The organism is Flavobacterium aestivum (assembly GCF_026870175.2).
In the GTDB taxonomy this organism is placed as follows: domain Bacteria; phylum Bacteroidota; class Bacteroidia; order Flavobacteriales; family Flavobacteriaceae; genus Flavobacterium; species Flavobacterium aestivum.
In genome coordinates this window covers 1,614,308-2,075,680 of the sequence record NZ_CP113977.2, presented here as the reverse complement: position 1 = coordinate 2,075,680, position 461,373 = coordinate 1,614,308, and the positions used below count along the sequence as shown (strand labels likewise).

Genomic DNA, 461,373 nt, shown 5'->3' with positions numbered 1-461,373 from the left:
CGAATAAAGTCGAAAAATCAATATCTTCCCTTTCTTGACGTTGAATCAACCCCGTGCCCAAACCACTTTCAATAAAAGTTTGTGACAGAACTATAAAAATGGCTAACATTCCTATTAGACCAAAATCTTCTGGTAGCAAAATTCGAGCAAGTACTATACCTACAACGAATTGTCCAAACTGAACAACAAATTTATCAACCGCAGACCAAATAATTCCTTTTGTTGCAATTGCTTTTAGAGAGGTATTGTGCATTTAAAAAAAATTAAAATTTATTGTACTTAATTCTCAAATTAAGCATAATTGATATTGCTTTTTTTACCTAATAAAACTATTTAATCCCCCTCTAAAGTCGAACATCTATTACCTGCCCAGTATAATTAGACAACAAAGTCTGAATACATCTCAAAGCAACTGTATCTGGTTTTAATAAAGTGTTTTCTGGCTCACTACCAAAATTCTTCAACCTCATTGATGTTTGCGTACGCTCTGGATTTATACAATTCACTTTAATATCAAATGTTTCCCATTCTTGAGAAATTGCTTGAACAAAATTAACAGTAGCAGCTTTAGTTGAAGAATAAATACTATAAAACGCTCTACCTCTAGTATACGAACTAGAAGTAAAAAACAAAATATGTCCCTTTGATTCTTTCAAATAAGCTAAAGATGCAAGAGTAATATTAACCATTCCTAAATAATTAATATTTATGGAATCAAGAATATTTTGGTAATTCATAGTTCCTAATGGCTCCTTATATAATACCCCTGCAGTGTTGATAATAAAATCAATTTTTTTTTCTATTCGAAACACCTTGCCCAATGCATTCTTAACATCCTCCATATTGGAAACATCAACATTATTTTCACTACGAGAAAAACTATAAACACGAACTCCATTCGAAATACCAAAATCTACAACACTTTTTCCAATCCCATATGATCCTCCAAAAACGACCATAACCTTTTCTGCAAGGCATTCTTGTGATAGTTGTATATTTTGAATTTCAACCGAACGCAATTGAAACAATTTATCCAGCAAATAAGTATCCTCAGGATAAGTCAATTTCATATTAACCTCTTCACCATCCACCACAAATATTTGTTCTTCAGGAAAATATTTACTTACGATTCCACAATCATCAGTTGCTTTAAAATTTTCATCTTGAAGTGCTCGTTCATAAGCTTTCGCAATAACCTCCTGTTTAAAACCTTGTGGAGTTTGCCCTCTACGCATTTTCACCCTGTTTGGAATCGTAGTTATAATATCGTTTTCAACCTCAATAATTGTATCAGCAGAATTAATAGCAACATCTACTGCATTATAATTATCCATTGATTTCACTACATCATTAATAATTCTTTGACTAACCAAAGGACGAGCTGCATCATGAAAAATCAAATTAGCGCTTTTAAAATCGTGATATGCATTAATCGCTGCAAGGCTAGAATGGTAACGTTCTTTACCCCCAGTCAAAATACGCTTAACTTTTAGCCATCCATTTTTAATAATCATATCCTCTACCATAAATATGTAATGATTATTTATAACTATAGCAATTTCATCTATTAATTCATTCTTCTCAAATGCATCAACAGCATGTTCTATAACCATCTTTCCTGCAACTTTAAAAAATTGCTTAGGCAAAGACTTCTCTAATCTAGTTCCCACTCCCCCTGCTAAAATGACAGCTATGTTCATCTATCCTATTTTAAGTAAATTATAAATTTTCAAAAAGCATTCCTAATTTATTGAAAGATTTGACTTTCTAAATAATTCAATATGTTTTGAGATGCGGTTAAATTATTTTCTTGAATCAAATTGTTTTGCACAAATGAATTACGTTCCTCTTTCATCCAATCATTTTCATTCAATACAACATTTTCGATAAAGTCAATCAATTGCTTTTTGCTTCTGGATTGATAATGAACTGACACTGCTTTTTCCCCAAAATCACTCCAATGATCCATAACAGATTCGTTCCTAACCATAAAAAGTGATGGTTTCCCCGTTATAAGATATTCTGACATAAACGAACCACAATCATGAATCATAGCATCTGATGTCAAAAAAAGATCTACATATTCTGAATTTTCAAACTGACCATTTGCTAAGTTTTCCCATTTATTATAGTAACTAGAGGTTTTCTCAATTCCCCAATTTAGATCTCCCTCTAATTTAACTCTCAATAATGGATGCGGTTTAAATGCAATTTGTAATTTATCCTGATACTTTACAGCCAATTCTAAAAAGTAACCACAATATTCTAAAAAATTCGACACCTTATTTAATTCATACATTGAATGATGAGGAGCCCATACAACTTTTTTTAAAGTTGGATTTTTATTTTTCCAAACATTCATATTCGGTGTTTTATTAATCAAAAGCTGGTCAAATCCAGGATAACCTGTCACAATGTTATTTTGCCCTTTGTATATTTGTTTCTGCAATGCTATTTCTTTATGAATCGTAGTTTCAGAAAAAATTCTCCAAACGAGGTTGTGAAAATCTAAGTTATAGAAAGACTCATAATTAGTAGTCATAACAGCATAAGGCACATAACAGGTCAACGTTTTTGAAAACTGTTTTATATAAAACCTATAATCTTGCAAACCTTGATATGGATTCGTGTAAAATACTATATCCGGCGAAAAAGTTTTTTTAACGTCTAAATACTCTTCAGTCTCATTATCATACGTTTTAATGACATTATATCCTTTCTTTTTAAATGATCCATACGATTTGTTCATCTCAAATAGCATATTTTCCATACCATAATTTACAACTGGACAAACAAATATAATAGGTTCAAATCTAGGATGATGTAACATTAAATTATAAAGCACATCATATTTCCATACCGATTCATGAATCAAAAAGAAAGCAACTTTTATTTTTTCTTTTTTCCTAACTATTTCAAGTGCTTTTATATGATTTTTACGAGCTTCTTTAATTAAATACAAATTATATAAACTTCTCAATTTTGTAAAATTATATACCTTAATAAGTGAAATCCAGATTTTTTCAGGTACATATCTCTTAATAACTAATTTTAATTCCCTCATCTTCTCTATAAACTTCAATTTAGTACTTATTTAAAGCTTCAATAACAAAACTCACCTCATCATTTGTTAAAACAGGGCTTATAGGCAAACTCAAAACTTCATTGTGTGTTTTTTCGGTTATAGGAAAGGACAAATTATTCCACCCCAATGACTCAGAACCAAAAGCTTTTTGCTGATGTGGCGGAATAGGATAATGAATCATCGTTTCGATGTTATTTGCTGCTAAATAGTTTTGCAAATCGGCTCTGTTTTGAGTTCGAATAACAAAAAGATGAAAAACATGATTGCTACTAAAATCCCAAAATGGCAAGATGATTTTATCATTTTTTATTTCGGATAAATACCGTTTAGCAATGATTCTACGTTTTTCGTTATCTGAATCTAAGTTTGGTAATTTTAGATTCAAAAATGCAGCTTGTAATTCATCTAATCTGGAATTGACTCCTATAAAATCATTCTGATACTTTATCTCTGAACCATAATTTCTAAGGGACTGGATAGTTTTAGCAAGTTCAGCATCATTCGTTACTACAGCACCTCCATCTCCTAATGCCCCAAGATTTTTCCCAGGATAAAAACTATATGCTGCACTTGTTTGCAGATTTTTGATCGCAGACTTTTGATTGCTAGTTGCTCCTTGCGATTGTGCAGCATCCTCAACCACAATCAAATTATTTTGACTGGCTATTTCATTAATCAAATCCATTTCAGCCAATTGACCGTAAAGATGCACTGCTAGAATGGCTTTCGTTTTGGTTGTTATTGCATTCTGAATTAAACTCGGATCAATGTTGTAAGTTTCTAACTTGGGTTCAATCAAAACTGGTACTAAATCTGCTTGAAGAATGGCTAATATACTGGCAATATAAGTATTGGCAGGCACAATAACCTCATCCCCTTTTTGTAATTTCCCTAGCTGAATATATGCTTTGAAAATAAGTGTTAAGGCATCTAATCCATTCCCTACTCCAATACAATAATTGGCTCCACAATATTGGGCAAAATTAGTTTCAAACTCTCGGACTTCATTTCCTAAAATATACCAACCATTAGCTAAAACCACTTTCAATTTCTCTTGAAAAGCAATTTCATAAGGTTCGTTTATTTTTTTTAAATCTAAGAATTTTATCATTTTAATACGTTATCTAATTCAGAATATTTTATAGTTTCTACTTCATAAAAATCATGTACAATGGTACTTGCCCCAAAACTCTCTTTCCAATAAGACAGCCCTTTATTGACTATTTCACCTTGATTCTCATTAGATATTCCGAAATCAAAATATCTTTTGCCAGCAAATACATTATTTATTAAATGATTGTATAAAAAATCTAAACTTCCTAAATTTTCATTTTTCTCATACTTTGAAATGTATTGACAATGCACCACATTTTCGGATTCAAAAATGGTTGTACCTCCAACAATTTCATCGTTGTAATACACATTGAACTGCCTGATATTTTTATCAAAATGACTTTTCAGAAGTCGTATTTCATTTAAAGAATGAACAGGTTCTACATTGTGTTTTTGCTCTAAATTCGGAATCAATATTTCGTTCCAAAAATTTTCGAAATCAGATTCTTCCTTTATAACCAATTTGTTGTCAAACCCCTTCTGAATCCCTCTTTTTCTAATTTTAGAAAACTGAGAAGGTTTTGACAAATCAATAACCGCGAGCGTGTCTCTTCTAATTAATTGGGCTTCTGCCAAAAAAAGCGCATAATTTAATTCTTCGGCTGGCTTTTTATGATATATAGATGGAAGAGTTTTAATTTGAATTTTGATAATTTCATTTTCGTACAAATAGAGTAAAACAGCTTTAAAGACTTCTATCACCGAGGCTAACTTTAACTTTTCTTCATAAACCAAACCGCCATAAGTCAATCCTTGATGAGAATAAATACTGTCTCCTACTCTATTAGCAGGCAAAACCGACACTAATTTCTCTCTATTAAAAACCAACAAAGAATAATCCTCAAATCGATCTTTGTGATAGTCCATAAAATCCCTATGAAACAGAAATGTAGCATTTTTGGCCTTACTTACAAAGGTATTCCAATGCAGGTAATCGCTTTCTTGATATCGTCTTACAGAGTAGTTTTTCACATTTGGGGATTAAAGACTGGAAAAGTAAGCAATTAGGGCAATATTTTAAATACGAATTGCAAAAAAAATCCAAATCACAAATTATATCTTGTAATAAATAACAACAAAACTGGAAAAACCCCGAAGGCTCAAGTTTATATTTAAAAAATCAACGCAGAATCTATGTGGCAAAAAATAATTACACCAACACGTTAGATATAATAAGCTTAGAATTATTTATACTAAACTGATGAAGTAAATGCTCTTTATTTTTTATGCTCGAATGGCGAAAGATGCCACTTGTACTTTACAGCCAATACACGAACCGCAATAATAACTAATGAAGTGACTAGATACAAAATATCGTTTTCTAAGTTCATTCTTCGGAGCATGAAAAACACAATTCCGCCCAGAATACATATTGTTGCATAAATTTCTCTGCGGAAAATCACTGGAATTTCATTACATAAAATATCCCGAATAACTCCTCCAAAACAAGCAGTCATGGTGCCTAATGCAACACAAATAACAGGATTTAGATGGTAATCTATTCCTTTTTGAATACCAATCAAAGTAAAAACCCCCAACCCAATAGTATCAAATAGAGCTAACGAAATACGAAGTTTGTCTAATCTTTTTCGGAATAAGATCGTTAAAAAAAAACCTAAAATGATTACATATACATAGGTCAAATCGTGCATCCAACCAACTGGAGTACGGCCTATCATGACATCTCGTAAGGTTCCGCCTCCTACAGCTGTGACAAATGCAATGATAAAAACGCCAAAAGGGTCTAACTTTTTACTCATAGCTGTTAATGCGCCTGACATAGCAAATGCCATGGTTCCGATGATATCGAGTAGATGAAACATTTAGATTTTAGATTGTAAATTGTTGTTTGGATTTCGTTTTCAAAATTAAATAAAATACTCTTTACAAAGTATTATTTCTTAGGATGAATTTTCAGCTTTAAAATTTAAAAAATGGTAGTATCTTAGCACAAATTACTAACCAGCATCTTTTCACTAAAATCGCCATGAATCAAAATTTAAAGATCATACCTAATGGCGACACGCTGATCCTCTAAAGAAAAATAGTACCTCTACATGAAACAAATCGCCAGCCTCCAAAACCCTTTTATCAAATCTCTGTTGTTATTGCAGGAAAAAGCAAAAGCACGCAAACAATCAGGAACTTTTTTGATAGAAGGAAAACGTGAAATTTCGATAGCCATAAAAGGAGGATATGAAATAGAAACGATTTTGTTTGTACCCGAAATATGTTCAGAAACGGAAACCCGTAAATTATCCAATAAAGCCGAATTAATCGAAATTAGTACTGCTGTTTATCAAAAATTGGCTTACAGAGATACCACCGAAGGAATTTTGGCTGTAGCCAAAGCCAAATCAATGCAACTATCCGATTTACAATTATCCGAAAACCCATTGATTCTTATTGCTGAAGCTCCCGAAAAACCAGGAAATATTGGTGCCTTATTGCGTACTGCCGATGCTGCTCATCTTGATGCAGTGATTATTGCCAACCCAAAAAGCGACCTATACAATCCCAATGTGGTTCGATCTAGTGTAGGCTGTTTGTTTACCAATCAGATTGCAACAGGGACGACTACCGAGATTATTGCGTTTCTGAAAGAACGAAACATCAATTTTTATTGTGCCACCTTACAAAATTCCACTTCCTATCACACCCAAGATTATACTTCACCAACGGCATTGGTTGTAGGAACTGAGGCAACGGGACTCACACAGGAATGGCGTGATGCAGCCACACAAAACATCATTATCCCGATGCAAGGCGAAATAGACAGTATGAATGTATCAGTAGCCGCAGCGATTTTAATATTTGAAGCCAAAAGACAAAGAGGTTTTTAATTTTAGATTTTAAAATAGAGACCATTAGAAATAAACCAAACAGAATAGTATGAAAAAAGTTAGTATTTCCCTTTTAGTCCTTCTTGCATTTAGCATCCATTCTTTTGCCCAAATTTCTAATGAAGAAGTAGATAATGTAGTCAATCGAGCTTTAACCGCTTTTAACGTTCCCGGAATTGCAGTCGCAATTGTCAAAGACGGAAAAGTGGTACTTGCAAAAGGATACGGAGTAAAATCTATTCTAACCAATGAAAAGGTAGATGCAAATACACTTTTTGGAATTGCTTCCAATAGTAAAGCGTTTACAAGTGCCGCTTTGGCAATGCTTGTAGACGTAGGCAAACTAAAATGGGATGATAAAGTCATCACCTATCTACCAAATTTCAAAATGTACAATGATTATGTGACCAATGAATTTACTATTCGAGATTTACTGACTCACAGAAGCGGATTGGGACTTGGTGCAGGAGATTTGATGATTTGGCCAGACGGAAGCAATTTTACAGCACAGGATATTATTCAAAATTTGCAATACTTAAAACCAGTTTCGGCTTTTAGAACACAATATGATTATGACAACTTATTATATATCGTTGCTGGGGAAGTGATTCAAAAAGCAAGTGGTTTGAGTTGGTGTGACTTTATTGAAAGCCGAATGATGAAGCCATTGGATATGAAAAATAGTGCTGCATCATTTGTTCGATTAAAAGACACCAGTAATATTATTGCACCTCACGTTCCTATTGACGGAAAACTAAAAGTAATTTCAAGATACAAAAATCAAATATTCGATGCCGCAGGCGGAATTTACTCAAACGTAAACGACATGAGTAAATGGATGATTATGCAATTGAATAATGGTAAATATGGTACCGAAAATAAACAATTATTCTCCGAAAAAGAGCATAATGAAATGTGGAGCCAACAAACCATTATTCCCATAAACACAAAACCTCCTTACAATAGCCACTTTAGTTCTTATGGATTAGGTTGGTTTTTGAGTGATGTAAAAGGATACAAACAAGTCACTCACACAGGTGGTTTAGAAGGAATTGTCACCCAGGTCACACTATTTCCTGAACTAAATTTAGGGATTGTAGTTTTGACCAATCAACAATCTGGAGCTGCTTTCAGCGCAATCACCAATACTATAAAAGACAGTTATTTAGGAATCAAATCAGACGATTATGTTACCATTTACAGCAATAGAGTAAAAACCACCGAAGAATATGCAGATAAAGTAACTGACGAAGTTTGGGCATTGGTAGCCAAAAACAAAAAAGACAAAGTCAAAATTGACTTCAATAACTATGTTGGAACATATGAGGACAATTGGTTAGGTGACGTTGTAATTAGCGAGAAAAAAGGAAAATTACTTTTTGCTTCCAAGCGATCTCCACAACTTTCTGGAGAATTATTCTTTTACAAAGAGAAAAACTTAGTTATAAAATGGGACAATGCCTATTTTCATGCAGATGCCCATCTGTTTTTTGAATATGATGCAGCCGGAAAAGCAATTACAATCAAAATGAAACCGATTTCAGAACTAACCGACTTCAGTTACGATTTTCAAGATTTAGATTTCAAGAAAATGAACCAATAATTACTATAGATTACTATAGCTTTAAAATAACAACATCTAATAACTATTTTATATAAAAACAATGAATTTAGAAGAAAAAATTGCACACGCCGAAACTAGAATTTTCAAAACCGTTTTCCCAAGCACAACCAATCATTACGACACTCTATTTGGCGGAACAGCCATGTTGATGATGGATGAAGTTGCATTTATAACAGCAACCAGATTTACAAGAAAAAGATGTGTAACCGTTTCTTCGGATAAAATTGATTTCAAAAAACCTATTCCAGCTGGGACAATAGTGGAACTCGTAGGGAAAGTGTCTAAAATAGGTAACACAAGTGTAGATGTAAAAGTAGAAATCTATATCGAACAAATGTATAGCAACCACAGAGAGAAGGCTATAACAGGAAGCTTTACTTTTGTAGCATTAGATGAAAATAAAAAACCAATACGAATTTTAGAAAATAGTGTAGAAGTATAAGGCATTCATTATTCCTGAATCCTGAAAATCTTCTTGCTTATTTCATTACTTATTCTTATTTTTAGGGATTGAACCATGCCGTTATGATAGAAATAGATATAGAAAAAGAGAATAAAGCAATAGCCCAAGAATATAAAGAGTTACTTCGAATAAGTTATCAAACCCTAACCACCGAAGACAAAAAGCTGATTCGCAAAGCGTTTGACGTTGCCGTAGAAGCACATAAAGATCAACGCAGAAAATCCGGAGAGGCCTATATATTTCACCCAATAGCTGTTGCAAAAATCGTGGCCGCTGACATTGGTTTGGGAGCTACCTCAATTGCTGCTGCTTTAATGCACGATGTTGTAGAAGACACTCCAACTACAGTAAAAGATATTGAGCGTTTGTTTAATCCCAAAGTAGCACAACTTGTAGAAGGATTAACAAAAATCTCTATGGTTCAAAAGGATTTAAACATATCCATGCAAGCCGAGAATTTTAGAAAAATGCTCTTGACACTGAATGATGATGTTCGTGTAATTTTGATAAAAATAGCCGATAGATTGCACAACATGCAAACTATGGATTCTATGGAAGCCTACAAGCAAGAGAAAATTGCTTCAGAGACATTATACATCTACGCACCATTAGCACATCGTTTAGGACTTTATAAAATAAAAAACAAACTAGAAGATCTAGGTCTAAAATATACAGAGCCTCTTATTTACAATGACATTGTAAGCAAAATCAGAGAAACCAAGGAAGAACAAGATGCCTACATAAAAGACATTTCGGATATCCTTAAAACCTCATTAGACGCAGAAGAAATTGATTATATCATAAAAGGAAGACCAAAATCTATCTATTCTATTTACAGAAAAATGACTGCTCAAAACGTTGGTTTTGACGAAGTCTATGATAAATTTGCCTTACGAATCGTTTATAAATCCAATCCACACGACGAAAAATTCTTGGCCTGGAAAATATACTCTATTGTTACAGACCATTATAGACCCAGCCCAAGCCGATTACGCGACTGGATCTCCTCTCCTAAATCAACCGGTTACGAGGCCCTGCATATTACTGTAATGGGACCAAAAGGTCGCTGGGTAGAAGTTCAGGTGCGAAGCGAACGCATGGACGAAATTGCCGAAAAAGGTTATGCCGCTCATTACAAATACAAAAATGGAGCAACGGAAGAAAACGGTCTTGATGTTTGGTTGAATCTATTAAAAGAAGCACTGGAAAACTCAGAAATAAGTGCAGTCGATTTTGTAGAGGATTTCAAAATGAATCTGTATTCTAAAGAGATTTATATATTTACCCCAAAAGGAGAAATCAAATCATTGCCAAAAGGAGCAACTTCTTTAGACTTTGCATTTAGCATTCACTCCGAAATAGGAATAAAAACCAGAGGAACAAGAGTAAATGGAAAATTAGTTCCATTAAATTATGAATTAAAAAGTGGAGACCAAGTCGAGGTCATTACCTCTCCTAACCAAAAACCAACCATCAACTGGTTGGATTACGTAACGACTTCCCGAGCAAAAAACAAAATCCGAAATGTCCTCAATGAAGACACCAAGAAAATTGCCGAAGACGGAAAAGAGGTACTTACCCGAAAACTAAAACATCTTAAAATCACTCTAAACGAAGCAACTATTAATGAGCTGGTTAACTTTTTTAAATTAAAAACAAGCTTAGATTTATTTTACAGAGTGGGAGTTGGATCGATTGATAACCAACAGTTAAAAGATTACGCTGTACAAAAAAGCAACACATTAATCAACTTTTTCAAAAACAAGATAAAACGTTCACACACTACCTCTGATGTTGATATCCACAGACAAGTCATCAGTAGTAATTATGACATGCTGGTTTTTGGAAAAACACAAGACAAGCTCGACTATAAATTATCTACCTGCTGTAACCCTATTCCGGGAGATGAAGTATTTGGTTTTGTAACCATAAATGACGGAATAAAAGTCCACAAAAAAGATTGTCCAAATGCCCTGGCCATGCAAGCCAATTATGCCTACAGAATCATGCAGGCCAAATGGATTGACTCTACTCAGCAAGATTTCAAAGCCACCATTAACATCATGGGAATGGATACTTTAGGACTCACAAACGAGTTGACAAAAGTGATTTCAAACAATATGAATGTCAACATTCAAAGCATATCATTGAGCGGAGAAGCAGGAATTTTCAAAGGACAAATATCTGTGATCGTTCCCAATATCACCATTCTGAGAAAACTAATAGACAACATCAAAAAAATTGACGGAATAGACAAAGTAACACGAGTCTACAAAAACTAAGATGTAAAAATAACTTCAATACTCTTAATTGTTAAATTTTAGAGAACAAAAACAGAGAACATTTCTCCAAATAAAAAAATTCAAAAAACATTTGGGCGTGCCACCATTAGAAAAAGAGGCTCATAATTAGCCCCGCTTATTAAGCCTCTTTCCCTAATGCTGTCGGGCTATTCGCGCTACAAGGTAGCTAGCTTCTATCCCTCACGTGCTAAATCATACGATCAAATTAGCCCAAAAAAACACTTATTAATCAACGCTTTTTTAGCTTAAAAAAAGAATTGAATACTGGAATTAAAAACTTTAATTTTTTATACTTTTAAAATAAAAATTTATCTTTGCAAGATATGACACTCATTTCCACAGATAACAACAAAAATCAAGAGATTGTAAAGAATGTTTTTACAATGTATCTCGAAAACAAAGGACATCGCAAAACTCCTGAAAGATATGCTATCCTTCAAGAAATATACGAAAGCGAAGAACATTTTGACATAGAAAACCTCTATCTCAAAATGAAAAACAAAAACTACCGTGTCAGTAGAGCTACCCTTTACAATACCATCGAATTACTACTGGATTGTGCCTTAGTCCGCAAACATCAGTTTGGGCAAAACCAAGCACATTACGAGAAATCCTATTTCGACAAACAACACGATCATATCATTATGACCGATACCGGTGAAGTAATTGAGTTTTGTGACCCACGAATTCAAACTATCAAAAAAACCATCGAAGAAATTTTTGATATCGAAATCACCAATCATTCCCTATACTTATACGGAAACAAGAAAAAGACAAACACAGAAAATACACAAGAAAATTAACTACAAATAAAAGATAGAATGACTGTAGATTTATTATTAGGATTACAATGGGGAGATGAAGGAAAAGGAAAAATTGTTGATGTACTTACATCAAATTATGATATAATAGCTCGTTTTCAAGGAGGACCAAACGCAGGTCACACTTTAGAATTTGACGGAATAAAACACGTTCTTAGAACCATTCCTTCAGGGATTTTCCACAAAACCGCAGTAAACATTATTGGAAACGGAGTGGTAATTGACCCAGTAGTTTTTCAAAAAGAAATTGAAGGTCTAGCGAAATTTAATTTGGATATCAAAAGCAAATTAATCATTTCCAGAAAAGCACATTTAATCTTACCAACACACCGCTTATTAGATGCCGCTTCTGAAGCATCAAAAGGCAAAGCAAAAATTGGATCTACACTAAAAGGAATTGGACCAACTTACATGGACAAAACCGGTAGAAATGGATTGCGTGTTGGAGATATCGAATTAGAAGATTTCAAAGAGCGTTATAGAGCATTGGCTGACAAACACGAAGAAATGATTAAATTCCACGATGTTAACATTCAGTACAATCTTGAAGAATTAGAAAAAGAATTTTTCGAATCAATCGAAGTTTTAAAAACATTAGACTTTATTGATAGCGAAGAATACCTAAACAAAGCCCAAAAAGAAGGAAAATCTATCCTTTGTGAAGGTGCTCAAGGTTCATTACTTGATGTAGATTTCGGAACTTATCCATTTGTAACTTCATCAAATACTACAGCGGCTGGTGCATGTACAGGTTTAGGAATCGCTCCAAACAAAATCAAAGAAGTATACGGAATTTTCAAAGCATACGTAACTCGTGTAGGTAGCGGACCTTTCCCTACTGAACTTTTTGACGAAGATGGTACTACTATGGCCAAAGTAGGAAACGAATTTGGATCTGTTACCGGAAGACAAAGACGTTGCGGATGGTTAGACTTAGTAGCATTAAAATATGCAGTTCAAATCAATGGAGTAACACAATTAATGATGATGAAAGGTGATGTACTTTCTGGTTTTGAAACTTTAAAAGTTTGTACTGAGTACAACTACAAAGGAAAAAACATCTCGCATTTCCCTTACAACATCGAACCAGAAAATGTAACTCCGGTATTCAAAGAATTCAAAGGATGGCACCAAGATTTAACAGGTATGACTACTTACGAACAATTGCCAACTGAACTAAAAGAATATATCGAGTTTATTGAAAAAGAAGTAGAAGTTCCTATAAAAATTGTTTCTGTTGGTCCAGACAGAAAGCAAACAATTCTTAAATAATACAATTAACGTCCCAATCGGGACGTTTTTTTTAGCACTCAAAATAATATCCATGAGCAATCCCAATTATAAAATACAAAAAACAGAATTACTGTCTGACAATTGGTACACACTAAATAAAATCACAGTAGACTATCAAAAAAAAGACAACACCTGGGACACACTAGTGCGAGAAGTGTACGACAGAGGCAACGGAGCCACTATTTTACTTTATAATAAACAAAAAGAAACCGTTATCCTAACCCGACAATTTAGACTGCCAACCTATGTAAACGGAAACAAAAGCGGTCAATTAATAGAAGCTTGCGCTGGGTTATTAGATGAAGAAAATCCTGAAGCTTGTATCATTCGTGAAACTGAGGAAGAAACAGGATACCGCTTACATTCGGTAAAAAAGGTTTTCGAATCCTACATGTCCCCAGGTTCCGTAACCGAAATTCTATATTTCTTTGTTGGTGAATACGATTCCAGTATGAAAATAAGTTCCGGAGGCGGACTAGAGGATGAACATGAAGAAATTGAGGTACTCGAAATCCCTTTTGAACAAGCTTATGCCATGATAGGATCTGGTGAAATAAAAGATGCTAAAACCATTATGTTATTACAGTATGCCAAAATCAATAATCTGGTATAATACAAATAACGAATAGCAACTCTATAAGCAAAAAGAGTACTATGACATAATCCTCATAGTACTCTTTTTATTTACTGCAATGCAACAATTACAGATTAGGCTGTGGTGTCATTCTCAAATATGGTTTTATACGGGTATATCCTTTTGGAAATTTACTCGGAATATCTTCATCCGGAATTGCCGTAGTTATAACCACGTCTTCCCCACTTTTCCAGTTGACTGGAGTAGCAACACTATAATTTGCGGTCAATTGTAGACTATCAATAACTCTTAAAAGTTCTTCAAAATTTCTTCCTGTAGACGCAGGATAAGTCAGCGTTAATTTAACTTTTTTGTCTGGTCCAATTACAAATACTGAACGTACCGTAAATTTATCGCTTGCATTAGGATGAATCATATCATAAAGTATTGCTATTTCTTTATTTTCATCGGCAATAATTGGAAAATTAACTGTTGTATTTTGAGTTTCGTTTATATCTTTTATCCATTCCATATGGGATTCTAAACCATCAACACTTAAGGCAATAACCTTAGTATTTCGTTTTACAAATTCAGGATAATAATTTGCCACTGTTCCTAGCTCTGTGGTACAAACAGGAGTGAAATCTGCAGGATGAGAAAATAATACCCCCCAAGAATCCCCTAACCATTCATGAAATTGTACTGTACCTAATGTTGTTTCTGCTTTAAAATCTGGAGCTATATCTCCTAATCGTAATGTTGCCATAGTTTCTATATTTTTAGTTACTTAAAATTAAAGAAAAAAACAACAAATCAGACAAACAATATATCATATCTACAAAATAATCAAGCAGTTGTCTAAGAAATCCTTAAATATGATGAACCAAAAAATTCCAAAAAATCAAAGTGATAAATGATAATGGAATTCCAAAACCAATCATCATACTACACAACCTTGGCTTTAAGCCATAAGAAGAAGCTAGTATGCAACCAGTAATCATAGGCGCCATGGCAGATTCCATGATAGATACTTCGATATCTTTACCGTGCTGATGTAATATCACCACATATAAAAAACAGATAATAGCTGGGGTTAAAATCAGTTTATAAAAAAGACCCAATCCGAGAAAATTCCAATGCATGCTTCTTTTTTCAAAACGCAATTGCAATCCCACTGATAGTAATGCCAATGGTGTTACTGCACTCCCCATAGTTTTAAAAAGCAATTGTCCCCAATCATAAAAATCAAACTGTAAAACATTCATCAAACAAGCGATACAAAAAGTAATGAATGGAGGAAAAAAAGCAATCTTTTTGGCTATTTGCAAGCTATTTAAATTCCCCTTAGAATAAATTGTAGCAACAAAAATTCCCAATGTAGATAGCACAACAAAAGTACCTGGCTGATCTACTAAAATTGCCGTTTTCAGCCCTTCTTCACCATACAAAGCCTCAATTATCGGGAAACCCAGAAAGGAAGTATTACTAAGTCCAGCGCAAATGATCAAACAGCCCGTCAATTTTCTGGACCAACCCAATCTTTTACCTAGGAAACTGAAAAAGAAATACGAAATAACAAACGCTATCCAAGCCACTCCAATAGGAAACAGTAATTGATTGTCCCATTTAATTTTCGGAATATGATATAAAGCTAAAGCCGGAAGGCAAATATAAATGACGATTTTATTTAAAATCTTATGTGCATTTTGAGGAATAAGCTTTACATTTTGCAATATAAGACCGAGGAATAAGCAAACAAAAATGAGGATAAAGTTGTTCATCTGATAAATTAGAAAGCAAAAATACCATTAAAAACATTTTAAACCCAAAACCGATTGATTAAAATAAAAAACAGGAACGACAATACTATTTAACAAAAGAAACAACGTCAATCCGAATATAAACTCTATATTTGCAATATATTTTATTACAGTATGATTTCAGGTAAGTTTGCCATTACAATTCACATTCTAACATTACTATCTAAATTCCCTGATGAGTATTTATCATCTGATTTTATAGCTAGCAGCATAAACTTGCATCCTGTTTTGGTAAGAAAAGAAATAGCAAACCTTAAAAAAAATCATATTGTAGAAAGTAAAGAGGGAAAAAATGGAGGAACACGTTTATTGAAATCTACATCAAAAATCACTTTAGATGCCATTTTTAAAATGACTTTCGATACCGTAACATTAGGTTTTTCAAAAAATGAACCCAATCCAGACTGCCCTATTGGCAAACAAATCAATAAAAATTTAGAAAATTTATATGAAGATATTAATCAAACAATAAGCTCTCAATTGAGTGATATTACTTTGGAAGATTTTTCAAATAAATTTTAGAACTATTTTTTTAACCAAAACTGTAACTTTTTTTATTACTTAAAAATACACCATTATGAAAATCGCACTTATCGGAGCTACTGGATTTGTAGGCTCCAGCATTTTGAATGAATTAGCCAATCGCAATCACGAAATTACAGCTATAGCAAGAAATCCTAAAAATGGAGAAAACCAAAATATTAAATGGGCCAAAATTGACGCAACAAATACCGAAGAATTAGCAATGATACTTGCTGGAAACGATTTGGTAATTAGTGCATTCAATGGTGGCTGGTCAAACCCAAACCTATACCATGATTTTCTAGAAGGATCAAAATCTATTCAGGAAGCCGTAAAAAAATCAGGAGTCAAACGATTAATTGCCATTGGTGGAGCCGGCAGTTTATACGTTGCCCCAAACTTACAGGCTGTAGACACACCTGCTTTTCCAAAAGAATACTATGCCGGAGCAACAGCTGCTAGAGATTATCTAAACATTATTAAACAAGAAAAAGAGTTAGATTGGTCTTATTTCAGTCCAGCTTTCGAGATGCATCAAGGAATTACCACAGGAAGAACAGGGAAATACAGATTAGGACTGGATAACCCCGTTTTTGACGAACACAAAAAAAATGTATTATCCGTAGAAGACTTGGCCGTAGTTATCGCAGATGAAGCCGAAAATCCAAAACACCATCAAGTTCGTTTTACTGCCGCTTATTAATTCTTATTGAGTCAGTAAAATCAATTTCAAATAAAACAGTTTCAATGGGCACAGCTTTTTGAAACTGTTTTTGTTTTGATTACTTTTACTATCAAAAAAACTATTTTGTCTACTAAAAAAACAAACCCAAGTGCTTTAAACGAAAAAGCTGGTATTTCGCCGCCCGAAGTAATCAGCTCTAGCACAATTCAGCAAATCAAAGAATCCCGAAAAAAACAGCCTTCTACATCAGAATTGATCGATGGAATTTTAAAAGGAAATATAACAGCGCTTAGTCGAGCCATTACACTAGTCGAAAGCACGAACGTTGCCCATCTAACAAAAGCCAATGAAGTTATCAATGGTTGTTTACCCCATGCCAACAAATCTATTCGGATAGGCATAACGGGAGTTCCTGGCGTTGGTAAAAGCACTTTTATAGAAGCTTTTGGAAAATACTTAACGAGTTTAGGCAAAAAAGTAGCCGTTCTTGCAGTAGATCCGAGTAGCACTATATCTCATGGAAGCATTCTGGGGGACAAAACCCGAATGGAAGAGTTGGTAAAAGACAGCAATGCTTACATCAGACCTTCAGCATCAGGAGAAACATTAGGAGGTGTTGCTCGAAAAACCCGAGAAACAATAATCCTCTGTGAAGCTTGTGGATTTGACGTGATACTAATTGAAACTGTTGGAGTTGGACAAAGCGAAACTGCGGTTCATAGTATGGTCGATTTCTTTTTACTGCTAAAAATTGCCGGTGCCGGAGACGAACTACAAGGCATCAAACGTGGCATTATGGAAATGGCTGATGCCATTGTTATTAATAAAGCTGATGGGGATAACATCAAAAATGCGACTTTAGCAAAAGTAGAATTCAACAGAGCCTTACATTTATTTCCACCAAAAAAATCTGGATGGATTCCTACTACCACAACCTGTAGCGCCTTAACTCAAGAAGGAATTGATGGGGTTTGGCAAACTATTACTAAATATCTTGATCTGGTAAATTCAAATCATTATTTCGCTGAAAAACGCGAAGAACAAAATCAATTTTGGATGATGGAAACTATTGATGAACAATTAAAAAATCATTTCTATAATCAACCGAATATCATTCAATTATTAGATTCTACTAAAAAAGCAGTTCAAAATCATGAGATATCTCCTTTTACCGCTGCCCAAATTTTATTAGACAGCTACTTTAAAAAATAGCCTTTAAATATCTTAAACAAAAAAACTGCAAAAGCATTCTATCTATTTTTGCAGTTTTTTTGTTATAATTTTTAAGTTATAAAAATTATCCTGATACCATTGCACTTGTGCTTTTAAGCCTTCATACAAACTAGTTTTTGGGTTGTACCCCAATAGCTTTCTAGCTTTCCCTATTACAGCTTTCGTTCTTAATTGATCTCCCGATCTAGCCTCAACTATTTGAATATCAATTTTTTTATTCAAAATTTGTTCAACAATTTCAATACCCTCTTGGGTAGTACTCTCTTCTTCGGTACCCAAATTAATGATTTCATTATTGACCAAATCGGCTGCTCCAATCACACTAATTACCCCATCAACAATATCTTGAACATATGTAAAGCTCCTTAAGTGCTTCTCACTTCCTTTATACAAAGGAAAAGGAATATCATTTAATGCACAAGCAATCAATTTAGTATATAACTTTTCAGGTCTTTCGCGTGGGCCATAAACTGAATACAATCTTAAAGAGCAGGCTTTCAACTGTCCTAATCTACTACTTTCTAAAACCAGTTGTTCAGCTGCCAATTTAGTCACACCATAAAAAGAAACCGGAGATGGAGCTACTGTTTCATCAAAAGTAGCATGAATTCCATAAATAGATGAAGTGGCAATATTTACAAAAAGAGCTAAATTTTGATTCAATAAAGCAAAATCAAGAAGATTTTTTGTCCCTACAACATTGTTTCCCAAATAGTCTTCAAAACTAGATGTGGATGAGATACCCGGTTGTGCAGCAAAATGAAAAATATAATCGAAATCTTTCGGCAACATTTGAAGTTGATCTGCAAATCTCAAATCTATCTTTTCGATTACAATACCTTTTGATTTTAATGTACTGGCATTTAACTTCTTTAAAGAAACATCATAGTAATCGGAAAAATTATCTAAACCAATTACATCATGTCCTAAAGATTTCAGTCTTTCTGCCGTATGCGAAGCAATGTATCCTGCTGCGCCAGTAACCAATACTTTCATATATTGATATTTTAAAGTGTAAATTACATTGATCTATTTAAAAAAAAAATTCATTCGTGATTCCATCTTCTAACAAATACAACGCTAAGTAAAGGAAATTATTTACAAAAAAAAAGAATACTTAATTCAAAATTAAATGTAATTTAGTAATATAAAACATCCTTATTTTTTGTTAAAGAAAACATATCACACACATAACATGTACTTTAAAAAAGCATCACATTAAAATTAAATAAAATTATTGAAATGTAAACATAAGTCGGCCAAACTAAATTTTTATCATAACTATGGATTCAAAATTTTCAGCTTTAATTACAAAACATTCTTTTTATTTTATACTTCTACTCATTTTTATAGTTTCCTTATTTCATCTAGGTTCTTGGGGCATAACCGAAACCAGCGAAGCGCGTTATGCACAAATTGCCAAAGAAATGATAGAAAGCGGTGATTATATTCATCCCACTAAAATGGGCATTCATCATTATCACAAACCACCATTAACCTATTATATAACAACCTTAGGATACTCGATATTTGGCATCAACGAATTTGGCGCCCGCTTTTTTTTATCTATTGCTTTATTAGTACAATTAATTCTAGTTTATAAAACATCTTTACTATTATTTAATGATAAAAAAACATCCTTACTGGCAGTCATTTTATATTTTTCGACTCCTTTGATTTTAGCTTCAGTAAGAAACCTAACCACTGATGCCTACTTAAACACATTCGTTATGATGGCAGTTTATTTTTGGTTGCATTATTTAGAAAACAAAAAGTTCTTTCTCTTATTTTACCTATCTCTTTCATTAGGTTTTTTTACAAAAGGACCATTGGTTTTTATCCCAATTTTAGTTTTTCAACTGACATGGTTTTATTTCAACAAGAAAAGAATCAAGTTATCAGTTTATGACTTTTTAGGAATCATTATTATTTTGATCTCCAGTGGTTGGTGGTATTTGGCCATTATACGGGAAAACCCAACTGTTTTAGACTATTTTTTAGGCAATCAACTCAAAGGAAGAATGTTTACTAATGATGCCTTTAGCAGAGGGAAACCTTTTTGGTACTACCTTGTATTTCTACCACTATCATTATTGCCATGGTTGGTTTATATTTTTTTGGATCTGAAAAAAAAGGAGGCTATCTCTACAAAAAACAAGATTCTATTAGTTTCATTTGCCCTGATTATTTTAATTTTTTCAATATTCAAAACCAAACTCATTTTTTACGTTTTACCCTCTCTCCTATTTCTCATACTATTCGCCTCTGTTCAGTTAATAAAACTATCAGAACAGCAATGGAAAAGTTTGACTCGCTTTTTATACGCTTACTTCATTTTATTATTTATCGCTTCTTTGATCGCAATTCTACTTCACAAAATAGAAGTCGATTTCCTCTCTATCATCATATTACCATTGGGGATACTAATCAGCATTTTTGGAATAAAAAACAGCAATTGGTTTCACAAAAACATGTATACGTTATTAATAAACACCTTGGCTTTATTACTATTTTCAACTTATGTAATGAAATCCAATGAATTGCTCATTAACTCTGCAAAACCCATTGCCACCTTTGTAAATTCACTAAAATCGAACAATGTGTATATCTACAACTACCTCTTACCATCGATGTCATTTTATACCAACAAAAATATTATAACCGTTAATAATGGAAATTACACCAGCAAAAGAGAAGTGCAGTTTGAACAAAATTCAAACTATTTAAAGCACTATTACAATTTAGAAGACAAGAAAGAAACGGTACGCTTTATAACCGATTTTAAAATACAGAATTCCGTTTTCCTCGCGAGAAAAAAGGAAAACTTACCCGACTATATAAAAGCCAAAGTATCCCATTTTAAAAACAAAAAATATTTTGCGAAATGGATACTCTATTTCAATTAAAAATTCTATTCACCAAAATTGAAGTCAAATTTTCATTACAATGAAAAAATATTCTTTTTCGTTCGAAAAAATCACAATATTCAATTTAATAACATAATTTTCAAGCAGATAATAAGCGAATTCTTCTCAAAATAAAATACTTTTACTATAAACTATATCTATATGAATTTTGAATTAACAATCATCATACCGGTCTATAATGAGGAAGACAATCTAGATCGTGTGCATCAAGAAATGAAACAATTTCTACCTATTGCTAAAAAAAAGACAAAAATCCTATTTGTCAATGATGGTTCCAAAGACAATAGCCAAACCCTAATTGAAAAAATCTGTAAAGACACCGAAGAATTCACTTTTATATCTTTCGAAAGAAATGCTGGTTTAAGTGCGGCTATCAAAGCTGGTTTTGACTGTGCTGACACTCCTTGGATTGGATACATAGATGCCGATTTACAAACTAGCCCAGAAGATTTTAATATTCTAATGGAACTTGCAGGCGAATATGATCTTGTAACCGGAGTACGTTCTAACAGAAAAGATTCCTTTGTCAAAAACATGTCTTCTACTATTGCCAATGGTATCCGAAGAGCTTTTACAGATGATGGTATGGATGACACAGGTTGTCCCTTAAAAATAATCCGAACAGATATGGCCAAGAAAATCCCAATGTTCAATGGTTTACACCGCTTTTTGCCTGCAATGATTTTATTGCAAAATGGCAAAATCAAACAAACACCCGTAAGGCATTTTCCTAGAGTTGCCGGTGTTTCTAAATTCAATCTTTGGAATCGATTATTGGGGCCATTACAAGATTGTTTTGCTTATTTATGGATGAAGAAAAAATACATCAATTATAGCGTAGCAAAACAAGGATAATGAATAACATCTTTATTTATTCGATAGGATTCATTGCTCAAATTTTATTTTCGAGCAGAATGATTTTGCAATGGATTATTTCAGAAAAAAACAAAAAGGTATTGACTCCTGTCCTATTTTGGGAAATCAGTTTATTTGCCTCTTTTTTATTATTTGTATATGGTTATTTCAGACATGATTTCTCGATTATGCTAGGGCAAACAATCACCTATTACATTTACATCAGAAACATTCAGTTACAAAATGACTGGAAAAAAATACATGTAGCACTCCGATGGTTCATACTTTTATTTCCCGTTTTTATAGTTTGGTACTCCCACAATAATAATGTCTATGATTTAGACAACCTATTAAGGAACGAAGCAATACCAAAATGGTTGCTTTGGACCGGTATCGTAGGTCAAGTATTGTTTACATTGCGTTTTGTCTATCAATGGATTTATTCTGAAAAGAAAAAAGATTCCGTTTTGCCATTAGGCTTTTGGATTATAAGTTTAACAGGATCCTTTATCATATTCGTTTATGCCATAATCCGAAAAGACCCTGTGCTATTAGCAGGCCACGCCATAGGTTTAGTCATTTATTCCCGAAATATAATAATCATAAAAAAAGATGTCAAAATTAATGCATAATTATACTTTTTGGCTTTTTGTTGTAGCCTGCCTGATGCTTTTCCCACATTTAGATGTTATTGAAGTAAACATCATGGAAGCCAGAAACTTCATCACTGCCAGAGAAATGGCGACCCACAATCATTGGATACTCACAACTCTCAATGACTTACCTCGCTATGAAAAACCACCATTACCAACTTGGTTAACCGCTATTTCAGGAATCATTTTTGGATTTGACAGCGTTTACGGAATGCGAATCCCTGTTGCATTAATTACATTATTACTTGTATTTGGGTTTTATAAACTTTCAGAAAAATTAGGTTTATCCAAACAACAAAGCTTCCATAACGGACTGATTTTAATAACCTCTTTCTATATTTATTTTGCAGGAAGAGACAACCAATGGGATATGTACACCCATAGTTTTATGATTGTTTGTATACTATTTTTATGGGATTTATTAAATGATTCTAAGAAACCTCTTTTTAATGCTGTCATGGCAGGCTTGTTCTTTGGGTTCTCGTTTTTAAGCAAAGGGCCAATTTCTGTTTATGCTTTATTATTGCCTTTTTTAATTGCGTATGGTTTTACCTATAAGTTTCAATTAAAAGACAAAAAATTATACCTCATACTAATTCTTGCATTAGGCTTAATTATTGGCTTATCATGGCCTTTGTATGTAAAATGGGCTGACCCGGCAACCTACTTAAAAGTTACCAAAATAGAAAGCAGCCGATGGGGAAATTATAACACCAGACCTTTTTATTATTACTGGAGCTTTTTTACCCAAAGCGGCATTTGGACAGTTCCAGCATTTATAGCATTAATGTATCCCTATTTAAAAAACAGAGTCAGTAATCTAAAAACTTATCAATTTACGTTGATATGGACATTGGCTTCAGTCATTTTGCTATCTATAGTACCCGAAAAAAAATCTAGATACTTATTGCCTGTATTAATCCCAATGGCTTTGAATACTGGTTTTTATATTGAGTACTTGATTAACAATTTTAAAAATATCAGCTTAAAAAAGGAAAAAGGAATTATTTATTTCGCTTTTGGTCTTATAGCAATCATTTGTGTTGTTATTCCAGTTGGGGTTTTTATTAAAGTAAAAAATGATATTGCAGGATTTGAATTTTGGCTAATTGCCTTAACCCTATCATTATTCGCAATAGGTTATTTTCTATTTACAAACCTTAGAAATAAAAACTTCGCAAAAGTATTCTATGCAGTTATAGCCGTACAAGTAGCTGTAGTTGTTTTTGGAATCCCCTTCACCAAACTCATTTTGAAGAATCCTGATTATGCCAGTGCAAAAGAAATTAGAAAGGAAGAAAAGTCTTTTGGTGTTCGAACCTATGAATTAAATGCCTTTACACCCGAAATTATATGGGATTACGGTTTTAGCATACCCATATTATTAAATGAAAAAACCAACAAACCAAACTTACCTTCAGAAAATAAATTTGGTTTATTGGCTATAGAGACTGATCGTGTTGATTCTAAAAAAGAATTCCAGAATTACAATCTAAAAAAGGTATCGTACATCGATTTAAATCATGTCCCTTTGGATTCCAAAAAGCACAATGACCGATTAACCCGAATATACTATATCGTTACGAAGAAATAATTATTCTTCGTAACGAGTTATTTCTCTATCATAAAACTCATTGGCAAGAACAATTAGTCCTTCCATTTCGGCGTTCAGTTCAGCTTCGTCCAGATCTTCTGCTTCTTCCAAAAATTCAACTTCATCGTCTTTTAGATTGATGATGAATCTTGGATAATCCAAGTGAATGATAAAAATGTCATCCGGAAAATCTGTATTGTCTCCCAGTAAAAATTTTGGTAATTCCATATTTGTCTATTTGAACGTAAAGTTCTCTAATTTTATTTATAAAGTCACATATCCTCTAACCTTAAGTTAGAGTTTGGATTCTCTTAATTTATATTTATTCTCTTTATACAAATTACCCGCTGTAATAACATGTGCCAAAGCATCTTTTGCAAGTTCTTTGTTTAATTTTACCGGAATCAAAGTTGTATCGTTTTTAATCTCAAATTGTAGCGGTTTTAAATTTGGCTGCATAATTACCACTTGATTCTCTACTCTAAAAGCATCAATATCATTAAACTGCATGATAGATCTTCCTTTTATTTTAGAATCAAGTTCATTTAAATTTCTTCCTACCATTGGAGTTTCAAATGAAAGCCCTAAATAACCCAATAATGTAGGCGGAATATCTATCTGACTTGCCAATTTGCTATATACGGCTCCTTTTGCAACTCCAGGCCCCATTATAAATGCCGGAATATGAAATTTATTAATAGGAACTAAATTTTTTCCATACGTTCTAGTATTGTGATCTGCAATTACAATGAAAATTGTATTCTTGAAATAAGCCTCTTTTTTAGCCATTTCGAAGAATTTCCCAATCGAAAAATCAGCGTATTTCATAGCATTATTAACAGTTGCCACTTTTTTGTCATAAGGCTTTATTCTTCCAGCAGGATACTCAAAAGGTTCATGATTTGAAGTAGAGAACATTAACGAAAAGAATGGTTTATTTCCCTTAGCCTTAAAATAATTATTGGCTTTAGTGGCTAAATCCTCATCAGAATATCCCCAAGTACCTTTAAAAGCATATTTATTCCCATCAGATTCAAAATCTTCCTGATCTACAATATCCTCAAAACCATTTCCATTAAAAAATGAAGCCATATTGTCAAAATTCGCCATACCTCCATAAATAAAACTGGTGTCGTATCCTTTTTGTTTCAAAGCATCAGCAAGAGTAAAAAATCCTTGTTGCGAATTTCCTAGCTTAACAACACTCTCTGACGGCGAAGGCAAAAATCCCGTTACGACTGCTTCAATTCCACGAACGCTTCTCGTTCCTGTACAATATAAATTAGTAAAAAGTGTCCCTTCTTTTGACAATTTATCAAATTCCGGTGTTAGAGGCTTTCCTCCTAAAATCCCAACATACTCAGCCCCTAAACTCTCTTGAAGAAAAACAACTAAATTGTATGGTTTTTTACGAATCGCATCTGGCTTTTGAACATGAAGAAAAGGAATTTCTGCATCGGTAAAATCGTTTGGACCAGCAATCATGTATTTCTTTACACGAGCAATAGCTTCGGCTTCATCCATTTTACCATACATCTCAGTGTTTGCCTCATTTTTAAGAGAATAAGCAGCAAAAGCCACCGTATAAAAAGAATTCAATCCTAAGCAATTTGTTAGCTGATCTGTTGAAAAAACAGCATTACTTCCATTAATCGGACGTTTTGAAACAAGACTTGAACGTGCACCGAAAAACAATAAAAAAGCAAGTAACGGAAAAACCATTAACTTGAATTTATATTCAGAGCTTGTTGTGTAGAAATACTTTTTCCCTTTTTTTAAAGCTAAATAAAGAACCACTCCTAGAATCAAAAAAGTCACAATAATTGATGTCAGATAACTTTTTAAAAGCATACCGACAACTTCTTTAGGATAAATCAAATAATCCAGGAAAATCTTGTTGGGTCTTGTATCGTATTGCTTAACAAAATCAGGTGAAGCCAATTCTACAAAGAGAATCAAAAACAAAAACAGAAAGCTGTAAACTACCAAAAATTTATTGGTAAACTTCAGCCATTTACTCGGCAAAAATGTAATTAAAACAGCTGGTAGAAAGGACAAATAACAAAGTAATATCAAATCCATTCGCAAACCGATTGGAAAAATATACCAAAAATCAGGAGTTTCAACTACTCTTTCTTTAAAAAGGAAGAACAAAAATAATCGGCTTAAAGTTGTAATTAGTAATCCGATTGCAATAAAATTAAAAACAGGTTTTAAAAAACTTAATTTTTTCATTGGGGGTATCTAAAACGTAAAAAACAAACTTCAAAATATTACTCTTCGTAACGAGTTATTTCTCGGTCATAAAATTCATTGGCAAGAACAATCAGTCCTTCCATTTCGGCATTCAATTCGGCTTCATCCAGATCCTCTGCTTCTTCCAAAAATTCAACCTCATCGTCTTTTAGATTGATGATAAATCTTGGGTAGTCCAAGTGAATGATAAAGATATCATCTGGAAAATCAGTATTGTCTCCCAGCAAAAATTTTGGTAGTTCCATATTTGTATATTTGAGCGCAAAGGTCGCAAAGTTTTAGCAAAGTCCGCTAATTTTATTTATTTTCTATTGTCTAACAATACTATAGACTGTTATTTGTCAGAATTTTCTAAAACCAACTTTTTTGTCAAACGGGCAAAACGAATGTATAAAAACAAAGCCGCTGCCGTTAAACCAGCCAAAAGGCCAATCCAAATACCCATTGCTTTTAAATCTGTATATTTTCCTAAGTAAAAAGAAGTTGGGAAGCCAATTACCCAATAAGCCACAAAAGTAATATACATTGGGATTTTTACATCTTGCAGACCTCTCAAGGCACCCAAAACAACTACTTGAATCCCATCTGAAATCTGAAAAATGGCAGCAACCAGTAATAATTTTGAAGTAATAAAAATGATTTCGGCATTATCCAAAACCTGTGCTGGGTCTTTCATGTTCAAAAACAAATGCGGTAGAAACTTATGAAAAACCACAAAAATTAATGCAAAAAAAGCTTCAACAATTATAGCCAACAAGAAGATAGATCGTGCCACAATTATTAAGTTTTTAAAATCTGAAACACCTTTAGAATGACTCACTCGAATCATCGCTGTAACACTCAATCCCATAGCAACCATAAACGTAGATGAAGCCAATATTAATGCTATTTGATTCGCCGCCTGATTATTCTTTCCCAATGTTCCCGAAAGCCAAATTGCTGCTGTAAATAAAGTTACTTCAAACAACATTTGCATAGACGAAGGAATACCAAGCCCAATAATTTTTTTAAGGATTGATTTTTTTATTTCTTTAAAAGTGAAGTTTTTAAAATACTGTTTCATAACGGCATTATGCTTCATTAGAAAATGTATAAAAACGACCATCATAATTCTAGAAATTACAGTTCCTAAAGCTGCTCCTATAACTCCTAATTTTGGAAAAATCCAAAAACCGTAAATCAATACGTAATTAAAAACAACATGCACCACATTTGCCAAAATAATCGAATACATAGAATATTTAGTAAAAGACAAACCATCTGCAAATTGCTTGTATCCTTGATACATCACTACAGGGATTAACGAAAAAGCAACCCAATCGATATAAGGAGCCGCTAGCGTAACTACAGCTTGAGGCTGATTCATAAAATACATCAATTGCTTAGACAATACCGTTAGCAAAAACAATGACACCCCTAGGATGGCACATAGTAACAATCCATGATGAAAAGTTGTTCTGATTTTTTTGTCGTCCTTCTCGGCATCGGCTTCGGCAGTCAAAGGTGTTATAGCCGTAGAAAAACCTATCCCTATTGCCAAAGCCAAAAAGATAAAGCTATTCCCCAACGACACAGCTGCCAACTCAGTTGACCCCAAATTTCCAACCATAAAATTATCTACAATACCAATCAGAGTATGCCCAAGCATTCCTAAAATTACCGGATAAGCCAATCTAATATTATATGAGAATTCTTTGGTGTATTGCGAAATGTTCATTTTAATTTGTTTTTGGCAAATATAATGAGAACCTTTTCAAATTAAACTATGAAAAAAATATCAATAGCTTATTTTTTTATCATTTTAAGTCTCCATAAAGGCAATCAATAGCTTTTTTATTTTCCTCTTTTTTATTGATGCACTTCAGGGCTTCCAAAATGACTTTTTTGGGAGCAAGCTCAAATTAAAAACCTTTATCAAAAACTTCATGCAAAGAGCAATTTTCAGTTTTAGAAAAAAGAATACTGCCCCCTTTTTAGTCATTGGTCAACAAAGAATAACCGTTGGTCAAACGTTTTTTTAGGATTGATATACATCGCTGTAATTCGCAGAAAAATATCAATAAAACATGAAAAAAAACATTCTTTATCTAGTATTCCCATTTTTTTTAGCAACATTCTCCGTTAGGTCACAATCGGTTACATTAGGAGAAATCAAAGCAGATTATGTCCCTTTTTCTAATTATGTCCGACCTATTGACAGTCTTAAAACTGACTCAGAAAGTAACTTCAAAAGAATCCAAATGAATTTAGAAGTACCCATTTCTATGAAAAAGGATAAAAATGACCGTCCAAGGTTATGGTCCGTTTTCCTGCAAGGAAGTTATGCTCAAATGGAGAATAAAAATTATGCTACGCAACTCTTTCCTTCGGAACTCTTAAATGCTCAAATCGGGATCAAGCATATGCGAGCAATCTCCCCTTCTTGGTCATTGTTAGTAATGGCATCCATTGGTGTTTATACTGATATGGAAGAAATTAATAAAGATGATGTACTGGTTCAAGGTGGTGCCATTTTTATAAAACAATTCAATCCTAATTTGGCTTTTGGTATGGGGCCCGTTTTTACCAATAGTTTTGGAATTCCGATGGTGCTTCCCGGAATTTATTTTAATTGGGAATCTCAGAAAGCTTTACATTTTAGGATTAATTTTCCCGAAGGTTTAGAACTGGGCTATCGAATGTCTCCAAATTTAGATTTAAAAGCAGTTCTGGAAATAAGTGGAATGACAGCGGAAACTAACGTAGCAAATAAATCAATGCTATTAGGATACCAGCAAATTATTACTGGCATCCGACCTCAGCTAAAATTAGGTAAACATTGGACACTAGAGCCAACTGTAGGATCAACCTTAGCCCGTTCTTTCTCTACCAATAGTAGAAAAATAAAGGACCTTTTTAAGGAAAAAGATCTAGCCGATCCAAAATTTACTACTACATTATATGGAGCCCTAGCTCTTAAGTGGAAATTTTAAAACTACCTACTCAATAAATTCTTGTAAACTACCTCTCTCAATAATGCCTCTCGACGCGTTCTTGAAATAGGTAGTTCTTGTCCTTTGATAAACAAACGTCCGCCTGAAACTGAATCTATATGTGTAATATTTATCAAAAAGGATTTATGAATTCTAAAAAAAATCTCAGTAGGAAGCGTTCCCTCCAATGAAATCATGGTTTGATGAATTACAAGAACCTTATCTACAAAATGAAGCTTAGCATAATTTTGCATCCCTTCTATGTACAAAATATCTACCCAAGAAATTTTTTGAAATCCTTCATCTTGACGAACATACAAAAATGGATCAAGCTCATTTTGTTGTTTAGGAGATGTAGTCATTTGATGCCACTCCTTAGCCTTCAAGGAAGCCTGATAAAAGCGTTGAAATGTAATAGGTTTCAATAAATAATCTACAACTTGCAAACGATATCCATCCAGAGCATGCTCAGAATAAGCCGTTGTAAAAATCACTAATGGCGGATTATCTAAAGACTCTAAAAATTCTAGTCCTGTGAGGTAAGGCATATTAATATCCAGAAACAATAAGTCCACCTGCTTATCTTGAATAAATGACGTGGCTTCCAGAGCCGAAGCGCAAGTGCCTATCACTTCAAGAAAATCAATCTTAGTAACAAAATCTACAATTCCATTTCTCGCTATAGGTTCATCATCGATTACGAGGCATTTAATAGCCATATCTTATATTTTTTTTATTAATTTAAATCTAAAGCAAGCGTCACTGTAAAATCCGAATCTGTTTTTTCTATTTTTAAATCGTGTCGATCCGGGTACTGAATTTCTAATCTTTTTTGAACATTTTCAAGACCTAATCCTTGACTTTTGGATGGAACTTTATATTGTTCCGTATGAGAATTTTCGATTTTAAAACGCATTTTTTTGTTTTCCTGTTCACAGGATAAATACACATATCCCTTTTGGTTGGGTAATCGAGAAACGTGTTTAAAAGCGTTTTCTATTAAAGGCACCAAAAGCAACGGTACAATTTGGAGTTGTCCATCTTCAATATTCCATTTGCTTTGTACTTCCAATTCATCTCCCCATCGAGTTTTTTCGACAGCAATTAAATCTTTTAAATACTTAACTTCATGATATATTGAAACATATTCTTTGTTGCATTCATATAATTGATATCGCAAAATATCCGAAAATTGAACCAGTAAAACAGATGCCAATTTCACATTGCTTTGCATTAAAATATGAATGTGATTTAGCACATTAAACATCAAATGTGGATTAATTTGATCCTGTAAAATTTTTATTTGTGCCTCCAGATGTGCTTGTTGCAACTGAGCATGATTCTTTTCAATAACATTGTGTTCCTGATAAAATCTGAGACCACAAGCTGTACCATTAATTAAAATTGCTGCGGGAATGCTACCATAAAATCTTGCCCATAAAAACTCAAGCGTACTCATGTTACCTTCAATATGATATAGATGCATTCTTAAAGATGCATCTGAAAAAATAGTATAAATCGATGCTAAGCAAAATGACAAAACCAAAACACCAATAACACCCTGTATTGCAAATAGTTGCATTTTATTTCTACGTAATGCTTTGGGAAGCATTACATCACTAAGATAATGTGCCAAAAAACTGGAACAAGATAAAATTAAAATCATCTGATAAACAGATGATATAATATCAAAATCTTCGATCAATTGTGCAAAAATGGTAATGCCTAGCATAAACCAAAAAAAGACTATAAATATCCAATGTCTATTTTTATATTTTGTGTTCATCTAAAAAAGGGAATAAGCAAATAGGAGAAATTTTGTGTTCAAAATTAACTCGATATTTTAAAAAAGCAGCAAAGAATCTTTTAATTCTATGCTGCTGATTTTGGTTAAACAATGAAAAGGAAGTTATAATATAAAATATCCGATGCTTAAGCTAAAAGAATTTGCTTTAGAATTAAAGTCTTTACCTACGTTGCTTAACCCTCCTTGATAAATTAGATCTAGAGTGAACTTCCATACATCGATTCCTGCACCAATCTGATATCCAATATTAGACTTATTGAATTTCTTATTCTCGTTTTTAAACTGATTCGATCCCGAAATACTTTCATCAAAAACATAAGAATAAGCCCCTCCACCAAAGACTCTTACATCCATAGTAGTAAGATCTAGCAATTTATAACCAACAACCAATGGCACCTCAATGCTTTTCCATTTTATATTACGCGACTCAAGTAAAGGAGCTTTTTCAATCTTAGAAGATTTCTGGCTAAACAAGATTTCATTTTGAATATAAAATTTCCCAACATCAAATCGTGCCATGGCACCTCCAAAATAGCCCATTCCATCCTTTAAGTCAAATCCATTGGATGAAGACAAATAAGAATAATTTGTTCCGCCTTTTACACCAACATGAATTGGAAGTGAAGATTGTGCATTAATTCCCGTAGAAACAAAGCCTAAAGTAAGGCTAACCAAAAACAATAATTTGTTAATTTTCATGATAAATAGTTTATTAATTTGATGCAAAGGAGCATAAACTAAGAACACTATGAAAATTAGTTTGATGAACGACAATGAGGTATTGACCAACGGGTTCAAACCGTCCGACTTCTAGAATTTGAAAGCGATTAAATCTGACTCTAACAGGCAAACCTAGGTCAAAAATGAAATCATTTTTTCCTCTCTTTTAATACTTTTTGTCCGTCAATGTTTTCATAAAAGCTATTAATTGTTTCTTCTCTAGCGGTGTCAAATTCAATTTATCGCCAGGCAAAGTTTGATTAGGCAAATTAAATCCTAAGCCTTGTCCCCCACCAGCATCATAGAAATCAATCACTTCTTCTAAAGTTTTAAAAACACCGTTGTGCATGTAAGGTGCTGTTAGAGCTATATTCCTAATTGTTGGCGTTTTAAAAGAATAGCGATTCACTTCGGCATGTGTTAAATCAAATTTACCCAAATCTCCGTCTATCATTTTGTTCTTTCCAGGCACACCAAGAACTTCGCTCTCCGATCTGTCAAAATTAGGTGGAACAGTTCCATTTGTTAAAGGAATAAAATGACAGGTTGCACATTTGGCTTTACCGGCAAAAAGATTGAAACCGGCAATTTCATCAAGGTTAAATTTTTCCTCTCCTCGCATATAGCCATCAAATTTAGAATCATAGTTACTCAATGATCGAATGTATGATGCCAAAGCATTTTTGATGGAAAAAGCGGTGATATCTTTATTTGGAAATGCTTTCTCAAAATTAGCAGCATATTTTTTGCTCTTTTTTAAATCCGAAGCTGATTTCTCCAAAGAACCGTGCATTTCATTTTCATTTGTAATAACAGCAACTGCTTGATCTTCTAAATAATTTACTCTTGAATCATAAAAAAAGCTACGCTGAAAAGCAATGTTAGAAAGTGTTGGTGTATTTCTTTTTATCATCTTTTTGCCATCCAATGAAACGGCTTTTTCTAAACCATCTGTAAAAGCTTTGTCTGCGTAATGGCAGGAAGCACAAGAACGAGTATTATTCCCAGATAAAACAGGATCGTTAAACAATAATTTACCCAATTCTATTTTCTCTTTTGTCGTTTTGTAATCTGGAAAACCTGAAAAAGCTTCAGCATCAAAAGCGTTTTTATCAAATAATGTTTGAGTAGTCGCCTTCAACCCACGGCTTTCTTTAAAAAAAGGAATTTTAAGAGCCAACTGTGTTTCATAAATTGCTTTGCTCAAAGGATTCAAATATTTTGTAATGAAATAAGCTCGGTCAAATTCATTAAACTTTGAATTTTTATGCAAATAGTTTTTGCCTTCATTTATAATTTTTAAAACAGTTGGGGTTTGCTCATTCTCTACATAAATGGCAAGTTGTTTTTCAATCGCTTCCAATGAGATTGTGGCTTCTGTCAAAGAATTTAGAGCAATAGGAGAGTCAAATCCTGTAATTCCTAATGTAATAATTCTAAAAACCTGTAAACGCATCGCATCAAAAACAGAAGAATCCGTTAACTCATTGTTCTTTGAAATCATCTCCAAACGATACAAATTAGCATTGAGAATCCCAATTTCTTTTAGAATCTCTTTTTTAGTATTCTTATCATACACTGGAAAAAAAAATTCCTCAATCACCTGAAGTCCAGCTGGAGGAACTGTTTTCCCATCCTCGTCCTCATATTCATCAATAGCAGGACCGTTAACCGCTTTAGAAACTGCTGGAAAATAATATTCACTTATAGACTCGACTCTTTTATAACTTTGATGTGCTTTTAAAAATTGATCTTGCAATTGTTTTTGCGTTGCTCCATCTTCAACTAAATGCTGCAATTGAGTAATGTCTTTTTGTAAAATAACCAAATCCGATTTGTACAAATCATTAACCTGCTCGGCTTTGGATTTTGATTCAGAACATGAAAACAATAAAAAAGGAATAAAAAAGAAAACAATATTTTTCATATGTAAATAACATTTGTTTTTTAAGGGAATATGGTATCGCCATTCCTCTTTCCAATTTAGGATTTTGGAATCATGGCGATTTCATATAAAACGTTTGGTAGTAAAAAAACAGAAACCACGATTTCAAAAAATGAAACCGTGGATTTCTTAAATAACTTTAAATTTTATCTCGCTAATCCTTTGATTAAAACAATTTGACTCGCTTGATTTTCATTTGGACGACCATTTCCTCCATCAATGTTTTTATATTTATCTCCAGTCCAAGTATGAGGCTGAACACTTAACAAAAAGGTATCATCAATACCCAATTGCTCAGATACATCGATTAAAGCTCCATACTCCCAATCACCAAACTTAGAAAGTCCACCAACATTATATTTGGCTGCGTCAGTCGCTGTACGACGGTGATCTAATTCTACAACCACTTTAAGTTGTTTTGTAGCAATGTTGTATTGATAAATATAAGCATCGTGTGTTTCATCACCATATCCATTAGCATCTTCTTCTACATAAACATAATTTTTTGTCACACAAATGTTATCTGGGTTTTGAAATTTACCAGCAATTCCTGTACGATCATCTCCATCAAGCAATACTTGTAAAGTTCCTGATAATGGATTTGCAGCATCCAAATTCAATTTATAAACTCTACCGTATTTAGTTCTCGAAGCATCTGCGTTTGTTCCTGTAATATTTTGACCAGTAACATTAAAATAAATTTCACGATCAGCAGCATCTCCACCTTTTCTGTAATCTAGATCTTCTACTCTACCAAATTTAATAGCAGACAAAGTATTTACTGCAGCATTGATTTGTGCTCCTGTCAAAGTAGTATGATTTTCAATTTTCACGAAAGAAACAGGATAATCCTTTCCAGTAACCATATCTTTCTCTCTTTGATTACCATCATTTCTTTTCATCATGTACAAAGATCCATTAGTAAGATCTCCAACCGTATTAGCTACATACATGAACAATTGACCTCCATACGTTCCAGAATCGTCATCACCAATAACTACAACAGTTTTACCAGCGAAAGCAGTTTTTCTTAAAGGCAAAGCATTTTCTGCACTCAAACGTCCAAAACTTGCCAATTCTTTAGAAACTCCAGCTGTTCCAACATCTCCATAAGGATTTAAGGCGTGAGTACGAGACTCTTCACCAGATTCTCCACAAGTTAAATATGTTGGTCCAAAACCATGCTCTGCAGGAGTGGCCATAGTAGCTCCGCATAATCTCCAAGTAGCTCCTTTAGAATTCAATAAATATTCTCCTTTTACCGGCTTAAATGTTTTGTCTAATGTTATTCTAGATACTGAAAAGTTATCTTCTTGATTTACTAGAAATGTAAAAGTCCCATCTTCATTTTTCAACAATCCAGAACCATCTGCAGAACCACCAAAAACATAATTTGGACTCCCTGCCAAAACATCGTCAGAACTAATAATAGAAAATAATTCTAGGTTCTCAAAACCAGCTTGTTTTTTCAACAAAACAGGAGTTACCGATTGGTTTTTTGTCAAAACGGTACTGTTGATAGGATTTTCATCTTCATTTTTATCATTGTTACATGATAGTAATGATGCTAACACAAGCATCGATAGAATACTTTTTTTCATTTGTTAAATTGTTATAATTTTCATCGCAAAGAAACCTCCATATTATAAACTGAAAATGAATTTAATATTATCAAAACTCAAATAAAATACTGATTAATTTCAAAAATAGAAACAATAAATTAACATTCCCTCTTTTCTATTTTTTGACATAAATTAAAATTACATGAGCGAAAATCATCATAAGAAAATTTTTATATTCGCATCTTCAAATTAAACAATCTTAAGGAGCTATTCCTGCTATCCGTTACAATCTTTGCCTGCTTAAAGAAAGCAAGCAAAGGATTTACACTTCTATCAGGGCTATGGCTGCAGTTTTCAAAATAAAATCATGGGAAAATTTACACTAGAGCTTTTATTTCAAATCATAGGAATTGGCTCAGCATCAGGACTCATTTACAAAGACAATAACTTATTCATCATAGGCGACAATAGTGGTTACCTTTATGAATACTCCATAGATTCAAAAGACCTAAAACGTCATGCATTGTTGGAAAATCCAATGGAAAATACACCCAAAAAGGACAAATCCGATTTTGAAGCCATTACGCATTATGGAGATAGTGTATATGTTTTTGGTTCCGGTTCATCCGAAAACCGAAAAAAAATGATCCAAGTCGATTCTAAAAACAAAACAATTCTCGAAAAAACCGACTTAACAGATTTGTATGCCCTTATGCAAAGTTTTGGAGAAATAAAACCTGAGGATTTCAATATAGAAGGAGCAATTTACAACGGAAAAAATTTGTTTCTCTTCAATCGAGGCAACGGAAAATCGAAAAAAAATGTTGTATTTACCATTCACGGAAAAAACTTAATGAACGAATTCAACATCCTTTCCAACGATTACAAACTACCCAAAATAAAAGGAGTTCGAAGCAGTTTTACCGATGCCATTTTGATAGACGATAAAATTTACTTTTTGGCTACTGCCGAAGATTCTAACTCTACATATAAAGACGGAAAAATATTGGGAAGCCTCGTTGGTCGCATCGATCTTGAAACCATGAAAATCGATTTCATCAAAAAAATTACTGATTCCCATAAATTTGAAGGCATTACTTTATACTCAAAAAATAATGAAACAATCGAATTCCTTCTTTGCGAAGACAATGACACCGAAGAATTAAAATCTACTATTTACAAATTAAAATTACCTGTTCAACATTAAATAAAAAATTTAAAAAACAATGAATCCAATTTTAAACAAGAATCTTTTTCTAATTAAGGAGCATATAGGAATGTTCAAAGCGGCAAATAATTATGATATTTATGACCCCGAAAACAACCAAATGATTCTAAATTGCAGAGAGAACAATCTTGGGATTTTTACAAAAATCTTCCGATTTACAAAATACAAGACCATGACTCCTTTTAATGTAGAGGTAAGTACAACTGCCGGTGAGAAAGTTTTGAGTGTAAAGCGTGGTGTAACATTCTTTCGCTCGGATGTTGAAGTTTACAACGGAAAAGAACAATTAATTGGTTATTTCAAACAAAAATTTTGGTCAATAGGCGGTAAATTTGAAGTAGTCGACAAAAATCAAAAACCAGTTTGTTTACTACAAGGAGAATGGAAAGGATGGGATTTTAAATTTACAAAAGACACCACAGAATTGGCACATGTAAGCAAAAAATGGGCAGGAATTGGTAAAGAACTTTTTACTACTGCTGATAATTATGTACTTCAAATTAAAGAAACAGTTGCCGAAAACGATACTGACAGACAATTAATTATGGCTGCAGTAATGTGTATTGACATGGTCTTGAAAGAGAGATAGAAATCAGTCAAACCATTTTAGAATTAAAGAAAAACAGATTATCAAAAACAAAAATCTGCAAAATCTAAGTAAAAAGTTTTACTCAGATTTTGCAGATTCAATAATTTTTATGGCAATTTAAAAGAGAAAATTCTATACAGAACCTATTCTTTGTGTTAAAAAGTTATCTTTTAAACCTCAACATTCAAGAACTCCATTCTCACACTTCCATCCTCATCAATTTTTGTTAAATTGATTTCGTGTAAAGTGTTTACTAAACCTGGATTCCAAGGTGTTTTTACTTTTACATAGTTTTCAGTAAACCCATGAATATATCCTTCCTTATTTTCACCTTCAAAAAGTACGGTTCTAGTAGTTCCTAATTGACTTTCATAGAATGCACGACGTTTTTTTACAGATAAACCTCGTAACATTTTACTTCTTTTTGCTCTGACGTTGGCAGGCACAACACCTTCCATTTCGGCAGCTTCTGTATTATCTCTTTCCGAATAAGTAAAAACGTGTAAATACGAAATATCCATTTCATTCAAGAAATGATACGTTTCTAAAAAATGCTCATCTGTTTCTCCTGGGAATCCCACAATCACATCAACACCAATACAAGCATGTGGCATTACTTCACGAATCTTATTTACTCTTTCGGTATAAACTTCACGTAAATAACGGCGCTTCATCAATTTCAAGATATCATTGCTTCCTGATTGCAACGGAATGTGAAAATGTGGTACAAAAGTTCTACTTTTCGATACAAATTCTATCGTTTCATTCTTCAATAAATTAGGCTCAATAGATGAAATTCGTAATCTTTCGATTCCCTCAACTTTGTCTAAAGCTTGAACTAATTCCAGAAAAGTATGTTCGTGTTTTTTATTTCCGAACTCCCCTTTTCCGTAATCCCCAATGTTTACACCGGTTAGAACTATTTCCTTAATATCTTGTTTTGAAATTTCATAAGCATTTTTCAACACATTTTCCAATTCATCACTTCGGGAAATTCCACGTGCCAAAGGAATTGTACAATAGGTGCATTTGTAATCACAACCATCTTGTACTTTCAAGAATGCACGGGTTCTATCACCAATAGAATAACTACCTACATAGAAATCGGCTTCAGCAATCTCACAAGAATGCACTTCTCCAAAATCATTCTTCGATAAATCATTGATATAATCAGCAAGCTTAAATTTTTCGGTAGCTCCAAGAACCAAATCTACTCCATCAACATTAGCTAATTCCTCTGGTTTTAATTGGGCATAACAACCTACAGCGGCTACAAAAGCTTTATCATTTAATTTCATCGCTTTGCGCACAACTTGCTTAAATTGCTTATCAGCATTCTCAGTAACCGAACAAGTATTGATCACATACATATCAGCTACTTCCTCAAAATCAACTCGATCAAAACCTTCATCTTCCAAATTACGGGCAATGGTTGATGTTTCTGAAAAATTCAGTTTGCAACCAAGCGTGTAAAAAGCAACTTTTTTTCTATTCTCCATAATGATAATCAATCACTTACGTGATTTTTTATTATATTTACATTGATGCAAATATCGGTTGCAAATTTACAAAGAAAACCTAGAAATAAAAAGACTAAATTTTACAACTTTTTTTTCCAAAATAACCACTAAAACTCAAACCAATTAAAACCATAATGTATGAAAAAAGTTGCTTTATTCCTCTTTATACTCCTAACGTCTGTTAATAGTATAATTGCTCAAACCAAAACAGACCAAGCCGCAGCTCCTGTATTAGACAGGGAGCTTTTTTTTGGAAATCCCGAAATAGCGGGAGGTCAATTAAGTCCCGATGGAAAATGGATTTCTTTCATGAAAGAATATCAAGGTATCATGAATATTTGGGTTAAAAAATTTGATGAGCCTTTTGAAAAAGCGGTTACACTTACTGATAGCAAAAGACCTTTGCAAACCTATTTTTGGACAGATGATTCCAAATACATATTATATATAAAGGATAAAAATGGTGATGAAAACATGAACATTTATGCAGTGAATCCAACTGATAAAACGGCGGTAGGAAAAATTCCTGAATCGAGAAACCTAACCCCTCTAAAAGATGTTGCTGCCCAAATACATACTGTAAGCAAAAAAAATCCAGACCTACTAATGGTTGGGTTAAATGACCGAGACAAAGCTTGGCATGATTTGTATCAATTGAAAATTTCAAATGGTCAGCTTACCAAAATCTATGAAAACAAAGACAGAATAACAGGCTATGATTTTGATTGGGACGAAAATCTAAGAGTTTTATCCAAAACCGATGAAAAGGGAAATACCGTAATGTATAAAAAAGCAAGTGGAGCCTTGACTCCAATTTATGAAACCTCAGTTACAGAACAAGCCTATATTGCCGGTTGGTCGCGTGACAATAAACTAGCTTATTTGGTTACTAACAAAGGAGATTTAAATCTTTCATCACTTTTTACATTAGAGATTGAAAATAATAAATTAACCAAAATTGAAAGTGATCCCAACAACAAAGTAGATTTTGGTAGTTTATCTATGGATGAAAACACAAGAGAAATAATTTACACTTCATATACAGACGATAAAACTCAATACTACTGGAAAAACAAAGAATGGGAAACTAATTATAACTATCTAAAAAGTAAATTCCCTGGTAGAGAAGTAGATTTTCAAAGTGCAACCAAGAATTATAAAAAGTTTCTAATAGCCGTTTCGGGAGACAAATATGCATCCGAAGCCTATTTTTTTAATACTGAAACCAAAGAATTAATATTGCAATATGTTCCAAGACCTGAATTAAAAAAGGTAGAACAATATTTGGCAGAAATGAACTCTGTTCATTATAAAAGCAGTGATGGATTAGAAATAACCGCCTATTTAACATTACCGGTTGGTGTAAGCAACAAAAATCTACCGGTTGTTATGCTAATTCACGGTGGTCCAAAAGGTCCTAGAGTACAATGGGGATACAATTCTTATGCTCAGTTTCTTGCTAACAGAGGCTATGCCGTTTTGCAACCCAACTTTAGAGCTAGTGGAGGTTATGGCAAAAAGTTCTTAAATGCTGGTGACTTACAATGGGGAAAATTAATGCAGGACGATATTACATATGGTGTAAAATATTTAATAGAGCAAGGCATCGCCAATAAAGACAAAGTGGCCATAATGGGAGGAAGTTACGGTGGCTACGCAACTTTGGCAGGTTTGGCCTTTACCCCAGATTTGTATGCCTGTGGTGTTGATATTGTTGGTCCCTGCAACATTTTTACTTTATTAGAATCTATTCCTGCCTATTGGGAATCTGGAAGAGCATTTTTATACGGTATGGTGGGAGACCCAAATACTGAAGAAGGCAAAAAAAGCATTCGCGAAGCCAGCCCTTTATTTAGTGCAGACAAAATTGTAAAACCATTATTAATCATTCAAGGGGCAAACGATCCAAGAGTTAAAAAAGCCGAAGCAGATCAAATCACAATTGCTCTAAGGGAAAAAGGAAAAAAAGTAACTTATCTTTTGGCAGATGATGAAGGTCATGGATTTAGAAAACCAGTTAACAATATGGCCATGTTTGCAGAAACAGAAAAATTTTTAGCTTCAATTTTAGGCGGGCAATATCAAAAAGAAATGCCTGCGGATGTTGCAAAAAGACTAAACGAAATGACGGTTGATATTAGCAAAGTTACTTATGAAGCTAAATAGATTTTTCTAAAAAATCACAAAACAAAATAAGGAGTTACTAGCAATAGTGCTCCTTTGTTTTTAAAAAACCAATCTATTAAATTTTCAATAATTTGTCGCAATTACTGAATTAAAAGCAAATCGACTAAGCATTTTAACCCAATTATTGCTACATCTCCTCTTTTCTGATAACTCATAAATGCAACTTTTACAATCTCCTTTAGAATATTAACCTCACAATTAAATAGGTACGAATAAGGTGCTATCAATTTAAAAGAATAAGAATAAAATGAAATTTTTCCTTTCACAGGTTTTGTTCTTATTTATTTAAATATTAATTTCACACCTCCAAAAACAACTCAACGGTACTAACTTTATCTTACACAAAATAAAGTTGTAATGTCCCGTTTTCGAAATCTCAAATAACAAATTATTTAAAAAAATAATTCAGTGGGTAAGTAATAATAACAGATAAAATCTGTTTTAAGAAATGAATTAAATTAAAGGCGTTGCATTTTGATAGAGTTGCCTTAACATTATAAAAATCACACTTTAGAAACAAAACGTACAATACTAATAACAATAAATGGGACTGCCGAAAACCATAAAGAGTAGGTCAATATTAAAATAAACAAACACAAAATGAAATCATTCTACCTCACAATCTCCCTACTATTTATTACACTTTGCTCACAAGCTCAAAATACACCAGCAGCTGCACCTATAGCTACTAAAAATCCTTTTCCAACGATTAGTACTTTGACTACTTGGGCGAGTTATAATTCACAAGAAAAATTCAATCTAGACATCAGAGCTCTTGGCTTTAAATTTGAGGAAAAATCAGTTGAAGCCTCTTCAACTTCTTACACTTACATCCGTAAAGTATCTGTTGACAACATCAATTATACTGATAGAATAGTTTACCGTATTGCTAATGACAACTCGGCAAGTATCATTTCATTAGTGACAGCTTCAACAGATTTAGTTTCTTTTTATACTCCACAATTGGCAGGTTATAAAACAGGAAAATGTGACAATGAAATGTCAAAAGACAAAAAAACAACTTGTACTTGCTACGACAATGGTAAATTTAATATAGATGTATGTGACGAAAGAGTAAAATTAACTCTTGGGGATGGAAACAATTATTTCATCTCTGTAGCTAAAAAATAACATTTTAATTTCCATAAAAAAAACGTCTCATCAACCATGAGACGTTTTTTTTATGCCGTTTATTATATCTTTTAATTCAATATATAGTTCTTGATTACTTCAGCCACACCGTGATTATTATTAGAAGCAACTATAAGGTCTCCTTTGTCACGCAATTCTGGAGTTACATTCTCTACCCAAACACCTAAACCTGCATATTCTATCATTGTCAAATCATTTCCAGCATTCCCAACTGCTATAATTTCACTTTGATGGATATCTAATTTTTCAGCCAATATTTTTAAACTGTGCGCCTTGTCAATTCCATTTTGTGCAACTTCCAGAAAAAACGGTTTTGACATCGAAACGCTTAAATGCGGCATTGCCAATTTCAAATCGTCTTCAACAGTTTTGAGATAAGAAGGCTCTTCTAGCAAAATACATTTTACGGCATTAGTCTTGACAGCTGCCTTAAAACTAGGTACTTTATTGTGCTCTAAACCTGTGATGTGTTTCTCTACATCAATATATTCCGAATTGGTTTCACTTACAATCTCATCATTTAGGTAAGTAATGATATGCGTTTTACTCTTTAAACTATAATCATACAATTCATGGATTTGCTCCTTAGTTAAGGTTTGTTCAAAAAGAATTTCATTTTCTTTTAAATCCGTAATTACTGCTCCGTTATAGGAAAGCATATACGAATTATAAAAATCCAATTTTAATTCTTTGGCAAAGCCTGTCATGGCAGATGTTGGTCGTCCTGATGCCAAAACTACATAAACACCCAACTCTTGGGCCTTGAAAATCATTTCTTTATTCTCGTCAGAAATTTTATGGTCATCTGTCAACAAAGTGTCATCCAGATCTAAAACTATCATTTTATATTTTGCTTGCTTCATCTTAATTATAAACACTAAAAAACCTTGATTCTAACTAAGTCTCAAGGTTTTTCAAATTATTTTAATGATTAGTATTCATTAAATACTCATCCTAAATTCTTCGATAACAGGGTTTGCTTTTGCGAAATCTGTTTCTTGAATAAAAACCTCAACTGCCAAATCCGAGTTTCCAAAACCTGCCAAACGAGCCGATTGGATGTTATTTTTAATTGAAGTTTCTACTCCAGCAGCTTCTATTTTTTCTTGAAGAGCCAAAGCCAAAATCTCACTTCCCGAAAACACTTTCATTAATCCCATAATACTATTATTTTATAATTATATTTCTCTTGTTGGTAAACTAAAGCTCTATATTCCTTCTTTCACTATACAGCCTCTATAACTTATTCTTCATCATCATCTATTTCCTCATCTTCTTCTTCAAAATCATCAACATCTTGATCTACCAATTCCTCTTCATCGAAATCCTCCTCGTCTTCATCATATTCTTCATTAAAATCAAAGACATAAGGCTCCACTAGCATTTTGTCAGCCAGAATATCTATTCGTTCCGTAAGCTGATCCGTAAAAATAATACGTTGTGTTTTGGCGATACTATTTGAAATTCTCATGATTTTTGTTTCATGACGCAATTTCAAAATCGAATCTGCATCATCAAGAATAAACATTCTCAATCGGTTTACATTATACCCCGCAGTAGAAAACATATCACTCAATTTACTCGGAGTTCCTATAAGTACATCTATACCTGCCGAAACATAATTTTTATCATAGTCCATATCTCCTTTATCGTGAACGCCATACACTCTCAAGTTCGTGTAACGTCCGTATATTTCGAAGAGCTTTTCCATTTCAAGCATCTTTGCTTTGTCCTCTACCATGATCAATGCACGAGGTGATTCCTCTCCCTCACAAACCAATTGCTGAATTACATTAATCACAATAGTTGTAGATTTTCCGCTTCCTTTTTCATTAATAATAATGGCATCTGCACCACTTTTTAATATCGAAAAAGTTTCTTGTTGCATGGTATTGGCTTCTGTCAAACCATTTTCAACAAGGGCTTCACGCAATTTTTCGTTTATTTTTTTTAGTTTCATTTCTTATGATTGAAAGATTAAAAAATGGAAAGATTAAAAGATTAAAACAAATGCCAAATCTTTAAATCATTAAATTTTAAAATCATTAAATTAATTTTATTTACTCGCAAAAGCTTTAACATCATTTTCGGAAATTTCATTTCCACCAAGGATTATCAAGCGTTCTACTACATTTCTTAATTCTCGAATGTTACCTGTCCAGTCGTATTCTTTCAATAAATTAACTGCATCTACCGAGAAATGCTTAACAGCATTTCCTTGTTCTGCAGCAATTTGTTTTGCAAAATGTTCAAGTAAAGCCGGAATATCTTCACGTCTATCATTTAGCGAAGGCACATTAATCAATATTACGGCCAAACGATGGTATAAATCTTCACGGAAACGACCTTCGGCTATTTCAGTTTTTAAATTTTTATTAGTTGCTGCAATAACTCGAACATCAATTTTAATATCATTGTCTGCACCCACTCTTGTAATTATACCTTCTTGTAGTGCGCGTAACACTTTGGCTTGAGCCGACAAACTCATGTCTCCTATTTCATCTAAGAAAATAGTTCCTTTATTTGCCACTTCAAATTTACCTAAGCGATCTTTTACTGCCGATGTAAAGGCTCCTTTGATGTGACCAAATAATTCGCTTTCGATTAGCTCAGTTGGTATTGCCGCACAATTGACCTCAACCATTGGCGCATTAGATCGATCACTATTATTGTGCAATTGATGGGCAACCAATTCTTTCCCGGTTCCATTTGGCCCGGTAATCAGTACTCTTGCATCGGTTTTAGCTACTTTTTCAATCATCACTTTTACCTGATTGATCGATTCGCTATTTCCGATTATTTCATGCTTTTTACTAACTTTTTTCTTTAAGATTTTATTCTCTACAACAAGCTTTTTCTTGTCTAATGCATTTCGAACCGTATTCAACAATCGGTTTAAATCTGGTGGTTTTGAAATGTAATCAAAAGCTCCAAGACGCATAGTATTAATGGCCGTTTCCATATCACCATGACCTGAAATCATCACTATAGGAAGCTCTGGATCTACTTTTTTTGCAGCTTCCAATAATTCTACACCATCCATTTTAGGCATTTTTATATCGCATAAAACTAAATCATAGTCGCTATTTTTAATTTTAGCAAGTCCAACTACGCCATCTTCCGCAACCTCAACTTGATAAGACTCATTTTCTTCAGACAGTATACTAACTAATACTCGTCTAATTGCTTCTTCGTCTTCTATAATTAGAATTTTTGACATAAATAACTCCTTTATTTAATTATTTTACTCTACAAATACTTTGTTCTGAAAAACAAATTCACTTTGGTTTTCTTAATACTTCAACCATTTATACAATTCTTTCCATGTCGGCTTTTTTCCATACATCAATATTCCCACACGGTAAATTTTTGCAGCAAACCAAACCACACCAAAGAATGTTGCAAACAATAAAGATACTGAAATTGCTATTTGCCACCATGGCACTCCAAAAGGAATACGCATTAGCATTACTATAGGAGATGTAAGTGGGATCATCGAGAAAATCACTGCTATAGTCCCATGAGGATCATTAATTACCGTAAAAAATCCAACATAGACACTCAACATCAATGGCATGATGATTGGCAAAAGAAATTGCTGTGAATCTGTCTGATTGTCAACTGCCGCACCAATTGCCGCATAAAAAGAGCTATATAAAAAATACCCTCCAACAAAGTATACAACAAAACCAACCAATATACTGGCTATTGGTAAATTCCATAATTCTTTGATATACAATTGAGCCGTTCCTGTGAACTCTTGCTGGGCTGCATGCATTATTTCCGGAGAAATCCTAGAAGTCGGCCCAATATTCACCCCAAAAAATGCCGATGCAGCAAACATTAAAGACAAACCTATAACAGTCCAGATTAAAAATTGTAGTAAACCCGCTAATGAAGTTCCTATTATTTTTCCCATCATTAGCTGAAATGGTTTTACCGATGAAATGATAATCTCAACAATACGGTTCGTTTTTTCTTCTATAACGCTTCGCATCACCATATTTCCGTAAATAATTATGAACATCATGATGAGATAACCAAAAGCTCCCCCAATTGCAATTTTTATTTCATTCAGTCCTATAATACTTTCTTCACCAGAGGCTTTCGACAAGTTTATATTGATATCTGCCTTTGCATTTTTTATTGCCAAAGTGTCCAGATGAGCCATTTCCATATTCGATTTTGTCAACTTGTCGGCAATAACAGCTTGGGTTTTTTCGATAAAAACTATACTTGGACTACTATTGGATATGTACTCGATTTTATTTTCTAAATCTTTGTTTGTTTTTGTCTTTGGTATATAAAGCAGTCCTTCATAATCCTCATTGGCAATACTGTCCTTAAGAAACTTTAGGTCTATAGCTGATAAATCAAGGTACTTGTATTCGCTGTTTTTATCATTTTGAGTCACAAACTCATTGACAAACAAACCTGATTCATCATGAATAGCAATACGTTTTGTATCAGCTTTCATAGAACTTAAATAAGCTACGAACCCTGCAATACCAACAAAAAGCAATGGACTTAAAAAAGTCATAACTATAAAAGACTTATTGCGTACTTTGGCAATAAACTCTCTTTTTATGATTAATGATATTATACTCATTTATATAAATTATTCTATTTTTAGATTATTTGATCTTTCGATTGTTGGATTGTTCGATTTTTGGTTTTTTAGACTTCACGATTAAAAAAACAACAATCCAATCAATCTATCCTGTTACTGTTTGGATAAAGATATCATGTACACTTGGGATTTTTTCAACAAAATGGGTTACTTGTCCGCGTTGTGTTAGAACATTTAGCAATTCATTTGGTGTAGCATTCCCGAGTTGAATCTCTAATTTTATCTCGTCGTTAATTGATTTGAAATTGGCTTGACCTACAGTAAATTTTTGAGTAAGATCGAACATTAAGCCCTCTACATTGTCCGACAAAATACCCACTTCAAAATTATTGGTTTTGAATTGTCTTTTCACGTCAATTAGCTTTCCTTCTATCAATTTATTCGATTTATGAATCAATGCTATATGATCACACAATTCTTCGACACTTTCCATTCTGTGGGTCGAAAAAATAATTGTAGCTCCTTCATCTTTCAATGCCAAAATCTCGTCTTTGATTACGTTGGCATTCACAGGATCAAAACCTGAAAAAGGCTCATCAAAAATCAATAATTTAGGTTTATGCAAAACACAAACCACAAATTGAATTTTCTGTGCCATTCCTTTAGACAACTCCTGAATTTTTTTATTCCACCACCCTTGAATACCCAAGCGATCAAACCAATACTCGAGTTGCTTTTTGGCCTCTGCTTTAGACAAACCCTTCATTTGTGCCAAATACAAGCATTGTTCTCCCACTTTCATGGTGCTATACAATCCTCTTTCTTCCGGAAGATATCCTATATGCTGTATATGTTTAGGCTGAAGCTTTTCACCATCAAGGATGATTTCGCCACTATCTGGTAAAGTAATTTGATTAATGATTCGGATAAGAGAGGTTTTCCCTGCTCCATTTGGACCTAGAAGCCCATATATACTTCCTTTGGGTACGGTTAATGAAACTTCGTTAAGCGCCACATAATCACCGTATCGCTTAACTACTTTACTTACTTCAAGTATGTTACTCATGCTACTTTTTTAATTGGCGTAAAAGTAAAAAATTTCAAGGCGAAATACTTTAAATATATAATAAAAAACCCATCCTAATTTTAATTCAGGATGGGTTTGTATTTTTAGATGCTTTAAAAAAGCTAAGAAAACATATCTTTTACTTTTTCAAAGAATGATTTGTCTGATTTCTCTGGACTTGGGGTGAAATTATCATCCGTTAACGCTTTTTCAAAAAACTGTTTTTGTTCTTTGTTTAAGGTTTTTGGAGTCCAAACATTTACATGAACCAATAAATCTCCGCTTCCGTAACCATTAACGCTTGGTATACCTTTTCCTTTTAATCTTAAAATTTTACCAGATTGAATTCCTTCTTCCAGTTTAATTCTAACTTTTCCGTTTACAGCCTCAATATCCTTAGAAATTCCTAGAACCGCTTCGGCGAAACTGATGTATAAATCATAATGAAGATTTTCACCTTCACGTTTCAAATATTCGTGCTCAATTTCTTCAATAACTACAATCAAATCTCCTGGCACACTATTTCCTGGAGCATCGTTTCCTTTACCGGAAACTTTCAATTGCATTCCGTCTACCACCCCTGCAGGAATTTTTATAGAAACGGTTTCGTCATCTACAACCATACCTTGAGAGTCAGCATTAGAAGGTTTTTTATCTAAAATCTGACCAGAACCTCCACAGGTTGGACAGGTTGAAGCTGATTGCATTCTACCCAAGATTGTATTGGTAACACGCATTACTTGTCCTTGACCATTACAAGTAGAACAAGTTTTGTAGGTTACCCCTGCAGCTTGAACTTTACGTTTTACTTTTACTTTTTTCTCAACACCATTAGCAATTTCTTCCAGAGTCAATTTTACTTTTATACGCAAATTGCTTCCTTTTACGCGACGAGGACCTCCGCCTCCGCCTCCGCCAAAACCACCAAAACCGCTTCCGAAAATATCCCCAAACTGACTGAAGATATCGTCCATATTCATTCCGCCATGACCTCCGCCAAAGCCTCCTGAACCATCAAATGCTTGATGACCATATTGATCGTATTTTGCTTTTTTGGCAGGATCGCTTAATATTTCATAAGCTTCTGCGGCCAATTTGAACTTTTCTTCTGCCTCTTTGTCGCCAGGGTTTTTGTCAGGATGATATTTTAATGCATTTTTTCTGTATGCTTTTTTAATTTCAGCAGCATCAGCGCTTTTTGAAATGCCTAATATCTCGTAAAAATCTTTTTTCATAATTAAAATAAATTCTAAAAAAACTAAAAGTAAATTCTATTTCTTTTAAAATTCCAAATACCAATTTAACGAACTGCAATTTTGTCCTTTAAATCAATTTCATTTTGGAATTTGGAATTTTTTATTTTAGTGTTTTATTTTTTTAGTTACCAATAACCACTTTTGGAAAACGTATAATTTTATCTCCTAATTTGTATCCTTTTTCAAGAACATCAACAACTTTTCCTTTCATATCGTCTGATGCTGCTGGAATTTGAGTAATTGCTTCTGCAAAATCAGCATCGAATGCATCACCTGCCTTAACATCCACCAACTCTAATCCCTTAGAAACCAATGTGTTTTTTAGTTTCTCATGGATTAACTCCACTCCTTTTGACAACAACTCATCCTCAGCTTTGTTGATTTCAACCATTGCTCTATCAAAATCATCCAAAACTGGTAACATAGCAAGCAATACATCTTGATTAGCCGTTTTAAACAACTCAATTCGCTCTTTTGTGGTTCTTCTTTTGTAATTTTCAAATTCAGCGAACAATCTCAAAAACTTATCTTTCTCTTTAGCTAAGTCTTGGGTCAATTGTTCTTCAACACTTAATTCTTCAATAATAAGTTGCTCACCATTTGCATTATTCTCTAAAGTTACATCATCTATTTCTTGATCGAATTCTGTATTTTCTGTAGTCATATTACTTTTATTTTTAAAAAAATTCTTAAACATCTTTTTTATTCTTTTTTATGGATTGCAAAAGTACTGCCAAAACTTATAAAATGTCAAATTGTCACCTTTATATTTAAAATCTAATTCCTAATAATTCAATTTTCACTTAGGATCAGGCAATGTTAAGATTTCAATTTTAAGATTATTTTAAGATTATTACGGCTTAGATTTTCTATTTTTGATATAGATTTTTATTCGTCTCAAGAATACAACTCTCTAGAATAAATTTAAGGTTGTTTTCTATTTAATTATTAATTCACTATTGCCTTATATTAAAAAAAGCTTCGTTTAAGACAACGAAGCTTTTTTTGTTTTTTATAATTTTAGATCATTTATTTAAGCTTAACACTCCATTCAAAATCCATTTCAGATACCTGCACTCCTTGCTCATTGGTCCCAATAGATTTCATCCAAAAAGTTTGTCCTTCACCAGTTGCAATTGTTTTCTGAATCGCATCTGCAATTAAATGTCCATCGTTGCAAACAAAAGTAATTCTTCCCGTTGCTTTCTTGGAGAAATTAGATTTATTATTGGCCACAAGCATTGATATTTTTCGACCACTTTTTTGAATTTGATAAATAACCATGGCTCCTGTAGACAGCTCTGCTGCCATCGCTTGCACTGCAAAATACATAGAATTAAAAGGATTTTGATTAATCCAACGGTGTTTTACAGATACTATACATTTATTTTCATCAATATGTTTTAACCGAACGCCACATAAAAACGCTGACGGTAATTTGAAAAATATAAACCTATTGAACTTAGATACTGTTAATTCCATAATTTGAGTTATTTTTTTGCTAAAATACAAAAAATACTATGCATACATACAAAAAACAACAATTAACTCAATATCTTTCTTTTGGCGCTATAGTTCAGTAGTTAATGAATAACTATTTGTAATTAGCAAGAAGCGTAAATTGTATCATAAATACATTTAGAAATTTACAGAAAACCTAACCTAATAATAATTAATATATAGACCCTTCCTTTATAATGTACCAAAGGCAAAATCACTCTTTACTAATTACCAAGATCTAAATAATAACCTTGCAACTACATTTTAAACTATACATTATATATTGAACAACAATAATCCTATTTTTTTGAGCTTGTTAATTTTATTCAGGCAAAACAAAATAAAAAAACAACAATATATATGTATTTTCTTTCAAAATGACTGTGTTTTGTTAATATTATGTTAATATACACTACTATGCGATACAAGATACCCTCTTTTGAACATATATTTGTATAAGAAATTACTAGGTAAGTCATTTAATTAATTTCTATCATCAATCATCAGTCAAAAAACGAAATCAAAAAATCAAAAAAATGGAAACTACAACCGAAAGAAACATTGCCGCTTTTACACACTTAAGCACTTTTAGCCAATATATTTTCCCTTTTGGGAATTATATATTTCCAATTATCATTTGGACATCAAAAAAAGATAAGTCAGAATTTGTAGATCACAATGGTAAACAAGCATTGAATTTTCAATTGAGTATTTTAGTTTACTCTTTAATTTTTGCCATGATCGCAATTCCAGCTTTTTTGTTTACTATTTTAAAGAATGTTTCATTCAATGATTTTGTAAACAATAATGATATCGTTTTTGAGAATTTTGCTTTTGGAAACAGCATAGGAATTTTAACAGTTGGTGCCATAGCGCTTTTTGGATTTGCCTGTATGAAAGTAGCTGAATTCTTTTTAGTCATTTATGCTTCAATCAAAGCGTCTAATGGGGAAGAATACAATTACCCTCTAACAATACCATTTCTGAAATAACCAATAATACAGAATCAATCATCATCAATCATCAATCAAAAAATGAACTGTTTAATCAACAAATCTAATCAAATAAAGGAATTATGAACATTGAAAACACAAAAGCCCAGATGCGTAAAGGTGTTCTTGAGTTTTGCATCTTATCTGTTTTAAAAGAAAAAGATGCCTACACCTCAGAAATATTAGACACTTTAAAAAACGCTAAATTATTGGTCGTAGAGGGAACCGTTTATCCGCTACTGACTCGATTAAAAAACGACGGATTACTCAATTATCGTTGGGAAGAGTCTACATCAGGACCACCAAGAAAATATTATGGTCTGACCGAGATAGGTCATACCTTTTTAAAAGAACTAGATGGCACCTGGACAGAATTATCTGATGCCGTAAACTTAATAACCAACCAAAAATAATAGTCATGAACAAAACTGTAAATATAAATTTAGGTGGAATGTTCTTCCATATTGATGAAGATGCATACCAAAAATTAACCCGTTATTTTGACGCTATCAAACGATCGTTGTCTAAATCATCAGGGCAAGAAGAAATCATCAAGGATATCGAAATGCGTGTTTCTGAATTATTGTCAGAAAAACAAAAAAGCGAAAAACATGTTGTCACTCTTAAAGAAGTTGATGAAATAATATCTATAATGGGGCAGCCCGAAGATTACATCATCGAAGAAGACAATCCTAACGCTTCTACAAATGCCAACTTTAATACATACAGATCCACAAAAAAATTATACCGTGACAAAGAAAACGGAATGATTGGTGGTGTTGCAACCGGTTTAGGACATTACTTTGGGATTGACTCAGTTTGGTTAAAAATCATGTTCTTGATATTTGTTTTTGCTGGATTTGGAACTGGAATTTTAGCTTACATTATCCTTTGGATTGTAACTCCAGAAGCAATAACTACTTCAGAAAAACTGGAAATGACCGGTGAACCTGTAACGATTTCAAACATTGAAAAAAAAGTTCGTGAAGAATTTGATAGTGTTTCCGAAAAATTAAAAAATGCTAACTATGATAAATTTGGTAATCAAGTAAAAAGCGGAGCTGAAAGAATAGGAAGTGGCTTTGGAGATTTTATCTCGACAGTTTTTACCATTTTTGCCAAATTTTTAGGAGTAATTTTAATAATGAGCGGCATGGTAGTACTGGTTATGCTATTCATTGGGGTTTTCACTTTAGGAACTAGCTCACCTATAGACTTTCCTTGGCAAACTTTTATAGAAGCAGGGAACTATACGGATTATCCAATTTGGTCTTTTGGTTTATTAATGTTTTTAGCTGTTGGAATTCCTTTTTTCTTTATGACTTTATTAGGTTTCAAATTATTGGCTCCTAGTATGAAATCTATCGGAAATATTGCAAAATACACTTTATTAGCCCTTTGGTTAATTGCCGTTTCACTTGCGATATCCATTGGAGTAAAACAAGCTACAGCTTTTGCAATAAATGGCAGATCGGTTCAAAAAGAGACCTTTAACATAAAACCAACGGATACTCTTGTGATTAAATTCAAACACAACGATTATTTTGCCAAAGATGTAGATGACAGAGATAATTTCATGATTACTCAAGATTCTTTGAATAATGATATCATTTACTCTAATGAAGTGAGCATTAAAATTGCGAAATCTGAAGAGAAATTTGCCTACATTCAAATTGAAAAAGAAGCCAAAGGAAAAACATTGTCTGAAGCTAAAAAAAGAGCCGAAGCTATTAAATACAACTATAAAATTGTAGGTAACCAATTAATCTTTGACAATTATTTAATCACTGATTTGAAAAACAAATTCCGTGATCAGGAAATTGAAATTACTGTATTCTTACCAAAAGGAACATTATTAAAACCAGATGACTCTATGGAGCATTATGATATTACGGATAGCGATTTCTTTTTATGGCACCCAGAATCAAACAACGATGTCTTTAGAGTAGAGGAAAATAAAATAAAATGCCTAAATTGCCCTACAGATTACGATGAAGATGGTGACGACATCGATGAGGATGACACTGACAATGAAACCAATGTAACCATTAACAAAAATGGAGTTACTGTAGAAAGTGACTCAGTTGTTAAAACCAAAAAGAATTTTAAAGAATTAAAAATTAACAAAGACGGTATCATTATTAAAACCGAATAAGAATCATGAAAGTCATTCAATCTTTTATTGTACTCGTTTTTGGTCTAACCGTACTGGTTACAAATGCTCAAAATAAAATTAAAATTGAATACAAACCAGAACATCCTCTAAAAGAAAAAATCGAAGGACAATCCAGTTTAAATTTTGATTTTATTATTGAAAACCAATCTAAGGATAGTTTAAAATTAACCCGATTGGAAGTGTCGCTCTTTGACAAACAAAATAAACTCATACAACAAAAGTTTTTGGATAACAACGGAACCGCTCCAAGTATAAACACTATTCCAAACATTCAATGGAATAGTGTTTCAACTAACCTACTTTTTAATCCTTTTCCGGATGTAAACAGTATGACCGATAAACTGGAATATACGTTTACTTTCAATGACAGTATTGAAATCAAAAAAGTAGTTATTCCTGGAGATTATGAGCAAGCAACAGATTTCATTCTGCCGCTAAAAAACAAAATACTGGTGTACGACGGACATGATTTTTATTCTCATCACAGACGTTTTGACTATGAATTCACTCCAATAAAACAATTGGGATTTACTGGAAATTTCATGCGATATGCCTATGATTTTGTAGTGCTTAATCCAGAAGGAAAAAGATATCTTAATAATGGGAAAAATGACACGGACTGGTTTGGTTTTGGAACCGATGTTTTGGCTGTAGCCGATGGAGAAATTACTGCTATCGAGATGAATCAGAAAGATGACAAAACCTTTGATATTCCATCTCTAAAAGATAAACCATTAGCTTTATACGGAAATTACATTGTAATAAAACATGGTGAGAATATATATAGTATGTATGGCCATCTTAAAAATCAAAGCGCAGCTGGATTGAAAGTAGGTGATAAAGTAAAAAAAGGACAGAAAATTGCGCTCATTGGCGCCTCTGGTAGTTCATTCTTTCCACATCTGCATTTTGAGGTTCGAAATTCTATTAATCATCAAGCAGAGGGTCTTCCCTCCTATTTTAAAAATTATAATTTAATTCTTGGCTCAGCCAAAAAAGAAGGAACAACACACACCATTACAACTGGTGATATTATTCAATCAAAATAAAATCAATAGTCATGATAAAAGTTATCACATTAATCACGAAATTTATTGTTATCACTTTAGTAGCATTGTTTTTTGGATCTTGCAATCAGATAAGTGGGATCAATTCCATAACAGGAAGCGGAAATGTTACCACCGAGCATAGAAATGTACAAGGTGATTTTAAAAGTGTATCGATAAACAATGCATTAGATCTTGTTATTGAACAATCAAGCAAAACAGAAATCATTGTAGAAGCCGATGATAATTTACAAAAAGAGATTATGACAAAAGTAGAAAATGGAGTTCTTGTCATCACATGTAAATTTGGCAATTTTAAAAATGTTACTTCAAAAAAAGTAATCGTAAAAATGCCGGTTATCGAAGAACTTGAAGCTGGATCAGCCTCTACCATTACCAGCAAATCAACACTAAAAGGTAATAGTATAAGCTTATCATCATCTAGTGCTGCATCTATTGATGCCAATGTAGAATATGAAACGATCCAATTAGATGGTAGCAGCGGGAGTAATCAAAACATCAAAGGAAAAGCACTACATCTGGAAACTTCAGCTTCTAGTGGGAGCGTAATAGATGCAACCGACTTACTCTCTAATGAAGTTACTGCCAGTTCCTCTAGCGGTGGATCTTTAATGGTTCATCCTATTGTAAGCTTAAAAGCTGAAGCTTCAAGTGGAGGAAACATTAGCTATCATGGTACTCCAAAATCTATTCAAAAAGAAGAACATTCCGGAGGAAACATTGCGCAAGACTAAGTCATAAAAAAAAACATTCATTAATCAAGAATGTTTTTTTTTATTGGAAATCATTTTTTTTAACCATCAATTAACTACTAACTCAAGTATAAATTTATTTACAAAATTATCAATCAAAATCAATCCAATTATGAAAAACAATCAATTCAAAGCTACCTTTATAGCTTTATTTTTAGGCGGAATGGGACTTCAAGCGCAAGAACATTCTAGTACTGAAGCAACAGCTAAACCAAAATCACAGTATGACTATCAAGCGGCTTTTGGACCTAATTTTTATACCAAAAATGGTACTGACACACATTCAGCCAGTGGCCAACCTGGAATAAAATATTGGCAAAATAAAGCCGACTATCAATTGTTGGCTACTTTGCATGAAAAAAACAATGAAATTGTTGGTACCGAAATTTTAACGTACACCAACAATAGCCCGGATAAAATTTCTTTTTTATGGATGAACCTTGATCAAAATTTGTTCAAAAACAACTCACGCGGTAAAGCTGTAATTCCAATAACAGGAAGCCGTAACGGAGACAAGGGACAAATTCTTGACGGAGGTCATAAAATAAAATCAGTAAAAGTTATTTCTACTAATAAAGGAAAATCATCTGAAACAGAAGCAAAATTCGAGATAAACGACACCAGAATGCAGGTTTTTCTTCCGCAGGATATAAACCCAAATGGAGGTTCCATAAAACTTAAAATAGAATTCTCTTTTATTTCACCAGATTTTGGTTCAGACAGAATGGGTGTTTTGGAAACAAAAAACGGAAAAATCTTTACCATGGCACAGTGGTATCCTAGAATGTGCGTTTATGATGATGTTAAGGGCTGGAATACCTTGCCTTATCTAGGCGCTGGTGAATTCTATCTGGAATATGGCGATTTTGATGTAACCATAAACGCTCCATCAAATCATATTGTAGTTTGCTCTGGCGAATTGGTAAATCCATCCGAAGTTTATACTCCAGAACAACAAAAAAGATGGACTACAGCATCACAAAGTGACAAAACCGTAATGATTCGTTCAGCAGAAGAAGTGACCAATGCTGCTTCAAGACCTACAGGAAAACCTACTTTGAACTGGCATTTTAAAATCAAAAACTCGCGTGATGTTTCATGGGCATCATCACCGGCATTTATTATAGATGCCGCAAAAATCAATTTGCCAAGCGGTAAAAAATCAATGGCTATTTCTGCATACCCAGTTGAAAGTTCAGGGCAGGAAGCTTGGGGACGATCTACTGAATACACTAAATCATCTATTGAAAATTACTCCAAACGTTGGTTTGAATTCCCTTATCCTGCAGCGACAAACGTGGCTGGTAACGAAGGTGGGATGGAATACCCAGGAATCGTTTTTTGCAATTGGAAATCAAAAGGCGAAGAATTATGGTCAGTTACCGATCATGAATTTGGCCATGGCTGGTTCCCTATGATTGTAGGTTCTAACGAACGTTTATTTGCATGGATGGACGAAGGGTTTAATACTTTTATCAATTCATTAAGTTCCGTTGATTTTAATAATGGTGAATACAAATCACGTCCAAGAAACATGCAAAAAATGGCCAAAGCGCTATTCAACCCAGAATTAGAGCCAATTATGACAGCTCCAGACGGAATGAAAGAAAAAAATGTAGGTATTCTAGCCTATGATAAACCATCTTCGGGATTAATCGTGTTGCGTGAACAAGTATTAGGAAAAGAACGTTTCGATAAGGCTTTCAGGACATACACAGAACGTTGGGCATTTAAGCATCCAACACCTGATGACTTTTTCCGAACAATGGAGAACGTTTCCGGAGAAGATTTAAACTGGTTTTGGAGAGCTTGGTTTGTAAACAATTGGCAATTAGACCAAGGAATTACAAAAATTAAATATTTGAAAAATGACCCAAAATTGGGAACTATCATTTCAATCGAAAACTTAGAAAAAATGGCTATGCCAGTAGTTATGGAAATCAAGGCCAAAAGTGGTGCTCTAAGCCGTATACAACTCCCTGTAGAAATTTGGCAACGCAATACGTCTTGGGAATTTAAATATGCATCTACCGAAGAAATTGAGACTATCACTCTAGACCCAGATCATGTTTTCCCTGATATAAACACAGCAAATAATGTTTGGAGTTCAGGCAAAAGTGAATTAGAAAAAGTCGTTGTCGTTGCTTTAGATGGTTATTTGGGCGATTATTCAAGCACCCAAATCCCTATAAAAGTTAGAGTAACTGAAGAGGATGGAGTTCTTATAGGAACGCCTACAGATGGCCAAAGTCCTCCTATCTCTTTTCAAAACGTTGGCAAAGACAAATTTGTAGCTGAGAGCAATGGAGTCGAAGTTCAATTTAACGAAGCCAAAAACGAATTTACCTTAAAAGTAAATGGTCAAGAATTTTTGTTTACAAAATCATAAAAACAAAGTTCTCTATCAGGAAATTATATTACTTTCCTATTAAAATAAAAAAAATCATCCATCAAAAGTGGATGATTTTTTTATATCTATAAAAACCAAAATTCTAATTAAATCATGCAGCCCTTACGCTCCAAAAAAATTATTTATTAGAAAACAGTTGAGTGAACTTACCCTTCAAAGAATTCACATTGCTAACATTCAGTGTCTTATCAACATTTACAACATTAGACCTAAACAACAATGCTAAAACATTATTTTTATCATCCTGAATTTCGAATTCTTTATTCAAAGACAAAAACTTAACATTTGCATAGTATATTATACCTTCTGGATTTATTTCAGATTGCAAATCAACATTAACACTTGACAAAAAACGAATTAAAATAATGGGCTGTCCCTCATCATTCAACAAATTCAAAGCATCATCATAAGAATTATCAGGTCCAAATTTCAACCATTCAGTTTGATTCATCGAGATATAATTAGAACCAAAATCTACCTTCTGAGCAAAAGCAACCGAAAGCGAAGAAAGGAAAAACACCGCAAAAAAAACAATTTTAGATTTAATCATTATTCAAAATTTTAATAAACATACCTATTTACTTTATAACATTACTAATCTAGTGGCAACTTAACTCTTTTTGCCTGTCGCCAATTATACATGTTTATAAAACACAATATATACGTTTGATTAGTAACTAATATTTAAAAAGGCTGTCTCAAGCGAGACAACCTTTTTTAAGATTTTAATTACGATAAATTAGAATTCATAACGAACTGTGAAGTTCCAAGTTCTTCCAAAACCAAAATAGGCATTATTACCATCTGCCAATCCTTTATAAATTTTGTTAGTACTTTCGTAAGTACCCTCATTTAAATTATAACTATTAACATAATCTGATTTTCTAATACTAGAATTAGATTCGGTAATGTATAATCTATTTAAGATATTGTCCATATTAAAACGAAGATCTAATGCTTGAGCTCCTTTGTTCATAAGTAAACGATATGAAACAAAAGCATCCATTACAGCAAAACTAGGTAATTTAATAGTTTCTTTATATGCATCTTCACCATAGAAAATCGGATCAAACTTTTCTAAATCGGCTGTAGAATAGAAATCATCAAAGTATTTTACATTTGATCCAAAAGTAAATTTATCAAACAATGAATAAGCAGCTCCAATACCAGTCATTAATTGTGGCGCACCACCAACTTTAATTCCATCTGTTAACAATACTGATCTATCAAAGGTTTGAGTTGTAGTATTAAAAGATTTATATTCAGTATTGGTATCATATACACAGTTTCCGTAAGAGAAAAATCCTTTTAGCATAAACTTAGAAAACAATGGTGCTGTAAAATCAAGTTCAACTCCTCTGTGTGCTCTGTTTATACCAGAAGTTGTTCCGAAGTTTCCAAGAGTTGGTGTATAATACGGAATCTCTGCATTTTTATGTTTCGACAAATATACATTGGTATTGAAAGTAAAATACCTTGAACGGAAACCATATCCTATCTCAAACGATTCAAATTTTTCGTTTACAATCTCCGGATTAATAAAATTATTCAATCCACTATAAACCGTTACAAAAACAGGAGGCTTAGAAACCGTTCCCATATTCGCCCAAATATTTTGTTTATGTGTAATATTATAATTAACTCCAAGCTTAGCACTGTAACCGTCTGCTTCTTTAACTCCAGTAGATACAGCTACAGGAGCTCCAAGAGGTTTATAATCTACACGCTCAATAAACTCACGGTTGAAACCTGCCTGACCAAAAACGTTTAATTTCCCTATGCTGTATTCTAGTTGAGCGTAGGCATCTAAATACTTAAGTATAGCATCATAGTTGTAATCTACAGAAACACCTTCGTTTTTTAAATCAAAAATATTGTACGATGGTTTTGCTTTAAAAGTTTCACTCGTATAATCAGTCATATTCTTTCTGTTGAAAGCATAACCGTCAGCACCATAAAGGTTATTTACGTATTTTGTTTTATTCAACACAGAACTTCTTCCATCGATACCCACATTGAAAGTTATGTTCTTAGTTAAATCCGATTTTAAGTTCATGATACCTCCGTAAAAGGTATTATTACTTATTTCTGATACTAGTGTAACACCTGTAGTGTTGTCCATAGAATCATAATTATATCCATCATTAAGCGAGTTAATAAACCCTCCTGTAGGCTGAGCCATTCTGGTATATTCTACACCATTGTAGTTAGCCGGAACACCGCTGTTGTATTTTGAGATAAAATCAAGATCCATTTGACCATTATTATCCAAATAAAAACTATCTCCTTGTATTCCTCCTGCAAGTAGAGTTTGTCCCTTAGTACCTGTAGATCCGTATAACTTTGTAGACAACTGGGTATCTTTAGTAAGATTCCAGTTCCATTCTAATATACCTAGAGGAGTGTGACCATAATTCGTGCTGGTACTTGATTTTTCACCATTCAAATATCCCCAATTAGGATTGTATTTTCGGTCAATATCGTTTGTATTGTACCCTGGATAACTAGAAATAGCAATTCGAGAACTTCTCTGATTGTGCCATTGTGGAGAACCAAATACTTTTACTTGAAAATCATGCTTTCCTTTGGCAAAACCTAAAGCAACAAAATAAGAAAAAGCCTCAAAATCTGTAGATTTAACATATCCATCACCTCTTGTATTAGATAACAATAAGTTAGCAGAAAATCCATTCTTTAATCTTCCTGTAGAAAGAGACGCTGCAAATTTTGAGAAACCATCATTTCCGACTGTATTAAATACATATCCTCCTCTTTTAGAATCTGAATCTCTTAAAATTAAGTTCATTGTTCCTGCAACAGAAGAGTTTCCTAATTTAGAAGCTCCCAATCCGCGTTGTAACTGAACTGAACTTACCGCATCGTTGATTGACATTAATCCAGACCAGTCAATATTACCCGTTTCTACATCAGAAAGCGGAATACCATCAACCATTAATGCCATGTTGTCTTGTTTATACCCACGAATAAACATATTCGATTCAGAAAAACTACCATTACTTTTTGAAGTGTACACCCCTGGAATATTGCTTGTAACTTCAACAAAGTCTTTATTCCCGATACGCTCTTTCAATTCAAACCCTCTAATTGTAGAGGAAGCAATAGGAGTCTTTCTGTCTTTTGCGATATCAATACTAGATGATTTTGCTTTCAAATCCTTAACTATTGATCCACTTTCAACTAGATAGATTATACCTAAATCGATTACTGGAGCGTCTTTAACAGTAAACGGTATTTTTTTAATTACATAACCAAAAAAATTCACAACAATAGTTCCCGATTTAACATCTGCACTCAAAGTGAAACTACCATCAAAATCGGCATAGTCTTTTTTTACAATTTCATGAGAAGGACCTTCCAGAGTTACAATCGCTCCCGGAAGATTCAACTTTTCCTTATTTTCTTTTACCATACCTGTAATTTTCACCTGTGATGTTGCTTTTGTTGTACTTAACAAAACCAACAAAAAGGCAAAACAAAAAATCAATCTTTTCATATTTTACTTTTAAATTTAGAACACGCAAAATTTTGTTAATTATTCAATAAAAACAATTTTTATAGTAACTAAATTATCAATACGTACCAATTAATCTTATTTTACAAAGAAAAACACAATAAACAATAAAAAAAGAACTTTCAACAACAATAAAAAAAGTAAATTTTGTATCTGATAAAAAAAAAGCCAATTTTGTAAATTATTCACAAATAAATAACCTGAAAAAACCTAAAAGCCACACATTCCACAAAGTAAAAAAGCATAGCATTAAAGCTACAAAAGTTCATCGCACTCAAAAAACACAGTAAGCAATAAAGCCGTATAAACAAGAAATGCCTCTCAATAAACCTAAAAAGATGATTTTTTTTTAGATGAAAAAACATCAAAAAAATCATCTTTACAGTATTTTTAATATTAAAAATCACAAAAACTGTTCAATCAATACCATCACAATTTTAAATATTAAAGACCAACACAAACCACAACAATCCTCAAAACATCGACTTCATCCTCTAAGAAAAATGAATGTTTTTTCTATATTTGTAGAAAAACCTAATTGAATAAAATGAGACTATCCCACACAATTCTACTATTCCTACTAACCACTACCTTGGCCATTGGTCAAAACAAAGAAAAAATAAAAGGTTCTAAAATCGTTACCGAAAAACCAAAAGAGATTGGTGATTTTACCGCTCTTGAAATCGAAGACAACCTAACTGTTTTCTTAGAGAAAGGCACTAAGAATGAAATAAAGATTGAAGCTGATGACAATTTACACGAAATCATTTCATTTGACATCAAAGAAAAAACGCTTCGTATTTATACCTCCAAAGAAGCCAACTCTTTCAAGAAACTAACGGTATGGATAAAATACACCAATGATTTAAAAACAGTGCTTGCCAAAAACTCAACTACTGTAAATGCAATAGAAGCTGTCATGCTAGATGACATTACCTTTTCGACATTTGATTTTGCCAAATTGTATTTGAATGTGAATTCTAAAAATTTCACTTTAAAAGCTGATGACAAAACAAAAATAGAACTCAATCTGAAAGCCGAAAAAGCAAAAGTAGAATTGAGTAAAAATGCACAAATCAAAGCATTATTTACTACAACAGATTTAGCTTTTGACCTGTATCAAAAATCAGTAGCCACTATAGAAGGTGATGCTACCAATGCCGTTATTCGTTTAGACAATAACACCGTTTTTACGGGAAGTAGATTCAACATAAAAAATGCTGATATTACCACCGAAGGCTATTCAGTTTGTAATGCTTTAGCCGAAACAAAATTGATTGTTGACGCCAGTGATAGTTCAAAAATCAACTTATTAGGAACTCCACAAATTGAGGTTCGCAAATTTTTAGGCGAAGCACAACTCATCAAGAAATTAAAATAAAAATTCCTTAATTTATTTCCATAAAAAAAGTCCCAACTAAATTGGGACTTTTTTTATGTGGGTTTCAAAAAATTAATTCACACATTTTTCTAATTGAACATGTTCTATAGAAGCCAAATATCTTTCGGCATCAAGAGCAGCCATACAACCCGTACCTGCAGCCGTAATTGCTTGGCGGTATACATGATCTGCAGCATCACCAGCTACGAATACACCATTTACATTTGTTTTTGATGTACCCGGAGTATTTACAATATATCCTGTTTCATCCAGTGTTATATACTCTTTGAAAATTTCTGTGTTAGGTTGGTGACCAATTGCCACGAAGAAACCTGTAGCTGGAATATCAAAAATCTCTCCAGTGGTTTTGTTCTTAACTTTTACACCAGTAACCACTTGCTCGTCTCCTAATACATCTACAGTATCATGATTCATCAAGATGGTAATGTTTTCGGTTTTGCGAACACGTTCTTCCATAATCTTAGAAGCTCTAAATTTTTCGCTACGAACCAACATTGTTACTTTCGAGCATAATTTAGACAAATAATGCGCTTCCTCACAAGCTGAGTCCCCTGCTCCAACAATAACAACTTCTTGATTTCTATAAAAGAATCCATCACAAACAGCACAAGCCGAAACTCCACCACCCATTTTTAAATAATGTTGCTCAGACGGTATATTCAAGTATTTAGCCGAAGCTCCAGTAGAAATAATCACCGTTTCACAGTGTAATTCTATAGTATCATTAATCCAAACTTTATGAACGTCTCCAGAGAAATCAACCTTTGTTGCCCAACCATCTCGGATATCGGCACCAAAACGTTTTGCTTGATTTTGCAACTGTATCATCATTTCCGGACCAGTAACACCATCTACATAACCTGGAAAGTTTTCTACTTCATTGGTAGTAGTCAATTGACCACCTGGTTGCATCCCTTGGTACAAAACAGGATTCATGTTGGCTCTAGCTGCGTATATGGCCGCAGTATAACCTGCTGGACCAGAACCTATAATAAGGCATTTGATTTTTTCTATTGTATCCGACATAATTTATATTTTTTGAAATGCAAATGTACTCTTTATTATAAAAAATCCACACTCTTATAAATCCAAAAAACTGATGTCAAAATAAATTTTATTTATTTCTCAAAAAAAATTTTGAAAAGCAGAATTAAACCTTATATTTGCACTCGCAATACGGGGTGTAGCGTAGCCCGGTTATCGCGCCTGCTTTGGGAGCAGGAGGCCGCAGGTTCGAATCCTGCCACCCCGACACTAACGCCTTACATAGGCCGTCAAAACCCCTTAAATCGTATGATTTAAGGGGTTTTTCTATTTTTTAACTCCAAAATGTTCAAGTTGTATCAAACTAAATGGGACCTATTCGGCTACCCATTTTGTTTTTTTAAGTTTAGGTCCCAATAACTGGGTTAACATCATGATATTCAGTCAATGTGCTTTGTTCGGCACTTTTAAATTTATTGGATAATTGCTCCATCTTTACGTGAGTCGCAACATCCAAAATTTAATGAATGTGTCAAAAAAATGTTAAACATTAAATTTTGTAGATATGACAACAAGGAACAGCACATTCGGGGTACTATTTTATCTTAAAGTACAAAAGGTTTCGGCACAAGGCAAGATGCCGATATGCGCAAGAATAACAGTAAATGGCAAACGTACAGAAATCTCAATAAAGCGCTCAGTAACTGCTGCGGAATGGGATATAAAAAAAGGAATGCCAAGGGGAAGTCGAAAGGAAATAACAGAACTTAACATGTTTCTTAACCAATTCAAGGCAAAGATTATTAATATCTACCAACAGATGTTGCTCTCAGATGTTGCAATAGATGGTCCTGCAATCCGTGACAGGATGCTTGGTAAAGGAAAATTGGCTCCTACACTGTTATCCCTTATAGAACATCATAATGAGCAGCAAGGAATTAAATTGGCATCGGGCACAATGAAAAACTATTATACAACTCAACGCTATATAAGAAAATTCCTCATGGAGAAATACTATAGGACCGATATTGTTCTTTCAGAACTAAATTATCGATTCATCTTGGACTTCGAAAGCTACTTATTAAATTATGTACCGAAGGACCATCAAAAGCCCCTAAACAACAATGGAATCATGAAACACATAGAAAGACTCCGTAAGATGATAAACATGGCTGTAAAATTGGATTGGCTATCCAAAGATCCGTTCTCAAGCTTCAAAAAGCATTTTGACAAAGTGGAGCGAGAATGCCTTACCAGTAAAGAACTCCTAGGGTTAGAAAATAAAAAGTTTAGTATTGAACGTCTGAGGCAGGTAAGAGATATGTTTCTATTCAGTTGTTATACAGGACTAGCATATATTGATCTTACTGAATTAGCACCAAATAACATTATTATTGGTATTGATGGAGGGTTATGGATATCCACAAGTAGAACAAAGACAGATACAAGTGTACGTGTACCACTGTTACCACAAGCAATAGAATTAATAGAGAAATATAGAGATGATCCAAGGTCACAAAATAACGGCACAGTGTTTCCTGTAATTTCAAACCAACGAATGAACGGCTATCTAAAAGAAATCGCAGACATTTGTGGGATAACAAAGACACTAACATTTCATATCGCACGCCATACTTTTGCAACTACTGTTACACTTAGTAATGGAGTACCAATAGAAAGTGTATCAAAAATGCTCGGCCATACAAGTATTCGTACAACTCAAATTTATGCAAAGGTAATAGAGCATAAGCTAAGTGAAGACATGCAAAATCTCAAAGAGAGGATGTCTGCGGATGTGACAGACAATTAAAATATAGAAATTTAATATTCAAAGGGCAGTCATTAAGATCGCCTTTCCCCTGTATAATTTGGATTTAATTTTAACTGCTCCTTACTGCTCCTAACTTCATTTTGACTGATAAAAGAGAGCCAAAGTCGGACAAACGTACGCAATTATATTTTTTTAGTACTATCCCTCCTTTATTTTACATTGATTATGTAAATAACCAGCAGAATTATATGTTCAGATAGTATAGTTTAATGCAAAAAATAAGAATTATGAATGTGGATCTTATAACTAAGGATGACCTAGAAAAATTTAAAAAAGAACTGTTAGAAGAAATTCGTAGATATCAACAGTATCCTAAAAAACAAGGCCAGGAAACACGAGTATGGCTCAAAAGTTATGAGGTTCGTAAACTTCTAAGCATTTCAGCTGGAACCTTACAGAATCTTAGAATAAATGGGACTCTTCCCTATAATAAAATTGGCGGGCTTATGTATTATCGCTATCATGATATTCAAAAACTGATGGATGGAGATAACAATGTTAAGTGAGCATTTAAGGTGTCTATCTACTGACAATAAATCTTACTATTAAGACAATTATTTATTTCTAGGCTTAATAAGACTTTATTCAAATTTAATACCTTATTAAATCCAAAAATTAAGTTTTTATTCTTAACTCTCACTCCACTCAAAGGTAGTAACTCCATTTCTTCATTGCTATAATATCCAACAGGGGCTATTATATCATTAAGAATTGTAGAACCAAAAGGAGCAAATTCTCCCATATTCTCTATATATATCTTAGCTTGATTAAAAATATTTATCTTTAAATTTTGTAATTGTATATCCGTCATATTATATTTTTATTAATAAATTTATAGGTGAATAGAGACAATTTCAATCTCAGGTTTTGTAGACTTTATTGTACCAAATTCCAACACTACCAGACAATATCAGAACAAAAATGGATGAGCAATATTGCTCATCCATTAATAAATTATTTTAATTATTGTTCTTTTTCAGTGCGTTAGCAATGTAAAATTGCATATCACTAATTTTGAAACACTACTATTTTTATTCAGTCATTGCAACTCTCCATTTGTTATTTATGAGTGTGAGAAAAATTTTGTTTTTATAACTCTCTCCGTCATCATAATGTAATGTTTCGTATAAAAAATAAAGATTATTTTCAATTTCTCTTAAATCTGAGAACTTTCTTTTAACATCTTCAAAATTTGGGTATCCATTACTTTGCAAGTGGTCAATAAGTGATAATTCCAATAATTCCGCTGTTTCTTTTATAGCCTCTTTTGTTAAAGCAATATTACTTCTATGTAATATTATCTTTGCTTCTGTTTCAAAATCTTTAGAAGCTATTATATTTTCCAAATCTTTATTACTATAAGCTTTTTCTAAAGATATTATTGCTTCTTCTGGTGTATTATAATTATATTCCATAAATTATTATATCATAATTTGGTTAGGGTCAGGTTTTGGCTTTGGAACAGGTTTTGGAAGCTCAGGCTTTTTAATCGCAGTATTATCAATTACTGTTGGACTTGTTTCACTTTTTAAAACGTCATTTATTTTTTTGTCAGGATTGTTTTTAATTGTCTCTTTTAATTCCTGAGTTAAATTTCTTAAAAATTCCAAAGCTGTTTTTGAGCCTTCTGTTGTTTTTGAACCTTCAGCAGTTTTACCGAATTCACCAAGTTTATCAAGTACACCTTTATTATAACTAGGATGATTTCCATGTCTACCATTACCTGTTGATTTACTGAATTTTTCTAAAGGCATTTTATTTTCTGCACCCTCAAACTTAAATCCTTCTTCAATTCCTTGCTTGACAACATCATTTCCTTTGGCAGCTCTTGGAATTAAATGATGAATTTCAGTCTTACCTGCAACCTCTGATGTTTTACCTGTAATATCTGTTCCTACTCTAATAATTTCAGTAGTCCCTAATAATCCCCATGGAACGAGTTCTAAACCTTCTAACTCTCTACCCATTCCCATTTTATTTTCTTGGAATGCGTAAGTTGAATTATAGGGATATTTTTCAGCTAATGGGTCTATACACATAAATCTTCCAATCGCATAATCATAGTTTCTCCATTTGAAACTATCTCAGTTCAGTTCTAGCTCGTCTTGACGTTCTTGTCCTTGGAACTTAACTTTTTGAGCAGGATTGGTGGAAGTGACCACAGAATTATACCCGCTATGCTTAAGACCGAAAGGATAGTAATGACTCTCTTCAATTATCTCAACACTGGTAATGGCTCCGTCACCATTAGCATCACCGTAACTCAATCGCACATTCCCTAAATGATCCTTGTATTGGTAAATATATTTGTAAGAACTTCCGTTAGGTTCTACATAACCTTCCGTCGTTGGGAAAAATTTCAAGACATTGTTTTCGTACTGGAACCCACCCAAATAATTGGTAGTGGTAACAATTGGTGTTGGCAACAAAGAATTGACAGTTTTCTGTATTTTTATCCCCGCTGAGTCGTAAAGATAAGTCACAGACCCTGAAGTTCCAAATGTTATTTTAACAGGAAGATTCAAATGATTTGATATACTAACCACCACCAAAAAAAACCTCGCGAAATTGCGAGGTTTCTTCTTTTTACCCTTTTATCAAAATTACTTCTGTAAATTATCCCTTTTCAATGTGGTAGCAATATAAAATCACATATCGTTAACTTTGAAATACTACTCTTTTTTTGAATGCCTATGCGCTAAAATAACAAAACCAAAGAAGAGAAATAAATGAATAAAATTTAAACCTAAAAACAATGTTTTATCTCTTTCAATCTTATTAATATAAAATATTACATTGTACATTTTAAAAGAAAACTCTACTATCTTGTCACCAGTATCTATTAAATAAAGAGATAAATCTGGGCCTAGAATAAATTTATAAGACAATCCAAAAATGATAAGACTAAAAGATTGCAATAAATTAGTAATTCCTAAAAACATTAATGACTGTTTTACATATTTTTCTTTAAAAATAAAATATATAGCAACTAAACAAAATAAACTATACAATAAAAAGAAAAAAGTATTGAACGTAAAACTTAATAAAAGTAGATTTACCGTATATAAAACAAAACATATTAAATAAATAATGGTACTATAATTTAAAATTATCCTTTTCATACATTAATTAGTTATAGGGTTAGAATTCTCAGAACCACCTTGTTCAAAATAATCTTTTGCAGCTGCTTCATATTGTGGTGCTTTTGCAGGAAAGAAAAAATTAAAAGATGCACTCTCAGGCGTACTGAATGATGTTAAATAAAAAACCCCAATTTGGGGCTTTTTTCGTTTTAGATTATAACTTATTCTTTAAATAATTCTAAATCTTCTTTCAACCAAATACTTGTTGTCCCTTCATAATGAGATCTAATCCTATCCTCAACATGATTGGCATCCCATACAGCTGCTCTTTCTAATCCTTTAACTTTATCTTTTGTTGTAGGTGTAATATCCCCAGTATTTGGATTATAAAACTCAAATCTATCAGGATGTTGAGCGTCTTGGATAAATTGCATCGGTTGGATTTCTAGTTCTTGTCTTATATCAAGTTTACCTACTTTTAACCAATGTCCTTTTTTGACAACATCTTCATATACACCAACTATAAATAAAATAGGCTTTTCCTGTAGTATAGATAAGTCGATCAAGTGTTTTTCACTTTTATAATCAAAAAAAGCATAACCTCCTTTATCTAAAATTTGTGCATAAGCGTAATATTTATCATCAATGTTTATTTCAAGTATTGAACCTACCGTTATTTTTTGTCTTTTATTCATTATCCAAATATTTTATTAATTCCCAAATTCTTTTTTAGCAGCTGCTTCATATTTTGCTGCTTTTGGATTCTTAGGACCCCACTCCATGTTCAGCAATAATAATACCTTCCTTAACTTCTGCTTTTACGGGGGTGGCAGTCATTAAAATCATCATTCCCGCCTGTGCTCTATTTACATCATTGCCATCAAAATCTTTTCTAGTAGCTAGACTATAAATATCTTCGATAGGAGTCACAATCCTTGCGGCAGTTTGAAATACAGCCTGATTGGCACTATCATTTGCCTAGTTCAGAGTATAATTAACCACCAGCATATCTGATACATTACCTAAAAAAACCTCGCAATTAGCGAGGTTTCTTCTTTTTATCCTTTATCTAAATTATTTTTAATTATCGTTCTTTTTCAGTATGTTAGAAATATAAAAATGCATATCACTAACTTTGAAACACTACCGGACGCTCGCGCTAGCTGGGGCATTACTCTACCCATTATTTCAAGTCTTCAAATTTCAATACTTTTTCTTCATTGATTATGAATTTTGAACCATCAATTACCATATTTTTATCATCTTCAAAACTTTGTGCGATTAGAAGAAATTTTCTGTAATTCACCTCGTTGTCTTTTTGATTATTTAGCGTTTTAAAAGCAAAGTCATATATAAGGTTTTCAGGTTGACATATTAAACTATAAGTAATGTAGTTAAGGTTTTTTTCTTTTGTAAAAATTGTTAACAAATAACATTCTGTTCCATTTGCAAAACTTAACTTCTTAAGTATATAATGAAATTCATCTATCTTATCAGAAATTTGTTTAAATCCTTCAATTAAGTAACTTTTTGCATTTAAGTTTACTTCAGCTACATTATACTTCGTAATCGCAAAATACAATTTTGGGTTTTTCTTATCATAAGGAAAATATATCCAAGAATCTGTCGATTTTTTAATTCTCCACCCAATAGGGGTCTTAATTTTAATTGTATCATTTTCATACTGCTCCCAATTAACAATTACAGGTCGAGCATCTTGGTTTTTAATTTCCCAAAAATGATTATTAGTTGACGTATTTGTCTTTATATTTTCAGCTTTTTTACAAGCATTTAAGACTATTAAAGCAATAAATAAGAAAAAAATTTTGTTTTTCATAATGAAATTATTTTATTGACCGATTGATATACTTGCACCAAATTTGACTTTATTCGTTGGCGAAACTGGAATTGATTGCTCTACTTGAACTCCTGCTCTAGTTTCGCTTTTAGCTCCATTGGTTTTTGTTTTAGAAACAAAAACTCCATTATCACCCGCACCAACTACAACTTTTGATTCACTCTCTTTATCTCCAGTTTTTATATCCTTGCTTTTAGTGTGCGAAGCAGTAACTGTCACACCTTCGACAACTACTGTAGATTTTGCTGTCGCTTTTACTTGACTTTTAGATTCAACTTTTGGCTTAGTAAATAAATTTGTATCTCCGTAATTAGATATTGGCTACTCATCGTATATTTTGTAAAATTACCTTTAATCGTTGTAGTGTTTGATGTTTCTAGGGATACTACTTCGGGAACAATAGCTTGTTCATTGCTAAACGAGAAGACAAAGATGGAAAAAGAGGTGATCATCAGGTCACCTCTTTTCTTTTATTAATTTAATTTATATTGTTTTTCAGGTTTTTATATACTATTTTATAGAAAACACCTAATCTGATACATTGCCTTTTAATTTATAAATCTTCATATTTTAAAGTTTTAGTATCGTCTATAACAAACTTCTCACCATCAACTACATTATCGTATTTAAATTCAAAACTAAATAAAACACTATAAAAAGTTTGATAATTTTTGGCATTCTCTTTTTTATCATCTAATGTTTTATAACTAAAATCATAAATTTGATTTCCTACTTCATATATAAGAGTATATATTTTGTATTTAAAACTACCTTCATTAGTAAAAAGCTCTAAATAATAACATTGATTGGTATTTTTAAAACTAATCTTCTTTAAATTGTAGTTAAAATTTGAATCTTTTTTTGAGATTTCTTTAAAAACCTCTTTTAGATAATCCTTACTATTAATTTGGGATGTATTGTAGTTTAATATAACATAGTAAAAATCATTTTTACCTTTATTTATTGGTGTATAAAACAATGCATCTTTTATTGTTTCTGGTTTCCATATTGATGGTATATTAACCTTTACATCTTTGGTCTCGTAAGTTTTCCATCCTGGTAATAATTGATTATTCCCTACAACTTTATTATTATTTTCTTTTGAAGTTGATCTTGATTTTTTATCATTACAATTGACAAATAAAATCAACAGTATAAAACAAGAAAGAATGTTTTTCATATTTCAAATATTTCATTAAGTAATTTATTTCTATTAATTTTCTTTTTGTCCTACAGAAAAGTTTGCACCTACCTTTATAGATGTGTTTTTAACTTTAGGAGTTTCTGCTTCGACCTGAACACCTCCTCTTACGGTAGTTTCTTTAGATTTTAAATCTGTACTACTAGAAACAAAAGCACCATTGTTGCCTATACCAACTACAGCTTTGGTTTCATTAGTAACTGTTCCGTTTTTTACATCTCTACTTGTTGAATTTTCAACTTTCACATCTAAAACTCCAGCTTTTGCTTTTGCTTCAACACTAAATTTTACCTCTGTTTTAGTTTCGACTTTAACAGTAAAAGCGTTTGATTCTACTCCTTGAGATTGAAAATTCACATAATTTAGAAAATTGGTTGTAGCCGATGCGGACGTTGTTTTTTCGACAGATGTTTTAGGTGCTATTTCAGTACTAACACTGAAAAAAGCCACTGCTTTTGCTGACATTTTATCGAATGCACCCGCAAAAGCTTGCCCCATTTGTTTAAATGCTGAATTCCATTGTTGGGCTTGACTACCTGCAACCCATTCTAAACCTTCTAATTCCCGTCCATCTATAACTCTATTTTCAGAAAAAGCATATGGACTATTATAAGTATATTTTTCTGCTAATGGGTCGATACACATAAATCTTCCAATCGCATAATCATAGTTTCTCCACTTAAAACTGTCCCAATTAAGTCCTATTTCATCCTGACGCTCCTGACCTTGAAACTTAATCTTATAGGGATTTACAAATTTTCCTTAATAGTAATTAGTGCGATTTACTGATTATTATATAATTCAAAGAACTTTTACTTCGTTACGAAAATAGAAGTTATTAGTTAATAATCCTAACCAATGGAGCATAAAAAAACCCATCAAATAAATGATAGGTTTTAGATTGGGTTTCGATAATAGTAACTTATAAAATATTAAAATTTTAGATTTTAAATCGGAAAATATTTATTTATCAATTCCCTTTGATGCAGACTATCCACCTTGATATATTTCTCAGTCGTACCAGGCCACTTATGACCAGCAAGCTCCTGAACTGTTTCCAGTGGCAGTTTCTTTTCATTGAGCCAGTTACAAATAACACTCATGCGGATGGTTCTGGGATTAAGATTTCTATCTGGGAACAATGGTCTTAACTGCTCTGTAATCGAATGGATACCATCTACTGAAATGGGTTTCCCTAATTTATTTAACAGCAGTTTATCCGTTGTGCATCGTAGTAATTTAGGTCGTATTTCATTGATATAATTGAATAAAACTATCATCTGTTTATTTAGTAATTCCAAGGTTCTGCTGTTCTGGTTCGTTGATGCTTTGATATAAATAGTACCTGCATCTAAATCAACATCTTTGATTTTTAACGCTGTTAGTTCCTCACTGGTTAATCCCTGATAAATCAGTAATGATAATAGTACGCTGTTTCTGGTATCTATGTATTGATAACGGTTTTCTCTTTTCAAAATCAATTGCAGTTCTTCACTGGTAAATAAGTCCTGAACCTGTATTTTTTGATTGTTGTTGTTTTTGATATTTAGCCGTTTGCACGGATGGTCTGAACGTAGTCCCACCATCACCAGATATTCATAATATTTTTTGATTGCGGATAAAATTCTAATTCTGTACTGGATGTTTTTTTGTTTGTGACCCACTTCATCCATATACCGCACTATGTCCTGAAACTTGTATCTTTTGGCTTTGGGATTGGTTTTCAAAAAGTGGTTGATGGTGTACAGATAACTTTCAGCAGTCTGGGTGGTTTGGTATTGTTTGAGATATATTTCTAATGATACTTTTGTCATGAATAATTTTTTAAAATGTTGTTACTGGTTTTCTTTTTTTGTTTTTGATGGCATATAAGTAGGTGGTATTGATTTGGGCATGACCCAGAAAACCTTTTATAAACTCAATTCCTGCATTGTTTTCGGCTAAGTGGTACGCAATACTATGTCGTAGGCAATGAAGCGTTATTTCCTTCTGAATTAAGTCAAATTGCTGGGTTTGCTCCACCATGTTTTTTAATGTGTCTCCCAATAATTCACCGCTCATTCGTTTTCCTTTTGAATTGATAAAAAGTGCTTCTTCGAGTTTTTTCTTACCCTCTAACAACTGATACCGTTCTTCAATTATATATTTTTTCAAATCTTCGATAACTTTATCACTCATGGGAACTTCACGCCTTTTACTGTATTTTCCTTCTCTTACAATGAGCATCCCTGAACTGAGTTGAATATCTCTTACGTCCAAAGCTTCAATTTCTTCACGCCTTAAACCGCAACCATAAGCCACCGACAACAACGCTTTTTCCTGTTCATTTTGGCAATGTTGAAATACTGTTTTGATTTCTTCCACCGTTAAAATGTTTCTTGGTTTCTGGTCTGCGGTGCCGTGATTTGGAATATAAAATTCTTTATCAATGGCTTTAGTTTCCAGTAAATGCAGTACAAACAATCCCAAGGCGAATAGGTGGAACTTGATGGTTTTATCCGCTAATGTCCCTGCACCCCGTTGTTTGGGTCTATGTATCAAATACTCAAAATAGGTTATTGTTTCTGTACTGGTAACCTCTTTTATTTTTGTGATACCAGCTTCTTCCAGCCAGATTAAAAATTCAGCTACTACGTTCTGATACATTTTGGTATTTCCAGTTTTGTAGTTTCTTACTTTGATAAATTGGTCATAATCATTGTGAAGGTTGATAAATGCTGGTGTTTTTATTGTTTTTTTCATGTTTCTTTTGTGTTTCTTAAATCATCATTTTAAATCTTTGCTTATGCGCACTTTCCTAAACTGCGAACACTAGCGTTATATTAGCTGTAATTACTGGACTTCCCGTGTTCTTTTAGGTGGTGTTCATTTTCAACTGGTCTAACTGCTTGTTCAGGTCTTCCTTGATTTTGGATTTTAATTTTTCCATATCGTCCCAGTAACTAACTATATATTTAAATCCTTTGTTTGGTGAACCTTCCACCGCCTGTATGTATTCCAGTTCCTGCAAAATTTGGACGTATTTAAAAGCTGAGGTTTTACTGATATTCAGTTCCTGTCTGATTTCACGGGTCGTAAAACGGTGCGTTGTTCCGTTTGTCTGGTTTTTAAGAAATCCCTTTAATATTTCAAAAAACTGTCTGGTGCTTTTATCGAGTTCATCCACTTTTATAACGATGGGACTAAAAAATATTTCAACGGCTTTTCTTACATCTTCTTCAGTAGCCACCAATCTGCCTTTATCATCCGTTTTACGTTGGTACTGGTGCAGTATGGAGATTTGTGATACAAAGTTTTGGAACTGGTCATTTAACCTTCTGAGCATCTTAGCTTCTACTGGGAGCATCAGTTTGTCTGCAAATGGATTTACCACCTGATAACTTTTTAAAACCCTCATACAGTTTCTTAAAAGCTGTTTTGCCTGCTGTTCGCTCTCGGCACTGCTTACACCTGCATGTTTCTTGTTTTGGGCATTTATGATTCTCAGGGTCTGTTCCTGACTTTCGTCTACACCCAACACTACTGAACGGCTCATATTATCAAAATACACCTCTTCTTTGGTTGTTGCCGTAAGACTGGAAAAATGGGCATGTACCGTTTTCATTTTTCCCCTGGTGTTTCCTGTCATATCTTTTACAACGGTGGAACTCGATAGACACTTTGCGGATTGCATTTCCCTGAATGCAAACTGGGCTTCTTCGTCTAATCCATCAAAATCCTGAACGATTATAAGTTTATTTATCAGCTCCTTATCCCTGTAGTGATACAGTGATTTACTGGTAATTCTGGTCATATTCATTAGGTCTTCCTGTGGCATGCAATCTGCTATTGAATTAATCAAATGGGATTTACCTTCACCTGATTTTCCTTGTACTATTCCGTGCATCAGATACGGCATTTTATAGCTTGATGCCAGTATGAATAATAGCAATCTGTTTTCTTCTTCTCCTACAATTCCACTTTGTTCCAACAGTTTATCTATACACTGAAACAGACGTGGTTTTGAGAGAAATTCCACCGCTTTTTCATTGGCTTGGGGTGTTAGTTCCTTTTGTGAAAATTGGTCGCTTACAGGGTTCATTTCAGCGTTGAATATTGCTTCTCTATACTCTTCCAATAGGTCGGTAAACTTTATCAAATCCGCTTCCAAAAGATTGATATCAAAACCCTGTTTCTCGTTTAGTTCCCTGCACTGGTTCTGCACGTTCACAAAATCAAAAAGGTCTATTTTTAATCGGTGTTTCTTATGGGTTTCATGTTCCACTATTTGAAGCGAAACTCTTAGATTACCCAAATCCATAGGTAAACTTCCAATCACGTAAAATGTGCCTGTTTTTCCTTTATATAAAATTTTATAATTATTTAAAATTTCCAAAGATGGGATTGCTTTTTCTGTTTCTTGATTTTGTAAGAGCTTGATAATCCCATCCGCTCCATAATTCAACCACATATCATTCATTGTATGCCCTTCTGGGAGCTGAACCAGTTTTACTGGTAATTCTGGTCTTATATTTTGTATTAATGTTCTTATATTTTGTTGCATGGTCTTAACGGTTAATGAGTATTATTTCTTCCAGTTCGCTTAGTGATTTGATAGCTTCCTCATGCTGGGGCATTAGTTTCCCATTGTGCAGGGCTATCACCGCATCACGGTTCTCCAGTACCTTAGACTGCATCAGGCTTGCGCAATCAATCACCGTAGGGGCTAAATACAGCCTCTTGGTTAAAAGATTTGGATAAATTGGATAAATACCTTCGCTGTTTAAAAATTCTTCTTTAGGGGTTTCTAAATCAAATCTTAGTGCGAAATAATTTACAATTTCATTTTCCTTATTCACCAGGGGAAAAATCAGTCCATACCTTCCAAATACGGTATAGGCGGTAAGTCCTTCATTATTCACACCAGCCTCACTTTTGGTAAGTAATCCCAGTTTTTCGTAATGGTCTTTTATCTCTTTTTTTCTTCCATGGTGGAACTGACCAGAATTAAATCCAATCCGTAGCTCCGAGTAATCCAGTCCGATACTTTTTAAATATTCTTTTGGTTTTATGGCTTTGGCACTTCTTATTCCTGTTTCAAAAGACCTGTAAACTTCACTTAAATCATTCATTTTAATACTTTTATTACTTTTGTAGTCAGTATTTTTTAGGCGTAAAAATCCCACATAGGGTTTTGTCCCAATTTTTTATACTGTCTTTATTTTGATTTTTTTGGACTACTGCCGTTTTACTGAAACAGCTTTCATCCGAATGACCACCCACTTTTTAAAGCGGTTGCCATTATTTTGAAGTGATACGCCTATATGACCAAAAATCATCCCCCTGCGGATTTCGGAGTTTATAACCCAAAAGGAGCAATTAAGTTCAATTGTTTTTAGCCTTTTGTGCCATTTTATCAAAGATACCCAATTTTTCTGGATGTTCATAATGATTTCACGGATATATTTTTCTAACCTACACACTCAGGTATAGGTTAGAAATTTCCTGTTCACGGATTCCCAAGTAAATTTTAGTAGTGCTAACGCTGGCATGGTTAAACAATTGGGACAACAATAGCAATGCTTGGTCAGAGTACCTATTCACTTCCCAAATACGTCTGCCCAGTGTTTTTCTCATAAAATGGCTGGAATACTGACCTCTTACCTTGTATTTGGTAAATATATCTTTGAGTTTGCTGTTTACGTACTGGATGCTGAACGGCTTGTCTCCAAATCGATTGACAAACATTAAATCATTTTCACTGGCTTCCAACTGGATAAACAAACGGTTTAGAATTATTTGCAGTTCTGGGTTGATGGTCACTTTGCGATTCTTTTTGGTCTTTTTCTCGATAATGGTGAAGTAATCCTGATTTAATACCTGATGCCATCTTAATTGAAGTAGGTCTGAAATTCTCAGTCCGATGTAACTACCAGTAGCGATAAGTAGCGCAAATTTTAAATCATTATCTCTTTCCAGTTTCAAAACGATGCTCTGCATTTTGTCCCATTCTAAAAAATCACTCGTTGTTTTTTGTCCCTTTAAAGCCATATTATATTATTTTTAGTTTCACTTTTTTTATCTTTTCTACCTAAGTGAAATCGGTCATTTTACCACCTTCTGCGAACCCCCGATTTTACTGGGTTTATGCTTCACATTTCACTTCTTTGAAATAGTGAAACAAATCTCCAGGTATATTTTTAATAAAACAAGAAAAACCTGGATTTTCCTGGGCTTGAGGATTTTATAAATATTTTAATCCATAAAAAAAACGAAGGGATTAGCTTCGTTTAGTTGGTTTGTAACAATCGTAAAAGTTCTAAAAATTCCTTATCCGTAAAATCTTCTGCATTAAAAATTACTGGAACTTTAAGTCGCTCCGATTTCAGGATTTGTTTTAACTGAGATAGTTTAAATTTAATTTTCATTGTTCTCGATGTTCTTACTATTGCTGATAAAATCCCAATCCTCTCCGTTTAATCCTTCTTTGCTCATATAGAACAATCCAGCTTTGTATTTATCGTAAACACTTACCTCAACACGGTCATAGCTGAAATATTCCTGAATGTCGGTTACAACTTGCTCATGTAATTTTTTATCTTCAATATAAATCACAAAATGGTTGTGATAACCTTTTCTATCGGTAAACGGTTCTGTGGAAAAAAACATCCTTAATTCCGTAGTATCACCGTACTTTTTTAGCAAATAATCATAGACACCGTGCATCTGCTTATAACAGCTTTTTTTGTTGCGTTCCAGTTTGTACGGTATGGTGAAAAAGAACGACCATTCCATCATCCACAATGTATATTGCAGGCTGTTTTTATCTTCTAAACAATCGATAAGATTTCGCATCGACTGGATTTCTTTTCTTAGATTTTTGTTTTCCTCAAACATTATTTCACTATCAAAATATTTAACATGGTCGGCTGGAAATAATCGCTTTCCACCTTTAATTTTTGTTTCTGTAAATAGTTCATTATTTTTTTTATAAAATCTATAAACAGTGCTTTTACTTGTCTTTGTACTTCTCACAAATGCTTTAATATTCTCATATTCCATTTTTTTTAATTATTAGTATTTTGTTATTTCTTAGATACAGCAATATCATACAAGGTGCATCTGTTTAATAAATACTAACATTTTTTCAAAAGTGTAGCGTATTGAAGCATTTTCGATGAAATATTTTTTTTGGATGCAAAAATCACTGTTCCAAAGTGGGACACTATTTTGTGAGTTTTCCGCATTAACTCCTGATAATCACATATAAGACAAAAGCCTGATTTTAGTGTGGTTTCAGGGGTTTTCTGGTGGCGGTGCTGTTAGTGCTTACGTGAGGAATGACAACGGTAAAAAACGCACTAAATAGGTCTTATTTCCGCTGTTTATGGGCTTTTGGCATCTAAAAAAAATCAATAAAAATTCTTAAAAAAATATTTTTTTGGATGATGTTTTTAAAATAACCACTTATTTTTTTTCAAATCAATCATAAGAGAGTTTACTAAATTCGAGTTCGCTGTTTTTGAATCGGAAACAGGGGGTAGTACTGGTACATCAGGAAGGGGTAAAAAAAGGATGAGCATTACACTCATCCTTTAAATTTACTAGGCTATTTCCACACACATTCGCCATCAATAATCATATAAGGAAAATACTCCTCACTCCAATTTTCTCCATCACTAGATATTTTAAGACAAAGCGCATCTCTCTTTTCAGATATTCCATCGCTATTTTTAAAATTAGCTGTTACATCAAAAGCAATAGCACCTGCCTGAATAGTTTTATTCTTTATTTCGTCTGAAAAATTATCTTGAAGAATTTTTATGCCTTTTGCAGAGTCGATAATTTCAGTATCGTCAGAATAAACAACATCCTTTATATTTCCTTCAATTACTTTAGCTCCAAATGGAGCAAATTCTTTGATATTTTCTATAAATAACTTTGCTCTATAAAAAATATTTACTTTCAACTCGTTTAATGAATTATCTGTCATTTTTATTAATTTATGTGTATGGTAATTATTCCTAATGTATTGTAGGGTCTTTATCCATCGAATATACTGGTGTCATTGTTTTAGGTTTCGGGACTGCTGTATTATCAATTGCTGTCCCCGATACATTATATGTTTTTATATCAAATCCAGCTTTTTGCAATGGCTTACTTATTTTAGCTGATTGATTTATTATTAATTCAGGTTTTACACCATTTCCTTCAGAAATTGATTTTTGTAATCTCAACTGTTCTGTCAGCGATTGACTTTTTACATTTTTTACTTCTACTGTTCCACCATCTGGCTTCATTGCATCAGGTATAGTTGTTCCTTCTTTTCCAGTTTTTGGGTCAGTGGCTTTAAATGGTTTGGTATTTTTCTCTAAGCCATTTTTTGAAAGTTGTTCCGCCTCCGAAGCATTACCTCTTGCGAAATCTTTTATTTGCGACTCTGTAAATCTACCACTTCCTTCTGTTGCTTTTCCTGCTACTTCAGATGTTTTACCAACTACTTCAGATGTTTTAGCACCAATTTCCACACCAACTTTAACAATTTCTGCCACACCAAATAAAGGACCGAGTTCACATCCTTCTAACTCTCTACCCATACCAATTTTATTCTCAGCAAAAGCATAAGTTGAGTTATAAGCATACTCTTCTGCAAGTGGGTCAATTGACATGAATCTACCAATTGCATAATCGTAATTTCTCCACTTAAAACTGTCCCAGTTCAGTCCCAGCTCATCTTGACGTTCCTGTCCTTGAAATTTATATTTTTGAGCAGGATTGGTGGAAGTGACCACAGCATTATACCCGCTATGCTTAAGACCGAAAGGGTAGTAGTGACTTTCCTCGATTATCTCTGAACTAGTAATAGTGCCATCACCATTGGCATCCTCGTAACTCAATCGCACATTCCCTAAATGATCCTTGTATTGATACACGTATTTGAAAGAACTTCCGTTAGGCTCTACATAACCTTCCACCGTTGGGAAAAACTGCAACACATTGTCTTTATACTGATACCCACCCAAATATTTAGTTTGGGTAATGATTCCGTTATCAGTTACCTTTTTTTCCAGTTTTAACCCAGCTGCGTTGTAAATATAGGCAATAGAATTTCCAGTTCCAAATGTTATTTTAGTAGGAAGATTCAAATGGTTGTATACAATCCCAGTAATGTTCTTGTTCTTATCCGTAATCATGTTTCCATTGGCATCATAATTATAGTCATCACCCGTTTTGTTACCATCAATAAAACCCTGATTGTCATTCCCCATAGAACCATCGGTTACTTTGGTAAGTTGGTTAGAGTTCGCATTGCTGTAATCGTAGGTTAAATCATCAATCTGAAAAATGATAGAAGGCGTATCACTACCGCCAAATCTTTGCAGAGACAGAATATTACCATTCTTATCATAACTCAAACTCTCATTATAGGCACCCGAAACCGGAATGTTTTCCCCTGGTTTTTGATAAATAGCCTTTTTTAATCGGTTCAGATCATCGTATTGATACCCATAGGAACGGAAGGTACCATCAGAGTTAGATCGCCAGAATGTTTCGGCAATATTACCATTATACAACGGTTTTACACTAGCATTAGTGGTAGGTTTGTTATAGTTTATCGCAAAAGCAAACCAATCTTTAGGGTCTGTGTTTTGTTGCAGATTAGCAACATCATTGATTTTAGTCATCCAGCCGCGAATGTTATAGCTGTAATCTACTTTTTGCAAAGGCATACCACTATTGTTCCCTACTTTTTTACTGGTCAGTTGTCCCAATTTATCATAGGTATTGTCTGCCAATAGCTGAATAGCACCACCATTTATTTGATGGGTATGTGTGAGCAAACGGTCTTGCGGAGAATAGGTGAATTCTTCTTTTACGACAAGCTCAGTACTACCACTCATGGGTTTATGCTTGGTTATGGTATACAATGGTTTTCCGCCAAAGTCCAATTTACTGTCAGTATTGGTATATCCATCCAAATGATTTTGAGAATAACTGCCTATTGGTCTGGCTTTACTGTCATAAAAAGTACTGGTAGTTTCTCCTGAAATTGCAGATGCCAAGCCAAGCGCTCTTGTCCAACTACCGGTTGCGAGACCTTTGGCATTAGCCAAAACGGGTTGACCTTGTATAGTGGTAGGAACAGTTCCCACATTAGGAAATGCATAATTATCATAATAATTAACCGTTAGGAGTTTAATATTGGTTGGAGCAACAGCATTCGTATAAAAAGCCTGAATCCCATCTATAGTTCCCGAAGTTTGTTTGGTCTCAAACAAAACTGTGGCGGTATTTTGAGCATTTTGCAAGGTAGTTCGGCTCGAAGCATTCGCAGTAGAATTTGACCAGCCTGTATAAATCGGTCTGCCAAAAGCATCGTATTTAGTGATTAACCAGCCCACTGCTGTATCATCTTTAAAAGGCGAATTTGCAGGACCTGTAGCCACAGGTCGGTCGAGTTTGTCATATACTATAAACTCCCATTGTTTGCCCGGTAATTTTCTCTCGACCAAACGGTTGCGATAATCATGTTTGTATTGGTAACACAATCCGTCCAGAACTTCCTGATTTATTGCACCGTCAGCCTTTGGCGAAATTACATAGGTTAGATTTCCGTAAGTATCGTAAACATAATGTGTATCGTGCTTGGTTCCTGATTCGTAGGTTCTCTTTAGAATTATTTTACCCTCTTTATTTTTAAACTCAACGGTACTACCACCGCTTTCGGTAGGATTAGCCGAACTGTTCTCATCAAAAGTAACGGTTTTGATTAGTTCGTTGGCGGCGTAAGTGCCATCCTCAGACAAGGCAATATCGAATACCCCAGCTCCCGCGTTCCAGTTAGCGGTAGCGCGATACAATTTTACCTCAGAATCCGTATTGGTCTGATAAGCCATTTTGATTTCGTGACCGCTATCCATAGCCCAATCGGTTCCCGGAGCGGCTTGTTTTATGACTCTGCCTAGGGGAGAAGATTCTAGTTTCTTTTCAGAAAAAGGGTTTGCCGTATTTTCATATTTCTCATTACTGTAAAAACCGATGGCATTTGTTACAGCATTTAAATCATAAGCCATATTACTGGAAGCTGCGGCATAAGGCAGGTATTCCTTGGTTTGTCTGCCAAAATCATCGTAGCCGATAGAGGTTATAATATCTTTTCCTTCTGTCGATTGCTTATTGGCAATTTGTTGTACGGGTCTTCCCAGTCCATCAAAATAGGTAATATTTACTAAGGCTTTTTCAGGAGCTGGGTTCTGCAAAATAGTTTCGGTAGGCTCTTTATAAGTCGTAGTTATAACATAATTGTAGTCTGATGAAGGTGATGCCAAGCTACCACAATCAGGACTTGTTCCTGCTATAGTTGGGCAATTATCCGAGTAATTGGCGACATAATTCCCGGGAGGTTGCGTACATTGTTGTACAAAACTAGCGGGGTCACCCAATTGGTCTAAATCATTGTCAGCATACCATTTTGTGTTAGGATTTAGTTGACCGTTCGCATCATCACAATCGGTATTATTAGCTACATATCCTGTAGGTTGGATGCTATAGTAAACAGTCACGTTAGAGTTCCCAAAACCATCCCCATCAATATCCTTATAAAAGGTTTGTGGGGCAATATTGGTGATATTTACGGTTGTGTCGTTATAATCGGAATTATTGGTTACATATCCCGCTGGTTTTGCGCTATAGTATAAACTTACATTTGGATTACCAAAGCTATCCCCATCAGCATCCTGATAAAAGGTTTGCGGAGCGATATTAGTGATATTCACGGTTGTGTCGTTGTAATCTGAATTATTGGTCACATATCCCGCTGGTTTTACACTATAGTAAACACTTACATTTGGATTACCAAAGCTATCCCCATCAGCATCCTGATAAAAGGTTTGTGGGGCAATATTGGTGATATTTACGGTTGTGTCGTTATAATCGGAGTTATTTAGGACATGTTTATAGGGTTGGTCGCAACTTGAAAAAGAGTTCGCTGCATCTCCAAAACTATCGCCATCTTCATCATAATACCAACGCTGAACGGCATATACTGTTACATCGTAGTCATTACAATCATCTGATTTATTGACATATTTTTCCGGTTTTGTACAACTTTGCAGAGTTTGTGATGCAGACCCATGTCCGTCGCCATCGTTATCATAATACCAAGTAGTATCCGGTCTTATCAATTTATTTCCATCATCACAATCAGCAGATTGACGAGCATAGCCTACTGGTTGTGTACAGCTTTTTATAAAATTGGTACTGACACCAAAACCATCGCCATCGGCATCGCGATACCAGATTACACCCGGATTTACCGTAACGTCATTGTCGTTACAATCCCCGCCTTTGAGCACATAATTATGATTGGGAGGTACTGCACATCCTACAAGTTCACTTACTGTACCAAAACCATCTCCATCTGTATCATGATACCAAACCGTATTAGGATTTAATTCGCTATCATAATCATTACAATCTTCGGCATTTCGTGCATAACCTGCCGGTTGGGTACAACTTAAAACTGTTGTTCCTCCAGATCCGGCTCCAAATCCATCCCTATCGTTATCACTATACCAAACTGTATTGGGGTTTGTTGTGATATCCCCATCATTGCAATCACTATTATTGGTTACATAGCCTGCCGGTCTTACACTGTAGTATACCGTTACATTAGGGCTGCCAAAAGTATCTCCATCGGCATCACGGTAAAAGATTTGTGGGGCAATGTTGGTAATATTTGCAGTTGTATCATCATAATCTGATGCGTTTAATACATAATCTGTAGGTTGTATACAACCGGTTGTGGTAATTGAACCTGTACCAAAACCATCATGATCGCCATCACGATACCAAACTGTAGTTGGTTTTATAGCACCATTATTATCATTACAATCCAAATTATTGGTTACATAACCCGGAGGTTTTATGCTGTAAAAAACTGCTGAGTTGGGATTCCCAAAAGTATCATTATCTATATCCTGATAAAAATATTGTGTGGGAGCTATGTTGGTCATGTAAGGGTTATTGTCATCTAAATCGGATTTATTTAGTACATACTTATAGGGTTGGTCGCAACTAGAAATAGAGTTAGCCGGATCTCCAAAAGTATCACCATCTTTATCAAAATACCAAAGTTTAACGGTATATACCGTTACATCGTAGTCATTACAATCGTCTGCCTTATCAACATATTTTTCTGGTTTTGTGCAACTTTGTTTAGTTTGCGATCCGGATCCGTGTCCGTCGCCATCGTTATCATAATACCAGATAGTATTAGGTTTTATGAACCTATTTCCATCATCGCAATCACCAGACTCACGAACATAGCCTGCCGGTTGTGTACAGCTTTTTGTAAAATTGGTACTTGAACCAAAACCATCGCCATCGCCATCGCGATACCACATTGTAAGTGGATTTATATTTATATTATTATCGTCACAATCTCCGCCTTTGAGTACATAATTATGATTGGGAGGCGCTGCACATCCTACAAGTTCACTTACTGTACCAAAACCATCCCTATCGTTATCACTATACCAAACCGTATTAGGGTTTAATTCGCTATCATAATCATTACAATCTTGGGCATTCCGTGCATAACCTGCCGGTTGGGTACAACTTAAAACTGTTGTTCCTCCGGATCCGGCTCCAAAACCATCCCTATCGTTATCACTATACCAAACTGTATTGGGGTTTGTTGTAATATCCCCATCATTACAGTCACTATTATTGGTTACATAGCCTGCTGGTTTCACACTGTAATAGACTGTTACACTAGGGTTACCAAAACCATCCCCATCGGCATCACGGTAAAAGGTTTGAGGGGCAATGTTGGTAATATTTGGAGTGCCATCATTATAATCCGAGTTATTGGTAACATAGCCTGCCGGCTGATTGCTATAGTAAACGCTTACTGTGGGGTTCCCAAAACCATCCCCATCGGCATCTCTGTAAAAAGTGCGTGGTGCTATATTGTTGATATTGGCAGTTGCATCGTTATAATCAGCTCCATTACGCACATAGCCTGCGGGTTGTGCACATTGGATTGCTGTAATACCGTTGTTACCATACCCATCACTATCGGCATCCCGATACCATACGGTATTAGGATTTAATGTCCCATCTGCGTCGTTACAGTCATTATTATTGGTTACATAACCCGGAGGTTTTTTACTATAGAAAACTGCTGAGTTTGGATTCCCAAAAGTGTCACCATCTGCATCCTGATAAAAATATTGGGTAGGGGGTATGTTGGTAATGTAAGGATTATTATCATCTAAATCGGTTTTGTTGCTCACAAAACCGAATGGTTTGGTAGAGCTTAAAATAGTTATGGCTGGATTCCCAAAACTGTCTTCATCATAATCTTCATACCATGTATACTTTGTGCCAGTTCCTCCTCCGTCAGGTGGTGCTACCATAGGTGTAGGTGTAACTGACGCTTTTTTAATACTTTGAGAATATCCTATAGAAGTTAAAAGCAGTAAAAAGAAGATAAATATATTTTTTTTCATAATTCTGTTTTTAGTTTTTATAATGATATTGATTTTCTGTTACAATTTTTCCCTGACTGTCTTTCATAAGTTTTAAACGGTTAAAGTCATCATAATCGTAAGTAGTAACCTGTCCTTTAGGATCTGTAATTGTTTTTATTCCTACCAAAGGAATATAGGTATAAGTAGTAATCATCGCATTTGGTAAACTGTTTCTAAATATATTGTCATTTGTCGTGTATGCAGCACTAGCCTGATCGTAAGTTGCATTTTCAATTTTGGCAATTGGCTTGGTTTTATTGTATCCCCAGATAATGGCCACTGGTGTTCCGCTCTCTAAGGTATATTGGAGAATATTTCCAATTTCATCGTATTTGTCGAATGTAATTTTTCTTTCCAGTGAATTAGCTGTAGACAAGGAATTAGGAAATTTTGCGGCATAAATAAACTTTGGCAATAGCAAATTACTAGTTGTGGCATCCTTGGCATATTCTGTTTTTTGCTCAGATTGTTTTGTATTATCCCTAAAGGTTTCTGTTTTCAGAGGAGTATCAATTCTATTATTTGCGATCATATCCAGTACAAAAGGTTCTGACGCCATAGCCAAATCCAGAGGATAATAATACTTGGTTTCTAAAGTTTCCTTTAAGGAGGATTTGGTACTTTGCGATGTGAGCTGCAGATGGGATGGATTATTATACCCATAGGTAGTTGTTGTTTCAACCGGATTTAATCCGTTTAGATCATATTTTCTGGACACTGACGATTGCAGATAAAACCAATATGATTTTGTTGCATATTCGACAATACTTAAATTTTCGACAGTCTGTACATTGGGGCAGAGTTCATTGAAATCTTTTCGAACATTATACCCTTTTATTTCATTGCTATAAGAAGGATCCAATTTATAGTTGTTTTCATTCTCGGCTACAACCACTAAAGTTCCACCATTTCTTTTCTGTAATACCTGCGATTTTATTTCCAGACCGTTGTCCCAGCCAAAATTGGTGAGTGGGGCACTTTTAATATCATTTCCTAAAATGGGATTACCAAAATCATCTCTATTGACAATAAATTCTTTGGTTTCTCCGCCATTCTCAAAAGCATCTCCACCTTCACTAATGGTTACATACTTATAAAAACAATTGCTACTGCCCGTGTCAAACAAAGAAATTACACTACTGGAGGTAGCCACAAGATTAGTAATATTTACATATAGACAACCCACATGTCCACTGGTTATTTCGCACATCCTTCTCTGAACGGAAAGATCCAGATATAAAGGAATTTTTCCTTGATTCCCTGAGGAATGGGTGAGATCACTCTTCGGGGCATAATAATAGTGTTTGTAGTTGGCTCTGGCAGTTGGCTCCGCTATGTCTTTGGTAGATCTAATTCTGACACCACCCGTTTCTATATTGGTAGCTGTAGTTACAGGAAGGGTAGCATAATAGGTCGCCTTTAGAGTAGCAGAAATACGAATTCCGTTTTTAAGAAGTTTAATTTTATAGGTTTTACCTGCTTCGGCATCAAAATAAACACGATTAGTCACTTTCTTTATAAAGGTAAAACTGCCTTGATAATAATGAGGTGTTCCAAACTGGGTAATATCATAAAAACCCAAAAAAGTTGTAGAAGGATCAACAGTACTCATTTGTATGGAAGCATCATAATGCCCAGTATCATACGGATCCGGTATAGGGTTACCATACTGATCATATCTAGGAGCTTCCCTGCTAACATAATTAACATAACCAGTAAGCTCAACTCTCTGATTAATAGGGGAGGTAATAGTAAGAAAACCTTCCTCAGGACTATCATCCAAATTATCATTATTTTCATCTAAAAAGGAAAGATCAATGTTCCCTTCTGATTTTGCTGGATAAGTCGTTTTGTCTCCCCAATAGGTGTTGCTTTCATAATCAAACTCTGTATATCCCTTGGTGGGATAAATAATTTTACTGAGCAAACCCATTTTGGCAAAAGCTGCATTGGGTTCTTTATCAGCCCCTTTATAATCAATATCACTTAAACCATACTCTCTTATGTTTTTAGGTACTAGATTGGTATTACTGTTTTTCCCATTATAATATCCCCAATGATCCTGACCTGTTGCGAGTCTTCTAGGAAACTCTGTTTGATTAACATACTCAAAAGCATATTTTTTAGAAGGGTCTATAAATGTAATGTTTTGTAGAAAAACACGCTCATTGACTGTTTTTAAATAATTGAAATTTATTTTTTCAATCACAAGCCCATTAGCGTTGAATTGGGTGATCGTATTAATTTTGCTATTGCCATCGACTTCCTCATTAACGCCCGAAGTCGTATAAGCAAATAAGATATAACCATCACTGCTGTTATTACTGTATATCTTATTCACTCTTTTTCCTAAAACGGTCATATTATGGGAAACAATACCGCTAAGAGTCGGAGCACTGGTATAGGGGACCCCATTGCAATCATTTTGTATTTGCGGATAGGTTAAGGTAAGTGTTTGAGAATTGGATGCCGTATAATCCATATTCGTATCATCATAGACAAAATATATTTCTGATCCGTTGGGATGTACTACTTTGCTTAAATACCATGCCGTTACACTACCACTTATTATTGAATGCCCTTCACCTTGGCTCCTGAATGTGGTCATTTCTTTTTCCGTAAAATAATATTTGACCCCGTTGGTGGTGGTCAATAGAAAATCTGTATTATTAGTTCCAGTCTTCTGTATTTTAATCTTTTGATGGTTTACTAAAACCGGTTCATTGTTTTTATCATATACAAATTTCCCTGAGTTGCCATTAAAGTTAAAAGAATACTGATCTCTTTCCGTATCGGCATTATCCTGTCCGGCAGCTTTGTAAAATTGTACTCTTTCTGCATTGGTAGCAGTAGATAAATTATCAGGTGGGTAAACTCCTGTTAGATTATCATCGGCTTTATCCCTTACGGTTCTGGTGATTACTCCTCCAAAATTAAGATTCCAACCCAATCCTACATTCGAGGCAACTTCATCGACCTTAATTCCGTTGGAACCATAAAAAAGCGATAAGGGAGATTCTAAATCTTTAGTCTTAAAGGTGATTAGCGGAACCGAAATATTGGCGGCTCCGGTAAACATTCCAACAGGAACATTACCATATTTACCCAATTCTCCTGCAGTAGGAGACGGTGGAGTTATGTTGGGAAGGAACTTAGCTGTATCTTGCGCAATTGCATTTAGACATGCAAAAATGAACAACAGGAAAAAAACATATTGAATCCTGTTGTTGGTAGTATATATTCTATTCATTGTAGTTCTCTTAGTTTTTTCCTTTTTTTATTACTTTCACTCCATCACTCTGCACATTGGTTTTTATGTTCACTACATAAATTCCTTCGGGATAGAGGCTTAAATCTATAGGGACGGTTCGCTCTTTGACAGGGAATCGTTGTAGTATACGGCCTGCTATATCAACTACGGTAGCAGTTCCGTCTTCAAAATCATAGCCTATGATAATGTTGGTAAATGCCTGTGCGGGATTAGGAATGGCCTCTACACTTGTTTTTACTTTCTCGAGTTTGGTTTTGTCTTTGAGCTTTACAACCCAAAAATCATTTCCGCCTATATTTCCGTTTTTATCCTTAGAGGCGTTGGAGTTTGAGGTTCCTGCCATAAGATAGCCACCATCTCTTGTTTCTATTAGTTTACGCAGTATGTCTTCTCCGCCGCTTCCTACTGTTTTTTTCCAGGTTTCTTCGCCTTTTTTATCAATTTTTAAGGCGATGTAGTCATTAATTCCTTCTTTGTCTTTGTTTACAAGGCTAGTTGCTTTCCCGACCAAACCTTCTCTTGGTTGTTTGTTTTCACTTTGGGCATATCCGCCAATGAGATAGGTATGGTCTTTATTCTCGACCAATGAAGTCAAGATGTCGACTTTCCCAAAATCGTAGGTTTTGCTCCAAAGAACCTCGCCTTTTTCATCCAGTTTTAGAACCCAATAATCGGTTCCATTACTCACATTGCCTCCTAAAGTAGTAAGAGGTGATGTACTGTTCGAATTCCCTCCAGCTATATAGCCTCCATCTTCTGTTTGATGAATCACGTACAATTGATTGTCTCCATTGCCACCATAGGTTTTTTGCCATTCAATTTTTCCTACGCTATCAATTTTTAGAATCCAGTAATCACCAATTCCGCTATTAGCCTCCGATTTATCACCTGAGCGAGAAGAATTAGAATACCCACCCAAGGTATAGCCTCCATCTGTGGTTTGTTCCATGCTTCTCAGCACATCTGCATATTCCCCACCGTATGTTTTTTGCCACTCGACAACTCCAGCTTTGTCGAGTTTAACAATCCAATAGTCCATATTCCCACGGCTTTTTTCGGATTTGGCACACAAATCAGGTTTAGCGTCTAATGGTATTGTGTGGATAGCATTTTTTTCTTCAGCCGGACTTGAGCTGGAGGAACCTCCTAGCATATAACCGCCATCTTTGGTCTGAAAGGCGCATACCAGTTCGTCCTGACCGCTGCCGCCTATGGTTCTTTGCCATTGCTCTTCGCCTTTGGCATTAAGCTTAACTACCCAAAAATCTGTTATGCCTCTACAGCTATCTTTTTTCTGAAAATCTTTTGATGAGCTGGAGGTGCCGGCAAGAATGAAACCACCGTCTGAGGTGTTTTTTATACTTTGTAATAAATCGAATCCGCTGCCTCCGATGCTTTTTTGCCAATCGAGCTCGCCTTTTTCATCCATTTTCCAAATCCAGTAATCCAGATCACCATGATTGTTATCGGTTTTGTTTCCGCTTTTGTCAGAGAGGGAACTCCCAGCCAGTATAAAACCATAATCGGCTGTGGGTTGTGCATCAAAAAGATAGTCTGCATGTTTGCCTCCATATGATTTTTCCCAAAGTATGTCCTGAGAGTGCATCAGGAGGGGGAAAAACACTAGGGGGACTAAGTGTTTTTTTTTCATTTTTTCTTGGCTTTTAATTTAAAAAGTACTTTTTTTCGTACTAATTGTTAGGTGTATATAATTTCGCACAAGATTAAGCTCTATTATTGGCATACACAATACCCACTTTTAGTGATATTTACGTGATTTTTAATGGTTTAACCTTATTAAAAAAACAAATCATCCTTTTTTTACAAAAAACTATAAACAAAAAAACTCTTCCAACAAATAATACACAAGCACAAATAAGCATATGTTTGTTTCTACAGTCTAACTGTTGATTTTGGAATTCTAATTCTTTTTTGTGATTATACAGGTTAATATCATTAGTATTTTGAAAAACATAAAACTGATTTATCCTAATAAGCAAATAAGCGATTGAGAATAGAAGTAATTCTATTCAACAATCGCTTGCCTTTTCATTTCTTAAAAATGTCTTGTCTGGATTTTTGGCCAAATTATATTATATATCTGTGTCCAGGCTGTAACCATTTAATGGAGGTACTTCCATTTTTGACAAAATTTCAGCTAATTTTTGCCTATCTTATATTGTGTTCAAAGCTTGCACTTGGGCTAACCAGTTTTAAAATAAGTCTATTGAAAAATAGTTAAGAACAATCAAATATAGAAATTAGTTTACATTCTTTTCTTCACTAAAATTTGTTATCCCCTCTTTTTTAAGCTCTTCAATAAAATAGGAAGTTGGCATTCCTGTTCTTGCAAAAAAGACATTCGCAAACTTTTGTGTGCTACTAAACCCAACTTCTTCTGCCAAAGCTTTATTAGTGTAATTTCTGAGTGCTTTGTCCTTTTTCATCAAAGAAATCAAATAATCAACCTTTAAATCGTTTATATAATTGACGAATTTTTTGCCTCTATAATGATATATGATTTTTGAAAGATATTTTGCATTTGAATCAAATGTAGCGGCTAATTTTACTGAGGTTATGTCTTTTTCAAGGAATTTGTTTTCTTTTTCAAATTTTTCCAGTTGTTTCAAGAGTGATTTAACTGTTTCCTCATTTATATCTGTAATTCCACTCGTTACGTGCTTCACTTCATTTTTTGAAGTTTTACTATTTTTCATTAACTCATCGAATTTGTGCTTATAAATCCGTTTATTTCTTCTATTCCTGTAATATAAATATAGTAGCGAAACAAACAAGGACACGATGACGAAACCAAGAATTAAATCATTATATTTCCTTCTATTAAGAAGGGTTTCTATATTTTTTTTCTCAAGTAATAATTTTTTGGTATCATACTCTTTGTGAATTCTTTCCGATAGATATTGGTATCTTATGGATAAAACACTATCTACCTTTAACAACTTTCTAATATAATAAAGTTGACTTTTTAAATTATCTTTTGATTTATAGTAACTAATCATCAACTCATAATTCTCCCGAAGATCAGGACGAATATAATTTTTGGTTTCAATAATTTGAGCTACCTTTTCAAAATAAGGTAATGCGATTTCATTTTCATTTAATTGCCAATAACTTTTACCAATGTAAAAATAACCAACAGCTTCATTTGCAAAATCCTTATTCTTCTTGATATCTGGTAAAGAGTAATTAATTTGTTTAATGGCTTCTCTATAATTTTTTTTGGCGTATTGATTGATTCCTTCCGAATGAATGAAATAGGACTCCATTTCGGAGTTCCCTAATCTTTTGCCCTCTGCCAATCCTTTTGAGTTAGTATCAGAACATAAACCATAATTTCCATTCCTGTTATAACATAATCCAAGCGAATGAATTGAGTTGAGATATCCTCTGGCATCTTCATTTTCAAAATAAGCTATACATTCACGAAATAAGGATATGGCTTCATTATAGAAACCCAAATAATATTTTATATGACCAATATTATATTTTATCTTATAAATTAAATATTGGTCATTTGTCTTAGAAATAAATTCATTAGCAATAAGGTAATTATCTAGAGCTTGTTGATGTTTTTTTAAACCGTAATAGACGATTCCCTTTGACAAATAGGCTGAACCAATGAGGCTATTCTCCTTAGACTGTTTTGCGCTATATATCATGCTGTCAGCATAAACAAGTTTTAATTTATCTGATGAGTAATAAAGATAATTCTTGTATCCATTAATAATTTCTTCAAAATTTCTTTCTGCTTTGGCTTTTAATAGAAATGATTTCAAATACATGGATTGCTCTGTACTATCATTTTCTAATTGCTCAACTCGTTCAAAAAGATAATCATAATCTTTCTGTAGTAGTGTATCTGGAATTTTAAAGGTGCTTTTTTGGGCAGAAACCATATTTCCAAAGCAAAGGAATATTACGAACAAATGTTTTTTGATCATAGGCTAAGATAAAATTAGAACACTTTTTTTTATAAAAATCATTCTTAAATAAAAGTGGGGGAAACTTTTATAATGTAAGGAAAAATCTAAGCCAAATGTAATATAAACTATTGGTATGAGGTATGTTTTTTTTGTAAAAATCAAGTATGGATTTTCGGAAAATCCATACCATTTTTTCCGAAAACCCACAACAGTTGTGTTGTAAGACTAAAACCAGACTTTTAGTTTTACTTCGAATTCAAAAGCAAAAAAGTTTAGCAAAGTGCTAAATAAAAATTCTGCTGACCCGGGTAAAATGAATTGGCAAAAAACGCCGATCACATTTAACAAATCTAATCATGAAAAAATCATTATTATGTATGCTCATTTTTCCTATTCTACTAATTTCTTGTACAACTGAAGAAGAATATAAAGAAATTGATGCAATTTCTAAAAACTCTAAAACGTCTAAATTTAAAACACTAGGTCCAAAAACTACAGAAGATAAAATTTTACCTGTAAATGAAATTAACAGTTTGTTAGCAACATTTTATGATGAAAGCAATTTTGATGCTCAATCTATTGTTACTGTTAATCAAGCAATACAATCTACAGGAACTGTAACAGCGATATTAGTTAGCGGTGATATAAATGTCACCAATTCATCTATTGATAAAATCAGAGAAGTAATAAGTCAATCAAAAGGCATATTTGAATTAAGCGTTGAGGATTCTTCCATGTCATTAGCAGCAAAAAATTCACTTCAGAATTTTATTGAAAATGTAATGCTATTTAGTAACGGTAATTATGATAGTATGATTAATTCAATAGGATTGTATGAATCTACTATTCAAGCAAATACTACATATACCACAGCCGATAAGGATTTAATACTAAATACATCCCTAATCGCGAAGACTTTACTTTTTTACGAAAGAAAACGGAAGGACAAGGACTGGGAAACTTCCGTTGGTAATAAAGATGATATGTTTATCGTCACTGATGATTTGACTTTTTTGATGGTAAGAATGGCTTTGCTGGCCGGAAATGTTCAAAATAACTTTTAGAAAGACTAACCATGTACATCACTCAAAAAAACGAAAAAAGGATTACTATTATCTTTTGCTTGTTTTTGATTCTAATCAATCTTACTGCACTTTACTTCATTATCGACTTGTTTAGTTATGATGAAATGATCAGTTATTTGGCTATAGATAAAGCTATAAGTAACCGGACACGACCATTAGCATTTTTACTGCTGGCATCTAATCTTGCGAGTTTATTATTTATTAGCATTTCATTGCTTTATACGCTGATGAGTGAGGGTTTTTAGATAAGAATCCAAAATTTTCACTGCAAATCTTCACTAAAATTATTTAAAATTTAATGTTTTGATAAGAAAAAAAATACCACATTCCTGCTTAGAATTTGAAGTTATTACTCTTGAAAAGTTTAGCTCTAAAATTGTAATAGAGGAACTAGTTCATAGTAACTGCTTTTCAGTTATAATAGTCAATTCAGGATCTATAACTGTACGGATTAATCAAATTGAGTTTTGCATACAAACTAAAGAACTTCTTGTAATTCCTGTCGGAATTTCTCTCGAGATTTTACAAATTTGTGATGACCTGGAGGCTTCTTTACTTTTTTTTACTTCGGAGTTTATCTTTAAGAACACTATAACAAAACCTAACATTGGATTCTTTGAATTTTTCATCACAAAATCCCCTAAAAAAGTCGTTCTAAGAGATAATGATTCTCTTTTACTTAACGATTTATTTTTGTTATTAGGGAATGAGAACTATAAAATAAGGGAGTATATGTTTTATAGTGAAATACAGCTTTTGAGTTTCAATCTTTTGCTATATGTACTGGCAGGAATATACAATGAAAATTTCTTTAATTTAAAAACAAAGCATTCCAGAAAAGAAATATTGATTTTTCGTTTTTTAGAAATTTTGAATACACATTGTACAAGAGAGCATAGCGTAAAATTTTATTCTGACGCTTTGCATATTTCTCCTGGCCATCTTAGTAAAATAGTTAAGCAAGTAACTAATAAAACAATTAAGCAATTTATTAATGAAGCAATTGTGTTAGAATCTAAAATTTTACTTCGAAATGGAGATTTAACGATTTTACAGATTATTGAGGAATTACATTTTAGTAATTCCTCATCTTTTAGCAATTTTTTTAAAAAAAATACTTCCATGTCTCCCTCTGAATACAGATTAAACTTGAAACTTAAATAATCAACCCAATTAAAGATTCAAAATCTATTATACAATGAAATACATAAATGGATTCCTTATTTCGCTTTATTGTCTAATATGTTGATGCAGTCCACTTACAAAGATGCCCTCTACAGTATTCTGAAAAAAGAACAGGAAATTAGTTTGGAATCGGTTCATGTTATTGATGAATCCTATCGTATGATTGTTTTCCTCCAGGATTTATTGACACGTATTAAAAAGGATGTTCTAGAGCATCATTTTACTGAGGAAAATGAGGAAATAGAATTTTTCAGAATTATAAAACCCCAAATTCTTGGAAAGTTAATCTATTACAACAAAGTATATCGCATAGAGACTTCTTGTCCTGTAAGTAGCGGAAAGATGTATTACAAATATTTTTCTGGCGAATTACAGCAGCTAAAAAATGAATATAAAGAGCATATTTGTAATTCTGATTTTTACCGATATTACCGCTCAGGAAGAACCGACAGGGACCGTGATTTTTTTAAGTTAGGAAAAATCAATCTTAATACAGGTCTGAACAGTTTTATATTTGAAGTTGATACTCAATTTTCTACTTATTATGATTACAAGGTTTCCCGTATTATAGCAGATGAATTACTTTATAATTATTTAATTATCAAAATAAATCCAGTTGATAAGCCTGATGCGATTTTACAAAATGCTGAGTCTACTAAAGATGTTTTTTGGACTGAATCTAAAAATGCTTTAATAGAATTGATTTATGCCCTATATGTATCGGGCGCGATTTCTAACGGCAAGATTGGAGTCCGAAAAATTAGTTTAGTTTTTCAACTTCTATTCCGAATTCAATTGGGTGACATCCATCACGCCTTTCATCGTATGAAAGATCGCGCTGGTAATCGCACTTTATTTTTAGAGCAGCTCAAATCTTCTTTAGAGCAGTATATGGATAAAGATTTATAATAATTAAAATTTTCTCTCATAAAGGCAGTGTTTTAGTACACTGCTTTTTTAATATCTGCCCACGCCTACCCATTGGCAAATAGCGTAACAATCCGATTTGCTTTAATGCTAAAAGACAAAAAAGTGTGCAACAATAAGGAAATATTTATTTTCAGAAAATTTCCAAAATCGCGATTCTCAATTGGTTAAACTTGGCATAAATTACCAAATATAGCTTCCAATTTTGCATAGATCATTAATCGAAAAATACTAATTGATAAAACATATCTATATGAATATCGACAGAATGGAATTTTTAGCATGGATGGAACGCATAATGAATCGCTTTGATATACTTAGTGAAAGTTTTAATAATTCCCAAAAACAAAAGAGTTCTATTGATGGGGAAGAATTGCTGGACAATCAAGATCTCTTTATGATACTTAAAGTAAGTGCCCGTTCTTTACAACGCTACCGCTCCTCTGGAAAACTTCCTTATTATACTATTAGTGGTAAGTTATATTATAAACTATCAGACGTAAACCAGTTTATCCGTGAAAGTTTTTCTGCATCTGCAAAGAAATAAAGACAATCCTAGACAAATAATGCCTGATTAGGTCCTGAAATATTTAAACGTGCAGTCTTCATTTAATTTCGATACTTAATAATGTTAAATAGAAATAATAAGTTATGAGTGAACAAAATAAAGCCACACAGGAATCTCCGGAACAATTAACAGATATTCTTCTAGTATTTGATAGGGAAAAAATGAAAATCGAGGCTGTAAAAGGTATTGATAAAAATGGTGAATTGGAAACAGTTTCTGCTGATAAAAAAAATCAAAATCAATTTATGAAAGTAGATAAACATGGAGATCTTTTTTCTAATTTTTTTTCCAATTTCATGAGCCAACTACAAAACCCAACTCGTTTTAGCTTCTTCAAAGTACCGAAACTCTTAGCTATTGATATGGCAAAAAAGATGCAAAAGCAAGTGGATAATCCCAAACCTGATGGCGAAAAAATTTTGAACGAACATGAAGTTAAACTAGAATTACAAAAAGACAATAAAAAAGAAAATGCAGATACTATGGAAACAGCACAAACAACAACAGAAGTAAGCGAATATCGTTTCAAACCAGAAGAAATTGATTGGGACACTATGGCTAATCTTGGTTTAAATAAAGAAAAATTAGAAAAAATGAATCTTTTAGATCCTTTGTTAAAAGGATACAAAACCAATGAACTGGTGCCTATCAGCCTTAATTTAGGAACAGCCATTACCAGATTAGATGCCCGCTTATCACTTCAAACTTCTGAGGATGGAAAAGTCGTTATGGCAATTCACGGCATACGAAAAGAACCACAATTAAATTTTCCTTTTTTTGGGCATGAATTCAGCAAAGAAGACAAAGAAAATCTGCTTAAAACAGGTAATATGGGACGTGTCGTTGATCTTACTATTCTCAAAACTAATGAACAGGCTCCTTCAATCATTAGCATAGATAGGCTCACTAATGAATTGGTAGCACTGCGTGTTGATAAGATAAAAATACCAGATGAAATCAAAGGAGTTAAACTCGACGAGCAACAGAAGCAAACACTAATGAATGGTAAACCACTCTACATTGAAGGCATGATCTCTAAGAAAGGAGAACCATTTAATGCCACTGTTCAATTCAATGCAGACAAACGATATGTTGAATTCCAATTTGACAGAACAAATCCTAATAGTCAAACTCAAAACAATTATCAGGTACAGAATCTGGAAGTTCCAAGAACCATTCGAGGAAAAGAGCTCAGTGAGCAGCAGTATGAACAATTCAAGGAGGGAAAAACCATTTATGTAGATAGTTTGGTAGATAAACAAGGTAAAGAATACAAAGGATATCTAACTTTCAATAAAGATACCGCTAAAGTTGGTTTTTCATTTAGTAATCCTAATAGTGCAAAGGTTCAGCCGACTGAAGAACATAAAACCCAAACAGCAGTCAATTCGGAAGGTAAAACCAATGAAGTTACCAAGAATATTAAAGAGCCTTTAAAGTCCGGACAAAAAGAGCCTGACAGCAAAAAACAACAGGAAGAACAGGAACAAGACAATACACCAACCAAGAGCAAAGGCAGAAAAATGTAGCTCTAAAAAACATTGAGATATGAAAGCAGTAATTGCAGAGAAACCCAGCGTGGCTCGTGAGATAGCCTCGATATTAGGTGCATCACAAAAAGAAGACGGCTTTTTAACAGGAAATGGGTATTGTGTTACATGGGCCTTAGGGCATTTGGTTGGATTGGCTACACCAGAGGATTATGGGATTTCGGGATTTCAAAAAGAATCCCTACCCATCCTACCCGATCCCTTTTTATTAAAGATTCGCAAAATAAAAAAAGACAATGTTGCTGATGTGGGTGCTTTAAAACAACTAAAAATCATCGAACTGGTCATAGAGAAATGTGATAGTATTATCGTAGCCACGGATGCTGGCCGTGAAGGAGAATTAATCTTTCGATATATCTATGAATATTTAAACTGCAAAAAGCCCTTCCAACGTTTATGGATTAGTTCCTTGACTGAAAAAGCCATAAAACATGGATTTGAAAATTTAAAAGCGGGCAGTGATTTCGATAGTCTATATCAAGCTGCACAAGCAAGAAGTCGTGCCGATTGGTTAGTAGGAATTAATGCATCTCAGGCACTTACTATTGCAGCAGGAAGTGGCATTTACACTTTGGGAAGGGTACAAACACCAACATTAGCTCTAATTTGCCAACGGTATCTGGAAAACAGCGATTTTATAGCTAAGACCTACTGGCAACTTCAACTAAATCATCAGAAAGAATTTATTAATTTCAAGAGCCTTTCTAAAAACAAATGGGATGATAAGAAACAAACTGGGGCTGTTTTAAAATCCATCGAGAGAAACAGAATAGGTACTGTTTCTTCTATAGAAAACAAAACTATTACTGAACAGCCACCCCTACTGTTTGATCTGACTGGTTTACAAAAAGAAGCGAATAAAAAGCTAAACCTTTCTGCAAATGAAACTCTTACAATTGCTCAGAATTTATACGAGAAAAAATTCATTACTTATCCACGAACAGGAAGCAAATATATTCCAGAAGATATCTGGGATGAAATTCCCAATCTCATAAGAATATTAGAAACAAGTACTTCTTATAAAGATGTTATGTCTACAATAAAACTGGGACGATTGAGTAAACGCATTGTTAACGACATCAAAGTAACTGACCATCATGGACTACTTATCGCAGATAAAATCCCCTCAGCATTATCCACTAAAGAAAATGCTATTTACAATATGATTGCATTACGCCTATTGGAATCGGTTTCTGATCCTTGCTTAAAAGAAATAGCTGACATAACATTACAAATTTTACATTATGATTTCTCTGCTAAAGGTTTTAAAGTTTTACAAGCAGGATGGCGTGGCATTAAAGGCCATTTTTTGAATGAGGATACTGAATATATCCAAGATCTCCCACAACTAAGAGTTGGAGATGAACTTAAAATTAAAGAAGTAACTGTTTTAGAGAAGAAAACCACCCCTCCTGTTTTATATACAGAAGCAGGACTTCTATCGGCGATGGAATCAGCCGGAAAGAAAATTGAATGTGAAGAAGAAAGAAAGGCAATATTGAATATTGGCATAGGTACGCCGGCTACAAGAGCCGCAATTATAGAAACACTTTTTGTTAGAGATTATATTCTACGCAAAAACAAATCTCTTATGCCTACAGAAAAAGGATTAAAGGTTTATGAACTAATAAAAGATAAGAAGATAGCCGATGTTGCTATGACCGCTCAATGGGAAGTCACTTTGCAGAAAATAGAAAATAACCAAGAACAAGCTGGAATATTTCAAAAAGAAATTGAAGATTATGTAGTTTCTATAACAGATGAGCTTCTTTCTACATCTATAATCCTTGAAAACTTACCTGTTCTTACTTGTCCTAAATGTGAAAGCCACCAATTACTCATCAAAGACATACTCGTCAAATGTCCGAATGATAGCTGTAAATGGGTACAATTTCGTAATGTTTGCGGAGTTCAATTAAGTTTAGATAATCTGACGAATTTAATCACTAATGGAAGAACCTCCTTTATAAAAGGAATGAAGAGCAGGTCAGGAAAAAAATTCGATGCTTATATAGTGCTTGCTAAGGATGGGAAAACTTCCTTTGAGTTTGAAAGAAGCAGGAAACAAACATCTAGTCAAAACTAAAAATTTAGATAATAAATTTTCATAATTATATCATTTACTGATTGTAAAATGTCACGTCTATATACTGAGGATATGAAGATTGATTAGTTAAAATACATAAAAACGATCAACAACTTCTAGATTGGCATCCCAAATGTTTACTCTTCTCCTATTCTATTATTACCAATAGAATAATCAGTAGAAAATAATAGTTGAAGGATTCACTAGAAATTCTTTGCATAATTGTACTAAAACACCTACAAACAGCATCTTATCATTTCTCAAATTAGATAAATTTAACAAATGATGAGGAAAAACCTTACTTAAATTTTACACTAAACTCTACTTTTGCGGTCGAATTAAACCCCAAATCAGAATGAATAAAATTATTACTCTACTATTTTTTCTAGTGAGCTGTATTTCTAATGCTCAGCAACAACAAAAAATCCATTTCGAGTATGATGGAGCTGGGAATCAAACATCAAGAGAATGGTGTCTAAACTGTTTAGCTAAAAATTCAAATATAGCTCCAAAAGAGATAGCAGATTTGAAAGAAGAGGATTTACAGAAATTTTTACCAGAAGATAATTTTTCCTATTACCCTAATCCTGTAAAAGAAGAACTTTTTTTAAAGTGGGAGATTTCAAATGTTAATTCAATATCAAGCATCAGGATCTATAATTTGAATGGTTCATTACTAAAGTCTTATGAACATTTAAATACAGTTGATAAGCAAACAGTGCCTTTTCTTGAATACCCAAATGGGGTCTATATTTTAGAATTGACATATAGTAAAGGAGATGAAAAGACTATTAAAATTATTAAGCAGTAAATCCATGAAACTACGCCTATTACTTATAGTTACATTAGTGACTAATGCACTTTTTTCACAAAATTTCCACGATACTCAAGGTAAACTAGATATATCCAGTTCAGGACAAGCTACCTATACGTTACCAATTGCATTGCCACCAAGCATTAAAGATGTTGGACCTATCATCAATTTAGTCTATACCAGTGGACAGAATGGAGGCATTGCAGGACAAGGTTGGAATATTAATAGTATTACCAATATCGCCCGTATATCAACACGTAAAGATATTGATGGATTTAGAGACGGAGTAGATTTTGACGCCGATGATAAATTAGCACTTGATGGCCAGCGTTTGTTGCTAAAACCGAACACTGGAGCCTATTGGTCTGACGGTTCGCAATATGAAACGGAAGTGCAGAGCAATACAAAAGTGGAATTAAAAGGCAGCGGGTCGACAATGTATTTTATTGTCACTTCTCCTGATGGCTCTAGAGCATGGTATGGTAATTATGCTGGTGCAGCTGCTAGTGATCTTACAGCCTATTACATTGTACGATATGAAGATACTAATGGTAATTTTATCAATTATAATTACACAAAGCCCTATTCTAAAAGTTTATGTATTACACAAATTGATTTTAGCGGTAATACCACAACCAATCCAACAGCTCTTAACAAAATAGTTTTCACTTATAAATTGGCTGCCCAAAAAGAATCAGCATATATTAAAGGAGTAAAGATAGAGAAAGTGGAGATTTTGGATAAGGTAGAAGTATTTACCAATAACTTACTTTTTAGAAAATACCAGTTGACTCATGTTGCCGATGGATTAGGATATCAACGTGTTAGTCAACTACAGGAATTTAATGGTGCTGGGGAGGGAGCTAACCCTATTCAATTTAATTATAATACAACTCCAAACGATGTTACTGAAAATGTAACAGCATTTACTAATTATTTGGATCCAACAACCCCTCCTGAAATGTCGGGAGATTTTGATGGTGATGGAAATGTAGATTTTATATCGAACAATCAAGTTTATACGAAATTGTTTCAAGGCACGGCTGGAAATGTTTGCAGTTTGCCTTTTTCAAGCCCGACCCGACAAAAAATGACGGCCATTACTTTATCAAATAATAAAGTAAATCAAAAGCAATCTATAGTTTATGCAGACGAAACAATAACGAATATTGCATTTAAGGTTCATAATCTTAACAATTCAAATGCAGTAGTATTGGATTACACTAAGAATATCCCGTTTGATAATGCAAGTAACTATGTATATGGATGTGAATTCCAACCACAAACTACACCATCACCATCACCTACGGTAAAATACTCTAATCAATACTTGGAAGGTGATTTTAATGGAGATGGATTGTCGGAGGTGCTAATTTTAGCACGCAATGAATATGATTTTTATGGTGAAGCTGCTACAGGGGGAAAAACAGGCAATCCAGATCCAAATCCTTGTGTTTTAACTCATGTTATTGAACCAGGATATAAAGAAGTGCGTTTAATTGACTTAAATCCGAACGTTTCCAATACCATTAATACTAGTGGTAATTGCAGTTTGGGCAATCCTAATTTATATTTAGATGGAGATAAACGTATTGTGATGGATATGAATTCTGACGGAAAGGCTGATGTTTTCGTTGTTAATAATAATGGTTCTTATAAGATAGTGTCTTTTAAACAATTAACAGTCTCTCCTTGGGTTGAAATGGAAATTATTGGTCAGGGCACAATAGATGCTTATTCTCCGACAAAGCAAATGCTTTTTGGGGATTATAATGGAGATGGGAAACCCGATATTATGCTGCCAGATGCAGATGGTAACGGTTGTGATACATGCAGTACGTGGCATATTTATTACAGCAATCCGAATCCGGCTGGAGGGGTTTATTTTGCGAAAGAATCCTTTAACATTGCTCCTTACAGACCAAGTACAGGTAGCGATTATGCAACGCAAGTACAGACGAGCAGTTATTTTGCCATGGATGTTAATAAAGATGGAAAGTCTGATCTGGTAAGGGTTTGGACAAACGTTTGGCAATACCACCCTTTTTGGGATCCAAAAGATTTGGATACTTCTTGGACGGTGGCTACTTATATCAATACTATTGGTTATAATGGAGGTTTTACCTATGACTATACCTCTCCTTCTACTCACGATAATGACGATAACTCACGACCAATAGCCTTAGGAAGTAGTCTTAAATTTCCGGGCATGGATAGTGATTTATTAATCATTCGTTATCATACCGGAACTTCTTATGATAAAACAGTAACTTATGTAGATTTCAAAAAAGATTATTCACAAGATAACCTTATAACTAAGGTAACTCAGTCAGGCGGTGCTATTGTAGATGATATCACTTATAGTGATATGGTTCCTTCAGATGGTACAAATGGTTATGGAACATTGAATGGTTTTTATTCCTCAGGAGATGAGTTAGAATATCCTCTAGTTGAATTAAAGCAATTGTCTTCTAATAAACTGGTATCCCAATTAAAAAACACGTCATTAGGTGTAGTTAAAAAGCAGGATTTTAAATACCGTGGATTGTCATTCAACCTTAACGGTATTGGAGCTCTTGGTTTTAAGGGATCAGCACGAAGCAGCTGGTTTAAGAACGATTCAGATAAAAGGATATGGAGTCTTGTAGAAACCAAACCCACACAAAGAGGAGCAATTGTAAGAACTTGGAATCAATTGCTAAACAGTTCCAATTTTGCTTTTGAGACGGGTTATACTTCCGGTTTATTGAGTAAAACAGAGAATACATATACCGAATCGCCAGCCAATACTTTCCCGTATTATATTTTACTTAACACGCAAACGGCTACGGATTATTTGACCAATGTTGTTTCACAAAAAGTCTATAATTCGTATTCCACAGATTATCTGTTGCCATTAAGCGTAACGATGAATAATCTATTAGGGACAACATTGCAAGGCAGTACTACAACAGTGACGAGTTATGACAATGTTACGTCAGGTACAGGCAGTGGTTATTATATAGGTCGTCCAAACGAAGTAAATACAACATCAACGGTCTATGTGAATACTGTTGGAAGTTCTGATATTAAAACCAGTAAAGAAAAATATTTTTACACAAATGGGAATGTAACCAGAACAGAGAAGACTGCCAATGGTTCTACAGAAACATTAATTGAAAAATTTGATTATTTCCCTAACGGATTACTGCAAAAGAAGACGATTAGCGCTACAGGATTTACTGGGTCGGCAGCTGCTTCTGACCGAAGTACTTCTTATACATATGATACTACAAACCGTTTTGTCAAAACTATTACAGACCCTGAATTATTGGTAACAACCAATTTGACTTATGATAGTTTGTATGGGGTTGTTTTAACACAACAAAATCCTTTTGGACAAGTCACGACAAGTGTTTATGACACTTGGGGTAAAAGAACCAAAGTTACTGACTTTTTAGGGAAAAGTGTGAATTATACTTATGCTAGAGCTAATAATATTTATACTACAACACAGACAGGTGATGATGGTAGCAGTAGTATTGTTGACAGTGATGCTTTGGCCAGAATAATCAGAAAAGGAAGTAAAAATGTGAATGGGGATTGGGTGTATGTTAATACAGAGTATGATTATTTAGGTAAAAAAATAAGAGATAGTGAACCTTATTTTTCAACCGGATCACCAACACAATGGACCACTTACGAATATGATGATTATTCCAGACCAATAAAAACGACAGCGTTTACAGGAAAAGTAATCAATACTACTTATACTGGCCTGACTGTTAATGTAAATGATGGGACAATGGTTAAGGAAAAAACCAATAATGCAAATGGTCTGGTTATCTCTGCAACGGATAGTCCGGGAGGAACTATTACTTATAAATACGATGCAAGAGGTAATTTGTTAATCTCTGATTATGCAGGAGTTACTATTGAGATGCAATATGACAACTGGGGAAGAAAAAAGAAATTAATCGATTCTTCAGCAGGCACTTACGATTATTTGTATAATGCTTTTGGTGAAACGATATCTGAAAGCACACCTAAAGGAATAACGACTTATGATATAGACGCAGTTGGGAAAGTTTCGAAAAAAACGGTTTTGGCTTATTCGCCTGGAACTACTAATGTCGACGTGAATAGTACGAATACCAACATCACTAGTGTTTATACTTATGATGTTACGAACAAATGGGTAACCAAAATTGCCGTAACCAATCCAGTTGACGGAAACAGTACTTATGATTACAGTTATGATGCTACTACCAAGCAGCTTAATAAAACGATTGAAACATTGCCTTATGCGACTTTTACAAAAGAACTTACTTTTGATGTGTTTGGAAGGGTAAATACCGAAAAATTAACAGCTTCTGCCCACAGTAAATCAAGTAGCAAAACCATTACTCACGTTTATAAGAATGGCGCTGAATGGCAAATGCAAGATGGTACCGTAATGAAATGGCAAGCCAATACCGTTAATGCTAGAGGGCAGCTTACAGGAGCTTCATTGGGGAATGGAATAGAAATTACCAATACGTATGATGCGTATGGTTATGTCTCGCAAAACAAGCATCTTTTGAGTAGTACTAATGTAATGACTTTAGACAATGTTTTTGAACCTGTATTGGGTAATCTGATGAGTCGTTACAACAGTATGTTTGATGTTAAGGAAAATTTCACTTACGATAGTTTAGACCGATTGGTTGCATGGGAAGGGAATTCTCAAAATGTATTGACTTTGCCTTTTAATACGACTACTGAAGGCTTTACTTTCACTGGGACTGCTACTGAAGGATCGGTAACCAATGTTACCGGAACTATGAAAGTAATCTTAAAGAACACCTTTGTAGCGGCAAAAAAACCGTTAACTACTTTTACTATAACTCCGGGTAATAAATTACGTGTAAAAGCAGATATAACAAATAAAACAGGAACTACTGGTGTAATTGTTGATGCGGTTATGGTTGAAACTGATCCGTTAGATGCTTCTAATTATGTAGAAATCCCATTTGGAACCGTAAATAATGGTGCTTTTGATGCTACTTATACAGCGAGTAATTTTGTTTCCAATCCTAAATTTACTCTAAAATTTGTAGTGGACGAAGAAAGTCCTTTAGGCTCTAATGGAGGAGGATCAACACCGCCTAATACAACATTCTATATTGATAATTTAAAAATAGATGCTTTACCTGTTTACAGTCAAACATATGACGATAGAGGTAAAATAACGAATAATGCTTTAGGGCAATACCAATATACTAATGCAGCAAGTCCATATCAGAATACTTCCGTATTAACAACAGCGGATGCTAATACTTATTATGGTGCAAAACCATTGCAAACCATCAGTTACAATGTTTTTAAAGCACCTCTTCAAATTGAAGATCAAGGAGTGGATAAAATAAGCTTTGGTTACAATGCTATGCAACAACGCAATATCATGTATTATGGCAATACCAATACTGATAAACTAACCAGGCCTTATCGTCAATATTATAGCGGTGACGGTACTATGGAAATAAAAGCTACTTTTGCTGCAGGAAACACCACTACACCTACAAGTGTGGAGTTTATTACTTATATAGGAGGTGATGCATATTCTGCACCTATGTTGGTTAAAAGTGACGGTACAACGCAAAATTATTTTTACCTGCACCGTGACTATCAGGGAAGTATAATGGCTGTTACCAATGCTGCAGGAGCTGTAATTGAAAAACGATTGTTCGATCCTTGGGGCGCTATTGCCAAAGTACAGGATGGCGCAGGCAATAATCTGAATAAACTTACGTTTTTTGATAGAGGTTATACAGGACACCAGCATTTAGAGGGTGTGGGGCTTGTTCACATGAACGGACGTTTGTATGATCCTAAATTGCACCGTTTTTTACAACCGGATAATTATGTACAAGATCAGTATAATACGCAAAATTTTAACCGATATTCGTACTGTTTAAACAATCCGTTAAAATATAATGATAGATCAGGTGAAGAATTTACAATGCTTGGAGCTGCGGTTGCAGCTGCGACAATTGCTGTAATAAGTTATTTGACTTCTTGTGCAATTAATCATACGGCTATTACTTTTCCGGGATTGGCTTATAATGTGGTGGTGGGATCTGTGAGTGGTGCAGTGACTTATGGTATTGGTTCCGCTACGTCAACCATAGGCAATTTTTGGGTTAGGGCCGGAGTCGAGGCATTGGCACATGGATTATTTCAAGGAAGTATGTACTCCATTACAGGAAGTAATTTCTGGAATGGTTTTGCTTCTGGAAGTATTAGTAGTATTGCCAGCAGTATGTGGGCCGGTGGAAGCAGTTATGACACGGATGGCAATTCAATAGCAGGTTCAGGATTTGGAGGTATTGCTGGAAACAGTGGTGCTAGCATGATTGTTTTTGGGACCATTAGCGGAGGTGCAGCTGCAGCATTGACAGGTGGTAATTTTTGGCAAGGTGCTGTTACAGGATTGGTGGTGAGTGGGTTAAATCATTTTATGCATAGTGATCCAAATAAGAGATTAGTACGTAAAATTAATAAAGAATTAAGAGCTAAATACGGTAATATTAATGACCCCGCCCCAACTGGCCAAGAGACAATTGATGATATAATGAGTACACCTACACTAAATAATATGCATCATAATTCAGGTAACTCAAGATTCACATATGATGATAACTTTGTAAGTAATGCAGGCGGATGCTCCCCTGAAAGTGGTCAAGATGCATATACAACAACGTCAGCTAATTGCAGTGGAGAATATTACACTGGATCTAAAGATATGTTTACAATTGTTTATAGAAATTCATTTCAATCTTATAAATACTTAGCCGGAACCATTGTTCACGAATTAGGACATTGTTACAGTAGATATACAGGCTTAATGGCAAAAAATTATAGCTTGATGCGCAATAATTGGACTAAAACAATGGCATTAGATGAAGTTTTTGCTTATTCTTTTGCAGATCAATTTGGTTTCTCCTTTTATCAAGGTAATTCAAGTTATTATATTTCGGGTTTACAAAGTGCATTAAATATTTTAGGAATTAAATAAAATAAATTATGAAAAACGTACTAACTCTAATTTCAATTATATTAATTTTTTCTTGTAAACAAAAAGAAAAAGAGAATTTTAAAGAATATAGAATACATTCAAGAACTTATAATTTGCAAAATAAAGGGATTGATAAAAATGAAATAAAAATGAAAATTGTAACCAAAGACAATTCTAAATTTTTTATTTATAATTTAAATAAGATAGATGGTAGTATTGACTCACTAAAATTAAACAATAATAATATCTTCTTAAACAATGTTCTTTTGAAAAAAATCGACACAAAACGTTTAGATTTAAATGGATCTTTCATAGTTGTTGACAAATATTTTTATCAACCTAAAAATAATCATGGTTCCAGTTGTTACTATTTCTTAAATAAAAATAATGGATTGTTTTTTATGGAGAATTTAAATTCAGGACTTTTCATTGAATTTGACATTAAAAAATATAATTCAATACATAAAGCAATAGTAAATGGTACAATCATTACTAATCAATTAAATTTTAAAAAAGGACCAAATGAGCTAAAGCTTCCTAATTATTATAAATATCCTGAGTTAAATACACTGGATAGTATTAAAGAAGGAAACAGATGGAGGTATTTTTATAAAAAATAGATAATTAAATGATTCCAGATTATTGATTGATTGCTTAAGCTATTACATATATTCTGCTGAAAAGAAAAATAAACAAAAATTTAATGAAAAAAGTAATTATTATAGTAACACTTACATTATCCCTGCTTTCTTGTAGCAAAAATGATGATAACAATGTATCAAATCCTGTAGAACAACAATTAACACCTAATTACACTAACATAGCGGGTAGATGGTATTATACCAGTATTGTAAGGCCAAACGGAACCACTGATCCTTATGTTTCTTCTTGCTCAGGTAAGCGAGATTATGCAGATATTTTTACGTATCGTAAAATTACAAAACATCGATTTTTTAGTGACTGCGATGAGGGAACTACAGACTGTATCGACTTTTACCTTAATGGGATTACCATAAAAAGTTGCTTTGAAGATTTTGACAACGGCAGAATTATTTATTTGACGCCCACAACCATGAAAATTGAATATGATAATGTGATTTATTTTGGCAGCATTGTAGGAGATGGAGCCAAAGCTTTAATATTGACGAAATAAATTTAATTTCACGATATATTGCATAGTTTTGTGGTTATATTCTTTCAAAAATGAAATTTAAATTAGGATTCCTATTTCTTTTAGTATCATTAACGGCTTTCTCCCAAGGGGAAGCTAATATCTGGTATTTCGGGAATCATGCCGGATTGGATTTTAACAGTGGCAGTCCGGTTGCATTAACAAATGGCCAATTGAATACAGATGAAGGTTGTGCTACATTATCAAATGCTGCAGGACAGTTATTGTTTTACACCGATGGCGTTACAGTGTACAACAAAAACCATCAGATTATGCTCAACGGAACTGGATTGATGGGGCATAGCTCAACAGAACAATCAGCAACTATAGTCCCTAAACCAGGCTCTTCCACATTATTTTATGTTTTCACAGTAGATTATGAAGGGCATGCTAACGGATTAAGGTATTCTATCATCGACCTAACTTTAGATGGAGGTCTGGGGGCAATTACTTCAGATAAAAACATACCTATTTATACTCCGACATTAGAAGGTTTGGGAGTGACAAAGCACGCTAATGGTATTGATTTTCTGATTGTAATACATGGTTTTAATACTAATGAATTTAGAACATATTCACTAACTTCAGCAGGATTAAATCTAACACCAGTAATTTCTAATGTAGGTCAGGTTGTTTCAGGTTCAGGATTCGATGCTGCTGCAAATATTAAAATAGCACCAAGCGGTTCTAAACTAGTTTTAACAAGTGTTACAGATTTTGTCCAACTTTTCGATTTTAATAATAATACAGGATTAGTATCTAATGCTCAAACATTATTATCAGAGCCTTGGGAATTATATGGAGCCCAATTTTCTCCAAATGAATCAGTTTTGTACATTACAAATGCTTTTCATAAGGTTTATCAATTTGATTTGTTAGCCTCCAATATATCTGCCTCTAAATTGGAATTATATAACGGAACTTTATTTCCAGGTCAATTGCAATTGGGTCCTGATGGAAAGATTTACTTGGCAATATATAATCAAACTAAATTAAGTGTGATTAATAACCCTGACATTGTTGGATTAGGCTGTAATTTTCAGCTAAATTCGATAGACTTAGGAGGGAAAATTAGTGAGGGAGGCCTGCCTTCTTTTAATCAATCTTTTTTTTTCAACCCAACTATTCAATTTGATAATGCTTGTGTAGGACAAAACACTCAATTTGCATTAAATACGAACCAAACGGTAATAAGTGCTACATGGGATTTTGGAGACAGTACACCTACAAGTAATAATATTATCGCCAATCACACTTACAGTACAGCTGGAACTTATACTGTTACAGTCACAGCAACAAGCCCCAACGGGATGAATACCAAAACCCGTGATATTATCGTTTCGGAAGTCCCAACAGCAACACAGCCACAAGATCTTAAAATATGCGATAACAATAATGACGGCTTATATGCTTTTGATCTGACCACGCAAAATGCGTCGATCCTAAACGGTCAGACTTCAAGTCAGTACACGATTAGATATTTTGCCAATACTAATGATTACAATAACAATGTAGCCATTGCCACTCCTGTAAATTATACAAATGCTACGGCCTATCAGTCGCAAACCATCATTGTGGAAGTGTCTAACAATGCTAATGGAGATTGTAAAGCGACAACAACATTTGCTATTGGTGTCTTTGATTCGCCAAAACCTAATACTCAGGCAAATATTCCTGCTTTAACTACTTGTGACAATACAACAGTTGGTACTGATAATGACGGACGTGTTATTTTTGATTTGACCCAAAGAGCGGTCGCTATTTTGAACGGTCAATCGGCGGCGCAATTTTCCATTACGTATTATCGTGATGCGGCTTTAACAAACCAAATACTCACGCCAGCTAATTATTCGAATACCAATTCTATAGAAACGATTTACGCCAAAGTGATTAATAATGCGAATGCTAGTTGCATGGCAACTACTTCGTTTGGGATTCAGGTTTTTTCATTGCCGGTTATAACAGTGATTGTCGATTTGAAACAATGCGATGATAATATCGATGGTTTTAGTGTTTTCAATCTTACGGAAGCCAACAGCAAGATTTCCACTAATTATGCCAATGAAACGTTTACTTATTTTAAAACGCTTTCAAACGCTCAAAACAATGTCAATCCAATTTCAAATTTTACAGCCTATACCAATCAAATTGTGAGTAATGATGTGATTTTTGTAAAAGTGAGCAATGTCAATGGCTGTTATCGTATCGCCCAATTGAACCTAATTGTTTCTACCACACAAATTCCGCCGAATTTTACTAGAACATTTACGCAATGTGATGATGCAGTTTTAGGAACGAATACTGATGGTATTACTTCATTCGATTTTAGCAGTGTTACAACTCAGATACAAAATATTTTTCCGGCTGGACAGCAATTGATTATTACCTATTATAGAAACCTGGCTGATGCTTTGGCTGAAAATAATGCGATTACGGATACTTCCAATTATCGAAATATTGGTTATCCCGACACACAAAATATCTACATTCGTGTAGATAGTGCACTTAATAATGATTGTTTAGGATTAGGACAGCATATTACTCTGAATGTAGAGCGTATTCCTATTGTCTTGCCACAAGAATTAAAACATTGCGATGACGATCAGGACGGACAATATGCTTTTGATACTTCCAATATACAGACGAATTTACTCAATGGTTTAACAAATGTAAACGTCACGTATTTTGATCAAAATAATGTTCCATTACCAAGCCCGTTGCCAAATCCTTTTGTTTCTGCTACTCAAATCATTAAAGCAGTAGTAACAAATAATACAGCAACCGGCTGCAATTACCAGACCATCATCAAATTTATAGTCGATGATTTACCGGAAGCTTCCCCCCTACCAACTAGTTTAACTTCTGTTTGCGATGATGAAGCTAATCCTGCACAACAGAACGGACAGTTTGCATTTGATACGTCAACGTTTCAATCTATCATTCTCAATGGTCAAATAGGCATGATTGTGAAATATTACGATCAGAATAATAATGCATTACCAAGCCCATTGCCAAATCCTTTTGTGACGGCAACCCAAAATGTAAGGGTTGAAGTAATTAATCCAATAAATACAAACTGTAATGCTTCTTTTGTAATTCCTTTTGTTGTAAAGCCAGTACCTAATATTAGTTTGATTGGAGATGAATTGGTGTGTAACGAACAAACCATCACTAAAACCTTAGATGCAGGGATTCTGAATGGTACACCTACGACATATTATACCTATGTATGGAAATTAAACGGGACTATTTTGGTTGGAGAAATCAATCCGACATTAACCATAAATACGGCTGGAATTTATACTGTGGAAGTTTTCAATAACCAAGGTTGTTCGAGAACGAGAACGATTACTGTCGTTGCTTCAGACGTGGCGACTATCATGAATGTACAAGTTTCGGATTTATCCAACCATAATTCTATTGTAGTTACTGTTTCAGGGCTAGGAAATTATGTATATAGTTTGGATAATGTTACTTTTCAGGCATCCAATACGTTTACAAATGTTGAGGCTGGAATCTATACAGTTTATGTGAAAGATTTGAATGGTTGTGGTATTGCAGAAAAAGAAATCAGTGTGTTAGGAATACCAAGTTTTTTCACACCGAATGGAGATGGATATAATGACTACTGGAATATTAAAGGAGCGAACAACAAATTAAGTACTATTACAACAATAGATATATTTGATCGTTTTGGAAAATTGATCAAACAAATTAGCCCATCAACTCAAGGATGGGATGGCAAATTCAATGGTCAGTTATTACCGGCAACTGATTACTGGTATTCAATTGCTTTAGGGGATGGAAGGATTATAAAAGGCCATTTTGCATTAAAAAGATAGGCTCTATTAATTTGACAATCGAATTCTGTAGGTAGTTTTTCACTCAGTCAAAGCTAATCTCTTTGTATGATACTCTCTTTAATTTTACAATCTTTTGCTGTCTCAAATTTTCCAACCGGATTAAGCAAAAGCATCATTAGTTTTGTATTTAATTCAACTTTGTCGTTTCCTATATCATCCATTTGCTCATCAATTTTAATCCCTAAAGCATTAGTAACTTTTCCTTGCAAGTTCACAACCGAATAGAATCGCTATGCGCAAATTGCGTTAATCTTGTTAAGAATATAATCTGGGGATTTTAGTATAAGACGTTAAAAACATTTATTTTTGGATTATTAAAAATCCAATTAATGCAATCAAAAATATTGAAATCATTAAAAAAAGTTTACATAAATGAAAAGCCTTCATTCTTTCGTCATTTATTACTCTATTGTTAGAAGAAGTGTTAATGTAACAATCTAGTAAATATTTATCAAAGCCAATTTGAACCTTACCTATTTCTCTATTTTTCAGCTCTTTAGTTTCAAATCTATTAGAATTTATAAATTCAAGCTCTTTTTTTTGCAAATCTGAAGAAATAGGTAAATACTGATATTTATAAAATGCATTAAGATACATTTTCATTAAATACATAATCGAAAACGCTAGCATACCTCCTAATATAGCAAAAAGAGATCTTATTAGTAGTAATTTATCTAAACTAGTATGATGATGGTTTAAATAATGCTTTTGAAATAAGAATAATCCAACACCAATTAATATAACAATTAAATTCATTGGAAGACCTACTTGGGAATCAATATAGATTTTTGTTTTAAGTTCTTCAGCGTATATTTCTTTATATAATTCAATATTAATTTTCTTTTTCATTTTTCGCTTATTTCTTCAATCCTTCAAATAGCTTAGAGCATAAAGAACTCACTCTATTAAATTATGTTTTTTTTATTTTATTCATTTCTGAAAGGATTTCATAAAACATCTCGCTATAGTTTTCAGAAGTTTTTGATGTTTCAAAGTCAATTTTAAAATAATTGCCCCATAATCTAAATGCTAATGATGCCATACCCCATTGTAAATCTAAATCCTTTAAATTAAGCTTTTCCATAACATTTCTAATTCTATTATCAGCATCCGGGTATGTACCTCCTTTATAAAGTTTTGGACTTAGAAATAATAATGCACACATACCAGCTACTGCTCCATGTTTTAATGTAGGAATTAAGTCTTTATTTTGGCAACTTAAAACTTGTTCTAATGCAAAATTGTCTGCATCCAATTCTTCCTGAAGTGATTGGGCCGCCGTGGCCGGATTATATGTTACATGATTAAAATAATTATGTCCAACTTCATGACTCAATATAAAAAACATAGCGGAAGTAAATAAAGAATTAGCTCTTTCGACGTAGTAAGTATATTTACAATCAAATTCTTCAGGGTTTGGTATTGATTTATCCCAATCGCTATAATTATCCCTTAAGGACATACCATACTTAAACACAGCGATAGCGGCGTTTACTTGTTTATTTTTTTTATCTATTAAACCAGTGTAATTTCCTTTTAAATGTGGCTTTTGAATAATTTCATCAAATGTGACAAGCAGGGCATAACAAATGCACCATAGGTAGGAATTAAAAGTTTCATAAGTGCTAATTTGCCTTGCGGAACTTATACTTGCAGCATTAACGCTCGCAACGTGCAGGATTTTTTGTTTATCAATATGATATTTTATTCCTCTTTGTAAACCATTATTTTGAATTTCATTTAATAATGTTTTATAAAATTCCGGAGAGACTATTTCCAGCCAATAAGTTATATTGTGCTGTAAAACTCTTATTGGTAAATCACCCACATGACTTTCTGGATTATAAAATGTTTTTTTATTCAAAATGAATTTATTAAAACAACATTTTACAAAATTCTTTTGCTCCAAAAAATAAACTTTAATTAGAACAATTTTATGATTTATATTCATTAATTAAAAGTTTTTTAAAATTTCTTTACGGCTTTCCTCATTAGCAAAAAAGTTATAAAAAAATAAGATGCTGACTGGCATCTTATTTATGAGTATCTATATTTTTTAAATCGAAATTTAATAATTCTTTCGGGTGGATTTCGAGCCCTTGCGCTACCTTCAAAAAAGTTCTAAAAGTAATATTTGTTTTACCTAACTCTATTTTATTAAAATCACTAGTGTCAATTCCTGTGTGAAACTCCATATCTTCTAATGTGAATTTTCGCGCTTCTCTTTCACTTTTTACACTCTTACCAAATTCTTTTAAAAACTCTTCAATTGTAGTACTCATAAATATTCAAAATTTGAAAGACAAGTTGGTACTATTTGAAATAAATCTTTTGGGGGTATATCCCCAAATCAAAAATATTTTTTATATTTGCTTATAATCCAATATTTGGATTGTATTTTTGCGATTCTTCATATAAAATATTTGAAGCATTCGCTTTGAATCTCGCTCTTGAAAACTGGTAATTTTTGCAACGAGATGATAAGTTAAGATGCTCACGCTTTATGGCGTGGGCTCACTTATTGTTGCATGGGTATACCAGTACCTCAAGAGCAGTAAGCTGAGTTCCATGCCATTTTTTTTGACTCTATTCCAGATTTTTTCAGCTTTATTCTTAGCACACTTCATTATTTCATAGTCTCGCAATTAGTTATTACCTAACCCATAAACTTGATTGCCAATGAAGTAAAAAAGATTAAAGCCCTATTTAATGCCTGCGCTATCCTATTTTCATTTTGAGTTAGTCATTCTACAGTTGCAGGCTTTAAAAAAATGCAAAATTAGTCATGGTTTCAGTATGCTTCCTAATTGAAACTAGACAAAAAAAAGGCCCTCTATCTCATGTCGCTAAACTAGTATAAAGGACCAGAATTAATAAAACTAACGTCTTATAAAACTAACCCAATATTATGAAAACTTTTTCATTAAATAAAGGGTTGGCGGCACTTTGGTATCCGCTCATTTTCAGCTTCTACCTTTTCTGTACGCCAGCCTTAGCACGGAACACCTTGCAGTTTTCCGTTTCGCAACAGCAAACCATAACAGGAACCATTACTGATGGAACTACACCTTTGTCAGGTGTCACTATAAAATTAAAAGGGACTACAACCTCCGTAGTTTCTGACTTCGATGGGAAATATTCTATCAAGGCACAAACAAACGATGTTCTGATTTTTTCCTATCTGGGATATAAAACAATTGAAATTCTTGTGGGAAACCACAAGAATATAGATGTCAAAATGATGGATGACACCACCACGCTCAGGGAAGTAACCGTAAACGCTGGTTATTATTCCGTCAAGGAAAAAGAACGTACGGGAAGCATTGCAAAAATCACCTCCAAGGAAATAGAAAAACAACCAGTCAACAATGTATTGGCTACTATGCAAGGACGCATGGCTGGAGTGAACATCACGCAAAATACAGGAATGCCCGGCGGTGGCTTTAATATCGAAATCCGCGGACAGAACAGCCTTCGTTTGGACGGCAACAATCCTTTATATATTATTGACGGTGTTCCTTATTCCTCACAGGATATCGGCAGCGGCTATACTTCGGGCAACATACCGGGTCAGAACAATCCGTTTAACAGTATCAACCCCGGAGATATTGCCAACATTGAAGTACTGAAAGATGCAGATGCCACTGCAATTTATGGCTCACGTGGAGCCAATGGTGTGGTACTGATTACCACTAAAAAAGGGAAAGAAGGCAAAACAGCATTTACCACCACCTATTCTAATGGATTTGGTCAGGTTGTCCACTTTATGAATCTGATGAAAACTCCTGTGTATCTCGCTATGCGAAGAGAAGCCTTTGTCAATGATGGTGTTACAACTTATCCAGCAGATGCTTATGATGTCAATGGCACTTGGGATCAAACCCGAAATACAGACTGGCAGAAAGAAATTATTGGGGGTACCGCGACTTATACCAATGTTCAGTCTTCACTATCCGGAGGTTCGGCGCAAACCCAATTCCTTCTGAGTGGAAATTACAATAAGGAAACTACAGTCTTTCGCGGAGATTTTGACTATATCAAAGCCAATGGACATCTAAGTGTTAACCACGAATCAGAAAATAAAAAATTCAAAATCAACTTTACCACGGGGTATACCGCGCAGTTCAATACCCTGCCCTCTATTGACCTTACACGTGATGCGCTTACTTTGGTACCCAATGCTCCGACATTATATGATGCTTCTGGCAACCTGAATTGGGAGAATAACACTTTCGATAACCCACTGGCTAAATTGCAGGGAGGAATAAAAGGAGAAACTTATGACTTTTTAGCCAATACATTGTTGTCATATGAGCTGGGTTTAGGATTTATCGCGAAAGCCAGTTTAGGCTATACTGATCTCAGACAGGAACAACTTAATCTATTGCCCTCCACGATATACAATCCGGCTTATGGACTCGGCAGTGAAGTTTCTTCCGTATTTACAAATACCTTGGGCCGTAGTTCATGGATTATAGAGCCACAATTGGGCTGGAACCATACCATAGGCAAAGGAAAAATTGAAGTTTTGGCGGGAAGCACTTTCCAAAAGCAAAAAGGCAATCAATTGGTCAGTGTATCAGAAGGCTTTGCCAGTAACAGCCTGATGGAAAATCCTGCTTCTGCGGCATTCTATTTGATTTTAAACAGTGATGAAACCGTATACAAATACCAAGCCTTTTTTGGAAGGGTTAACCTCAACTGGCACAGCAAATACCTTCTGAATCTGACTGGCAGACGTGATGGATCAAGCCGTTTTGGACCCGGCAGGCAGTTCGCCACCTTTGGCGCTATCGGTGCAGCATGGGTATTTGGTGAAGAAGATTTCATAAAAGAAAAGATGCCCTTTTTCAGCTTTGGGAAATTACGTGCCAGCTATGGAACCAGCGGTAACGACCAAATTGGGGATTATCAGTATTTAGATACCTATAGTACTTCGGGTTATACCTATCAGGGCATTGGCGGGATACAGCCCACAAGGCTTTTTAATCCTGATTTTGGCTGGGAAACCAATAGAAAATTAGAACTGGCACTGGAGACAGGATTCCTAAACGACCGCATATTTTCTACCGTGGCTTGGTTCCAAAACCGCTCTTCCAATCAATTGGTGGGTATTCCTCTTCCGGGTACCACTGGATTTAGCTCCTTGCAGGCTAATCTGGATGCAGAGGTACAAAACAGCGGACTGGAGGTGAGTCTAAAAACCGTGAATATCAAACAAAAGAACTTCAGCTGGACCACAAACTTTAACCTAACAAGCACTAAAAATAAACTGTTGTCTTTTCCGGGACTCGAAGCCTCGTCCTATAAAAACCAATACGTTATCGGGCAGCCTGTGAATATCGTTAAGGTGTATCATTACACCGGACTGGATGCCAATACTGGCGTTTATCAATTTGAAGATGTCAATAGTGATGGCATTCTTTCAGCCGCTGATGATAAAAAGACAATCAAAGACCTGAGCCCGAAATACTACGGAGGATTGCAAAACCAATTCCGCTATGGTAATGTACAGCTGGATTTTCTTTTCCAATTTGTCAAGCAGTTGAATTTTAATGAAAACTACAGAACATCAATGCCTGGTACCATGGTTAATCAACCCGCTGGGGTAATCCAGCATTGGCAAAATCCGGGCGATGCAGGTCCTTACCAAGCCTATAGTGATAGTAATGCAACTCTGAGAGCTGCCAGTACGCGCTTTTCCCAAAGTGATGCCGCCATCAGCGATGCCTCGTATATCCGTTTAAAAAACGTTTCGCTTTCTTTCGATTTGCCGCACAACTGGACAAAGAAGCTTACCTGTAAACTGAGCCTGCAAGGCCAGAACATATTCACGATCACTTCTTATAAAGGGATTGATCCGGAATTTCGATCCTCGGGGTATTTACCGCCTCTGCGTGTTTATACCACCTGTATCCAACTTACTTTTTAATCTTAAAGAATCATATCATGAAAAAATATAATCCTTTCTGCTTATACCATTGGAGCCAGCAGAAAAAACTTATACACGTAATCTCCTTATTGCTTTTAATGGGGATGGTATCGGGTCTTTTGACGGCCTGTGATAATTTTACGGACGTGGATCTGCCCTCTTCACAGTTAACTGCTACCGATGTATTTGAAAATAGAGCCACAGCTAATGCGGCTATGGTTGATATCTATTCCAAAATCAGGGATCATGGACTCCTTACAGGTTATCCGTCGGGGCTTTCGAGCCAACTGGGTTTATACGCCGATGAATTGAAGTTTTATGGTCTTTCGGGTACCGGTCAGGCTAATTTTTACAATAATGCATTACTGGCTTCTGATTCAGAAATGAGCGAGTTATGGAACAGTAGTTACAATCAGATTTATGCTGCCAATGCTGTGGTGGAAGGCGTAGCAAAATCAACTGGGCTTTCAGCTGTTGATAAGTCCCAATTAACGGGGGAAGCACTTTTTGTGAGAGCGTTAATACATTTTTATCTGGTCAATACTTTTGGTCCGGTTCCCTATATCACCACTACTGACTACAGGCAAAATAGTGTGGTACATCGCATGTCCGAAACTGAGGTTTATATCCAGATTAAAACGGATATGCAGCAGGCAGCAGCCTTACTTCCTGCTGAGTATATCGGAAACGAGCGCGTACGTCCCAACAAATGGGCAGCACAGGCTATGCTGGCAAGGATATGCCTGTATCTGCAACAGTGGGATGAAGCTTCTAATGCGGCTTCAGCTGTTTTGAACCAATCGGGATTGTATATATGGCCAACAGGACTTGACGGAGTATTTGGCAAAGAGAGCCTTTCTACTGTTTGGCAGCTGATGCCAGCCGTTACGGGAGCCAATACCTACGAAGGGGGAACTTTTATTTTCACTCAGGGACCACCGCCATCACTGGCTATTAGTGCGGGACTTCTTGGAGCCTTCAGCAGTAATGACCTTCGTCGTGGCCAATGGCTTAAAAGCGTTACGGATGGTACTACAACTTGGTATCATGCCAACAAATACAAGGAAGCTTCCAATACAGGTTCTTCAGTGGAATATTCTATTGTGCTCAGAATGGCAGAGCAATACCTAATTCGTGCAGAAGCCCGTGCTCATAGCGGTGATTTAATTGGCGCTAAGGAAGACTTGAACAAAACACGAAATCTGGCAGGGATTGGTGATACAACCGCTATCACAACGGATGAAATCATTGAGGCTGTATTGGAAGAACGCCGTCTTGAATTTTTTACCGAATTCGGACACCGTTTCTTTGATTTGAAAAGAACAGGAAAACTAGACCAGATGTTATCGCCTTTGAAACCTCAATGGGGAACAACTGACCGTTTGCTGCCAATTCCTGAATCAGAACTTTTGCTTAACCCTAATCTTTCTCCACAAAATGCAGGCTATTAAATCATATAAACCCTTTGTTGCTGGTCTTACCGGTTTCATTTTTTGGTTAGTTACCTGTCCCCAATTGTGGGGACAGGATAACCAAAAGCGTTTCCTGACCAAAGAAGAATATTCCCTGTGGAGTAAACTAGTAGCACGAAAACTTTCTAATAATGGTGACTGGGCAAGTTATTTACTGTTATATGAATCCAAGAAAGACACCTTGTTTGTAAAGAGTACCAAAAACAATGTGACTTATTATTTTCCAAATGCCAAAGACGGAGAATTTAATGGGGAATCAGAGTTTGCCTGTATTGCCCGCGATACACTACTACTTCAAAATTTAAGCACTGGGAACCTTAATAAAACTCCTAATGTGTATGATTTTGCTTTTTCATCCAATGAGCATTTTTTGGCTGTACTTATAAAACAAGCCCAAGAGAAATATACACTGGAAATTAAGGACGCTACAGGTAAAGTCCAGGAGCGAATTTCCGATGTGAGTCAATGGTATTTTGAGCCCAAACATACTGGAGTTGTGTACGCCACGGCATCTGGGGAAAACCACAGTATCGGCTTTATAAATCTAGAGAATCCAATCATAAAAAAGATGATTCTCTCTGATAGCAAATCTGATTTCCAAAGCTTAATATGGAAAAACAATACTATTGCTTTTTTACAAAATACAAAAGACAATCTGTTGCTTTTACATTACAATATCAAAAAGGACAGGCTCAGAAAATTTGATCCCATAAGCCAGAAAGGCTTTCCTTTAGATATGAAAATCTCAGCGGAACTCTACAATAGTCTAATGGTATCGGATGATGGAAATCGTATTTTTTTCTGGCTTAAAGAAAATGAAGAAAGGCTTCATACTATTGACCCCGATGCCGTTCAGATATGGAATACCCAAGACAGGCTGCTCTTTGACCATAAGAAATATATTGGAGAGATTAGCCTACTGGATAAGATGGCGGTTTGGTCGCTAAAAGAAAATAAATTTTTACAAATCACAGACAGACAATTGCCTCGTGGATTTCTAACCGCTGACTATACCCATGCTCTTATTTATGATCCCATTGCTTATGAGCCACAAAATAATTTTGAGGGACCTTTTGATTTGTATATTGTTGATTTGCAAACCGGAAAAAGAAAATGCATTCTGGAGCAATATACCTCTGATCAGATACCAATTCCGTCAACTGATGGTAACTATTTGTCTTACGCAAAAGAAGGTCATTGGTGGATCTATGACATTAAAAAAGATACACATACTCACATCACTTTAGAATCGTCAGAATCTTTTTTTAAGGAAAATCAGGACATGCCTGTCGAAGCAAGTCCTTATGGGATTGGAGGCTGGACTGCGGACGGTTCAATTATTCTTTACGATAAGTATGACCTTTGGCAGATTCCTTGGGATGGCTCCGTAAAAAAAAGATTGACTCATGGAAGGGAAATACAAAAAACATATCGAATTAAGGATTTTTCCGAATTTCGATTAAATGATATTGAAGCTAAAAAAGCAACACTGGATTTGAACAGCGGTTTTATATTGGAAACAAAAGATAAAAAAACAGGTGCATCAGGTTTCAGCAAATGGACGTTAAGCGGCGGAATATCGGACATGGTATGGGAAAACAAAAAAATAAGCCAGCTCAGCAAAGCTAGGAATGTTGATTCGTATATGTACATTGAACAGAGTTATGAGTTATCACCGAGGCTTATGATGTATGACGGCCGACCAAAACAAATCGTAGAGACCAATAAACAGCAGCAACATTTCTATTGGGGTAAAGCCGAGGCGATTGAGTATACAGCCTGCGGAAAAAATTTACAAGGCATTTTATACTACCCAGCCGGATATAATAAGGAAACTAAATACCCAATGATTGTGCATATCTACGAGCGGCAGTTCCAATATTTTAATGATTATGAGAATCCTAGTCTTTATTCCAGTGATGGTTTTAACACAAGTCATTTTACCCAGCAGGGCTATTTTGTTCTGCTTCCGGATATGGGATTTGAAATAGGCAATTTAGCAGATTCAACCAAAAAAAGTGTACTGGCTGCTGTAGATATAGTCCTAAAAAAAGCTTCTATTGATCCGAAAAAAGTGGGACTCAATGGCCATTCCTTCGGAGGTTACGAAACGGACCTGATTATCACACAAACGGATCGCTTTGCCACCGCTGTTTCTGGTGCTGCATGGACGGATCTTATAAGCAGTTATTTGTATGTTGGAGGCACTTTTAAACGTCCTGACTTTTACCGAGCTGAACACGATCAGCTTCGTATCGGGAAATCTCTTTTTGAGGATACAGAAAGCTATTTAAAAAACTCTCCGGTATTGCAGGCTGCCAATGTAACTACTCCCTTATTGGGATGGACTGGTGAAGATGACAGACACATTCATTCCCTACAAAGTATGGAATTTTATATGGCACTCCGTCGATTAGGTAAAACACATACTTTACTGGTTTATCCAGAAGAAGGGCATAATTTAGAACAAAGAAAAAACCAAAAGGACCTTACCAAGCGTATCGGACAATGGTTTGATTATTACCTTAAAAATGGTAAGCAGCAACAGTGGATGAAAAATAATTTTAAATAATTAAAATATTTTATTCCTTTCATAAATATAGCCGCCTAATTGCTTAGGCGGCTACATCTTTTATGCTACAACTTTAACTATTGTACATCTCTTTTAAGAGGTGTAAGACAAGTAGAAGCAGGTCTCGCAAAAAGCTGGCTACCATCGGGAGCCGTACAGTTAAAACTTCCTGTATTGGAGCATTCTTGTACAGCCACACAGCTGTTAGGATTAGCGATGTGCTTGTAGCCCATGATAGCTACAGGTTTTCCGCTTTTATCCATTGCACTTGTGCTAGCAGCACCAGCCAATCCCAGTGCAACCACCGCCATTGGCAAAACGATTTTGAAAATTTTAGTTTTCATAATAATAGGAATTTATGGTTATTGATCTACTCTTTTTTACAGGTTTTCGATCTAGTCCCTGCTATTTTGGCCAAATAGATTTTTGTAACTTATTATTTATAATTGGAGGTAATCCTTTTGTCTAGATTATACTCAATGATATGATTACCGATAAGGGCATATAATTTATCATTTTGAACAAAAAAACTTTTCAGTTTCTTTCCATCAATATTATAGATACAAAAGCTAAACAGGTAACTGTTTTTGGATAAATCATATACATCAATAATACTTGCTTCTTTCCACATTTGATCCTCTTCATATCTCCCTGGAATAGCGGAATTCACAAAGAGCAAATTGTTATAAGCTGTACTATTTTTATTTACAAATAATGGAGGTTTGGAAAACTTTCTCTGATGATGGCTCTTAACTTTAACGATGCTTAATTTGGCATGAGAAATTGTGTCAATTGTATTTCCTCTGAAGTCAATTTTTAAACTAGTATCAGCAACAGTAAATTGGTTGCGATAAGCGTACAGATAGATGATTCTTTTTAAACCGTTACTATATAGTAGTTGTCCGTCGGTATCAAAAACACCATCAAATTGTTTTTGCAAAATTTCAGGATTTAAAATCGTCTTGGCATTGTCATTAAAATGAATGACACCCAGTACACCTTCTCCATTTTTCGAACTATAGGTACATACTGCTATTGCTGTAGAATCAATGGCTTCTGCTGTTGTAAAATATTCTCCTCCTTTTTTTATTAATTTAGCTTTCCAGTCCTTAACACTGCCTCGATATACGCAAGGTACCGTGCCGTCAATAGCAAAAAAATAAGGTGCCTGCACAATGACTTTCATTCCTTTAAAAGGTAAATCTTTTTGATTTAAATCAATTAGTTTCTTTTCAATTTGAACCAATTTATCGTTCAACACTGTAATTAGTAATGGTGCTGTAGTATTTCCAAGATATATATGCTCTTTATTTCCTCCAGCAATATAATAGGAATTCAATTTTAGATCAGTATTAGCAAATGTATGAATCGGGGTATGAGGAAATCGTCTGGTTAACTTATTATGATAGTGTATAATATTCTCTGACATCAGAAATAGTGCTATCACTAATACAATGACACATATAGTAATACCAAAAAATAATGCAAATATTGTTCTTAATCTTAGTTTATTTCCGGTAATTCTATTGTTGGAAAAGTGAAAAAATATTGCCAATACAGCTAAGATAACAAAGAAGATATTGAAAATTAAATGTTGATTCCAATTGAGTTTTTCTAAAACACCTCCGCACGAACACGGTACAAAAGAAGTATAGTGAAGAATTATAAAAATATAGACAGTAAACATTCCCATTAATCCATAAGCTGCAAATAGCCCAACTAGACGGAGTTTAGGAACCAATATCAGTACACAAATTAGGTATTCAATAGCAGGAACCAATATAGAAATCCAATCGGTAAAGGCGCTTAAGAGTGGAGATTGTCCCAGTTGCACCTGAAAATTTTCAAAATCAAATAATTTGCTTGTTGCGGCATAAACAAATAGTAAAATGTAAAGCATACAAACAGCTTCTATAAAAATGGACTTATGACGTAGGCTAAATTTCATTGTAGGTTAATTGAAGATTTGTGATGTAAATTTCTACAAAACAAATAATTAACCCTTGTCAATTCAGGATAATCTTATGCCAAAAACGGACAACCAAGGCCATTTCTAATATTAGTTGGGTACTTTTATTATTTCTGTGAACTTTTAATCCTTGCTTTAAGTTCGTTAGGAGCATAATCGAATTTTTTCTTAAAAGATTTTGAAAAATTTGCATAGGTTGAAAAACCACTTCGGTATGCTATCTCTTTTAGAGGTAAAGAGGTTTGTTCTATTAAAAGGTGAGCGCTTTGAAGTCTCTGTTCATTATAAAACTGATAGATACTTGTTTTAAATAATTCCCTAAACCCGCGTTTTAATTTGAATTCATTAATGTTAAAAATTTGTGATAATTCCCTTAACGAAGGCAATGAGGTATCCAAATGTCCAATGATATAATCGTAAACATTCTGAATCAACTGCGCTTCAGTAGAGCGAATTGTATTGATAGGAAATTCCTGTAGTACCTCTGAGAAGGATTTATAAATCTCTTTATTTTCTTTAATTGAAGTTGTGACTGAACAGACAAAAATCTCATCACGTCCCACTAAAGGTGAAATAAAACAAAGACTAGGAACCAACAATTGCTCAGATGTGAAATAAACTAATTGTAGTGCAGTAGTATAAAAGGGATCCAAACGCAGTTTTTCTTTATAGTCAACCAATAACATTTCTGACTCCTCAGAAAGTACACTGTTATAATTATGGCCGATAATTTGGTCATAGTTGCATTGAAGCATATTTGGTATCTGTGGACTGAAACTTTTTATGATAAACTCGCTATCGAGAATAAAAATAGCAGACATTAGGTATTTATACGTAGATTTTGGATTGATGTATCCACTATGGAAGATCACCTCCTTCATTTCCTCTGCTAACATATTTACCAAGACCAATAATCCTTCAAGATCATCGTTCTCCTTGGTACGCGGAATGGAGTACGTAAAATTACCTACTGACATTTCCAGGAGCATATGGCATATATTCCTTATTCGTTGTTGATCTATTTCTCTTTCCATATAATAGAAATTGAAGAATAACTACAGAGATTTTATGAATTATTTAAAGGTCTTTAAAAATTCTACAGCCTTTAATTTTTCTGTAAAGACTTGGACAGGAACTTCACATGTATATCTTTTGAGATAAAAAGATGCTATGATTGCTGATACTCCGGGATTGACCAAGATAGCTGTGGCTTTAGTAAGAACAAAACCGTACTGGGCCAAATGGTCACGGCCTGACTTGTCAGAATCTATTACGTTTCTCATATCTAAAATTAAAGGATAGATTTTATCTTCTTGTACCTGCATTCTCTTTGCAACAATACTTTGGGCAGCTATAAGATCAATAGTTGTTTCAGGTCTATATTCTAATGATAGAATACCATCGCTGATAGACAAAATAAAAAAATCATTTTCATAAAAAATCATACTTTACGGTATTCTGTTTCACGATGCAAATTAGGGAGAAATTAAAAAAAAAGACTTGCTAAAATACAGCTAAGTTGTATCATTTTCAATCATTTTGATTTAATGAATTAGCAAAAAAAGCAACAAGAAAGTGAATGTTTATAGTTAAAAGGGCGTCAATAAAAGCCTTCTCCTGCCAAATTATGCCACAGATATATCTTATATAATACATATCTTTATTTTTACTCTTGCTTTTTAATAAAGTAAATTTAAAATCCCCTAATAATAAATAATTATGCCTGCAGAAAAGAATAAAATGTCCTATTATTCACTAAGATTAAAGGAATTACTCAATACTAGTTTTCCTGAGCTATCTGGAAATAAAAATTTTATAGACAGACGTGGACAATTGGCAGCAAAAGTATATAATGATGCTTTCATCGCTGGAAATACAATTGAGCAATGCAACAAGATTGCGGAACATGTTTTATTTGAAGGATTACATTTTTCAAAATTCGATATCGTGTTTAAAGTCGTTTGTAATGAGTTCGATACCATAATGGCTGATGAAGAACTGCGACCTTTCGCATTAAAAATGTTACCTTTCTGTAGCGTTCTATTTGAGCAATATCAACTTACTGATAACTTTTCAGACAGCCCTGAATATGAACTGCTCTATACCGAACTCACCGGGACTATTCAAATTTGGATAGAAGACAATGGCCTTCAATAAGAAAGAACATTTAAAAAAGAATATAGAGGCGTTGCAACTTGTTTTTCAACTGGAAAAGGAAAAACGTCAAGCTACTGAAACCGAACGGGAATTACTCAGGCAATACAGTGGCTTCGGTGGCCTTAAATTTATTCTCAATCCTGTCGTTAAGCCTGAAGATATTAGCCGTTGGGTAAAATCCGAACAAGATTTATTCCCACTTACCCAAGAACTTTACCAACTTATACAAGATAATGCTGATGATGAAAAACAATATCATCGTTACATTGAAAGTGTAAAAAATTCAGTCCTGACTGCTTTTTATACCCCTCCTCCAATTATTGAAGCCATTGCAAATTCCTTGCAGGAAAACCAAATAAGGATCGGACGCTTCTTAGAACCTTCAGCAGGAACAGGATTATTTATACAAGCCTTTAACGGTAAAAAAATATCACATATAGCTGCATATGAAAAAGATTTACTCACAGGAAAAATAGCAAAACAGCTTTATCCAGATAACAACATCCGCACTGCTGGATTTGAAGAAATCCCAGATAGAGAGAAAGAAAGCTATGATGTTATTGCCAGTAATATCCCATTTGGTGACACCTCCATATTTGACCTTTCTTATATACGCAGCCAAGATCCCGCTCGCATACAAGCTGCCAGAAGTATTCATAATTATTTCTTTTTAAAGGGGATAGATATACTTCGTGATGGTGGAATATTGGCATTTATTACCTCACAGGGTATTCTTAATAGTACCAAAAATGAATCAATACGCCAGTCATTGATGCAAAGCTGTAACCTTATCTCAGCCATACGTCTGCCAAATAATTTGTTTACCGATTACGCCGGGACTGAAGTTGGAAGTGATTTGATAGTACTTCAAAAAAACAATGCTAAATTAAGACTTTCTGAAACTGAGCAACAATTCTGCAAAACCTATATAACTTCTGATAATATCACAAGTAACTTGCTGTTTGAAAACCCGCAACGTGTAGTACATACCTCATTGTATAAAGGAACGGATCAATATGGCAAACCTGCATGGATTTATAAGCATAAAGATGGTGTTGAAGGCATTGCAAAAGATTTAAAAGACATTTTATCTCGTGATATTTCCAATAATTTGGATTCACAATTATATAACGGACATCATAAGATAGAATCTGTTACTCAATTTCCAATAACTAATCCTATTATAATTCCTGTTGAAATTACACAAGAAGCACCCGATAAAAGTATATCTGTAGTTACCGCAAGTTCTTCAGAAATGTCACAATTGAGCCTGTTTAGCTTATATGAAATCACGCCGGATATAAAAAGAGCACCACTAAAAAAGAAAACTATTCAACCATCGAAACAAAAAGTAGTTTCATCTATCCGTCAGGGAAATTTATTCGATTTAACCATTAGTCAAAATGACACAACACCATCATTCTCAAAAGAACATAACAGAGAAAACAAGCCCATTTTGGGAGATCTATTTTCAGATAGTACCGGGTCACAAAATATAAACGCTAAGGAATTACGTATTTATACGGACAAACTTCAGTCTTTTTACCGAAAGAATTGTCTGGTGACATTCAAAGGCAATGTCGGTTATCTTACCTCCATAGATTCCGAAGAACAAAAAGCGGAATTTGAGCCACTACCACTCCCCCCTACACAAAAAATACGGGCAGAATCCTATATTCAGGTACGTGATGCTTATCTGGAATTGTATCAGAAAGAAGCCGAACAGCAAACCGAACATACACACGAAAGGGAAACATTCAACCGTCTGTATGATGTCTTTGTCAAAAGATTTGGAAACCTGAACAACACCGAAAACATCCAATTAATCAAAACCGATAGTGCAGGAAATGAAATCCCTTATCTGGAACGTGTGGTTGGTGGTGTGATTCACAAATCGGATATCTTCCACCATCCGGTCAGTTTTTCAGTTAATACACTGACAGCTAATAATCCCGATGAGACATTGGCCGCATCACTCAACAAGTATGGGATTGTCGACTTAAATTATATGACGCGAATCAGCGGATTATCAATTGATAATCTGAAAGAGAGCCTGGAAGGACGTATTTTTTATAACCCTTTGGAAAATGAGTATGAAATATCGGAGCGATGGGTTTCAGGAAATGTGGTGGAAAAAGCACTGGAAGTACAGAACTATTTAGAGCAAAATCCTGAAGATCTGCAAGCCCGGGATAGTCTTTCCGCTCTGCAACAAGCGGTTCCCAGACGCATTGAATTTGAAGAACTGGATTTTAATTTAGGTGAGCGCTGGATACCCACGGGTATTTACAACCATTTTGCCTCCCATTTGTTTGATACCGATGTGCGGATTCATTACACAGAAAATACAGACGATTTTTCAATTAATTGTGATACCAAAAATATCCGCATAACGGAGAAGTATGCTATAAAATCGCAAAGTCGGTCCTATGACGGAATTGCTTTGCTTAAACATGGATTGGTAAACACTACACCTGATATTACCAAGAAAGTAATGCATGGTGATCAGGAAATAAAGATTCGGGATATGGAAGCAATCCAGATGGCCAATACAAAGATTGATGAAATCCGTAAAGCGTTTTCTGAATGGCTCTATGCTCAAAACGATGAATTTAAGAAACGTCTGACTGATAAATACAACGACACCTTTAACTGTTTTGTCCGTCCCCAATATGACGGTAGTCATCAGAATTTTCCCGGACTGAACAGAAAAGCGCTGGGGATTGAAGACCTGTATTCCAGCCAGAAGGATGCGATATGGATGATCAAACTAAACGGTGGAGCAATATGTGATCATGAGGTTGGCGCGGGAAAAACACTTATTATGTGTATTGTCGCCCAGGAAATGAAACGCTTGGGATTAGCGCATAAACCGATGATTATTGGACTCAAAGCCAATGTTCACGAAATAGCCGAAAATTACCGCACAGCGTATCCACATGCTAAAATTTTATATCCAGGCAAAGAAGATTTTACACCTCAAAAACGTCTGCGTATCTTTGGAGATATTAAAAACAACAATTGGGATTGTATCATTCTGACTCATGACCAGTTCGGGATGATTCCACAATCACCTGAAATGCAAAAAGAAATATTACAGATAGAGTTGGATAGTGTTGAAGAGAATCTTGAAGCATTAAAGGCACAGGGCAAAGAAATATCAAGAGCCATGCTTAAGGGAGTTATTATTCGAAAACAAAATCTGGAGGTCAAACTCAAAACACTGCAACATGATATTGAAAACCGCAAGGATGACATAGTCGATTTTAAAATGATGGGCATTGATCACTTATTGGTGGATGAAAGCCATCGATTCAAAAATCTGATGTTCAATACCCGCCATGACCGCGTTGCTGGACTCGGTAATATGCAGGGAAGCCAGAAGGCATTGAACCTTTTGTTTGCCATTAGAACTATACAAGAACGAAGCGGAAAAGATTTAGGGGCTACTTTTCTTTCGGGCACCACTATAAGCAACTCGCTGACCGAACTTTATTTATTGTTCAAATACCTACGCCCGCAGGCACTGGAAAAACAAGGCATTAACTGTTTCGATGCATGGGCAGCTATCTATGCAAGAAAAACTACCGATTACGAATTTTCAGTGGCCAACAATATCGTTCAGAAAGAACGCTTCCGATATTTTATAAAAGTACCGGAACTCGCTCAGTTTTACACAGAGATTACAGATTATCGGACGGCAAAAGATATTGGTATTGATCGTCCACAGAAGAATGAAATACTGCATAATATTCCACCAACTCCACAACAGGAAATATTCATCCAAAAACTGATGGAGTTTGCCAAAACAGGTGATGCAACACTATTGGGAAGAGCAAAACTATCTGCATCCGAAGAAAAAGCAAAAATGTTGATCGCTACCGATTATGCCCGCAAAATGTCTTTAGACATGAGAATGATCAGTCAGAAGTATGATGACCATCCGGACAGTAAAGCTTCCCATTGTGCAGCAAAGGTGGCAGAATATTACTATCGCTTTAGTGCCCAAAAAGGAACTCAATTTATATTCTCCGATCTAGGAACCTACAAACAAACTGAGTGGAATGTGTACTCGGAAATCAAACGCAAACTAGTTGAGGATCACGAGATCCCTGCACATGAAATAAGTTTTATCCAGGAGGCAAAAACCGACAAGATGCGTAAGGAGTTCATAAGTTCCATGAACGAAGGGAAAATCAGAATACTGTTTGGATCAACCGATATGCTGGGAACTGGTGTCAATGCCCAGAAACGTGCAGTTGCCGTACATCATTTGGACACACCTTGGAGACCAAGTGATTTAGCCCAGCGGGATGGCAGAGCCATCCGAAAAGGCAATGAGATTGCCAAATTTTTTGCAGATAACAAAGTAGACGTGATCATCTATGCCGTTGAAAAATCTTTGGACAGCTACAAATTTAACCTACTGCACAATAAACAGTTATTTATAGATCAGCTCAAAAACAATAGTCTTGGTAAACGTACCATTGACGAAGGCGGTATGGATGAAAAATCAGGAATGAATTTCTCGGAATATGTCGCCATTCTTTCCGGTAATACCGATTTACTGGAAAAAGCCAAATTGGAAAAAAAGATTACTTCTTTGGAAAGCGAAAGACAAGCTTTTATTCGTTCCAAGTCTATGTCAAGGTATAAACTTGAAAATAGTATGGCAACCCTTGAATCTGCAAAATCCTTGCTAAAAAGAATGTCCATCGATTGGAAGAATATTGAAAAACGCATCCAAAAGAATAAGGATGGTACTGTATTGAATCCGGTTCAGCTCATTGGATTATCTGAGGATGTTGATATAAAACAGATTGGCCAAAAACTGAATCTCCTTGCTGAAAAAGCACGTACAGAGGGACAGTATGAGCAAATCGGCACATTATACGGATTTACACTTTTGGTTAAAACAGAGGTATCCCAAAAAGAAGGAATTACAATCAGAGATAATCGTTTCTTTATACAAGGCGAAGGCAATATCAAATATACCTTTAACAATGGACAGATGGCGACCGACCCTAAACTGGCCTCTATGAATTTTTTAAATGCATTAGAAAAACTACCGGGATTGATAAGTCAAGAACAGAAGAAGATAAATGAAATTGAAAAAGATATCCCTGTCCTTGAAGAAGTAGTAAACACGATATGGACTAAAGAGCATACGTTAGGGGAATTAAAAAATGAATTAGCTGCAGTGGAAAGGGAAATACAACTGTCCATTACACCTGAACAACAATTACAGGAACCTGAACAAAATCCACAAGAAGATCAAATAGCGCCGCCTCTTCAGAAACTGAAAATCTCCTGATTACAACCCTGAAAAGTGTATTTATTTAGGAGTATCGCCTTTTTTATCATCTGACTTTGTCTTTGGTATCAAATGCAGTAAATCCGGATCATTTTTAATTCGCTCTAGTTCATCCGACACTATTCCAATAATATCCTGTTTGATTTGTTTATAGTTAGCCTCAATCTCAGCCTTCATCATATCTTCTCCCTGTTCATTTACAAAAGAAAGTATCTCCGGGATTTTCTGATAGGTTTTGGTTTCAGCAGCGACTTTTTCATTATCTACCACAATCTCCGCATGAAAAATCTTTTGTTCGATACGTTCATCAAAATTATCGGAAACGGCTCCTACAAACATTCCCTGAGTTAGGGTAGAAATTTTGGAAGCCGGTATAAGGCTTTCTAATTGTGTGGAAATAGAAGTTGATTTATCATTCCGATTGATAGTCATACTTTGACGTCGCTGCAATATTTTACCAAAACGTTCTGACAGGCTTTTGGCTGTTTCACCTACCACCTGTCCGCTAAAAATATTCCCTACCGTATTTTGAATTACTTTACTTTCTTTATCCCCATAATCCCTCGTCAATTGAGAATAATCTTGAAATCCTAAACATACTGCCACCCTATTGCTTCGTGCAGTAGCAATCAAATTGTCTAACCCTCGAAAATATATGGTTGGCAACTCATCTATGATCACCGAGCTCTTGAGCTGTCCTTTTTTATTGATGAGTTTTACAATTCTGGAATTGTACAATCCAAGAGCAGCGGAATAAATATTTTGCCTGTCAGGATTATTGCCCACACAAAGGATTTTGGGCTCTTTGGGATTATTGATATCCAGGGAAAAATCATCCCCAGTCATCACCCAATACAACTGTGGTGAAATCATCCTTGATAAAGGAATTTTAGCGGAAGCAATCTGTCCTTGTAATTGGTCCTGAGCGCCTCCCTGCCAGGCATCCATAAATGGGGAAAGATAATTCTCCAATTCTGAATAGGTGGTCAGAATTGTAAAGACATCTGCATATTTTTTGTTGAGCAGTTCAATAGCGTGAGGAAAAGTACAGTACTTTCCATTATCATAAATTTTTAAAAACCAAATAATGGCTGCCAAAAGGATAATTGGGCTTTCGACGAAAAAATCACCCTGCTTTTGTATCCAAGAACGGTTTAAATTAAGCATAATGGTATATGCAGACTCATAGGCATCGGAGATGTCGGTCATAAAATCTGGATTGATAGGATTACATCGGTGACTTCTTCTTGGATCATCAAAATTGATTACATAAAACTTTGGTTTGACTTTATACTTGTCTGTATGTTTCAATAGGTGGTTGTAAGCAATGGTAGAAAGATCATCAAATTTAAAATCATAGATATACATTGAAAAGCCTTTTTCAATTTGTTGTTTAATATAGTTGTTTACAATGGCATAGGATTTACCGGATCCGGGTGTACCCAGTACAATAGTTGCTCTAAAAGGATTTACAATATTGATCCAGCCGTTATGCTGTTTTTTCTGGTACCAGAATTTGGTGGGCAGGTTGACAGAATACTCATTTTGCATCAACTGGGTTTCCTGCATAAAGCTTTCGTTTTCAGTATTAAAAACATCGTCCATGAGGTTGTTTCTAAGTAATCGACTCATCCATACACCTGCCATAAGTAGGGCAATATAGCCCAAACCTAAAGTAAAAATATATAAAAACGTACCCATTTCTACGGGAAGCTTAAGTAACGGAGTATTGAGAAAGAAAAAAACGAAGCCTACTGTGAGCGCTGTATAGATCTTTCTCCATGTAATCTTTTCGTTTTTCACGCCTTTACTGCCCAAACAACTTAGTGCCAAAAGAACCAAAGCAAATAGCTTCGTATACAGCGTATGGGAAAATAGTCCAGCCGTTCGCTGAAAGTTTTTCAATATTTTATCAATAATAGATAATGTCCATTGTTCTTCTTTAAAGAATCCATAACAAAACCAATAGCAGTGCATCAGCAACAATAAAATACTGACTGCTCTCATAAACTCCATAATCTTGGCTAACCCTCTTAAGTCATCTTCTCCTTGCATAGCAACTGTTTTTTAATTATTGTTATTGTTTCTTCGTTTTTTCTTTTTCCTCAGTCGATCTGTAAATGCTTGTTCTTCATAATCATCTACCTGAGCTTCGGGAAGTAATCCGCCGAAACCTTCTATACTACTATTTTCACTATTTAAATTAGGAGAAATTTCATTTCTTAGAAAATCAAATAAATCGTGTAGCTTGTCAATTGGTAGATTCTCGTATGATGCTCTAGCTAAAGTCATTTTTATATCATCAGTGTTTTTGACTTGCGGTCTTTGCCCTTTATCCCACCAATCGTTGAATACATTGGCTGAGAGTTCTTTCCCTAAACGAGAACCATTCCATACAGTTTTGGAATTGTGATCAATAAATGTAATTCCATAAATTCGGCCCCTATCATTCCGACGAATAACAACATTAATACCTTTTTCAGAAAGCTGTTTTTTAAAATCTTGCTCACTTGTGGTCACTTGCAGGGTCGTTTCAATTGCTTTTCTAATTGTAGGTCTCGCATCATTTTCTTTAAGTAGCACTTTGGACGCTGCAAAATGATTTTGAAGCTGAATATATCCTGCCGTTTTTCCAAAAAGGGATGCTTTAAAAGGGTTACTTGCTTTTTCTCCACTTTCATTCAAGGCAAAATAGACCACGCCTTGTTTGGGCTGTCCGTGAAGTTCTCCCTTGACCTCTTCTGCAGTAATATTGAACAAGGATAGCAAAGCATTGTATTCGCCCATACTTTGGAACTGATAGAATTTAGGTAGATACCGTACTACAGAAGCAACCTGGCTTTTAATATCATTGGTTTTGTAATTCACTGGGTGGAATACATTCTCGTTTTGTTTGTATACTTTGTCTGTTGCGCAGACTAAGCCGTATTTTTCTTCCAATTCACGACATAACTGCATCGAACGTTTACGCTCGTAACTGTCTGAAATTTTCTTACCTTCTTCATCTACACAGACCGAAACGATATGAATGTGGGTACGTTCAATATCGGTATGCTTGAACACTACAAAAGGCTGCTCGCCGTATCCCATTTTTTGCATATACTCTTCTGCAATAGCAGTAAATTTTTCATCATTTACTTTATCCTTTGGATCCGGGTTCAAGGAAATATGTAGTACTGTTTTCTCCGTTTTACGATTCGCCAGCAAATAAGGCTCAAAAGAGCGGAGCATTTGAGCAATAGAAAAATGTCCATCAGGTGTTTCCAGCATTTTATGGGTAAACAAAATCTGTGCATTTTCTTTCTCAACTTTGAGTTGATTATAAGAAAGTACACCTGTCAAATTTTGTCCTCTGCCAATTTTAGCCACCATATCAGTCGCTTTTTTTTAGATTCTTTGTTTCAAATTCTTCTGTAAGCTGAATGATTTGCTGGCATAATCCTGCCATTTCAGTTGTATGCTTTTCAAGTTTATAGAGATAAGCAGCAGCTTTTTTCTGCGAAAAATTGCGATAAAGCAGCTTAACAATCTGGTTATAATTTACTCCGATTGAGCGGAACTGACCGTATAATGTGGTCAAGCGCATATAATAATCCATAGTGGTCTTGTCAACTTTGATTGTTTTAATGGTCTTCTGAAAAATACAAGCAGTGATAAAATGTGCCATTACACTCATTCCTGACTGTTCAAAAAGAGAAAGAAAACGAGCGTTTTCTTCAGCGTTCAATGAAATGGAATATCGAAATACGGCCGGATCCTTTTTAGGATTGCGTCCGGATTTCCCTAATTGTTTTTTATTGCTTTGGTCCATATAAATCCAGTTATAATATTATAAAAACATCGACTTTGGAGAATGTTTTCAGCTCCCAGCGGGGCAAGTTGTTTTGAGTAGCGGAATTCATTTCGAGCAGCTCAAAACACAACTTGCTCCTTTCGGGTGAAAGGAAAATCCGCCCTTCGGGACGGATTAAAGTTAGCAGGGAAAAACGGCCTTTAGCCGTTCCGGTTGCAACCCCAAAATTGATGTGAAGCTTTTATCTGTTCAACAGATTAAAACCTTTACAAAGTAAAGTCCTGAAAATGGAACCATTGCAGGATGAACCACAGCTAAAAAGCGCCACCTAAAGACAATTTAAGACAGCTTGATATGAGCAGGTATGTATCTGCATTTCTTTGTACAAGCATTTAAGCTTTGTGCTATATATACCATCGTAATTGTATAGCTACATAAATACATATAATGGTAGCTAAGGACTTGAAATCATAGGTAGTCAGATCCCTATATGCAAATGCACGAGATTATACATGCTAGTATTTGAATAGATTGCTTTCTACTTGTGGACGGACAATTATGCAGCGATAGAGACATAGATAGTTGTTGATGTATGGAAATAGAACTATGTGCAGATAAGAAGATATACAAATACGCGCAGGGCTATATCCATACATGGGATGATAAAAAACAATGTAAGCAAATATGTAATTATAAACAGTTATACAAATGAAGACAAAACACAGAACCCTATTTATTACCTTCTCTTCTCAAAAAGGAGGTGTTGGCAAAAGTACATTTACCGCAATTGCTGCCAGTATATTACATTACAGGCTCGGCTATAATGTAGCCATATTTGATTGTGATTTTCCCCAGTACAGTTTAGAAAAAATGCGTACCCGTGATATGGCTACTGTCATGGAAAACGATGTATTCAAGCGGATGGCATATAAGCAGTTCACCACCATCAACAAAAAGGCTTATCCTATTATGAAACATAAAGCCGAAGGTCTTCTTGAAGCTGCATATGCCTTCGCAGAGTCGTCGACAGTTCCCATTGATGTTATCTTTTTTGACCTTCCCGGAACGGTGAATACGCCTGGGATTTTAAAAGCTTTAGCAGGAATGAACTATATTTTTACACCTATTACGGCTGACCGTTTGGTCATGGAAAGTACACTCGTTTTTACACAGTTGATGACGGACGTAATCATGAAAAAGGGAGAAACATCCATAGAAAATATTAGCTTATTTTGGAATCAGGTGGACGGACGTGAACGCTCATCCTTATATGATATTTATAACGGGCTCATTAGCGATTTGGGATTGAATCTTATGCAATCACAGATTATGAGCAGCATGCGTTTTCGCAAAGAAAGTGAAGCTGATGCTAAAACCGTTTTTCGCTCTACTATATTGCCTCCGGACGAACGACTAATGAAAGCCTGTCGATTTGACCAGTTTATGACGGAGTTTTTAAAAACAATCCAATTGTAGTACTATGCAGAAAGATGAACAGAAAAAAGCGACACCTGAAATCGACGAAGAGCTGATGATGACGATAATGGAGGATGGCGTGAAAAAGGAAGGTATGCAAATTCCCCGGAAACAAACAAAAGAGCCGGAACAGGAAAAACTGTTAATCAAAGAACGAAGCAAGACAAAAAAGATAATTGAAACGGATTATGAAAAAGTATTTTTCAAAAGAGTCGAAACCAATGCCCGCAATGGAAAATCTGTATATATACGTCCTGATTTTCATGAAAAGATGTCCCGTATCATACAAGTTATCGGTGAAGATAAAATAACCATTTATGCCTATCTGGATAATTTGTTAGAGCACCATTTTCAAGAGTTTGGAGAACAGATTACTAAGAGTTATAATGATAAGCACAAACCAATTTTTTAGCCATGGAGATAGTGATTGTTATATGTCTGCTGATTGTCATTGTCCTTTTATCAAAGGACAAGATTATCAAAAAAAAGGTGATTTCAAAACAAGAGCGGCCGCCATTTGTAAATCCCAATCTACCAGAAATAATGGGCATTCCTAAACCAAAGAAAAGACTTTTAATGCCAAGTATTGCCTCAAATAGCCAAAACGCAGACTTGGTAAAAGAGATTGATAATTTTGAATCAGAAATCGAAGAAAACGATTTTGATATTGAAATTCCGCAGGAAGAACTGGACTATATTTTCAGAAATATGCCTGATTATGAGGAAGAGGAAGAAGAATGGAACAGGTACGGAATATCAGGTGGGGATTACGGTTTTGCCCAAGGGGTTACCTTTGAAGAACTAAGCTCCGTGGGGGTGCTACTGCAAAAAGAAAAATTGGAGTCATCTCAAAAGGAAACAGCGATTGCTATTGTTCAGAAAGTACAGGGAACCGAATTATTCAGTCTGCTGGAAAATTCCATGGAAAGTGCCTCCCGTAAGATAGCTCAGCTATTGGACGGAAGCATTTCTTCTGAAACCGATGCCAGTTCTTCCACTTTGCGGAAAAATGATTTGGAAGATTTTGATATTGGGGATTTTATCTGAAAACTGCTAGAGAAAACTACACATTTATTTCTTTAAACCTAATTTCAAAGTTTCTGTAAATGGCAGAGAATTTACTATTTGAGAAAAAATCTTCTCCATCAGCAAGTATAAAGAGATTACCTAAATCTCTGATTCTCCTTTGAGAATTATCCATTATTTGGGTTACCAAAATGAGCTTATAAAAGTTCCCTTCCTTATGGGCCTTTTCGATCTCATATTTTGTAATCTCAAATGTATCATAAATGTCACCTTTACCTTTTACTTCAACAAAATATTTGTTGCCTTCACTGTCTAAATATTCAATATCATAACCTAGACCATCTTGCCCTTCTGGATTATAACCTGAATGTGCTCTGTAAATCTTACTTGCGTATTTTGAAACCCAAGTAACTTCATCATACATAGTTTTTAGCTTTTCATAAACAACCATTTCCGCAATTAAACCTAAGCGTTTTTTGAATTGATCATTTGCACCTCCATCAAATCTCCTCCCATTTCCTGCTGAACTATTTCCATTTCCAGAGGTAACATCAACGTTTTGAGTTGAAACTTCCTCTATCTCCGTATCAGTTTGGTTACTGAATTCATTTAGGAAATCTTCTAATTCTGATTCACTATCTAGTGTATTATTTCCTTTTTTCAAAGTGGACAACCAATCTATAAAACTATTTCTCAATGAATCTACCTCATTGAAATACAACAAACTTCTCACTTTGTTATCAGCCAGAAAAACATCAAGGTTTTCATCTGTAAAGTCCACGGATGCCAATTTATTTTCTAATAGTTTACGGTTCATGGAGTAAATCACAATAGGGTCAAAATGATTAAAATCATTATTTAAATCACTAAGTTTAATTTCCAGAAAAGGAAATTCACCCAATAGTGCTTCTAAAAAGAATTGCTCAACATTAAGTTCAAGCGTATTTAAAGGAATCGAAAATTTAAAATTTATTTTAAAATTATCGAGGTGGTTTTGGTAAAGGCATTTTTCCTCCTTAATTTGTTTACTAAGATGTTCATGTAATAAAGCATTAAAACCTCTCTCAAATTTATTTTTTATTTTCAACAATCTGTTCTGATATATATATCTAAAATCAATCTTTGGAAAAATGAATTTATTGATGTCATTTAAAGTAATTGAAAGCAGGCCTAGAAAATTTGTAAGGACAAGAATATTTGAACTTTTACTAGTCTCTGTAAAAACAAATTTATTTTCAATTTCCTGAACAATTGCCAATTCAATTTCAAGTATCGCAGATATTTTTTTTAAATTTATTTGGTTTTCGATGAACAAATTTTCTCTAGTCTGTATTCTTTTTGCTGATAGAATAGCTTCCCAAAATTTCTGGTTTGGTGTAAAAATAAAATCATTCAACTTGTCACGGATTTCATTAATCCGTTCTTCCGTTATATCATAACTCTTAAGGTAATCGTACTTGTTATTAGTATTTAGAAAATTAAGTAAATTAGCAGTGAAATTGCGCAAGTCACGATCCAAAATGTTGATGAAAAATTCATTGACTGCTTCAGCAATCTGTTTGTTTCGATTCATTGAGCTATGACTAGGTCCCAAATGAATATTGAACTCAGAATCGATAAAATGGCTTACTGGGATTAGCATTTTTGGCGAATTACCAACAGAAATTTCAACTTCTAAATTTTCCTTTTCCAGTACTCTAACAGCTTTAATTTTACCAAAATGTTTACTAATCGCATCGCCAAGGTGCGATTCTAGCAGTGCAACAAATTCAGGCAGCAGTTCATAAAAAGACACTAAAGTGTGTGTTCTAATAATTTCTGTATCAACGATTTTTTTTTCAATAGACCTTGAAAATCTTTTTCCGATTCTGCCGGCAATCTTACCAAAAGTGTTTTTATCCCTGTTAGTGAAATGTGGCTGAACTTCTTTTTTAATTCCATTCGGAAGCAAATCATAACCAGGTTTGTCATCTATGTAAAATATTTGATGTGCAGCACTCCAGCGTGGTGTTTTTGTTGTTTCATCAATACTTAGAAAGTTAGTTTCCTTTAGTTGATCAATACTGTCTTCTATGGCAGGATTTGTATCGTAGAAATCAACAAGCTTACCAAGAATACGATTATAGAAATTTATAAAATCTTTTCCCTCTGGAATCACTGTTTTATACCTTACGAAAATATTATTTAGAAGTTTTTTAAAATTATCAATTGAATTACCATTGAGATGAACTAATTCAATTTCCCTAATAAAATCTTTTCCTAAACCATAATCCATTGGTAATAGCCTTAAAAAATTTCTTATTACCTGATTGTGTGCTTGACTGAAATCAAAATGATTTATACCAACAACTTCACTGACTGAATATCCATCATCTTCTCCCTCAAAACATATCCATTTTTCATTCGAGAGAACTTCCACGAATTGACTCAATTTTACTGATGCTTCTTTATTTACATTTCTCCAATTACTAGTGTTACTGCAATACAGTAATTTTGGAAGTAAATCATTTTGAATAAAAGACTGATAGATAATCCAATTATTTATGATCATACTTGTAAACCAAGTGTTGTAATAAACTGGTATATCTAAAACACGATCATTAAAAACGTAAAAAGGTCGTGCTGAAAGGCCAGAAAAATTTTGTATTTTACGATCTCTTTTTTCTTTAGTTCTTATTATTATTTGTTTCGTTATTACATAGATGGCAGGAATCTGCCACACACCAAACTTCTTTAAAAATTCAGTAGTAAGATTTATGTCATTTTGTTTATTTTTCCATACTAAAACGGAGTCATCAACAAAATTCCCATCAGGATAAAGCTGTTTCAGGTTTTCACTTTCAAAATATATGGGATTGGTGAGTGGAGATAGCCATTTTCCACTATCTTTTATAGGCAAAATAATCTTTTCTCTTATTTCTAAGTCTGATTTTACATCTAGGTCGTTGATATTAAAAAGTGCATTAAGTAAATCAATATTTGGGACAGAGTTCTTGTTAAACAGTTTTAGCAGACGTCTTACAAGTTCATAAGTGTTAAATTCAGTGATACCTGTACGACTTTTTCCTTCTCTAAAATCACTTATGACTATATCTTTATGTATAAAATGAATCTGTTTTTGAATACTATTTGCCAATTCGATTGGTCTTTGCTTACTCCCTTTTCCTCTATAAAAAACGTCTTCTTCGCTAGAAACCAGCTGCCAATTGTTAGTAAGTAAAACTTTTTTTCCTGTCAGGTCTAACCCTTGGTGCTTGCTTACGTAATTGTAAAGATTTTGAAAGAACTTTACTTTCTTTTGCTTTAACTGCCGCTTGCATTCACTTTCAATTTGGTTGGCGATATCATCATAATGTAAATAAGTGATTTTAAACTCATCGCATAGCCAATCTTTCACTTCCTTATCATCTGTATAGATCAAAGTTTTATCTCCTAAATTCCCATCGGGGAAAAGTCCTTTGTCGAACCCATCGGCAACCATTATTTCTGATGGACGAAAATATCTTTTTGTTCGGCTATCATAAATAAATTTTTGTGTTTTCAGTTCAGCTACCACGCTGTCGTACAATATATCTAATTTTGCGTCTTTATTCCTTTTGAAACAAAGTACTCTATTGGTATTAATTTTAGTAGATTTGAGTTTGGCAAGCATTTCATTTCCAATATATTTTCCAATTGAAAAAAGAAGAAAGTCATTTAATTTTGATTCTCTTAAAGCTTTCCTTTCAGGGTTTACAATAAAATAGCTGTGAATAATAAAGCGAAAACCCGAAGTTATTTGCAAAGGATAAAAAAGGTAGAGTTTTGCTTGTTCTATCGGTTCTATTTGTCCATTTTCTCCTTGTTTTAAAACAATATTTACATCGACAAAACCATTATTAGTGAATATCTCTTTTTCTGTTCCCTCTAAAGACTGAATTACTTCCTGGGAAATTTCAATTTTATCGACTGGAGAGTAGTATTTGTAATTAATTATAGTGCTGTCATTCTTGTGAACTTCAATCAGATTCTTTTTAGAGTTTTTATTAATTAAAAAACTTGTAACATCCGTGCCAAACTCAAATTTTAATGTTTGGATATTACCTAGAAGAATTAATTGCTCAGCTTGAATTTTGGAAAAATCCGTAATGATTTTTTCTTCTGTAATCTCTTTTTTAAGAGGCATCGCCACTTTTGTCACAATCCCTTTTTCAATTTCAACTTCTGAGAGTTGTTCAGTATCAAAATGTGGAAAATGAAAAAGAGGAACATCTTCTAATTCCAATTTTTGCTCTGCAAATTTTTTAATAGTGGTCTTTCTGTCAAAATAAACAGCTCCATATTTGGTTATTATTTTAGGATTTTCAGTTATTTCTTTTATTGATTTAAAGCCTATTCCCTTGAAGCCTATATAATCTTGACTGTGTTTTGTACTTTTTCCTATCCTAGTAATTCCTTCCTCAATTCCTTTTTGACTAAACCCGGCACCAGTATTTGATATGTAAAGTGTATTATTAAGAATAGTGATAAAGATTTCACCATCCATATTCAGTTCTTTATTAGCATCTCGCACATTTTGGATTAACTCAAAAAAATACCTCCCTTCGTATGCTTGCTGTAGATATTTTTCTGCTTGGGCAATATCACCTAATCCAGCAATAGAGGTTCCACTTCTATCTATAAATAAGGTATCTAATATTTTTTTAAGGTTCATTCAGATTCATTTAAGTGGTTTCTTAAAAGTGGAACTTTGAAGTGGTTTAGTTCAAGAGTCACCTGTTACAAACATAAGAAAAAACTTTATTAACTACCTCTTTAAGCCAAACAACTCCTCTCAAAGACACATCATTATTACATCTGCTGTTCTCCGATAGATTTGCTTAAAAACCTGAAAAAATCAGGAAAAAGTAATAATCTAATTTATTCAAATCATGGAGAAACTAACAAAAAAAAGAGGATTATCAGGTCTTCTGCTTCTGTCAGCTTGTGCAGCACTTGCTCAAGGCAACGGCACTGCGGGTATCAATGAAGCGACCCAGATGGTAACATCCTATTTCGATCCGGCCACACAGCTCATCTACGCCATTGGAGCCGTGGTTGGCCTTATTGGCGGTGTTAAAGTGTACAACAAATTCAGCAGCGGAGATCCCGATACCAGTAAGACCGCCGCAAGTTGGTTTGGAGCCTGTATCTTCCTGATTGTAGCAGCTACCATTCTGCGTTCCTTCTTCCTTTAAAAAATTGATATATGAACAATTACAATATCAATAAAGGTATCGGAAGAGCAGTAGAATTTAAGGGTCTCAAAGCACAATACCTGTTCATCTTCGCCGGCGGATTACTTGGAACACTTATCCTAATCATGATACTTTATATGGCCGGGGTTAATTCCTATATCTGCCTGTTTCTCGGAACCGGCGGTGCTTCACTGATAGTATGGCAAACCTTCTCCCTTAATAGAAAGTATGGAGAACACGGACTGATGAAGGTAGGTGCAAAAAAAAGGCATCCTCATTACATCGTCTGCCGCAAGCCTGTACACCGCTACCTCAAATTCACCACTAAATCCAGTGCCGTATGAGAAATGCAGCAAAAGCCACAACACTGGAAAGCAAGTTCCCTCTACTGGCAGTTGAGAATAATTGTATCCTGTCAAAAGATGCAGATATAACAGCATGTTTTCAGGTACAACTGCCAGAGCTTTTTACAGTAGCATCCGCCGAGTATGAAGCAATACATTCCGCCTGGCATAAAGCCATCAAAACTTTACCAGATTTTACAGTTGTCCATAAACAGGATTGGTACATTAAGGAAAGTTACGCCCCTGATTTGTCAGAAGACGACCAGAGTTTTTTAGCAAAATCCTATCAGCGTCATTTCAATGAGCGCCCGTTCCTGAACCATTACTGCTACCTGTTCTTGACCAAGACCTCAAAGGAGAGAATGCGTTTGCAGAGTAATTTCTCATCGCTTTGCAAAGGTTCACTTATACCAAAGGAAATTAGGGACAAGGAAGCAATCCAGCGCTTTATGGAAGCGGTTGCTCAGTTTGAGCGTATTATCAATGACTGTGGATTTGTCAAACTAAAGCGCCTGAGCGAAGATGACATAATTGGTACGGAAAGGAAACAAGGATTACTCGAACAGTACCTAACACTTTCACGAGAAGCCGGAACACCATTACAGGACATCTCACTCGGAGGTGAAGAGGTACGTGTCGGCAACAAAAGATTATGCCTGCACACCTTGTCAGATACAGATGATTTGCCCGGAACGGTATCGGCAGATACCCGCTACGAAAAACTGTCTACCGACCGCAGCGACTGTCGCCTTTCATTTGCCGCCCCAGTTGGATTGCTGCTCAGCTGCAATCATATTTACAACCAATACCTGTTTTTGGATAACAGCGATGAGAGTCTGCAAAAGTTTGAGAAGTCCGCCCGAAACATGCACTCACTGGCCCGTTACAGCCGAGCCAACCAGATCAACAAGGAATGGATTGAGCGTTACCTGAACGAAGCACATTCTTTTGGACTGTCTTCGATCAGGGCGCATTTCAATATCATGGCATGGTCGGAAGATTCCAGCGAACTCAAGCAGATAAAGAATGACAGCGGCAGCGCACTGGCATTAATGGAATGCAAACCGCGCCACAACACTACCGATGTTGCTACTCTATATTGGGCGGGAATGCCTGGCAATGCGGCTGATTTTCCAAGTGAAGAAAGCTTTTATACCTTCATTGAACCGGCATTATGCTTCTTCACCGAAGAAACCAACTACCATAATTCACCGTCGCCTTTTGGCATCAAGATGGCAGACAGGCTCACCGGCAAACCCATCCATCTGGACATTTCAGACCTGCCAATGAAACGTGGAATCATCACCAACCGCAACAAGTTTATACTTGGTCCTTCAGGAAGTGGTAAATCTTTTTTTACCAACCACATGGTGAGGCAATATTATGAGCAGGGTGCACATGTCCTGCTCGTAGATACCGGTAACTCTTATCAGGGATTGTGCGAACTAATTAAAGGCAAAACCAAAGGAGAAGACGGGGTCTATTTCACTTATACCGAAGACAATCCCATTGCCTTTAACCCTTTCTATACCGATGATGGAGTATTCGACATTGAAAAGAGAGAAAGTGTCAAGACCCTGATATTAACCTTGTGGAAACGTGATGATGAACCGCCAACCCGTTCAGAAGAGGTGGCATTGTCCAATGCAGTTAGCGGTTATATCGAACGTATCAAACATACTGATGTGTATCCTTCTTTCAATGGCTTTTATGAATACGTTCAGGGCGATTATCGCAAGGTGCTGGAAGAAAAACAAGTACGAGAAAAAGACTTTGATATTGCCAATTTTCTCAATGTATTGGAACCTTATTACAAAGGCGGCGAGTATGATTACCTGCTCAATTCCGATAAGCAGTTAGACCTGCTTTCCAAACGCTTTATCGTGTTTGAGATTGACGCCATCAAAGACCACAAAATCCTCTTTCCGATTGTGACCATCATTATTATGGAAGTCTTTATCAACAAGATGAGAAGATTGAAAGGCATCCGCAAACTCATCCTAATTGAGGAGGCTTGGAAAGCCATTGCCAAAGAAGGTATGGCAGAATACATCAAGTACCTTTGTGCGCCCGTAAAGGCGGCTTAATAAATATCTCTGTGGCAAGAGATTAGGTTAGTGTTCTTTGAAAACCTATCATCAACCGACTTATCTGGAAAGGAAACTAGACAGGGAGTGTAGCATGTCGGTAAAGTCATAAGTCAGTCAGCTATCCGACTGCTACTGAATGGCGAGATGAAAAGATGGATATGAGGATAAAATCCGAATTGATTGAATAATAGTCCGAGCGGTTCCACTTGAAACTATGGTGTAAGATAGCTGTCAATCGCCATACTGTAATACTTCTTCAGTGAATAGGTATGAAGAAAGCAAGAACTTATTACAGCGCAGTCGCAGTAAGCGTACAAAGGACGGAAGTTGTATCCGACAATCCATCATGCCAATAGTTATTAAGCCGTAAACGGGGATTACCTAAATCGGAACGCCGAAAGGCTATGAGAGTCTAGCCTTCTGAATATCCGACATGGTAACGGAGCTTCCGTAGTAGTCCGAGCAAGGGAAAGCCTTGTACATGGCGAAGGGAAGCAGCTAATTTTTATTAATACAACTAACGGAAAATGTGAGAGACATTATGAGAAATCCAGAAAGAGTATTAAACAGTCTAATGGAACACAGTAAGATTACAAGCTACAGGTTTGAAAGACTTTACAGAATTCTGTTCAATGAAGAGATGTTCTATGTTGCCTATCAGCGTATTTATGCAAAAGAAGGTAATATGACAGAGGGTTCAGATGGTCAAACTATAGACAATATGAGTCTTTCTCGCATTGAGAAACTGATAGCTTCATTGAAAAATGAAAGCTATCAGCCCCAGCCATCTAAGAGAATTTACATACCGAAAAAAAACGGTAAAGTGAGACCTCTTGGCATACCTGCTTTCGATGACAAGCTGGTGCAGGAAGTAACAAGGATGATTTTGGAAGCTATCTATGAAGGGTATTTTGAATATACCTCGCATGGCTTTCGTCCCAATCGTAGCTGTCATACCGCACTGGCTCAAACTCAAAAGTCATTCAGCGGAGCTAAATGGTTCGTTGAAGGAGATATAAAAGGATTCTTTGATAATATCAGTCATGATATACTGATAAATATTTTAGAAGAACGTATCTCCGACGACAGATTCATAAGGCTTATCAGAAAATTTCTGAATGCAGGGTATATCGAAGATTGGAAATTTCATAAAACGTACAGCGGAACTCCGCAGGGAGGTGTTGTCAGCCCGATACTGGCAAACATATACCTCGACAGATTAGACAAATACATGAAAGAGTATATCAAAAACTTCGATAAAGGGGAAAAACGCAGACCAAGTAGAGCCCGTATGGACTTTGAAAATGCAAGAAAGAAAACTGTGAGAAAACTAAAGTCGGTAGAAGACGAAAGTGAAAGAACAATTTTAATCCAAAGGATTAAGGCAGAAGATAAGGAACGTGCAATGTTCCCTAGCTGTGATGAAATGGACACAGATTACAAAAGATTGAAATATGTCAGATATGCAGATGATTTCCTAATCGGGATAATTGGCAGTAAGCAAGACGCAAAAGATGTTAAGGAAGATATTAAAAATTTTCTTGACCAAAAGCTCAAACTTGAACTGTCGGATGAGAAAACGCTCATTACCCATACGGAAGATTCAGCACACTTTCTCGGCTACGAAATCTTTGTCAGAAAATCCAATGCACAGAGACGGGATATAGCAGGTCGTTTAAGAAGAACCTATGGAAAACGGGTTTATCTCAAAGTGAGTACAGAAATAATGAGGAACAAATTACGGGACTATGGAGTATTGGAATTCCGATACCAAAATGGGAAGGAAATTTGGAAACCGAAATGCAGATCTGGACTTATATTCAATGACGACCTTGAAATCCTCGACCGATACAATCGGGAAATAAGAGGTTTCTACAATTACTACGCTATTGCTAATAACTGTTCTGAACTACACAACTTCAGATTTATTATGGAATACAGTATGTATAAAACCTTTGCTGGGAAATATAAAAGTTCAACGAGAAAGATAAATACCAAGTATCGTACGAATGGAAAGTTCACAGTAAGGTTCACCACTAAATCTGGAGCAGTGAAGGAACGATACTTTTACGACTTGGGGTTCAAAAGAAAAAACCCGATGACAGATGCAGGCTTTGATATTATGCCCTATCCCATCTTTGATGCAGGTAGGACAAGCCTTATAGACAGGCTCAAAGCTGAGAAATGCGAAATATGTGGAGCTACGGAAAAGCTTGTGATGCATCATGTACGAAAACTCAAAAACCTTGAAGGTAAAAAGAGTTGGGAAAGACACATGATTGCGAGAAGAAGAAAAACCGTAGCGGTATGCCATAGTTGTCATCAGAAAATCCATAACGGAACATTAGATTGATAAAATTAGTGGAGAGCCGGATACGCGGAGACGTGTAAGTCCGGTTCGGGGGCGAGTGTTTGGAAACCTAGCGTAGTAATACGTCAAGGCGCTGGATGCTTAGCCTACTTAAGACTGTCCGCAAATTCTTTGGAGAAGCAATTGTAGTAACACAGGAAGTGGATGATATCATCCAGTCGCCTATTGTAAAAGAAAGTATCATCAACAACTCCGATTGTAAAATCCTTCTCGATCAGCGCAAGTACATGAATAAGTTCGATGACATACAAGCAATGCTCGGCCTGACTGACAAAGAAAAGGCACAAGTACTTTCCATCAACATGAACAACGATCCTTCAAGGCTTTACAAGGAAGTATGGATTGGACTTGGAGGTACGCATTCCGCAGTATATGCCACAGAAGTTAGTTTAGAGGAATATCTCGCATACACCACCGAAGAAACAGAAAAAATGGAAGTGATGCAACTCGCATCGGAATTAGACGGCAATGTAGAACTCGCCATCAAGCACATCGCTATGCAAAGGCGGGACAAGGTAAATCAGTAATAATTAACAATTAAAATTTTAGAAACAATGAAAAAGATTATGTATTTGGTGTGTACGGCACTCACGCTTGCCACTGCACCCTCAGCGAAAGCTCAATTTGTAGTTACCGATCCAGCAAATCTGGCTTCAGGCATTCTCAATAGTGCCAATGAAATTATACAAACTTCATCAACGGTATCCAATGTTATTAAAAATTTCAAGGAAGTGGAAAAGGTATATAAACAAGGAAAGGAATACTACGACAAACTCAAAGCCGTAAACAATCTTATAAAAGATGCGCGTAAAGTGCAGCAGACCGTACTACTTGTTGGCGACGTTTCGCAAATGTATGTTACCAATTTCGGTAAGATGATGAACGATCCTAACTTCTCTCCACAAGAATTGGCGGCTATTGCCAATGGTTATTCAGCATTGCTGGGTGAGAGTACGGAGCTGCTGAAAGAATTGAAGCAGATAGTAAGCGCTACTAACCTTTCTCTGAATGACAAAGAACGTATGGAGATTATAGACCGCGTGTATAAAGAGGTTAAAGATTATCATAGTCTTGTTCGCTATTATACCACTAAAAATATCTCGGTCAGCTATCTCAGAGCGAAAAAGAAAAATGATGCCAAGAGAGTCCTTGACCTCTATGGGACGTCTAACCAAAAATACTGGTAGGCTATGGAATGGAATAATCTTCACGAAGTCCTGCGTTCGCTTTATGATGACATGCTACCTCTTGCTGGTGACATGGCTGCAGTGGCTAAAGGTTTGGCGGGACTTGGCGCTTTATTTTATGTCGCATTAAAGGTTTGGCAGGCACTCAGCCGTGCCGAGCCTATTGACATGTATCCTTTGCTGCGTCCATTTGCTTTGGGGTTATGTATTATGTTCTTCCCCACGATTGTCCTAGGAACGGTCAATGCGGTGCTAAGTCCTATAGTAACGGGAACTCATGCCATACTCGAAGACCAGGTGCTTGACCTGAACAAATTGCAAGCTCAGAAAGACCAGCTCGATTACGAAGCTATGGTAAGAAATCCCGAAACCGCCTATATGGCATCCGACGAGGAGTTCGATAAGAAATTGGAGGAATTGGGTTGGTCACCAGCTGATATTGGAACAATGGCAGGACTGTATATGGACAGGCAGGAATATAAGATAGAGAAAGCAATGAAGGACTGGTTTCGCAATTTGTTGGAAATACTCTTTCAGGCGGCGGCACTGGTCATTGATACCATTCGAACATTCTTTCTCATTGTACTGTCCATACTCGGACCAATAGCCTTTGCGATTTCGGTATGGGATGGCTTTCAATCCACACTCAATCAGTGGTTCACAAGGTACATCAGCATCTACCTCTGGCTTCCTGTTTCAGATTTGTTCAGTTCCATGTTGGCAAGAATACAGTCCTTGATATTAGAAAGGGATATCGAAATGCTATCCGATCCGACTTTTATTCCAGATACCTCGAACACTGTGTATATCATTTTTATGATTATCGGTATCATAGGATACTTTACCATTCCAACGGTAACAGGCTGGATTATCCAAGCCGGTGGCGCAGGGAATTTCACCCGTAATGTAAACCAAACGGCAATGAAAGCAGGAAATATTGCCGGAGCTGGAGCTGGTTCGGCGACAGGAAATATCGGTGGTCAACTGCTCAAATAATGTAAAATGATTAATCAGTAAAAAATGGAATTTAAAACGCTAAGAAATATAGAAAACAGTTTCAGGCAAATCAGATTGTATGCTATTGTGTTTGCTGTACTCTGCACAGCGGTCACAGGATATGCCGTATGGCATTCCTACCGCTTTGCGGAACAGCAAAGGCAGAAAATCTATGTCCTGGACAATGGCAAATCATTGATGCTGGCACTCGCACAGGATGCCTCCATCAACCGTCCTGTAGAAGCTCGTGAACACGTAAGACGTTTCCACGAACTGTTCTTTACGCTCGCTCCCGATAAGAACGCCATTGAAAATAATATGAAGCGCGCATTCAATCTAGCCGATAAAAGCGCCTTCGATTATTACAAGGACCTTTCGGAAAAAGGGTATTTCAACCGCATCATATCGGGCAATGTGCAACAGCGTATTGAAATAGATAGTGTGGTCTGCAACTTCGATATCTATCCCTATGCTGTACGCACCTATGCTAAACAGTTCATCATCCGTTCCAGCAACGTAACAAGACGTAATCTGGTTACGTCTTGCTTTCTGGTAAACTCCGTTCGTTCGGACAATAACCCACAAGGTTTCAATATTGAAAAATTCGCTGTGGTTGAGAACAAGGACATTGAAGTCATTGAACGCTAGAAATTAAAGGATATGAAACAGTTACTTGATTTAGACACATTTGCAAAAAACCTAACAGATAAGGGATATGATGGATATTTCCATACAGAGAGCTGTTGTGCGGGCAAACTAAAGGATAGCATTAATGGATTTTTGGAAGCCTGGAAAAATGGTAATGATGCTCCACTATTAGCAAATCATCTGCATTTATCTACCTACCTCGAATGGAATGGTGAAGACAAGCCAAAGGTTCAGTGTAATATGTGGGTAAGATATGAGAATGGGAAATTCAATTTAGAGGAAACAGAAATGTATATAACAAGAACAGACCGTTACGGGCAATTATTGAAGCAATCTAAACTGGCAAATCTTACTGCAAGTTCGGTTCCGACAATAAAGGAAGCTATTGCTCAAGTATCTGAAAAACCTACAGAAGAGATTGCTCCCCGAAAAAGAGGATTTAGAATGTGATAATCTATAATCATTAAAGTATGAAAAAATTAAGAGTAAATATGGACAAGTGGTTTGACAAGCAAGATGAACATTGGAGGGCTTTGCCTTTACACAGACAGCACCGATATACCCTGTATTTTTTTTCAGGGTATGTGCTACTGACGGTAGGGGTAATTTGTAAAGTATGGTACGATACAGCAAAATCTGAGAACAAGATGGTTATAAAGCATATCGAGAACCCTGTGCTGAAAAACAAAGAAAGTCCTGTGAAGTTACAGGACACATTATCAATAATCCTAAAAAATGAAATTTATGAAGGAAAATGAAAAAAAGGTCAGCATTCTTGTTGACGAAGGCGGGCAAAACAAAGCTTCCAATCATCTGTCCGATGATAAAAAGAGCAATAGGGAAAGGCTTAAAAAGCCACTGATATTCGTTTTAATGGGCATAGTGTTTTTTGGCTGTATGTACCTGATATTTAAGCCGTCTTCAGAGAAAAAGGAAATCGAAGACATCGGATTGAACGATGCCGTTCCAGAGGCGAGCGATGCAGGAATGCAGGCGGACAAACAAAAGGCCTACGAACAGGACATGCTGGAACAGAAAGAGCAGGAAAAACGCAAAGCTCTTACTACACTGTCCGACTATTGGAATGAAGACACTTCATCCGATGATACAACAGAAGCGCTGGCTGATGAAGAAGGCCCAGGAAGTGGAACTAGAGGTGGTACTGGAAAAACTGGCAATCCGGCACTGAACAGCTATCGCAATGCACAAAGCACACTGAGTTCTTTCTATCAGGACAATAATGACCAAACACAGGAGCTCCGTAAACAAGTGGACGAGCTAAAGGAAAAGCTGGCTGAAAAGGAAGTACCTGCCAGTGTAACCGCAGCAGACCAACTGGCACTCATGGAGAAATCCTATCAGATGGCTGCCAAGTATCTTCCTTCAACAGCTAATACCAATCAGGGCTCAAACAGCAACAGTACTAGTGCTATTAGTGCTTCAGCTACACAGAAGGAATATTTTGCTGCATTCACCCCGGCAAGAAAAAGTACTGTATCATCCCTGTACCGTGAACCCAGCGATAGTATCTTTTTGGCAGACTGGAGCACAAAGAGAAACCGCAGGTTTTATACTGCAGATTCGGCGCAGCAAGTGATACAGCCAAAGAACAGTATTAAAGCCTGTGTACAGGAAACACAAACCATTATCGGCGAAAGCATGGTAAAGCTGCGTCTATTGGAGCCTGCTAAAACACCTAACCGTATAATTGCTAAGGGCACAATTCTAACTGCTAATAGTAAGATTCAGGCGGGACGACTTCAATTAAAGATTTCTTCCATAGAACTGGACGGCAATATTATACCTGTTGATATCACCATTTATGACCTTGATGGTCAACAAGGTTTGTCGGTGCCCTATTCACCCGAAATGAATGCCCTTAGTGAAATGGCCGGTCATATGAGTCAACAATCAGGAACAAGCTTAATGCTGACCCAGTCGGCGGGACAGCAAATAGCCGCAGAAATGGGCAAAGGAGTAGTTCAGGGAATTTCGGGTTATTTCTCTAAAAAAGTAAGGACACCCAAAGTTACCTTAAAGGCAGGACATCAACTGTTTCTGGTGTCTAAAAAATAATAATAAACTTAAAATCAATTAAATAATGAAAAACCTTTTTAAAACCTTTTGGGCTTATGCCTTGATGATTGGCTCTGTCGTACCATGCGTTGCGCAGGACATTGTAAAGTCGCCGCTTGCTTTGGGCGAGATCGCACCCTATCAAATGGAAGTCACTTACGATAAGACTTCCCATCTGATTTTCCCAACCGCAATCCGTTATGTAGATCTTGGAAGTGATTACTTGATTGCCTCAAAGGCTGAGGAAGCAGAAAATGTGCTTCGTATAAAAGCATCGGTAAGAGAATTTGAACCAGAAACTAATTTTTCCGTGATTACCAACGACGGGCGTTTTTACAATTTCAATGTGTGTTACAATTCCTGTCCACAGACGCTGAGTTATGATCTGCAGTCGATGCAAAAAGCTGTGGACAAGACAAGCGGAAACGATGTGCTTTTTGAGGAACTCGGAAACAACTCACCCTCATTGGCAGGCTTAATATTGGAAACCATTTACAAAAGGGATAAGCATATTATAAAGCATATCGGAGCTAAAAGTTTCGGTATACAGTTTACCCTAAAAGGCATTTATATCCACAATGGGAAGTACTATTTCCACACGGAAATCATCAACTACACCAATGTACCTTACCAAATTGATTTTATCAATTTCAAGGTAGTCGATAAAAAGTTAGCCAGACGTACTGTAGTACAGGAAAGACCAATGATACCACTCCGTACTTACAAGCCGCTAGATGAGATTGCTGGAAAAACAGTCGAACAAAATGTGTTTCTGCTGAATCAGTTTACCATTTCCGATGATAAGGTACTGCAGATTGAGATATTCGAGAAGAACGGTGGCAGGCATCAGACACTTCAGGTGGAAAATTCGGATTTGATAAGAGCCAGACTAATTAAGGATATGCACTTGAAAATATAGTAACCTCAATAAAAAAACAATACATGAAAAAGTATCTATTAACGGTGCTGTTTATAGTAATAAGCAGCATCATGGTGCAAGCACAGCGAATGCTGCCCAAACAAAAAGGACTGGAAATTAATGCCGGAACCCTATCCCGTTACGATTCCGACAGGAATTATTACCTCAACATAGGGCTGACCATAAATGGCAGAAACGGTAATTACCGATTATGGGCATTGGAATATACCCATCAATATTCAACATACAAAGAGCTGAGAATACCACAGGAAACATACAGTATAGAAGGTGGTTACAGTTTTTATCTGTTCGGAGATATACGAAAAAATATTTCCCTAAATGCAGCCATCACAGGGCTCATTGGTTACGAAACCATAAATCGTGGAAATGACGTCCTCTATGATGGTGCAAAGATTCTAAATGAAGAAAACTTTATCTATGGTGCGGGAGGAAAACTGTCTTTGGAAACTTATTTATCAGAACATTTTGTATTGCTATTTCAGGCAAGGACAAAAGTATTCTGGGGAACATCATTGGAGCAACTTCGATCCTCAACAGGTGTGGGTTTACGATATAATTTTTAAAACAATCATTATGAAATCAATATTCAATTACAAAAACTTCGGTTATACAGTACATTTTAAATATCTATGGCTATTTTTTGCCGTAATGCTAAGCGCAAGTCTCTTTTCTTCCTGTGAGAAAGAGGATTTGAAAATCCAGAAAGATTTTCCATTTGAAGTTAGTGTAATGCCAATACCACAGGCAATTGCAAATGGTGATACTGTTGAAATAAGACTTGCAATTCAAAGAACTGATAAATATAGCGGTACCCAGTATTTTATCCGTTATTTTCAATATGATGGTCTAGGTCTGCTAAGATTCGGCCAACAGCATGCTTTTGTTCCCAATAATTTATATTCTATACCAGCAGAGCAATTCCGTTTGTATTATACATCACAGTCCTTTGTGACACAGTCTTTCACTGTTTGGGTTTCTGATACTTTTGGCAATGAGAGACAGGTAAACTTTCAGTTAAACAGTATAAATAGATAAATTTATTAATAATTATTATAAAGTGAATTGACCTGCTAAAATATAGCAGGTCAATTTTTATGATTTGTTTTAGGAGTACTCCATTTGTAAAAAATAGTTCAACAGGAGTAATTAAGTGTTGAACACTTTACCAGCTATGAAACAGTTTGACATATCTTAAAATCTTCGTCATCAATTCTAACAAAATTTCTTTAATATATTCGGATTACTGCTCTATTCTCTTCTTTTCCCCATTGTACCTGCCACGTTCTACCGTCTATTTGGTCGAGCAGAATGAAATTATATATGTTTGTTGTTGGATAAAGAAAGAATCTACCATTCTTCTCTTCATCTTTATTTACTAGAGAGATATCAGATAGAATAGTCTCAAACCTAGATTTGCTTTCTGTGCTCCATTGAACTTGCCACATTTGTCCGTTTCTTGTATCCAATTTGATAAATGTATACATATTTCGTGTAGAAAAAAGGCGGTACACAAGATTACTGTCTGTCGAAATATTTTGCATAGGTGCTCCATCAGTATTCTGAGCAAAAGCCGTAATTGATGCTAAACCAATAATTACAAAAAATACTATTCTTTTCATAATCGTTTATTTATACTTTTATAAAAGTTCAATATTTATTTCCTCAATTGGACTAGGTTCTCTATCCACTAATTCTTGATAATCTGAATCTTATACACTAGCAGCAGTTTAAAGCTTAGATGTAAAGATATGTAAATTTCCATTTGAGTAATTTCCGGCTAAGAAAAATAAAACCAGTTATTGTTCAAAATAGCTGTTGATGGCGGTTTTTAATTAATATGCTCAAACATTTTTTCAGCTATCCCTTTTCCATTATGGAACTCATTATTAAAATGAATTTCGTTTTGTTTTTGAGGCCATTTCCCTGTTTTTATTCTAATAAGAAGAGATAATTCTGCTTCAATATTTTCTATCTCAATTTTACTTAGCGTTTCAAAACACCATGCATATAAATCAACACTTTCTTTCCCTTTCCATTTATACCCATGATAGCCATTTTTTCCATCAGCTTTCAATCCATATCTAAATCTCGATGATAAAGATTGAGTTGTTGTTCCGACGTATAAAAAGTCACTTTCGTGTTTTATAACATAGATTTTTGAAACATTTTTCTTTGTTAATCTCTTATGAAAAGATTTTAAAGGCAAATCATTAGATTTATCAAAGAATGAAGATATTTTATTGTCAAATATTGTCAAAGTCAGTCTGTCAAAATCGCTATAATCTTCCATTAGTTATTTTTTAGTAGAGAGTTGTAAAATTACCACTAACGTTTTGGGTGGCAGATTTCGGAGCACAAAATTGTCAATACACCACAAAAGTTGATACGAGGTAGAATGTTCAATTAACCACATCACCCGCCATTGAGCCAAACACATGTTACCTGCTCGGTTGTTAGGTTGTTTTCTTAAATTTCACTTCAATAGTAGCCTCTGCACCTGCTGAAACAAGTCCAATATTTCCTTCAGCTGAAATCGCTAAACTCAATGAAAACTCGTCAATTTTGTATTTGCTTGCAGATGTTTCAATTTTGTCAAAAGTTGAGTTGAACACTTGTAGAATACCTAAAATTTGCTCTTCAATAGTTTCAGCACTAACTTCAATTGCTTGTCCAACTTTTTTAATCGCATTGTTTGTCAAACTTTGTTCTTCTCCACCACCTCTATTTGGGGTTACCAATTGAGTAGTAGAATTAGTGATAATTTTAATCTTGCTCATATTGTTAATTGAAAATTTCTAACTCAAATGCACTTTCTATTTGTCTCATTGATTGGATAATTCCTTCATCTGGATTAATTTTCAGGCAACCAATATATAATCCTACTGCTTCATCACTAGTTCCATTTCGTTTAATCGCTAAAGAACCACTGTCTCCTGCAACGCCTGTATTGTCAATGAAGATCCTATGTCCAAATAAAGAGCTATAAGAAGATGGATGTTCGAATATTCGTAAGACAGTTGCATTAAATGACGAAGATGAAGTCTTTACAGTTATATTGTCTCCTGGTGCAACAGGACTTGCCAAACTAATTGGAGTTAAGTTGTTTGGTAAGTTTTGGTAATCAATTATTGCTGCATCAATATTTGACGAATATTGGTCAATCTCAACAACAGAACTTTGTGTACCGTCAGATAAAATAACATTTGTTCCTATCTGAAAATTGGGTCCGAAAGCATGTCTTACCGAAAGAAGCCCTGAATTCCAAGGATTATTATAATAAAATGTTTTCCCTCTTTTGGGTTTTACAAAACAACTGCTTACTGCCATAGAAGGTGAAGTTATATCAGGTTTATTGTGATACTCAATTATTCTACGTTCTAAAATAAATGGATTTCGTTTATCTATCGGCCCTCTACTTCCAAATTCGCCAAAAGGATAGCTGGTTTCATCATAGTAGTCGGCATCAACACCGATAATAAGCCCAAAAGCATAATCTTCATATTTTGAAAAATCTATTTCTTGTTTTCTTCTCTTTGAATAGTTAGGTATAAAACCTGCTGAAATATCAACTACTCTAAATCTTTCAAAATAATGTGTAATAAGGTAGTGCTTATCTTCAAATCTGTCTAAGAAATCTGAAATGAGTTCTGTTGCAAATAAATATGCTCTTAACTGTCTTCCTTCCAAGTTTGATTTCTCGGCAATTCGTATAGCCCAATCTGGAGCTTCTATTTTTTCAGGGATTAAGTCCCATGCTGCTTCTGGTATCATATTCTATTATTGTAGGGTCTCACATAGGCTTGCAGGAACTGGTTTGTCATAATACATCTATTTTTAGGTAGATCGTTATGATAAATCCTGTTTTTCATATCCCATCTCTTTCAAATATAATAAATTAAAACCAGCTTTTTGACTTGTAATAAAATAATAAAATCGCTATTGCTTGAGACTGACCTGACGAAAAGTTAAATTGATCCTTGGCAATACATCCCTAGCCGTTTTAGGTACCTGATGCTCCCAATACGTGTTGGTATTGCCTGCCATTAACAAGAAAGTCCCATGATGCAAAGGGATTTCTATCTGCGGAATATGTTTCAAAAATTTATGACGCAAGCGAAATAAACGTGTTTCTCCAAATGTTACTGAGGCTATATTCATATTTTTATTGCTGCTGTCGGTTTTATCACTATGCCACGATACTCCGTCATTCCCATTTCTATACAGATTAAGTAATACGGCATTGAAATTCATCTGAGTCTCATTTTCTACCCTTTCCCTTATGACCAGCAATTCCGTAGGCCAGTTGAGGTTGGGTTTTCGGGAACTTCGATTCGTATTGCCATACCATGAGACCATTCTGGGAGCTGTAACTACTTTGTCATACATCGGCATTTCATACTCTTGCCATTTGGTTTCATGAAGTAAAATATTATAATACTGATCAGATTCTTCCTTAGTAAAAAAATTGTCAATCAATAGTAAATCAGCATCAGGTACGTCAAATATTTTTTTACCACCTGTTCTGCATGTGAAAATTTCGGTGTCATTAAAGAGTGTCATCATTTTAGTTGTTTTTTCATATTCTTTACTTCGTTTATTGAGTCATTCTATGTCGTGGCATATGGTATTCATGTTCCTGTGGATAAGGTGCCCGATGGGTCATACTGACATCTTCACGAATCTTCTGTTGTGTCTGAAATCTTTTCTCATCTGTAGCGGCATAACGGGAATCGGCAATAAAGGGCATCTTTGCCATTTTGGAAATAGTAATGGTAGGAAAATGATAATCTACCTCAACCTGACCCAATAAAAGATAACATCCACCTCCTTTAAAAGGGTACTCCTGCAAGGAATCAGCAAAATGAGCAGTATCAAAGAATTCCCCCTGTGCATCTATCCAAGTCCCAAAATACATGTCCCCCCGTTTTGTGGGAACGTGTTTCCTTGAAATCAGATACGCAAGCATCCTGACTGTTTTTTTATGATGGCTTACCAAATCCTTTGCCATGACATCCCCTCGGAAAGAAGTCTGTAATAAATTAAACGGTGTAACTGAAACCGGGAAGTCCAGCAGTTCAATTTCATCAAAAGCATCTTCAAATACCGAACGTTCTAGTACTGGCAATATATACTCTTTAACAGGCTCCTGCAGCAGCTTTAGGTTACCGTTCTCAGGTTTGAAATTGATCAGAATCAGGCGTGCGATGATAAGCAACTGATTTTTTGTTTTTCCTGTAAAACGAAATGCACCTATAAAAATCAGGGTCTGTATACTTTCAATTCCAATAGGAACTCGATTGATAAAATCCTCCAGTGACCGATAGGGACCATTCTCATCTCGTTCGCTTACAATCAATTCTGCAGTATGAAATTGCAGGCTTTTCAAATGCTGAAATCCCAGATAAATATTCCTTCCATATACATTGGTCTGAACATCGCTTTTATTGATACATGGATTATGAATCTTCGCCCCAGACATCCTTGCCTCATGCACATAGACTTCGGTACGATAAAAACCTCCGAAATTGTTGATTACCGCAGTCATAAATTCAATAGGGTAATGGACTTTCAAATAGAGGCTCTGGTAACTTTCCACTGCGTAGGATGCCGAGTGTGCCTTGCAAAAGGAATATCCAGCAAATGATTCGATCTGCCTGTAGATTTCCTGACTTAATTGTAATGGATGTCCCTGCTTTTTACAGGAGGCAAAAAAATTGTCTTTTACCTTTTGCAGGGCTTCTTTGGAACGTCCCTTGCCACTCATGGCACGTCTGAGGATATCACCATCGGCAGCAGGCAATCCTCCATAATGCAGTGCAATTTTAATCACGTCTTCCTGATATACCATAATGCCATAAGTTTCGCCTAACTGTTTTCTGAAGACTTCATGGAAATATTCAAAACGATCAGGATGATTATGTCTGAAAATATATTCTTTCATCATTCCCGATTGTGCCACACCCGGACGGATAATGGAGGATGCCGCCACCAGTACTTTGTAATTATCACAGTTGAGCCTTCTGAGCAAACCTCGCATCGCTGGGCTTTCAATATAAAAGCAGCCAATGGTTTTGCCCCGACTTAGAAATTCATTGCATTTTACCTCATCTTTAGAGATTGACGTGTCCCGGATATTGACTTCGAGATTCCAGTTTTTTCTGATCAGCTTTACGGCATCGTCAATATGTCCAATACCCCGCTGGCTTAAAATATCGAACTTGTCAAAACCGATTTCTTCTGCTACATGCATATCAAACTGTACAATTGGAAATCCTTTTGGAGGCATTTCCAAAGCGGAATAATTGGTAATTGGCTTTTCCGAAATGATAATGCCACAGGAATGCATGCTGCGCTGGTTTGGGTATTTTTCAAGCATGATACCGTAACGCTGCACCATTTTGACCACTTTGTTTTTTTGGTGCTGTTTCATTGGGTTCTTTGCCAATTCATCTAGTTCCTCCTTTGGTAAACCAAAGACTTTGCCCACTTCACGAAAAATAGAACGGTACTTGAACTCTACGTTTGTACCGCAAAAAGCCACATGGTCGGCTCCGTATTTATCGAATATGTATTGCAAAATGATGTCACGTTCCCGCCACGACCAATCAATATCAAAATCGGGCGGCGTTTTACGGTTGAGGTTTAAAAAACGCTCAAAATATAAGTCGAGTTCCAATGGGCAGATATCGGTGATGTTCAGACAGTAAGCTATAATGCTATTGGCACCGCTTCCACGACCTATATGAAGGAAACCCTGACTGATACTATACTGGACAATATCCCAGGTAATGAGAAAGTAACCGCTGAATTCTAGTTCATCAATTACCTTGAGTTCCTTCTCTACCCTTTTTATCGCTTCCTCATGATTATGTCCATAACGGCGGATCATGCCTTCATGAGCCAATCTGGTCAGTAATTTTATATCATCCTGTTTGTTTGCGGTATAATGCTTTTTATTTTTTGGGGTACTGAAATCGTATTGAAAATTACATTGAGCTATTATTTTTTTGGTGTTTTCAACAATAACCGGATAGTCCCTGAATTTAGAAACAAGGTTTTCTACCGGTAGCATAACTTCAGAAATTTTGCAATGATTGGCCTCCGTTAATTTGGTACCAATAATATTCAAATCGATTGCCCTGAGTATCTTATGCAAATTAAATTCCTCTTTGGTTCTATAGGTAATGCTTTGTAGTACCACCATTTTATTAATCCTGTTTTTCCACGTAGGATTGTATAGTTTAGACAGTTGTTCCGCAGTTATACCGATATATTCATTTTCCTGTAGTTGTTTAGGAACATTATCAAAAGGATAAATGATAAAGGTATTTTCAAAATCAGGTGCCTGATTGGGAAGCATCTTATCCTCAAAATTATGTCTGGTCAGTAATCGGTTCATCTCTGCTATTCCGTCACTGTTTTTTGCCAAACCTACATACAATTGTTTACAGCTATTACGAAAATCAATCCCAACCAAAGGTTTTATATTAAACACTTCACACGCCTTTATAAAATCATAAATTCCTGTTACTGTATTAATATCTGTCAATGCCATTTCTGTCACACCAAACTGCGCAGCCTGTTCTACCAGTTCCTGTAATGGAATAGTCCCGTAACGGAGTGAATGGAAAGAATGACAGTTCAGGTACATTATTCAGTATTTTTAGGGTTAATAAATTGGGCTCATGGATTCGAAATGATGTTTCCTGCTTTTGATTTAAGAGTTCTTCCCCCGCATCTGGTAACAGCATCAAAGCCAAACCGGTTTTTGATTTTATCCATCGTCTGGTATAATGCCATCATCTCTTCAGTATCCTCAAACATATTAATCTGGTAGGTTCCCCGCACCAAACCGGTGAATGTTATTCCAACGAGCCTGATTCTCATCCGACGATTGTACAGTTTATGGAATAACTCCAATGCCGTCTTTGTTAAAATATGATCGCACGAAGTATAGGCTATTCTTCTTTGCTGATTTTCAGTATCAAAATTAGCATACCGTATTTTTACGGACAGCGTTGATACCAGCCAGCCTTCACACCGTGCTTGATACGCTAATTTTTCGACCATTCCCAAAATCAATGATTTCACCTGTTCTATGTCTATAGTATCCTGAAGATAAGTATGTTCAGTAGAAAGGGATTTCCTTTCCCTGTACGGTTCAACAGGTGAATTGTCAATGCCATTTGCTTTTTTCCATAGTTCCAATCCATTTTTACCTATCAGGCTCTGTAATACTTCAGCAGGAGTTTCCGATAGTTTTCCGATGTTCCGGATACCCAGTCGGGACAACAGATTAAAGGTGACTTCACCCACCATTGGAATTTTACGGATAGAAAGCGGGTTCAGAAAAGGCTGTACCATGCTTTGCGGAATCTCTAAATTTCCTTTTGGCTTTCCTTCACCTGTGGCGATCTTAGAAACAGTTTTATTGACTGATAAGGCAAAACTGATGGGCAATCCTGTTTCTTTAGTAATGCTATGGGAGAGTTCGTTTGTCCATTTATAACAGCCATAGAATTTATCCATGCCTGAAATGTCAAGATAGAATTCGTCAATACTTGCTTTTTCAACTAGAGGTGCATTCTCTTCAATAATCTGGGTTACTTCATGAGATTTGTTGGAGAACAACTCCATATCTCCCTTTATAATTTTTACCTGTGGGCAAAGCTGCAAAGCCATTCTGATTGGCATTGCCGAACGAACGCCAAAATACCTTGCCTCATAGGAGCATGATGCTACAACACCTCTTTCGCCACCGCCAACAATAAGGGGAATACCATTGAGTTGAGGGTTTTGCAGTCTTGCGCAGGAGACAAAAAATGTGTCTAAATCCATATGTACGATGGCACGTGTCATGTTATCCTGAATATTTTATGTTGAAATATCTTTTTACAAAATTAGGACGTTAAATCACTATATTGCTTATATTTGTAGTGATTTAAAATCCCTTTAACATATGTTGTACATTTCTGACAATCTTAAGTGGCTGAGAAGCAAGCGAAACTTATCCCAGCAGGAAGTGGCTGACGGTATGAATTTACCCGTTGACCGTTATAAAAAATATGAATATGGAAAGAACACACCGCCAGCTGAAACGCTGTTGGCTATTTCACGATATTATTATATTAGCATTGATTTATTGCTGACAATTGATTTAAGAAAAATCTCGATTGAAAATTTGCTGCAATTGGAAGATAACAGGATTGTATTGCCCATTGTTGTGGATCATGAGGGAAATAACTTAATAGAAATTGTACCACATAAAGCGCAGGCAGGTTATCTTACCGGTTATGCCGATACTGAATTTATGGAAAGCCTGCAGCAACTTACACTACCTTTCTTGGGACCAGGCAAATTCAGGGCATTCCCCATTGACGGTGATTCTATGCCGCCACATAACAATAAGACTTTTGTTGTTGGGAAATACATAGAGAACCTGGGTGAAGTAAGAATTGATAAAACATATATTCTAGTTACAGTTAGTGAGGGAATCACCTATAAACGATTAAGCAAAAAAAATCCAGATTCATTTACTGTAGAACCGGACAATGTTATTTACAGTCCCTACGATATTAAGCTCTCTGATATTTTGGAGATTTGGGAATATGTGGCTCATATTGGCAGGGATGATAGTAAACAGGAAATAGCTTCGCTTTTAAGCGTGGAGCAAATGTTCCAAAGACTCAGCAATGATATCAATGAAGTAAAGCAAAAATTGGGTTAAAAAAAATAGTGAAAATTGTAAATCCAAAGCGATCTTCTTTTGCTTCTTTTCTTTGGTCGCGAATATGAAAAGAAAAGAAGATAGTGTCATCTTAGTCAAGAAAAATACCTGTTTTTTCAACAACACTTATCTTGTTGAATAGGCGGACTTTTATACTTCCATAACTGCAATACACACAACAATGCCTTTGTTGGGGTTTTAATATAATCTTACAGTTTTCATACTCATAAAAAAATTGGCAGGCATCAGTAGATTGTTTCTTCTTTTTTTCTCCGCAGTTTGAGCAGATGATTGTTAATTATAGTATGATTTCCATTTTACTATTCATTTTTAGCTGTTACAGAATATCTTTTTTTATTAATTATTTTTTTATTTCAGAATTGGTCGTCTGAGTTTTCTTTTTAAATTATAATAACGAAACAATAAATGATCGTACCATAATACAGTCAACAATAGCCCTGCGGGAAGTAAAAGAGCTTCTAAACCAAAATAGTTATAGCAAAATCCCCCAATGAAACCTCCAAAGAAGAAGGAAATAATAATTATCAGCTTTAAGTAAATACTTTTGTTTAAGATTATTTGTTGTGGTTTTTCTTTGTAAAAGAATAATTGGGACAGCTCTATTCCTAAATCAGTAAATAACCCTGTAAGATGGGTAGTTCTAACCACAGATTGGGAAATTCTGGTAACGAGCGCATTTTGAAGCCCCATTGCGAAAAGCAAAGAAGAAGAAATAAATACAGGGGACAGCACATCACTGTTTGTTAAAACACTTGAGGAAATACCAATCATTATCATAATTGTTATTTCTATGGATATAGGTATTACATAAGATGTATGGGATTTACGTTTTGAAACCCATTCCATAATCAGTCCGGATATAAAAGCTCCGAACAAAAAGAAAAAAATGTAATATAAAAAAGTAAAAGCTACTTCATAATTTTTTAAAAATAATTGTTCTGAGAAAAAAGCAAAATGACCTGTTACATTAGTGGTTAATGTATTAACAGTTAAAACTCCTATAATATTTACAATTCCTGCCACACCTGATAAAATCGAGGCTAATTTAAGATTATGTAAATAAGTGCGACCTTTCCCTTTATGTCTGAACATTTGTAAATCATTTATAACAAATTTACAAAACAGATTCTTCGATCCTTTTAAATCAAGTTCATAATTCTAATTATTATAGCTTTCAGCTTTTGCAAGTGGAATTTATGAACACTATAGTATAGTCATACATAATTTGGATATGTGAAATATCCAATGCAATAATACTGTAACCCGTTTGATAAAATGTGAAGCGAAGGAATTTACATGGGTGCATTTTGGTAAAGGGGTTGTTCCGCTTGTATGCAAAAAGACAGTCCCGACCTTCGGAAGGGTTTGTCTTTTTGCCGCCCGAATTTGATTTTCAGGCTATTTTTAAAGGCTGTGAATGGAAATCTTTCAGGTTAAGGAAAAAGCCTCTTGTATCGGTCATTCCATAGCGGAACAAGCTCCATAAAAGCGAGCTTCCCATTTGTGCCAATGCTGAATTAATAAACAAATCCTGTTTTTCCAATGCTTCTGCAAGGGAACAGCTTGGAGTGCCATCTATAGCTTCGGATTCTTTAAGCAGTTCACCAAATTCTTCAGTAACAAATGGCAGGCTTGCCACGGTTTCATACTTTTCAGAATCAGGTTGTTTTATGGCTCCGATAGTGGATAGTATCACCTGTCCTGTATGTTGGCTATTCCCGAAGTCAAGCCAATATTTTGGTGCATCCCTATGGTGTCTGCCATTGTTTTGTACTTTTAAAATATCCGCAATAGCAAATCGGGATTCTACACTATCCACACAGGAAATATAAAGAGTTGCTTCTGCATTTTTTGGCATCTTTCCTAAAGCATCTTTTTCAAATTTCACAGTTTCTGCTTTCCAGTTCGTTCCCATAAAACGGTTTACACGGTTTATGAGGGTAACGGATTTATACAATCCGACCTCACACTCTGCAAAACGTTGTCTGCCCAAATTGGCACTCGTAACAACATCATTGTCCCAAAGACGGACAGATAGCCCTGCGTGTCCAAGTTCAATCAGGCTGTGGTTCATTTCCATTAAGGCGGTCAGTACTTTTGAGCCTGTACCACCTGCACCGATAAGGTTTACGGTTATGGGGTTTGTCGGGTTTATCAGGTAATTGTCGGTAAAATGCATTTTTGTTTTATTAGTATCCATCACAATAGATTTTTAAGTGTTTTGTTATTCTTCTTCAATACTTCTTTCGGAAAGGGTTTCCCTGAACTGATAAGGTCTTTCCATAGATTTACACAATTGCCTTTTATAGGGCTATTCTGCCCCAATAAATGGCTGAAATAGCTGTTGAAAAAATAGTCTTCCCAAGCCTTTGTAAATTCCTCTACCGAAGCGGAGTTAGTGATATTGATATTGACCGAACCCATACATACCCTGCCGTCTTCATAGATATTGAAAAAAGGCGCAAAATACAAAGTTGTTTTCTCTGTTGGTCTTCTGTCGCTTGTCAGTGCAAATACTGAAAGGGTCTGTTTACTGGCATACCAAATCATTGGAGGCACATACGCCATACCGCTCGGAATGTCCAAATCGTTTACAAAATACAATTGTCGTTTTTGCGTCTTGGTGTACCATAAAACCGCATCTTTATCTATATTGGAATTGATATGCAGAATGTTGGTCGGCAAAATCCCTTGGCATTTTAAAAAGGCTTTGTCCTTGTCCTTTTCAATCTGCAATGATTTTGCCAAGGCATTGGCTTCCCTTTCCGTGAGTGGATGGGCATTAACAGGACTGCCGTTTTTGTCCATATCAAAATGCTCCACATATACATCGTTATTCATTCCTTTGGCTTCATAGAAAACCAAAGCGGATTTTGGGTGGTACAAAGTCCCGAAACTTCCCGTTATGTTATTTATAGTATTCATTTTCTTGTCGTTTCATAATTATACAATAGACTGCACATATCGTCCAATAAGGCAAATAATTTATTCTCAAAATTAAGACTGGTATTCATTATGTCTCTGCCATCAAAGCATTTGCAGATGGTTGGTTCCTGCATTGTCCCATACTCGTTAAACTCATTGTTGATGCTATCAGCAATGCTCTCGTACAGCCATCCTTTGGTGTGTGATATAAACGAAATGTACTTTTCCATACCGATGGTTTCGTTTTCGTCCTCTTCATTATTGGGGTCATGCTGTACGGATGCATTTCGGAAAATGCTTTCCTGTGGATATTGTATATATAATTCCAAAGCAGTACAAGCTACCTGCCAACATTCGTGGTCAAAGGCATCACGACTTTTAAAAGCACTTAAACGATGCTGAAATACCTGTAAATTAACAGAGTTAAAAATCTTTTGCTCGATACAATCCCCAATCATTTCCGCTTTGCTAAATTCAGATTTATACATTTCCTCTTCTTCTGTGTCATCTTCCTCCACCCATTCTTTGTGCATTTCGTACATCCAATACAAATAGCTGTTTTCCTGTCTGAAATAGGGAATATCGGCAATATGGTACAGGTAAGAGCAGACGGAAAGAAGCAGTTGGGCATTTCTTTTCCGCTTGGGGTCGTGTAGCATCTGATAAAGCGGTTCAATCGGAATGTAATACAGGGTTGTGCCTGTATTGTATTTTTCCTCGCTGATAAAATAGGTTTTCTTACTATCCTGTAGCAAACGTATTTCCTGCCAGTTCAAAACACGCTGTTTTAGTTTTTCCTCCGCATCCCACATAGCCAATGTCATATTGTAGGGATAGTCAAACTGAGTGGTGTGCATTGGTTCTATATTGTAATGCTCTGCAAGCTTGGAAAGGGACTGATAAAAATCCCTTTCTGTCTTTTCTGATTTTCCACAAGCTTGTAGCGTTTTGCTTTCTTTCAGTTTAGGCAGGAAATAAGTTTTTAGAAAACCATCGGTAACATAGGTATTGGTACTGATTTTCGTTTGTCTTTCTGTACCTCGTCGGCATCCTTGGGTCTTTGCATCCAATGGGCGAACTCTCCTAACTGTTGGTGCAACTGCCTTTGTCTTTTTTGTTCGGGCGGTCTGATGGTTCCCGATATCATGTGTTTGTGCATAGTTCATCGCTTTAAAATTTTGGTTTAACCTTTAGTCCCCATTACACTTTCGAATCGGTATTCGACTGCATCGTCCCTAATAATGGGTGATGATATTTTGGAGGTAGTCAGAATAGGATAAGTATTGGCATAAAAATTCAATACTGCTTCCACGCTCCAACGTGGTTCGGGGTCGGTCAGTTTAATATCCTGCCCCTTGTCTTTGAGTATAAATACCCGCTGTAATTGTGTTACTAATAACATGATTGCTGAGTTTTCGGTTATACATTCTGTTCAGTTGCAAAAAGGCTTGGGGTCGCAAACTTGTCGGATAGTTCTGTTTTTTTCTTACGTATCTCGTCAGCCTTTTCGGGAAACTCTGCTATTTCGGGAACCTTCATCCATGCCTCACGGAATTTGCCTCCTTTTTCCAATTCCTCTGCCTTTGTCATACTATCTTTAAACTTCTTGTCTTTGGCTTCCTGCTCTTTTTTGTACTTATCGGCTTTTTCTTTCTCCATTGCGGATTGTTTTTTGGCTTCTTCCAATTGTTTCATAAATCCCTCCATATCGAGCATTAAGCCCGAAGCGGTCTGTATAGGCATGGTTACTTTCTCAAAAAAACCGTTGTCTAGTTCTTCGACACTTCCACGAAGGGTAAGGGGCGGTATGATATTCTTTGCATTATCCCCACATTGTCCGTTTTGGAGCATAACCGATACGATAAGGTTGTTTTCTATTCCTTTTGTAATTGTCAGGTGTAAATCTCCCTGTATGTCCATCTGTGCTATCTGATTGAAAAAATTCGTTTTCATCTTGCTAAAATTTTAAAGTTTTGTTTAATCATTCTTTTTTAAGATTATCTACGGTCAACGAAAGACTCAATTTTCAAGCTTGCCTTTCTATTTTCCCAATAAACATAATCAAGTGCTATTTTCTTTGTTCTGAATCTTCTACCGTTTACGTTCCAACGAACCTTTATCCTACGGATAGTTGATGGTGTTCTAAATGCATCATAGGTAATTCCTGTGATTTCTTTCTCTTTTTCAATTTTAACTACCTTTATATATACTCCCTTTTGTTCTACATCGGGATAGTGGGTTGAGAGTAAAAGATTATTGTTTTTGTCAAATATTTCAAAGCGGACAAAATCCTTATCAATTAATATGATATTGAACAGTTCCAATATGTTGAAATTCCAATTAAGCAATATCCTTTCATCGTAATCTCTGTATGTTATAATTCCGATATTCATAGCTGTTGTTTTTAAAGGCTACCACCGATTAAAGCGGTAGCCTGTGGTTATCTAATTAAGGTTTAGGGTTTCTACACCGTCTGTAGCAAATGAGGTACATAGTTCAAATGCTTTCTGTGATTTGAGTTGAGCAGTACCGCCTAACACAATGCTTTGTAACTTGGCTTCATCGTCTTTGTATTTCCGTACATTTTGGTAATAACCCGTCACGGCGTTATATACTCCGAACAATGTCCCTTTAGTAGTACTCATTTGTTGCGTATCGCTAACCATAGCATAAGCAAAAGCATCTTCCACGGTATTTTTAAACACGGTTGAAATTTCATCTTCCGCACCTTTTTTCAGTAAGTCGAAAGTTTCCTTGTTCGGACATAGTGCCAATTGGATTAGCTTTTTAACTTCTTGGTCTGTTACCTTAACTTTCGCCCACTCGTTGAATATGCCTTCTAGCTGATTGCTTAACCTATTTGCCATTCCCATTACCTTGTGGGCATCATCCAAACGCCGTTTTGCCCCCGAAGTATGTTTGATGCGTACGACATTACTCATCGAACGAAGTGAAGCGTTGAGGGTATTTTGACATACGATGCGGATAGGTGTAAAAGCGGCTGTGATGCTTCCGCTACCATCGTGCGAAGTGGTCAGAAAAATGTATTTTTCGGTTACATCATCTCCATTTCCCACACGAATATAATCGGGTAGTTTGGCTGTGATAAATATACGTTCCCCGATGCCCAACGCTCCTGCGGTTTCATATAATATTCCATCTCCACCACCTACAATGGCATCAAAAAAATTAAAGGCTTTACGGTTTTGTACGATGTGATAGTCTTTTCCTACCACACCCAATACTGCATTATTATCGGTGCGTATATTGGCAAAATAGTTAGGGACTTCCAATTCGCTGTTGCCTATCTCAATACTATCAGTCGTTTGGATAATGCCCGAACTTTTGGTAAACAGCTGACTTTTAACAACTTCATAGTCTAATCCTGCATGCTTTATAGCTTGTTCACTTGTCGGATAATCCGAAACGATTTGCCCCAATCCGTGCCACGCTTTTTGCTGTACACTGAAAAAAGAATACTTGTCTGTTTTTTCGTTGAAATTTAAATTATGTGCCATGATACTAAATTTTAAAGTTTGAAATAATTTTAATGATTGGTTTTAGAATGGGAGGTCAATTTCTTTTTCCTCTTGAGCTTCTTTATTCTTTTCTGATTTGGGCACAGTTTTAGCTGTTTCTGCTTTGCTTCCCACTGCATGAAGCTTGATTTGTGAAGCATTAAAATTCAGCCCTGCGTGTGATTCTCCGTCATTACCTGTCCATACTCTTGCACTTACCCTGCCTGTAAGTTCTACAAGAGAGCCTTTTGTGAGTATAGTGGCTACCTTTGGGCTAATCCAATAAGCACAATCAAAAAAGGTTGTCTGCCCTATTCGTTCGCCTGCTTTATTTCGATAGCTGTCGTTAGTTGCTATTGAAAAATTTACTACCTGTTTTTCATTTGACAATGTGCGTACCTGTGCATCTTTTGTGACTCGTCCGATAATGTTCATAATTCGTGTTCTTTAAATGTTATACAATCCTGTTTCATTTTTTTCTCTTAACCTGCTTGCCTCGAAAAGCATTTTTCCAAAAGAAAAAGGGAAAAAAGAAAGCCATAAAAAGGTATGGACAACGCGGAAAGCCAAAAGGAAACGGAATAATTGGAGGGGCACCCTTTAGGGGAGCAGACCGTTTATGCCGTAGTCTTTTGGTGGCAGATACAGCTGGTGTCCATAATACCTTAGCTGCCTTTTTATCCTTTTCGTATTGGAGAATGTACTGGTAGGATAGTCTGACTTTATTATTTTGCGGATAAGTACGCAATAGCTAAAACAAAATTATTTTGATCTAACTCAAAAGAAATTTAAAGCGATAAAAAAATATATTTTGAATACGTGTATATATACATACGTAATTAATCAGGTATTTATACGTAAAAATATTCAATCAATAATTACTAAGTTTATACCTACAAATACTCATGATTTACATGAGTAAAATTCATTTAAATAACTAAAAGACTTTTGATTATGGATGCTGCTGTTTCAATATCTATAATATTGTTCATACTAAGTATGATTAATGAAAGAATTTCGAATTTTATCAAGTTACAATTTTCAGATAAAAAATTATTTTGGATCAATGTTGGCAACTTACGTTCAAAAACAGATAACGACGAGACAGAAGATGACAGAACCAAAAGAATTCTTGCGTTAAATGTCATTTGTGGTACACTAGTAGCTTTAGCGCTGCGTGCCGATTTAATAAGCATTTTAGGAAATCTTGAAAAACCTTATGAGGTAATCGGCTGGGATAAACCTGTACCAAATCAGGTGGGAGAATGGCTAATGTTGATATTAGGTACTTTTCTGACTGGATGTTTCTTAAGTTTAGGATCAAAGTTCTGGCACGATTTACTTGATTTATTATTTTATACTAAGAACCTGAAAAGCAAGTTGGTTGACGAAAGGACATATCAACAAACTGATGATATTCAACATCTTCAGGAATTTATCAACACTCCAGAATATAAATTATCTCAAATAGCTGTAGACACTTATCGTGCAAGTCTAAATTCTACTCCTGGTGTCTTATCATTTGGAACGGGATATGTCAATAAAGGCAGTGGTAAAATAGGCTGTTTAGAAATTCATGTTACAGATATAGATGTCGCTAATAAAATTGAAAAGAATTTTAAAATTAAATTAAGTACTGGAGCAAATATTAATATCCCTTCAAAAGTGATCGTAACTGGGGATTACCCTAAGCTAAATTCAGCAACGGCCGGAAAGGGAGTTTCAAACAAATCAGGAATTTTAGGCCGAGGAACCATTGGAGCAATTGTTAAAGATAACATTGGAGATGACCACTATATCCTATCATGTTTTCACGTTCTGAATGGTGACAATAATTGGTCAGGTTTATCAGATTCTAAGGAAATACAAGATGAAAATGGTAACATCATTGCAGAACTATACTTTGGGTACAGAACCACTGACATGGACGTTGCAATTGCTAAACTTAAGACTGGCGTTACTTATTCTAATAACCTCATTAATAATCCAACTTCCGTAAGACAAGTCTCGTATGATGATGTATTGCAGGAAAGTACAATTTCAATCCTTGGGGCAAAAACTCAAGAAACCATAAAAGGTTTCGTATATAATGATTCATGGCCTGTCTCTTTTAGATATCCTGACAATAACTTATGGGAACTAACTGATTTATTAGTGCTGACAAAGTATGATAAAAACTCTAACTCGTATAAGGCACTTACACAAGGAGGTGATTCCGGTGCTTTAGTTATTGATAATAAAAATATAGCAATCGCAATGATTGTGGGTGCTGACAATTCATTCAGTTATGCTATTAAGCTTGATAAAATCATTAAAAACTTGGACATTTCACTCTAAAAACTACTACTATGAAATTTAAAACATTACTTTTTTTCGGATTTTTAGCAATCTCTATATCATCGTACTCACAAATAGATATTACGATAACATTAAAAACTACAAAAGACGTTGAAGTAGCTATAATGCAGGGAGGTAATAAAGTGACTGATCTTAAGAATGCAGATTTTTCAGATGGAAAAGGAAAACTTCATGTTATAAATAAAACAACTGATTTGTTTACAGTCTATTTTGTAGGCAATAAAAATACCCTTATTTTCAACATACCCTCAGCATCAATTCCAAAACAAAATGGCAGTACCGACGGGCTGGTAGAGTATTCTATCAACAGTGATGGCTCGTTAAATCCTCCACTTCAATCTGGTATACTGAAAAAAGGAATGGGTATTGCAATAAAAAGTAAAGATCTTACGCCAGATAAACCTATTTTGCCAAGCACAACATCAAAAAATAGAGTACCAAAATCAAATGAAGATCGTGAAGAGCAGACTAATGAACGTAGAATTTATAAATATGTAGAGAGAGAAATTAAAAAAAAGGGGTATGAATACATTGCATCTCAAAATATCGTAATCGACAAGAATGGGATTATTCATATGTATCTAAATGAAAATGGTAATCCAATTTATTCATATTTTCCAGTTACGGCAAAAGAAAATTATGATAAATTCCAATTCCATATTATATCTTTAAATAACGCAGATTACGTCGTGGATAGTGAAGCAGAATTTAACCCGGTAGACATTGTTGAAGAAGTGACAACAAATGTACCAGCAGTACAATCAGATAAAAGCGAAACAAAAATAAAGTATAATCAATATAACTCTCCAATTTTTGGTCCATATACAACATCTTTTCCTTTTACTATTACAAGAAATTTGAATAACGTTAATGAGGTAATTGTAGATCGGGATATACAATTATTAAAAACAAAAAGAGTTAGTGTAGGTACCGCCGTAGTGGCTACTTGGCTAGAAAATCCAGAGAACATTACAACTTTCATTAAACCAAATGGAGAAACAACTCTTATTGCAGACGATAAAGATATTCGGGGTTTTCTTTCTCTGTTTCTAACTTTTCATATAGTACCTAGAAACTTGAATATTCCACCCAGAAGTATTAAAGAGCGTTTAGGCGTTTCTGTAGGTACAAATTTAAGTGATAAATCATTCAGTAACTTTTTTCTCGGATTAAATGTCGAGGTCACTAATGGTTTGTTCTTTAATGCTGGAGGGCACTTTGGACAGGTTAACTATGTAGTTGGGCATGATAAATTTGATTTTGGAAATGAAGTTTTTTCAGGTACACTAGAAACAAGGAAAAAATGGGTTCTTGGTGGTCCTTATATAGCAGTAAATATTGATACAGAATTATTTGCTAAAGTTTTTAAGAATATCCTAGGACCCAATTCGAATTAATCATAACATTATCAAAAAACTTAAGTAAAATATTATTATTTTTTTAACCAAGTTTATAGTGCTATGCAGAAGTTCAACTCTTTTATACTATCGGTCCTTTACATTGGAATGGAGACATTCGATGGTCCTCTTTACTAATTGCCTATTTATAACAAGCTTATCCAAAAATGATGCATTACAAAAGATTCAAATTCTGAATTGTCAAATTTATGAGTTGATATATACTCATTTTGAAAATCATTAGAAAGTAGTTGTGTATCCTCTGGATATTTTTGTAACAATTTATTGTTTATTAAAGATAACCACTCATCAATAGATTGGTTTTCAATATAAGCAATCATGCCATTATATTTTAAAGTGGAATCACCATGTACTAGAGACTTATAACGTTGAATACCTCCGGAAATTTTATTCAACGAATCATCACCTGTAATATATTCATCATCATTCTTCGTTTTATATTTTGGTAATCTTTTAGCTTCAATATAAAATAAACGAGTGTAATTATCATCATTTAAATGAAAATATATATCTTCTCTCCCACTTCCATTTTTTCGTTCATGCTCTTTCTGCACACCAATCCAAGGTTTATTTGCAATATACCTGGTACCTATAATATTGAACGTTTCAACTAATACTTGAGTATTTAGTCCTTCGCGATTTCCCTTTTTTAAGGCATTTTGCTTTTGAATAATTCCTTGTCGAATTATATATAAAATATCCGGAAGATATTTGTGAGTGTCATCTATATAATCAAATTGCATAGCTTAATATCCACTTTTAAACATTTCACTTTTAACGTTCTCTACGTCACGGTAAGCAGTACTACGCATCCAATATTTCAATTTATTAGACTTAATAAAACTAATTTGATTGTTTATCCCGTAATAAACGATTATTTTATTTATAGTTAATGAATTGTTTGTAATATCGTCAAAAAGAATTTTCTCAAATTCTATTTTGCTCTCGTCATTCAATTCTTGTTCTATATTATTTTCCGTGTTAGTATGTTCAAATGTTACCCATACATAATCATCAGTTAATACTTGTCTAACCGGCTTAAATTTATATCCATCCTTCTCATATGTCAAATTTAAAATTTCACAAAAAGTATTCGAGTATTCTATCAAATCAACTTTTTCAATCTTTTTAAAAATTTCACCATTGGTTTTATTCAGACTTTTAGCTATAAGTTCTGTATCCTCTATTAAAATTTCGTCATGCTTATCTAATGATGGGAAAGGAATAATATCACCATCAATACCAACATTAATAGGAAGATTTAATAGATCTTGACGATTTATACTATACCCACCTCCTTGTTGTATAAAGGCCTTAGGTGATAAAGCTTTAATCAGAAAAATATAAAGACCTCTATTATGCTTGAATGCAGTAACAAAATTCTTCATTTTTTCAATATCATGTGACTTTATGGTAAGAACACCGTTTGGAATTAAAAGATTCCGGATATTATAAATAATTGGAAGATTAAGGTTAATATTTAGACGTACTAAAACGTTGGGTACAGCAAAACCATTCTTCGGAACCCTTACCCAATCATCTTGCGAAATTTTCTTTACTGCTTCCTTTGTAAGTTTATCGCAATTGAAACGTTCAGAATCTAATATATCCAAACCATTAAGATTAACTACCTGTTGAGCTGTGTCTCTTTTTTTCTGATCATTAATAACATACTTATCACGTGTGAATCCAATATTTGCAATAATATTATTATTTTTGAAATAGTTAGAAATTGAACTATACTGATTAAATTTTTCTACGAATAGTCCAAGTCTTCCACCTCCCAATAAATTAATCTTCCAAATACTTTCCTTTGAGAATAGGAAACTTATAGGAACATAAAATTTATCATACTTATCAATTTGGAAGCGAATCGAACCTTTTTCATTAGCAGAAGAATTTCGAACAATAATATGTTCAACTCGTGAATTTGCTGATGAATTATTTGTAATTTTCACAGCAATTGTAGCAATTTTTGTTTTCCCCCAAAGATGTTCTCGCAATGGGGTAAAATCATAAATTCTCTCTAGGTTCCATAGGGACGCAAGGCTTTTTTTATACTCAAAAGATTTTGTCGTATATAAAAACGTTGATGCTGGCATTATCATAAATAATGAACCAGTATCAGGCTTCAATAAAATTTCTAAAGATTTATGTAAAAAAATTAAAGCTGGATTGCTGTCTGGAAATGATTGTACTTTATTATTATAGTCAATAAATTTTTCCTTCGAAAAATCATCATCTTTACCCAATAATACGTTTTCGTCTTTTTCGTTTTGTGATATATTAAAAGGTGGATTTCCTGCAATAACATCGAATTTCAAAAAATTAGATTTATACCATTTAAAAAATCCAAGATTAGTTAAATTTGCTTGCTCAACTAGATTATCAAAGGTTAGGTTTTCCCATATCTCTTTTGGACGAATATGACTTGTTAATTCAATTTGCAGAGAAGTCGCAGTTATAGATAATGCATCTTCATTAATATCTACTCCATATATACAATCCGATAATATTTTTTTTATACTCTTAATATCGTCTTCTCCTTCGATAGATTGCTTGTTATTTTTTAACATCCAAAGTGTAATCAATCTTTTATAAGCAAGAACTAAAAAAATTCCGGAACCGCAGGATGGATCCAAAATTTTAAAATTTGCAAAATCAATTTCTTTATTAAAAGGTAACAACTCATCAATTAATAATCGTGCCAAATGTGGAGGTGTATAATAAGCACCTGTGCTTTTTTGTTTGCCATCAACAGAAGTCACAAACCTTTCATATAATCGACTAATAAATTCAATAGGTAATAAATTAAAATCATAATACCTCCAAATTGACATTTGCCCATTAAGATCTTTATTACCATCCAGTGCATCAGCAATAATACTTAAATTAGAATTTGTTAATTCTATTTCCTCATCTTTAGAAATATTAAAAATACCTCCATTGAATTTTTCATTTAAAAAATTCAAAAGACCACTGATATTGTTTCCTCGCAGAACATCACAGAAAGTGTTTTTTTGAGAGAAAAATGTTTTAACAACATTCTTAACTATAAAACGGTCAAAAAAATCATTTTCAAAAACACTATTTCCAGAATCATCAATTTGCTCTTCAAGATACTTTATCAATATAAATTTAACCAATAATTTTTTTAGGAGATTCTGATTACATCCAATGATCTTACTCTTATTGAGAATTTCAATTTCAATATGATTGAGCAATTTCTGGTAAGGTGAGACGCTTACATAATCAGAAGGTGATTCTTCAAGAATTAGTCCTTCAAAAATTCGTTTTTTTAGGATAGAATCAATTTTTACTATAGCGTCAGATAAGTCGTCTAAAAATGAAGGTTCTGACTCACTTTTTATGGGATTTCTTGTATCAATAATTTTAAAGCCGTCAGGGTATACAATTATTGCTAATGCAATTTCACCAAGTGTCCATAGTTGTCTGTTAATCTCAACAAGATCTATTGTCTTCTTTTGTTTATTTTCCCTTTGATCATATATATAAACAAAAGGTATAGGCTGATTTTCAGTTAGATTATTAAAGCAATAAAAATAATCAGCATTTACAATACTAGCTTGAATTCTATAGTATTCCAAAAGATTTTCCGTAAAAGTAGCATTCACAGAATACAAATTACGTTCGTATTCCTTTAAATTTAAATCGTGAAATAGAGAATTTCTACTATTAGTATTCATGTTAATATGCTATCCAAATGCGTTGAGCAAATATAGCTAAATTAGGCTTATGCCTATTCAATTCTTGAAATAAACATATACGAAAACCAAGCTAAGTTGCTAAAATATTTTTAACGTTCTGATCGGATTTCCAGAAGATGACTGGATAATTTCATCCCAAAAATCAGTCGATTTTGCCTTATTAGATTTGTTGTGATATTTCGTATAAAATGCTTTCAAGGTTTGTCTAGTGTATTTCCATTCATATTTAACAATAGTATCTTGAAACATCTTATGCGCAAACTTAACTGGGCCTAATTGGCTTTCATCTGTAGGCCATTTTAAAAGTAATGCATCATCTTCCAATTTAATTTCCCATCTATATGGCAAGCCATCATTACCGATTAAATTAATCTCCAATTTTTCTCCAGTTTTCAGAACAGGTTGAAATTTCAATTCATCAAGAGCATCAAATGTTTTGATACAATTTTCGATCTCATGCGTAAATTGTGCAATACCCATATTATCATGACTTGCTGGATTAAGTACAAATTTTCTATGTCTATCAAGATCTTGAAATATTGTGTCATTAATATCACTATCTTTTGCAAATACAATACATTGCATTATTAGTCCGTCTAAATTTCGTGGTGCATATTCTTCACTAAAATGATACCTTTTCGGCAGAAGCTCTTTAGTAAACTTCTCTGCTTGTTTGCGAAGTAGATTACCGGTTATTTCAAATTCCTTTAAATGAAAATTCGCTTTTGCTTTTTCAAGATATGAATCTGATCTTTTTATATGAGGAATCAAAATGTTATCTTTTATAGATTCATACATTTCGTAATACAACCAATTTTCTCCTGCTATACTTTTAGCCTTATGTTTAGCAAGTTCATAGAACATCCTGTCGTGGGTCATTAATATAATTTGATATTCTGGAAATTCGTTCAATATAATTTCAAGCACAATATCTCTATTCCCCATATCCAAACTTACCAAAAGGTCGTCAAATACAAGTATCTTGGAAGCATCAGGTAAATATTTAGCATCAATAATAGCAAATCGTATAGAAAGTGCAATAGCTGTCAGTTTAGCTTCGTTTAAAAAAGATTGTGGTCGTCCCAAATTAATAGGAGGCGTGTGAGACCTTGAGTCAATCAAATCAACAGTTAAAATGATTTTTGGGGGTAAAGTCTTTCGATTACGTCTTGTTGTACTTCCCTCAATAAATACATCATAACTTGCAGGTAAATAATCGAACCTTATGTTTATTCTTTGTTTAAATTTATTTTGTAAATATTCATTAGCATCTTGAACAATGGAGTATAGATAATTTTCCATTTCGGTGTTAAAACTTTGAATTTTGGCTTGAAAATCCAAATATGCTGGATGATGCATTGCAGTACGAGGTTGCATTCCATTCTTCAAGAAACGCCACCAATCAGATGCATTACTTACCCCAGGAGACACTTCAGATCCAAAATCAATAAACATGAGAATTTCTCGTTCAAAAAGGGAGAAAAGATCAATCTGTTCGCGATTACTAAAATCATATAAACGTGATAGAATTCTATAATTGACAAAATCACTTGAATGCGCCGCTTCTCGTACTATATCTCCAGCTTTTGTATTTACAACGCGATAGGATAAAGTTTTTTGCGTGATGGTTTTAGAATCATCAATAAATTCAACAACAATAGAACTTTCTTCCCCTGTTTCTATAAAACTGTTTATAAGATTTTGATTATTACTTGGATCAAAATACTTTTGAATATCACTATCATCAGGTTTATATACACTATGAAGAAAGGTGTATAAAGCCCAATATATCGAGCTTTTACCACTTCCATTTTCTCCATAAATAATTAAATTTTTTGAATCAATATCAATTACTGTTTGTCCACGGAAAAACTTGAAGTTATTTAAGATAATTTTATTAAGCTGGTTCATTATAGCTAACTTTTTTAATTGGCATTACTATTTCTGAAAGTCTTAGATCCATCAATTTAAGATTATTTTTTATCATACTATCTTTACGTCGAAATATCTGGTATGCGTCGAAAATTATTTCCTTTTGTTCTTCAAGAGACAGTATATCTGTAATTGGTCTGAAATCAACTTTGACATATTCAATTAAATGGATGTTTGCTTCAAGAAAATCCTTTTTAAAAACTAATTCAAATATCATTGCGTCAAGAATCTCTTCAAAAATCGATATTAAGAAACTATTTGGAACGAAATCATCAATAGCTATTGTTGAAAGTTTTCCAGATAGGGCCAAAATATAATCAACAACTATAATGAACGGTTTTTGTGTTTGTTCATCTGCAACAGGAATTAGAATCTGTGATAAGTACTCCTTTGACAAATTAACTGTCAATCGTGACTCGTTAGTAAACATATTACTATAATACCAGTTTGTTAATTTCGAATTCAAAAGCCCTAAAATGTACTTATATGAATAACCACAGTTACTTTGAAGGATTATGTTATTGATAGATTCTTTATTATAATATTGTTTATTATCATATGCAGCTTTAAGTGGGCGACTACCTCCTGTAATTCGCTGTAATAGTATTTTTTCTGGTTGTTCAAATATTTCTTTACTTCTTGCTCGATGCAACAGACTTGGTTCGTAATTTAAAAACTTATTTATTGGTTTAATTGTATAAGCTGAGATGTCTTTTCCTTCCAAGAAAGGTTTCCAGCCAGATCTTTCAGTGTAACTAATAACTTCATCACTATTTTTCGTAATAACTACACCAAATATCATTTCAGCACACAAGGAACCTAAAAGAATGCTATTATTCTCTATCCTAGTAATAAGAAAGTCTTTTTTCTCATCGATATTTGTAGCTATAACATATTTTCTCAGTGTTAGCGCCTTTTGATTAATACTATTTGCATTTTTATTATAATTATCACTTATTAATATTTTATGGTTTTCCGACGCAACTTTTTTTTCTGCTACAATAACTATTGCTGTTGTAACTGCATCATCAAATACCGAATCCCCCAGATCTATTATGGTATCAATCTGATAATTGTCGATTAAAAGTTTACGAGATTCATTATAGGAAGTAACTCGTAAATATGTATTGGGTATGATAAAAGAAAAATCCGCATTCGGCTTCAATAAGTTGAAAGCGCGTTCAATAAATAGTGTAAATAAATTAATTTTACCGCCTCCGGTTAAATACTGCTCTTTATAAAAACGTTTGTCAATAGACGAAATTCCCTCATTCCCACCAAACATGTAAGGTGGATTTCCAATCAATACATCAAATCCCGAAAAAGATCCATCATCATTTAATATATCCGGAAATTCTATTCTCCATTCAAAGGCATTTTGATAAACTTTATTATTCCTAACATCATCAATTTCTAAACTAATTTTGTCAATAGATTTTTGGAACGATAACAATTTGGACTGAATATCAGATTTTTTAGATTTAGCGAATAAGTCTCCAATTTTAACTGAATTTTCGAGATTTAATCTTTTACCACGTAATGTAGAAAGACGCTTAATTCGTGGATCTCTATTATATATTTGCGAAGTATAATCTCCTTTTACTATTTCAATAAATTTCTCTATAGTACGCTTTTCGTCTTTTCCTTCTGCATGATAATATTTATGAAATGCCTCTCTATAAGCAGCAAGAGAATATTTACCCTGCAAAGCTGTATCTAATTCTTCATTAAGAGGTAAACGATTAATCAATGAATTTCCACATTTAATATTTATATCAATATTTGGAAGCGTTTCTAATTCAGTGAATTGTGTGTTTTCAATATAGTATGTATTTTTAAGTAACTCAATCCATAATCTCAGGCGGCATATCTTAACAGAACTGGGATTTATATCAACCCCAAATAGACAATTTTCAATTATGTTTTGCTTCTCATGAAATAACGTTTTTTGTACTCTTTGCGTTTCACTATTAACAGAATTATTGGTCACTTTATATTCGAAGATATCGGTATTGTCGTTGTAAGTGACAATAAGTTCGTCGTTTTCAACCCTTAGGTCATATCCTGTAAGTCGTACTCCTTTTGAGTCCGCTAGAATTCCAAGATCCGCTTTAATAGCAATAATCTCATTTAATGCAGATACTAAGAAATGGCCTGACCCGACAGCCGGATCACAAATTTTAAGTTTATTAATAACCTGATTAAAGCTTAGGATATCCTGTGCTTTATATTTTGAGGAAATAAAATTTTTCAAATCCTCGAAAGAGTTACAATCTAATTCATATTCTTCATTAAACTTTTTAATCACTGCATTTCTAATCGTCTTTTTGCAAATAAACATAGTCACAGTTCCTGGAGTAAAGAATGAGCCATCTTTGAATCCATTGATCTTTTCGAAGATTAATCCCAATACAGATGCATTAATCAGATTTTTATTTTCTTCTTGTATTTCCTCTGACCCTTCAGAAGTGAAATCGTATGAATCTAGAAATTCAAAAAGATATTGCAAAGGTGGTAGTTGACCTGTTTTTTTAGAACCCTTATTATCTTTTAATACAGTCGCAGGCAATAAAGAAAGTAGTTCACTATTGGTTAATGAGCTAATATCAAATGTGCGTATTTCTAAATCAGTGCGCTCGAATAATGTACTATTCAGATACGGAACCTTTTGGAACTTCTCGACTAAATGTGATCGTCGTGTTATTTTTCGTTCCGCCAAAACCTGAAAAAAGAGGGTGTTTAAATCATTATAATCATGTACTAAAGTACTGTTCAAAAATTTATATCCTTCATGCTTGTGGTGATATTTAAAAAGCTGTGCTTCAAGAAGCTTGATAAACAGAATTCTATTAATCCAAGTAATAGTAAGTTCTAATGCAACATTGTAAAGTTGTTCTGTAATATTTATTCCGTAATTAGAAGGGGTGTCCATCTCTCTAATGCTATCCCTTTCTTCCAACTGCAGAATAGTATTTTCTATTAATGTTGCATAAGATGGATTAGAACTACGTTGAATTATTTTCCTACCACCAACCTTTTTTTCTTCAAGTCCAATTATATATAACAATTCCGAATAGAATTTCTTGTCAAGCGAATTACTATCATTTGCAAACGCTTGTTTTAATAAATTCGTTGGTGATAGTACCTTATATAAAGGTATTAGTTGTTTATCACTTAATTTTGAAGAATTGGGAGAAGAATCTTTAAAATTCCTTAAGTCAAAATAAGTACAGTCAATATTTTCAGTTATCGTATTTAGATGGTCTTTTGCATATCCTTCATAAAATGATCTAGTATCCTTTCCGCTAAGTTTCCAATTCTCAAACTCTTTCCTAAGTTTCTGATTTCGATATACGTTAATTTCGAACCAATTTTCGTCGAATATAAACCATTCATAAATATTAGTTACAACTAAATGTTTAATATCTAAATTATTATAATCAATTCTTTCCCTAAGATAATATAAAATGAGTTCATGAAATGCCTTCACGTTGAATCGCGACGAATTTATCATTTCAGACTTATTATTCGGATGTTTTATTTCAAAAATTACACCAACACTATCTCTACTTGTTCTTCCATTATAAATGGCAAGGTCACTTCGACCTTTAGTATTTATCTCATTTTGATTATTGTACCAAGTATCTTTTAAAAAATCTGCAAGTACATTCTTTAGATGTTCTTCAGACTCATTTTCATTAATTTTGTCAAATAACAATTCAAGATTTCTTTTGAAATCTTCAATTTCTGAACGACTTACCTTTTCTTTCAAATAGGCTTTGTTTAGTGTCTTTTTAGGGCTATTTAACGTTAAGTTCATATGTGGATTATGTCCAAATTTTTAAAAGATTGATCTTTGATTGGTCAGATAAATTTTTCTAGATAGTAGCTAAATTCTGAAACATCATTGAATATTATTCAAAAATAACCAAAAACTTCTGTTCCTATTAAAAACAGGGTATATTTTTTGATTTAGGAATTTTTAGAGATTATTATAGATATCACTAAATGATAATATTCATATCCTTTTTTTACAAATTCTAATTTTATTTCTTCTTTCTTAGTTTAGTGATTTGTAAATTGATTATCTGTATCAAGTCCTTTTCTTTTATCTTTGCTCTATATTTTCGTTCACGAAAAAAAATTATAAATACACAAAATCAATTCATCACATAGTTATTTTAAGCATTCGAAAAAAGTTAAGAGTGGTATAAGGTGTTCGATTGTGGTCCCATCCACTCCAATAGAACAATTTAAAAATGAAGAAAAGAAAGCTCCATTTTTACTTGTGTCATAATCTCATTTTTAATATATTTACACATATAAAAGCACATTGACTGACTGAGATTAAATTGATTTAAGAATATAAAAGGATACAAAATAAGTCATTATAAATGAGACCTATTCGGCTACCCTTTTTGGAAGAATGCTTGAAAACATCAGTAAAATCAACGAATTAAGGAATAGGCATGTAATCCTGCCACCCCGACAAAAAGCCGAACAGCAATGTTCGGCTTTTTTTGTGCAAAAAAATTAGACTCACACTATAGTAATTTATTATAATCTGTGACTTAACTTTTATATTTTTTGTATTTTTGAAAAGACGAAAACTGCCTAAAAACGCATTTTTTGCATACGTTCTTACATAGATTAGCCCTTTTAAACATTAACTTTACCAACTATTGGATTACTATCCTTTTGGAATGCTAGTGCCAAACCGTCACGGTAGATCCGAATCGTACAGATACGGATTCCAAGGACAGGAGAAAGATGACGAACTGAAAGGCGAAGGGAATAGTTATGATTTCGGAGAAAGATTATTTGATCCAAGAGTTGGAAGATGGTGGAGTACAGATAATATTGAAAAACCGTGGTTGAGTCCTTTCCAATTTGCAGCAAACAACCCAATTAATAATGTTGACCCTGATGGTAATGATGAGATTCATTTTTATTATAAGACACAACAAATGCTTGGTAAAGATGGTAAGGCATATACACAATTAACCTTATCTTCTGAAATCATAAAGAATAATAGTGAGCACACCTTCTTTATGCATTCAGCTCAGGGGGCAACAACAGAGTTTCATCCATTTAAAAGTGACAGAACTCCAAATACTGGTTCAAGAAGTGCATATGATGCTAAGCTACCCCTTTCAAAAGGAACAAGTTGGTTCTTTGGGTTAGGCGAAAAAGCCGTTGATGATCATGCTTATCTAGGAGAATTACTTCAAGCGGCTCCAGAAATAATGGAACATTATAGTGATGTTAAAAAGGATGGTATGCGTTTTCAAGGTGCTGTTGATATGGCTGGAAGCGTAGATTTTGCTGAAAAAGTAATTGCAGCTGAAGAAACAGCCTATGCAATTGTAGATGGCTATTATTTAGTAAAAGGATTGAGTAAATTTGCAATAAAAAGTTTAGTAAAAAACTCTGTGAAAATTAGTCCGAACATGATTAAATTTAGTCAAAGTTCAGTTAATGGCGCAGAAGAAATAATATCAAGTATGAAGTCAAATGGTTGGAAAGGTGATCCAATAGATGTCGTAGCAATGAAAAATGGAGATTTAATAACCATCGACAATACACGTGTTCTATCTGCTCACGAAGCTGGAATTGAAGTAGAAGCTATTATAAGAAACTATGACGAACCATTACCTCAAACTATGATTGAAAGATTTACAACAAAAAAAGGAGTCCCAAAAACTTGGGGAGAAGCCATTGATTTAAGAATTCAAAAACAAAATGCTGCCTATAGAAGTGCAAATTCAAGTGGGGCATTTCAAATAGATGGTGGTTTAAAAAATTAAGATATGGAAGAAAAAAAATTAATTGAAAGCTTTGATTACCCTAATGACTTCATGATTATAATAAATCAAAATCTTTTAGATTTTGACCCTTGGATCATATTATTAGGCGATAGATTAAAAGATAGATATCAAGGGGTTAAAGATAGATATCCAAATAGAATATTAGTACCTTTTGCTAGAAGAGAAGATAACGATGATTTAGCTTGTTGGAATGAAGAAAAAAAAGTAGTAATAATTCATGATTTTGCTTCAAGTGGATATGAAGGTGGGAAAATAACTATGAGTTTCTGGGATTGGTTTAGAAGTGCTATTGAATGTATGATTGAGTACAATTCATTTTCTAATTAAACCCAGATGGCGCGGATATGTCGTTGTAACGATAGCGCGGTTTTGCAAACCGTGCCCGCAACGCTGAGCAAACAAAACAGGTCAAAAAACAAAAAAAGCAACTCAAAATTGAGTTGCTTTTTTGTTTACTTTGCCCCGTCCTGAAATAAGCCAATTTGTATGAAATAATTTCAGGAAAGAACAAGCTACATTTTGTTACATCCAAACTATTCTAAACTCTAGTCAAAATTGTATTTTTGACAAAACCAAAACATGAAAAAAACGAGTCCCATAATTCCATTGTTCAAACAATTTATAAAAGAAACTGAAACAGGGAAACGGCTTAAGAAAAATGGAGAAAAAATAAAACCCGACTCGATTCAAAACTATAAGTATGTATTGAATAATTTGATTCAGTTTTCGACTGACACCAAATTTGAATTACGCATCTGTGACGCTTCTAAACTTGACAAACGCGAACTAGCATCAGAGAAAAGTTATTGGAAAAAATTCTACCAAAAGTTTACAGAGTTTCTATATAAAAAAGGTTGTCATGACAATTATGTGGGTGCCAATATAAAAGTCATTCGTGTGTTTTTTAATTATTTAAAAAATGATAAAGATTTATTCACAGGAGATTTTCAGAGACTGTTTTATGTTCGTAAAGAAGAAATAGAAATCTTTGTACTATCTCCAGAACAACTCAAGTTCTTAATTCATGACAAAGAGTTTGAAGCATCACTTATACCTAGTCATAGAAGGATTAAGGATATTTTTGCTTTTGGTTGCACTACTGGTTTGCGTTATTCGGATATTTTTTTGCTGACCAATAAAAACTTCGAGCAAATGGAAGGCGAATGGTACTTAAAACTGAAATCAAAGAAAACAAAAACATTCAGTTTTATTAAGCTCTCGGCTTATGCAGTAACCATTTTTCAGCGTTATCAATCACAGAGTAATAAAGCAACACTTTTTGGGAATACCAGTTTGTTTAATTTTAATAAAAGCCTAAAGCAAATTGGTGAACTAGCTGGTTTTACGTCTCCCATAGAAGTTTCTCGGGAAAAACAAGGTAAAACCCAAAAACTAACAAAGAAAACAGATACAACAAAAAACCGTTTTTGCGACAAAATGAGTTCTCACATGATGCGTAGAACTGCAATAACGACTTTGTTAATTTTAGGAATGCCAGAACATTTAGTTCGCAAAATAAGTGGACACAGTAGCGCTAGTACATCATTTAATCGATATGTACATTATGCACAGGCTTATATGGACAAAGAAATTGAGAAAGTACATGATAAGCTGGAGAGTTATTAAAACAAGAAACTACAACCAGAAAATGAATTCGAGTTGTAGTTTTTTTGTTTTATAGATTAGCTATGGTTCTCCTTTGCGGGCACGGTTTGCAAAACCGCGCTATCTTTACGACGACATATCCGCGCCTTTTGGATTATCTTTTTTGGAATATATCCAAGTTATCAAACTCCTAAATCAACAACAATATCATCTTGCATTTCTTCTTCAACGAATTTAATTTTAATCTCGCCTAAAGAATTTGATAATTCGTAATCGCAAATATTATATGGAAATTGAGTAAATCCATAAGGGTAAAAATTTTCTTTATTAATTTTAAAAATTGTTGAATCTGTCACAACTAGAAAAAAATTAGATAAAGATTCAATACCTACAAACGAATCATAAAATCCCGAATAATATAGCAAGTCACCATTATCTATAGAAAATAAAACTAATCTATTCCACATATTAACGGCAACAGCTTTGTCAGTCTCTAAATTATGAGAATTATAGTCTCCAATAAAACAATATATCTTATTTTTAATAGAAAGTTCGTTGTATACTTTAATTCTTTCAATATCTATTTCATTGAAAATAAAAGTATATTTGCTTTTTTCAGGAACTCCAATGTTTTTTGTGAATAAAAAATCCATTTTACTTGCTTAAATTGTTACCTAATTTCTGAGCTTTATCTTTTAACTCACTTATTTTTTTACCTAAAAGCTCTTTATTAACTTCAGGTATAGAAAAAGATGTTAATTCTGGTAAAGCACCTTCTTCTCTGACAATAAAACTAACATTAACTTTAGTTCCGTCACTTAATTTAACTTGTTTTGAAAAACTCGTCCCATATTTATTAATAAGTTTTTCACCTACATCAACACCTTCATTAAGAGCTTTAGAAGCTAACCCAATTAATTTTTCAGAAGTATTAATTCCTTGTTGTTTAAATTTATCACTTCTAATTAATGATTTAGCCATATTCTCAATTTCTCTTATTGTCACTTTAGCTAAATCTTTAGCTACTGTCGAACCTCTACCTAAAGCATAATCCAATTTACCTAATTGAACTGAATATTTTTCAATAAACTTACTTTTAGCAAAAGTACCAATTATCATTCTACCAGTTCTAGAAAAATCATCAATTGGACCTGGCACATCAATAGTACCGCTTTCATCTAGAAATCCAACTGCAAGACCTGTAGCAGCATTACCTGCTCCAATTAAGAATAATTGATTTTGAGAAAATTTAATAGCACTTGTCCAGAATAAATTTCTTAATAAAGGTAAAGTTTTACCGCCTGTGTAAAACGCAGCAACTATTAAAGCTCCTGCAATAGCTCCAGAAGCTTCAGCATTAATTTCTGACTTATACTGTTCGTGGCTAATTTCTCCCGATAAATATCTTCTTTGTCTTGTTTCAAACCTAAAATCAAATGCAGTTTCCATACCCTCCAATTCTCTTGCATGTATTGGGGCATTTGAAGAAAACTGATAAGGTGTTTGTTCCGCATAATATTTCTCAAGAGGGTCTCTGCTAAAAAACCTACCAATACGCGGGTCATGCATACGATAAGTATAATTTAAAGAATTTCCCTCTCCTTTAATCTCATCATCTTTCTCCTGTCCTTGGAATCCGTATCTGTACGATTCGGATCTACCGTGACGGTTTGGCACTAGCATTCCAAAAGGATAGTAATCTGAGTAACTAAGAACGTCTGGCTTTAAGCCTGTACTTCCATCAACAAGTGAACGATCTGAAACTACAGAAAGTACGTTTCCTAAATGATTAGACAACTCATATTGCTTGTCTCCTACAAAACGTTTAGCCGTTTCTGCAGGACCAACAATTGTTGCTAAACCATTACCTTGATCCAGTCCTTCGCAAGCATCACCTATACCATTATGGTTCTCATCTTTTTGATCTGGATTATAAATTGTTTTACAGTTATCACAAACATCACCTATTCCGTCAGGTTTCGCATTTCCGTTCTCATCTACATCAGTATCTTTTTGATCAAAGTTAGCAATTAATTTACAGTTATCACATGGTCTAACTATTCCATTTATAGTAACGTCATCCCCTCTGCCATCACCATCGGTATCAGTTTGATCTTTATTAGGATAGTCACAGTTGTCGCATGCATCCTCTATTCCATCTGCTGCGAATCCTAATGCAATTTCCTTAGTATCTTCTTGTTTAGGATTAAAGATTTCTGGACAACTGTCATCTTCATCTTTTATACCATCACCGTCTTTGTCTTGCATCGGAAGACCACAAAATGTTTCAGCATAGTTAACACTGCTTAGAGCCATTTTTATTCCCGTAGTTGCAACTGGAACACGGTTTACTACATCTACTCGTTCAGCTTCATCAAAATTGAAAGCATTTATTTTTGTTGCCGCTGGCCCTTTTCCGTTATCAATAGTATATGTGAAATCACACATTTCAGTAAGAGCAGCTAAATACGTCTTCTTATTATTAGGACTACGATCAGGACGAGACTGAATTTCTGTAAATCCTAACGTATTTGGTGGAGTCTTAACTTTTAAATAAGGCGAATCACCTGTCATACTATCATCTTCATCTCCTTTTAGAGGTACACTAAACTCTGTAACCGTAGAATACACATTTCCGTTTAGAGTAATTACTACTTCATAGTTTGAAGCGTTCGAATTTAATTTAATTTCAGCTTTAAAATCCCATTCATTTTCCGGTATTGCTACTGGCAAAGGTTTCGTTGCATCCGCAGGATTGATTATTGGAGCAATCTTATAATCTGTTATCTCATCAATACTTCTAAAAGAATATCTCCTATTTCCTGATCTGTTTTTATAATCGTTATGATTACGACGGTATTTAATTAGTGATACAATTGGTGCGAAACCATTAGCCTCTTTTTTAATTTTTAATAAAACTGAACTTCTATAAGAAACCGAATTGTCGCGTGGAAAATTCCCCTCTACTGAAGAACCATGGAAAGCTGCCACAACATTTTCTGTATTAGCAGGATCTATTTTAAAATGAGAATTTACTGTAATTGCTCTTGTTTTTACTGATTTATTGCTAAATAAATTAAGCTGGTTTTTTGTATCTATTGGCCAAGCAGTATAATCCGAAGTATTATCAAACTTTAATCCATAAATTTTAGGTATAGTTGATTCTGCTTTATTCGTAATACCTCGTTCTGTACCTGCGCTTAGCTGATTTGTTTTATTAACTAATGCTGAGAAAGCAGCTTTAGACGTTATTTTTGCATTTTCATACTTTTGAACACCTAAACGGCTACTACCATATATATCCTGTTCTACAAGATAATAAGTTGAATTTCCGCCTTCTGTAACCATTTCATAAGTACTCAATACGTTACCTTGTGCATCACGTACATAATAGGTTACCGAAGTTTTAGAAGGTGTAACAACAGTTTTTGAAGTTCTGTTTCCTAAACCATCGTATTCAAAACTTACTGTTAATCCGTTATTTTTTACAACTTTTTTAACCTTACCATCAACACGCCATTCAATATCTAACCCTTCTGATTTATCCTTGGTTAATTGCCCTATGGCGTCATACTCATAATTATCATCGTCTTGGTTATCGATATCCAATGATGTATCATTTGGATTTTGGCTATCATTGGTAAACACCCCAGCACCTACAGCGTCTTTTACGCTGAGCAACTGGTTAGTTTTATCTTTATAGTTATAGGTCAAACGATCCATTTCTACAATAGAACCATTTTGTTTTGGTGCAAAAGCACTTAAGGTTTTTAAGTTTCCATTTCGATCATAGCTATAGCTTGATTTATAAGAAGGTGTTGAAACCCCAGATACTATAGCCTCACTATTCATGCTCTTAATACGATTAAGCTGATCGTATGTGTAATGATTAAATTGAGATGCTAACGGTTGTCCGTTAAGATCTGACAATGAAGTTACCATATCTTTGATATTTCCATTGTATAAATTAGCATTACTCTCAAAGCCTTTTGTTCTACTTAAATTAAAGACAGTACCATCTGTAGAATTCGTTCTAGAGATATAATCCCCCGTATAATAATTTAGTGCAAAACCAAAAGCATCTTTGGCTACATTTAAACCATCTTTACCAGCATCTGAATTGGTTTTCAATTCCTCTGAATTGACTCCTTTTAACCAACCTTGTAGCGTATATATATAATCTATTCCTTGAACTTTTTTGTCACCAACTACCACACGCGCCAAAGGCCCATGCTCGTAATACAAATAGTTAGCTTCTTTTTCCCAGATCATATTATCCCTACTGGTATATACTTGTTGTATCCTATTATCCGCATCGTAATCATATTTATGAATAAATTGATCTACTTTATTAGGCTGATAAGTGACCTTATTCACATTACCACTTATTAGATCATAGTCATAAACTACCTTTTTAAGCTGTCTGCTCAGGCCTGTTAAATTTTGATTATTATTGGTATGATGAATTAACTCTTTTACATTACCATGTACATCATAATCGTATAAAATAGCATTTTCATATCCAACTGTAGCCTCAACAGAAGGAATCTCTGCTGTTAGTGCATTATAATACAATACTGCAGTAACTCTTTTATGACTATTTTCTACACCATAATCCGTAAACCAACTTTCTGAATTTTTCATTGGCACATCATAAAGTGTTTTTGTCACTTGTTCAGTTTTTGAAGCAATGTTATATGGATAATGACCATTTACAGCATCAACAACTACTAATGGTGCATCTTGTGCGGCACTAGTGGCTAGTCTTCCGTTACCATTAAATACAGCAGTCGTATTTAATACCAACTGTCCTGCTTCTGTAATACGTCCCAAACCATCATATCGCGTATAGCTCAGTTGAGAATGCTTAGCTTGTTCTGCATTTTGAGAAGCTACAATTCTTCCTAAAGCATCATAAGCGAATTGAGTTATCCCACCATCTGGAGTTTTTTGCCATATCAACTGATTCAATGAGTTATAACGGTATTGCGTTTGCAATGTATTGTCTGGAACAACTTTTGCACCATTAACATCACTCAAATCTTCTTTTTCTGCCTGATCCTTTCTTACTGCATCTATGGCAGAATTTGAACTTGGTGCCAATCTATGAACCCCTTCCGGCGGTACTGTTTGTATCAAATTCCCTGCTTGGTCATAGTAATACAACGTATATTGATATTCCTTATCAAAACTTGTTTTTGTCAAGGTCTCTGTAATACCTTCTAGTGCTTCTTTTGTATAATTTTGAATAAATTCTTCTCTCTTACCAGCATAAAAAGCATCTTCCAATTGTTGTTTATTCGCTGCATTTATAGCAGCTGCATATAACTCACAAGGCGTTTTGGCACTAGTAGGAACTTTTAGACTGAACCTAGGAACCATTGGAGCAGGTACGCACAATTTATGTTCACTTACATACTCATTTGCAAATTGATTCCAGCTTACTGCCTCTTTTGTTGGATTTGGCTGATTTAAACCATTTAAATAAATAAAATATTGATCAATCACGTTATGGGTATCTTTATTCCCATAATTCAACTTTGTGTCACCAAATTTATCAATGGTTAAAAACAAAGGATTTGACTCTCCAAAAGCACTTGGTCCGTTAAAACTTTTTAACTTGGTTAAATAATACGCATAATCTACACTGATGTAACCAAAATTGGCCTCACAAAAATAATTTCCATCTGTAGTTAGATTAGTAGGAAGCTCATAAGTTGGTAGTATAGAACTCATATCCGATTTAAACTCTCTCCATTTATCTCCACAAATTACTGGATCTACAATAGCTGGCACACAAATTTCTGGACAAACTGGAGCAACTCCTGTTAATAAAGAAATATTTGACACACTCGATTTGTTGTTTACAATTTCGAGACCACCCTTTTTATTCATCATAGAGTATCCAAAAAAACTTTCATTGCTTTTGATCATTCTACTAACCTCTTGAGGAGGAACTAACGGGATTGATTTTGCCAAGAATTTACAAAAAGGTACCCCTTGAGTCGATCCTTTAGTTCTATAACATACTCCAACACCAAAAAAAACTTGTTTAATAATAGTAACATCTGAATTATCGTTGTAATTAATTATTGCATTGCAATTTATGTCACCAGTAATTATATCAATAGAATTAATTTTTTTTATACTGGAAATATCTACACCCAAAGCGAAACCATCCATATTAAAAACACCATTTTGATCTATAAAATCAAAATACATTACATTTTCATGGAATGCATAACTAAAATAATTTAAAGTAACTGGAGCATTAAATGTTAAATCTAAGTTATGCAATTTGCTTCGAGCATCTTGATAAAGTTCTACTAGATTAGATGATTCAATAAATTTAGTAACAGTAGTATTATTTGATGAAAGAGTCCACGGATAGTATTTTCCGTATTCTACTGGTTTAGCAACACTAGTAATAATATTGTTTATGACATCACGAATATTATTTTCAAAACGAAATTCAGCTTGAGCTGTTTCATTAGTAATGTTACAAGCATTAATTCCAGTATCAACAGGATTACCTTCATTGAAAAATCTGCATAATTGATAATTAGCCCCAGACCAACCTCCATTTATAGATTTCTGATAATCTATAATAAAACTAATCCTTGCCTCTTTTGAAATTGTATTACCAAGATTATCTGTATATATAATTTCTATCACGTTAGAGGTTGTAAAAATAAGTCTTGGCTTAATATCTATTGAATTAATCTTTTTGACATCTCCAAGATTAATCCCCACAATATCAAAACGTCCATTATAATAATTATCGCTGGTACCGATATAAGGAGCGTTTGTTAACGAAAAAGAAACCAAACCCTGCCTATCATCAGAACTTATAGAATATTCATCAAATATAGGTCGAGCCAAAAAATTTGTGGTATAATGATCTAGAATATTAGTCCAACGCTCTCTAGCCTTAAATTTCTCTACAAAATTATTCATTAAAGAATTACTAGATACATATCTAAAAGCTGAACCATTATTAAGTCTTCCAATCGTTGTCATATTTATATAACTCCCGGATAACCATTCTTTATGGTTTTCAGGAATTAAGAAATCATTCAAAATATCTTTTAAGGAATTTTCAAGTAACAATTCATCAGCCGCAAATGAACTACAACTAACCTCTTTAGAAGGATCAACAACTTCATCACAACCATCTCCTACTCCATTACCATCAAAATCCCATTCCCCACAAGGAGAACAACAGCTAAAATACAAAGGCACATGATGCGCTCCAGAACTGATATTTGCTGTTTTTGTTCGCCCAAAACGATGTTTTAATTTAATTTTTACAACATTAGAGAAACCATCACTACTCAATCCATTAATGGTAATTCTTGAAATTTTATCATTCCCTAAATTAAATTTATATAGATCTATTTTAAGTCTTCTCTCTCCATTAACATATATATATATACCCCCTTCATCATTAAGCCACTTAACCTGATCTGTATTACTTACTCCAAAATAGGTTTTTAAATATCCATTTAGAAATACTGCATTGGTTGATATATCCAAATAACCATCATTCCATAAAACACCTTTTTGTTGTAAATCAAGTACCAAATCATTAAAAGCTTCACTGAATTTTTCCCTTTTATCGCAAGAAGGTTCTACTATACTTGAAGAAAAATCGGCAATGTTAACTTTTGTAGTACCATTCAATATTATTTCTTCGGGAGTAGTACAACCTGCGTTACCACTTTTTCTGTTTATGGTAGCAAGAATTCTAAATTGGTATATTCCCGTCTCTTTAACAAAACTTCCTGGTATGTAATACAAATTTTTGAAATCTGTAATATCCGCCCAATTTGGAGCATTCACACTTGCACCACAAGGATTTTTATAATTATTTGTATTAGCAAACTCTAATGTTATAGGCGTAGAAATTGATACATTATCACAAGTAAATCCAATAGAAAGAACCCCAGAATTTACAGTTGTAACAATTTTTGGGGTCACACTTGCATCCTCTAAAACAAAATTAGAATTTACTTGCGCATCAAATACAGAACGCGTTAAAAACGGCATACTAGTTGTCAAAATACCATTAGTCAATGGCAAGCTTTGGTCCTGAACCGTTGGATTTACTAATCCTTTCAATAGGTTTTCAAGATCAGAAGTCCTTGGGTTTATCCCCGTTTCTAAATACACTTTTGATTCAACTTCTTTCTTTGTATTTGCCAAAAGATCAGAATCATCTATAGAAGGATCTGTCTCATAATCTGCAGACAGGAATCTTTTTACTTTATTAGCAAATAAAGGAGCACTAGTTTTAGAACAAGCCAATTCAATACCAGTACTTGCAGGCGGAACAGGAATTGAAACACCCTCAGCTCCAGGTAAAGCATCAAACAAATCAGTAAGTCTACTACCGATACTTGTATATTTTTTTAACAAATCAACATAATTATCAGAACTTTTGGAGTCACCTATACAATCATTATAGTTGTTGTTTTTAATAGCATCTATATGTGCAAAAACACTACGCGTTTTTTCTTTAAGACCTAAATAATAGGATCTAAAGTTTGCCCAAATTCTTTGCTTTGTATTTAAATCTACAATATTACCGTTGCTTCCAAGATTTCTTATTATACTTAATAAAGAACTCTGACTTACACTCATAAAAGAAGTGTAGGCTGACTCTGGTGCAATTCCGTTTGAGAAAACAGCAAAATAATAGGCAGCTTGAAGCATATTCATTTTTTTGCCGCCAGTTACCATACCATCAAAATTGACAGTCAATGCTTCTTTCATAATGTCTTTGCGAATAGCAAAATCTCCTTCAGTCTCATTATTACTATTTGGAGAATTATAGAAAGGATCATTAGTACCATCTATATTTAAAAGTTGCTCTAATACTCCTCCAGCATCAAATATAGAATTGTCAATAGGTTTTGTCTCATCGATATAAAACTCTTTTTTAAGCAATTCCTCATTAAATGCATTTGAATTTAATCCTGCGTTATTTAATTTACTACATATTCCAGAATTATAAACATAATATTGATATTCAGGATGATATTGAACCAGAGAATTAGCCCAACTGTTTTGCCAAATACTTATAAAATAGGCAACATCCCTCAAGTATTTAGGCTCTACTAAATAATCATTAGGATCATTACTATTTGTATTACGATCTTTATCCGTCAAAACAACACCTTCTAAAGCGGGATCATAAATATTTAACTCTGCGTGACCTGCAACCTTAGTAATTAATTTTACATTAATTTTTGAAACAGTTCCATCTGCTTCTTTATAGGATCCTCCAAATGGTTTTTTCCAGTTGTAATTAGAAACTTTTACGGTTACATCAACAGTGCTACCCTCATCTCTACGTGTTTCTGTATGAAAACCACCATATAGTAAATCATTGTTTACATTAAAAATACTAAGAGGATCCACTGGAGTACCAGAAGAAGGATTTGCATCATCATCGTCATCTGTTTCAAGTCCTTTAACAGACCCGTACTGACCATGAGGACTTACATCTCGCAGTAGCATGTCTAAATTAAGATTACACACGTTTATAGGTTGCTCACAATTATTACAAGCAACATTACAATCTGCAGCAGTAATTTCAGGCGCTAAAGCTGTTAGATCGGGTAAGCAAATCTTTTTATCTTTTAATTCCTTGATATAATCATTTGCATATGATTCTAAAGCTACATGATCTATTCTAAGATCTTTACTAATAGCATAAGAACCTTTCTTTAAAAACTTTTCTTCGTCTAATGCGTTAAACACCTTGTCAGGAAAGCTTAATGGAGTAGAACTTGTCTCATTTAGACTAAATACTCCAATCTTTGATGATAACGGATTTGAACCTACTTTCGAGCCTACTAATAATTCTTTTGCACAATCATTTTTTAGACTGATAGACCAATCATAAACAAAAGGATAAACCTTCGCGTTCAAACAACCATCCGTAAATCCTCCTTTGGTTTTAGCAAAGGAATAATTAAAAGTAAGCTCGCCAGTTTTTACTACAGAAAGAGTTGAATTTAATCTAATTCCATCCTCTAGTTTTCCATTTTCACCAGATGCATACGGATCATTATTTGCTAATAAATTTGTTGTGACCTGTTCATGTAGACCTGCAGTCATTTCATCCTTTAATGCATCTAAATTTCCTTCCTTATCTCCTGCTAGTGCTGTAGCAACTGTTCGCCCTTGAGGATCCAAATAACTAACACTCATTTGACCATTGGGATCAATAACGGTATTCTTTTTATAACGGGAATAATCCCCTACTTTATATCCGAAAAGTCTATTCAACTCTTCTTGCGTAGGTTGTGAATAAAAATAACGCATTTCGTGTCCTTTCCCTATTTGATGGTCAAGTCCTACTCCTCCTTTACTTTTAATTCTACCTGTATTATCAGGTGTATATTCTATTTGAGAAAAAGGATAACCTTGAGCATCCGGAACATAATCCTGATGGTTATTGAGTACTGGATTATTTGTTGAATAATACTTACTTGCTCCAGCCACATTAGCCATTTCAGGAACCAAGATTGGCTCACAATATTTAATACTATCTTTTTTATCCCAATCAAAGTCTTTATGAGAATAAATTTTACCCGCAGCATTTTTATTAAAATCATTATAAAAATGAATGGCCGAGGCTTCTACAGGAACTGGCAACACCTCTATTGCAGCCCTTCCTTGATTATCATAAATTACCTCACCAACAATCGCTTTATTATTCGAATTTACCTTGGTTACGGTCTGACGATTACGCAAAGACCCGTCAAAATAACTAACCACTTCTTTTTTCTTTCCATCCTCGGCAAAAGAAGCTTGATATTGCCAGTTTTTCTTTCCTTCGTGTGATTGATCAATTTCTATATAGGTCCAATCGCTTATAGTCTTTAATTCTTTATCAGCATTAAAAGTAGACCACTTGCCGTTATAAATTTTATTAATATCATCAAGGAATCGTCCTACAGGTCTTACCCTATAAATAATATAACCACTTGAATAAACAACCGGAATATTGTAAGAAGTTTTTTTTGTTTGTATTCTAGTGCTGTTTAACATAAAATCTTTCTCTGTTAAACCTATTTGGGTAGCCGGTATTTTAGCGCCATTGGCTCCAAAATTGTCAATCCATGCCCATTCCAACTCATATTCCAAAGCTGGCGCAACTGTATTTGCATCCCACTTAATTAAAAGCTCATCAGCTCCTGCATTAACTGAAGAAACTACTCTAGGTGTTGTTCCATCATATTTAATAAATTGTGCACTTGGCGTAACAGTAGTGTTCTGTAAATTATAGTAACGATCCGTATTAAATTTTAACGCTAAATAAGGGGCAGAATGAATCCCAGGAGCAGAATATGTTATAGAATTTACCTTAACTTTTGCTTTATGAATTCCTGGAAGTTTGTAAACCAAATAATCATTAAACTTGACTCCTTTTATCGCATTATCATGAGTAATTTTTAAACTAATAATAAAAGGTTTATTATGTTGCTTTAGTGTATCATTCTCAGTGTAAGAATAATCCACAATACCACGATTATTATAAGGCGTAATTTCTAAACTAATGGTACAATCATATATTTCTTTGTAAGCTGCTGGAGTTGAAATATCATCTTTAAATCCAAAATGAATAGATACTGCATCATTTACAGAAACAAACAACTTATTATTATTCAAATCTCTCTTATTCAAATCTAAAAATCTTGAATCTTCTACTTTCAATTCAGGCAGACTTAATAATTCAGCCCCCAGTTTGTAATCTGATGACTCCTCTTGTTGCCCAAAAGAAAACAATGTAAATAATGAAAAAACTAATACTAAAAAACTTTTGTTGATATACATATATCTATATTTTATCTTAATTATTATTGGCAACACTTCTTTGATCTACAATCCCATACTTTTTTAATTTTTGGGATAAAACAATACTCTTTTTCCCCGATGAAGTAAAATAAGTATTACTGCTAAAAACCGATGGATTTATTGGATTTCTATTAAAGTTGCTATAAATCACTTCCAATCTTGGATAATGCGCATCTGGCTTACGAAAATCTTTAGAAAAGTTGGTAATCGTATTGTAATAAAAAACCTGCTTTTGCATAAAGTATGACTTTGATATTCTTACAATGATCCTAGAATAAGGCAAACTTGAGAATTGCTTTGTAGTCAGCGTTATTTCCCAATAGGATTTGTAATCAATACATTTCTCAATCTTGCATAAATCAAGTAAAGACTTCATATCAAAATCGCCAAGATAATTGGGTAGTGGATTATTAATTTCAATCAATTTTTCAGGATGACTTATTTTTAAATTCACCTTTTTGGTATTGAGTATTTCGGTATTACCAATTTTCGTGTACATTTCATTTTGTGCATTTTTATAAAAAATCCCATTATAACTTTCTTCCACTTTTTTGGAATCAAAATCTTTATACAAAACATAACTGGTTTTATACTGTAGAGGTTTGGCTGCGCTATACTGCATCCCCATTTTTTGAAAAATCTCTTTTACCGTAGTTTGTGAATAACCAAAACTGCAATAAAACAAACCCAAAATACATACTATTCTTTTTAAAAACATACCTTACTTAATTTGCTTCTATTGCGTTACCAGAGCGTGTTTCCTGAATGGTCTTGACTCCCTTGGCTGTTTCCTTCTTAACCCGGACTAATCCTCCTTCATTATCATACTCATAAAAAGTACTATAATTGTTCTCGTCTAACTCTGACATCAGTTTGAATGTTTCAGGATCGTATACAAAAGTTTTAACACTTCCTTCTACCGGATGAATTCTTAAATCATCGAAATAAACCGGGATACCAACATTCTTATTATCTAATACCACACCAGCCGTGATTGTATTGTTTGGTATAACAAACCTTCCTGAAATCCTTTGCCAACCATCTATAATATCTCCTTTTGGTTTTAAGACAACAGTTGAGATAATCTGTTTGGGAGCATTCGGATCTTTTGGGTCTGGATCTAATGCCTGTGGATTATTGTAAAACACTATATTAATTTCTGAATTCTCATAGTTTTTTACCTGAATATTGGTTTCTTCTTTTACCCAAGCACTCAACAAATACTCACCACCAACTTCTGGTTGAAAAGACAAACAATTCGCACAATATTCTTTTTTGGACTCCTTACCACATCCTACTCCTGCAACTACTATATTATCTGAAAAATAATAAGGCTCTTGCGTCAATAACGTAAAGTCTTTATGTCCAAAATAAGAAGCGCTATCAAAACCATTAATCCTTTCTATTGGAAAAGCATTATCCTGATAATTAAACAAGTACTGCAAAGATTTACTTAAAGTGGCTGAATTTTTTGAAGTTAGGCTACTTTTTTGAATCGAAGGCACATAATTAGGGTCTTCATTACGCGCCAGTATCTTAGTGGTAACAGGATTATCAACATAAAAACCATTATCAATTCCCACTACATATAAATGGGGCTTATTAAGACTCGTATCTGTTGAGTTTTGATAATTATCAAATTTCTCCATTGTTTTCTTTAATTCTACAGGATTCGCTGTTTGACAACCATCTGTAATTAAGAGAACTAATTTGGGCTTTATTCTAAAAGGTGAATTGGCTACTGCATCTAAACCACTTTTCCAATAATCTGATCCTGCACTAATTCCTAGCTTACCAAATCGTCTGCCATAATTATCTATCCAACTATTTATGTTACCTGTACTACTCAAATCTGCAGAAGTAACTTTTTGCTCCATTATTTTGTCCGCTCGTGTATCAGCGTCAGAATCTGACATTCCTATTAAGGTAATATACATATTGCCTAATCCTTCTTCATTTACTTTTGCTTGTTCCTTGATAAAAGATTTTAACTGGGCTCTTATCTTTTTAGCTTCTGTCTCATCCACAGATCCTGATTCGTCTACTACTATAGCAATGTGATTCTCACAAACAGGCAATACAGGATCACAGGAAACTACAGTTATGGGTTCTGATAATACTTTTTTGCATTTACCCTCTCCAGTTGCGATCAATTCTACAACATAATTCCCTACAAGAGTTGGTGTATAGGTATACAAACCTGTAGTATTGCTCACTTCACTCACAACAACTCCTGCAGCATTTGTAGTGGTCCAAGTATAATTGAGGTTCGTATCTGTGGTCTCAAATGCAAAACTGATGGGTTTTCTGTTGCAATAATTTTTAACTTCAATAAATTTATTAAATGTTGTCATACATCCATTTGCATCTTTTACTTCTAGTCTTACTAAATAGTTTCCAGCAATACTATAAGATTGCGAAGCTGTTGCCGAAGTTTGACTGTCATCTTTTACAGTAGTTCCGTTTGCATCGTTGTAGAATATCCATTTATAGGTTAAGCCAGTAGCTACCGGTTCTAAAGAAAATGTAGTATTAGCACCCACAGTTGGATTATCATTAGACGCTTTGAGAGTTCCTGCTACCGTGTTGCAATTGACAACATTTAAAGTAATCGGCTCTCTCTGCAATATAAGATTTTCTTCTGGAGTTGTTATTTCTGGATTTTTTGATAAACAATAGTAGTTTCCTGCATTTGCAACTGTTAGATTTGATATAGTATATTGTCTAGCTTTAGCTTTATCATCATTGATAAGAACACCGTTTGGATATACACCTTTATACCATTGAAATGTATCAACATTTTTAATATACCTACCATCTTCACACATCGTTAAAGTCACTGTACCTCCAACGGAAGCTGTAATTACTTTTTTTTCATCAGTCTTGGATTGGTAATTATAATGAAAAGTTTTTGTGTTACTTTTATAGTACTGATATTCATTTGCAAAATCTATAAACCTAAATTTATTTTCTGTAATAAAAAGATTTCTGTAATCAAACATACTAGAAAAGGCACGACCTGAACCTGCAATAATATATGAATAATCTTGATTAGTAAAATTTAATGGAGGTATTGGCCCTCCAATTTCATGATTATATCCAATATTTAGATTAATTAACTGAAGATTTTTAAAATATATAGGAAAATCACCTTTTATATTATTATTAAACAAATCTATATATAATAAATTGGTCAATCTATTAAAATCTGAAGGGATAACACTTATCTTATTTCCTGCAAAATCGAAATATTTTAGTCTAGTCAGATTAGACAAAATTGAAATATCATCAATTTTATTGTTGAACATGCTAATAAATTCTAAGTTTGTCAAATTAGAAAAATTACTTGGCAATGAACCTGAAAAATTACATTGCAACAAAATATGAGTTAAACTTTTCAGGTTACCTAATGTGCTTAAACCTTGATTAATATCTGATCTTAACTCTATTTTTTTAAGATTAACTAATTTATCAAACTCTATTGGAATACTTTTTATATTAAAAGAGCAATTAAATGCCATTTCACTCAAATTATCTAAATTACTAATAGGTAATATGCTCTCAAAGATGCAAGGACTAAGTTGATCGTAACCAATTCTCAGTACTGAAAGATTTTTTAAATTTTTCAATCCATCTAATGTTCCACTTAAGGCCCCTGTTAACCATAATGCGTTGATATTTTGTAAAGCAGATAAATCTGGAATTGAACCATTTAAAGAAACTAATTGTAAACCAATAACATGTCCATTGTAAATAGACACACCACTCCAATCACCTGTCACTTCTGCACCAGGATCATTAACAGGCCATGCTTTAACCCCACTAAGAGTACTAGGCCAATTTGGACCATCAGTAGCGTAGTATAAAGCAATTAAAGCATCTCTTTCAGATTTAGGAACACTTACTAGAACTTTACTTGTCTTATTTTTGATTATATTTTCTTTATCAGCTATTAAATTATGAACTATCGGTTTTCCTTTTAAATTCTCATTTTCATAAATGTACAATGCGATTTCTTTTTTTATAATACTATCTGAAAGCCCTTTCTCTTTCAATCGTTGAGTTATTCTAGTTACATCATACCCAATTTCCTGATCCGTTAATTCCTGCGCAAAAGTTGCCAATGAACAAAGTACCATACCAATAGTAAGTATCAAGTATTTTTTTATTTTAAAAACGTTTGTCATATTTCCTAATATGTTTTTTTATGTTTCTTGTTTATTTATAAACAATTATTGCTGTGCTACTGAATATCAAGATTAATTTAAACACTAATCAATACTATTAAAGGATATAATTTTAATTCTCAGCTGGTGGATCTGTTGGTGAAGGGTCAGTAGAATCACATCCTACTGGAGTGCTTGATACAATTCTTTTGGCTTCAATCACTGTTGGCTGACCAATAAAAATAGTCTGATGTGCACCTGAACAATCTATAAATTCAACCTGACTACATACTCCATTTTTTGGAGCGTATTCAAAATCCTGACATGCAACACAATTTTCTACACCATTGGTAGCTACAATTTTTGATGCCATAATCTCTTTACAGCCATTTTCGATTGGACCTACGATAACTCTTTTCTGTACACCATTGATATCTAAATAATCTACCCATGAATTTACTTGTGGATTATTACTCTCATCATTAGCCTGCCAAGACCCTTCATATCTAAATAATTCTATTGGCAAAACAACTGGCACCGATGTTGATGATGCCTGAAGAATTTTAATTTTCCCTACAATTGGCACACACGTTTGTTTTACAATTACATCTGTATAAAAATTGCCCTCACAGCCATTGCCGTCTTTAGCAAAAAGAAGTACGCGATAATTTCCTGGAATGCTAAACGTTTGTGATGCTACTGGAGTTGTTGCACTACCTTTTGGAGTAAGATTATCTAATTCCTTAAAAGTCCATTTATAACTTAAATTAGTCGCAGTGGTCTCGAATGAAAAATTAATACTATCAGCAGTTGTTGGACTCGCAATAGATGTTTTTATACTTCCTGACATTGGAGCACAGATGACAGTTGGGCAAAAATCTATATTTTTTATCGCATAAGATTGTACTCTATCATATCCTCCATACCCATCAATACCAGCAGGTATATAATTAGAAACACTATTTTTAGAAACTGTGTTATATGAAACATAGGTATTCGTATAATCTCCTAGACCTCCATTCGTTATCTGAACATCATTATTTACAATGTCCCCTGGTGAAAAAGAAAAAGATAATCCTTCCGAATATGGCCACATTGTATACTTATAATAATTAAAATTATATATTTTGTCAGCAAGGCTATTCTTTATATAAGGTCTAAGAGCAATCAACTCTGCTGGTGTACTGCCATTAATCTGGGCATTAGTGTCTCCTCTTCTAACTCTATCATACAAATGCGACAGTAATTTTTCATACAGCCCTTTTACAATTAAAGAGTTAGGATTGTTTAATGTACAAGACTCTAAAATAGTTACCTCTTTTTCTAAAGAAATAACGGAACCACAAGGATCATTATAAGTATAGATTACTTTTACAGTACCTCTAGTACTAGCGTTTAACATTCCGAGATATTCATTATTTTGTGTCCCTCCCATAAGCATTTGTATAGTTGCTGTACCTGATGCATTCCTTACAGACCATGTACCACCTAATGGATAACCTCTATATTCTCTTTTATAACTACTGCCAATAAAAGCAGTATCAGGTCCATCTATTTTGGCCCCAGTTGTTGCAGGGCTAATTGTAATTTCTTGAGGGGTTGCATAACTTTTGCAAGTACCATTGTCTACCATATAGTTTACCTGTACAGTTCCTGAGGATAGAGCAGTTACTAAACCAGTACTATCAATAGTGGCACTACCTGTTCCATTTGTAATAGACCAAACACCACCTAATGTAATATTAGCAAATTGTGTTGTTGCCCCAATACATACCTTAGTAGCACCACCAGTTATTGCGCTTATCGTTGGACTAGTATTAACTGTTACAGCAGAAGTTGGTAATGAGATACATCCTCCTGCTCCAGTAAAGGTAAAAGTAGCCGTCCCAACCGAAACTCCTGTTACCACACCCACATTACTTACCGTGGCTATAGCTGGATTACTACTTACCCATGTCCCTCCTCCTGATGGGGATAATTGTGTTGTAGTATTGATACAAATTGCGTTTGGTCCTGTTATACTCACTATTGGAGTAGTATTAACCGTCACTCCGGATGTCGCTAATGATGCACAACCACCCGTTGCTGTGAAGATAAAAGTTGCCGTTCCGGCAGTAACTCCTGTTACCATACCCGCATTGCTTACCGTCGCTACAGCTGGATTACTGCTTGTCCATGTGCCTCCTGTAGTTGGAGACAATTGTGTTGTTGTATTAATACAGATTGTATTTGATTCTGTAATACTTACCGAAGGTAAAGCATTTACCGCTATTGCTGGTGTTGCCGATGATGTACAACCATTTGTTGCTGTGAAGGTAAAAGTTGCCGTTCCGGCAGTAACCCCTGTTACCACACCGGCATTGTTTACCGTAGCTACAGCTGGATTACTACTTGCCCAAGTCCCACCTGTTATGGCAGATAATTGTGTTGTTGCATTGACACAAATAGTGTTTGCTCCTGTTATGCTTACAGCTGGTCTAACATCAACCGTAACAGACTTAGATACCGTTAATGAACAACCATTAGTAGTAACTCTATATGTAACTTCAACTGGAGCTGGATCTGCCAACACACCTGTAAGAATACCTGTACTACTGTTTATTGTTGCTTTACTACTATCATTTACTGACCAAATACCTCCTGATATTGTATTTGAAAATTGTGCCGTAGAACCCACACATACCGTAGAAGATCCTGCTATTGGGGACAATGATGGTCCGGCATCTTTTATAGTAATAGGCGTAGATACATTGAAGGGACAGCCATTAGCATTACCTGAATAGTATAGTTGAACTGAACCAGCCAATATTCCTGTAAGGCTACCTGTAGTACTGCTTACTATTGCTCTTTCCCTATCATTAGGAGGAACACTCCAAGTACCTCCTGATGTAGCGCTTGAAAATTGTGCTGTAGAACCAACGCATACCGTGGTATTTCCTACTATACTTACTGCTGGACTAGCATTAACCGTTACTAACTTAGATACTGTTGAAGAACAACCATTAGTGTTAACTCTATATGTAACTTCAACTGAACCTGCCGACACACCTGTAAGAATACCAGTACTGCTGTTTATTGTTGCTTTACTACTATCATTTACTAACCAAATACCTCCTGACGTTGTATTTAAAAATTGTGTTGTGGACCCCACACATACCGTGGAAGATCCTGCTATTGGGGACAATACTCCCGCAGCATTTATGGTAATAGGCGTAGATACATTGAAGGAACAGCCATTATTAGCATTACCTGAATAGTATAGTAGAACTGAACCAGCCAATATCCCTGTAAAAATACCTGTAGTACTGTTTACTGTTGCTTTTTCCCTGTCACTAGGCATAAGACTCCAACTACCTCCCGGTGTTGAGCTTGAAAATTGTGTTGAAGAACCAAGACACACAGTGGTATTTCCTATTATACTTACTGCTGGACTAGCATTAACCGTTACTGCTGGTGTTGCCAATGATGTGCAACCACCCGTTGCTGTAAAGGTAAAGGTTGCTGTTCCTGCAGTAACTCCCGTTACCATACCGGTATTACTTACCGTGGCTACTGCTGGATTACTACTCGTCCAAGTGCCTCCTGTAGTTGGAGATAATTGTGTTGTTGCATTGACACAAATTGCATTTGGTCCTGTTATACTTACTACTGGAATGGCATTAACCATTAAATATTGAGTAACACTACCAGCACAATAAAGTCCTGATGCTGGAACTGTATATTTAACCTGAACTTGTCCAGGTGTTAATCCTTTCACTTGCACACTTGATGGCCCTGTAGGCTCACCGCCGCCACCACCTCCGCCGCCGCCGCCTATAGCACCATTCAAATTCAAGCTAGAAGTACTCTTCCCACTCATGCCTGGTGTGTATATAGTAGCAGTTCCTGATCCATTAACAATTGACCAAACACCATTACTATTGGAATGATTAAAATATGGTGTAATTCCACCAACACAAACTGATGAAGAACCGCCACTTATTGCTGGGAGAACTGGATTGGTACACCCTGATGCTCCATTTGTCGAAACGGTTCCTGTACCTTTCTTTGTATTACTCTGATCTTGAGAAAATGCAACTGTAGATATAAAAAAACTTAAAATACTATAAACTAATGTATGAGATAATTTCATTTTGATATTATTATCGTTTTCCGTTAACACCAGCTGTAGTACACGAAACAACTTGTTTTTTAACTACTGCTTTTTTACTTGGTTCTATTTTTAAACTTTTTCTTCCTGTGTGAGATTGTTTTGTAGAGATACTTATCTCATTTACTTTGAGTTGTCCTTGAAAATCAAAATGAGAAGTAGTACCACAGTTTGATAAATCGTAATCCTCAAAACCATCTGAAGCCAACTCGCTGTATTTAGTATTTGAAGCTACAGCCACCGGAAAACGATTATTGTATCCATACAAAGCCGAAGAGTATCTATTTAAAGCATCTTTATTTTCTACTTCCTGCCCATAAGGATTGTATTGTGTAACCTGAGAGGCAAAAGTCCATTTTTTGAATTCACTTCCAGTAGTTATACCCCATTTGCCATCTGTTAACACATAAAACGGTGAAAAATCAGCAAAATATCCTGTTTTTCTAGGTGTGGGATCTATTGTATAGTTTCTTCCTGTTAGATACGCATAGGATTTATTGGCTCTCCAGTTTCCTAGTATATTATAGAGATACGGATTATACGAACGTTTTATAATATCATCTTGATCATCTGAACTATTATTCCTTTCGTATTCATATTCCAATTCCCCATTTGCAAAAATCATTTTCGGCAAATTACATTCACATTGTGAAGGCCATATATTATTATATTCAATTGCTGAAGCATTCACTATTCTATCACTTGCTGATGAAGATAAAAAAGGATTTCCGCCAATATTATTTTTTACTCCAATTATTTTATTATTACTATCATAATTATACAAAGGATTTCTCATAGAGGTTACACTTGCCATAGAAGCCATTTGCATGTTACGATGTCCTGAACGAATAATTTTTATTGTCCCTGCATTTATAACATTTTCTTTTACTAATAGTCCTCTTGAATCAATTAGCTGAAAATTGAAATCATTTACTTTTACCACCCAAGCATTAAGAGCATTTTCAGTTTCTCCATCCTTAGCCATTCCGCTTAGCCAAACTTCATCACCATTTATTAAATAATCAGAAGGCTTATTATTACCTGCTAACTGATACTGATTGTTACCTATTTTAGAAACATTCCATTCGAGCCCAATGTTTTTGGCAGCTTGGCTCATTCCGTCATAACTCCAATAAGCAGGAAAATTAAAGTTAAAATATTTATCATTGTATTCGTTTACAGTCTCTGTTAACAATACGTCTCCAGTCTCAGCATCCCAAGCTAAGTTCTTGGTAGATACTTTTGATCCTAAGTCATAAGCAATTTTTTCAGAAAGAATAGCTGATGTATGAATTACCTTTGTAGTAACTGCAGTACGTATTTGACTTTCGTGTTTAGAAAAAATAGGGATTGGTAATGGAACCACTACAACAATAATAGTAAAAGGTAAAGTTGCAACATTCATCGCTAGTCCACTAGTTGTACTTGTAGTATTACTCTCTCTAAAGTCGTTGATTACATCATAGTCTACACCTACCAGTTTAGAAGCTATATTTCCTTTAGAATCTACTGTTTGTACTGTATTATCTAGTAATTCAAGGTTTCTGTCTTTTCTATCTACAAGAGTTTTATAATTATAATCTACTCCAGATATTGCTTTTGTTTGTCCTTCACCATATACTCGTTGGCTTTTCATTTTACCATCCATATCATTAGTATGAATAGAATATCCTTGTGATAAAGTAATATGGTTTCTAACATTTAAACCAATAATACTAGCTAAAGCAGTAGATGATTTGTGCCCTCCAGACAATATTGTTCGATCTACTAATGTTGGAAAATCATTAGCCGTATAAAATTCTGTTACAACCGAACCTGTGGCATGTTTTTTCACAAATAACGGGCTTTCAGTATTTCCCCTAGGTAAATTACTAACCGTTACTCTACTATACGTAACTTTTGGAGAAGGAAAAAAAGATTCTCCTAAAGGTTCTTCTACATAATTATCAGTATCTGGCCCTAGCAATAAATCCGGTTTATTAACATCATAGAATGGTTTTACAAATGGATTCTCCTTACATCCCAAAGGCTCATAAGTTGCAACTCCTGAAGATTTTTCAGTAGGATTTCCGTTTGAATCAACTGTATTATATGCATATTGTTGTCCATAAGATTGCTTATAAACCTCATCACTAGTATGATCTGTCATTACATTCCATTGATCATGAATACTAATAACTTTAACTCTACTACCTCCCCCCCTTTTTTTGGCATCTGGCTGGCATAATCTTATCCACGATTTACCCGTTATAAATTTACTGGCAATTCCAGTTTTAATTAAAATAGTATTTGGGCTTTTAAAAATTTCAAGGAGCCCGGAAAAACTTTTAACAAGTTCTTTTACAATACCATCCAAATCAGAAATATCTTTTTCAACATCATCACCATAAACAAGTCTATTCAGATTATGTCTACCAAAATTCCAACCTGCTTTTATGATAGGATTCACCATATCTGAAGAGTGAGTACCATCACCTCTTTTAATTTTTTCAAGAGGTATTGCTACATATTGCTTACCATTAATTTCATTAAAAGCATATTTGCTCAAATCTTTATTAATTGTAGTATAACCTGTAACGTAATCGTATCTATCAGTAGTAACAATACCTGGTTTAGGATTTGGATTTACCATATTAAGTAAAAATCTAAAATAAAGAAGATCACCATGTTCTACTATAGATTTCAAGTATTTATTATAAAAATTTTTTGGAATTGATGAGTCACCAATTGAAACATTTTCATCAATTTTATGATCCAATTCAATATAGATATAATCACCTAAATCCTTTATTCCCCTAACATTACTATCATTAATATTTGCAGCGGTAAGCCCATCTTTAGTTCCACTACCCACAACTTTAAACATCTGCATGGCATCCTTATTCTGTACCTTGGCATAATCATCGGACTCATAATTTAATTCCATAACACCTCCCGATGGCAAACGAATAGATTTTAACAACCAAGCAGAAGCATATTGATCGGCTTTTATTATATCTTCCGGGTTAACAACTTTTATTTTATCTTTTTGATCAACGAAAGGATATTCTGCATTTGATAATGCATCTGTAGTTGCAAGACCACTATTTGTGTCAACAGGTTTGTAATTCCCCCAAACATCATAAGCTTTTATATCATAACGAGGATTATTAATTGTATCATCTTCTAGCTTCTTTACTGTTTTTTCTGGAGCATAGTTAAAAACATAAGGCGTAAATTTCCCCATGTTCGAATTTTTATAGGTAAAATAAACTTTACTAAGTGTTAACTTACCTTGTTCCCCTACATTTACTTTGTTAATCGTATTTATATTATTATCAACCCCTTGGCATAATTTATAATTATATTCAAAATGAGCCACTTTTATTGGAGTGGCATGATCTCCTTTGGCTAAATATTCCGGTTTAGAATACAATGAAATACTATCTAGCTTATACATTTTAGAATCATTAGGAACTCCAACTTCTCCATAACCTCCATTTTCATCTTCTACTCCATACCCATCATTTCTTTCTGAAAGATGAAAAATAGCAATGTGAGTTTTAGTTACTATCTTTTTAATATATAACAACTCTTTTTCTCCATATAGATAATTCCCTTTATTATCTTTTTTACTAGAACGCAATCCTTCATCAAAATTGGCTTTATTTTTCTTATACGGTACTCTCCATTTATAAACATGATCTTTATCTGCTGATTTATTTTCATATTCAAATTTAGTATAGGTTCCCAAATCATCATCTGAAGGTCCATCACCTCTTAAATCCTGATAATCTGATGATAAAACCGAGGTTAATAAATAAGTGTGTGCATAGGCTGGAGTGGTCACTCTATTAAAGTATCGATCTCCATCTCTAGCATTTTTTGCAGAATTATCAATACCAGGATTATAACTCACTAATCCGGATTCAACTTTTTCATATTGATTCTGTATGTTACTTATATCAAATGTTGTTTCTTTTTTAACAACATTATAAGCAGCTCTACCATAAATATAGCGCTCTCCTCCTTCTTTGGTAATTCTTATCTCGGCAGTATGATTATTCCTTGCATACTCACTAAACTGTTTGGTAAATCCAAATTTTTCAGCTTCGGCTTTAGTCAATTTATCAATAGATTGATTTCTGGATAATCTTTCTTTTCTAGCTATCTGATCTGTGTTATCAATAGCTGCTTTATTCGTAGAATAATTCGAACTTGTTTTGGTGTCAAATCCATCTCCAACAATTTTAAGCGCTATTGGATCATATCCTCCTAATTGAGCATTAAATAAACTTAATTCTTTATCTGTATGAAAGCCTCCAATGTTTTTGAAAAAAACTTTTTCATAATTCGGCTTATTATTTTTTTTCTCTTTAAACCTTCCTAAAGCTGGGTTATTTTTTTCCCATACCTTACTATAACTATCACCTACTGTAACAGACACATTCCCACCTATATGAAAACCTCCTCCGGCACCTATTTCAAGCCCCAAAGAACTTCCTTCACTATCATCATTGGTCTCATTATCATAAACATACCCTACTTGCGATTTATAAGGGCGATACATTCCTGAAACCCCCTGTCCTTGAATACTATAAATATCATAGGTATTATTGGTGATGGGTAATGAAGTAGTATTTTTATTGAATGTTCTGTCTTTTTCTCTATTAAAATCTAAAACTGCAGATTTACCTGCATTATAGGTATTTTCAAAACCATATGCTTTTTCTACCTTGTGCTTTTCAGATTCTTTGATTCCTTGAGCCGATCTATAGCCAGAAAATTTTAAACCTGGTTCAATACCCCAAAATTCAAATTGAATATTCGCATTAAACATAATATTAGATGACACCATACCCACACGTTTTGTTGGTGTAAAAGAAGCATCTATATAAGATATTGAACCAGAACCACCTTCATTGAAATGAGTAATCTTACCCATTTTTGCTTTATTATCATCTTGATAAGATTTAGTAGCAACATTAGCCCCTAGAGTTACACTTTCAACACCTTTTCTACTATTATAACTTACTCCTGCATTGAGTCCTAGATTAACATCAGTATTACCTAAACTTCCGATTTTTTTAGAACACGAAATATTTGGAGAAACAGAAACACCTTCTGAAGAAGAAGATTCAAGATTCATACCAACCGAAAGATTTTCATTTATCTGAAAGTCTAACCCTCCATTTACAGATACCCCTAATCCATCATAATTATTATACTTAATCCCTATCCCATTTTCAACTTTTAGACTAGGGCCATTTTCTTCTTTTGCACCAAAAGCAGTAAGAAATGTATTAACGTTAGCTCCAACAGTTACATTAGGTTTCATGCTATTCTCATAAATCATTTCATCTCCATCAAAATCATCAGGTAATCCTCTAAGCTGTCTAGAAATTTGACCAACATTAAGATCCCATCCCAATCCTACCCATGAAGCTTCTTGATCCATATTTACTCCAGAATTATAGGCTAGGTTCAAAGGATACCCACCTACATCCATAATAGGAATGTTGTAATTTAAATCACCACTAGACAAATCTACCATATCTGAGGTTCCTATTGGTGTGAATGATTGAAACTCTGGCTGCGATGGACCTCCTGTCAATGCATAAATTTGCATAGGCTGAAAAGTTTCTAATAGAATCATCATTGCTAAATAAATAGCCACTATTTTCTTAAACTTACTTTTTTTTACTTGTTGAATCATAAAGCTATAGGGGTAAAAGGATCTTTGAATTTAAATTTTAATGTTCCCTTTCTAAAAAGGTAATCATTGTAAATTAATTGTATTTTATCGTTGGGATCTATTCCAGAGAAAAACAGCAGTACTTTTTGAAAAGGAGCAATTTTGTAATTGCGCTCAAAATTTACACCGGAACACTGAATGGTATCTTTTTTTGAAGTCACTACATAAAAGTCTTTATCAAGCCCAAAAGACATGTATTTTACAGCTGCAGTATAATCCATTCCCGTAAAATTTTGGGCTAGTAAATCTTTCTCTTCATCTTGCTGAAATGTAAATTCTATGACGCGCTCCGTTTTATTTTCTTCATAAAGAGAATCGACCTGTTTAAGGTTTTCGTTCCCTAAATCCTTCAATAAATAATATTGAATTGGAACTTCGGTTGCTGTAAAACCAATATCATCTATAACTTGTGTATAGGAACGGGATTTCCAACCGATTTTTTCAAGATTAAAATATCGATCTCTAATTTCAGAATCTAGTTGACCATTTTTTGGGTCTTTTTTACAAGAAGCAAGAAGAAAAATAAAAAAAATAAAAACTAACTTATTAAAGACCTTCATACTTTTTATTTAGATAAGTAAGAAGTTCATTCGTAACGTCAATTTTTTCGTCAGCAAACAAAACTGTTTGTTTGTTATTAGAACCGATAACTAATTGGTATTTTTTTTCTTTTGAAAATTCAGTAGTATAACTTTTTATTCTTGACCAAATTTTTTCGGTTTGTTCAGATGCAAAAACTTGATTGAACTGTTCTAATTCACTCTTTCCTTGAATGAATTGTTGCATCAATATTTTTTTTTCCGTAGCAGAAATTGTAGAAGCCTGTAATTTGGCATACAAATTATCTAAAACTAATTTTCTGGAATTGAATTCTTTTTCTCCAACTCGCTTCATTTCTTTGGTCATTACAAAACCATCAAATAACTTAGCATTATCTACATAAACTACTTCCTTATCCGATTTAAAGAAAAAGAGAACAGAAAAAACAATTAACAAACTAATTAATAAGATGTTAATTACAACGTGGGGGTTTATTTTATTTTTAAGCACAAATAACTTGTTAATTTCAAAGGCGCAAAAGTAGTATTTTTTCCATACCAGCAATGCGTTTATCAAATTATTATTACAAGCCAACTAAATTCAATAATAAAGTATCGAAAAATATTAATATTATATATGTTTAAATTATAACCATTAAGATAAAAAAGATTTCTAATTTATAAGTTTTTTTTAAAAAGCAAATACTCATTTAAATGTTAAGGACTATTCTTGCATTCCAATAAAAATAAATTAATTTCGCCACTCAAAATTTTAATGCATGAATAAATTATTACTTTTTTTTGGATTTATAATGATCCCTTACCTAGGGTATTCCCAAAATAAATCTCTTTGGGAAACCGTAAATCAAACATCTAATTCATCATATGACAAGCTTAATAACAATCTCGAATTAGACGATAAATTATTTTTCCGTTTAAATGAAATCAATTTTAAACAAACTCTACTGAGCCTTCATGATAAATCAATTCAAGACAAAACGATAAAAATTACTATCCCCAATAGCAATGGAAAATTAGAACAATTCCTAGTAAGTGAGTCTTCTAATTTTGCACCAGAATTACAAACTAAATACCCAGATATTCGAGCCTATTCTGGAACAGGGATTACAGACCCTTATGCTTCTATTAACTTTAGTGTTTCTCCAAATGGAATACAGACCATGGTTTTAAGAGGTGATAGTGGTTCAGAATTTATCGAACCAAATACATCTGATAAATCGGTATATATCCTTTCTACTTCTAAAAAAAGAAATAAAGAAATGCTACCTTTAACTTGCAAAACAATAGATATATCGCTAAATAATGAATTGATTAAAAAAGTCAGCCAAATAAAATCGAATACAGGTATTTTTAAGACCGTACGATTAGCGTTGTCGTGTACAGGAGAATATGCATCTTATTTTGGGGGAACAGTCGAAGGAGCTTTAGCAGGAATGAACGCAACTATTACGAGAGTTAATGGAATTTTCAATAAAGATTTAGGCTTGAAATTAGAGATTATTGCTAATAACAATTCTATTATTTATACCAATGCCAATACAGATCCCTATTCTAACGAAACTGAAGGACTAAAAACTATTACGGGGTGCACAGGGGATTGTCCAGGGACATGGAACAAAGAAGTACAAGCAACAATCACTAATGTAATTGGTGAAGCAAATTATGATATAGGTCATTTATTCGCAGCCACTGGAGGTGGTGGAGATGCTGGTTGCATAGGATGTGTTTGTACTACGTTAAAAAACACAAACTCAACTCCTGTCTATACAAATGGTAAAGGAAGTGCCTATACCTCTCCTGCCGACTCCAAACCAGAAGGTAGTACATTTGACATAGACTATGTTGCACATGAAATGGGACATCAACTCGGTGCAAACCACACTTTTTCATATGATATAGAAGGAACTGGCGTAAGTGTAGAACCTGGTAGTGGATCAACTATTATGGGATACGCCGGAATAACAAATTATGATATTCAAAATCATTCAGACGATTATTTTGGATATGCTAGTATTTTACAAATCCAAGATAATTTAGCCTCAAAATTATGTCCAAAAAACACAGCATTATCCAATCAAACACCAATAATTAATGCAGGCTTAGATTACACTATTCCAAAAAGTACTCCTTTCATTTTAAAAGGAACTGGGTCAGATTCTAATGGAAACACTTTGACTTATTGTTGGGAACAATTTGACTCGGCCACAGATCAAACAGGTTCAAAAAGTTATGCTTATGATACAAAACCGAATGGCCCTCTTTTTATATCTATTTTACCAAGTGCCTCGCCTATTAGATATATGCCGGCTCTTGCAAACGTTTTATCTGGTCAATTAAGTACTAACAAAGAATCTGTATCATCGATAAACAGAACATTAAATTTCACTTTAACTGGAAGAAACAATGCTGCTTTAGGATTAGGACAAACCAATACTGATGCCATGGTGGTAACAGTAAATGCAAATGTTGGTCCTTTTACTATAACATCTCAAAACACTCCAAATTTAAATTGGGTTGCTGGTACTAAAGAAACAATAAATTGGAATGTAAACAATACTAACACCCTAACGGGGTCATCCAATGTCAATATTAAACTTTCAAACGATGGGGGAATAACCTTTCCAACTGTTTTAGTTTCCAATATACCAAATAATGGATCAGCACAAATCACTGTACCGGATATTAATGCAACAAACTGCAGGATTTTAATTGAACCAACCGCTAACATTTACTATGCTGTAAATAGCAACTCTTTTTCTATTACAAATCCAATTGATTCTTCTTGCAACACCTATACTTTTACAACCCCTTTTTATATACCAGAATCAGAAGCTTATAGTTCATTAACAATAGATGTGCCTCCATCCTCAGAAAAAGTTGCAGATATAAATATTGAAATAAAACTTAAACATCCCTATTTACCAGATGTTCAAATAGAATTAGTCAATCCACAAGGTACAGTTGTTAAATTGTTTGATAGTTTTTGCGGTGCCTCAAATGACAAACTATTTATAAATTATGACGATTCTGGAACTCCTCTTTCATGTAACACATCGAGTTTACAAACAGTGACTCCTGCCCAACCTTTATCAACTTATAATAATATTAGCCCTGAAGGCAAATGGACATTAAGAGTAAGAGATGCTTTTCTAGGTGATAACGGGGTACTAGAGTCTGCCAAATTAACTATCTGTACTAAATCAAGTGTTTTATCTTCTTCAAGTTTTGAAGTCAATAATTTTAGTTTATATCCAAATCCAAACCACGGAAATTTTAATATCCAATTTAATAGCACAACTTCAAATGATGCAAAAATTTCTATTTATGATTTATTAGGCAAACAAATTTTTAATGAAACATATAAAAACGAACCAAAATTCAACAGAAATATACACTTAAACAATACAAATACAGGAGTTTATATATTAAAAATAACTGATGGTGATAAAGAAACAGTAAAGAAATTAATCATTGAGTAATCAAATAAAACAAAATCAACTCTAATAACAATGCATATAAAAAGGCTACAATAGCATTAAAAAAAAACTATATATTATACTATCTTGCACCCGTTTATAAACTTAATTTACTTTGAAAGCAAAAACAACTCACCTTTTTTTATATTTTTCAATACTATTCTCATCCTATTCTTTTTCTTCAGACCCCTATAGCATAAAACGTATTTCAGATGAAAATTTTAGGTATGAATTTTATGTTACCAATAAAAATGTTACTCCAAAACCAAACAAAGTATATTATTGGTTTAAAGGTGGTGCTATTCATAGTGCTCAAGGTGGATTTGGAGGAGATTTACTAAATGAAGCATTTCTAAAAACCTATCATAGCAATCAAATTGCCGAAAAAGGAAAGTTTAAAAATGGCCTAAAAGTAGGCAATTGGATAACATGGCATTCCAATGGTGCAATAGAAAGCACTCAAAAGTGGTCTAAGGGATTGCGAACTGGCATGTATTACAAATATGATAAAAATGGAATTATTGTAGAAACTGGATGCTATAAAAACAACAAAAAGCATGGAAAATGGTATGATTTGGTAAAAAAAGACACTGTTAATTATACCAATGGAATCCCAACTGTGAAAAAACAAAAAGCATCTAAACTAGACAAGCTAACATTAAAGCTACAAACGTTAAAAGACGATGCAGACAAAAAAGCACAAATAGAAACTGAAAAAAATAAAATAGCTGTTGCCAAAAACGCTGAAAAAGACTTTATAAAAGCGCAAGAATTAGCATTAGAAAATGAAAAAGCTAATATTAAAATTCGCAAAAAAGAAACCAATGAGGCTAAAAAAGCAGCAAGATTAACAACCAAAGCAAATAAAAAGGCTGAAAGAGAAGAAAAAAAGAAACAAAAAGCTATAGAGAAAGCAAATAAAGAAGCAAATATAAATAAAGGAAATACACCTAAAAAAGAGAATTTTTTCGATAGGCTTTATACTAAATTATTTAGAAAAAAATAAGTAAATAAAAATGGTTAAGGCTCACAGTTTACTATATGCTATCTACATTTGTTTGATTGTTTCTATAATATGCGGAGCATTATTATTTTTTTCAAATTTATATAATCAACTCAATTTATATTACAATCTTCAAGAAGAATTATATCTAAATAATCAATCAATAATAAATCTTGCACTAGGAGACAAAGAGAAGCCACAAGATTCTATACAAGATGAAGAATCTGGCATTATAGGAAGTTATAAAACAAAAAAGTACGGACTATTAAATCTTTTATTGGTAAAATCGGAGACCAACAAAGACACCGTGCAATCTGCTCATTTTACAGGTCTTTACACCAAAGATAAAACAGCATTATTTTTAACAAATTTCTCAAAATCTCTTACTTACACAGGCATTGTGAAATTGATAGGTGATAATCAATTACCCTCAACTTACATTGAAACAGCTTATATCAACAATAGACCGAATCAAATCATAGTTGAAGGAAAAAAAACGGTTTCTGAAAATCAACTTCCAGAAATCAATCCTGATTTTAAAAAAATATTCAACGGAATACAGGCAGAAAAAACAAATTTATCCGAAATAGATAAACCAAAAGATTCATTGTTTTATAACTCATTTTTTAATACAACCAAAGAAGTCTATCTAAACTCCATTGTCTCGAATGTAATTTTTAAAGGGAACTTTATTTTGCGTTCCAAAGACTCGTTGCATATTAAAAAAAATACCGTTTTAGAAGATGTGATATTGATAGCCCAAAAAATAACATTTGAATCAGGTTTTAAAGGGACAGTACAAGCATTTGCCTCAGATGGCATAACATTAGAAGATAACGTTACTTTAAACTACCCTTCTGTAGTGTGTGTAAATAATGAAAGTGAAAACAATAGTAAAATAGAAATAAAAAAAGGCTGTAAAATAACTGGGGCCATAGTATTATTTGGCAATAAAAATGAAATGATAGATAAAAACAGTATAGAAATAGATACCGACGGATTACTATTTAGTGACATCTATTGTACTGGAAAATTATTTTTGAAAAGCAAAGTATATGGTTCAGTTTACACCAACCGATTATTTTACAAAACAGAATCTGCAACGTATGACAACACTATTTCGGATATAGAAATTAATGCAAAAAAAAGACCTAATTACTTTATTGCAGTTCCAATATTCGATTCAAAAAATGCATCTCATGGTATTATTAAAAAAGTATTATAATCTAAAAGCAAATTCTATCTTAGAATCAGTAATAGCTTTGACTATTATTTCAATTTGCTTTTATTTTACAATCATGATTTTTGCAGCTGTATTTACGCAAAGATCATCTGCAAAATTCTATAACACACAAAATAAAGTAAACGAATTATTCTTCTTATCACAAATAAAAAATGATTCATTACTAAATGAAAACGAAAATGAAAATCTATCAATTGAAGAGGAATACATCAATGAAAATTTAAAAAAAACAACCATCAGCTTTAAAGACAGTACAAAGTTTGAGTTTAAAAAAAACTTTTATATTCAAAAAAGCCATGAATGACAAAAGAATGATATCCGCCTTTTCAATAATGGAGACTATTGTTGGTATGGCTATAACGGCAATAATTATGAGTATCATTTTTGTTGTTTTCTCTATTGTAACTGAAAGAATGATGGATTACAAAAGCCAAAACGAACTTATTTGCGATTTAAACCGGTTAACCTACAGCATTAACAAAGATATTTTTGAAAATGAGAAAATGACTTTTTTTGACAATGAAATCACTTTCAAAAGCTACACAGGTGAGAATATAAAATACAGTTTCCAAGAAGATTATATGTTGAGAAATAATGAAATATTTATAGATACATTTAAAATAAAGCTCAAACAATTGACAATTGACACCCTAAAAAATAAATCTGAACAGTTTGTTTTTCAAAGATTAAAACTCAATATAGAAGTGAACGAAAATAAAATGGACTTAAAATTCTATAAACGCATTTATGCAAATGAATTATTAAAAAAATTTAAAGACTAATGAGTTTTGATTTAAATACATATAAACCTGAAAAATCTGAAAAAAGACCTGCAAAAATAGAAAACATTAACATTCAGTTTTCTAAATCACTATCAGATAAACAAAAAGAGGTATTTTACAGGGAGTTGAGTATGCTTTTAAAATCCGGGGTCGATTTTAAAAAAGCATTAGAAATATTAGGCAATCAATCTGCAAATAAATTTGAAAAAGAAATAATCCTTGAACTAAAAAACAAAGTTGTCGAAGGGAGAAGTATTTACGAATCAATAAAAGAAACCAAACAATTTTCACCCTACGAATATTACAGCATTCAGATAGGAGAAGAAACTAGAAAGCTAGAAGAAGTATTAGCCGAATTACAAAAGTATTTCAATAGAAAAATACAAATGAAAAGGCAAATAGTTTCCGTTTTGACTTATCCAACAATTGTTATGTTGGTTACATTTTTAGTACTTTATTTTATGCTCAATAAAGTAGTACCAATGTTCAGTTCAGTTTTTAAACAATTTGGAAGCGAACTACCTAAAAGTACTCAAATCATAATAAAATTATCAAATCATTCGGGGTCAATTTTTGCACTTGCATTAGCTATTATAATTGGATTAATCGCCATGCATATTTTATTAAAAAATGATCAAAATTACAGAGCATTTACAACAAATATAATTTTACGAACCCCTTATTTTGGAAACTTAATTCGGAAAATTTATATCTCTCGTTTTTGCCAAGCCATGAATTTGCTTATTACTTCTAAAACAACACTTATAAATTCCTTAACACTAACCGCAAAAATGATAGGCTTTTACCCTATAGAAATTGCTATTGAAGAGATAAAGGAAGACATTACAAGAGGTGCATCTTTGCATGAAAGTTTAAAGAAACACAATGTGTTCGAGAATAAAATGGTATCCATGGTTGAAGTAGCTGAGCAAGTGAATCAACTAGAAACCATGTTCGAAAGACTAACCGAGCAATATAATGAGGAAATAAGTCATCAAACCAAAATGATAGGAGTCATTCTGGAACCCATGATTATAATAGTAATTGGGGTGATTGTAGGGGTAATAATGGTTTCTATGTATGCACCAATGTTTGATTTAAGTAAAATAATAAATAAATAGCAATAATTTGATTACAACTTTGTACTTTTGCCGCCCTTTAACCCAATGATTTTTAACGAACAAAAGAATATAAAAATGCCTATTAATATAAATAAAAGCTTTCAAAAGAATAAAAAAACAATGATTAGAGCCTATTCTCTAACCGAAATTTTAATTGTATTGTGTATCATTGGAATACTCCTTTTAATGGTATTACCCAACCAAACATCTGTAATTGGTCAAGCAAAGGCAGTAGAGGCTCAAGCAATGTTGAATCAAGTTTATGGCTTAGAAAAAAGTCATTTTTATAGACACTCAAAATACTCCAGTAACCTAGAAGAACTAGGTTTCGAACCGGAACTTACAGTTGATGAAGGTGGTCAAGCCGTTTATAAAATTGAAATTGTTGAAGCCTCGAATGACTCATTCCTTGCAAGAGCAACAGCAACCTCTGATTTAGATGGAGATGGAAGTTTTAATACTTGGGAGATAGATAGCAAGAAAATGTTAACTGAAGTAACAAAAGAATAAATTGGAAATATTTTTTATAAGTTTATTAATTTGTCTACTAATTATATTTTTTCAAGATTGGAAATACCGAAGAATACACGTTCTTTTACCTTTACTCATCTTCTTCCTTTCTTATTTCATAATGCGAAGTGACAACAAACTTTCAAATATAACAGTACTTTTTAACGCCTGTTTTTTCTTAATCGTTTTAAGCATATTAACAATTTACATGAGTTTAAAAAGCAAACGCTTTTTGAATCCGTTTGAAAATTATTTTGGGTTAGGTGATTTACTGTTTTATATTGCAATAACGCCTTTATTCTATCTAAAGAACTATGTTCTCTTTTTTATACTTTCAATGTTATTCGCCATTAGTTTGCAGCTTACATTAAAAAAAATAATGAAACACAATTCAGTTCCACTAGCTGGATTTTCATCATTATTCTTAATCATAATCCTTACAATAGATAGTTTATTAAACTTTCACAAAATCTCTTTGATATAACCAAAATGCAAAATATAATAGTTCTTCCAGAAAATCAGCATATTTTGTCCAATGACTTGGCAAACCAATATAGGGTTTTACCAAAAACTGTATACGATAACTCTTTAGAACTTTATATTGATGAATCTAATAACAATCCAGAAACTAAAGACGAATTAGAGCTCTTTATTGGAAAAAATATTAGTTTAATCTCAATAGATTCTTATGAAATTGAAAAAGCATTATCTATTTATTACCGCAAAGAACGTCAGACCAGTACAAATAAATCTATAAATATTGAAAAAGGTGATTTCCTTGAAAATATACTAGCAGAGGCAAAATCTCTAAAATGCAGTGATATTCATTTTGAAATTTACGAAAAATCTTCTCGAATTCGATTTAGAATTGATGGCCAATTAATAGAACGTTATAAAGTTGAAAGCGACAATTATCTGGAATTAGTCAATAAAATAAAGATAAAAGCAAAACTCAACATTACTGAAAAACGTTTGCCTCAAGATGGTAGGATTACAAATGATTCATTTGATATAAGGGTTTCTATTTTACCAACTTTATTTGGAGAAAAAATAGTTATGCGTTTATTAGGTCAAGATGCATCAAATATTGATTTGAATACTCTTGGCCTCCAACAAGAAGAATTAGAAAACTATCTGGAAGCTGTAAAGAAACCAAACGGAATTATTTTAATAAGCGGTCCAACCGGTTCAGGAAAGACAACAACTCTATATGCTACTCTAAGGTTGCTCAATGATAGCAAAAGAAATATTGTTACTGTAGAGGACCCAATTGAATATACACTGAAAGGAATTAACCAAGTTCAATTAAAAGAAGATATTGGACTTACTTTTTCAACTGCATTGAAATCATTTTTACGTCAAGATCCTGATGTAATTATGCTAGGGGAAATTCGTGATTCAGAAACAGCTTTAATGGCAATTAGAGCGTCATTGACAGGGCATTTGGTATTATCAACCATACATACCAATTCAGCAATTGGAACCATTTCAAGATTAATTGACATGGGGGTTCCTTCATATTTAATAGCAGAAACTTTAAACCTTTCTGCAGCTCAACGATTGATTAGAAAACTATGCGACGATTGTAAAAAAGAAGTTGAGTGTAATAAAAAGGATTTTCCTAGCCATTTTCAATTTCCTTATGAAATTAGCAGTTACTACAAAGCCGTTGGCTGTAATAAATGTTATCATACTGGTTATAAAGGAAGGACTGCTATCTATGAAATTTTACCTATTGACAACACTATTGTCGAAGCCATAAAAAACAATACAATATCAAAACAATTTAATACTAATGATAATTACAAATCATTGCCAGAAAAGGCTTTCGATATCTTATCAAAAGGAGAAACATCATTAGAAGAAATTTATTCTATTTTAATAAACATATAATGCTCAAAAAAATTATTTACGTTCTAATTAGCTTATTTTTTACAAATACAATTATAGCACAACAAGATATAAATGAATTAGTCAAAGATTTCGATGCAATGTCTGCTAAAAACAAAGGGCTAGACGAATCAATAAAAATAGATATAAACGGACTTTCACTGCATGACTTCATTTCTACTATTGCAGAAGATCATCAATTAAATGTTGATGTTGACCAAAGTCTAACCCAAATGATATCAAATAACTTTTTTGATGTAAAAGTCAAAGATGTATTTATACACTTAGTTCAAAAATATGATCTGGAAGTAACTTTTAGAAACAACATTATCATTTTTAACAAAAGGGTACAAAAAATTGTAGTCCCTAAAAAAAGTGCCAAAAAAATCGATGTTACTTACAATCCTCTAAATGATTTTTTGTCTGTTAAATTAGAGAATGACACGTTATCATCTGTCATCAAAGAAATCACGGATAAAACGGGGAAAAATTTAGTTTTGGCTCCAGCCATAAGGAATACAGCAGTCTCCTCTTATATATTAAATCGACCATTTGACCAAGTCATTCAAATGATTGCAAAATCTAATGATTTATTAGCTACAAAGGATGATAATGGATTTTATTATATCGAAAAAAACAATTCAGATATAACAACAAACTCCAATGGTAATAATTCTAATAAGGCCAAACAGCCCAAAGCAGCAGTGGGATTACCAGGTTATTACGATATTACCGTAAACAAGAATGGTTTATTGTCTGTAAAAGCATACGCAGCTGATGTTGCTGATCTAATAACTGAATCGGCAGAAAAACTAAAAAATAATTATTTCTTTTATAACAAACCAGAAAATGAAAAAATAACACTTTCTGTCGAAAATATAACGTTCGATGATCTACTAGAACAAATCCTTGAAGGGAAAAAATACACATTCAAAAAGCAAGGAGAATTTTATTTGATAGGAGAACAAATAACTGAAGGTCTAAGGGTTACCGAAGTAATACAAATGGAAAATAGATCCATAGAATTGATCATCAATTCATTACCGAAGGTGTTTTCTGACAAGTTAGAAATAAAAGAGTTTACAGAATTAAATGGGCTAATAGTCTCAGGATCAAAAAATACCGTTGATGAATTAAAACTGTATATAAAACAAATAGACAAAATTGTTCCTATGGTTCAAATTGAGGTAATCATTGTTCAGTATAATAAATCATATTCTATTCAAACAGGGATGAAAGCTGGAATTGATAAATTAAATAAAATAGTTACAAGTGGCACACTATTTCCTACCACAGATGTTGTCGTAAATTCATCTTCTATAAACAATCTAATTGATGCCTTTAATGGTTTTGGCATTTTTAAGTTGGGAAAAGTAGCTGAGTCATTTTATGCTAATTTAAAATTACTGGAAAACAACTCTATTATCAATGTAGAATCGACACCAAAAATAGCAACAATAAGTGGTCATGAAGCAAAATTATCTATTGGAGAAACCAGTTATTATTTTGAACAAAGTAATCGACTAATAAACAACAATATTGGAAATGACATCTTAAATACAGGAACTTGGAAATCTACAGATGCAAATCTAAGTTTATCCATAAAACCTTTTGTATCCACTGATGAAAATGTAACCTTAACTATAGCTGTAGAAAAAAGCTCCTTTTTGGCTAGAGCAGGTCAAGATGCCCCTCCTGGAAAAGCAACACAAAAATTTGAATCTCTTGTTAGAGTAAAGAATAACGAAATGGTTTTATTGGGTGGATTAGACGAACTAAAAAAAGAGAATTCAGGAACTGGAACTCCTCTAATATCAAGAATACCAGTTATTAAATGGTTTTTTAGTAGCAGACAAAAAGGTAAAAGCACATCAAAATTACATTTATTTATCAAACCAACTGTAGTATATTAATGATTACAATTCTATCCAAAATAATAAAAATCAACGAATTAAGAGCAGTAGGTATCATTAAAAATGAAAATGAAGAGTTTTATTATGTCTTAACAGTTAAAAAAAAGGGAACAAAATTAAATATAGTTTCCATGGCGTCTTTTACTGAATTTGAAGACTTGAAAAAAAATACAGATCAGAATTTGCCTCTACTCTTGCTTTTTGATGGAAAAGGTGTTCTAAACAAGGCTATTGATTTCAATAATGAAGCAGATGTAAGTTGGTATAAAAACATTGACTTAAACTCAATTTATTACACTAGTTTAAAAAGCTTAAACACTGATTTTATTAGTTTTAGCAGAAAAAATATTATAAATGATACCATCACAAAATTTCAAAAAAATAATTTTCAAATAATTGATGTTTATTTAGGGTCATTCATATCCGCCATATTGATTAATTCGATAAAGAAAGAAACTATACTTTCAAATGACTTGCTATTAGAATTCGAAAATGACACATTAGATAACTTTGTAAAACAAACTGATTCAGCGAAAAAAGAAAATTACCTAATAGGGAAAGAAACAATTACCAATACATACTTACCATTATATGCCACTGTAATTGATTTCTTTATTAAACCCAAGGAAATTTCAAAAACAAAAATTGAAACTTTAAATACCGATGAAGTTATATATAAAAAAGCTTTCAAATATTTGGGTATCTCCATGCTGATTGGCTTTTTAGCCTCATTATTGATCAGTTTTATTTTGATACAATACTATACATCAAAAAATGCAACTCTCAATATTCAGAATATATACACAGATAAAAATTATCAAAAAATATTAGAATTAGAAAAACAGAAAGAAAACAAACAAAAAATACTTTTAGAATCTGGTTTTTCGTCTTCGAAATTTCTTTCCTTTTATTCTTATGAAATTATTAAAATAGTTCCACATGATGTCTCTTTGACAGTGCTAGATATAACACCATTAACAAAAGAGGCAAAAACAAATCAAAAATTAAGTTTTGAAGCAAACATGATTACTGTAAAAGGAGAAACTTACAATGAATCTTCATTTAACACTTGGATGGAAAGCTTAAAAAAAATGAATTGGTTAGAAAATTTTGAAATCATTAGTTTAAAAAAAGACAAAAAAAATAAATCTCAATTTGAAGTAAAAATAACCATCAAAAATGTTTGAAAAATATTCCTATAAGAAAAAATTTTTAGCGTTACTTGTTTTGACTTTTATGATTGCGATAACAGCATACAAGAGGTCATTTCATACATTAATTCAAGTAATACAAGAGCACAATGCTTTGTCAGAAAAAATAGAGGATGTAAATAAAAAAGCTAATAATTCAAAAAGTTTACTTAATGAAGTAGCCTATTTGGATCGAATCTTGGGCAAAGAGGGAGTGTCAAAAGAAGTTGTACAACAAGAAATTGTAAACTTTACGACAAAAAAACATCCTCAAGTATCAATTAATACTTTAGAACCCATACATCTATTTCAAGATGAAAATCATACCATTATCACCAATCAACTGGATGTTACGGGTAATGTAAATCAGTTATTGCAATTAGGATATGATTTTGAGAAAAATTTTAGTGACTCAAGAATTGTAAATATGCATTTCTATCTTACAAAAAAGAATAATAAAACAGACCTTTTACATTTTAAAATTATATTTCAAAATTATGAAAAAAATAAGTAGCATTTCATTTATAATATTTACCCTATTATTGTTCTCTTGCAGTGATGTTTTAGAAAAAGACATAACAAATGATTTAGTAGAACTTATTTCACCTTTAGATTACGAAGAAATTGAAAGTAATGTAGTTACTTTTAAATGGAATAGTCTTGCTGACGCAGATAAATACCGCATCCAAATTTTTAAAGATGGCAAAACAAAAATATTAGATTCATTGATGGTTAAAACTAATTTAACGTATCCGTTACCTACTGGTGATTATCAATGGAGAGTAAGAGCTGAGAATTTTGCTTATCAGTCGACCTATTCGATTCAAGCGGGTTTTTCTATAATTGAATCTACAGATATAGGTAAGCAGAAGATAATTTTGAAAAGTCCTGTTGACAATTATTACACAAAAAGCAACACAATAACCTGTAGTTGGAATGCTGTTTCTTTGGCAGATTACTATGAAATTGAATTATTAAATATTACAAATGGAGAAACTAGTGTAATTAAAGAACCAAATATTGTTGATCCTACATTTATATTTAATAGTACAAGTTTAGCAGACGAAGCTAAATATAGATGGAAAGTAAAAGGAATAAATTCTATATCAGAAACACTATATAGTAGTAGCACATTTTCTATTGATAGAACCAATCCTAATCAACCTACTAATACACTTCCAGCTCAAAACGCAACATTTACTGCAAATCAATCAATTAATTTCACTTGGTCAATACCAACAGATGCGGGTGTTATTCAATCGCCAATCTCATATACAATAGAATTTTCAAACGATGTTAATTTCACAACAATAGTTCTTCAAAAAGAGCTAACAACTGCATCATTTGATAAAGCCTTTACGACAATTGGAAACTATTATTGGAGAATTAAAGCTACTGATTTGGCAGGCAATGTAGGTATTTATAGCACTCCTTTTAAATTCATAGTAAAATAATTAAATCCCTCAATCAGCATCATGAAAAAGAAAATAAATATTGCTTTAATCCTCGTTGTTTTGACAGTGTGGGGATTTGTTGCGTCCAAAGCTTTAAGCCAATATTTCTTTTTAGACAAAAAAACAACTAACAATCAACAATTTGACTCCAGACAGAGCATTAATAAGATTAATAAAGATACCTTCGCTTTAGGCAATATTACACGTGATCCTTTTTTAAATAAAGAAAGTAGAACATACGCTGTTGCAACTCCTTCTAAAAATGCATATTTTAAAAAAACAACTATAAAAAAGGAAGTCAAACCTATAGTTGTTAAACAAAAAGAGATTATAAATTGGCCTCAAATTACTTATCATGGCTATATTAATTCTAAAGATAGAAATGGAGAGTTATTAATTTTGGTTAACGTAGACAAAAAACTACACAAATTAAAACTAAACCAACAATCCGATGGAATAACATTAAAAAAAGTATACAAAGATTCTATCGAATTGGATTTCAATAGAGAGAAAAAAATCTTCCGAATCCAATAATTCTTGCAAAAGTTCAAAATAAATATCTACAATTGTAAGTTTTTCTTTCCAACAACAATTTCCATAGTCTTTTCATTTATTTGAGAAGACTATTTTTGTTTATAACAATATAAACTGAACTTGTTAGATTAATAAATTTCAACATTAAAATACCTATTTTTGCATCATAAACAATAAATACATTTTATGCTCATTATAGGAATTGCAGGAGGAACAGGATCAGGAAAAACAACCGTGGTACATCAAATTATGAACGAATTACCCGAAGCTGAAGTTGGGATTATCTCACAAGACTCCTATTATAGAGAAACCCATGATCTTAGCTACGAAGATCGTTCCAACATCAATTTTGACCACCCAAGAGCTATTGATTTTGAATTATTAGTAGAACATCTAAAAGAATTAAAAGCCGGAAATATTATAAATCAACCAGTTTATTCATTTGTACAACACAACAGAACAGATGATGTTGTTGTTACTCATCCTAGAAAAGTAATGATTGTTGAAGGTATATTAATCCTTACAAATCCCGAATTAAGAAATCTTTTTGACATAAAAATATACGTGCATGCCGATTCTGACGAACGCTTAATCAGACGTTTGAAAAGAGATATCGCAGAGCGTGGCAGAGATATGAACGAAGTTTTAAACCGCTATCAGCATACTTTAAAGCCAATGCACGAACAGTTTATAGAACCTACAAAGGCATTTGCTGATATTATAATACCTAACGACAGATTCAACACAGTGGCTATAGATATAGTTCGTGCAGTAATTAATCAACGTATTTTATAATTTTATTGTAATTTTATTGCGTATTTCAAACGTGATAATTCTTTATTTTTAAAACACGTGTAAAAAGCAAAATCTAGACTTTTCTATTAAAATTAGGTAAAAAACACCCCCAATGAAAAATCCATATAAAGACAAAACTTGGTTTAAAATCTTAAGCAACAAGTACATTTGGGTCTCATTATCATTCTTGACCTGGATGGTCTTTTTGGACAACTATTCATATTTTGAACACCGTTTTTTAAACAAACAAATAGAAGAACTAGAAGATAATGCTGCATATTATCAAGGCGAAATAAAAAAAGATGAAGAGAACATCAAGCAATTGAAAAACCCTTTGCAAATAGAAAAATATGCTCGCGAAAAATACTATATGAAAAAAGATAGTGAAGACATTTACATCATCGAATTTGAAGGTGATACCGTTAAAAAGAAATAATCGTAAAGTAATACAATCAAACTAATTACAATTAAAAATGGCTAAGAACCTATTCGACGATTTCAGCCCTGTTTCTGCAAAACTTTGGAAACAAAAAATTCAATTTGAACTCAAAGGAGCCGACTATAATGACACCCTGATCTGGAATTCCCCAGAAGACATTAAAATAAAGCCATTTTACGACAAAGAGGATTTTACTAAAAAAAATCCCGTTTGCACAAAAGCTTCACAATTTAAAATTTGTCAAAACATCTTTGTTTTTGATATTGATAAATCCATAGAAAAAGCTCTAGATTCAATAAATCGAGGTGCCGAAAGCATTCGGTTTACTATTCAAGATCACACTCTTGACATTGCAAAACTGTTAGAAAAACTGCCATTAGAGGAAGTTGCCATTTACTTTCATTTCAATTTTATTTCAATCGATTTCGTAAAAAAAATTGATGCTATTGCAAAAGAAAAAAATGCAACTATCTATTGTAATATAGACCCGATAGGACAATTAGCCAAAGATGGAAATTGGTTTGTAACTACTGAAAAGAATAATTTCGACACACTAAACATATTATCTAAAGAGGCTTCTTCTCTTTCTATTATAAGTATAAATAGCGGCTTATATCAAAATGCCGGTGCTAATGTAGTACAGCAAATTGCGTATAGCTTAGCACACGCTAATGAATATTTCAACCGAATAACAGAAATTAACAAACCTATTGTATTTCATGTTTCAGTAGGAACTAATTATTTTTTCGAAATTGCCAAACTGCGCGCTTTACGAATCCTTTTTAATACAATAGCCCAAGAATACAATCATAATCTGGATTGTCATTTGTTGGTTACTCCAACAAAACGCAACAAAACCATTTACGACTATAATGTAAACATGCTTCGTACAACAACCGAATGCATGAGTGCCATACTTGGAGGAGCAGATGCCGTTGCCAATTTACCTTATGATGCATTGTACCACAAAGACAATGAATTTGGCGACAGAATTGCCAGAAACCAATTATTGATTCTAAAAGATGAAAGCTACTTTGATAAAGTTGATAATCCTGCAGATGGTAGCTACTATATAGAAAGCCTAACCAATCAATTGGCAGAAAAAGCATTGATATTATTCAAAGATATTGAATCCAATGGAGGATTTTTAAAACAACTGAATGAAGGTGTAATTAAAAGAAAAATTCAAGAAAGCGCCGATGCTGAACAAGCTTTATTTGACTCTGGAAAAGAACCATTATTAGGTACCAATAGATACCCTAATAAAAATGACAAAATGAAACATGATTTAGAATTGTTTCCTTTTGTAAAAATCAAACCGAGAAAAACTTTGATTACTCCAATAATTGAAAAACGATTGGCCGAGAAATTAGAACAGGAACGCCTTGCGGAAGAATAATTTAGAATACAGTATTTAGTTTCAGTAAATAATAAAAAATCAATTTGGTTTAATTAACTAAACGGATTAAAGGCTACCAAGATGAAAAGAAAAGACTTACAACATATAAAGCTTGATAATTCCAATAATTTGGACATTGCTCCCACAAACTCAGAACAAAAATTTCTGACTGCGGAAGGAATTGAACTCAGTAAAACCTATACTGAAAAAGACATCGAAAAAATCGAACATCTTGATTTCGGAGCAGGTTTTGCACCCAATTTGCGCGGACCTTACGCTACAATGTATGTACGAAGACCTTGGACCATTCGTCAATATGCCGGATTCTCTACAGCCGAAGAGAGTAATGCATTTTATAGACGAAACCTTGCCGCAGGACAAAAAGGACTTTCTATCGCTTTTGATTTACCAACCCATAGAGGCTACGACTCAGACCACGAACGCGTGGTAGGTGATGTCGGAAAAGCTGGAGTTGCCATCGATTCTGTTGAAGACATGAAAGTATTGTTCAATCAGATTCCACTTGACGAAATGTCTGTTTCTATGACAATGAACGGTGCAGTATTGCCAATTATGGCTTTTTATATTGTCGCCGCCGAAGAACAAGGAGTAAAACCAGCGCAACTTTCCGGAACAATCCAAAATGATATTCTAAAAGAGTTTATGGTGCGTAATACCTACATCTATCCACCTACTCCATCGATGAAAATCATTGCCGATATATTTGAATTCACTAGCAATAAAATGCCAAAATTCAATTCAATTTCCATCTCAGGATATCACATGCAAGAAGCTGGAGCTACTGCAGATATTGAATTAGCCTACACTCTTGCCGATGGATTAGAATATATCAGAACAGGACTAGCTGCTGGGATGAAAATAGACGATTTCGCTCCACGCTTATCTTTTTTCTGGGCCATAGGAATGAACCATTTTATGGAAATTGCCAAAATGAGAGCTGGTAGAATGATTTGGGCCAAATTGGTAAAACAATTCAACCCAATAGATGATAAATCATTAGCTCTTAGAACCCATTGTCAAACATCTGGTTGGAGTTTAACAGAGCAAGATCCTTTCAATAACGTGGCCCGTACATGTATCGAAGCTACTGCTGCTGCCTTTGGAGGAACACAATCTTTACATACTAATGCACTAGATGAAGCAATTGCCTTGCCTACAGATTTCTCTGCACGAATAGCCCGAAATACCCAAATCTATTTACAAGAAGAAACCAAAATTACCAAAACTGTAGATCCTTGGGCAGGTAGTTATTATGTTGAGAGCTTGACCAATGAAATTGTAGAAAAAGCTTGGAAACTAATTGAAGAAGTAGAGGAACTTGGTGGAATGACCAAAGCTATTGAAACCGGAATTCCAAAGATTAGAATTGAGGAAGCAGCAGCTCGTAAACAAGCCCGAATCGATAGCGGTCAAGACATCATTGTAGGAGTTAACAAATACCGTTTAGAAAAAGAAGATCCCTTGCAAATTCTAGATGTTGACAACCAAATGGTTCGACTACAACAACTCGAACAACTCGATAGAATCAAAGCAACAAGAGATGCAAATAAAGTACAAACATCTCTCCAAAAATTAACCCATTGCGCCCAAACTGGGGAAGGAAATTTATTGGAATTTGCCATTGAAGCTGCGAGAAATCGTTGTACATTAGGAGAAATTAGCGATGCATTAGAAACTGTTTTTGGTAGATATAAAGCCCAAATTAAATCTTTTAGTGGTGTGTATAGCAAAGAGATGAAAGACGACAAAAGTTTTGAAAAAGCAAAACAACTAGCAGACGCCTTTGCCAAACAAGAAGGCCGTCGACCAAGAATCATGATTGCCAAAATGGGACAGGATGGTCACGACCGTGGTGCCAAAGTAGTTGCTACAGGCTATGCCGATGTAGGTTTTGATGTGGATATTGGCCCACTATTTCAAACACCTGCAGAAGCTGCTAAACAAGCAGTTGAAAACGATGTACACATACTTGGAGTATCTTCACTAGCTGCGGGTCACAAAACATTGGTCCCACAAGTAATTGAAGAACTAAAAAAATACGGTAGAGAAGACATCATGGTCATTGTTGGTGGAGTAATTCCAGCACAAGACTACCAATTTTTATTTGATGCAGGTGCCGCAGCCGTTTTTGGTCCTGGAACAAAAATAAGTGATGCCGCTATTAAAATATTAGAGATTTTAATTGATTAACGGAATACAAAATTTAATAAAACAAAAAAAAGGGATCTTTAATTAGATCCTTTTTTTTTCGACTTAATCACCCAATATTTAAGCAATTAGCAAACTTCTTTTAACTCTTAACGAAACAAAATTTAGAGTCATTATTTTTCAAAACCATATCTCAAATAATACAAAACAAATACATCGATCGCTTAACGAAAAATCAAAAAAAAACTAACATCTCCTTAAAAAACTGTTATTTTATTTCTTTGACCAATCCAATCATACTATTAAACTTACTTTAAAAATTTAATTTGCATTATTTCAAAATACCACCATTCTTACATAATCCTAAAATTAAGACACGATGCAAAAAACGAGGATGTACTGCTTTAAAAGTGAAAATTATAACTCTCTATCTGAATAAAAAACTACACAAAATCATCAAATAAATTAACATCAATTAAGTAAATGATTAACAATCAAGGAGTTGCTATTGCTTTAATTTTGTAGTTAGTTTTGAATAGATAACATAACAAAAAGGGGAAGCAATAAAGAAACCTTAGCTTTTATTTAAAGCTAATTCTCTAATATAATATTAACTTAAAATAGAATATTATGAAATCATTTATCATTATTGCATTGTTTCTAGCAATGAATATTACCTCTTACTCGCAGAATAAAGTAGAAGGAAATAACGACGAAGGAACAATGAAATCAGTAGATCTACCAGAGGTAGTTGTTAAAAATGCAGGAAAAGATTTTTCATATTACCTACCCGATAAAAATCCAGACCTAAGTGTTAAAAAACTTCAAAGTGAATTTATTGCCTATGATTTAGGAAAAGACTACGAAGGTTTTGAAAATTATCTTGTTATATTAGAAGGAGAAAAAGGAATTTTGACTGCTACTTATGATTCTAAAGGAAAACTTACTAGTGTTGTTGAAAAATACGATAATATACAACTACCTGCAGCTGTAATTTATTCAATTTACAAAGCATACCCTGGTTGGCAAATTGTGAACGACAAGTTTCTTTACACCCAAGAAGGTGGTGATATCACAAAAAAAGAATATAATTTAAAACTCAAAAAAGACAAAGAAGTAATCAAACTAAAAGTGAATCCAAAAGGAGAAATATTAGCTAAAAGCTAAACCAAAATATAAGAGGCCGTTTGAAATTAATTTCAAACGGCCTCTTATTTAATAACAAATTGAGGTTACTAAAATTTAAATTACACTTGCAGAACTATCAGCAATAATAAACGAAGTGTCATAACCGCCAAATCTTTTCAAATAACTTCTTAAAGAAGTTCCATAAGCGTCTTTAATAAAGCGCTTCCCATTATATCTGAAATATTTTTTAACAGACCCCACACCAGCAAGATGTGCAGCTGCCAAAATACCAGACTCAGTAATTCTGGTTCCGTTTAAAACGGCACCATCATACTTTTCGATAATAGCTCTTAACTCCCATTTATTTTTAGACAAAAGGGCAATAAAAGCTTTTTCCTGCATTCTAGGACTGTTCAAAAAAGCACTACTATTGTAAATACCAATAGTTTTTAACGTTTCAATACCAAATTGGTATTTTCCTAAATAGCCGAGAGAATTAATTTTTTTGTATTTTCCTTGTGATTCTTTGAAGCCGATTGCTTCTTTATAACCAATAAAAAAATTTCCTGTATAAGGAATTTCAGAATTGGTATAATCGCTCACATTTAATGATGGTAGTAAGTAGGATGTATCATCTGTTTCGTTAATTAGAAACCATGGGGTAGATTCTAATTTGGAGGGTTTAAAACCGGAGCTTAAATAAGCTACAACAACAATCAAACTTGCGCAATAATACCATTTTTTTATCATAATTTGGATTTCTTCAAAACGCTGTCCCGTTAAGAAATTTCTATGCACAAAGATACAACTTAAAAAATAAAGCTGAAAATCAAGGCTTTAAAACTACCAACAGTCTAGATTTACTCTCTATAAGTCCCTAACTGTGCGGGTGTTCGGGTTTTGAGAATAGAAAAGAATGATTGAAAAAACACAAAAAAATGAGCTTAAAAAAATAAGTTTATTCTTATTTAAAAAAAGCAAAAACGTCTTAAAAATGTAAAATAGCTACATAATGATTACGAAACTGCAATTTTGATATATTTTTTGAAATAAAAATATAAGAATTATCAAGTAATATCGTCATTTTGAGCATGATTATAAAGGTCGAGCTGCTACATTGTATCCGACAACTAAAGCTAAGTCCAAAAACCTAATTTTTCTAAATCGATAAATGCATTTCCATCTCACATGTAATCACGGTTTTGAGAACATCTTTTTTGTGATAAAAAAAGGCTTCAAAGTTAAATTTTGAAGCCTTTTAAATATTTTCCCTAAGGGATATAAATTCTAGCGCTGTACCCCTTGATTATTAATCCAATCAGAATATTTTTTTGCATTAATATTATGCTCTGACAAAGTTGCCGCAAATTCATGATAACCAAAACGATCTACACTTGCACAGAAATAGATATAATTATGTTTCTCAGGATTTAGAACTGCCTCTAGTGCTGTAATGTCTGGCATAGCAATTGGTCCTGGAGGAAGGCCAATATTTACATAGGTATTATAAGGATGTTTCATAATCAAATCGTTATAAAACACTCTTTTGATTACTTGATTAAAATCATTTGATTTCAATTTCATTGCAAAAATTACTGTTGGATCAGCCTGCAATGGCATTTCTAATCTCATTCTATTCAAATAAACTCCTGCAATTCTTGGTCTCTCATCTTTCTTAACGGATTCCTTATGCACTATCGAAGCCAAAATGGTAGCTTGAATTGGCGTTAAGCCCTGAGCCGCTGCCTTAGCTGTTCGTTCTTTATTCCAAAAATTACGATATTCTTTAATCATTTTATCTCGAAACTTCTCCGCCGAAGTATTCCAGTAAATTTCATAGGTGTTAGGAATAAACATTACAAGAACATTCTCTTCTGTAAATCCATTTTCTTTCAAGAAAACAGAATCTCTGAAAGTATTCAATAACTCTAAGCTATCAGGCTCTAATTGAGAACCTACTCTTCCTGCAAAATTTTCTAAACGCTCTTGATTATTGAAAGCTAATCTTACTGGATCATTAACTTTCATTGTTCTAACCAAATCATAACTACTCATTCCTTTTTTAAATAAAAAGCGTCCTGGCTTCACATTTTCTGGATAGCTCGTTTTTCCAGCTACCATTTCAAAACGATCCATATGTTTAACATACGGAGCAATTATTTTCTTTACTTGATCATAGTCTGATCCTGTTGGCACATAGACATACAACTCTTTTTCTGAAAATTTTGTATTGTCACTAAATATTTGGGTTATCAAAACAAAACCGTAAACAATCAAAATGGATACAATTACTACAGCACTTATAGATACTACTTTCTTTACGTTCAAAATATATTAAATTTAAAATTGTTATTCTAACTCGTTCCTATTTTCTGAAACTCGTTTAATTATTGATTAATTGATAAATGGCCTCGTCTTTATATACTCCATTGACAAAAGTCCAATCTTTTTTTATGCCTATTTTTTCGAAACCAAATTTAGTAAAAAGAGCAATACTAGCCTTATTTTCACATCCAATATTTGCATATAACTGATGCAAATTAAGATTATAAAAAGAATACTTAATAAGTAACTCCAATGCTTCTGATCCAATATTCTGATTCCTGTTCTCAACACCCTGAATTACAATACCAATACCAGCTCTATGGTTCATAGGATCAAAATCAAACAAATCAATCAGTCCCAAAGCCGGAAAATCTTGATCTTGACAAATTGCCAATCTCAATTGCTTGGCTTCATAAATATCCTGATGAGCATTTTCTAAATACTGCTTGACCAAAAACCGACTGTAGGGTGTATGTGTATTACTCACTTCCCAAATACTCTGATCATTCTCCATTGCATAAATGAACTCCAGATCATTAGGTTCAAGTGCTCTGAGGTAAATATTATCGCCTTTTAGTGTTATCATTTAAATTCTAGATTTTAGAATACAGAATTTAGATTTCAGACTCGTACAAGATTCTTAATTTCCAAATCTGAAATCAAAAATCGTTAATCTTAAATCTTAGATCTCTATCACTCCTTTAAATACAAATTCTGCAGGTCCTTTCAAGAAAACATTCGTAAATCCATTTTGATTTTTATCAAAAGAAACAACTAATTTTCCTCCCTCTACATTCACATTAATTGCTGTAGCATCAGTTTGTCCTGTGGCATTCATTGCGATTGCAACAGCAGTGGCTCCGGTTCCACAAGCCAACGTTTCATCTTCAACCCCTCTTTCGTAGGTACGAAGTCTAAAGGTGGTATCGTCTATTTTTTTTACAAAATTAATATTGCTTCCTGCTGCGCCATACAAATCCCCATAACGAATCGCAGCTCCATTTTCTTTTACATTATAGTGCTCCAAATCTTCTACCATTTGCACATGATGTGGAGAACCGGTATTCAAAAACGAATAATCCTTTTGAACATCTATAGCAGGAACATCTATCATTTGTAAAGAAACCAATCCGTTATCCTCGAATGTAGCATGATGCAAACCATCTGTAGCTATAAAAGTCGTTTTGTCGTGAATTACTTCCAGATCTTTGGCAAAAGCTACTAAGCAACGTCCTCCATTACCACACATCGAACTTTGATTGCCATCTGAATTATAATACACCATCTTAAAATCGGTATCCAAATCGTTTTCTAATAAAATAAGCCCATCTCCCCCTACTCCAAAACGTCTGTCACACAAATGAGCAACCAATTGTATATTTTCTTTTGGAAAAAATCCTGAACGATTGTCAATCATAACAAAATCATTCCCAGCTCCTTGATATTTATAAAAATCTAATTGCATTTTTTATTCAATTTTAATGATACAAAAGTACAAACTATTAATGAATTGTTAATCATTGTTAAAGAGCGTTAAACCACATTGTACGAAAAAAATTTTCTGCTAAATTCGTGACTAAATAACTAATAAAACTTAAATATTTCATAAAATAAACAATGCTTTATGAAATAAATAAAACATCAGAAATAGTCCAAAAAAAACGATTAACACGTACAAAAATTCACAAACTTTAAAACCTCAAATATTATTATAGACATGAAACAAATTTCAAAATTATTCTTGGTATCATTGTTGAGTGGTGCTACTACCCTTGGGGCATACAAATTATTATTTGACAACAATGGTTATTTTTCATCCAACAAGCATGGAGTTACAACACTTGCTCCTGAATACTACGGAAGACCTGTTGGCTTAACTCCCGAAAACACTGATTTTACTATTGCAGCAGAAAAAACCATTCACACTGTAGTACACGTAAAAAATGTATCGGTAAGAACCGTTACCAATCCTATAATGGAATTCTTTTACGGATATGGAGGACAACAACAGCAAGAACAAGTGGGAACAGGATCAGGCGTTATTATTTCTGAAGACGGTTATATTGTAACTAATAATCATGTTGTAAAAGATGCAACTGATATTGAAATTACTTTAAACAATAAGAAAACATACAAAGCGAAACTCATTGGAACCGATTCTAAAATGGATATTGCTTTACTGAAAATTAATGCCGACGAAAAATTACCATATTCTACGTTTGCCAATTCAGATTCAGTTAAGGTAGGAGAATGGGTATTGGCAGTAGGAAATCCATATAACTTAACTTCGACTGTAACAGCAGGAATCGTTTCGGCCAAAGCCAGAAATCTAGATACCAGAGGGATTCAATCTTTTATACAAACTGATGCCGCGGTAAATCCTGGTAACAGTGGTGGTGCACTAGTAAATACTCGTGGTGAGCTAATAGGAATCAACACAATGATTTCTTCTATGACAGGTTCTTATGTTGGATACTCTTTTGCGGTTCCTTCTAATAATGCCCGAAAAATAATCGAGGACATTATGGAATTTGGAAATGTACAAAGAGGAATTCTAGGTGTTGAAGGAGGCGAGCTAAACAGCACAGCATCCAAAGAATTGGGCATTACAGAGACACAAGGTTTCTATATTAGTAAAGTATCCAAAAACTCGGGAGCCGAAAAAGCTAAATTACAAAAAGGAGATATCATCGTAAAATTAGACGACCAAAGTATTGCCACTTTCGCAGATCTTTCAGGTTATGTAAACACCAAAAGGCCTAACGACAAAGTTCAGGTAACTTACCTACGAAACGGTAAATCAATGATTGTACCCGTTATTTTGAGTAAAAATGAAACTTTTACAATCGAATTCAAAGGTATCGAGCTCGAAAATATTGATGCAGATGATAAAAAGAAATTCAAAATTGATTATGGAGTAAAAATTAAGTCCATCAACAATGATAATTTACAACAATACAGTGATGAACTTACTGGAAATATCATTTTAAGCATTGATAATGTGAAAGCAACGAACATTGAATCAGTTTCTAAACTTTTAAATAATAAGGATGAAAAACAAAGTATTCGTATCGAAATGATTAATAAAAACGGAGAAGTCATTCGAATAATTATCTAAAACGTTAAATCCATAAATTTAAAACTGTCTTACAATTGTAAGGCAGTTTTTTTTATCCCAAAAAAAAGCTAAAAATAGTTACGAAATCGATTGAAATAAGTACTTTTGCACCAAATTTTAAAAAATTGCTTTAATTTATATTACAAATTTTCAACATCAACAACATGGATTTATACGAAAAAGAGGTTTCGTTTCAAGCCGACAGAAGACGTTCAGGAGTAGAATTAATTAAAATCATTAGCGATTTGTGGTACGACAAATCCATTGAATTGGTTTTATTCCGTAATCAATTAATTGACAGGAACGTAAGTGAAATTATCAACTTACACGAATATGCAGGTAAATTTGTAGGCAAACCTATTTCGGTTTCTGACTCAGTAGAAATTGCCAATGTGATTCTTACTTTAGACTTACCGCCTTCAAAATTAGATATTGGTAAACTTACTTACGAGTATCGATTAGAAGATGAGAAATATCCAGATGCTAGACATTTTGTTATAGAAAAATTAAAAGGAGCTAAATTATCCGAAGAAATTCAACCTAAAGACGTTGTTCTTTATGGTTTTGGCCGTATTGGACGCTTATTGGCACGTGAGCTAATGTCTAAGACAGGAAAAGGAGAACAAATGCGCTTGAGAGCTATCGTTACGAGAGACAAAAACGATGCTACCAGCCTAGAAAAAAGAGCTTCATTATTACGTTACGATTCTATTCACGGAGATTTCCAAGGGTCTGTTATTGCTGATCCGGACAACAATGCTTTAATTATCAACGGTACAACTGTTCATATCATTACAGCGAACACTCCTGAAGAAATTGACTACACACAATACGGGATCAATAATGCTTTAGTGATTGACAATACAGGTGCATTCACTACTCAAGAAGCATTGAGCCGTCATTTAACTTCAAAAGGAACAAGCAAAGTATTACTTACTGCACCTGGAAAAGGAGTTCCAAATATCGTTCATGGTGTAAACCAAAACGAGTACAATCCAGACGAAATAGATATTTTCTCTGCTGCTTCTTGTACAACTAATGCTATCACTCCAATCTTAAAAGCGATTGAAGATACATTAGGAGTTGTAAAAGGACACTTAGAAACTATTCACGCTTATACAAACGATCAAAACTTGGTCGACAATATGCACAAAAAATACCGTCGTGGTAGAGCTGCTGCACTTAACATGGTTATCACCGAAACTGGTGCTGGTACCGCTGTTGCAAAAGCATTACCATCATTAGAAGGTAAATTAACATCAAATGCTATTCGTGTACCAGTTCCAAACGGATCATTGGTTGTTTTAAATCTTGAAGTAACTAAAGAAACTTCAGTTGAGGAACTTAACACCATCATGAAAAAATATGCACTTGAAGGCGAATTGGTAGAGCAAATCAAATATTCATTGAATAATGAATTGGTTTCATCAGATATCGTAGGAACTTCGGCACCTTCTATATATGACAGCAATGCTACAATTGTATCTAAAGATGGAAAAAACATAGTATTATACATCTGGTATGACAACGAATACGGGTATAGCCACCAAGTTATTCGACTTGCCAAATACATTGCTAAAGTAAGACGTTTTACGTACTACTAGCATACCGTTTACAGGTTGGTAATTGTGCTTTTAGTTTTAATTTTAGTTTTTTAGATAATAATTTTACAATCCAACCTGAATTCAACAGAAATCCGCCTCGTTATAGCAACTTGGCGGATTTTTTATTTACAATTAAACACCTAAATCGGTAAAACTGTCGTACTCTTCACTTCCGAAATAATAAAAAAACTATTGATCAAAGATACTTCTGGTAAAACCGATAATTTCTTTTGATGAAAATGATGATAGCTTTCCATATCCGGCAAAACAATTTTTAACATATAATCAAAACTTCCCGAAACAAAATTACACTCTACCACTTCGGGTAAATTCAAAATAGCCAGATTAAAGCTATCCGATATATCAAAAGTCTGCCTAACCAAAGTTACCTGACAATAAACCGTTAAGTTTTTACCTAGTTTTTTCTTATTCAAAACTGAGACATACTTCTCTATAACACCCTCTTTTTCAAGACGTTTAACCCTATCATGAACTGGAGTAAGAGACAAATTTATTTTACTCGAAATATCTTTTAAGGTCAGATGCGCATCTTCTTGCAGAAGACGCAATATTTTTCTGTCAATTTCATCTAAAGTCATAACATAAAGGAATTCATTAAACTTCTAATAATCCGATTAATTTTCTTTTTAGAAATATAAAAAGCGTCAAATACGGAATTATTTTATGCTAAAATACTAAATAAAAATAATATTTTCTTATTTTAAATCAATATGCATTAAATTTTTCTTTATATCCTAAATTTGTAATTCAATTTAGAAATCAACAACTTAATACTATTAATATGATAATCGGTGTACCAAAAGAAATCAAGAATAACGAAAATCGTGTTGCTCTAACTCCAGCAGGTGTTGCTGAGATGAAAAACCACGGACATACTGTTTATGTTCAAGCAACTGCAGGTGAAGGAAGCGGTTTTGAAGATGAAGAATATACTGCAGCTGGTGCTGTAATCTTACCAACTATTGAAGAGGTATACAATATTGCCGAAATGATTATCAAAGTAAAAGAGCCTATAGCTTCTGAATACAATTTAATCAAAAAAGATCAATTACTTTTCACTTACTTCCACTTTGCATCATCAGAGGAGTTAACTCATGCAATGATTGAGCGTCAAGCTATTTGTTTAGCTTACGAAACAGTTGAAAAAACAGATCGTAGCTTACCTTTATTAGTACCAATGTCTGAAGTTGCTGGTCGTATGGCTATCCAACAAGGTGCTAAATATCTTGAAAAACCATTAAAAGGAAGAGGAATTCTTCTTGGTGGTGTTCCAGGTGTTCCTCCAGCTAAAGTATTAATTCTTGGTGGTGGAATTGTAGGAACTCAAGCAGCTAAAATGGCAGCAGGTTTAGGAGCTCAAGTTACTATTATGGATGTGAGTTTAGCACGTTTACGTTATTTAGATGATGTTATGCCTGCAAACGTAACTACAATTATGTCTAATCACTATAACATTAGCAAAGAAATTACTGATGCAGATTTAATCGTTGGTGCAGTATTAATTCCAGGAGCAAAAGCACCTCACTTGATCAAACGTGACATGCTAAAATTAATGCGCCCAGGAACTGTTGTAGTAGACGTAGCGGTAGATCAAGGTGGATGTATCGAAACTTGTACTCCTACAACTCACGAAAACCCAACTTTTATCATTGACGAAATCGTACATTACTGTGTAGCTAACATGCCAGGTGCTGTTCCTTATACATCTACATTAGCATTAACAAACGCTACTTTACCTTATGCTTTACAATTAGCAAACAAAGGATGGGAAAAAGCATGTGCTGACAACGAAGAATTAAACAAAGGATTAAACATTGCAAAAGGAAAAATCCTTTACAAAGGAGTAGCTGATGCTTGGAATCTTCCTTTGAATTAAGAATTAATATTAGAAACTTAGTTACTGATATTAAATAAGTGCTTACTACACTAGAAAACCCCGTTTTATTCCTCAAAAAACGGGGTTTCTGTTTTTTAAAAACTAAAAAAATCCATCTCATAAAAATTTGAGATGGATTTTTTAATTTAACTAATTTTGACAATTATCTAATTCCGAAGACTAGCAAAGCCTTATTATATCTGAGTTACAATCTAAACACTTATTCCTTCGGTTTCGTCAAATAATATACCGGAATACCTGTAAGCATAATCAAAACTCCCCAACCACAAGTAGAAAACTTAGTACATAATAATCCAACACAAATAGCTGCAGCTATAATTATGTAACCTAATGGAAGAAATGGATATCCAAAAGCCTTGTACGGTCTTTCTGCATCAGGCATTTTTTTTCTGAGAATAAAGATTCCATAAATCGTAAGGATATAAAAAATCAAAACTATAATGATTACAAAATCCAATAAATCTCCATATTTACCTGTCAAACATAATAATGAAGCCCATATACATTGGACCCACAAAGCCCATGCTGGCACACTTGCATCGTTCAGTTCACCTGCCTTTTTAAGAAACAAACCATCATTTGCCATCGTATAATACACTCGAGCTCCAGCCATAATCAATCCGTTGTTACAAGCAAAAGTCGAAATCATAATCATCAGAGCTATAATAATTGTCCCCATGTCTCCAAAAGTATATTGTGAAGCCACTACTGCCACCCTATCTGATTTTGCTACTGCAATTTCCTGAAAAGGAATCACGGCGAGGTACATCAAATTTGTCATTACATAAATAATAGTCACAATAAATGTTCCCAAAAACAAACTTAAACCAACATTACGTTTCGGGTTTTTAATTTCACCTGCAATAAAAGTCACTCCGTTCCAAGCATCACTAGAAAACAAAGAACCTACCATTGCCGCTGAAATTCCAGTCAACAATGCTGTACCCCCAATAGGCATCCAAGAACCCTTTTTAACATCAAAAGCTCTTGAACTCCAAGCATCAGTCCAGTTAGCATTCCAAATATCGGCTTTAGCAGCCAACATAAATCCAAAAACAATCAAACCAAATAAAGATAAGATCTTAATAACCGTCAAAACTGTTTGCATAATTTTACTGTTTTTTACTCCACGGCTATTAATATAAGTCAGCAATACAATTGTAACTATAGAAACGATTTGTGCAGCATTAAGCTTAAAAGCGCCTAATTCATACAATATATTATCATCACTTAATGGTGGATATAAATAAGCTGCAAACTTCGAAAATCCTACTCCTACTGCAGCAATAGTACCAGTTTGAATCACTGCAAAGAAACTCCATCCGTACAGAAAAGCTATTAATTTATTATAAGCTTCTTTTAAATAAACATATTGCCCTCCCGCTTTAGGAAACATTGCACTCAATTCTCCGTAACTTACTGCAGCTATCATGGTAATTAATCCTGATATTACCCATATTAAGGTAAGCCAACCCGCTGATCCTACTTGTCTGGCTATATCAGCACTTACTATAAATATCCCTGAACCTATCATGGATCCCACCACAAGCATGGTTCCGTCTAATAATCCGAGTTCTCTTTTAAATTCTTCTGGTTTGTGTTCTTCCATTTTTTTTTGGTTTATTTTTTTGGTTGGCTTAAAGATATACTTTTTTTTAGAAAATGATTAAGAATAGCATTTTCGCAAAGAAATTATATCCTAAAAACAAAAAACTCTTAAGTTACCTTAAGAGTTCAATTTGTTTATATTTTAAAAAAGTACTATTTCACAACCCTATTTACCTGGGCAAAGTTACGCTGATAATATGGCTCTTTTGTAGAGGAAATAATCACTCCAGAATGAATCGATGAATGAATGAATTTAATCTCACCATCTGCCACCTCAACAACCATTCCTACATGATTGATTCGACTTCTTCCATTTGTTCTAAAGAAAATCAAATCTCCTTTTTGTGCATTTTCAACATCTATTCTCTCTCCATAACTAGATTGCTCTATAGAAGATCTAGGCAATTTTATATCAAAACCTCCAAATGTAGAACACATCAAACCAGAACAATCAAAACCTGCCTTTGAGGTTCCTCCGCTACGATATCTCGTTCCGATATGATCAGAAGCCGAGGCTATTAATTGATCTATTAAACTTTCATTAGAAATACTAATAGTCGAACCAGACTCAGTATCTTTAACCTCAACCACTTCCTCTTTGGTTACTGTTCCAATAGTAGAATTTGGAACGCGGATAGTAAGCTTTGAACCAACTAATAATTTTTGTTGAATTGCCGGATTTTGCTTTTCTAATACTGCTACCGTAATGCCGTATTTTTTAGCAATACCATATTTAGTCTCTTTTGGCAATACCTCATGAATAAGATCTGTACCTCCATTTTGAGCATCTATTGTACTTTCTGCAACAACTGGAACCGATTCATTATTTTTTGAAACAGCAACCTCTTTGGTCACTTCTTGTGCTTTTTCTTCAACAACAATAGATTCTCCTATTTTTCCTTTACTTGGAATTACAATCATTTGCCCAATACTTAAGCCCTTCTTTCCAATTTTTGGATTAGCCTCTTTCAATTCTTTTAATGTAATTGAATATTGCTTAGCAATGACATACAATGATTCTTTAGACTTAACTTTATGCATCAATGGTTCAGCATCATTTGGAGCAACTGTTTCAACTTCTTTTGTAACAACTACCTCTTTTTGAACTTTTCCTTTCTCCTTTTGATTTGACTCCACTGTTTTCTTTTCAGAAACCTCAGTTACATTCGATGTTTCTTGAATCACTTTTTCATCTACAACAACTAATTCATTAGGTGATTTTCCATTTCTTGGAATTACAATCATTTGCCCTATACTTAATCCCTTCTTTCCAATCTTCGGATTAGCTTCTTTCAATTCTTTTAATGTAATCGAATATTGCTTAGCAATGACATACAATGATTCTTTAGATTTAACTTTGTGCATCAATGGTTCTGCATCATTTGGAGTAACCCTTTCAATTTCTTTTGCAACAATTACCTCTTTTTGAACTTTTCCCTTCTCCTTTTGATTTGGCTCCACTGTTTTATTTTCAGGAGCCACAGTTGCATTTGATATTTCTTGAATCGCTTTTTCTTCTACAACAACGGATTCATTTGGCACTTTCCCATTACTTGGAATCGTAATCATTTGCCCTATACTCAATCCTTTTTTCCCAATTTTAGGATTGGCTTCATTTAATTCTTTAATAGTTACTGAATATAATTTAGCAATAACATACAAAGATTCTTTTGGTTTCACTTGATGCATCAAGGGTGCAGTTGCATCAATTTCGGAAGTATTTTTATTGGATAAACTTGTAATTTCACTTTTAGTCAATCCTGTTGTTGGGATATTGATTATTTGACCAATTTTTAAGCCTTCTGTTTCTAATTGTGGATTAGCTTTAAAGAGTAATTCGGTTGTTGTTTTATATTGCTTAACAATCCCGTAAAGTGTTTCTTTTGGTAAAACTTCGTGATTAATTGCTGTTGTTTTCTCAGGTATAGCAGCAACTTTATTCGTTTTTTTAAGATCTGCAATCGGAATCAACAGTACCTGATTAAGTTGCAAGGTTTTTTTAGCTTTTGGGTTTAACTTATAAATTGAACTAGCAGAAACATTATATTTTTCAGCAATACTAGAAATTGTTTCTCCTTTTGCTATGCTATGCTTAATGTTTTTATCTTGTGAAAAAACACTTACACTACATAAAGTCATTACAAAAACTAATACCCTAAAATACTTCATACTTTTTTAATTTCTACCTCATTTTTACAAATACAAACGATTTTGAGGCGAATTATTAAATCTTTTTGTACTTTTTCTTTCAAAAATGATTTTTTTTTGAAGATTCACAAATATAAGTTATTTGTTAGATTTGAAAGTTAAAGGATTACTAAAATTTTAGAAAATGCAATAATCCTATCCTTTTTAACAGTACAGTTTTTTTTATCACAACCCTAAAAAGAACATTATAGACTTATAAAAATAGAAATATAATGAAGTACTGTGCCTAAAAGCACAAAGAGATGCCATATAGTATGATAGTATCGTTTATCCCCTTTTACAAAAAAATAAATACCTAAAGTATAACTCACACTACCTGCAAAAATCAAATCAAGTACAACAGGAGGAACTGTATGCAACAATGGTTTAATAACAAAAACAATCATCCAGCCCATTGCCACATAAACCAACATCGATAAAAAATCAGATCGCTTGGTGCAAAAAATTTTCAAAATAGTTCCCAAAGCCACAATAGACCACATTACTCCAAGAAAAACAACTGTTGTATCATGATTTAAATAGCGCACCATGAGAGGTGTATATGTTCCTGCAATGAGATAATATATACTGATATGATCCGCTATATTAAGAAGTTTTTTTGTCTTTTCGTTTTTAGCTAAATGATATAAAGTAGAAGATGTATATACCAGCAACATTCCTATTCCAAAAGTTATAACAGATAATACTGTAACGGAATTATCTTGTCTATAAGCTGTTTCAATCACAAAAGGCATTGCTATCAAACAAAAAAGTATCCCTAGAATATGTGAAATCCCATTGGCTAATTCTTCTTGTCGTGTTTGACTTCTATGAAACATTACATTTGCTATTTACAATCTATCTCTCCTGTTCAAAATAAGATAATTGATTAAATTCAATCACTCTAATTTACGAAAAAACATCTCAATTTCCAATCTTTTAATTAAACAAAGCATTTAAATATCAATATCTTAGCTAAGACAAAAATAAAAAGTCTTGTAAAGTTGACTTGTATTTTTTTCTTGATATAAAAGAGCGACCAACGGAAGCTCCTTTTATATCAAGAAAAAAAACAAAGACATGAACAAGCTTGAAATGACAGCAGGATTAGCTCCTAATATACCTAAATAAAAAACTCCCAAGTTACCTTGAGAGTTTTTGATATATAAAATTTAAAATACTTATGCGTTACTATCAGTCGCAATTAAGTTTAAAGCGGAACCAGCTTTGAACCAACCAATTTGTCCTTCATTATACGTATGATTAGCCAAGATGATATCTTTGCTTCCGTCAGCATGAACAAATTCTAAAGTTAATGGTTTTCCTGGAGCAAAATCTACCAAATCAGTGATGTTAATAGTATCGTCTTCTTGGATTTTGTCATAATCAGCTTCGTTAGCAAATGTCAATCCTAACATTCCTTGTTTTTTAAGGTTAGTTTCATGGATTCGTGCAAATGATTTTACTAATACTGCTTTTACACCCAAGAAACGAGGCTCCATAGCGGCATGCTCACGAGAAGATCCTTCTCCGTAGTTGTGATCACCAACGACAATAGAAGGGATTCCGGCTGCCTTGTAGGCACGTGCCACTGCAGGAACTGCATCATAAGCTCCTGTCAATTGGTTTTTGACAGAATTTGCAGTTTGATTAAAGGCATTGATTGCACCAATCAGCATATTATTTGAGATATTATCTAAATGTCCGCGGAAACGCAACCATGGTCCTGCCATAGAAATGTGATCTGTTGTACATTTTCCGAAAGCTTTAATCAATAATTTAGCTCCTGTAACATTTTTACCGTCCCAAGCTTCAAATGGAGCCAATAATTGCAAACGATCTGAAGTAGGGCTTACATTTACCTGAACACTTGAACCATCTTCTGCCGGTGCTTGAAAACCGGCATCCTCAACATCAAAACCTCTTTTTGGCAACTCATCACCAAATGGAGCGTTTAACTTCACCTCTTCCCCATTATCGTTCAGCAAAGTATCAGTCAATGGATTGAAATCCAATCTCCCTGAAATAGCCAATGCTGCCACCATTTCTGGCGAAGTCACAAAAGCATGTGTATTTGGGTTACCGTCTGCTCTTTTAGAGAAGTTACGGTTGAATGAATGCACGATTGTATTCTTTTCTCCTTTATCGGCTCCAGCTCTATCCCATTGTCCGATACATGGTCCACAAGCATTGGTAAATACTTTGGTTCCCAGTTTTTCGAAAGTAGCAATGATACCATCTCTTTCGATAGTGTAACGAATTTGCTCAGATCCCGGATTGATTCCGAATTCTGCTTTTGGGGTGATTCCGTGTGCAACAGCCTGTTCAACAATAGAAGCTGCTCTTGACATATCCTCATAAGAAGAGTTGGTACAAGAACCGATTAATCCCCACTCTACTTTTATTGGCCAACCATTAGCTTCAGCTTCAGCTTTCATTTTAGAAACCGGAGTTCCGCGATCTGGTGTAAAAGGCCCGTTGATATGTGGTTCTAATTCTGATAAGTTGATTTCGATAAGTTGATCAAAATATTGCTCTGGATTAGCATATACTTCTGGATCGGCAGTTAAGTATGAAGCCACTTTATCCGCAGCATTCACTACATCCTGACGATCTGTAGCCGTTAAATATCTACGCATAGAATCATCATAACCAAATGTAGATGTTGTAGCACCAATTTCAGCTCCCATATTACAGATAGTTCCTTTTCCTGTACAAGACATATTCAAGGCGCCTTCTCCAAAATATTCTACAATAGCTCCAGTTCCTCCTTTTACAGTAAGAATATCGGCTACTTTTAGAATAACATCTTTTGGAGCTGTCCAACCGGATAATTTTCCAGTCAATTTTACTCCAATTAATTTAGGAAATTTTAATTCCCAAGACATTCCAGACATTACATCTACTGCATCTGCTCCACCAACACCAATGGCTAACATTCCTAATCCACCCGCATTTACTGTATGCGAATCAGTACCAATCATCATCCCTCCTGGGAAAGCATAATTTTCTAATACAATTTGATGAATAATTCCTGATCCTGGTTTCCAGAAACCAATTCCGTATTTATTTGAAACTGAAGACAGGAAATCAAAAACTTCTTTTGACTGTGTATTTGCTACTGCTAAATCTGTAGAAGCACCAACTTTGGCTTGGATCAAATGATCACAGTGAACCGTTGTGGGAACTGCTGCTTTTGATTTACCAGCATGCATAAATTGTAACAATGCCATTTGAGCTGTTGCATCTTGGCAAGCAACTCTGTCTGGAGCAAAATCTACATAATCAACTCCACGAGAAAAAGCCTTAGAGGCTGTTCCATCCCAAAGATGACTGTATAAAATTTTCTCTGTTAAAGTAAGCGGACGACCAACTATCTCACGTGCTGCATCAACACGAGTCTTCATGTTGTCATACACTTTTTTAATCATTTCAATATCAAAAGCCATAAGATTTATATAATTATTTTATACTTTATTTAAACATCACAAGGTACAAAAAATAGAGCAGCTATTAAAAAAAAAGCCCGAGTTTATAACTCGGGCTTTTGAATACATGCTTAACTAATCATTTGTTATTTAACTAATTGCTTATTAGAAGGTGCAAACTTAGTTAAATTGATACCTTCTACTGCGGTAATATATTCGTCAATCGTAGGCGTTCTACCAAGTATTGTTGACAGAACTACAACCGGTGTTGACGAAAGCAAAGATTCTCCTTTTTTAGCTTCTGTATCTTCTACGACTCTTCCTTGGAAAAGACGAGTAGAGGTTGCCATTACCGTATCTCCTTTAGCTGCTTTTTCTTGGTTACCCATACAAAGGTTACATCCTGGACGCTCTAGATACAACATGTTCTCATATTCAGTACGTGCCGAAGCTTTAGGGGCATTATCGTCGAATTCGAAACCTGAGTATTTCTGTAAAACTTCCCAATCACCTTCAGCCTTCAATTCATCTACGATGTTATAAGTAGGTGGCGCTACTACAAGCGGTGCTTGGAATTCAACTTTACCTTTTTGTGTTTCTATATTTTTAAGCATTTGAGCAAGGATTTTCATATCACCCTTGTGTACCATACAAGAACCGATAAATCCAAGATCTACTTTTTTATCTCCTCCATAAAAAGATAGAGGTCTGATTGTATCGTGAGTATAACGTTTAGAAACATCTGCGTTATTCACATCTGGGTCAGCGATCATTGGCTCAGCAATCAAATCAAGATCAACAACAACTTCAGCGTAGTACTTAGCATTTGCATCCGGAGTTAGAGCTGGTTTCTCGCCTGATTTAATCTCAGTAATTCTCTTATCCGCTTTATTAATCAATCCTTGAAGCACTTGTTTCTCATTGTCCATTCCTTTGTCGATCATGATCTGGATTCTGCCTTTAGCAATCTCCAATGATTCGATCAAAGTATCATCCTCAGAAATACAGATAGATGCTTTTGCTTTCATTTCTGCAGTCCAGTCAGTGAATGTAAATGCTTGGTCAGCAGTAAGAGTTCCGATGTGAACCTCAATGATTCTACCTTGGAATACGTTCTCACCACCAAATTGCTTAAGCATTTGGGCTTGTGTAGCATGAACCACATCACGGAAATCCATATATCCTTTCATGTCTCCCTTGAACGTTACCTTCACTGATTCTGGAATTGGCATTGAAGCTTCACCAGTAGCAAGGGCAAGGGCAACTGTACCTGAGTCAGCACCAAAAGCAACACCTTTCGACATTCTGGTATGAGAGTCACCACCAATGATGATTGCCCACTCGTCAATCGTAATATCGTTAAGTACCTTGTGAATTACGTCAGTCATTGAATGATAAACACCTTTCGGATCACGAGCAGTAATCAAACCGAAATTGTTCATGAATTTCATCAATTTTGGAATGTTTGCCTGAGCTTTCTTATCCCATACTGAAGCAGTGTGACAACCTGATTGGTAAGCACCATCAACAATTGGCGAAATCACTGTAGCAGCCATTGACTCCAATTCCTGAGCAGTCATAAGACCTGTCGTATCTTGCGAACCTACGATGTTTACTTCTACACGAACATCAGAACCAGCGTGTAATATTTTACCTGGAGTTGACCCCACAGCATTTCTGTTGAAGATTTTTTCAACAGCTGTAAGACCTTGTCCATCATGAGAAATCTCTTTTGACGGAGCAAATACAGAAGGAATATTTACACCTAGAACCTTAGCTGCGAATGTTTGAAGTTTTTTTCCAAACACAATTGCGTATGATCCACCAGCTTTAATGAATTCCATTTTTTGAGGAGTGAAAGATCTTGAAATATCAATCAACTCTTTATCTCCATTATAAAGTTTCTTAGTTTTTGTATTTATAGTAAGTACAGTTCCAGTTGCAACTGAGTATGCCTGCTCAAGAATTGGCTCACCATTTTCATTGCGAACAGCGTTACCAGCTGCATCAACTTTCTTTACCCAGTTTTTTAGGTCAATACCAATACCACCTGTAACATCAACAGTTGTAAGGAAGATTGGAGAAATACCGTTTGTTCCTCCAACAATTGGAGCAAAATTTACGAATGGAACGTATGGACTTGCTTGTTTACCTGTCCAAAGTGCCACGTTATTTACACCTGACATTCTTGATGAACCTACACCCATAGTACCTTTCTCAGCAATCAACATCACAGATTTATCAGGGTGTTGTGCTTGAAGCGCCTTGATTTCCTCTTGGGCCTGTGGAGTAATCATACACTTACCATGAAGTTCACGGTCTGAACGTGAGTGAGCTTGATTTCCTGGAGAAAGTAAATCTGTCGAAATATCACCCTCACCAGCAATAAAAGTAACTACCTTAATTTCTTCAGCAACTTCTGGTAATTTTGTAAAGAACTCTGCTTGTGCATAACTTTCTATAATTTCTTTTGCAATTGCATTACCGTTTTTGAATGCCTCTTTTAAACGGTCTGTATCTGCATCATAAAGGAAAACTTGTGTCTTAAGAACATTTGCAGCTTCTTTGGCTACAGAAGCATCATTACCCAAGGCTAGATCAAGTAGTACTTCAATTGAAGGTCCTCCCTTCATGTGTGACAATAACTCAAAGGCAAATGCTGGTGTAATTTCTTTTACTTCAGTTTCTCCAAGAATGATCTCTTTTAAAAACTTTGCTTTTTCTCCAGCGGCACTTGTGGTTCCTGGCAAAGTATTATAAATAAAAAACTTAAGAGAATCTTCGCGATGTGCGTTATCAGAATCTTTAATTTGTGCAATGATTTCGCTTAACAATTCGGCGTCATCAATTGGCTTAGGGTGAAGTCCCTGTACTTTTCGTTCTTCGATCTCCTTGATGTAATCGTTATAAATGTTCATAATTGTAGGCGGTTAATAGCTTATTTTCTTGATTATTTCAATATCAAAAAGCCATAATTAAAAGTGTTTTTATTTTTTTGTCCCGCAAATTTAATAATTAAAGATGATAATTAAAAAAAATTTAATAGATGTCCGTTTTTCAAAAATTATTATTGCTAAATAATCATTTTTTATAAATTATATTAAAAATAAAACCGATTTAAAGATAACATTTTAAAAAAATGATAATTTACAATCTGTTTTATAATAAAGCCATAATAATGATTTAAAAAAAAATACCACATTCTTTTCAGAATATGGTATTTATTAAAAATATTGTACAGTAAATACTTATATCAATTTTGAAATTATCATTTCTTCAGTAATTCCCTCGGCATCTGCCTTATAGTTTTTAATAATTCTATGTCGCAATATTCCAGTTGCCACTGCTTGAACATCTTCAATATCCGGAGAAAATTTACCATGAAATGCAGCATGGGCTTTGGCTGCCAATATTAAATTCTGTGATGCTCTTGGTCCTGCTCCCCAATCTAAATAATTCTTCACAAAACCATTTGAAAGCGCATTATCAGGACGTGTTTTACTTACCAATGTTACAGCATATTCCACCACATTATCTGCTACTGGAATACGACGAATTAAATGCTGAAAATCAATAATTTCCTGTGGAGTAAATAATGGATCTATAACACCATCAGAATCTGAAGTTGTGCGTTTAACTACCTGAACTTCCTCATCAAATGAAGGGTATTCTAGCTTTACCGCAAACATAAATCGATCTAACTGAGCTTCAGGCAAAGGATAAGTTCCTTCTTGCTCTATTGGATTTTGAGTAGCTAATACAAAATAAGGTAAGCTTAATTTACGATTTTCTCCAGCAATAGTTACCGAACGTTCTTGCATTGCTTCTAACAAAGCTGCTTGTGTTTTCGGAGGGGTTCTATTTATTTCATCTGCTAATATGATATTTGAAAAAATAGGACCTTTTATAAACTTAAACTGTCTGCTTTCATCTAATATTTCGCTTCCCAATATATCGGAAGGCATTAAATCCGGAGTAAATTGAATTCGTTTAAAGTCAAGTCCTAATGCTTGCGCCAAAGTATTTACCAATAATGTCTTGGCCAAACCCGGAACCCCAACCAACAATGCATGACCTCCAGAAAAAACACAAAGCAAAATCTGATCAACAACAGCTTCTTGCCCCACAATAATTTTTGCAATTTCTTTTTTTAGTTCATTACGTTTTTGAACTAAACTCTGTATTGCTGCTACATCTGACATTTTGCGCTATATTTTAATTTAAAAAGAGTTAGTACTATGAAATCATAAAACTAACTCTTTTTATTTATTTAATGAAAATTATTTTTTTAACCAATTGTTTGCAAAAGTACAATCTCTATACTCTCCTAAAATCTTTATATAGGTATCTTTTATTTTTGCATCAAACCATTTTGCTATAGCTTTAATTTGTTTTTCTTTTAAAGCTAGATCTTTTATTTTGATATAATCTTTAGCGTAATCAGCAGTATGCTCATCAATTCTATTGGTTACAGTCATAATCTTATAATCTTTCTTTCCTTGCTCATCTTCTAAAAATGGCAAAGAAACCTCATTGTCTTTCAAATTTGACACTTGAGCGTATATTTTAGGATCCATTTTTGTCAATTCAAAACGAGTATCTTGCGTTTTAGTATTCACCAATGCTCCACCATTTGCTCTTGTTTCTTTTTCATCAGACATAGTTCTTGCCGCTTCAGCAAAAGTTATGTCTTTATCCATGATCTTCTTTCTTATCAAAGTAATCTTCTCTTTGGCTTCTTTCAATGATTCCTGAGTAACTACCGGGCTTATCAAGATATGTCTTAACTCAATTTCTTGTCCTTTAATTTTTTCTACATAAATAATATGAAAACCAAAAGTAGTTTCAAAAGGCTCTGAAATTTCTCCTTCAGCAAGGCTAAATGCTACATCTTTAAACTCTTTCACAAAAGGAGTTTTACGGTTCATTTTATAATACCCTCCATTTTTACTGGATCCGGGATCTTCTGAATACAAGACCGCTTTGGTTGCAAAGCTTGAACCTTCCATGCATTCTTTCTTAAAACTTTTCAATCTATCAATTACTTTTTGCTTATCAGCCTCAGTAACTTTAGGTTTAATTACAATTTGAGCTACTTCTAATTCCGCTCCAAAAACAGGCAACTCTGTGGCAGGTATTTTTTTGAAAAACTCACGAACTTCTTCCGGTGTAATCTCTACTTTTTCTATAATTTTCTTCGTCATTTCTCCAGTAAGCTTTTGCTCTTTCAATACGTCAAAGAAATACGTTCTAAACTCTTCTTCAGAATCTTTTTGATAATACTTCACTACTTTATCCATAGAACCGATTTGTTCTACCATATAACTTAGCCTTTCATCCATCATCCCTTTTACCTCAGCATCACTAACTATAATACTATCTTGTACAGCTTGGTGCGCATACAGCTTCTGCTCCAACAAACTACCTAAAACCTGACATCTTGTGATATCTTTTGTAGATCCCCCTTGACTTGTAATTTCTAAGAATCCTTTATCAATATCTGAATCCAAAATAATATAATCTCCCACAGTAGCAACAATACCGTCAATTTTTAATTTTTTATCAGACGAAACTGTTGGCTTCTTTGCTACAACACTATCTTTAATAACTTCCTGACCACTAGCTAGTGAAATCGAGAAAATAAAAAGGAACAACGAAAATGCAACTTTATTGGTAATGAACTTTATTTGTGCTTTTTTTATTGGCATTTTTTTATAAATTATTTTTTATATTTCAGAAATTCAACATATTTTAAAAAATAATAAGTTACTCTAAAACAAGGCATTACCCTGAAATCGAACACTTATTTAAAAATTAAGGCCCCGTATTTATCTTAATTAGACCAAATACTGACATTTTTTTTATTATTCAAGCGAACAAAAATAACAATTCGATTGCATTATACAAGTTCCCTTGGTACTATTAACAAAAAATTATTAAGTTCATTTTCTGACTTCTTTTCTCTAAAAAAACAGTTTTTATAATCAATTTAATCATTGCCATTTGGATTCATAAAAAACAATCCTCTTTTGAAATGCAAAAGTTTTTTCTTTTAAACATAAAAACTCATTAAATTCTCTTGTTCAGATTCCATTTTTATTACGACTATATCTTTACAAGTAATTTACTGAGACTATATTACTCTTTTATTGAATTCAACATTTTTTGAATGATTAACTAAAATTCGACAATTAAATTAGCAATTTATTTAACAATCTGTTTTTCCATTTTTCTATAAAAAATTAAAAAATAAAGAAACTATTACCAAATAAAACTCATAAAACTAACAATTATAATAAATTATAACAAGTTTTTAACACTACAACGTTATAGTAAATAAATAAAAAATGTCATTTATTGACCGCGTAAAAATTTACATACATTAGCAAAAAAAGACGTTTTTGCTATTCAAAAATCTCAAAAAAACAATTGGTTTACTGACACATACAAATAAGCAAACTGAATTTAACAAAGTCAAATTGAGTAACTTTTTTATAAAACAACCCAATTATTCGAAATTCTAAAATCAAATAAAAAATAACACAATAACCAAACCCAGAATATTAACCTAAACTACTATTTTAATGAAAAAACAAAATCTAAAGATGTATTTAATAACCGCATTAACCATCGGTTTTTATTCTTGTAATTCGAACGAGGATTCGGCAGAAGAAGCTTCACTCTCTGAAGTACATGACAAAATAGTTAACGTGACCCATCATGACGGTCATCCCTTTAATACTGGCAAAACAACAAGTTCCTTAACTGGGAAATATGTTGCAAATCCTGGTGGAGGTGTTATGATGCAAGCTTTTTACTGGGATGTTCCTGCTGGTGGAACTTGGTGGGACACCATAAGTTCTAAAATAACAGATTGGTCAAATGCAGGAATTGGATCAATCTGGTTACCTCCAGCATCGAAAGCACAAAACGGAGCCTTCTCAATGGGATACGATCCTACTGATTATTTTGATTTCGGGGATTACAATCAAAATGGCTCTGTAGAAACTCGATTTGGTTCAAAAACAGAATTAGTAAGTTTAATTACCAAAGCACACACTGAAAACATGCAAGTGTTTGCCGATATCGTAATCAATCATAACAGCGGAGGAGCTTCTGAAAGCAATCCATTTACAGGAACTAACACTTGGACAAACTTCAATGGAGTAGCTTCTGGAAAGTTTAAAAGAACTTATGCTGATTTTTACAAAAATTCCTTTGGCAACAATGACGAAGGCGCTTTTGGAGGGTTTCCGGATTTATGCCATGCCGCTCCAAATGTACAAGACTGGCTTTGGAAAAGAGCAGATGGCGTAGGGAAATACTATAAAAGCACTATGAAGTTTGATGGATGGAGATTTGACTATGTAAAAGGTTTTGGTTCATGGGTAATAAGAGACTGGAATGCAAATGTCGGCGGATTCTCTGTTGGTGAATTATGGGATTCTGACGTAAACACTTTGAATGATTGGGCTAACAATGCAAACAGCTCTGTATTTGACTTTGCTTGTTACTACAAAATGAATGATGCATTTGATGGCAATAATCTTAATCTACTTAATGATGATATGATGTGGAAAAGAAACCCATATAAAGCAGTTACTTTTGTTACTAATCATGACACAGATGAAATTTGGACTAAAGAACTTGCTTATGCATATATACTAACGCACGAAGGTTATCCTACTATTTTTTACAGAGACTATGAAGAATGGTTGAATAAAGCCAAACTAAACAACCTTATCTGGATCCACAACCAGAAAGCTACCGGTACAACTTCTATTCTATATACAGATAATGACGAATATATTGCCAGAAGAAACGGATACAACGGAAACCCCGGATTGGTGGTTTATATAAACAATTCTACCACTTGGCAAGAAAGATGGATTCAAACCAATTGGCCCAATGCACAAATTAAAGATTTTACAGGAAATTCAACTTGGTATCCTACAACCCAAGGTGACAAATGGGTAAAAATTCAATGTCCTCCTAAAGGCTATAGTGTTTGGTCTATTAATATGTAATAATTAGAAAGCGGATCTTTGAAAATTACTTTACAAAGATCCGCTTTCTATTTTTTCTTCTTTTACTTCATCGAGACAATAATAAACTCGCTTCGTCTGTTGGCTTGATGCTCTTTTTCGCTACATTTTACTCCATCAGCACATTGATTCACCAATTCACTTTCCCCATAGCCCTTACCGATTAGTCTAGTTGAATCTATTCCGTTTTTCACTAACCAGGCAATAGTAGCTTTTGCTCTCTTATCGGATAGTTTCTGATTGTATTCGGCAGATTGACGACTATCAGTATGTGAACGTACGTCAATTTTCATTTCTGGAAATTGCTGCATTACCACTATTACTTTAGCCAATTCAAACGCAGCATCTTTTCTAATATCCGATTTATCTAAATCAAAATAAACAATTGGAATATCTAATGTTTTAGCCAAATCTGTCCCAACCGCTATAGGTTTTATGAACTTTTCTAAAACAATTGGATAATCCGTACTTTCAGAGAAACTTCTTAAATTAACCGCAACTTCTTTTGTCAAATAATTCTCTTTATCGCCTCTTATATAATAAGTTCTACCTATTGCTAAAGGTAAACTATATTGACCTTTTTCATCTGCAACAACTTCTTTTATAGGTTTAAAATTCTCATCATACAAACTAACTTTAGCCCCAGGCAAGATTGATCCGGACTCAAGATCTGTAACCACTCCTGTTATAGTCTGTTCATACTTTAATTTAGTAAGTTCCGTAAATTTATAAATATCATCAAATCCTTTTCCCCCTTCTCTATTAGATGTAAAATATCCTTTTCTGGTATCACTATTGATTATAAAAGCAAAATCATCTTGATTACTATTAACTGAAGACCCTACGTTTAATACTTTATTATAAGTAATATTTTCTTCCATTCTTATAACAAACACATCCAATCCTCCTAATCCAGGATGCCCATCGCTGGAAAAATACAACTCATTTTCATCTGATATAAATGGAAACGTTTCTCTTCCTTCTGTATTAATTTGTGACCCAAGATTTACTGGTGCTCCATAGGTTCCATCCGCTTTTATATCAACTTTAAACAAATCCGACTGACCTAAAGTTCCTGGCATATCAGAAGCAAAATACAATACATTCTCATCGACGCTTAGTGCCGGATGTGCTACACTGTACTCATTACTATTAAATGGTAATTCTATTACATCATCCCATACCCCGTTAATTAATGTTGCTTTATATAATTTCAATAAGGTTTTATTATTAGTGTCTTTCCCTTTTTTTCCACCAATAAAATTATTCCTTGTAAAATACATGGTTTTTTTATCCTGAGTAAATACGGCTGACGACTCATTAAATCTGGAATTAATCTTGCGTACAAATCGTTCAGGTTTCCCTATTTCTCCATTTGGTTTTACCTCTGCACAATACAGATTTGTAAAAGCCTGATTATTCCATTTGAATACTTTTTTAGTTACACCTCCTGTATCACGCGCAGAAGCAAATACTAATTTATCTCCTAAAAAAGAACTTCCATAATCCGAAAAAGGAGAGTTTATCCCTGCGTTTGACACACTAAAACGACCTGAGTTCGCTTTAATTTCTTCTAAATAATTTTTATTGTTTTTAAAGAGAACTCCTCTACTATCATTACCATTTTTTGCATTGAACTGCTCTAGCATTTTATCTGCTTTTGCATAATTCCCAACTGATTTTAGAGCTTGTGAATATCTGTAATAATATTCCGGTTTTTGTGCTGGATATTGCTCAAAAAGCTCATCATACCATTTTACCGCTTTAGGTAATTCTGCCTTAAAATAATATGCATTACCCAGTTGCTGAAACATCTTCTCATCCTTATACCCTTTATTTGCTACTTTTTCATAGGTTGTAATAGCATCAACATAGGCATAATTGTCGTACTGTCTTTCGGCTTTTTCAATGCTGCCTTTTTGAGAATACCCTTGAAAAAAAAGGATACTTAAAAGCAGACTATATTTTATGTTCTTAATTTTCATATGGAAGAATATTAGAAAAATCTAGGTGATACTATTTGATCATACTTTTTAAACAATTCGTAACGGATAAAAAACTCATGTGAACCTGAATTGTAATTTGCCAAAGCAGTAGTATCAAAATCATATGAATACCCAATAAACCAAGAATCACTGGCTTGAAATCCTGCCATAGCACTTATAGCAGCATCCCATCTATAAGACAATCCTGCTACAAATTTTTCACTAAATAAGAAATTAGCAGACACATCAACCTGTAATGGTGATCCCTGAACATATTTACTAAGCAAAGACGGTTTAAATTTTAAACTTGGGCTTAACTCAAACACATAACCTCCTATTAAATAATAACTAATTTTCTCAGTAGCAATATGGCTATCTGCACTTGAGCCTGCTGATTTGTCAAAATGCTTCGTTTCTATTAAATTAGGCGCAGATAACCCTATATAGCTTTTACTTGAATGCCAATAAAATCCAAGTCCAATGTTAGGTGAGAATTTATTATCTATATTATCTTCTGCAATTGGATCTCCAGGGTAATGATCTAATTTGGTAAAATCTACATTTAGTAAATTAGCACTTGCTTTTAGACCAAAAGATAACTTATAATCTTCTGAAGTTTTTATTGTATATGAGAAATCGGCAGCGATATTATTCTCGGTAGAAGGTCCTATTCTATCATTTACCACAGACAAACCTAAACCTACATTACTTTCATCAATTGGTGTGTTTATCGACAAAGTATTAGTTACTGGTGCCCCTTCCAGCCCAACCCATTGAGCACGATGTAAAGCAAACACGCTCAATGATTGTCTAGATCCCGCATACGCCGGATTTACAATTACTGTATTATACATGTACTGTGTATATTGCGCATCTTGTTGCGCATAAGTAGCCAATGACAAAAATGTCATTATTAATCCTATTATTCTGGTTTTCATTTATTGATACTGTTTATTAGTTTTTAAATCCCAATCGCAATTGAGAAATACCACCATTCATTTTTCATAAGAAGCTTTTTTTGCTCTTTTAAACATCACTGATAACTAACTATCAAGATGAGGCATCATTCTTCATTCTGATTTAAATTATGGAATTTTAAAAGTTCTAATTATTAAAACTCTTAAAATCCCATCTCAATTTATTTAGTCTCTATTCAAATACAAATAGCCCGATTTCTCATAAGCATTAGCCTTATCATCTTTGTATTTTAAACTATAGAAATATGTACCGACTGGTAATACTTGTGATGCTCCAATTGTCACTCGACCTTTAGAAATTCCTTCGAAAACATTATCAACATTATTATAATGTTCACCTTCATAAACTAGTACTCCCCATCTGTTATAAACTTCTAGTCTATTATCTGGATAACACTCAATTCCTCTAATATAAAGCACTTTGTTTTTAGATTGTCCTTCTGGTGTTAATGCATTAAATACCTTAATTGAACAACCAGAAACTGGAGTCACTGTTGGATTATTTTCAAGAACACTAGAGTCATCAGAAAGATCTTTTACAATTGTTCCATCAGAGCTTGTTCCAACTACCGTAGCTTGATTGGTAACATTTCCTCTAACAATATCCTCTTGAGTCAATGTGTAAGTGGCAGTAAATGTGGTACTATCCGATTCGCCAACATTCAAGGCTATTTCAGCATTTGGCATAGTAATTCCTGACAAAGGATCTGTTACTTTTATATTTGTCAACGGAAAATCTCCAGTATTTGTTACTACAAAATTATAAGTGATCGTTTCTCCTATATTAGCCGATTCATCTCCATTAAGATCATTAAATTCAGCAGTTTTAATTAAAGCTATTCCAGGTTTTTTCACAGCTGGTAAATCATTTACAACTACTGCTATTTCAGCGGTATTTGAAACCAAACCTAAATTATCTTTTACAGCATAATAAATAGTAGAAGTACCTGCAAAATCCAAAGCTGGTACAAACGTTACTATCCCTAAATTATCAACACTCCATTTACCTTGATTAGTCGTCAAACTAGTTTGTATTCCTACTGTGTTTGGATCTAAATCTACAGTAGCAACATCTATTGATCCGTCTACATCAGAATCGTTAGTGCATACATTTAAAGTAACCGAAACATTTTCATCTGTTACTCCGCTATCCTTAACAGCAACTGGTGTTTCATTCACATCAATAACAGTGATTTCAATATCTTCCTCATGCCACAAAAGTCCGCTATCAGTTACTCTTACTCGAACATTATAAACATTGTTTTTTCCCACATCTGTTGGATTTTCAAAATTTGGTCTCTCTTTAAAAACCAACACAGCAGTTGTTGAGTTAACTATAAAAATTATAAACTTTGATGCATCATCTCTGTTAATAATACTAAATGTCAAATTTTGTGAAGGCAAATCAGGATCTTTAGCTGTTAATGTTGTTACAAGAGTTGTATTTTCCGGTACGTTTATCTTTGGATTTGAAATTCCCCCATTATTTGTAAACTTAGGAGCTTCATTAACATTAGTAACTGTAACTATTAGGTCTTGTACAACAAATAAAGGAGTAGTTCCATTATCAGTTACTGTCACTTGTACATTATAAACATTATTTGTTCCTACATCTGTTGGTTTTTCAAAATCTGGAGCAGGATTAAATACTAACTTACCTGTTGTTTCGTTAATCTCAAATTTTGAAGCATCATCTCCTGTTATACGATACTTTAACACTTGCGAAGGTAAATCAGGATCTGTAGCAATTACTGTAGTTACGTCTGTCTTGTTTTCAGGCACATTTATTGGTACTGTCAAACCTCCTCCATTACTTGTAATCACCGGAGCTTCATTTACGTTAGTAACAGTAACTTTAATATCTTGCTGAGCAGCAAAACCAGTAGCAGTATCTGTTACCTTCACTTGAACATTATAAACATTATCTAGTCCCACATCCTTTGGATTTTCAAAATCTGGAGCTGCCGAAGCAGGATTAAATTCTAGCTCACCAGTATCACGATTAATCACAAACTTTGAAGCATCAACTCCTCCTATTATACTATATTTTAACGTTTGTACAGGCAAACCACTAACAGTCGCCTCTACTGTAATTACATCTATTGTGTTTTCTGGAACTTCTTTTGAATCGCTACTTTTAATTTCTGGTCCTGGGCTTACATTTAATTTCGCATTCCCTTTTGACACTATAGCATTACAAGAATAAGGATCGCTATTGATTACGACTCTATATATATACCCATTATATGAACTAGGAATATTAGTTATGTCTAACCCGATAGTTGTAACCCCATTAATAAAAGGTGATGCATTTACATCTGTAGAATTTACTAAATCTGTCCAAATCAGACCATCAATACTTTGTTGCCATTGATATGTAGGATTAACTGCAGTCGAAGCCAAAGAAAGATGAACTGATCCACCTGGGTTAATAGCTTGAGCAGGAGTATATGGTGGACTAGTTATATAAGTTTGAACCCTAGCATTTATTGAAGTAGCATAATTAATATCTGTTCTACCTTTAACATCTAGCACCATTCCTTGAGCATCTACCGCAGGAATTCCTATGCCATAAACCCCATCATCATCTCCATCCACGATAGAAGAACCAAATTGTTCTTTTACATCCATACATCCATCACCATCACTATCAAGATCTACATTGTTTAAAAAACCATCACCATCTGCATCATAAACTTCTGGAGTACCATCACCATTTATATCTAGATAATCCGTTAAATTTTGATCGTCATTTAGGGGTGTATTATCATAAACATCCCTATAATTAGGCAAACCGTCTCCATCTTCATCCCCATTTGGATCAAAATTATTTAATTCAAACACATCTGAAATCCCATCATTATCATCATCTAAATCTATATTATCAGCAATTGTATCCCCATCAAAATCTCCAGGAGGAAAAAAAACAGAACCATTCAAAATTATGCCGGTTCCTTGAATACGCATTAACATTTCACCAACAGTAGCATTACCTAATGTTTTAGCAAAAGAATTCCCAACTATAAAAAGAAAAAACGCAAAGACTGTACACTTCTTTTTAAACAAGGAATTAAAATAAAGAACATTTTTATTCATTACAAATTATTTAATATTAACAATCAAACAGTTTTAAACAACTTACTTTTCTTACGATATTGATGGGTAAAAAAAGTAAGAAGAGTTTGCTCACCAACGGAATTAATAGGAACAATCCCAAACCGCAAACATACTGTTCTACAAACACATCAATCAGCCCTAGATTAGCATAAAATGATGTTAAATTATCACGTATGTCAATTTTTTTTCGTATTTGTAAGAATACAATTGCTTATAAGAAAAGTTCATTAAAAACGACAATTAGTTTATGTCATTTTTATCTCTTCAAAAGAATCGTTTCTAAACCAATTCATTAAAACAATAATAGAGGTAGTTTCTAAAAAACTAAAGATTGTCATAAATAGCCAAGTTCTAGACTTCTAATACAAAATATAAACTCAAACAACTTGCTATTTTTTGCTTGTTTTTAAATAAATTGGGTGGTGGGTAAAATATTATACGACGATGACTTCACATATCAGTTCACTATTGCAATTTTCAACTGACTCAACAACAATCAAAACATAAAATATCAATATCACAAACAATAAACATAAACGAATTTATTCTTTCATTTATAAATAGTACTTTTGCAAACTATTTACATAAATATGAGTTTTTTAAAAGAAATACAACGAAGAAGAACATTTGGTATCATTTCACATCCCGATGCCGGAAAAACAACACTAACTGAAAAATTACTTCTTTTTGGAGGTGCTATTCAAGAGGCTGGTGCAGTAAAAAACAATAAAATAAAAAAAGGAGCTACGAGCGATTTCATGGAAATTGAACGTCAGAGAGGGATATCTGTTTCTACTTCTGTTCTAGCTTTCAACTACAAAGAGAAAAAAATAAACATCCTGGACACACCTGGTCACAAGGATTTTGCCGAAGATACTTTTAGAACCTTAACTGCCGTAGACAGCGTTATCGTAGTCATTGACGTTGCAAAAGGAGTCGAAGAACAAACGGAAAAACTCGTTGCAGTATGTAGAATGCGAAAAATTCCTATCATTGTTTTTATCAATAAATTAGACCGTGAAGGAAAAGACGCTTTTGATCTAATGGATGAGGTAGAACAAAAACTTGGACTTACCGTTACTCCATTAAGCTTTCCTATAGGAATGGGTTATGACTTTCAAGGAATTTACAATCTTTGGGAACAAAACATTAATTTATTTAGTGGTGACAGCCGAAAAAACATAGAAGAAACCATTGCATTTTCTGATGTACAAAATCCTGAATTAGAAAAAATAATTGGTCAAAAACCTGCTAATCGTTTACGCGAGGAATTGGAATTAATAGACGAAGTCTATCCAAAATTTGATCGTCAAGAATATCTTGATGGTAAATTACAACCTGTGTTTTTTGGTTCAGCTTTGAATAATTTTGGAGTTAGAGAATTATTGGATTGCTTTGTTACCATTGCACCATCTCCTAGACCCAAAGATTCTGAAACTAGACTAGTAGATCCAAAAGAAACAAAAATGTCTGGATTTGTATTTAAAATCCATGCCAACATGGATCCAAAACACAGAGACCGACTTGCATTCATAAAAATTGTTTCTGGAACTTTCGAAAGAAACAAACCGTATTACCATGTTCGCCAAAAAAAGAACTTAAAATTTTCTAGTCCAAATGCTTTCTTTGCCGAAAAGAAAGAAATTGTAGATATCTCCTATCCTGGTGACATTGTAGGATTACACGATACCGGAAATTTCAAAATTGGTGATACCTTAACCGAAGGTGAAATCATGAGTTTCAAAGGAATTCCGAGTTTCTCTCCTGAACACTTTAGATACATCAATAATGCCGATCCGATGAAAGCCAAACAGCTTGACAAAGGAGTAGATCAATTAATGGATGAAGGTGTTGCTCAGTTATTTACCTTAGAAATGAACAACAGAAAAGTGATTGGAACTGTAGGAGCATTACAATACGAAGTAATTCAATACCGTTTGGAACATGAATATGGCGCTAAATGTACATATGAAAACTTCCCGGTTCACAAAGCATGTTGGGTAAAACCAGATGATGCCAAAAATGAAGAATTCAAAGAGTTCAAACGAATCAAACAAAAATTCTTAGCTAAGGACAAATACAATCAATTGGTTTTTCTTGCTGATTCAGATTTTACTATTCAAATGACGCAAAACAAATATCCAAGTGTAAAATTATTTTTCACTTCTGAATTTGATTAATCAAAGTTACTTTATTTAATTTCAATGAAAAAGCCAACTAAAAAGTTGGCTTTTTTATTGTGAATTAATTTAACCTTATATAATCTAACATATTTTTGAATTCATAGTTTTTTTCAAAAGCGTTTTCATTAACAAATGATTAGGTGCTATCCCTGTAGAAATAATTTGGTTTTTAGTATACACTCCTTCGTTTGTTTTACTAGGAGCAACTTTTGTTCCCATAAACCAAAGTATAAAATTGGTGTTAGAGTTTAAATTAACAGAAGTTGAAACTTTTACTGGTAATTCGTCTGTAGCAACACTAGAAACTTTAGCAGGTACGTTTGAATCTGAACTATTAAATGATACTTGAGCAAATCCTGAAAAACCAACAAACATAAACATAACTAAGAAGAATATCCCTCTGCTGTTAGTGTTATATTTATTGAAAAAAGTTTTCATGACCCTTATTTTTAAAGACGGAAGACGTTCACATCTTATTACGGGTACTAAACTAATTCTATAAATATCGAAAGAAAAAAATACTCGTTTAACTGTCCGGAAACTCGTTTAAGTACAAAATCAAGGAAACCACAACAACTAAATCATACCATAAAACTTGCAGCCAGAAAACCAATAGACACAAAAAAAACCTCTCAAATCGAGAGGCTTTTCTGTGACTTGATTTTATGTAAACCTAACAAACTTTTGAATTCATAGTTTTTTTCAAAAGTGTTTTCATTAACAAATGATTAGGTGCTATTCCTGTAGAAATAATTTGGTTTTTAGTATACATTCCTTCGTTTGTTTTACTAGGAGCAACTTTTGTTCCCATAAACCAAAGTATAAAATTAGTATTAGAGTTTAAATTAACAGAAGTTGAAACTTTTACTGGTAATTCATCTGTAGCAACACTAGAAACTTTAGCTGGTACGTTTGAATCTGAACTATTAAATGATACTTGAGCAGATCCTGAAAAACCAACAAACATAAACATAACTAGGAAGAATATCCCTCTGCTGTTAGTGTTATATTTATTGAAAAAAGTTTTCATGACCCTTATTTTTAAAGACGGAAGACGTTCACATCTTATTACGGCTACTAAACTAATTCTATAAATATCGAAAGAAAAAAATACTCGTTTAACTGTCCGGAAACTCGTTTAAGTACAAATTCAAGAGAATCACAACAACTAAATCATACCATAAAACTTGCAGTCAGAAAACCAATAAACACAAAAAAACCTCCCGAATCGAGAGGCTTTTCTGTGACTTGATTTTATGTAAACCTAACAAACTTTTGAATTCATAGTTTTTTTCAAAAGTGTTTTCATTAACAAATGATTAGGTGCTATTCCTGTAGAAATAATTTGGTTTTTAGTATACACTCCTTCTTTTGTTTTACTAGGAGCAACTTTTGTTCCCATAAACCAAAGTATAAAATTGGTATTAGAGTTTAAATTAACAGAAGTTGAAACTTTTACTGGTAATTCATCTGTAGCAACACTAGAAACTTTAGCTGGTACGTTTAATTCTGAACTATTAAATGATACTTGAGCAGATCCTGAAAAACCAACAAACATAAACATAACTAGGAAGAATATCCCTCTGTTATTAGTGTTATATTTATTGAAAAAAGTTTTCATGACCCTTATTTTTAAAGACGGAAGACGTTCACATCTTATTACGGGTACTAAACTAATTCTATAAATATCGAAAGAAAAAAATACTCGTTTAACTGTCCGGAAACTCGTTTAAGTACAAAATCAAGGAAACCACAACAACTAAATCATACCATAAAACTTGCAGTCAGAAAACTAATAAACACAAAAAAACCTCCCGAATCAAGAGGCTTTTCTTTGACTTGATTTTATGTAAACCTAACAAACTTTTGAATTCATAGTTTTTTTCAAAAGTGTTTTCATTAACAAGTGATTAGGAGCTATTCCAGTAGAAATGATTTGGTTTTTAGTATACATTCCTTCGTTTGTTTTAGTAGGACCAACTTTTGTTCCCATAAACCAAAGTATAAAATTAGTGTTAGAGTTTAAATTAACAGAAGTTGAAACTTTTACTGGTAATTCGTCAGTAGCAACACTAGAAACTTTAGCTGGCACACTTAAATCTGAACTATTAAATGATACTTGAGCAGATCCTGAAAAACCAACAAACATAAACACAACTAGGAAGAATATCCCTCTGCTGTTAGTGTTATATTTATTGAAAAAAGTTTTCATGACCCTTATTTTTAAAGACGGAAGACGTTCACATCTTATTACGGGTACTAAACTAATTCTATAAATATCGAAAGAAAAAAATACTCGTTTAACTGTCCGGAAACTCGTTTAAGTACAAAATCAAGGAAACCACAACAACTAAATCATACCATAAAACTTGCAGTCAGAAAACTAATAAACACAAAAAAACCTCCCGAATCAAGAGGCTTTTCTTTGACTTGATTTTATGTAAACCTAACAAACTTTTGAATTCATAGTTTTTTTCAAAAGTGTTTTCATTAACAAGTGATTAGGAGCTATTCCAGTAGAAATGATTTGGTTTTTAGTATACATTCCTTCGTTTGTTTTAGTAGGACCAACTTTTGTTCCCATAAACCAAAGTATAAAATTAGTGTTAGAGTTTAAATTAACAGAAGTTGAAACTTTTACTGGTAATTCGTCAGTAGCAACACTAGAAACTTTAGCTGGCACACTTAAATCTGAACTATTAAATGATACTTGAGCAGATCCTGAAAAACCAACAAACATAAACACAACTAGGAAGAATATCCCTCTGCTGTTAGTGTTATATTTATTGAAAAAAGTTTTCATGACCCTTATTTTTAAAGACGGAAGACGTTCACATCTTATTACGGGTACTAAACTAATTCTATAAATATCGAAAGAAAAAAATACTCGTTTAACTGTCCGGAAACTCGTTTAAGTACAAATTCAAGGGAATCACAACGATTAAATCATACTATAAAATTTGCAATCAGAAAACCAATAAACACAAAAAAAAAGCCTCTCAAAATAGAGAGGCTCTTAATTATGCTTGACCTGTTGGCCCAAAGTTAAGTGGAATTGACGGCTGTTCAACATCTTTTATTTCACCATGAGTGGCTTCAAAACGATGAATATTTTCTCCAATTGCTTTCAATAATCTTTTGGCATGTTGTGGTGTCAAAATAATTCTTGATTTCACTTTAGCCTTAGGAACACCTGGCATAATACATACAAAATCTAAAACAAACTCCGATGAAGAATGATTGATAATTGCTAAATTAGAATAAATCCCTTCAGCAACTTTTTCATCTAACTCAATATTAATTTGTTCTTGTTGATTAGAATTATTCATATCAAAAATATTAATTGTTTTTTTTTAAAAGAAATATAAAATTCAAACACATCTTAATTGACTCTTGTAACTAATCTATGCTGAACCGTTTTATAGAGCAATATATTTCCAATTTTCTCTCCGCCTAAACGGAGAGAGTTTCTTTGGAAAGAATTAATAAATGTATTCCTCTTTATTTGCCATCATATCATTGTAATCTTCTCTAGAACCTACAATTGTATTGTCATATTCTCTCATACCAGTTCCGGCAGGAATTCTGTGACCTACAATTACATTTTCTTTCAATCCTTCTAGTAAATCAATTTTACCTGCAACTGCAGCTTCGTTTAATACTTTTGTTGTTTCTTGGAAAGAAGCAGCAGAGATAAATGATTTAGTTTGAAGAGATGCTCTTGTAATTCCTTGTAATACTGGAGTAGCCGTTGCAGTAATAACATCACGAGCAACAACAAGATTCTTATCTGTACGTTTTAACAATGAATTTTCATCACGTAATTGACGAGGCGTAATAATTTGCCCTGGTTTAAGCGTACTAGAATCTCCAGCATCTTCAACCACCTTCATTCCGTAAAGGTTATCATTTTGAACGATAAAATCTTTAGTATGAATCAATTGATCTTCAAGGAACAATGTATCTCCCGGATCTTCAACTCTTACTTTACGCATCATTTGACGTATTACTACTTCAAAGTGTTTATCGTTAATTTTTACCCCTTGTAAACGGTATACCTCTTGAATTTCATTAACCAAGTACTGTTGAACAGCAGCTGGTCCTTGGATTCTTAAAATATCATCTGGAGTAATAGCTCCATCTGACAATGGTACACCCGCTCTTACGAAGTCATTTTCTTGAACTAGAATTTGACTTGATAATTTAACCAAGTATTTTCTAACATCACCAAATTTAGACTCAATAACGATCTCACGGTTACCTCTTTTAATTTTTCCAAAAGAAACAACACCATCAATCTCAGAAACTACAGCTGGGTTAGAAGGATTACGAGCTTCTAACAACTCAGTAATTCTAGGTAAACCTCCTGTAATATCCCCAGATTTAGAAGAACGACGTGGAATTTTCACCAATACTTTACCTGCTTTAATTTTCTCACCATTTTCAACCATCAAGTGAGCTCCAACTGGTAAGTTATAAGAACGAATTAATTCTCCTTCTTTACCGTAAACTAATAAGGTAGGTATTAATTTTTTAGATCTTGATTCAGAAATTACTTTTTCTTGGAAACCAGTTTGCTCATCAATTTCAACCATGAATGATTGTCCTTGCTCTAAATCTTCGTAAGCAATTTTACCAGTAAACTCAGAAACGATAACTCCATTATATGGATCCCATTTACAGATTACTTCTCCTTTTGCAACAGATTGACCATCTCCAACAAAAATACTAGAACCGTAAGGAATATTATGTGTACTTAATAAAATACCTGTTTTTTCGTCAATTAATTTCAATTCAGTTGAACGAGAAACAACAATATCTACTGCATTACCTTCACTATCTTCACCTTTAACAGTTTTTAAATCTTCGATATCTAGTTTACCTGCAAAACGAGTAATAATACTAGAATCCTCAGAAATTCCTCCCGCAACCCCTCCAACGTGGAATGTACGTAATGTTAACTGTGTACCTGGCTCTCCAATAGATTGAGCTGCAATTACACCAACTGCTTCTCCTCTTTGTGTCATTTTTCCAGTAGCTAAATTTCTACCGTAACATTTAGCACAAATACCTTTTGTAGCTTCACAAACTAAAGGTGAACGCACTTCAACTTTCTCAACTGGAGAAGCTTCAATTGCTTTCATTAATACTTCAGTAATTTGCTCACCAGATTTAACTAAAACCTCACTAGTTAAAGGATTAATTACGTCTTGCAATGCAACACGTCCTAAAATTCTTTCTCCAAGTGATTCAACAATTTCCTCATTTTTCTTCAATGCAGAAACTTCAACACCTCTAAGAGTACCACAGTCCTCAATGTTAACAATAACATCTTGAGAAACGTCATGTAATCTTCTAGTAAGGTATCCAGCATCCGCCGTTTTAAGAGCGGTATCCGCAAGACCTTTACGAGCACCGTGAGTAGAGATAAAGTACTCAAGGATCGAAAGACCTTCCTTAAAGTTAGAAAGAATCGGGTTTTCAATAATCTCACCACCACCAGCAGTAGATTTTTTAGGCTTAGCCATCAAACCACGCATACCAGTTAACTGACGAATCTGCTCTTTAGAACCCCTCGCTCCAGAATCAAGCATCATATACACTGAGTTGAAACCTTGTTGGTCTTCTCTAATGTTTTTCATTGCTAACTCTGTTAATTGAGCATTTGCTGAAGTCCATACGTCAATAACTTGGTTGTAACGCTCGTTATTGGTAATAAGACCCATGTTATAATTCGCAGAAATACCTTCAACTTGATCTCTGGCATCTGCAATTAATTTTGGTTTTTGATCTGGAATTCTAATATCACCTAGAGAGAATGACAATCCTCCTTTGAAAGCGAATTTATAACCCATATCTTTCATATTGTCCAAGAAAGCTGCTGTAGTAGGTACATCTGTCGAACTCAATACGTGTCCGATAATATCTCTTAAGTTTTTCTTAGTCAATACATCATTGATATATCCAGCTGCTTCTGGTACTACTTCATTAAATAATACACGTCCTGCAGTAGTTTGGATGATTTGGTAAACTAATTCACCATTTTCATTGAAATCTTTCGCTCTAATTTTCACTTGAGCATTCAATTCCAAACGACCTTCGTTCAATGCAATATTTACCTCTTCTGCAGAGTAGAAAGTAATTCCTTGTCCTAAAATAGTTTTCTCTGGTGTAGACAAACGTTCCTTGGTCATATAGTAAAGACCAAGTACCATGTCCTGAGAAGGTACCGTAATTGGCGCACCATTCGCAGGGTTCAAGATATTGTGTGAAGCCAACATTAACAATTGTGCTTCCAAAATAGCCTCTGGTCCTAATGGCAAGTGAACCGCCATTTGATCCCCATCAAAATCCGCGTTGAACGCCGTACATACTAATGGGTGCAATTGGATTGCTTTTCCTTCAATTAATTTTGGTTGGAAAGCTTGAATACCTAATCTGTGCAAAGTAGGAGCACGGTTCAATAATACTGGATGTCCTTTGATTACATTCTCAAGAATATCCCATACAACTGGCTCTTTTTTGTCAATTATTTTCTTAGCTGATTTTACAGTTTTTACAATTCCTCTTTCTATCAATTTACGGATAACAAAAGGTTTGTATAATTCAGCTGCCATATCTTTTGGCAAACCACATTCAAACAATTTCAACTCAGGACCTACAACAATTACCGAACGAGCAGAATAATCCACACGTTTTCCAAGTAAGTTTTGACGGAAACGTCCTTGTTTACCTTTTAATGAATCAGATAATGATTTCAAAGGTCTGTTTGATTCAGTTTTTACTGCAGATGCTTTACGAGTATTATCGAAAAGTGAATCTACAGATTCTTGCAACATACGTTTTTCGTTACGAAGGATTACTTCAGGAGCTTTAATCTCGATTAATCTTTTCAAACGGTTGTTACGGATGATTACACGGCGGTATAAATCATTCAAATCCGAAGTTGCAAAACGTCCACCATCAAGTGGCACAAGAGGACGTAATTCTGGTGGTATAACAGGAACCACTTTCATAATCATCCATTCTGGACGATTTTCTCTGTTCAGATTAGACTCACGGAAAGACTCAACTACTTGTAATCTTTTTAATGCTTCTGTTTTACGTTGTTTTGATGTTTCGTTATTCGCTTTGTGTCTCAAATCATATGATAATTCATCAAGATCAATACGAGCTAATAAATCCATAATACACTCTGCTCCCATTTTGGCAACAAATTTATTAGGATCAAAATCATCAAGATATTGGTTGTCAGCAGGAAGTGTATCTAATATATTCAAATACTCTTCTTCTGTCAAGAAATCTAATCTTTGCACTGATTCACCATCAGCATTTTTAGCAATACCAGCTTGAATTACTACGTATCTTTCGTAGTAGATAATCATATCTAATTTCTTAGATGGAAGACCAAGGATATAACCAATTTTGTTTGGAAGAGAACGGAAATACCAGATATGAGCAATAGGCACAACAAGGTTGATGTGTCCTACTCTATCACGACGTACTTTTTTCTCAGTAACTTCAACACCACAACGGTCGCAGATGATACCTTTGTAACGAATTCTTTTATATTTACCACAAGCACATTCGAAATCCTTAACTGGTCCGAAGATTCTTTCGCAGAAAAGTCCGTCACGCTCTGGTTTGTGAGTTCTATAGTTGATTGTCTCTGGCTTTAAAACCTCTCCTCTTGATTCTTTCAAGATAGATTCTGGTGAAGCCAATCCAATTGAGATTTTATTAAATCTTTTAACTGGATTCTTATCTTTATTATTTCTATTATTCATCATAGTTTTTACTATTGATTTATTTGCAATTAAAAAATTGATTTTCATTTAAGTCGAAAGTTTGAAAGTCAAAAGTCGAAAGCCATTTCTGGACTTTAAGACTTTAAGACATTTAACTTTAGACTAAAAACACTACCTCGGTTTACTTCTCTAAACCTCAAACTCATATTTGAAGTGCTAGTTATATAATGCAACACATTTATATAAAAAATCGGAACGGGTTACGGGTATAAATCTTTAAAAACTTATTATAAATGAGTAATCAGTCCCATTAAAAAACGGGACCGATTACAAAACTTTTTTTTATTCCTCTAAACGAAGATCAAGTCCAAGACCTTTCAATTCATGCATTAATACATTGAATGATTCTGGTAATCCTGGTTCTGGCATAGATTCACCCTTAACGATTGCTTCGTAAGTTTTAGCTCTACCAATAACATCATCAGACTTCACAGTCAAGATTTCTCTAAGTGTACTAGATGCTCCATAAGCTTCAAGTGCCCAAACCTCCATCTCTCCAAAACGTTGTCCTCCAAATTGCGCTTTACCTCCTAATGGTTGTTGCGTAATTAATGAGTATGGTCCGATAGAACGTGCGTGCATCTTATCATCAACCATGTGTCCAAGTTTCAACATATAGATAACACCTACTGTTGCAGCTTGGTGGAAACGTTCTCCTGTACCACCATCATAAAGATGTGTATGTCCAAAACGTGGTACACCAGCTTCATCAGTCAAAGCATTGATTTCCTCAAGAGAAGCTCCGTCAAAAATTGGTGTAGCAAATTTTCTACCCAAATTCATACCAGCCCATCCAAGTACCGTCTCATAAATCTGACCGATGTTCATACGTGAAGGTACCCCAAGTGGGTTCAACACGATATCAACCGGAGTTCCGTCCTCTAAGAAAGGCATATCTTCATGACGAACTATACGAGCAACAATACCTTTGTTTCCGTGACGTCCCGCCATTTTATCCCCAACTTTCAACTTACGTTTTTTGGCAATATATACTTTAGCTAATTTCAAAATTCCTGATGGCAATTCATCTCCAACAGTAATAGTGAACTTCTCTCTACGTAAAGCCCCTTGTAAGTCGTTCAATTTAATTTTATAGTTATGAATTAAATCATTAACCATTTTATTAGTTACATCATCTGCAACCCATTGACCTTTACTTAAGTGAGCGAAATCTTCAACAGCATAAAGCATTTTTTGAGTATATTTTTTACCTTTTGGTAAAACTTCTTCACCCAAATCATTCATTACACCTTGAGAAGTTTTTCCGTTTACAATATTGAAAAGTTTCTCAATCAATCTATCTTTAAGCTCAACAAACTTAACTTCAAACTCCATTTCAAGTGCTCCTAAAGCATCTTTATCTTGAGTACGTTTACGTTTATCTTTTACAGCTCTTGCGAATAATTTTTTATCTAAAACTACACCATGTAAAGAAGGAGAAGCTTTTAATGAAGCATCTTTCACATCACCTGCTTTATCTCCGAAGATTGCACGAAGCAATTTCTCTTCCGGAGTAGGATCTGATTCTCCTTTTGGAGTAATTTTTCCGATAAGAATGTCACCAGGTTTAACCTCGGCTCCAATTCTAATCATACCATTTTCATCTAAATCTTTAGTAGCTTCTTCAGAAACGTTTGGTATATCATTCGTTAATTCTTCGTTACCTAATTTAGTATCTCTAACTTCTAATGAATAATCATCAACGTGAATAGAGGTAAAAATATCGTCACGAACTACTTTTTCAGAAATTACAATCGCATCCTCGAAGTTATACCCTTTCCATGGCATGAACGCTACTTTTAGGTTACGACCTAAAGCTAATTCTCCATTTTGAGTAGCATATCCTTCAGACAATACTTGACCAAGAACAACTCTATCACCTTTTCTAACGATAGGTTTCAAGTTGATACTTGTTCCTTGATTGGTTTTTCTAAATTTAATTAAATTATATGTTTTCTCATCAGATTCAAAACTTACCATTCTTTCTTCTTCAGAACGATCGTATTTGATAGTGATGATATTAGCATCAACATATTCTACAACTCCAGGACCCTCAGCGTTAATTAAAACTCTAGAATCTGAAGCCACTTGACGCTCTAAACCAGTTCCAACGATTGGTGCTTCAGGACGTATCAATGGTACAGCCTGACGCATCATGTTTGATCCCATCAATGCTCTATTCGCATCATCATGCTCCAAGAAAGGAATCAAAGAAGCTGAAATAGAAGCAATTTGGTTTGGAGCAACGTCAGCATAATCCACTTTTGATGGATCAATAACTGGGAAATCCCCTTCTTGACGTGCAATTACATTATCAGCAGTAATTTTTCCAGACTCATCCATTTCGATGTTGGCCTGTGAAATCATCATACCTTCTTCTTCTTCAGCACTCAAATAAATAGGAGTTGCATCTAAATCAACCACACCATTAGAAACTTTACGGTAAGGTGTTTCAATGAAACCCATTCCGTTTACTTTAGCATAAACTCCAAGAGAAGAAATCAAACCAATGTTTGGTCCCTCAGGAGTTTCAATTGGACATAAACGTCCGTAATGCGTATAGTGAACGTCACGTACCTCAAATCCGGCTCTCTCTCTCGAAAGACCACCTGGCCCAAGTGCAGATAATCTTCTTTTGTGTGTAATCTCAGCTAATGGATTCGTTTGATCCATAAATTGAGACAACTGGTTGGTTCCAAAGAAAGAGTTGATAACAGATGATAATGTTTTAGCATTAATCAAATCTATTGGTGTAAACACCTCGTTATCTCTAACGTTCATACGCTCTCTAATAGTTCTAGCCATACGAGCTAAACCTACACCAAATTGTTGAGACAATTGTTCACCTACTGTTCTCACACGACGGTTTGATAAGTGGTCAATATCATCAATATCTGCTTTTGCATTTATTAACTCAATTAAGTACTTAACAATAGTTATGATATCTTCTTTGGTAAGCACTTGCTTTTCCATTGGAGTATCTAAACCTAATTTTTTGTTTATTCTATAACGACCTACTTCACCTAAGTTATAACGTTGATCAGAGAAGAATAATTTATCTATAATACCACGAGCAGTTTCTTCATCAGGCGGTTCTGCATTACGCAATTGTCTGTAGATATGCTCAACAGCTTCTTTTTCAGAGTTTGTTGGATCTTTTTGTAGCGTGTTATGAATGATTGAATAATCAACAAGATTATTGTCTTCTTTATGCAACAAAATAGATTTAACGTTTGAATCGATGATTTCTTCAACATTATCTTTGTCGATAATAGTATCTCTATCAAGGATTATTTCGTTACGCTCAATAGAAACAACTTCGCCAGTATCTTCATCAACGAAATCTTCGTGCCATGTATTCAAAACACGTGCAGCTAATTTTCTACCAATATATTTTTTAAGTCCAGTTTTAGAAACTTTAATTTCTTCAGCTAAGTCGAAAATCTCAAGGATGTCCTTATCTCTTTCGAAACCAATTGCACGGAATAAAGTAGTAACTGGTAATTTTTTCTTTCTATCGATATAAGCATACATTACGCTATTGATATCAGTAGAAAATTCTATCCAAGAACCTTTAAAAGGAATAACTCTCGCAGAATATAATTTTGTTCCATTTGCATGGAATGACTGTCCAAAGAAAACACCAGGTGAACGGTGCAATTGTGAAACTACAACTCGCTCAGCTCCATTGATAACAAAAGTACCACTTGGTGTCATGTAAGGTATTGTTCCAAGATAAACGTCTTGTACAATAGTTTCAAAATCTTCGTGTTCAGGATCTGTACAATATAGTTTCAACCTTGCTTTTAAAGGCACACTATAAGTAAGACCTCTTTCTATACATTCTTGAATGGTATAACGTGGTGGATCTACAAAATAATCAAGGAATTCCAATACAAAGTTATTTCTTGTATCTGTAATAGGGAAGTTTTCCATGAAGGTGTTGTATAACCCTTCGTCGCCTCTTTCGTCTGATTTAGTTTCTAATTGAAAAAAATCTTTAAACGATTTTACCTGAACATCAAGGAAGTCTGGATAATCAGGGATGTTTTTAGTGGAGGCAAAATTCAATCTTTCAGTCTGATTTGTTATCATCAATGGACAAAATTTTGATTAAAAAAAAGTAATTTTTGTGTGTAAAACACTGTTCAATTTATAAAACAATCTATACTTTCTTTTTATAATCGATACATCTTTAAAAACAAACAAATTAAAACTTTGTAAATTTTCTTTCTTCGTATTGATTAAAAACCTTTTCGTATTCTAAACTATTTTATAATAAAACTTGATATAATTTTATTATACGAAAAATGGTTTAGACCGTTGGACGCTTTCGTCCAAGGTCTAAACCTACTTTTAAACTGGCGTTTTGTTATTTTAACTCAACAACAGCTCCAGCTTCTTCTAAAGATTTTTTAAGACCTTCAGCCTCTTCTTTAGTTACACCTTCTTTAACGTTACTTGGAGCGCTATCAACTACATCTTTAGCTTCTTTCAAACCTAAACCTGTAAGTTCTTTAACTAATTTTACTACAGCTAATTTAGAAGCTCCTGCATCTTTCAATACAACTGTAAATTCTGTTTGAGCTTCTTCTTGAGAACCTTCACCACCACCAGCAGCAACTACTACAGCTGCAGCAGCTGGTTCGATACCGTACTCATCTTTTAATATTGTTGCTAATTCGTTAACTTCTTTTACTGTAAGGTTAACTAATTGCTCTGCGAATTGTTTCAAATCTGCCATTTTTTCTATCTTTTAAAATGATTTGTAAAAATATAATTTATTTATTGTGCGCTAATTCTAGCAACAAGGAGAAGCTCCTTGTCTTTGGTTATTAAGCTTCAGCCTCCTCGCTACCTGCGAATTGGTTTTGTAAAGCAGAAATAACTCTTTGAGCTGGTGATTGTAACAATCCAATGATTTCACCGATAAGCTCTTCTTTAGATTTAATTGTTGCCAATGTATCTAATTGATCATCTCCAATATAAATCTCAGAATTAATATAAGCACCTTTCAAAATAGGTTTTGCTGCTTTTTTTCTGAAATCTTTAATGATTTTTCCAGGAGCATTTGCGATATCAGCAATGAATATAGCACTGTTACCTGTCAATACAGAAGGTAAATCTCCATAATCATTATCTGAAGCTTCCATTGCTTTTGCAAGCAAAGTATTTTTTACTACCTCTAATTTAATACCTGCTTTAAAACAAGCTCTTCTCAAGTTTGAAGTTGTTTCTGCGTCTAACCCAGAAATATCAGATACATAAACAATGTTTGTACCAGCTAACTGTGCAGTTAAATCTTCAATCGCGATTGATTTTTCTTCTCTAGTCATACTAAAAATTATTAACTACCAATTATACTGCTTTAGGATCCAAAGCAATAGCTGGACTCATTGTGCTTGTAAGGTGAATACCTTTAATGTATGTACCTTTAGCAGCAGTTGGTTTAAGTTTGATTAATGTTTGAATAATTTCGTGTGCATTGTCAACAATTTGCTCAGCTCCAAAAGAAACTTTACCAATTCCTGCATGTACGATACCAGTTTTATCAACTTTAAAGTCAATTTTACCAGCTTTTACCTCAGCAACAGCTTTTGCAACATCCATAGTTACAGTTCCTGTTTTTGGGTTTGGCATTAAACCTCTAGGTCCTAAAATACGACCTAATGGACCTAATTTACCCATAACAGCTGGCATAGTGATGATAACATCAACATCAGTCCAACCGTCTTTAATTTTTTGAAGGTAATCATCAAGACCAACATAGTCTGCACCAGCTTCTTTAGCTTCCGCTTCTTTATCTGGAGTAACCAATGCCAATACTTTAACATCTTTACCTGTTCCGTGAGGTAATGTTACTACACCTCTCACCATTTGATTCGCTTTTCTTGGATCAACACCCAAACGAACTGCGATATCAACAGACTCATCAAATTTTGCAGAAGCAACAACTTTAATCAATGCAGCAGCATCTTTTAAAGAATATAATTTGTTCTTTTCAATTTTTGAAGCAGCCTCTTTTTGCTTTTTTGTCAATTTTGCCATGTCTTTCTCTTAATTAAAAAGGAGAATCTCCTGATACAGTTATACCCATAGATCTAGCTGTTCCAGCAATCATGCTCATAGCAGATTCGATTGTGAATGCATTTAAATCTACCATTTTATCTTCAGCAATTGCCTTGATAACATCCCAAGTAACGCTAGCTACTTTTTTACGATTTGGTTCACCAGATCCTGACTTTAGCTTTGCAGCTTCCAATAACTGGACAGCCGCTGGAGGAGTCTTAACAACAAAATCAAATGATTTGTCTTTGTACACAGTGATTTGCACTGGACAAATTTTGCCAGGTTTATCCTGAGTTCTAGCATTAAATTGCTTACAGAACTCCATGATGTTTACCCCAGCAGCTCCTAAAGCAGGTCCAACCGGTGGCGACGGGTTCGCAGCACCTCCCTTAACTTGTAGTTTAACTACCTTACTAATTTCTTTAGCCATTTTTAAAAAATTTAACACAACAATCTTGGAAGCGATTGTGGTGGTTATTATAGATGTAACAAAAATTATACTTTTTCAACTTGCATAAAACTCAACTCTAATGGAGTTTTTCTTCCGAAAATCTTAACCATTACTTCAAGCTTACGCTTTTCTTCATTTATTTTTTCAACGGTACCATTAAATCCATTAAATGGACCATCAACAACCTTAATTGTTTCTCCAACGTTGAAAGGAATAGAACGAGTATCTGTATTTACAGCTAACTCATCTACTTTACCTAACATCCTATTTACTTCTGACATTCTAAGTGGCACAGGCTCTCCACCTTTTGTTTCACCTAAAAAACCAATAACGCTTGTTATAGACTTAATAATATGAGGTATTTCTCCAACTAGATTTGCCTCAATCATGACATAACCAGGAAAATAAACTTTATCCTTAGATGATTTTTTCCCGTCTTTTACAGTAACTACTTTTTCAGTAGGCACAAGAACCTGAGAAACATAATCCTCCATCCCAAGACGAGTAATTTCTGTTTCTATATAAGCTTTCACTTTATTTTCTTGTCCGCTTACCGCACGAACGACATACCATTTCTTTATATTATTATCTGCCATTACAAAAATTATGCTTTTATCCAGTTAAAAAACACAGCTAATGTTTTTGCAAAAACTTCATCTACTCCCCATGTTGCTAAAGCGAATACCACTGAAAAAACAGCAACAACAATCGTAAGACGTTGTACTTCAGCCCAAGCTGGCCAAGTTACATTTGATTTTAATTCTTCAAATGATTCCGATATGTAATTAACAACTTTTGTCATCGTGATTAGTTTATTTTGCACGGGCGGAGGGATTCGAACCCCCATCAACGGTTTTGGAGACCGCTATTCTACCCTTGAACTACGCCCGTAGTTAATAAGAACCAGTGCCGTTAAGCCGACACTGGCCTAGTATTATGCAGTAATTAGTCTACAATTTCAGTTACTTGTCCTGCACCTACAGTTCTACCACCCTCACGGATTGCAAAACGTAAACCAACGCTCATTGCGATTGGGCTTAACAAAGTAACATTGATAGTTAAGTTATCACCTGGCATTACCATCTCTACTCCTTCTGGTAAAGTAATAACTCCTGTTACGTCAGTTGTACGTACGTAGAACTGTGGACGGTAGTTATTGTGGAATGGAGTGTGACGTCCACCTTCTTCTTTTTTCAAGATATACACCTCAGCTTTGAAAGTAGCGTGTGGTTTAACAGATCCTGGCTTAATGATAACCATTCCTCTTTTGATAGATTCTTTATCAATACCTCTTAATAACAAACCTACGTTATCTCCAGCTTCACCTCTATCAAGGATTTTACGGAACATCTCAACTCCTGTAATAGTAGAAGTTAATTTTTCAGCTCCCATACCAATGATTTCAACAGCATCTCCTGTATTAGCAATACCAGTTTCGATACGACCTGTAGCAACAGTTCCACGACCTGTAATTGTAAATACGTCTTCAACTGGCATCAAGAATGGCTTATCAGTATCACGTACTGGCTCTTCAATCCAGTTATCAACTGCTTCCATCAATTCAAGAATTTTTGGTACCCAAGCAGCGTCATTATTCAATCCTCCTAAAGCAGAACCTTGAATAACTGGACAATTGTCTCCATCATATTCGTAGAAAGACAATAAGTCTCTGATTTCCATTTCAACTAACTCTAATAACTCAGCATCATCAACCATATCCACTTTGTTCATGAATACTACCATTCTAGGGATACCTACTTGACGACCTAAAAGGATGTGCTCACGTGTTTGTGGCATTGGTCCGTCAGTTGCAGCTACAACAAGGATAGCTCCATCCATTTGAGCAGCACCAGTAACCATGTTTTTTACGTAATCCGCGTGACCTGGACAGTCAACGTGTGCGTAGTGACGGTTAGCAGTTTCGTACTCAACGTGTGATGTATTAATTGTAATACCTCTTTCTTTTTCTTCAGGAGCATTATCAATTTGATCAAATGATTTTGCTTGACAGTAACCAGCATCAGATAACACTTTTGTGATTGCTGCTGTTAAAGTAGTTTTACCGTGATCTACGTGTCCGATCGTACCAATATTTAAGTGTGGTTTCGAACGGTTAAAGGTTTCTTTTGCCATTTTACTTAATTTTTAATCTAGTTTATATATTTATTTCAATTTCCTACTTACTTGAGCCAACTACGGGAATTGAACCCGTGACCTCTTCCTTACCAAGGAAGCACTCTACCCCTGAGCTAAGTCGGCAGAATCCTTGATTAAAGAGCTTAGATTTCTTATTTTAGTTTTTTTTCAATCTTAAATCCAAAATCCGCAATCTAAATTAATTCTTGTGGGGAGAGCAGGATTCGAACCTGCGAAGTTCACACAGCAGATTTACAGTCTGCCCTCGTTGGCCGCTTGAGTATCTCCCCAAATAATTTATGATTTTCAGAATTACGATTTTAAATTAAAATTCAAAACCAATACTCACAATCACAAATCAAAACTTTTTTATCTACAATTCAGAAAATCTAAAATTTTCAATCTCTTTAGAGCCGATAGAGGGACTCGAACCCACGACCTGCTGATTACAAATCAGCTGCTCTAGCCAGCTGAGCTACATCGGCGTTATCAATAAAAAAAGTCCGCTATTTCTAACGGACTGCAAATGTAGAGATTTTATCTTCTAATCAAAACATTTTTTGAAAAAATTTTCATTAAATATGTGTTCTTAACTTTTCTTTACGTTTTACCAGCAATCTTTCTATAGATTCCGCTGCCTGATCTGTAGCCTCTTCAAAGGTTTTACACTGCTTTTTTACCAAAAAATCATCTCCAGGAACATTAATCTTCATTTCAACTATTTTATTTTCCTTATCACTTGTCTTTTCAACTTTTAAAAAAACATCCGAAGACACTACTCTATCATAATATTTCTCCAATCTATCCATTCTATCTTGAACGAAATCTACTAGCTTTTTATCAACAGTAAAGTTAACTGCATGAACATTTACCTTCATAATCAATCTTTTTTAATGGTTAAACTTTTTTCGAATCATTTTTTATTTCTAGGATGCGCATCCTGATACACTTTTTTAAGTTCTAACAAACTACTATGTGTATATATTTGAGTGGACGCTAAACTTGAGTGTCCTAACAATTCTTTCACTGAATTTAGATCAGCTCCGTTATTTAATAAGTGAGTTGCGAATGTATGTCTTAAAATATGCGGGCTTTTTTTCACCTTTTCTGAGACAGTACTAAAGTATGAATTTATTAATCGATACACAAAAGAATCACTTAATTTTAACCCTTTTTTTGTGAGAAATAAATATTCCTGATCAACGATACATTCCAAATTAATTCTTTCCTTATTGTACAACAATAACTGTTTTACAACAACAGGCAAAACAGGAAGTACCCTCTCTTTATTTCTCTTTCCAAGCACCTTAATTGTATTATTATACAAATTCACATCTGCACATTTCAGATGTATCAGCTCCGTTCTACGCATGCCTGTAGTATAAAACAAATCAATAATAAGCCTATCCCTCACTTCCTGAAAGCCGCTCAACTCACCTACCCAATCTAAAACATCGACCAATTCTTTTTCCGAAAAAGGGATTTGCAGTTTTTTTGGAACTTTTAAAGCTTTATGCTTTAACAACGGACTAACTTCAATTTGTTTTGTTTTCAATAGAAATTTATAAAACGCTTTTAGGGAAGCAATTTTTCTATTTACCGTGACATTAGAAACTGAATCATCAACAAGTGAAACGATCCAACTTCTAATTTGACTATAACTTACCTTATCTATGCTTTCTTGCTGAAAAAACTCCTTATTAAACGACTCGAAGTAAGCGATGTCATTTAAATAAGCATTTATAGTATGTGAAGAATATTTTTTTTCTAATTGCAGATAATCTCTAAATGCATCTTTATTTGTAGCCATAAAAAAACCGTTAGCATCAAAGTTATGAAACTTTAATCACTAACGGCAATTTATTTTTAATAGAATTTCGACTAGATATTTTCTAAACTATCTTTCAAGTTTTGAATATAAGCCGCTTTTTGGAATTTCATTCTATTGATAACTGATGGCTTAATAAAAGCAGTACGCGCTCTTAATTGTCTTACAGTTCCAGTTTTATCGAATTTTCTTTTATAGCGCTTAAGTGCTCTATCGATATTTTCTCCGTCTTTAATTGGTATAATTAACATAATTTTATCACCCCCTTTCGTTAAGTGCGCAAAAGTAAAAAATAATTATGAATTATGAGTTATAAATTATTAATTATTTTAGCAAAAAAAAACAAGCTACAACTTCCTGTTCCTTGGTTCTTCCTTCTGAAATTCTAAACTCCTTTAACTTTTCAATATATTCCTAGATATTACTACTTTTTGGATTTCGGTAGTTCCCTCGCCTATAGTACATAATTTTGAATCTCTATAGAATTTCTCTACAGGATAATCTTTAGTATATCCATAACCACCATGTATCTGTATTGCTTCATTAGCCACTTTCACACAAACCTCTGATGCGTACATTTTTGCCATTGCTCCTATTGTAGTCATTGGCTTGTGTTGCTCTTTCAAGAAAGCTGCTTTGTGCAATAACAACTCTGACGCTTCTATTTCTGTAGCCATATCAGCTAATTTAAACGATATCCCTTGAAACTCACAAATAGGCTGTCCAAACTGATGTCTTTCCTTAGAATATTTCAAAGCGGCTTCGTAAGCTCCTTTTGCAATCCCTAACGACAGCGCTCCTATTGAAATTCGGCCACCATCTAGAATTTTCATAGCCTGAATAAATCCTTGACCTACTTCCCCTAACCTATTGGCATCTGGTATTCTGCAATTATCAAAAATCAATTCGGCTGTTTCACTAGCACGCATTCCTAATTTATTCTCTTTTTTACCGGATGTAAATCCTGGCATTCCTTTTTCGAGAACAAAAGCAGTCATACCTTTAGAATCACCTTTCTCGCCAGTACGTACAATTACTACGGCAATATCACCAGAAATGGCATGTGTAATAAAGTTTTTAGCACCGTTTACTACCCAATGATCTCCATCCTTTACCGCTGTTGTATTCATCCCGCCAGCATCAGATCCTGTATTGTGCTCTGTTAATCCCCATGCTCCGATGTGTTCAGCTGTTGCTAATTTAGGAATCCATTTTTTCTTTTGTTCTTCGTTACCAAAAGTTAAAATATGATTTGTGCATAATGAGTTATGAGCCGCAACAGACAATCCTATAGAAGGATCTACTTTCGAAATCTCTTCTACAACGGTAATATACTCATGATAACCTAATCCTGAACCTCCCAATTCTTCGGGTACTAAAACACCCATAAATCCCATTTCTCCAAGCTTCTTAAATAAAGAGATTGGAAAGATTTGTGCTTCATCCCACTCCATTATAAAAGGTCTTATATTTTTTTCAGCAAAGTCTCTTATAGATTGCGCTATTAAAGATTGTGTTTCGTTGTAATCAAAATTCATCATAAATGTCTTTTATATTAAAAGTCCAAATATAAGGCAATAAAATTTGCTTTTTCAACAGGAAAGCCGTTAATTTTTATCAAATCCTCAATATTTTTAAAATCACCGTTCATGCTTCTGTATTTTACAATCTGTTTTGCCAAGTCGTATTTGAAATAAAAAAAACGAGAAAGTTCTTTTAATGACGCATTGTTTATGTCTATTTTATTCAAATTAGGAAGCTTCGTAATAGCAAAATGAGTATTTAAATTTATAATAACTTCCGGAGATAATCCCCAAACATCTTTAAGCTGTTCCATGGAAACAAAACCGCCTAATTTTTCTTTTTGATTTAAAATCCGAACCGAAATTGCTTCTCCTATTCCGAATATTTTAATCAAATCCTCTTTTGTAGCCAAATTGATATCCGTTTGAACTATTTTTTCTTTTTTAGCAAAAGCTGTATTTGAAAAATCTTTATATTCTTTAAAATCTTTTTTACGGTTTACCCAATCCGGGAATTTAAAATAAGGAGCTATTATATTCAACAATGAATCTGAAACCTTTGTTACGTCTTGAAATTCTTTGGCTGAATTAACAAATTTGTTATTTTTTCTAAATGCAAGAAGCCTATCTATCTCCTGAACCGACATTCCGAGCTTGTATCCTTTATAGTCCGAAATAAAATTAGGATTAAAAGAATGCGTTCTAGACGACTTATTACTACTCTCAAATTTTGCAATATCAATTTCAGATTGCAGAGAAAGCCATTTCTCTTTATCAGGATATTTTTTTTGAATCACATTAAAATCAACAAAATAATAAACCAATTGAAGCGTAACTATAATTCCAAACAAAATCATTAATCCCTTGCGTTGTTCTCTTGTAAATTTAAAATAATCTTTAATTGTATTGACTGCCATTCTTTAACTATTTTTTTAAATTGAATATTTGAAATCTAAAATAGAGAATAAACACATAAAAACTATTTGTTTTATAAGAAAAATAATAATTATTAATTCTCTCTGAAAGCCATTTTTTCAAATGAATACTTTCATATTTATGAACAAAAAAGCAGCAGAATCATTAATTTACTGATTAAATGAAATTATAATTTTTATTTTTTATAAAAAAAAACAATACATTTGGCACTTAATAACATTAAACCATAAAAACCATGTCTATTTGGAAAAGAAAACCATTAGCCCAACTATTAGCAGAAGCTGCCGATTCTGAAAAAGGATTAAAGAGAACATTAACCGCTTGGTCATTAATTGCACTAGGAATAGGAGCTATTATTGGAGCTGGACTATTTGTAAGAACAGCTACAGCTGCAGCACAAAGTGCTGGGCCATCTGTAACCATAGCATTTGTTGTTGCCGCTATTGGTTGTGCTTTAGCAGGATTATGTTACGCTGAACTTTCTTCTTCTATTCCAATTTCAGGTAGTGCTTATACTTACACTTATGCTACAATGGGTGAATTTCTAGCTTGGATTATTGGTTGGGATTTAATACTTGAATATGCTGTAGGTGCTGCAACAGTAGGAATTGCATGGAGTGAATATCTTAATAATTTACTGATCAACGTACTCCACGTAAGCCCTATTCCATTTGAATTTTCGCACTCTCCATTTCAAAAAATGGTCGATCCGGTAACACATCAAGTAACGCACGGAATTATCAACTTACCTGCTTTATTTATTGTTGGAATTATCAGCCTTATTTTAATAAAAGGAATACAAGAATCAGCATTTATAAACGGAATCATTGTGATTGTTAAAGTTGCAATTGTAGTATTAATTATCGTTCTTGGATGGCAATTTATCAACCCTGAAAATCATAAACCATATATTCCTGCACCATCTATTTTTACTGATGAACATGGAGTAGGTCATAGTTTTGGCGGAGTTATGGGTATATTAGGAGCTGCTGGTACTGTTTTCTTTGCCTTCATTGGTTTTGATGCTGTAAGTACAGCTGCACAAGAAACTATAAATCCTAAAAAGAATATGCCTATTGGAATCTTGGGATCTTTAGCTATATGTACCGTTTTATACATCCTTTTTGGTCATGTATTAACAGGTCTTGAGCCAGTAGAATTTTTCAGAACTGACGGTAAAGAAGCTTCTGTTGCAAATGCAATTATAGGTGCTATGGGAGCTAGCTACAATTGGCTTGCACAATTTGTTACTGTTGCAATTTTAGCAGGATTCTCATCTGTTATTTTAGTGATGTTATTAGGACAGTCTAGAGTTTTTTATTCTATGGGTAAAGATGGTTTATTGCCAAAAATGTTCAGTGATTTACATCCTACATACAAAACTCCATACAAAGCAAATCTTTGTATTTTAGTAATCGTTGGAGCTTTTGCTGCTTTTGTACCTGGAGACATTGTAGGTGACATGACTAGTATCGGAACCTTATTTGCTTTTGTTCTTGTATGTATTTCTGTAATTGTTTTGAGAAAAAGAGAACCTAATATGGTTAGAGAATTCAAAACCCCTCTTGTTCCATTTGTGCCTCTTTTAGGTGTATTTGTATGTTGCGCCATGATGTACGGTTTAGGCTGGACTAACTGGTTAAGGCTTTTTGCTTGGATGGCTTTAGGGATTGTTTTCTATTTCTCTTATGGAAAGAAAAACAGCGCATTAAATAATTCAGAAGAATAAATTTAATCAGCATAAAAAAAAGGGATTTTAAAGTTTAACTTTAAAATCCCTTTTTTTTATGTTTTAAAAATAATTACAAATCAAAAACAGAAGTCCTTTTCGCCCGAATTAAATCTTTGAGCCGTATCCAAAAAGCCAATGTAAGATAGACTCCAAATCCTAATCCTGCTGTAACAAAAGATATATAAATAAAAAACAAACGTACACTTGTTACTCGCATTCCCAATTTATCAGCCAATCGTGATGATACATGGAAACCGTATTTTTCTAAAAAATATTTTAATTTAATAACTGCTCTCATAAACTTCTATTTCTCTTAAGAGTTGGACAAAATTAAACAAAATTCTAATTACTTTTCAGCAACTCCATTCCGATAGCACAATCTAAACATTTATTCTTGCTGCAATATTCATTCTTCAGTTGTAAAAGAGATTGGGTTTCAAACGCATTTTTAGCCTTTATTCCAAAGAAATTAAATTTTTCTATAATCGAATTCTTTTCAGGCTCAACATCATTTAAAATCGCTATTAAGTCTTCAGAAACTTCCTTTCCTTGACTTTTTGCGTATGCAAATTGAAGCGGCAAGACCGTATTTAAAACAAGTAAATCAATAAAGGATTTGGATAAAGTTTTCTTTTTCTTGAAGCTCACTTTGTCAAATTGATAATGAGTTTGCCAATACAAAGCTACCGAAACCTGAAAGACTTCATAAAAAGCTTCTATAGAATTTAAGTCACTTATTTTAGAAAATAAATTTTGCTGTTTATGATATAAATTCGCTAATTGAGAAAGTCGAATCGTTGGGAAATTATCGGGACGGTGTTTAAAAAACTGAACGGGTTCAATGCAACTTTTCTCTATTTGATATTTATGAAGCAAATAGTAATATCTAAATTTTAAATCCTTAAAATAATTATCTTCTTTCTCTACATCTAATAATCCTGCAGAACCAAATAGTAAAGCTTCTAAGTTTTCAACCTCAAAACATTCTTTTCTAATTACAGAAAACGGAATAGATTGAGCTATTTTGAGAAATACCTCTCCATTGGTATTCAAACCAAAATTCTTTGCTAAAAGACAAAACAAAATCGCTTCCCAATCATTATTGGTTGATTTTAACAAATCTAGAATAGGTTTTGATTTTCTTTCCAAACGCTCAAAAAACAAGCGCTCCTGCCAATTTATTAATGTAAATTGTGGAATTTCTTTTAGCTGTTTTTCGCAAAAAATCCAAGATTTTGGAGATAGCAATTTTTGGTAATTATTTAAAACCTCAGTACTAACATAATTTTTGAGCTCAAGAACGGGGATCTCAGTATTATTATTTCTGTAAATCTCAGAATCGTGTTCCCAAACTACATGTAGAATTACATTTTCATATCCTGGGTCTTTCTCATGATGGTGTACATACCAATCAGACGATTTTAGGTGAATTTCTACATTTCCTGCCCATTTTTGATTTCCAATAGTAATTTGGGCATTGAAAAAATCTGGCCCTGCCAATTCTAAATATTGTCCCACATTACTTATAATGATTTCCTCCTGATTGCAAGTTTTAAGATTCAAAGTATCAAACTTTTTGAATTTCCAGAGGTAGTGAAGAAAATCTTCTTTCATATTTTTTTTAGATAATAGATAAAAAGATGAGAAAATAGACTCATCACAAAAACTAAAATACTAAAAAAATCAACAACTTATCTTACAAAATAAAAAAAACTTGCTCGACAATATTAAAAAAGAGTATGCTTGAAAAACTATTTCAATAAATATAATTTAGCACATGCTCGAGCATCCGATAAAGCTTCGTGATGATTCAGTTGAATTTGCATGGCTCTGCAGCAGTCGCTTAAAGTAGTAGGCTTTAAACCTTTGGATTTGTATATTTTTACGGTACATTCCCAACGGGAACCAATATTTAAATCCTTGTAGTTCAAACCATAAAGTGCCATTGATTTAGACAAAACATTACGATCGAAGCTCTCATTGTGCGCTACAACAACTCTGTTTTGAAGTCTTTTTTGAATTTCAGGAAATACTTCTACAAACGATTTAGCATTTACTGTATCCTTAGGATAAATTCCATGTACTCGTATCGTATAGGGATTGTACTCATTATTGGGTGGTTTGATTAAGGTTACAAACTCATCAACAATAACTCCATTCTCAACGGTAACAATACCAACGGAACACGGATGATAAGCGGTTGCAGTTTCAAAATCTATAGCGGTAAACGTCATGAGATTTTTAGATTATAGATTCAAAAAAAAGATTGGGATTCTATACAAGCTATAAAATCCCAATTCAAATAAACTTATTTCATCGACCCGATGATATCGTGTTTGGTAATAATGTGGTGATGTCCGTTTCCTAAATCGACCAATACAGCGTCATTCTCTTTCGTAAACAATTTATATAATTCATCTACCGAAGTACCTAATTTCACTATAGGAAATGGTTTCCCCATAACTTCCTTGATTGGTTTATCGGCTACATTTTTATCAGCTACATAACTACGGAATAAATCACTTTCATCAACTGATCCTACAAATCCTGTAACATCGATTACCGGAATCTGAGATATTTTATATTTACGCATTCTTTCGATTGCATGCGATACCAATTCTTCTGTACGTACAATTACCAATGGTTTATCGATATGATCTTTGATAACATCTTCGGCCTTAGTAATATCATCTTCCAAGAATCCTCTTTCTCTCATCCAATCGTCATTGAACATTTTACCAACATAACGACTTCCTGAATCATGAAACAATACCACAACAACATCATCTGGCTTAAAATGCTCTTTAAGCTGTAGCAATCCTTTTACGGCTGCTCCTGCTGAATTCCCAACAAATATTCCTTCCTCGAGTGCAATTTTTCTAGTATAAACTGCAGCGTCTTTATCAGTCACTTTAGTGAACCCATCGATTAAAGAAAAGTCAACATTCTTTGGTAGAATATCTTCTCCAATTCCTTCTGTGATGTATGAGTAAATTTCATTTTCATCAAAAATCCCTGTCTCGTGGTATTTTTTAAATACTGACCCATAAGTATCTATTCCCCAGATTTTTATGTTTGGATTTTTCTCTTTCAAGTATTTTCCAACACCAGAAATCGTTCCTCCAGTACCTACTCCTACTACAAAATGAGTTATTTTACCTTCTGTTTGCTTCCAAATTTCAGGTCCTGTTTGCTCGTAATGTGCTAATGCATTAGACAAATTATCGTATTGATTAACATACCAAGAATTTGGTGTTTCTTCTGCCAATCTTTTAGAAACTGAATAATACGAACGTGGATCTGTTGGCTCCACATCGGTAGGACAAACTACCACTTTGGCACCTACCGCACGAAGAATATCCATTTTCTCTTTAGATTGCTTATCAGAGATCACACAAATTAATTTGTATCCTTTGATAATCGCCACTAGCGCCAAGCCCATTCCTGTATTTCCAGAAGTTCCTTCAATTATGGTTCCTCCTGGTTTTAATCTTCCATCAGCTTCAGCATCTTCAATCATTTTTACCGCCATACGGTCTTTTACCGAATTACCAGGATTGAAAGTCTCAACTTTCGCCAATACCAAAGCTTCGATTCCGTCTACCACTTTATTGAGTTTTACCAAAGGTGTATTCCCAATAGTTCCTAATATATTTTCTGAGTACTGCATTATGTGGTTATTTTAAAATTATAATAATAAATGCCTGTGGCATTGAATTAATTAAAGAAGTTCCATACTAATCCAAAACGGATTAAGAAATCACGGTATGGATAATCTGGTGCTGAAAAATAATTATTCTTTGAAAAAAGTGAATTAAAATGTTCTGCTTTTAAATAAATTCGGGTTCTTTGAATTTTAGTATTTATAAAGAAATCTAGATTTGGATAATTTCCTATTTTCACTCTATCCTGAACGAAAAACTCTCCTATCAACGGATTATAACTATCACTATAATAGTTGGTAAAGTAATTCAACTCAACACCCGTTTGAAAAAACAGTTTTTTTGTAAAAAAATAATCCGAATAGTACAATGTGTTTCTAGTCACAAATTCCGGAACATTCAAAATAGAATTTGATTGTTCTACCTTTTGAAATAATAAAGTATTATCTAATGCCCATTTACCAAACACAAACTCTTTGGCTACCTTTAGCGAAGCATAATTAATCACATTACCATATTGAGCTGGTGCCACAATTTGCTTGCCTTCATTTCTTTCTGTCTCAGTAGTAATATCTGCAAAATACAAATGATCTTTTATCGAATTCAACTGTAAGGAAAGTGAAACCCATTTTGTAGTTGCATTAACACTAATGGCATTAATTTTCTCATTCTGAAAATCATTTGACCAATTGTAGGCTTTATAACTACTCTGATATAAATCATAATTATTGTTTGGCAATTTATTCATGTTTTGATATCTAAATGAAATTTGATTTTCATCATTAATATCATACTGAGCTGATGCATCCAGGTTTGATAAATTTTGATCCGTTACTGACTTAGAATATAAAAACTTACCATTCCATTTGTCTTTTCTATAATTATACTGTCCTCCTACTGTGTTTATGGTTTGACTTAACAAGTTTGGCACAACCTTATCACTAAAATATAATATCTTATTATAGTAGTAATTAGAACGTAAATCATCTACAAAAAAAGTAAAAGCACCCAAAGTCGTATTTTCATAAACTAACCCTGCTTTGTTGTACATTTTATTGTATTTCGTCTTATCATTTATACCGCTAGTCACAAAAGATTCACCGTAACGAAACACCTGTTTGCCTCCAACTGTAGATGCTATTGTTTGCTGCGCATAATCAAAGTGTATGTTCTCATAATTAAATTGTTCAGTCACATATAAATTATTGGCTCCTTTCTTTTTGTTTACTCTAAAAGCCTGATCTACAAAAACACGGTTTCCTTTTAGTAAAGACATTGCATCTTCAAAATAAACGCCAAGTCTGGCTCTATTGTCAAAAGAGGAATCACCACTTTCAAAATCACTTACTGAACTAATCCCTCCATTCTCTTCATTCTGAATCTTCTGAGAAGTATAATGTGCATTAGCAATATAACGTCCATCCTTAGTATTATAGCTCGTTGTGAATCTAAAATTCCCGGTTCTAGCCTCTTGGTTTATGTATCTTCCCTCGGATCTTAATGCTCTATACGCTATAGAAAAATTTAATCTTGGAGAAGTATTCAAAGTAAAATAAGAATCAGCAGATTGTCCTCTTTGTATCGTAGTTTTAAAATACAACTCGGTTACTGGAGTGGCCACATTAGCATATTTAATCTCATTGGCTTTGATGTAATTAAATTGTTTTGCCGTAAAACCAAATTCAGGATATGGTGAAAATCCATTTATACCATATTGCAACGTATTATAGGTTTGTCCCACATTGGTAAAACGCAAAAGACCAAAAATATCTTTCCTTAAATAATTATAACTATACTCTTTTTTTATAGACTGGGTTGTATCTATATAAGTTGTATCCCGATCTACCGAAATAAACTGATACATATCTAGAGTTGCAACGGGTGCTTTTTTCTTCTTTACAGAGTCCGTAGCATTGTATTTGCTATTATAATCTATTTCTTTAGCACTATTTACTTGAGAAAATAGGAGAATTGGGAAAGCTAAAAAAAATAAAGAAAAGAAAATTCTCATTTGAAAAAATTATAATTAGGCAATTATTTTACTGATATATTGAGCAAAGGTAAAGGATAAAAACGTATAAATAAAAAAACACTTCAAATTATGCGTTAGGCAGTAAACTGTAAGCAATAAGCTTTACCTACAGCTTACTGCCTATTGCCTATAGCAAAAAAAATCGCAATATTTGCCACTCGAAAAGATTTCAATATGCTTCTAAATAATTTTTCCTCTTTCCTGCTTGAAACCGGTACTGATGAAGCGGGACGTGGCTGTCTTGCTGGCCCAGTAACAGCTGCTGCTGTGATTTTACCATTAGATTTTAAAAACACCATCCTAAACGACAGTAAGCAATTATCCGAAAAAGCGAGAGAAAAACTCAGACCCATTATAGAACAAGAAGCCATTACATTTGCTGTTACCCATTTGCATCCGAATGAAATTGATGAAATAAACATTCTAAACGCATCGATGAAGGGAATGCAGGAATGTGTCTTGAAATTAACTCAAACCCCTGAATTTATTATCGTAGACGGCAACCGTTCTTTGAATGCCAAATTGGGTTTGAAAAACAGTTTCGGAAAAAAATTCTCTAAAGCCGAAATAGAATTACTGAAATCTATTCCGAACCAAAGTATTATAAAAGGTGATTCTAAATACTTGAGTATTGCCGCTGCATCCGTTCTGGCAAAAACCTATCGTGATGAATACATGGACAAAATTCACGAGGAATTCCCAATGTACAATTGGAAAAAGAACAAAGGCTATCCCACACAAGAACACCGTGATGCTATCCAAAAATATGGCACCACAAAATACCACCGAATGAGTTTTAGATTATTGCCTGAGCAGTTAAAATTGGATTTTTAGGCTTTTAGATTGTTGGATTATTAGATTTTTCGAAAAATCTAACGATCTAATAATCCCTTTATTAATCCAACTATCGAACAATCGAGCATTCAAACAAATCCGAGAAATGCTTCAAGATTTTTTCTTTCACTTCTTGCTCATTCACTTTTTCGACACCAAGCTCTACATTAAGCGAAGTAACTGCTTTGCCACGAATTCCGCATGGAATGATATTATCAAAATAGCCCAAGTCGGCATTGACATTTAGAGCAAAACCATGCATCGTTACCCAACGCGAAGCGCGAACACCCATCGCACAAATTTTTCGGGCAAATGGTGTTCCTACTCCAAGCCAAACTCCAGTTTCACCGTCACTTCGTCCGCATTCCAAACCATATTCCTGCAATGTCAGGATAATAGCTTCTTCCAGCAAACGCAAGTATTTATGAATATCCGAAAAGAAATTTTCTAAGTCCAGAATAGGATAACCCACAATCTGTCCAGGCCCGTGGTACGTTATATCCCCACCTCTGTTGATTTTATAGAAAGTAGCACCTTTGGCTTCTAATTGTTTTTCGGACAAAAGCAAATTACTTAAATCACCACTTTTACCTAGAGTATACACATGTGGATGTTCTACAAACAAAAAATAGTTAGGTGTAGGAATAGTTGTTTCTTCCCTCCTGTTTTGAATCTTCAAATCCACGATTCCTTTAAACAGTTCTTCCTGGTATTCCCAAGTTGCTTTATAATCTTTATTTCCTAAATCTTGAAGTTGGATTTTTTTGTTCATTTTATTTCTTTGAAACGCAAAGTTACAAAGGTTTTTTTACTTGAAGTCATAAAAACCGAAACGTAAACTACAAAGCTTAAACAATATGTAATAGTCCCGAATATACTTGCTATCTAGACAAACAATACTCTCGCTTTTTTGCATTAATAGCTAAATAAACACAAAAAAAGTTTTTTATTTTTAAAAAAGAGAAGACATTTACACTTTTTTTATTCCAAAACACAATAACCCCTAATCTTGTTTAAATGACCCCAAACGTCAAAAAATGGCTCTTTGCCAATTTATTATTGTCTGCTTTTGTCATGCTTACCAGCTGTGATAACGAAACTCAATACGCTGATTACAAGCCTAATTATTTATCAAGCATTGACGCAACAAATTTACCGATAGGAAACCGACCAATGACTATGTTTGAGGATGCCGAAAGTCCTTCAAAAATGTATGACAAAAAAGATCGTTGGTTTCGCATAAACCAGCCGTTGCAAATAATTCAAAAAGGAAAAGATTCGGTTCAAATATCTCTTTATTCTCCAGTTGGACTTTCGGATGTAAAAATCTATGCCAAATTGGGCAACTATGACAAACGATTCTTAATCTATCATTTTACAAAAATCCCAGCTTTCCATCGTTCGTTTCACCAAATTCCTTTAGTGGCTGGAAAAAATGATTATTTACTTGAAACTGGTAATGCCGTTACGATTGATAAAATTGACGGTTTCTCTTCTGGTGCAATAGAATTCTCAATAGAATCAACTGATCCTTTATTTGCTAAATTCAAAAGAATAAAGTCTTCACAATTGGTACAATTTCATGATGGGTATCATTTAAGTGAACCTGGCAAATTTTTACCAATGAACCCTGTTTTGGCCAAAGAGGCAATAACAATGATCATCAACTACTCCTATGCATTAAGCCATCCTTTGTATTATGAAACTTTTATCAATTTCGATAAATACAAACAAGAGCAAGCTGCTCTAGCCGGAACTGCAATAAATGGAGCTATCAATTGGCATGGAAATGCTGATGATGTCAATGGAGTTTACGATTATTTTTCTAAAGCCGAAATTGAGCAACAATATTGGAAATACGTTGATGACAGATCTCTTTATATGGCAATGGTAGGGGGTGACTCAGCTTGGGGAGGTGGTCCTTTAGCCTCTCAATGGGAATCTGGTTATATAACTGGACACTGGACTGGCGAAATGTCTGTTTGGTCACATGAGTATTCTCATCACACCGGTTACAGCCATAGCAGCAATTTATGCAATAGTGGAGAAGGTGGCGGACAACAAGAAATGCTTACCCATTTTTATAAATACTTAATATACTTAAATGACCTACCATTTACCGATCCTGAAGTACTAAAGGGATGGAGTAAAACTAATTACTTGAGTAAAGCTTATAAAAAACCAGTTTTTACAATTGATCCCAAAAACCCTTTCTTGATGAAATATAAAGGACTAGGAAAATGGAATTAACAAAATATACCTACATGAACAAAATAGCTTTTTTTATACTATTGCTTTGCACTTTTACAAATTGCAGCAAGGATTCTGACCAGACTGCTGATCCAACAAATTATACGTATTACTACCCGTCGGATGAAGCTACAATTACAGCAAAACAAATTGGTGACGGAACTGGAACATTAAATCCTAAAGGGATAGCTGTAGCAAACGATAAATTGTACATCTGTAATGGTGATGTGCTTGAGGTTTTTAATGCTAAAACTTTATCTTACATAAAAACAATTAAAGAGTACACCAAAGGAACTACCATAATTCCGCTAACCAAACTTTCATCAGTATGTATTGATAATGGACGCATATATATTGGAAGTGTCGATTCAAGACTTTTTGTAATTGATGAAATCACAAATCTTGGAATAAACACTGTTGGAAATGGACAATGGTGGCAAACCTTTGTACATGTTTTTGGTGTTACTGTAAAAGACGGACTTTTATTTATCAAAGAAAAAGAAACCTCCATTAAGGTTTTCGAGACATCGCAAATCACAGATACAAGCAATTGGAATTTGACTCCCATTGCCAAATTAAACACCTTACAAGGTTTTGACGAAATTTATTCGATGGATGTTGCATCTGGAAACTTGGTTGTAGCCGGAAGAAATGCAAAAGACTATTTATTTTATAATATTGAGGATATTAGAAAGAACGCCGCAAGTTCACTTACTACCCCAATAACCCCAACAACGAAACCATTTACAGATGCAAAACCTATTGCTATATCATTTAGTAATGAATGGGCTGTTACTTCGGAAAACGTTGGAGATTTAAATTACCTTCGTATTTATCCTAAAGAAGAATTCATTGGTAAAACCTATAATCCAAGAATAAATGCATCTGATATTATGGGTGCAAATCCTTTTGGAGATATTGTTGGCATCGCACAAGTTGATGATCGTCTTTTTTTAGCAGATAATAAAGCCCAAAAAATAAGAATCATTAAGCTTAATAAATCAACAATTGCTGAGCAAAAATAAAACAAGCACATAAGTAAGAAATTAATGGGCAGACTCCCCTGCTCCTAATTTCAATATCTTTAGCATTTCAAAAAAGCAACACTTACATGGTTTTAAATAACTTTGTAAGTGTTGCTTTTTTTAATCAGCTGATTCTGGTTCTAAAACCACTTCTAAATTTGTACTAGCTGGATTTTGCAAACAATCGGTTAATAGAAATTCTATCGAAAGTGATTTCCGGTCTTCGTTAATTTTTGCCAGTGGATTGGAAACTGATTGTATTTTTCGAGGAAAATGATAGCTCAGAACATAATTCTGGACTAGTTTATAGCCTTTGTATTTCGCTTTTAACTCTTCTATTTTATCAAATTCCTTTTTTTGTATTACTGTATCTATAATTGTTACGGTTCTGTTGAAACGATTGCCTGCAAAATCGTAATTTACTCTGTAATAATGCTCTTCGGCAGCCAAAGCATAATTATTTTTAATATCATCTAAATAATGGTCCGTTTTAGAAAGATCAACAATATCAGATGCTTTTTGGAAATTCTGGCTATAGATAGACCTAAATTCTTTATCATAAGAACTTGCTTTTGTATGAACTTTTACACCTGAGTACTTCAAGAATACTTTTTGGTCGGCCACAGGTGTTCTCGAAAAAGTTTCTTGATGTTTCTTGATAAAATCTCCAAAAACGTAGGTCGTGTCTTTGTATACATCTTCCTTAGAATAGTTTTCCCTTGCAATTTGCATATAGCTGTGTTCATCTCTCAAATGAGTAACCTCAATATTTCCGCTTCCATCGGAATTAAGATGAAGGGTTTCGGTAACTTGACAACTTACGGTTAGAAAAATTAAAAGTATAAAAAAAGGTAATTTCATGTTCTTTTGTGGGGGCTAAGATGTAGAGATACTAAATTTCTGAGTTTTTCTGAAAACGAAGTTACAGTATTTTGTGCGGAATTTTGCATTGTTTTTTTACAATAAAATACAACTAAAGATCTTATAAAAACTAAACTTGTAAAATAGCCCTGATGGAAACGGCATCTCCCGATTTAGAAAAACAAGGCTTTTTAGCCGTAGTTTTTATTAATCGGGAATACAGTGGACAGCAGGTGAAATGTTGAGGAAAAGACTAAAATTTCTGCTCCAAAAAATCTAAAACCTGCATTCTGAAATCTGCAATCAATTTGTTATCTTTGCGCACTTAAAAATCAGAACGAAATGGCATTATCCGAACAAGAAATTATCCGTAGAGAAAAACTTCAAAACTTACGCAATTTGGGAATTAACCCTTATCCTGCTAATCTTTTTCCTGTAAATCATACTTCAAAGCAAGTAAAAGAAAACTTTGAAGAAGGTAAGAAGGTGATTGTTGCCGGACGTTTGATGAGTGTTAGAGATCAAGGGAAAGCTTGTTTCGCCGAATTACAGGATAGCGAAGGACGTATTCAGTTATACGTGAATCGTGATGTTTTGTGTGAAGGTGATGATAAAACGTTATACAATCAGGTATTTAAAAAACTGACCGATTTAGGTGATTTTATTGGTATTGAAGGAGAATTGTTTACCACGCAAGTAGGTGCGAAATGTATTCGTGTAAGCGGATTTACTTTCTTGAGCAAAACGTTACGTCCGTTACCTCTACCAAAAGTGGACGAAGACGGAAAAGTATTTGATGCTTTTAACGACGCCGAATTGCGTTACAGAATGCGTTATGTGGATTTGACAGTGAATCAAAATGTGAAAGAAACGTTTATCAAGAGAACAAAATTGTTCAACTCGATGCGTTCTTTCTTTAATGATAAAGGATATTTGGAGGTTGAAACTCCTGTTTTGCAATCTATCCCTGGTGGTGCTGCGGCAAGACCTTTTATCACGCATCACAACTCGCTTGACATTCCGCTATACATGCGTATTGCTAATGAATTGTATTTAAAAAGATTGATTGTTGGTGGTTTTGACGGTGTGTATGAGTTTTCTAAAAACTTCCGTAACGAAGGAATGGACAGAACTCACAACCCAGAATTTACCGCAATGGAAATATATGTAGCCTACAAAGACTACAACTGGATGATGGATTTTACCGAAAACTTGTTGGAACATTGCGCTATTGGTGTAAATGGTACCAGCGAAGCAACTTTTGGAGAACATAAAATCAACTTCAAAGCGCCTTACGCTCGCGTTACAATGACAGATTCTATCAAACATTTTACTGGTTTTGATATTTCCGGAAAAAGCGAAGCTGAATTATATGAAGCTGCTAAAGGAATGGGAATTGAAGTAGACAAAACAATGGGTAAAGGAAAATTGATTGATGAAATTTTTGGCGCTAAATGCGAAGGAAATTACATTCAGCCAACATTCATCACAGATTATCCAAAGGAAATGTCTCCGCTTTGTAAACAACACCGTGACAATCCAGATTTGACTGAACGTTTTGAATTGATGGTTTGTGGTAAAGAAGTAGCAAATGCTTACTCTGAATTGAATGACCCTATTGACCAAAGAGAGCGTTTTGAAGACCAAATGCGATTGGCTGAAAAAGGTGATGATGAAGCTACTGGTACAATTGATGAGGATTTCTTGAGAGCATTAGAATACGGTATGCCTCCAACCTCTGGTTTAGGAATTGGAATGGACCGTTTGATGATGTTCCTGACCAACAATGCATCGATTCAAGAAGTATTGTTCTTCCCTCAAATGCGTCCGGAGAAAAAACAGACAATTGAATTATCAGACGAAGAGAAATTTATCGTAGACTTATTGAAAGGAAATGAAAATAAAATGGATCTTCAGCAACTAAAAATTACTGCGAATTTAAGCGGTAAAAAATGGGATGCATCAATGAAAAATTTATCTAAGCATGGTTTGACTAAAGTTCTCGTTGAAGGAGAATATAAAATGGTTGAATTGGTGGAGTAAATTTCTATTCGTTCTTATACTTTAAAGGAGTTTCAAATTTGAAACTCCTTTTTTTATTGTTTTTGATTTTCTAAAAATAGTACCAATTCATCAACGTTAGTATATGGATTTAAATTAAAAATTTCAACACCATAATTATTTTCAACAACAGACAATCTAATATTTTCAGCATTTGATTTAGCAATGGTCAACTTATCTTTTAATATCGAATAATGTTTAAAATCGTTTTTCTCATAATTTTCCATACCAATACATTTCTTTAATTCTTTTTCTAGGACTTCTTCTGATGCAAATGCCTTTGTGGAATTTTTAAAATGATACAAATACCAAGACTCAAAACAAATACTAGAAAAAATCACTTTAATATTTTTATCCGATGCTAACCTGAAAGCTTCATCTCTTTTTGCCTGATTATCATGATCGAAAACCACGAATATTTCACCAAATCCATCTCGCTTAGCTTTCTTTATTGCCTCTTCAACAACTCCTTTGCAATCTACTTTATTACTTTGAAAAACATTTACAGCAATTGTTTTTGACAAACGAAAATCCTCTTTCATTGCATTAAAATAATTTTTCTCAGTCAATCCTTCACAGAGAATCAAAACTTTAGATTTAAACTCTCTTGCTTTAAAAGTATTATTGGGTCTTTTAGCCATAATTATGAATTTATAAACTCAATTAATTCATGCCTAAAAGTTTCTCTTGCAATATTAGGTACAGCACCTAATCTACCTTCCAAATACCATTTTTCAAAATTCCCTTCTCTAATTCCTTTAATATCGGAAACAGTATATAATTCTGTTTCACCTTTGGAATTTTTCTCAATTAAATTGATTTGATCTCGCCGCAAGTTATTTCCAGGACTTAATAGAGTCGTATCATGAGTTGCAAATATAAATTGTGCACCTTTTGTATTCACTTCTGGATCGTTAAATAACCTTAAAATATATTGTGCAATTTCAGGGTGTAAACTTCTCTCAAATTCATCGGCTACAATAATATCCCCATATCTTAAAGCCATAAAAATTAAAGGAGAGAAAGAAATAGCTCGTTGTGTTCCAGAAGACTCATCAGAGAATTCGAATTCAATCCTCTCGCTCTTATCATTTAAATGAATAGTTTTTATTACACCATCTTTTTCTTCAAAATCAACAACTTGTGTATCCAACTTCTGTATTAAAGATTTTGATAAACTTAGAATTAAACTCTCCCCCTCAAAACCACTAAAAAGATGTTTATTTGCAGCTCTATTAAATCTCTCAGAATGAAAAAGATCTGTCGTAAATACAAGCAACATAGAGAGCCTCTCATAAACACTTTTGGCAATTTCAATATTTTCAATTGCTGCTTTACTCAAAAACAATTGATTTTCAGTTGTACGCTGTTTAATAGTCTCAAAAATTCCTTCATAACCATTCCCTTTAGTAAATTCTTGTCTATATCTTTCAAAAACTTTAACTTTCAATCCCTTTGGATAGAAAAAAAGTGATTCATTTATAACTTCTTTTTGAAAAACTTCAACAGAATACATATATAAAACATTTTCAATTAAGATATCAATTGAAAAACAGGATGGTTCCAACATGTTTTTTTCACATAACCTAAATGGGCTAAACAATTTTATAGTATCATTTGGTTTATTATCTGTAGAATTCCTAATATATTCTTTAAACTCATGAAGAGCCCTGATTACATTACTTTTCCCACTTGCATTGGCACCATAAATAGCAGCTGAAGTTAATCCGTAATAATCCTTGTTTTTTGTAGCATTTGGATTTGTCTTCATAATTCTATTGACAGGATTTTTCAAATCACTAGGAATCATAGACAATTCCACCATTTTGTTAATTGACCTAAAATTTGCTATTCTGAAGTTTAACAACATACTTAAAGCTTTAATTTGTAAATATATTACAAATATACACTTTAATTGACTCATAAGTCATAAATCAACCATAAAAGAAAGGGGTATTTGAAACTCTTTTTTTTATTTAAAAACATCACACCAACCCAAGCAATCGGTTTTCGTTTTCGTAACTTTACTATTCAAAATCACACGTTATGAACACTTTAGAATTAAAACAAAAAATAATTGAAAAACTAAAATCTGTTGATGATGCTGACTTGCTAAAGGAAATTATGAATTTGCTTCAACCTGTAGATCCAAATGAAATTAAGCACTTAAATGCAAATGAATTGGAAATAGTAAAAGACGTTGATGAGGATGAAGACATAAAAATCATTTCCCAAGAACAATTGGACAAAGAAGATCCTGAATGGATTACTGAAATATGACATTGTAAAGCATAAAAAAAGGAGCCTCTATGAAGCTCCTTTCGCAATACAAGGCAAAATTATTTGAAAGAAAAAATCTGAGGATTCACATTAATACATAACCACCCCCAATTGTTGGTGTGGTCAACATCACCACCTTTTAGCCTCTGCATAGTATCTGTAGCGAACATTTGAGAGTAACCTCCAGTAATGTTTATAAACTTATGAACGGCATAACCTGCTGTAAAATCGATTTCCGTACCAAGATAATTGTCCATTTTGTTTCCGCTGGCATCCAGAACTGTATTAGCTGCACTAAAAGCATGTGGCAATAAAGCAAACTGCCATTTATTTACAGCGTAGCCAAACTTTAAAAATGCATCTTGCAACCCTACTGAATTTCTATGATTTCCTACATAGAAATAATCCATATAGCCATTTAGTCCATGGTTGGTTCCAAAAATAGGATAGAATGATTTTATGTTTGTACTAGCATCTGCTTGACTTTTCCCAGATAGGAATTCATAACCAAAACCTGCTTTGAACTTCTCTGTTACTGCATAATTAAAATTAAGAGCAGCATCAAAAGCACTCACATTATATGTATTGTTTTTTCCAGTCTGACCATAAAACCAAAGATTTCCATCCCAAGATGTACCTTTGGTATTCATATAGGTTCCAAATGTTTGCATGTAATCTACTTTGAGTTCAGGTGTTGGTGTTGGAATTGGAGGTGTCAATTTATTTTCGTAGCCTGTGTTCAAGAACAATAAACTCATGTTTAGTTTTCCTAACTCAGTATGATACCAGGCATACTGCATGGCTTTGTAATTGGGAACTGTATATGGTACCGCAATATCTGTTTCTCCATTGGCATTATAAGCAACTGCCATATCCAATTGGCTCTTACTACTTTTATAGGTTACCAAAGCAGCATCATGGCTTTGTGCTTGTGGCCCCCAATCAGCTTCACCAAGGATACGCTGATTATCATATGAAATCACTTGACGACCAATACGAGTACTCCATTTGTCATCAAAATTATATTGTGCCCATGCTTCAAATATTTGAATACCGTTTACATCCGATTTTGCATTGGTAGCAACATCTCCCCAAACACGAACATTTTGCATGCTCAGTTTGGTAACAAACTTATCTTGCTTAAAATTTAAGCTTAAGCGTGTTCTTGATGATATAAACTGAGCTGGTGTTTCTCCATAAGGGATTGGTGCTTTATACCCATTTCTAAACTCATAACGAGGTTTGATTTGTAAATTCGCATCAAATTCTTGGGCAAAAGTATTTATACTGACCATTGCTATAGCAGTCAGTGCCATTTTTTTAAACATCTTCATTTTGTTGATTTTTAATTAAGTTTAACCGCTTCTTCGGTAATTTTTTTAATGGTTTCATCCGAGTTAACGCCTAATCCTTCTTGTTGGTAAGCTAATTCTCCTTCGGCATTAAAGATACTTATGATATTGGAATGAGAGAAATCTAAAGGAGATATTTTTTTATAATTAACAGCCAAAACTGCTGCAAACTCTCTTGTATTTTCTTCTGTTGAACGCAAGAAAAGCCATTGATCACCTTCCATTTTATTTTCAATAGAAAAGGCTTTTAATCGTTTTGGTGTATCTACCTCCGGGTCAATACTTACCAATACTAATTTTACATTTCCCTTGATATTTTCCGGTAAGCGAGATTCAATGTTGCGCATATCAGCCACTAAACGGGGGCAAGCTGCTTTACATGAGGTGTAAATCATGACCATTACAAGTACTTTCCCTTTCAAGTCTTTCATTTCGATATCTTTACCATCTTGATTGGTCCATTTGGAGGGCAAATTGTAAATGGATAGTTCGGATATTTTATTAGTTTTTGATGATACTTGTGCATCTACCTTCGTATTACAGCTTTGTAATGCAGAGCACAACAATATCATCCCTAAAATTAACTTTTTCATATTTTTTTATTTAAAATTATTCCAGCATTATTTCAGGTCTTTGGCACATCTAAACCCAAGATTGCGGGAACTATAACTTGCTTTGAGGCTGCCTCTAAAAGCATAGCGCATAAAAGCGGCATAATTCATTAAATCGGTAGCATTTACAGATCCGCTTCCGCAAAAGAGGTTCTTATCAGTATCTTTATCTTTTCTGGACTCGCCTGAAAGAAAAATGCTATTGAAGTCAGAAGTCCATTCCCATACCAAACCGTGCATATCATAGACTCCCCAATAATTTTTAAAAGTATGCCCAACAGGATTCATATACGTTTTAGGCTTTTCATACCACGACAGAATATATTTATTGAATTCTTCTTTGGTTCTTGCATCAATTCTTTTTTCATCGGCCATGGCCACATATTCCCATTCATCCATTGACGGCAGGCGTTTTCCTTGGCACTCGCAATATTTCTTGGCTGCAAACCAAGAAACGTTTGTTATGGCTGCATTACTCAAGTTCTTTTTCCCGTAATTAAAATCACTTTCCCATTGATTCAAGTAGCTTTTATCAGCAAATAGTCCTTTCATTTTAGAGCGACTATACTCTGGATATTTTTTTAAGAAAGTAAGATATTGTGCATTGGTAACGGGGTACACATCCAAGCTAAAAGGAGTAACTTTGACTGGTTTCTTGTTAGTGGCACCATAAAGGGGGACAAAAGTCCCCCCATTTATAGTTGCCATTTTAACTTCTTGAGCATAAAGAGTGACGCAAATAAACAATAAAAAGAAAATTTGAATTTTTTTTAATGAGAACATAGCAACTCTTTTTACTTAATTTAATTGTTATCTTTGAGCTTTCACCATGGCTGGTGTAACTACTGTTTTATTATTACCCCAACTAGAGTAAACATAAGTCAAGGCATCTGCAATTTGTTGGTCACTTAAAGGCTGAGCTGGCATAGCACCATTGAATTTTTTACCATTTACAGTAATTGGTCCATTTAAACCTTTAACAACTCCTTTTATAGCACGATTTACATTTGCATTCAGATAATCTGACTTTGCCAATGGAGGAAAAGCTCCCGGAATCCCTTGTCCATTTGCTTGGTGACAAGCTATACACACTTTATCAAAAACAACTTTACCTTTAGCTGCGGTTTGGCTAAATCCGTGTAACCCGAACCCCATCATTGCGATGCAAAAAATATACTTTTTCATTACTTCTACTTTTTATAATTATTATTTAAACTTGAATTCTTTTTTTTTTTAATGTTCTGCAGCTGCAGCTTTTGGAGCTGGTTTAGATTTAACTCCTTTTACTCTTGCAGGACTAATAACTGTTTTGTTATTTCCCCAACTGTTATAAACATAAGTTAAAACATCGGCTACTTCTTCTTCAGTCAAATTTTGACTAGTCATTACATTGTTGAATTTTTTACCATTTACAGTAATTTCTCCACTTAATCCGTGCAATACCGCATTTATGGCTCTGTCTGGATTAGCATTCAAGAAGTCTGATTTGGCCAATGGAGGGAATGCATTTGGGATTCCTTGTCCTTCTGGCTGGTGGCAAGCAAAACATGTTCTTCCGTACAATTCTTTACCTGATTTAACTTGCTCAGCAACTGTTTTTGCAACAGTACTTTTTGGAGCTGTTTTTTCTTTAGGCATGTTTTGTATAGTTCCTCCCTCTGGCAAATAAATCCCTTCTTGAGTCGTTCCAGAGTATACTTCTTTGTTTCCTTCTCCTTCTACTTTTAGCATTCCTAGGGCACCTTTATTGAAAGCTCTAAAGATAGAGTGATCTACTAGAATAAATGTTCCGGGAACATCTACTTTAAACTCAACAATAGCTGATCCTCCTGCTGGTATCATAGTAGTTTGCACATTTTTATTTATTATATCTCCACCTTCAACGTGTACTTTATCAAAAATTTCCCCAATTACGTGGAAAGAAGATACCAAGTTTGGTCCGCCATTACCCATATAAATACGAACTGTTTCCCCAACTTTAGCAGTGATTGCTTTATCTCCTGTCATAGCTCCCACTTTTCCATTGAAAACTACATAATCTGGTTCTTCTTTTATGGCTTTATTCATATCAAAAGGTTGTGAACCTTGCTCTCCATACGCTCCTTTGGTATAGAAATCTCCCTGCATTACATAGTATTCTTTGTCTACTGGTGGCAATCCTCCTTCTGGTTCAACCAAAATCAAACCATACATCCCGTTGGCAATGTGCATCCCTACTGGTGCAGTAGCACAATGGTATACATACAAACCTGGATTTAAAGTTTTGAAATTGAAAACTTTTTCGTGTCCTGGCGCTACCAAAGAAGATGTTGCTCCTCCTCCTGGCCCTGTTACCGCATGCAAATCTATATTGTGAGGCATTTTATTGTCCGGATGATTTTTTAAATGAAACTCTACTTCATCACCAACTCTGGTTCTAATAAAACTTCCTGGTACAGACCCTCCGAATGTCCAATAAGTATATTTTACCCCATCTGCCATTTCTCCTTCTTGTTCTTTTATTTCCATGTTTACAACTAATTTAGTTGCTGCACGGTCTCCTACAGGTTTAGGTACAAATGGCGGTGCTGTTAATTCAGCTTCCTGTTGCCCTTCTACTTTAATATACCTGTTTGTATCAGCATCACTACCTACTGTATATCGATTGAATGCTAATAATCCTAACGAAAGAGTTAGGCCTACCACTAAACCTATCTTGATTCGTTTACCATTTTGTTGTTTTGTTTTCATAATAATGAACGGTTAAATTATAGCGTAAAGATAAAAGACAAGTTTGTCCTTTTTTATGATAAAAATCATGTTTTTAACTTTTTATTATGAATCTTATTTAAGACTTATAATAACAACTATAATTAATCCCAAAGTCACTATTAAACTGATTTTCCAAAACGAATTTGCCTTTTTTAATTCCATAAATTGAAAAGCAACCAATAGAAATTTAAAAGCAGCCAAAACCATTAATGAAGAAACTACAAGTGTTGAAATTGTAAATAAATTAGCGATCCAAGCAGTTGCAATAGTCAGTAATAGTAGTAAAACATAGGTTAAAATTAGTTTTTTTTTCATTATTAAAAAAATAAATAAAGTGTAGGAAATAAAAGCAACCAAATCAAATCACACATGTGCCAAAAAGCGGCACAAGCCTCAACATCTTCAAGAACGGTATCGGAATTTTTCTTCGTCATTCCGTAATTCGTCCAGCCCAAAATAACTAGCCCAATAATGACATGAATAACATGAAATCCTGTTAACAACCAATAAAAGGTATAAAACATATTGGTATCTAATGAAATTCCGCTTTCTATTTTATGATAATATTCAACGCTTTTTAGAACTAGGAATAAAAAACCTCCCAGCATAGCCAACTTAAAGAAAACCGATGATTTCTGAATATTATTTTCCTTGAATTGATCTACCGCACTGGCCATGAAAAAACCACTTGTTAGCAAAAAAACTGTATTAATGGCTCCGAAAGTAGTATTCAACTGCATACGCGAATGATGAAAAACTGCTGCATTTTCCTGTCCGTAATACACAAATGCCACCAATGCCATCCCGAAAGTTATGAGTTCTAGAAAAATGATTATCCACATCAGGATTCCTCCCGGCGGATAATAAATGCTTTTATAGTTTATTTTTAAAGTGTCCATTTTTATTATTTTAAATTGCTAATTTTAGATTTTGGATTAACTGATAATGCTTATTTGCCTGAGCTAGATTGTTATTATTTCCAACAGTTGAAACCGTATACTATGGTTAGAATCTAGGTTTTTTTATGCCTGCTGAAAATGCCTCATCTTACTGCTCCAAAATCTGAAATCTGCAATCTAAAATCTACATTTATCTTACTCCCAATCCAGCAATCTTTTTTCACCTTCAATTTTTTTGATGTCGGTAATATCCTGAGACATTTCGATAACACCTTTGTAATTTTTGTTGGCATCCCTTACAGCAAAATAGCGAATGTAAATCAGACGTTCTTTGTAATTAATCCAAAACGAAGATTCATTTTGAGTTCCTTTTCTAAATTCATCCAAGATTTTAAGAACTGTTCCCACACTTTTTGGAGGATGGCAAAACCTTACTTCACGTCCTATGATTCCTGCGCTTCTAGGAAAAACACGTTCTTCTCCCCTGTTATAGAAAATCACTCTGTCATTTTCATCTACATAAGTCAAGTCCAACGGCATGGTTCTTAGCAATAAATTCACTTGCTCTACAGTCATATAGCCTTCATCATAATGGGATTTGTTTTCTAAAGAGAATGGCATTTCCCTAATAGTAAAATCTTCACTCGGATGCACATATTCTACTTTTGGGAATGGCGGTGGTGTATGTGATAACATCCAGCCTATTTCTTCCTCCCCTTTTCGCATTTCGATCCAATCATTCTCGCCAAGAAGATCCAATGAATTTGGGAACAAAACATTTTCTTCAACACCCAACAATCGGTAAATTCCATCTACCAAAAATGGTGTGTTAATGTATATTTTTTCAGGATTATTCATTTTGATATAATACTGAATCAATCGGAATTGTTCTCTCAAATTATCATGAAACGACCACATTCCTTGTGAAGGTCCTACCCATCCTTTTTTTTCCAAGAATGGGAAAAGCTGATTTTCCTTTCGTTCAAATCGTTTCTCAATAGTAAGCAACTGATTGAAAATGTTGATGAATTTTGGTAAATCAATCAATGGATTGACATTTTTAATCTCCTCCAAAAGAGATTCGATTAATTCTTTTTCCTGAAAGTAAATCCAAACAGGATGTCCTTCCAGCAATGTTGTGGTATTTATTGTTTCTGTCATTTTAATTAAATTTTAGACCTTTTTATTTTTTTACCATTAAGGCATTAAGGAAATTAAGTTTCAATCTATATTTTAGCGCTAACCTTAATGAAACTTAATGTCTTAATGGTTTATCTAAAAATGGTTATTGTACTATTTTTGATGTTTTATTTTCTCGTATAATTTCACTAGCGATTGTAGCAACTCAACTGGAGTTGTTAGAATTTGATAGTGGTTTTGTCCAAACATTTGGGGCAAATAATATTTGGCTTCGGCCTCAATGGCCAATGCATAGGAATTAATATTTTTTGAATTGAGTTCTCGGAGGGCTTGCTTTACATCATTTACACCATACTTCCCCTCGTATTTATCATAATCATTGGGCTTTCCGTCTGAGATTAGAATTACCCATTTATTTTTGGTATTTCTTTTATCAAGACGAACACCTGCATGTCGCAAAGCTGCTCCAATTCTGGTATAACCACTTGGTTCTACTGCTCCTACTTTATGTTTGGCAATGTTCCAATTTTCGTCAAAATCCTTTACGGTTAGGTAGGTCGAATAATTTCTGGTTTTAGAATAAAAACTATCTATAGAAAAATCGATATTGAACTCGTTCAGAATTTCCCCGAACAAAATAGAAACTTCTTTCTCTACATCTATCACTCGGTTTCCAGCAGCATACCCGTCACTGGAAAGACTGATATCTAGAAGAATCAGAATCGATAAATCTTTTTCTTTTTTCCGATTGGAAACATAAATTTTATCCGATGGTGTTCTTCGGGAATGCACATCGACATACAAATCGGTTATGGCATCAATATCAAATTCATCGCCTTGGGTTTGCCTTTTTTGCTGCTGCATTTTATTATTGACATTGGTCAGCATTTTGCGTAAGCCCATTAGAGTTGAGGCATTCTTTACTATTGTTTTTTTGTAATAATCACTATCCGTTTTAAGCTGTACTTTTGGATATACCTTACAGAAATCATATTTATAAGTATTCTTGCTACAATCCCATTCGTCATATTTGAGATGGAAACCTTTTTCATCTACCTCAGCACTTTCGGAAATGGTAGTGTTTTCAATAAAATCGGCTTGATATACTGAGTGAGAGGTATCATCAACCCGAACCGTATATTTCATATTCAATTCATCTAAAGCGTCTTGATGATCTTCGAGTTCATCTGATCCATCAAAATCACGCCAGTTTCCGTTGAACTCTTCGGCGGTTTCTACTTTTTCAAAATTATGCAGCATCACATAATCCTCCTGTTGCTTTTTATCTAGCTCTACCGTAATGACTTCTTCTACAGCTTTGGCTTTAAGCGTTGTTAAAGGCTGAATCTCATTTGGTTTTTTAGTTTCATCCGAGAAGTTTTTTAGTACTTCATCAGAATCGGACACTACCTCGTTTTTCATCCATTTGCCAAACAACCAAGATAAATCCAGTTCATTTTTTCCGGTTACTTTTTGAACAAAATGCTGTTTCGCATTCTCAAAAAACTGTCTATCCAAAGAGAATTCTTTGAATACTATATCTAAAATTTCTTGAGATGTTTCTAATGCCTTTTGTTGCGAAAGAGGTAATTCAGGTTCAACTTCATTAACTGTCCAATTGTAATTTAAGCGTTGCTGCACGCTTAGAAACAAAATTCTAAAATGATAAAAGGTAAGATTCTCTTCTAGCGTGGGTAATTCGGCAAACGAAATCGGGAGAAAGAAACTATTGTTTTTATATCCTCCTTCCCTTTCGGCTGGAAATATTTCTATGGGATTTCCTGTCAAGGCACGTGCCATAATGGTCAGACGGGATTTTATCTCGGCAAGCGTAACCGTTCTGGCTTCTATTTCGGGACTTATTTTTTTTCTGTTTTTTAAGTGCTTAAAAAACTTCCCAACTAAGTATTCATCTATTTCGAAACCCATTTTTTTTCATTTTTTTGTCATTGTGAAGTACAAAGCCACATTTTACATATCAACTTTTATGATTTACTATGCTTAATTTTACTAGTGAGTTTGCTTCGTTCCTCGCAATGACTTTGTTTGTGAGCTTTCTGTGGGTGAAAACTCTTAAAATCATATCATTAAGTTGCACAAATCCTTCAGTGCTTCTAATGTTTGCAAATCATCAGTAAGAGGTTCGACAACGGCTACATGAACTGCCAATCGTTTTGGTAATCCAGATTGGATAATTTTGGCTGCATCGACCAAAAGTCGTGTTGAAACCGTTTCGGTCAATCCCAATTCGGTAAGATTTCTAATTTTATTACCAATGGCTACCAACTTTTTGGCGGTGTCATTATCAATATTCGTTTCGTTTATCAGAATTTCAGTTTCTATTTTAGACTCAGGATACTCGAAAGAAACTGCAATAAATCGTTGACGTGTAGATGGCTTTAGCTCTTTAAATCCTCGTTGGTATCCCGGATTGAAAGAAGCCACCAACATGAAATCTTCATGTGCTTTGATTGTTTCTCCAAGTTTGTCTATAAAAAGTTCGCGTCTGTGATCCGTAAGCGAATGTATGGCCACAATGACATCGGGACGGGCTTCTGCAACTTCATCCAGATAGATTATTGCCCCTTCTTTTACGGCGGTGGTCAAAGGACCATCGAGCCAAACGGTCTCATCTCCTTTGATGATAAATCGACCAATTAAATCCGTAGATGAAGTTTCTTCGTGACAGCTAATGGTGATTAGTTTTTTATCCAATTGATACGCCATATATTCTACAAATCGGGATTTTCCCGTTCCTGTAGGTCCTTTTAATAAAAAAGGAATTTTATTTTTATAGGAATGTTCAAAGACTTCTACTTCTTTGCCTACAGCCTGGTAATATGGCGTGCTTATTAAAGTATCTGCTAACATATTTTTTAATTTTTAAAAAAACCGGAACGCAAAACAAAAGTTTACTGGAAATGGAAGCTCTATAACAATCATCAAAGCGTTCCGGCTAAACAAAGCTGAACTAGTACGTTTATTTATATTGTTTATCTCATTTGGAGGTAATTATTGTTTGCATATAGTGAAACATAAAATCTTTATAGAATTACTTCCAACAAGCTATTTTTTTTTAGTAATTAGTCTATAGTGATCAGCATTTGGGGGATCTCAAAAAAATTAAAAAGAGGTGAGCGAATACCGTTTTTATTGAGTATTCATTTTTTTGAAATTTTAGAATTTATTCACATTATGATATAAATTCCTAGCCAACCACTAAAGACTATTAATTACTATCAACATTTATTCTCTTATGGCTTCATCTGTTGGACGTCCGTATTTTATGAAATCGTAAACAAACAGACAGATTCCTGTGGCGAACATAGTGGCGCAAATCAACAATACCACAAAGTGAATACTGATTTCGTTTTGTACAACCATAAATTCCATTTTCATTTTTCGTTCTAAATACACTTGTGCAACTCCGGCCACTCCAAAAGCTACTGTCATTCCTAACATCCCAACATTAGACAACCAAAAGGCTGCCATTCCTGTTGCGCTTTGGTATCTTTTACGACCAGTTACATTTGGCAATGCATAACTGATTATTGCCAAAACTATCATTGCATATGCACCCCAGAAAGCATAGTGTCCGTGCATAGCTGTAACCAATGTTCCGTGTGTGTAAAGATTAGTTTGTGGCAAAGTGTGTGCAAAACCTAATAAACCAGCACCTATAAAAGATACGATAGAAGAACCTATTGTCCAGAATAAAGCTATTTTGTTAGGATGGCTTTTCTCTCCTTTGCGATACATATTCACAGCAAACAATGCCATTCCTAAGAAAGCCAAAGGTTCTAGTGCTGAGAAAATACCACCTACGATTAACCAAATTTTATTCACTCCTATGTAATAATAATGGTGTCCAGTACCTAAAACTCCAGAAAGGAAAGTCAATCCTACGATTACGTACAACCATTTTTCGATAACTTCTCTATCTACACCTGTCAATTTGATTAGTAAGTACGAAAGGATACCTCCCATAATTAATTCCCAAACACCTTCAACCCACAAGTGAACTACCCACCAACGGAAGAATGAATCCATTACCTGACTGTCAAACCAAATCATACCCGGCAGGTATAACAAGGCCGCAAACAACAATCCCATAGACAATACCAAAGCGGTTGTGGTTTTGCGTTTTCCTTTATAAAGAGTTCCTAAAATCAATCCTAAGAACAGTAATACATTGACAACAACCAAGAAATCAAGTTCTCTCGGAATCTCTAGAAACTTTCTACCTTCCCAGTGATTGAAGTGAAAGCCAACTATGGCTATAACTCCAACAACTGCAAGAGAAATTAATTGTATGTAAGCCCATTTTACGCTTATCAGTTCGCATTGTGCTTCTTCGGGTATAATGTAATAGGCGGCTCCCATAAAACCGGTTAGCAACCAAACCACCAATAAATTGGTATGTACCGCTCGGGCAACATTAAAAGGGATTATATCGTGTAACCCTTGAATTCCTATTCGGTCAAAGCCCATGATAAAACCATAGACAATTTGCAGTGAGAACAATAGCATGCACAGTGCAAAAAACCAGTAGGCTACTTTTTGTGATTTATATTTCATATTTATAATAATTTAATTATTCATCTTTAGACAATGGAGAAACCACTCGGTCAAACCCATTTAGATCTATTTTTCCGATCCATTTGAAGTAAGCCACTACAGCATCTGCATCTTTTTCATTCATATTATAGGCAACCATTTTTCGTCCGTTTGGAGCCCAAGGTACTGGCGACATCAGCGCAGCCTTAACATATCCTTCGCCTCTTCTTTCAATAACTTTTGTCAATTCTGGGGCATAATATCCTCCTTCACCCATAATAGAGTGACAGCCCATACAATTGTTGTGTTCCCAAATTTCTTTTCCTCTCACTACTTGTTTGTCTATAGCCTTGTAATTTGTTTGATCATTTCTGGGCATAAACGAATAAACGGTCAATCCTATAAAGATTAAAAAGGTGACCAAAGTTCCTCCCAGAAAAAATGCCCTTGCTTGTGATTTTGAAAGCATAATAATCTGTTTTTATTAGTTAATAAAATTGTTGTTTTAAATAAAAGATAAATTTGTCCTTTATTTAAATGCAAATATAAAAGATATTTTTATCTTTTATTATAAACATTGTCATTTATTTTAATTTTTTTTCTTCTTATTTATTTTATGCCCTTCTCTATATAATAAGCGGCGTAAAATTTCTATCTAATAAGTTTTCAACAACAAAATGTTCTTAAGTCACAACCAGAATATGATAAAAATCATGTTCCGAATTTTCATTTAGTCGTAAAATTACCAAGTCAAAAAAAGAAGATCATAAAACCATATTTATTTTGTTTTCAAATATTTATGAAAAATAAAAAATAAAATATTTAATTACGGATAAATTTGTCTTTTATTAAAATTGTATCTATTTTTGTATTCAAATTTTTAATTATAAAAAACATCACTATGGAAACTTTAGAGAAAATTACAATAGGTGAATACGTAGCAAAAGACTTTAGAACAGCGGCTCTTTTTTCTAAATATGGCATTGATTTTTGTTGCAATGGCAATAGAAGTGTCGAGGAAGCTTGTGAGAAAAAAGCTGTAGAACCAAATGATTTATTACAGGAAATTGAAACCATTTTATCATCAAAAAATGAATCAGCTATCGATTTTAATTCATGGCCTATAGATTTATTAGCTGACTATATTGAGAAAACACATCACCGTTACGTTTCGGAAAAAACACCTACCCTTCTTCAATTTTTAGACAAATTAAATCGAGTACATGGTGCTAATCATCCGGAGTTAATAGAAATAAATGAACTATTTAAAGGTTGTGCAGGTGAACTGGCTCAACACATGAAAAAAGAAGAGCTGATTCTGTTTCCTTTTATCAAAAAAATGGTTCATGCCACCATTTCGGATGAATTAATTGAGCAACCTCATTTTGGAACTGTAGAAAATCCTATTGCCATGATGATGCACGAACACGATGCCGAAGGTGTTCGCTTTAGAAAAATTGCCGAATTGACCAATAATTACACTCCGCCTTCAGACGCTTGTAATACCTACAGAGTAACCTTTGCAATGTTACAGGAATTTGAGCAGGATTTGCATAAACATATTCATTTGGAAAACAATATTTTATTTCCAAAAGCTGCCAAACTAGAAAAAGACTTTACTGCTCAAAATTAAAAACAATTATAAACACTAAACATCAACTACTATGGAGAATAACGTCATCAAAAGGAATGGAACATACAAACCATTTGAAAGTTTTAAAATTAAAGATGCCATTGATAAAAGTTTTAAAAGCGTTTCCATAGCAGTTGATGAAAGTGTTTTTGAGAGCGTTATTCATCAGCTCACTGCTAAAAATGTTTGGGCGGTTGAAGAAATTCAAGACCTGATTGAAAAAAAGTTATTTGAAAAGAAATACTTTGATGTAATGCGATCTTTTATGTTGTTCAGGCATACGAGAAAGTTACAACGCGAACACATTAACGGATTGAATGAAGATACCACTTATGTAGACAGTACTCAAACCATTGAAGAATACATACAACAAACCGATTGGCGTATTAATGCCAATGCCAACACTTCCTACTCTAATGCAGGATTGGTCAACAATGTAGCCGGAAAAATTATTGCCAATTATTGGTTAGATAAAGTATACACTAAAGAAGAAGGTTACGCACATCGCAATGGTGATATTCACATTCACGATTTAGACTGTCTCACAGGCTATTGTGCAGGCTGGAGTTTGCGTGTACTACTCAACGAAGGGTTTAATGGCGTAAGAGGTCGTGTCGAGAGCAAACCTCCATCCCATTTTAGGGAAGCTTTGGGGCAGATGGCTAATTTCCTTGGAATTTTGCAAAGCGAATGGGCAGGTGCGCAAGCTTTTAGTTCATTTGATACCTATTTGGCTCCTTATGTTTTTAAAGACGATTTAGATTTTGAAGAGGTTCTAAAAGCTGTTCGCAGTTTTGTTTACAACCTGAATGTTCCTGCACGCTGGGGTCAATCGCCCTTTACCAATATCACTCTTGATTGGGTTGTTCCTGATGATTTGAAAACACAAATCCCAACAAAGAATGATTTCCATTTTTTTGAAAACAATTTTGAATATGATCTTTTGGTAAGAGCCAAAGAACGTGGTGTCGAAAAAGTAACTGATTTACGTTACGAACATTTCCAAAAAGAAATGAACCTCATCAACAAGGCGTATTATACTGTAATGACCGAAGGTGATGCCAATGGACAACCGTTTACCTTCCCTATTCCTACAGTAAACATTACCGAAGAATTTGATTGGAACGGAGAAAACACCGATTTGCTTTTTGAAAATACTGCGAAAATAGGTTCTTCCTATTTCCAGAATTTCATAGGAAGCCAATACGTTTTAGATGAAAACGGAAACAAAATTGAAAATGAAAACGCTTATAAACCCAATGCGGTTCGCAGTATGTGTTGTCGTTTGCAATTGGATTTACGTGAACTCCTAAAACGTGGTAACGGTCTCTTTGGGAGTGCAGAAATGACGGGAAGCATTGGTGTGGTAACCATAAACATGGCGCGTTTGGGCTATTTGAATAAAGGGAATAAAGCGAAATTATACACTGAGCTGGATCATCTTTTATATATTGCCAAATCTACTCTGGAGAAGAAAAGAGTATTTATACAAGAGATGTATGATCGCGGTTTGTATCCGTACACCAAACGTTATCTAGAGCATTTCAGAAATCACTTTTCGACTATTGGTGTGAATGGTATGAATGAAATGATACAAAATTTCACCCATCATCAAGACAACATTACCTCTGAAGCCGGTATTGAATTTGCCTCTGAAATTCTGGATCATATCCGTAACCGAATGAAAGAGTTCCAGGAGGAAACAGGAAATCTGTACAACCTAGAAGCCACACCAGCCGAAGGAACTACTTATCGTTTTGCCAAAGAGGACAAGAAACGTTTTGATAACATTATTCAGGCGGGACAAGAGGAAAATATTTATTACACGAATAGTTCTCAAATTCCGGCTAATCATACCGAAGACCCATATGAAGCTCTAATTTTACAAGATCAATTGCAATGCAAATACACCGGAGGAACGGTTCTGCACCTGTACATGAGCGAAAAAATAAGCTCACCGGAAGCCTGCAAACAGTTTGTCAAAAAAGTAATTACCAATTTCAGATTACCATACATTACCGTTACTCCAGTATTTAGCGTATGTCCTATACATGGTTACTTGAACGGGGAACACGAATATTGCCCAAAATGTGACGAAATCATAATTGCCGAAAAAGCGAAATATATTGAGGTATAGAAAAGTTGCTGAGTTACTGAGTTTGAAAGTTTAAATCTATTAAAAACATAAACAATCTTAAACTTTCAAACTAAGAAACTTAAAAACTTAGCACCTAAGAAACTTAGTAACTTTAAAATAAAAAATCATGAAACTAACAACCAATCAGATTTTAGAGAAAAACCAAGAATTACGCACTAAGTGCTTGGTATACACAAGAGTAATGGGCTATCATAGACCTGTAGAAAGTTTTAATATAGGAAAAAAAGGTGAACACAGACAACGAACTCATTTTACAGAAGGAAAGTGTTGCTAAACCTATTTATAGCATAACCCCTTTTACTTTATTAGACTACCCACATAAATCAGCTTGCATACTTTGGTTTGCAGGCTGTAATATGCGGTGTTTGTATTGTTACAATCCCGAAATTGTTTTTGGGAAAGGAACTATTTCATTCGAAGAAGCTCTTCTATTCCTAAAAAGCAGAAAGCAGTTGTTGGACGCTGTCGTTTTTAGCGGTGGTGAATGCCTGTTGCATAAAAAAAATATTTCGTTTATTGCCGAAGTAAAAAAAATGGGATTCTTAGTCAAAATTGACACTAACGGTTCTCGACCCGAAGTACTTGAAGAACTTATCATAAAAAAGCGCATCGATTATGTCGCATTAGATTTTAAAGCAATGCCGGCAAAGTTCGAAAAGATAACCCAGTCAAAACTTTTTATACCTTTTGAAAAGTCATTACATTTATTGCTTGGAAGCGGAATTCCTTTTGAAGTACGAACAACGGTACATTCTGATTTATTAAATAAAAATGACATTCAAAAGATGATTCTATATTTAGAAAACGAAGGTTATACCGGGAATTATTATATTCAACATTTTGTAAATGGAGCTCCTACTATCGAAAATCTGGGGCATTCCTTCAAGAGTTTAGAAAACGAAAATCTTTCAACAGATAAAATTAAAGTGCATTTTAGAGGATAATTATGAGAAAGTGTTGGATTCTGGTATGTTTTATCAATTTTTTCATTGCTTCACTAATGGGATTATTGCTCCGGTGGATGTATGTTGCCCGCATTGAAGGAGTCAATTTTCAGTTTTTGATGCATGGTCATTCACATGTAGCCATGTTGGGTTGGGTGTATTTGATGCTGTACTGTTTGATTTTTCATTTTTTTGTTCCCAAAGAAGCACAACAAAAACCTATTTACAACCGATTATTTTGGGTTACCGAAATCGCTGTCATTGGAATGATGATTGATTTCCCCGCCCAAGGATATGCTTTTGTATCTATCCTCTTTTCGACTATGCATATTTTTTGCAGTTACTATTTCTGTTATCTCATTTGGAAAGACGCTAAACCAACCACCTTTCCCGAAAAAAGAATGTTACGAACCGCTTTGTTCTTTATGCTCTTCTCTACATTGGGTGTTTGGTGCCTGGGTCCCGCTGTGGGATTAGCAGGAAAGGCAAGTGCTTTTTATCAAATTGCAATTCAGTTTTTTCTCCATTTTCAGTTTAATGGTTGGTTTTTGTTTGCTGTTTTGGCTTTGTTTTTCAAGCAATCAAAACTTACTATAAACGAGAAAAAATTTCGTGTGGTCTATAATTTATTCGTCAGCTCAACGGTACTAACATTGGCTTTGCCTGTGAGTTGGTCATTATCTAACCCTATTTTTTATTGGATAAACGGAATTGGGGTTGTGTTGCAATTATTGTCGGCTGTTCTTTTCATACAGCTTATTCAATCACAATTGCGAGCATTCTTCTCTCCACTTTCTTCATTGCAAAAAACCGTTTACGGATTTGCTTTGTTTTCATTAGCTTTAAAAATTATTATTCAATTGGTCGTTTTAGTTCCGGAACTAGCGCAAGTATCCCATGAGATCAGGAATTTTGTCATAGGATACATTCATTTGACTATGTTGGGTATTATCACTGGTTTTCTTTTTGGGTTTGCCTTTCAGAATAATTTTTTAAACCTAAAAAGCACCATTCAAAAATGGGGAACCATTCTATTTTTACTAGGATTTGTAGCGACTGAAATCCTTCTGTTCCTTCAAGGCATTTGGCTATTCCTGAATCTAGGATCATTTCCGGATTATTATCAAAATTTGTTTTTATCGAGTATCTTTTTACCAACGGGGCTTTTGATGCTAACTGTTGGCATTTTTAAATATAAACCCCAAATTATATGAACCATCATTTCCTACTAATCATTCATCTTTTGTGTGCCGCCATTTGGGTAGGCGGTCATTTGTTATTGGTCTTCGGTCATTTACCTCAAGCCCTCAAGGAGAAAAATCAGAATATAATCCTCGACTATGAGAAAAAGTATGAACCAGTCGGAATGACTGCTTTGGTTTTATTAGTAGTCACCGGAATCCTGATGGCTTATAAATATGGCGTAAGCATCGAGTATTGGTTTCATTTTGCTACACCAATAGAAAAAGTGGTTTCTACTAAATTGCTTTTGCTTTTACTAACGGTGCTTTTTGCCTTGAGTGCCCAATTCCGAGTATTGCCAAAACTTAAAACCAATCCTGATAAATTACCAGAAATGACTTTTCATATTCTATCTGTCACCTTGATTGGTGTTTTGATACTTATTTTTGGTTCTTTTATCCGTTTTGGAGGATTTTAGTTTTTATAATGAAATTAAAGAACAAACCTTATCATGTAATTTGCAATGCGAATCAACATTTTATATAATTATTTGAATTAGACCTAACAGGTTTTAAAAACCTGTTAGGTCTGCTTTGAAAATATAAAATCATAGCATCAATCCTTGATTCAAATTATTAATTAGAAAATACGACTTATTTATTTAAATTTGTAAAAAACCAATTATGTTTTCTAAAACCTGCGAATACGGTATTCGAGCAACAATATTTATAGCCTCACAATCCTTTCAAAGCAAAAGGGTGGGTCTAAAAGACATTGCTGAAAAAATTGATTCTCCCGAAGCTTTTACAGCCAAAATTCTTCAAATATTATCCAAGAGCAATATTATTCGTTCCATAAAAGGTGTTGGAGGTGGTTTTGAAATTCCCAAAGAAACAATGAGCGAAATTAAGCTTTCACATATTGTTACTGCTCTAGAAGGAGATTCTGTTTTTACAGGTTGTGGTTTAGGTCTTAGCCAATGCTCTGAGGAACATCCCTGTCCGGTTCATGAAAAATTTAAATCCATTCGTAACGAATTGGCTTTTATGCTCGAAAATACAAATCTGGAGGAATTGGCCTTGGGTATAAAGACAGGTGATACTTTCTTGCGATACTAACAAAAGTAATCTTATATTTACATAATACTTTATTTTAAGACTCTAACTTAAACCCAAATTATTATGAATAAATCTAAGGAATCCAACTTAACTACTGCTTTAAAAGTAGATTACGAAGAAAAAAACACTATCTGGCTCACCAATAGTTTGACTCTACGAAAGATTATTGGTGTTTTGGGAATGGCAATGCCTCTGCTTTTATTTATATTCCTATACATTGCCAATGGATTGCCACACCCTTTAGAATCAATCAGTCATTATTATTACACAAGAGTGAGTGGTATTTTTGTTATAATCTTAAGTCTTTTGGCCATTTTTCTAATTGTTTACAAAGGCAAAGAACCTATTGATTTTTACATTTCCTTATTTGCGGGAGTTTTTGCACTCTTAGTGGTTCTATTCCCAACGAATAATATCACGGATATATGTTGTGATACTGCCAAAAAATATTCTGTTACCATTTTACCTATAAGCGATTTTAGAATGTATTTTCATTACACGGCTGCAGGATTATTTTTTTCATGTCTATCCTACATGTCTATCTTTTTGTTTACAAAATCAGACAAATCACCAAGTAAAAGAGGAACGCGAAAAAAAATTCGAAACCGAGTTTACAGAACTTGCGGCGTTTTGATGATTTTAGCTATGCTTATATTATTAGCCGATACTCTTAAAATTATAGATTCAAGTCATTTTAAAACATTCCCATTAATATTTTGGATGGAAACCTTGGCCATAGAAAGTTTTGGTTTTGCCTGGTTAGTCAAAGGAGAAACTCTTTTTAAAGACTAAAATAGGATCTATTCTCCTTATGCTTTTCTGGATACTCTTTAATAAATCTTTTATATTTACCTTTAAAAAAATTCTGCTTTCACTTTTTTACAAAGAATAAAAACGACAGAAAATGAATATCACTTGTAAAAACTGCCATCAAACTTATAAAGGACATTATTGCAGCAACTGTGGGCAAACTGCTGAAACGCACCAACTCAATTTGCATTTCTTATTGCATGATTTACAACATGGACTATTTCATTTTGATAGCGGAATAACCTATACTGGTAAACAATTATTCACCAGACCTGGTCATTCGATTCGTGAATTCATTGAGGGAAAAAGAGTCAAACATTTCAAACCTATTTCTTTAATAATAGTTTTGGCAACAGTTTATATTGCATTAATTCATCTGCTTCATATTGATCTATTTCCAAAAACTGAGCAAAGCACAATTTCCGATTATAGCATTACGGTTGAAAAACTTAAAGAATGGCTGACATCTCATTTTGCTTGGATAACGTTACTCAGCATTCCTTTACATACTATCGGGACTGCTATTTGTTTTAGAAAACAAGGTTATAATTTTATAGAATATTTTATACTCAACACCTACAAAGCGGCACAAAAATTATATATCTCTATACTTTTTATTCCTTTACTCTATCATTATAACGGAACTCCTGCTATCGAAACGGTATTCAGAACATTAATCCTAATTGATTTTGTCTTTTATTTTTGGACCAATGTTCAATTTTTCAATCATCTGTCAAAAACTAAAACATTCTTTCTGACACTGCTGACCCATATCATATTTTGGTTTCTACTGTTTTCCTTTTTAATTGCAGCAATACTTATTATGAACAAAGGATAAGAGAAACTAAACCAAAAAAATAGGCTTGATTATATCAAGCCTATTTCATTATTTAAACTGCTATTGCAGCTACTTGTTCCGGAATACAAAGATCCAACAGTTCCTCTTTATACTGCTTCAGCTGTTTTTCGATGTTTTGTTTACTTTTCTCAAACCAATCATTGGAAGCCATCAATGATTGATAATATTCAATTCCTTCATTCAGATTACTCTTGAAAGCTTTCAGTTTCTTTGTTTGAGCTGCTGTAATTTGCTCTGAAAATTCATTGATTTCGTTTTTTAGATAATCCATGTACATTTTCAATTCATTGATAATTACATTTGGACGTTCTTTGTTTCCCAATACGGAAGCATTTCCATAAATGTGTTTTACCATATCCAAAAGCGAAACTTCTTTATCAAAATAAGCCAAATTAGGTCCCGGACAAATAACTACTCCTTGAGGTTGTCCCTTTATTTTTATGTTGTTTTCAAGATAAGAGGCATTAGCCAAACCTACACAAAGGCATGCTTTCTCGGTAATGCTGTTTTTTCTCTTATCAAAAGCTTCTTTAGATAATGAATCCTTTTCGGTATTCAACTCTTCTAATTTTAAATCTTGATATTTCTTTGATGCGGGACACATACCTTTTGGTCCGTATTCTTTGCTCAAGGCCAAGAACTTTTTAGGGCATGAACTTCCTGCTTTATCTTCCTGAATGCGTTTTTGTTTATAATACTCATTCGTGGTTCCTTTTACTGCATTGAACGGAATTCCAAGAGGCGAAATATGGCTCAAATAGAAATCATCTTCTTTGGCTTTTTCCAATAATGTTCTGGTTTCTGCATCAACAGAAGTTGCTTCTGGAACCAACAAAAATGGAGACCCCCAACCTACTGAATCTACCTGATAATGTTCTAATAAAAAATCATGCTCTTCGGCAGTACCAACACCTCCTTGCACAGTAATCTTTAACTCCAAAGGAGTTTCTGGCACATGAAGCCCTTTTATATCCAATGCCTTAACCATCAATTCGTGGGCAGATTGAATTAATTGTTCTTTCTTTTGTTTGAACTCTTCCAAAATTGGCCCCAACAAATATCCATCTGTTGCAAAGGCATGTCCGCCACAATTTAGACCAGATTCTATTCTGTATTCAGAAACCCACAGTCCTTTTTTGGCCAAGAAATTCCCTTGAATCATAGCTGAACGAAAATCACTTACTTTCAAAATAATTTTCTTTTGTAATGTATTATTAACATCCGGATAGAAAGCAGTGAAATTTTCGAAATAAGCATACAGCCTAGGATTCATTCCCGCTGAAAGTACTACTGATGAAGATAAATTACTATTGGCAAAACCACGAAGTGAAGCATGGGCATCATTAAATTCAACCGCTAATTGCTCGTCTTTATTAAAATTGTCTTTATCTACTTTTGTCATGATATTGACATCGATCTCTCCTGCCGAAAGGTGATTTTCAAGATAATTCTTGATGTTATCCTTAAATGCTACTCCATCGTCGATTAGATTCTGCAACCCTTTTTTTATCTCCGATTTATTGGGCAACATAGCAATATAATTCTCTAAAGCTTGTTTGCTTTCTGCTAATTCTACTTTAAATTTTTCGAATTTTTGTTTTACGATAGTGTCCATCAAATTCAAATAAGAAGTCACACGTTCCGCACGGTAATCATGAATCTTCTCTGTAATTTCCTGGTATGGCATTTTGAATTTTTCACTATAAAAAGCATTCATTCTTTCTATTAAATCATCATCTATAATAGAAACTACAGAGGAGATTCCGTATTGTGCCACACGTATCGGGCTATCAATGGTATAAGCCAATCCCATTACTGGAATATGGAAAGTATGTAGCGGTTTTTTTGTTATCATGCGTTTTATTGGTTTAATGAACTTTCTGCAAATGTCAAAAAACTTATTAGCTTAAAACCTGATAAATATCATACTATAAAGAAACATATTAGGATACATTTGCAGATTTTAAAATGCCTAAAAACAGATATTTAACAAAAACCTCATTTTAGAATCTTTTCTATAGCTTTTAGAAAGAGGTACCTTCAAAGTTTTACCTTATCTTTGCAGAAAAAATAATCTTCAATTAAGAAAACACAATTAAAGTTTCTAAAAATGAAAAGTCTTAAAGAACGTATATTGGAATTGAAAAAAGAGAAAAATGCGGTAATCTTAGCCCATTATTATCAAGAATCCGATATTCAAGATGTTGCAGATTATGTAGGTGACAGCTTAGGATTGTCTCAAGAAGCCATGAAAGTTGACGCTGACATTATTCTTTTTGCCGGAGTTCATTTTATGGCCGAAACTGCCAAAATTTTAAATCCTACTAAAAAAGTAATTCTGCCTGATTTAAAAGCAGGTTGTTCCCTTGCCGAATCTTGCCCTCCTGATTTATTCAAAAAATTCACGGAAGCGCATCCCGATCATATCGTAGTTACTTATGTAAACTGCTCTGCCGAAGTAAAAGCATTGACAGACATTGTGGTTACTTCCTCTAATGCTGTCAAAATTGTACAGTCTATCCCAGAAGACAAACCTATTATTTTTGCCCCAGATAAAAATTTAGGAAAATATGTAATGGAGCAAACCGGTAGAAAAATGCTACTTTGGGATGGTTCTTGTGTGGTTCACGAAGCATTCTCGCTAGACAAGCTGATTGCTCTATACAAACAAAACCCAGATGCTCAAATTATTGCTCATCCTGAGTCTGAAACGCATATTCTAAAAACAGCAAACTATATAGGATCTACAGCGGGAATGATTAATTATGTAAAAACCAATCCTAGCAACAAATTTATCGTTGCAACCGAAGCTGGTATTTTGCATAAAATGAAACAAGAAGTTCCTAATAAAATCCTTATTCCAGCACCGTCTAACGAAGATAATACTTGTGCTTGCAGCGAATGTGGATATATGAAAATGAATACACTTCAAAAAGTATATGACTGTCTATTGAATGAAACTCCAGAAGTTAATGTTCCGGATGACATTAGAGAAAAAGCATTAATCCCAATAGAACGCATGCTCGAATTATCTTAATCAATGATTACAACCAATTATCTAGTTATAGGTTCAGGCGTTGCCGGATTGACATTTGCACTTAAAATGGCCAATCGTTTTCCTGAGAAAACCATTACCATTATTACCAAAGCCAACGCTGAAGAGTCTAACACCAAATATGCCCAAGGCGGCATAGCCATTGTTACTGATAAAACGGAAGATTCGTATCAAAAACACATTGAGGACACCCTTATTTGTGGTGACGGACTCTGTAATAAAGAAGTCGTAAAAATGGTTGTCACCGAAGGTCCAAAACGCCTGAAAGAACTGATAGAATGGGGAGCACAATTTGATAAAAATGCTAAAGGTGCTTTTGACTTAGGTAAAGAAGGTGGTCATTCCGAAAATAGAGTGGTACATCATAAAGACCAAACTGGTTCCGAAATTCAACGTGCTATTTTGGGACAGGTAATGCTCAAAGAAAACATTACTGTTTTGGATCATTACTTTGCCTTAGAGTTGATCACTCAAGATAATCGTTGCGTAGGAGCTTATGCTCTTGACGAAAAAACAAACGAGATAATTGCTTATCAATCCGATTTTACCTTATTGGCAACTGGTGGCATTGGCCATATATATGGTCACACCACCAATCCTATTATTGCCACAGGTGACGGAATTGCAATGGCCTATCGCGCTAATGCTGTCATAAAGGACATGGAATTTATTCAATTTCATCCAACTGCCTTATATGATAATACTACTGGTTCAAAATTTTTAATATCCGAAGCTGTTCGTGGTTTTGGTGCCCGGTTGAGAACCAAAAAAGGGGAATTATTCATGCATAATTATGATTCCCGAGGTGATCTTGCCTCTAGAGATATTGTATCACAAAGTATTGATTTGGAACTCAAAAAATCTGGTGACGAGTGTGTCTATCTAGACTGCACTCATCTAGAAATGGAAGCTTTTAAAAATCACTTCCCAATGATTTATTCCTATTGCAAAAAAGTAGGGGTTGACCTTGAAAAAGATTGGATTCCTGTTGTTCCTGCCCAACATTATTTATGTGGCGGAATTGTAGTAGATATCAACGGTAAGACTTCTATAGAAAATTTATTTGCTTGTGGGGAATGCTCCAGAACTGGATTACATGGCGCCAACAGACTGGCTTCAAACTCTCTATTGGAAGCTTTGGTTTACTCCGATAAAATTTACCATTATCTGGCAGAGAATCCATTTATTACCCCAAAAACAAAAACTATCATTCCTGAATGGGTTACCAAATCTAAAACAAAAATTGCTCCCGAATATATTGCCAAAATAAAAGCGAATCTACAGTTTTTGATGCGTCAAAACGCGGGAATCGTTCGGTTTGATTCAGATTTACTGAAAGCCAAAGAGCAACTCAAAATCATGCAAGACGAAATAGATGACACTATAAAAAATTATCTTGTTTGCACTGATTTATATGAATTGAACAATATGATAGACATTGGGAATCTTATCGTGCAACAATCTATTGACCGAAATGGGAATTCAGGTGGATTTGTAAAATATAAATCAAAGGACATTAAATAAGATACACAGAAAATAAATTCAAAAAAAGTCTCTCAACTGGAAATGTTGAGAGACTTTTTTAGTTCTGATGAGTTGATAAAATGTGATTAAAAGCATTCATTTTAATCTGGTCGTTTCCAATGTATTTTCTTTTGTATCTCTTCAAAAGTATAATCCCCCAATAGTATAATCCTTCCGCTTTCATCAATATATCCTTGCTTATCACACACTACTGAGTAATGATGACATCCATTTTCATCAACATGTTTATCCCAAGGAATTTTATCACAACTTTGTCCTATAATTGCTTTGCCTTTATGGAAAGAAGATGCTATTTCAAATTGAGGTTTTATAATGATCTTTCCTTTATAATCGGCAAATCCTATTTTATCATTTTCATCAACAATCCTTATTTTCTTCTCAATTATTTCATCTGGTGAAGGCTCACCAAAACTAGTATTATAAACCTCAAACAAAACATTTTCATTACTATCAATTGCTGACCACCCCTTTTCTCCTTTTATATGAAAAATCGCGAAGTACAGATAATCGTCAGCATTCATAGAAATAGTATATTTAGTACTATCCAGTTCTTTAATGGATTTCCCCTTTTCGTTAACCATATAATAAATGGTTTTCCCATTTCCTGTTTCTACTTCTTTTATCCTAAACTTCTCTTGCCCAAAAACATTTGAATAAATTGATAACAGCACTACAAATAAATAACATTTCATTTTTAAAGTATTTTTTAGGTATATTATTGGTATCATTAACATGTTCATTGCCCTCTTTTCATTTTTTAAACAATGCCAATCTTAAAGATTCAATTAAGCAATTCTATTTTTACGACAATTATCTAAAACATTATTACTTTTTTGATTCTATCCAATCTATTTTCAACAAATCAAATTTTCTTGTCTTTTTGTTAAACTGATATTTCAAGATATTCCCTTTTAAACAATCACCATTTTCGTTTTCTTTTAAGTAAAATGAATTGCTTATTTCTACATTTATTGCATTTTTAAAATTATACTCAAATCCAATTTTGTTATCGTCTAACAATTCAACACATCTGGAATTCTCTTTATCAATTAACAAATCTGTAAAAAAATCGCCGAACAAGTTCTCCATTTTTATATAGACTAATTTTCCATTATCATATTCAAAACATTTTATATCGTTTCCGTCTCCAACAATATCATCTGTTATTACAATGTAATTGCTTGGCTTTATTTCATAAATTGACAACGTCCAACGACCATCAACTACCTGAATTTCCATCGTATTAGGCTTAATCAATGCTATATTTGAAAAATGCTCATTAGTGCCAATTATACAATTGTTCTTTTTTATTGTTTTTACAAATTCCACTCTTTCATTTGCTTCCCATCCCCAACTTTCCATTGTACTGTCGGGCAAAACAGTCAAAATATCAAGTAAATCTTTATGTTCTTGATATTTTATTTTTAAGGTATCTTGGTATTTTGATGCACTTTCTGATTTTTTAATTTCATGAGTTCTATCAACTATTCTTTCGCTTTTTTCTAACTGTTCCTGTTTTTTATCATTACAAGAAATCAAAAAAAGAATTAAAAAAGTGTAAATTATACTTTTCATAGCGATCTTAAAAGAAGTTTATACAGTTAGTTATAGTAAATATTTGTTTCAGAATTTCACTTCATCAAGATTAATAATAGAAACCTCTTTTTCTGAACATTCATCATAAACTACTTTAATTTCATTTGTTGAAATAAACTCTACAGTTTTACCGCATCCTGTAACACAACTTTCTACATAAATCGGAAAATACAATTGCTTACTTTTATCATATCCTAAAATATTCCCTCGAGAAAAGTTTACTACTTTATAACGATTATTTTCTAAAATTCCCTCATCTTCAACAGCGCCTGTGAATTTAAAAATATCATCTTTATAATAAGTACTATATATTACTTCCGGAATATCTGAATGTCCATTTGCCAGGTGATTATCTGTTTTATTGTCTGTATACCATTTTTGCTCATAATTTTTATAATACGACTTATTTAGTTCTTTTTGAGAAGGATGGTAAATCCATTTGCTTTTATCAGCTAATTGGTAGAGAGCGTTTTTTATTTCGGGTTTTGAATCCAAATCTTTATTTTGAGAGAATTCTCCATCTATACATTCATCGCTACATCTCAAAGAATATTCACCACTATATAAAAGAGTATACGATTTAAAACTATCAATATCCAGCATAAAAAAAGTCACACTTACTTCTGTAACAGCATTGCCCATAAATTGTTCCCGAACCGACAGGAGAATAAAATCTTTATTTCCAATCCTCTTTTTTTCAAGACTTTTAGGATCTATCGCTGCATATGTAAATTCATTGGTGAGTAAGGTATCTTTTTGAATAAGTTTAAAATGCTTTTCAATTTTTTTATATTTTGAAACAAGAATAAAATTCTTATCCTCAGAAAGAAAAAACTTATTATCTCCATTTGATTTATTGGTCGAAATCCTTATTCCTTCAGAACTATTCTCATTGAATGCGGCATACAATGTGGTTAGACCATCTGTTTCAATTTCCTTTTCAAAATTGCTGCTGTATTTTTTTTCATTTTCATCCTGTCCGCTCTTTTGGCTTCTCGTTTGAGATTCTTTTTTCTCTGCATTATCCTTACAAGAAGATAAACCAACAGATAATAAAACAATAACTAATATAAATTTCTTCATTTGCTGTATTCTATAATATGGGGGTTCATATATTAAAAGTTTCCAAAACTTAGGAATGGTATTAATTTATCAAGAACTACAATCCTATTTTAACTACTACTTACGTTATAAAAGCAAGCTCATTGGATACTTCGTTTATTACTTTTAAAAAACAAATATACTGTATTTGTACTACAGAAAAATACTTCATTAGCTCTCTATGAGTAATTTCTTCATTCATTAATTTAAAAAAACAGCACTATGGAATTCCTTATGGAAATTGCTTCGCCGGTTTCTCGTTGGGCAAGTCCGAATGTAGAGAGGCTTTTTTGATTTATTTCATTTGTAAAATCCTTCCCAAAACAATTATCTCTATAGAAAGATACCATTACAATACTTGAAGGTATCATACAAAAAAACCGCCCTTTCTGGATAGAAAGAGCGGTCTTCAAAACTAATTATAAAAAGAACCTTATTTATTTCTTAATAACAATCTTCTTGCTAAAACTTTTGTCGGTAGTATTTACAATCACAACATACACACCATCTGTCAAGTGCGCAAGATCTAACTGAGTTGCTCTACCTTTATTTTCATTAGCAGTCTCGAAAACTAATTTCCCTACTGCATCAAAAATATTTACTTTGGTAATATCACTTTGAGTAGAGCTTATGTTTAACAAACCTTTGTTTGGGTTTGGAGACAATACAATATCATTTGTTTCGATTACATCGTCTACTTTGATATTATTTACCTCAACAACAGATTTTTGACTTACTAATTTTGCAGTAGTACAGTTTTGAGTTAAAATCCATTCAGACTCTTTTTCACTACTTCCAACTGAGTTAGTAACTTTAAGTTTGATTTTTACCCAAGTTCCGTTGTTAAATGGAAATACATAATTTGCATCCCTTGTTGTCTGCGTTGCTAAAGTCTCAGAATTAGGACCTATAAAAGTCCATAAATAAGTATTAGCATTGTCTACTGTTGAGGTATTTGCAAATACTGCAGATTGACCAATACAAATTCTTGATGGAATTGTAAATGATGCCACTGGCACTACTGATCCTTGTTGACCACCACCATTTGAACAAGTTTTTAACTGAATCCAATTAGAATATTTTAAATTGTTTCCTTTTGAATTAGTTACTGACAATGAAACCAATACCCATCCGGTTCCGCTACAAGTAATACTAGGATTTCTAAGTGCTGATGTTGTAATATTTGGTACAGCTCCTTGATCTCCTCTAAAAGCCCACAAATAAGTTAAATTACCACCTGTTGAACTGTCAGTAAAAGTAACTGATTGTCCAGAACAAATATCAGCAGGACTAGTGAAATTGGCAACTGGTACAGTTTCTACTTCACTTGCAGTAATATCAATCTCATTGCTAAAATCAGATAAATTATTAGCTGCATCTTTAGCTCTAACTTTGAATCTATAAGTGGTACCATTTACTAAACCTGTAGGTGTATAAGTTATATCATTGATAGAAGCTAATAGAACATTATCTCTGAAAATATCATAACCTGTAACTTGAACATTATCTGTAGAAGCTGTCCAATTAAGAGTAGTTCCTGTTTTTGATAAAACCGGAGTACTAGGTTTTTGTGTATCTGCACAAGTTTTTAACTGAATCCAATTAGAATATTTTAAATTGTTTCCTTTTGAATTTGTTACTGACAATGAAACCAATACCCATCCTGTTCCGCTACAAGTAATACTAGGATTTTTAAGTGCTGATGTTGTAATATTTGGAACGGCACCTTGATCTCCTCTAAAAGTCCATAAATAAGTTAAATTACCACCTGTAGAACTATCAGTAAAAGTAGCTGATTGTCCAGAACAAATCTCAGCAGGACTTGTAAAATTAGCAACTGGTGCAGTTTCTACTTCATTTGAAAAAGTAACATCAACCTCATTACTAAAATCAGATAAATTATTAGCTGCATCTTTAGCTCTAACTTTGAATCTGTAAGTTATTCCATTTACTAAACCAGTTGGTGTATAGCTGGTTCCGTTGATAGAAGCTAAAAGAACATTATCTTTGAAAATATCATAACCTGTAACTTGAACATTATCTGTAGAAGCTGTCCAATTAAGAGCAATTCCTGTTTTTGATAAAACTGGAGTACTTGGTTTTTGTGTATCAACTGGACATTGGTCTACATAAATCCATGGTGAAGTAAATACCTGACTGGTTCCTCTAGAATTCGAAACTGTCAATGTAGTCATTGCCCATCCTATTCCACCATAAGTAACACTTGGATTTTTAAGAGTTGATGTTGTAATACTTGGAACGGCACCTTGATCACCTCTAAAAGTCCACGAATAAGTCAAAGTACCTCCACCTACTGAAGTATTATTAAATGTAGTTGACTGTCCTACACATATCTTATTAGGTGATGTAAAAGAAGCTACTGGAGCCATCACTTCGTTCGTAACTTTTACATTGTCGATATAAATATTATTTCCATAAGCAGGAGTGTTTCTAAACGCTACAATAACATTCGGATTACCAATGTAAGCCGTTAAGTCTACTGAACATTGTCTCCATTCATTATCATAATTTGGATAAAAACTACTGTTATTATTTCCTGCTGTTGCAAGATTTATACCTTTTACTTCATAACTGGTTTTAGTAAAAGTATAACCACAATCAGTAGACACCAATACCGTTAATCCATCATCCGCATTATTGTAAGCATAGGCTAAATCAAAGTTTAACAATGCTGCATTAGCTCTGGAAAGGTCAATTCCCGGTGTACGTAATTCATCTTGTTCTACAACTTGATTATTTACAAAATCAGGACTTCCATAGTAATTATAGTAAGCAAAAGATTTTTTAGTCGCTTCGTTACCTCTTCCGTAGTTTCTTTGTAACCATGTTTTGCTTGGGTCGTTTGTATTCAGAACCGTCCATCCTTCTGGCAATCCATTCCCTTGGAAGTCTTCAGTAAATGGAAGAGATTTTCCTGCTATTTTAGCCAATACTGGTACTCTTGCAGAAGGAACGCCATTATCTGTTGCTACAACATAGTATGTAGTTGTTTGGGTAATATTAGTTGTAAAAGAATTACCTGTTGCAATTGGAGATCCTCCTGTTTCTACATTATACCATGCCAAAGTACCAGATGTTGCAGTAGCACTTAAAGTTACTGGTCCAGCTCCACATCTTGAACCTTCTGTAGTACTTATAATTTTAGGCTGTCCTATAACATCAAATTTAATAGATACTGGATATGCATTACCATATTGTGCATTACCCGCTTGTACTGCAACAATTTCTACAGGACCCGGAATACCTGTTAGGGTCACTATTCCTGTAAGTGAATTGATTGTTACAGGTCCTGAAACTCTAAAATAATCTACTGGCAAACCAGAAGTACTGGTACCATTTAAAGCAAAACTTGTTTCTGATAAATATTTATTGGCAACTGGCGGTACTGTTATAGTCTGCTGAAGCAAATCTGTACATCTTTGATAAATATTTTTTTGCAGTGTACTTACTGCACCATTACGATCTGTTATTTTTACTACTACTTGGAACCAATAAGTAGCACCTTCTCCACAACCTCCTTCAGGCTCTAATAAAAATGTACCTGATTTTGTTGTGATTTTACTACCTGCGTGTACGTGACTGTTATGATGTCTGTTCAAAGACCATTCATAAGTAAGATCAGTGGCTGCATCATGATCATCATATGCATTAGTATCAAAAGTTACGTTTAAAAACCTTGGATATCCTGTACCTATACCAATACTATTTACTTCATTGTTATTACTGTCTTTGATTATAATAGCCGGAATTACCGGAGGTAAATTATTTAAATTCACTCTCAATGTAGTCGTACCAACATTATTATGAGGATCTCTTACTGTAAGTGTAACAGTTCTATATTCTGGCGCATTGCCACCTGTTGTAAATGTATGTGCAGGATTAATCAATGTAGAAGTCTGTCCGTCTCCAAAATCCCAGAAATAAGAAAGTTGTACGTCATCAGCATCATACGATTGATCGCTGTATAATTGTACACTAATACTATTTGTAGCTGAAGAAGTTGGCGAAGATGTTCTAATATTTGCCACCGGAACTGCATTTCCTGCCAATTTTAAACGGCATATACTTCCTGTGTAATCTACTGCGTAGATATAACCATCATAAGGATTGGTTTGCAAACTCACAACACCTCCACGGGTACCTGCTCCTATAATACCTTTTGGATTTTCGAAATCCACAACCCCATTAACTCCATTATACAAAATTGCTCTTACTTTGTCTTGAGTATAATCTGCTACCAGAACTGCATTATCAAGAAGATTATTATATCTGTCATTTATAATTCCGTCTGGATAAAAAGTATTCCCGGTAGAAGAGGTACCTTCATAATTTGGTGAGTTATTTAGGGCTGTCACAAGTACTGGCTGACCATTTACTCTTATTTTCCCAACATTACCATTTTCTACTGGGTTAAATGGATGAGGCCATGAATACAAAGGACTTCTAAAATTAACGGCTGGTACTGGAAGAGGGTAAGCTATTTGTCCGTTTACTCTTCCGCGATCAAAACCTTCGTAATAAGGCCATCCTCCGTTATCCGCAAAATTGGTATAAAGAGCCACTTCTTCCCAAGTGTTCTCTCCTGTATCACTTATCAATACAAAACCAGGGTGGTTAGCTCCTAAAGCAGTATTAGGAATACATGTTGCTCTATAAGGATTTCTCAACCCACTGGCATACATAATAGATTTAGGGCTTTTTGGAATAGAAGCATCATAATAAGGATTACTAGGAATACCTTCTCCTGTTTCTTTATTTAGACGCAATATTTTACCACTAAATGAATTGATGTTCTGAGATCTAAGCTGTAATAGATTAGACATTTCCTGTGTAATAACTCCTCTGGAAATACCCTCTGGACCATAAGCATCTCCTAAGGAACCATCTCCCACTGTAAGCATCAACGAACCATCGTTCCCAAAGAAACAACTACCCACACCATGTGTAATACCCATAATAGGTGGTCCATCTCCTTTTACAGCTCCTAGCAAGACTTTTCTGGAATTCAAATCGGCAACTCCGTTAATTACCGTATAACGAGTACATCTTCCTTGTGTAGCTCCAGCAGAATCTTTTGGAATTCCTGGTTCATTATACAAAACAGAACGCTCTACTGAGTACCATAGGTAAACATATCCGTTACTCGCAAATTGAGGATCCAGAGCAAATCCCAATAATCCGTGATCGTCTAAGTTGTATACCTCATCCGATAAATCAATCAATGGCGTAGAACCAGTCCTTTCTTGATTTGGTGCAATTCGCCAAATCCTTCCAGACTTTTCCCAGACATAAAGATTGTTTTGGGCATCAAAAACAGAACCAACTGCCTGATCGAATCCCGATTTGTAAACTTCGTAGGTAAACGAAGGGGGGGCTTGTGCATCAACTTTTAGAATACCGAGTCCTATAACAAAGAACAAGGATAGCGAAAACTTGATGTCATAAAGCTTTTTCAAAAATAAAGAATGCTTCATAAATTATAAGTTTAATATTAATAAATAGATATCTTTTGTAAATAAAAGACTTCGTAAAGTTACGTAAAACACCTTTACATCAAATCAATATTTATGTTAATATTTCATCATTTAATTATAATCTCAATTTTCGCCATTCACTTTATTTTTCATCAAGTATTGATTTTACTGGATTAAAACCCAATAAAATCGCAAAAAACAAACTTTTTGACATCTAAAATATTACAAATTATATTTTATAAGAAAATAAGTCAAAAATAAATATTCTATTTTTTGATACTATATTATCTTTTGAATTTATTTTACCATTTAAAGCAATTGATTATATATTTAGTAATAAATTACACTTAAAAAAATACATTCAAAAAAAATAACAAAATATTTAAATGATTACTTCAAGAGGCAAAATAAACCAGCAATACTATCTTACCCACTTAGTTTTTTATCAAAAAGACTCAAAATGAGGAGCAAACGAGCTTATTTTAAAAAAAAAGCGCGCAGACAAGACCTCTTCTCTCAAAAAACAGTATGCCAATAGCTCAGATTTAAGCAAAAAAAAGCCCTGAAACTTATTCGTTCAGGGCTCAAATTCTATTTTAATTTAATTGACAATAAGTCTTTTTAATTCATTTTTTCTTTATTCTAAATCGCTCGATAATCTAGTTATCGATAGTTTTTCATTTTCTATTACTACCGTATTATAGGTCTCAATACAATTCATTACGGAATCATTTGGTCCGTTGATCCATTCATCACTACCGTAGAACTCCTCTTGACTTTTTTTACGTTGTTCAACACTATCATAACCTCTTATAACATAAAAACTTTCATTATCGACTAATGACAGGCCATAATCTACCACATTTACTTTCCACCGTTTTAACATTGGCAAGCCTACTTCTATAAATATTTTTTGAAAGTCTTCACTTAACCCTTTTTTTAATTTGTATGTTCGAATTTCTGTTACCATTTTAGTTGATTATTTTAAGTTAATGTACAGTTAGACTCCTTTGTTATAAATTGTTACATTTTCTGTACTAATTATCTCAAATAAAACTTTTCTCAAACGCAAACTTTATCGATCCTATTGAATACTACTTCGGAAATTTTAATAAATTCAGATAGAGCTAATATTTTTTATTCAAAACTTCTGAATTAAACTTTCACAGCTATTTGTTCCTCAATACTCTCCTTTGCTTTTTCCCATTCATTATTCAAAATACTGTAAAAAGCCGTGTTTCTTGGTACTCCATTAGGTTCGATTTTATCTTTTCTCAAAATTCCTTCAAACACTCCGCCAATCTTTTCTATTGCTCTTCTTGATCGCAGATTATTATCTTTTGCCCTAAACTGAACTCTATTCGCTTCTAAAGTTTTAAAACAATAGTCTAGTAATAACAATTTGCTTTCTAAGTTTACGGTTGTTCCCCAAAACTCTTTCATAATCCAGGTAACCCCTATTTCTATTTTCTTGTCATTGGGACATATTTCAAGTAATCTTGTAGTTCCTATAATTGTATTAGAACTTTTGTGAATTATTACAAAAGGATAAACGCTCCCGTTCTCTCTTTCATTCAAAGCACTATTGAAATTTGGATAAAAAATTTCCTTAACAGAATAATCTACAGATGTTAGTTCCCAGATTTCTTTATTAGATGCCGCAAGAAACAAACTATCTAAATGTGCTGACTCCAAAGGAATCAATTCTACTTCATTGCCTTTTAAAATTACAGGATGATGAATCCAATTGTTTTTCATGTTCTTTTTTATTTTAAATTATTGGTCAGCACTTGTAAATCTTGAAGACATACAGCCAAGCCGTTTTTTATTATTTCGAACGTAAATATATACAGATTTAAACTACAACAAAGACACTTCTTCTAAAAAATCAATAGTGCCGAATGACTTGTAGAAACAACTATCAATGACAATCAAATAACAAATTTCACAAATGAAATACGTAAGAAAAAACAGCTTAACAAACCGAAAAATGAATTATATTCGCCACCATAATTTTTCGGTTTAAGCTTCTATAAAAACATCGAACTAAATATTGTTTTGATTTTAGACTTGACCCATAGCATAATTCAACACAGCATTAAAAAATCGATGAGTATGAAACAAGCCAACACCATAGAGGAAGTCATTCAGTTTTTGGATGAAATAATAGAAACATCAAAACAAGAACAAAGTGCCATAGGTTTATTTACCGCATTGTATCGAGAAGTAACTTATAAGATAAGAGATGGAATCGCCAATGGTTTGTTTCAAGATGGACCAAGAATGGAAAAACTGGATGTTATTTTTGCTAATCGGTATTTAGACGCCTATTATCAATACCAAAAAAACGAAAAACCTTCCGGGTGTTGGGAATTCTCTTTTCAAAAAACCGAAATCTTTTGGCCTATCGTTGTGCAACATCTATTACTCGGAATCAACGCTCACGTAAATCTAGATCTGGGAATAGCCTCTGCCCGTGTTAGTACTGTAGAAAACATTGAAACCTTAAAATCAGACTTCGATCAAATCAATACCATTCTTAGTGATCTCGTGGCTAACGTAGAAAAAGCCTTAACTAAAATTTGGCCTGCTATGACTATTGTTTTAAAAGTATTGGGTAAAATTGACAATATCGTTATTGACTTTAGCATGAAAACTGCAAGAGATGGCGCTTGGAAATTTGCTAATGAGTTTGTGGCTCTTCCGGAACATCAAAGAGAAGCCACCATACAGGAGAGAGATGTCAAAATCACTGAAGTAGCCCGATTAATTTCAAATCCTGGATATTTTGTTAGTAGTGCTTTCAAATTCATACGTTTATTTGAAAGAGGAACCGTTTCTAAAAAAATAATTTATTTAGAGGAAATTGAATAAAAATTATAACCACAAAGTGTACATTGAAAATCTCAAGGCTCACAAACCTTTGCAAATATTTTGTACACTTTGTGGTTAGACATTTATTTAAACCTGTTCTTTTTGAAATCTGGCAATTACTTCCTGATAATAGCAAAACGTTATTCTAGCTATAGATTCCCAGTTAAATTGTTTTAAAACACGAACTCGCCCCGCTTTACCCATAGTTGTTGCTAATTTTTCATTATCCAGCAATATATTCACTTTCGCAGCAAATGCTTTCTCAAAACTTCTCGGGTCAGTTGGATTAAGATCTGTCCTCGAAAAACTTTCAAACGGAATCAAAAATCCTGTTTCTCCTTCTACCACTATTTCAGGAATTCCGCCCACATGACTTCCCACTACTGGTGTTCCGCATGCCATAGCTTCTAGATTGATAATTCCAAAAGGTTCATACAACGAGGGACAAGCAAAAACTCTGGCATGACTATATAACACTTTGACTTTTTCACGAGGCAGCATTTCTGCAATTAAAATCACCCCATCTCTTTTCGCCTTAAGCTGATTAATAAGCATTGCAGTTTCAACAGCAATTTCATCAGTATCGGGAGCACCGGCACAAAGTACAATTTGACAATTTCTATTAAAATGTTGAGCTGCTTCTACTAATAACGAAATTCCTTTTTGACGTGTAATTCGACCTACAAAAAGCACAAACGGAATATTTGGATCAATCCCGTATTCTGCCAATATATTATCATCAAAAGTTGGTTTGTAAAACTCAGAATCAATTCCGTTATGGATTACAGTAACTTTATTGGGATCTACTCCATAGGCTTCAATGACATCTTTTTTCATTTGTTCGCTTACCGCTATCACACCATCCGCAGTTTTATAGGCATTGGCTTCAAGCCATCTGGACATAAAATAGCCATTCCCTAATTGTTCATATTTCCAAGGGCGATGTGTTTCTAAACTATGCGCTGTCAATATCAACGGTACTTGCAATAATTCTCTGCTAAAGACTCCCGCCAAATGCGTATACCAAGTATGGCAATGAATAATATCTGCATCTGGAGTCGCTTGTGCCATCTCGACATTTCTACTTAAATTATGAAACATCTTAATGTGCTCGTTTTCGGGATCATCACTCTTATTCAAACAAGAATTAATTCCTTCAATATGCATGGATCCCTTGTCTTCATTTTGGTCACCAAAACACTTAACTTCAACTTGAGTTAGTTTAGCCAATTCTTGACTTAAAAAATCAATATGAACTCCAGCTCCACCATAAATATTAGGCGGAAATTCATTAGAATAAAGCGCTATTTTCATATGCAAATAATTTTTGTTTTTTATCGAATATGGAATTTACACATCTTTATTGACCATTACCAATCAATTTTACAATATACACATTGCATCTAATCCCTTTTATAGCTTATAGAATTTGATCTAACTGAAATATACTGATTAAATCCTTGATCTACACAAAAATATCAATCTAGTAAAAATACGAAACCGAGATTTAATTCATCTGGTAACAAACCATTTTTTTGGAAAATTTTAGCATAAAAAAGTAGCTTCTCACTCCCTAATTTAAAAGTATGTAACCAACCGAGGTTAAATTAGTATTTCAAAAACCATAAATTTATCACAAAAGACATCATTATTTAATACTGATAATTACTACAATTTAACTAGATTAGCTTAATAATAATTTTCTGTTTTTTTATTCATCAAAAAATATCCGCTTATGAATCAAAACAACTCAAATTTCAACAGTTTTAATTTCGAAAAAATAGCAGACACCATTATACGCCTTGGAGTACTATTTTTGTTAATCGGTTGGTGTTATGACATCCTGAAACCCTTTGTTTTAATCATTGTATGGGCTATTGTTATTGCCGTGGCTATGAGTCCCATATACGAATCGATAGTTAAAATATTTAGAGGCAAAAAGATTTTTGCCATTATTTTTATGGCTTTACTATTAATCAGCATTTTAGTAATTCCCAGCATATTGGTAACCCAATCCTTATATGAAGAGATCAATAACTTTACCACTTCCTACCAATCAAACGGGCACCTGATTCCACCACCGGGAGAAAGCACCAAGAACTGGCCCACTATCACGAAACCCATACTAGAGATTTGGCAAACTGCCTCAGTAGACGTTTCTAAGGTCATAATTAAATATTCTGACCAGTTAAAAGTAGTTGGCGAATGGTTATTACTTGCCTTGGCAGGAATAGGAAAAGGCATCTTACAATTCATCATATCCATTATCATTGCTATGGGATTATTATTGTATTCTGAATCCTTAACATCGGTTTCTAAAAATATCTTCATCAAATTAATAGGTAAAAATGGCGAACACTACGCTTTTATCACCGTTGCCACCATTCGCAATGTTGTAAAAGGATTTTTGGGAGTAGCCTTAATTCAATCATTAATGGTTGGAGTAGGATTCTTTTTAGCAGGCGTACCTTTTGCTGGAATTTTTACTATTATCTGTCTTATCCTTGCTACCATACAAGTAGGTATTGGTCCTATTGCCATTCCTGTTGTTATCTATATGTTTTCGGTTACCGATACTACTACAGCTACTATTCTTGCCATTTGGATAGGTATCACCTTGGTTTCTGATAATATCCTGAAACCAATCTTTTTGGGAAGAGGGAATCCACCTGCTCCAATGCTCGTAATATTTCTTGGCGCCATTGGAGGTTTCATATACAACGGATTCATTGGCTTATTCCTAGGTGCTGTTATCCTGACCTTGGGCTATAAATTTTTCCTTTCCTGGATAGAAATGATTGAACCCGAAAAAGTAGAAGAATAGTACAATAATCATAAGATTCAATAAAAATTGTAAACCCTAGCTATCATCAATAAAAAAATAAAGCTTAACTTCATCACAAACCATAAGATGAAACAACATAATGCAATAACATTTGAAGCAAAAATTGAAATTATCGGAGTGAATCCGCTCGCAAACATATCGTAAATTTTCTCTCGAAAACATAACACCGATTTGTAATCATACCTTAGAATAAATGAAAGCCACAAAATTTACAGAATCTATATTAATTCTCGAAAAACCAGAGTCTGTTTTCGATTATACTCAAAACTATAATAAACGGTTAAATTGGGATACATTTTTAAAAAAAGCAGACTTAATTGAAGGAGCTATCAAAGCAGAAAAAGGAGTTAAAGCATACTGTGTTGCTAAAAACGGAATGGGTATGGTAACCGAATATGTGACTTACAACCGACCAAAAGTCACTGCTATAAAAATGACCAAAGGACCTTTTATATTCAAATCCTTTTTAGGTTCATGGACATTTAATGAAATACCTAATGATAAAACAGAAGTAGTTTTTCTATATTCATTTTCGCTAAGATTTCCGTTTAACCTATTTACAAAATTTGCAAAGAATAATTTACAAACTAATGTAAAACAACGGTTAATAGATCTTAAAAAAAATATTGAGAATAAAAGCACAAAGAGATAATAGCTACTTAAGAGACGCATTAAACTACATTTTATTTTAGAAAAGCGCTCCCCGATCTCACGCTGCTACAGTAAATTTCTTCTCTAACCGATAACTCGAATTTAAATCATAAGCGTTCGAAATCGAACCATAATCCAAAAGATGAAACAACACAATACAATAACATTTGAAGCAAAAATTGAAATTATCGGGATAAACCCGTTCGTTTTTGTTCCCGATAAAATCCTCAAAAGCATTTTTGAGCAAGCAGGTAAGGACAAAGGCCACATTCCTATAAGAGGTACTATTAACAACCACCCATATAAACAAACTCTGGTGAAGTACAGTGGTGAATGGCGGCTATACATAAATACTACCATGCTAAAAAATTCCCCAAAACGAATTGGGGAAATCATTTCAATTACCGTTTCATTTGATCCTGAAAGCAGAGCAATTGAAATGTCTGATGATTTTGCAACAGCACTAAAAGCTAATCAAGAAGCAAATTTGGTCTTTGAACAATTATCCACTTCTCTACAACAGGAAATTATACGGTATTTATCAAGACTAAAAACCAAAGAAACCCTCGATAAAAACATCACAAGAGCCATAAACTTCCTGACTGGTAAAGAAAGATTTATAGGTAGAGAAAAGCCTTAATTCCTAAACAAAAAAATTGCCATTATTTCCTAATCACACAATAATGAGGAAATAATGGCAAAATTAATACTTAAGCTTCTCTCTTTTTCAAATCTCTATAAGCAGCGAATAAAGCGTATCGACAATTTCATCTTGTTTATATTACAATCCAAAATTTAAATTCAAAACAAAATTTCTTCCTTTGCTCGGAATGTTATTCCAACTTGAAAAAGTTGAATAGTAAGCATCAAAAATATTCTCAACTCCTAACCTAACATTCCATTTGTTGTTTTTCACATAAAAAGAATAACCTATAAAACTGTTTAGAATAGCATAATCTGGTGTTCTATTTTCACCATAGTACGGACTGAATTGCGATTGAGTAGCATTTCCAACAACCGCTAGGGTTGCCGAAAATCGATTTTTTAAATAATTAAAAGCGCTCGAATAACTAAACGGACTTATAAAAGGCAAATTCCTATTATTGCAATCCTTTCCATAGGCATACACCATCTGCCCTTGCCATTTTAAGGTTTCTAAAATTTGATATTCCAAATTCAAATCCATATTAAACAGAGTCGCATAATCTAGAGCTGTGAATATTTTGACTCCATTGGCTCCAATGGTCATCGGGATTAAACTAGGGTCTGGTGTGCCTACTATATAATTGGGCATATAAAAAACTGTTGCCGATAGTTTCGAACTCCATTTACTTTTTGAATAGCCAAAAGACATACTCGATTCTAAGGATTGTTCGTTTTTCAGTTCTGGATTTCCTATATAATCGTATCCATCAAAACTATTGAATAAGTAAAATCCATAACCCTCAGAAACGGATGGTGCCCGTTCTCCATATCCTAATCCCAAACCGCATTCAAAACCGCTGTGACTATAGTTATAATGGGTTGAAAAACTACCTAGAATTCTATTATTAGTAGCATTCATGTTAGGATAAAAAATCTGTAAACTTTCTAATCCAAACTGACTAGCAACTTTATTACTATGACTGGCAATACTTGCGGTAAAGAGTAAACTAGAATTCGTATTCAATACTAGGTTATCTTCCAGAAACAATCCGTAATACAAAGTCCTAACGTCTGGCCAAGTGTACATAAACATTATGTTTTCGTTTGGATTATTAGGATACATTGTCATTTCGGCAATAGAACGATTGTAGAATGAACTCACATCTGCAGTAAAATTATGTTTGCCAAAAACACCTTTTGCTTTAGAATACATTCCATATGTATCACTCCGACCCGGCATATCCATATGAATTGGCACATTAGGACGCTTAGTATCATCCATAACGTGTGTAACCGTATTGTAATACAACTTGGTTTCCCAAGATTGAATAGTGCTTGCAACAGGAACATATTCATAACTCAGAGAAGTTATCAATGCTTCTGCCAAAGAAACATCCATAGGCAAAGCGGGATATCCCACATCTGTTGCTCTATCATAAATAATTGATGCCTTTAGCATTTTATTCGCATCTAACTTAACTCCTGATGAAGCCGAAATATTAAACTTTTGAAATTGGGAAAATTCTATTTCTTTGTTATTTCCCGCAAAATAGTTATCCGCTTTTCGAAACATAAAATCAGTGTCGATATAAAATGATTTGTCTACAAAATTGACAACGGCCCCTGCAATTTTTTGATTCCCATTGGTTTCATAACCAGCATTAAAATCAGTTTTCCATCCTAAATTCGTGAAACTGCTTTGATTCTTTTTCAAATCAATAGCACCACCAATTGTAGCGCCATGACAACCTCCTTGTTGTCCCGAAACCACTGTGGCCTCAGCCAGATTTAAAACTTCTACATATGAAGTTATAGGATCCATTTTGTCTGTACAAGCTCCAAAGATTCGCATCCCATCTATAGTGATAAGTGTTCTTTCAGTCGCCATACTATTGATTATCGGTTCCCAAGCATAACCTCCTCTTTTAATCATATCTACTTTGGCAGACTGCTGGAGGTATTCATCAATAGATGCTAATGGTTTGCTTTGTTTTTGATATAGCTTTGTTTTTTTTCCAATTACAATAACTTCATTCAATGTTTTGGGAGCAATTGAGTCCTGCTGTTCTTGTTGCGCAAAAAGAGTTATTGAAATAAAGAAATTCACCAAAAGGAAAAATATTGGTTTTTTCATTGAACGAAAATATTGGTTTGTACACAATCATTTGACCCATACAAACGTTATTAATGATAGTAATCCTATCCTACTTAATTTAAAACGGATTTACAATTTTGAAAAAAGGCCAAAAATCGCAATCGATAATTTGGCCTTTTAATTCTTATTAGAATTCTATTTCAAAGTAAATACTACTTTCAGGAACCGCATCAGTAATTGCTTCCCCTTTTAGAACTTCATTATTAGCGTTCAACAATTGCAGGTTTATTTTCCAATAACCTGTCATTGTAAGTGCCAATTTGCCTTTATACGATTTACCTGCAACAGCTTGTGTCAGATCTACATTATTGGGAGAACTATGATTTCCCATGCTTGGCATTCTTGGATCTATTTTCAATTTTAAATTATCCACAACTGGAAAAGTCATCATATCCTGCATCTTAAAAATTGCCACTTCTACATCATTTACCGCAACTTTAGGCTGATGAGGTTCTACGTAGGCAACTATATATCTCATACCATCCGTACCTTTAAAAGAATTAATTCTTCTTTTTAATGAAGCTGGAACATCAATTTTAAAAGTAACTGAATAAGCTACTCCTTTGATGGTATAATCAATTTTTAAATCCCAGTATTCCGTTGCATTTTGTGCCATTTGAAAAACAAGATACCCTTCATATAATGTTCCTTCTGTAGATTTTTTTTCAATTGCCGATTTAGGACAAGAATGCGTCATAGAAGTCATGTGCATCACTGGCATCCAACTTGCTGTTGCATTTTTTACATATTCTCCCGTTGCATTATCCTTGATTCTAAAGGCTACTTCGTTGAATCCTTGTTCTAAACCACCTTTGCGCTTATATAACTCGATGGTATGGGTTGTATTTGTTACTTCTTGGAATTTGTTTAATCCTTCCAGTTCATTCACGACAGGTTCGTTAGAGTCAGAAGAACAAGATGCAATAGCAAGAATAGATAGAATAGATAGTAATAATAGAATATTTTTTTTGAATCGAAATTTCATTTTGAGTGTTTTTTATATTTTAAATTTAATGTTGATAATGTTTGACATTCTAAAAAAAAGCAAACAATTGATTCCATAAGAATTCTGCCCTTTGAAAAAATCCAAACGGTAGAAACCTAAAAATTTAAGATATAAAAATGGGTGGTCTAAAAAGATATTCCAAATGCATATTAGAATACAAATTAGAATAATTGTAGTTCATTTTTTCTTTATCTAAAAGAGATAATGAAAAAAGCGAAATAGCATTAATCTCTTGAAAAAACAACAGCTCGACAACAGGAGTATAGCCTTTTTTATCTGAAGGATCTGATTTATCATTATCATTAGCCTTGGCCAATTCTTTCATCAAATGACATTTTCCGTTACAGTGCATCATTGGCTTTGCTTTGTTTTCGCAAAGTACCATTGAAATGTATTCATAATTGACCATGTATTCTATTACCGGGAAAATTGGCTTTAGAAAAATAGCTAGAATGAGTATGAATATAAGTTTTTTCACACCACAAATATAGAACTCCACTTTTTAAAATTGCATGATAAATGTCAGTTATTTAAGTTATTTTTTGATAAGAAATTAATGATGCTCAGTATCTGCTTATTACATCACCAAAAAACATAACATGATAAAAATCATACAATTAAATTTTGTAAATTTATATTTTTATCGGCAATAAATTTGTTTTACTAGACATCTCTAAAACCTTAAAGCTTATGCAAATAGACATAGATTTACTTTTTACATGGGGAGCAGTTGCTAAAAAATACAAAAAAAACGAAGTTATTTTTGAAGAAGAAGAATCGGCGAACTTCTATTATCAAATAATTGATGGAGGAGTCCGAATGTTTAATCTAAATCTTGAGGGTAAAGAATACACACAAGGACTTTTTTGCAGCGGAGAAGGATTTGGTGAACCTCCTTTATTTATAGACGGAACCTACCCCTCAAAAGCAGTTGCCACTCAAGACAGCACTATCATAAAATTATCTAAGGACAAGTTTTTGAAAATTCTTGATGAATATCCATCCGTTCAAAAATCTTTTTTATTTCTACTTGCTCAAAAAGTATATTCTAAATCTAAATCATCTAACGAGATTATCAACCATAAACCTGAGCACCGAATTATTTCTTTTTTAAATTCATGCAAGAAGAATACTGATAACAAAGATACAAGGTTAATAATTCCGTATACGCGCCAGGAAATTGCCAATCATACCGGCTTGAGAGTTGAAACCGTAATTCGTGTTTTATGCAAAATGAATACTTGCAACAAAGTAGAAATCATCAACCATAAAATATATTATTAAATGCAGTTAAACATCAAATTCTGGCTTAAAATCTCCCTGTTAAATCTTTGTATAGTTGCTTTTCTTGGTGTTTTAATGCGCTATAAAATAGGCTTTGATTTTCCTTATTTAGAGCAAAAAAAACTTCAGCATTCCCATTACAATTTTGCCTTTTCCGGTTGGATAAGCCATACTTTAATAATCTTAATGATTCATTATCTCCAGACTAAAATAAATGGTTTTAATGGCAGCAAATACAAGGCTATAATTATTGCCTATCTTGTTTGTTCCTACGGCCTTTTAGTTAGTTACATTATTCCCAAATTAGATTTGCTTTCTATTATTTTTACTACTCTATCTGTTTTGGTAAGTTATACTTTTTGTTATCAATTTATAAAAGACCTAAAACAACTGAACAATGATTATTTGGCAAAAAAATGGTTTTGCGCTGCATTATTGTTCAATGTCTTATCTTCTTTAGGAAGCTTTTATTTGGCTTACATGATGATTAGCAAAAATATCGTTCAGGATGTCTATTTATCATCTGTATATTTTTATCTTCATTTTCAATATAACGGTTGGTTTTTCTTTGCCTGTATGGGTTTATTTTACGGTTTTTTAAATCTAAAAAAATCCGAGCATCCTTTTTTCGGAACTTTTTTTACTCTATTTGCTATAGCTTGTATCCCTGCCTATTTTTTATCTACATTATGGTTAAAACTACCGCTATGGCTCTATGGTGTTACCGTATTAGCAGCGTTTATACAAGTCGTTGTATGGTTTAAATTCATTAGTGTTTTAACAAAAACAAGAAAGGGTTTTCTAAAAGATTATGCTCTGGTCTTACGTTATATTTTAATCTTTGTTGGTCTTGCCTTAATCATAAAATTAGCTTTACAACTAGGGTCAACATTACCAACGGTAAGTCAGCTGGCATTTGGGTTCCGACCTATTGTTATCGCCTATTTGCACTTGGTTTTATTGGCTGTAATCTCATTATTTCTATTGTTTTATATTTATGCCTGCCATTTGATTTTAATTACAAAAAAAATAAAATTTGGTTTAATCTTATTCTCCATTGGAGTTTTAATAAATGAAATAATTTTGGCCATACAAGGGATTGCTTCTTTTAGTTACACGCCAATACCCTATGCAAACGAACTGTTGTTTATTACAGCTTTGATCCTCTTTTCGGGTATAGGAATCACTACTTATCATTCGCTAAAAAAAGTTAAAAACAATCCTGCTTTATGATTTCACTCATAAAATAAAAACCAGATATTTTGGTAATTTGTTCTATAAACCAAAGTATTATAATCATGAAAAAAACTATTCAATTATTATTAGTTGTTAGTTTTGTGAGCTTCTTGAGTTGCAAGCAAAATAACGACGCCAACGCTGAAAAAGCAAAAACAACAGAAAGCACAGAAACAACTGGAACCGGACAATCTGGAGTAAAAGACGACGCCTCAAACCCCAATATTGTACAGGTCGCATCTGGAAGCAAAGACCACACCACTCTTGTGGCTGCCATAAAAGCTGCCGGATTGGTTGATGCATTAAGCAATGCTGGTCCATTTACAGTATTTGCGCCAACAAATGCTGCTTTTGATAAATTACCTGCCGGAACTGTTGAAGGCTTACTCAAACCAGAGAAAAAAGGAGATTTAGAAAACATATTGGGGTACCATACCTATGTAGGAAGTTTGAAAACTGAATACATGCAAGATGGTCAGGAGTTTGACATGGTTTTTGGTGGTAAAGTAAAAATCACCAAAAAAGGAGACAAAACCTTCGTAAACGGTTCCGAAATTACGGCTTCAATACCAACTTCAAATGGAATCATTCATGTTATTGGTGATGTGCTAATGCCTCCAAAATAAAAGGTATTATTAATTCAAATACTAAATTGAAAAAGGAAGCCATCTCAACTGAGACGGCTTCCTTTTTTCAAATCTTTTTTTTCAAACAATTACTCTAATGTCTTTGTCATCATAACTGCAGCAATATTCTTTGCTCTTAGTTTGATTTCTGTAGCTCTATCACCTGCAAACAACTCATCTACTGTATCACTAAACAGCACATTCCAATGCAGAAAATGAGCTGGATTCAATTTGCTTTTCTGATGCAATTCTTTGTGTTTAAGCATCGGATTTCCTTCAAAATTACCGGTTGAGAACAGAATATTTTCCCAAAAGTTATACATTATAGGCAAGTGTTTTTCCCAATCTACTTTGGCTACATCCGAAAAAAAATAACCTATTTCAGTATCAGTCTTTATTTTATCATAAAAAACATTGACTAACTTTTCTATATCGGCTCTATTTTTTATATCTGATTTCATCCACTTAAATTTATCATTAAATACAAACTCTTTTCAACAGGATACAAGACAAAACCATCTAAATGATGCAAGACTTTCAACTACATTAATTCAACTAAGAATTATAAATCTTTATATTTAAATTTCTTTAAAGAAATAAAAAATGGAATAACTCCCCACAAACACAACAACAAGAAAGACATTATTAGCCCTAAAGTTGTACCAAAGAAATCCTTGAAAATTGCCCCTGTATATCCCATCATTGCTGATTGATCCAGTTGCAACAATATTTGTATTCTTGCTAAATCTATTGGACTAAATGCGGTTATGAAAACCATTGCTTTTTCTATAGGATAATCTGAAAGCTGAAACAGTAAGAACAAAACTATTCCATCAAAAAGCAATGCAAAATACAACCAAGTCATAATGGCTATTCCTATTCCCTTTGCCTTATCCCTAGTGATAATTGAACTCAAAAAAGCCAATGCCACGAAAACAACCGAAATCAAGCATCCTACAATAAGCATCATTGTCCCTATCCCGTTGGGAGCATTGATCAAAAGCGGTATTCCGGCTCCTACACAGAAAGCCAAAACCATAGAAAGTGACAAACCCAAAAACAAGCTCAACCAAATCTTTCTTCTTTTTATGGGTTGACTTAATAACAGCTCTATAAACTCTGAACTGTTATACAAATATATAGTTGCAAAAAGAATCGAAACCAAAGGCACTGTAAACAGAATAACGTTTAGAATCGTAAGCAAACCCTTGGCAGAATTGTCCTCTAAACCAAAGGAACTCCAAGAGAGCAGCCCCAAAATTAAGGTATACCCAATGATGATTTTATTCTTAAGAATGTCGAGCAGAATAATTTTAATGATTCTATTCATTTTTTTTCTCTTTTAATATTTTAGCAATTGCTTTAGATATTTTTTGTTCGTTAGCAGAAAGCAATAAATCGTCAATTGTTTTATGAAAATGTACTTTTCCTTCCTGCATAAAAATTATTTGCGAAATCATATCGTCAAGCTCACTCAATAAATGTGACGTAATCAAGATTAATTTTCCTTTCTCCTTTTCTTTGATGATTTTCTCTTTTAATATCTCAGAAGCCAATGGATCTAAACCCGCTGTTGGTTCATCTAAAATCAGTACATCTGGATTGAACAGGAAGGCCAATGTGGCACTCACTTTTTGGGTAGTTCCTCCCGAAAGGGTTCGCATAGGTTTATCAAACATTTTTTCCAGTTCAAAATCTTTAATCAGATCTTCGTCTAATTCTTGATTTGAATTGCGGATTTTCTTCATCATTTCGATAATTTGACCAATGGTCATATAATCCGGATAACGTCCCATTTGTGGCATATAACCAATATTCTCACGGTATCTGTATTTACCTAAAATAGATTTTTGATCAAATAAAACATCTCCTTTAGACGGAATGACCATCCCCAAAACACTTTTTATTAAGGTTGTTTTTCCACAACCGTTTGGGCCAATGAGTGCAATACATTCGCCACTATTGAAAGTTAGGTTGATGTCATTTAGAACTTCTAACTTTCCAAATTTTTTACTAATATTTTTTATTTCAATCATAAAGACAAAGAATGCATTAATGGGGTTTCATCCACAAAGTTATCGGGAGTGATACTGGGTAATATTTTTTCTGATTTATCTAAAAGCGTAATCATAAAGCTTCTAAAAAGTAACATCGCTGAGGGGTTATTTTCCGTAAGTACAGCAAATAAACTCAATGGATGATAATGAACATCTCCTACTCCGTTCTTATCTAAATCATAACCTTCATATTTATCCCAATAATTACTATTGAAAGTATTAAGGACTAAACTCCCGTTGGTACTAATATCAAAAGTGTTCCCAACAAAATTATTGTTCTTGATTACATTATCCATGCAACTGGCCTGAATTTTCATGCCCCAACCATTGGCTTCAAAAATATTTCTTTCTATAAGAATTCTACTCGTCCCTTCCATATGAATCCCTGATGTGTTCTTGATAAATTTATTGCCACTGATATAGCTATCCGAGATTTCTTTTAATAATAATCCATAAGCGGCATCACCCCAGTTTTCTTCAAAATAATTATTAAACATCTTTACCCTTCTGGTAAACATAACTGCTACTCCGGCACCATTGTTTTTGAAAACATTTGAAATATAAGCATCATCATTAGAAAACATAAAATGCAAACCGTAACGAATATTTTTTACCGAAATATTTCTCCAGATTACAGAATTGGTGACAAACTCAAAATAAATTCCATCACGATGACCAGAAACTGTATTGGCTGTAATTTGAAGGCTATCACTTTTCCAGCAATGAATCCCATTACCTATGCGTTGCTCTTCTTTTCCGTAAGCTCTTATTTTGTTATTCTTTACGATGCAATTCCTTCCGTTTTGGATATAAATTCCAAAGAAATTATTATCCAGAATGTTGTTTTGAATGGTAACATGGTTTTTATTGTAGACTTTTATTCCGCAGGGATCTTCGAGTGTTGCATAACCGGATTTTATTATTTTGAAACCATCTACAATTACACCATCAGATTTTACAGAGAGGACTTCATATTTCTTTTGACCGTCCAGTATCGGATAACCTATCCCTAAGAAAACAATCTTTTTATCGATAACTATATTTCCTTCTCTATACAATCCTTTATGGACCAAAACGGTATCACCAACTTTGGCGATGGCGATGGCTTTTTTTATCGATTTTATGGGTTTATTCACTCCAACTTCAACTACGTTGGCTTTAAGCAATGTGGAAATAAGAAGAATGAAATAGAAAATATTTTTCATGTACTGATTGAAAAATTATATTTATTGAATAAAGATTTTACCTAGTTAACTAACTGGTATGCTCTTTACATTATTTATTATAAACTACATCCCAAAGTATTGATTTAGCATTAAATTTTGGCTGTATTGCTGCAAGTTCATTCTTGGATGAGAATGCGATAATTCCTCCTCTCATTGGACTATGAATCATTTCTCCCGAAAGAAAAAAAGCAGTCTCTGCAGGAATTAAAACATTTTCTTTAGTAAAATCATTTACGTAAAACACTTTCATTTTTGTATCCTGGTTTGCTTTACAATAATTGACCATACACTGAATATCATCAAATTTATAAACTCTCCCTTTTTGGGTAATCACTTCTGCCCCAAACTTACCATCGGCAATGCTCATTTTACAGAAATCACAATTATCTTTATTTAATTCCAAAGGAACTGCATTGTAATTAGTACATGAAAAAAGAGTAAATGATAACAGAAACAATAAAACTGGTCCTATATTCGGTTTTCTAATACTACGGATCCATTGATTTTCTTTTACCAAAATACCAAAAAGTAAAACTCCTGCAAGAATCAACATCCATCCGCCAACATCCGGAATAGAAAAGGCTCCAAAATTCAACAGTTGCTTATATCCAATCAAGGGTGGCTGATAAGCCATTCCAGGTACAACAATCGCTGCATTAGGATTCAGATTATGTCCATACTCATAGTTCCATCTATAAAAATCACAAGCTGCTAAAATTCCAAAAAGGACAAACGAAACAAAAAGTATAATCACCCCTTTGCGTTTGGCTATAAAGATCATGGCCAAAGTAAATAATCCAAAAAAAATAAATACGTAAGGCAATATCGAAAATTCAACAAAATCTTCGGTATGCAAGGTTTTCATCCCTATATAATGATTCAATCCATTGATGATATCTACATCTCCGGCAATTTTATTGGCATGCAATTGTAATACTAATCCTTCTGGATATTGAGGCGCAGTAAGTTCAATTCTCCACATTGGGAACAACAAAGAGAAAAAAAACAAGGCGCTCACTATCAAAAGAATCACTTTTGAAAATAAAGATATCTTTAAAGTTTTCATAATTTATTTCTTAATATAAAATTGACATAAAAAATGAACCACTAAGCAATTAAGCAGATTAAGATTGTGTCACTTAAAATTCTTAACTTCTTAATGGTTCAAAAACATTAATTTCAACCTTAATATACTATTTTGCTGCTGGCAAATTTGTACCTATACTAAAAGTTAACGGAACACTACTTCCTGCTGGAGATACCCTTGCATAACCTTGCATTTCCTGATGCAATGCGCTACAGAAATCTGTACAATAGAATGGGAATATTCCAGTTTTCTTAGGAATCCATTTTAGGGTACAAGTTTCACCAGGCATAATCAGTAGTTCTCCATTGTCTGCTCCTTTGATGGCAAATCCATGAGGAATATCCCAATCCTGCTCTAAATTAGTAACATGGAAATACACCTCATCACCTAATTTAATTCCCTCTATATTATCTGGTGCAAAGTGAGAACGAATTGAAGTCATATAAACGTGAACTTTATTACCCTCTCTTACAATTTTGGATTCTTTTTCTCCTTTTGTAACATAAGGATGTTTGTTTTCTTCAATTTTATAAATTTTCAACTGTCCATTATTTCGAATCAAATCAGCTGGTGCTGCTTGAGCATAATGAGGCTCTCCAATGGTTGGGAAATCTAATATCAGTTGCATTTTATCACCACTAATATCAAATATTTGAGCACTTTGTGCTAATTCTGGTCCAGTTGGCAAATAACGGTCTTTTGTAATTTTGTTGTAGGCAATCAAGTATTTTCCATAAGGTTTTTTACTGTCTCCTCCAGGAATACAAAGGTGTCCAACTGAATAATACGTAGGAACTCTATCTAACACTTTTAATGATTTGATATCCCATTTAACAACTTCAGAAGAAACGAAGAATGTAGTATATGCATTTCCTTTTCCGTCAAATTCTGTATGCAATGGTCCTAAACCTGGTTTTTGTACTTCGCCATGTAAAGCAGCTTCGTATTTAATAACCGGAATTCCGTCATACTCACCATCAAACTGTTTGTTTTTAATGGCATTTTGCAATTTATCAAAACTAAATACCGGAATTAAGGCTGCTAATTTTCCACTACCCACAATGTATTCCCCTGTTGGATCCACATCACAACCGTGAGGCGATTTTGGACAAGGTATCATATAACAAATATCTTTGAAATCTTTAGAATCAAGAACTAAAACCTCATTTCTTGTTTCAGATTTTGCAGTATGTGTTTTCTCATCATAAATGTTGTGAACATATTTTGTAGCCACTTTTTTCCCTTTACCAGCTTTGATGTATTCCTCAGCTTTTTTCCAGTTTACAGCCATGATAAAGTCTTTGTCTTTTTGAGAAGCATTTACTTCTAGCAAAGTGTTAGCCTGTTCTGTATTGTAGCAAGAGAAGAAAAACCAACCGTGAGATTTTCCTTTACCAGCATGACTCAAATCGAAATTCACACCCGGAGCGGCAATTTGAAAAGCAATATCCATTTCACCCTCTTTCCCTACTTTTACAAAACTTAAATAGCCTTTAAAATTTTGTTTATAGGTATTAATTGGCACATCTCCATTTACATTATCTGGCGGAACACTAAAACGGGTACCTGCCACTACATATTCTGTATTCTCTGTAATAAACGGAGAGGAGTGGTTCCCTGCACTGTTAGGCAATTCAATAATTTCCTTTGTAGTAAACGTTTTTAAATCGACACGTGCAATACGAGGAGTATTATTGGCATTGGCAAAAAGCCAACGTCCATCTACTTCACCATTTGTTTGAGATAACTCCGTATGGTGTTGATCATCCCATGGCACAAACCCGTTAGAAGTATTTAGCATTGGTTTAGTTTCTTCATTGTATCCGTAACCACTTTGAGGATCCGCAGAGAAAACCGGAATTACTCTAAGCAATCTTCCGCTTGGCAGACCATAAACGGAAACCTGACCGCTAAATCCACCTGACACAAAATTATAAAACTCATCGTATTTACCTGGCGCAACGTATGCTTTTTGAGCTGCATCACCACTTACTACATCATTAGAGTCTTTAGGCTTACATGAACTAAAAAAAGCAGCAACTAAAGCTAGAGCTAAAGTTCCTTTCAAAAATTTATTTTTCATTATATGTTCTGTTAGTTGTTATTCTATTTTCTAACCTATTTTACACCATCATTTTGACGCATATACTCCAATACATGTCTTGCATCATCATCACTTAAAGATTGATTTGGCATACGCATTAGACATATTTCTAATTGTGCCTGAAGTTTTGGATCTTTGTCAATCATAGGGTCAGGATTTGTGATAAAATTCATAATCCATTCCGGTTTATGACGAGAAGTAACCCCTTTCCATCCTGGACCGACTAATTTTTCATCTGTTAGCTTATGACAAGAAGAACATTTTACGGTCTGAATTTCTTCACCTTTTTTTGCCATAGCCACATCAAGCTTATCGCCTAAATCAACTGTTGTAAATTTTCCTAATCCTCTATTTGGATCGTAGGTTGACGGATCAACTGCTTCAGTTTTAGTTGCTTCTTCTGAAGTGGATTCTTTCGAAGAATTATCTGTGGATTTACTTTTATCCCCACAAGAAATTAGCATTAACAGGGCAGCTGCAATAAATGATAATTTATACATAATGATTTGTTTTTAAAATTTCTAAGACAAATTTCAGAAAACATTAACAATCAGAATATGATTATAATCATAGTTTTATCATTTTTAAATCGTATTTTAATCGGGAAAAATCAAACTTTCATTAGAGAATTAAACCTTTTAACATTCTGATTATCTAACAGGTATAACAACTTAAAAAAAACAAACATGAAAAAATTAATTATTGCCTTAGTATTCGGAATGGGGTTAACAGGATTTGCTCAGGAAACCACCACAAAACCCAACAGAGCCGACATGGAGAAAATGACTCCTGAGCAACGCCAACAAAAACATTTGGCTCATCTAACCAAAGAATTGAATTTGGATGCTAAACAACAAGAAGCCGTAGGTAAAATTTTAGCTGAGAAAAGCGCAAAGGCTCAAGATGCAAGAACTCAAAGAGAGGCACGTAAATCTAGCGGAGATAAAATGACTCCAGAAGAAAGAACAGCATTTAAAAATACTTTACAAGCTGAGAAAGCAGATACCGAAGCTAAAATGAAAGCTATTTTATCAGCCGACCAATACCAGAAATGGATGACCATGAGAGAAGAAAACAAAGAAAAAATGAAAGAAAGAAAAAGAGGAATGTAAAAAATAATTCCTATCAAATCCTTTTTGACCTCAAGCAAAAAATCCACTAATTTACCCAAACCAATTGGCGTAATTTAGTGGAATTTTTATTTTATTATTGAATACTTAGAACGTTTTAGAAACTTTATCTATTGCCTGAATAGTAAAATCTAAATCTTCATAAGTTAATGCATCAGTGATAAACCAAGTTTCATAGGCTGATGGTGCGATATAAACACCTTCGGCAACTAATCCATGGAAGAATTTCTTGAAGGTTTCATTATCTCCATTTGCAGCAGTTTGAAAATCAGTTACTGGATTTGCATCAAAGTGAACTGAAATCATCGAACCAACTCTATTAATAGTAAAGACAACATTATTGGCTTTCAATACTCTTTCGATACCTGCACCTAAATAAGCGGTTTTCTCTTCCAGTCTCTTAAAAATTTCACGATCATTATCTAATGCCTGCAACATCGCTAATCCCGCTGCCATAGCCAATGGATTCCCTGATAAAGTTCCTGCTTGATAAACAGGTCCCAATGGTGCCAAGTAATTCATAATTTCTTCTCTTGCGGCAAAAGCTCCAACTGGCAATCCTCCTCCAATTACTTTTCCGAAACAAACAATATCTGCATTGATATTTAATAGCTCCTGTGCTCCACCTCTTGCTAATCTAAAGCCGGTCATTACCTCATCAAAGATTAATAAAATTCCGTTTGCTGTACACAACTCACGCAATCCTTCTAAAAATCCTTTAACTGGAGGAATACATCCCATATTTCCAGCAACTGGCTCAATAATTATGGCTGCAATCTCATCTTTGTTCGCTTCGATTAAAGTCTTTACATTCTCCAAATCATTGTATTTAGCAAGCAAAGTATCTTTGGCAGTTCCTGCAGTTACACCAGGACTATTAGGAGTTCCAAAAGTCACAGCACCACTTCCCGCCTGAATCAAAAACGAATCAGAATGTCCGTGATAGCATCCTGCAAACTTTATAATTTTATCTCTTTTGGTAAATCCACGAGCTAGACGCACTGCACTCATACAAGCCTCAGTCCCTGAATTTACAAAACGGATTTTATCGATATTAGGCACCATAGATACCGCTAAAGCTGCAATTTGAGTTTCTAGTTCCGTTGGCATCCCGAAAGATGTTCCAAGTTTAGCTTTCTCAATTACGGCTTGTACAACTGGCTCGTAGGCGTGACCCAAAATCATTGGTCCCCATGAATTGATATAATCGATCAATCGGTTTCCGTCTTCATCAAGCATATAAGCTCCTTTGGCACTTTTTACAAATATTGGGGTTCCTCCCACGGCTTTAAATGCTCTTACTGGTGAATTTACTCCCCCTGGGATTACTTTTTCTGCTTCAGCAAAAAGCTGACTACTTCTTTGGTATATCATTATGATTTATGATTTTAAATTTTTGACTTTCTTAGATTATTAGATTGTTAGACTTTGGGATTATTGGATTTTTATATTTTAAAAACCAATAACTGAAAACCGATAGATAACCAATAACTTACTTCACGATTAGCTTCTGACCAATCGAAAGGGTGTTCTCTGTTAGATTATTTTTCTGTTTTAATTCGTCTACCGTTAAATTAAACTTTCTCGAAACGGAATAAAATGTATCTCCTTTTTGAATTTCATATAAACTCGCTTGATCTACATTAAAATTGTCATTAAGCAATACTTTTGCCTCTTCTTTTGCAATTTCTTTTCCTAGAACTTTGGCATCATATTGACCTAAATTGTATGATTCAATATAACTTATTAATTTTTCAGGATATTTAGGATCTGTAGCATATCCCGCATCTTTCAAGCCTTTTGCCCATGCTTTGTAATCTCCTTTAGGCAATGTAAACAAACTGGAATATCTTTTTTTACCAGTCAATACCATAGCGTGATCCTGATAGGATTCAGAAGCTTGATTGTATTTTCTAAAACATTCCTGAAGTGAATCATCATCTTTATAAACCTTGCCTCCTGTCCAATCATTATGGCATTTGATACCAAAATGATTGTTGGCTGTTAATGCCAAATCTCCTTTTCCCGCTCCTGATTCCAAAATTCCCTGTGCCAAAATAATACTGGCTGGAATCCCATATGTTTTCATATTTCCCATGGCAACAGAACTGTATTGAGCTATGTAAGCTTTGATCAATTCATTAGTTGTCATTGTTTTTGAAGTCGTAATTGTATTAGAATTAGACCCGCTTGTTACCGGCTTGTCATTTTGTTTTGTCTTAGAGTATTTCCAGTTTACAGGCTGTTTTGTAGTAACGATAACTGGTTTTGATGAACCACATCCTATTATGGTTCCGATTAGAAGGAGTAAAAATATTTTTTTTAACATAAGGCAGTATTTGGGCGTTATATTCTTATCGTTATTGAACGTCAATCAATGTCTTGTTTTTCTTTTTCAAAATCACATTCATCCCTTGGATTCCTTGTAATCCGCCGGTATGAATCAATAAAATTTTGGTATTATCCGGGAAATAATTTTTTTGAATTAAATCTATAACTCCAAAAACCATCTTTCCGGTATAAATAGGATCTAATGGCACTCCTGTTTGTTTGTAAAACTGATTTATAAACAGAATCAATTCTTCATTTACCTTTCCGTAGCCTCCAAAATGATAGTCAGTAATTAGTTCCCAATTTTTGTTGGTGGCAAATTTACGAATTTCATCTTTTAAAAAGTCTCCTTTTAATGCAGGAAATCCCAAAACTTTTTGATGGGGCAATGCACTGTTGATTATCCCCGAGATGGTTCCGCCTGTTCCTACCGCACAGCATACATAATTAAACTTAGCATCTTCCTCGGTCAATATTTCTTCGCAGCCTTTTATGGCATATTCATTGGTACCTCCTTCCGGAACAAGATAAAACGTCCCGAATTTCTGTTGCAGATTCACTATAAAATCCGGTTCGGCTTTGAACCGATACGCTTCTCTGGTCACAAACTCGAATTGCATGCCACATTCTTGGGCAAACTGCAAGGTTGGGTTTTCTGTAATTTTATCGCCCAATTCCTCTCCTCGAATTACACCAATGGTTTTAAAACCCTGTTCTTTCCCTGCATAGGCAACCGCCGCAATATGGTTAGAGTAAGCGCCGCCAAAAGTCAATATTGTTTCCTTATTTTCGGCTTTTGCCTGAAGTAAATTATACTTTAATTTCCTGAATTTATTTCCCGATACAAAGGGATGAAGCAAATCTTCCCGCTTAATTTCGAGGGAAATTCCGTTGGGTAATTCAAGTGTTATTTTCTGGTTCAAAATGTATGAGGTATTTTTTATTGTCATTAATCAGGGGGAAATTGCACGCAGATTTATTTCGGTTATTTTTAATTTTAAATCTCTAAAACATTCTAAGTTTTTTAAACTTTCAAACTCTTAAACCTTTAAACCCTTAATTAAACTTTCTCATTCCCTTTCAAATAGTTCAAAAATCGAAAAAGTGGTCTCGTTTTAAGATAGTCCAAATGAGATTCATTGGCGTAAGCTTCTCTTTCAAAACTGATATTTCTATAGGCTAAACCGGCATTTTTATATTGCAACAAACGTATCGCATATTCTACAAAATACCAAACAAAAAAGGGCAATACCAGTAGTTCCAATTGCTGCCGGAGGTGTATTTTTTCGTGATGGATCAATACTTCATTATTGGAGTCAGGCTGATACTTTACAATCACAAAAGGAAAGACTGTTATCCCACTATATCCTTTAGGAATTAAATATTTGGCAACAATAACAAACATTGGTTATAAAATTTATAGATTTGTACAGGCAATTTAGTCCAAATAAAAGAAAAATACAATCGCCTAGTAGCGAATTTCAAGCATAAAAACAGAATGGCTGAACAAGGTAATGAAAATAAACTAATAGAAGGCGAAGATTTTTATTACACGCCCGAAGGATACAAATGCTTTACCGAAAAATACCATTTAAAAAGAGGGTATTGTTGTAAAAGTGGTTGCCGTCATTGCCCTTATGGGTTTGATAAGAAAACAGGACAAATCAAAAAGTAATTTTCCTTAGGTAACAGAACACAGAATTTAGATTTCAGGTTGCAGTATTTTTTAAAAAATCATAAAAAATCCAATAAAAGTAATGGACATCATTTCTTTAAAATATAGAATTAAAATTCATAAGTCCTACCACAGGTCGGATATACGGTATCCTTAGTTTCTCATTTTAATTAAAAAATGATTATTCGCTTTTTAGATTATTTTCGACTGTTCGAAAAAATCTAAAATTATATACAACAAACAAAGATTAACAGCTGTGCATTATTGAGTTTATAAAATTCTAATAATCCAACAATCTGAAAATCTAAAAATCTAAAAAAGATGACTTTTCAAGAACAAATACAACAAGGAATCCCTTCTATATTACCGCAACCAAAACCGTATGAAGCTAACATAAACCATGCTCCAAAACGGAAAGAAATCTTGTCTGACGACGAGAAAAAACTAGCACTTCGCAATGCTTTGCGCTATTTTGACCCGAAGCACCATGCTGAGCTAATTCCAGAATTTCGCAACGAACTGGAAACTTACGGCCGTATTTACATGTACCGTTTGCGCCCTGATTATAAAATGTATGCCCGCCCAATCTCTGAATATCCTGGAAAAAGCGAACAAGCCAAAGCCATTATGTTGATGATTCAGAACAATCTGGATTATGCAGTAGCGCAACATCCGCATGAATTGATTACCTATGGAGGAAACGGTGCTGTTTTCTCTAACTGGGCACAATATTTATTGACGATGAAATACTTATCGGAAATGACCGATGAGCAAACTTTGACAATGTATTCTGGGCACCCAATGGGATTGTTTCCTTCTCACAAAGAAGCACCAAGAGTTGTGGTTACTAACGGAATGGTGATCCCAAATTATTCTCAACCTGATGATTGGGAAAAAATGAATGCTTTGGGCGTTTCCCAATACGGGCAAATGACTGCGGGAAGTTACATGTACATAGGCCCACAAGGAATTGTACATGGAACTACAATTACGGTTCTTAATGGTTTTAGAAAAATAAAACGCAGTCCAAAAGGAGGATTATTCGTGACTTCTGGATTGGGAGGAATGAGTGGTGCACAACCCAAAGCGGGAAATATTGCAGGTTGTATCACGGTTTGTGCAGAGGTAAATCCAAAAATTACCCACATTCGCCACAGTCAAGGTTGGATCAATGAAGTTGTTGAGAACATTGACGATTTAGTACAACGAGTAACTTTGGCGAAAGCCAATAACGAAACCGTTTCTATAGCTTACCTTGGGAATGTGGTAGATGTTTGGGAACGATTTGATGAAGAAAACCTTTATATTGATTTGGGTTCTGACCAAACTTCGCTTCACAATCCGTGGGCTGGTGGTTATTATCCAGTTGGAATTTCATTTGAAGAAGCAAATGACATGATGGCGAACAACCCTGAATTATTCAAGGAAAAAGTACAGGAAACTTTGCGTCGCCACACAACCGCTATCAACAAACATACAGCCAAAGGAACGTATTTCTTTGATTATGGAAATGCATTTTTACTAGAAGCCTCTCGTGCTGGTGCAGATGTTATGGCCGAAAATAATATTGATTTTAGATACCCAAGTTATGTGCAAGACATTATGGGGCCAATGTGCTTTGATTATGGATTTGGTCCATTCCGTTGGGTTTGTACCTCTGGAAAGCCTGAAGATTTAGCCAAAACTGATGCTATTGCCTGTCAAGTATTAGAAGAAATGGCTCAAACAGCTCCTGCCGAAATTCAGCAGCAAATGCAGGATAATATTCAGTGGATAAAAGGCGCACAAGAAAATAAATTGGTTGTGGGATCTCAAGCCAGAATCTTATATGCCGATGCCGAAGGTCGTGTAAAAATTGCCGAAGCTTTTAATCAGGCTATTGCCAAAGGTGAGATTGGAGCAGTTGTTTTAGGTCGTGATCACCATGATGTTTCCGGAACCGATTCACCTTATAGAGAAACCTCTAATATTTATGATGGTTCACGATTTACAGCAGATATGGCTATTCAAAACGTGATTGGCGATAGTTTCCGTGGTGCAACCTGGGTTTCTATACACAATGGTGGTGGTGTAGGATGGGGAGAGGTAATCAACGGTGGTTTTGGTATGGTTCTTGATGGTACAAAAGAAGCTTCAAGACGCTTAGCTTCTATGCTTTTTTGGGATGTCAATAACGGAATTTCAAGACGCAGTTGGGCTAGAAACGAAGGAGCTGTTTTTGCAATAAAACGAGCTATGGAGGTAGAACCTTTATTAAAAGTAACCCTTCCAAACCTTGTTGACGAAACGTTATTTTTAACTTAAAGTAGCCGCTTTGTAAGGCATTCTAAGCGAAATTTCGTAACTTTATTCAAGTCTAAACCTATAAAAGCATTGTCATGAAATCAATTCAATCACTATTAGTACTACTGTTTTTTACATTAGCTTCATGCTCTTCGATAACCGTGAGTGCTGATTATGATAAAACCGTAGATTTCACGAAATACAAAACTTTTGCTTATATGAAAGAAGGAATCAATAAGCTTGAAATTTCAGATTTGGATAAAAGAAGAATTTTGCGTGCTGTAGACGAGCAAATGCTAGCCAAAGGATTTGTTAAAAGCGACAATCCTGATTTTTTAGTTAATATTTTCACCAAATCATATGAAGACGTAAGTGTTTATTCCGGTTGGGGATATGGCTGGGGTTATGGTTGGGGATACGGCTATTATCCTTATTATGGATATGGCGGATATCCTTATGTAAGCTCATCTATTCAAGGTGCATTATATATTGACTTTATTGATGCTAAAAAGAATGAATTGTTCTGGCAAGGAATAGGAAATGGTTATTTGACACAAGATGTCAATAAGAAAGAAGAACGAATCAAAGAATTTGCCACTCAAATTTTAGCTCAATATCCTCCAGTAATAGCTCAAAATAAAGAAAAATCAGAAAAGAAAAATTAATTTATTGCTTTGATTACTAAAAAATCTATACATTTGCAGCCTAAACAAGAGAAATGAAGCACTTAATTAACATCATCATTGCTATTATTATAATTATCATTCGATAATTATGGCGAGGTGATATATAAATAAGTAATCAATATACAATTTATGAAACCTCCCACATCGGGAGGTTTTTTATTTTAAACAAATATGAAAAACATAACAACAATTATTATAATAGTAATTATCATTATTCGTTTCACATGACGAGTCAGGATTCTATTTTCTAATAAAGCCTTTCTCTGTCAAAATAGAGAAAGGCTTTATTTTTTTTTAAAACCAAAACAAACCATTCAGTAATGAAACAAGAATTTACAATAACACTTTTCAGTGAAAAACAGGAAGGACTAATCAATAAAGTAGCTCTTATTTTGACTCGAAGAAAAATAAGTATAAACAGCTTCTCGGTATTTTTTTGCAAAACAGTAAATTTATATCGTTTTACGATTACACTTATTGAAACAGAATTAGCAGTTCAAAACATAGTATATCAAATGGAAAAAGTCATTGAAGTTTTTAAATGTTATTTACAGACTGAAGCTGAGCTTTCTACTCACCAAATTCTGCTGTTAAAATTTCCGAATTCTGACGAAAAAGAAAAACAAGTCACATCAATTATCAATTCCTTTCCAATTATTCGAGAAACTGATTATTGCGTTTATACCAGTAAAACAAACAACGAAACAATCCAACTATTAGCCACTAAAATAGCCGAATTAGAACCAATGAATTCCTTATAATTCAAAATTATAAATTCCAAAAACTAAAAAAATGACTTTATTTACAGCAATACAACAAGCACAAAAGCAATTAGAAAATGTAGTTCCCACTACTCCCCTGATTGAAAACCTAAATTTATCCGAAGAATTTGGAGCAACTGTTTTACTAAAACGCGAAGACCTACAAGTCGTTCGATCCTACAAAATAAGAGGAGCTTATAACAAAATTAGTTCCTTAACAGATCCCGAAAAAGAAAGCGGAATCGTATGTGCCAGTGCTGGGAATCATGCGCAAGGCGTTGCTTTTTCTTGCCACCTTTTGAAAATAATGGGTAAAATTTACATGCCAAAAACTACCCCAAAACAAAAAGTCAAACAAGTACAGTTGTTTGGAAAAAAATATGTAGAAATTGTATTGACTGGCGATACCTTTGATGATGCTTACGCAAAAGCGGTAGCAGATGCCAAACAAAACAACAAAGCATTTATCCATCCTTTTGATGATTTAAAAGTCATTGCGGGTCAAGGAACAGTTGGTTTAGAAATTCTGGATACTTATAAAGAACCAATCGATTATGTATTTGTACCTATTGGTGGTGGCGGATTGGCTTCCGGGCTTTCGACTGTATTCAAACACCTGAGTCCTACTACCAAAATTATTGGTATAGAACCACTAGGCGCCCCTTCGATGAAAACATCAATTGCCAATAACAAAAACACGGCATTAGATACTATCGATAAGTTTGTAGATGGAGCGGCTGTAAAACAAGTTGGCGACCTGACTTTTGAAATTTGCCAAAAAAACCTGGATGACATCATACTAGTTCCTGAAGGTAAAGTATGCACCTCAATATTGCGTCTGTACAATGAAGAAGCTATGGTAGTAGAACCCGCAGGAGCATTGACCATAGCCGCATTAGATTTTTATAAAGAACAAATAAAAGGCAAAACGGTAGTTTGCATTGTAAGCGGTAGCAACAATGATATCGAAAGAACTGCCGAAATCAAAGAACGTTCTTTGCTCTATGAAGGATTAATGCACTATTTCATGATCCAGTTTCCGCAACGTCCCGGAGCATTAAAAGAGTTTGTAAACGACATCTTAGGTCCAGATGATGACATTACTTATTTTCAGTTTGCCAAAAAGAATAGTCGCGAAGTAGGATCGGTAGTTGTTGGGTTAGAATTGAAGAATCCAAATGACATTCATGCCATCAAAAACAATATGAATACCAAAGGATTTGAATACCAATATCTCAACGAAAGACATGATCTGTTCACCCAACTAATAGGATAAATTAACAGATCTTTTTCTGTCGATTTTCTAATTATAGCCTATCTTTGAATAGGCTATTTTTATTCCCAAAAACAATGACAAATAAAGACATTACAAATATAGAAGACATTAAATTATTGGTAGATACTTTCTACTCAAATGTGCGAAAAGACGAACTTATTGGTTCTATTTTTGACGAGAAAATTGGCGATCGTTGGCCAGAGCATCTGGAAAAAATGTACCGCTTTTGGCAAACTGTACTCCTTGATGAACACACGTATTCTGGAAGCCCTTTCCCGCCTCACAAACAACTACCGGTAGAGAAAGAACATTTTACACGATGGATGGAAATTTTCACCAATACCGTAGATAGTTTGTTTGTAGGATCACTTGCTGAAGAAGCCAAATTAAGAGGTCAAAATATGGCAGTAATGTTCAATCATAAAATTGAGTATTTCAGGCATGAAGCAAAACACCCTCTTTTGTAAAGTTTTAAAATGACAAACTATTAATTTTTCTTCATAAGATCAAAATTTAAATTGGCCACAGATTTACAGATTATAAATTTTTTAAAATCTATGAATTTGTGGCTTTTTCATTTCCTAAAATAACAACAAAAATTCCTACTGTTAGTAAAGCCGCTACATTATTCAAAACCATTGTATTACTTTTGCTACACTAACAAAACCAAATTACAATGACCAACACTTTAAAAACCATCGGATTTATATGCATTGCACTTTCTTTTTTTAAGAGTAATGCCCAAAAAGACAAAAACACAGCTGTATATCAATACGCCACGATCAATGCCTTAATGGAGGGCGGTTTTGATGGCGATATGACTCTAGCGGCATTACAAAAGAAAGGGAGTTTCGGAATTGGTACTTTTAATGAATTAGACGGTGAAATGATTGGGTTTGACAATCATTTTTTTCAAATCAAATCAGATGGGAAAGCCTACGCTGTAACTGCTTCACAAAAAACACCTTTTGCAGTGGTGGCAAATTTTGCAAAAGACAAAACCGCTACTATTTCACAAGCATTAAACCTACAAAAACTCTACACTTTGTTAGACAGTTTATCTCCCAATAAAAATTTATATGTGGGATATAAAATCAAAATAAAATGCCAAACTCTAAAAACCAGAAGTGTCCCTAAACAAGCTAAGCCCTATCCATTGTTGATTGATGCTGCAAAAAATCAATCTGTTTTTGATTTGGGAACCATTTCCGGAACACTTGTTGGCTTTCGATTTCCGGAATACATGAAAGGCTTGAATGTTCCCGGTTATCATTTTCATTTTCTTTCGGATGATAAAAAAACTGGTGGGCACGTATTGGATTTATCGGGCACTAATTTTGAAATCGAAATAGACACTATGGATGATTTTGAATTACACATTCCTGATAATGAAGATTTCAACAAACTAAATTTAGCCAAAACGAAAGCAGAAGATTTAGAGAAAGTCGAAAAATAATTTCTATTGCAAAAGTATTTTTTCGCTTCTTAAAATTGTAATTTTGTACATAAACTATATCGATTTCGTCATGAACACAAACATAGAAAGCAATCCCTTATTAGAAAGATTGCCCAAGCATTTAAAACAATTCATCAAACCACAGGATTACAGTGACTACACTCCTATCAATCAAGCGGTTTGGCGATATGTAATGCGCAAAAACGTGAATTATCTTTCGAAAGTAGCACATAGTTCCTATCTAGAAGGTTTGAAAAAAACAGGGATTGAAGTAGACCATATTCCGAGTATGTATGGTATGAACCGCATACTAAGCGAAATTGGTTGGGCTGCAGTAGCCGTAGATGGTTTTATCCCACCAAATGCTTTTATGGAATTTCAAGCCTATAACGTTTTGGTTATAGCATCAGACATTCGTCAACTCGAACATATAGAATACACTCCAGCGCCAGATATCATTCACGAAGGTGCTGGTCACGCTCCTATTATTGCGAATCCAGAATATGCGGAATACCTACGCCGTTTTGGAGAAATAGGTTGCAAAGCCATTTCTTCGCATAAAGATTACGAAATGTACGAAGCCATTCGTTTACTTTCTATTTTGAAAGAAGCAGAAGACACACCGCAAGCTGAAATTGAAGCTGCCGAAAAAGCAGTGGAAGACTTACAAAACAATATGGGTGAATTATCCGAAATGGCCCAAATTAGAAACCTACACTGGTGGACAGTAGAATACGGGTTGATTGGAACTATTGAAAACCCAAAAATATATGGTGCCGGATTATTGTCCTCTATAGGGGAAAGCGCTTGGTGCATGACTGACAATGTAAAGAAAATCCCTTATGGTTTTGGGGCAGTAAATCAAAGTTTTGATATTACAAAATTGCAACCTCAACTATATGTTACTCCAGATTTTGCTTACTTGAGCTTGATTCTGGAAGAGTTTGCCAACACTATGGCTTTACGCACCGGTGGACTGTCTGGAATAAACAAATTAATTCATTCTAAAGCTTTAGGAACTGCTGAATTGAGTACCGGCTTACAGATTTCGGGAATATTCACGAATGTTATTGAAGAAGACGGAAGACCAATTTACTTTCAAACCACAGGAAAAACAGCTTTATCCTATCGTGAAAAAGAACTGGTTGGACATGGAACCAGCACACATCCGGAAGGTTTTGGAAGCCCGATAGGAAAACTAAAAGGAATCAATTTAGCCATCGAAGACATGAGTCCAAGAGACTTAAAAGCATATGGCGTTTATGAAGGTCAAACTGCTACTTTAGAATTTGAAGGTAACATAACCGTTGTTGGAGAAATCATTACTGGTAAAAGAAACCTACACGGTGAGATTATTTTAATTTCTTTTAAAAATTGTACAGTAACACACGGAGACACTATATTGTTCCAACCAGAATGGGGGAATTACGATATGGCTGTTGGTAAAAAACTGGTTTCGGCATTTTCTGGTCCAGCCGATGTGAATAGCTTCGATCTAATTTCACATGTTCCTTCTAGCAAAACCATTAAAGCTAAACATACTGCCGAAAGAGACGACTTAGAAGTATTATACCAAACCGTTAGAAGCATTCGTGAATCTAATGATACAACGACTTCCCTAGAAGCTATTTTTACTAAACTACAAAACAATCATCCTAAAGATTGGTTATTAGCTGTAGAAATTGTTGAACTTTTAAATACCAGAAACGAGCCAGAGTTAATGCAACAAGTGATGTTACATTTGGAAAATCTAAAAAAACAACGTCCAGAAATCAAAAAATTAATTTCAAACGGTTTGGAATTGATTTTCGAGAATGAAGAAACGACACATTAAAATCACAAACACAAATTTCACTAATTGACACGAATAATTAATTTGTGATAATTAGTGAAATTTGTGTTTAAATTATCCTTATAATTTCAAATCCTGTTGTAATTCTTTTTCGTTTGTGATATTTTTCCCCTCGTATTGCAGTTTCCAGCCCATTGTATTCGTTAGAATTAAAATCTTGGAGAGTTCGCTTATCAGGCGGTTTTGGGCATTGGATTTCAACGAAGACTTTTCTATTTTCTTAGCCAAATTAGCCTTTACTGATTTATTGATTTTATTGTAATCATCGCCAGTAAATGGATTCATCTGGCTTTGTTCTACATCATAAAACTTGATGTCTGGACTTATCTTTATTTCTTCTTTCGGAATACTTAAAATCGTGATGGTTTTGTTCGCTTCATCAATATCGTATTTCATTTGATGCAAATCATAAGATACTGTAACATCTGCATTGACAATTACAAGTGCTTTTTTCTCAAAAGAAAGCATATCCATCATGTATTTCTGTTGGTTTTTATAAGTCACAACTTCGGAGAAATGTCCTTCGGTAACCACCAATTTACCCACATTAACAATTTGTTGCTGGATTAAATTGGTATTATAATCTAATGATGAATCATCCCCTTTCTTGAACTCACAAAATTTGAATGCCAAAATTATTGCCACTACAATTGCTGCTCCAACTAAAACTCTCTTTAACATACTTAAAATTTCATAAATGAATACTGAGCCACTAATGTAGCTATTTTCAATCGAAGATTAGACTCAAATTTTTTATGACTCTCCGAATTTGGATTAAACGGGCGGTGTTGTGACCCTTTTTGAATTCCTTCAACAGCATCCATTGTTGAATAAGATGTTTCCGAAATAGTAGATTCCTTAAATCGCTCCCAAATATAATCTATAGCCACTTGACTTGGATGCATCATATCCTCGGCATAGAAACGATAATCGCGAAGTTCATCCATCATTATTTCGTAAGAAGGGAAATAGATTATAGATTCCTTTAAAACATGATAAGTAGCTGTAATCAAATGTGATTTACTGACTTGATTTTCTACAAAGCCATCTTTAAGGTGACGCACTGGTGAAACAGTAAAAATGAAATTACAATTAGAATTTATAGATTGAATTAAACGGATTGTATTTTCGATACTTTCCTGAATTACTCGAACAGTAAGCAATTCTTTAGAAAATTGTTTTTGAGGCACTTTATGGCAATTAGCCACTAAAACATCTCTTTCAATATTTCGATACACCCAGGAAGTTCCATACGTAATAATAATATGGCTTGCTTCCTGCAATTGCTTTTTGGTTTCCACCAAAGTTTGATTCAGATTCGTCAATAATTCATCTTTATCTGAATGACTTAAATCCGAATGCACCTCAAAACAATGCCAACGTTCGTTATGAAAAAAAATATCTTCCTCAGTAAATAAAACGTCATTAACCACTCTATCCATAATTTTCTCGATAGAAACCGGATTAAAAATAATCCCGAATGGATTAATAGTACTTTGAAATTTAAAATACTGAAATTTATCTCCCATATTCTCAGCAAAGCAAGAACCCAACGAGACAATCTTGGAGTTGTAGTCTATGGGATTGGGATTTTTTGAGATATCTATTTTGGTTGTAAAATTCATAGTTATTCTTTCTAAAGCTGAAATTTCAGGCAAAGTCTTTTGTCTCGCAAAGGCGCTAAGTCGCAAAGAAAAATACTAATCTTAGCGCCTTTGCGATACAAATTTAGTAAAATCTTCGCGAGAAATCCCGCAAAAACAGAGCAGTGTAAAAGCTAAAGATTGTTTACAATTCTTGTAATTCCATTTTTTATTAATGATTCATTGAAATTAATCAACAACAATTTTAGAAATCTCATTCTCAGTCATCTTTTTTTAATCAATATACTAAAAATCTCGCAAAGTCGTAAAGAAACAAAAATGTGATCACTAATTTTCACACATACACTTTGCGTCTTCGCGCCTTTGCGAGACAATATTATAGAAAACTCAGCGGGGACTACTTCACAAACTCAACCGCTTTAGCCAAAGCCTCTGCAATTCCGTCTGCATTTTTACCTCCTGCAGTAGCAAAGAAAGGCTGTCCTCCTCCTCCACCTTGGATGTATTTACCTAATTCACGAACCACCTGGCCCGCGTTTAATTTTTTATCAGCTACTAATTCTTTTGATATATAGCAAGATAACATTGGTTTTCCTCCATCCGCAGTAGCCAACACCAAGAATAAATTATCGCCTAATGCACCCAATTCATACGCCAGATCTTTAGCTCCTTCCGGATTCAAATCTACTTGCTTAGCGAGGAACTGAATTCCATTAATCTCTTGCAATTCCTTAGCCAACTCCCCTTTCATATTCTTGGCTTTATCTTTCAATAAAGCTTCTAATTGTTTTTTAAGCGAAGTATTTTCGTCTTGCATTGCCTGAATGGCTTTTACAGGATCTACGGCATTTTTCAGCACTTCTTTTATTTCATAAAACGAAAGCAATTGTGATTCAAAAAAATCTTTAGCTGCTTCGCTGGTTATTGCTTCAATACGTCTGATTCCTGCTGCAACTGCTCCTTCTGATACAATCTTGAAATGCCAAATATCACTTGTGTTCGGAACGTGAGTTCCTCCGCACAATTCTACCGAATCACCAAATTTAATCATTCGAACCAAGTCACCATATTTCTCACCAAACAAGGCGATTGCACCTTCCTGCAACGCTTGGTCTTTTGGAATTCCTCTTTTTTCTACCAAAGGTAAACTCTCACGGATTCTTGCATTCACAAAATCCTCTACTTCTTTAAGTTCATCATCAGTTACTTTAGAGAAATGAGAAAAGTCAAAACGCAAAGAAGCACTACGTACCATCGATCCTTTTTGCTCAATATGAGTTCCCAATATCTTTCTTAATCCTTGGTGCAACAAGTGAGTTGCCGAGTGATTCGAAGATGTTTTTGCTCTCTGGATTCCATCCACAACAGCTACAAAACTATCGGTTAAATTATCAGGAAGCGATTTAGCAAGATGTATCGTTTGGTTGTTTTCTTTTTTAGTATCAATCACATAGATAATATCACCGTTTGAAGCTTCCAGATATCCTTTATCTCCCGTTTGTCCACCGCTTTCTCCATAAAATGGCGTAGCGTTGAAAACCAATTGATAAATTTCACCATCTTTCACACTATCTACTCTACGGTATTTTGTGATTTTTACATTGTGTTTCAATCGATCGTAACCTACAAATTCCTGAACGTCATCTTCAACCAAAACATTCCAGTCTCCAGCGGTAACTTTAGAAGCTGCACGAGAACGTTCCTTTTGCAATTGCAATTGTTCCTGGAATCCTTTTTCATCCAATTCCAATCCTTTTTCAGACAGAATCAAAGCCGTTAAGTCAATTGGAAAACCATAAGTATCATATAATTCAAATGCTTTTTTACCATCAATTACAGTACCAGAATTGGTATTAATAACAGCATCCAACAACACTAATCCTTGATCTAGAGTTCTCAAGAAAGAACTTTCTTCCTCACGAATCACATTTGAACACAATGCTTTTTGCGAACGAATCTCTGGAAAAGAACCACCCATTTGTGCGCTCAGAGTGTCAACCAATCGGTATATGAAAGGCTCTTTTGTGTTCAAGAATGTAAAACCGTAACGAATAGCACGACGTAAAATTCTACGAATTACATAACCAGCTCCCGTGTTTGATGGCAACTGACCATCTGCAATAGCAAAAGCCACCGCACGAACGTGATCTGCAATTACACGAATTGCAATATTTATTTTTTCCTCAGCTTCGTCTTTTGCTTTAACAGTATATTTAGTTCCGGTAATCGTTTCGATTTCTCTGATTAGCGGAGTGAAAACATCAGTATCGTAATTAGACTGAACTCCTTGCAAAACCATACAAAGACGCTCAAATCCCATACCTGTATCTACGTGTTGTGCTGGCAATTTTTCTAGAGAACCATCGGCTTTACGATTGAATTCCATAAATACATTGTTCCAAATCTCAACCACATGTGGGTGATCGTTATTCACCAAATCCTTACCGGAAACCAGTGCTTTTTCTTCAGCAGAACGAATATCAACGTGAATTTCAGAACAAGGTCCGCAAGGTCCCTGATCACCCATTTCCCAGAAATTATCTTTTTTGTTACCAAGAATAATTCGGTCTTCATCTATTAATTCCTTCCAAATATCCCAAGCTTCCTGATCGAAAGGCACATTCTCATCTGGATTTCCTTCAAAAACGGAAACGTAAAGAATGTCTTTTGGAATTTTATACACCTCAGTCAATAATTCCCAAGCCCAGTGAATCGCTTCTTTCTTGAAATAATCACCAAAAGACCAGTTCCCCAACATCTCAAACATTGTGTGATGATACGTATCAATCCCTACTTCCTCCAAGTCATTATGCTTTCCGGAAACACGAAGACATTTTTGTGTATCGGCAATTCTATTACTTTTTGGAGTTCCGTGACCTAGAAAATATTCTTTAAACTGTGCCATCCCTGAGTTGTTAAACATCAAGGTTGGATCATCCTTAAGAACAATCGGAGCCGATGGAACAATTAAATGCCCTTTACTTTCAAAAAAATCTAAAAATTGTTTACGTACGTCTTGTGATTTCATTTTGCTGTATATTCAGTAATTTGTGAATTATTTTTTATTAAATTTCTAAGATGCTAAGTTTCTGAGAGTCTAGATAACTTAGAATCTTGAAAACTTAGAATCTTAAAAAAAAAGAGCAGAACAACTGAAACATTTATTAAATTTGTTCGACTTACCTTTAACGAATTTGCAAAAATAGGGTATTTTAAAATATGGCGAAAGTAAAATATTATTACGATTCCGTAAATCTGGCATATAGAAAAATAAAAATCAGAAAAAGACGAAAAGCAGGTTACGTCGTTCTATTTTTATTAGCTTCTGCATTGTTTGGATTTCTGACTTTCATAATATTACTGAACACTCCTTATTTTGACACTCCTAAAGATCGCTTATTAGCACGGGAAATAGAAAATTTAAAATTGAATTACGCCATTTTAAACAAAAAAATGGATCAGGTAGATGATGTTATTGAAGATATTGAAGATAGAGACAATAATTTATATCGTGTTTATTTCAACACGGCTGCCATACCTGAAGAAGAAAGAAAAGCAGGCTATTCTAAAATGAACCGTTATATTACCCTGCAGGGATATGACAATTCTAAATTGGTGACCAGCACCACCGAAAGAGTGGATGCCTTAAGCAAAGAACTTGCTATTCAATCTAAATCATTGGATGAAATAGTAAAATTGGCCAAAGCCAAAAACAAACTGCTTTCGGCAATTCCGGCAATACAACCCGTAAAAAATGAAAATTTAAAACAAATGGCTTCCGGTTTCGGATACCGAACTGACCCATTTACCAAAGCAAGAAAAATGCACGAAGGAATGGATTTTACGGCTAAAACAGGAACACCAATCTATGCCACTGGCGATGGAGTCGTTGCGAGAGCAGACAATACAGCTTCTGGATACGGAAACCATATCGTAATCCGACACGGTTACGGATATGAAACCCTCTACGGTCATTTAAGCAAATACAATTGTCGAGCAGGAAAATCGGTAAAACGAGGAGACGTTATAGGCTATGTTGGCAGCACAGGACGATCAGAGGCACCACACTTGCATTATGAGGTTCACAAAAACGGAAAGGTCGTGAACCCGCTTAATTTTTATTATGGCAATATTTCAGCAGTTGAATACGTAGCCATTTCAAAAATAGCCAATCAAGAGAATCAATCTTTGGATTAGAGGTTTAGAAAAAAAGAGGAAAGAATAAAGAATATAGATAAAAAGTTATAAGGTAAAAGCGATTAGTGAGTAGCAAATGACTAACAATTAAAAGCTGGCAACTAAAAAACTATAAAAACATGCACATAGAATTATCACCAGACAAAAGATACTACAGCATAGGCGAAGTCGCCAAAGCTTTTGACGTTAACGCTTCCCTGATTCGTTTTTGGGATAGTGAATTTGACATTCTAAAGCCTAAGAAAAATGCCAAAGGTAACCGAATGTTCACACCCGAAGACATCAAGAACCTACAGCTTATTTATCATTTGGTCAAAGAAAGAGGATTCACTTTAGAAGGAGCCAAAATCCATCTGAAAGAAGGTCAAAAGAAAACAATGGATAAATTTGAAATTATCAGTAAATTAGAAGCCATCAGAATGCAGTTGGTAAACATTAAAAACGAATTATAAAAACCAATCAATAATTAAACATTAAAACAAAACAACAAACATTAAATTAAACAAACATGAAAAGATTTTTGCCTTGGATTATCGTAGCAGTTGTACTAATTGGAATTTACAGCTGGGTTAAAGGAATTAACAACACAGCAGTTACATTGAGTCAAACCGTTGAACAATCATGGGGAGATGTGCAAACTGCGTATCAAAGAAGAAATGACCTTATCGGGAACTTAGTAAATACAGTAAAAGGAGCTGCCGATTTTGAAAAAAGCACTTTAACCGCTGTAATCGAAGCACGTGCGAAAGCTACTGCCATAACAATTGACCCAAGTAAAATAACTCCAGAACAATTAGAAGCATTCAATTCGGCTCAAAGTGGTGTAAGCAGTTCTTTGTCTAAATTATTAGTATCTGTAGAACGTTACCCAGAATTAAAAGCCAATGCTAACTTCTTGAAATTACAAGACGAATTAGCTAGTACTGAGAATCAAATCTTGACAGCAAGAACCCGTTTTAACGAAGCGGTTATGCCATACAACACTCATATCAAAACCTTCCCTAACTCTTTGTTTGCAGGAATGTTTGGTTTCAAAGAAAAAGCATATTTCCAAGCAGTAACAGGTGCTGAAAAACCAGTTGAAGTAAAATTCTAGACACAAAAAATCTAACACGAATTTCACAAATTTACACAGATTAAAATTTGTGAAATTCGTGTTTTAAAAAAAATAATTCCCATGTCAAAAGTAGAAGATTTTTTAAGCAAAGAAGAAGAACAAGAAATTGTTGAAGCTATTCGAATAGCTGAAAAAAACACTTCTGGCGAAATTAGGGTTCATATCGAAAAAACAACTTCCCTAGATGCGTATGATCGCGCCAAAGAAGTTTTCCACGAATTAAGAATGGATGAAACCGAATTACAAAACGGTGTTTTAATCTATTTGGCCGTGGAGGACAAAACCTTTGTGATTTGCGGAGACAAGGGCATTAACGATATTGTCACCAATACATTTTGGGACAGTACCCGTGATGTTATGGTAGCCCAATTCAAACAAGGAAATTTCAAGCAAGGGCTAATCGATGGCATTTTGAAAGCCGGAGATGAACTCAAAAAGCATTTCCCTTGGCAAGAAGGTGACACCAATGAATTATCAAACGAAATATCAAAAGGATAATGAAAATAAGTCAAAAGTCAGAAAGCAAAAATCAGAAAACAAAAAAGAGATTAAGCCTGTTTCTTTATGTTTTAGTTCTCTTAAATAGCAGTTTTCTATTTGCACAATTTGACATTCCGGAAAAACCCAGTTTTCAAACTTCGGTTTATGATTATGCCAACCTTTTAAGCCCTGAGGAAAAAGGGCAACTCGAAGAAAAACTAATCAACTATTCCGATTCTACTACAACTCAAATTGTTATAATCACTATAGAAAGTCTAAAAAACGAAGACATTGGAATCTTAACACCAAAATGGGCTCATAAATGGGGAATTGGTGGAACTGCAAAAGATGATAATGGTGTTCTTATTTTATTGGCAAAAGCCGAAAGAAAAATATGGATTTCACCTGGTTATGGATTAGAAGACAGACTAACCGCTGGAATTGGTGGAGAAATAACCCGAAATATTATTATTCCAGAGTTTAAAGCGGGTAGCTATTACCGAGGTTTAGACAAAGGTACTGATGCTATTATTGATGTTTTCAAAGGAAAATACAAAGGCGAACGCAAACAGACCAAAGGAAAAGATTTTCCTATTTTACCATTCATTGTTATTATTGTTATCATTTTGGTTTTACTATCCAAAAACAGAAGTAGTGGTGGTGGAAATTTCGGAAACCGTGGCGGTGGCGGAGGTCCTAGCCTACTCGATGTTATTATCCTAAGCAGCCTTGGAAGAGGTGGTGGTGGAGGTTTCGGAGGAGGATCTTCCGGTGGTGGATTTGGTGGCGGAGGCGGAGGCTTCGGCGGTGGTTTTGGCGGAGGCGGATTCTCCGGTGGAGGTTCAGGCGGAAACTGGTAGTTTATTCAATTACAAAAAGCCAATGCCTATTATTAAAAACATTTCAAATCATAAAAAAAGCTCCAGTTATTGGAGCTTTTTTTATGATTTGAATAGGGATTAAAATCCCATTCTATTCCTTGCTGGTTTTTCTTTACCTGCAAACTTCTCTATTTTGTAGGTTAAAGAAAACATCACGTAACGTTTCAAAACAAGATTCTCTTCATCACGAATGGTTGTTGGCGTAATTGTTCTGGTAGCACTCTGATTCTGGTTCAAAACATCATAGACCTTTACTTTAGCTGACATTTTTTTATTAAAAAAACTATACGCTAAACTGGTATTCCATAGATAAAAGTCTTTTTTGAAACCATCTGTAATATTAGAATTGTAAGTGTATCCAAAATCATTCCCAAAAACCCAATTTTTAGGCCAATAATTGGTGGTTTGAATATTGATTTTATGCAACACATTCGACGCTGAATTAATCAAGTAGTTCGTATAATTGGTTTCATTATAGGTAAAACTATACGAAGGGTTAATAACCAAAAGTTCTCCATACTCATAGCTAAAGTTAACACCTGGTGTTATTTTAAATGTTTTGGCATCATATAAAACGCCATTAGTAAACCCTTTGTCTAAAGATATATTATTATTTAAAGAAAATCTTAATTTAAACAAATTAGCCTCTTTTTTGATTGTTTTGTTCCAATACACTCCAAAATAAGAATAATAAGTTCCATCGACATTGGTATATGTAGTTGTTTGTTTCCTGTTTTCATCATAAAAAGAAGACTCAACAAATTGATTATCAAAAAACTGCATACCACAATAAACACTATATCCCGATTTAGTTGCCATATCAAAATTTCTAAAGCTAATAAATCCAGAATGCATCCTATCTGGATTTAGATTTGGATTTCCAATAAGAGTATTCAACGGATTAGTCAAATCTACTACTGGTAAAACCTGACTGGCTGTTGGAAACTCAACTCTATAATTATAATTAGACCAAATCGACATGGACTTACCAAACTTATAACTTAGTTGTGCACTAGCAAATGGTAGCGCATACTCTTTATTCAAATCTACTATCTTATTTAAATACAAAGAATGATTATCAAATTGTGTAATTGAAGTCCCCAAATTCACATCAAACGTTAATTTCTTTTTCCCAATACCAAAACCAGCCTTTGGAGTAATTGTTTTAACATTAGAAGTTTGGTAACTAGATAAGGTATCATTCTCATTGGTATAGGATTGTGTCGCTACATCATAATCAAAAGCATTTCGATCATCAGACGTTTTTTTCCAATTATACAGTGCTCCTATTTTAACTTTTAAAGAATCGTTTATTGGTTCAATAAATTCCAATTCAGTGCTATAACTATCTTTCAAATTTTTATTGTCAATTTTTTGATCCCGAATATCATTCGAAATTCCGTCCTGATAAAACGTAGTCTTTGATTTATTTAATGAATTTATATTTTCTTTCTCATTCTCATTTTCTAATACTAAGCTTAAAATACGGCCTTTACGCTTGAATGCTTTATTGAAATTAATTTCATTGTTAAAATTAGTTTTATCATTTTCATCAAATGTACTAGAGGTGCTTTCGTTCAATAATTGATCATTTAAGTCATTAGATACTTGTGAGGAATTCTTACTGTACTTTCGATTAGTCTTTATAAACTTTGGAGAAAAATTTAAAGTAGTAGTAGAATCTATTTTATACTCAAAATTTAAATTCATATTATGTCCCATACGATCCTCTTTTGTATCAGACTTAGATTCTGTTACAAAACCGTTGGTAGGCAACAAATTAGCTTGTTTGGTTCTATTGGTGTTTTTCCCATTTGAATCATTAAAAAAATAACTTCCGTTAGCATCAAAGTTTTTAGACCATTCATCCGAATAATTCACTCCAAGCATATCCGAGCGTATTATTCCTGTTCCGCCACCAAAACGCATATTACCCATTCCAAAACTACCATCAGTATAAGTATAAAAAGAGCCTCTACCTCCTCCCATATTGTCAAAAACTTCATCCATCGAGAATCCAACAGAATTGATGTTGTTCGATGAAGCCAAAACACTAAGCTTTCTTTTATTTTTAAAATAATTAATCAAGGCACTACTTTCGTATCGATCACTAGATCCAAATCCTCCCATAAATTTTCCAAAAAAACCTTTGTTTTTATCTTCATCAATGGTCAGATTAATACTTGAATTATTGGAAGAAGCGGTTTGCTTACTCAACTCTTCTTTTTTAGTTTTCGTATCCGTGATTTGTACTTTTTTTATAATATCCGAAGGCAAGTTCTGAAGTGCAATTTTACCGTCTTTGTCAAAAAAAGGTTTTCCGTTTACCAAAACTTGATTAACCTCTTTCCCATTTACGGTTATTTTTCCGTCTGCAGAAACATCAACACCGGGCAATTGTTTTAATAATGTTTCAACGTTGGCATCAGGTCGCACTTTGAATGAGGTAGCGTTAAACTCTAAGGTATCTTTTTTTATCCGAATTGGTGGTGCATCGGATTTGATTACAACTTCTCCTAAAATATTCTCATTCTCTAACAGATGTAAAGTTCCAAAATCTTTATCTCCTGCTACTTCCTTCATTTCTTGTTTAAATGTTTTATACCCTAAAGAAGAAACTTTTAAGAATACTGGATAGTCTATTTTTTTAACGTTCAATTTAAAAAATCCATTTTTATCAGTAATTGTATAATCAATTACTGTAGAATCTTTTACAGAAGTAAGATAAACCGTTGCAGATTCAATGGAAACCTGTGTTCCATCTTTTAGAATCCTACCTTTAATTGTTAAATTGTTTTGAGCGAATAAAGAGCAACCCAGAAGCAAGAAAAATAAGAAATTAAGAGTCTTAATCATAAAGAAACTGTTAATAGTTAATAAAAAAGCGCGAATTAAGACCATTTTATTACAAAATAGATATTTCTTACAAAAAATTAACAAACATTTATTACTTATACTTCTTGCAAATTTTATCCATAAAATAATTAATTGAAGTTGCACATATAATGCGAAAGAATCCAATCACAAATCTTGAGACAATGATATTCAAGTAATTCTCAAAACTGGAACATCATTTTTGAAATACTAAATTATTTATGTCAGAATTTAGCTGATTCAACGCGACTTAGGAAATTACTCCAAAAAAAAGCCAAGCATATTAGAACTATTTTTGGTCATGATTCGAAATAGTTGTATTTTCCCACAATAAAATAACCCCTATTTTAAATTATGTTATTAACTGATAATCACCTGACCATTGTGGTCGGTATAGATATACATTTTACTACCTTACCTCCTTTTAATCCTTTTCATCCTTATATTGGTATTGTCATTGATCCAGCAGATTATATTCCGTTTTTAGGCACCAGTGTGCATGTAAATGGTTTTAAGCGTGGGAACTCAGACACCAGCGGGATTATAATTCCACTGGTACACATTCCGCTTTTTACACCACCATGGCTTATGACACCGATTATCGGGCATGAGAGTATGAACTTTTTTGCTTCGCAAACCGTATTCTCAGACGGTACTCGAATGAGTCCCAAAGGACATATGCTGATGACCTGTAATGATATTGGACTTCCGTTATCGTTATCAGTAGGGAAAGTCAAAGTAGGCAAGAAAATGTTGCCCTTTGCACCAACACTATTTGCTCCAACTTCGTTTTCATTGCCAATCCCAACCGGAAAACCTGTAATGGTGGGTGGACCCTATCCACCGGATTGGGGAGGAATGCTTACAGGCTTATTAACCAGTATAGGGTTTAGTACCTTGTTAAAACTCGGGAAAAAAGCATTCAATAAACTTCTTAAAGGAGCCGTTGGTCCTAACTGGCTCAGTAGATTGTTGTGTAAAGCAGGATTCGAACCCGTAAACCTTATCAATGGAGCAGTGATTTATGAAGGAAGCGATTTTGATATTGCAGGTCCTATTGCGCTCAATTGGGAACGCAGTTGGTACTCCGATTCAGACTATGTGGGCTGGCTTGGGCATGGTGTACACTGTAATTACGATCGCGCAGTAGAATTATATCCAGAAGATGGAGCCTTGGGACTACGTATGGAGGATGGTAGACTCGTGGCATTTCCTGCCCTGCTGCCGGAAGAAGAGTTTTACCTGCGTCAGGAAAAAATAACCCTAAAAAGAACTTCAAACGGCTATCAAGCCTATGATCATAGCAGCAGACTCTTTTATGATTTTACCTTGTTTGACGGTAAAAAATACCAACTCACACAAATAGCCAATCATGATGGATTAGCCATCATTTTTGAATTTACAGGATATGGCTTAAGCAAAATTATAGATGCCTCGGGAAGAGAAATAAAAGTAAGCACCAAGGATGGATTCGTTCAAAAACTGGAACTCGTAGCTCCGGAACAGGATGAACTGTTGGTAGCCTATGAGTACGATGAGCACTATAATATGGTGGCAATTCTAGATGCCCTGCAAAAACCAACCCAGATTGAGTACCGCAACCACCTGATGGTTAAGAAAACCGACCGTAACGGACAAACCTTTTACTGGGAGTACGATGCACAAAACCGTTGTATCCACACTTGGGGTGATGGCGGTTGGCAGGAAGGTTGGATCGAGTACCATGCCGAGAAAGGCTACAACTTGGTAACCGATGCCAACGGAGCCGTAACCACTTATTATTACGAACCAAGCCAACTTGTAACTCAGGTAAAAGACCCAATGGGCAACAGCACTTTTTATGACTATACCGAGTTTATGGAACTGTATCGTGAGATCGACCAAGAAGGTCGTATCTTGGGATTCAGTTATGATGAAATGGGTAATCAAACAGGTACCACTTATCCTGATGGTACCGAAGATATGATGCTTTATGATGATGAAAACCGTCCATCGATAGCTATAGATCCAGAAGGGCAAAAAACAATCTATTTGTACAGCGACCAAAAAGCGCACCAGCTCAAAACCATAATAGCGCCAGACAAAACCAGTACCCATTTTACCTACAATAAAAACGGACTATTGGCAACTGTAGCCAAGAACAATAACCAACTCGAATTGATTTATGACCAACAGTACAACCTAGTAGAATGGCGTGAAAATGACCAAAAGTTAAAATCCTGGGAGTACAACCATAGAGGGCGTGTACGAGCGGTCTATACTCCGATGCAAATGGCGGATTACTTTACCTATGATGCACTGGACAGGGTACAACAAATCGTGGAGAAAGACAGCAACATCATAGAATTTAGTTATAACAATTATGATGAAGTAATAGCCCTAAAAGACAGCAAGAACCATATTAAGTTTAGCTATACTCCAATGGGAAGCCTTGCCAGTAGAGAGCAAAACGGCGTAAAAGTACGTTTTGACTACGACAGGATGGAGCAGCTAACCAGCATAAAAAACGAAGATAACGAAGCCTATTATTTTGACCGAAATAAATCCGGACACATTATAAAAGAAACCGCTTTTGATGGCATCGTAAAAAAATTCAACCGCAACTTAGTGGGTGAAATAACCCGAATAGACCATGGAGGCGGAAAATTTACCGAGTACGAACAAGATGCCTTGGGACGTATTACCAGAGCCGACTATCACGATGGCACTTGGGAAACTTACACCTATAATAAAAACGGACTATTGGTAGAAGCCACTAACCAAAACGTGAACATACGCCTAGAGCGAGATGCCAACGGACGTGTTGTACAGGAAACCCAAAAGCAAGCTTTAGATAAAGATGAGAATGCCATAGTCATTACCTCAACTTACAATGTCATAGGACAACGTACCAATATTAGCACCACATTAGGAGCCAATATAAACACCCATTATAACCAAAATGGACAACTCGAACGCATAGAAGCCCAAAGCAATGAACTCAAAGAGCAGCACCAAGCTTGGGAAACCACGCTAAAGCGAGACGAATTGGGTCGCGAGATAGAACGCTACGCCACAGGTGGACTGCACATAAAAACCAGTTACAACAGTAGTGGTAAGCAAAAAGAACAGGAAGTGTTTTCTAACGGCAAACGCACGGGTTCCCGTTATTACAACTGGGACACCAATCAGCAACTGCGCAGTGCGGTAAACCAGCTAACCAAAAGTATGACCTATTTTGATTATGATGCATTTGGTAACCTTGCCAGAGCTGATTATGATGGAAAAGGAGAATTATACAAAACCCCCGATGCTGTGGGGAATCTTTACAAAACCCATGACCGCAGCGACCGTACATATGGCAAAGGAGGTAAACTGCTAAAAGACGAAAAGTATTATTACAAATACGACGAGCTGGGTAACTTGATACACAAAAGCCCACGCGATATTAACAAACCACTGGTTTTTGAAAAACCAACCAATTGGATAGACAAACTGGCGGGTAACAGGGAAGAAGAAAAACGCTTACAACAAGAACACGAACAGTGGCAAAGCGGCGATACAACCTATACTTGGCTCGTCAACGGAATGCTGGAAAGCGTAACAAATTCTGATGGTAAAGTCGTGAGTTTTGAGTACGACGCATTAGGAAGACGTACCGCTAAAATTACAAACAAAGAAATAAATCGCTATGTTTGGGATGGCAATGTTCTTATTCATGAATGGAAATACGACCTAAAGGATAGACCAAAACTCATAGTTGATGAGGATGATTTGGTTTATGACAAACCCGAACCTGTTGAAAATTTAATCACTTGGGTGTATGAGGGAGGAAATTTTGTACCGAGTGCTAAAATTGTTGGAGACAATAAGTACAGTATTATTAACGATTATATTGGACGCCCTGTACAGGCTTACAATGATATTGGTGAGTTAGTTTGGGAAACCGATTATGACATTTATGGCGGCTTAAGGAACTTAAAAGGTGATAGACGTTTCATACCTTTTAGACAATTGGGGCAATATGAAGATGTAGAAACCGATCTTTATTATAATAGGTTTAGGTATTATGATGCCTTGTCAGGACTTTACATAAGCCAAGACCCTATTGGCCTAGCAGGAAATAATCCGAATTTTTATGCGTATGTGTATGATGCTAATATACAGGTCGATCCATTTGGACTGGATTTAAAACCTGAAAATGGATACTTAGGAGGGAAACGACATGGGTTAAAATTATCTAACAAAGACGCTCAAATATTAGCAAATAATCCCCAAAAGCCTCTTCCACATGGGAAATGGGGAAACAAAGCAGATTTGGCATATGCAGGAAAACTAGCTGATACTTTAGAGCCAGGTGGATTTATGGACTTTCCTGTAAATTCAGATAGTAAAAGTGTTGTTTTCCATCCAGGAATAGATCCAGATATAGCTACTCCAAACCCTGCAACTCACTATAGACTTCGTAATAATGGAAATGGATCATTTCACGGATTCCCTATTGACAGTACAGTAGAACCGATAAGAGCCGATTCACATGCCAAATTAAAAACACCATGCACTTAAACACTAAAAATATGTATTTTGAAATAATTTTAAAATCAGATGTAAAACTGAAAACTCGTGATATTGATGATACCACAATATCAGAGGCAACATTTTCTATATATGAACTTGAAGACGATGCTAAAATAAAATGGGATAATTTTTTAGTCTCATTTAATCTGAAAAATGATCTAGGGGATTGCTTTTCAGATATTATAAATATGTTAGAACTTATTAAAAAAAAAGAACCTTATTTTAAGGTAATTTTTCCTAGTTATAGTTTTTTTGAAGCATGGAAATGTAGCATTCAAAAAAACATCATTACCATTGAATGGACTAATTTAAATGAAAAATATAAAACAAACACAAATAACAAAATTTCAATAGATATTAATCTATATGTAAAAGAGTGGCTTAAATTATTGAATCAATTAAAAGAAGACTTAACTAAAGTTGGATACAATAATAAGAATTTGGAAGACTACTACTTATTAGAGAATTTAGATAGATATTTAATTTTATGACAGAATTTATATTGAAAAAATGGGAAGAACAAAAAATTTTAGGAGGGCTAAATTGTTTTGTTAATAATAAAGGAGAAGTAATACTATTAGATTGTTTTTGCTACAAAACAGATAATGAGCAATTCAATTCATGCACCCCCTTTTGTGATACTAAAATTGAAAATTTAGAAAAATATAATAATGAATTATGGACTCAATTTGATGTTTTTACGAATAAAGTAGAAACAGAAGATGGTGACATGATTTTTGGAGGCGAAGGAGAAATGGGAAATGAAGGGTTTATTGTTTGCACAAATAAGGATAATGATTTTATATGGTCTTTATTCTTTTTAAATTCGAATCCCTTTTATAAATTAGAATTGATTAATAATGAAATTCATGCATTTTCATCATTGGATTTAGTTTATAAAATTAATTTAAAAAAACCTGAAAACATTAATATTTCTCATTATAAATGGAGGTAAAAGGCACTGTTTCATATTAAGAGTTTTCAATAAAACCAATATCACATTCTTATTTAGTTAAATTATTTTTAGATAATAATTATCCTATCTAAAAAAATAAAACAAAAAGCCGTCATTAATGACGGCTTTTTATAAGCTTAAAACAGAAAAACTATCTTTTAATCTTTTCTTATTTATTGCAATATCAATAAAATAATTATGATAGAACAGAACTTTATAAATTCGAATATAAATAACATCAGGAACTATTCATAGTCACCCAATTTCCCAGGCAGATGCAAAAAAATATTTAAAAAGCTGTAAATAATGAATATTAAAGATTATCTAATTAGTTTACAATTAGAACAAGGTTGGCAAGTTGAGATAAACTCGTATAATTCATTTCCTATATTTGATAATACTATTGTATTTAGTGCAATTAACAAAACAATAGGAAAAGAATTTTACATAGAATTTGAAAATGATGAAATTGGTTATGTACTAAATGAAGTTATACTGAGCAGAAGCAATTTTTGTTTGAATCTAAGTGAAAATTCTAAAATCTACAATCAAATTTCATCAAATACAAATATTGATGTATTATTAGAATCTTTAAATAAAAAAATCAATCCAAACGATTTAGATTTAATGCATCTTAAAATAAGTGGGGGCTGGAAAATACTTTTGAATAGATTATTCAATACGAATAAAAAATATGATGAAATCGAATTTTTATTTTTTGCAAAGAGAGATAATCAAATAATAGAAATAAGTTGGATAGAATCATCTAAATATATAGTTAGCATTGGAAAAACAAAGCATAAAAACAATTCAGATTTTATCAACAGTCAAGAACTTGAAGAGATTACCATTTATGACTTTACAAATCTTGAACAATTAAAGGAATTTATAGAAGACTATTTTTTAAAACCTAGATCATAAAATTACAAAGTTTTTAGAGGTTTCTAGACTTTGTACTGCTAAAGCGTATCGACAAATTAAAAATAAGATCACAAACAAAAAAATAAATCGTTATGTTTGGGATGGCAACGTTCTTATTCACGAATGGAAATATGACCTAAAGGATAGACCAAAACTCATCGTTGACGGCGATAATCTGATTTATGATAAACCCGAACCCGTTGAGATTTTAATCACTTGGGTGTATCAGGGAAGAAATTTTGTACCAAGTGCTAAGATTGTCGGAGGTAATAAATACAGTATTATTAAACAACTATATTGGTCCTCCTGTAGAAAGTCTGGTATGGACGGAGTTTATGAAACTTTAGAATCTATTACTGACAAACCCGCAATTATACTTATAAAATAGAGTAATGAAGAATATAACAAAAACTGCAAATGGTGGGTATTTTAAAATAGAATGGGGCGTGCCTGTTTTTAGCTCAGACCAACTACAAGACTATTGGGAGGTCGATGAAAACGGATATGTTTGTAAAATAAACGTTCAATTGCTATATAATTCAGATTCTGACATTTTAACAGAAGAACCTGAAATATTAAAATTATTGCATCAAAATAAAAATGAAAAGACAGAATTAATATTTTCAGAATTTTTAAAAACAAATAAACATTTCGGCAACATTCATCAATCATTATTTGAAGATAATATTATTTTTTCATATCAAGCTAAAAATGAATTCAATGATAAAGAAAAGTTTATATTTAAACAATTAGCAGAAGGCGTCAATATAATTTTTAATGAGCAATTAATTTTGAGGTATCTGATTATAGAAAATATATCAACATTTAACTATCTAAATATAGATAATGATTTAGATAATATAGATTCTGAAATAAGGAGGAATATTATTAAATTATATTTTAGCATTTATACTTACAATCAGAATAATAAAATTGAAATAAAATCTATAATTGATAAAATAACAAATTTCATTAAAAATACACATAATCTAGATAAAAGTATTATTAAGTTTTTAAACGAAGAAATATTTTATTTGAATGAAGAACTTGAATAGGATAATGTTATCAAAGTAAATGGTGAGTTTTTGAAATCTCGTAAGGTGTTGTAAACATTAGGTTTTATAGAAAAGAATAAGGTAATGTTTTCTTTGTTTTTTCTATAAAACTAAACCCATAACTCATGGTGATGATTTGGTTTATGATAAATCGGATCCAATTAAGAATTTAATTACGTGAGTGCATCAAAATAGAACTTTTGCACTGAGTGAGAAAATTGTTAGAGATAATTAAATACAGTATTTTTTTTAAACATGATAGATTATAAAGCTAAAGTTATTTCTGGAAAATCTTTAATAGGTATAGAAATAGGCTCAAACATTAATAATTATTTGACTGAATTATATTCAAAAAATGTTTCAGTTGCAATTAAAATTTATAATGAGAATAAAAAAAATGAACTTCATAATTACATCATTAATGGTAATGTAAAAATTAACACCTTAAATGATGGTTCTATATTAAATATAACTTGTATGAATTCTTTAGAAACGAAATTTAACGATGATTTATATTCGGGCATCACAGTTGTAGAATTAAAAAAGAAAACAGAAAAACAATCTATTCTTCATGGGTCTTTATTTTTAAATGGCGATTACGGCATTTGTTATGTATTACCTTCACCTTATGATGAAATTGGTGACACTATAAATCATTTACCAGATTCATTAGTCTTAAATGAGGTTTGCATAGGTGATTTTTCATGGTGGTTTAAACCTGAACTGACTCCTGATTATGCTAAAGGTTAGTTTTATCATTACTAAAAGGTAGTAAAGTAGCATTTGAATTTATGGAGAATATTCGTTTTTTTTACTCTAACAGAGAAGCATTGATATCCTTTCAAAACGAAATAAAAGGTAGTGATACTATAGAGAAGCTAAAAAAGGAGATACAACTAAAATTTTGTCTTGATTATTCATTTCAAAACTTGAAAACAATTTCGTTAGAGTATTTTAGTTTATATGTCGATAAAATAATTAAAAATAAAGAAGAAGAAACTTTTGAATATTGTGATTTATTAGACTCTATATTCTATCTATTTATAACAAATTGTAATTTTAAAGAAAATGACATAAAGGATAAATTTGAATTATTAAGAGCTCATATTAATTTCGACAAGCAATCAAAAATTGAAATTGAAGATGAATTATTAAATTATTCAAAAACTTATATTTCATTAATCATTCAAAAAGTACTTTTTGGAGAAATTAATGATCCCATAATAAATGAAAACAGTGAGTTATTGGGTTACGATGAGTTTAACGCACCCCCCACCAAACATGATGCAATGTTGTATGAGGTTATCAAAATGGATTTAGCGAGTATAAACAGAATGAAAAATTTGTATAAAAAAAATCCACTCACTGAACCAGTGGGATTCCAAGATTTCAGTAATATGTTTTCGACACTAGGAAAAATTGAATTTTGGAAAAAATTAGATACGAATCTAGATAAGAATATCATTGATCAATTATTTATAAATGAGTTTGGAAAGAGTTTAAATTATTTTTCCTTTTAAGAACCACGCAATGAAAAATTAAAATAACTCTTTATATTATTCATTTCCTCTTTACAAAACTACTATAGAGAGTTTATAAAAATTTAATCCTGACATTTGGACAACTTTTGAGGTTCTTATAGAGGGAAAAATATCAAAAGACACTCACAAGATTATTGAGTGTAAATAAACATATATTATTATGGATAAATACCTGAAGGATTTGAAAATCTTAAAAAAAGAATGGACATATTTTATAAAAACAAATCCATTATCTACGTTCGAAGAAAACAAACTTGAAAAAATTAAATTAAAAGAAATTATTTTAAAAATATTTAATGATCAAGAGCTTTTAGATGCAGAAAAAAAAGAACTTATAGAGAGTAGTGTTAAACTTTTGTCTAAATTCACAGGTTGTTCAGAGGATTTGTTTATATCTAGAGAAATTTTAAATGATTTAATTGATAAAAATATTGTTGATGAATATGTATATGAAATTTTCAACAATAACTCCCCTGTAAGAAGATGGTTTTAAATACAATTATGTGTAAAACTGATTTTTCCTTTTAGAACTGTGTAATGAAAAATAAAATAATGTTAGAGCACTGGTTAAATGAAGAATTAATAGGAATAAATTCTTTGCAAAAAAGTAATGGTGAAATTATAGTATTAAATTGTTATAATGTGACTAATAAAAACAACCCTTTATATTATTCATTTCCTCTTTGCGAAACTACTATAGAGAGTTTAGAAAAATTTAATCCTGACATTTGGACAACTTTTGAAGTTCTTTCAAATAGAATAGAGATTAATAACGAGTATATTGTATTTGATGGTGAAGGCGGAATGGGAAACGAGGGTTTTATAGCTTGCACAGATAGTTCTAATAATTTCTTATGGGCTCTTTTTTTCACAGATTCAAATCCATTCTATAAAATCGAGTTTAATAATAATGAGATTTATGCATATTCTTCAAATAGTTTGCTATACAAAGTAAATTTAACAAATCCAGAGATTATTGCGATTGAACAAAAGGAATGGAAATAAAATAAGATATTATGTATTGGAGTATAAGCATAATTATATATTCTAACAAAATATTGTAGGAATGCCTAGAAGCTTGTTTTTACGAATCTAAAAACTATATGGTTAATAAAGTAATACCTTTATTTGTTACAAGAATTTCCAGCAACTATATTCAAATTAGACTAAAATGTCATTAAAAAAGATATGAATAAAAATAAATTAAGCATAGTTTTATTAGAAGACATTTCATTTGAAGAATTAATTTCAAAAATTGAAAAAGTCTTTAATACCCCATTACCTTTTAAAAATGAAAAAGGGAGATTTGTTGCAAAATCTGAAACTGAGAATTTCAAAATAACAGTAATTGATCGTTATGATGATTTAAGCGAAATGCTTTGTGACGATTATCATACATTGGAATTAACTTTTGAATACAAGGAATCGTTAGATTATATGGCTAATGAAAACCTTATAAAGGAGATCCTAAAAAAGACTATAAAATGGGAATACGGCATATGGTCTCCAATAGAGATTGGAGATCCATATCGAAAAGTTTTCCCGAATAAAGAAACAGAAATATTTTATAGAAATTCTATTTAGCTAGGAATAAGTAAAAACAACTGGGAATAGATTCGAAGTTCGTGTTCATCCAGCGAATCCATCACAAAATTCAAAAAAGATAAAAAAGATAACTGGAAAAAAATCAAATCAATTAAACGCAAGTGATTTATGTATATTAATGAAGCTTTGAATTTCAATATTTTGAGATTTTCAGGAAAAAAAGAAACGTTAGAGAATAGAAAATTAAAGTTATCAAATTATGAAAATGGTAATGGTATTTATTCTTTAGGTGTACTTTCTAAAAGACTGGATTTTGAAGAAATTTTATATTCATTAAAAAATGAAACTTTATATAATAATTTAAAATCCGAAAGTTTTACCAAAAATGTTTTTGAAGATATTTTCTATATCATGGAAATACTTTTAAGAATTTTTAAATTTCATGAACCCTTTTACATAAATGACCGATTAAAGAATTTCTGCTATGTAAACATTTTATTAAACAACTCAAAAAATGTTTCTACAGAAGACGTAGATTTAAGTTTTAAAAACCTATTATTTTTCAATCCTTGTTCCGAAGAATTCATCAATAGAAATCAGCTAAGAAATGGAGAGTATTTAAATAATGAAAGACTAATTAATTTCTATAGTTGCTTTGAGGATATTTTTGAGGCTATCTTTAAACTAAAAAAAGAAAAAAACGCCTATCACAGAATTGCTAAAGGCGATATAGAATTATTATATGCAATTTTAAAAGAACTCATAAGTACTGTTTTTGAAGCTCAACCCAATACATTACCTAAAGAGTATTTAAAATTCGAGAACATTTTGAAAAACGAAAAAAAGCTATACGATTCTTTACTAAAATCTATAGATTATTTCACTCTTATAAACAACAAAGTAGATAATAAAACAGCATCACTTTACTATCAATCAGAAAAACCTTTGGAAATAGTAAATTTAGCTAAAAGGAATTCTAAAGTTAAGTTTAAAAGTGAATACATCATCGATTCTTATATCTTTAGATTCTCAAAACAACCTGATGAGTTCATTAATTTCCTATCATTTTTAAAAGAACAGGATGCAAAAAAATACATCAAATTTTCAATTATACTTTTATCACATCCTTTCATAATCTATAATTTAGAATCTAAGAAAAATCTAATTGAATCTAATCTCTATAAAACAGTACCTGACAAAGGATATGCTTATCAAAAACTCATTAAGTATAAAGAACTATTTCAATAATCTTAGATTCATATCAAAGATAAATCCTCTAAAAATAATTAGGTTTGTAAAGCTTAAATTCAACTTCAAATGCATCCCAATCACAACTATAAACTGACTCTAAAGTGGACAGGAAATAAAGGAACCGGAACTTCGGGTTATCGGGCTTATGATCGAAACCATGAAATTATAATTGAAGGAAAAACTACTTTATTAGGTTCAGCTGATCCTACTTTTCATGGTGACAAGACGGTTCACAATCCCGAAGATTTATTACTGGCTTCACTTTCGGCCTGTCATATGATGTCTTATTTGCACGTTTGTGTCAAAGCCGGAATTGTAGTTACCGATTATATTGACAATGCTACCGGAATTATGGTTGTAAATAACGACGGTTCCGGGCAATTTATAGAAGTAACATTAAATCCAATCGTAACCATTACCGATGAATCGCAGTTAGCAAAAGCAAATGAATTGCATAAAGAAGCCAATAAATTGTGTTTTATTGCTAATTCTGTGAACTTTCCTGTGAAACATAACTCGGAGATCAGGGTTTAATTAATCAGGAGTTATAGTTTACAAGACTCTACTTGTTAGAGAACTATACTGATGATTATACTATTTAATAAAAATAGTGTCTCCCTTCATTAGACAAGATTTATACTAATCTCAAAAAAAAGACTGCTCAAAAATTCTGAACAGTCTTTTTTATACATTGAAGAAATTGGTTTATGCCATGAACAAGGCATGCTTGTTATGATTGTATAAAACCAAATCATAAGGAATTACTGTTGACTCTAGCTTTTCTGAAGAAGCATCAAACTTAATCTTGTTGTATTTTCTAAACAAATAAACTTCTTTTAGACAATTAGATAAGCTCTGGTGAATTAATGTTGTAAAAGTTGGCAACTGTTTATCACCAATCAATAAATCTATTTGGTAATTCGAACTACTTTTTGATAAATTGTTTCCGTTAATTTTTATAGTAAATGTTGTTGGAATTCCGTTTTGCTCTCCTTGATATTGTACTACCATACTTCTTAATATTAAAACGTGGTTAAATTAAAATTTATAGCCTCAACTTTTATATTAGTTGAATTCTATAGTTAAAGTTATAAAAGGCAACCATTGCAACTGTTCTCCTTGAATTATCCTTTATAACAAATCTAATTAATAAAATGGTTTCGAACTCATTTAAGACTCTAAAACTTTCATAAATTCTTCAATATGCCAAAACAAAATATCATGCCTCAGAAGAATGTTTCCAGCTATGTAACATTTTCCTGATATACTTAATTTTACAGATGATTTTCTCGCAGCAAGTATGATTTTTTAAAAAAATTAGACAATAATGAAAGAAACAGAAACCCAACAGCAAGCCAATAACATTACTTTACCAAGATCAACCCCTTTGTAGAATTATCGTTTTAATTTGTATTTTCGTTTAACAAAGAAATACATAGCAACCAAACCAAGAGCGAGGACATTGTACAAAATTAAGACTAATCCAAAGAAATGAACCACAAGACATCTCCCATTCCCTTTTTGAAACAGCCCTATCCGTTTTATTATGAAGGTAAAAAACTACTTCAAATAATAAGTATATTGTTTTTGATTTCTCTATTTTTCAATTACATGCTCCAACCTTTTGATGTCAATCCCCAAGAACAAAAAATGCCTTTTTTTTGGATATGCTTCATCCATTCCTCCTCTCCTATTTTTATATTACTGATTATTGCGGGAATTTGTAAACTGTTTCCAAAAACGACTGAAGACTGGAAAATTAAAAATGAATGTATTCTTGTTTTCTTTTTGGTTCTTTTTACCGGAATAACCCAATTTTTGATTCGTGATATCATTTATGACAATCCCATGAATTGGTCATGGCGGTATTTTTCTGAAGAAATTTCTAACTCATTTATTGCCGGTGTTTTTCTTGGACCAATCATTATTTCCATCAATTTAAACCAACAACAACTAAAAAACAGACAAAAAGCTGATCATATTTCTTTGACCTTAACCGATGCTAAGAAACCTCAAAACAATACAGCTGTTACTATTGAAACGGAAGTAAAATCAGAAAAGTTTGTTTTCGAAAGCGATAGTTTTATTTATGCCAAAGCTGAAGGGAACTACGCTGAAATATTCCTAAAAAAAGAAGAGAAAGTACATAAACTCATCAAACGTATTCCTATCAAAAATCTAGAAATGCAACTGAGTACTTTTCCTTTTATCATAAAAACCCACCGATCGGTTTTATTAAATCTGAATTACATAGAAGAAGTTACCGGAAATGCACAGGGATATAAAGTACAATTAAAAGACTGTCCGGATACGGTTCCTGTTTCCAGAAGCTTCATTCAATCATTCGATTTAGCAGCTGCATCACGATAAAAACACCTTGTTGTTTATCCCAGAGTGTTGCTAACTGCCCCAAAACAATGCCTTTCGTCACATAATCTTGTCTTCTAGAACAAGTATTTGCAGCACTAATTTTTTGCTCACACATTTGCAAAAAAAATTTAGAACTATGCGTAGATATGATTTAGACTGGCTCAGAGTAATAGTATTTGGATTACTCATTTTTTATCATGTGGGAATGTTTTTTGTAGCTCCGGATTGGGAGTGGCACATCAAGAACAACATTACTTATGAGTGGATTAAATATCCCATGTTATTTTTAAACCAATGGCGATTGCCTATTCTTTTCGTCATTTCCGGAATGGGAACATCCTATGCTCTTTCAAAAAGAACTGCTGTTCAATTTGCTTTCGAAAGAACCAAAAAATTACTGCTTCCCCTAATTTTTGGAATGTTGGTCATCGTTCCTCCACAAGTATATCTTGAAAAATTTTCAAAAGGAATGATCAAAAGTAGCTATCTCGACTTCTGGCCTGCACAAGCCTTTATTGGTAAATATCCTGAAGGAAATTTAAGTTGGCATCATTTATGGTTTATCCCCTACTTACTTTTGTTCTCATTGGTACTTATTCCTGTGTTTGTATTTTTGAGAAACAACCCAAACAATGCTATCCTAAGAACAACTGCTAAAATAAGCAGCACAAGATGGGGATTGTACTGGTTCATAGTACCATTATATCTGATTGAATCTTTCATAGAGCCTTTTTTTAAAGAAACTCATGCTTTAGTCGGTGATTGGTTTGTTATCATCAACAGTATCACTTTGTTCTTTTTTGGATTTTTGTTAATCTCCGTAAAGGAAACGTTCTGGAAAACTGTAGAAAATAACCGAAAAACGTATCTAATATATGGTATTATTGGCTTTACGTTGCTTATGTCTATCATTACTGCTTTTGAGGATAGTTACACTAGACATTTTACCGAAGCGCTAATTAAAGTCTTCTCTTTTTGGTCATGGATTCTAACCCTTTTTGGTTATGCCTCCAGATACCTCAACAAACCAAGCAAAACATTATCCTACTGTAATGAGGCTGTATATCCTTTTTACATACTGCACCAAACGATAACTGTTATTTTAGGGTATTACTTAATGAATTTACAGTGGAATTCTTTCTACAAATATTCTATTATGTGTGCAGGGACGTTTTTACTATCATGGGTAATTTATGAATTCTTAATTAGAAGATGGTTCTTGATCCGACCGCTTTTTGGCTTACACAATTCCAAAAAAGCAACCGATTCTAAATCCCCTGATCAATCCTTTGCTTTACTCTTTCAGAAAAAGAACAACTAAACCGCACCCAATAAAAACGAAAAACCCTGTAATGTATGAAGTTACAGGGTATTCTAACTAAATGTATAAAACAAACAACTCTCTTTTATATAAAACAACAATCGTTTTATAAACTTTATTTTTCTACTATCCTTTTATAACGGATAAAGAAACTACATTTCCCATTTCATTTCTCATGGTCATATTCAATTTGTCTAATAATGACAACTTATTCGAAACCAACCCTGTGAACAAATTATAGGATATATTTAACTTTTTTAAATTTGGTAATTTTTCTAATTCCAAAGGCACTTTACCTTTAAAATCATTATCAAATAAATTTATATTCTCTAAACTATTTAAATTTACTATAGCTGAACTTAATATTCCAGTAAATTTATTACTATATAAAATCATCGATTTCAATGATTTAAGTCCATATATAGAATCTGGTAGTGGTCCAAAAAATGAGTTTTCATACAAAGACAACATTTCTAAGCTCGAAAGATTACCCAATTGCTGAGGCAACTCACCAGATAATATATTTCTATCCAAAAGCATAGATTTTAAACTTTTAATCTTACAAACTGAAGCTGGTATATTCCCAGTCAATTTATTTGACGAAAGATCTAGAATAAGTAAAGATTGCAAATTCCCTATATTAGCAGGTATTTCACCATTTAATAAGTTATCACTCAAATTTAATTCTTGTAAATTTAACAATGTAGTAATCTCAACAGGAATACGTCCCGTTAGATTATTATTTTTTAAATTTATAGAAATTACTTTGTCATCAACCACTTTCACGCCATACCATTTAGTTATTGGTAATGACATATCCCATTTTTTGATCCATTTAGCACCATTAGTTGTTTGGTACAATTTCATCAAAACTTCTTTTTCCGGTTGGGACACGTTAGCGGAAACAGAAAGTGAAAATAATATAGTAAGAATTAGAGTAATTTTTTTATTCATTTACTTTGTTTAGAATTTATTGCCCAAAAGTACTTAAAAACTCCGCTAACAAACAAGATAAAATCGATAAATTAACATAATAATTATTTTAACAACTACATATCTTACAAAAAAAGCCCCATAATTTAAAATCTAAATTACGGGGCCCAACTATCAAAAAAAACTAAACCTTGTTAATCAACAAACTAACTCTATTCATTCTTACAAGCCCAATTAATTACCTCTTACAACCTCAGATTTTTTTTCTCCTTCCTGAGTTATTTTCTTACTTCCCATTCGTCATCATCCATCGTCCCAATAGCTAAAATATTATTACATTACTATTACATTACTATTACATTACTATTACATTACTATTACATTACAAGGAAAATTGAAAGTCTATCATACTTAACTATCATAAAATGGTTAGAATTACAATATTCTTTACAAATAGCTATTGAGACTATTGATGACTGTTTTATTTAATTATTTTGTACCAAAGCCACATCAACATCATTTTTTAAATCCCCCAAACCTTCTTTCTTGAAAGCAATTCTCCCCTTTCTGTATAAGATCAAATACGGGAATACGTTTACCGTTTTTAAATCAGCTATAACTTGCGGATTATCTTCTAAATCTATTTCTATAATTTTTAGATGTGATCCATACTGAGCTTTGATGTTTTCTAAAACAGGTTTCACTTTTTTGCAGGCACCACAATATTGCGAACCAATATCGACCAAAACGAAATCGTTCTCTGCAATGATTTTTTTATAATCTGCTAATGACAGTTTACTTTTTGAATTAGAATAAAAGGGCTTTCCTCCTCCAATCCAATTGGCTATTCCTCCTTCTAAATCATGCACTTCCGAGAAACCATTTTTTAATAACTCTTTTGCCAATGCCCCACTTCTTCCTATGTTGATTGAATAAATAAATACTGGTTTTGATTTATCTAATGAAGCTACATATTTTGCATAATTTTCCGTTTGCAGATTAAAATTAACCGCACCATCAATATGGTTTAACGCAAACTCTTCGGGACTTCGAGCGTCTATTAGCTGTGGATTTTTTTCACTCTTAATTTTCGTGTAAAAAGAATCCAAAGGCAATGTTATTTGTTGATTTTGAGCCAAACCAACAATTCCTAACAGCAAGACTACTGCTGTAATACTTTTTTTTAATGTTCTATTTTTCATAATACTTTAAGATTGTAATGGTTCATAATAACTTTGATTCGTTGGAACAATATCTCTTTTTTGAGAAATTGGCAACGCAAGTACACCCTCTACTAATGGACTTCCCTCTTTTTTAGACTTGAATATAGGCCAAAGAAATTGTGCATACCATTCTTCGCTTTTATATGATTTCGTACCGTATGATTCAGGGAATTTTCGAGTGATTAAACCCGTTCCAAAAATCACATCCCACAGGAAAAACATATTCCCAAAGTTTCCCTTAAAATGACCTACTCCGTCACCGCTTGTATCAGCATGATGCGCATGATGCGTTGCTGGAGTCGAAATCAAACGTTCCAAAACCCATGCTATCGGGTGTAATGCTTTGTATTTATAAAACGGTTTGTCCCAAGCTATACTGGAATGTGCTCCCAAGGTGATAAAACTTTTTATAACGGTAACAAACAAAGCTGGCAATCCTAAGCCTAAGTAAGTCAATGTAGCCGTCAAATAAATTTGGGAGAAAAACACGGTATAAATAAAATTTTGTCTTGAAGCCATCGCCATTCCCATATACGGAGCCGAATGATGTGTTCTATGAAAACGCCATAAAAACGGTACTTGATGATGCAAACGATGGTACCAATATTGCGTTAAATCATCTGCAACCGCAATCAGAAAAAATCCTCCCCAAAACGGAACCCATGAAAGTGTATTTTCAAGATTTGGAATTAAAAAAGGTAAAACTGTCAAGCTAAAAAAAGCAATTACGGGCGGTAAAAGCAACTTTGGAGCTAAAAAACAAATGATATCAATTTTGCGTTCCGTTCCTGTCCATTGGTCATCATACAAACCTGCTGCAAATTCTATGACTCCTAAAACGAGCATAAAAGCAATCAAACCCCATGTTCGAATATTTTGGAATGCAGGTTTTACAAATTCTAAAAATGATGGTAATGTAAGCTGTGATTCTGTTACGATACCATTGCTTAACTTAAAATAAAGATAGATTGCCAATACCGGCAAGGTGTAAATCAAAAGACTAATGCTTAAGTCTCTTGTTAGTTTTCTTTTTAAATTTTGATCTATTGCCATGATTTCTTATTTTAAAATATAATTTACTAATGCTAAACCGCCAGCCAAAATGGCTAGTGGCACTATAAAGACAATCACCCCGACGATAATCTTCTTTCCTATTGTTTGATAATCTACTCGTTTCATTTTTTTAATGATTTATGATTAGTGCATAACAATTAAAGCTATACTCCTGATTAGACCTAACAGGTTTTAAAAACCTGTTAGGTCTCCAAACTCTTAATTACTGCTTCCGGATTGTGCTCCTTTATGAATCAATTCCTGAAGATTTTGATTTTTGTCTCCACTAGCATTATGTATTTTTCTACCCAATACATCTTGCCAATCAATCAACGGATACAAATTATTTTCTTTGGCTTGCTCATCAAACAATTTTTTAAGCTCAGCCAATTTTTCAGGATATTTTTGAGCCAAGTTTACGCGTTCGTTTAAATCTTCGTTTAAATTGTACAACTCCCAAACATCGGTATCAAAATTGGTTGGTTTTGGAGCTTCACCTTTACCTATTGAACTTTTTAATGCAAATGAATCCGGAAGGTGTGCTGCAGCTGCTTTCCAACCCTCTTTGTAAATAGCTCTGTTTCCGAAAATATAGTAATACTGCACTTTGTGTAACGATTCGGCTTTAGCATCATTCAACGAAGCATATAGAGATGAACCTTGAATTTTATCTTGCTTGATTTCCCTAATCGTTTCTGGTGCTTTGATTCCGGCAATATCCAATGTAGTAGGAAGTATATCCGTTACGTGGCTATATTGGTTTCTGATTCCTCCTTTTTCCTTAATCCCTTTTGGATAAAAAACAATCAACGGATTGCGCGTTCCTCCTTCTGAATGTGCATCTTGTTTCCAATTTTTAAAAGGGGTATTGGTAGCTTGTGCCCAACCTAATGGATAGTTGGTATTCAAGCCTTTTGCAGTACCTATTTCTCCTATATTATTCAAATTATCCTGAAGATTTTGTTCATCGGACACCCCTTTAGCAAAAAGGTTTTGGCTTATTGTTCCCTGCAAAGTACCTTCTTTACTGGCTCCATTATCACCGATAGCTACAAAAATCAGAGTATTATCCAATTGATTGCTTTCTTTCAAGTAATTCACCACTCTACCAATTTCGTGATCAGTATAGGTAAGATATCCCGCATACACTTCCATGAATCTTGTATACACTTTCTTTTGGTCTGGAGTTAGTTTTTTCCACTCGGTAATAAGTGCATTACGTTCCGGCAATACGGCATTGGTAGGGATTACTCCTAATTTCTTTTGATTTGCCAATACTTTTTCGCGATATACATCCCAACCTTCGTCAAATTTCCCTTTATAAGCATCACTCCAAGAAGCTTCTACCTGATGTGGTGCATGAACTGCTCCTGGTGCGTAGTACAGAAAGAATGGTTTTCCCGGTGCTGCTTTTTGTTGTCTTTGAATATAGCCAATAGCTTTATCGGTAATTTGATCAGTCAAATGTCTTCCGTCTGGTTTTACATGTGCCTGATCTTCTACCAAATCAGGTTTATACTGATCTGTCTGCGATCCTAAGAATCCAAAGAAATGATCGAATCCTTTCCCTGTAGGCCAGCGGTCAAAAGGACCTGCATCAGTAGCATCCTCATCTGGAGTTACCCCATATTTACCCACTGCAAAAGTGTTATACCCATTCTCTCTTAATATTTCAGCAACCGTTCCTTTATCTGATGGGATTCTTCCGTCCCAACCCGGAAAACCAGCCGAAAGAACGGTGTGTGAGAAGCCGCTAACATGAGCTTTTCCTGAATTTCTACCCGTTAATAATGCTGCACGAGTTGGGGCGCAAATTGCTGTGGTGTGAAAATTGGTATAACGCAATCCATTATTGGCCAACGCATCAAAAGTTGGCGTTTGTATTAAACCTCCAAAAGCACTGGAGGCTCCAAATCCTACATCATCCAGTAAAATCCAAACTATATTGGGTGCACCCGCAGGTGCTCTTACAGGTTCTGGCCAATATTCCTTGGAGTCAGCCAATGTTTTACCGATAACGCCTTTATAGTTCGCATCTGGTTTATTTTGGGCAAAGCCAAATTGTGCGACAAACAAAGCAATAACTAATAGCCCATTTTGAGGGCTCTTGATTTTCCAATTGAGTTTAAAATTTTTCATTTTTTTATAGTTTAATAGATTAATAACCTGTATTTTGTGGCAACCCTACAGGGTCAATATTTCGCTCACTTTGAGGTATTGGGTACAAATTGTTTCTTTCCGAAACTGAGTTTTTAGCAGTTACTTTTTTTACTTCGCTAACCAGTGTTCCCCAACGAACCAAATCAAACCAACGTTGTCCTTCCTGAACAAATTCTTTTTTGCGTTCTTCTCGGATTGCCGCTCTTAGCTGAACATTTGTAAGTCCTATCAAATCCACCGTAGCATCCGGAGTAAAGATTGGTTTTCCAAATGCTCTTCTTCTTACCTGATTCACAGCTTCTAGAGCTTCTGCTGTTGGTCCGCTTTGTTCATTGGTCGCTTCCGCAAAAGACAAAAGGATATCGGCATAGCGAATGAGTGGAAAATTAATAGCTACATTTCCTGGCGTTGCTAAATTGGTAAGGTCTAAATATTTACTAAAAATGGGTTTCGGAAATGTATAAAGCGTTCCGGTAGCCGGATTCAATAATTGCTTTTTATAACTCACATCTCTTCGGGTATCTCCTGCTGCATAAATATCATAAAACAAGGCTACATCCGAAATGATATCTGCGGGTTCTGTCGCTGTAAATCCGGTGAAAGAAGTTGCCTGAAAAGTGCTTCCGCTGGAACCATTTCCTGCTTGATTAGGCTCGAACTGAACTGAAAAAATGTGCTCTTTTCCGTTCTTTTTTGTTTTATTAAATATGTCAGCAAAATTTTCAAAAAGTGCATATCCGTATCCACCATTAATCACTTCCTTGGCTTTAAGAATTGCATTTGGCCAATCCTTCCTAGTCAAATACACTTTGGTCAAAATCGCTTTTGCTGCACCCGAAGTTGCTCGTCCGGCTTCATTGGCAGGATAAATTGTCGGTAAACTTTCTGCTGCTGTTAAATCCGAAATAATTTGAGCATATACCTCATTTACAGTTGCTCTTTTTGATTTTAAACTCTCCAATTGAATGGAGGTTGGCTCATGTAAAGTAATTGGAACTCCTCCCCAAAGGCGAACTGCCTGAAAGTATAATAATGCTCTGATGAATTTGGCTTCATTAATCAATCTGGTTTTTACAACATCAGAACCTGAAGTTTTAGGAATATTGTCAATCGCTACATTAGCTCTGTTTATTCCATTATAAATTTGGCGCCAAGCCACTTGAACACGATCCGTAGTGGCATCATGGGTCAAACTACTTAAAGCCCTCACTTGCGGATTCGTAGCCGAAACTCCTGCCGCAGCATAATCAGAAGCCATATCTGTCAAGAAATAAAGATTTCTCCCAAATAGACTCTGTTCTCCCGGATCTAGACTCAAAGAGGCATAAACTGCTGTTACACTCGCCACGGCATCATCCTGAGTTTTGAAGAAATTCTCTTCGGTTATAAAGGAGGTTGGCGTTACCTCCAGCTCGGTGCACGATACTAATATAGTGGCACTTAATAGGTATGTTATTATCTTTTTCATATATGTAAAAGTTATATGTAATTCGCATATCGACATTGGCATTTATAACCCATTTGCGTCCATGCTCATTTCATCTTTTATTTTTTTATTTTACTTAAAAAGTTACGTTCACTCCCGTGATGAATGTTTTAGAATTTGGATAAGCACCAAAATCAATTCCGGGATATAAATTGTTTTGTTCATAAGAACTCACCTCTGGATCATAGCCCGTGTATTTCGTCCAAGTGATTAGGTTTTCGGCTGACACATATAATTTTACACTCTTTGTTCCAATTTTTGAAGAAAGACTTTTAGGGAATGTGTATCCAAAAGTGATGAGTTTTAATCTCAAGAAAGAAGCATCTTCTACATATCGTTCTGATACAATTCCCAGAGGAGAACTTGATGCTCTAGGAATTTCATTACTTGGATTAGTGGGAGTCCAACGATCTTCTAGAACTGCCGAGGCATTTGTCCCGAGAGTAGAGATTTCTAATTGCTGGTTTAAAGCATTAAATACTTTGCCTCCATAAGCTCCCTGAAATGAAAATTGTAAATCAAAATCATTATAAGAAAGTGTATTACTGAAACTACCAACAAATTTTGGCTGTGAACTTCCAAGATCCCCTTTGTCTGCTGCCGAAATTATTCCATCACCATTAGTATCAACATATTTTCTATCTCCCACTTTGGTATTAGCAAGACTGTTTATTTTGGGTTGTGTATTGATTTCTTCCTGTGTTTGAAAAATACCATTCGTCTTGTATCCCCAAAAAGTTCCTAGAGGTGAACCCACTTTTACCGTTACGGGTTGTTGTTGCAACAAAGAACCATTTGGAACTACTGGAAAGAATTGGTCAACTCCATTTCCAATTTCTACCACTTCATTTTTATTGGCAGAAAAGACCAGATTTGAATTCCATGAAAAATTTTCTGTTTTTATGTTTTCTGTAATCAAACCAATTTCGATCCCCTTATTTTCAACCCCTCCAATATTTTGAAGAACTGTAGAATATCCTGAAGTAAGCGGAATAGGAACATTAATAAGCAAATCATTTGTTTTTTTATAATACGCATCGAAAACAAAATTGATTTTTCTGTCCAAAAGTGATAAATCCAAACCAATATTATATTGCGTCGTTTTTTCCCATCTTAAATCTGGATTTGCCAAACGAGTTGGTGCCAATCCTGTTTGAATCGTACCACCAAAAGAATAATTGACAGAACCAATTGAAGCCAATGAAAGATAATTTCCAATTTCCTGATTTCCGGTTGTCCCAGCGCTTAATCTAAGTTTAGCTTCGGTTACTCCTTCAAGATCTTTGGCAAAATCTTCTTCGGTAATGTTCCAGGAAAATCCTGCTGATGGGAAATAACCCCAAAGTGATTCCGATCCAAATCTTGATGATCCATCAGCACGCAGTGATGCAGTAAAATTATATCGGCCTTTATAAGAATAATTTGCTCTTGACAACCACGATTTCAATACACTTTCGAATGCATCACTAGATGGCTTGGCAGCCGTTCCGTCTTGTAAAGCATTATAGGTGTTAGCATCATTTACAAATTTATTGGCTCCTGCTGTAACTACTTCTCCATTGGTATATTGCAGCGTATAACCCAACAAAGCCGAAAACTTGTGGTCCTTCCCAAAATGAGTATTGTAATTCAAAGTGTTTTCGTTCAATACTGAACTCACTAATCTATTACCAACAGAAGCCAATCCTTTATTCGCTGCTCCATTGGTAGTATTGGATGGAGCATAATAATTCTGCTTTGTATTAATTACATCACCGCTAACGGATACTTTAGCTGTAATTTCTTTGTTGATTTTATACTCCCCAAATAAGCTAGTCAGAATTCTGTTGATTTTGTTCTCATTGGTAGTATTCTCTAAATCATTAATTGGATTTGGAATATAACCATTTACGGAAGTCGCATAAGGATTCTGCGTCACATTATAACTCCCATCAGGATTTCTAATAGGAACTACAGGAGCTATCAACAATGCACTAACTAACGGGCTAGGTTCTCTACCTGAACTATTGGCTCCAACCCCATTCGATATCGAATTGGTAAAATTAGTGTTTACTCCAAACTTAAATTTTTGAGAATAATTCCTCTCGTAATTGGCACGAAGAGAAATTCGTTTGAAATCTGTTCCAATTACAACTCCTTCCTGATCGAAATAACTTCCTGAAACAGCATATCGGGAACGGTCATCTCCACCTGAAAATGTTAATTGATGATTTTGAACGGGTGCAATTCTAAAAACTTCTGACTGCCAGTCATAGCTTCCCGATGTTTTAAATGCTTCAATTTGTTCAGCTGTAAATGAAGGCGCTTGTCCTATACTTGCCTGAACATCATTACGCAAGCTTGCCCATTGTGAAGCACCTAGTACATTCAGTTTTTTGGATACTGATTGTACACCAAAATAACCTTGATATGAAATGATATCTTGCCCTTTGGTTCCTTTTTTGGTAGTAATAAGAACAACCCCATTGGCACCACGCGATCCATAAATTGCTGTTGCAGATGCATCTTTTAATACTTCAATAGATTCAATATCACCTGGATTAATAGTTGATAATACATTGACTCCTGCTCCTGCTAAAGCCACTCCTGCCGTACCATTATTGTTATCATTGTAAATCAATACCCCGTCTACAACATAAAGCGGTTCATTTCCTGCTGTAATTGAATTTCCTCCTCTAATGCGAACACTCGAAGAAGCTCCCGGTCGTCCTGAACTTTGGGTAACCACTACTCCTGGTACAGCTCCTCTCAATAAATTATCTGCCGAAGAGGTAACTTGATTAAGATTTGCTTTTGGAACCGAGGCTATTGCTCCTGTGATATCTTTTTTCTTTTGGGCTCCGTACCCTACAACTACCAACTCATTTAATTCTTGAAGGTCTTCCTCCAAATTGATGATAACTGGATTTCCATCAACTATTACTTCAGTTTTTTTATACCCTATATAAGTTACGATTAATGTATATGGAAATTTTTGACCTGTTTGAAAATAAAATTTACCTTCTGTATCTGTTATTACTCCGTGCGTAGTCCCTTTAATATTTACAGAAGCTCCTGAAACTGGCTGATTTGTGATTTTATTAATTACAGTTCCATCGAGTTTAGACTGAATAAGTGGCTGAGTATTTTGTGCATTGATTCCAAATGAAACCAGAAAAATGCTAAGCCATGAAAGATAATATAACTTTTTTTTCATTACTTTGTTTTGGTTTAATAAATAAGGATTCTGAAAACTGATTCTATCAATTTTCTCTTCCGTTTAGTTTAGCGATTAAATTTTTTAAGCCTGCCATTTCTGTTCCCGCAGAAATGGTTTTTTTTTATCTACAACACATTCGTTTTTTCATTTTATCTTTTTTGATTATTACTTATTTAATTTGAATATTATTTTTGAGATAAGCACATCCTAACCGTCAAAACAATTTATTATTGATTACAATAAATTATTTTAAAAATTGATCATTAGAAAATGTAAGATGGTATAAAATTGAAGGTACTAACAGCAACAACACATTCGACTAAGAGTGTCGAATGATAAAGATCCTTGCTTGATCAAAAAAGAAGTGTTTTTGATTGTCTTCAAAACTTTAGTTTTAGTGGTTATTTTTAAACTCTACTATTTCTATAGACAAAAGTAAGTTAAAATTATTAACCACCAAAAAAAATAATATCTATTTACTAAAAAATTTTGGCAATAGTGAAATCATAAGATTTAAAAGCAAGCTTTTAAATAGACAACTAAAATACAATTATATGAAAATCAACACACTAAAACCAATTAACAAATAATGAAAAATATAAATTAAATTATCTACATTTAATAATTTGACATAAAAAAAATGCAATAATCCACAAATGAACTATTGCATTTTACAAACAATCAAATAAAAATAGAAATATTACTAACCAAAATAACATTCTACATAATCAAATTTTTATAGCAATTATAACATCAACCTTTGTATTTTAGCATTATGCTTATTGACATAATACTATTTGTCTATTTCATTTAATTCAAGCCATTTCCGGGCTTTTAAACTAAATCGCTTTATTATTCATCAGCTGCTAATACACCCTTTTTTTCTTTAGCAACTTCCATCTGAAAAGCGACTCCATTCTGATTAAGCATGGTAAGGTTAAAGTCATCTAGAGCGGCTATTTCTCTAGGAACCAAACCTGTAAATGAGTTATAGGAAACATTCATGCTTACTAAATTTTTCATCTTAGTCATATTCATAGGAATCTGACCTTCTAATTTATTATCGAATAAGCTTAGATTTTCTAATGACTCCATATCCGCAACGCTCCAACTAATTTGACCTGAGAATTTATTACTGCTTAATACCAAGTCTTTTAGTTTTTTTAATTCATACAATGAAACTGGTAATTGTCCCGATAAATTATTATTGAATAATGATATTATCTCTAATTCTTTCAGATTACCAATATCACTTGGTAATTCCCCAGATAGGTCATTCATAAAAAGCATTAGTTTGGTCAAATGCGTTAATTTACAAATAGAATTAGGTATAGCTCCTGTTAACTTGTTAAACGAAAGATTCAGTTCTTTCAGATTTTTTAGATCTCCTATATTTTCAGGTATTTGTCCGGATAGCTGATTTTTAAATAAATTTAATCCCTCTAAATTTTCTAATTTGGTAATCTCTACAGGCAACTTTCCTACTAAGTTATTATTTAATAGATTAATTGCAACTACTTTATCATTTTGAATTTTCACTCCATACCAAGTAGATATTGGTGCATTCAAATCCCATTTTACATTCCAATGACTTCCATTTGTGTCATTATATAATTTTAACAAAATCTTCTTTTCCTGATCGGGAATACTAGCCAATGATGAAATCGAAAAAATAACGGTTAGAAATAATGTGATAATGTTTTTCATGATTTATGTTTTTTAATTAAACAAAAACAAAAGCTGTGCCAAAATCGCCATAATACCATAATTACCGCTAATTTACACCTTATTTTTTAATTAATTCAACATTTCCTACACAAAATAACATACCCCTTACAATTCTTTGTGTAAAAAAATAACTATATTTGATACTATAACCTAAAAACCTTAATTATGGAAATGAATTGGATTGCAATTTTTGTAGCTGCTTTAAGCACATTAGTAGTAGGATTTATTTGGTATCATCCAAAAGTTTTTGGAACTGCTTGGATGAAAGAAGCGGGACTCACTGAAGAAGAACTTTCAAAAGGTAACATGGCTAAGATATTTGGCTTGACCTACATCTTCTCACTTTTTATTGTAACGGTAGAAATGGCCTTATCAATTCATCAATCAGGCGCTGTAAGTATGATTGGTGGCTATCCAAAAATAAATGAAGCTCTTCCTTCCTTCAAAGCATTTATGAATGACTACGGAACAGCTTTTAGAACTTACAAACACGGTGCTTTGCACGGATTACTTTCCGGTATATTCTTTGCATTCCCAATTATTGCCATAAATGGATTATTCGAAAGAAAATCATGGAAATATATTTTTATTCATTCTGGGTATTGGATAATCACTTTAGCCATAATAGGATCAATAATTTGTGGTTGGCTTTAGGACAAAACCATAACACCAAAAAAAGCCTTGTTTCATTGAGTACAGAAACAAGGCTTTTTTATAATACATTTTCAATTTTTTGTGCCAATTCAAAATCTTTATCGGTCACTCCTCCTGAGTCATGTGTGGTCAACCTAATATTCACTTTATTATACACGTTGAATAATTCAGGATGGTGATTCATTTTTTCTGCCAACACTCCTACTTTAACAATAAAACCAAGGGCTTCTGTAAAATCTTTAAATTTAAAACCCTTTTCTATTCCATCTTCTTTATACTGCCAATCTTTCAAATTTTGCAATAATGCTGCTGCTGAATTTTCGTTATAGGTTGTCATAATTTTATCTTTTTCTATAAAGTTAGATAATTTTAAACTATTCAATGAAAAATTAACTTTATTAGTTATTTTTGATGAAACATAAAAGCCCAAATTGGAAACAACTTATTCATACGAAATCTACAATCATACAGATCAACTTCCTCAAAACTGGAATGATTTAGGCAGTAAAAATATTTTTTTATCCAAAGAATATCTCGAAATTTTAGAAAAATCTGCCCCTCTTAACATGACTTGTCATTTTATTGGGCTTTTTGAAAAACAAGATTTAGTTGGTATTGCAGTTTCTCAATTTTTGGATTTAAACAAATTAGAATCTTTTGGAGATAGAGATCAATGTATTAAAGCGCATATTCGAAAATTAATTTTAAAAAAATTCTCCTCTCATGTTTTACTCATTGGTAACAATATGCTCACTGGTCAAAACGCATATGTCCTTTCAGAAAAAGCAGATCCTGTTAAAGCAATAAGAACATTAAAGAAAGTAGCCGAAAACCTAAAATATAAATTTAAATCCATCGGTAAAAAAGTACATATTACCACTTTTAAAGATTTTCATCACGGTTCTCTAAACAACTTTAAAATAGATGAATTTAAGACTAATTATAAGTATTGCATTCAACCCAATATGACTTTTAGTATTCCAGCCCACTGGAAAACAGAACAAGATTACATAGATTCTTTATCTAAGAAATACAGGGACCAGTATAAGAGAGCCAGAAAAAAAGCAATCGGTATAGAAAAAAGAAAATTGCATTTAGAAGAAATAATTGCATACGAAGAAACTATCTATGACCTATATGCCCATGTTGCCAGAAATGCCCCTTTCAACACATTCTTCTTAGCCAAAAACCATTTTCGGGTTTGCAAAGAAACCTTAAAAGACAATTTTCTGTTCTATGGTTACTTCTTAGACACCAAATTAATCGGATTCAACACTTTGATCAAAAACGGAAAATCAATGGATACCTATTTCTTGGGTTATGATGACAGCATACAGCGAGAAAAGATGCTTTATCTAAATATGCTTTATGATATGATTGCCTATTCGATCAAAAAAGAGTTTAAAGAAATCATCTTTTCCAGAACTGCCTTAGAAATCAAAAGCTCAGTAGGCGCTAAACCAGTTGAAATGTTTGGTTTTATGGAACATAGCAACCCCTATATAAACAAACAAGTTTATAGAATTTTCCCTTACTTGGAACCCACAGTAGATTGGAAGGAAAGAAATCCATTTAAAGAGTAATTCAAACCATTCTAGAAGCATTATATTAACCTATACAAGCAAAAAAGAGCAATTATCATTTGACAATCACTCTTTCTTATAAATACTGAAATTTATACGCTGCAAACTGATTATTGCAAATTATCTATTTCTTCCTGAACAATTTCCCAGTCCAAAAGGAGTTGGTCTAATTCTTCCTTTTTCTTATTATAGGCGATGAAAAATTTAGCATCCTCGATATGTTTATCATAATTTGAAGCTAACATTTTATCATCTTGTTGAATATCCTTTTCTAATTGTTTAATTTGACTCTCAACTTTACTCAGCCTATTTTGTAGAGCTTTTCCTTTTTTCTGTTCTTCATAGGAAGCTTTATTACTTTCTTTTGGTGCAGCACTCTTAACTGCATCTTTTTTCTCGACTTCACGCATATTTTCCAAATTGCGTTGCTCTAAGAAATAATTGATATCGCCTAAGTATTCTTTTATTTTTTGATCCTTAAACTCATAAACTATATTAGACATCCCTTGCAAGAAATCTCTATCATGCGAAACCAAAAGCAATGTTCCTTCAAATTTTTGCAAAGCAGCTTTCAAAACATTCTTAGATTTAATATCCAAGTGATTAGTAGGCTCATCCATTAACAAAACATTTATGGGCTGTAGCAATAATTTACAAAGTGCTAAACGATTTCTTTCTCCTCCAGAAAGCACTTTTACCTTTTTCTCTACATCATCACCTCGAAACAAGAAAGACCCCAGCATATCACGCACTTTCATACGATTAGTATCTGTAGCTGCATCTTCCATAGTTTGCAATAATGTAATTTCACCATCTAAATATTCGGCTTGATTTTGGGCAAAATAGCCCAACTGCACATTATGCCCTAATTTAATAGTCCCTTGATATTCGAATTCATCAACTATTGCTTTAATAAAAGTTGATTTTCCTTGACCATTTTGGCCAACAAATGCAATTTTACTTCCGCGTTCTACCAATAAATTGATATCTTTTAAGATAACTTTATCTCCATAGCTTTTAGTAACATTTTCAGCCTCTACCACTACTCTACCAGGCTCTTTAGAAACTGGAAAAGAAATATTCATTACCGAGTTATCATCTTCATCTACTTCAATACGTTCTACTTTATCTAACTTCTTGATTAAAGATTGTGCCATTGAAGCTTTTGAAGCTTTTGCACGAAATTTTTCGATTAGTTTTTCCGTTTCTTCAATCTTTTTGGCTTGATTCTTTTGAGTAGCCAATTGTTTCTCTCTAATCTCATGACGTAATTCTAGGTATTGAGAATAAGGCTTATTAAAATCATATGCTTTCCCTAGAGATATTTCAATGGTTCTGTTAGTCACATTATCCAAAAACATTTTATCGTGCGAAACAATAACTACAACTCCAGGATAATTACGCAAAAAACTTTCTAACCAAATGATACTTTCAATATCCAAGTGGTTGGTAGGCTCATCTAGCAACAAAACGTCATTAGACTGCAACAATAATTTGGCTAATTCAATACGCATTCTCCAACCCCCCGAAAATGTTTCAGTTTGATTGTCAAAAACTTCTCTTTTAAAACCAAGACCCAAAAGAATTTTCTCTGTATCACCCACATAATTATAACCTCCTAAAAGTTCAAAACGATGGGTGTAATCTGATAAGTCTTCTATAATCTGACTGTACTCTTCACTTTCATAATCTGTACGAGTAACCAGTTGATGATTTATTTCCGCTAATTTTTTTTCAACTATTTTAATTTCAGTAAAAGCTTCATAAGCTTCTTCAAGAACTGTTCTTCCTTGTTCAAAATCAATATCCTGACGAAGAAACCCCATACGAACTTCTTTCTCTTGAGAGATAACTCCAGAATCTGGAGCAAAATCCCTAGCCAAAATTTTAAGCATTGTCGATTTTCCAGCTCCATTCTTTCCTACGAGACCTACACGGTCTCCTGCACCCAAACGAAAGGTAACTTCTTCAAACAAATAAGAGCCACCAAACGAAACCGATAAATTGTGTATATTAAGCATGTATTATTATTTTATTCCTATATGAATTAGTAAATTTGTCTTTTCTGAACATAGAAAATTAAATTTTTTGCAAATGTTAAAAAAAGGATCCAAATTATATAGCATTTTAACAGGAACTTGTCCAAAATGCATGAATGAGAGTATGTATACAGACAAAAACCCTTTACATTTAGGATCAGTTCTTAAGATGAATGAATGTTGCAGTCATTGTGGTCTTAAATATCAAATTGAACCTTCCTTCTTTTATGGTGCTATGTATGTTAGCTACGGACTGAATGTTGGAATAGGAATTGCTACTTTTATCGTTTCATATCTAATCTTCAATTCTAGCATACAAACATCTTTTATTGCCATCATTGCCACTCTAATTGTATTATTTCCAATTGTGCTCAGATGGTCACGAAACATTTACATCAACATGTTTGTATCCTACGACCCGAAAACTAAAATATAATTACAGTTTTCTTTTAGCTTTTTTGGTAAATCTCTGAATATCTATTTCGCTATTTAGTAGAATTTCATTTTCAATATTATCGAACAATTCTTTGGCCATTGCTGGTCCTAACATAACTCCTCGAGTTCCCAATCCGTTTAGGATATGAACTCTTCTATATTCTGTATGTGTCCCTACTAATGGTCTTCTATCGCGAACCGTAGGACGAACTCCAGCAAAATGTTCTACTATTTCAAAATCACATAAAATGATTTCCTTTATCCTTTCTATTAATTCCTTTTTGCCCTCTTCAGTTGGTAAATCTGTTTTGTCTTTCCAATTATAAGTTGCTCCAACTTTAAACAAATCATTCCCTAACGGCAAAATAAACACACTTGTATTTACTACACAGTCAATTTCTAATTCAGGCGCTTTTATGATAAAAAGCTCCCCTTTTGTACCATCCAAAGGCAAATCATTAAAGAAGGGATTAGAATGCATTCCAAAGCCTTCAGCAAAAACAATATGCTTCGCTTTTAAATCATTATAACAAACACCATCCTCTTCAAAAACTAAAGCATCATAATCAAACCCTTCATTACGCAATAGCCCGAGAGACAAAAGATACTCTTTATACTTTGCCAACAGTAAAGCTGTATCAACATATCCTGTCTGTAACACTTCACCATAACCGTATGGAGAATCAATACCTTTGAACTTTCTATAAACCAAATTATTTGATAAAAAAGGAGCCAAGTTGACCTTGTCTGAAGCCGAAAACCAATTATTCTGCTCTTCAACAGAAAAGAATTTTCTCAAAATAGGCATTTTGAAATTAAACTTTGAATCGATTTTTTTATTAAGATTCAAATAAAAATCATTCATTAAAACCAATTGTCCCTGTGCTTGCCAAACTTCGCTAAATCTTTTCAAGATAACAGGATTATATAAGCCTCCCGCAATTCTAGAAGAGTTCTGAGAGTCGTTATCAAAAACAACTATGCTTTTATTATTAGACAAAGCGACTTCAGAAAAAGAAATACCAGCTAAACCACAGCCAACAATAATATAATCAATCATAACATAAAAAATTAGAGCATAAGAAAAACATCATTACAAAATTGAAAACTATCAATTAAACAAAAAAACTCTTACTATAAAGTAAGAGTTTTTTATAACTATCTTGTTAGGAATTAATAATTCCACATATCGTGTTCGAAATCACGAATTTTAGTTTTTATTCTATCTGATTCGATCAACTGGTTCAATGCATTTTCATTAATATACTCAGTAATCAAACGGTCACCATATACATTTTCTTCTTTATATATAGTACCACCAAATTGTCTTGAATCCAAAATTCTATCAAATGAAACTGGCATTGCAGAATTCTTTTCATTGAAAGCATAATGCTCATGCAAATAATCACGAATAGAAGGATAAAAAATCCAAAACAAATCAATATAATCAGGATTTTCAGAACCTACTTCTCTTGCTTCTGGAGCAACAGGACAAATTCCTAATAAACGATATTTCAATTCAGATTGACGTTTATCAAAATACCAATACCCTTTTAATCTATAACCTGTGATGTCTTGAGCAGTAAGTTCTCTTTTATCAATAAATTGAGGATCTAATACTTTAGCAGGACCTGCAGGCACAACAACTTGTACTTTTTTTCCTTTTACGGTTTTATAAGTAGTTCTTTGTTTTGGGAAATAAGCATCATGATTAGCATTTACTTCTTCTCTACCAGCATTTGTGGTATCGATATAAGTAAACGAGCTACTCATGTCTTTTAAGGTTTTTTTGGTATTAAAATAATCATCAGCGTATACTTCAGTTATCTTATTACTTTTAATTCCTTTAATTAAAACATCAAACAAAGACCTTCTATCTTTACCAATATTTGTAGAATCAACAGGGAAGTAAAGCGGAAAATTGAATCTTTCGCTTAAGTCTACTATCTCCCAAGTAGTCTTACCCATTAATACATCTCTATCATCGACATAACCATAAGCCAAAGGCTTATCATTATCAAGCGATACTTGAGACTTAGTTTTTACTCCAATTTGGTCAGGCGTTTTAGCGTTAAGCAAATTAGATTGTGCAAATGAAGAAAAACTTCCCGCAACAATTGCAACAGCAATAACTAAATTTTTAGCTTTCATCTATTTTGTTTTAAGTTATTTAAGTAGGTTAAAAATTAACTTAAATATTATTGAATTTCGTAAATTACCGGAGCAGTTCTAGAAAGCATAATATCTGAACCTACTAATTTAGTTTTAATATCAGAAATTGTAACTTGATCTCCTCTTGTAGCTCTTGCTAATGCAGTAGCACATTGAGCATTAACTCTATCTCCAGAAACGATTACAGCAGCTTGACCAGCAACTTTTAATGTAAAACCAACTACGTTTAATTGTACGTTAAAATCGAAATCAGGTAATTTAGCTGAAACTTGAGAAACTTGTAAACGAGATTTTGCTCCTTTAACAATTCCCATTTCTCCACCAATTGCACCAACTGGAGGTGGAATACCTTTAATTCTGAAAGATTTTCTATCAGAAACTTTAGATCCATCAGGTAATGTACCTGTAACATTAATTACAACTTCAGAACCTTGTCCAGGATTCATATTGTAAGTCCCCGGTTTTCCAGCAGAGCTCAAACCTGGAGCTGAAGCAGAAACTTTATCAGAAGAAATACCTGCAAACGTAATAGTCATAGGATTTACAACACCTCTATATACAACATTCATTTTATCTGCAGAAATAGTAGCAGAATTCGGCTTAGGAACAACTACATAATTCCCTTTAACAGGAATAGCAACTGGTTTACCATCTTCCATGAACGTAAAGTTACCTGTAATATCATGCTCTCCTACGTTACCAGCACCGAAACTAAAATCAACTTGACCATCGTGTAAAGCTGTACCTAAATTAACGTTTCCTCCATTTACAACAACTTTTGTAGGTACTGTAGATTTATCAAAACGTCCCAATACAATTTTACCTTTTACCGCTTCACCAGCAAAGAAAGCTGATTTTTCAGGTATAACGATAGCTGTATAGTTTTTCATAGAAGCTGCTGCTACGGCAGTATTTCCTGTCAACGCATTAAAAACATTAGTTTCTGTAGCTTTAATATCATTTTGAACAGCAGTCAATTTAGCAATTGAAGCGATCAAAGGGAAATGTTTAAAGTGGTAATCCAAATAGATTTTTGAAATTCCTTCTTTATCAACTACATTTTTAGTATCTAATTTTGCATTAATTTCAGCAACAATAGCACTATATTTAGGATCTTTACCTAAAGCTGCAGTCATACCTGTTTTATATGCTTCAATTGAAGCCATAACATCTTTACCTTTTGCTGACAATCCATCTCCTGAAAACCAGCTTTCGTCAAGTTTTCCAGAAGCATCCATTGTTTCATATGGTAATTTACCGTCTTTTCCTTTTTCAATATCTTTTGTAAGATCATTTTTCAAAGAAGTAATTTTATCGTAAAAAGTTTTTGTTAATACAGAAACTTTTACTGCGATGTCTCTTGGAGCGGCATATTGCTCTGGTTTATCTTGAGCCTTTGATTGCAAATCCGCTAAAATTGCCTCATTGGAATCTAACACCAATGAATTTACTTTCTCAAATTTTTCATTCATCAAACCAAATGCAGATAACACTTCTTTTGACATATTTAATGCTAACATTGCGATAAAAACCAAATACATTAGGTTTATCATCTTCTGCCTAGGGGTTAATTTTCCTCCTGCCATTTTATTTTAATTAGTTTTGTTATTAAATAATATATTATAGTTAAAAAACTAATTATCCTTTATTACTCATTGCAGAAAGCATACCTCCGTAAACATTGTTTAATGAAGCAATGTTTGCAGTCATAGATTGCATTTGTTCTTTTAATTTACCAGCGTTTTCAGCAATTTCTCTATTTGCTTCTGCATTTCTTGAAGCACTTTCTAATTGTACTTTGTATAAGCTATTCAAAGATTCCATTTGAGCTGCTGCCATAGAAAGCTCTTCACTGTATTTTTTAGTAGCAGAAATTGAATCTACAACTGGAGAGATATTTCTAGAAGCATCTTCAAAGTTTCTAATACTGTTTCCTAAACTTGACATTAATGCACCATCAATTTTTGCTTCTTTAAGCATTGCATCTAATTTTGATGAAAGCATACCTTCAGTTTCATCTTTCTCAACAGCTTTATTAGTAGTTGATTTTTCTCCTCCAGCTAATTCAGGATAAACTAATGACCAATCCAACTCATTATCAACCGGTTCGAATGCAGAAAGAGCAAAGATAAATGCCTCAGTACAAAGACCAACAATTAATAATTGGCTCGCTCCTGGATAATGTTGAATTTTAAAAAGTGCTCCAATAATTACTACTGCCGCTCCCATTCCATAGGTAAAATTCATTGCTTTTTTGCTTAATATTGCCATCTTTCTTTCTTTTTTAATTAATTAATTTATTACTTATTCTTGTGTTTATTCTTGTTTTTATTTTCTTTTTTTATTTCCTGTGGTTTGAGTTCCCATATAATCTTGAACAGTTCTAAAACCGATATAACTTCTAGCTGAATCTGCATATTCGAAAGCTCTTGTACTTACTTGTAAGAAGTAAGCAACATCTTTCCAAGAACCTCCACGTACAACTTTACGTTTATTTGAATTATCAATAATTGCAGGGTTCATTGTTGAAACAAACTCATATGAATTAGCATCATAAGCAGAATCAGTCCATTCAGAAACGTTACCAGCCATGTTATATAGATTATAACCATTCACATCGTAAGATTTAGCTTCTACAGTATATAAAGCTTGATCTGCAGCATAATCTCCTCTATTAGGTTTGAAATTTGCTAAGAAACATCCTCTATCACTTTTTGTATAAGGTCCACCCCAAGGAAAAGTAGCAGACTCTAAACCACCTCTTGCAGCGTATTCCCATTCTGCTTCGGTTGGTAATCTAAAAGCATTTACATTATCAATATGTTTCTTTTTTGATTTTATGTAACTGTTTTTATTCAATGTTCTCCATTCACAGAATGCTTTAGCCTGACTCCAAGTAACACCCACTACTGGATAATCACCGTATGCTTTATGCCAGAAATAATCATTATGCATTGGCTCATTATAAGAGTAAGCAAAATCTTTAATCCAAACTGTTGTATCAGGATAAACCTTTACTTCTTCAGTTCTAATAAAATCTTGTCTTTTTCCAACTTTAGCTTTAGCAGCTGCTTGAATATCCATCCAAGTGTAACGGAATTTAAGTTTATTCACGTCTATAGTTCTTAATCCATTGTAAGATGCTTCTAAAGGCAAATACATTGAATCCATAACCTCTGTGTAATATTCATCAGGATACTTCTTAGTGTCATTGATCAATTTTACTTTTCTATTTAATCTTTTATAAGCATTAGGATCTTTATCAGTCCCAATACTATAATAGTTGTCATACATATATTTATCATATGCAGACATCTTTTCAGGATCTGAGTTGTTAAAAGCGTAATCTCCAATACTACCAGCATTCTTTCCTTTTCCTTTAGAATCTCCTGCCGAAGTATTTTGACCGCTTTCTTCTGCTAAAATAGCTAGACGAAAACGAATTGTAGAATCTTTTACCCATTCTACAAATTGACGGTACTCACTATTGGTAATCTCTGTCTCATCCATATAGAAAGACCTAACAGTAACTGTTTTGGTAGGGGCATCTTCTACATTAGCAAGATCGTCATCCGATTTACCCATTATAAATGCACCTCCAGGTACTAATGTCATACCATAAGGTTTCTCAGGATGCCATTTAGCTCCTTTTACACCAACCAACTCTCCTTTGTCGCTTGATCTGCCACAGCTAGTCAACACTGCTAAAATTGCCGTAAACGCAATGAACTTCTTCATAAAAATTTGGGTTATCTATTCATTATTATTCAGACTGTAAACCTATTTATTTTTCATCTAATAAACAATACTTTTCTAGTCATTATTTGCAGGACCAAAAGTAATTTTAAAAAACTTAAAAAAAAAATATTTAATCGCTAATGTGATAAAAAAGAACGATAAAAAACACATTTATCGTTATTTTGTAAGCTTTTCTGAAATATTCTAAGAATTTATTGTAAAATACACAAATTCATCAAAATTTCAGCATTGAGAAGGACTAAACAATATTCTTTCTTTGCGCTTTCCACCATCTTTCCGGCATCTCTTGATTACAAGCTGCCAAATACTCTTCGTACGAACAGGGTAACAACGTGTTTTTTTTCAATTTATTGCTACCATTTGAAATAAAAGGTATCTCAATCCACCATCTATCCGTTTTATTGCTTTTATAAAAAACAAGATCTTCTTCCTCTAACTCTAAAGGAACATTATACTTTAAATAATTCTCTCTACTTCCAAAAGGATATTCATTTGATCTATAATGATACCCTTCGATAAAATACCAAAATATCTGTGCTATAATAACTGATTCTTGCTTTGAATTATTGTGATTAAACACCCCAAACAAAGATACTTTATCACTTATTCCTGCATATCTTGACAATGCACATATTTCCTTACCATTAAAACCGTTTGGGTTAAAGGACACAAAGTTCCCCGAATCTGAAGATTTTACTGAATTCAAATCTATACTTACCATGTCAGCGTCCCTAAAAACAGGCTCTGAAATAGAAATATTATTAGACACCTCTCCTAATCTGTAGGCATCAAAAAACAGTTTTTCTATTAAATCTATTTCTTCTTGCGAATTATAATAGGTTTGATACCCAACATTACAATAATTAAAAAGATTATTAGGTTCGTTGATAATAATTTTTGTCAAATAAGAATCTGATGTTATTGCTTCATTTTCTTTTCCGAAATCAAACTTACTATCTATGGCTACTAAATTCACCATTTGCTCTAAGTCATCATAGGCTCTGTAAAGAGCATAAGTCAAATCTTGAGAACCTCCTATTACCAAGGGTATAACTCTCTTTTTTATTAAACCCGAAACTATTTTCTTTATTGCAAAATAGGTATCTTCAATTGAGCTCCCAGGCAAAATATCTCCTAAATCAGCAATAGTCGCATTCCAATTACCAGGAAACATTCCGTATAATTCCTTACGAACCTCATTTAAATCAACGTCCGAAATTGCATTTCTATCTCCTCGGTTTTCAAGAACTCCAATTATTGCAATATCAACTTTATTTAAATCCGGAACCTGCTCATCTGTATGCAAAACTATTTTGCTCCCCAAATGTTGTGAAGACAGCCCTGCTATATAGCTTAAAATTTCCTTATCAATTGGTGCTAAAAAATCAAACTCCATTCTTTATTTCTTTTTAGCAACTGCTTTTTTAACAGCCGGTTTTTTTGCAGTTGTTGCTTTTTTCGCTGGTGTTTTCTTAGCTGGAGTTTTTTTAGCGATCATTTCTTGAACTTCTGCCAATGTCAATTTTGTAGCATCAACATCTTTGCTCAATTCAATTTTAATCTTTCCTTTTGTAATTACTGAACGACCCCAACGTGCTTTTTCAACCAAAATACCTTCTTCTTCCCAGTTATGAAGAACTTTATCGATATTCTTTTGTAATTTATCTTCAATCAATGCTTCTACATCCGATTGCGACAAATTATCAAAATCATATTTCTTACTTACATTTATAAAGATACCGTTCCATTTTATAAAAGGCCCAAAACGACCTGTCCCTTTCTGAACTCCTTCTCCTTTATATACAGTAATTGGCGCATCTGCAATTGCTTTGTCATCTATTAATTTCTGAGCACGTTCCATCGTTACATCCAATGGATCTTCGCCTCTTGGTAAAGAAATAAAAACTGCTCCGTGACGTACATATGGCCCGTATCGTCCATTACTTACCTCAACTTCTTCATTTTTATACATTCCTAAATTTTTAGGAAGCAAAAATAATTTTAAAGTTTCCTCCAAAGTAATGTTACCAATATTTTGTTCCGACATTAAACTGGCGAATTTTTTATCTTCGTCATCAGCCGCACCAATCTGAGCCATTGGGCCAAATTTTCCTAAACGAACAGATACCGGTTTTCCAGAAACTGGATCTATACCCAAAATTCTTTCTCCACTTTCTCTATCTGCATTAGCCTCTACGTCTTTCACCGTTGGATGAAATTTACCGTAAAACTCTTGCATCATTTTGGTCCATTCTATATTTCCTTCGGCAATTTCATCGAAATCATGTTCAACTTTTGCCGTAAAATTATAATCAAGTATGTTTCCGAAATTCTTAACCAAGAAATCTGTAACAATTGTCCCTATATCTGTAGGAACTAATTTCCCTTTATCTGAACCTGTATTTTCTTTAAGTAACTTCTCTCCTACTTCACCCGATTGTAAAGTAAGCTGCGTATAGTTTCTTTCTACACCTTCCAGATTTCCTTTCTCTACATAATTTCTATTGATAATAGTAGAAATCGTTGGAGCATATGTAGACGGACGGCCAATTCCTAATTCCTCTAGTTTTTTCACCAAAGAAGCTTCTGTATATCTTGCAGCCGCACGAGAATATCTTTCTGTTGCAGTTATATAATTATTTTGTAATTTTTCATTGACTTTCATTGAAGGCAACATTCCTTCTTGCTCTTCATCGTCATCATCATGACCTTCCAAATATACTTTCAAGAAACCTTCAAAAAGTAAAACCTCACCTGAAGCAGTAAAAATTTCACTGTGATTATTAGCTTCAATTTTGACATTGGTGCGTTCTAATTTAGCATCACTCATCTGAGAAGCTAAAGTTCTTTTCCAAATCAAATCATACAAACGTGCTTGATCTCTGTCTATATCTACTGTATGACGAGACATATCCGTAGGACGAATAGCCTCGTGAGCTTCCTGTGCTCCTTTACTTTTATTTACAAAAGTTCTAGGATTAGAAAATTCCTTACCATATGATTTAATAATTTCTGCTTGAGCTGCATCCATGGCGTCTTTAGACAAATTCACACTATCCGTTCTCATATAAGTTATAAGTCCAGCTTCGTACAAACGTTGTGCTAATTGCATGGTGATTCCAACTGGCAAATACAATTTTCTAGCTGCTTCTTGTTGCAAGGTAGAAGTAGTAAAAGGTGCCGTTGGTGATTTTTTGGTAGGTTTTGTTTCTAAATCCGCTACCTTATATATAGAACCGATATTTTGTTTTAAGAAATCTTCGGCTTCTTTTTTTGTATTGAAATTTTTAGGAAGCTTTGCTTTGAAAGTTTTTCCTGCTTCGTTCACAAACTCTGCAACTACAGAATAAGTCGCAACTGCATTAAAATTTTGAATTTCGCGCTCACGCTCAACAATCAAACGAACCGAAACAGATTGTACCCTTCCAGCTGACAATCCTCCTTTAATTTTTCTCCAAAGAACAGGAGATAATTCATATCCCACCAATCTATCAAGTACTCTACGTGCTTGTTGGGCATTAACTAAATTATAATCAATTTCTCGTGGATTATCAATTGCTTTTAGAATAGCATTCTTGGTAATTTCATGAAAAACAATTCGTTTTGTTTTCTTTTGATCTAGTTTCAACTCTTCGGCAAGATGCCAAGAAATAGCTTCTCCCTCGCGATCCTCATCACTTGCTAACCAAACCGTTTCGGCATTTTTAGCTAGAGTTTTTAACTTGGATACTAATGCTTTTTTATCTGATGAAACTTCGTATTTGGGTGTAAATCCATTCTCTACATCTACACCAATTTCTTTAGAAGGCAAGTCGGCAATATGCCCATAACTTGATTCTACCTGATACTCATTCCCTAGAAATTTTTCGATTGTTTTTGCCTTTGCAGGGGACTCAACTATCACTAAATTCTTTGCCATGTTGCTCTTGTTTGAATCGCAAAAGTAATTTTTTTTTTCAAATATTAACCTTTACTCCATTTTAAAAGCAATATAAATCGTCAAACAAAGCATTTTTAATAATCAAACAGCAGTGAAGCCTATCAAATTATTAACTTCAGAATCATATCCTACTATTTAATTAATTAATTTTACTAATACAAATCTGACCTAATTACTAAAAACACATAATGAATCGAATCGAACAGTTAGAAAAACTGAAACAATCACAAATTTGGGACATTATTATTATTGGTGGTGGTGCCAACGGACTGGGCACTGCCCTAGATGCCGCTAGCAGAGGTTACAAAACCTTACTTTTAGAAGCTGTCGATTTTGCAAAAGGCACCTCAAGCCGGAGTACCAAACTAGCTCATGGAGGCGTGCGTTATTTAGAACAAGGTAATCTCTCTTTGGTTATTGAAGCCTTAAAAGAAAGAGGCTTAATGGAGAAAAATGCCGGACATTTGGTTAAAAACGAATCATTCATCATTCCAAATTACAATTGGTGGGGTGGCTATTTTTATACTATTGGACTAAAACTCTACGATTTATTGGCCGGCAGATTAAGCTTAGGTAGTTCTAACTATTTATCTAAAGAAAAAACGATAGAATTACTCCCTACAATAGAACAAGAAGGGCTGCGAAGTGGTGTTATCTACCATGACGGTCAATTTGACGATTCCCGACTTGCCATAAATCTGGCTCAAACTGCAGCAGAAAAAGGGGCTTGTATACTCAACCATTTTAAGATTACCCAATTAATTAAAGACGACAAAAATAAAGTCACGGGAGTAATTGCCATTGACCAAGAATCTGAAAAAGAATATAAATTACAAAGTAAAGCGGTTATTAATGCTACGGGAGTGTTTACCAATGCTATCATGAAAATGAACGATACTGTTTATAAAAAATATATTGTTTCCAGTCAGGGAATTCATTTGGTATTTGACAAATCCTTCTTACCTGGTGACTATGCTGTAATGATTCCTAAAACAAGTGACGGGAGAGTGCTCTTTGCTGTTCCCTGGCATGAAAAAATAATTGTTGGCACCACAGATACTCCGATTATGAAACCAAGTCTTGAGCCAATAGCTCTTGAAGAAGAAATTGATTTTGTATTACAAGCAGCTCAAAAATTCTTAACCAAAGACCCAACCAGAGCCGATGTATTATCTGTTTTTGCTGGGTTGAGACCTTTGGCTGCACCCGATAAAAAAGGACAAAACACAAAAGAACTTTCCAGAAGTCACAAAATAATTGTTTCCGAAACTGGATTAATAACCATCACTGGTGGCAAATGGACTACCTATCGAAAAATTGCCGAAGACATCGTTGACAAAACAATTGCAGTACATCAGTTACCTAAAAGTAAATGCATTACAAATCATCTTTCTATTCATGGAAATAAAAAAAACAGCCCAACTGACCTAGAAAATCACTTGTATATATATGGTACAGATAGTGCCGCTATCTTACAATTACAGGAAAATGAACCTGAGTTAAAAGAAAAATTACATCCTGACTACTATTACACTTTAGCCGAAATCGTCTGGGCTATCCGCTACGAAATGGCTACAACTGTAGAAGATATTTTAGCAAGAAGGGTTCGTTTGTTGTTTTTAGATGCTCGAGCTGCAATTGAATGTTCTAATAAAGTGGCTCAATTACTAGCCAAAGAATTAGGACATGATGATACTTGGATTCAAAATCAATTGGTTGAGTTTAAAAATGTAGCCAATGGTTTTCTCTTGAAAGAGTTTCGAGTTCCATAAAAATAGTAAATACTCTAGCCCCGATTACAGTGAAAAGCCCGGAGCAAAAAAAGGTAAAAGTTTCCTGTTCTAGAAAAGCGACCAACGGAAGCTCTTTCCAGAACTCTGGAAACTTTTACCTTTTTGCGAGGACTTGTAACGAAAAGCGGGAATTAGCTCCTTTCAAAAATTTTAGAATTAAGATTTCTGATTTTAGACTCCAACCTTTGTCTTTTTTGCTTTTGCCTTTTGCTCTTTACTTTCAACTTTTCTTAATTTTTGTTAATTCTTAGGCTGACATCTTGTCATAATGCTTGCATTTACCTTATCTTTGCGGTTTGAAAATGTCCTATGGAAAAGATAATTGAAGAAAGTAAACAAGGAAATAGCCTTGTTCTAGAACATAAACCTGAGAATACTAAAAAACTCTTTATAGAAAGTTATGGCTGTGCGATGAACTTTTCGGATAGTGAAATTGTGGCTTCTATACTGTCTGGTAACGGATACAATACAACATCGGTACTTGAAGATGCTGATTTGGTTTTAGTGAACACCTGTTCGATTCGTGACAAAGCGGAACAAACCATACGCAAACGCTTGGAAAAATACAACGCTGTGAAACGCACTAATCCGAAGATGAAAGTGGGCGTTTTGGGCTGTATGGCCGAACGTTTAAAAAGTCAATTCCTAGAAGAAGAAAAAATTGTCGACCTTGTTGTTGGTCCTGATGCTTATAAAGATTTGCCTAATTTATTAAGTGAAGTTGAGGAAGGACGTGATGCGATTAACGTGATTTTGTCTAAAGAGGAAACGTATGGTGATATTTCGCCAGTTCGATTGATGAGCAACGGGATTACTGCATTGGTTTCTATCACGAGAGGTTGCGACAACATGTGTACTTTTTGCGTAGTCCCTTTTACCCGCGGGCGTGAACGTAGCCGTGAGCCACAAAGTATCATGAATGAAATTCAAGATTTGTGGAACAAAGGTTTTAAGGAAATCACTCTTTTGGGACAAAATGTAGATAGCTATTTATGGTATGGTGGCGGTTTGAAAAAGGATTTTGTAAATGCAAGCGAAATGCAAAAAGCAACTGCAGTAGATTTTGACCAATTACTTGAAATGGTTGCAGTTGGTTTCCCAAAAATGCGTATTCGCTTTTCGACTTCTAATCCACAGGATATGCACGAAAGTATTTTACATGTAATTGCTAAATATCCTAATATCTGCAAACATATACATTTACCTGTTCAGTCTGGAAGTGATCGTATCTTAAAAGAAATGAACCGTTTGCACACAAGAGAAGAATATATGGCTCTGATTGACAAGATTCGCTCTATTATTCCTGATGGTGCTATTTCTCAAGATATGATTTCTGGTTTCCCTACAGAAACTGAAGAAGATCATCAAGACACCTTGAGTTTGATGGAGTATGTGAAATATAATTTTGGTTATATGTACAGCTATTCTGAACGTCCAGGAACATTGGCTGGAAGAAAAATGGAGGATGATGTACCAGAAACTACCAAAGCAAGAAGACTACAGGAAATTGTTGATTTACAACAAAAACATGCTTGGTTGCGCTCTGAGGAATTCATAGGAAAAACAGTAGAAGTATTGGTAGAGAAAGTTTCAAAAAAATCGACTGAAGAATTTTCTGGAAGAAATTCACAAAGTATAACAGTGGTTTTCCCTAAAGAGAATTATAAAATAGGTGATTTTGTAAATGTAAAAATAACTTCCTGTACCTCTGGAACTCTAAAAGGTGAAGCGATTGGGTTGAGTGATATGAATTAATTTTTTTTGCCACGAATTAAAAAGATTTACACAGATTTTAACTTTGTCAAAAAAAAATAAGCCACAAATTACCCAAATTTCCACAAATTATGGAATATTACAAGCAAGAAGAGAATTATAAAATAGTAGGCATTTGCATGGAGGTTCATAGAATTTTAGGGCCGGGTTTATTGGAAATTGTTTATAAAGATGCATTAGAAATAGAGTTCAAGAACAATAATATCCCTTTTGAACGAGAAAAAGAATTTTCAATTGAATACAAAGGAAATATTCTTCCTCATAAATTTTATGCTGATTTTATTCTTTACAATTAAATAATTTTAGAAGTCAAATCTGTAAAAGAAATCAATAATGAACATATCGCTCAAACTCTAAATTATATTAGACTTGCAGATTCTCAAATTGGAATTATTGCTAATTTTCAAAACAAATCCTTAACGCATAAACGATTAATAATATAAAAAGAATTTGTGAAAATTTGTGTAATTTGTGGCAAAAGAAAAAAAGAAAAACATTTATATGTCTAAAAAAAATATACTTATCGTTTTAATTACTTTTATTATTGCTTTTGGAACAACATTCTATGTTATTAAAACATATTTCCCTAAACACAAAGTTGAAAAAACTGCTATCCAAAAAGATACGCTAACAAAGCCACAACAGTAAAGAACGGGAATCGAATAGTTATTCAAAAAAATACAAGTTTTAATGATTAGCAAAATTTACACTTTTTAAGATTCATCTAATTTGTGTAATACTAGAAAAAAACAAAATGGATACAGTTCAATCAATAAAACAGCGATTTGAGATTATTGGGAATGACCCAAAGCTTAATCGCGCCATAGAAAAAGCCATTCAGGTTGCCCCTACTGATATTTCGGTTTTGGTAGCTGGAGAAAGCGGTGTGGGAAAAGAAAATATTCCAAGAATTATACATTCGCTTTCGCACAGAAAACATGGAAAATATATTGCCGTAAACTGTGGAGCCATTCCTGAAGGAACAATAGACAGTGAACTTTTTGGTCATGAAAAAGGAGCTTTTACCGGTGCTACCAGCACTCGTGAAGGGTATTTTGAAGTGGCAAATGGGGGTACTATTTTCCTTGACGAGGTGGGAGAATTGCCTTTGACTACCCAAGTACGCTTGTTGCGTGTCTTAGAAAATGGTGAATTCATAAAAGTAGGTTCTTCTCAGGTTCAAAAAACGAATGTCCGAATCGTAGCTGCAACTAATGTCAATTTATTTAAAGCTATTGAAAAAGGAAAATTTCGTGAAGATTTGTATTACCGTTTAAGTACGGTAGACATTCACTTACCTCCTCTTCGAGAACGAAAAGACGATATTCATTTATTATTCAGAAAATTTGCGGCAGATTTTGCCAATAAATACAAAATGCCTCCTTTAAGGTTAGATGAGACTGCTATTTTGCTTTTGCAGAAATTTCGCTGGAGCGGTAACATTCGTCAATTACGAAATGTTGCCGAACAAATCTCAGTATTAGAAACTAACAGAGATATTTCTGCAGCAACTTTACAAACGTATTTACCAACTGAAGACAGTAACAATTTACCATCTGTAATTAAAGACAAAAAAAGCGACAGTGATTTTAATACCGAAAGAGAGATTTTGTATAAAGTCCTTTTTGACATGAAAAGTGATTTACACGATTTGAAAAAATTGACTTTAGAATTAATGCAAAGCGGCAATACCAATGTTCAGGAAGCCAACAAATCACTCATCAAGAAAATATACGGCTCTAAAGAAGAAGATAGTGAAATAGATTTTGAAGAAGAACCAGGAACTTCATTAATCACCACACCTGATATTGAGCAGAATTATGAAGAACAAGATAACAACAATTATCTATTGGCAGAAACCATAGAGGAGGAAGAAATCTTGCGACTCGAACAGAAAGAAATCGAAATGATCAAAAAATCATTAGAAAAGAATAAAGGAAAACGAAAAGCTGCGGCAGATGAATTAGGAATTTCGGAAAGAACTTTATATCGAAAAATTAAACAATTTGATTTATAGCAAAAAAAACAAATTCAAAATCACAAATTCGATTTTTGTACATTTGAGATTTGTATCAAATTAGAATTTGGAATTTACACATTTTATGAAAAAAGCACATTGCCTCTTATTAATAATTAGTTCATTTATCCTAAACAGTTGTTCAGTATATAACTTTACCGGAACGGGTAAAATTGATGCAAAAACATATCAGGTAAATTTCTTTCCAAATAATTCTGAGTTGATTGAACCAGGAATTGACAGAACTTTTACACTTACACTACAGGACTTGATTCAGAATCAAACTAATTTACATTTAGTAAAAAATGGGGGAGATTTAACCTATGAAGGAGAAATCACAGATTACAGAATTAGTCCAATGACTGCAACTGCAGATCAACAAGCTGCACAAAACCGTTTGAGAATTAGAGTAAACGTTAGATTTACCAACAAAAATAAAGAGGCAGATGATTTTGAGAAAAGTTTTGAGTTTTATTATGACTACCCTGCCAATCAACAATTGATAGGAGCAACTAAAGATGCTGCATTAAAAGAAATTTTTGAAAGAATTACACAAGATATTTTCAATGCCTCGCTTGCAAAATGGTAATTATTAAAGTAATTAGTCCGTCGTTTTCAGTATAGATTTATAATAACCAACATTGAAAACCAAAAACTAATAACCTACAAACAATAACCAACAATTGAAAACTAAAACAAATGAACGTTAGTAGCTATAATTATTTAATAAATAAACCTGACGAAATCAGCGAAACACAAACGTTGGCTCTGGAAAAAGTATTGGATGAATTTCCATATTTTCAGAGTGCAAGAGCATTGCGTCTTAAAGGACTTTACAATCAAAACAGCTACAAATATAATTTTGCATTAAAAGTAGCCGCTGCACACACAACGGATCGTACTGCATTATTCGATTTTATAACTTCAGAATCTTTTATTGCCATCCAAAAGAAGATTTACGAGAAAAAAATAAAAGAACTACTTGACATTACTGTAGTAGACAGTATAATTATTCAGAAAGAAGAAATAACAGAACCTGTAATAAATACGAATACTTTAGAAAAGTCAATTCTCACTTCTATCAAAGAAGCCACGCAAGTATCTGTTGAAGAAAAAACAACAACCACTCTTGAAGAATTAGAAACTGTAAATTCAGCCAAGCAATCTATTTATATACCTGCAACGGAAGAACCTATAGAATTACTTCAAGAAGAAACAAAAACCGCTGCTGAGAAATTAGAAATTGGAAAGCCTTTGGATTTTTCTAAAAGTGAAACACACTCATTTCAACAATGGCTTCAAATTTCCAGAATTCAACCCATAGTTAGAGAAAACACAAAAGAGGACAATACTATGACAAAAGACTCTGCTCTTGATGAAGACAAAAGAAAAAAAGCCGAACTAATAGATAAGTTCATAGAAACCAGTCCAAAAATTCCACCTATAAAACCAGGAGTAGTTTTTACACCTAATCTGGAACTCAACAAAGAGGACAATTCCTATTTAATGACAGAGACTTTGGCCAAAGTATATTTAGAACAAAAAAAATATCAAAAGGCGATACAAGCTTACGAAATATTAATTTTGAAATATCCAGAAAAAAGTAGTTTCTTTGTGGACCGTATAAAGGATATTAAAATAGTACAACAAAATAACAATTAACAATAAATAGTATGTTTTCAATTTTTTTAGTTTTAATTACAATAGTATGTTTTCTATTGATCGTAGTTATAATGGTTCAAAACCCTAAAGGAGGTGGATTATCTTCTACAATAAGTGGTTCTCAAATGTTGGGTGGTGTTCAAAAAACTACTGATTTCTTAGACAAAAGTACTTGGACATTAGCAACAATATTAATTGCATTAATTTTGCTTTCAGGATTAAGTTTTACAGGAACTTTAAGTGATTCCGATTCAAAAATCATCGATAACACTGAAGCTGCTCCAGTTCAAAACACACCTGTACCAGCAAATACGCCTGCACCAGTAACTCCAGCAAAATAATTTATCTATTATATAAATACATAAAATGCCAGCCTGTCAAAGCTGGCATTTTTTATAAGAAAAAATGTCAGTTAACACAATATGGCACAATTTCTGAAATCAAAACATTATAAAAAAAATAATATAAAAATAAAATCATGACTTTAAACATTAAACCACTTTCAGATAGAGTTCTTATCGAACCAGTAGCAGCTGAAACCAAAACAGCGTCAGGGATTTTTATTCCAGATACTGCCAAAGAAAAACCACAAAAAGGAACAGTAGTAGCAGTTGGAAGTGGAACAAAAGACCATACCATGACCGTTAAAATAGGCGACACTGTGCTTTACGGAAAATATGCCGGAACGGAATTAAAATTAGAAGGTAAAGATTATCTAATAATGCGTGAGGACGATATCCTTGCAATAATCTAAAACTGAATATTAAGTAGAATGAATTAAGTATCAAGACAACTTGATAACTTGAAACAAACTAACCTTTAAACAAAAATTAAAATGGCAAAAGATATAAAATTTGATATTGAAGCACGTGACGGATTAAAACGTGGAGTTGATGCATTAGCAAATGCTGTAAAAGTAACCCTTGGTCCAAAAGGACGTAACGTAATTATTGGTAAATCATTTGGCGGACCAAATGTAACTAAAGATGGTGTTACTGTAGCGAAAGAAATTGAATTGAAAGACCCATTGGAAAACATGGGAGCTCAAATGGTAAAAGAAGTAGCTTCAAAAACCAATGATTTAGCTGGAGACGGAACTACAACCGCTACAGTATTGGCTCAAGCCATCGTAAAAGAAGGATTGAAAAACGTTGCTGCCGGTGCAAACCCAATGGATTTGAAACGTGGAATTGACAAAGCTGTTGAAGTTATTGTTGCTGATCTTGCCAAACAAGCCAAAGTAGTAGGAAGTGATTCAGAAAAAATCAAACAAATTGCTTCTATCTCTGCAAATAATGACGAAGTTATTGGTGAATTAATCGCTAATGCTTTCGCAAAAGTAGGTAAAGAAGGAGTAATCACTGTAGAAGAAGCCAAAGGAACAGATACATATGTAGATGTTGTAGAAGGAATGCAATTTGACAGAGGATACCTTTCTCCATACTTTGTAACCAATCCAGAAAAAATGGAAGCTGAACTTGAAAGTCCATACATCCTTTTGTATGATAAAAAAGTTTCTTCTTTAAAAGAATTATTACCAGTATTGGAGCCAATCGCTCAAACTGGAAAACCATTATTGATTATTGCAGAAGATGTTGATGGAGAAGCATTATCAACTTTGGTAGTAAACAAATTGCGTGGTGCCTTGAAAATCGCTGCTGTTAAAGCACCTGGTTTTGGAGACAGAAGAAAAGCAATGTTAGAAGATATCGCAATCTTAACTGGAGGAACTGTAATCTCTGAGGAAAGAGGATACACTTTAGAAAACACTACTCTAGAAATGTTAGGTACTGCTAAAAGAGTAAGTATCGACAAAGATAACACTACAATTGTAAGTGGTGCTGGTGAAGCAGACATGATTAAGAATCGTGTTAATCAAATTAAAGGTCAAATGGAAGCTACAACTTCTGATTATGACAAAGAAAAACTGCAAGAACGTTTAGCTAAATTAGCTGGTGGAGTTGCTGTTCTTTATGTCGGTGCTGCTTCTGAAGTAGAAATGAAAGAGAAAAAAGACCGTGTAGATGATGCACTTCATGCAACTCGTGCTGCTGTTGAAGAAGGAATTGTTGCTGGTGGTGGTGTAGCTTTATTAAGAGCAAAAAATGTACTAAGCACTATAACATCTGACAATTCAGATGAAAAAACAGGTATCCAAATTATATCTCGTGCAGTAGAAGCTCCTTTGAGAACTATTGTTGAGAATGCAGGCCTTGAAGGTTCTGTTGTAGTTGCAAAAGTAACTGAAGGTTCAGGAGATTTTGGATACAATGCTAAAACTGATGAATTTGTGGATATGCTAAAAGCAGGAATCATTGATCCTAAAAAAGTAACCCGTATTGCTTTAGAAAATGCTGCTTCGGTTGCTGGAATGATATTGACTACTGAATGTGCTTTAATTGACATTAAAGAAGATAATCCAGGCGGAGGTGCTCATATGGGTGGTGGTATGCCAGGAATGATGTAATCAGAACATTATATTTTAATATATAAATCCGTCTTGAACTCGTTCTTGACGGATTTTTTATTCTTCATTGCTAAACTTTTATTAGCCCAATGGCAATGTAATCTAATATTTCACAAACTTATTTTCCATAAAAAAACGTCTTGTTAAAAACAAGACGTTTTTTTTATTTTTATGTACAATCTCTTAGCTGATATGTACTCTTTTTTTCAACATTTTAAACAAAACAGGAATAGTCGATATCAAGATAATTCCGATTACTATTTTCTCGATATGCTGTTTTAAATCGATTCCATTTTCTAAAAACATACCATATAAATAGTGACCTGAAAATATTAAAATAAAGGACCACAGGAATGAACTTAGGATGTTATAAAACATGAACTTCTTTTTATCCATCATTCCAATTCCGGCAACTATGGGTGCAAAAGTTCTAAATATTGGAAGGAATCTTGCAAAAATAATAGCCTTACCACCGTACTTTTCAAAAAAATCTTTAGATTGAAAAAGGTATTTTTTCTTAAACCAAAAACTATCTTCTTTGTTGTATAAATAATAACCGCTTTTGGCTCCAAACCAATAGCCCACCATATTCCCGAAAACTCCTGAAACAGCCACTAAAGTGGAAAGTATTATAAGGTTTAAAAAATCACTTTCTATAAAAAGGACATTCTGTATTAGATCACGGCTATAAATTCCCGCAAGAAAAAGTAAACTATCACCTGGAAGAAAAAACCCTGCAAAAAGACCGGTTTCAGCAAAAACAATGAATAAAACAATGTACAGACCCAGTTGAACACCCCCGATTGAAAAAGTTATATAAAATTCGGGATTCAATAATTGGGTCCAGTCAAAATTACTCATAAATTTTTCGCTTTTTTATTTAGGTGGTGAAAGTAAGAATTATTTAGGTCAACCACAATTTATTACTCTATTTTAAAATTTTATTAACGCTAATTAAAACAAAAAAGTATCATAAATAGTATTACTAATTACGATACTTTTTCAATTAAACCCTGTTTGCTTTTATCCCGATATTAACAAATCTTTTTTTATTAGAATCAAAGAAGAAAAACACACATATAAACCTTACAACTATCTCTCATATTGACAACAACTATGAAGGTTGTCATAGTCTTCTTTTGTTGCTTTTAAATCATCGGTATCATGTCCTACTTTAGCAATCGCTTTCTTTACATCTGCTAATGAACACTTTTCTTCATTTACAATTAAGGACAATTGATGCGTTTCAATGCTCCATGAAGCCGACTTTACTCCTGGTACTGAATATGCTGCTTTTTGAATTCTTTTTTGGCATTGCTCACAGTTTCCGTTTACTTCAGTTGTATATTTAGCATTCTTATTTTTCTTCTCTTGACCTTGAGCTGAAAAACCTACAATAGTCATTAGTAAAACTGCAACTATACTCTTAATCATATTGCTGTTTATTCCGAGTTTTTGAATATTTGCTTTCATTTTATATGTTTTAAAATTTGAAATTATTTTTTGTTACTGATTATTGTTCTTATTTTATTTTAAACCTCAATCCTGCATAATACATCTGCCCAAATACTGGCGCATACAAAATAGTAGCATCAAAATAAGGACCAAAAGGATTCTGAGCATCTATTATAGCTTGATTTTGGGTATAATTCCCAATATTCTCTCCTCCTACATACACTTCAAAAGTACTAGAAAATACTCGAGTAATTTGCGCATTCATCAAAGAATATGATGGCGAATAATTTGGGAGTTGATATGCAACAGGATTAGATGCAGTATAAGGCAATTGTTGCTTCCCTATCCAGTTGTATGTAAAGTCAAATTTCCATTGTTGTCCCTTATCTAATATATGGGTTTCATACCCTAAATTTCCAAAAAAACGGTGGGCTGCCTGCAAAGGCTTTTGATACGTTCCTGTGAAGTAATCTGTTTTGATATCATAATATTTATAAGCCGTTCTTAATTCGAGATGCTTCGCCAACTCATAATTAAATTCCAATTGAAAACTATTAGCATAAGAAACTCCATTTAAATTATGAAACACCACTTCCTGAGGACTTTTCATAACATCTACCACAACTTGATTTTGGAAATTAGTTCTGTAGAAATCGGCGGTTATATCTCCTTTTTTACCAAAAAGTTTAAATCCTTGCATAAAACTTAAACCATAATTCCACGCGATTTCAGGATCCAATCCATATATTTTACCATCGGCATTTACAATATCAAAGACTCTGGAACTAGCAAAAAGCGTTTGATTTTCGGCAAAAATATTTGCACTACGTTTTCCTCTACCGGCTGATACTCGCAAGACCCCTTTCTCCCACGGATTGTATTTTATATGCAATCTGGGTGTAACAAAAACACCTAAACGATTCCCGTAATCTACTCTACCTCCAAGAATTAAACTAAAATCATCTTGATTATCATAAGTATATTCAAAGAAGGCTCCTACTGTATTATCAATTCTACTGTAATTTGTTTCATTGACAAACTCAATATAATCGTCATATGTAAAGTTCAAACCTGTAGCAAACTTGTTTTTTTCGTTATTGATAATCGAATTAAAAATCAAGTTTGAATAAAAACTGTTTTGTTTGATATTGTATCCATTCAAACCAAAATAAGAGTTTTGGTCATAACTTGAAAATGCATTTTGAAAGCCAATACTTTGATATGGCATATCCTTAAAAACATAACCTATTTTTGTAGATATATCGATTTTTTTGGTATCGATTTCAGAACCCCAAGAATTGGTTGTCCCCTTATCTGTATCAGGATTAAAACTTAATTGTCCCATCAATTTCGCATCATCCATATACTGGAAGTTAATAAAACTAACCCAACCAGATTCAGGATTGTAGTATTGATAACGATTAAGCAAGTTGATTTGTTTTTGCAAAGGATTATCCAGAAAACCATCCTTATTGTTATCCATTTTAGAATCTCTTATATTACCGTGCAGGAATAAACTAGTAGCCCATTTATCAGACAGTTTTTTATTAAAATTACCATTCAATTCAAAACGAGAATCTGTAGATCCATATATATTCAACAAAAATGGATCACCTGATAATGGCTTGGCTAATTCTGTATTGATTTGTCCGGAAACACTTTCGAAGCCGTTTACCACACTCCCGGCTCCTTTGGTAATTTGAATACTTTCTATCCAAGGTCCAGGGGTAAAGGATAGCCCAAAAACTTGGGAAGCTCCTCGAACAGAAGGAATATTTTCTTGGGTCATCATCAAGTATGGACTTGTTAACCCCAACATTTTAATTTGTTTTGTTCCCGTTAAAGCATCCGAAAAACTAACATCTATAGACGGATTGGTTTCGAAACTTTCGGCAAGATTGCAACAGGCCGCTTTCAGCAATTCCTTAGAAGTAATTAACGATGTATTTCCTGTTACGGTATATGATTTTTGCAAGCTTTTGCGCTGTGTTTTTACTTTTACTTCCTGCAAAGTGTCTTGCGAATAGGAATTAAAAGCAACAAACAAGAACAATAAAGCTATTGTTATTGATATTTTCATGATTTAGATTTAATGATTAAAAATGTCAAACCACTAAGAATTGGTTTGATTCAGCTTAAACATTACAATCTATCGTAAAGGAGGTATTGGCTGTACAGCTTGAAAAGTGGTGGTGCATTGGCATCACAATAGTAAGAAAGATTCAAATTGTTTTTAAAACTAGGTACAGTAGTAAAAACAATTAGGTTGTGTTCCGGAACCAAAAATGTATAATCAAATTGAAAAGAAAATGATTTAACAATTCCGTTATCTACTTTTTTCTGAATGACAATTTTCTTGTCTTTACAACAACTGTCTTTTTTGTCAACAATTTTTTCGCAGCAACCTTTTTCACTTTTTAGTGATGGCAAAGCCGAATTCAAAGAAACTGAGGAAATTTCTCCTCCGCAATAATGTACATTAAAAGCCAGCCCTACATTGGAAACCAATAGTAAAACCGCAAGAAATATGCTTATTTGTTTTTTGAAATTCATTTTGCAAAATTAATATTAATAATCTATTCGAAAATCAAATTCTTGTTAAACTTTAGAAATAGATTTGAAAATCACAACTCGAACACTTGTCCCATCATTGGAATAATACATTCTAAACCGTATTTTTCCTGAATCTTCATCCCTAGCACTTCGGCTGGTTCTTTTTCTCCATGTACCAAAAATACATTTTTAGGTTTTTCTTCCAAATCCGAAAGCCAGTTAATTAGATCCTCCTGATCTCCATGTGCCGACAAACCTTCGATTTCAATTACTTTGGCCTTTACTTCATAAAACTTACCATGAATTTTCACCTCTGCAGCTCCTTCAAGCATTTCCCTACCACGGGTTCCTTCGCCTTGATATCCTACAATAATCACCGTAGTTTCGGGCAATTCAATGTAGCGTTCCAAATAACTCAAAATTCTTCCACCAGTAACCATTCCACTAGCTGCGATTACTAATTTTGATTGCTTATTATAAATCGTATCAATCGATTCTTGATAATCGGAAATCAGAGTAAACATTTTGCACATCGCAATAAATTCGTGTTCAGGTAACTTATGCCATTTTTGATTAGCTGTAAATAATCCTAACATACTTATTCCCATAGGCGTATCTACAATATAAGGGATATTTGGTATCCTACCTTCTTCTTTCAATTTCCACAGCAAGTACATCACACTTTGAACTCGTTCAACTGCAAAACTTGGTATTAAAATAGTTCCTCCATTATGTACTGTACTATTAATATACAATTCAAGTTCTAATTTGGGATCTGTATCCGGATGTAGCTTATCCCCATAGGTGCTTTCAAGAAAGACATAATCAGCTTTTTTAGGCTTTACAGGAGGAAACATCAACACATCATTATCTCGACCAATATCTCCCGAAAAAACTAAAACTTTATTTTCGAGTCGAAGCTCTACAGAACACGCTCCAAGTATATGTCCCGCATTTGAAAAAACAGCTTCAATTTCAGCATCTAAATCAATTATTTCATTGGGATTAATCACTCTAAAACGAGGAAAAACTTTTTCTGCCTGGTCTACAGTATAAAGTGGTTCTGCTTTTTCATGTTTCGAATACTTTCCCTCGTTAGCCAACTTAGCATCTTCTTCTTGAATTTTGGCACTATCTAATAAAATAAGCTTAGCAACAGCTGCTGTTGGGCTTGTACAATATATTTTCCCTTCAAAGCCTTGATTTACTAACCTAGGCAACCAGCCGCAATGATCTAAATGACCATGTGTTAACAATACAAAATCTATCGTTGAAGGCAAAATAGGCAAAGGCTCCCAATTGTGTTCTCTGAGCTCCTTTAATCCCTGAAATTGTCCACAGTCAATTAAAATTCGAATTCCGTTACTTTCTACCAAAGTTTTTGAACCCGTAACCGTTCCTACCCCTCCAATACATGTGATTTTCATTTTTATTATTCTTTAAGTTACTAAGATGCTAAGTTTCTAAGATACTGAGATTCTTAAGCACTTAGTCTCTAAGATTCTCAGCAACTTAGATGTTTTTAAAACCTACACAATGCTGATGCTTCTTTCATCACATTCTTAGTTCTTTTGGGACTCAAACCAATTTTCTCCAAATACGTTCTATCATCAATAATATCCTGAACTAAAATAACATCCAAAATCAATAATTTTTCTTTTTCAGAAAGAGACAATGTTGTCAAACAAGTTATCGGATACAACCTGTGATTATCTATTCTGTTTTTTAAATTATTGGTTGTAGGATGGTCCCAACTCAACAAATTAATACCCGAACATTCTGCAAAATCTACTGCGTCTGTACTAAATCGATTATTGGTAATAATCCAACATTTTGAAATACTTTCCCCTCTGGAAAATATTTCATGCTGTCTCTCTTTCAAATCATTAAAGCGGGATAATATATACATAGGCACTTTCACATCTGTAACAGCATCTCTCCCAACATGAAATTTACATTCTACCATGGTTATGACATTATTATTCTTAACCAAAACATCGACCTCATGGGAAACACATTTGCCTTGCAGATTCAAATTGACTTTGGTTTCATAATGTTCAGAAGCAAAGAGTCGAGCAATAAATTTTTCGAAAAAAAAACCTGTAGGTCCCAATAACCGAATCGCCTCTCTTAAATTATATTGGGCTGCATGCGAATTGGAGGCTTTTTTAAGAAGACCAAAAGCCATTTTATAAATATGTTTGGTAGAAATACCTTCGTAAACTTCTTTTTCAATCAATTGTAAAACATCATCAACGACTGCTGGAGTTGCTCCTGACTTTAGTAAAGACTCCTTCAATTTTGAGCGATTAAAGTCAACAATCACTCCCGAATGTTTTACAATTTTCATCTCTTATGTATTTGACAATTAATCACATCAAAACTTACATTAAAGATATAAAAAAAAGAATTACTTACTTAGTTTTTGAAAATAAAACGCTGGTATAAAAAGAATTAAAAACAAAGGCTGAATCAAAAAACGACGCACATAAAACAATAGAAGATTATTTTGATTCCCATAAAAATAAAGAATAAAAAAGAAGGCGATTATCAAAACTAAGAAAAACAAAAGATACAAAATCGAAGCAAATTTGACCATCTCTTTATCCTTAAAAAGAAAATAAATAATCCCTAATGACAAAGCAGTATTCAAACCATAACGAAACAACATGCCCAAAAATAGTAGTAAACCATTATACTCAGGCAAAGACAATACTATATAATCTCCCTTAAAATAAATCAAAAAAGGATCATAAAATAAATTATCCTCGAAGGCACGAACACCAACTAATAAACAAACCAGAAGGAGTGAAATAAGAATATCTATCTTATTATGAAGTATTTTATTTAGCATATTTTGAAAATTTATTTACCCAAACAATCCACAGAATAAAAACTAAACCATAAATAACTAACGGAAAAAGAACACCATGCAATAGATGCGTTTTACCAGGAAAATAATAAATCAAGATAATCAAAATGGCAATCCGAACCACATTTAGAACATAAATTAGCAGACTTCCTCCAAAAATAAAGAGCAAAGTATTTTTTAAACTTCCAGAAAAAGCCGCAATGAAAGAGATAAATAATATGATTAAACTCACTCCATTACAACCTTCGACAATCCTTACCAATCCTTTTTGCTGATAATACAAAGTAAAAAAAGGCTCTTTACTATCTTCTTTAATAAATACCGATTTATGAAACCAAGAAAGAACGGTTTCAGTGTTTTGTGCTACCAATCGCGTTATTGAATCTACTTTACCCTTCTCAAAACCATCTAGAAAAAGTTGGTACAAAAATGCAAGTAGCGCATAGGTTAGAAAAAAAGTACCTAGAAAAAGTAAAAAAGGTTTGTATAGAGCTAGATATTTTTTCATTCGCAGTTTATATTTCTTTTTATGAATCCCGATAAATAATTACTAGGAAGATATAGCCATTATTCTTTCAAACTTGATCTTTTTTTGGATCAGTCGATTCCAAAATTAAATTTTCATCAAATTTATGCAATTTTAAAATTGGGTTTAAATATTTTTGTAAAAAAATAATAAAAATATGACACTTAAAGAATTAGAACCAAAAGTAACCGAAATCACTTCAAATACAAGTCTTTCAAGAGACGAAAAACTTTTATCCGTTTGTCAACTTTTGAGTGATTCTATTTCTTACTATAACTGGGTAGGATTTTATTTTGCCAATCACGAAACCCAAACGCTCCACCTTGGTCCATACGTAGGTGCCGAAACTGATCATACGGTTATACCATTTGGAAAAGGCATTTGCGGGCAAGTTGCAGTTTCGAACAACAATTTTGTCGTTCCTGATGTAAGTGCACAAGACAATTATATAGCCTGTAGCTTTACTGTAAAATCAGAAATAGTTGTGCCTCTTTTTGTAAATGGAGAAAACATTGGACAAATTGACATTGACAGTCATGTTATTGATCCTTTCACAGAAGCTGACGAACGTTTCTTGGAATTTGTAAACGAAGAGATTGCAAAGTTGTATTAAAAACTTAAAACCCACTACTATTAAGACTTCAAAATGATTTAATTTTTGAATATTTTGAATATTTCAATATTTTACATTACTTTTGCACCCGTCTTGCAATAGCTGTATGACATACATAAAAATCATTAAATAATATTCGAATGTATTTAACTAAAGAAATTAAAGAAGAAATCTTCGCTAAACACGGAGGAAAAGCAGAAAACACAGGATCTGCAGAAGGTCAAATCGCGTTATTCACTTACAGAATTAGCCACCTTACTGAGCACTTGAAAAAAAATCGTCACGATTTCAACACTGAGCGTTCATTGGTACTATTAGTAGGTAAAAGAAGAGCTTTGTTGGATTACTTAAAGAAAACAGAGATTAACAGATACCGTGAGATTATCAAAGTATTGGGTATTAGAAAATAATCAATATACAAAAGAGGTGCGAAAGTGCCTCTTTTTTATTTTAACACTTAGGTTTAAAATTTTCTTTTTAAATTTAAAAAACTGATATTAATTTCACATAAATTGATATTATCATTAAAAAAAGTTTGGTTTTTCATTGGGTTTTAGGCATTAACTACGCAACAACTACAACTACAACACAACTAGAACCCATGTTTAATCACAAAAAATAAAGTATGATTCCAAAAGTTTCAAAAGAAATTATCGATTTAGGAGATGGCAGAAGCATCTCAATCGAGACCGGAAAATTAGCAAAACAAGCTGACGGTTCAGTAGTAGTTCAAATGGGAAATGCTATGTTGCTTGCAACTGTAGTATCAGCCCGCAAAGCCAGCCCTGGTGTTGACTTTTTACCATTAACGGTAGATTACCGTGAAAAATTTGCAGCAGCAGGTCGTTTCCCTGGTGGTTTTTTCAAAAGAGAAGCTAGACCAAGCGATAGCGAAGTTTTAACAATGAGATTAGTAGACCGCGTATTGCGTCCGCTTTTCCCAGATGATTACCATGCTGAGACACAAGTTATGGTACAATTAATGTCTCATGATGATTCAGTTATGCCAGATGCATTGGCAGGATTAGCTGCTTCAGCTGCACTAGCTTTATCTGACATTCCATTTTCTACATTAATTTCTGAAGTACGTGTAGCACGCGTAGACGGAAAATTCATCATTAACCCAAGTCGTGCTCAATTAGAATTATCTGACATCGACATGATGATTGGAGCTTCTAAAGATTCTATCGCAATGGTGGAAGGTGAAATGAAAGAAATTTCAGAAAAAGAAATGGTAGAAGCAATTAAATTTGCTCATGATGCCATCAAAATCCAAATTGATGCACAAGAAAGACTTGTTGAAGCTTTTGGTAGAAAAGAGACACGTACTTACGAAAACGAAAAAGAAGACCAAGCTATTTATGCTAAAGTAAAAGCTGCTGCTTATGACAAAATTTATGATATTGCCAAAGTAGGTTCTTCAAAACAAGAAAGAACAGCTGCATTTGCTGCTATAAAAGAAGAAGTAGTAGCATTATTTACAGAAGAAGAATTGGAAGCTGACGGAGATTTAGTATCTAAATACTTCTACAAAGTCAACAAAGATGCTGTTCGTAATGTAACTTTAGATCTAGGAACTCGTTTAGACGGAAGAAAAACAAATCAAATTAGACCAATTTGGGCTGAAGTTGATTACTTACCATCTGTACACGGTTCATCTATCTTTACAAGAGGAGAAACTCAAGCATTGGCAACAGCGACTTTAGGAACTTCTAAAGAAGCCAACCAAATTGATTCTCCATCTGAACAAGGAGAAGAAAAATTCTATTTACACTATAACTTCCCTCCTTTCTCTACTGGTGAAGCAAAACCACTAAGAGGAACTTCAAGAAGAGAAGTAGGTCACGGTAACTTAGCACAGCGTGCTTTGAAAAACATGATCCCTGCTGATTGTCCTTATACTATCCGTGTTGTATCTGAAGTTTTAGAATCTAATGGTTCTTCATCTATGGCTACGGTATGTGCTGGAACATTAGCATTAATGGATGCTGGTATCCAAATGATTAAACCTGTTTCTGGAATTGCAATGGGATTAATTACTGATGGAGATCGTTTTGCTGTATTGTCTGATATTCTTGGTGATGAAGATCACTTAGGAGATATGGACTTTAAAGTAACCGGAACTGCGGACGGAATCACTGCTTGTCAAATGGACATCAAAATCGAAGGATTAAAATACAACATCATGGAGGAAGCTTTAGCTCAAGCCCGTGAAGGTCGTTTGCATATCCTTGGGAAAATAACAGATACTTTACCAGCTCCAAAAGCGGATGTAAAAGCATATGCTCCAAAAATCATCACAAGAACCATTCCTGGTAACTTCATTGGTGCTTTGATTGGTCCTGGTGGAAAAGTAATTCAGGAATTACAAAAAGCTACCGGAACTACTATCGTGATTAACGAAGTAAACGAAGAAGGTGTTATTGAAATCTTAGGTACTGATCCTGCTGGAATAGAAGCTGTATTAGCAAAAATCGCTTCTATTACTTTCAAACCACAAATGAATGAGTCTTACGAAGTAAAAGTAATCAAGATGCTTGATTTTGGTGCAGTTGTAGAATACACTGCTGCTCCTGGAAATGAAGTATTACTTCACGTATCTGAACTAGCTTGGGAGCGTACAGAAAACGTTTCGGATGTAGTAAAAATGGGTGACGTATTTATGGTGAAGTATTTAGGTGTGGATCCAAAAACCAAAAAGGAAAAAGTTTCTAGAAAAGCGCTTTTACCAAGACCACCTCGTGAGGAGAAAAAAGAGTAATCAGATCTTAGTTTACTAAAGGTTTATTTATAAAGAAAACCCCGTTTCATGTATGTGAAACGGGGTTTTTCAATTTAAAATCCTCTCAAAGAAAAAATCCATCATTAGGTAATAAAACATATAAAATACGAGCTTATATTTTAAAAATTTAAAAAAAATAAAAAAAATACAACATATAGTATTGCTTTTGTAGGATTTAATATTATTTTTATAAAAATATCACAACAATTTATAAGAAATAAAACATAAATTTAACACCTGTTTCCAATCCATAACAAATAGAAATCTCATACTATAAAATGCAATTTATATATCCTAAAATCAAAGTTTCGGTATTATTAATACTTTTTATAACTACAGCATTCAAAACATATTCCCAAACAAATTCTGAGATTTCATTATATACTAAATTTGACTCCATAGTTGGAAAAAAAAATTTAGAAATATATAACGGTCCTAGACAAATCAATTATTACAGAACATTTGACAAAAGTCATAGTTATTATTCTACCGATAATTTCACACTAGGAAATGTACTTTATAACAAACAATATTATTATGATATTGAGCTAAAATACGATGTCAATAATGACCAGTTAGTAATAAAACCAATAGATGAATACAACTATTTAGGTATTATTCTAAGCAAAGAAAAAACAGCTTCTTTTACAATTAATAAAAGAAAATTTGTCAATCTAAATTATGGCAATCCAATACTTCCTGAATACATTAATGGTTATTATGAAGAAATAATCATCGGGAACACACTCATTTTTTATATAAAAAACCAAAAGACCCGTAAAAAAATCATAGACAACAAGCAGACCTCCGATGGAACTGAACAAATTACATATGATGAGTTTACCGACAAAAACACTTATTATATAAAACTCAAAAACACCTTCTACTCAATAAATTCCAAAAAAGAAATCATTACAATTTTCCCAGAAAACAAAAAAGAGATAAAAGAATATTATTCAAAAAACAGTGAGTTAGAACAATCCAACAAAGAATTATTTTTAGAAAATATATTAAAATATATCAACCCCCACCTATTAATAAATCAAACTAAAAATGAATAAATTTACATTAACACTGCTTTTGTTAACAATGTTTTTATGCTCATACAGTCAAGAAAAAAATGATCTCACAATAGAATTTAAGGAAGTAAATAGAAAATCAGCAATAGAAATCATAGAAAAATCAACTGATTACAAATTTTACTTTGACAAAAATTGGTTCAAAAATGACAGTACTTTAATAACTCAACAATATAAAAGCACTTCTATTGAGACAATTCTGAATGGTATTTTTGACAAGACTAATTTAAATTATTTCATAAAAGACAAAAGAGTAATTCTAACGAATAATAGTATCATAAGAGATCAGTTACCCGACAACTATTTCGATGATAAAACAACAAAAAGCACAACCCCAGAACAAAATAAAAGTTCAGACAAACCAATATTTTATGTGCAGTATGACAGTATAAAAAACACAGTCAGAGATCCTGGCATTATACTAATTGGAAAGGAAAAAAAATATATAGAGAAAAAACTATATACTGTTTCGGGTTATATTAGAGATGGAAAAACAAAAAAACTTCTTTCTAACGTAACAATCAGAATACGTAATAAAAATATAAGTGCTGTTACTGACAACGACGGTCATTACACAATGAATGTCCCTTCTGGTCTGAATCAAATAGAAACAGAATCAATTAACCATAAAAAAATCACTAAGACTGTTATGGTATATGATAATGGTAAAATGGATTTATCATTATCTGAAAGTATAAATGAACTAGACGAAGTTATCATTAAAGGAAATTTAAATAAGAATGTAAAAACTGCTGTAACCGGTGTTTCTACAATTGATGTCGAGGGAATTAAAAACGTACCATTAGTACTTGGTGAAAGAGATATTTTCAGGGTTGCCACAACACTTCCTGGAATAAAAACAACTGGGGAAGGATCTGCAGGATTTAATGTTCGCGGAGGTAAAGACGATCAAAATCTAATCCTTTTAGACAATGCCACCTTGTACAATACTTCGCATTTTTTAGGCTTTTTCTCAGCAGTTAATCCGTATACCACTAGCAAAGTAGATATTTACAAAGGCAGTATACCCGCAGAATTTGGCGGAAGACTTTCTTCTGTATTCGATATCAGTTCCAAAAAAGGAAACCCAGATAAATTTTCCGGAGAAGGTGGTATCGGATCTGTAACGAGCAATCTAGCTATTAGTACTCCAATCATAAAAGGCAAATCAAGTTTATTAGTAGGTGGAAGAGCTACCTACTCTGACTGGATTTTAAAAAGATTAGACGAAGAATCATTAAAAAATAGTGAAGCCTCATTTTATGATGGGACACTAAAATACAATCATAAAATTAATGATAAAAACAATTTTGAATCAACATTTTATTATAGTCATGACACCTATAGCATATCATCTGATTCATTATACAAGTACAGCAATCGTTTAATTTCTTTAGAATGGAGTCATATATTTAATAGCAAAAACAAAACTGCATTAATTTTTACAAATAGCGAATATAAATTCAACATCGATTATCAAACAGAGGGAATAAACTCTTTTGATTATGGATACAAATTAAAAGAAACTCAATTCATTCTTAATTTTAACAGCATATACAATAAAAAGCACACCTTCAATTATGGTATTTCAAGTAAATTATACAAAACTGATCCTGGACATTTATCCCCTAATAAACCAGAATCAACAATAAAACCCATAGACATTGAAGACGAAAAAGCCTTAGAATCAGCAGCATATTTTACTGATAATTATGCTTTAAACGATAAAATATTAATAAGCACTGGCTTACGCTATTCTTATTATGCCGCTTTGGGGGAATCAACCCAAAGAATTTATCAAGATAATCTCCCAATAAATGACAATACTGTAAAAGGATCGCAGACATACAAGAACAACGAAGTCATTAAAACATATGGTGGTTTTGAACCTAGGCTAGCTGTACGTTATTTATTTACAGATAATTTTTCTATCAAAGGAAGTTATGATAAAACTTTTCAATACATCCATTTACTAACGAGTAACACAACACAATCTCCTACTGATGCATGGAAACTTTCTGATTTGAATATTGCTCCACAAGAATCACAACAATACTCATTAGGACTTTATAAAAATGTATACAATGATATAGTCGAAATAAGCTTAGAGGGGTATTATAAAAAATCAAAAAATCTGCTTGATTATAAAGTAGGTGCCGAACTAATTTTAAACGAAAATACTGAAACGCAGCTTTTACAAGGGGAAGGAAAAGCCTACGGAGTCGAACTATTGCTAAAAAAACAAATAGGCAGATTGAACGGATGGCTCGGATATACTTATTCCAGAACTTTTATAAAACTGGATAGTAATTTTAATGATGAAAAAGTAAACAATGGAGCTTATTTCCCAACAAATTTTGACAAACCACACGAAGCAAGTGCTGTCTTAAATTACAAATTCACAAAACGCTATAGTCTTTCTACTAATTTCATTTATCAATCAGGAAGACCTATAACCTACCCTATTGGCAGTTACATGTATAACGGATTAGAATACACTCTGTATAGCGATAGAAATCAATATAGAATTCCGGATTATTATAGATTAGACATAGGTTTTAACATAGAGGGAAATCATAAAATAAAAAAACTGAGCCATAGCTTTTGGAACATATCAATATATAATGTTTTAGGAAGGAACAATCCTTATTCTGTGTTTTTCGTAACAAAAGAAGGACAAATAAAGGCGTATAAAACATCTATTTTCTCAGTTCCAATACCAACTATTACTTATAACATTAAGTTTTAATTACAACACTATATGAAAATTAAAGACAACATTACTTCTCATTTCATTAAGTATATACTTATTTTTAGTGTTATACTATTCACTAGCTGTACAGAACAATATGTTTTACAATCTAATACATTTGAAGATATACTAGTTGTAAATGGCATTATCACAAATGAATTAAGATTACAAGAAATCAAAGTAAATAGAACCTACCGATTGGAAGAAAACAAACCAGTTTTTGAAAAAGGGGCAAATGTATATATTACAGACAATGACAATACAGTTTATGAATTTGAAGAAGATGTAGATTCATACATTTCAAAATCGGCCTTTAAAGCAATTCCTGGAAAAAAGTACCAATTAAATATAATAACCAAAGATGGCAAGTCATACTCATCGACCCCAGAAATATTAACTCCGGAAAGCGAAGTTCAGGTTACTCCAATAGTTCAGACAAACGAAGGTGAGAAGGGAGTAAATATAAACGTTAGTAGTTATGATCCAACTGGTCAATCAAAATTTTATAGATACGAATATGATGAAACCTATAAAATTATAGCTCCCTATTGGAATCCAAATAAATACATAATCGCTCCTTATTTAACACCAGACGGAGATCCTGATTTTTTAGTAGTCCCAAGAACAGGGGAAACAAGAACTTGTTATACAACAAAGTCATTGGATGACTTAACTTTGAAAAGTACAGTAGGATTAACAGAAGATCGAATAAACTTCCCTATCAGATACATAAGCGTCAAGGATCCAATACTTAGAGAACGCTATAGTATAATTGTTCGTCAATACGTACAAAACTTAGCATCTTACACTTACTACAAAACATTGAAAGATTTATCTATTTCAAAAAGTATATTATCACAAACCCAAACGGGTTTTAATTATGGTAATCTAAAATGCAATGACAATCCAAATGAGAAAATTGTCGGCTATTTTGAAGTTTCTTCGGTATCGTCAAAAAGAATTTTTTTCAACTTTATCGATATATTTCCAAAAGAAGCTAATTACCCTCCATATTTTATAAAATGTAATACAATAGAAAAATCAAATTGCTTCAAAGAAAAAGGCTGTGGTGGTGCTTTTATAGAAGCATATGTAAATTCTGTTTTCTATGTCTATTACGGTAGTACAGATGACAATCGCATCTATACTTTTGTAGAGGCTGATTGCGGTGATTGCACAAAATTCTCATCAAACATAAAACCTTTATTTTGGATAGACTAATAAAAAAAATTGCCATTGTGTTGCTTATAATCACAAACACTTTTGCATCAGCTCAAAATAGTGAAATAATAAAAGACTCCAATTCTGGCTCGGTCAATGAAAGCATATTTATTCATTTAAATACTACTACATTACTCGTAGGCGAAAAATTGCTTTGCAAATTATATTGCATAAACCCAACAAACAACAAACAAAGTACCTTAAGCAAAATTGCTTATATCTCACTTACCAATAGTGAGAATCAAACTATTTTCACCAATAAAATTTACCTTGAAAATGGTAATAGTCAAGGTGATTTCTTTATGCCAACAACACTTCCCACAGGTAATTATAAACTAACGGCCTATACTAAATTAATGCTAAACAAGCCTGAATTTAAAAAAACAGAAATTGACTTATTTATTATAAATCCGTATTTAGAAAACGAAAAAAACATTCTAGCCAGTAATCCCGATATAGCAGCAAAAGAAAATAAAACCATTCAAAAAGAAGCAGAAAGAACAAAGATCGAAAGAAATGATTTCTTTGCAATGCAATTAGATAAAAGAACTAGCGCAAGCAGGGAGAAAATGACTTTTAAAATCAAATCGTTAAAAAACTCTCCTGAAAAAGGAAACTATTCCCTTTCGATTCGAAAAATTGATGATTTGCCAAGCATCAAGCAAAAAAATGCACTTGAATATATTCAGACTAACAAAACATCTGCTATTTATTTAAACAAAAAAATATTATACACCCCTGAACTTCGTGGAGAAATCATTACTGGAACAATTTCAAACAACAAACAGCCACAGGAGTTAAACAACAAAACCATAGCATTATCAATACCAGGCAAATCATTTGCCATGAAAATTGTTAAAACAAATCAACAGGGGCAATTTAAATTCATTCTCGACAAAGACACAAACAATTCGGATATTGTCATACAAGTAATAGAAAATGATAAAGAAAATTACAAAATAGAATTAGACAATCAAGAAAGTTTTAATGAATCCGAATTAAAGTTTACCAACCTATTAAAACTTACCGTAGAAAACAAAAAAACTCTGGAAGAACGATCAGTTGCCAATCAAATAGAGAATGCATATTACGCAATAAATAAAGACAGCATAATACCGTCTCAGCAAACAGAACCCTTTTATCATCCTTTTGAAAAAGAATACATTCTAGATGATTACACACGGTTCCCTAGCCTAAAAGAAACAATTACTGAGGTTCTTAAAGAGATATACTACCGACAGACAAACAATAACTACTCTATCCATGTTAGAGATACTCATTATGATTTAACGAATTTTAATGAACCTACATTAGTATTAGTCGATGGATTGGTTATACAAAACATCAATGAGTTATTTGATTACAGAACAGAGAATATCTACAAAGTTAGTCTTGTCACAGGAGTCTACTTTTATGGACCAAAAGCATTCAACGGAATTGTAAATATCACTACAAAAAACAATGATTACCAAACAAAAGCATCAGGTGATTATATTTTAAAAAACAAAATAGTAAGACCATTAAACAAGTCTATTTACTACTCTCCGGATTATTCAGATCAGACCAAATACGAAAGAATTCCTGACTACCGCTATCAGTTGTTATGGCTCCCTCAAATCAATTTGGACAATACTGATAACCCAATATCTTTTTATACCTCCGATGTAATGGGAACATTCGAGATCACACTTGAAGGATTTACAGATCAGGGAATTCCAATCTCCCTTAAAGACACTTTTGAAGTACAATAAATACCTCCAAAAACCCCAATTCATCTTTTAGATTTGGGGTTTTTTCGTTACGAGCTCAATTTTCTTCAAAATTGAATTTCGAAAAAGAATCTTACTTAATGATCTGATTATTTTTTACTTCTAAAACTAATATCCTTAGAAATCAAAAAAATACAAATATTGTGAAATTTCACACATTTTAAACAGAATAGATAAAAAAATCACAAAAAAATAATAAAAACATTACGCATTATACAAAGAAAAAAAATATCTTTAACCCGAAATTACTCCATTTATTTAACTCGTAAAAAAAAGACTATGGCATTTAAGGTTATCCAAAACACAAAAATCAACACCGAACCATTCACTTTCTTAAGCCCTAACACGGTTACTTATCCTGTGGCACCATTAGTATCTGCAAAATTTTACACTCCAGAAGGTGGCTCTCTAACCCTAAAAATAAGAGCAACTTTATATATAAATTCTGACGATCCAGTTGCTCCTACAGTAGAAACACCTACAGAGAAAGGAACGGTTTTAACCATGAAATACGATTATAATTTCTCCGAAGTTACACCAGAAACTTGCGATGTGTGGTATGTAGAAGTAGACTATACTTCAGATACCGTGTCAGATATAAACAAAATTGAATCTTTTATGATAAACTTAGATCCTGAAACTTCAAGAGGAACTACAACAAATCTTCCATAAAATGAATTTAAATATCAATAAATATTTTTTTTGTTTTGTCTTGGCACTTCCCTGTTTTCTTTTTTCACAATCCAAAGAGAATAATTTATTGGAAAAAAAAATTCTTCACCAAAAATCAATTGAATTTAAGGAAGAAAAAAACTTTGTTAAGGCCCAATCTTTTTATTTAAAAAAAGATTGGGATTCTACCTTAGTATACTCAATGAAGCAATTAAGTATTTGTAAAAACAAATCTCTAGCTGAATATTGCCACTATTTTAGGGGAGCTAGTTTTTATTACAAAAAACTATATAAAGAGGCAGAAAAAGAATTTTTATTAACATCAAATTCTTTTCAACTTTCATCAATCAAAAACTTTATTCTAGGCGCTTCAATTTTAGAATCAAGAGATTATAACAAAGCTCTTTTTTATTTTAAACTATCTGAATTACTATCCATCAAATCAAACAATATTGAATGTCTAACAGATGCATATAATGGAATTGGTACAACTTACATTTTTTTAAAACAATTTGATAAAGCAGAAAAGTACCTTCTTAAGAATTTACAATTAAACAAGAAAACCAAAAATGAGGACAGAACATGCACCTCATATATGAATCTTGCTAATTTGTATTACGAACAGTATAAAGACGATTTGGCAATTTTTTATTTTAAAAAATCCTATGAAACATCTAAAAATGTAAAAGCTTTTGATAAAAAAAGAGATGCTTCAAAAAACATGGCCGTTGTAGAAGAAAACAGAAACAATTACAAAGAAGCCTTAACTTATAGAAAGGAATCCGAGAAATGGCAAGATTCTCTGAACAACCAAAACAAAGTTTGGGCACTTGCTGACTATGAAAAAAAATATGCGGTAGCGCAAAAACAAAAACAAATCTCAGTTTTAAAGATTGAGAACAAGCTAAAAGACACTCAACGTAATACTATGTTTTACTCAGTATTGGGATTGTTATCACTTTTGATAGGAGGTGTTTATGTATACGGCCAAAAAGTAAAAAATGCCAAAATCATTCTCAGTCAAAAAGTAAGACTAGATGAACTCAATGCCACCAAAGACCAGCTGTTTTCAATCGTGAGCCATGATTTACGCTCTTCTGTCAATGCCTTAAAAAACAGTAATACCAAATTAACCAACTCCCTGCAAACCAAAAACTACAGTGAACTTAATCAGCTCCTAAACCAAAATAGTGTTATTGCAAACGGCGCTTACAGTTTACTGGACAACTTGCTTCATTGGGCATTATTACAAACCAAACAGCTCTATTTTCATAAAGATTCTGTTCATCTATTTTCAATTGTACAGCAAATAGAATACAATTACAAGTCTTTATTAATAGACAAAGCCATTACTTTTGAGAATACAGTTTCTAAAAATGATTTCATCTTTGTAGATCTCGATTCGTTAAAAATTATACTGCGCAACCTACTGGACAATGCCATAAAATTCTCTCATGAAAACGGGAAAATCAGTATATATACCATAGAAACAAATACCAATTTTTGCCAACTCGTAATTCAGGATACCGGTCTAGGAATGGATCAAAACACTATAGCCAACTTACTTGAAGATAGTGAAGCCCTAGCCAAAAAAGGCAACTCAGAAATCATAGGAACCGGACTTGGAATTCAATTATGCAAGCAAATGGCAAAGAAAAATGGTGGTTCGCTAACAATTGAAAGCGAACTCAACAAAGGAACCAAAATGATACTTTCGCTCCCAAAAACAGAACAAAATGGATAATATCAATGTACTTATTATAGAAGACACACAAGAACAAAGTGATGCTCTAAGCAAAGTCTTACTAGCCAACAAATACAACGTAGTAGGAGTTGCAAAAAATTATACAGATGCGTTGACCTTATTCTACCAAAATACGGTAGACATCATCATTATTGATGTATTTCTAGACGGAAAACCAGATGGTATAACCTTTGCCGAGACCATCAGTATCGTACCAAATGCATCGAAACCCTTTGTATTTTTGACCAGTTCCCAAGATCGTCAAATTTTTGAAAGAGCCAAACTCACCAAGCCTTTTAGCTTCTTGGTCAAGCCCTTCAATGAATTAGAAATTCTCTATGCCTTAGAAATGGCTGTTGAAAAATTCTACGAACAAACCAATGTCTTTTTAAGCGAAGAACAAAACACCGTAATCAGCAATGATTATATGTTCATCAAAAAGAAAAATGCCCTTAAAAAAGTGGCTCTCCAAGACATTCTCTATATTGAAGTTGAAGATCGCTATTGCAACATCATTACCGAAAAAGAAAAATTTGTCATCTTGATTTCGTTAACCAAAATAAGTGCACTACTTGACAAAGACAAATTCATCAAAACTCACAGAAACTACATTGTAAACACTGATAAAATAGAAGAAATAATCCTTGCTGATAACCTTGTTATCCTCAAAGGGAATCATAGAATAAACCTAAGTGACACTTATAAAGATTTTATCAAGAAAATGAATATTTTATCCTAACTATTCCTGTTTTACATCAATCAAAATCTCCTCTTCTTTCGAGGAAGTTTTTTATTGGTTTCAATTCTTTCAAGACTATCTTAATATTTAGATACTCCCCTTCAAATATGAAGCTTGTCATACTTTTTTTGTGTCCTAACAAGGAATGCAGCGATCAAATATAGCTCGATGGCTTACTCGGATTAAAAATTCATAGTAAAGTAATGGATTAATTTTATTTATACCAATTCGATTATATTCCTTATAATCTTAAGACCTTATTTTAAATAGACGACGATAAAAGTCCAAATTAATTTGCATTAAACATCTCATACCAACAAAAACCGTACTCATGACATTCGTTTCATTATACATTAATTTCTAAAATAATTTTACAATAGGAAAAAGGCTCAAAGCAAAGAGCTTGTTTAAAACTCAAATAAACTCGAACACTATGAGACTCGAACTTAACACCCCAATCATTATGCGGCTCAAAACTATTTTCAACAAAATCAATCCTTGGCTTGGACTTATAGGTTCATTATTTCTTATTATTCCAAGTTTGTATGATATCCTGGATGAGCCATTGACTCCTAGTAGCGACCACTTAATTCTGGCAGTTGGCATATTTTTTATGGTTTTATTTTTAAAAGTAATATTCAACAGAATTATCAATTTAGAAGACATAGAATAGATCCATAAAAACAAAAAACAGCTACAGCTTTTTACCATTATTGCTTACATAAACTAATCTTTTAATATTCAACTAAGTTAATTCAGAATACCTGTTTCAATCTTTTGAGACAGGTTTTTTTGCATATTTTTAAAATAACAATACTTTTTTTGTAACTTTCTTGCAACTCCGTACGTATAACAATTTGTACACTTAAAAATTGAGGAGACAAGAAACATGAGACAACTTAAAATTACCAAGCAGGTTACCAATCGTGAAACTGCTTCATTAGACAAATATTTACAAGAAATTGGAAAAGTTGACCTTATTACCGCTGACGAAGAAGTAGAATTGGCTCAAAGAATTAAAGCTGGTGACCAAAGAGCTTTAGAAAAACTAACAAAAGCCAATTTACGTTTCGTAGTTTCGGTAGCCAAACAATACCAAAATCAAGGACTTACCCTTCCTGATTTGATTAACGAAGGAAATCTTGGTTTGATAAAAGCTGCACAACGTTTTGACGAAACACGTGGTTTCAAATTTATTTCATATGCTGTTTGGTGGATTCGTCAATCGATACTTCAAGCTTTAGCTGAACAATCTCGTATCGTTCGTTTGCCTTTAAATAAAATTGGTTCTATCAATAAAATCAACAAAATGTACGCCTTACTGGAGCAATCTAATGAGCGCCCACCATCTGCTGAGGAAATTGCCAAAGAACTGGACATGACCGTAAATGACGTAAAAGAGTCTATGAAAAACTCAGGACGTCACTTATCTATGGATGCACCTCTTGTAGAGGGAGAAGATTCTAACCTTTACGATGTATTGCGTTCTGGAGAATCTCCAAACCCAGACAGAGAATTAATTCACGAATCATTACGTACTGAAATCGAACGTTCATTAGAAACATTAACTCCTAGAGAGGCTGATGTGGTTCGTTTGTACTTTGGTCTTGGCGATCAACACCCTATGACACTAGAAGAAATAGGTGAAACTTTCGACCTTACCCGTGAACGTGTACGTCAAATCAAGGAGAAAGCAATCCGTAGATTAAAACATACTTCTAGAAGTAAAATATTGAAAACGTATTTAGGTTAATTTAAAATATCCCCAAATTAAAATTTTTAAAATACTCTAATTTTTAAATCTTTTAATTCAACTTGAACAACAGTCTGATTAACTGTTCGTTTTTTGATTGATGATTGAAACTCCGGCTGATTACCGGAGTTTTATTTTTTATACCTATTATTGTTTATTCCAAATTTTATTATTCTTGCTATCAACAATTAAAGAAAAGTTAATCTTTGTGAACTTCACTAAAAACTTTACAGCATTGTGACAAAAAAAGTTAATTTTGCAAAAAATAACTACTAAACACTACAATGGAATCGCTTTTGCGATTCATGAATAGAAAAAAACAGAAAAAATGAGTAAAAACACACTTATTGCCCCTTCAGTACTGGCTGCCGATTTTGCTAATCTGCAACGTGATATAGAAATGATCAACAATAGTGAAGCTGATTGGTTTCATATCGATGTAATGGATGGTCATTTTGTTCCAAACATATCTTACGGAATGCCTGTTATTCAAGCTATAAAAAAGCATGCTACCAAACCATTAGATGTTCACTTGATGATTGAAAAACCAGAAAGATACATCGAAGAATTCGTAAAAGTTGGTGCAGACATCATTACCGTACATTATGAATCTACAGTTCACTTGCACCGCACACTTAGACAGATAAAAGCTGCTGGTTGTAAAGCTGGAGTAGTTTTAAACCTAACAACACCAGTATCTGTTTTAGAAGACATACTTTCAGAATGTTATATGGTTTTAATAATGTCAATAAACCCAGGTTTTGGAGGTCAAAAGTTCGAAGAAATAACATATGATAAAGTTCGAAAGCTTAAAAAAATGATTACTGAACAAGGACTTGACACCTTAATAGAAATAGACGGTGGAGTAACCAACAAAAATGCAGTTCAATTGGTTGAAGCAGGTGCTGATGTTTTAGTTGCTGGAAGCTATATTTTCAATGCTGAAAACCCAACACAAACCACAGCTGATTTAAAAAAATTGACAGCTATATAAAACACACAAAAGTCCCAATATTATAAGTATTGGGACTTTTTTTTAAAAAACAAATCATCCTAACTATTAACTATACTGGTCAATTAAATACTTAATAAGGTCAGTTGTAGTCACAATACCAACTAACAAATTTCCTTCACAGACAGGCAAAGCATGGAATACATTGTTTGCCAAAATCTCTGCAGCTTCCTTAATGGTCGTTTCTGGAGAAATGGTAATTAAATTTTTGGCCATCACCTGCTCTACCGTAAACATATTATAAACGGTTGTATCCACAACTTCCTCATCATCATCTACTGCATCCACAAAGGAGATACGCAACAAATCGGTATAACTTAACATTCCAATTATAGTAGTTCCGCTCACTACTGGAATATGCCTAATTTTATGATGCTTAAAAAGAGACTCGGCTTTAGTCAAATTATCGGAAACAGTCAATTTAATTAATTTTTTTGTCATAATAGTTGACACTGGCACACGAGATTCCATAGCTCCTTTTATTTAAATTATTACTCAAATTTAAGTAAGAAAATAAATCTAAAACATGACGTTTATCAGCAGTTATCTAAAACTATTTTTAGATATAAAGCTATTCATATTATAGTAAAATAGAGGCAGATAAGAATAATATAAAGGCAAAGGTTTATTAATTTACATCGGGCTACTTGAGAATGACCAATTCTGTATTTAATTTATAAGATTTCTTTTTTGCAGAGCCATCTTATATAAATAAATTCGGCTTTCTTAAATTACAAGTCCAAAATAAATCAGAACCTAAAAACTCTATATCCTTTAAACCATAAAGATTAATAAAACCCTAAGAATCAAGGCTTCATATTCAACATCAAACAGACATTTTTATAAAGATAAGGAAACTGTCTTTCAAATTCCAAAGGGGTCTCAAAATAGTGTTCGAGTATAACAGCAAGAAATTCAAACTGATTGGTAAATGCATAAATCCTAAAATAATTGGATTGAATTAGTTGTTCCCTAACGTTTGGATCACTCACTTCTTCATTAATAATACTATACATTCTAGAAAAAAGCATTGCACCATTATCGTTACCTTCTAAACCCTGACAATGCAACACATGCGCAAATTCATGAATTCCAACATTTAGATTATCATTCGAAATATCGTATCCTTTTTGAAAATCTTCCCAAGAAAAAACAACCGCTTTTGCATTGGGATTAAATTCTCCTTTATGATACTGTTCTGTAATTTTAGATAAATAGATAGATGGATAGATTATTATTTTATCAAAAACATCACAAAGATACACGCGCATTCCAAAAGACAGCATAATATATGTAGCTGCAACATGTATTTTCATTTCCTCTGTAATCACAAAATTTTTGCGACTAACAAATTCATATTTCTCAATAAAACGAGCAGTTCTATGCTCAAAATAAACTTTCCTTTTATCTGACAAACGCATATAAAAAGGAAATTGAGTATTTAGGAAATGTAATGCCGTGGGGGTAATTTTCTTTGGAAAAAGACAAAAATAAACAAAGAAGGGTCTACTGAACACTAAAGTGAAACAGTATTCGAGAAACATAAAAAGTACATAGACAAAAAAGCCTAAAAAAATTAGAAAAACAATAAATGTAAAAATAAGAATAATGTTTTCCATAAAATTGATTTAGAGCCTGTTTTAATTAATGCAGTGTTTTATATTGCAATAAATACTAAAAACGTATAATCCTTTATGCTTAGCTATTTATTCAAACTTAAACAACTAAACATTTCTGGCTTAATACATAAACCATCCTTGTTTAAACAATGTATTTTACACTAAGAATCCCTTGATTCCTGCCTCAGCAACTGCATGATCATTATCTACAGAACTCCCGCTTATTCCAATAGCACCTATTACAATATCCTCATTATTTCTAATAGGAATTCCTCCCGGAAAAGTAATCAAACCACCGTTAGAATGCTCAATATGATACAAAGGACCACCCGGTTGGGAAAGCGCTCCTAAAACCCCTGTATTTTTCTGGAACAAGCAAGCTGTTTTTGCTTTTCGTATTGAGATATCTGCAGCACCCAATAATGCTCCGTCCATACGTGCAAATGCTAAAATATTGGTTCCAGCATCAACTATGGCAATATTCATTTTAACATTTAATTCTATCGCTTTTTCTTTTGCTGCTGCAATTATTTTTTCTGCTTGTTCTAAAGTAACATTCATCTTTCTAATTTCTAAATTTAACAGTTTCTCGCTTATTCCCCTACTTATGAATATAAATTAATTCAAAAAATAGTTCACCATTTGCTATCTGGATCATTGAACATATAATCAGTAGTATTTTTAAAATCTTCCTATCTATACATTTTCTTTTGTATAGAATGTGAAATCTTATGAGATTCTTTTCGATAAGACAAAGTAAAGTAAAAGTTTAGATATAAATAGGCATAGCTGTATCTATATTCTTAATTATTGAATCATTGTGACTATTACTGTATTTATGATTGATCTCGTTTTTGCAATCATCATATATTTTGAAAAGTAAGCTTATAAAAAAAGCTGCCCGAAAATTGCTTTTCGGACAGCTTCTTAAAAATGTTTTTGGAAAAAAAATTATTTTTTATCCCAGAATAGTTTTGTACTCATTAAATCTCCACCAATAGCAGCAGCTGCTTTAGTGTAGTTAGTACCATTCTGGAATTGTTCTACTCCAGGGTAAGTATATCTTACTGGAACAGTTAGGAATCCTTTATTTTTAGCAGAAGTAGAAGCGAATAATTTAGGGAAATCCAATCTTCTGTATGAAGTCCATGCTTCAAAACCTCTGTTATAAAGTGCAAACCAAGCTTGCATTCCAATTTTTTCTTGCCAAGTAGCCCCACTTGCTGG

Annotated in this window: 372 protein-coding genes, 5 tRNA genes and 4 pseudogenes (2 of these 381 only partly in view); 171 read left to right on the top strand and 210 right to left on the bottom strand. The window is 33.8% G+C overall.

The window, feature by feature from the left end; genetic code table 11:
* The 6 genes from OZP08_RS08975 to OZP08_RS08950 all read right to left on the bottom strand — a co-directional run.
* Nucleotides 1-253: the 5' portion of a lipopolysaccharide biosynthesis protein gene (locus tag OZP08_RS08975; RefSeq protein WP_281323521.1), read on the bottom strand. Its footprint begins 1,199 nt before the window's first position; only the first 253 of its 1,452 coding nucleotides appear in the window; its start codon is at nt 251-253; the stop codon falls past the left edge of the window.
* A gap of 91 nt (nt 254-344) precedes the next feature.
* On the bottom strand, nt 345-1,700 hold the full coding sequence (locus OZP08_RS08970) for a bifunctional cytidylyltransferase/SDR family oxidoreductase (protein WP_281323520.1): 1,356 nt from the start codon (nt 1,698-1,700) through the stop codon (nt 345-347).
* 47 nt (nt 1,701-1,747) lie between these two features.
* On the bottom strand, nt 1,748-2,980 hold the full coding sequence (locus OZP08_RS08965; RefSeq protein WP_268849287.1) for a CDP-glycerol glycerophosphotransferase family protein: 1,233 nt from the start codon (nt 2,978-2,980) through the stop codon (nt 1,748-1,750).
* Nucleotides 2,981-3,083: 103 nt separating this feature from the next.
* Nucleotides 3,084-4,196 (bottom strand): DegT/DnrJ/EryC1/StrS family aminotransferase, encoded by a 1,113-nt coding sequence (locus OZP08_RS08960; RefSeq protein WP_268849286.1) that lies wholly within the window; start codon nt 4,194-4,196, stop codon nt 3,084-3,086.
* The gene (locus OZP08_RS08955) at nt 4,193-5,170 is read right to left on the bottom strand and encodes a GNAT family N-acetyltransferase (RefSeq protein ID WP_268849285.1); all 978 of its coding nucleotides are present in this window, start codon (nt 5,168-5,170) and stop codon (nt 4,193-4,195) included. The genes OZP08_RS08960 and OZP08_RS08955 overlap by 4 nt, the downstream gene beginning before the upstream one ends.
* Nucleotides 5,171-5,415: 245 nt before the next feature.
* Entirely contained in the window at nt 5,416-6,021 is a 606-nt protein-coding gene (locus OZP08_RS08950; protein WP_281323519.1) for a trimeric intracellular cation channel family protein, read from the bottom strand.
* Between the two features lie 234 nt (nt 6,022-6,255).
* Between OZP08_RS08950 and OZP08_RS08945 the strand changes: the two genes are divergently transcribed.
* The 7 genes from OZP08_RS08945 to nudK all read left to right on the top strand — a co-directional run bounded on the left by OZP08_RS08945 (nt 6,256) and on the right by nudK (nt 14,158).
* Nucleotides 6,256-7,041 carry a TrmH family RNA methyltransferase gene (locus OZP08_RS08945; RefSeq protein WP_268849284.1) on the top strand — a complete coding sequence of 262 codons (786 nt, stop codon included), beginning with the start codon at nt 6,256-6,258 and terminating at the stop codon, nt 7,039-7,041.
* Nucleotides 7,042-7,090: 49 nt separating this feature from the next.
* A complete protein-coding gene (locus tag OZP08_RS08940; protein WP_281323518.1) occupies nt 7,091-8,644 on the top strand; it encodes a serine hydrolase in 1,554 nt (517 codons plus the stop codon).
* A gap of 61 nt (nt 8,645-8,705) precedes the next feature.
* Nucleotides 8,706-9,107 carry an acyl-CoA thioesterase gene (locus OZP08_RS08935; RefSeq protein WP_268849283.1) on the top strand — a complete coding sequence of 134 codons (402 nt, stop codon included), beginning with the start codon at nt 8,706-8,708 and terminating at the stop codon, nt 9,105-9,107.
* Between the two features lie 83 nt (nt 9,108-9,190).
* Entirely contained in the window at nt 9,191-11,410 is a 2,220-nt protein-coding gene (locus OZP08_RS08930; protein WP_268849282.1) for a RelA/SpoT family protein, read from the top strand.
* 344 nt (nt 11,411-11,754) lie between these two features.
* Entirely contained in the window at nt 11,755-12,234 is a 480-nt protein-coding gene (locus OZP08_RS08925; RefSeq protein ID WP_281323517.1) for a Fur family transcriptional regulator, read from the top strand.
* Between the two features lie 18 nt (nt 12,235-12,252).
* Nucleotides 12,253-13,524, top strand: coding sequence for an adenylosuccinate synthase (locus tag OZP08_RS08920; RefSeq protein WP_268849281.1), 1,272 nt, complete (start codon nt 12,253-12,255; stop codon nt 13,522-13,524).
* Between the two features lie 52 nt (nt 13,525-13,576).
* Nucleotides 13,577-14,158 (top strand): GDP-mannose pyrophosphatase NudK, encoded by a 582-nt coding sequence (gene nudK, locus OZP08_RS08915; protein ID WP_281323516.1) that lies wholly within the window; start codon nt 13,577-13,579, stop codon nt 14,156-14,158.
* An 88-nt stretch (nt 14,159-14,246) separates the two neighbouring features.
* Here the strand turns inward: nudK and OZP08_RS08910 are convergent, their stop codons facing one another.
* Nucleotides 14,247-14,885 (bottom strand): peroxiredoxin, encoded by a 639-nt coding sequence (locus OZP08_RS08910; RefSeq protein WP_281323515.1) that lies wholly within the window; start codon nt 14,883-14,885, stop codon nt 14,247-14,249.
* Nucleotides 14,886-14,988: 103 nt separating this feature from the next.
* A complete protein-coding gene (locus tag OZP08_RS08905; RefSeq protein ID WP_281323514.1) occupies nt 14,989-15,900 on the bottom strand; it encodes an AEC family transporter in 912 nt (303 codons plus the stop codon).
* A gap of 153 nt (nt 15,901-16,053) precedes the next feature.
* Here OZP08_RS08905 and OZP08_RS08900 point away from each other — a divergent pair, with 153 nt between their 5' ends.
* The 3 genes from OZP08_RS08900 (at nt 16,054) to meaB (ending at nt 18,358) form a co-directional block, all read left to right on the top strand.
* A complete protein-coding gene (locus tag OZP08_RS08900; RefSeq protein WP_281323513.1) occupies nt 16,054-16,461 on the top strand; it encodes an RrF2 family transcriptional regulator in 408 nt (135 codons plus the stop codon).
* Between the two features lie 55 nt (nt 16,462-16,516).
* The gene (locus OZP08_RS08895; protein WP_281323512.1) at nt 16,517-17,164 is read left to right on the top strand and encodes an NAD(P)-dependent oxidoreductase; all 648 of its coding nucleotides are present in this window, start codon (nt 16,517-16,519) and stop codon (nt 17,162-17,164) included.
* A gap of 105 nt (nt 17,165-17,269) precedes the next feature.
* Entirely contained in the window at nt 17,270-18,358 is a 1,089-nt protein-coding gene (gene meaB, locus OZP08_RS08890; RefSeq protein WP_268849278.1) for a methylmalonyl Co-A mutase-associated GTPase MeaB, read from the top strand.
* A 42-nt stretch (nt 18,359-18,400) separates the two neighbouring features.
* On the opposite strand, the gene OZP08_RS08885 is transcribed toward meaB, so the two are convergent.
* The gene (locus OZP08_RS08885; RefSeq protein WP_268849277.1) at nt 18,401-19,375 is read right to left on the bottom strand and encodes an NAD-dependent epimerase/dehydratase family protein; all 975 of its coding nucleotides are present in this window, start codon (nt 19,373-19,375) and stop codon (nt 18,401-18,403) included.
* 287 nt (nt 19,376-19,662) lie between these two features.
* On the opposite strand from OZP08_RS08885, the gene OZP08_RS08880 reads away from it, so the two are divergent.
* From OZP08_RS08880 to OZP08_RS08865, 4 genes are all read left to right on the top strand, one after another.
* A complete protein-coding gene (locus OZP08_RS08880; protein ID WP_281323511.1) occupies nt 19,663-21,285 on the top strand; it encodes an ArnT family glycosyltransferase in 1,623 nt (540 codons plus the stop codon).
* 162 nt (nt 21,286-21,447) lie between these two features.
* Nucleotides 21,448-22,161, top strand: coding sequence for a glycosyltransferase family 2 protein (locus tag OZP08_RS08875; RefSeq protein WP_281323510.1), 714 nt, complete (start codon nt 21,448-21,450; stop codon nt 22,159-22,161).
* Nucleotides 22,161-22,793, top strand: coding sequence for a lipid-A-disaccharide synthase N-terminal domain-containing protein (locus OZP08_RS08870; protein ID WP_268849275.1), 633 nt, complete (start codon nt 22,161-22,163; stop codon nt 22,791-22,793). Before OZP08_RS08875 ends, OZP08_RS08870 begins: the two co-directional genes overlap by 1 nt.
* Nucleotides 22,774-24,408, top strand: a complete 1,635-nt coding sequence (locus OZP08_RS08865) for an ArnT family glycosyltransferase (protein ID WP_281323509.1) — start codon at nt 22,774-22,776, stop codon at nt 24,406-24,408. Before OZP08_RS08870 ends, OZP08_RS08865 begins: the two co-directional genes overlap by 20 nt.
* Here the strand turns inward: OZP08_RS08865 and OZP08_RS08860 are convergent, their stop codons facing one another.
* From OZP08_RS08860 to OZP08_RS08845, 4 genes are all read right to left on the bottom strand, one after another.
* Nucleotides 24,409-24,636: a DUF8828 family protein gene (locus OZP08_RS08860; RefSeq protein WP_268849271.1), complete on the bottom strand. Its 228-nt coding sequence runs from the start codon at nt 24,634-24,636 to the stop codon at nt 24,409-24,411.
* Between the two features lie 66 nt (nt 24,637-24,702).
* Nucleotides 24,703-26,643 (bottom strand): LTA synthase family protein, encoded by a 1,941-nt coding sequence (locus OZP08_RS08855; RefSeq protein WP_281323508.1) that lies wholly within the window; start codon nt 26,641-26,643, stop codon nt 24,703-24,705.
* Between the two features lie 38 nt (nt 26,644-26,681).
* On the bottom strand, nt 26,682-26,909 hold the full coding sequence (locus OZP08_RS08850) for a DUF8828 family protein (protein ID WP_268849271.1): 228 nt from the start codon (nt 26,907-26,909) through the stop codon (nt 26,682-26,684).
* Nucleotides 26,910-26,998: 89 nt separating this feature from the next.
* Nucleotides 26,999-28,381 carry an MATE family efflux transporter gene (locus OZP08_RS08845; protein ID WP_268849270.1) on the bottom strand — a complete coding sequence of 461 codons (1,383 nt, stop codon included), beginning with the start codon at nt 28,379-28,381 and terminating at the stop codon, nt 26,999-27,001.
* Nucleotides 28,382-28,730: 349 nt separating this feature from the next.
* Between OZP08_RS08845 and OZP08_RS08840 the strand changes: the two genes are divergently transcribed.
* Entirely contained in the window at nt 28,731-29,636 is a 906-nt protein-coding gene (locus tag OZP08_RS08840) for a DUF6268 family outer membrane beta-barrel protein (RefSeq protein ID WP_281323507.1), read from the top strand.
* Nucleotides 29,637-29,638: 2 nt separating this feature from the next.
* Here the strand turns inward: OZP08_RS08840 and OZP08_RS08835 are convergent, their stop codons facing one another.
* From OZP08_RS08835 to OZP08_RS08815, 5 genes are all read right to left on the bottom strand, one after another.
* Nucleotides 29,639-30,355 carry a LytR/AlgR family response regulator transcription factor gene (locus OZP08_RS08835; protein WP_281323506.1) on the bottom strand — a complete coding sequence of 239 codons (717 nt, stop codon included), beginning with the start codon at nt 30,353-30,355 and terminating at the stop codon, nt 29,639-29,641.
* A gap of 17 nt (nt 30,356-30,372) precedes the next feature.
* Nucleotides 30,373-31,422 (bottom strand): sensor histidine kinase, encoded by a 1,050-nt coding sequence (locus OZP08_RS08830; protein ID WP_281323505.1) that lies wholly within the window; start codon nt 31,420-31,422, stop codon nt 30,373-30,375.
* Nucleotides 31,423-31,545: 123 nt separating this feature from the next.
* The gene (locus OZP08_RS08825; protein WP_268849266.1) at nt 31,546-32,142 is read right to left on the bottom strand and encodes a porin family protein; all 597 of its coding nucleotides are present in this window, start codon (nt 32,140-32,142) and stop codon (nt 31,546-31,548) included.
* A gap of 187 nt (nt 32,143-32,329) precedes the next feature.
* A complete protein-coding gene (locus tag OZP08_RS08820) occupies nt 32,330-34,090 on the bottom strand; it encodes a cytochrome-c peroxidase (protein ID WP_281323504.1) in 1,761 nt (586 codons plus the stop codon).
* Between the two features lie 164 nt (nt 34,091-34,254).
* Nucleotides 34,255-35,709, bottom strand: coding sequence for a hypothetical protein (locus OZP08_RS08815; protein WP_281323503.1), 1,455 nt, complete (start codon nt 35,707-35,709; stop codon nt 34,255-34,257).
* Nucleotides 35,710-36,037: 328 nt separating this feature from the next.
* On the opposite strand from OZP08_RS08815, the gene OZP08_RS08810 reads away from it, so the two are divergent.
* Both OZP08_RS08810 and OZP08_RS08805 read left to right on the top strand, forming a co-directional pair.
* On the top strand, nt 36,038-36,877 hold the full coding sequence (locus OZP08_RS08810) for a DUF6929 family protein (RefSeq protein ID WP_268849262.1): 840 nt from the start codon (nt 36,038-36,040) through the stop codon (nt 36,875-36,877).
* Nucleotides 36,878-36,896: 19 nt separating this feature from the next.
* Nucleotides 36,897-37,487 carry an LURP-one-related family protein gene (locus OZP08_RS08805; protein WP_268849261.1) on the top strand — a complete coding sequence of 197 codons (591 nt, stop codon included), beginning with the start codon at nt 36,897-36,899 and terminating at the stop codon, nt 37,485-37,487.
* A gap of 170 nt (nt 37,488-37,657) precedes the next feature.
* Here OZP08_RS08805 and mtaB read toward each other — a convergent pair whose 3' ends face one another.
* Nucleotides 37,658-38,986, bottom strand: a complete 1,329-nt coding sequence (gene mtaB / locus OZP08_RS08800) for a tRNA (N(6)-L-threonylcarbamoyladenosine(37)-C(2))-methylthiotransferase MtaB (protein WP_268849260.1) — start codon at nt 38,984-38,986, stop codon at nt 37,658-37,660.
* Nucleotides 38,987-39,145: 159 nt separating this feature from the next.
* Here mtaB and OZP08_RS08795 point away from each other — a divergent pair, with 159 nt between their 5' ends.
* Nucleotides 39,146-41,173, top strand: a complete 2,028-nt coding sequence (locus tag OZP08_RS08795; protein ID WP_281323502.1) for a S9 family peptidase — start codon at nt 39,146-39,148, stop codon at nt 41,171-41,173.
* Between the two features lie 621 nt (nt 41,174-41,794).
* A complete protein-coding gene (locus OZP08_RS08790; protein ID WP_268849255.1) occupies nt 41,795-42,325 on the top strand; it encodes a hypothetical protein in 531 nt (176 codons plus the stop codon).
* Nucleotides 42,326-42,396: 71 nt separating this feature from the next.
* Here OZP08_RS08790 and OZP08_RS08785 read toward each other — a convergent pair whose 3' ends face one another.
* From OZP08_RS08785 to OZP08_RS08745, 9 genes are all read right to left on the bottom strand, one after another.
* Nucleotides 42,397-43,188, bottom strand: a complete 792-nt coding sequence (locus tag OZP08_RS08785; RefSeq protein ID WP_281323501.1) for a Cof-type HAD-IIB family hydrolase — start codon at nt 43,186-43,188, stop codon at nt 42,397-42,399.
* 99 nt (nt 43,189-43,287) lie between these two features.
* Nucleotides 43,288-43,506, bottom strand: coding sequence for a putative signal transducing protein (locus OZP08_RS08780; protein WP_268849253.1), 219 nt, complete (start codon nt 43,504-43,506; stop codon nt 43,288-43,290).
* Nucleotides 43,507-43,589: 83 nt separating this feature from the next.
* Nucleotides 43,590-44,306: a DEAD/DEAH box helicase gene (locus OZP08_RS08775; protein WP_268849252.1), complete on the bottom strand. Its 717-nt coding sequence runs from the start codon at nt 44,304-44,306 to the stop codon at nt 43,590-43,592.
* Between the two features lie 96 nt (nt 44,307-44,402).
* On the bottom strand, nt 44,403-45,566 hold the full coding sequence (locus OZP08_RS08770) for a sigma-54-dependent transcriptional regulator (RefSeq protein WP_281323500.1): 1,164 nt from the start codon (nt 45,564-45,566) through the stop codon (nt 44,403-44,405).
* A 72-nt stretch (nt 45,567-45,638) separates the two neighbouring features.
* On the bottom strand, nt 45,639-46,955 hold the full coding sequence (locus OZP08_RS08765; RefSeq protein WP_268849250.1) for an ABC transporter permease: 1,317 nt from the start codon (nt 46,953-46,955) through the stop codon (nt 45,639-45,641).
* Nucleotides 46,956-47,061: 106 nt separating this feature from the next.
* Nucleotides 47,062-47,982 (bottom strand): ABC transporter ATP-binding protein, encoded by a 921-nt coding sequence (locus tag OZP08_RS08760; RefSeq protein WP_268849249.1) that lies wholly within the window; start codon nt 47,980-47,982, stop codon nt 47,062-47,064.
* Nucleotides 47,983-48,104: 122 nt separating this feature from the next.
* Nucleotides 48,105-49,217, bottom strand: coding sequence for a molecular chaperone DnaJ (gene dnaJ / locus OZP08_RS08755; RefSeq protein WP_268849248.1), 1,113 nt, complete (start codon nt 49,215-49,217; stop codon nt 48,105-48,107).
* A 142-nt stretch (nt 49,218-49,359) separates the two neighbouring features.
* Nucleotides 49,360-49,935 carry a nucleotide exchange factor GrpE gene (locus OZP08_RS08750; protein ID WP_432419633.1) on the bottom strand — a complete coding sequence of 192 codons (576 nt, stop codon included), beginning with the start codon at nt 49,933-49,935 and terminating at the stop codon, nt 49,360-49,362.
* Nucleotides 49,936-50,267: 332 nt separating this feature from the next.
* Complete coding sequence (locus tag OZP08_RS08745; RefSeq protein WP_268849246.1) at nt 50,268-50,720, bottom strand: DUF4442 domain-containing protein; 453 nt, start codon at nt 50,718-50,720, stop codon at nt 50,268-50,270.
* Between the two features lie 554 nt (nt 50,721-51,274).
* Between OZP08_RS08745 and OZP08_RS08740 the strand changes: the two genes are divergently transcribed.
* The 6 genes from OZP08_RS08740 to OZP08_RS08715 all read left to right on the top strand — a co-directional run bounded on the left by OZP08_RS08740 (nt 51,275) and on the right by OZP08_RS08715 (nt 58,114).
* Nucleotides 51,275-51,730, top strand: coding sequence for a DUF4870 domain-containing protein (locus OZP08_RS08740; protein ID WP_281323499.1), 456 nt, complete (start codon nt 51,275-51,277; stop codon nt 51,728-51,730).
* A gap of 83 nt (nt 51,731-51,813) precedes the next feature.
* Nucleotides 51,814-52,143 (top strand): PadR family transcriptional regulator, encoded by a 330-nt coding sequence (locus tag OZP08_RS08735; RefSeq protein ID WP_268849245.1) that lies wholly within the window; start codon nt 51,814-51,816, stop codon nt 52,141-52,143.
* A gap of 5 nt (nt 52,144-52,148) precedes the next feature.
* Nucleotides 52,149-53,885, top strand: coding sequence for a PspC domain-containing protein (locus OZP08_RS08730; protein ID WP_281323498.1), 1,737 nt, complete (start codon nt 52,149-52,151; stop codon nt 53,883-53,885).
* Nucleotides 53,886-53,890: 5 nt separating this feature from the next.
* Nucleotides 53,891-54,955: a M23 family metallopeptidase gene (locus OZP08_RS08725; protein WP_268849244.1), complete on the top strand. Its 1,065-nt coding sequence runs from the start codon at nt 53,891-53,893 to the stop codon at nt 54,953-54,955.
* 11 nt (nt 54,956-54,966) lie between these two features.
* Nucleotides 54,967-55,707: a head GIN domain-containing protein gene (locus OZP08_RS08720; protein ID WP_281323497.1), complete on the top strand. Its 741-nt coding sequence runs from the start codon at nt 54,967-54,969 to the stop codon at nt 55,705-55,707.
* A 130-nt stretch (nt 55,708-55,837) separates the two neighbouring features.
* Nucleotides 55,838-58,114: a M1 family metallopeptidase gene (locus OZP08_RS08715; protein WP_281323496.1), complete on the top strand. Its 2,277-nt coding sequence runs from the start codon at nt 55,838-55,840 to the stop codon at nt 58,112-58,114.
* Nucleotides 58,115-58,253: 139 nt separating this feature from the next.
* Here the strand turns inward: OZP08_RS08715 and OZP08_RS08710 are convergent, their stop codons facing one another.
* Entirely contained in the window at nt 58,254-58,685 is a 432-nt protein-coding gene (locus tag OZP08_RS08710) for a hypothetical protein (protein WP_268849241.1), read from the bottom strand.
* Nucleotides 58,686-58,874: 189 nt separating this feature from the next.
* Nucleotides 58,875-61,649, bottom strand: coding sequence for a TonB-dependent receptor (locus OZP08_RS08705; protein WP_268849240.1), 2,775 nt, complete (start codon nt 61,647-61,649; stop codon nt 58,875-58,877).
* A gap of 565 nt (nt 61,650-62,214) precedes the next feature.
* On the opposite strand from OZP08_RS08705, the gene OZP08_RS08700 reads away from it, so the two are divergent.
* A complete protein-coding gene (locus tag OZP08_RS08700) occupies nt 62,215-63,048 on the top strand; it encodes a GIN domain-containing protein (protein ID WP_268849239.1) in 834 nt (277 codons plus the stop codon).
* A 72-nt stretch (nt 63,049-63,120) separates the two neighbouring features.
* Here OZP08_RS08700 and trxB read toward each other — a convergent pair whose 3' ends face one another.
* Nucleotides 63,121-64,095 (bottom strand): thioredoxin-disulfide reductase, encoded by a 975-nt coding sequence (gene trxB, locus OZP08_RS08695; RefSeq protein ID WP_268849238.1) that lies wholly within the window; start codon nt 64,093-64,095, stop codon nt 63,121-63,123.
* 151 nt (nt 64,096-64,246) lie between these two features.
* Between trxB and OZP08_RS08690 the strand changes: the two genes are divergently transcribed.
* The 3 genes from OZP08_RS08690 (at nt 64,247) to OZP08_RS08680 (ending at nt 66,390) form a co-directional block, all read left to right on the top strand.
* A tRNA-Pro gene (locus tag OZP08_RS08690) sits at nt 64,247-64,321 on the top strand.
* A 297-nt stretch (nt 64,322-64,618) separates the two neighbouring features.
* Nucleotides 64,619-65,863: a site-specific integrase gene (locus OZP08_RS08685; RefSeq protein ID WP_268849237.1), complete on the top strand. Its 1,245-nt coding sequence runs from the start codon at nt 64,619-64,621 to the stop codon at nt 65,861-65,863.
* Nucleotides 65,864-66,111: 248 nt separating this feature from the next.
* A complete protein-coding gene (locus tag OZP08_RS08680; RefSeq protein ID WP_268849236.1) occupies nt 66,112-66,390 on the top strand; it encodes a helix-turn-helix domain-containing protein in 279 nt (92 codons plus the stop codon).
* Between the two features lie 17 nt (nt 66,391-66,407).
* On the opposite strand, the gene OZP08_RS08675 is transcribed toward OZP08_RS08680, so the two are convergent.
* From OZP08_RS08675 to OZP08_RS08565, 23 genes are all read right to left on the bottom strand, one after another.
* A complete protein-coding gene (locus tag OZP08_RS08675; protein WP_268849235.1) occupies nt 66,408-66,695 on the bottom strand; it encodes a hypothetical protein in 288 nt (95 codons plus the stop codon).
* 220 nt (nt 66,696-66,915) lie between these two features.
* Nucleotides 66,916-67,299: a hypothetical protein gene (locus tag OZP08_RS08670; protein ID WP_268849234.1), complete on the bottom strand. Its 384-nt coding sequence runs from the start codon at nt 67,297-67,299 to the stop codon at nt 66,916-66,918.
* Between the two features lie 6 nt (nt 67,300-67,305).
* Nucleotides 67,306-67,923, bottom strand: a complete 618-nt coding sequence (locus tag OZP08_RS08665) for an AHH domain-containing protein (RefSeq protein ID WP_268849233.1) — start codon at nt 67,921-67,923, stop codon at nt 67,306-67,308.
* A gap of 45 nt (nt 67,924-67,968) precedes the next feature.
* The gene (locus OZP08_RS08660) at nt 67,969-68,409 is read right to left on the bottom strand and encodes a hypothetical protein (RefSeq protein ID WP_268849232.1); all 441 of its coding nucleotides are present in this window, start codon (nt 68,407-68,409) and stop codon (nt 67,969-67,971) included.
* Nucleotides 68,410-68,556: 147 nt separating this feature from the next.
* The gene (locus OZP08_RS08655) at nt 68,557-68,826 is read right to left on the bottom strand and encodes a hypothetical protein (protein WP_268849231.1); all 270 of its coding nucleotides are present in this window, start codon (nt 68,824-68,826) and stop codon (nt 68,557-68,559) included.
* A 362-nt stretch (nt 68,827-69,188) separates the two neighbouring features.
* Complete coding sequence (locus OZP08_RS08650; protein WP_268849230.1) at nt 69,189-69,662, bottom strand: Imm26 family immunity protein; 474 nt, start codon at nt 69,660-69,662, stop codon at nt 69,189-69,191.
* 70 nt (nt 69,663-69,732) lie between these two features.
* A complete protein-coding gene (locus OZP08_RS08645) occupies nt 69,733-69,897 on the bottom strand; it encodes a hypothetical protein (protein WP_268849229.1) in 165 nt (54 codons plus the stop codon).
* Nucleotides 69,898-70,150: 253 nt separating this feature from the next.
* Nucleotides 70,151-70,804, bottom strand: a complete 654-nt coding sequence (locus OZP08_RS08640) for a hypothetical protein (protein WP_268849228.1) — start codon at nt 70,802-70,804, stop codon at nt 70,151-70,153.
* 12 nt (nt 70,805-70,816) lie between these two features.
* Complete coding sequence (locus OZP08_RS08635; protein ID WP_268849227.1) at nt 70,817-71,044, bottom strand: hypothetical protein; 228 nt, start codon at nt 71,042-71,044, stop codon at nt 70,817-70,819.
* Nucleotides 71,045-71,378: 334 nt separating this feature from the next.
* The gene (locus OZP08_RS08630; protein ID WP_281323495.1) at nt 71,379-72,005 is read right to left on the bottom strand and encodes a hypothetical protein; all 627 of its coding nucleotides are present in this window, start codon (nt 72,003-72,005) and stop codon (nt 71,379-71,381) included.
* A 33-nt stretch (nt 72,006-72,038) separates the two neighbouring features.
* Complete coding sequence (locus tag OZP08_RS08625) at nt 72,039-72,731, bottom strand: hypothetical protein (protein WP_281323604.1); 693 nt, start codon at nt 72,729-72,731, stop codon at nt 72,039-72,041.
* A gap of 242 nt (nt 72,732-72,973) precedes the next feature.
* A complete protein-coding gene (locus OZP08_RS08620) occupies nt 72,974-73,840 on the bottom strand; it encodes a tyrosine-type recombinase/integrase (protein WP_281323494.1) in 867 nt (288 codons plus the stop codon).
* Between the two features lie 10 nt (nt 73,841-73,850).
* Nucleotides 73,851-74,768: a tyrosine-type recombinase/integrase gene (locus OZP08_RS08615; RefSeq protein WP_268849224.1), complete on the bottom strand. Its 918-nt coding sequence runs from the start codon at nt 74,766-74,768 to the stop codon at nt 73,851-73,853.
* A gap of 112 nt (nt 74,769-74,880) precedes the next feature.
* Nucleotides 74,881-76,569 carry a hypothetical protein gene (locus OZP08_RS08610; RefSeq protein ID WP_281323493.1) on the bottom strand — a complete coding sequence of 563 codons (1,689 nt, stop codon included), beginning with the start codon at nt 76,567-76,569 and terminating at the stop codon, nt 74,881-74,883.
* A gap of 4 nt (nt 76,570-76,573) precedes the next feature.
* A complete protein-coding gene (locus OZP08_RS08605; RefSeq protein ID WP_281323492.1) occupies nt 76,574-77,137 on the bottom strand; it encodes a hypothetical protein in 564 nt (187 codons plus the stop codon).
* Nucleotides 77,138-77,480: 343 nt separating this feature from the next.
* Nucleotides 77,481-78,056 (bottom strand): tyrosine-type recombinase/integrase, encoded by a 576-nt coding sequence (locus OZP08_RS08600; RefSeq protein WP_281323491.1) that lies wholly within the window; start codon nt 78,054-78,056, stop codon nt 77,481-77,483.
* A 239-nt stretch (nt 78,057-78,295) separates the two neighbouring features.
* Nucleotides 78,296-78,433 (bottom strand): hypothetical protein, encoded by a 138-nt coding sequence (locus OZP08_RS08595; RefSeq protein ID WP_268849219.1) that lies wholly within the window; start codon nt 78,431-78,433, stop codon nt 78,296-78,298.
* Nucleotides 78,423-79,067: a hypothetical protein gene (locus tag OZP08_RS08590; RefSeq protein WP_281323490.1), complete on the bottom strand. Its 645-nt coding sequence runs from the start codon at nt 79,065-79,067 to the stop codon at nt 78,423-78,425. Before OZP08_RS08590 ends, OZP08_RS08595 begins: the two co-directional genes overlap by 11 nt.
* A 547-nt stretch (nt 79,068-79,614) precedes the next feature.
* Nucleotides 79,615-79,998: a hypothetical protein gene (locus tag OZP08_RS08585; protein ID WP_281323489.1), complete on the bottom strand. Its 384-nt coding sequence runs from the start codon at nt 79,996-79,998 to the stop codon at nt 79,615-79,617.
* Between the two features lie 31 nt (nt 79,999-80,029).
* On the bottom strand, nt 80,030-86,521 hold the full coding sequence (locus OZP08_RS08580; RefSeq protein ID WP_281323488.1) for a DUF6443 domain-containing protein: 6,492 nt from the start codon (nt 86,519-86,521) through the stop codon (nt 80,030-80,032).
* 10 nt (nt 86,522-86,531) lie between these two features.
* On the bottom strand, nt 86,532-89,792 hold the full coding sequence (locus OZP08_RS08575) for a SpvB/TcaC N-terminal domain-containing protein (RefSeq protein ID WP_281323487.1): 3,261 nt from the start codon (nt 89,790-89,792) through the stop codon (nt 86,532-86,534).
* Nucleotides 89,793-89,802: 10 nt separating this feature from the next.
* Nucleotides 89,803-91,464 (bottom strand): T9SS type A sorting domain-containing protein, encoded by a 1,662-nt coding sequence (locus OZP08_RS08570; protein WP_281323486.1) that lies wholly within the window; start codon nt 91,462-91,464, stop codon nt 89,803-89,805.
* 610 nt (nt 91,465-92,074) lie between these two features.
* Nucleotides 92,075-93,775 (bottom strand): AraC family transcriptional regulator, encoded by a 1,701-nt coding sequence (locus OZP08_RS08565; protein WP_281323485.1) that lies wholly within the window; start codon nt 93,773-93,775, stop codon nt 92,075-92,077.
* A 338-nt stretch (nt 93,776-94,113) separates the two neighbouring features.
* Here OZP08_RS08565 and OZP08_RS08560 point away from each other — a divergent pair, with 338 nt between their 5' ends.
* From OZP08_RS08560 to OZP08_RS08510, 11 genes are all read left to right on the top strand, one after another.
* Nucleotides 94,114-94,821: a hypothetical protein gene (locus OZP08_RS08560; protein WP_268849209.1), complete on the top strand. Its 708-nt coding sequence runs from the start codon at nt 94,114-94,116 to the stop codon at nt 94,819-94,821.
* Between the two features lie 324 nt (nt 94,822-95,145).
* A complete protein-coding gene (locus OZP08_RS08555; protein WP_281323484.1) occupies nt 95,146-96,006 on the top strand; it encodes a helix-turn-helix domain-containing protein in 861 nt (286 codons plus the stop codon).
* Between the two features lie 84 nt (nt 96,007-96,090).
* Complete coding sequence (locus OZP08_RS08550; protein WP_281323603.1) at nt 96,091-96,936, top strand: RteC domain-containing protein; 846 nt, start codon at nt 96,091-96,093, stop codon at nt 96,934-96,936.
* A 271-nt stretch (nt 96,937-97,207) separates the two neighbouring features.
* Entirely contained in the window at nt 97,208-97,501 is a 294-nt protein-coding gene (locus OZP08_RS08545; protein ID WP_268849206.1) for a helix-turn-helix domain-containing protein, read from the top strand.
* Nucleotides 97,502-97,605: 104 nt separating this feature from the next.
* Nucleotides 97,606-99,051 (top strand): DUF3945 domain-containing protein, encoded by a 1,446-nt coding sequence (locus OZP08_RS08540; protein ID WP_281323483.1) that lies wholly within the window; start codon nt 97,606-97,608, stop codon nt 99,049-99,051.
* A 19-nt stretch (nt 99,052-99,070) separates the two neighbouring features.
* Complete coding sequence (locus OZP08_RS08535) at nt 99,071-101,158, top strand: type IA DNA topoisomerase (RefSeq protein WP_281323482.1); 2,088 nt, start codon at nt 99,071-99,073, stop codon at nt 101,156-101,158.
* 355 nt (nt 101,159-101,513) lie between these two features.
* The gene (locus OZP08_RS08530; RefSeq protein WP_281323481.1) at nt 101,514-101,969 is read left to right on the top strand and encodes a T9SS type A sorting domain-containing protein; all 456 of its coding nucleotides are present in this window, start codon (nt 101,514-101,516) and stop codon (nt 101,967-101,969) included.
* Nucleotides 101,938-109,008, top strand: coding sequence for an RHS repeat-associated core domain-containing protein (locus OZP08_RS08525; protein ID WP_281323480.1), 7,071 nt, complete (start codon nt 101,938-101,940; stop codon nt 109,006-109,008). The genes OZP08_RS08530 and OZP08_RS08525 overlap by 32 nt, the downstream gene beginning before the upstream one ends.
* An 8-nt stretch (nt 109,009-109,016) precedes the next feature.
* The gene (locus tag OZP08_RS08520; protein ID WP_281323479.1) at nt 109,017-109,628 is read left to right on the top strand and encodes a hypothetical protein; all 612 of its coding nucleotides are present in this window, start codon (nt 109,017-109,019) and stop codon (nt 109,626-109,628) included.
* Nucleotides 109,629-109,711: 83 nt separating this feature from the next.
* Complete coding sequence (locus OZP08_RS08515; RefSeq protein WP_268849200.1) at nt 109,712-110,161, top strand: hypothetical protein; 450 nt, start codon at nt 109,712-109,714, stop codon at nt 110,159-110,161.
* 50 nt (nt 110,162-110,211) lie between these two features.
* On the top strand, nt 110,212-114,021 hold the full coding sequence (locus OZP08_RS08510) for a T9SS type B sorting domain-containing protein (protein WP_281323478.1): 3,810 nt from the start codon (nt 110,212-110,214) through the stop codon (nt 114,019-114,021).
* Nucleotides 114,022-114,074: 53 nt separating this feature from the next.
* Here the strand turns inward: OZP08_RS08510 and OZP08_RS08505 are convergent, their stop codons facing one another.
* The 4 genes from OZP08_RS08505 to OZP08_RS08490 all read right to left on the bottom strand — a co-directional run bounded on the left by OZP08_RS08505 (nt 114,075) and on the right by OZP08_RS08490 (nt 116,324).
* On the bottom strand, nt 114,075-114,203 hold the full coding sequence (locus OZP08_RS08505) for a hypothetical protein (protein WP_281323477.1): 129 nt from the start codon (nt 114,201-114,203) through the stop codon (nt 114,075-114,077).
* A gap of 139 nt (nt 114,204-114,342) precedes the next feature.
* A complete protein-coding gene (locus tag OZP08_RS08500; protein ID WP_281323476.1) occupies nt 114,343-114,891 on the bottom strand; it encodes a hypothetical protein in 549 nt (182 codons plus the stop codon).
* 61 nt (nt 114,892-114,952) lie between these two features.
* Nucleotides 114,953-115,993, bottom strand: a complete 1,041-nt coding sequence (locus OZP08_RS08495; protein WP_281323475.1) for a phage exclusion protein Lit family protein — start codon at nt 115,991-115,993, stop codon at nt 114,953-114,955.
* Nucleotides 115,994-116,075: 82 nt separating this feature from the next.
* The gene (locus OZP08_RS08490; RefSeq protein ID WP_268849192.1) at nt 116,076-116,324 is read right to left on the bottom strand and encodes a helix-turn-helix domain-containing protein; all 249 of its coding nucleotides are present in this window, start codon (nt 116,322-116,324) and stop codon (nt 116,076-116,078) included.
* A 626-nt stretch (nt 116,325-116,950) separates the two neighbouring features.
* On the opposite strand from OZP08_RS08490, the gene OZP08_RS08485 reads away from it, so the two are divergent.
* The 3 genes from OZP08_RS08485 to OZP08_RS08475 are packed head-to-tail and all read left to right on the top strand — an operon-like array spanning nt 116,951 to nt 124,018.
* Entirely contained in the window at nt 116,951-119,974 is a 3,024-nt protein-coding gene (locus tag OZP08_RS08485; RefSeq protein WP_281323474.1) for a SusC/RagA family TonB-linked outer membrane protein, read from the top strand.
* A 17-nt stretch (nt 119,975-119,991) separates the two neighbouring features.
* Nucleotides 119,992-121,425 carry a RagB/SusD family nutrient uptake outer membrane protein gene (locus tag OZP08_RS08480; RefSeq protein ID WP_349293470.1) on the top strand — a complete coding sequence of 478 codons (1,434 nt, stop codon included), beginning with the start codon at nt 119,992-119,994 and terminating at the stop codon, nt 121,423-121,425.
* Nucleotides 121,412-124,018, top strand: a complete 2,607-nt coding sequence (locus OZP08_RS08475; RefSeq protein WP_281323473.1) for a S9 family peptidase — start codon at nt 121,412-121,414, stop codon at nt 124,016-124,018. The genes OZP08_RS08480 and OZP08_RS08475 overlap by 14 nt, the downstream gene beginning before the upstream one ends.
* Nucleotides 124,019-124,095: 77 nt before the next feature.
* On the opposite strand, the gene OZP08_RS08470 is transcribed toward OZP08_RS08475, so the two are convergent.
* The 4 genes from OZP08_RS08470 to OZP08_RS08455 form a co-directional block, all read right to left on the bottom strand.
* Nucleotides 124,096-124,362, bottom strand: coding sequence for a DUF6520 family protein (locus tag OZP08_RS08470; RefSeq protein WP_268849188.1), 267 nt, complete (start codon nt 124,360-124,362; stop codon nt 124,096-124,098).
* Between the two features lie 92 nt (nt 124,363-124,454).
* Nucleotides 124,455-125,966, bottom strand: a complete 1,512-nt coding sequence (locus tag OZP08_RS08465; RefSeq protein WP_268849187.1) for a MauE/DoxX family redox-associated membrane protein — start codon at nt 125,964-125,966, stop codon at nt 124,455-124,457.
* A 128-nt stretch (nt 125,967-126,094) separates the two neighbouring features.
* Complete coding sequence (locus OZP08_RS08460; RefSeq protein ID WP_268849186.1) at nt 126,095-126,964, bottom strand: helix-turn-helix domain-containing protein; 870 nt, start codon at nt 126,962-126,964, stop codon at nt 126,095-126,097.
* Nucleotides 126,965-127,060: 96 nt separating this feature from the next.
* Nucleotides 127,061-127,432, bottom strand: a complete 372-nt coding sequence (locus OZP08_RS08455; RefSeq protein WP_281323472.1) for a DUF7793 family protein — start codon at nt 127,430-127,432, stop codon at nt 127,061-127,063.
* 274 nt (nt 127,433-127,706) lie between these two features.
* On the opposite strand from OZP08_RS08455, the gene OZP08_RS08450 reads away from it, so the two are divergent.
* Together OZP08_RS08450 and OZP08_RS08445 are read left to right on the top strand one after the other, a co-directional pair.
* Nucleotides 127,707-128,144 carry a DUF1896 domain-containing protein gene (locus tag OZP08_RS08450; protein ID WP_268849184.1) on the top strand — a complete coding sequence of 146 codons (438 nt, stop codon included), beginning with the start codon at nt 127,707-127,709 and terminating at the stop codon, nt 128,142-128,144.
* Nucleotides 128,131-133,458, top strand: a complete 5,328-nt coding sequence (locus OZP08_RS08445; RefSeq protein ID WP_281323471.1) for an N-6 DNA methylase — start codon at nt 128,131-128,133, stop codon at nt 133,456-133,458. Before OZP08_RS08450 ends, OZP08_RS08445 begins: the two co-directional genes overlap by 14 nt.
* 21 nt (nt 133,459-133,479) lie before the next feature.
* On the opposite strand, the gene mobC is transcribed toward OZP08_RS08445, so the two are convergent.
* From mobC to mobA, 3 genes are read right to left on the bottom strand one after another with little or no spacing between them, the layout of a single operon-like run.
* Nucleotides 133,480-135,513, bottom strand: coding sequence for a conjugal transfer protein MobC (gene mobC, locus OZP08_RS08440; RefSeq protein WP_281323470.1), 2,034 nt, complete (start codon nt 135,511-135,513; stop codon nt 133,480-133,482).
* A 12-nt stretch (nt 135,514-135,525) separates the two neighbouring features.
* Nucleotides 135,526-136,830 (bottom strand): conjugal transfer protein MobB, encoded by a 1,305-nt coding sequence (gene mobB, locus OZP08_RS08435; protein ID WP_281323469.1) that lies wholly within the window; start codon nt 136,828-136,830, stop codon nt 135,526-135,528.
* Nucleotide 136,831: 1 nt separating this feature from the next.
* On the bottom strand, nt 136,832-137,269 hold the full coding sequence (gene mobA / locus OZP08_RS08430; RefSeq protein WP_281323468.1) for a conjugal transfer protein MobA: 438 nt from the start codon (nt 137,267-137,269) through the stop codon (nt 136,832-136,834).
* 690 nt (nt 137,270-137,959) lie between these two features.
* Between mobA and OZP08_RS08425 the strand changes: the two genes are divergently transcribed.
* From OZP08_RS08425 to OZP08_RS08415, 3 genes are read left to right on the top strand one after another with little or no spacing between them, the layout of a single operon-like run.
* The gene (locus tag OZP08_RS08425) at nt 137,960-138,727 is read left to right on the top strand and encodes a ParA family protein (RefSeq protein ID WP_268849182.1); all 768 of its coding nucleotides are present in this window, start codon (nt 137,960-137,962) and stop codon (nt 138,725-138,727) included.
* A gap of 4 nt (nt 138,728-138,731) precedes the next feature.
* Nucleotides 138,732-139,139: a DUF3408 domain-containing protein gene (locus OZP08_RS08420; protein ID WP_268849181.1), complete on the top strand. Its 408-nt coding sequence runs from the start codon at nt 138,732-138,734 to the stop codon at nt 139,137-139,139.
* Nucleotides 139,140-139,141: 2 nt separating this feature from the next.
* Nucleotides 139,142-139,774, top strand: a complete 633-nt coding sequence (locus OZP08_RS08415; protein ID WP_281323467.1) for a conjugal transfer protein TraD — start codon at nt 139,142-139,144, stop codon at nt 139,772-139,774.
* A gap of 16 nt (nt 139,775-139,790) precedes the next feature.
* Here OZP08_RS08415 and OZP08_RS08410 read toward each other — a convergent pair whose 3' ends face one another.
* Entirely contained in the window at nt 139,791-144,446 is a 4,656-nt protein-coding gene (locus OZP08_RS08410) for a protein NO VEIN domain-containing protein (RefSeq protein WP_281323466.1), read from the bottom strand.
* A 217-nt stretch (nt 144,447-144,663) separates the two neighbouring features.
* Here OZP08_RS08410 and OZP08_RS08405 point away from each other — a divergent pair, with 217 nt between their 5' ends.
* From OZP08_RS08405 to OZP08_RS08340, 14 genes and pseudogenes are all read left to right on the top strand, one after another.
* A complete protein-coding gene (locus OZP08_RS08405) occupies nt 144,664-144,969 on the top strand; it encodes a DUF4134 domain-containing protein (protein ID WP_281323465.1) in 306 nt (101 codons plus the stop codon).
* 11 nt (nt 144,970-144,980) lie between these two features.
* On the top strand, nt 144,981-145,313 hold the full coding sequence (locus tag OZP08_RS08400; RefSeq protein ID WP_281323464.1) for a DUF4133 domain-containing protein: 333 nt from the start codon (nt 144,981-144,983) through the stop codon (nt 145,311-145,313).
* Nucleotides 145,310-147,391: pseudogene (locus OZP08_RS08395) on the top strand (TraG family conjugative transposon ATPase); the annotation flags it as partial. The gene OZP08_RS08400 and the pseudogene OZP08_RS08395, both read left to right, overlap by 4 nt.
* 553 nt (nt 147,392-147,944) lie before the next feature.
* Complete coding sequence (locus tag OZP08_RS08390; protein WP_281323463.1) at nt 147,945-149,756, top strand: reverse transcriptase domain-containing protein; 1,812 nt, start codon at nt 147,945-147,947, stop codon at nt 149,754-149,756.
* A gap of 104 nt (nt 149,757-149,860) precedes the next feature.
* Nucleotides 149,861-150,301, top strand: a pseudogene (locus tag OZP08_RS08385) (TraG family conjugative transposon ATPase); the annotation flags it as partial.
* Nucleotides 150,302-150,328: 27 nt separating this feature from the next.
* Complete coding sequence (locus tag OZP08_RS08380) at nt 150,329-150,961, top strand: DUF4141 domain-containing protein (RefSeq protein ID WP_268849173.1); 633 nt, start codon at nt 150,329-150,331, stop codon at nt 150,959-150,961.
* Nucleotides 150,962-150,964: 3 nt separating this feature from the next.
* Entirely contained in the window at nt 150,965-151,957 is a 993-nt protein-coding gene (gene traJ / locus OZP08_RS08375; protein ID WP_281323462.1) for a conjugative transposon protein TraJ, read from the top strand.
* A gap of 24 nt (nt 151,958-151,981) precedes the next feature.
* On the top strand, nt 151,982-152,605 hold the full coding sequence (gene traK, locus OZP08_RS08370) for a conjugative transposon protein TraK (RefSeq protein WP_268849171.1): 624 nt from the start codon (nt 151,982-151,984) through the stop codon (nt 152,603-152,605).
* Nucleotides 152,606-152,617: 12 nt separating this feature from the next.
* Nucleotides 152,618-153,055, top strand: a complete 438-nt coding sequence (locus tag OZP08_RS08365; RefSeq protein ID WP_268849170.1) for a hypothetical protein — start codon at nt 152,618-152,620, stop codon at nt 153,053-153,055.
* Between the two features lie 41 nt (nt 153,056-153,096).
* On the top strand, nt 153,097-153,363 hold the full coding sequence (locus OZP08_RS08360) for a nitrogen regulatory IIA protein (protein WP_432419632.1): 267 nt from the start codon (nt 153,097-153,099) through the stop codon (nt 153,361-153,363).
* Nucleotides 153,350-154,681: a conjugative transposon protein TraM gene (gene traM / locus OZP08_RS08355; protein WP_281323460.1), complete on the top strand. Its 1,332-nt coding sequence runs from the start codon at nt 153,350-153,352 to the stop codon at nt 154,679-154,681. The genes OZP08_RS08360 and traM overlap by 14 nt, the downstream gene beginning before the upstream one ends.
* Before the next feature lie 25 nt (nt 154,682-154,706).
* Nucleotides 154,707-155,600, top strand: a complete 894-nt coding sequence (gene traN, locus OZP08_RS08350) for a conjugative transposon protein TraN (protein ID WP_268849168.1) — start codon at nt 154,707-154,709, stop codon at nt 155,598-155,600.
* Between the two features lie 23 nt (nt 155,601-155,623).
* On the top strand, nt 155,624-156,184 hold the full coding sequence (locus tag OZP08_RS08345; RefSeq protein WP_268849167.1) for a conjugal transfer protein TraO: 561 nt from the start codon (nt 155,624-155,626) through the stop codon (nt 156,182-156,184).
* Between the two features lie 10 nt (nt 156,185-156,194).
* Complete coding sequence (locus OZP08_RS08340) at nt 156,195-156,656, top strand: TraQ conjugal transfer family protein (protein ID WP_281323459.1); 462 nt, start codon at nt 156,195-156,197, stop codon at nt 156,654-156,656.
* 191 nt (nt 156,657-156,847) lie between these two features.
* Here the strand turns inward: OZP08_RS08340 and OZP08_RS08335 are convergent, their stop codons facing one another.
* The 7 genes from OZP08_RS08335 to dinB form a co-directional block, all read right to left on the bottom strand.
* Nucleotides 156,848-157,240, bottom strand: a complete 393-nt coding sequence (locus OZP08_RS08335; protein ID WP_268849165.1) for a hypothetical protein — start codon at nt 157,238-157,240, stop codon at nt 156,848-156,850.
* Nucleotides 157,241-157,449: 209 nt separating this feature from the next.
* Nucleotides 157,450-157,911, bottom strand: coding sequence for a hypothetical protein (locus OZP08_RS08330; protein WP_268849164.1), 462 nt, complete (start codon nt 157,909-157,911; stop codon nt 157,450-157,452).
* 163 nt (nt 157,912-158,074) lie between these two features.
* Nucleotides 158,075-158,398, bottom strand: coding sequence for a Pepco domain-containing protein (locus OZP08_RS08325; RefSeq protein ID WP_268849163.1), 324 nt, complete (start codon nt 158,396-158,398; stop codon nt 158,075-158,077).
* 4 nt (nt 158,399-158,402) lie between these two features.
* Nucleotides 158,403-159,392 carry a hypothetical protein gene (locus OZP08_RS08320; RefSeq protein WP_268849162.1) on the bottom strand — a complete coding sequence of 330 codons (990 nt, stop codon included), beginning with the start codon at nt 159,390-159,392 and terminating at the stop codon, nt 158,403-158,405.
* A gap of 165 nt (nt 159,393-159,557) precedes the next feature.
* A complete protein-coding gene (locus OZP08_RS08315; RefSeq protein WP_349293469.1) occupies nt 159,558-160,184 on the bottom strand; it encodes an alpha-ketoglutarate-dependent dioxygenase AlkB family protein in 627 nt (208 codons plus the stop codon).
* A 31-nt stretch (nt 160,185-160,215) separates the two neighbouring features.
* On the bottom strand, nt 160,216-163,272 hold the full coding sequence (locus tag OZP08_RS08310) for a DNA polymerase III subunit alpha (RefSeq protein WP_281323458.1): 3,057 nt from the start codon (nt 163,270-163,272) through the stop codon (nt 160,216-160,218).
* A gap of 32 nt (nt 163,273-163,304) precedes the next feature.
* Nucleotides 163,305-164,480: a DNA polymerase IV gene (gene dinB / locus OZP08_RS08305; RefSeq protein WP_281323457.1), complete on the bottom strand. Its 1,176-nt coding sequence runs from the start codon at nt 164,478-164,480 to the stop codon at nt 163,305-163,307.
* A gap of 100 nt (nt 164,481-164,580) precedes the next feature.
* Between dinB and OZP08_RS08300 the strand changes: the two genes are divergently transcribed.
* Complete coding sequence (locus tag OZP08_RS08300; RefSeq protein ID WP_281323456.1) at nt 164,581-165,348, top strand: XRE family transcriptional regulator; 768 nt, start codon at nt 164,581-164,583, stop codon at nt 165,346-165,348.
* Nucleotides 165,349-165,439: 91 nt separating this feature from the next.
* Here the strand turns inward: OZP08_RS08300 and OZP08_RS08295 are convergent, their stop codons facing one another.
* The 10 genes from OZP08_RS08295 to OZP08_RS08250 form a co-directional block, all read right to left on the bottom strand.
* Nucleotides 165,440-165,637 (bottom strand): GDCCVxC domain-containing (seleno)protein, encoded by a 198-nt coding sequence (locus tag OZP08_RS08295; RefSeq protein WP_432419637.1) that lies wholly within the window; start codon nt 165,635-165,637, stop codon nt 165,440-165,442.
* 80 nt (nt 165,638-165,717) lie between these two features.
* Nucleotides 165,718-166,461 carry a YoaK family protein gene (locus OZP08_RS08290; protein ID WP_281323455.1) on the bottom strand — a complete coding sequence of 248 codons (744 nt, stop codon included), beginning with the start codon at nt 166,459-166,461 and terminating at the stop codon, nt 165,718-165,720.
* A 301-nt stretch (nt 166,462-166,762) separates the two neighbouring features.
* Nucleotides 166,763-167,569, bottom strand: a complete 807-nt coding sequence (locus OZP08_RS08285; RefSeq protein WP_268849159.1) for a PRTRC system ThiF family protein — start codon at nt 167,567-167,569, stop codon at nt 166,763-166,765.
* Nucleotides 167,569-168,294, bottom strand: coding sequence for a PRTRC system protein B (locus tag OZP08_RS08280; protein WP_281323454.1), 726 nt, complete (start codon nt 168,292-168,294; stop codon nt 167,569-167,571). The genes OZP08_RS08285 and OZP08_RS08280 overlap by 1 nt, the downstream gene beginning before the upstream one ends.
* Nucleotides 168,291-169,364, bottom strand: a complete 1,074-nt coding sequence (locus OZP08_RS08275; protein ID WP_349293468.1) for a hypothetical protein — start codon at nt 169,362-169,364, stop codon at nt 168,291-168,293. Before OZP08_RS08275 ends, OZP08_RS08280 begins: the two co-directional genes overlap by 4 nt.
* A gap of 113 nt (nt 169,365-169,477) precedes the next feature.
* Nucleotides 169,478-169,696, bottom strand: a complete 219-nt coding sequence (locus OZP08_RS08270; protein ID WP_268849158.1) for a PRTRC system protein C — start codon at nt 169,694-169,696, stop codon at nt 169,478-169,480.
* Nucleotides 169,697-169,713: 17 nt separating this feature from the next.
* Nucleotides 169,714-170,247 carry a PRTRC system protein E gene (locus tag OZP08_RS08265; RefSeq protein ID WP_281323452.1) on the bottom strand — a complete coding sequence of 178 codons (534 nt, stop codon included), beginning with the start codon at nt 170,245-170,247 and terminating at the stop codon, nt 169,714-169,716.
* A gap of 44 nt (nt 170,248-170,291) precedes the next feature.
* The gene (locus OZP08_RS08260) at nt 170,292-170,687 is read right to left on the bottom strand and encodes a hypothetical protein (RefSeq protein ID WP_268849157.1); all 396 of its coding nucleotides are present in this window, start codon (nt 170,685-170,687) and stop codon (nt 170,292-170,294) included.
* A 51-nt stretch (nt 170,688-170,738) separates the two neighbouring features.
* A complete protein-coding gene (locus tag OZP08_RS08255) occupies nt 170,739-171,812 on the bottom strand; it encodes a DUF932 domain-containing protein (RefSeq protein WP_281323451.1) in 1,074 nt (357 codons plus the stop codon).
* 42 nt (nt 171,813-171,854) lie between these two features.
* Nucleotides 171,855-172,247 (bottom strand): single-stranded DNA-binding protein, encoded by a 393-nt coding sequence (locus OZP08_RS08250; protein ID WP_281323450.1) that lies wholly within the window; start codon nt 172,245-172,247, stop codon nt 171,855-171,857.
* 56 nt (nt 172,248-172,303) lie between these two features.
* Here OZP08_RS08250 and OZP08_RS08245 point away from each other — a divergent pair, with 56 nt between their 5' ends.
* The 3 genes from OZP08_RS08245 (at nt 172,304) to OZP08_RS08235 (ending at nt 175,567) form a co-directional block, all read left to right on the top strand.
* Nucleotides 172,304-172,522 (top strand): hypothetical protein, encoded by a 219-nt coding sequence (locus tag OZP08_RS08245; protein ID WP_268849156.1) that lies wholly within the window; start codon nt 172,304-172,306, stop codon nt 172,520-172,522.
* Nucleotides 172,523-172,796: 274 nt separating this feature from the next.
* Entirely contained in the window at nt 172,797-174,149 is a 1,353-nt protein-coding gene (locus OZP08_RS08240) for a S1 family serine peptidase (RefSeq protein ID WP_268849155.1), read from the top strand.
* Nucleotides 174,150-174,160: 11 nt separating this feature from the next.
* A complete protein-coding gene (locus tag OZP08_RS08235; RefSeq protein ID WP_281323449.1) occupies nt 174,161-175,567 on the top strand; it encodes a hypothetical protein in 1,407 nt (468 codons plus the stop codon).
* 146 nt (nt 175,568-175,713) lie between these two features.
* On the opposite strand, the gene OZP08_RS08230 is transcribed toward OZP08_RS08235, so the two are convergent.
* The 4 genes from OZP08_RS08230 to OZP08_RS08215 all read right to left on the bottom strand — a co-directional run bounded on the left by OZP08_RS08230 (nt 175,714) and on the right by OZP08_RS08215 (nt 185,020).
* Nucleotides 175,714-176,331, bottom strand: coding sequence for a hypothetical protein (locus OZP08_RS08230; RefSeq protein ID WP_281323448.1), 618 nt, complete (start codon nt 176,329-176,331; stop codon nt 175,714-175,716).
* Between the two features lie 3 nt (nt 176,332-176,334).
* Nucleotides 176,335-179,295, bottom strand: coding sequence for an HsdM family class I SAM-dependent methyltransferase (locus tag OZP08_RS08225; protein WP_281323447.1), 2,961 nt, complete (start codon nt 179,293-179,295; stop codon nt 176,335-176,337).
* Between the two features lie 99 nt (nt 179,296-179,394).
* A complete protein-coding gene (locus OZP08_RS08220; RefSeq protein ID WP_281323446.1) occupies nt 179,395-181,227 on the bottom strand; it encodes an AAA family ATPase in 1,833 nt (610 codons plus the stop codon).
* Complete coding sequence (locus tag OZP08_RS08215; RefSeq protein WP_281323445.1) at nt 181,214-185,020, bottom strand: type IIG restriction enzyme/methyltransferase; 3,807 nt, start codon at nt 185,018-185,020, stop codon at nt 181,214-181,216. Before OZP08_RS08215 ends, OZP08_RS08220 begins: the two co-directional genes overlap by 14 nt.
* Nucleotides 185,021-185,930: 910 nt before the next feature.
* Here OZP08_RS08215 and OZP08_RS08210 point away from each other — a divergent pair.
* The 3 genes from OZP08_RS08210 (at nt 185,931) to OZP08_RS08200 (ending at nt 188,702) form a co-directional block, all read left to right on the top strand.
* Nucleotides 185,931-187,055: an RHS repeat domain-containing protein gene (locus OZP08_RS08210; protein ID WP_281323444.1), complete on the top strand. Its 1,125-nt coding sequence runs from the start codon at nt 185,931-185,933 to the stop codon at nt 187,053-187,055.
* A 3-nt stretch (nt 187,056-187,058) separates the two neighbouring features.
* Nucleotides 187,059-187,403: a hypothetical protein gene (locus OZP08_RS08205; protein ID WP_281323443.1), complete on the top strand. Its 345-nt coding sequence runs from the start codon at nt 187,059-187,061 to the stop codon at nt 187,401-187,403.
* A gap of 252 nt (nt 187,404-187,655) precedes the next feature.
* Nucleotides 187,656-188,702, top strand: a complete 1,047-nt coding sequence (locus OZP08_RS08200; RefSeq protein WP_281323442.1) for a tyrosine-type recombinase/integrase — start codon at nt 187,656-187,658, stop codon at nt 188,700-188,702.
* Nucleotides 188,703-188,863: 161 nt separating this feature from the next.
* Here OZP08_RS08200 and OZP08_RS08195 read toward each other — a convergent pair whose 3' ends face one another.
* The 8 genes from OZP08_RS08195 to OZP08_RS08160 form a co-directional block, all read right to left on the bottom strand.
* A complete protein-coding gene (locus OZP08_RS08195; protein ID WP_281323441.1) occupies nt 188,864-189,334 on the bottom strand; it encodes a hypothetical protein in 471 nt (156 codons plus the stop codon).
* 1 nt (nt 189,335) lies between these two features.
* Complete coding sequence (locus tag OZP08_RS08190; protein ID WP_281323440.1) at nt 189,336-200,528, bottom strand: RHS repeat-associated core domain-containing protein; 11,193 nt, start codon at nt 200,526-200,528, stop codon at nt 189,336-189,338.
* 16 nt (nt 200,529-200,544) lie between these two features.
* Nucleotides 200,545-201,267, bottom strand: a complete 723-nt coding sequence (locus OZP08_RS08185; RefSeq protein ID WP_268849132.1) for a LolA3 family protein — start codon at nt 201,265-201,267, stop codon at nt 200,545-200,547.
* Nucleotides 201,268-201,274: 7 nt separating this feature from the next.
* A complete protein-coding gene (locus OZP08_RS08180) occupies nt 201,275-204,736 on the bottom strand; it encodes a leucine-rich repeat domain-containing protein (RefSeq protein ID WP_281323439.1) in 3,462 nt (1,153 codons plus the stop codon).
* Between the two features lie 112 nt (nt 204,737-204,848).
* Nucleotides 204,849-208,847 carry a beta strand repeat-containing protein gene (locus tag OZP08_RS08175; protein WP_281323438.1) on the bottom strand — a complete coding sequence of 1,333 codons (3,999 nt, stop codon included), beginning with the start codon at nt 208,845-208,847 and terminating at the stop codon, nt 204,849-204,851.
* A 10-nt stretch (nt 208,848-208,857) separates the two neighbouring features.
* Nucleotides 208,858-214,560 (bottom strand): hypothetical protein, encoded by a 5,703-nt coding sequence (locus OZP08_RS08170; protein ID WP_281323437.1) that lies wholly within the window; start codon nt 214,558-214,560, stop codon nt 208,858-208,860.
* Entirely contained in the window at nt 214,557-215,159 is a 603-nt protein-coding gene (locus OZP08_RS08165) for a hypothetical protein (protein ID WP_281323436.1), read from the bottom strand. The genes OZP08_RS08170 and OZP08_RS08165 overlap by 4 nt, the downstream gene beginning before the upstream one ends.
* Nucleotides 215,146-215,649 carry an OmpH/Skp family outer membrane protein gene (locus tag OZP08_RS08160; protein WP_281323435.1) on the bottom strand — a complete coding sequence of 168 codons (504 nt, stop codon included), beginning with the start codon at nt 215,647-215,649 and terminating at the stop codon, nt 215,146-215,148. The genes OZP08_RS08165 and OZP08_RS08160 overlap by 14 nt, the downstream gene beginning before the upstream one ends.
* A 268-nt stretch (nt 215,650-215,917) precedes the next feature.
* Here OZP08_RS08160 and OZP08_RS08155 point away from each other — a divergent pair, with 268 nt between their 5' ends.
* The 19 genes from OZP08_RS08155 (at nt 215,918) to OZP08_RS08070 (ending at nt 236,244) form a co-directional block, all read left to right on the top strand.
* Nucleotides 215,918-218,638, top strand: coding sequence for a zinc-dependent metalloprotease (locus OZP08_RS08155; protein WP_281323434.1), 2,721 nt, complete (start codon nt 215,918-215,920; stop codon nt 218,636-218,638).
* A 112-nt stretch (nt 218,639-218,750) separates the two neighbouring features.
* Nucleotides 218,751-219,641: a toxin-antitoxin system YwqK family antitoxin gene (locus tag OZP08_RS08150; protein ID WP_281323433.1), complete on the top strand. Its 891-nt coding sequence runs from the start codon at nt 218,751-218,753 to the stop codon at nt 219,639-219,641.
* Nucleotides 219,642-219,651: 10 nt separating this feature from the next.
* The gene (locus OZP08_RS08145) at nt 219,652-220,863 is read left to right on the top strand and encodes a hypothetical protein (RefSeq protein WP_281323432.1); all 1,212 of its coding nucleotides are present in this window, start codon (nt 219,652-219,654) and stop codon (nt 220,861-220,863) included.
* Complete coding sequence (locus OZP08_RS08140; RefSeq protein WP_281323431.1) at nt 220,838-221,185, top strand: hypothetical protein; 348 nt, start codon at nt 220,838-220,840, stop codon at nt 221,183-221,185. Before OZP08_RS08145 ends, OZP08_RS08140 begins: the two co-directional genes overlap by 26 nt.
* Nucleotides 221,178-221,663: a hypothetical protein gene (locus OZP08_RS08135; protein ID WP_281323430.1), complete on the top strand. Its 486-nt coding sequence runs from the start codon at nt 221,178-221,180 to the stop codon at nt 221,661-221,663. Before OZP08_RS08140 ends, OZP08_RS08135 begins: the two co-directional genes overlap by 8 nt.
* The gene (locus OZP08_RS08130) at nt 221,663-222,784 is read left to right on the top strand and encodes a type II secretion system F family protein (protein ID WP_268849112.1); all 1,122 of its coding nucleotides are present in this window, start codon (nt 221,663-221,665) and stop codon (nt 222,782-222,784) included. Before OZP08_RS08135 ends, OZP08_RS08130 begins: the two co-directional genes overlap by 1 nt.
* Before the next feature lie 75 nt (nt 222,785-222,859).
* Nucleotides 222,860-223,294 carry a type IV pilin protein gene (locus OZP08_RS08125; protein WP_281323429.1) on the top strand — a complete coding sequence of 145 codons (435 nt, stop codon included), beginning with the start codon at nt 222,860-222,862 and terminating at the stop codon, nt 223,292-223,294.
* Between the two features lies 1 nt (nt 223,295).
* Nucleotides 223,296-223,778, top strand: coding sequence for a prepilin peptidase (locus OZP08_RS19720; protein WP_432419631.1), 483 nt, complete (start codon nt 223,296-223,298; stop codon nt 223,776-223,778).
* Between the two features lie 5 nt (nt 223,779-223,783).
* On the top strand, nt 223,784-225,187 hold the full coding sequence (locus tag OZP08_RS08120; protein WP_281323428.1) for a GspE/PulE family protein: 1,404 nt from the start codon (nt 223,784-223,786) through the stop codon (nt 225,185-225,187).
* A complete protein-coding gene (locus OZP08_RS08115) occupies nt 225,187-227,097 on the top strand; it encodes a type II secretion system protein GspD (protein ID WP_281323427.1) in 1,911 nt (636 codons plus the stop codon). The genes OZP08_RS08120 and OZP08_RS08115 overlap by 1 nt, the downstream gene beginning before the upstream one ends.
* Nucleotides 227,097-228,284, top strand: a complete 1,188-nt coding sequence (locus tag OZP08_RS08110; protein ID WP_281323426.1) for a PilN domain-containing protein — start codon at nt 227,097-227,099, stop codon at nt 228,282-228,284. The genes OZP08_RS08115 and OZP08_RS08110 overlap by 1 nt, the downstream gene beginning before the upstream one ends.
* Complete coding sequence (locus OZP08_RS08105; protein ID WP_268849104.1) at nt 228,277-228,801, top strand: hypothetical protein; 525 nt, start codon at nt 228,277-228,279, stop codon at nt 228,799-228,801. The genes OZP08_RS08110 and OZP08_RS08105 overlap by 8 nt, the downstream gene beginning before the upstream one ends.
* Nucleotides 228,785-229,741, top strand: a complete 957-nt coding sequence (locus OZP08_RS08100; RefSeq protein ID WP_268849103.1) for a hypothetical protein — start codon at nt 228,785-228,787, stop codon at nt 229,739-229,741. Before OZP08_RS08105 ends, OZP08_RS08100 begins: the two co-directional genes overlap by 17 nt.
* A gap of 21 nt (nt 229,742-229,762) precedes the next feature.
* Nucleotides 229,763-230,275, top strand: a complete 513-nt coding sequence (locus OZP08_RS08095; RefSeq protein ID WP_281323425.1) for a hypothetical protein — start codon at nt 229,763-229,765, stop codon at nt 230,273-230,275.
* A 186-nt stretch (nt 230,276-230,461) separates the two neighbouring features.
* Nucleotides 230,462-231,070 carry a uridine kinase gene (gene udk / locus OZP08_RS08090; protein ID WP_268849101.1) on the top strand — a complete coding sequence of 203 codons (609 nt, stop codon included), beginning with the start codon at nt 230,462-230,464 and terminating at the stop codon, nt 231,068-231,070.
* 112 nt (nt 231,071-231,182) lie between these two features.
* Nucleotides 231,183-231,506: an FtsB family cell division protein gene (locus OZP08_RS08085; RefSeq protein WP_268849100.1), complete on the top strand. Its 324-nt coding sequence runs from the start codon at nt 231,183-231,185 to the stop codon at nt 231,504-231,506.
* Nucleotides 231,507-231,543: 37 nt separating this feature from the next.
* On the top strand, nt 231,544-232,908 hold the full coding sequence (locus OZP08_RS08080; RefSeq protein ID WP_281323424.1) for a methylmalonyl-CoA mutase subunit beta: 1,365 nt from the start codon (nt 231,544-231,546) through the stop codon (nt 232,906-232,908).
* A gap of 81 nt (nt 232,909-232,989) precedes the next feature.
* Complete coding sequence (gene scpA, locus OZP08_RS08075; protein ID WP_268849099.1) at nt 232,990-235,119, top strand: methylmalonyl-CoA mutase; 2,130 nt, start codon at nt 232,990-232,992, stop codon at nt 235,117-235,119.
* Nucleotides 235,120-235,707: 588 nt separating this feature from the next.
* Nucleotides 235,708-236,244, top strand: a complete 537-nt coding sequence (locus OZP08_RS08070; RefSeq protein ID WP_268849098.1) for a hypothetical protein — start codon at nt 235,708-235,710, stop codon at nt 236,242-236,244.
* Nucleotides 236,245-236,319: 75 nt separating this feature from the next.
* On the opposite strand, the gene OZP08_RS08065 is transcribed toward OZP08_RS08070, so the two are convergent.
* The 4 genes from OZP08_RS08065 to dapF all read right to left on the bottom strand — a co-directional run bounded on the left by OZP08_RS08065 (nt 236,320) and on the right by dapF (nt 239,995).
* Complete coding sequence (locus tag OZP08_RS08065; protein WP_268849097.1) at nt 236,320-236,955, bottom strand: peptidoglycan-binding protein LysM; 636 nt, start codon at nt 236,953-236,955, stop codon at nt 236,320-236,322.
* Between the two features lie 537 nt (nt 236,956-237,492).
* Nucleotides 237,493-238,533 (bottom strand): endolytic transglycosylase MltG, encoded by a 1,041-nt coding sequence (gene mltG, locus OZP08_RS08060; protein WP_281323423.1) that lies wholly within the window; start codon nt 238,531-238,533, stop codon nt 237,493-237,495.
* Nucleotides 238,534-238,588: 55 nt separating this feature from the next.
* A complete protein-coding gene (locus tag OZP08_RS08055; RefSeq protein ID WP_281323422.1) occupies nt 238,589-239,116 on the bottom strand; it encodes a GNAT family N-acetyltransferase in 528 nt (175 codons plus the stop codon).
* A 96-nt stretch (nt 239,117-239,212) separates the two neighbouring features.
* Nucleotides 239,213-239,995, bottom strand: coding sequence for a diaminopimelate epimerase (gene dapF, locus OZP08_RS08050; RefSeq protein WP_268849094.1), 783 nt, complete (start codon nt 239,993-239,995; stop codon nt 239,213-239,215).
* 252 nt (nt 239,996-240,247) lie between these two features.
* Here dapF and OZP08_RS08045 point away from each other — a divergent pair, with 252 nt between their 5' ends.
* Both OZP08_RS08045 and OZP08_RS08040 read left to right on the top strand, forming a co-directional pair.
* On the top strand, nt 240,248-241,648 hold the full coding sequence (locus tag OZP08_RS08045) for a trypsin-like peptidase domain-containing protein (protein WP_268849093.1): 1,401 nt from the start codon (nt 240,248-240,250) through the stop codon (nt 241,646-241,648).
* 155 nt (nt 241,649-241,803) lie between these two features.
* The gene (locus OZP08_RS08040; protein WP_268849463.1) at nt 241,804-243,252 is read left to right on the top strand and encodes a glyceraldehyde-3-phosphate dehydrogenase; all 1,449 of its coding nucleotides are present in this window, start codon (nt 241,804-241,806) and stop codon (nt 243,250-243,252) included.
* A gap of 140 nt (nt 243,253-243,392) precedes the next feature.
* Here OZP08_RS08040 and OZP08_RS08035 read toward each other — a convergent pair whose 3' ends face one another.
* Complete coding sequence (locus OZP08_RS08035) at nt 243,393-243,851, bottom strand: Lrp/AsnC family transcriptional regulator (RefSeq protein ID WP_268849092.1); 459 nt, start codon at nt 243,849-243,851, stop codon at nt 243,393-243,395.
* 203 nt (nt 243,852-244,054) lie between these two features.
* Here OZP08_RS08035 and ald point away from each other — a divergent pair, with 203 nt between their 5' ends.
* Nucleotides 244,055-245,149, top strand: coding sequence for an alanine dehydrogenase (ald, locus tag OZP08_RS08030; protein WP_268849091.1), 1,095 nt, complete (start codon nt 244,055-244,057; stop codon nt 245,147-245,149).
* A 220-nt stretch (nt 245,150-245,369) separates the two neighbouring features.
* On the opposite strand, the gene OZP08_RS08025 is transcribed toward ald, so the two are convergent.
* From OZP08_RS08025 to OZP08_RS07995, 7 genes are all read right to left on the bottom strand, one after another.
* A complete protein-coding gene (locus tag OZP08_RS08025; protein ID WP_281323421.1) occupies nt 245,370-246,779 on the bottom strand; it encodes an APC family permease in 1,410 nt (469 codons plus the stop codon).
* Between the two features lie 152 nt (nt 246,780-246,931).
* Nucleotides 246,932-248,947 carry a LysM peptidoglycan-binding domain-containing protein gene (locus OZP08_RS08020; protein WP_281323420.1) on the bottom strand — a complete coding sequence of 672 codons (2,016 nt, stop codon included), beginning with the start codon at nt 248,945-248,947 and terminating at the stop codon, nt 246,932-246,934.
* A gap of 224 nt (nt 248,948-249,171) precedes the next feature.
* Nucleotides 249,172-249,804: a PAQR family membrane homeostasis protein TrhA gene (trhA, locus tag OZP08_RS08015; RefSeq protein WP_281323419.1), complete on the bottom strand. Its 633-nt coding sequence runs from the start codon at nt 249,802-249,804 to the stop codon at nt 249,172-249,174.
* 342 nt (nt 249,805-250,146) lie between these two features.
* Nucleotides 250,147-252,414, bottom strand: a complete 2,268-nt coding sequence (locus OZP08_RS08010) for an aconitate hydratase (RefSeq protein WP_281323418.1) — start codon at nt 252,412-252,414, stop codon at nt 250,147-250,149.
* Between the two features lie 125 nt (nt 252,415-252,539).
* Entirely contained in the window at nt 252,540-255,311 is a 2,772-nt protein-coding gene (locus tag OZP08_RS08005; protein WP_281323417.1) for a bifunctional aconitate hydratase 2/2-methylisocitrate dehydratase, read from the bottom strand.
* Between the two features lie 330 nt (nt 255,312-255,641).
* Entirely contained in the window at nt 255,642-256,595 is a 954-nt protein-coding gene (locus OZP08_RS08000) for an AAA family ATPase (protein WP_281323416.1), read from the bottom strand.
* 78 nt (nt 256,596-256,673) lie between these two features.
* A complete protein-coding gene (locus tag OZP08_RS07995; protein WP_281323415.1) occupies nt 256,674-258,101 on the bottom strand; it encodes a peptidylprolyl isomerase in 1,428 nt (475 codons plus the stop codon).
* Between the two features lie 876 nt (nt 258,102-258,977).
* On the opposite strand from OZP08_RS07995, the gene OZP08_RS07990 reads away from it, so the two are divergent.
* Nucleotides 258,978-260,420, top strand: a complete 1,443-nt coding sequence (locus OZP08_RS07990) for an alpha-amylase (RefSeq protein WP_281323414.1) — start codon at nt 258,978-258,980, stop codon at nt 260,418-260,420.
* 62 nt (nt 260,421-260,482) lie between these two features.
* Here OZP08_RS07990 and OZP08_RS07985 read toward each other — a convergent pair whose 3' ends face one another.
* From OZP08_RS07985 to OZP08_RS07975, 3 genes are all read right to left on the bottom strand, one after another.
* Nucleotides 260,483-262,423 carry an OmpA family protein gene (locus OZP08_RS07985; RefSeq protein WP_281323413.1) on the bottom strand — a complete coding sequence of 647 codons (1,941 nt, stop codon included), beginning with the start codon at nt 262,421-262,423 and terminating at the stop codon, nt 260,483-260,485.
* Nucleotides 262,424-262,434: 11 nt separating this feature from the next.
* Entirely contained in the window at nt 262,435-263,361 is a 927-nt protein-coding gene (locus OZP08_RS07980; RefSeq protein ID WP_268849084.1) for a PorP/SprF family type IX secretion system membrane protein, read from the bottom strand.
* Between the two features lie 204 nt (nt 263,362-263,565).
* The gene (locus OZP08_RS07975) at nt 263,566-266,496 is read right to left on the bottom strand and encodes a DUF7507 domain-containing protein (RefSeq protein WP_281323412.1); all 2,931 of its coding nucleotides are present in this window, start codon (nt 266,494-266,496) and stop codon (nt 263,566-263,568) included.
* A 611-nt stretch (nt 266,497-267,107) separates the two neighbouring features.
* Here OZP08_RS07975 and OZP08_RS07970 point away from each other — a divergent pair.
* Complete coding sequence (locus OZP08_RS07970; protein WP_281323411.1) at nt 267,108-268,697, top strand: peptide chain release factor 3; 1,590 nt, start codon at nt 267,108-267,110, stop codon at nt 268,695-268,697.
* An 84-nt stretch (nt 268,698-268,781) separates the two neighbouring features.
* Here the strand turns inward: OZP08_RS07970 and OZP08_RS07965 are convergent, their stop codons facing one another.
* From OZP08_RS07965 to OZP08_RS07850, 24 genes are all read right to left on the bottom strand, one after another.
* Nucleotides 268,782-269,138 carry a hypothetical protein gene (locus tag OZP08_RS07965; RefSeq protein WP_268849080.1) on the bottom strand — a complete coding sequence of 119 codons (357 nt, stop codon included), beginning with the start codon at nt 269,136-269,138 and terminating at the stop codon, nt 268,782-268,784.
* Nucleotides 269,139-269,373: 235 nt separating this feature from the next.
* The gene (locus OZP08_RS07960; protein ID WP_268849079.1) at nt 269,374-269,730 is read right to left on the bottom strand and encodes a hypothetical protein; all 357 of its coding nucleotides are present in this window, start codon (nt 269,728-269,730) and stop codon (nt 269,374-269,376) included.
* Nucleotides 269,731-269,964: 234 nt separating this feature from the next.
* Nucleotides 269,965-270,321, bottom strand: a complete 357-nt coding sequence (locus tag OZP08_RS07955) for a hypothetical protein (RefSeq protein WP_268849078.1) — start codon at nt 270,319-270,321, stop codon at nt 269,965-269,967.
* Nucleotides 270,322-270,555: 234 nt separating this feature from the next.
* The gene (locus tag OZP08_RS07950) at nt 270,556-270,912 is read right to left on the bottom strand and encodes a hypothetical protein (RefSeq protein ID WP_268849077.1); all 357 of its coding nucleotides are present in this window, start codon (nt 270,910-270,912) and stop codon (nt 270,556-270,558) included.
* 234 nt (nt 270,913-271,146) lie between these two features.
* A complete protein-coding gene (locus OZP08_RS07945; protein ID WP_268849077.1) occupies nt 271,147-271,503 on the bottom strand; it encodes a hypothetical protein in 357 nt (118 codons plus the stop codon).
* A gap of 217 nt (nt 271,504-271,720) precedes the next feature.
* Entirely contained in the window at nt 271,721-272,029 is a 309-nt protein-coding gene (locus tag OZP08_RS07940; protein ID WP_268849462.1) for a DUF3467 domain-containing protein, read from the bottom strand.
* A gap of 153 nt (nt 272,030-272,182) precedes the next feature.
* Nucleotides 272,183-276,490, bottom strand: a complete 4,308-nt coding sequence (rpoC, locus tag OZP08_RS07935; protein ID WP_268849461.1) for a DNA-directed RNA polymerase subunit beta' — start codon at nt 276,488-276,490, stop codon at nt 272,183-272,185.
* Nucleotides 276,491-276,790: 300 nt separating this feature from the next.
* Entirely contained in the window at nt 276,791-280,603 is a 3,813-nt protein-coding gene (gene rpoB / locus OZP08_RS07930) for a DNA-directed RNA polymerase subunit beta (protein ID WP_281323410.1), read from the bottom strand.
* 277 nt (nt 280,604-280,880) lie between these two features.
* Nucleotides 280,881-281,252 carry a 50S ribosomal protein L7/L12 gene (gene rplL, locus OZP08_RS07925; RefSeq protein ID WP_268849076.1) on the bottom strand — a complete coding sequence of 124 codons (372 nt, stop codon included), beginning with the start codon at nt 281,250-281,252 and terminating at the stop codon, nt 280,881-280,883.
* A 91-nt stretch (nt 281,253-281,343) separates the two neighbouring features.
* On the bottom strand, nt 281,344-281,844 hold the full coding sequence (rplJ, locus tag OZP08_RS07920; RefSeq protein WP_268849075.1) for a 50S ribosomal protein L10: 501 nt from the start codon (nt 281,842-281,844) through the stop codon (nt 281,344-281,346).
* Between the two features lie 22 nt (nt 281,845-281,866).
* The gene (gene rplA, locus OZP08_RS07915) at nt 281,867-282,556 is read right to left on the bottom strand and encodes a 50S ribosomal protein L1 (RefSeq protein ID WP_268849074.1); all 690 of its coding nucleotides are present in this window, start codon (nt 282,554-282,556) and stop codon (nt 281,867-281,869) included.
* A 13-nt stretch (nt 282,557-282,569) separates the two neighbouring features.
* On the bottom strand, nt 282,570-283,007 hold the full coding sequence (gene rplK, locus OZP08_RS07910; protein WP_035639405.1) for a 50S ribosomal protein L11: 438 nt from the start codon (nt 283,005-283,007) through the stop codon (nt 282,570-282,572).
* Between the two features lie 65 nt (nt 283,008-283,072).
* Nucleotides 283,073-283,624, bottom strand: a complete 552-nt coding sequence (gene nusG, locus OZP08_RS07905) for a transcription termination/antitermination protein NusG (RefSeq protein ID WP_281323409.1) — start codon at nt 283,622-283,624, stop codon at nt 283,073-283,075.
* 8 nt (nt 283,625-283,632) lie between these two features.
* On the bottom strand, nt 283,633-283,830 hold the full coding sequence (gene secE / locus OZP08_RS07900; RefSeq protein ID WP_116763649.1) for a preprotein translocase subunit SecE: 198 nt from the start codon (nt 283,828-283,830) through the stop codon (nt 283,633-283,635).
* Between the two features lie 18 nt (nt 283,831-283,848).
* Nucleotides 283,849-283,919: transfer RNA gene (locus OZP08_RS07895), tRNA-Trp, on the bottom strand.
* Between the two features lie 54 nt (nt 283,920-283,973).
* Nucleotides 283,974-285,161: an elongation factor Tu gene (gene tuf / locus OZP08_RS07890; protein WP_268849072.1), complete on the bottom strand. Its 1,188-nt coding sequence runs from the start codon at nt 285,159-285,161 to the stop codon at nt 283,974-283,976.
* Nucleotides 285,162-285,215: 54 nt separating this feature from the next.
* Nucleotides 285,216-285,287, bottom strand: a tRNA-Thr gene (locus OZP08_RS07885).
* 86 nt (nt 285,288-285,373) lie between these two features.
* Nucleotides 285,374-285,454 (bottom strand) — tRNA-Tyr (locus tag OZP08_RS07880).
* Nucleotides 285,455-285,575: 121 nt separating this feature from the next.
* Nucleotides 285,576-285,649 (bottom strand) — tRNA-Thr (locus OZP08_RS07875).
* A 90-nt stretch (nt 285,650-285,739) separates the two neighbouring features.
* Nucleotides 285,740-286,042, bottom strand: a complete 303-nt coding sequence (gene hpf / locus OZP08_RS07870) for a ribosome hibernation-promoting factor, HPF/YfiA family (RefSeq protein WP_281323408.1) — start codon at nt 286,040-286,042, stop codon at nt 285,740-285,742.
* A gap of 35 nt (nt 286,043-286,077) precedes the next feature.
* Nucleotides 286,078-286,974, bottom strand: a complete 897-nt coding sequence (locus OZP08_RS07865; protein WP_281323407.1) for a tyrosine-type recombinase/integrase — start codon at nt 286,972-286,974, stop codon at nt 286,078-286,080.
* A gap of 71 nt (nt 286,975-287,045) precedes the next feature.
* Nucleotides 287,046-287,243, bottom strand: coding sequence for a 30S ribosomal protein S21 (gene rpsU / locus OZP08_RS07860; RefSeq protein WP_268849071.1), 198 nt, complete (start codon nt 287,241-287,243; stop codon nt 287,046-287,048).
* A 144-nt stretch (nt 287,244-287,387) separates the two neighbouring features.
* Nucleotides 287,388-288,530 (bottom strand): acyl-CoA dehydrogenase family protein, encoded by a 1,143-nt coding sequence (locus OZP08_RS07855; protein ID WP_281323600.1) that lies wholly within the window; start codon nt 288,528-288,530, stop codon nt 287,388-287,390.
* A gap of 17 nt (nt 288,531-288,547) precedes the next feature.
* Nucleotides 288,548-289,432, bottom strand: a complete 885-nt coding sequence (locus tag OZP08_RS07850; protein WP_281323406.1) for a ComEA family DNA-binding protein — start codon at nt 289,430-289,432, stop codon at nt 288,548-288,550.
* A gap of 254 nt (nt 289,433-289,686) precedes the next feature.
* On the opposite strand from OZP08_RS07850, the gene OZP08_RS07845 reads away from it, so the two are divergent.
* On the top strand, nt 289,687-291,180 hold the full coding sequence (locus tag OZP08_RS07845; protein ID WP_281323405.1) for an amino acid permease: 1,494 nt from the start codon (nt 289,687-289,689) through the stop codon (nt 291,178-291,180).
* A gap of 73 nt (nt 291,181-291,253) precedes the next feature.
* On the opposite strand, the gene OZP08_RS07840 is transcribed toward OZP08_RS07845, so the two are convergent.
* The 5 genes from OZP08_RS07840 to OZP08_RS07820 all read right to left on the bottom strand — a co-directional run bounded on the left by OZP08_RS07840 (nt 291,254) and on the right by OZP08_RS07820 (nt 296,856).
* On the bottom strand, nt 291,254-291,481 hold the full coding sequence (locus tag OZP08_RS07840) for a PspC domain-containing protein (protein ID WP_268849070.1): 228 nt from the start codon (nt 291,479-291,481) through the stop codon (nt 291,254-291,256).
* Nucleotides 291,482-291,525: 44 nt separating this feature from the next.
* Nucleotides 291,526-292,797 (bottom strand): DUF2851 family protein, encoded by a 1,272-nt coding sequence (locus OZP08_RS07835; RefSeq protein WP_281323404.1) that lies wholly within the window; start codon nt 292,795-292,797, stop codon nt 291,526-291,528.
* A 137-nt stretch (nt 292,798-292,934) separates the two neighbouring features.
* A complete protein-coding gene (locus OZP08_RS07830) occupies nt 292,935-293,417 on the bottom strand; it encodes a 3'-5' exonuclease (RefSeq protein ID WP_268849069.1) in 483 nt (160 codons plus the stop codon).
* A 74-nt stretch (nt 293,418-293,491) separates the two neighbouring features.
* A complete protein-coding gene (locus OZP08_RS07825) occupies nt 293,492-294,853 on the bottom strand; it encodes a pyridoxal-phosphate dependent enzyme (protein WP_268849068.1) in 1,362 nt (453 codons plus the stop codon).
* Nucleotides 294,854-294,900: 47 nt separating this feature from the next.
* On the bottom strand, nt 294,901-296,856 hold the full coding sequence (locus tag OZP08_RS07820; RefSeq protein ID WP_281323403.1) for a putative porin: 1,956 nt from the start codon (nt 296,854-296,856) through the stop codon (nt 294,901-294,903).
* 195 nt (nt 296,857-297,051) lie between these two features.
* Here OZP08_RS07820 and rnhB point away from each other — a divergent pair, with 195 nt between their 5' ends.
* The gene (gene rnhB / locus OZP08_RS07815; protein WP_281323402.1) at nt 297,052-297,711 is read left to right on the top strand and encodes a ribonuclease HII; all 660 of its coding nucleotides are present in this window, start codon (nt 297,052-297,054) and stop codon (nt 297,709-297,711) included.
* A gap of 70 nt (nt 297,712-297,781) precedes the next feature.
* On the opposite strand, the gene lipB is transcribed toward rnhB, so the two are convergent.
* A complete protein-coding gene (gene lipB / locus OZP08_RS07810; RefSeq protein WP_281323401.1) occupies nt 297,782-298,483 on the bottom strand; it encodes a lipoyl(octanoyl) transferase LipB in 702 nt (233 codons plus the stop codon).
* A gap of 245 nt (nt 298,484-298,728) precedes the next feature.
* Between lipB and OZP08_RS07805 the strand changes: the two genes are divergently transcribed.
* Both OZP08_RS07805 and OZP08_RS07800 read left to right on the top strand, forming a co-directional pair.
* The gene (locus OZP08_RS07805) at nt 298,729-299,961 is read left to right on the top strand and encodes a hypothetical protein (protein ID WP_268849065.1); all 1,233 of its coding nucleotides are present in this window, start codon (nt 298,729-298,731) and stop codon (nt 299,959-299,961) included.
* The gene (locus OZP08_RS07800) at nt 299,952-300,986 is read left to right on the top strand and encodes an NHL repeat-containing protein (protein WP_281323400.1); all 1,035 of its coding nucleotides are present in this window, start codon (nt 299,952-299,954) and stop codon (nt 300,984-300,986) included. The genes OZP08_RS07805 and OZP08_RS07800 overlap by 10 nt, the downstream gene beginning before the upstream one ends.
* Before the next feature lie 120 nt (nt 300,987-301,106).
* On the opposite strand, the gene OZP08_RS07795 is transcribed toward OZP08_RS07800, so the two are convergent.
* Nucleotides 301,107-301,847 (bottom strand): hypothetical protein, encoded by a 741-nt coding sequence (locus OZP08_RS07795; RefSeq protein WP_281323399.1) that lies wholly within the window; start codon nt 301,845-301,847, stop codon nt 301,107-301,109.
* A gap of 342 nt (nt 301,848-302,189) precedes the next feature.
* Here OZP08_RS07795 and lysS point away from each other — a divergent pair, with 342 nt between their 5' ends.
* Complete coding sequence (gene lysS / locus OZP08_RS07790; RefSeq protein ID WP_281323398.1) at nt 302,190-303,890, top strand: lysine--tRNA ligase; 1,701 nt, start codon at nt 302,190-302,192, stop codon at nt 303,888-303,890.
* A gap of 53 nt (nt 303,891-303,943) precedes the next feature.
* On the opposite strand, the gene OZP08_RS07785 is transcribed toward lysS, so the two are convergent.
* Both OZP08_RS07785 and OZP08_RS07780 read right to left on the bottom strand, forming a co-directional pair.
* Entirely contained in the window at nt 303,944-304,450 is a 507-nt protein-coding gene (locus OZP08_RS07785) for an RloB family protein (RefSeq protein WP_281323397.1), read from the bottom strand.
* A gap of 101 nt (nt 304,451-304,551) precedes the next feature.
* Nucleotides 304,552-305,679 carry an AAA family ATPase gene (locus tag OZP08_RS07780; protein WP_281323396.1) on the bottom strand — a complete coding sequence of 376 codons (1,128 nt, stop codon included), beginning with the start codon at nt 305,677-305,679 and terminating at the stop codon, nt 304,552-304,554.
* Nucleotides 305,680-305,954: 275 nt separating this feature from the next.
* On the opposite strand from OZP08_RS07780, the gene OZP08_RS07775 reads away from it, so the two are divergent.
* Entirely contained in the window at nt 305,955-306,188 is a 234-nt protein-coding gene (locus tag OZP08_RS07775) for a hypothetical protein (RefSeq protein ID WP_268849056.1), read from the top strand.
* 59 nt (nt 306,189-306,247) lie between these two features.
* On the opposite strand, the gene OZP08_RS07770 is transcribed toward OZP08_RS07775, so the two are convergent.
* From OZP08_RS07770 to OZP08_RS07715, 12 genes and pseudogenes are all read right to left on the bottom strand, one after another.
* Complete coding sequence (locus tag OZP08_RS07770; RefSeq protein WP_268849055.1) at nt 306,248-307,522, bottom strand: alginate export family protein; 1,275 nt, start codon at nt 307,520-307,522, stop codon at nt 306,248-306,250.
* Between the two features lie 11 nt (nt 307,523-307,533).
* On the bottom strand, nt 307,534-308,133 hold the full coding sequence (locus tag OZP08_RS07765; protein WP_268849054.1) for an SCO family protein: 600 nt from the start codon (nt 308,131-308,133) through the stop codon (nt 307,534-307,536).
* A gap of 27 nt (nt 308,134-308,160) precedes the next feature.
* Nucleotides 308,161-308,934, bottom strand: coding sequence for a formylglycine-generating enzyme family protein (locus tag OZP08_RS07760; RefSeq protein ID WP_432419630.1), 774 nt, complete (start codon nt 308,932-308,934; stop codon nt 308,161-308,163).
* 27 nt (nt 308,935-308,961) lie between these two features.
* Nucleotides 308,962-309,282 (bottom strand): annotated as a pseudogene (locus tag OZP08_RS07755) (c-type cytochrome); the annotation flags it as partial.
* Between the two features lie 102 nt (nt 309,283-309,384).
* A complete protein-coding gene (gene nirK / locus OZP08_RS07750) occupies nt 309,385-310,881 on the bottom strand; it encodes a copper-containing nitrite reductase (RefSeq protein WP_268849052.1) in 1,497 nt (498 codons plus the stop codon).
* Nucleotides 310,882-310,974: 93 nt separating this feature from the next.
* Entirely contained in the window at nt 310,975-311,217 is a 243-nt protein-coding gene (locus OZP08_RS07745; protein ID WP_281323395.1) for a cytochrome C oxidase subunit IV family protein, read from the bottom strand.
* A 2-nt stretch (nt 311,218-311,219) separates the two neighbouring features.
* Complete coding sequence (locus OZP08_RS07740) at nt 311,220-311,801, bottom strand: cytochrome c oxidase subunit 3 (RefSeq protein WP_268849051.1); 582 nt, start codon at nt 311,799-311,801, stop codon at nt 311,220-311,222.
* 195 nt (nt 311,802-311,996) lie between these two features.
* Nucleotides 311,997-312,962 carry a DUF438 domain-containing protein gene (locus OZP08_RS07735; RefSeq protein ID WP_281323394.1) on the bottom strand — a complete coding sequence of 322 codons (966 nt, stop codon included), beginning with the start codon at nt 312,960-312,962 and terminating at the stop codon, nt 311,997-311,999.
* 132 nt (nt 312,963-313,094) lie between these two features.
* Nucleotides 313,095-314,870, bottom strand: coding sequence for a nitric oxide reductase activation protein NorD (locus tag OZP08_RS07730; RefSeq protein ID WP_281323393.1), 1,776 nt, complete (start codon nt 314,868-314,870; stop codon nt 313,095-313,097).
* A 150-nt stretch (nt 314,871-315,020) separates the two neighbouring features.
* Nucleotides 315,021-315,812 (bottom strand): CbbQ/NirQ/NorQ/GpvN family protein, encoded by a 792-nt coding sequence (locus tag OZP08_RS07725; protein WP_281323392.1) that lies wholly within the window; start codon nt 315,810-315,812, stop codon nt 315,021-315,023.
* 375 nt (nt 315,813-316,187) lie between these two features.
* Nucleotides 316,188-317,519, bottom strand: a complete 1,332-nt coding sequence (locus tag OZP08_RS07720; RefSeq protein WP_268849049.1) for a cbb3-type cytochrome c oxidase subunit I — start codon at nt 317,517-317,519, stop codon at nt 316,188-316,190.
* A 16-nt stretch (nt 317,520-317,535) separates the two neighbouring features.
* The gene (locus OZP08_RS07715; protein ID WP_268849048.1) at nt 317,536-317,967 is read right to left on the bottom strand and encodes a c-type cytochrome; all 432 of its coding nucleotides are present in this window, start codon (nt 317,965-317,967) and stop codon (nt 317,536-317,538) included.
* A 432-nt stretch (nt 317,968-318,399) separates the two neighbouring features.
* Between OZP08_RS07715 and ric the strand changes: the two genes are divergently transcribed.
* From ric to OZP08_RS07670, 9 genes are all read left to right on the top strand, one after another.
* A complete protein-coding gene (gene ric / locus OZP08_RS07710) occupies nt 318,400-319,131 on the top strand; it encodes an iron-sulfur cluster repair di-iron protein (protein ID WP_268849047.1) in 732 nt (243 codons plus the stop codon).
* Between the two features lie 31 nt (nt 319,132-319,162).
* Complete coding sequence (locus tag OZP08_RS07705) at nt 319,163-321,268, top strand: ribonucleoside triphosphate reductase (protein ID WP_281323391.1); 2,106 nt, start codon at nt 319,163-319,165, stop codon at nt 321,266-321,268.
* Between the two features lie 127 nt (nt 321,269-321,395).
* Nucleotides 321,396-321,563, top strand: coding sequence for an anaerobic ribonucleoside-triphosphate reductase (nrdD, locus tag OZP08_RS19705; protein ID WP_349293467.1), 168 nt, complete (start codon nt 321,396-321,398; stop codon nt 321,561-321,563).
* Nucleotides 321,517-322,233 carry an anaerobic ribonucleoside-triphosphate reductase activating protein gene (locus tag OZP08_RS07695; protein WP_349293466.1) on the top strand — a complete coding sequence of 239 codons (717 nt, stop codon included), beginning with the start codon at nt 321,517-321,519 and terminating at the stop codon, nt 322,231-322,233. Before nrdD ends, OZP08_RS07695 begins: the two co-directional genes overlap by 47 nt.
* 56 nt (nt 322,234-322,289) lie before the next feature.
* The gene (locus tag OZP08_RS07690; protein ID WP_281323390.1) at nt 322,290-323,447 is read left to right on the top strand and encodes a hypothetical protein; all 1,158 of its coding nucleotides are present in this window, start codon (nt 322,290-322,292) and stop codon (nt 323,445-323,447) included.
* Nucleotides 323,444-323,893 carry a CopD family protein gene (locus OZP08_RS07685; RefSeq protein ID WP_281323389.1) on the top strand — a complete coding sequence of 150 codons (450 nt, stop codon included), beginning with the start codon at nt 323,444-323,446 and terminating at the stop codon, nt 323,891-323,893. The genes OZP08_RS07690 and OZP08_RS07685 overlap by 4 nt, the downstream gene beginning before the upstream one ends.
* 205 nt (nt 323,894-324,098) lie before the next feature.
* Complete coding sequence (locus OZP08_RS07680; RefSeq protein WP_268849044.1) at nt 324,099-324,533, top strand: RrF2 family transcriptional regulator; 435 nt, start codon at nt 324,099-324,101, stop codon at nt 324,531-324,533.
* A 63-nt stretch (nt 324,534-324,596) separates the two neighbouring features.
* Nucleotides 324,597-325,325, top strand: a complete 729-nt coding sequence (locus tag OZP08_RS07675) for a hypothetical protein (protein WP_281323388.1) — start codon at nt 324,597-324,599, stop codon at nt 325,323-325,325.
* Between the two features lie 112 nt (nt 325,326-325,437).
* Nucleotides 325,438-326,181, top strand: a complete 744-nt coding sequence (locus OZP08_RS07670; protein ID WP_281323387.1) for a DUF3667 domain-containing protein — start codon at nt 325,438-325,440, stop codon at nt 326,179-326,181.
* Between the two features lie 52 nt (nt 326,182-326,233).
* On the opposite strand, the gene OZP08_RS07665 is transcribed toward OZP08_RS07670, so the two are convergent.
* Entirely contained in the window at nt 326,234-328,057 is a 1,824-nt protein-coding gene (locus tag OZP08_RS07665; RefSeq protein WP_281323386.1) for a hypothetical protein, read from the bottom strand.
* A 255-nt stretch (nt 328,058-328,312) separates the two neighbouring features.
* Between OZP08_RS07665 and nadA the strand changes: the two genes are divergently transcribed.
* Complete coding sequence (nadA, locus tag OZP08_RS07660; protein ID WP_268849040.1) at nt 328,313-329,239, top strand: quinolinate synthase NadA; 927 nt, start codon at nt 328,313-328,315, stop codon at nt 329,237-329,239.
* 3 nt (nt 329,240-329,242) lie between these two features.
* On the top strand, nt 329,243-330,781 hold the full coding sequence (nadB, locus tag OZP08_RS07655; protein WP_281323385.1) for an L-aspartate oxidase: 1,539 nt from the start codon (nt 329,243-329,245) through the stop codon (nt 330,779-330,781).
* 101 nt (nt 330,782-330,882) lie between these two features.
* On the opposite strand, the gene OZP08_RS07650 is transcribed toward nadB, so the two are convergent.
* The 6 genes from OZP08_RS07650 to OZP08_RS07625 all read right to left on the bottom strand — a co-directional run bounded on the left by OZP08_RS07650 (nt 330,883) and on the right by OZP08_RS07625 (nt 340,752).
* The gene (locus OZP08_RS07650) at nt 330,883-331,494 is read right to left on the bottom strand and encodes a WG repeat-containing protein (RefSeq protein WP_268849039.1); all 612 of its coding nucleotides are present in this window, start codon (nt 331,492-331,494) and stop codon (nt 330,883-330,885) included.
* Nucleotides 331,495-331,627: 133 nt separating this feature from the next.
* Complete coding sequence (locus OZP08_RS07645; protein WP_268849038.1) at nt 331,628-332,377, bottom strand: hypothetical protein; 750 nt, start codon at nt 332,375-332,377, stop codon at nt 331,628-331,630.
* 48 nt (nt 332,378-332,425) lie between these two features.
* Nucleotides 332,426-333,481, bottom strand: coding sequence for a hypothetical protein (locus OZP08_RS07640; RefSeq protein ID WP_281323384.1), 1,056 nt, complete (start codon nt 333,479-333,481; stop codon nt 332,426-332,428).
* Nucleotides 333,482-333,936: 455 nt separating this feature from the next.
* The gene (locus tag OZP08_RS07635; RefSeq protein WP_281323383.1) at nt 333,937-338,994 is read right to left on the bottom strand and encodes a PKD domain-containing protein; all 5,058 of its coding nucleotides are present in this window, start codon (nt 338,992-338,994) and stop codon (nt 333,937-333,939) included.
* A gap of 637 nt (nt 338,995-339,631) precedes the next feature.
* Nucleotides 339,632-339,964, bottom strand: a complete 333-nt coding sequence (locus OZP08_RS07630) for an NIPSNAP family protein (protein WP_268849033.1) — start codon at nt 339,962-339,964, stop codon at nt 339,632-339,634.
* 185 nt (nt 339,965-340,149) lie between these two features.
* Nucleotides 340,150-340,752 (bottom strand): GNAT family N-acetyltransferase, encoded by a 603-nt coding sequence (locus OZP08_RS07625; RefSeq protein WP_268849032.1) that lies wholly within the window; start codon nt 340,750-340,752, stop codon nt 340,150-340,152.
* A 357-nt stretch (nt 340,753-341,109) separates the two neighbouring features.
* Between OZP08_RS07625 and OZP08_RS07620 the strand changes: the two genes are divergently transcribed.
* A complete protein-coding gene (locus tag OZP08_RS07620) occupies nt 341,110-341,868 on the top strand; it encodes a DUF5995 family protein (protein ID WP_268849031.1) in 759 nt (252 codons plus the stop codon).
* Nucleotides 341,869-341,955: 87 nt separating this feature from the next.
* Here the strand turns inward: OZP08_RS07620 and glgA are convergent, their stop codons facing one another.
* A complete protein-coding gene (gene glgA, locus OZP08_RS07615) occupies nt 341,956-343,182 on the bottom strand; it encodes a glycogen synthase (protein ID WP_281323382.1) in 1,227 nt (408 codons plus the stop codon).
* Nucleotides 343,183-343,603: 421 nt separating this feature from the next.
* Here glgA and OZP08_RS07610 point away from each other — a divergent pair, with 421 nt between their 5' ends.
* The 3 genes from OZP08_RS07610 (at nt 343,604) to OZP08_RS07600 (ending at nt 346,004) form a co-directional block, all read left to right on the top strand.
* Nucleotides 343,604-344,692: an AI-2E family transporter gene (locus OZP08_RS07610; RefSeq protein WP_281323381.1), complete on the top strand. Its 1,089-nt coding sequence runs from the start codon at nt 343,604-343,606 to the stop codon at nt 344,690-344,692.
* Between the two features lie 214 nt (nt 344,693-344,906).
* Nucleotides 344,907-345,365, top strand: coding sequence for a type II toxin-antitoxin system RatA family toxin (locus OZP08_RS07605; RefSeq protein WP_281323380.1), 459 nt, complete (start codon nt 344,907-344,909; stop codon nt 345,363-345,365).
* Nucleotides 345,366-345,506: 141 nt separating this feature from the next.
* Complete coding sequence (locus tag OZP08_RS07600) at nt 345,507-346,004, top strand: YdeI/OmpD-associated family protein (protein ID WP_281323379.1); 498 nt, start codon at nt 345,507-345,509, stop codon at nt 346,002-346,004.
* Nucleotides 346,005-346,145: 141 nt separating this feature from the next.
* Here OZP08_RS07600 and OZP08_RS07595 read toward each other — a convergent pair whose 3' ends face one another.
* The 3 genes from OZP08_RS07595 to OZP08_RS07585 all read right to left on the bottom strand — a co-directional run bounded on the left by OZP08_RS07595 (nt 346,146) and on the right by OZP08_RS07585 (nt 349,648).
* Nucleotides 346,146-348,143: a TonB-copper family protein gene (locus OZP08_RS07595; RefSeq protein ID WP_281323378.1), complete on the bottom strand. Its 1,998-nt coding sequence runs from the start codon at nt 348,141-348,143 to the stop codon at nt 346,146-346,148.
* 148 nt (nt 348,144-348,291) lie between these two features.
* The gene (locus OZP08_RS07590) at nt 348,292-349,149 is read right to left on the bottom strand and encodes a hypothetical protein (RefSeq protein WP_281323377.1); all 858 of its coding nucleotides are present in this window, start codon (nt 349,147-349,149) and stop codon (nt 348,292-348,294) included.
* A gap of 124 nt (nt 349,150-349,273) precedes the next feature.
* Entirely contained in the window at nt 349,274-349,648 is a 375-nt protein-coding gene (locus OZP08_RS07585; RefSeq protein WP_281323376.1) for a hypothetical protein, read from the bottom strand.
* Nucleotides 349,649-349,860: 212 nt separating this feature from the next.
* Here OZP08_RS07585 and OZP08_RS07580 point away from each other — a divergent pair, with 212 nt between their 5' ends.
* The 3 genes from OZP08_RS07580 to OZP08_RS07570 all read left to right on the top strand — a co-directional run bounded on the left by OZP08_RS07580 (nt 349,861) and on the right by OZP08_RS07570 (nt 352,316).
* Nucleotides 349,861-350,454 (top strand): Crp/Fnr family transcriptional regulator, encoded by a 594-nt coding sequence (locus tag OZP08_RS07580; protein WP_281323375.1) that lies wholly within the window; start codon nt 349,861-349,863, stop codon nt 350,452-350,454.
* Nucleotides 350,455-351,687 carry a hypothetical protein gene (locus tag OZP08_RS07575; RefSeq protein WP_281323374.1) on the top strand — a complete coding sequence of 411 codons (1,233 nt, stop codon included), beginning with the start codon at nt 350,455-350,457 and terminating at the stop codon, nt 351,685-351,687.
* A 65-nt stretch (nt 351,688-351,752) separates the two neighbouring features.
* Nucleotides 351,753-352,316: a fasciclin domain-containing protein gene (locus OZP08_RS07570; protein ID WP_268849019.1), complete on the top strand. Its 564-nt coding sequence runs from the start codon at nt 351,753-351,755 to the stop codon at nt 352,314-352,316.
* A gap of 89 nt (nt 352,317-352,405) precedes the next feature.
* On the opposite strand, the gene OZP08_RS07565 is transcribed toward OZP08_RS07570, so the two are convergent.
* The 7 genes from OZP08_RS07565 to OZP08_RS07535 all read right to left on the bottom strand — a co-directional run bounded on the left by OZP08_RS07565 (nt 352,406) and on the right by OZP08_RS07535 (nt 359,254).
* The gene (locus OZP08_RS07565) at nt 352,406-352,777 is read right to left on the bottom strand and encodes a group III truncated hemoglobin (RefSeq protein WP_268849018.1); all 372 of its coding nucleotides are present in this window, start codon (nt 352,775-352,777) and stop codon (nt 352,406-352,408) included.
* 101 nt (nt 352,778-352,878) lie between these two features.
* Entirely contained in the window at nt 352,879-353,646 is a 768-nt protein-coding gene (locus OZP08_RS07560; RefSeq protein WP_281323373.1) for an ABC transporter permease subunit, read from the bottom strand.
* Entirely contained in the window at nt 353,639-354,352 is a 714-nt protein-coding gene (locus OZP08_RS07555; protein ID WP_281323372.1) for an ABC transporter ATP-binding protein, read from the bottom strand. The genes OZP08_RS07560 and OZP08_RS07555 overlap by 8 nt, the downstream gene beginning before the upstream one ends.
* On the bottom strand, nt 354,349-355,578 hold the full coding sequence (locus tag OZP08_RS07550; protein ID WP_281323371.1) for a nitrous oxide reductase family maturation protein NosD: 1,230 nt from the start codon (nt 355,576-355,578) through the stop codon (nt 354,349-354,351). Before OZP08_RS07550 ends, OZP08_RS07555 begins: the two co-directional genes overlap by 4 nt.
* 70 nt (nt 355,579-355,648) lie before the next feature.
* Nucleotides 355,649-356,665 carry a nitrous oxide reductase accessory protein NosL gene (locus OZP08_RS07545; protein ID WP_281323370.1) on the bottom strand — a complete coding sequence of 339 codons (1,017 nt, stop codon included), beginning with the start codon at nt 356,663-356,665 and terminating at the stop codon, nt 355,649-355,651.
* A 127-nt stretch (nt 356,666-356,792) separates the two neighbouring features.
* The gene (nosZ, locus tag OZP08_RS07540; protein WP_268849012.1) at nt 356,793-358,769 is read right to left on the bottom strand and encodes a Sec-dependent nitrous-oxide reductase; all 1,977 of its coding nucleotides are present in this window, start codon (nt 358,767-358,769) and stop codon (nt 356,793-356,795) included.
* Between the two features lie 35 nt (nt 358,770-358,804).
* Entirely contained in the window at nt 358,805-359,254 is a 450-nt protein-coding gene (locus tag OZP08_RS07535; protein WP_281323369.1) for a c-type cytochrome, read from the bottom strand.
* 222 nt (nt 359,255-359,476) lie between these two features.
* Between OZP08_RS07535 and OZP08_RS07530 the strand changes: the two genes are divergently transcribed.
* Nucleotides 359,477-359,902, top strand: coding sequence for a DUF4890 domain-containing protein (locus OZP08_RS07530; RefSeq protein ID WP_281323368.1), 426 nt, complete (start codon nt 359,477-359,479; stop codon nt 359,900-359,902).
* A 105-nt stretch (nt 359,903-360,007) separates the two neighbouring features.
* On the opposite strand, the gene hemL is transcribed toward OZP08_RS07530, so the two are convergent.
* The 4 genes from hemL to OZP08_RS07510 all read right to left on the bottom strand — a co-directional run bounded on the left by hemL (nt 360,008) and on the right by OZP08_RS07510 (nt 363,656).
* Nucleotides 360,008-361,294: a glutamate-1-semialdehyde 2,1-aminomutase gene (hemL, locus tag OZP08_RS07525; RefSeq protein ID WP_281323367.1), complete on the bottom strand. Its 1,287-nt coding sequence runs from the start codon at nt 361,292-361,294 to the stop codon at nt 360,008-360,010.
* Between the two features lie 118 nt (nt 361,295-361,412).
* Nucleotides 361,413-362,249 (bottom strand): glucosaminidase domain-containing protein, encoded by an 837-nt coding sequence (locus OZP08_RS07520; RefSeq protein WP_281323366.1) that lies wholly within the window; start codon nt 362,247-362,249, stop codon nt 361,413-361,415.
* Nucleotides 362,250-362,280: 31 nt separating this feature from the next.
* Nucleotides 362,281-363,201 (bottom strand): 1-aminocyclopropane-1-carboxylate deaminase/D-cysteine desulfhydrase, encoded by a 921-nt coding sequence (locus OZP08_RS07515; RefSeq protein ID WP_268849010.1) that lies wholly within the window; start codon nt 363,199-363,201, stop codon nt 362,281-362,283.
* A 110-nt stretch (nt 363,202-363,311) separates the two neighbouring features.
* On the bottom strand, nt 363,312-363,656 hold the full coding sequence (locus tag OZP08_RS07510; protein WP_268849009.1) for a hypothetical protein: 345 nt from the start codon (nt 363,654-363,656) through the stop codon (nt 363,312-363,314).
* Between the two features lie 93 nt (nt 363,657-363,749).
* Here OZP08_RS07510 and OZP08_RS07505 point away from each other — a divergent pair, with 93 nt between their 5' ends.
* From OZP08_RS07505 to OZP08_RS07470, 8 genes are all read left to right on the top strand, one after another.
* Entirely contained in the window at nt 363,750-363,926 is a 177-nt protein-coding gene (locus OZP08_RS07505; protein WP_281323365.1) for a C1orf53 family protein, read from the top strand.
* A gap of 321 nt (nt 363,927-364,247) precedes the next feature.
* Entirely contained in the window at nt 364,248-366,230 is a 1,983-nt protein-coding gene (gene hutU, locus OZP08_RS07500) for a urocanate hydratase (protein ID WP_281323364.1), read from the top strand.
* Nucleotides 366,231-366,304: 74 nt separating this feature from the next.
* Nucleotides 366,305-366,874 carry a DUF4136 domain-containing protein gene (locus OZP08_RS07495; protein WP_268849008.1) on the top strand — a complete coding sequence of 190 codons (570 nt, stop codon included), beginning with the start codon at nt 366,305-366,307 and terminating at the stop codon, nt 366,872-366,874.
* A gap of 341 nt (nt 366,875-367,215) precedes the next feature.
* On the top strand, nt 367,216-367,656 hold the full coding sequence (locus OZP08_RS07490; RefSeq protein ID WP_268849007.1) for an ACT domain-containing protein: 441 nt from the start codon (nt 367,216-367,218) through the stop codon (nt 367,654-367,656).
* 31 nt (nt 367,657-367,687) lie between these two features.
* The gene (gene ilvA / locus OZP08_RS07485) at nt 367,688-368,932 is read left to right on the top strand and encodes a threonine ammonia-lyase IlvA (RefSeq protein ID WP_281323363.1); all 1,245 of its coding nucleotides are present in this window, start codon (nt 367,688-367,690) and stop codon (nt 368,930-368,932) included.
* A gap of 74 nt (nt 368,933-369,006) precedes the next feature.
* On the top strand, nt 369,007-369,399 hold the full coding sequence (locus OZP08_RS07480; RefSeq protein WP_268849006.1) for a group III truncated hemoglobin: 393 nt from the start codon (nt 369,007-369,009) through the stop codon (nt 369,397-369,399).
* A 209-nt stretch (nt 369,400-369,608) separates the two neighbouring features.
* Complete coding sequence (gene budA, locus OZP08_RS07475; RefSeq protein ID WP_268849005.1) at nt 369,609-370,388, top strand: acetolactate decarboxylase; 780 nt, start codon at nt 369,609-369,611, stop codon at nt 370,386-370,388.
* A gap of 70 nt (nt 370,389-370,458) precedes the next feature.
* Nucleotides 370,459-372,222: an aromatic amino acid hydroxylase gene (locus OZP08_RS07470; RefSeq protein ID WP_268849004.1), complete on the top strand. Its 1,764-nt coding sequence runs from the start codon at nt 370,459-370,461 to the stop codon at nt 372,220-372,222.
* A 78-nt stretch (nt 372,223-372,300) separates the two neighbouring features.
* On the opposite strand, the gene OZP08_RS07465 is transcribed toward OZP08_RS07470, so the two are convergent.
* The 3 genes from OZP08_RS07465 to alaS form a co-directional block, all read right to left on the bottom strand.
* Nucleotides 372,301-372,921 (bottom strand): DUF4230 domain-containing protein, encoded by a 621-nt coding sequence (locus OZP08_RS07465; protein ID WP_268849003.1) that lies wholly within the window; start codon nt 372,919-372,921, stop codon nt 372,301-372,303.
* Nucleotides 372,922-372,923: 2 nt separating this feature from the next.
* Nucleotides 372,924-373,865: a GSCFA domain-containing protein gene (locus OZP08_RS07460; protein WP_281323362.1), complete on the bottom strand. Its 942-nt coding sequence runs from the start codon at nt 373,863-373,865 to the stop codon at nt 372,924-372,926.
* A 376-nt stretch (nt 373,866-374,241) separates the two neighbouring features.
* A complete protein-coding gene (gene alaS / locus OZP08_RS07455) occupies nt 374,242-376,872 on the bottom strand; it encodes an alanine--tRNA ligase (protein ID WP_281323361.1) in 2,631 nt (876 codons plus the stop codon).
* A 191-nt stretch (nt 376,873-377,063) separates the two neighbouring features.
* Between alaS and OZP08_RS07450 the strand changes: the two genes are divergently transcribed.
* From OZP08_RS07450 to OZP08_RS07430, 5 genes are all read left to right on the top strand, one after another.
* Nucleotides 377,064-378,041 carry a peptidoglycan DD-metalloendopeptidase family protein gene (locus OZP08_RS07450; protein ID WP_268849001.1) on the top strand — a complete coding sequence of 326 codons (978 nt, stop codon included), beginning with the start codon at nt 377,064-377,066 and terminating at the stop codon, nt 378,039-378,041.
* Between the two features lie 119 nt (nt 378,042-378,160).
* Nucleotides 378,161-378,493: a MerR family transcriptional regulator gene (locus OZP08_RS07445; protein WP_268849000.1), complete on the top strand. Its 333-nt coding sequence runs from the start codon at nt 378,161-378,163 to the stop codon at nt 378,491-378,493.
* A 56-nt stretch (nt 378,494-378,549) separates the two neighbouring features.
* Nucleotides 378,550-379,137, top strand: a complete 588-nt coding sequence (locus OZP08_RS07440) for a LemA family protein (RefSeq protein ID WP_268848999.1) — start codon at nt 378,550-378,552, stop codon at nt 379,135-379,137.
* Nucleotides 379,138-379,218: 81 nt separating this feature from the next.
* The gene (locus OZP08_RS07435) at nt 379,219-379,656 is read left to right on the top strand and encodes a TPM domain-containing protein (protein ID WP_281323360.1); all 438 of its coding nucleotides are present in this window, start codon (nt 379,219-379,221) and stop codon (nt 379,654-379,656) included.
* Nucleotides 379,656-380,498: a TPM domain-containing protein gene (locus tag OZP08_RS07430; protein ID WP_268848998.1), complete on the top strand. Its 843-nt coding sequence runs from the start codon at nt 379,656-379,658 to the stop codon at nt 380,496-380,498. The genes OZP08_RS07435 and OZP08_RS07430 overlap by 1 nt, the downstream gene beginning before the upstream one ends.
* A 99-nt stretch (nt 380,499-380,597) precedes the next feature.
* Here OZP08_RS07430 and OZP08_RS07425 read toward each other — a convergent pair whose 3' ends face one another.
* The gene (locus tag OZP08_RS07425; RefSeq protein WP_268848997.1) at nt 380,598-383,375 is read right to left on the bottom strand and encodes an outer membrane beta-barrel protein; all 2,778 of its coding nucleotides are present in this window, start codon (nt 383,373-383,375) and stop codon (nt 380,598-380,600) included.
* A 372-nt stretch (nt 383,376-383,747) separates the two neighbouring features.
* Between OZP08_RS07425 and OZP08_RS07420 the strand changes: the two genes are divergently transcribed.
* The 12 genes from OZP08_RS07420 to OZP08_RS07365 all read left to right on the top strand — a co-directional run bounded on the left by OZP08_RS07420 (nt 383,748) and on the right by OZP08_RS07365 (nt 395,752).
* Nucleotides 383,748-387,938: a DUF6531 domain-containing protein gene (locus OZP08_RS07420; protein ID WP_281323359.1), complete on the top strand. Its 4,191-nt coding sequence runs from the start codon at nt 383,748-383,750 to the stop codon at nt 387,936-387,938.
* Nucleotides 387,939-387,949: 11 nt separating this feature from the next.
* Nucleotides 387,950-388,441 carry a hypothetical protein gene (locus OZP08_RS07415; RefSeq protein ID WP_281323358.1) on the top strand — a complete coding sequence of 164 codons (492 nt, stop codon included), beginning with the start codon at nt 387,950-387,952 and terminating at the stop codon, nt 388,439-388,441.
* Nucleotides 388,438-388,905, top strand: coding sequence for a hypothetical protein (locus OZP08_RS07410; RefSeq protein WP_281323357.1), 468 nt, complete (start codon nt 388,438-388,440; stop codon nt 388,903-388,905). The genes OZP08_RS07415 and OZP08_RS07410 overlap by 4 nt, the downstream gene beginning before the upstream one ends.
* A 306-nt stretch (nt 388,906-389,211) precedes the next feature.
* Nucleotides 389,212-389,826, top strand: coding sequence for a hypothetical protein (locus OZP08_RS07405; protein WP_268848991.1), 615 nt, complete (start codon nt 389,212-389,214; stop codon nt 389,824-389,826).
* A gap of 392 nt (nt 389,827-390,218) precedes the next feature.
* The gene (locus OZP08_RS07400) at nt 390,219-390,881 is read left to right on the top strand and encodes a hypothetical protein (protein ID WP_268848990.1); all 663 of its coding nucleotides are present in this window, start codon (nt 390,219-390,221) and stop codon (nt 390,879-390,881) included.
* Nucleotides 390,882-391,136: 255 nt separating this feature from the next.
* The gene (locus OZP08_RS07395; RefSeq protein WP_281323356.1) at nt 391,137-391,631 is read left to right on the top strand and encodes a hypothetical protein; all 495 of its coding nucleotides are present in this window, start codon (nt 391,137-391,139) and stop codon (nt 391,629-391,631) included.
* A 41-nt stretch (nt 391,632-391,672) separates the two neighbouring features.
* Nucleotides 391,673-392,401 (top strand): hypothetical protein, encoded by a 729-nt coding sequence (locus OZP08_RS07390; protein ID WP_281323355.1) that lies wholly within the window; start codon nt 391,673-391,675, stop codon nt 392,399-392,401.
* A 181-nt stretch (nt 392,402-392,582) separates the two neighbouring features.
* Nucleotides 392,583-392,915 (top strand): hypothetical protein, encoded by a 333-nt coding sequence (locus OZP08_RS07385; protein ID WP_281323354.1) that lies wholly within the window; start codon nt 392,583-392,585, stop codon nt 392,913-392,915.
* Between the two features lie 44 nt (nt 392,916-392,959).
* Entirely contained in the window at nt 392,960-393,427 is a 468-nt protein-coding gene (locus tag OZP08_RS07380; protein WP_268848986.1) for a hypothetical protein, read from the top strand.
* Nucleotides 393,428-393,610: 183 nt separating this feature from the next.
* Nucleotides 393,611-394,006, top strand: a complete 396-nt coding sequence (locus OZP08_RS07375; protein WP_268848985.1) for a hypothetical protein — start codon at nt 393,611-393,613, stop codon at nt 394,004-394,006.
* Nucleotides 394,007-394,135: 129 nt separating this feature from the next.
* Nucleotides 394,136-395,215 (top strand): hypothetical protein, encoded by a 1,080-nt coding sequence (locus OZP08_RS07370; protein WP_281323353.1) that lies wholly within the window; start codon nt 394,136-394,138, stop codon nt 395,213-395,215.
* A gap of 69 nt (nt 395,216-395,284) precedes the next feature.
* The gene (locus OZP08_RS07365) at nt 395,285-395,752 is read left to right on the top strand and encodes an OsmC family protein (protein ID WP_268848983.1); all 468 of its coding nucleotides are present in this window, start codon (nt 395,285-395,287) and stop codon (nt 395,750-395,752) included.
* Nucleotides 395,753-395,923: 171 nt separating this feature from the next.
* Here the strand turns inward: OZP08_RS07365 and OZP08_RS07360 are convergent, their stop codons facing one another.
* A complete protein-coding gene (locus tag OZP08_RS07360; RefSeq protein ID WP_268848982.1) occupies nt 395,924-396,229 on the bottom strand; it encodes a hypothetical protein in 306 nt (101 codons plus the stop codon).
* Nucleotides 396,230-396,709: 480 nt separating this feature from the next.
* Between OZP08_RS07360 and OZP08_RS07355 the strand changes: the two genes are divergently transcribed.
* Complete coding sequence (locus OZP08_RS07355) at nt 396,710-397,588, top strand: LytTR family DNA-binding domain-containing protein (protein ID WP_281323352.1); 879 nt, start codon at nt 396,710-396,712, stop codon at nt 397,586-397,588.
* Between the two features lie 136 nt (nt 397,589-397,724).
* Nucleotides 397,725-398,909: an acyltransferase family protein gene (locus tag OZP08_RS07350; protein ID WP_281323351.1), complete on the top strand. Its 1,185-nt coding sequence runs from the start codon at nt 397,725-397,727 to the stop codon at nt 398,907-398,909.
* A 126-nt stretch (nt 398,910-399,035) separates the two neighbouring features.
* Here the strand turns inward: OZP08_RS07350 and OZP08_RS07345 are convergent, their stop codons facing one another.
* From OZP08_RS07345 to OZP08_RS07315, 7 genes are all read right to left on the bottom strand, one after another.
* Nucleotides 399,036-399,863 (bottom strand): leucine-rich repeat domain-containing protein, encoded by an 828-nt coding sequence (locus tag OZP08_RS07345; protein WP_268848976.1) that lies wholly within the window; start codon nt 399,861-399,863, stop codon nt 399,036-399,038.
* A 464-nt stretch (nt 399,864-400,327) separates the two neighbouring features.
* Entirely contained in the window at nt 400,328-401,044 is a 717-nt protein-coding gene (locus tag OZP08_RS07340; RefSeq protein ID WP_281323350.1) for a rhodanese-like domain-containing protein, read from the bottom strand.
* A 6-nt stretch (nt 401,045-401,050) separates the two neighbouring features.
* Nucleotides 401,051-402,118, bottom strand: coding sequence for a sterol desaturase family protein (locus tag OZP08_RS07335; protein WP_268848974.1), 1,068 nt, complete (start codon nt 402,116-402,118; stop codon nt 401,051-401,053).
* A gap of 219 nt (nt 402,119-402,337) precedes the next feature.
* On the bottom strand, nt 402,338-404,257 hold the full coding sequence (locus OZP08_RS07330; RefSeq protein WP_281323349.1) for an arylsulfatase: 1,920 nt from the start codon (nt 404,255-404,257) through the stop codon (nt 402,338-402,340).
* Between the two features lie 19 nt (nt 404,258-404,276).
* Complete coding sequence (locus OZP08_RS07325; RefSeq protein WP_281323348.1) at nt 404,277-405,746, bottom strand: RagB/SusD family nutrient uptake outer membrane protein; 1,470 nt, start codon at nt 405,744-405,746, stop codon at nt 404,277-404,279.
* A gap of 94 nt (nt 405,747-405,840) precedes the next feature.
* Entirely contained in the window at nt 405,841-408,960 is a 3,120-nt protein-coding gene (locus OZP08_RS07320; protein ID WP_281323347.1) for a SusC/RagA family TonB-linked outer membrane protein, read from the bottom strand.
* 855 nt (nt 408,961-409,815) lie between these two features.
* Nucleotides 409,816-410,670: a leucine-rich repeat domain-containing protein gene (locus tag OZP08_RS07315; RefSeq protein ID WP_281323346.1), complete on the bottom strand. Its 855-nt coding sequence runs from the start codon at nt 410,668-410,670 to the stop codon at nt 409,816-409,818.
* A 186-nt stretch (nt 410,671-410,856) separates the two neighbouring features.
* Here OZP08_RS07315 and OZP08_RS07310 point away from each other — a divergent pair, with 186 nt between their 5' ends.
* A complete protein-coding gene (locus tag OZP08_RS07310; RefSeq protein WP_281323345.1) occupies nt 410,857-411,345 on the top strand; it encodes a DUF1761 domain-containing protein in 489 nt (162 codons plus the stop codon).
* A gap of 58 nt (nt 411,346-411,403) precedes the next feature.
* Here OZP08_RS07310 and OZP08_RS07305 read toward each other — a convergent pair whose 3' ends face one another.
* Entirely contained in the window at nt 411,404-411,682 is a 279-nt protein-coding gene (locus OZP08_RS07305) for a 4a-hydroxytetrahydrobiopterin dehydratase (protein ID WP_268848967.1), read from the bottom strand.
* Between the two features lie 94 nt (nt 411,683-411,776).
* On the opposite strand from OZP08_RS07305, the gene OZP08_RS07300 reads away from it, so the two are divergent.
* Entirely contained in the window at nt 411,777-412,928 is a 1,152-nt protein-coding gene (locus OZP08_RS07300) for a GNAT family N-acetyltransferase (protein WP_281323344.1), read from the top strand.
* A 110-nt stretch (nt 412,929-413,038) separates the two neighbouring features.
* On the opposite strand, the gene abc-f is transcribed toward OZP08_RS07300, so the two are convergent.
* A complete protein-coding gene (gene abc-f / locus OZP08_RS07295) occupies nt 413,039-414,949 on the bottom strand; it encodes a ribosomal protection-like ABC-F family protein (RefSeq protein ID WP_281323343.1) in 1,911 nt (636 codons plus the stop codon).
* 73 nt (nt 414,950-415,022) lie between these two features.
* Between abc-f and OZP08_RS07290 the strand changes: the two genes are divergently transcribed.
* Entirely contained in the window at nt 415,023-415,403 is a 381-nt protein-coding gene (locus OZP08_RS07290) for a DUF983 domain-containing protein (protein ID WP_268848966.1), read from the top strand.
* Here OZP08_RS07290 and OZP08_RS07285 read toward each other — a convergent pair whose 3' ends face one another.
* From OZP08_RS07285 to topA, 7 genes are all read right to left on the bottom strand, one after another.
* Nucleotides 415,404-416,462, bottom strand: a complete 1,059-nt coding sequence (locus OZP08_RS07285; protein ID WP_281323342.1) for an NAD(P)/FAD-dependent oxidoreductase — start codon at nt 416,460-416,462, stop codon at nt 415,404-415,406.
* Nucleotides 416,463-416,575: 113 nt separating this feature from the next.
* A complete protein-coding gene (porN, locus tag OZP08_RS07280; RefSeq protein ID WP_281323341.1) occupies nt 416,576-417,553 on the bottom strand; it encodes a type IX secretion system ring subunit PorN/GldN in 978 nt (325 codons plus the stop codon).
* Between the two features lie 47 nt (nt 417,554-417,600).
* Nucleotides 417,601-419,160: a type IX secretion system motor protein PorM/GldM gene (gene porM, locus OZP08_RS07275; protein ID WP_281323340.1), complete on the bottom strand. Its 1,560-nt coding sequence runs from the start codon at nt 419,158-419,160 to the stop codon at nt 417,601-417,603.
* 52 nt (nt 419,161-419,212) lie between these two features.
* Complete coding sequence (gene porL / locus OZP08_RS07270) at nt 419,213-419,845, bottom strand: type IX secretion system motor protein PorL/GldL (protein WP_268848964.1); 633 nt, start codon at nt 419,843-419,845, stop codon at nt 419,213-419,215.
* 57 nt (nt 419,846-419,902) lie between these two features.
* Nucleotides 419,903-421,312 carry a T9SS ring complex lipoprotein PorK/GldK gene (gene porK, locus OZP08_RS07265; protein WP_281323339.1) on the bottom strand — a complete coding sequence of 470 codons (1,410 nt, stop codon included), beginning with the start codon at nt 421,310-421,312 and terminating at the stop codon, nt 419,903-419,905.
* A gap of 259 nt (nt 421,313-421,571) precedes the next feature.
* A complete protein-coding gene (locus tag OZP08_RS07260; RefSeq protein WP_281323338.1) occupies nt 421,572-422,729 on the bottom strand; it encodes a formimidoylglutamase in 1,158 nt (385 codons plus the stop codon).
* A gap of 3 nt (nt 422,730-422,732) precedes the next feature.
* Nucleotides 422,733-425,252 carry a type I DNA topoisomerase gene (gene topA, locus OZP08_RS07255; RefSeq protein WP_281323337.1) on the bottom strand — a complete coding sequence of 840 codons (2,520 nt, stop codon included), beginning with the start codon at nt 425,250-425,252 and terminating at the stop codon, nt 422,733-422,735.
* Nucleotides 425,253-425,461: 209 nt separating this feature from the next.
* Between topA and OZP08_RS07250 the strand changes: the two genes are divergently transcribed.
* The 10 genes and pseudogenes from OZP08_RS07250 (at nt 425,462) to groL (ending at nt 434,985) form a co-directional block, all read left to right on the top strand.
* The gene (locus tag OZP08_RS07250) at nt 425,462-427,045 is read left to right on the top strand and encodes a glycerol-3-phosphate dehydrogenase/oxidase (protein WP_281323336.1); all 1,584 of its coding nucleotides are present in this window, start codon (nt 425,462-425,464) and stop codon (nt 427,043-427,045) included.
* 330 nt (nt 427,046-427,375) lie between these two features.
* The gene (gene miaB, locus OZP08_RS07245) at nt 427,376-428,821 is read left to right on the top strand and encodes a tRNA (N6-isopentenyl adenosine(37)-C2)-methylthiotransferase MiaB (protein ID WP_268848962.1); all 1,446 of its coding nucleotides are present in this window, start codon (nt 427,376-427,378) and stop codon (nt 428,819-428,821) included.
* Between the two features lie 89 nt (nt 428,822-428,910).
* A pseudogene (locus OZP08_RS07240) lies at nt 428,911-429,282 on the top strand (GxxExxY protein).
* Nucleotides 429,283-429,310: 28 nt separating this feature from the next.
* Nucleotides 429,311-429,487 (top strand): hypothetical protein, encoded by a 177-nt coding sequence (locus OZP08_RS07235; RefSeq protein ID WP_281323335.1) that lies wholly within the window; start codon nt 429,311-429,313, stop codon nt 429,485-429,487.
* Nucleotides 429,488-429,593: 106 nt separating this feature from the next.
* Nucleotides 429,594-430,856 carry a sigma-54 interaction domain-containing protein gene (locus OZP08_RS07230; RefSeq protein ID WP_281323334.1) on the top strand — a complete coding sequence of 421 codons (1,263 nt, stop codon included), beginning with the start codon at nt 429,594-429,596 and terminating at the stop codon, nt 430,854-430,856.
* Nucleotides 430,857-430,941: 85 nt separating this feature from the next.
* Nucleotides 430,942-431,445, top strand: a complete 504-nt coding sequence (locus OZP08_RS07225) for an LptE family protein (RefSeq protein ID WP_268848961.1) — start codon at nt 430,942-430,944, stop codon at nt 431,443-431,445.
* A 110-nt stretch (nt 431,446-431,555) separates the two neighbouring features.
* Nucleotides 431,556-432,518, top strand: a complete 963-nt coding sequence (locus OZP08_RS07220; RefSeq protein ID WP_281323333.1) for a tetratricopeptide repeat protein — start codon at nt 431,556-431,558, stop codon at nt 432,516-432,518.
* Between the two features lie 11 nt (nt 432,519-432,529).
* Nucleotides 432,530-432,859, top strand: a complete 330-nt coding sequence (gene secG, locus OZP08_RS07215; protein WP_268848960.1) for a preprotein translocase subunit SecG — start codon at nt 432,530-432,532, stop codon at nt 432,857-432,859.
* A 137-nt stretch (nt 432,860-432,996) separates the two neighbouring features.
* Nucleotides 432,997-433,272 carry a co-chaperone GroES gene (locus OZP08_RS07210; RefSeq protein WP_281323332.1) on the top strand — a complete coding sequence of 92 codons (276 nt, stop codon included), beginning with the start codon at nt 432,997-432,999 and terminating at the stop codon, nt 433,270-433,272.
* 81 nt (nt 433,273-433,353) lie between these two features.
* On the top strand, nt 433,354-434,985 hold the full coding sequence (gene groL / locus OZP08_RS07205) for a chaperonin GroEL (protein ID WP_268848959.1): 1,632 nt from the start codon (nt 433,354-433,356) through the stop codon (nt 434,983-434,985).
* A gap of 183 nt (nt 434,986-435,168) precedes the next feature.
* Here groL and OZP08_RS07200 read toward each other — a convergent pair whose 3' ends face one another.
* The 8 genes from OZP08_RS07200 to xrtF all read right to left on the bottom strand — a co-directional run bounded on the left by OZP08_RS07200 (nt 435,169) and on the right by xrtF (nt 442,373).
* Entirely contained in the window at nt 435,169-435,846 is a 678-nt protein-coding gene (locus tag OZP08_RS07200) for a DedA family protein (protein WP_281323331.1), read from the bottom strand.
* A gap of 231 nt (nt 435,847-436,077) precedes the next feature.
* A complete protein-coding gene (locus OZP08_RS07195; RefSeq protein ID WP_432419636.1) occupies nt 436,078-436,419 on the bottom strand; it encodes a heavy-metal-associated domain-containing protein in 342 nt (113 codons plus the stop codon).
* A gap of 88 nt (nt 436,420-436,507) precedes the next feature.
* Nucleotides 436,508-438,520, bottom strand: coding sequence for a TonB-dependent receptor plug domain-containing protein (locus OZP08_RS07190; RefSeq protein WP_281323330.1), 2,013 nt, complete (start codon nt 438,518-438,520; stop codon nt 436,508-436,510).
* 62 nt (nt 438,521-438,582) lie between these two features.
* Nucleotides 438,583-438,993 (bottom strand): HYC_CC_PP family protein, encoded by a 411-nt coding sequence (locus OZP08_RS07185; protein WP_268848958.1) that lies wholly within the window; start codon nt 438,991-438,993, stop codon nt 438,583-438,585.
* 71 nt (nt 438,994-439,064) lie between these two features.
* Nucleotides 439,065-440,420 (bottom strand): MBL fold metallo-hydrolase RNA specificity domain-containing protein, encoded by a 1,356-nt coding sequence (locus OZP08_RS07180; protein WP_281323329.1) that lies wholly within the window; start codon nt 440,418-440,420, stop codon nt 439,065-439,067.
* Between the two features lie 95 nt (nt 440,421-440,515).
* Nucleotides 440,516-441,343, bottom strand: a complete 828-nt coding sequence (locus OZP08_RS07175) for a restriction endonuclease (protein ID WP_281323328.1) — start codon at nt 441,341-441,343, stop codon at nt 440,516-440,518.
* Between the two features lie 60 nt (nt 441,344-441,403).
* Nucleotides 441,404-441,847 carry an exosortase F system-associated membrane protein gene (locus OZP08_RS07170; RefSeq protein WP_268848954.1) on the bottom strand — a complete coding sequence of 148 codons (444 nt, stop codon included), beginning with the start codon at nt 441,845-441,847 and terminating at the stop codon, nt 441,404-441,406.
* The gene (gene xrtF / locus OZP08_RS07165) at nt 441,837-442,373 is read right to left on the bottom strand and encodes an exosortase family protein XrtF (protein ID WP_268848953.1); all 537 of its coding nucleotides are present in this window, start codon (nt 442,371-442,373) and stop codon (nt 441,837-441,839) included. The genes OZP08_RS07170 and xrtF overlap by 11 nt, the downstream gene beginning before the upstream one ends.
* A gap of 175 nt (nt 442,374-442,548) precedes the next feature.
* On the opposite strand from xrtF, the gene OZP08_RS07160 reads away from it, so the two are divergent.
* The 13 genes from OZP08_RS07160 (at nt 442,549) to rpe (ending at nt 458,509) form a co-directional block, all read left to right on the top strand.
* Nucleotides 442,549-443,004 (top strand): GAF domain-containing protein, encoded by a 456-nt coding sequence (locus OZP08_RS07160; RefSeq protein ID WP_268848952.1) that lies wholly within the window; start codon nt 442,549-442,551, stop codon nt 443,002-443,004.
* A 140-nt stretch (nt 443,005-443,144) separates the two neighbouring features.
* Complete coding sequence (gene rpsO / locus OZP08_RS07155; protein WP_077374687.1) at nt 443,145-443,414, top strand: 30S ribosomal protein S15; 270 nt, start codon at nt 443,145-443,147, stop codon at nt 443,412-443,414.
* A 215-nt stretch (nt 443,415-443,629) separates the two neighbouring features.
* Nucleotides 443,630-445,765 carry a polyribonucleotide nucleotidyltransferase gene (locus OZP08_RS07150; protein WP_268848951.1) on the top strand — a complete coding sequence of 712 codons (2,136 nt, stop codon included), beginning with the start codon at nt 443,630-443,632 and terminating at the stop codon, nt 445,763-445,765.
* Nucleotides 445,766-446,064: 299 nt separating this feature from the next.
* The gene (locus tag OZP08_RS07145; RefSeq protein WP_281323327.1) at nt 446,065-446,847 is read left to right on the top strand and encodes a hypothetical protein; all 783 of its coding nucleotides are present in this window, start codon (nt 446,065-446,067) and stop codon (nt 446,845-446,847) included.
* The gene (locus OZP08_RS07140; RefSeq protein WP_268848949.1) at nt 446,840-449,614 is read left to right on the top strand and encodes a TonB-dependent receptor; all 2,775 of its coding nucleotides are present in this window, start codon (nt 446,840-446,842) and stop codon (nt 449,612-449,614) included. Before OZP08_RS07145 ends, OZP08_RS07140 begins: the two co-directional genes overlap by 8 nt.
* Before the next feature lie 12 nt (nt 449,615-449,626).
* Nucleotides 449,627-450,838, top strand: a complete 1,212-nt coding sequence (locus OZP08_RS07135; protein ID WP_281323326.1) for a DUF4249 domain-containing protein — start codon at nt 449,627-449,629, stop codon at nt 450,836-450,838.
* Nucleotides 450,826-452,589 (top strand): hypothetical protein, encoded by a 1,764-nt coding sequence (locus OZP08_RS07130; RefSeq protein WP_281323325.1) that lies wholly within the window; start codon nt 450,826-450,828, stop codon nt 452,587-452,589. The genes OZP08_RS07135 and OZP08_RS07130 overlap by 13 nt, the downstream gene beginning before the upstream one ends.
* A 297-nt stretch (nt 452,590-452,886) precedes the next feature.
* Entirely contained in the window at nt 452,887-453,279 is a 393-nt protein-coding gene (locus OZP08_RS07125) for a hypothetical protein (protein ID WP_268848944.1), read from the top strand.
* Between the two features lie 88 nt (nt 453,280-453,367).
* Nucleotides 453,368-455,023 (top strand): tetratricopeptide repeat-containing sensor histidine kinase, encoded by a 1,656-nt coding sequence (locus OZP08_RS07120; RefSeq protein ID WP_281323324.1) that lies wholly within the window; start codon nt 453,368-453,370, stop codon nt 455,021-455,023.
* Nucleotides 455,016-455,762, top strand: a complete 747-nt coding sequence (locus OZP08_RS07115; protein WP_268848940.1) for a LytR/AlgR family response regulator transcription factor — start codon at nt 455,016-455,018, stop codon at nt 455,760-455,762. Before OZP08_RS07120 ends, OZP08_RS07115 begins: the two co-directional genes overlap by 8 nt.
* Before the next feature lie 433 nt (nt 455,763-456,195).
* Nucleotides 456,196-456,435 (top strand): hypothetical protein, encoded by a 240-nt coding sequence (locus tag OZP08_RS07110; RefSeq protein ID WP_268848939.1) that lies wholly within the window; start codon nt 456,196-456,198, stop codon nt 456,433-456,435.
* 216 nt (nt 456,436-456,651) lie between these two features.
* Nucleotides 456,652-457,515 carry a sigma-70 family RNA polymerase sigma factor gene (locus OZP08_RS07105; RefSeq protein ID WP_007804760.1) on the top strand — a complete coding sequence of 288 codons (864 nt, stop codon included), beginning with the start codon at nt 456,652-456,654 and terminating at the stop codon, nt 457,513-457,515.
* Nucleotides 457,516-457,843: 328 nt separating this feature from the next.
* Nucleotides 457,844-458,509 carry a ribulose-phosphate 3-epimerase gene (rpe, locus tag OZP08_RS07100; protein ID WP_268848938.1) on the top strand — a complete coding sequence of 222 codons (666 nt, stop codon included), beginning with the start codon at nt 457,844-457,846 and terminating at the stop codon, nt 458,507-458,509.
* Between the two features lie 66 nt (nt 458,510-458,575).
* On the opposite strand, the gene OZP08_RS07095 is transcribed toward rpe, so the two are convergent.
* The 4 genes from OZP08_RS07095 to OZP08_RS07080 all read right to left on the bottom strand — a co-directional run.
* Nucleotides 458,576-458,998 (bottom strand): CBS domain-containing protein, encoded by a 423-nt coding sequence (locus OZP08_RS07095; RefSeq protein ID WP_268848937.1) that lies wholly within the window; start codon nt 458,996-458,998, stop codon nt 458,576-458,578.
* Between the two features lie 335 nt (nt 458,999-459,333).
* Entirely contained in the window at nt 459,334-459,948 is a 615-nt protein-coding gene (locus OZP08_RS07090) for a zinc-dependent peptidase (protein WP_281323323.1), read from the bottom strand.
* Between the two features lie 354 nt (nt 459,949-460,302).
* Nucleotides 460,303-460,707 (bottom strand): GlcG/HbpS family heme-binding protein, encoded by a 405-nt coding sequence (locus OZP08_RS07085; protein WP_268848936.1) that lies wholly within the window; start codon nt 460,705-460,707, stop codon nt 460,303-460,305.
* A gap of 390 nt (nt 460,708-461,097) precedes the next feature.
* Nucleotides 461,098-461,373 carry the 3' end of a SusD/RagB family nutrient-binding outer membrane lipoprotein gene (locus OZP08_RS07080; RefSeq protein ID WP_281323322.1) on the bottom strand. It continues 1,227 nt past the right edge of the window, so only the last 276 of its 1,503 coding nucleotides appear in the window; its start codon lies beyond the right edge, outside the window — the gene reads right to left on this strand; the stop codon is at nt 461,098-461,100.

Excerpts from the sequence above, each read along its gene's own strand:
- OZP08_RS08970 (WP_281323520.1), bottom strand. The coding sequence starts at position 1,700 with ATGAACATAGCTGTCATTTTAGCAGGGGGAGTGGGAACTAGATTAGAG.
- OZP08_RS08960 (WP_268849286.1), bottom strand. The coding sequence starts at position 4,196 with ATGATAAAATTCTTAGATTTAAAAAAAATAAACGAACCTTATGAAATT.
- OZP08_RS08950 (WP_281323519.1), bottom strand. The coding sequence starts at position 6,021 with ATGTTTCATCTACTCGATATCATCGGAACCATGGCATTTGCTATGTCA.
- OZP08_RS08945 (WP_268849284.1), top strand. The coding sequence starts at position 6,256 with ATGAAACAAATCGCCAGCCTCCAAAACCCTTTTATCAAATCTCTGTTG.
- OZP08_RS08940 (WP_281323518.1), top strand. The coding sequence starts at position 7,091 with ATGAAAAAAGTTAGTATTTCCCTTTTAGTCCTTCTTGCATTTAGCATC.
- OZP08_RS08935 (WP_268849283.1), top strand. The coding sequence starts at position 8,706 with ATGAATTTAGAAGAAAAAATTGCACACGCCGAAACTAGAATTTTCAAA.
- OZP08_RS08930 (WP_268849282.1), top strand. The coding sequence starts at position 9,191 with ATGATAGAAATAGATATAGAAAAAGAGAATAAAGCAATAGCCCAAGAA.
- OZP08_RS08925 (WP_281323517.1), top strand. The coding sequence starts at position 11,755 with ATGACACTCATTTCCACAGATAACAACAAAAATCAAGAGATTGTAAAG.
- OZP08_RS08920 (WP_268849281.1), top strand. The coding sequence starts at position 12,253 with ATGACTGTAGATTTATTATTAGGATTACAATGGGGAGATGAAGGAAAA.
- nudK (WP_281323516.1), top strand. The coding sequence starts at position 13,577 with ATGAGCAATCCCAATTATAAAATACAAAAAACAGAATTACTGTCTGAC.
- OZP08_RS08910 (WP_281323515.1), bottom strand. The coding sequence starts at position 14,885 with ATGGCAACATTACGATTAGGAGATATAGCTCCAGATTTTAAAGCAGAA.
- OZP08_RS08905 (WP_281323514.1), bottom strand. The coding sequence starts at position 15,900 with ATGAACAACTTTATCCTCATTTTTGTTTGCTTATTCCTCGGTCTTATA.
- OZP08_RS08900 (WP_281323513.1), top strand. The coding sequence starts at position 16,054 with ATGATTTCAGGTAAGTTTGCCATTACAATTCACATTCTAACATTACTA.
- OZP08_RS08895 (WP_281323512.1), top strand. The coding sequence starts at position 16,517 with ATGAAAATCGCACTTATCGGAGCTACTGGATTTGTAGGCTCCAGCATT.
- OZP08_RS08885 (WP_268849277.1), bottom strand. The coding sequence starts at position 19,375 with ATGAAAGTATTGGTTACTGGCGCAGCAGGATACATTGCTTCGCATACG.
- OZP08_RS08880 (WP_281323511.1), top strand. The coding sequence starts at position 19,663 with ATGGATTCAAAATTTTCAGCTTTAATTACAAAACATTCTTTTTATTTT.
- OZP08_RS08875 (WP_281323510.1), top strand. The coding sequence starts at position 21,448 with ATGAATTTTGAATTAACAATCATCATACCGGTCTATAATGAGGAAGAC.
- OZP08_RS08870 (WP_268849275.1), top strand. The coding sequence starts at position 22,161 with ATGAATAACATCTTTATTTATTCGATAGGATTCATTGCTCAAATTTTA.
- OZP08_RS08865 (WP_281323509.1), top strand. The coding sequence starts at position 22,774 with ATGTCAAAATTAATGCATAATTATACTTTTTGGCTTTTTGTTGTAGCC.
- OZP08_RS08860 (WP_268849271.1), bottom strand. The coding sequence starts at position 24,636 with ATGGAATTACCAAAATTTTTACTGGGAGACAATACAGATTTTCCGGAT.
- OZP08_RS08855 (WP_281323508.1), bottom strand. The coding sequence starts at position 26,643 with ATGAAAAAATTAAGTTTTTTAAAACCTGTTTTTAATTTTATTGCAATC.
- OZP08_RS08850 (WP_268849271.1), bottom strand. The coding sequence starts at position 26,909 with ATGGAACTACCAAAATTTTTGCTGGGAGACAATACTGATTTTCCAGAT.
- OZP08_RS08845 (WP_268849270.1), bottom strand. The coding sequence starts at position 28,381 with ATGAACATTTCGCAATACACCAAAGAATTCTCATATAATATTAGATTG.
- OZP08_RS08840 (WP_281323507.1), top strand. The coding sequence starts at position 28,731 with ATGAAAAAAAACATTCTTTATCTAGTATTCCCATTTTTTTTAGCAACA.
- OZP08_RS08835 (WP_281323506.1), bottom strand. The coding sequence starts at position 30,355 with ATGGCTATTAAATGCCTCGTAATCGATGATGAACCTATAGCGAGAAAT.
- OZP08_RS08830 (WP_281323505.1), bottom strand. The coding sequence starts at position 31,422 with ATGAACACAAAATATAAAAATAGACATTGGATATTTATAGTCTTTTTT.
- OZP08_RS08825 (WP_268849266.1), bottom strand. The coding sequence starts at position 32,142 with ATGAAAATTAACAAATTATTGTTTTTGGTTAGCCTTACTTTAGGCTTT.
- OZP08_RS08820 (WP_281323504.1), bottom strand. The coding sequence starts at position 34,090 with ATGAAAAATATTGTTTTCTTTTTTATTCCTTTTTTATTGTTTTCATGT.
- OZP08_RS08815 (WP_281323503.1), bottom strand. The coding sequence starts at position 35,709 with ATGAAAAAAAGTATTCTATCGATGCTTGTGTTAGCATCATTACTATCA.
- OZP08_RS08810 (WP_268849262.1), top strand. The coding sequence starts at position 36,038 with ATGGGAAAATTTACACTAGAGCTTTTATTTCAAATCATAGGAATTGGC.
- OZP08_RS08805 (WP_268849261.1), top strand. The coding sequence starts at position 36,897 with ATGAATCCAATTTTAAACAAGAATCTTTTTCTAATTAAGGAGCATATA.
- mtaB (WP_268849260.1), bottom strand. The coding sequence starts at position 38,986 with ATGGAGAATAGAAAAAAAGTTGCTTTTTACACGCTTGGTTGCAAACTG.
- OZP08_RS08795 (WP_281323502.1), top strand. The coding sequence starts at position 39,146 with ATGAAAAAAGTTGCTTTATTCCTCTTTATACTCCTAACGTCTGTTAAT.
- OZP08_RS08790 (WP_268849255.1), top strand. The coding sequence starts at position 41,795 with ATGAAATCATTCTACCTCACAATCTCCCTACTATTTATTACACTTTGC.
- OZP08_RS08785 (WP_281323501.1), bottom strand. The coding sequence starts at position 43,188 with ATGATAGTTTTAGATCTGGATGACACTTTGTTGACAGATGACCATAAA.
- OZP08_RS08780 (WP_268849253.1), bottom strand. The coding sequence starts at position 43,506 with ATGGGATTAATGAAAGTGTTTTCGGGAAGTGAGATTTTGGCTTTGGCT.
- OZP08_RS08775 (WP_268849252.1), bottom strand. The coding sequence starts at position 44,306 with ATGAAACTAAAAAAAATAAACGAAAAATTGCGTGAAGCCCTTGTTGAA.
- OZP08_RS08770 (WP_281323500.1), bottom strand. The coding sequence starts at position 45,566 with ATGTCAAAAATTCTAATTATAGAAGACGAAGAAGCAATTAGACGAGTA.
- OZP08_RS08765 (WP_268849250.1), bottom strand. The coding sequence starts at position 46,955 with ATGAGTATAATATCATTAATCATAAAAAGAGAGTTTATTGCCAAAGTA.
- OZP08_RS08760 (WP_268849249.1), bottom strand. The coding sequence starts at position 47,982 with ATGAGTAACATACTTGAAGTAAGTAAAGTAGTTAAGCGATACGGTGAT.
- dnaJ (WP_268849248.1), bottom strand. The coding sequence starts at position 49,217 with ATGAAAAAAGATTTTTACGAGATATTAGGCATTTCAAAAAGCGCTGAT.
- OZP08_RS08750 (WP_432419633.1), bottom strand. The coding sequence starts at position 49,935 with ATGTTTAAGAATTTTTTTAAAAATAAAAGTAATATGACTACAGAAAAT.
- OZP08_RS08745 (WP_268849246.1), bottom strand. The coding sequence starts at position 50,720 with ATGGAATTAACAGTATCTAAGTTCAATAGGTTTATATTTTTCAAATTA.
- OZP08_RS08740 (WP_281323499.1), top strand. The coding sequence starts at position 51,275 with ATGGAAACTACAACCGAAAGAAACATTGCCGCTTTTACACACTTAAGC.
- OZP08_RS08735 (WP_268849245.1), top strand. The coding sequence starts at position 51,814 with ATGAACATTGAAAACACAAAAGCCCAGATGCGTAAAGGTGTTCTTGAG.
- OZP08_RS08730 (WP_281323498.1), top strand. The coding sequence starts at position 52,149 with ATGAACAAAACTGTAAATATAAATTTAGGTGGAATGTTCTTCCATATT.
- OZP08_RS08725 (WP_268849244.1), top strand. The coding sequence starts at position 53,891 with ATGAAAGTCATTCAATCTTTTATTGTACTCGTTTTTGGTCTAACCGTA.
- OZP08_RS08720 (WP_281323497.1), top strand. The coding sequence starts at position 54,967 with ATGATAAAAGTTATCACATTAATCACGAAATTTATTGTTATCACTTTA.
- OZP08_RS08715 (WP_281323496.1), top strand. The coding sequence starts at position 55,838 with ATGAAAAACAATCAATTCAAAGCTACCTTTATAGCTTTATTTTTAGGC.
- OZP08_RS08710 (WP_268849241.1), bottom strand. The coding sequence starts at position 58,685 with ATGATTAAATCTAAAATTGTTTTTTTTGCGGTGTTTTTCCTTTCTTCG.
- OZP08_RS08705 (WP_268849240.1), bottom strand. The coding sequence starts at position 61,649 with ATGAAAAGATTGATTTTTTGTTTTGCCTTTTTGTTGGTTTTGTTAAGT.
- OZP08_RS08700 (WP_268849239.1), top strand. The coding sequence starts at position 62,215 with ATGAGACTATCCCACACAATTCTACTATTCCTACTAACCACTACCTTG.
- trxB (WP_268849238.1), bottom strand. The coding sequence starts at position 64,095 with ATGTCGGATACAATAGAAAAAATCAAATGCCTTATTATAGGTTCTGGT.
- OZP08_RS08685 (WP_268849237.1), top strand. The coding sequence starts at position 64,619 with ATGACAACAAGGAACAGCACATTCGGGGTACTATTTTATCTTAAAGTA.
- OZP08_RS08680 (WP_268849236.1), top strand. The coding sequence starts at position 66,112 with ATGAATGTGGATCTTATAACTAAGGATGACCTAGAAAAATTTAAAAAA.
- OZP08_RS08675 (WP_268849235.1), bottom strand. The coding sequence starts at position 66,695 with ATGACGGATATACAATTACAAAATTTAAAGATAAATATTTTTAATCAA.
- OZP08_RS08670 (WP_268849234.1), bottom strand. The coding sequence starts at position 67,299 with ATGGAATATAATTATAATACACCAGAAGAAGCAATAATATCTTTAGAA.
- OZP08_RS08665 (WP_268849233.1), bottom strand. The coding sequence starts at position 67,923 with ATGTGTATAGACCCATTAGCTGAAAAATATCCCTATAATTCAACTTAC.
- OZP08_RS08655 (WP_268849231.1), bottom strand. The coding sequence starts at position 68,826 with ATGTTTTTAGGAATTACTAATTTATTGCAATCTTTTAGTCTTATCATT.
- OZP08_RS08650 (WP_268849230.1), bottom strand. The coding sequence starts at position 69,662 with ATGAATAAAAGACAAAAAATAACGGTAGGTTCAATACTTGAAATAAAC.
- OZP08_RS08640 (WP_268849228.1), bottom strand. The coding sequence starts at position 70,804 with ATGAAAAACAAAATTTTTTTCTTATTTATTGCTTTAATAGTCTTAAAT.
- OZP08_RS08630 (WP_281323495.1), bottom strand. The coding sequence starts at position 72,005 with ATGAAAAACATTCTTTCTTGTTTTATACTGTTGATTTTATTTGTCAAT.
- OZP08_RS08620 (WP_281323494.1), bottom strand. The coding sequence starts at position 73,840 with ATGACAAAAGTATCATTAGAAATATATCTCAAACAATACCAAACCACC.
- OZP08_RS08615 (WP_268849224.1), bottom strand. The coding sequence starts at position 74,768 with ATGAAAAAAACAATAAAAACACCAGCATTTATCAACCTTCACAATGAT.
- OZP08_RS08610 (WP_281323493.1), bottom strand. The coding sequence starts at position 76,569 with ATGCAACAAAATATAAGAACATTAATACAAAATATAAGACCAGAATTA.
- OZP08_RS08605 (WP_281323492.1), bottom strand. The coding sequence starts at position 77,137 with ATGAATGATTTAAGTGAAGTTTACAGGTCTTTTGAAACAGGAATAAGA.
- OZP08_RS08600 (WP_281323491.1), bottom strand. The coding sequence starts at position 78,056 with ATGGCTTTAAAGGGACAAAAAACAACGAGTGATTTTTTAGAATGGGAC.
- OZP08_RS08595 (WP_268849219.1), bottom strand. The coding sequence starts at position 78,433 with ATGAAAATTAAATTTAAACTATCTCAGTTAAAACAAATCCTGAAATCG.
- OZP08_RS08590 (WP_281323490.1), bottom strand. The coding sequence starts at position 79,067 with ATGGAATATGAGAATATTAAAGCATTTGTGAGAAGTACAAAGACAAGT.
- OZP08_RS08585 (WP_281323489.1), bottom strand. The coding sequence starts at position 79,998 with ATGACAGATAATTCATTAAACGAGTTGAAAGTAAATATTTTTTATAGA.
- OZP08_RS08580 (WP_281323488.1), bottom strand. The coding sequence starts at position 86,521 with ATGAAAAAAAATATATTTATCTTCTTTTTACTGCTTTTAACTTCTATA.
- OZP08_RS08575 (WP_281323487.1), bottom strand. The coding sequence starts at position 89,792 with ATGAATAGAATATATACTACCAACAACAGGATTCAATATGTTTTTTTC.
- OZP08_RS08570 (WP_281323486.1), bottom strand. The coding sequence starts at position 91,464 with ATGAAAAAAAAACACTTAGTCCCCCTAGTGTTTTTCCCCCTCCTGATG.
- OZP08_RS08565 (WP_281323485.1), bottom strand. The coding sequence starts at position 93,775 with ATGATCAAAAAACATTTGTTCGTAATATTCCTTTGCTTTGGAAATATG.
- OZP08_RS08560 (WP_268849209.1), top strand. The coding sequence starts at position 94,114 with ATGAAAAAATCATTATTATGTATGCTCATTTTTCCTATTCTACTAATT.
- OZP08_RS08550 (WP_281323603.1), top strand. The coding sequence starts at position 96,091 with ATGCAGTCCACTTACAAAGATGCCCTCTACAGTATTCTGAAAAAAGAA.
- OZP08_RS08545 (WP_268849206.1), top strand. The coding sequence starts at position 97,208 with ATGAATATCGACAGAATGGAATTTTTAGCATGGATGGAACGCATAATG.
- OZP08_RS08540 (WP_281323483.1), top strand. The coding sequence starts at position 97,606 with ATGAGTGAACAAAATAAAGCCACACAGGAATCTCCGGAACAATTAACA.
- OZP08_RS08535 (WP_281323482.1), top strand. The coding sequence starts at position 99,071 with ATGAAAGCAGTAATTGCAGAGAAACCCAGCGTGGCTCGTGAGATAGCC.
- OZP08_RS08530 (WP_281323481.1), top strand. The coding sequence starts at position 101,514 with ATGAATAAAATTATTACTCTACTATTTTTTCTAGTGAGCTGTATTTCT.
- OZP08_RS08525 (WP_281323480.1), top strand. The coding sequence starts at position 101,938 with ATGAAAAGACTATTAAAATTATTAAGCAGTAAATCCATGAAACTACGC.
- OZP08_RS08520 (WP_281323479.1), top strand. The coding sequence starts at position 109,017 with ATGAAAAACGTACTAACTCTAATTTCAATTATATTAATTTTTTCTTGT.
- OZP08_RS08515 (WP_268849200.1), top strand. The coding sequence starts at position 109,712 with ATGAAAAAAGTAATTATTATAGTAACACTTACATTATCCCTGCTTTCT.
- OZP08_RS08510 (WP_281323478.1), top strand. The coding sequence starts at position 110,212 with ATGAAATTTAAATTAGGATTCCTATTTCTTTTAGTATCATTAACGGCT.
- OZP08_RS08505 (WP_281323477.1), bottom strand. The coding sequence starts at position 114,203 with ATGGATGATATAGGAAACGACAAAGTTGAATTAAATACAAAACTAATG.
- OZP08_RS08500 (WP_281323476.1), bottom strand. The coding sequence starts at position 114,891 with ATGAAAAAGAAAATTAATATTGAATTATATAAAGAAATATACGCTGAA.
- OZP08_RS08495 (WP_281323475.1), bottom strand. The coding sequence starts at position 115,993 with ATGAATATAAATCATAAAATTGTTCTAATTAAAGTTTATTTTTTGGAG.
- OZP08_RS08490 (WP_268849192.1), bottom strand. The coding sequence starts at position 116,324 with ATGAGTACTACAATTGAAGAGTTTTTAAAAGAATTTGGTAAGAGTGTA.
- OZP08_RS08485 (WP_281323474.1), top strand. The coding sequence starts at position 116,951 with ATGAAAACTTTTTCATTAAATAAAGGGTTGGCGGCACTTTGGTATCCG.
- OZP08_RS08480 (WP_349293470.1), top strand. The coding sequence starts at position 119,992 with ATGAAAAAATATAATCCTTTCTGCTTATACCATTGGAGCCAGCAGAAA.
- OZP08_RS08475 (WP_281323473.1), top strand. The coding sequence starts at position 121,412 with ATGCAGGCTATTAAATCATATAAACCCTTTGTTGCTGGTCTTACCGGT.
- OZP08_RS08470 (WP_268849188.1), bottom strand. The coding sequence starts at position 124,362 with ATGAAAACTAAAATTTTCAAAATCGTTTTGCCAATGGCGGTGGTTGCA.
- OZP08_RS08465 (WP_268849187.1), bottom strand. The coding sequence starts at position 125,966 with ATGAAATTTAGCCTACGTCATAAGTCCATTTTTATAGAAGCTGTTTGT.
- OZP08_RS08460 (WP_268849186.1), bottom strand. The coding sequence starts at position 126,964 with ATGTCAGTAGGTAATTTTACGTACTCCATTCCGCGTACCAAGGAGAAC.
- OZP08_RS08455 (WP_281323472.1), bottom strand. The coding sequence starts at position 127,432 with ATGATTTTTTATGAAAATGATTTTTTTATTTTGTCTATCAGCGATGGT.
- OZP08_RS08450 (WP_268849184.1), top strand. The coding sequence starts at position 127,707 with ATGCCTGCAGAAAAGAATAAAATGTCCTATTATTCACTAAGATTAAAG.
- OZP08_RS08445 (WP_281323471.1), top strand. The coding sequence starts at position 128,131 with ATGGCCTTCAATAAGAAAGAACATTTAAAAAAGAATATAGAGGCGTTG.
- mobC (WP_281323470.1), bottom strand. The coding sequence starts at position 135,513 with ATGCAAGGAGAAGATGACTTAAGAGGGTTAGCCAAGATTATGGAGTTT.
- mobB (WP_281323469.1), bottom strand. The coding sequence starts at position 136,830 with ATGGTGGCTAAAATTGGCAGAGGACAAAATTTGACAGGTGTACTTTCT.
- mobA (WP_281323468.1), bottom strand. The coding sequence starts at position 137,269 with ATGGACCAAAGCAATAAAAAACAATTAGGGAAATCCGGACGCAATCCT.
- OZP08_RS08425 (WP_268849182.1), top strand. The coding sequence starts at position 137,960 with ATGAAGACAAAACACAGAACCCTATTTATTACCTTCTCTTCTCAAAAA.
- OZP08_RS08420 (WP_268849181.1), top strand. The coding sequence starts at position 138,732 with ATGCAGAAAGATGAACAGAAAAAAGCGACACCTGAAATCGACGAAGAG.
- OZP08_RS08415 (WP_281323467.1), top strand. The coding sequence starts at position 139,142 with ATGGAGATAGTGATTGTTATATGTCTGCTGATTGTCATTGTCCTTTTA.
- OZP08_RS08410 (WP_281323466.1), bottom strand. The coding sequence starts at position 144,446 with ATGAACCTTAAAAAAATATTAGATACCTTATTTATAGATAGAAGTGGA.
- OZP08_RS08405 (WP_281323465.1), top strand. The coding sequence starts at position 144,664 with ATGGAGAAACTAACAAAAAAAAGAGGATTATCAGGTCTTCTGCTTCTG.
- OZP08_RS08400 (WP_281323464.1), top strand. The coding sequence starts at position 144,981 with ATGAACAATTACAATATCAATAAAGGTATCGGAAGAGCAGTAGAATTT.
- OZP08_RS08390 (WP_281323463.1), top strand. The coding sequence starts at position 147,945 with ATGAGAAATCCAGAAAGAGTATTAAACAGTCTAATGGAACACAGTAAG.
- OZP08_RS08380 (WP_268849173.1), top strand. The coding sequence starts at position 150,329 with ATGAAAAAGATTATGTATTTGGTGTGTACGGCACTCACGCTTGCCACT.
- traJ (WP_281323462.1), top strand. The coding sequence starts at position 150,965 with ATGGAATGGAATAATCTTCACGAAGTCCTGCGTTCGCTTTATGATGAC.
- traK (WP_268849171.1), top strand. The coding sequence starts at position 151,982 with ATGGAATTTAAAACGCTAAGAAATATAGAAAACAGTTTCAGGCAAATC.
- OZP08_RS08365 (WP_268849170.1), top strand. The coding sequence starts at position 152,618 with ATGAAACAGTTACTTGATTTAGACACATTTGCAAAAAACCTAACAGAT.
- OZP08_RS08360 (WP_432419632.1), top strand. The coding sequence starts at position 153,097 with ATGGACAAGTGGTTTGACAAGCAAGATGAACATTGGAGGGCTTTGCCT.
- traM (WP_281323460.1), top strand. The coding sequence starts at position 153,350 with ATGAAGGAAAATGAAAAAAAGGTCAGCATTCTTGTTGACGAAGGCGGG.
- traN (WP_268849168.1), top strand. The coding sequence starts at position 154,707 with ATGAAAAACCTTTTTAAAACCTTTTGGGCTTATGCCTTGATGATTGGC.
- OZP08_RS08345 (WP_268849167.1), top strand. The coding sequence starts at position 155,624 with ATGAAAAAGTATCTATTAACGGTGCTGTTTATAGTAATAAGCAGCATC.
- OZP08_RS08340 (WP_281323459.1), top strand. The coding sequence starts at position 156,195 with ATGAAATCAATATTCAATTACAAAAACTTCGGTTATACAGTACATTTT.
- OZP08_RS08335 (WP_268849165.1), bottom strand. The coding sequence starts at position 157,240 with ATGAAAAGAATAGTATTTTTTGTAATTATTGGTTTAGCATCAATTACG.
- OZP08_RS08330 (WP_268849164.1), bottom strand. The coding sequence starts at position 157,911 with ATGGAAGATTATAGCGATTTTGACAGACTGACTTTGACAATATTTGAC.
- OZP08_RS08325 (WP_268849163.1), bottom strand. The coding sequence starts at position 158,398 with ATGAGCAAGATTAAAATTATCACTAATTCTACTACTCAATTGGTAACC.
- OZP08_RS08320 (WP_268849162.1), bottom strand. The coding sequence starts at position 159,392 with ATGATACCAGAAGCAGCATGGGACTTAATCCCTGAAAAAATAGAAGCT.
- OZP08_RS08315 (WP_349293469.1), bottom strand. The coding sequence starts at position 160,184 with ATGATGACACTCTTTAATGACACCGAAATTTTCACATGCAGAACAGGT.
- OZP08_RS08310 (WP_281323458.1), bottom strand. The coding sequence starts at position 163,272 with ATGTACCTGAACTGTCATTCTTTCCATTCACTCCGTTACGGGACTATT.
- dinB (WP_281323457.1), bottom strand. The coding sequence starts at position 164,480 with ATGACACGTGCCATCGTACATATGGATTTAGACACATTTTTTGTCTCC.
- OZP08_RS08300 (WP_281323456.1), top strand. The coding sequence starts at position 164,581 with ATGTTGTACATTTCTGACAATCTTAAGTGGCTGAGAAGCAAGCGAAAC.
- OZP08_RS08290 (WP_281323455.1), bottom strand. The coding sequence starts at position 166,461 with ATGTTCAGACATAAAGGGAAAGGTCGCACTTATTTACATAATCTTAAA.
- OZP08_RS08285 (WP_268849159.1), bottom strand. The coding sequence starts at position 167,569 with ATGGATACTAATAAAACAAAAATGCATTTTACCGACAATTACCTGATA.
- OZP08_RS08280 (WP_281323454.1), bottom strand. The coding sequence starts at position 168,294 with ATGAATACTATAAATAACATAACGGGAAGTTTCGGGACTTTGTACCAC.
- OZP08_RS08270 (WP_268849158.1), bottom strand. The coding sequence starts at position 169,696 with ATGTTATTAGTAACACAATTACAGCGGGTATTTATACTCAAAGACAAG.
- OZP08_RS08265 (WP_281323452.1), bottom strand. The coding sequence starts at position 170,247 with ATGAAAACGAATTTTTTCAATCAGATAGCACAGATGGACATACAGGGA.
- OZP08_RS08260 (WP_268849157.1), bottom strand. The coding sequence starts at position 170,687 with ATGAATATCGGAATTATAACATACAGAGATTACGATGAAAGGATATTG.
- OZP08_RS08255 (WP_281323451.1), bottom strand. The coding sequence starts at position 171,812 with ATGGCACATAATTTAAATTTCAACGAAAAAACAGACAAGTATTCTTTT.
- OZP08_RS08250 (WP_281323450.1), bottom strand. The coding sequence starts at position 172,247 with ATGAACATTATCGGACGAGTCACAAAAGATGCACAGGTACGCACATTG.
- OZP08_RS08235 (WP_281323449.1), top strand. The coding sequence starts at position 174,161 with ATGAAATTTAAAACATTACTTTTTTTCGGATTTTTAGCAATCTCTATA.
- OZP08_RS08230 (WP_281323448.1), bottom strand. The coding sequence starts at position 176,331 with ATGCAATTTGATTATATAGATGACACTCACAAATATCTTCCGGATATT.
- OZP08_RS08225 (WP_281323447.1), bottom strand. The coding sequence starts at position 179,295 with ATGAATACTAATAGTAGAAATTCTCTATTTCACGATTTAAATTTAAAG.
- OZP08_RS08220 (WP_281323446.1), bottom strand. The coding sequence starts at position 181,227 with ATGAACCAGCTTAATAAAATTATCTTAAATAACTTCAAGTTTTTCCGT.
- OZP08_RS08205 (WP_281323443.1), top strand. The coding sequence starts at position 187,059 with ATGGAAGAAAAAAAATTAATTGAAAGCTTTGATTACCCTAATGACTTC.
- OZP08_RS08200 (WP_281323442.1), top strand. The coding sequence starts at position 187,656 with ATGAAAAAAACGAGTCCCATAATTCCATTGTTCAAACAATTTATAAAA.
- OZP08_RS08195 (WP_281323441.1), bottom strand. The coding sequence starts at position 189,334 with ATGGATTTTTTATTCACAAAAAACATTGGAGTTCCTGAAAAAAGCAAA.
- OZP08_RS08190 (WP_281323440.1), bottom strand. The coding sequence starts at position 200,528 with ATGTATATCAACAAAAGTTTTTTAGTATTAGTTTTTTCATTATTTACA.
- OZP08_RS08185 (WP_268849132.1), bottom strand. The coding sequence starts at position 201,267 with ATGTTTTTAAAAAGAATAGTATGTATTTTGGGTTTGTTTTATTGCAGT.
- OZP08_RS08180 (WP_281323439.1), bottom strand. The coding sequence starts at position 204,736 with ATGACAAACGTTTTTAAAATAAAAAAATACTTGATACTTACTATTGGT.
- OZP08_RS08175 (WP_281323438.1), bottom strand. The coding sequence starts at position 208,847 with ATGAAATTATCTCATACATTAGTTTATAGTATTTTAAGTTTTTTTATA.
- OZP08_RS08170 (WP_281323437.1), bottom strand. The coding sequence starts at position 214,560 with ATGATTCAACAAGTAAAAAAAAGTAAGTTTAAGAAAATAGTGGCTATT.
- OZP08_RS08165 (WP_281323436.1), bottom strand. The coding sequence starts at position 215,159 with ATGAAGGTCTTTAATAAGTTAGTTTTTATTTTTTTTATTTTTCTTCTT.
- OZP08_RS08155 (WP_281323434.1), top strand. The coding sequence starts at position 215,918 with ATGAATAAATTATTACTTTTTTTTGGATTTATAATGATCCCTTACCTA.
- OZP08_RS08145 (WP_281323432.1), top strand. The coding sequence starts at position 219,652 with ATGGTTAAGGCTCACAGTTTACTATATGCTATCTACATTTGTTTGATT.
- OZP08_RS08140 (WP_281323431.1), top strand. The coding sequence starts at position 220,838 with ATGGTATTATTAAAAAAGTATTATAATCTAAAAGCAAATTCTATCTTA.
- OZP08_RS08135 (WP_281323430.1), top strand. The coding sequence starts at position 221,178 with ATGAATGACAAAAGAATGATATCCGCCTTTTCAATAATGGAGACTATT.
- OZP08_RS08130 (WP_268849112.1), top strand. The coding sequence starts at position 221,663 with ATGAGTTTTGATTTAAATACATATAAACCTGAAAAATCTGAAAAAAGA.
- OZP08_RS08125 (WP_281323429.1), top strand. The coding sequence starts at position 222,860 with ATGCCTATTAATATAAATAAAAGCTTTCAAAAGAATAAAAAAACAATG.
- OZP08_RS08120 (WP_281323428.1), top strand. The coding sequence starts at position 223,784 with ATGCAAAATATAATAGTTCTTCCAGAAAATCAGCATATTTTGTCCAAT.
- OZP08_RS08115 (WP_281323427.1), top strand. The coding sequence starts at position 225,187 with ATGCTCAAAAAAATTATTTACGTTCTAATTAGCTTATTTTTTACAAAT.
- OZP08_RS08110 (WP_281323426.1), top strand. The coding sequence starts at position 227,097 with ATGATTACAATTCTATCCAAAATAATAAAAATCAACGAATTAAGAGCA.
- OZP08_RS08105 (WP_268849104.1), top strand. The coding sequence starts at position 228,277 with ATGTTTGAAAAATATTCCTATAAGAAAAAATTTTTAGCGTTACTTGTT.
- OZP08_RS08100 (WP_268849103.1), top strand. The coding sequence starts at position 228,785 with ATGAAAAAAATAAGTAGCATTTCATTTATAATATTTACCCTATTATTG.
- OZP08_RS08095 (WP_281323425.1), top strand. The coding sequence starts at position 229,763 with ATGAAAAAGAAAATAAATATTGCTTTAATCCTCGTTGTTTTGACAGTG.
- udk (WP_268849101.1), top strand. The coding sequence starts at position 230,462 with ATGCTCATTATAGGAATTGCAGGAGGAACAGGATCAGGAAAAACAACC.
- OZP08_RS08085 (WP_268849100.1), top strand. The coding sequence starts at position 231,183 with ATGAAAAATCCATATAAAGACAAAACTTGGTTTAAAATCTTAAGCAAC.
- OZP08_RS08080 (WP_281323424.1), top strand. The coding sequence starts at position 231,544 with ATGGCTAAGAACCTATTCGACGATTTCAGCCCTGTTTCTGCAAAACTT.
- scpA (WP_268849099.1), top strand. The coding sequence starts at position 232,990 with ATGAAAAGAAAAGACTTACAACATATAAAGCTTGATAATTCCAATAAT.
- OZP08_RS08070 (WP_268849098.1), top strand. The coding sequence starts at position 235,708 with ATGAAATCATTTATCATTATTGCATTGTTTCTAGCAATGAATATTACC.
- OZP08_RS08065 (WP_268849097.1), bottom strand. The coding sequence starts at position 236,955 with ATGATAAAAAAATGGTATTATTGCGCAAGTTTGATTGTTGTTGTAGCT.
- OZP08_RS08055 (WP_281323422.1), bottom strand. The coding sequence starts at position 239,116 with ATGATAACACTAAAAGGCGATAATATTTACCTCAGAGCACTTGAACCT.
- dapF (WP_268849094.1), bottom strand. The coding sequence starts at position 239,995 with ATGCAATTAGATTTTTATAAATATCAAGGAGCTGGGAATGATTTTGTT.
- OZP08_RS08045 (WP_268849093.1), top strand. The coding sequence starts at position 240,248 with ATGAAACAAATTTCAAAATTATTCTTGGTATCATTGTTGAGTGGTGCT.
- OZP08_RS08035 (WP_268849092.1), bottom strand. The coding sequence starts at position 243,851 with ATGACTTTAGATGAAATTGACAGAAAAATATTGCGTCTTCTGCAAGAA.
- ald (WP_268849091.1), top strand. The coding sequence starts at position 244,055 with ATGATAATCGGTGTACCAAAAGAAATCAAGAATAACGAAAATCGTGTT.
- OZP08_RS08025 (WP_281323421.1), bottom strand. The coding sequence starts at position 246,779 with ATGGAAGAACACAAACCAGAAGAATTTAAAAGAGAACTCGGATTATTA.
- OZP08_RS08020 (WP_281323420.1), bottom strand. The coding sequence starts at position 248,947 with ATGAAGTATTTTAGGGTATTAGTTTTTGTAATGACTTTATGTAGTGTA.
- trhA (WP_281323419.1), bottom strand. The coding sequence starts at position 249,804 with ATGTTTCATAGAAGTCAAACACGACAAGAAGAATTAGCCAATGGGATT.
- OZP08_RS08010 (WP_281323418.1), bottom strand. The coding sequence starts at position 252,414 with ATGGCTTTTGATATTGAAATGATTAAAAAAGTGTATGACAACATGAAG.
- OZP08_RS08005 (WP_281323417.1), bottom strand. The coding sequence starts at position 255,311 with ATGAACATTTATAACGATTACATCAAGGAGATCGAAGAACGAAAAGTA.
- OZP08_RS08000 (WP_281323416.1), bottom strand. The coding sequence starts at position 256,595 with ATGTCAGATGTAGCAGCAATACAGAGTTTAGTTCAAAAACGTAATGAA.
- OZP08_RS07995 (WP_281323415.1), bottom strand. The coding sequence starts at position 258,101 with ATGCCAATAAAAAAAGCACAAATAAAGTTCATTACCAATAAAGTTGCA.
- OZP08_RS07990 (WP_281323414.1), top strand. The coding sequence starts at position 258,978 with ATGAAAAAACAAAATCTAAAGATGTATTTAATAACCGCATTAACCATC.
- OZP08_RS07985 (WP_281323413.1), bottom strand. The coding sequence starts at position 262,423 with ATGAAAATTAAGAACATAAAATATAGTCTGCTTTTAAGTATCCTTTTT.
- OZP08_RS07980 (WP_268849084.1), bottom strand. The coding sequence starts at position 263,361 with ATGAAAACCAGAATAATAGGATTAATAATGACATTTTTGTCATTGGCT.
- OZP08_RS07975 (WP_281323412.1), bottom strand. The coding sequence starts at position 266,496 with ATGAATAAAAATGTTCTTTATTTTAATTCCTTGTTTAAAAAGAAGTGT.
- OZP08_RS07970 (WP_281323411.1), top strand. The coding sequence starts at position 267,108 with ATGAGTTTTTTAAAAGAAATACAACGAAGAAGAACATTTGGTATCATT.
- OZP08_RS07965 (WP_268849080.1), bottom strand. The coding sequence starts at position 269,138 with ATGAAAACTTTTTTCAATAAATATAACACTAACAGCAGAGGGATATTC.
- OZP08_RS07960 (WP_268849079.1), bottom strand. The coding sequence starts at position 269,730 with ATGAAAACTTTTTTCAATAAATATAACACTAACAGCAGAGGGATATTC.
- OZP08_RS07955 (WP_268849078.1), bottom strand. The coding sequence starts at position 270,321 with ATGAAAACTTTTTTCAATAAATATAACACTAATAACAGAGGGATATTC.
- OZP08_RS07950 (WP_268849077.1), bottom strand. The coding sequence starts at position 270,912 with ATGAAAACTTTTTTCAATAAATATAACACTAACAGCAGAGGGATATTC.
- OZP08_RS07945 (WP_268849077.1), bottom strand. The coding sequence starts at position 271,503 with ATGAAAACTTTTTTCAATAAATATAACACTAACAGCAGAGGGATATTC.
- OZP08_RS07940 (WP_268849462.1), bottom strand. The coding sequence starts at position 272,029 with ATGAATAATTCTAATCAACAAGAACAAATTAATATTGAGTTAGATGAA.
- rpoC (WP_268849461.1), bottom strand. The coding sequence starts at position 276,490 with ATGATGAATAATAGAAATAATAAAGATAAGAATCCAGTTAAAAGATTT.
- rpoB (WP_281323410.1), bottom strand. The coding sequence starts at position 280,603 with ATGATAACAAATCAGACTGAAAGATTGAATTTTGCCTCCACTAAAAAC.
- rplL (WP_268849076.1), bottom strand. The coding sequence starts at position 281,252 with ATGGCAGATTTGAAACAATTCGCAGAGCAATTAGTTAACCTTACAGTA.
- rplJ (WP_268849075.1), bottom strand. The coding sequence starts at position 281,844 with ATGACTAGAGAAGAAAAATCAATCGCGATTGAAGATTTAACTGCACAG.
- rplA (WP_268849074.1), bottom strand. The coding sequence starts at position 282,556 with ATGGCAAAATTGACAAAAAAGCAAAAAGAGGCTGCTTCAAAAATTGAA.
- rplK (WP_035639405.1), bottom strand. The coding sequence starts at position 283,007 with ATGGCTAAAGAAATTAGTAAGGTAGTTAAACTACAAGTTAAGGGAGGT.
- nusG (WP_281323409.1), bottom strand. The coding sequence starts at position 283,624 with ATGGCAGATAATAATATAAAGAAATGGTATGTCGTTCGTGCGGTAAGC.
- secE (WP_116763649.1), bottom strand. The coding sequence starts at position 283,830 with ATGACAAAAGTTGTTAATTACATATCGGAATCATTTGAAGAATTAAAA.
- tuf (WP_268849072.1), bottom strand. The coding sequence starts at position 285,161 with ATGGCAAAAGAAACCTTTAACCGTTCGAAACCACACTTAAATATTGGT.
- hpf (WP_281323408.1), bottom strand. The coding sequence starts at position 286,042 with ATGAAGGTAAATGTTCATGCAGTTAACTTTACTGTTGATAAAAAGCTA.
- OZP08_RS07865 (WP_281323407.1), bottom strand. The coding sequence starts at position 286,974 with ATGGCTACAAATAAAGATGCATTTAGAGATTATCTGCAATTAGAAAAA.
- rpsU (WP_268849071.1), bottom strand. The coding sequence starts at position 287,243 with ATGTTAATTATACCAATTAAAGACGGAGAAAATATCGATAGAGCACTT.
- OZP08_RS07855 (WP_281323600.1), bottom strand. The coding sequence starts at position 288,530 with ATGAATTTTGATTACAACGAAACACAATCTTTAATAGCGCAATCTATA.
- OZP08_RS07850 (WP_281323406.1), bottom strand. The coding sequence starts at position 289,432 with ATGGCAGTCAATACAATTAAAGATTATTTTAAATTTACAAGAGAACAA.
- OZP08_RS07845 (WP_281323405.1), top strand. The coding sequence starts at position 289,687 with ATGTCTATTTGGAAAAGAAAACCATTAGCCCAACTATTAGCAGAAGCT.
- OZP08_RS07840 (WP_268849070.1), bottom strand. The coding sequence starts at position 291,481 with ATGAGAGCAGTTATTAAATTAAAATATTTTTTAGAAAAATACGGTTTC.
- OZP08_RS07835 (WP_281323404.1), bottom strand. The coding sequence starts at position 292,797 with ATGAAAGAAGATTTTCTTCACTACCTCTGGAAATTCAAAAAGTTTGAT.
- OZP08_RS07830 (WP_268849069.1), bottom strand. The coding sequence starts at position 293,417 with ATGACGTTTACCGCTATAGATTTTGAAACTGCAACCGCTTATCATCCG.
- OZP08_RS07825 (WP_268849068.1), bottom strand. The coding sequence starts at position 294,853 with ATGCAGTACTCAGAAAATATATTAGGAACTATTGGGAATACACCTTTG.
- OZP08_RS07820 (WP_281323403.1), bottom strand. The coding sequence starts at position 296,856 with ATGAGAATTTTCTTTTCTTTATTTTTTTTAGCTTTCCCAATTCTCCTA.
- rnhB (WP_281323402.1), top strand. The coding sequence starts at position 297,052 with ATGCTTCTAAATAATTTTTCCTCTTTCCTGCTTGAAACCGGTACTGAT.
- lipB (WP_281323401.1), bottom strand. The coding sequence starts at position 298,483 with ATGAACAAAAAAATCCAACTTCAAGATTTAGGAAATAAAGATTATAAA.
- OZP08_RS07805 (WP_268849065.1), top strand. The coding sequence starts at position 298,729 with ATGACCCCAAACGTCAAAAAATGGCTCTTTGCCAATTTATTATTGTCT.
- OZP08_RS07800 (WP_281323400.1), top strand. The coding sequence starts at position 299,952 with ATGGAATTAACAAAATATACCTACATGAACAAAATAGCTTTTTTTATA.
- OZP08_RS07795 (WP_281323399.1), bottom strand. The coding sequence starts at position 301,847 with ATGAAATTACCTTTTTTTATACTTTTAATTTTTCTAACCGTAAGTTGT.
- lysS (WP_281323398.1), top strand. The coding sequence starts at position 302,190 with ATGGCATTATCCGAACAAGAAATTATCCGTAGAGAAAAACTTCAAAAC.
- OZP08_RS07785 (WP_281323397.1), bottom strand. The coding sequence starts at position 304,450 with ATGAAAGAGGATTTTCGTTTGTCAAAAACAATTGCTGTAAATGTTTTT.
- OZP08_RS07780 (WP_281323396.1), bottom strand. The coding sequence starts at position 305,679 with ATGAAGACAAATCCAAATGCTACAAAAAACAAGGATTATTACGGATTA.
- OZP08_RS07775 (WP_268849056.1), top strand. The coding sequence starts at position 305,955 with ATGAACACTTTAGAATTAAAACAAAAAATAATTGAAAAACTAAAATCT.
- OZP08_RS07770 (WP_268849055.1), bottom strand. The coding sequence starts at position 307,522 with ATGAAGATGTTTAAAAAAATGGCACTGACTGCTATAGCAATGGTCAGT.
- OZP08_RS07765 (WP_268849054.1), bottom strand. The coding sequence starts at position 308,133 with ATGAAAAAGTTAATTTTAGGGATGATATTGTTGTGCTCTGCATTACAA.
- OZP08_RS07760 (WP_432419630.1), bottom strand. The coding sequence starts at position 308,934 with ATGTTCTCATTAAAAAAAATTCAAATTTTCTTTTTATTGTTTATTTGC.
- nirK (WP_268849052.1), bottom strand. The coding sequence starts at position 310,881 with ATGAAAACAAAACAACAAAATGGTAAACGAATCAAGATAGGTTTAGTG.
- OZP08_RS07745 (WP_281323395.1), bottom strand. The coding sequence starts at position 311,217 with ATGAAAAAAAAACTAATTTTAACCTATGTTTTACTACTATTACTGACT.
- OZP08_RS07740 (WP_268849051.1), bottom strand. The coding sequence starts at position 311,801 with ATGGACACTTTAAAAATAAACTATAAAAGCATTTATTATCCGCCGGGA.
- OZP08_RS07735 (WP_281323394.1), bottom strand. The coding sequence starts at position 312,962 with ATGACAGAAACAATAAATACCACAACATTGCTGGAAGGACATCCTGTT.
- OZP08_RS07730 (WP_281323393.1), bottom strand. The coding sequence starts at position 314,870 with ATGGGTTTCGAAATAGATGAATACTTAGTTGGGAAGTTTTTTAAGCAC.
- OZP08_RS07725 (WP_281323392.1), bottom strand. The coding sequence starts at position 315,812 with ATGTTAGCAGATACTTTAATAAGCACGCCATATTACCAGGCTGTAGGC.
- OZP08_RS07720 (WP_268849049.1), bottom strand. The coding sequence starts at position 317,519 with ATGAAATATAAATCACAAAAAGTAGCCTACTGGTTTTTTGCACTGTGC.
- OZP08_RS07715 (WP_268849048.1), bottom strand. The coding sequence starts at position 317,967 with ATGCTTTCAAAATCACAAGCAAGGGCATTTTTTCTGGGAGGAACTTTG.
- ric (WP_268849047.1), top strand. The coding sequence starts at position 318,400 with ATGGAAACTTTAGAGAAAATTACAATAGGTGAATACGTAGCAAAAGAC.
- OZP08_RS07705 (WP_281323391.1), top strand. The coding sequence starts at position 319,163 with ATGGAGAATAACGTCATCAAAAGGAATGGAACATACAAACCATTTGAA.
- nrdD (WP_349293467.1), top strand. The coding sequence starts at position 321,396 with ATGAAACTAACAACCAATCAGATTTTAGAGAAAAACCAAGAATTACGC.
- OZP08_RS07690 (WP_281323390.1), top strand. The coding sequence starts at position 322,290 with ATGGGATTATTGCTCCGGTGGATGTATGTTGCCCGCATTGAAGGAGTC.
- OZP08_RS07685 (WP_281323389.1), top strand. The coding sequence starts at position 323,444 with ATGAACCATCATTTCCTACTAATCATTCATCTTTTGTGTGCCGCCATT.
- OZP08_RS07680 (WP_268849044.1), top strand. The coding sequence starts at position 324,099 with ATGTTTTCTAAAACCTGCGAATACGGTATTCGAGCAACAATATTTATA.
- OZP08_RS07675 (WP_281323388.1), top strand. The coding sequence starts at position 324,597 with ATGAATAAATCTAAGGAATCCAACTTAACTACTGCTTTAAAAGTAGAT.
- OZP08_RS07670 (WP_281323387.1), top strand. The coding sequence starts at position 325,438 with ATGAATATCACTTGTAAAAACTGCCATCAAACTTATAAAGGACATTAT.
- OZP08_RS07665 (WP_281323386.1), bottom strand. The coding sequence starts at position 328,057 with ATGATAACAAAAAAACCGCTACATACTTTCCATATTCCAGTAATGGGA.
- nadA (WP_268849040.1), top strand. The coding sequence starts at position 328,313 with ATGAAAAGTCTTAAAGAACGTATATTGGAATTGAAAAAAGAGAAAAAT.
- nadB (WP_281323385.1), top strand. The coding sequence starts at position 329,243 with ATGATTACAACCAATTATCTAGTTATAGGTTCAGGCGTTGCCGGATTG.
- OZP08_RS07650 (WP_268849039.1), bottom strand. The coding sequence starts at position 331,494 with ATGAAATGTTATTTATTTGTAGTGCTGTTATCAATTTATTCAAATGTT.
- OZP08_RS07645 (WP_268849038.1), bottom strand. The coding sequence starts at position 332,377 with ATGAAAAGTATAATTTACACTTTTTTAATTCTTTTTTTGATTTCTTGT.
- OZP08_RS07640 (WP_281323384.1), bottom strand. The coding sequence starts at position 333,481 with ATGAAGAAATTTATATTAGTTATTGTTTTATTATCTGTTGGTTTATCT.
- OZP08_RS07635 (WP_281323383.1), bottom strand. The coding sequence starts at position 338,994 with ATGAAGCATTCTTTATTTTTGAAAAAGCTTTATGACATCAAGTTTTCG.
- OZP08_RS07630 (WP_268849033.1), bottom strand. The coding sequence starts at position 339,964 with ATGGTAACAGAAATTCGAACATACAAATTAAAAAAAGGGTTAAGTGAA.
- OZP08_RS07625 (WP_268849032.1), bottom strand. The coding sequence starts at position 340,752 with ATGAAAAACAATTGGATTCATCATCCTGTAATTTTAAAAGGCAATGAA.
- OZP08_RS07620 (WP_268849031.1), top strand. The coding sequence starts at position 341,110 with ATGAAACAAGCCAACACCATAGAGGAAGTCATTCAGTTTTTGGATGAA.
- glgA (WP_281323382.1), bottom strand. The coding sequence starts at position 343,182 with ATGAAAATAGCGCTTTATTCTAATGAATTTCCGCCTAATATTTATGGT.
- OZP08_RS07610 (WP_281323381.1), top strand. The coding sequence starts at position 343,604 with ATGAATCAAAACAACTCAAATTTCAACAGTTTTAATTTCGAAAAAATA.
- OZP08_RS07605 (WP_281323380.1), top strand. The coding sequence starts at position 344,907 with ATGAAAGCCACAAAATTTACAGAATCTATATTAATTCTCGAAAAACCA.
- OZP08_RS07600 (WP_281323379.1), top strand. The coding sequence starts at position 345,507 with ATGAAACAACACAATACAATAACATTTGAAGCAAAAATTGAAATTATC.
- OZP08_RS07595 (WP_281323378.1), bottom strand. The coding sequence starts at position 348,143 with ATGAAAAAACCAATATTTTTCCTTTTGGTGAATTTCTTTATTTCAATA.
- OZP08_RS07590 (WP_281323377.1), bottom strand. The coding sequence starts at position 349,149 with ATGAAATTTCGATTCAAAAAAAATATTCTATTATTACTATCTATTCTA.
- OZP08_RS07580 (WP_281323375.1), top strand. The coding sequence starts at position 349,861 with ATGCAAATAGACATAGATTTACTTTTTACATGGGGAGCAGTTGCTAAA.
- OZP08_RS07575 (WP_281323374.1), top strand. The coding sequence starts at position 350,455 with ATGCAGTTAAACATCAAATTCTGGCTTAAAATCTCCCTGTTAAATCTT.
- OZP08_RS07570 (WP_268849019.1), top strand. The coding sequence starts at position 351,753 with ATGAAAAAAACTATTCAATTATTATTAGTTGTTAGTTTTGTGAGCTTC.
- OZP08_RS07565 (WP_268849018.1), bottom strand. The coding sequence starts at position 352,777 with ATGAAATCAGATATAAAAAATAGAGCCGATATAGAAAAGTTAGTCAAT.
- OZP08_RS07560 (WP_281323373.1), bottom strand. The coding sequence starts at position 353,646 with ATGAATAGAATCATTAAAATTATTCTGCTCGACATTCTTAAGAATAAA.
- OZP08_RS07555 (WP_281323372.1), bottom strand. The coding sequence starts at position 354,352 with ATGATTGAAATAAAAAATATTAGTAAAAAATTTGGAAAGTTAGAAGTT.
- OZP08_RS07550 (WP_281323371.1), bottom strand. The coding sequence starts at position 355,578 with ATGAAAAATATTTTCTATTTCATTCTTCTTATTTCCACATTGCTTAAA.
- OZP08_RS07545 (WP_281323370.1), bottom strand. The coding sequence starts at position 356,665 with ATGAAAACTTTAAAGATATCTTTATTTTCAAAAGTGATTCTTTTGATA.
- nosZ (WP_268849012.1), bottom strand. The coding sequence starts at position 358,769 with ATGAAAAATAAATTTTTGAAAGGAACTTTAGCTCTAGCTTTAGTTGCT.
- OZP08_RS07535 (WP_281323369.1), bottom strand. The coding sequence starts at position 359,254 with ATGCTAATTTCTTGTGGGGATAAAAGTAAATCCACAGATAATTCTTCG.
- OZP08_RS07530 (WP_281323368.1), top strand. The coding sequence starts at position 359,477 with ATGAAAAAATTAATTATTGCCTTAGTATTCGGAATGGGGTTAACAGGA.
- hemL (WP_281323367.1), bottom strand. The coding sequence starts at position 361,294 with ATGATATACCAAAGAAGTAGTCAGCTTTTTGCTGAAGCAGAAAAAGTA.
- OZP08_RS07520 (WP_281323366.1), bottom strand. The coding sequence starts at position 362,249 with ATGTTAAAAAAAATATTTTTACTCCTTCTAATCGGAACCATAATAGGA.
- OZP08_RS07515 (WP_268849010.1), bottom strand. The coding sequence starts at position 363,201 with ATGACAATAAAAAATACCTCATACATTTTGAACCAGAAAATAACACTT.
- OZP08_RS07510 (WP_268849009.1), bottom strand. The coding sequence starts at position 363,656 with ATGTTTGTTATTGTTGCCAAATATTTAATTCCTAAAGGATATAGTGGG.
- OZP08_RS07505 (WP_281323365.1), top strand. The coding sequence starts at position 363,750 with ATGGCTGAACAAGGTAATGAAAATAAACTAATAGAAGGCGAAGATTTT.
- hutU (WP_281323364.1), top strand. The coding sequence starts at position 364,248 with ATGACTTTTCAAGAACAAATACAACAAGGAATCCCTTCTATATTACCG.
- OZP08_RS07495 (WP_268849008.1), top strand. The coding sequence starts at position 366,305 with ATGAAATCAATTCAATCACTATTAGTACTACTGTTTTTTACATTAGCT.
- OZP08_RS07490 (WP_268849007.1), top strand. The coding sequence starts at position 367,216 with ATGAAACAAGAATTTACAATAACACTTTTCAGTGAAAAACAGGAAGGA.
- ilvA (WP_281323363.1), top strand. The coding sequence starts at position 367,688 with ATGACTTTATTTACAGCAATACAACAAGCACAAAAGCAATTAGAAAAT.
- OZP08_RS07480 (WP_268849006.1), top strand. The coding sequence starts at position 369,007 with ATGACAAATAAAGACATTACAAATATAGAAGACATTAAATTATTGGTA.
- budA (WP_268849005.1), top strand. The coding sequence starts at position 369,609 with ATGACCAACACTTTAAAAACCATCGGATTTATATGCATTGCACTTTCT.
- OZP08_RS07470 (WP_268849004.1), top strand. The coding sequence starts at position 370,459 with ATGAACACAAACATAGAAAGCAATCCCTTATTAGAAAGATTGCCCAAG.
- OZP08_RS07465 (WP_268849003.1), bottom strand. The coding sequence starts at position 372,921 with ATGTTAAAGAGAGTTTTAGTTGGAGCAGCAATTGTAGTGGCAATAATT.
- OZP08_RS07460 (WP_281323362.1), bottom strand. The coding sequence starts at position 373,865 with ATGAATTTTACAACCAAAATAGATATCTCAAAAAATCCCAATCCCATA.
- alaS (WP_281323361.1), bottom strand. The coding sequence starts at position 376,872 with ATGAAATCACAAGACGTACGTAAACAATTTTTAGATTTTTTTGAAAGT.
- OZP08_RS07450 (WP_268849001.1), top strand. The coding sequence starts at position 377,064 with ATGGCGAAAGTAAAATATTATTACGATTCCGTAAATCTGGCATATAGA.
- OZP08_RS07445 (WP_268849000.1), top strand. The coding sequence starts at position 378,161 with ATGCACATAGAATTATCACCAGACAAAAGATACTACAGCATAGGCGAA.
- OZP08_RS07440 (WP_268848999.1), top strand. The coding sequence starts at position 378,550 with ATGAAAAGATTTTTGCCTTGGATTATCGTAGCAGTTGTACTAATTGGA.
- OZP08_RS07435 (WP_281323360.1), top strand. The coding sequence starts at position 379,219 with ATGTCAAAAGTAGAAGATTTTTTAAGCAAAGAAGAAGAACAAGAAATT.
- OZP08_RS07430 (WP_268848998.1), top strand. The coding sequence starts at position 379,656 with ATGAAAATAAGTCAAAAGTCAGAAAGCAAAAATCAGAAAACAAAAAAG.
- OZP08_RS07425 (WP_268848997.1), bottom strand. The coding sequence starts at position 383,375 with ATGATTAAGACTCTTAATTTCTTATTTTTCTTGCTTCTGGGTTGCTCT.
- OZP08_RS07420 (WP_281323359.1), top strand. The coding sequence starts at position 383,748 with ATGTTATTAACTGATAATCACCTGACCATTGTGGTCGGTATAGATATA.
- OZP08_RS07415 (WP_281323358.1), top strand. The coding sequence starts at position 387,950 with ATGTATTTTGAAATAATTTTAAAATCAGATGTAAAACTGAAAACTCGT.
- OZP08_RS07410 (WP_281323357.1), top strand. The coding sequence starts at position 388,438 with ATGACAGAATTTATATTGAAAAAATGGGAAGAACAAAAAATTTTAGGA.
- OZP08_RS07405 (WP_268848991.1), top strand. The coding sequence starts at position 389,212 with ATGAATATTAAAGATTATCTAATTAGTTTACAATTAGAACAAGGTTGG.
- OZP08_RS07400 (WP_268848990.1), top strand. The coding sequence starts at position 390,219 with ATGAAGAATATAACAAAAACTGCAAATGGTGGGTATTTTAAAATAGAA.
- OZP08_RS07395 (WP_281323356.1), top strand. The coding sequence starts at position 391,137 with ATGATAGATTATAAAGCTAAAGTTATTTCTGGAAAATCTTTAATAGGT.
- OZP08_RS07390 (WP_281323355.1), top strand. The coding sequence starts at position 391,673 with ATGGAGAATATTCGTTTTTTTTACTCTAACAGAGAAGCATTGATATCC.
- OZP08_RS07385 (WP_281323354.1), top strand. The coding sequence starts at position 392,583 with ATGGATAAATACCTGAAGGATTTGAAAATCTTAAAAAAAGAATGGACA.
- OZP08_RS07380 (WP_268848986.1), top strand. The coding sequence starts at position 392,960 with ATGAAAAATAAAATAATGTTAGAGCACTGGTTAAATGAAGAATTAATA.
- OZP08_RS07375 (WP_268848985.1), top strand. The coding sequence starts at position 393,611 with ATGAATAAAAATAAATTAAGCATAGTTTTATTAGAAGACATTTCATTT.
- OZP08_RS07370 (WP_281323353.1), top strand. The coding sequence starts at position 394,136 with ATGTATATTAATGAAGCTTTGAATTTCAATATTTTGAGATTTTCAGGA.
- OZP08_RS07365 (WP_268848983.1), top strand. The coding sequence starts at position 395,285 with ATGCATCCCAATCACAACTATAAACTGACTCTAAAGTGGACAGGAAAT.
- OZP08_RS07360 (WP_268848982.1), bottom strand. The coding sequence starts at position 396,229 with ATGGTAGTACAATATCAAGGAGAGCAAAACGGAATTCCAACAACATTT.
- OZP08_RS07355 (WP_281323352.1), top strand. The coding sequence starts at position 396,710 with ATGAACCACAAGACATCTCCCATTCCCTTTTTGAAACAGCCCTATCCG.
- OZP08_RS07350 (WP_281323351.1), top strand. The coding sequence starts at position 397,725 with ATGCGTAGATATGATTTAGACTGGCTCAGAGTAATAGTATTTGGATTA.
- OZP08_RS07345 (WP_268848976.1), bottom strand. The coding sequence starts at position 399,863 with ATGAATAAAAAAATTACTCTAATTCTTACTATATTATTTTCACTTTCT.
- OZP08_RS07340 (WP_281323350.1), bottom strand. The coding sequence starts at position 401,044 with ATGAAAAATAGAACATTAAAAAAAAGTATTACAGCAGTAGTCTTGCTG.
- OZP08_RS07335 (WP_268848974.1), bottom strand. The coding sequence starts at position 402,118 with ATGGCAATAGATCAAAATTTAAAAAGAAAACTAACAAGAGACTTAAGC.
- OZP08_RS07330 (WP_281323349.1), bottom strand. The coding sequence starts at position 404,257 with ATGAAAAATTTTAAACTCAATTGGAAAATCAAGAGCCCTCAAAATGGG.
- OZP08_RS07325 (WP_281323348.1), bottom strand. The coding sequence starts at position 405,746 with ATGAAAAAGATAATAACATACCTATTAAGTGCCACTATATTAGTATCG.
- OZP08_RS07320 (WP_281323347.1), bottom strand. The coding sequence starts at position 408,960 with ATGAAAAAAAAGTTATATTATCTTTCATGGCTTAGCATTTTTCTGGTT.
- OZP08_RS07315 (WP_281323346.1), bottom strand. The coding sequence starts at position 410,670 with ATGAAAAACATTATCACATTATTTCTAACCGTTATTTTTTCGATTTCA.
- OZP08_RS07310 (WP_281323345.1), top strand. The coding sequence starts at position 410,857 with ATGGAAATGAATTGGATTGCAATTTTTGTAGCTGCTTTAAGCACATTA.
- OZP08_RS07305 (WP_268848967.1), bottom strand. The coding sequence starts at position 411,682 with ATGACAACCTATAACGAAAATTCAGCAGCAGCATTATTGCAAAATTTG.
- abc-f (WP_281323343.1), bottom strand. The coding sequence starts at position 414,949 with ATGCTTAATATACACAATTTATCGGTTTCGTTTGGTGGCTCTTATTTG.
- OZP08_RS07290 (WP_268848966.1), top strand. The coding sequence starts at position 415,023 with ATGTTAAAAAAAGGATCCAAATTATATAGCATTTTAACAGGAACTTGT.
- OZP08_RS07285 (WP_281323342.1), bottom strand. The coding sequence starts at position 416,462 with ATGATTGATTATATTATTGTTGGCTGTGGTTTAGCTGGTATTTCTTTT.
- porN (WP_281323341.1), bottom strand. The coding sequence starts at position 417,553 with ATGAAAGCTAAAAATTTAGTTATTGCTGTTGCAATTGTTGCGGGAAGT.
- porM (WP_281323340.1), bottom strand. The coding sequence starts at position 419,160 with ATGGCAGGAGGAAAATTAACCCCTAGGCAGAAGATGATAAACCTAATG.
- porL (WP_268848964.1), bottom strand. The coding sequence starts at position 419,845 with ATGGCAATATTAAGCAAAAAAGCAATGAATTTTACCTATGGAATGGGA.
- porK (WP_281323339.1), bottom strand. The coding sequence starts at position 421,312 with ATGAAGAAGTTCATTGCGTTTACGGCAATTTTAGCAGTGTTGACTAGC.
- OZP08_RS07260 (WP_281323338.1), bottom strand. The coding sequence starts at position 422,729 with ATGGAGTTTGATTTTTTAGCACCAATTGATAAGGAAATTTTAAGCTAT.
- topA (WP_281323337.1), bottom strand. The coding sequence starts at position 425,252 with ATGGCAAAGAATTTAGTGATAGTTGAGTCCCCTGCAAAGGCAAAAACA.
- OZP08_RS07250 (WP_281323336.1), top strand. The coding sequence starts at position 425,462 with ATGAATCGAATCGAACAGTTAGAAAAACTGAAACAATCACAAATTTGG.
- miaB (WP_268848962.1), top strand. The coding sequence starts at position 427,376 with ATGGAAAAGATAATTGAAGAAAGTAAACAAGGAAATAGCCTTGTTCTA.
- OZP08_RS07230 (WP_281323334.1), top strand. The coding sequence starts at position 429,594 with ATGGATACAGTTCAATCAATAAAACAGCGATTTGAGATTATTGGGAAT.
- OZP08_RS07225 (WP_268848961.1), top strand. The coding sequence starts at position 430,942 with ATGAAAAAAGCACATTGCCTCTTATTAATAATTAGTTCATTTATCCTA.
- OZP08_RS07220 (WP_281323333.1), top strand. The coding sequence starts at position 431,556 with ATGAACGTTAGTAGCTATAATTATTTAATAAATAAACCTGACGAAATC.
- secG (WP_268848960.1), top strand. The coding sequence starts at position 432,530 with ATGTTTTCAATTTTTTTAGTTTTAATTACAATAGTATGTTTTCTATTG.
- OZP08_RS07210 (WP_281323332.1), top strand. The coding sequence starts at position 432,997 with ATGACTTTAAACATTAAACCACTTTCAGATAGAGTTCTTATCGAACCA.
- groL (WP_268848959.1), top strand. The coding sequence starts at position 433,354 with ATGGCAAAAGATATAAAATTTGATATTGAAGCACGTGACGGATTAAAA.
- OZP08_RS07200 (WP_281323331.1), bottom strand. The coding sequence starts at position 435,846 with ATGAGTAATTTTGACTGGACCCAATTATTGAATCCCGAATTTTATATA.
- OZP08_RS07195 (WP_432419636.1), bottom strand. The coding sequence starts at position 436,419 with ATGATTAAGAGTATAGTTGCAGTTTTACTAATGACTATTGTAGGTTTT.
- OZP08_RS07190 (WP_281323330.1), bottom strand. The coding sequence starts at position 438,520 with ATGAAAATATCAATAACAATAGCTTTATTGTTCTTGTTTGTTGCTTTT.
- OZP08_RS07185 (WP_268848958.1), bottom strand. The coding sequence starts at position 438,993 with ATGAATTTCAAAAAACAAATAAGCATATTTCTTGCGGTTTTACTATTG.
- OZP08_RS07180 (WP_281323329.1), bottom strand. The coding sequence starts at position 440,420 with ATGAAAATCACATGTATTGGAGGGGTAGGAACGGTTACGGGTTCAAAA.
- OZP08_RS07175 (WP_281323328.1), bottom strand. The coding sequence starts at position 441,343 with ATGAAAATTGTAAAACATTCGGGAGTGATTGTTGACTTTAATCGCTCA.
- OZP08_RS07170 (WP_268848954.1), bottom strand. The coding sequence starts at position 441,847 with ATGCTAAATAAAATACTTCATAATAAGATAGATATTCTTATTTCACTC.
- xrtF (WP_268848953.1), bottom strand. The coding sequence starts at position 442,373 with ATGAAAAAATATCTAGCTCTATACAAACCTTTTTTACTTTTTCTAGGT.
- OZP08_RS07160 (WP_268848952.1), top strand. The coding sequence starts at position 442,549 with ATGACACTTAAAGAATTAGAACCAAAAGTAACCGAAATCACTTCAAAT.
- rpsO (WP_077374687.1), top strand. The coding sequence starts at position 443,145 with ATGTATTTAACTAAAGAAATTAAAGAAGAAATCTTCGCTAAACACGGA.
- OZP08_RS07150 (WP_268848951.1), top strand. The coding sequence starts at position 443,630 with ATGATTCCAAAAGTTTCAAAAGAAATTATCGATTTAGGAGATGGCAGA.
- OZP08_RS07145 (WP_281323327.1), top strand. The coding sequence starts at position 446,065 with ATGCAATTTATATATCCTAAAATCAAAGTTTCGGTATTATTAATACTT.
- OZP08_RS07140 (WP_268848949.1), top strand. The coding sequence starts at position 446,840 with ATGAATAAATTTACATTAACACTGCTTTTGTTAACAATGTTTTTATGC.
- OZP08_RS07135 (WP_281323326.1), top strand. The coding sequence starts at position 449,627 with ATGAAAATTAAAGACAACATTACTTCTCATTTCATTAAGTATATACTT.
- OZP08_RS07125 (WP_268848944.1), top strand. The coding sequence starts at position 452,887 with ATGGCATTTAAGGTTATCCAAAACACAAAAATCAACACCGAACCATTC.
- OZP08_RS07115 (WP_268848940.1), top strand. The coding sequence starts at position 455,016 with ATGGATAATATCAATGTACTTATTATAGAAGACACACAAGAACAAAGT.
- OZP08_RS07110 (WP_268848939.1), top strand. The coding sequence starts at position 456,196 with ATGAGACTCGAACTTAACACCCCAATCATTATGCGGCTCAAAACTATT.
- OZP08_RS07105 (WP_007804760.1), top strand. The coding sequence starts at position 456,652 with ATGAGACAACTTAAAATTACCAAGCAGGTTACCAATCGTGAAACTGCT.
- rpe (WP_268848938.1), top strand. The coding sequence starts at position 457,844 with ATGAGTAAAAACACACTTATTGCCCCTTCAGTACTGGCTGCCGATTTT.
- OZP08_RS07095 (WP_268848937.1), bottom strand. The coding sequence starts at position 458,998 with ATGGAATCTCGTGTGCCAGTGTCAACTATTATGACAAAAAAATTAATT.
- OZP08_RS07090 (WP_281323323.1), bottom strand. The coding sequence starts at position 459,948 with ATGCGTTTGTCAGATAAAAGGAAAGTTTATTTTGAGCATAGAACTGCT.
- OZP08_RS07085 (WP_268848936.1), bottom strand. The coding sequence starts at position 460,707 with ATGAATGTTACTTTAGAACAAGCAGAAAAAATAATTGCAGCAGCAAAA.